We start from the raw sequence: 461,373 nt of genomic DNA on the forward strand, positions 1-461,373 counted from the left end.
CAACCCGCTACGACAAACTGGCCGAGAACTTCCTTGCCATGGTTCAACTCGCTTCAATACGGCTGTGGCTTCGCGTTTATGAGTCTACAGCCTAGCCAAAGCCTTCTTTTTCCAAGCGGCTGCAGCCGGCGTGGGGCATCGCGGGCAATCTCGCCGGGCTCGAAATTATGGCTGGGTTTGGCCGTGAAGAGACCGACCGGTTTCGAGCGACGACCGGAGGATTGCCGCCGTTCTGGAATCGCCCGGATTCAGTCATTCGGCATCCACTTTGGCGATCCCGAGAGCGGTCGGTCCGCGTTGCTATGCCAGGTAGACAAAATTGCCTGAACGATGGGCGGCTATCGGGGAGTTCCGGAGCGCGCTCAATGGCAGAAATGTTGGGGACGGCGGACGTTCAGCTACCGTTGCGGTTTAAGCACATCACGCCAACCCGATGGCTTACGGAAGGTAGGATCAAAGTTAGGATTCGCTGAGAACTCGCCTGTCAGGATACCATGCTCGTTTACCTTCCAAGCACCTTGGATTGCTTGCGGCGGGACAGCCTCGGTGTCGTCATATCCTCCTGCAATCGCGTAAACCCAGCCATTCGGATTGGCCCTTGCTTCGGCTTTGGCCTGCTCGGTGATGATCGGAATTTGATGAGAGCCGTCGGTCATTACCACAGAATATCGAATGCAATTTGGCAGCACAAGTAATCGTCAGGCTTGACGGCCGGTCCGGTCAAGCAGGTTTCGGATAAAAACCCAGCAACTCTGCCATTCTGGTTTGTTGGGGGGGAGCGGACATTACCATCAGGCAATCACAGCCAGTACCGAGAGCACAGCGTATGCGACGATTATGGTAGCAATAAACCAAAACATGATCGGGCTCTTGTCACGGCGATATGAGCCCCACATCAGTGAAATTTGACCAGACCAGAACGACCAAGCAAGCATCGACACGAAAAACGTGGCACTCAGGGCGGGGAAGACGCGATAGCTCATTTCGTCGCCTTCCCACGATCTTTCAATGCCCGCAATGTTGGCGACTCCGGAAGGGCAGGTATCAGGTTAAAATCCTGAAAAACCGCCCTTCGGTTGAAAGGCCGACCGCTCCTGACAGCCGAATCAGGCGCCCTCAAAGTAGGAAAGTTGGCGCTAGCTACCCTCGCATTCCATGTCAGATTTTGTCCATGCAACTAGACAGTTAAGGGACAGATGATGCTTTCCTGCTTCAAACGCTCCCGCCCAGGGCTTCGAGAATGTATACTCCGCAAAGGACCGTGACGAAGGCAAAGAGAAATGTTCGAAAGTAATCTTGTGCCTGTCCGAATTGGAAGAACGTCGGGTTTTTGGCTCGCTCACCCCAACCGGGAATATGCCAAAACAGAAACCGTAGGCGCCCCGTCCGAGAGGCCTCGCGATTCGCACGAAACGATAGGGCGGTTATGGTCGCACTTATGAGCATCAATGTGACTACTGACCAATCGAGCATGCCTTGCTTATAGCCGGGGGAATATAGGCCGCAATGCCTGCGGGTCTGGAATGCCGGGTTTCCGGTTAAAACACTGAAAGCCTGCCATTCCGCTTTGTTGGGGGAAGCGGACATCCTTCCTAGTCAATGGATGTCGCGGAATGCGCGATGCATTATATGCATGACGGCATACATGCCGAATCCCATGGCTGACATAAGTCCGATCTGATTCAAACTTTGATTACTTGTGTCGACCCCGGCCCATCTCATCATGAAGCCAATTCCCAAAAGGGAGCGGAGAATCTGCGATCGATCAAGAAGAATACCAGTACTCATCAGCGCAAAGAACGATCCAAAAAAGAGGGTGAACCATCTAGCTTGGCGTCCGCTATTTTGGATCTGTCGTTTTCCCTGCGCATTGTCGTACCAAACCTCAGTTTTCAGAGATAGCATCGTTCAGACTGCACAACCCATTGGCGGAATCCGCCTGCCTCTTGCCTCTCATACAAACCTAGTGAACGCCCGCAACGTCGGGCGTGTCCGGAGCTGCAGGTTTCCGGTTGATACTCTGCAAATCCGCCATTCCGCTTTGTCGGGCAAAACCGAAAATAGAGGCTCAAATAGGATAGATGGATATGGTGCACCGTCAGCCATCGCGTCTTCGCTTCTTGGTGGCTGCTGTATTTTCAGATTTCAAATATTCCTTAGTAAATGTGAGCCTGCCGTTCTTGTCGATTGTAAGGTCACCTTTAATGGCCCTACTTATGTATCGCCATGCTCTGGAGATGGTGAATAGAGTCCAGATGATAAATATAATCCACGACAAATTAATCGCGAGATTATCCTCGATCAGTATAGCCGTTAAAAGGAGTAACGTTGTTGGTAGGGCCAAGGCGCGATAATTACCTTCCTCCCAACAACGATCCACCCAATCTCGCACAGCCGCGTAGATACTCACCGCTCAGGCTTCCAGTAAATCAGTCCAGTGCCTGAAATGCCAGCCTTGCGGAATTTCCGCAATGTCGGTGAAGCGGGCGCTTAATTTGCCTCGGGCTTATGTCCGCTTTGTCGGCGTGTCCCGAACGGCAGGTTTCCGGCTAAAACTCTGGAAATCCTCCATTCCGCTTTGTCGGGGGAAGAGGTCACGGCAAGCTGTAGCAGAGGCGAAAGGGGGTCATGATATCGCGCAGTCCGCAAGTGGACACCGGCGAAATGTGCCTTACAATCCCTCATCATGCCGAACCGTGAAGCCCTTATACAGTACTACCGCAAGCGCCGGGAGGGGCTGGATGCAGGCGACGGGAATCGTTGGTATTGTTTGATAAAAGAAATCCGCGCGGAGCGTGGCTGTAGCTTGGAGCAAGCCCATTCACTCGCCCTGTCTGATCCGATCTGGCGGCGCTGGCTTGAACAGCGGATCAACAATCACCCTCAATGCCGTAAGTCGGCCTTGCGACATATCCGGATGCATGGCGAGGCAGCGCTTATTCATCAAATCGGTGACAAGCTGACAGTCCGCTGAGTCGGCGGGGCCGGAAGGCCAGCTTCACGATTAAAATCTTGAAAAGCTGCCATTCCGCTTTGTTGGAGGTCAGCGAACGTCGCAGAGGACCGCTGGGATCTCCTGAATGGAAACCAAACGCTCGACGGTGACCTGTGACCCCGACGCCGAAAGATGGCCATAACCAATCCCGAGCACGGGGGCTAATCCGAGGAATTCTCCAATTCTCTTACGGCCCAAAAATTTAATCTTGTAAGCGGTGACAGGCCAAGTTCCCTCTGGACTGACGAGTTTCCCGCTGCGCGTTTTGCTGGCATTGTTCAGGTCTCGCCAAAGCTTTGATGTCGGCGCGGGATAGAATGCAAGCCAAGGGGCTTGGTGGAAATGGGGCGCGCAAGCTTCGCTGATAGTTTCACCTTCGAAGAACTTCGAATCTTCGAACAGATTGATCCACGTCCCTTCCATAATTCGGGGTCGTTGAATCCACGCAATTGCGCCAGCCCATACAAATGACGCAACCGCCGTGCCCACCAGCATGCGGATAAAAGTCGATCTAATCACAACGCATAGTAGCGAGGTGGGGAACGTCCGCAATGTCGGCGTGTCCGGAATGGCACCTTCCAGATTAAAATATCGAAATCCTGCCATTCGCTCGCGGGTGAACTGGACTGACGGGAGCCGCCCGATTGCGGCCTTTCCACGACACATTTGATGATGCCGCAAGCCGACCGGCAGCTTTTCCATGGGGACCGGTCAGTAGCCTACGGAGAGTACAAAGGGCCACGCCCGGCTCAGCGGCTTGAATTGCGGTCCAACTCTCAGCAGCGTGTGCCCGGATGGCTTTACGGCAGCAGATTTTCACGGCGTAATCGGGGTTAACCCCAATTATGCCCGAGACGGTCCGGCAGTATCCTGAGCGTGCTTTCCAGGGTGCTACCTCATGCTGCTGATTGCTCGGACGTACCGCCGAATTGCAGCACTCTCGTTGGCGGGAGCGGCCGCCCTGTTGGCGTCAGCAACCCAGCCACAGCCGACGCGCGACGATCTGGCCCGGAACAACAAGCTGTTCCTCGCGGGCGCGATAAAGACACTGAAATGGGAACAGCCCGCCGAACCCGCGCACATTGTCGGACCGATCTACTTTGTCGGCACGCAGGGTCTCGGTTCCTACCTGTTTCACACTTCCGACGGGCTCATTCTTCTGGGCACGGGAATGCCTTCGTCCGGGCCGATGATTGCCCAATCGATCCGCAAACTCGGCTTCAGGCCCGAGGACATCAAGATCCTGCTGACGTGGCATGCCCATGCCGATCACGCCGGCGCGCTCGCCTATTTCAAGACGCTTTCAGGCGCGCGGATCGCCATGATGGAGGGCGATGTCGCCTCGATGGAGGACGGAGGCAAGAGCGATTTCCACTATGGCTGGGACTGGCAGACCATGGGCTGGCCTGCGGCCAAGGTCGATCAAGTGCTGCACGACGGAGACACGGTTACGCTGGGCAATGTCACCCTGACCGCACTCAACACGCCGGGCCATACGCGCGGCGACACGACCTGGGTCACCACCGTCACCGATCACGGCAAGAGCTACAAGGTTGTCTGGCCGGACGGGACCAGCGTCAATCCGGGATATCGGGTCACCACCAATCCATCCTATCCCGGCATTGGCGACGACTATCGCCGGACGCTTGCACGGTTGGAAGCGCTGCGGCCGGACATCTGGCTGGTATCGCACACCGACCGCTTCAACCTGGATGCCAAGCGCGCTCGTGCTGTGAAACTTGGCGCCGCAGCCTATGTGGATCCGGAAGGTTACCGCCAATACATTGCCAGCCAGCGTGCCGCCTTCGATCAGGAAGTTGCACGCGAAAAGGCCGCTCCTCCCGACGACGACGGCGTGCGCCGAGGTCCTGCTTCATGACCGCGCGCCGCAGCCTGATTGCCTCCGTCAACGCAAGGAGCAGCGTGTGCAAGAGGTAAACCTCGACAACTTCATCCGCGCGGAGACCGACACCTATTTTGCGGCCTTTGCCAAGGAAGGCGCCTTTGGAAAACTGTCCCACAGCCGGGAGCTGGCGGACATCAACCATCAGACGGTAGTGCGCACGAACCGCGACACAATCTATTCGCGAGGCGTATACGATCTGGACGCAGGACCGATCACGATCACGCTTCCCGACGCGAACGGGCGTTTCATGTCGGTGCTACTGATCGATGAAGATCACTATGCGCCTGCGACATTTTATGACTCCGGCACGTACACCGTTGCCCGGGATCAAGTCGGTGCGCGCTATCTGGCTGTGCTTGTGCGGATTTTCGTGGACCCTAAGGATCCCACAGACCTTGCCAGGGTTCATGCGCTTCAGGATGCCATCGAGGTAACACAGGCACGGCCCGGCCAGTTCGAAATACCCTCCTGGAACCAGGAATCGCTGACGGCAACGCGCGCCCAAGTACGCAAAATGACCGGGTTCGACACCCGCAAGGCGTTCGGCGCGCGCGGCCATGTCGACCCGACCTCACACTTGATCGGCACGGCGCGTGGCTGGGGCGGCAATCCGGAGCGCGATGCCGTCTACATTTCCGGTCAGCCCACCGCGAATGACGGCACGACGGTGCATCGCCTCGTGGTCAAAGACGTCCCGGTCAACGGATTCTGGTCGATCAGCGTGTATAACAAGGATGGCTATTTCACCCCAAATCCGCAGCAAGCCTATTCGCTGAACAACGTGACGGCAACGAAGGACGAAGATGGGACTTACGCAATTCAGTTCGGCGGTTGGGGTGGCGACGTGGCCAACTGCTTACCCATAACGCCGGGCTGGAACTATACCGTCCGCCTGTACCGGCCGCGCGAAGCCATATTGAATGGGAGTTGGGTGTTTCCTGCCGCACAACCGATTTGATGTGGGGATCCTCAAATCGTGGGCGGCGCGGTGAATTGAAGCCGATTTGAAGGGAGTTTTGCCGCCTTCCGGCTCATAGTTGCAAGCGGCAAGGGATCGAACCTGCACGCGTTTACGGGAACGCTGTTGCGATACGTCTACCCATTCCCTCACGCTGGCAGGACGTTCTAACTTGGCTAGGACAAGGCGGCAATGTCGGCTTCAGCTGGCCGGCTATCCAAACCGGTCAGGCCGCAAACGGCCAGCTTCGGACAATCCGACTTCATCGGAGCCGGCGCGTACAGTGACTCAAACTGGGGTAATTCGGCTGCGCGGAGCACAGCTATCAAGCGTCTCTGAAAAAACTAAAATCCCAATTCCGTAAATGTATCACGATTTGTATCACGATTTTTCGCTTGATCTGAGAATACGAAATTGAGACCATCGTAACGGTCTCAATTTCCGGGACTTTCGGCGGGCTGAATAAGCGGCAGTTTTTGCGCTATTCGGATTTTGGTACCGGCATTCGCAGGTTCGAATCCTGCCGCCCCAGCCAGTATCCGCGCATTTCGCGGACGTTGCCACTAGGCCAAGAAATCCCGTCTCACAGTCTTCCGCCCGCATCACGGTAGGGAACTCTGCGCTTCGCGATCGCTCTGCTGATCGAAATGGAGCATGATCCGCTCCCGTAACAACGGATCATGCTCCAGATGTCAGTCGGTCAGTCTACCGCCATGGCGGCGGCAGCCAGCTTCTCCAGATCGAGGTACTGATCCTTTTCGACAGAGACCCCGACACCCAAAATCGTGCCGTTCTTGAATTCGCCGGGCGAGAGGTATTCCTCGCTGACGGCGTCGCCGCTGTCCCGGCCCACGCAAAGACCATCGCCCGAAAGCGTGAATTTGCCGAGCTGCGTCTTCATGTCACCGGAGTCCACGGCCTCGTCATTGACGTAGAGCGTCGTCTTTCCGAGCGATTCGCCATATTCGCCGGACTTTTCACGGATGAACTCCATGCCCAGCGAATACTTGCCGGGCGCCAGCTTGTCCGAGGCGAACTTCTGCTCCGGCTTGATGCCCAGGAAGTTGTAGACGTAGTGCAGCTTGCCGTCCTTGATGAACAGCGAGTGCCCGCCGAAGCGTGAGCCATGGGCGAAGATCACGCCTTCGGTGGCGTCGGTGATTTCGACATCGGCGATAATCTTGTAGGAACGCCCGCGCACGTTGACGGCAACGCCTTCCGGAACCGGCGCCGTGCCGGGGTAATATATGTAGCGATCACGGGGTGCCTCGGTAGTCGGTCGCTCCAGACCCAGCAGTTCGGCGGCGCTGCGGTCGTCGAGCGGCAGGACGTTGTTGGCGTCCGCCTCTTCGAACCAGGCCTTGATCAGCGCCTCGAGTTTTTCGGGATGCTCCTTGGCGAGATCGATCGATTCCGAGCGGTCCTCGTCGACATGGTAGAGCTCCCAATCGTCCTGATCGAAGTGGCCCTTGCCGGTGAGCGGCGCGTGGATGGCGGCGGCCTTCCAGCCGTCTTCCCAGATGCCGCGGGTGCCGAGCATGGCGTAGTACTGGCGCTTCTTCTGCGTCTTCCCATCCGCCTCGAAGCTGTACTTCATCGACACGCCGGACAGCGGATGCTGCTTCACGCCGCGATAGGTGTCCGGCATTTCAAGGCCGATGCATTCGAGCAGGGTGGGCACCAGGTCCACCGCGTGGTGGTACTGGTTGCGCACTTCGCCCTTGGCCTTGATGCCCTTGGGCCAGTGAATGACCATCGGGCAGGCGGTGCCGCCGGCATATTCCGAATAGCGCTTGAACATCTTGTAGGGCGCCGAAAACGCCGCCGCCCAGCCGGTAGGATAGTGGTTATAGGTTTCCGGCCCGCCCAGCACTTCAAGATACTTCAGGTTTTCCTCGATCGAGTCGGGGTAGTTGTTGAAGAACTTGTTTTCATTGACGGAGCCGTTGGGGCCGCCTTCGCCGGACGCGCCATTGTCCGAGCAATAGAGGATGATGGTATTGTCCAGCTGCCCGCTCTGTTCCAGATAGTCGATCAGCCTGCCGACCTGCACATCGGTATATTCGGACATGCCGGCGTAGACTTCGGCCATGCGCGAGAAGAGCTTCTTCTCGTCCGCGCTCAGTTCCTCCCACGGGCGCACGTAATCGCCGGGGTTGGCCTGATCTTCGCGAACCGGGTTGAAGTCTTCCAGCTTGGTGCCGGCAGGCAGCAGGCCCTTTTCGATCATCCGGGGCACGACCCACTTGCGATAGGCGTCGTAGCCATCATCGAACTTGCCCTTGTACTTGTCCGCATATTCCTTGGGCGCGTGGTGCGGCGCGTGGTTGGCACCGGGGCAGAGCCAGGTGAACCACGGCTTCGAAGGGTTGCTGGCCTTCTGGTCGCGGATCATCTGCATGGCCTGATCGACGAGGTCCTTCGACAGATGATAGCCGTCCTCAGGCAGGTAGGGCTGATCGATGAACCTGTTGTCTTCGGTCAGATCGGGATACCAGTTGTTGGTTTCGCCGCCGAGGAAGCCGTAATAGCGATCAAATCCCTTTTGCAGCGGCCATTCGGACTTCGGCCCGCCGGAACAGATATCCTGCTCGGGCACGTTGTGGTCCTTGCCCAACCAGAAGGTGCTGTAGCCATTGTCCTGCAGCATCTGGCCGATGGTCATGCAGTTTTCGGGCACGCGGCCGCTCCAGCCCGGGAAGCCGTTTGCGCCTTCGGTAATGCAGGACATGCCGTTGAGGTGATGGTTGCGCCCGGTCAGGAAGCAGGACCGCGTGGGCGAGCACAGCGCGGTGGTGTGCCACTGCGTGTACGTCAGGCCGCTGTCGGCGAGTTTCTGCAAGGTCGGCATATTGATCGCGCCGCCATAGGGTTGCCATGCGGCCTGCCCGGTATCGTCGTAGAGGACGATCAGGACATTGGGAGCGCCTTCGGGCGCTTTGGGTGGCAGGAAGGGAGCCCAATCCGCTTTGGAATCACGAATGTCGAGTTTGATGACTCCGTTAAACGTTGGCTTGGTCACGGCATTCTCCATCGCTGAGGCTCAGCAGGGCCGGGTCGCGAGGGCGCGATTCACGGCGGCAGCCGAGGTCCGCCAACATCGCCTTCCGCCCGCAGGATGGCATTGGGGAGACTCCCGGGTTCTGGCAGGGTTTGTGCCCATGTGGCGGTTGCGGCACGGTGCGGCATCCGAATTCCACAGCATGAGCGGCCTGTGAAAGGCATTGCCTGGGGTGCCGAGTTTACCCGCGAGCACATATGGCAGGACGCAGTTTTCGAGCACCGGCAAGGCGTTGGCACCTTGGGCCCGCGTGACAAGCCCATCGCCAGCCTCTGTCCGTCAACGGCTTCCCCGCACTGACAAGCACGCACCGCCCCGTTGCCGGGGAAGCCACAATGTCAGTTTCGGAATGGAGCAAGCCGGTGCGGGTTACAGGCGGAAGGCCCGATACCGGCTGCGGCTTACTGGGGATCGTCCAGACTGAATTGGTCGTCGTCTTCATGATAGGTGAAGATTTCGGCGTACCGGCCCCAGTTGGTGACCGTCGAAAGCGTTTCCTCGGCGAAATCCTCGCTCATGTGGTCCTCTAGCTCATCGCGGAAGCGCCGGGCGGGCGCGCGGTGGCTCGCACGTTCGTCCAGAACGCGGCGGATGTGCTGGGCCAGCGGGACATGCGCCAGCAAGGCATCGCCGAACATGCCCTTGCGCGCATCCACTTCCGCTTGCGCATAGCGGCGCGCCGCCGGCGTGAGCACGAGTTCCGCCCCGCGCAGTTCGGCAAAGCGCAGCAATTGCAGCGTCTCGGCCATGGGAAACAGCTCGTCCACTTCCAATTGCAGGGAATCGGCCAGTTCCGCCATGCTCGCTCGGCCGTTGAAGGGCGTGCCGTCCACCTCTTCGATCAGGCCCGCCAGCGTGTTCGTGGAGACATGGGGCAGCACCATGGCAATGCCGGTGCCCGGCTGCACGCCGTTGGGCGCGTGCTGCGACGGCACGGGACGCGCCATCATGCGAGCATAGATCTCGTCCACCAGCGCGCGGAATGGCGGATCGAGCCGATCGCGTGGGCGGGGGATATCGACCTTGATCTCGGCCACGACCCGCCCCGGATTGGAGGAGAACACCAGAATGCGGTCGCACATCTGCACCGCTTCCTCGATGTTGTGCGTGACGATCAGGATGGATTTGATCGGCATCCGCCCTTCCGACCACAGATCCAGAAGATCGGTGCGCAGCGTTTCGGCCGTCAGCACGTCGAGCGCGGAAAAGGGTTCGTCCATCAGCAGCAGCGAGGGGTTCACCACCAGCGCGCGGGCCAGGCCGACACGTTGCCGCATGCCGCCCGAAAGCTCCTTGGGATAGGCGCTTTCGAAGCCGTCCAGACCGATAAGATCGATGGCGGCAAGGGCACGGGCGCGGCGTTCGGGCGCCGGCACCTTCTGCGCCTCCAGCCCGAGTTCGACGTTCTGCTGCACTGTCAGCCACGGGAACAGGGCGAACGTCTGGAACACCATCGATACCGACGGATCGGGGCAATCCTCGCTCGCCACGCGTTCCACCGTGCCTTCGCGCGGATGGATCAAACCGGCGATGGAGCGCAGCAAGGTGGACTTGCCCGAGCCCGAGCGGCCCAGCAGCCCGACAACCTCGTTCTGGTTGAGCGTGAGATTCACATCTTCCAGCACCAGATGCCCGCCGGGAGGAGGCCCGTAATAGTGGTTGAGCCCTTTGACCTCGATCAGCGGCAGAACGCTATGGGATGCGGTGGTTGCCATGGCAGTGCTTTCGACAAAAAGATCAGGACAGGCTCAGGCGGCGCTCGCCAAAGGCGTAGAGCGGGCGCCAGACCAGACGGTTGAAGCCGAGGACGAACAGACTCATCACCCCGATCCCGAGCGCGACCTGCGGGTAATTGCCGCTCGTGGTGGCACTGGCGATATAGGCGCCAAGGCCGTGCGCCTCCAGATGGCGATCCCCCCAACTCACCGCTTCTGCCACGATCGAGGCGTTCCACGATCCGCCCGAAGCGGTCAGCGCACCGGTGATGTAATAAGGGAAGATCCCCGGCAGTGCGACCTGCCGCCACCATTGCCAGCCCTTGAGGCCGAACATGCCGGCCACTTCGCGCAAGTCGTTGGGAATGGCGCTGGCGCCGGCGATGACGTTGAACAGGATGTACCACTGGGTGCCCAGAATCATCAGCGGCGAGAGCCAGATGTCCGGCGTGAGGTGCCAGTGGACGATGGCGATCACCGCAAAGGGAAACAGCACATTGGCCGGGAACGCGGCGAGGAACTGGGCGATGGGTTGCACCGCCTCTGCCAGACGCGGACGCAGGCCGATCGCCACGCCCAACGGCACCCAGATCAGGCTCGCCAGCGCGATCAGCACCACCACGCGGATCATGGTCAGCATCGCCAGCCCCAGCGCGGTGCCGATCTCCAGAAGGCCGAGCGAGGCCAGAATGTAATGTCCCGTCCACACGACCGCGGCCAGCACGGCCGCCCAGATGGCGACTTGCCGGATGCGCTCGAACCGTGGGTTGGGAGCATGAGGCTTGCGCGAACGCGCCGGGCGATATCGCGGCTCCAGCGCCAGCAGTAGCGTGCCGACTGCACCGAACGGGCGGAACAGCACCGGCAGCAGCCGGGTGCGGCGCAGCAGGTCGTAGACCCAACTGGCCGGGCGCTCGCCGCCGGCCGTCTGTTCGAAACGGAACCGGTCGGCCCAGGCCACGATGGGGCGGAAGAACAACTGGTCGTAAGCGACGATCACCACCGCCATCATGCCCACCGCCCATCCCACCGCGTGGAAGTTCTCGTGCGCGATCGCCATGGCCAGATAGGAACCGATCCCCGGCAAGGTCACGGTGGTATTGCCCACCGTGATCGCCTCGGAAGCGACGACGAAGAACCAGCCTCCGGACATCGACATCATCGCGTTCCACACCAGCGCGGGCGTCGCATAGGGCAGATCCAGCCGCAGGAAACGGCGCACCGGCGAAAGGGCGAACCCCTGGCACGCTTCCTCCAGATCGCCGGGCAGGCTGCGCAGCGACTGGTAGAAACTGAACGCCATGTTCCAGGCCTGCGAGGTGAAGATCGCGAACACGCTGGCCAGTTCGACGCCCAGCACATTGCCGGGGAACAGGTTCATGAAAAAGGTGACGGTAAAGGTCAGGAAGCCCAGAATCGGCACCGATTGCAGAATGTCGAGCGCGGGCACGATGATCTGCCCGGCGGCGCGACTGCGCGCGGCCAAAGTCGCCACCACCAGGGTAAACAGCGTCGATGCAAACAATGCCGCGAACATGCGCAGCACCGTGCGCAGCGCGTAATAAGGCAATTGCCAGGGATCGAGCGTAACGGGTTCGAGATGCAGCGACGAGAGCGGCTGAACCGCCCCTTCCGCCCCGCGAAACACCAGCAGCGCCAGCGCGGCCAGAATGGCGAACGCCAGCGCGTCCTCGCGGCTGGGGCGTGTCAGGCGCAGCATCCGCGAGAAGGCAGGCAGCGCGCGAATGGGGCCCATGGCTTGGCCGATCCTGCCCGAAAGAGCGTCAGAAGTCGGCATGCAGACGCACTCCTACGACACGGACAAAGCGCTGGCTACGCTCATAGCCGAAGGCCGGTATAGCGCCGCTCTGAAGCGAGGTCGCCAGCGGATAAAACGGTGAAGAGCCCACGATTGCCTCCCTGCCCGTGCGCCTAGCCTGTGAATGTGACAGGCAGGTCACGGACGGCGGGCAGAAACGAGCGGAAAGAAGGCCGGGTGTGGCGACAGGCGTGGGGGACATGAGGGGGTAATCCTTGCCGGAATGCTTGGCGCTCCGGTCGTCAGGATCAGGCCCCGGCGTTACTTCCGCCGCAAAGCCCTTGCCCGTCCGAGACGAAGCCCATGACAAAAAGCGTTGATCGGGCTTGCGCCGCGACTGTCGCTTTCGCTGGTCTCTGTGCTGCTATTGGGGGGCATGAAAACGAACCTGCCGGCTGCGAGGGACGATAAGAGGGTGCATGGCCGAGTTGCTGCCAACTCGACACTGCCGTCCATATACTCTAGGGGGGTATGGTATCAACCCCCCAAAAGGCCCTCATGACGCACGTTGCCGCAGAAAAGCAGAAACTGCTCAATCGCCTGAAACGATTGCGCGGGCAGATCGATGCGCTGGAGCGCGCGGTCGATGCCGATGTCGAATGCGCCCGCGTATTGCAGCAGGCTACCGCATGCCGCGGCGCGCTGGAAGGGTTCATCGCCGAAGTGATCGAGGATCATATTCGCGAGCATATGGTGGACCCCGCCCTGCCGGGTAACGATCCGCGCACGATTGCGGCCGAGGAACTGGTTTCCATCATCAAGGCCTATATGCGGTAAAATCGCCGCGCCCTGCCTGCACCCGCAGTTGCGCGTGGAAATAACGGCCTTATACGGACGCCCGGACCGGGTGCGACTCCTGCCGCTCCGGCCGACCGAATTCTCGTACCCCCGCCCGATCGCATCGATCGTGCTACGAAAATTCGCGTTACAGCGTTGGAATTGTCACGATGACGGGCAACGGAGAGGAACGGCTGCTCCATCTGGTCGGATGGGTGGGTCGTCATGTGCTTCCCCATGAAAGGCAGTTGCGCAAATGGCTGCGCTCGGCCTTTCCGGCGATAGATGTCGATGACGTCGTGCAGGAAGCCTATTGCCGCATTTCCGAGCTTGATCGGTTCGAGCATATCGACGATCCGCGCCGCTATTTCTTTCGGACCGCCCGCAATATCGTATTGGAACAAGTGCGCCGGGATCGCGTCGTGCGGATCGAGGCGGCGAGCGGTCTGGTCGAGATGGAGCACGCACTCGACGAGTTCTCGCCGGAGCGGATCGCCGCAGGGCGCAGCGCGTTGCAACGCGTGGAGCGTCTGATCGATGCCCTGCCGGAACGGGCGCGGCAGGTCTTTCGGCTTCGCAAGATCGAAGGCGTTTCCCAGCGCGAGATCGCATCCCGCCTCGGCCTTACGGAGAATGTGGTCGAAAACGAAGTGGCGCGCGGGCTGCGCCGCATTCTCAACCAGATGACCGACGACGAGCGTGGCGATTTGCCCGCCCGTTCCAGATCGACCCCGAAATCAGCAGCATCCATGCGTGCGACACGGAAGCAGCCATGATCGAAGAAATCGCCTCTCAATGGGCCGCCGGGCTCGATCGCGGCATCCTTCCCGCCGAGCGCGTCCAGCTTGACGCATGGCTTGCCGAAGACCGGCGCCATCGCGGTGCATTGCTGCGCGCGCAGGCCGCGATGAGCATGCTCGACCGGTGCCGCGTCCTCGCCGGAGCCGAAGAAGACGAAACCGCGAATGACGACACCCCCCCTGCCCGCGCCGCGTTCCCGTTCGCGCGCCGCCGCTTGCTGGCGCTGGGCGGAAGCGGGATCGCCGCAGCCCTGATCGGCGCCCTCTCCTTCAATCTTTGGCCCCGGGCGACCACGCTCGGCACCGATACCGGCGAAATCCGGCGCGTGCCGCTGGCCGACGGATCGCTGGCGGTCATCAATTCCGCCAGCGAACTGCGCGTGTCGTTCACGGCGAACCGGCGAGACGTGCAACTGACGCGCGGCGAAGCATGGTTTCAGGTTGCCAAGATGCCGGATCGGCCGTTCACCGTGACGGCGGGCCCGGTCAACGTGCAGGCCGTGGGCACCGCCTTCAGCGTGCGCCGCCGAAACGGTGCCACCGTAGTCGTGGTCACCGAGGGCACTGTGAAAGTGTGGTCCGGCCGCGAGACGGACAGCGCTTTCGTGACCGCCGGGCAGAGCGCCGTGATCAGCGACGCGGGCGTCAAGGTTGCCGCGCTCGAAAGCGAAACGGTCGACCGGCAACTGGCCTGGCGGGACGGCCGGATCGTGTTCGAGGATGTGCCGCTGGCGCAGGCCGCCGCGGAGTTCAACGGCTATCATGCGATGCAGGTTGTCGTGGATCCCGTTTTCGCCGATAAGAGCGTGGTCGGATCGTTCCAGACCGACGACATTGAAGGCTTCGCATCGGCCTCGGCCGCGATGGTCGGGGGCCGTGTCGTCCATGACGGCAACGTCATACGCGTTGTCCCGTAAATTATTTTTGCATCGCTGACGGAAACTGTTCCGCCGAACGTCTTTCTAAAAAAACCGGCCGAAGTGTTCGGCTGCAAAAAGAAAGGGGAGGCAACATGCGATCCATCCGCCGTTTCCACGTTCAATCGGCTTTGTTGGCAAGCGTTGCCGGCGTGTCCATCATGGCCAGTACGCCCGTGCTGGCACAGGACCAACTGCATAATTTCAACATTCCTGCGCAAGGGGCGGGAACCGGCATCCTGGCCTTCTCCCAACAGGCGGGCATCCAGGTCCTCGCCTCGGGCGGCGCCACCCACGGCCGCAAGGTCAACGCCGTTCAGGGCCGCTTTACCGTAGAGGACGGCCTGCGCCGCCTGATCGCGGCCAGCGACTTGCGCCTCGTGTCGTTCGATGGCCGCACCGCCGTTCTGGCAGAGCGCAGTGCCCCGGCCACAAAAGGGGGCATGACCAGCGCCTCTTACGGACAGGCCGCGCCCACGGCAGCGACCACCGCGACGCAAGGCGCCGCACCGCAGGCCGAAGACACCACGGCATCTGCCGACAACGGCCCCAGCAGCCTCAACGAGATCATCGTCACCGGCAGCACCTCCGGTCGCCGCACGCTGTTCAACTCTTCGTCCAACGTGACGCTGGCCAATCAGGCGGACCTTGTCCGCAAGGCCCCGCGCTCGATGGCCGAAACGCTGGAACTGGTGCCCGGCATCTTCGTGGAAGCCACCGCCGGCCCCGCCTCCAACAACTATTCGGTGCGCGGCCTGCGCGGCGGCGCGCAGACTTTCATCACCATCGAACAGGACGGCCTGCCGATCCTCTACGGCGGCGGCGGCGCGGACTTCTACTTCCAGCAGGACCTCTCGGTGGACCGCATGGAAGCGGTTGCCGGCGGCACCTCGGGCATTCTCGCGCCCAATGGCGCGGGCGCGACCATCAACTTCATCTCCAAGCCGCTGAGCTACGACAAGCCGACCGGGTCGATCCGCGCAACGGGCACGACCTACAACGACTACCGCGTGGACGGCTATTTCTCGGCACCGATCAGCGATAGCGTGTCCTTCGCGGCAAGCGGCTATTTCTGGAGCCAGGAAGGCCAGCGCAAGTCACCGTTCCGGTACGACAGCTTCCAGGTGAAGGCCGTGCTGGAAAAGAAGTTCGACGACGATGGCTACGTTCGCGTGAGCTATCAGCGCCGTGACCAGTCGGACCCCTACTATGCCGACATGCCCTTCGCGGTGTCCGCATCGGGCAAGATCAGTTCGGTCCCCGGCATGGACCTCAAGTACGACAACATCCTGGGCGAAGACTTCCGCTTCATCGGCGTGCCGGTCTCGTCGGCGACGGGCAACACGATCCGTCCGTTCCGGGGCGATCGCGGCATTCACACGCAGTCGAACACCTATCGCCTCGACTTCGAAAAGCCGGTGAGCGACGAACTAAAGCTGTTCGCGCATGCCCGCTACCTGGACGGCAAGTACGACTTCAACGGCATCTTCCCGGGCAGCGGCGCGGGAACCTCGGGGCTTGCCTCTGCCGTCGATTACCTGACGCCCGGCACATCCCCGGTCGACTCGCTGCTGACCGCCGGTCTGGCAGCCTTCCCCGGCACCGCGCAGTTCGGCATCCGCGACTTGCAGTCCGGGCAGGTTACCCCTGCGTCCAACACCGCGGCGCTCAATGCGCTCAACGGCAATGGCCTGCTTCAGCAGACGGTGCTCAACCACCAGACGCTGTCGACCAAGGACTTCGGCAGCAACTTCGGCGTGCGCTGGGATACCCAGGGCGACACGATCAAGAACTCGCTCACCGTCGGCGGCATGTACTACAATGTCCGCCGCCGGAACGACCAGTCGGCCGTCGCTTACGCCATCAACGATGTGACGAACAATTCGCACATCTACGATCTGGTCGCGCTGGACGGGAACGGGAACGTGCTCGGTCAGCTGACCAACAACGGCATGATCAGCTATGGCAACTGGGGCCAGGGCATCTTCAATGACAAGGTCAGCTCGGCTTCGGCCTATTTCAACGACGAACTGACCGTCAACGACAAGCTGCACGTCGACTTCGGTGTCCGCTACGAGCATCAGCACGTTGCGGTGAACATCGGCAATACGGCGGCGGTCAACGAACCCGTGGCCCCCGGCACGCCCGGCCTTGCGCAGGACGTGGGCAGCACGTTCGACGGCACGTACAGCCACCAGAGCGCCAGTTATCACGACTGGGCCTACACGGCCGGCGTCAACTATGAGCTGACCGACAATATCTCGCTCTACGTGCGCGGCGCCCGTGGTTTCCAGACCAATGGCGGCGATACCGGCGGTACGCACGAGCCTACCGACCTGACGCTCTATGAAGGCGGCGTACGCTTCCAGAACCACTGGCTGAGCGCTTCGCTCGTCGGCTTCCGCACGATCTTCAAGAACCAGTCCTACCAGTTCATCGATCCGAACGATCCGGCCAATGCGACCAATGCGCTGGCGAACAACAAGACCAACGGTATCCAGCTCGATGCGGAAATCCGGCCGGTCTCGTTCTTCACCCTCACCGCGACGGGCGTCTATCAGGATCCGAAGCTCAGCAACTTGCGCTTCAACGGCGTGGAACAGCCGCAGTTTGACGGCAATACGCCCGAACGCACGCCCAAGAAGCTGCTGACGGTCACGCCGGCCTTCATCCTGCCGCACGGGCTGGGCGAGGTCTACGGTCGCTGGAAGTACATCGGCAAGATCTTCGCGGACTCGGGCAACGGCGTGGCTCTGCCGAGCTACAGCGTCTTCTCGATCGGCGCGACGGTGAACGTGACCAAGCAGATCAACGTCAACGTCAGCGTGGACAACCTGACCAACGCGAAGGGCTTCACCGAAGGCAATCCGCGTCAGGGACAGACGCAGACGATCGTGGACGGCTTCTTCTATGGCCGCGCGATCGCCGGCCGCAATGCGCTGGCCTCGGTCACCTATTCGTTCTGAGCGAATACCGACCCATAAACTGACTGGAAGTCAGCGGTGGCACCGTCGATACGACGAAGCCGCCGCTGGTTTTCGAAAGGCCGCGCTCTTCCCCCTCCTCCCGGAGCGCGGCCTTTCACATTTTACATGGAGCTTCCCGATGCCTCCCCTGTTTCGCAGGCCCTCCCTTCGGCTCGCCGCGCTGGCCTTGACGGCCGCTCCTCTCGCCCTTGCAGCCCCCTCGCCCGCCTTGGCTCAAGAGCCCGCCGCACAGGCGCCGCTGCACACCGTGCAGGAGGGTCTGAACCTCAACACATTCGTGCAGCAGGGCCCAGTAGCGGCGCACGTGCTGCTGCGTTCGGGTAGCGATCCGCGCGTGATCGTCGCCTTCCCGGCCGGCAACAGCGGCGTGGGCCTGTGGTTCGAGAAGGTGCCGCAAGCCGCCGAATGGACGATGACCGGCCAGCCCCAACCCGTCAGCGGAACCGACGCGCAGGGACGCACTCTGCACGGTGTCACCTTCCGCGCCGAGATCCGCGCCTCGCGGCTGGTCGTGCGGCAGGCCGTACTGTCCAGCATTCGCGTGCTGCGCGACTATCAGGCGCTGGGCACGGCGCCGGCGGAAGTGCTGGTACCGGGACAGACTCAGGCCCGCACGCTCCTCTGGGCAAGGGACCGGCTGGACGGCGCGCCGGGCTACAAGCTCTCGCTGACTGCCGAGCAGGGCACCGTCAGCGACAACACCATCACGGCAGGCCCGGACGGACGCATCGTCTTCACGGTGACCGCGCTCACCGGCGAACAGCCGCTGACGCCGTTCACGCCCGAAACGCTTCTCACCGACAAGGCTGCCGCCGACCCGGCCGCCCGGGCCGCGTTGCAATTCCTCAGCTACCATGAGAAGTTCATGGCGGGCTCCTGGAGGTTCAACACCTATTTCGGTCGCGATACCCTGATGTCGGTGCGGATGCTGATGCCGGCGCTGCAACCGGAAGCGGTGGAAACCGGCCTGCGCGCCGTGCTCGAACGCCTGTCGCACGACGGCAACGTGGCGCATGAGGAAGACATCGGCGAATTCGCGGTGCTCGATCACATGCGCGCGGGTCAGGGCAAATCCGACACGCCGACTTTCAATTACGCGATGATCGACAGCTCCTTCATGCTGGCGCCCGTCGCCCAGGCATGGCTGCTGGACGATCCGCGCGGCAAGGCGCGCGCCGCCGATTTCCTTGCCGAGCAGGATCAGGGGCGTCCGCTCGGTCAGGCGCTGATGACGAACATCCGCTTCGTGGCGCAGCAGGCACAGGCCTTCGCCAAGGACCCGCGCTGGAACAACCTGATCGCGCTCCACCCCGGCATGGATGTCGGCCAATGGCGTGACAGCAACGACGGCCTTGGCGGAGGTCGCTATCCTTACGATGTCAACGCGATCCTCGTTCCGGCAGCGCTCGACGCCGCCGACGCGCTCGCCCGCGCCGGCCTGCTCGATGCTTTCACGAAGCCCGAGGACAAGGCCATGCTGGCGCAGCTTTCGCAGATGGCGAAAGTCTGGCGCGAACATGCGCCAGTGCTGTTCCAGCAGACCGTGCATCCCGCCGCCGCGCAGGCAGCGATCGCCCGTTATGCCAAGCAGGAAGCCGTGCCCGCCGCCCCCGCGCTGGCGGCAGCGCAGCGCCCGATCCGCTACCACGCCATCGCGCTCGACGCGCAGGGCAAGCCGGTGCCCATCGTCAATTCCGACGAAGGCTTCGCGCTCCTCTACGGCCGCCCGACCAGCGACCAGCTGAGCATTGCCGCCGAAACCATCGGCAATGCCTTCCCGGCGGGCCTGATGACCGGCGCAGGCATGGTCGTCGCCAACCCGGTCTTCGCCTCGCCCGAACTGCAAAAGACGTTCAGCCGCAACGCCTATCACGGCACGGTGATCTGGTCGTGGCATCAGGCCCTCGCCGCATCCGGGCTGGCCCGCCAGATCGCGCGGACGGACCTTTCCCCCGGCGTCTGCCGCCAGCTTCTGGCCGCGCAGGACAGCCTGTGGAACGCCATCGCCGCCAGCCGCAGCGTGCAGAGTTCCGAGCTGTGGTCGTGGAACTACGAAGGCGGCGCCTACAAGGTCGTGCCCTTCGGCGCGAGCGGCGCGGATGTCGACGAATCCAACGCGGCGCAGCTCTGGAGCACGGTATTCCTGGCCGTCCAGCGCCCCGCACCAGCCACGGGATGCGGTAAATGACAGACAAGGCGCCGATCCGCTCCATCGTCATCCTCGGCGGCGGAACGGCCGGGTGGATGACGGCCGCGGCCCTGTCCAAGGCGCTCCAACCCAACGGGATCGCAATCCGCCTCGTCGAATCCGACGCCATCGGCACGATCGGCGTCGGCGAGGCGACGATCCCGACGATCCACTGGTTCAACCAGCTCCTCGGCCTCGACGAAGCCGAATTCATGGCCGCCACCAAGGCGACCTACAAGCTCGGCATCGAATTCCAGGGCTGGCAGGGCGACGGGCACAACTATCTCCACCCCTTCGGCACATATGGCAGCCCCGGCGACGCCGTGATGTTCCCGCACCGCCTGATCCGCGCGTGGCTGGGCGGGCATGACCTCTCTCCCGAAGACTATTCGCTGACCACGCAGCTGGCGCGCCAGCGCCGCTTCATCTCGCCCGCGAACGACCCGCGCTCGCTGCTCTCCACGCTCGGCTATGCCTACCATTTCGACGCCAGCCTCTACGCCGGATACTTGCGCAAGCACGCCGAAGCGCGCGGTGTGCAGCGCCACGAAGGCAAAGTGACGGAGATCGAGCAGGACGGCGAAACCGGCTTCATCCGCAGCGTGTCCACCGACAAGGGCGAGCGCCTGTCCGGGGACCTCTTCATCGATTGCTCGGGCCTGCGCGGACTGCTGATCGAGGATCGCCTGCAAGCAGGCTTCGAAGACTGGTCGCACTGGCTCCTTTGCGACGGCGCATGGGCCGCGCCAACCCCGGCAGACGCGGAGCCGGTGCCCTTTACCCGTTCGATCACCCATGAAGCCGGCTGGCGCTGGCGCATCCCGCTGCAACATCGCGTCGGTAATGGCTATGTCTTTTCAAGCGCGTTCCAGACGCCCGAAGCCGCGCGCGAAACGCTGCTCGCCGCAATTGGCGAACCGAGCGCCGAACCGCGCCTGATCCGCTTCACTCCCGGCCGCCGCAAGCGCGCGTGGGTCGGCAATGTCGTGGCCATCGGCCTGTCCAGCGGATTTCTGGAGCCGCTGGAATCGACCAGCATCCACCTGATCCAGACCGGCATCGGCAAGCTGCTCTCGCTGTTCCCGCGCGCCGGTTGCGAGCCGCTTCTGGCCGAGCAATACAACCGCATCTTCGCGCGCGAGATGGAAGACGTGCGCGATTTCCTCGTGCTGCATTACCACTTCACCGCCGGGCGTAGCGAGCCGATGTGGCAGCACTGCCAGACCGCCGCCATGCCCGAAACGCTCGCCTACCGGATCGCCCAGTACGAAGCCTCGGGCCGGATCATGCTGACCGGCGAGGACCTGTTCCGCGATGCCAGCTGGTTCGCGGTGATGACCGGCCAGGGCATCCGCGCGCGTGACTATAGCCCGATGCTCGATGCCGCGCCGGAGGCGGAAAACCTGCGCCATCTCGAAGCGGTACGCGCCGCCGTTCGCCAGTCGAGCGAACGCATCCCCCGGATTGCCTGAGGAATTCCCGACGTGAACCGTGCTGCCCCCTCGCGCCGCCTGGCCCTGACCACCCGTGCGGGGCTGGCCCTGCTGGCCACCGTCGCCTGTGTGGCACAGGCCGCCCCGCCCCAGAGCCCCGAACAACTTTTCGGGCCGCTCTACGAAGCAGTCCAGACCGAACACATCTTCGCCGATGGCAAGACCTTCGCCGACGCCACCCCGCGCGAAGATCCGGAAACGATCCTGCGCGCCTGGCACGCCGAACAGCCGGAAGGCCCCGAGGCGCTGCGCGCGTTTGTCCTGCGCCATTTCGACGTTCCGCACGCCCCCACCGAGAAGCTTTCGCTCAAGGCCCATATCGCCGCGCTCTGGCCGCAGCTGACGCGGCCGCCGCTCGATCCCCCGGCGGGTTCCTCGGCGCTCGCCCTGCCCGCCCCTTATGTGGTTCCCGGCGGGCGCTTCCGGGAAATGTACTATTGGGATTCGTACTTCACGATGCTGGGCCTCGTCGCGGACGGGCATGACGATCTGGTCGAGGGGATGATCGACAACTTCACCAGTCTGATCGAGCGCTTCGGCCACATTCCCAACGGCACGCGCACATATTACCTCGGCCGTTCGCAGCCGCCGTTCTTCGCGCTGATGCTGGACCTGTCGAAGCAGACCGACCCGGCGATCCGCGCCCGCCGCCTTGCCGCGCTGCGCAAGGAACATGCCTACTGGATGGCAGGAGAAGCCTGCGCGACCGCCGCGAAACCCTGCGAACGTGTGATGCGCATGCCCGATGGCAGCCTGCTGAACCGCTATTGGGACGATAACGACACCCCGCGAGACGAGTCCTACGCGGAAGACCGCACGACCGCCGCCAAGGCATCCGGACGCGATGCCGCACAAGTCTATCGCGACTTGCGGGCGGGCGCCGAAAGCGGCTGGGACTTCAGCTCGCGCTGGCTGACCGATCCGCACAACCTCACCACGATCCGGACCACCCGGATCGTCCCCGTCGATCTCAACGCGCTTCTCTGGGCGATGGAAACGCGGATCGAGAAGGGCTGCGAAGCCGCCGCCGACAAGCCTTGCGCGGCCGAGTTCGCCCAGCGCGCGGCACGGCGCAAGGCCGCGGTCGACCGCTATCTCTGGTCCAAAAAGGACGGGCGCTTTGCCGACTGGTCGCTGGATGACCGTGCGCCGACGCCGGTGCTATCCAGCGCCACGCTCTATCCGCTCTTCACCGGCATGGCCTCGGCCGCGCAGGCCAAGGCCATGGCAGGGATCACCCGCACCGCACTGCTTGCGCCGGGCGGGCTGCGCACGACGACGCTCGCCACCGGCCTGCAATGGGACGCGCCCAACGGCTGGGCGCCGCTCCAGTGGGTCGCGATCGACGGACTGGGCCGCTACGGCGAACAGGGACTGGCGCGCGATATCGCCCGCAGGTGGGTCGAGACGGTGCAGGTCACCTACCGCGAAACCGGCAAGATGCTCGAAAAGTATGATGTCGAGGAGCGGCTGCCCGGCGGCGGCGGCGAATATCCGCTGCAAGACGGTTTCGGCTGGACCAACGGCGTGACCCGCGCGATTCTCGAACGCTATCCGGAACTTGAGAGTGCAGGCGCGACCCCCAACCGCGATCCGGCGCCGATACCCGCGAAACAGCACTGACCTGACGATAGCGGCGAAGACGGGCTTCGCCGTTTCATCGATTACAAATGTCGTCTGTCGACGAAATGTTGTTCCTGCGCCCCGCGCCTTCCATCCGCCATGCGTTCTTGGGAGGATATGCATGGATCGTCGCGAAATTCTGACGCTGGCTGGAGGGGTGGTTTCCGCAGCGCTTTTGGGGCCCGTGGCCGCTTATGCCGCGCAGGCTCCGGAGCGGAAATCCGGCAGGGCGCTCGTCATCGACGGCAATCTTGTGGCGCCGGTGGATTCGCCCGATCCGCTGGATGCGGAAACGCGGGCCATGGTACGCTCGTCGGGACTCGACGCGTTCAAGATAACGCTCGGCGGCAGCGGCAACCTGAGCAAGGCCGAAACCGACGAACAGATCGCCAGCTTTTCAAAAGGCATCGCGGTCAATTCGGACCTGTTCACGAAAATCACGAGCCCCGCCGATCTCGCGCAGGCGAAGCGGAACGGGAAAGTCGGCGTCATCCTCTCGTTCGAGGCAGCGGGAATGCTGGAGGGGCGCGTCGAGAATATCGACCATTTCCGCTCCGCCGACGTGCTGGTGATGGGGCTGACCTATAACACCGTCTCGCCGTTCGGTTCCGGCGTACTGGCGCCGCAATCGACCGGCCTTACCGAACTGGGACATGCGGCGGTAAGCCGGATGAACACACTCGGTACCTCGATCGACATCAGCCACAGCGACGAGCGGACCAGCCTCGAGGCGATGGCAGCCTCCAAAAAGCCGGTGCTCATTACCCATGCCGGCTGCGCCGCGATCCACCCGCATCCGCGCAACAAGTCCGATGCACTGCTGCGCACGCTGGCGGACAAAGGCGGCGTGGTCGGGATCTACGAGCTGGCCTTCCTCGTCCCCGCGCCCGCGCAGCCGGGGCTGGATGCCTATCTCGCCCATATCGAACATGCCGTGCGCGTCTGCGGTGAAGATCACGTGGGGATCGGGACCGACGGGCTGCTCACCCCGTTCGACACATCGCCGGAAAGCATGAAGGCCTGGAACGACGATATCGCGGAGCGCAAGAAGGCCGGTGTCTCGGCACCGGGAGAAGGTCCGCCGCCCTTCGTGATCGGGCTCAACCGGCCGGATCGCTATGCGGTGATTGCCGATGCACTGGCCAAGCGCGGCTATTCGCGCCGGACGCTGGACAAGATCCTTGGCGGGAATTTCGAGCGTGTCTTTTCGGAGACCTGGCAACGTGCCTGATCGGGGCGCCTGATTTGCGCCCCCCTAATAGGACCGTCTCGGGGGGATTGAGACGGTCCTACGGGGTTGCGACCCGGCAATTAGGGGGGCGCCGGGCCACACGGGCAGCTAGCAGCCAGTTTATGCCCGGCACAATGGTTGAAACCCGCGAGTCGGCGGCGGGTCAGGCGAGCCGGTGGAAAGGCGCGGCAGTCTGTTTACCAACCTAATGCGATGCCGCCGCAGCGCGTAAATTCGGGCGATGTTGCGCAACTTCCCGGCGCCGGAACGGTTGCTCGCAGTGATCGGGGTGCAGTTCAGGAGAAGACCGGCAGTGACCCAAAACCGCTCCGATGCGACTTCCCCGCCGCCACGCGCAGAGGCGGCCACGAAACTCTCCATTCATGCCCGGCTAGACTATCAGTTCGACAAGCCGACCGACATTCTTCTCCAGCTGGAAGCGGCGATCATTCCCGAGCAGCAGGTGCTCTCGGCCAATATCGATTTGCCGCCCTGCGAACATTTCGCCCGCGTCCCTGCGCAGGATTGCATCGGCGAGCGGATCTGGCTCCGCGCGCAGGGGAATCTGCGTGTCGACTATCGGGCCATCGTCTCGATCGAGCGGCTGCTGGCCGACTGCCGCAAGCTCGACAGCGTGCCGCCGCATCAGTTGCCGGGGGAAACGATCCAGTACCTCATGGCCTCGCGCTATTGCCCGGCGGACCGGTTCCAGAGCTTCGCGGCGTCCGAGTTTCCGGATCTGGGCGGCGGCGCGCTGGTGATGGCGATGCGCGACTGGGTGCACGACAAGATCAGCTATGTGCCCGGGGTCAGCACCAGCCAGACCACGGCGGCCGATACCTTCATCCGGCGGCAGGGGATCTGCCGCGATTTCGCCCATGTCCTGATCACGCTGGTGCGCGCCGTCGGCATCCCTGCGCGGATCGCCAGCGTCTATGCGCTGGGCGTAGAGCCGCAGGACTTCCACGCCGTGGCCGAAGTGTTCCTGGGCGGCGAATGGCACCTGATCGATGCCACGGGCATGGCCCGGGAGGCAGCGATGGCAAAGATCGGCGTGGGCCGGGACGCGGCCGATGTCGCCTTCCTCACCGCTTATGGAGACGCCCGGATGAAAGAGCAGCAGGTTCTGGTCGAACCCGCTGCCTGATGCGTTACATGGCCTCGCCGATGGCTTCCAGCGAGCGGCGCTTGGTTTCGGGGAAGAACAGCAGCACCACTACGAACTGAAGCGCCATCATCGCCGCGAAAAGCCAGAACGGCAGGGCGTGGGCACGCGCGGCGGCGAGCGGAAAGCCGAAAGCGATCACCGCGTCCATGAACCAGTGGACGGAGGAGCCGAGGCTCTGACCCCGTGCGCGCACGTCGGTCGGGAAGATCTCGCTGATATAGACCCAGATCACCGCGCCTTGCGAAAACGCGAAGAAGGCGATGAAGGCGACCAGCAGCCACAGCAGCCACTCGTGGTGGGTGCTGCCGGAGAAGATCGCGGCAACGCCTGCCAGTGCCGCCGTCAGGCCGACCGAGCCGATCAGCAGCAGCGTCTTGCGGCCGATCCTGTCGATCACGGTCAGCGCCAGCGCGGTGAAGACAAGGTTGCAGGTACCGATGACGATGGCCTGCTTGTCGGCCGAGACTCCGGAGAAGCCGGCGGCGGCGAAGATGTCGTTGAGATAGTAGAGAATCGCATTGATGCCGGAGAGCTGGTTGAACGCGGCAATGCCGATGGCCAGCAGGATGGGCCTGTGGTGCCGCTTCCAGCTCAGGCGCGCGGCATGGGTCTGCGCTTCCGCGCGGCGCCAGATCGCCATTTCGCCCGCGACGTCAGGGTTGCCCAGCTTGCCCAGCACGGCTGCGGCCTCCCCTTCCCGGCCCTTGGCGAAGAGCCACCGGGGGCTGTCGGGAATGGTCTGCATCATCACCAGCAACAGCACGGCGGGCAGCGTGGTGACGCCGAACTTCACGTGCCAGTCCATCGCCCCCAATTGAAGGTTGGAGACCAGATAGTTGCTGAGATAGGCGACCAGAATGCCCAGCACGACATTGAGCTGGAACGCGCCCACCATCATGCCGCGCCGCTCAGCGGGGGCGATCTCGGCGATATAGACGGGCGCCAGAACCGAGGATGCGCCTACCGCGAAACCGGCCAGCACGCGCATGATCAGCAGCATGGGCCAGTTCCACGCCAGAAAACAGCCGATGCCGGACACGAGATAGAGCAGCGCGATCACCGTCAGCGAAGCGCGCGCGCCGTAGCGGTCGCCCGGGATGCCGGCAAACAGTGCGCCTGCCAGCGTGCCCCACAATGCGCTTGAAACCGTGACGCCCACACCGGTCGCGCCGAGCGCAAAAGCGCTGCGGATGCCCTCGGTGGTGCCGGCGATAACCGCCGTATCGAACCCGAACAGCAGTCCGGCGAGCGCACCCACCATTACGCCACGGAGAAGCGTCGCATTCATCGTCCCATCCCTTTTTCCCGACCTTCAGAGCCGCAGCCGGTCGTGTCGCAGTTCGATAGCGGAGGCCGGGTTCGCGACATAGGGATTTATCGGCGGGATTTATCAGCGGGTTGAGGGCCTTGCGCCGCCGCGACGGAGATGCCCGGCTCCATGTGTCGCATAATTGCCACAGCCACGCCCAATTTCATCCATGTTCCTGTCCCCACGGCATTTCCCCCGGATCGTCATCGAGCTGTCATCGGCCTCGACCAGTGGGCGCTCGTCGCCAAAGACAAGATCAGGGAAAAGATTCTTCATGTCGCTTCTGCGCGCGCCTCTGCTTCGCCAAACCTCGCTGTTCACCCTTGCCGCTGCCGCCATGGTCGGTGTCGCGAGCCCGGCCCGTGCCGCCGATGCTGCCGATGCTGCCGATGCCGATACTGGCGCCGATCACGACGACGAGATCGTCGTCAACGGCGATCTTGCCGCCCAGCGCAAGGCGATTGCCGAGAAGCGCGACGCGTTCAACACCGTCGAGACGCTCGAAGCCAACGACGTGGGCAAGCTGCCCGACCAGAACGTGGCCGAAGCCGTGAAGCGCCTGCCCGGCATCTCGGTCGCCAACGATCAGGGCGAAGGCCGCTATGTCATCATTCGCGGCATCGACCCGAACCTCGTCAACGTCACGCTGAACGGCCAGACCCTTCCCGCGCCCGAGCCCGATGGCCGCGTGGTGAAGCTGGACGACCTTCCCTCCGCCATGATCCAGTCGATCTCGGTCTCGAAGTCGGTCCTTCCCAACCAGGACGCCAATGCCATCGGCGGTTCGGTGGACATCAAGACCAAGACCGCCTTCGACAGCGCCGCGCCATTCTTCCTCGATGCGCGCGGATCGATCGGCTACTACGGATTGAACCACAAGACGCCTTACCAGTTCGACGCCACGGCCGGTGGCCGCTTCGGCGCGGACGAGCAGTTCGGCGCCGTCGTCTCGGTCAACTATTCGCGCCGTCCGATCGAATCCGAAAACTATCAGGCCTCCGAAGACTACACGACCTACAACGGCGTGCCGGACGGCAATGGCCTGCGTGACTACAACCTCGTGCGCAAGCGCCTTGGCGTGGTCGGCAACTTCGACTGGCATCCCTCGGACACGGTGAAGCTTTACCTGCGCACCAGCTATTCGAAGTTCAACGACAACGAAACGCGCGACCAGAACCGCCTGGCGGTCACCTCGGTCAACGGCACCACCGGCGCCATCGCCGGCACCGCCACGATCCTCGTGCGTCACCGCGAAGAGGACGACAACACCAAGTCGGCCACGCTGGGCGGCGAGTTCGACGATGTGGCCGGCGGCAAGCTGGAAATGTCCGGCGGCTGGACGCGCGCGACCAAGGTCGACCCGGTCCGCAGCGAGTTCACGTTCACCGCCCCCAAGGGCAAGACCGCGATCGACTACGACGTCTCGACCGATCCCTACACCATGGTCCCCAGCGATTCCGCGCTGTTCTCCACTCCTTCGGCCTTCGCGCTCAGCAAGTACAACTTCGAACACCGCCGCTCGTTCGAGCAGCTGTGGCAGGCCCGGATCGACTATACCCACCCCATCGCCCTGGGTGACGATTCCACCTTCGCGATCGGCGCCAAGTACATCGATCGCCACAAGGCGGACGACCACGACAAGACCGACTACAAGGCGGGCACCGCGTGGACGCTCAACCAGGGCGGCGCCTATACCGGTGACGACAGCTTCTACGGCGACATGTTCAACTTCGGCACGCGCATCGATTACGACGCAGCGCGCGCCTACATGAGCGCCAATCCGTCGGTCGCCAAGATCGATAGCGCCGGAACGCTCTCCGACAGCCTCGCCAGCGACTACGACGTGCGCGAGAAGATCACCGCCGGCTATATCATGGCAACGCTGCGCTTCGGCGGACTGACCGTGGTGCCCGGCGTGCGCATCGAGCATACGGAAGACTCCACCAGCGCCAAGGCGGTGGACGATAACTCCACGCTCGACGAAGGCTTCAACGTCTTCGGCCACCAGAGCTACACAGACCTGTTCCCGGGCATCAACGCCAAGTACGACTTCGGCAACAACCTTGTCGCCCGCGCCGCCGTCACCACGTCTATCGGCCGCCCGAACTATCCGGATCTGGCCCCTTACGTGGTGGTCGAGGACGATACGGTGCCCAACGTCTCCATGGGCAACCCGAACCTCAAGCCGCTCAAGGCGGTCAGCTATGACGCCTCGCTGGAATATTACCCGACGGCGGGCGCGCTGTTCTCGGCCGGGGTGTTCCACAAGTCGATCGACAACCCGATCTACACTTACAACACCCGCCAGACGGACGTGACGATCGCCAACGTCCTCTACGCCGCTGCCGATGTCGCCTCGCCGATCAACGCCAGCAGCGAACAGCTGACCGGGGTGGAATTCAACGCCCAGATGCAGTTCGTGAACCTGCCCGGTTTCTGGAGCGGCTTCGGCGTATCGGCCAACTACACCCACGTCTGGGGCCATGCCGATGCCGACTTCGTGCGCGACGGCGGCATTCCGCTGATCTACCAGTCGAAGAACGTCGCCAACGCGCAGATCTTCTATGAGAAGTACGGCTTCGGCGCGCGCCTCGCGCTCAACTACCGTTCGGCCTATCTCGACCTGCTCGGCGCCGATGCCTCGACCGACGAGTATACCGACGGCAATGCCCAGCTCGACCTGCACCTCAGCTACCAGATCACGCCGCAGTTCTCCGTGTTCGGCGATGCGATCAACCTGACCGACGCACCGTGGCGCCGCTACGTGGGCGTCCGCCAGCAACTGGTCGAGCGCGAACAGTACGGCGCGCAGTACCGCATCGGCGTGCAGCTGCACTTCTGATCGGAACGGGAACGGGAACGGGATTGTGACAGGATCGATGTCGATGAAACGCATGAAACTCGCCGGCATCGGTCTTGCCGCACTCGCCGCACCGCTTGCGGCAGTCTCCGCGCAGGCGCCTCAGGCGTCCGCGCGGGACGGCTCCGACCTTACGGTAGATCGCGTGGTGTTGGTCATGCGCCACGGGGTACGCCCGCCGACCAAGGACCCGGCGATGCCCGCCGGGACCGCCGTGGGCGACTGGCCCAAGTGGTCCGTCGCACCCGGCTGGCTGACTCACCATGGCGCCGAAGCCGTGGCCGCGCTCGGGCAGAGCGACGCGAAAGCCTTCCGCGCGGCCGGTATCCTTCCGGCGCGCGGATGCCCCGCGCCGGGCACCGTCCGCGTGGTGGCCGATAGCGACCAGCGCACCATCGCCACGGCCGAAGCCTGGATGGGCGCGCTCGCTCCCAAGTGTGGCCTCACCGCCGAACATCCGCCGCAAGGCCAGCCGGACCCGCTGTTCTCGGCCATCGAGGCCAGCCCCGCCAACTGGGACCCGGCACAGGCTGACGCCGCCGTGCTTGCCGCCGCGGGCCCCGGCGGCCTTGCCGCGCGCGACGCGCAGGAACAGGCGTTGGCAGCACGGCTCGATGCCATTCTCTGCGGTCCGAGTACCGCGCCCGCCAAGGGCGTCTGCGGCATTTCCGCCGTACCGTCCGCCTTCAAGGGCGCAACGGCCACTTCGCGCCCCAAGCTTTCCGGCATGCTCGACAAGGCCTCCACCGCCGCGCAAGTCCTCCTGCTGGAATATGCGGACGGCAAGCCGATGGCGGAAGTCGGCTGGGGCCGTGCGAGTGCCGCCGACGTGACCGCGCTCTCGCGCTTCCATGCACTGGAATTCGAGCTTCTCGCCCGCCCGAAACCAATTGCGGCAGCCAATTTCGCGCCGCTGGCCGCAATCGTGAAGCAAGGGCTTGAGGGCCCCGCGCGGATCACGGTGATTTCGGGCCATGACACCAATGTCGCCAATCTCGGCGGACTGCTGGACGTGCACTGGCAGATCCCCGGTTTCGCGCAGGACGACCCCGCCCCCGGCGGCGCCATCGTGATCGAGCGGCTGCACGACCGGGCCGGGCAGACCTTCGTGCGCGTTTCCTATCGTGCGCAGGCGCTCGACAGCATCCGCAATGGCACGGGTGGCGTCGTGCGCGCGGCGATGAGCCCCACCGGCTGCACGGTGCCGCAGCACCCCGGCTTCTGCACGCTGGCGCAGTTCAACGCCCTGATCGACGGGAAATAAGAGGCCTGAGTCAGCCGGTCGCGGCAAGCAGGATGTCGATCCCCGACGCCTGCGTTGCCGCGCCGGTGGCCGATGCACTGTCCGACCAGTCGCTGCCGATCGCCCTGGTTCCCGACGCGCTCATGCGCCACACCGCATCGGCATTCGCGCGAACCCAGCCCATGAGTTCGGCGCGTTCCGGCCCCTCAGGCATTGTCTCCAGCAGATGGCCGAGGTGGTAGGCGAAGATGCCCTTGAACATCCAGCCGTCGGAGCCGATCGCATCGACCGGCTCGCGCAGGATGCCCTGCGGCGTCGAAAGCCCGCGCGTGGCGGCGAGCGCCAGCCTGACCGCGCGGTCGTGATAGCCCGCGTCGCCGGTGATCCGGGCAAGATCGCTCAAGCCGCCGATCAGCACGCCCTGATTGTAGGTGAAGCGCGGTTGCCCGTTGTTGCGGCAATTGCTGTCGAGCCCGTCGTTCACCAGTCCGTCGGCGCCGATCATGGATGACTGCTCGAACCACGCCCAGCCGCGCTGTGCCCAGTCCCGATAGCTGGCCTGCCCGGTGGCAAGGTACAATTGGTTGGAGGCGTAGATGAGCAATTCGTTGGTGATCGCGTTCTTGTAGGTCCGCGCCGGATCCCACCACAATCCGCCACCGCAATGGTCGTCCCAATAGTCCGCGACGATCTCGCCGTAACTCTTGATGGCATAGGCCAGCAGCGCCGGATCGCCGTCGCGCTGCCAGGCATGGACACTGGCGATCACTGCCCACAACGCATCGTCATTGAGCGCGAGGCCGGAGCGATTGCGGACCGCCGCATCGACCTGCCGCCCCCAGCGTCGGTCTCCGGTCCGTCGTTCATGGTCGATCAGGGCATCGACGACGACGAAACGCTGCCAGGGCTCGATCCCGTCCCAATCGCCCGGCTTGCCCCATGTCCGGTCGAGATAGTCAACTGCCGTGCGGGCGCGGCCGGGCCATGGATTGTCCTCGGCATGGACGGGTACCGTCGTACCTTGCAGCAACAGCGCACCGGCCAGCAATCGCCGCGCCATCCATCGCAGTCTTCTCATCGCGGGCATACGCAGAGGCATAGCCCGCCCCCTTACACGATCGTCGGCGTACTTCTAGAAATCGCTGAGGACATTTCCCGGTACGCTCACGCGGGGGCGCAAGCGGAATATCCAGACCGGCCGGATCGTGAGAAGCGAACAGGTCAGACACAGCGCGGCGGTGCCCATCGCCAGCGGCCAGAGCGCCGCGCCGTTCATCGCGATCAGGTCAGATTGCGATTCCAGCCACTTTCCCGCCAGACAGGCCGAGGCGCCGAGGCCGATCTTGGTCGTCGCCGTGAACAGGCCATAGGCAAGGCTGCAATCGCCCGGCCCCCGGATCGCCGGCGCCTGCCCGACCAACTCCGAAAACAGCGACCATGCCAGCAGCGCGATCCCGCCCACCAGCCCGCCGAACACCGCGAATACCAAGATTGCGCCAAAGGGACCGGCATCGACCGCCACCGGCAACAGCAGGATGACGGCGCCGATAAGGAGATAGGCAATCGAGAGGCTCTGCGCGAGGCCGTGCCGTCTGGCGAGCGCATTCCACGCCGGGATCACCCCCAGCCGCGCGATGGCAATGGCCAGAGGCGCAGCGGCAAGCACCCACTGGGTGTGGATCCTGAGATGCAGCAGCGCCTTTCCAATCGCGCCCAGCGCCCCGGCGCCCACCATCTGTGCAAGGCAGAACGGCAGCACGCAAAGCGCGACGCGCGCCATGTCGCGAAGGCCGGTGCTGCTCGTCGGACGCTCGCCCTGCCCGCGCCACAGGTGGGTGAACATCCAGGGCAGCGGCAGTAGTCCAAGGAAGGCCACGCTGGCCAGAAATGCGAAGAGCATCGTCGGCAATCGGGGGCCGCCGATCAGCATCAGCGGCAGCGCCATCGCCGCAACCAGCAGCGCGCCGCCTGCGGTTACGATCGTGCGCAGGCGCATCAGGCGCATGTGCCCGTAATGTGCAGCCAAGGGCACGTTCAGTGCATTGTGCGGCACGTCGAAGAAGGCGAAACTGGTGCGGAACAAAAGAATCAGAGCAATCGCCGGGCCAATGCCTCCCGAACCGGCCAAGGGCAGCAAGGCAAAGCTCACGCAAGCGATCGGCGCCGCCAGCGCGGCGATGACCGGCAGCCAGCGCCCCAGTCCGGGCCGCCGGGCCAGCAAGGCGCCCCAGCCGATGTCGAGCAGGGCATTCCACGCCGAACCGGCCAGAAACACGCCCCCGGCAAGAACCGGATCGAGCCGCAGCACCACCACCAGAACGTAGAAGGCGAAGGCGTCCTCGGCCGACCACAAGAGGTTCTTCGCCAGATGCGATACCGCGAAGGCCCGCAGGGAATCCTTGGGAAAGGGATCGGTCACTCCGGCGCGCATAAGCATGCCCTGTGACTCTTTCGCGTCGGCGTTCTACGCCGAACGGATTCTCAGACGCTGAATGCGTAGGTGATGAAGATGCACACACCGGCCATCAGCGTCATCGCGGTGATGAAGCTGACGTCGGCAATGTGCTCAAGCACGAAAAGCCGCCGCTCCGACCCGCCGCGCAAGGCGAAATAGGCCGAAAGCGTCGCCACAAGAAACAGCACCGCGTCCAGCGAGAGCAAGTCGTCAGCGAAAGTCTGGCTACCCTGTACCGCCAGCTTGATCTGGATGATCCCGATCGCGGTCAGGCAGACGCCCACCATCGCGGCCGCAATCGGGCAGATCATCCGGCAAGTGCGCTCATCGAGTTTGGGGTTGCGCGGCATCGAAAGCTACCTTGTCGAGAGGCCCCGGTGTCAGGGCCGCGTGACGAGCGCGACCGTCCGCCGGTACAGCACCGCCACGAGCAGCACGAACACCGCCGTCCCCAGCACCAGCGGGATCTGGCCGAGATCGCCGACAAGCGCGAGCGGACTATCGCTGCCCGAAGCCGCGACGATACCCGCGAAGCCGACGCCCCAGAGGCTCTCGCCGACGATAAGGCCGGTCGCGGTCAGCACGCCCATGCGGTGGGCGAACTCGGGGTCCTTCTGGCGCCCGGCCCAGCGGTCGTAGAACCAGCCGACCACCGCGCCGGTGACGGTGGGCAGGATCACGCTCATCGGTAGATAGATGCCGATCCCGACGCCGAGCGGCGGCAGACGCAGCTTGCCCATGAGGCCCAGCACTTCGTCGAGCACGATGAAGACCACGCCCGCAGCCGCACCCCAACCGATCATCGTCCAGTTGAGATCACCGCCCAGCACGCCCTTGGCCAGTGCCGAGATCAGCGCGGCCTGCGGAGCGGGAAGTGCCTCCGGGCCCGCGCCCGGCGCCCCGGCGAAACCGAAGGCGGTGTTGAGAAGGTCGAGCACCGGCGGGATCACGAGCGAGCCGAAGATCACGCCGATCACCAGCGCGACCTGCTGCTTCCACGGCGTCGCGCCGACGAGTTGGCCGGTCTTGAGGTCCTGAAGATTGTCGTTCGAGATCGTCGCCACGCCGAAGACCACGCCGGTGACGATCAGCGCATAAGCGACCAGCGCTGCAGTCGTATCCGCTGACTGGTCGCGCCCGAACAGGCCCACCAGCAGCACCGCCGCCGCGACCACCGAGAGGATGCCGATGCCCGAAACCGGCGAGTTCGACGCGCCGATCAGCCCGGCCATATAACCGCAGACCGCCGCGATCAGCAGGCCCATGACCAGCACGAACAGCAGCGCACCGGCAATCAGCATAAGCTGCGAGCCCGCCAGAGCCCCGCCCGAAAGCACGCTCGAAAGCAGGATGCCGATGGGCACGAGCATCGCCAGCGTGCCGATCAGCACGATGCCGATCGGCAGGTCCTGCTCTTCCAGCGCCAGCGTGTGCCCGGCATTGCGCGCGCGGCTCGCCGCCATCGCAGAACGGATGCCCGAGAGCACCGGACCGGCGATCCGCAGCAGCGTCCAGATCGCAGCCACCGCGATCACGCCCGCCCCGAAGAAGCGCACATCGGCGCTGAACACGCTGGTCGCCCAGCTTTCCACGGTGCCATTGGGCATGGGATTCTGCGCCGTCAGCATTGGCAGCAGCACCCACCAGCCGATCACGAGGCCAAGGAACATCGCCAGCCCGACCGAAAGGCCGACCAGATGGCCAACACCGAGCAGCGCGAAGGAAAGCCCGCCCGAAATGCCGGTCGCACCGGCGCCCGTGCGGAACCAGATCGAGGCTTCGGCCACCATCAGGCGCGTCTGGGTGAGGATCGCGAAACCGGCCGAGGCCAGCGCATTCCACAGCAGCACTGACAGGCCCTTGGCGCTCTCTTCCGCGCCCTGATCGGTGGCGAAACCGACGCGCAGCACTTCGGCCGCGGCATGGCCTTCGGGATAGGGCAGCGAGGTATCGACCACCAGCGCGCGCCGCAGCGGAACCGAGAACAGCACGCCGAGAATGCCGCCGGTGCCGGTGATCGCCGCCGTGGTCCAGTAGGGGAAGCCCTGCCACCAGCCGATCATGACGAGGCCAGGCAGCACGAAAATGATCGCCGCCAGCGTGCCCGCCGCGCTCGCCACGGTCTGGACGATGTTGTTTTCCAGAATCGTCGAATTTCCAAGCGCGCGCAGGATCGCCATCGAAATGACGGCGGCCGGGATCGAGGTCGCGAAAGTGAGCCCGACCTTCAAGCCGAGATAGACGTTGGCGGCCGTGAAGAAGAGCGTGATGACGCCCCCCAGAAGCACGCCGCGCACGGTGAGTTCCGCGACCGGCGCTGCGCCAGCCACCTTGCCACCATGTGTTCCTGCCATTTTTGTCACTTCCTCTTGGTATTCGGTCCTGTGCGAAGGCCCTGATGGCACGGCCTTGCCCGGCAGGCTAGAAAAACGATGGGACTTCGGGATTTTCGCCAGGCCGCCGCCTGTTCTCTGCCCTGCTCACGCATCCGCCTTGTCCAGCAATGCCCGGACTTCCTCCGCCACGGCAACTGCCGCCGGAGAGCGGGTGCGGCCGCGCCGGACGATCAGGCAGATTTCCCCATGCGCCTGCGGACTGCCCGCGACGTCAAGCTGGACGATCCGCCCCTCGCGCAAATCGTCGGCAAGGAAAGTGGGCGAGGATATCCAGACGCAGTCGCTCCGCAGGACTGTCTCGCGCAGGACATGGAAATTGTCGCAGATGAAGCTGCCCGCGTCGCCGCTCATGCCGCCGGTCGGCATGTCCACGGCGCTGGCGACCGGATAGGCTTCCAGATCGGCCATGGTCACGGCTCCCTTGCCGGTCAGCGGATGGCCGCCGCGCACCATGCACGCCACCCGGATCCGGCCCAGCCGCTCGATCTCGGTGCCGGGGACGCGTCCAAGGTTCCAGTCGTTGCCAAGGATCATCTCGATCCGGTCGTTCAGCAATTCGGCAACCAGCTGATCCGGCACCCGCACCTGCGTTCGGATGCGGATGGCTGGCCAGGTCCGCAGCAGCGAACTGGCGATACGTGGCAGGAACAGGCCCGCCATCAGCGGCCCCAGCCCGATGGCGACTTGCCCCGGCTCGCCCAGCGGATAACGCTTGAGGCTGCGTTCAAGGTCTCCCGCCGCGTCGAGCAGCCGCTTTGCCTGCTCGACAACGTGAAGCCCCGCCGCCGTCGCATGGACGCCGCCGCGCCCTCGGTCGAACAGGGTGACCCCGTGCCGCTGTTCGAACGCGGCGATGCTGCGACTGAGCGCGGGCTGGGTGATCCCCTCTTCCTCCGCCGCGCGCGAGAAGCTCTGGTTGCGGGCAACGGCAACGATATGGCGCAGGCGCGTCAGGTCCATGGTATTCCCATTATGCATCCAATCATGGCTTGATATGCATTGGACGACATCTCTGCGCGAGCCCTAACGCAAGTCCCGCAATGGGAGAGTGCGATATGAAGCGGAAATTCGGTTGGCTGATCAGCGCGGTGGCCTGCGCGGCGGCGACGACGGCAGGAGCGCAATCTCCGCAGGCGCCGGAGCTGTCGCGCTCGGCTCTGCCGATCCCTGCCGCGCCATTCGCAGGTACCACGGCCGAGAACGTGCTCGACGCCAAGGGCTCACCCGGCGTTCCGGTCCGCGCACCGCAGGGCGCGCCCAACGTGTTCCTGATGATGAGCGACGACGTTGGCTTCGCGATGTCCAGCGCATTCGGCGGGCCAGTACCGACCCCCAACTTCGAGCGACTGGCGGCGCAGGGCGTGCGCTACAATCGGTTCCATACGACCGGCATCTGCTCGCCCAGCCGCGCCGCGCTACTGACCGGCCGCAACCACCACAATGCCGGGGTCGGCTGGCTGAGCGACGTGCCCTCGCCCTTCCCCGGCTATGGCGGACGAATCCTGCCGGAAACCGCCACCATGGCGCAGATCCTCCGTCTGAACGGCTACAACACGGCGATGTTCGGCAAGCATCACAACCTGCCTTCCAATGAACGCAGCGAGGCCGGCCCCTTCGACGGCTGGCCGACCGGGCTCGGCTTCGAGCACTTCTTCGGCTTCATCAGCGGCGACAGCGACCAGTATTCGCCGATCCTCTACCGCGACACCCAGCGCGTCGAGGTGGACGCGGACGAGGGCAAACTGCTCGACAGCCGGCTGGCGGACGACGTGATCCGCTGGGTCCACAACCAGAAGGCCGCCGCGCCGGACAAGCCGTTCTTCGCCTATATGGCGCCCGGCTCCACCCACGCCCCGCATCAGGCACCGCCCGAATATATCGCCCGCTTCAAGGGCAAGTTCGATCAGGGCTGGGACGTGCAGCGCGAACAGACATGGCGCCGCCAATTGGCCATGGGGATCCTGCCCAAGGGCACCCAGCTGACTCCGCGCCCCGCCGAAATTCCCGCTTGGGACAGCCTCACGCCCGGCCAGAAGGCTTTCGCCGCGCGGACGATGGAAGTCGCCGCCGCACAGTTGGCCTATCAGGACGAGCAGATCGGCCGGGTGCTGGATGAGTTGCAGCGCATGGGCGCGCTCGACAACACGCTCGTCGCACTGGTGATCGGCGACAACGGCGCCAGCGCGGAAGCCGGTCCGAAGGGCACGATCAACGAACTGCGCTCGATGGGTAAACACGACGAAAGCGAGGCCTGGATGCAGGCCAATATCGACAAGCTCGGCAGCCCGATGACCTACGAGAGCTACCCCGCCGGTTGGTCTTGGGCGATGAACACGCCGCTGCGCTGGACCAAGCAATATGCCTCGTTCCTCGGCGGCATCCGCAATGGCATGATCCTGTCGTGGAAAGGCCATGTCGCCCATCCCGGCACTGTCTGCAGCGAGTTCTCCCACCTTGTCGACATCGTGCCGACCGTGCTCGACGCCGCGCATCTGCCCGCGCCGCAGAGCGTCTACGGCGTGGCCCAGAAGCCGCTGGACGGTGAGAGCCTGCTCGCCAGCCTTTCCTCCTGCGACGCCGCGAAACCGCGCACCCAGTACTTCGAGATCGGCGGCAAGGTCGGGCTATACCACGACGGCTGGTTCCTCTCCGGAGACGATGGCCGCCTCGCCTGGGAGAACCTGCCACCGGGCGGCGCGCGGCCGACGATGCAGTGGTCGCTTTACGACCTGAGCCGGGATTTCTCCCAGTCCACCGATCTTGCCGCGAAGGAGCCTGCGCGGCTTCAGGCGATGCTCGACTTGTGGAAGCAGGAAGCAGCGCGCAACAACGTCTTCCCGCTCGATCACCGCTTCGCCATGGCCCGCGGCGCGGCGGCGATGCGCGGCAGCGGCAGGAAGCATTTCGATTTCTGGGGCAAGGACATCAGCCTCCCCGCGAACAGCGAGCCGGTGCCGTTCGCCCGCAGTTTCACGCTGAATGCGGACCTGAAGCTCGACACCGGCACGGCCTCGGGCGCGGTCATGGCGTTCGGCAGCCGGTTCGGGGGATGGAGCCTCTATCTCGACAAGGGACGCCCTTCCTTCGTCGCCGCGCGATCGACCGATCCCGACGAGATCACCCGCGTAGTGGCCGACCGCGCGCTGCCGCAGGGGGCCGTCACCCTCACCATGCGCTTTGCGGTCGAGGCTCTGGGCGGCCCGGCCACGGTGACGCTGAGCGCCAACGGAAGTGAACTGGCGAAAGTCCATCTGCCGACTTCCATGCTGATGGCGGCCGGCAATGGCGAAACGCTGGATATCGGCCGCGATCTCGGCGTGCCGGTTACTGATTACCAGACCCCGCATGGTCGGATCGAGGGCGACATTCCCCACGTCACCCTCGATTTCGACTGAGCACTTTGCGCTGGCGGCGTAGGTAAGTTCGAATTACGCCGCCCCAAAGAAACACTTAAAATCCAAAAACATCTCCGTCATCCCCGCGAAGGCGGGGATCCCGCTTTTCTTGCGCACGAACGAGAGTTTTCAAGAAAGCGGGGCCCCCGCCTTCGCGGGGGCGACGGAATGGCTAAAGCGGAGGCACATGGGCCCTACGGTTTCAGCAGGCCGATATTCCCGGCCTCCGCCTCCTTGTGCAGCGCGGCAAGGTCGAGCTTGAATTCAAGATCCTCGCTCGGCGTCTGCACGCGCGGGTTGCCGGTCCAGTAGATCACCCGGCAAGTGCGGCGGGCGATCCGCCACCCCTGTTCGGTACGGACAAGTTCGTCGTCGTAGTACCCGCTGCCGTCCCAGACCGGCGGCTCACCGGCGGCATGGCGGATAAGTCGCCACTGCCCGTACGTCATCGAAAACGCCCGGTTTCCCTCGACCCGCACGAGGTGATTGCTCATCACATGCTGGGTCGCGTCGAACAGCGCATGAAAGGCACCGAACGCGTCCTTGAAGGCACCTAACGCGTCCCAGCACGAACCCGGGCCGTAATCGACCGCACAATCGGGCGTGAAAATGCGGTCGAACAGAGACCAGCGCCGGGTGTCCATGGCGAGCCCGTAGAGATTCAGCAGTTCGACAATGTCCTCACGGTCCGCCATGGCACTATCCTCTCTTCCAGAGTGGTCCCTTAGAGCGGCAGCGAGACCGTCGCGGTGCCTTTGAGGATCGTCGCCCCGTCCTGCGTGGTCATCCGGGTTTCGACCGTGACCACCGGCATGCCGAATTCGCTGGTCTCCTGCTTGTCGGTCACGGTGGCGTCCACGTAGGTCACGTCGCCCTCGAAAGCGGGGCTGCGGAACTGGGTTTTCGAGTGCCAGATATAGCCCTCGTGCCCGGCCCAGTAGGCCACCGTGTCGAGGTGCCAGGCATTCATCGACGAGCCATAGCCATAAGCCCCGCCCATGCCTACTTTCTCGGCCTTCTCGGGATTGATGTGGCCCGAGCTGGGGCCATGGAACAGGCCGTCGGCCTGACGCGGATCGATCTTGCGTGCTTCGAAATCGTAGGTCATGTCGCCGCCGAAGCCGGCGTCTTCCTGCGCCGGATCGTACATGCCCTCCGGCACGTTCCAGCGCCAGGTGCCCCAGATGTTCTGCCGATGCGCCCGGCATTCGAGTGCGAACGTCACGCGGCTGTGCGGGCCGATCACGCGGCGCGGCAAGGCATCGCCGACGTTCACGTCCTTCCAGCGCGGCGAAATCCCCTCGCGGTTCGAGCGGATCCAGTCCAGCCGCAGCTTCGCCACTTCATCCAGCTCGGCCTCGGTCCAGAGCTTCGGCGCGCGGTTTTCCTTGTCATAGACCTTGCGCTTGTTGGCCTCTTCCACGAGGTAGCGGATCGAGGTCGCCCGCTCCTTGGCCACCAGCGCGCCGTGCTGGTTGCGGTGCACGGTATCGCCGTCCGCGAACATCGTCGGGCCCGCGAAACCCGTCTCGGCAATGCGATAGCCCGCGAACGTGCGTTCCTGCACCAGCTTGTCGCCGGGGCGGACGGGATTGCCGTAGAACCACCATTCCTCCCCCGCGAAGATCAGGTGAGAGCCCGGAATCTTGCCGACGCAGGACGGGTGGCAGCCGTGGCCGTAATCCATCGCCACCGTAAAGCTCTGCGGCGCGACGATGCCGCCGAACTTGCTGGCGCGGGCGAAATTCTCGTCCCAATGCAAGGGGTTGGCATAGTCCATCGCCTGTGCCCAGCGGCGGATATCGGTCGCGTTGCAGGGGTCCCAGAACTCCGCGAAGATAACGGGCTTGCCCACCCACTTGTCGACGTCGCTGGTGTCGAGCACCACATCCCCTTCGGCCATTTCGCTCTCCGCTCGTTCTTTACCGGGCCGGCTCTTGCGCGGCCCTTTCCCGCACGGGTCTTCCACCGAGGCCCCGCGCCTGCCTGTCCGAAGGTGCAGCGCCATCGGCAATCGATGCAAGCCGCACGCGCCGCAGGTCGCCCATTGCGCTGGAGCGATACTTGGCGCCCACGCGCATTCCCCCGCGCACCGCCGGCTCGAAGTGCGCTAGCCCGTGACCAAACACGAACAGACACGAATCGCGGGAGAATCCGTCGCCATGAAGATCGACACCACCTTGGCCGCCGTCGTTACCGGCGGTGCATCGGGCCTCGGCCGCGCCAGCGCGCAGGCCCTTGCCGACGCGGGCGTGAAGGTCGCCGTGTTCGACATCAGCGAGGAAGCGGGCGAGGCTTTCGCCGCCGAGATCGGCGGCGTGTTCTGCAAGGTCAACATCCTGGACGAGGAAAGCGTGGAGGCCGGCTTCGCCAAGGCCCGCGCCGCCCATGGGCAGGAGCGGATCGTGGTCCACTGCGCGGTGGTCGCGGGCGGCGGCAAGACCGTCTCGTTCGACAAGGCCACCGGCGCGTACAAGCGCGCGCCCACCGAGCAGATCGCCAGGTCGGCCGAAGGCATCTTCACCGCCTCCTACCGCATCGCGTCGATCGCCGCGCTGGGCATGGCCAATGCCGATCCGCTGAACGAGGACGGTGAGCGCGGCTCGATCATCCTTACCTCGTCCGCCGCATCGCAGGACGGACAGATCGGGCAAGTCGCCTATGGCGGCGGCAAGGGCGCGGTGAACGCCATGGTCCTGCCGATGGCCCGCGACCTCATGGACCTTGGCATCCGCGTCAACGCCATCCTGCCGGGCACGTTCGCCACGCCGCCGATGCTTCGGGTGAAGGAAATGAACGAGGCGGTCTACGAAGGCCTCGGCAAGGCGGTGCCTTTCCCCAAGCGCCTTGGCCATCCCGAGGAATTCGCCTCCCTGGTGATGGAACTGGCGCGCAATACGTACTTCAACGGGCAGTGCATCCGCCTCGACGGCGGCATTCGCATGCCGCCGAAGTAAGCTTCGGTCAGGTTGGCCAAGCTCGGGCTTTCCAACCATCACACCGTCGCCCCCGCGAAGGCGGGGGCCCCGCTTTTCTTCAGTTCATGCGTCTCTGCGTGCTGAAAAAAGAAGAAGCGGGATCCCCGCCTTCGCGGGGATGACGAGGTTTTGGGGTGAGGATTTGGGCTTAAGGGCTTGGCGTGACCGGTTTGGGTCGAGTGGATTTGAGTTGCCCAGCCCGCCCTCCCCGCTTGAGAATCGCCAGCCAAGCCTCCAAGGCGGCCCGTAACGACGGCCGGTCGCAATGGAGGCAAGGAATGCAGAACGTCATCGACTTCATGATGGAGCTGGACCGGCTCAAGGCGGTGACGCGCAAGGTGAAGCCCGTCGGCCTCGACCGTTACGAGAACTCGGCCGAGCATAGCTGGCAGATCGCGCTCTTCGCGGTGGCGCTGGCGCCTTATGCCGCGGGCACGCCGGACATCGGCCGGGTCATGGCGATGCTGCTGGTGCACGACATCGGCGAGATCGAGACCGGCGACGTCATGGTCTTCTTCGAGGAAGGGCTGGCCGAGCGCAAGGCGGCCGAACGCGCCGCCATCGACCGCATCTTCGGCATGCTCCCCGATCCCGAAGCCGACTACTTGCGCGGCCTCTGGATCGAGTTCGAGGAAGAGCAGACCGTCGAGGCCCGTTTCGCCCACGCCATCGACCGCGCCATGCCGGCACTGCTGAACTTGCGCAATGAAGGCCAGAGCTGGCGCGAGAACGCGATCAGTCACGAGCGGGTGGTGAAGCGGCTGAAAGCGCAGATCAGCCTCGGCGCGCCGGCGCTGTGGGACTATCTCGAAGGCGAACTGGCGGCGGCGGATGCCAAAGGCTGGTTCGGGGCCTAACTTCTCTCATTCCTCCCCTGCAAGGGGAGGTGGCAGCGCGAAGCGCTGACGGAGGGGTATAACCGCTTCAGTCGCGCACAACCCAGTGGATGAAGCCGCTCCTGCGACCGACTCAAGCTGAGCAGATCCTTCGACAAGCTCAGGATGAGCGGAGTGTGGTAGCGATGCCGGGCAAGACCGTCAGATCGAGCCCTCTCCCCAAAATCCTCCGTTTCCCCCAAGACCCGCCTTGACTCCCCCACGCTCGGAGGCTCAATCGGCTTCGATGCGAAGACCAGCCGTTAACGCGCTGAAAGCCCTTATCGTGCGCCAGCGCCGGCGGCTGCGCGAGAGCGAACTGGCCTTCATTTTGCTCGCCGTCCTTGCGGGGATCGCCGCGGGCTGGCTGACCAATCTCCAGAGTTTCCTGGCCCACGCCATCCAGCAAGTGCTCTATGGCGTCACCGGCAACCGCCTGAGCGCCATCGGCGAAATCCGCCATCCGATAAGGCTGCTGGCCCTCCCCTTCGGCGGGCTGCTGCTGGTCGGCATCGCCTATCTGCTGCGCCATCGCCGCCGCGCGCCGATCGACGTTGTCGAGGGCAATGCCCTCCACAGCGGCCGCATTCCCTTCATCGACAACCTGATCATCTCCGCCCAGACCATCGTTTCCAACGGCGCGGGAGCCTCGGTAGGGCTGGAGGCCGCCTATGCGCAGATGGGCGGCGGCGTCGCCTCGGTGCTGGGCCAGTGGTTCAAGCTGCGCCGCGCGGACATGCGCACGCTGGTCGGCGCGGGCGCGGGCGCGGCAGTGGGTGCGGCTTTCGGCGCGCCGCTGGCCGGTGCGTTCTACGCGTTCGAGATCGTGATCGGCACCTATACCCCGGCGGCCATCGCCCCGGTCATTGCCGCCGCGCTGGGCGCGGCCTTCATCACCCGCCAACTCGGCGTCGAACCCTATCTGATCGCGGCGTCGAGCCAGCTGCCGCTGACCACCGGCGATTACTTCATCTATGCCCTGCTCGGCCTGATCTGCGCGCTGGTCGGCATCCTGCTCATGCGCATGGTGACTTTCGCCGAAATGCACATCCAGCGCCTGTCCCGGATAACCCGGTGGCGGCCGCTGATCGGCGGCATGCTGCTGATGCCGCTGGCGTGGATTTCGCCCCAGTCGCTCTCGGCCGGGCACGGGGCGATGCATCTCAATCTGGCGATGCAGCCCGCAATCCAGTTCCTGCTGCTGGTGCTGGTGCTGAAGATCGCGGCATCGGTGATCTCGCTGAGCTTCGGCTTTCGCGGCGGCCTGTTCTTCGCCTCGCTGTTCCTGGGATCGCTGGTCGGCCTGATTTTCGCAGGCGCGGTGCAGATGCTGCCTTTCGGCATCCAGCTCGACCCCACGCAGGCCGCACTGGTGGGCATGAGCGGCCTTGCGGTGTCGGTGGTCGGCGGGCCGATGACGCTGGCCATGCTGATCCTGGAGACTACGCACGATTTCGCGCTGATGGGCGTGGTGCTGACCGCCGCGCTGGTATCCAGCGCCTTCACGCGGGAGACGTTCGGCTACTCGTTCTCGACGTGGCGGCTGCACATCCGCGGCTCGATCATCCGCAGCCCGCGCGACATCGGCTGGATGCTCAGCCTCACCGCCGGGCGCATCATGCGCACCGACTGGGTTTCGGCCCCGGCCACGCTGTCCCTATCCGAATTCCGGGCCCGGGTGCCGCTCGGTTCGGCCAGCAAGGCGATCCTGCTCGACGCGGAAGAGCGCTACGCGGGCATCGTTTCCACCGCCTCGGCATGGAATCCCGAGCTTGATCCCGAGGCCGAGGTCGGCACGCTGGCGACGCTCGTCGATACGTCCGTTGCGCCCGCGACCGACATTCGCGCGATGCTCAAGGCCTTCGACATGGCGGTGGCGGACGAACTGGCGGTGGTGGACGGCGTGGGCAAAGTCGTCGGCGTGGTCACCGAACGCCATGCGCGACGGCGGTACTTCGAGGAAATCGAGGCTTCGCAGCGGGAGCTGTTTGGCGAGACGTGATCCTGTTTTGCGGTGGAGTTCACGCGGAGGCGCGGAGGCGCGGAGGGGTTGTGGCCTTACCGAGCCCGTCTCTCTGATCCCCGGATCTATCCGGCCAGACCTGAGGGGCGAAATACAACACCTCGTCGTCCCCGCGCAGGTGGGGACCCCGCTTTTCTTCGCCAGCGTCGCAAAAGGCAGCGGGGCCCCCGCCTTCGCGGGGGCGACGGCGTAAGGTGGATTGCGGGCTCTCCCTGCTTTCTCCGCTCTCTCTGTCTTCTCCGCGTCTCCGCGCCTCCGCGTGAATCCCTCTCCCCCTTCCCGCTTCGCCCCGGCGATGGCTATCGCCACACCCTTCCCGTCCGCCACGCATCGCCTTACCTAGCGATCACTAGGTAACGAGAGGAAGCCCATGCGCACGCGGATGAACCGCGAGGACCGCCGCGCCGCGATCCTCGACAGCGCCATTGCCGTCATCGGCGAGCGCGGCTTTCACGGCTTCTCGATCCGCGATCTCGCCATGCGCTGCGCGATGACCGACGCCGGGCTGCTCCATCATTTCGGCTCCAAGACCGACCTGCTGCTCGCCGTGCTCGACCATCGCGACGCACAGGATGAGGACGCCATCGCCGCGCTTTTCCCCAGAGAGGCCGCACCGCGCGACCGGGCGGAAATGCTGCGCGTGCTGGCCGCCATCGTCGCCCGCAATGCGGAGCGGCCCGAACTGGTGCGGCTCTACGCCATGCTGCGGGTGGAAGCGCTGGCCGCCGATCATCCCGCCCACGCCTATTTCGTCACGCGCGACCGGCTTGCACGGCGCCGTTTCGCCGAACTGCTCGGCCCGCTGAGCGAGACGCCCGAGCGCCTCGCCCGGCAAGTGCTGGCGGCGATGGACGGGCTGGAACTGCAATGGCTGCTGGAGGATCGCACGTTCGACCTCGTGGCGACATGGAACGAAACCGCCGACCGGCTGATCCCGTAAACCGGCGCAAACAGGGAGAGAGTAATGGATCGCAGGACGATGTTGGCCTCCGGGCTGGTGGCAAGCGCGCTGGCCACGCAGGCAGGCAAGGCAATTGCGGCAACGCCGAAAGGCTTCCCCAAAGGCTTCAAATGGGGCACCGCCAGCGCCGCGCATCAGGTGGAGGGCAACAATGCGCTGAGCGACCTCTGGCTGGTCGAACAAGTGAAGCCGACGATGTTCATGGAGCCTTCGGGCGATGCCAACAACTCCTTCGAACTCTGGCCGCGCGACCTCGATCTGGTGCAGCAGATGGGGCTGGATACCTATCGCTTCTCGATCGAATGGGCCCGCATCGAAACGCAGCCGGGCGTGTTCTCGACCGCCATGCTCGACCACTACGCGCGGATGATCGAGGGCTGCCACGCGCGCGGGCTGACGCCGATGGTGACGTTCAACCACTTCACCCTGCCCCGCTGGTTCGCCGCGAAGGGCGGCTGGACGCAGAAGGACGCCGCCGACCTCTTCGCGCGCTATTGCGACAAGGCGGCGCGGCGGCTGGCGGCGGGCATGGGTTATGCCACCACGCTGAACGAGCCAAACATGATCCACCTCGTGGACAAGGGCCTGCCGCCGCAGATGGCCGGCATGGTGAAGGCGATGAACCAGGCGGCGGGCGCGGCCAGCGGTAGCACCAATTTCAAGAACGGCATGCTGCCCGAGCATGACGATATCCCGCTGCTGGAAACGAACATGCTGGCCGCGCACAAGGCGGGCCGCGCCGCGATCAAGGCCGCGCGGGGCGATCTGCCGGTGGGCGTCAGCCTGACCATGAGCGACGACCAGGCCGTAGGCGCGAACTCCCAGCGCGATGCCATCCGCAAGCAGTTCTACGGCGCCTGGCTGGAACTGGCCAAGCAGGACGACTTCATCGGCGTGCAGAACTACGCCCGCGCGATCTGGAATGCGGACGGTCAGGTCCAGCCCCCCGCCGACGCGCCGCACAACCAGATGGGCACGGAAATCTACCCGGCCTCGCTGGCCGGTGCGGTGCGCTATGCCCATGAGGCGACCGGGCGGCCGGTGATGGTGACCGAACACGGCATCGGCATCGAGGACGACGCGGTGCGCGCGAAGTTCATTCCGGAATCGCTCGCCGGACTGCAGCAGGCGATTGCCGATGGCGTGCCGGTGCTGGGCTATGTCCACTGGACGCTGGCGGACAACTTCGAATGGGTGTTCGGTTTCAAGCACAAGTACGGACTGTGCTCGGTCGACCGCGCGACATTCGCGCGCACACCGAAGCCGAGCGCGGCGGTATTGGGCGCGATAGCGAAGCGCAACGCGGTCTGACGCGGGTGAATTGGGACAGGTTGGCCGCCCCGTCGCCGGGTGGCCAACCTATCCACTATCGCTGGCGAACCATCAACCTCGTCGCCCCCGCGAAGGCGGGGGCCCCGCTCTTTTGGAGTTCACGCAGAGACGCGGAGACGCAGAGGGGACGGCGGCTTGCTGCATGGTCTCTCTGCGTCTCCGCGTCTCCGCGTGCCTAAAATAAAACAAGCGAGATCCGCGCCGTCTCGGACGATATATAGTCAACGAGAGAATGAACGAAGATTAACACTCACCCGGTCACGGTCGCCGCTATGAACGAATACGGCAACTAACTTGATTACAGGAAGCAATGGCACTCGCATTCAATCGGATTGAACGCGAAGGCTAGTCGTTCCCACCGACTTTGGAGTGTTATAATGGTCTGGCTATTACTCCTCGTTGCCTACCAAGCGCCAGATGACGCCATCAATTGGGATGGGCCCTGGAAATTCGGGATGTCCCAAATGGTCGAGCAGCAGTTCGCTTCCGAAGCGCAATGCCGAAGTGCCGCAACCAAAATGGTCAAGAAAATTCACAAGGGCATGCTGGCCCCTATCCGCTTTCACTGCGTGAGCGTCGATGCAGATCTACCCAAGGGCGCACCGCGCTGAGGGGGTTTAAGTCACCGTGAACCCGCCATCGACGGCAAGGACCTGATTGGTCACCCGCCGCGCCATCGGCGTTGCGAAGTAGAGTACGGCCGAGGCGATGTCCTCAGGCGTGCAATGCCCGAACGGCGGGGTGCGATTGCCCGGTCCCACCGGCGGCGGCCCCTCGGCATGGATCGCGCCGGGCGTGCCGACCCCGCCCGGCAGCACGGTGTTGACGGTGATGCCATGCGGCGCCAGTTCGAACGCCGCGCTCGTGGTCAGCGCCGCCAGCGCGCCCTTGCTCGCCATATAGGCCGCCAGACCCTGCACGAACTGGCCGACCAGCCCGCACGAGGCGCAGTTGACCACGCGCCCGCCCTCGCCGCCTTCCACCATGGCCCGCGCCACTTCGCGGATCATCAGGAACGGCGCGCGGGCGTTGATCGCCTCGATCCGCTCCCAGTGCGCCGCCGTGCCCTCAAGCAACATTTCGCGGTGCTGGAGCCCGGCATTGTTGACCAGCAGCCAAGGTGTTCCGTGGCGGGCCCTCGCCTCGGCGCAGGCGGCGACGATTGACGCCTCTTCGGCAAGGTCCACCGTGATCGCATCCACCGCCGCGCCTGCTTCCACTTGCGCGCGCGAACCGGCCTCGTCGCGGTCGAGAATGACCACCCGCGCCCCGGCGGACGTCAGCACCGCGCAGATGCCCGCGCCGATCCCGCTGGCGCCGCCGGTCACGAGCGCAAGGCGCCCGGAAAGATCGAATGGTCCGCTCATGATTGTCTCCCGGTCTCATTTTCTGTCGTCCGGGAGACAATCAGGCAGGTCAGTCCCCGGCGATCGGCAGCCAGACGGCGCTGGCTGCATCGCCGCCATACTGCACGGTCTCGGTAGCCTTCACATAGTCCTTGGGCATCGCCTCCATGATGGAAGGCACCCACGACTGCGGGTTGCGGTCATAGAGCGGGAACAGGCTGGACTGCACCTGCACCATGATCTTGTGGCCCGGCAGGAACACGTGATCGACGTTCGGCAGCGACCACTGGAAGCCGTAGCTCTTGCCCGGCTCCAGCGGCTGCGGCTTGTCGAAGCCATTGACGTAGCGGCCACGGAAGATCTCGATCCCCACCGCAAGCTGATAGCCCGCCAGTTCCGGATTGGCCGAGTTCTCCTGCGGATAGACGTCGATCAGCTTGACCACATAGTCACTGTCCTGCCCGGTGGTGGACGCGTGCAGTTCCACCTTGGTCGCGCCCTTGATGTGCACCGGCTTGTCGAGCGCGCCGGTGGTGTAGCTGAGCACGTCCGGACGGCCATCGACAAAGCGCTGGTCATGCACGAGCCAGGTGCGCCACTCGTCGCCCTGCATGTGGACCGGGCGCGGCAGCATCGGCACCGGCTTGGCCGGATCGGACACATAGCTGTCGCTGCCCGCTGCGGGCTTGGCCCACGAAAGGCCGTAGTTCCCGGCAAGATAGAGCGGCGTGTAGTTACCCGCCGGCCACTTCTGCGAGACTTCCCAGCCGCCCTTCGCGCCCACGGCGCCGGTAGCGTAAGTCAGCACCGGCGGCGTGTCGCACTTCGGCGCGTTGGTCTTGAGGTGGCAATCGAAGAACGGCTTCATGTAGTTGCGGCGGAACTGGCCGCCGGTATCGCCTTCCCACTTCAGCGGGCCCAGCTCGCGCGCTTCGTAGTTCACTTGCGAGTGGCGCCACGGGCCGATCACCAGCGAAACCATGTCGTTGTTGGTGTCCTGCGGCTCCAGCGCGCGGTAGACTGCCGGGGCGCCGTAGCTGTCTTCCTGGTCCCACTGGCCGACGACCAGCATAGTCGGCACGGTCAGCTTGCGGGCGGCCAGCAGCTTGTCCACCGCCTGACCCTGCCACCAGGCGTCGTAGCTGGGGTGTTCGAGGACCTTGCGCACCACCGGGAGGTCGGTGAGGCCATAGGCCTTGGCATAGTCGAGCGCCGAACCGGCTTCGAGATAGGCCTGGTATTCGTCGCCCGTGCCCTTGGGCACGGCGCCGCCGCCCTTCTTGACCGTCTGGCCAAGGTCGTAATCGAAGCCGAACATGCGGAAGGCGCCGTTGTGGAACCAGTCGTCGCCCATCCAGCCGTCGACCATCGGGCTCTGCGGCACCGATGCCTTGAGCGCCGGGTGCGGATTGATCAGCGCCATCAGCGACGTGAAGCCGAGGTAGGACGACCCGGTGATGCCCACCTTGCCGTTACTCTCCTTCACGTTCTTCACCAGCCAGTCGATGGTGTCATAGGTGTCGGTGGCGTGATCGACCTTGGTATTGTTGAGCGGGCCGCGCAGCGGGCGGTTCATCACGTAGTCGCCCTCGGACCCGTCAAGCCCGCGCACGTCCTGATAGACGCGGATATAGCCGTCGTTCACGAAGTCCGCATCGGCGACCGGCAGGATCTCCTCGATCTTCTGGCTGCGGTTGCGGCTGGTCATCTTGTCGGCATTGTAGGGCGTGCGGCTGAGCAGGATCGGCCCGTCGGTCGTGCCCTTGCGCATGACGATCACGGTGTAGAGCTTCTTGCCGTCGCGCATCGGGATCATCACCACGCGGCGGATATAGTCCGCCTGCGGGCGCACCCAGTCATACGAGGCGACCTGCTCGTTCATCATGGTGTCGGTGGGAGTGGCTGCCGACAGATGCGAGGCAGCGGCGAGAGCGAGCGGCGCACATGCGAGGCCCGCGGCGATCCGAAGGTTTTTTATCATGGGCCGCATGGGTGGCGTGTGCATTTCCAGCGGTCAAGCGTGAAGGCGGGCGGGAATGTGGAGTGGATCGATTTTGCGCGCGGCAATGGTTTTCAGGGCACGACCAATCCGCTTAGTGTCGAAGACAAGCCATCAAACTTCCACTCTCGTCGCCCCCGCGCAGGCGGGGGCCCCGCTTCTTGCTGACCTCTCGCCCCGCACAAAAGAAGCGGGATCCCCGCCTGCGCGGGGATGACGAATTACGGTGGGTTGTCGTTTTCCGTTATCGAAAGGTGCCAACAGAGCTTTACGCCCACCGGCGCGTGTGCGGGCCCTTCGGAACGCCATTCGGCGTCCCAATCACAATGAAGCAGGCATGGCGTGCATTATTTTCGCCGGGTGATAGGTCCAGTCAGGCAACCGACAGGGAACAACCGCTTTGCCAGTCTGCATGAAGGATGCCGATTCGCCCCGCCCGCGCGCCAACCGTTTGCGCGCTGACTTCTTGCGCCGCCATCTCTTGCGCGCGACCATGCTTTCGCCTGCCATCGCGGCGGTGGGGGCGGCGCTCGGCATGGCGGGCCCGGCGGCGGCCGATCCCGCGCCGTTCGAACTCAACGGCCCCGATCTGCGGATCGAGGTGACGCGCGGGCAGCAGACCCTGCCCATCGCGCAAGTGCCCAGCCTGGCCGAGGACGACAAGCTTTCCATCCACGCCGCGCTTCCCGACGATCAGGGGCTGAAGTTCCTGCTCGTCTCCGCGTTCCTGCGCGGCGCGACCAATCCGCCGCCGAAGAACTGGATCTCCACCGCCAGCACGTGGAAGAGCAAGGAGAAGGACAAGGCGCTTTCGCTCACCGTGCCCAAGGGCGCACGCCAGTCGGTGCTGCTGATGGTGCCCGATACCGGCGGCGCGGAGGGCGTGCTGGTCGATGCCGTGCGCGGCAAGCCGGGCGAATTCGTGCGCGCCAGTCAGGAACTCAATCAGGCCTCGCTCGACCATTCGCGCCTCACCGCCTTCATGGGCGCGATTCAGGCGCAGGACGACAACGGGCCCGAATACTTGCGCTCGGTCGCCCCGGTGCTGGCGCGCAGCCTGTCCATCAAGCTCAACGAGGATTGCCTTTCCAAGGTCATCGCCATGCAGGCCTCCTGCCTGCTGGAGAACCGGGAATCGCTGATCCTGAGCGACGTCCATTCCAGCTCCCTCGCCGATACGCTGACCGGCGCGCCCACCGATCTTGCCTTGCAGCTGAGCGCTACCCCGCAGGCCGGCGCGGGCTATTACAGCGCCTATATCGGCGTCGCCCGCGATCTTGCCCGCATTCTGGGCGCGTTCAACAACCCGCAGTTCGGCTACCTGCCGACGCTGTCGGTCCGTCGCGGCGATACGCTGTCGCTGCTGCTCAATGCGGCGCCCTCATTCCAGAAGCCCAAGTCGGTGATGGTCGCGGCGCTGCCCGCCGTGGAGGCCGACATTCCGCCGCAGCTGCGCAGCACCGCCAAGGGCCCGGTCTGCGTCGTCCGTCCGGGGGCGGTGCTGGCGGTGGAAGGCGCGCCGCTGATTTACTCGACCGACTTCGCACATGACATGAAGGTCAAGCTCACCAATGCCTCGGGCCAGAGCATGGACGTGCCGATCACCGCCCGCGCGGACAAGGGCGGCTATGTGCTGGGCACCGAAGCGCTGCCGAGCGACTTCGCCGGATCGATGCGCGCGCGGATCCACGGCCTCTGGGGCTTCGCACCGTTCGACGGGCCCGAATTCCTGCTCCAGCGGCCGGACGGCAATGCCTGGAAAGTCTCGGGCGATGCCGACGTGGTGGTCGGCCGCGACAACGAAGTGGTGCTCGAAGGCGCCGCGCCGTCCTGCGTGGAGAATGTGACGCTGCGGCAGGGCAGCGGCGCGCCCAAGCCGCTCGAATGGAAAGTGCGCGACGGCAACCGGCTGGTCTTCACGGTCCCACTGGCGGGCTCCGGCCCCGGCGAGATACGCGTCGAACTGCGCTATCAGGGCGCGGCCACTCCAGAGACGGTCACCCTGCGCGCCCGCGCCGAAGCCAGCCGGATCGACGCGTTCGAGCTTCACGCCGGCGATACGCAAGGTGAACTGACCGGCCAGCGGCTCGACCAGATCCGGTCGCTGACGCTGGGCGACATCGAGTTCCAGCCGGACGGCCTCACCCGCGAGGGCGCGGTGGACCATTTGCGCCTCACCGCGAAAGGCGGCGCCCGCGCGCCTGCGCAGGACACGGCGGGCACGGCGGCGATCCGTCTGGTGGACGGGCGCAGCATCTCGCTGCCCACGCGGGTGGCGGCGGCCCGTCCGCAAGTCGAGGTGATCGGGCGGACCGTCAACGCCGGGCCCGCCGCGCCCGGAGCGCACGCGCTGGAGCTGGGTTCGGACGATCTGCTGCCCGACAATGGCGAACTGGTCTTCTCGATCAGGGCCGCGCCCGACAGCCGCTTCGGCGCCGACAATGCGATCGAGATCGCCACCGAAGGCGGCCCTGTGGCCATGCGGCTGGCTACGGGCAAGGGTCTCACGCTGGAGAGCCCGCAAGTGCTGGTGGCGCGGCTACGGGCGGCGGACCTGCCCGCCGGCACGTTCGGGCCGCTGCGCTTCAGGCTCGTCGGCGATCACGATGCCGGGGACTGGAAACCGCTGGCCACTCTGGCCCGCCTGCCCCGGATCGAGGGCCTAGCCTGCGGCACGAAAGGCGCCGCCAAGGCCACGCCCTGCACACTGTCCGGCCGCGATCTCTTCCTGATCGATGCCGTCTCCGCCGATTCCGCTTTCGGGCAAGCGGTGACGGTGCCGCCGGGCTTCACCGGATCGACCCTCGCGGTACCGCAGCCGGTCGGCGGAAAGCTCCATCTGCGTTTGCGCGATGCGCCGGAGAGCCCTGTCACGCTGGCATCGTGATCGGGGTAGGCTGCCCGATATCCTGATAGGAAAGCGACACCCATTCCACGCGGTCGCCCGGGAAGATGAAGCCGATTCCGCCGGTCTTGGCGGATACGGGGATTGTTTCGGCGTGCATGCCCGGCCCGAGGGCGGCGGCGAGGAAGCCGCGATCGCCCGGCGCGACAACCGCACCCCGATCCGTCATCCCCGCGAAGGCGGGGATCCCGCTTTTCTTGAGCGGCACGAGAGGTCGCAAGGAAGCGGGGCCCCCGCCTTCGCGGGGGCGACGGAGTAAAACGCGATGGCGACGGAGTAAGAGGCGGGGCGACTGGGTAGGACGTGGGCGCGACGGGGTAAGTCTGGTTGTACGCCATCGATTTTGAGCGCAGCGAGCCGCGCATGGTCTTGCAATCATGCCGACGATACGAAAACGGGCAGGAGAGCCTCGGCTCCCCTGCCCGCGTATGCGTTCAAAAGTAGCGGATCAGGCCGCCTGCTTCTGCCTTTCGGTCGCTTCGAGGTTGAGCAGGTCTGCCAGCTCGAAAGCGAGTTCGATCGACTGCGCGCCGTTGAGGCGCGGGTCGCAGTGGGTGTGGTAGCGGTCCTTCAGCGCCTCATCGGTGATGGCGATGGCGCCGCCGGTGCATTCGGTCACGTCCTGGCCGGTCATCTCGATATGGATGCCGCCCGCATGCGTACCCTCGGCGCGGTGCACGGCGAAGAAGCCGCGCACTTCGGCGAGGATGCGGTCGTAAGGACGGGTCTTGAAGCCGCTCTCCGCCTTGATGACGTTGCCGTGCATCGGATCGCACGACCACAGCACCGGATGACCTTCGGCCTTCACCGCGCGCACCAGCTTGGGCAGGCCGGATTCGACCTTGTCGTGGCCATAGCGGCTGATCAGCGTCATGCGGCCGGGCTCGCGGCCCGGGTTCAGCGTGTCGAGCATGCGCAGCAGCGCGTCGGGCTCAAGGCTGGGTCCGCACTTCATGCCGATCGGGTTGCCGACGCCGCGCAGGAACTCGACATGGGCCGAGCCGTCGAAGCGCGTGCGGTCACCGATCCACAGCATGTGGGCCGAGCAATCGTACCAGTCGCCCGTGAGCGAATCGCGGCGCGTCAGGGCCTGCTCGTAAGGGAGCAGCAGCGCCTCGTGGCTGGTGTAGAACTCGGTGCCCTGTAGCTGCGGAACCGAAGTCGGGTCCACGCCGCAGGCGGCCATGAAGTCGAGCGCCTCGCCGATGCGGTCCGCCATCTGCGAGAACTTCTCGCCCCAGGGGCTGCGGTTGATGTGCTCCATCGTCCACTGGTGGACCTGACGCAGGTTCGCATAGCCGCCATGCGCGAAAGCGCGCAGCAGGTTCAGCGTGGCCGACGACTGGCCATAGGCCTTGAGCATGCGCTCCGGATCGTTGCGGCGGGTCTCCGGCTCGAACTCGATGCCGTTGATGATGTCGCCGAAGTAGCTGGGCAGTTCCACGCCGCCGATCGTCTCGGTCGGGGCCGAGCGCGGCTTGGCGAACTGGCCCGCCATGCGGCCCAGCTTCACCACCGGCTGCTTGCTGGCGAACGTCAGCACCACCGCCATCTGGAGCAGCACGCGGAAGGAATCGCGAATGTTGTCCGCGCTGAATTCGGCGAAGCTCTCCGCGCAATCCCCGCCCTGAAGCAGGAAACCGCGACCGGCAGCGACTTCGGCGAGTTCCGCCTTCAGAGCACGCGCCTCGCCCGCAAAGACCAGCGGCGGATACTTTGCAAGCGTGGCCTCAACCTCGCCCAGCTTCTCCGCATCGCCGTATACCGGAAGATGGCGGGCTTCCTGAGCCTTCCAGCTTTCCGGGGTCCAATTGCTAGCCACGTTACGTACTCCCGGCGGTTCCTTTGCCTTCTCTCCCCGCGCCGAATGCATGGGGCCAAACCGGCAAGAACCGCAAACAAGGGGCGCCCCATAGCCGCTCCAAGCAATTTTTGCAAAGCCGGTTTAGCCGATCAGCGTGATCGATTGCGCTGAAGCACCGGGGCGATGGGTAAGATTGTTGCAAATCGAAAGGCTGCAATGGAATTTTCAGGGTGCTGAGATCGGTCTGACCACGAAGGTTTCCCATCCATCGTACTCGACCCCGAAACGGCCCACGGCATCCACGAGGACAGGCGTGATGGACCGAAACTCCGTAAGATCGACGGCCATTTCGCGGGAAAGAACCACGCCGGCCGGATCCTTCAAGGTATGGTCGACCGTGAAGCCCCTCGGCTTCAGATAAACTGAAAGAGAGGCAAGGCTCTGCTTGTCTCCGTAGAACCAGAAATTGGTCTTGCGCGGCGCATGCCCGTCATCGCCCTGCTTTTGCAAACTTGCAATGACGGACTGATCGCCATTCAATTGACGCTCCAATGCTGTCGGCGTGACGAGCGCGATCAGCGATTGGCGGTCTGTCACGGCACATACATCGCACGCGAAGCCCGCAACTGGCATGGCACTAACGATGGCACCGAGGTCAACGGGGTCACGATGGACATAGAACATGCGACGCTGGCCATCCCCGGTCACACTGGCCACATGCATGCCACCTGCCTCCACCAAGGTGCGCGCACCGAGAAGTCGGTCTTCCAATGCATAGATACGGTCCGTGCCTTGCGGCATGCCGTTTTCGTTCACGTTGCCTGCGGCGGCACGACAGCTTACGCCAGTGACCAGGCCCTCACGCAGCAAGCTCTCCGCCTCGGCGTTTCCGGTTCGCGCCACGACAACGAGCGGATGGCCATTCACGCCCGCACGATCATAAACCATCCACGTGTCGTCTGTACCCGCATTGTCGGCTTCGGCCTGAGCAGCCTGCGGCACAGCCAAGGCTCCCAACAAAAGGGATACGACTTTCCTGATCATTTGCCCCCGGCCATGTAAAGAATACAGCGATAGTCGCCCGCCATCGGCGGACGACTATTCGAATTGGCGCCACCCCCGTCGGCGCCGGACCTCTGGATTCAGCGCTTAGCCACTGTGTCCGAGCTTTTGCCTTCCGGCATCACCTCAAGCCGCCATGACTTGTCCTTGCCGAGATAACGCGCGGCCAGTTGCTGCATCTGCTGTGGCGTGACTTGCGTGTAGTCGTTGAGGATAGTGCGCACCGTGCCGATGCGTGAGGGATCGTACGTCGCGCCCTCAAGCTGGCTCATGAAGAAGGCCGTGCTCGATGCCGCGCGCGTTACCTGCTGGCGCATCGGCTCGGTGACGAGCGCGAGTTCCTCGGCCGTGGGCGGGTTGGCGATCAGGTTCTCGGCGATCTCGTCGGCGGTCTGGAAGAACACCGTGGTCGACTTGGGATCGAGCTGCGCCACCGCCGTGATCGAGCCGCCGGTGCTCATGTCCACCGGCCACTGCGAATAGACGTAGGGCGAATAGGCCACGCCCAGCTTCTCACGCACCGCGTCGAGCAGCCGGTTGGTGAAGAGCTGGGTCAGCACTTCAAGCTGGCGCGATTCGCGGATGCCCACGGCGCCGCCGCCGGTCGGCCACGAGATCACCGCAGCCGCCTGATCGGGATCGCCATGATGGTGCAGCACGATCGGCACGTCGGACGGCTTAGGCACCGAAACATCGGTGGCCGGAACGATCGGCGCCGGCGTGCGCGGCTTGAGCGCGCCGAAGGTCTTCTCCAGCGCGGCGGTGGCGGCTGCCTTGTCGAAGTCGCCGTAGATCTGCACTTCGACCGGGCCGCTCGCCAGCGCGCGGCTCCAGGCCGCCTTGAAGCCCTTGGCGGTGGTGCCGGCCAGTTGCGCGGGGGTCGGCGTCGCGAAGCGGGGGTCCTGCCCGCGCTGGTAGAATGTCAGGTCGCGGTTGAGCACGCCCTGCGGCGAGGTGGAATAAGTATCGTACTGGATCTTCGCGGCGGCCTTGGCGCGCAGGAACGGGTTCGGATCCCAGCGCGGCAGGTCCAGCTTGGCGGCGAAGAGATAGAGCTGGTCGGCCAGATCCTGCGGGCGCGTTTCGGCGGTGAAGACGAAGGTGGCGTCCTGCGTGTTGAAGTCGAAGCCCATCTTGCGGCCGGTGGAAATCCGGTCGAGATCTTCCTGACCCAGCGTGGCGAGGCCCGAGCCGACCAGCGCATAGTCGGCCAGCCCCAGATAGGGCGCATCCTTGGGCGAGAACGAGCGCGTGCCGCCGCCGAAGCGCACCTTCACGGTGACCCGGCCGGGCTCTTCCTGCACCGGCCAGAGCAGGACCTTCACGCCATTGGCGAAGTCCAGTTGCTCGATATCGAGCAGGCCGGTCGGCTTGTCGGACACCGCCTTCTGCGGCTTGCCGATGGCGGGCAGCGTCGCGAACGAGACCGGCGGCGCATTGCTGGCGGTGCGGGTGGCGGCATCCGGCTTCACCGGCTCCATCAGCCCAAGGCGCAGCGCGTCGTCAGTCACGCCCGGCTTCTGGGTGGTGAACAGCGCGCGGGTCACGGTACCGGAGAACAGCTGCCGGGTGTGTTCCAGCACCTTGTCGGGCGTGAACATCGGCTTCGAATCGCGGAAGATGCGCAGCACGTCCTCAGGGCCGGCCACAGTCTCACGGATGTCGAGCGCGTTGACCATGTCGTCGGCCAGCTTCGATCCCGGCAGGATGCGGCGCTGTTCGACCGGGACCTGGAAGCTGACGTCCAGTTCGGCCACTTCGCGGTCGATTTCCGCCTGCGTCGGCGGGTGGGCCAGTGCATCGGCGATCACCGCGCGCACGTCGCGCAGCGCCGACTTCCAGTCGTCACCCAGCGGCGTGATCGAGACGAAGGTGGCGTCGGCCGAGCGCGAGACGTCCTGCTGGTCCACCGAGGCCGAGAGATAGCTTCCCCCTGCCCGCGCACGGGTTTCGAGGCGGCGGTTGATCACGGCCTGCGCGATGGCATCGACCATGAGGCCCTGGTTGTAGACGATATTGTCCGTCACCTGCCGCCAGGGTCGCAGCGTGGCGTAAAGCAGCGATGGCGGCAGGTCAGGCTCGACCAGCACGCGCGTCTCGCCCACCGGGTTCTTCGGATCGGCGCCCGCCGGGGCGGCCGGATCGCCGAAGCTGGGCGCGGTGGCGAGCTTGCCCGGGGCCTGCCAGTCGGAGAACCACTTCTTGACGTAGGATTCCAGCGTGGCCGGATCGGCATCGCCTGCGACGATCACCGCCACGTTGTCCGGCCGGTACCAGCGCGAATAGAAGGCACGCACGGTATCGGGCGTTGCCGCCGTCAGTGATTCCACCGTGCCGATCGGCTCGCGCTGGGCCAGCGGCTGGCCGGCATAGAGCACTTGCTGCATCGCCTGCTGCACGCGCTTGGAGGCACCGCCCCGCTCGCGCATTTCGGCCATGACGATCGGCAGGTCCTGCTTCAGGTTCGAGGCCGAGAGCGCGGGCGCGGTGACCATGCCGCTCATCAGCTTGAACGTCTCGTCCAGCGAAGTAGGCGTGGCGTTGGGCAGGTCCAGCTTGAACACCGTCTGCGTGGTGGACGTTACCGCATTGGTGTCGCTGCCGAACGTGGCGCCAAGGCGCTGGAAGGCGGCGATCGCCGTCCCTTCGGGAATGTACTTCGACTGGCGGAACAGCATGTGTTCCAGCAAGTGCGCATAGCCGCGCTCCGAATCGGTCTCGTAAAGCGAACCGGCATCGACGCGGATGCGGATCGAGACCTGCCCCGGCGGCACGCCATTGCGGCGCACCGCATATTTGAGGCCGTTCGGCAGTTCGCCGAAGTGCCACTCCTTGTCATGCGGAATGTCGCTGCCACGATAGAGCCAGGGATCGGCGTCGCCCGCAAGCGGCTGGTCTCCGCCGCTCTGCTTGAGCGCGGGATCGGCGTGTTGCTGGGTTTCCGGCGCGGCGGCGCGGCGCGGCGGCTGCTTCTTGGTGGTTGCCCCCGCCTTTTGAACGGCTTGCGGCGCATCGGCCGGGGTTCCGGCAAACGCCGGAGCAAGGAACGGCTGAACCGGAAGGGGAGCCAGAAGCAGCAGGGCGGCGAGCGAGCGAGCGGCGCGCGAGGAAGTCGTCATCACCCGGGAGGTATAGGGCGACGATCCCTTAAGGGCCAGTGAATAGACGGCGCCGCTGAATAGTCGGAACGGTATTCGAATAGCGCCTGCCGAAAATCGGCCATGGACCGATTCCTGCACGCGCCGATCACTAAAAACGCACGCGTGATTGCGATGAATGCCAGCTAATTGTCCAATTCCGGCCATTGGCGGACTTGACCGGACGGCATGTCCTCCTACATCGCGAGAGCCATGTACATTGAAACCGAAGCCACGCCGAACCCCGCCACGCTCAAGTTCCTGCCCGGCCGGCAGGTCATGCCTGCGGGCACGCGCGAATTCACTTCGCCCGAAGCGGCCGAGGTCTCGCCGCTCGCGGAAGCGCTGTTCGGCCTTGGCGACGTGACCGGCGTGCTGTTCGGTGAGCACTTCGTGGCCGTTACCGCCGCGCCCGGCGTCGAATGGGGGGACCTGAAGCCGCAAGTGGTTTCCGTCCTGCTCGATCATTTCGTGTCGCAGGCACCGCTTTTCGCAGGCGGTGACGCCAGCGGCTTCGCCGTCCCGCCCGAGGAAGAGCACGATTACGGCGACGATCCCGCCGATGCCGACATCGTCGCGCAGATCAAGGACCTGATCGAAACCCGCGTGCGCCCCGCCGTTGCCAACGACGGCGGCGACATCGTCTATCGCGGCTTCCGCGAAGGCGTGGTCTACCTTGGCATGCAGGGCGCCTGCTCGGGCTGCCCCTCGTCGACCGCCACGCTGAAGCACGGGATCGAAAGCCTGCTCAAGCACTACGTGCCGGAAGTTACCGAAGTCCGCGCCGCCTGACCCGCCCCGCCCTGACTTCACCCCGTGATCGCAACCGCCGATAACTCCACGCTGGACCTGACGGGCCGGACTCTCGTGATCGACAGCGCCACCGAGGCCTGCTCGGTCGCGCTCTTCGAAGACGGCGTCCTGCTTGCGGGCGACTACCGCATGCTCGGGCGCGGCCATGCCGAAGCGCTGGTGCCGATGATCGCCGCCCTGCCCGACCGTGGTCGCGCGGGACGCGTCGTCGTTGCGCTCGGACCCGGCAGCTTTACCGGCGTGCGCGTCGGCCTTGCCGCCGGCCGCGCGCTCGCGCTGGCGTGGGGCGCCGAAGTCTTGGGCTACCCCACCCTCTCGCTGATCGCCGCGATGGCGCGCCAGGAACGCGGCGCGGTGCCGGTGGCCGTAGTGATGAGCGGCGGCCACGGCGAATGGTTCACCGAAGGCTTCGACGCGCAGGGCGCAACCAGCCGCCCGCTTGCCTCGCTGCGCCCCGATGCCGCCACCGCCGCCAATCCCGAAACGATCCTCGCCGGCACCCAGGCCGAGGCGCTCCTGGCCGCGCGCGAAGCGCTGGGCGGAACCGGCGAAGCGCTTTCGATCTGGCCCGATGCGCGCTGCCTGCCGCTGCTACCCGCTGCCGCGCTGACTGCCGATATCCACCCGCTCTACGGCCGCGCGCCGGACGCAAAGCCGATGGCGGCGGCCGCCATTCCTTCGGGAGCAGCACAATAATGGGCACGCGGATGATCGACGATATCGACCGGATCATGGCGGTGATGCAGACCGCCTTCGACCCCGCCTGGGGCGAGGCATGGAACCGCCGACAAGTCGAAGATGCGCTGGCCCTCGGCAATTGCCACTATTTCCTGATCTCGCCGCAAGGCCTGCCCGTCGGCGAAGACGAAGATGCCGCCGGTTTTTCTCTGTCCCGCACCGGATACGAAGAAGAAGAACTGCTTCTGTTGGGCGTGACGCCTGAATACAGGCGCAAGAAACTGGGCCGCACAATGCTGGACGCGCTGCAACTTGCAGCAACGAGTCGCGGCGCGAAACGCCTGCTTCTGGAAATGAGAAAAGGCAATCCAGCCGAATTCCTGTACTCGGGCTTCGGTTTCTACCCAATCGGCGAGCGTAAAGACTACTATCGCCTGCCGAATGGCGAGCGGATCGATGCAATCACCTTCGCCTGCGACATTTGTGGCGAAAATACGGTCAATTTGACATGATTACGACGTCATTCCGGCAGTATTCATGCTGGATTAACTAGAAACAACTAGGATCGCATCGAACAAATTGGGAATCATCTTGTGTTTCCCGAAAAAGTGGTTCAAGGGCGATCCGCGGCCTCGTGAAATGTAAATCGATTCCGCTCCTAAAGGTCGCGTAAAAATAAGAGGTCGTAAGAAGATGGACACTATCCAGGCTGACGCCAACGAGACGCTGATCACGCTCACGTCCGACATTGTCGCCGCACATGTCAGCAACAACAGCGTCGGCGTCGAGGACCTGCCCTCGCTGATCACCAATGTCTATGGCGCTCTTGCCGGTCTCGGCACCACGCCCGTAGTTGAGGAAGAAAAGCCCGAGCCCGCCGTTTCGGTGCGCGCCTCGGTCAAGCCCGACTACATCGTGTGCCTTGAAGACGGCAAGAAGCTCAAGATGCTGAAGCGTCACCTCATGACGCACTACAACATGACCCCGGACGAGTATCGCGCGCGCTGGAACCTGCCCGCCGACTATCCGATGGTTGCCCCCAACTACGCCGAAAAGCGTCGCGAACTGGCCAAGAAGATCGGCCTCGGCCGCAAGCCCAACGCACGCCGCGGCCGCAAGCCCAAGACTGCCGCTGCCTGAACGGTAGCGCCGGGCGCCGGCCCGACACCCGCTCGCAGCCCCTTCGCGGCGCATAACTTGCGCGCCAAGGGGTCCAAACTGCGGAAAGCCGGGTAGTCCAACGGCGCCAAAGGTTGTGATTGGAGGCGCACCAGCCTAAATAGCAGGTGCGCCTCTTTTCATTGATACAGGTCAAACGTGCACCAACCCATCGACATCGAAGCTCTCTGCGCCGAACGCGGCCTGCGTATCACCGAACAACGTCGGGTGATCGCCAAGGTCCTGTCCGAGAGCACCGACCACCCCGATGTGGAGAAGCTGCACCAGCGCGCGTCCGCGCTGGACCCCGGCATCTCGATCGCGACGGTCTACCGCACCGTGCGCCTGTTCGAGGAAGCGGGCATTCTTGACCGCCACGATTTCGGCGACGGCCGCGCCCGCTACGAAGCCGCGCCCGAAGCCCATCATGACCACATGATCGACGTCGAGAGCGGCGCAGTCATCGAATTCGTCGACCCCGAACTCGAAGCGCTCCAGCGCCAGGTGGCCGAGCGCCTCGGCTTCCGTCTCGTCGATCACCGCATGGAACTGTTCGGCGTGCGGATCGAGCGCGAGGACGGCGAAACCCGCAAGTGAGCCCGCTTACGTGAGCGGGCACAGGTGAACCGACCAAGGTGAACGGGATGGCGCCGACCTTGCCGTCCGGACGCATTGCGTTCTGGCAATGGCCGCTTGTCGCCGTCCGGCTGGCTGCACTACTTGCGGCCCTGCTCGTCAGTCTTGCCGCTTACTACCTGCTGGCCCCGTTCACGCGCGCCAATCCGGTGCCGCCGCTGTTCCTGCGCACGATCGGCACGATCGCCGGTCTGCGCGTGGAAATGCGCGGCGCAAAGCCCCTGCGGCGCGGCATCCTGCTGGCCAACCACGTGTCATGGCTGGACATTCCCGCGCTCGCCGGCGCCACCGGCACGGCCTTCGTCGCGCATGACGGACTGGCGGGGATCGGCGCTTTGCGCTGGCTCTGCGAACTCAACGGCACGGTCTTCGTCGCCCGACACGAACGCCGCAGCGTCGCCGCCCAGATCGAACAGGTGCGCCGCGCCATGGCCGATTCCGGCTGCCTGACGATCTTTCCCGAAGGCACCACCAGCGACGGCACCGGACTGCTGCCCTTCAAGTCCTCGCTGCTTTCGGCTGTGGAAGCGCACGAGGACCAGATGGCAATCCAGCCGGTCTGGCTCGATTACGGCCCGCAAGTGACGGACATGGCGTGGGTCGGCGAGGAGCCCGGGGTGGACAACGCCCTGCGCATCTTGGCGCGTTGGCGCCCGATCACACTGACCATGCACTTCCTGCCGCCGCTTACCGGCGATCAGTGCGCGGACCGCAAGGCGATTGCCCGCCATGCGCGCGAGGCGATTGAGCGCGTGATGGCGGGTTAAGAAATTCGGTCGACGCTAGGCTGGAGATTTTTCGGCTGAAAGCGGCTGTTTAGGAAGCGCAGGTAACTGTCGGCTCAATAGCTGGCGACACGATAGGACTGAGAACCGTCTATGACGCGCGCCCATCGTATAAGAACAGTGTCCGTTGCAGTGGCATTCCTGATCACGGGCATTGCGATCGGGTATGCAATTCCGCATCAAGCTCAAGTCTATCCGTTAAATTCTACTGGAAACGACCGTCTGCACCATGCCAACTCCCAATCGCTGGGAAGAAACATGTGGTCTCCAGATATCAGACACGATGAGTATTTTCTCCGAGAGCAAAATAAGATTGTGGAGATGCTTGAGCAGCAATGCCGGGCGACCAAGAAGGACTGCAAGCTAGCTGAAGCGGCTCGACAAGCGCTGAATAGAAATTCGAGATAGAGCTGCCAATTCGCGGCTTCCGCTATTCGGCTCTACTTTCTCCCGCCCATAGCAGCCGATGCCGGCCTCTTCTAACTCCGCTCAGGCTGAGCTTGTCGAAGCCCCCGGAGACGTGGCGCGGAGTTCGCATCCTTCGACAGGCTCAGGATGAGCGGGGCGTGGGAAGGCTGGCAGTTTTTCTCATTTTCCAACGTCACCCTGAACTTGTTTCAGGGTCCATGGTGCGGATGCCTCGGTACTGGGAAACATGATCGAAGGCGCGGTTCGGACCAACCACGCTCCGGTGCCAACTGCTCGATGGATCCTGAGCCGCAGGCCAGCGCAGCTAAACAAGTTCAGGATGACGTTTTTCTGGAACAAGTCTTTCGCGGCAAAGTCATCGCGTCACGCAGTAAACGGCGCACCTGCTCAAGGGGTATGATATCGGAGGGCCGCACCTCGCCTCGGTTCGCAGGCGAGGAGGAAACGCGGTGAAGACAGGCCGTCAGACAGACAGCAAGCCTCGCCCCACCGCTTAACGCGTGGCGTTATACGCCAGCTGGCTCTCATCGAGCTGGAAGCCCACCAGCACTTCGAAGCTGGCGCGCGCCACGGCGGTCTTCACATCGGGCTGCGACAGCGGATCGACTGCCGCGTCCTCGCCGCCGGCCTTGCGCGGGCGAGTGATGCGCTGGCGGATATCGGCGGGCAGCGTCGCGGAAGCGCGGTCGATATAGGCTGTGCCGACGCCGTGCGCCTGGGCGCGGTCCTGACCTGCGGCGAAGTTCACCTGCACCTGGCCGACGCGCTTGGAGACGACAGCCGAGCCGCCCTGCAACACGCTGACGAAGATCGGCAGCGTGATCTGGCGCGCGCTCTGCGTGTCGGTGCGGCGGGCGAGAACGTCGAAGCTGACCTGCGCGCTCACCTTGTCGTTGGCCTGCGCGCCGTTCTGGTCGCTGCACTGGCTGCGCACATTGGTCATCGCCGCGACGACGTCGATATTCGCCGCCGTCTTGTCGTTCGGCACGCGGAACAGCGTGATGTCGCCGGTGTAGTCAGGAATGCCGACGGCGGGGCACGCCGTGCGCACCGCCGTGATGCCAACCCCCGAATCGACCACGATATCGCCCTTCTTTGCACAACCGCTGAGCGCGGCAGCCGCGGCGGCGGAGCAGAGGACGGTAGCGGTCAGGCGGCGTGCATTCATCGTGACATCCCTCGAGTGGCGTGCGCTTGCCCTAGCGGCGCGCGCGGCAAAGCGCTAGAGGCCCATTCATGAACGCGCCCTTTCCACCCGAGAAGAAGCTTCCAGCCGAAGAGAAGCCGCCCATGCGCCTGTTGCCCCTGCGCCTCCTGATCGCCGCGCCGCGCGGTTTCTGCGCGGGGGTGGACCGCGCCATCGAGATCGTCGAGCGCGCGCTGGAGATCTATGGCGCCCCGGTCTACGTGCGCCATGAGATCGTGCACAACAAGTTCGTGGTCGATAGCCTCAAGGCCAAGGGCGCCGTCTTCGTCGAAAGCGTGGATCAGGTGCCGGACGGCGTCCCGGTGATCTTCTCCGCCCACGGCGTACCGAAATCGGTCCCCGCCGAGGCGAGCGCGCGCGGCCTCGACTGGCTCGATGCCACTTGCCCACTGGTCAGCAAGGTGCACCGCCAGGCCGAACGCCAGATTGCCGAAGGCCGCCACATCCTGTTCATCGGCCACGCCGGCCATCCCGAGGTGATCGGCACATTCGGGCAGGTTCCCGAGGGTAACATGACGCTGGTGGAAACGGTGGAGGACGTGGCGACGCTGCAAGTCCCCGGCGATGTCGAGCTTGCCTATCTTTCGCAGACCACGCTCTCGGTCGACGATACCGCCGCGATCATCGCCGCGCTTCACGCGCGCTTCCCGCAAGTGGTCGCCCCCAAGGCGGAAGACATCTGCTACGCCACCTCCAACCGGCAGGCGGCGGTCAAGCAGATCGCCCCGCAATGCGAGCTGGTGCTGGTGATCGGTTCACCCAAGAGCTCGAACTCGCTGCGCCTTGTCGAAGTGGCCGAGCGTTCGGGCTCGGTCGGCCGGATGATCCAGCGCGCCACCGATATCGATCCGATGTGGTTCGACGGTATCGCGAGCGTCGGCCTCACTGCCGGAGCTTCCGCGCCCGAGGAACTGGTCAACGAAGTGGTCGCGCGGATCAGGGAACTGCGCGAGGTCTCGACCGAACAGGTGGTCACGGCCGAGGAGACCATCACTTTCAAGCTGCCCCGCCAGCTCGCACGCTGAGGATTCTACCCAAATGGCAGTCTATACCCGGCTCGGCGCCGAGGATATCGCCGCGATCGTCGATGCCTTCGAGGTCGGCACGCTCGTCTCCGCAAAGGGCATTGCCGAGGGCGTTTCCAACAGCAACTGGCTGCTCGAAACGCAGCAGGGCGACGCATCGCGCCGCTTTATCCTGACGGTCTACGAAAGCCGTACGGAAGTAGCCGAGCTGCCGTTCTTCCTCGATCTGCTGGACCATCTGGCCGCGCGCGGCTGCCCGGTGCCGCGCACCATGCATGATCGTGACGGCGCCAGCCACCGCCTGATCGACACGCCCGAAGGCAAGAAAGCACTCGCGCTGATCGAGTACCTGCCCGGCGTTTCGGTGTCCGAGCCCACGGTCGGACAGGCCCGCGCAGTGGGTGCGGCGCTGGCGCAAGTCCACCTCGCTTCGGCAGATTTCCCGATGAACCGCGCCAACTCGCTCGACCTGCCCGCATGGCAGCAGCTTCTGGGCGATTGCGGGCACGACGGGCTGGCCTCTATCGACGCCGACCTTGCCGCGCTGGTGGAGCGGGAATTACCGATCCTTGCCGCGCGTTGGCCGCAGGCCCTGCCGCAGGGCGTGATCCATGCGGACCTGTTCCCCGACAACGTGCTGATGCTGGGCGACAAGGTCACCGGCCTGATCGACTTCTACTTCGCCTGCACCGACCTGCTGGCCTATGACGTGGCGGTCACCCACGCTGCGTGGTGCTTCTCCAACGACGGCACGCGCTTCGACGCCGAACTCTCGGCAGCATTGATCGAGGGCTATGAGAGCGTCCGTCCGCTGTCTTCGGACGAGCGCGCCGCCCTGCCCCTGCTCGCACGCGGTGCCGCCGTCCGCTTCCTGTCCACCCGCGCCTATGACTGGCTGAACACGCCCGCCGACGCGCTCGTCACCCCCAAGGACCCGATGGCTTTCGCACGTCGCCTCGAATTCTATGCCGATCCCGCCAATGACGGTATCTTCGGCGCATGAAGAAAGTGGACATTTTCACCGACGGCGCCTGCAAGGGCAATCCCGGCCCCGGCGGCTGGGGCGTGTTGCTGCGCATGGGCGTGCACGAAAAGGAAATGTCGGGCGGCGAGCCGGACACCACCAACAACCGCATGGAGATGACCGCCGTCATCAAGGCGCTAAATGCGCTGACCGAGCCTTGCGAAGTCACGCTCCATACCGACAGCAAGTACGTGATCGACGGGATCACCAAGTGGGTCCACGGCTGGAAGAAGAAGGGCTGGATCAACGCCAGCAAGCAGCCGGTGCGCAATGCCGATCTCTGGCATGAGCTGATCGAGGCTGCGGGCCGTCACGCGGTCGATTGGCAATGGGTGCGCGGCCACTCCGGCCATACGGAAAACGAGCGCGTGGACAAGCTGGCGAGCGACGCGGCGGTGGCCGCCGGCAAGCAGGGCTGACCGTTTGGGCGCGCTCCCCGCGTTCCGGCAGCGGTTCAGGGACGAAGCCCGCGCGCTGGTAACGCCCGGCCCGCGCATGGCCGACGAATGGGCCTGCGTCGCCTCGGTGATGCTGGCCATCGTGATCGCGCATCTGATCGGCGCGACGATGGTGGGCTGGGCCGCGTTCACCGCCTTCGTCCTGCTCAAGAGCGAAGCTTCGGAAACGATGCTGCGCGGCGTGCTGCGTATCGTCGGCACCGCGCTGGGATCTGGGCTGGCGCTGCTCGTAGTGCCGTGGGCGGCGCGCTCGTTGCCGCTGGCGATGGTCAGCGCGGCGCTGGTCGGCGCGCTGGGGCTCTACGGCATGCTGACCGCGCGGCGCGCCTATGCCTGGCTGCTGTTCGGCCTGACCTTCGAAATGGTGCTGCTCGACCGGCTGGAGCATCCCACGCTCGATACCATCCAGTTCGCGCAGACGCGGCTGCTGGAAGTGATCGCGGGGACTGTCGCCTGCGTGATCGTCAGCCTCGTCACCGCGACATTTGCGGGCAAGAAGTGGCTCGCCCTGCACCATCCGCGTCCGGACCGGATGCGCTGGCATCCCCATGCGGCGCGTCATGCGGTGCAGGCGGGGATTGCCATTTCAGTGCTGCCGCTGCTCCATGCCCTGTTCGACTTGCCCGAAATGGCGCAGGCCGCGGTCACCGTGATGGCGGTAATGATCGTGCCAGTGAACGGCATCGGTGCCAGCGGCTTCGTGCCGGTGACGCGCCGGTTGTTCCACCGCACGCTCGGCTGCCTTGCCGGCGGGAGCCTCGCGCTCGTGGTGCTATTGGTGGCGCAAGGCAGCGCGCCGATCTTGATCGCGGGCACGTGCCTTGGCATCGTCATCGGCCGCCATATCGAGAACGGGCTGCCGCAAGTAACCTATCTCGGCCTGCAATTCACGCTGACGGTGCTGGTCGTGCTGGTGCCCGATTCTTATGCGGACGCGCATATCCTGCCCGCCATCCACCGCCTCATCAGCATCATGATCGGCATGGCGGTGCTGGAGCCGGTCCTGCTGATCTGGCACTTCGTGGCGCCCGGCCGGAAGCTTACCGAACGCGTGGACGATGTCAGCGGATCGGAGTGAGTTCAGGCGGTAACGAAGCGATCCGGCGCATAAGGAGCCGGGTCCAGATCGCCGCCCGCATCACCCAATAGCAGCCGCGCGCCAAGCTCGGCGGCCGCAGGCGCGGTCTGGATGCCGAAGCCGCCCTGCCCGGCGAACCAGAAGAACGCCGGGTCTGCCGGGTCGAAGCCATAAACCGGCAGCCGATCAGGCGCGAACGCGCGAAGGCCTGCCCAGCGGTGCTCGACCCGCTCGACCGGCCAGTCCACCACCTTTTCGAATCGGTCGATGGCCAGCGCGACGTCCAGTTCCTCGGGCGCGGCATCGCAGGGCTGGCTGGGCGTCTCGTCATGCGGGCTTAGCCAGAGGCGGCCATGCTCGGGCTTGAAATAGAAGGTCTCGCCCAGGTCGAGGACCAGCGGCAGATCGGCAGGTACCGGACGGCCGACCGCAAGCTGGGCCACGGTGCGGCGGAACGGGGCAATGCCAAGCGCGTGCACGCCCGCCAAGCGCGCCACCGGATCGGCCCATGCCCCGGCCGCGTTCACGAGAATCGCGCAGGACACCGTGCGCCCGTCAGTCAATGTCAGCGTCCAGCCGGTTTGCGTCCGCTCGGCTGCGCGCAATCCGGCGCGGCACCACACGTCCACGCCGTTGCGGCGCGCGGCGGCAAGGTAATGCTGATGCAGTCCTGCGACGTCGATGTCGCAGGTGCTCGGCTCCAGCACGCCCGCCGTCCAGCCGCTGCGCAGACCGGGCACACGCGCCTCGATTCCCGCGCGGTCCAGCACGTCTACGTCGACGCCAAGCTCCGCATAAGTCCGCGCGAAACGCTCGACTTCGGCCTCTTCCCCCGCACGGCCCAGCGTCAGGGCGCTGCGCGGCGTCAGCATGCCGAGTGCGTGAAGTTCGCGGCCCGAGGCGGCAGTCAGCGGCTGCACGCGGGGGCCGCCGTAGCTTTCGGTCCAGAACGCGGCGGACCGGCCGGTGGCGTGATAGCCCGGACGGTCCTCCGCCTCGATCACGAGCACTGTCGCCCGCCCGCCCAGCCGCGCGGCGAGCGAGGCACCGGCCATGCCGGCGCCGACAACGATGATATCGAACCTATCCATTGCGGGTGTCCATGGGGTTCACCCCCTAACCGGCGCGGCCTCGTTCAGGAAGTCCCGGATCGCGGCAAGCGCTTCGTCACGCACCGGATCGACCTCTCGCAGGATCTCGTGGCGGCAGCGGCGGCCCCATGAAATCAGAGTCGCATGCGGCAGACGCGCGGCGGCACGGCGAATCGCCGGCCATGACACCAGCCCGTCGTGCCGGACGCCCAGCAGCAGCACCGGTACGTCTACCGATTCGAGAATACCCTTGGTTTCGAGCCCCCGGATCGAGGCGATCGCGCGTTCGACCCAATGCCAGCTTGCCGCGCCCATGGCGATCGCCGGGCGTTGGCGCCGCCACCAGTCCTCATCGGCATAGCGCGATTCGTCATGCGTCAGCAGCAGCATGCGCGCCTGCGGGATCAGTTCGGGCTTCTCGTTGCCCTTCCACGCCGGACGGCGCGAATCGCCCAGCGCCTGGATCGCGCGGGCGACGGGATGGAGTATCGCGGTGGGGATCGTCGTGGGATGCAGCCCCAGCATCGGCGCCGAAAGCACCAGCGCATCGGGCACGACCCGCCGTTCGGTCACCGCGCGCATGGCCAGATGCCCGCCCATCGAATGGCCCACCAGCACGTGCGGGCCCGGCCTTTCCCGCGCCCAATCGGCCCAGAACAGCGCAAGATCGTCGATCCAGGTGGCGAAATCGTCGACATGACCGGTCATGCCGTCACGGCCGAGCCGCCCGCTCAGCGCCTGCCCGCGCCAGTCGATGGAGCTAACGGCCCAGCCCTCCGAATGCCACTGCTCCAGAGTCTCCAGCCACTTCTCGTAGGCATCGCCGCGCCCCGGCAGGAACAGCAGCGAACCGCGCGGAGAATCGGGTGGGGGCCAGTCGATCCGCCGGATCGCGGTCTTGCCGTCGGCAGCCAGCCAGCGCCCTTCCACGACGCCTGCCGGGATCGCCCGACGAGCCCGGGCGGGACCGTCCATGATCTTGAAAGGATACGGAATTTCACTTGTTTCGGTTGTCACGTGGCTAATTCCAGCCTCAGCGCACTGGTTACTTTTTGGTAAGCGATACCCGCTAGATCATACCCCGTTAAGGGGGGTACTAACGCATGCATGGCGCGTATTTTTCGTACGCATTGCTGGCCGCATTGGCAACCGCGCTCCTCGTCGCCGCATTCACCGATCTTCGGCGGCGCGAGATAGACAACGCGCTTAACGCGGGCATCGCGCTCGCGGCGCCGTTGTGGTGGCTGTCCATGGGATTCGGCTGGACCCAGATCGGGTTCCAGATCGGCCTTGCGCTGCTCACATTCGTCATCTGCTGCGTGCTCTTCGTCATCCGCCAGATGGGCGGGGGCGACGTCAAACTGCTGACCGCGCTCGCCTTGTGGTTCGCACCCGCGCATTTCCTGATGCTGGTCGTGCTCATGGCCGTGGTCGGCGGCGGCGCCTCGGTGGCCATGGCCGCCTGCAACATGCAGCGCCGCCCGGGCGAAACCGTGCGCGATCTGGCCGCTTGGCTGGGCGCGGCGGGCTGGGTCTGGCTGGCAGCAGCCATGACTTGGGCGCTCGCCACCGGACGCCCCTTGCTGGCACCAGACATTCTCGCCAGCGCCCCGGCCCTCACCGCCGGATTAACCATGCTGGCCATCGTCATCCTGTTCACTCTTGCCTTCGCGCATATCCAGCGCCGCCAGAAGTCGAAGCTGCGGGTGCCCTATGGGGTCGCCATCGCCGCTGCCGCGCTCTGGGTCATGGCGGACCGCACGATTTCCGCGGTCCACGCGGGCGCATTGTTGGGGTGAACCTGATTTTAACCAATTTACCCGAAAGTACACAGAGTTAGTCGGGGATACTCAGGGGGCTTTCTAGCCATGGATAAGAAGAAGCTGGTGATGCTGGTCGTCGCGCTGCTTATTGCAGCCGGCACCGCCTTTGCCGCCAAGTCGATGTTCAGCGGCGCCGCAGCGCCCCAGGCCGGTGCCGCGACCGCCGTGGCAGCGACGGGCCCCAAGGTCCTCGTCGCCCAGAAGGCGCTCCCGGTCGGCACGATCATCACCGCCGATTCCGTTTCCTATCAGGACTGGCCCAAGGAACTGGTGAAGGACGCCTACTTCATCGAGGGCGAGGCCGACATGCAGAAGCTGCTCGGCACCGTGGTCCGCTATCCGATCACCGCCGGCCAGCCGATCACGCAGGGCGGTCTGGTCGCGCCGGGCGATCGCGGCTTCCTTGCTGCCGCCCTTGCGCCGGGCATGCGCGCCGTGACGATCCCCGTATCCGCCAAGACCGGCGTCGGCGGCTTCATCTTCCCGGGCGACCGCGTCGACCTCGTACTGACGCAGCAGGTGACCGGCACCGACGGCGGCCAGCCGCTGAAGGCCTCCGAGACGATCCTGCGCAACATGCGCGTGCTCGCCACCGACCAGGCTACGGATAACGACGTGGTGGACGGCAAGACCGTGGTCCACGCCTTCAGCACCGTCACGCTCGAAGTCACCCCGCGCATCGCCGAAAAGGTCGCCGTCGCGCAGGAACTCGGCACGATCAGCCTCTCGCTGCGCTCGATCTCCGACAATCAGGCCGATTTCGAACGGATCCTCGCCGCCGGTCAGGTCAAAGTGCCGGAAGGCGCGACCAAGGCGCAGGAAGATCAGCTGATGCATCAGGCGATGACCCAGCCGATCGAAGGTAACACGACTTACGTGACCGGCGGCGACGTCTCCCGCTTCCAGCGCTCCAGCCGCCCGTCGATGACCGCCGCTCCAGCCGCCCCGATGACCGCCGCCGCCCCGGCGCCCAACGGACCGCCCGCAGGCCCGATCGGCCCCGTGGTCCGCGTGACCCGCGGCAAGGACGTCTCTGTCGAAGCCGTGAGCAGCCACTGATGGCACCGCTTCACGCTCTCGCGCTCAAACCCAATCGCTTTCACCCGTCGAAGGGCCAACCGATGCACACGCGCCTTCTCAAGACCCTGCTGCGTACCGCCTGCGTGCTCTCGCCGCTCGCCGTGCCGCTGGCGGTTCCGGCCACCGCCCAGTCGGTTGTCCGCCCCGCGCAGGACATCTCGCTTTCGATCGGCAACGGCCAGCTCGTCAACATTCCCGGCGCGATGACTGACGTCTTCGTCGCCAACGACGCGGTGGCCGACGTGCAGGTCAAGTCGCGCAACCAGTTCTACCTGTTCGGCAAGGCCGGCGGCACCACCACGGTCTACGCCAGCAACTCGGCGGGCGCGGTGGTGTGGTCGGCCACGGTACGGGTCGGCTCGAACATCGACAGCGTCGATTCGATGCTGCGTCTGGCGATGCCCGATGCCCGCATCGGTGTCTCGACGATGGGCTCCAGCACCTTCTTGCTCACCGGCACCGTCAAGACGCCGGAAGACGCCGCCGAGGCCGAGCGCCTCGTCCAGGCCTATGTCGGCAAGGACGCCAACGTCATCAGCCGCCTGCACATGGCGACCCCGCTTCAGGTCAACCTGCAAGTGCGCATCGCCGAAGTCAGCCGCACGCTGGTCAAGTCGATGCAGAACAACCTGACCACGGTGGACAGCACCAGCGGCTTCAAGTTCGGGGTCGGCCAGGGCCGTTCGGGTTGGTTCAATCAGTTCGCCCCCGGCGGTCCGATGGGCATGGGAACGGCGCCCGCAGGTGGCACCGGGGTCAACCCGGTGACGACCGGCAGCACACTGGCCTTCGCCGGCAAGCTGCTCGGCGTGGACATCCTCGGCGCGCTCGACGCAGCGGAGACGGTGGGCCTTTCCACTACCCTCGCCCAGCCGAACCTGACCACGCTCTCGGGTGAGAGCGCAGAGTTCCTGGCAGGCGGCGAATATCCGATCCCGATCGCGCAGGGCACCAGCAGCACCACGATCACGGTCGAATACAAGAAATACGGCGTTTCGCTCAGCTATGCGCCCACCGTGCTGGCCAACGGCCGCATCTCGATGCGCGTGCGCCCCGAAGTCTCGGAACTGACCAGCGATGGCGCAGTCCAGCTCAATGGCTTCTCGGTCCCCGCGCTCACGGTGCGCCGCACCGAAACCACCGTGGAACTGGGCTCGGGCCAGAGCTTCATGATCGCCGGCCTGCTGAGCAACAACTCGCAGAACACCATCCAGAAGCTGCCCGGCGCGGGCGACCTGCCGATCCTCGGCTCTCTGTTCCGCTCGACCAGCTACAAGCGCGGCGAGACCGAACTGGTGATCGTCGTCACCCCCTATCTCGTCAACCCGACCGATGGCTCGAACATCCAGCTGCCGACCGACGGGTTCAATGCGCCGAACGACCTGCAGCGCCTGCTTGGCAATATGACCAGCGACGGCGCCAGCAACAAACGCTCCGCTCCCAGCTCGAACGACGCACCGGCCGCGCCGGCAGTAGGCGGCGGCGAAGCCCGCGCCGACACCAAAACCGCGAAGGAGGCTTCGACCTCCGCCGGCGCCAAGCCCGGCTTCAGCCTGAAGTGAGAAAGGTGATACCGATGACCAAATCCAGCCTCGCTCGCTCAGGCATGCTTTCCCGCCCCATGTTCAGCAGGGCGATCGCCCTCTCGCTCGGCCTCGCGCTGGCCGGTTGCGGCGGCATGCCCACCAACCGCACGATGTATTCCACACATCAGCCGGTGGTCGAGAAGGTCAACTATTCGCTCGATGTCGGCACCGGCGGCAGTGGCCTTGCCTATGGCGAACAGTCGCGCCTCGTGGACTGGTTCGAAGCCATGGGCGCCCGTTACGGCGACCGCATCTATGTCGAGGATCCCGAAAGCAACCCGGCCACGCGCAGCGCGGTCGAGGCGGTGGCCGGGCGCTTCGGCCTGATGCTCAGCGAAGGCTCCCCGGCGACCGAGGGCAACCTTGGCCAGGGCCGCGCCCGCATCGTGCTGGTCCGCTCCAAGGCCACGGTGCCGCATTGCCCGGACTGGTCATCGAACAGCGACTTCAATCCGAACAACGGCCTGTCGAGCAACTTCGGCTGCGCCGTCAATTCGAACCTCGCCGCGATGGTCGCCAACCCGGAAGACCTTGTCCACGGCGCCACGGGCACGACCGAAGTGGGCGTGCGCAGCACCAAGGCCATAGAGACCTTCCGCAACGCGGCGCCCACGGGCGGCGGCGGCGTCCAGCTGCCCGCCTCTTCGAGCAAGGGAGACTGATCTCGTGAACGCACCCTGGAAATCCGGCGGCCCGAACGGGCGTGACCAGTTCGCCGCTTACGTGTGCGACGAAGCCTCGCTCGACGTGCTCCGCCCGCTGGCCATCGAAATGGGCTGGCAGCCCGAGAAGTGCAACAAGGGCGGCCTGCGCAATGCGGTGCAGTCGCTGGCCATCACCGCCTCGCCCAACATCCTGATGGTCGACTTGTCGGAAAGCGGCGATCCGCTCAACGACATCAACGCGCTGGCCGAAGTCTGCGAGCCGGGTACGGTCGTCATCGCGGTGGGCCAGATCAACGACGTGCGCCTCTATCGCGATCTCATCGCCAGCGGCATTCACGACTATCTGCTCAAGCCGCTTCAGGCCGCGCACGTCCGGGATACGCTGGCGCAGGCGCAGGCAGTTTTCACCGCTCCGCGCAGCCACGAAAGCGGCGTGTCCAAGCCGCATGTCTCGACGGCGGTGATCGGCACGCGCGGCGGCGTCGGCGCCTCCACGCTGGCGACTTCGCTCGCCTGGCTGTTCAGCGCCGACAACAAGCTGCCCACCGCACTGCTCGACCTCGACATCCACTTCGGCACCGGCGCACTCGTGCTGGACCTCGAACCGGGACGCGGCCTCACCGACGCGATCGATAACCCCAGCCGCATCGACGGCCTGTTCATCGAGCGCGCGATGATCCGCGCAAACGACAATCTCGCGATCCTTTCGGCCGAAGCGCCGATCAGCTCCCCGCTCATGACCGATGGCTCTGCCTTCCTCCAGCTGGAGGAAGAATTCCGGCAGGCCTTCGAGATGACGGTGATCGATCTGCCGCGCAACATGCTGATCAACTTCCCGCAGTTGCTGGCGGACGTGAACGTGATCGTGCTGGTCACCGAACTGACGCTCGCGTCGGCGCGCGATACGATCCGCATGCTGTCATGGCTCCGCGCCAACTCCCCGCACGCGCGCGTGGTGGTGGTGGCCAACAAGGTCCAGTCGGGCGTGGCCGAGATCAGCAAGGCCGATTTCGAGGCATCGATCGAGACGCGCATCCAGCTTTCGATCCCTTACGACATCAAGGCCGCCTCGCTGGCGGCCAAGCTGGGCCAGACATTCGCCGACGCCAACCGCTCGACACGCGCGGGCGGCGCGATCCGCGAACTCTCGCGCCTGATCCTCGATGAGGCGGGCGAAGTCGGTGACAAGGGCGCGGCCAAGCCCTCCCTGCTCGGCAAGTTCGACCTCAAGGCGATGATGGGCAAGGCCACGAAAAAGGAAACGGCGGCCTGACGAGCGCGCCCGGGGGCTTCCCCGGGCAGCCTCGCGGGCCCGGTGAAGGCGGGCAACGGCGATGAATGTAATGCAGCTCCTCCTGGTGGCGGTGGGCCTTACGGCAGTGATCGGGCTCGTCTGGGCCGCGCTTGCCGGCCCCTCGCCCGACAAGGAATCGGCGCGGCGGCTCAAGTCCGTGCGTTTCCGGCATTCGCAAAGCGCGACCGACCGGGTCGAGGCGCAGATGCGCAAGGCCGTCGCCGCGCGCAAGCCGCGCGCTCGCAAGATCGCAGGATCGGACTCGCGGATCGACGCGCTGGTTCTGCGCTTGCACCGCTCGGGCCGGAACTGGACCGTTTCGCAGTATATCTACACCTCAGTCGGCCTCTGCCTTGCCGTGACCCTGCTGATCTTCCTCAAGTCCGGCGCGCTCATGCTGGCGCTGGCCTTCGGTCTCTTCGTCGGCGCGGGCCTGCCCCACTTCGTGCTCAACAAGCTGATCGTGCGGCGCACCAACAGCTTCAACAGCAAGTTTGCCGATGCCATCGATCTGCTCGTGCGCGGCCTGCGTTCAGGTCTGCCGGTGACCGAAACGCTCGGCGTCGTCGCCAAGGAAGTCCCAGGCCCGGTGGGCGAGGAGTTCAAGCTCGTCACCGAACGCATCAAGATCGGCAAGACCATGGAGGACGCTCTCCAGGATACCGCCGACCGTCTTGCAATCCCCGAATTCAACTTCTTCTGCATCACTTTGGCCATCCAGCGCGAGACCGGCGGCAACCTTGCCGAAACGCTCGCGAACCTAGCCGACGTGCTGCGCAAGCGCACCCAGATGAAGCTCAAGATCCGCGCGATGAGCTCGGAATCGAAGGCCTCGGCCTACATCGTCGGCTCGCTGCCCTTTATCGTCTACGGCATGATCTATTGGGTCAATCCCAGCTATGCCGGGAGGTTCTTCATCGACGAACGCCTGATGGTCGCCGGGATCGGCGGCGGCGTCTGGATGGGCATCGGCGCCTTCATCATGGCCAAGATGGTCAGCTTCGAGATCTGAGCGGAAGGAACCAGCCACAATGCTCGCTCAACCCGCCGGACCCACGATCCTCGGCTTCAACGTCATCTTCGTCGGCACGCTGCTGGCCTTGGTCGGCGCCGCCTCCATGGTTCTGGCCATCTACGCTGCGGTCACCGTGCGGGATCCGATGGCCAAGCGCGTCAAGGCGCTCAACTCGCGCCGCGAAGCGCTCAAGGCCGGCATCATCACCAGCACGGCCAAGAAGCGCCAGTCAGTCGTCCGCCGCAACGACACCACCGATCGCATCGGCAGCTTCCTCGGCGCGCTCAGCATGTTGCAGGACAGCCAGCTCAAGGTCATCCAGCAGAAGCTGGCGCAAGCCGGCATCCGCAACAAGGAATGGGCGGTCGCGGTCGTCTTCGCGCGCATGGTCGCCCCGATCGTGCTGGGCGGCCTTGCCGCGATCGTGATCTACGCGATCAACTATTTTCCCGAATGGAGCGCGTTCAAGCGGTTCATGGGCTTCGCGGCAATGCTGCTGCTGGGCTACAAGGGCCCGGACCTCTTCATCCAGAACCTCAGCAACAAGCGCACCAACCTGATCCGCAAGGGCCTGCCCGACGCGCTCGACCTGCTGGTCATCTGCGCCGAGGCTGGTCTTACCGTCGACGCCGCGTTCGACCGCGTCGCCCGCGAACTGGGCCGGGCCTATCCGGAACTGGGTGACGAGTTCTCGCTTACGTCGATCGAGCTGTCGTTCCTCACTGAACGCCGCCAGGCCTTCGAGAACCTGTCCTACCGCGTCAACCTAGACGCCATGAAGGGCGTGGTGACCACGATGATCCAGACCGAGCGCTACGGCACCCCGCTGGCATCGGCGCTGCGCGTGCTCTCGGCCGAATTCCGCAACGAACGCATGATGCGCGCCGAGGAAAAGGCCGCGCGCCTGCCGGCGATCATGACCGTGCCGCTGATCCTGTTCATCCTGCCCACGCTGTTCGTGGTCATTCTCGGCCCGGCAGCCTGTTCGATCGCCGACGCCTTCTCCGGCGGCGACCCGCACCCGCCGCCGAAGTGAGCGCAGTTCTCGTCTGAGAGAGCGAAACACCCTCCCCGCATGCGGTGGAGGGCGTTTTTGCATTCGGCTCTTGTGACCGTCCGTCAAGCCATCCGCTCCATATTCTGCAACGGCGCTCTTGTGTAGCGCCCCCGCATCAGCCGGTGCCTCCTTGCGAAAAGATGGCACAAGTGCGGTCGGTTACCACACGCGGGGAGAGCGCCGTGACGCACAGAACTCTGGATTTGCGGATCGATACCGGCGGAAGCGACGGCGCGCCCGCGACGATTGCGGTGACAGTGCACCTCCCGGAGCAGGACCGTCTGAGTAGCAGTCCGCCGCTCCTCCTCTGCCTCCCGGGCGGAGGATACAATCGCCGCTATTTCGACTTAGCCGAAGCCGGTTACAGCGAGGCCGCGCATCACGTCGCACGGGGGTAATCCTCGTCGCCATGGACCATCTGGGCGTCGGCGATAGCGACATACCCGAAGGCGGTCCGGCGGATCTCTCGCTCGTCGCCAGATGCAATCATGCCGCCTTGCAGGCCGTGCTGGCGAGACTGAAAGCCGGGGAGCTGGACGGAGGCATAGCGCCCATATCGCCCTCTGTCGTGATGGGCGAAGGGCAGTCGATGGGCGGCCAGATCGCGCTGCTGATGCAGGCCGCCCACGACAGCTTCGACGGCCTGGCCCTGCTGGGCTGCAGCGCCGTGTGCACGCGCCTTCCCGCGCGGATTGCGGACGGGGAGGTTTGCCTACGCGGCGAGGCCGATCATGCGTCGGAATTGGCCAAACTGAAGGACTTCGACTGGCGCTGGGCGTTTCACTGGGACGACGTGCCCGAGCAATTTGCCGGCGCGAAGGAAGCTGCCTCGCTGGGCCGCGCCCCCCCCTGCCCTATTGGCGCAGCGCGACGGCGCTCAATGCTTTCAACCTCTTCTTTCCCGGCGCCGTGTCGCGGGAGGCCGCCTCGGTAAATCTCCCGCTTCTGATCGGTATGGGCGAACGCGACGTCTGTCAGGACCCGCTGCGCGAATTGGCCGCTTACGCATCCTGCCGCGATATCGCTTTGTTCGTCGGTCGGAAGATGGGCCACATGCACAACTTCGCCGGTACCCGGCACGCGCTGTGGCGCCGCCTGACGGCCTTCATCGATCAGGTGGCAGCAGAAAAACGCACCTAGCGTGCCGATGACACCGCGAGCTTGACGCCGAAGCCCACGAACACACCGCCGGTCAGGCGGTCCAGCGTCTTCACCGCGCCGGGTCGCCGCAGGAACCGGCCGAGCGGCGCGGCGGCGGCGATCAGGGCCGCGAACCAGACGACGGTCAGCAGGACATGCAGGCAGGCGAGGAAAAAGGTGTAGCCCGCAACGCCGGTGCTCCCCGATACGGAATGCGGCACGAATTGCGGAAGAAAAGTCACGTAGAACACGCCGACCTTGGGATTGAGCATGTTGGTGAGAAAGCCCTGCAGGAACGCCCCCGTGCCGCGCTTGCCGGTCGGCATGCCACCGGCCCCGGCATCAAGCGTCTGGCGCGGCCGCAGCACGAGCTTCGCGCCCAGCCACAGCAGGTAGCCCGCCCCCACGAACTTGACCACGGTATAGGCCAGTTCCGACGCCCGCAGCAGCGCGCCCAGCCCCAGCGCGACCGCCGCGCCCCAGATCAGGCAGCCCAGCAGGATGCCCAGCGCCGCGAACACCGCCGCGCGCCGCCCCTCGACCGTGGCCGAGCGCAGCACCATCGCCGTATCGACACCGGGCGTGATCGTCAGAACCGTCGCCGCGACGACGAAGGCAAGAAGCAGGGAGAGACTCGTCATCCCGCCCTATTACAGCCCCCGTGCAGACACGCCAGCGTAGCTTCAGCCCTAATCAATCCGTCTCGCAACCTGAAAGCCGGAGCGATGCTCCTGAACATCGGTTCCCCATCACCGCCGGATCGTGGCACTCCCATCGGCGAGCGACAGGAGGTTGCGGGCCGCGCTGCGTTCAGGTGAGTCATAAGCCCCAAACAGCACCGGATTGAGAACCTGCCGCGCCATTTCGGCCTGCCCTTCGCGGACAAGTTCCCGGCCAAGAGCGAGGCGCGGGCCGGGCGCAGCGGGCACGCGCCGGATGGCCTCGACCATTCCGCGCATGGCACCTTGCGGGACGGGCTGGCCCGCCTTGGTGAAGCTCAGGAAATAGGCGATCCGAGGCTCGGTGGCCTGATCGTCCAGAGCAATGGCCCGCACCAAGGCGCCGCGCGCCGTGGCGAGACGTTCCAGCCGGTCCGCTTCCGCGCCGGCCATGGCCCGATCGGTCAGGGCGACACCTTTCCAGGTCAGCGCTTCGGCATCGTCAGGCGCCTTGGCCAGCACGCGCTCTGCCCCGGCGAGGCATTCGTCGGTCTGCCCGCCCCGGCATTCGGCTGCGGCGGCAAAAAGCTGCACATCGGCATCCCCCGGGAACTGCGCCGCCATGTCGCGCACACGCAAAAGCCAACCCTCGGTGCTGCCGCCGGTCGCGAGCCGAGAATCCTGTTCGATCTTCGCTTCGAGCAAAGCTCCGGCAGCCGGTGACAAGGCCGTTACGAGCGGCTCCGCAACCGGCGGTTGCTGAGCTTCGGCATGGGCATAGGCGATATCGCGATTGCCGCAGGACTGGATTTCGCGCTGCAACGCCTGCATGTCCCCGAACACCGCCGCCGCATCGGCCTGCGGCACGCCGCGGCGGATATCGGCCATGTAGTGCTCGAACTGCGCGTATCGCTCCGGCTTCGGCTTGGAGAACACGAAATAATACGTCACCAACCATGCGCCGTAGGGATTCCAGCCCTGCGCCGCATCGGGATCCTGAAGGTAATGTCCGGTCAGGATTTCGGCCACTTTCGGATAGCCATAGGACTTGAACACGTCCTTGAAGCCCTCGGGCGGGACCGCATAGTCGAACTCCCCGCTGTGCTTGACATCAAGGGTCGAAAACAGCTCGCCCATCCCGTCCAGATACCAGCGCGGATAGGCGGCGGGCAGGTACGTCAGCAGGAAATGCTGGGCGAAAGCGGCGGAGAGCAGCCCCTCCCACGGGCGCGCGATCGGCGGATGCCGGGGGATATTTCCGCACATGCCGTCGCCCCCGTCTTCCTGCGCGCCGCGGTCCTCGCAGTCGCTGCTGAAACGGCGGCTGGTGTTGAGGTCGATCATCTGTTCGCTGCGCGGGATGACCAGGACTTCGCCATTCTCGCGCGGGTCGTAGTAGCTGCGGCTGGCAAAAGGCGCAGGGAACGGACCTTGCTGCGAGCGCAAGTCGCGAAGCCCCAGAGCCTCCATGCGGTCCTGCGAATCCATCAGCACGACCTGCAACTTCATCACCTCGCCCGGTTCGGCGCCGTGAAGATAGAGGCGCGCCATCAGGCGGTGCAGCAGTTCGAGATTGCGCGTCACGCGCTTCAGTTCATCGTCGCTGCCCGTGCTGAAGACCACGACATGATCGGCCTCCGCACGCTTCCACGTGCTCTTCGGATTGTCCTGCTCTTTCCCGGCCTGCCCCTTTACGACGATATCCTTGTTCGAGGCTTGCGCCTGCGCTGGATTCGCCAAAGCGGTGAGCCCAAGGCAAAGACAAAGCCCTGCGAAAGAGGCACCAAGCAGTCGCGATACTGCACTCCGCATCATTCTTGCGATGCCGTTCGCACTAATCACCAGTCAACACTCGATCAAAATTGAAACAATGGCTGGTAAACATATTTGATTTGCCGCAACAAGATAGCGCATATGCCGAACATTACAGCTATTTAAGATCCATTATGATAACTATAGGCATCCCCTGAATTCGTCATCTTACGGTCGTGAACAAGACGCAAAACGTATCGGTGCACCTCGCTTCAACCAGCTAGCCGTGGCCGCCGGAAAAACCGCCGGCGATCCAGCACGCTGTGCAAACAGCCTGTCGATAAGTTGAATTTCCACTTGCCAGCCGCGAAAACTGGCGGCAAAGGGCGCTCCACCCCAGCAAGAGCAGGGGTCCGGAAGAAGGCTCCCAGGCCCGATCCGCGGAAATGATTGGGGCCTTAGCTCAGCTGGGAGAGCGCCTGCATGGCATGCAGGAGGTCAGCGGTTCGATCCCGCTAGGCTCCACCATTTCCCTTCCTGCCGAAACGGCATTCTCCAAATAAATCAGGTGGTTTAGGCTGGCGTTTCGACCAGTTCGGCGATCTCGAACACGTAGCTTTTCCAGCCGCGCATCCGCTTCGCCTCTTCGGTGGCGGCGCGCTTGCGTTTCGCTTCGGCGAGCGAGCGTTCGTGGCCCCAGAACACCTCGGTCTTGCCGTTTTCCAGCTCCGCGACGATCCGCCAGTAATGGGTGAAGGGATCGGCCGTGGGCCCGATGGTCTTCACATAACCATCGGGCATCGTCGCGGTGAGGTAGCGTTTGCGGCGCCGGGCCATGCGGCTCAGCCTTGCGTGTCGAGCACCCTGCCCGCCACTGCATCGAGCCGGGCTACGAGCACCGAATCGCGCGCTTCGGGCGCCGTCACCAGCGCATGCTCAAGGGCATGGTCGATGGGGCTATGCGTGCGCTCGGGCGGCAACGTGGCAGCGAGAAGGCGCAGCGACTGCCGCGCGACGCGGGCATTGGCGTGCATGACTTCAAGCACGTGGCTGACTTCAACGCCCGCCTCGTCCTCGCGCCACGCGTCGTAGTCGGTGACCATGCCGAGCATCGCATAAGGCAGCTCCGCTTCGCGTGCGAGGCGCGCTTCGGGCATTCCGGTCATGCCGATCACGTCCGCACCCCACGCGCGGTACATGACGCTTTCGGCGCGGGTGGAGAACTGCGGGCCTTCGATGGCGACGTAGCAGCCGGAGGGATGGACGGTGGCACCGGCCAGCCGCGCGGCCTCTCCCGCCAGCGCCGAAAGGCGTGGGCAGGTGGGATCGGCAAGGCTCACATGGGCCACCATACCGGTGCCGAAGAAGCTGCTTTCGCGGCCATGCGTACGGTCGATGAACTGGTCGACCATGACCATGTGCCCCGGTGCCATTTCTTCACGCAGAGAGCCGATGGCGGACAGCGCCAGCACGTCGGTCACGCCGCAGCGGGCCAGCACGTCGATATTGGCGCGGTAGTTGACGGCGGACGGCGGAATCGCGTGCCCTGCCCCGTGGCGCGCGATGAACGTGAAGCGCACGCCCTCGATCCGGCCGGTCACGACCGGCCCCGACGGTTCGCCGAATGCGCTGGAAACCGCGATTTCCTGCGCGTCCTCCAGTTCTATGCCGGCGGCGAGACCCGATCCGCCGATGACGCCGATGTGCCAGAAACTGCTTTTGTCAGCGCGCAAGGATACCTGCCATGATGATGTCGATAGTGTGCTCGCGATAGCGGTCGCGCAGTTCCTCGGTCAATGTGTCCTGACCGAAACAATGCTTGAGAACCAGCCGCGCCGAGAAGAACCGGTCCACCGCGCCCGTTACCGTGAAGTAGAAAAGCTGCGGATCGATCTCACGGAACACCCCGGCCCGCACGCCGTTGCCGATCAGTTCCTCGTAAGCACGGTAGATCGGCGAGAGGTAGCTGTCGGCAATGCGGCGCGCCTCGGCATCGTCGCTTTCGCGCACCATGCGCATGGTCAGGCGGTTGAGGTACGGCACCTCGTAGAAAGTATCGACCACCTTCCAGAGGTGGCGGCGCAGCTTGGCCTCGGGCGACCAGCCGTCCTTCGCCAGCAGCGCATCGACGCTGGTGACGATGGCCTGCCAGTCCCGGTCCAGCAGGGCCTTGAGCAGCCCTGCCTTGTTACCGAAATAGTACTTCACCAGCGCCGAATTGAGGCCCGAGCGCAAGCTCAGCTCGGACAGCGAGATGTCGATCACGTCGCCGTCGCGCATGATCAGGCTCGCCGTTTCGAGCAATTGCGCCCGCGCGCCGGGCGGCGGCGTGTTGACTTCGGTGGTGGACCGGGTCTGCGCCATGGCCGCGCCCTCCGGCGCCCTTACTTCGGGCCCAGGCGGATGGCGCCGTCCAGACGGACGGATTCGCCGTTGAGGTAATCATGCTCGACCATGAACAGCGCGAGCTTGGCGTATTCCTCCGCCTTGCCGAGGCGCTTGGGGAACGGCACCATGGCGGCGAGCGCGTCCTGCACCTGCTGCGGCATGCCCGCCATCATCGGGGTTTCGAAAATGCCCGGCAGGATGGTGTTGACGCGGATACCGTCGTTCATGAGATCGCGCGCCACCGGCAGGGTCATCGCCAGCACGCCGCCCTTCGAGGCGCCATAGGCGGCCTGCCCGATCTGTCCGTCCTGCGCCGCAACCGAGGCGGTGTTGACGATCGCGCCGCGCGCGCCGAATTCATCCACCGGATCGAGCGTGACCATGCCTGCGGCCGACTTGCTGATGCAGCGGAACGTACCGACGAGGTTGATCGCGATGACCTTCTCGAACACGGCCATGTCATGCGCGCGCGGTTCGCCGGTCTCGCGGTTCTTGCCCACGGTCTTGGAAGCAGGGGCGATACCGGCGCAATTGACGAGGATACGCTCCTGCCCGTTGGCGGCGCGGGCCTTGGCGAAACCGGCATCGACGCTGGCATCGTCGGTCACGTCGACCTTGCAGAACACGCCGCCGATCTCTGCGGCGATCGCTTCGCCCGCTGCCTCGTTGAGATCGAAAAGCGCCACTTTCACGCCCTTGGCCGCCAGCGCGCGTGCCGTGGCCGCGCCAAGGCCAGAGGCCGCACCGGTGACTACGGCGGCCATGCTGCTGTCCAGAATCATCGCATTCTCCCGTTCCACGAAGCCGCGCGCCCTTCCGGATCGTTCGGAAGGGTGCACGACGATTTAATCGGCCGGTTAAGCAGCCTTCGTGGACAGGTCAATCACCGCGCGCGAAAACCCGCCCCAGCGACGTAGAACGCGGCGCGAAACGGGCGCCCCGCGAAATCACTGGGCCGGAGTGAGACCGCGCTGAACCTGCGATTGTTCGATATTCGAACGGTTGATCTGGCGCTGCTCGGCCCATTGGCTCTTGGTCATGCAGACTTTCTTGACCTTCAGCAGCGAGCCGATTTCCTGCTGGCGCTGGCAGATGACCGGATCGTTGGCGTCGATGGCCGATACCGGCTTGGCCGCCCCAGGAGCGGCCGGGGCGGCAGCAGGGGTTGCTGCCGGAATGGCGGCCTGAGCCGGTACGGGGGCCGTTGCCGGGTCGGCGGCGAAAGCAGGGCCTGCCATCAGCAGCGAGGCAGCGATCAGAACTGTGGTACGCGTATACATCGGATTCTCCCAGGCATCGGCCTCCGGCCCTGATGCCTCATCTCTATGAAGTGAGGTTATTCCGCGTCGGGCCGCTGTTCAAGCGGGTTGAGCGCGCGCCACGTCGAAGGCCACTGTCATGCGCTCGCCCGAGGGAAACGGCCGGGTGCCATGCCACATCCATGACGGAAACAGCACCAGCCGCGCCGGACGCGGCGCCACGGTAAGGCGCGGCGCCAGTTCGATGCCGAGCGCCGCCGGGGCGCCGCCGAGATCGAGGTGGCCCTGTCCCTCCGCAAGCCCTTCGGGAACCGTGATATAGAGCGCGGAACTGATCCAGCCCTGCGGATGGTGATGCGCCGTGTGAAAACCGGCTCCCGCCAGCCGGACCGACCAGCTTCCGGCAAAGCGCGGCCGCGCCGGGCGCGGCTGCGAGAGCATCGGATGCCCCGCATCCGGTGCAGGCAGGCTTTGGGCGAAGCGAGCGACCTCGCGCCGCAATACGTCGCGCAGGCGGACAACTTCGGGCTCGATCCGCGCAAGCAGCGCGCCATCGGTCTGCGTGCCGCCGCGCACCGACTGATCGAGGAAACGGCCCGATCGGCCGTGCAATCGGCCAAGGAAAGCCCGCAGGTCGGCAAGGCCGATCTCCTCCGGGTCGAGATCGATCACCCGGCAGCGACCCTGCTGCCCGTCCAGCCACTCGGAGCGCGGATCGCCGGTCAGGCGCCAAGCCAGCGCGGCATAGGGCCACATGCCTTCGGCGCCGGGCGCCGTCAGCCAGGGCTCGATGGCCTCGGCGGCCTCAGCGTACCGCCCGGTACGCAGCAGATGCCGGACCCACCAGACCGCATGGCCCTGTTCGGTCGGGTTGCCGAGCGCGGCGAACTGCGCCGCCGCCTCTTGGCTCCGCCCCAGCTCGTCGAGTGCCGCCGCGCGGGCCAGTTGGAACCGCGCGAGCGGTCCATGGACAGCGAGTGCCCGGTCGGCCACGGTCAGCGCCGGACCGAAATGCTCGCCTGCCAGCAGGAGATCGACCGCTAGTCCGCGCAAGGCATCGCTCTGCGGGAAGCGGGCAAGTGCCGCTTCGACCGTCGCCAATGCGCGCATGCCCTGCCCCATCAACGTGGCGAGCTGTGCGAATTGCCGATGCCCCTCCATCCAGCCGGGATTGGCGGCCAGCATCGCTTCCAGTTCGGAAAGGCCGCGCGCGCCCTCTCCTTCAGCATAGCGAGCGGAGGCAAGGCCAAGCCGGATCTCGGCCTTGGCGGGTGCGAGGCGGGTGGCCTGCTCGAACTGGGCCGATGCCTGCAGGCCCGCCTCCAGCCGCAGATGGGCGAGCGCATGGACCATCCCGGCGTTGGCGGGATCGTGCCGCAAGCCCTGCTCCAGCGCCGCAATCGCCTCGCCGCGCCGGTCCAGCGCGCGGCGCAGCATCGCGGTCCAGTGCAGCAGCGCCGGATCCGGAGCATGGCTGCGCAGATAGCGTGAGAGCCGTTCCTCGGCTTCCTCCTCGCGGCCCTGCGCCAGCGCCTGACCGGCCAGTTCGGCCAGCGTTTCCGGATCGTCCCTATCTGCCGCCATTGCCTTTGCCATGTGTCAGGTGTGCCTGTCGGAAGCGATGGTCGCCGCCACGGCTTCGCGCTCGGGGCCCGAAAGACCGGGATGCCAGACGTCGAAGATCAGCACCACGCGCAGCAGATCGCTGGGGTTCATCGCCTCATGCTCTATGGTGTCGTCGAATGCGAAAGCCTCGCCCTCGCGCCATTCGCGCGTCTCGGCACCCACCCGGAACCAGCAGCCCGGCGGCACCACCAGCGGCAGGTGACAGACCAGACGCGTGTTATCGACGCCGACATGGGCCGGGATCGTCGTGCGCGGGGCCAGCAGCGAGAACATGGCATTGGGCGAGGCGCCGGGCACTTGCGGCTGCGGCAGGCGCGCAAGGATTTCCAGAGTGCGCGGCGCCTGCGCGGCATTGCGCTCCACCACTTGCCCGCGTTTCAGCAAATGGATCGCCGTCCAGTCCTTGCTGTGGTTGAGCGGCCGCCACTGCTCCAGCGGCTGGCTCTCGTCGTACTGGACATAGGGCTCCAGTTCCGCGCGTTCGGAATGGATCAGCGCACGCATCTCCTCGCGGATCACATCGAAACCGGCTTCCACTTCGGCAAGCCACGGGGTCGTATGGCGCGGATGGAACTCGCGCTCGACCAGTCCCGGATAGTGAAAATGGGTCGGCGTCGAATGATAGACGCGCGTCTTGTGCAGGATATTGTCGCGAAACCGGGCCAGCCGCCAGGCCATGTCGTCGTCCGTGACATCGTTCCGGGGCGCCTCGGCGCCGGCATCCGCATGCGCCAGCGCCGCCGTTCCGGCTTCGGCCAGACGCGCCTCGCGCTCGGCCTGCCATGCCGCATGGAATGCCTCGCCCGCAGCCAGCGCGGCAGCGAGCGGAGCCGGCAGCGCCGCATCCTCCGGCTTCTGGGCGATCGCGATGCCCCACGCCTCTCCGGCGCCCGGATCGTCGAGCCGTTCGAGCAGTCCCGCCCGCATGACCAGCGCCATGAAGTCGAGCGGCACCAGTTCCAGCGCCCGGTGCACCGCATCGAGAGCGCGGCGCGGCTGGCGCAAGGCCCGGCGCAGTCCGCCCAGCCGCAGCCATTGCACGAACGCCTCGGAACCGGTGAACGCCCCTGCTTCCGCTTTGGCATCCGCCGTCAGCAGTGTTTCGAGTTGCTCTGCCGCCTCAGGCAAGCGCCCTGCTCCGACAAGGCGATCAATTTCCGCGAGTGGCGATACCCCTGAATTCATTACCCCCCCGGTTCAGATCAGTTCAACGGCGGGTCGAGCCAGATGGCTCGTCCCATGGCGGCACCCGATCATCGTCGAGCGCATAGCCAAAGCCCTCGACCCAGGGCTTCAGCGTCGGAAAAACGGATGCGAGATGGCGCTCGTAACGGCGCCAGCGTCCCGCCGCGCGCGTGTAGACCGCCTCGGTCACTTGCGCATAGCTGGCGGTTCGGACGACGCCGCGCGCTCGGGCCGCGTCGCGGTGGTCGAAGTCCTCGCCCTGCCACGGCAGGCCCAGCCAATCGAACAGCGGCTCCAGTTCGCGCGCCTGATCGGCGACAAGGCGTTCGTAAACCACCGTGCGCACGGACATGTCGAAGATCGCGCGCGCCTTGGTCCAGTACGCGAAGCTCATGTCGTAGAACTCCGCCGCCGTATCGAGGGCGAGGAAGTTGCTCATCGCCGGATTGGTGCGGAAATTGGTGATGAAACAGCTCAGCAGCACATCGCAGGGATGGCGCAGCGCCAGCACGAACTTGGCATCCGGGAACAGCCGGAGGATCGTCGGGACCTGATTGAGGTGTAGCGGGTGCTTGTCGATCACCATTGTTTCGGGGCCGAGCGGACCGAACCCGGCAACGCGTTCGAAATAGCGCGCGCGGGCCGCGCGAATGGCCTCCTCGTCAAGGCTGGGCAGCACTTCCATGCCGCCGAGTTCGTGCTCGATCTGGCCGATGATGTCCTCTTCCTCCAGCACCAGCGTATCGGGCGCGGTCATCAGCATGGTGTCGAGCAGCGTCGTGCCCGAACGCGGGAAGCCCAGCAGGAATACCGGCGCCGGGCGATCGGAGGACGGCGAGGCGCTCCATCCGGCCGCCCATTCGGGCGTCAGCAGCGCGCTATCCCGCGCCACGCCCTCGCGGTGGAGACGCGCCAGCACACCCGGCTGCGAGGGTTGCTCAAGGTTGATCGCGTTCATTTCGGCAAACGCGGCGAAAGCCTCGTCCGGTTGCCCCATGCGATCGAAGAGAATGCCGCGAACCTGGGCAACGCGGTCGGACTGGACGACCTCGGTCGACAGTTCGAGCGCGGCGAAAGCGTCCTCGAAACGCTCCGCGCGCTTGAAGCGCAGCGCGTCGATATAGGCCCGCGAGGGATCGTCCACACCGGCCGCCGCTGCGCGTTCCGCCAGAGAATCGAGTTCGGCCTCGCGGTTGGCGCGTTCATAGACGGCCGCAAGTCCGACAAAGGAGGGGCCGAGCGCCGGCTCTAGGGCAAGCGAGGCCTCAAGCCGTGCCTCGGCCAGATCGAAGTGGCCCTGCCGGGCGGCTTCCGTCCCGTAATCCGACTGAAGTCCCGCATTGTCGGGCGCTCGGCGCGCCGCCTCTGCAAGCGCTTCGTAGTACCGGTCCAGCAGTCCGACTTCGCGGTAATAATTCGCCAGCGTGAGCATCGGCACATGGTCGTCGGGAAAATCCCGCGCCGCATCGCGCAGGACCTGCTCGCCTTCCTCCCCCCGGCCAGTCCCGAAGAGTGCGTTGCCGAGATTCACGCGGATCGGCGGGGCGTCCGGCGCCAGTTTCGCCGCGCGCTGCAGCAGCTTCACGGCCTCCTCGCCCTCGCCCATTTGCCGCAGCGTATTGCCGAGATTGTTGAGCAGCGACCAATCGTCCGGCCGCTTGGCCAGAACATGGCGGTAGAGCCGGCTCGCCAGCGGGAAATCCTCCGCCTCCTGGGCGAGATGCGCCGCCATGCCCGCCAGCCGCAAACTGGGCTCCGCAAGCGCGGCAGCTTCGTCGCACAAGGCCAGCGCCTGCGTGTTGCGGCCGAGATGAAGATAGGATTCCACAAGGTTCGTGCGCACGACTAGGTCCTGCGGTCGCATGGCATGCGCGCGTTCGAGATAGGTCGCGGCGCGATCGTATTGCCGGCGATGGAACTCCACAGCCCCGCCAAGCGCTGCCAGCGTGGCATCCTGCGGGTGCACCGCCGTGGCCGATGCCGCCATGACCGCAGCCTCGTCGAGACGCCCGATGCGGGCCAGCCCGGCGATCTGGTTCAGCTGTTCCGAAGGCGTGCTGGAAGTCATCGTGAAGTCCGAATTTCCGGGCGCCACAGGGCGCCGCAAACAGAGGCGGCGGCCCTCCCAGGGGAAGACCGCCGCCAGAAACTAACCGTTCAGAAGAGCGATTAGAAGTTCATCGTGATGCCGGTGAACACGTAACGACCCAGTGCGTCGTACGTACCCGGATAGGTGTTGCCGCTGCAGACCGTGCTTGCGCAACCGATCGAGGTGACCAGCGGCGGATCCTTGTCGAACAGGTTCGTCGCACCCAGACGCCAGGTCAGGTGATCGCCCAGAGCCGCCGTCAAGGTCAGGTCGAAGTAGTCCTGCGACTTGATCTTGGTATCGAGCGAGTTCTGCTGCTGCGGACGCGAGTCCTGCAGCGTGCTCGACGGGTTGGCGAACTCGGTGGTGACACCCGAGAGGTGACGCCACTGGACCGACAGGCCGAGGCCGTTGGCCATGTTGAACGACGTACGGAACTTGTGGCGCCACTTGGGCAGCGGAGTGCCGCAAGTCGGGCCGTAGTAACCGGCGCAATTGTAGTCGGCGGTCAGGCCGTTATCGACGGTGTAGTGGTTGAGGTAGGTACCGACGAAGTTCAGCGACAGGCGGCCAGCACCGCCGATTTCGGTGGTGTAGTTGCCGTTGAACTCGAAGCCGCGGGTCTTCACGCTACCCACGTTGTGGTAGATGTCTTCCACATAACCGTCCGAGCTGAGCCACAGCGAGCCGGCCGGGTTACGATGGATGAGCGAGCAGGCATCAGCCGTACCGTCCGAGTCCTCGCAAGCCGCCAGGATGGCGTCTGCACCGAACTGCTGGATGGCATCCTTCACCTTGATGTCGAACCAGTCGACGCTGCCGGTGAGCCCGGGAATCCAGTGCGGCGCAAGCACCACACCCAGAGTCTTGGTGGTGGACTTTTCCGGGTTCAGATCGGGGTTGCCACCGATCAGGCCGTTGTACTGGCTCGCCGGGTTCAGCGACGTGCCGCCGGAGACACCCTGCGCGGCGCAAGCAGCTGACACGGTGTCTTCGCCGGCGCAAGGATCGGTCGTGCCGTCAAGCGCGATGATCTGCGGCGAGAACAGCTCCTGGATGTTCGGTACGCGAACGGCGCGGTTGTAACCGGCACGCAGACGGATGTCCGAGATCGGAGCAAGTTCCAGACCCAACTTGTAGGTGTTGGTGTTGAAGGTACGGCCGTTCGAGATGCTGTAGTGCGAATAGCGGTAGCCGCCATTGAACGACAGGCTCTGCACGAAGCCATCCTGAATCAGCGGAACCTCGATTTCGCCGAACAGTTCGCTCACCTTGTAGCTACCGTCGGTGTCGAGCGTGGGCGCGCCCTGACCGGTCAGGTCGCCGGTGCTGAAGGCTTCGTCAGTCCGCAGTTCCAGCGAGTCACGTCGGTATTCGGCACCGATCGCGACGTTTACGCCATCCGACGCCAGCGGCGACTTGATGCCGTATTCACCCAGCAGGCCGGTGAAGGTGGCACTGGCCACCTGCTGCGAGGTCTGGCCCTTCATGAAGCCGGTGGCCGACAGGTAATCGAGAGCCGCCTGCGAAATGTTGCCGCTGAACACATCGTAAGGCGCGCACTTCGGATCCTGGCCGGTCAACGTGACGCGGCAGGCAGCCAGGCCGGTCTTGGGATCGGTCACGACATCAAGCGCATTGGCCAGTCGCGAGGCCGAGAACTCGTTCGAATAGACCTGCGAGTAGTTAGTCCGGCCATACTGGTAATACGCATCGTACGACCAAGCCTTGTCCAACTCGCCGCGCGAACCGATGACGGTGCGGTCATCCATGAACATGAATTCCATGTAAGGATGGATAGCGTTGCTGATCTCATAGTCGGTGAAGACGCCGGCGGTATAGCGCTCGTCCGGACGCTGATAATGGTTCAGCGGAGCGTAATTGTAGAGATTTGGTGCGCCCACCGCGACCGTGCCAGCGCCCACTGCGCCGGCTCCCAGCGCACCGAAGGTCGACGACTTCAAGTTCGAGGGATCGAAGATCAGCACGTTGCCTGGGTTTGCCGTGGGCGAACCACCGCAACCCAGCACGCCCGTCCTGCTTGCAGTGATCGAGCACGACGAGTAGTCGCGCCGGCCCTGCAGAACGGGCGTGGCGCGGCGATAGCCGACATATGCAGTGGCGTGACCTCGGCCGTCATCGAACTTGGTACCAAACGCGACGGTGGCATCATACTGGCCGCCGTCGGCGTTGTTGCCGGTTGGGTAGGTGTAGTCCGGATTACCGGCGTTCTGGTTCAGCAGGCTTTGGGCGAGGTCATTGCCGTTACTATGCGTGTAGAGGCCGTAGTTAGCGTCCACACGGAAACCTTCGAAGTCGGTATCCATCTGGAAGTTGACAACGCCGGCCACAGCGTCCGCACCGTAAGTCGCCGAAGCGCCGCCGGTCAGAACGTCAACACGCTTCACCAGCGCGGCGGGGATGAAGTTAAGGTCAGCAGCCGAAGTGGTGCTGTTCGGGTCACCGGTCATCAGACGGCGGCCGTTGATCAGCACCAGCGTACGCGACGGCCCGAGGCCGCGAAGGTCAACCGTGGCCGTACCGGTCGCACCGTTGGACAGGTTCGAGCTCTGGCCCGCGGTCACCTGCGGCAGCGAGTTCAGCAGGTCTTCCGCGCGGGTGGTACCGGACAGCTGGAAGTCCTGCGCAGTCACCGTGGTGATCGGCGCGATCGAGGTCTGGTTCGGCGACGCGATACGCGAACCGGTGACGACGATCGGCGCGTTAGCCTCCGGTGCCGTATCCGCAGCCGCGGCGTCCTGCGCCTGAACGGCGGTGCTGAACAGGGCGAAGCCCAGCACCATGGGTGCTGCACCTGCCTTCAGCGCGGTGAGAGTTGTTGTTTTCACTGGTGTGTGTCCCTTTGCTAAGGCGCGGCGTGACCCTTGCGCCTTGAAGTCTCCGGTATGCGAAATCCGATCAACGACATTTCGCGCACCGGAAGATGGTGCAATTCATTGCGCAAAGACCGTCAACCGCAAAGGGCCTTGCGTCTTGCGAGCAACATTCTCGAAACCTTGTGGCATATGCGCAACATTTTGGCACAAACACGTGACAAATGGCGCAATGCCGTTAGCGACGACAAGCTCAGAACAGTGATATTGCCGCAACGTCGCAAAATTCAAACGCCTTGTAGAAGACAGTTTATTGCGCCCAATTGTGCAAACGCGGTCATCTATTGCGGTGCAGCCAAGCAGACTTGCCGAAGCGCGATGCATGTTGCTAACTTTGTCGCAGCCACGACAAGCATGGCGGCAAACAGGGGAACACGATGAGCGGCCCAAGAAGCACAGCCCTGAAATCCATCCTGGCCCTTGCATTGCTCCCACCCCTGTTCGCCCCCGTCGCCGCGTCAGCCGCCAAAAAGGCGGAAGAGACACCTCCGCCGCCCGAACTTTTCCAGCACCTTCTGGATTGCCGCACGATCACCGATGGCCCCGCGCGGCTGACCTGCTTCGATCGCCAGTCCGCTGCGCTGGACGACGCCATGCGCAAGAAGGAAATCGTGGTCGCCGACAAGCAGGCAGTGCAACGCGCCAAGCGCGGCCTGTTCGGCTTTGCCGCCCCGGTCGCCAAGCTGATGGGCTTCGGCGGGAGCGAGGATGACGCGAACGAGATCAAGGAAGTGTCGACGACGGTAGAAAGCGCCCGTCACAACGCCAACGGCTGGGTCGTGACTCTCGCCGACGGCAGCACGTGGGAACAGAACGACACGCGAGACTTCGTTCTGTCACCCAAGCCCGGCAATGAGGTCCGCATCACGCGCGGAGTTCTCGGCACGTACTTCGTGTCGGTTCACGGTCAGGCGGCGGTAAAAATGCGGCGCGTGCAATAATCCCGCGACATAGTCGCAGGACACCGCCCACGTAACAGAATTGCGTAAACGCGCTTCGCCCGCGGAATTTTCGCCACATCCAGTGTGCGAACTCGATCACAACGTTTCCGGAAGAATGGTAAATATACCGGAAATGCGCGAAAATCGGGGCATCAAACCTGTTACATAAACGCCACAAGATGAAATTCATTGCGCATTCAGGCTGCAAAACGGGTTGAATGCTGGCCGCCCGACAGCAACACAACGTCCCATTGCTGCGGGCATTTTCCGGTGCCTGTCAGCTGCATCCGGCTTCCTCTCCGCTTGGTCACGCTGCGGTAAGGCGGTCGCAACAAGGGACACACACGTGAAACTCACTCTGAAGAAGGCTGCCCTGCGGGGCGCCACGAGCCTGACGGCATTTGCCGTGCTGTGCTCGGCTCAGGCTTACGCGCAGGACGCCGCGCAGACTGACGCCGCAAAATCCGACGATGCCGATTCGGGCCAGGCCATCGTCGTCACCGGTTCGCGCATCAAGTCGGATCTGCCGACCACTGTGGCACCGGTTCAGGTCGTCACGTCGGAACAGATCCGCGACCAGGGCGTGGTCAACATCCAGGACGCGCTGCTGAAGAACCCGGTGTTCGGCACGCCGTCCTTCTCGCGTAGCAACTCGGGCTTCTTCACCTCGGGTGCCGGCGTCGCAACGGTTGACCTGCGCAACCTCGGCGTTGACCGCACGCTGGTCCTCGTCAACGGTCGCCGCGTCGTTTCGGGCGTTCCGGGCAGCAACGCCGTCGACCTCAACATGATCCCGACCCAGATGGTCGAGCGCGTCGAAGTCCTGACTTCGGGCAGTGCCTCGGCAGTCTACGGTTCGGACGCGGTTGCGGGCGTTGTGAACTTCATCCTCAAGGACAACTACCAGGGGATCGAAGCACACGCGCAGACCGGCATTTCGGGCGTGGGTGACAACTTCTCGCTCGATACCGGCGTGCTGCTGGGCGGCAACTTCGACGATGGTCGCGGCAACGTGACCATGTACATGGGCTATTCCCAGCAGGATGCGGTCTACTCGCGCAACCACAAGACCGAAGCCGGCAAGTCGGACACGGACGGCCTTTCGGCCATCTTCAACGGCGGCGACATTTTCACGCCTACCCAGCCGGTCTATTCGTCGTACGCTCCGCAAGGCGCGTTCTACACCGACAACAATGTTTTCACCTATAGCCCAACCGGCCAGTTGCAGCCATGCTTCACCGCAAGCGCGGCGACCTGCGGCAACGGCGCTGGCGTCGGCCCCAATGGCTACAACCGCATGGCTGTTCGCTATCTCGCGGTTCCGGTTCAGCGCTATCTCGGCAACGTCAATGCCCACTATGACCTGACCGATCACGTCACGGCGTTCTTCGAAGGTTCATTCGAAAGCGTCCACTCGAAGGCCAATATCGAGCCGTTCCCGTTCGACACTTCGTTCGCCTATAGCCCCGACGGCCAGATGCCGATCGAGACGATGTACAACGGCGTTGCCACTCGCAACCCCTTCGTGCCCGATGCGATCTACAACGACGCTTCGGACACCAATGGCGACGGTCTGAAGGACATCTACTTCTCCAAGCGCCTGACCGATTTCGGCCCGCGTACTTACCAGTCGACGCAGAACACCTACCGTGCTGTCGCCGGCCTGCGCGGCGATATCGCGCCGAAGTGGAACTTCGAGGTCTTCGGCAACTATGGCGAAACCAACGTTTCTCAGCATGGCACCGGTCAGATCAATGTCTTGAACTTCGCCTCTTCGCAGCAAGTCATTCCTGACGGCAACGGCGGCTTCATGTGCGCAGATCCCACCGCTCGTTCGCATGGCTGCGTCCCCGCCAACATCTACGGCACCAACAGCATGTCGGCCGCTGCGGTCGCCTATCTGGAAGCGCCGACGGCGTACCAGGCATACAACAAGGAAACCCAGGTCGGCGGCAACATCGTCGGTTCGATCAAGAATCCGCTGGGTGCGCGTGACATCGGCCTGACCTTCGGCACCGAGTATCGCCGCGAAGCACAGGACGCACGCTGGGATACGCTGACGAGCCAAGGCCTCAACGGCGGCAACCTGCTCGCACCCACCCACGGTTCGTTCGATCTTTACGAGTTCTATGGTGAAGCGCTTGTGCCGCTGATCAGCCAGGGCATCGTGGAAGATTTCTCGCTCCGCGGCGCTGCGCGCTATTCGCACTACAGCACCGTTGGCGGCACGTTCAGCTATAACTTCGGCGGCGAATTGGCGCCGATCCGCGACATCCGCTTCCGGGCGATGTACGCGAAGACCGTCCGCGCACCGAACATCAATGAGCTCTACTCGGGCGACGCGCAGGACTATCCCACGCTTGTCGATCCTTGCTCTGGCATCAAGGCAACCGGCGACGGCGCCCTCGGCGACAACTGCCGTGCGGCTCCGGGCGTGATGGCCAACATCGCGGCCAATGGTGCGTTCAAGGTTACCCAGTCCGACCTTCAGGGTGTTACCAGCTTCTCGCACGGTAACCCCAATCTGTCGGAAGAACGGGGCGAAACCCTGACGCTCGGTGCGGTAATCAATCCGCAGTCGATCCATGCGCTTCGCAACATGTCGCTGTCCGTCGATTACTACCGCGTGAAGATCAAGGATGCGATCGAGTTCACGGATCTCCAGTACATCCTCTCGCAGTGCTATAACGAGAGCAATACATCGTTCTGCGATTACGTGACCCGTCGCGATTCAGTCCAGGGTGCCAACAGCGCCGGTTCGCTGTATTCGGTCAACACGCAGCCGCTTAACAGCGGTGGTATATCGACTTCGGGTATCGACGTTGTGTTCAACTACGCACAGCCGTTCGATATCGGCAGCACTCGCCTGCGGACCAGCCTGAACGTCACTTACACGCATCTGTTCACCGGATATGAGATTCCGGTTCCGGGTGAAGCCAAGAACTACACCATCGGCGAAGTCGGTAATGCCCAGGACCGTTTCTCCACCATGGTCAACGTCGGCACTGACGTCTGGTCGCTGGCGCTGAACGGAACCTACATCGGCCCGTCGTGGATCGATGACCAGTTCGATGGCTACCACGCGTACAAGGTTCACTCCGAATTCTACCTGGGCGCCCAGGCGAAGTTCAACGTGAACGACGGCACCGAGTTCTTCGTCGGCGTGGACAACATGTTCGACAACTCGCCGATCTACATGGCGAGCGTGGCTGGTTCGACCACCGGTCAGCAGTCGGACACCGGTACCTACGACGCGCTTGGCCGTCGCTTCTACGCGGGTATCCGCGTCAAGATGTAAGGCTTGCGAAGGCGCCGGCCAGTCCGGCGCCTTCCTACCGAAAAAAGAAGGGGCGGAGCCTTGCGGCTCCGCCCCTTCTTTTGTTTGGCGTCAAACGGACGTCACGCTCACTGCACGCGCGTCACCACCGCAAGGCGATTGACCTTCTGGATCGTCAGCCGGTAGCCGCCGAGCGTTCCGCGCTTGACGGTCGCCTCCTGCCCGATCCGTGCCCAGGTCAGGATGTCGCTGCCATCGGTCACCTTCCAGACCATGCCGTTGTCGAACGTCACCTGCGTTGCGCTCAGCACGGCGATCTTGCTGGTGACATCCTCGACCGGCGCGGGAACGTCGGGTTGCTCGCGCGCGACCTTCTGCTTCTGCGTCTCGGTCAGTCCAAACGACGCGACCGGATCGGCAGGCGCCGCCGCTTTCTGCCCCTTGATGGGAATCGCATCGTAGCAGGCGAGCCGCTGCGCCGCATCGCCGATCGCACGGCACGACTCCAGCGGCGACGCCGCCAGCGCCGGACTTGCCCCCAGCATCGTCAACACCAAACCTGCCGCAATCTTGTTCATTCGGTCCTCGCTTTCGCACCAACCATACCGGCCCGACACCATAACGGAGCGCCCGGCGAGCGCCAGTTCTTCCCGCGCGAAAGCGCTGTCGTCACCCGATCTTCTTGTCCCACTACCCCCGGCCTTTCCCCCAAACAGAATGCCCCCCGGAGCATCGCTCCGAGGGGCATCAGATAGATCAACGCGCTCGATGATTATGCGACTGTGATCGCCAGGGCACCGTCGCCATCGTCGACATGGACGTGCGAGCCGTCGGGGATCTCGCCCGCCAGCAGCTTCTCTGCCAGCGGATCCTGCAGGTACCGCTGGACTGCACGCTTCAAAGGCCGCGCGCCGTAGACCGGGTCGTAGCCCACCCGGCCGAGCCAGCGCTTGGCCGCATCGGTCAGGTCGAGCGTGATCTTGCGATCCTTGAGCAGCTTCTGCACCCGCGAGACCTGGATATCGACGATCGGGCCCATGTGCTCCTGTCCAAGGCGGTGGAACAGCACGATCTCGTCGAGACGGTTGAGGAACTCGGGCCGGAAATGCCCGCGCACCACTTCCATCACTTGCGGCTCGACAGTTTCCACGTCCTGCCCTTCGTCAAGCTGGGCGAGGTACTGGCTGCCGAGGTTGCTGGTCAGGATGATCAGGGTGTTGGTGAAGTCCACCACCCGGCCCTGCCCATCGGTCAGGCGACCATCGTCCAGCACTTGCAGCAGGACGTTGAACACGTCCGAGTGCGCCTTTTCCACCTCGTCGAACAGCACGACCTGATAGGGCCGGCGCCGCACGGCTTCGGTCAGCACGCCGCCTTCCTCATAGCCGACATAGCCCGGAGGCGCACCGATCAGGCGGGCGACCGCGTGCTTCTCCATGAACTCCGACATGTCGATGCGCACCATCGCGCTGTCGTCGTCGAACAGGAAGCCGGCGAGCGCCTTGGTCAGTTCGGTCTTGCCGACGCCCGTGGGGCCGAGGAACAGGAACGAGCCTAGCGGCCGGTTCGGATCCTGCAAGCCCGCGCGGGCGCGGCGCACGGCCTTGGATACGGCAGCAACCGCATCCTTCTGGCCGATCACGCGCTGGCCGATCATCTCCTCCATCTTGAGGAGCTTCTCGCGCTCGCCTTCCAGCATCTTGTCGACCGGCACGCCGGTCCAGCGGCTGACGACGCCGGCGATGTCATCCTCGGTCACTTCCTCGCGCAGCAGGGCGTTTCCGGCCTGCGCCTGCGCTTCGGCCAGCTTGCGCTCCAGCGAGGGGATCGTGCCGTAGGACAGCTCGCCTGCCTTCGCGAGGTCACCATTGCGCTGCGCCTGTTCGAGCTCCAGCCGCGCAGAATCGAGCTGTTCCTTGATCTTGCCTTCGGCGGCGATCTTGTCGCGCTCGTTCTGCCAGCGGGTGGTCAGTTCGCTCGACTGCTGTTCCAGATTGGCCAGTTCCTCGCGCAGATTGACAAGGCGGTCCTTGGAAGCCTCGTCGGTCTCCTTGGCGAGCGCCATTTCCTCGATCTTGAGCTGGATGATCCGGCGGTCGAGCTTCTCGATCTCCTCGGGCTTGCTCTCCACTTCCATGCGGATGCGGCTGGCGGCCTCGTCCATGAGGTCGATCGCCTTGTCCGGCAGGAAGCGGTTGGTGATGTAGCGGTTGGAGAGCGTCGCCGCCGCCACCAGCGCCGCATCGGTGATGCGCACGCCGTGGTGCAGTTCGTACTTCTCCTTGAGGCCCCGCAGGATCGAGATCGTGTCCTCGACCGTCGGCTCGCCCACGAAGACCGGCTGGAAACGGCGCTGGAGAGCCGCGTCCTTCTCGACGTACTTCTGGTACTCGTCGAGCGTGGTCGCGCCGATACAGTGCAGTTCGCCGCGCGCAAGCGCCGGCTTCAGCAGGTTGCCCGCGTCCATCGATCCCTCGGAGGCGCCCGCGCCGATCAGCGTGTGCATCTCGTCAATGAACAGGATGATCTGGCCTTCCGCGCCCTTCACTTCGTCCAGCACGGCCTTCAGGCGTTCCTCGAACTCGCCGCGATACTTGGCGCCCGCGATCAGCGAGCCCATGTCCAGCGACATCAAGGTGCGGTCCTTCAGGCTGTCCGGCACGTCGCCATTGGCGATGCGCAGGGCGAGGCCCTCGACGATGGCGGTCTTGCCGACGCCGGGATCGCCGATGAGGACGGGGTTGTTCTTGGTGCGGCGGGCGAGGATCTGGATGGTGCGGCGGATCTCCTCGTCGCGGCCGATCACCGGGTCCAGCTTGCCCGAACGCGCCGCTTCGGTCAGGTCGCGCGCGTACTTGGCCATCGCGTCATAGGCGTTCTCGGCCCCCGCGCTGTCTGCCTTGCGGCCGCCGCGCAGATCGGTGATCGCCGCTTCCAGCGCCTGCGGGGTGAGATTGGCGGCCTTCAGCGCCTGCCCCGCCCCGGTCGTGGTGGCGAGGGCCAGCGCCAGCAGCATGCGCTCCACGGTGACGAAGCTGTCGCCCGACTTGGTGGCCAGCTGCTCCGCCTGATCCAGCACGCGCACGGCATCGTTGTCGAGCCCCGGCGAGGCCTGCGCCCCGCTGCCGGAGACGGCAGGCAGCTTGCCCAGCGCCTTGTCGACTTCCTGCACGGCGAAGTCCGGATTGCCGCCCGCGCGCTTGATAAGCCCGGCGGCCATGCCCTCGCTGTCTTCCAGCAGGGCCTTGAGGATGTGGTCCGGGCTGATGCGCTGGTGGTTCATGCGGATCGCAACCGTCTGCGCCGCCTGAAGGAAGCCCTTGGCCCGGTCAGTGAATTTTTCGAGATTCATGGTGTGAATTGCCTCCTGATCTCGATCATATAGTGTTGCATTATTGCAACACAAGCCATGCCATGATCTTTTTCGCGCCGCCCGGCGCGGAAAGAAGTGGTTGAATCACAAGAGCCGGAACCGGCCGGCCCCAAGATGGGTGTCCGCGCCGGGATTGCCACCCCCGATAACCCCGAAGCGCGCGGCAATTTATCCGGAGGCACCCGGATCAAACGTCGCCCCGGCGTTGAACGGGCTTGCCGCGCATGCAAATGCTTGGCGCTGCGCCGCCCATTGCCTAGCTTCGCGGGCCAGACCGAAATCAACGGGAAGAGGCATCGAGACGTGGCGAAATTCACCCCTCAGCAGGCAGCGGACGTCCTCGCAATCAAGCAGGTCATTTACGAGTGGGGCGACGAGCTCGACATCCACAACGGCCTTGAAATGCGCAATGCCAACGTGCTGGCCGAGGACGTGGCCTACAACGTGGGCGGCGAATGGCGCGAAGGGCTGAAGGCCGTGGAGGCCTTCTACAAGGGCCGCGCCGAAGCGCTGCGGGCCGGTGCCGGGCTGATGACCATGCGTCACATCATCAGCAGCCTGCGCGTCTCGTTCGACGATGCGGACAATGCCAAGGTCGGCTACCTCCTGTTGTTCTTCGCCGCGCAGGGCGAGGCACCGTTCAACACCTGCGATCCCCTCGCCGTTGCCGACGTGAAAATGGAATGCCGCCGCGACTCCGACGGCGAATGGCGCATCACGCGGTTCGATTCCGGCCAGATCTTCCGGCGCGGTTGAGGCCGCCTTAGCTCCAAGCGACGCAGACAAAGAAACCCGTCGTCCCCGCGAAGGCGGGGACCCCGCTTCCTTCTGACACGCTTTCGCATGGCGCAAGACAGCGGGGACCCCGCCTTCGCGGGGGCGACGGCGTGTTTGGGGCAAAGGCGGAGGGATTAAACCAGCACCATCTTGCCAAGCGATTGAAACACTGGCGAGGCGCGCCATACGTGCTAGACCTCAGCCCATGCGACCCGTTACCCGTACGAGCCTGCTCGCGCTCTCAGCCGCCCTGCTCCTCTCCGCCTGCGCCACCGCGCCGAGCACCGCGTCGAGCGCTGCGCCGCCGCCGGTCGCCGCCGCAGCAGCACCGCAGCCCGCCTCACCCGCGGCGCTCGTCTCCAAGGTCGACATTCCCTACGAGACATTCGTGCTGCCCAACGGGCTCACCACGATCGTCCATACCGATCGCAAGGCACCGATCGTCGGCGTCACGCTCTATTTCCATGTCGGCTCCAAGAATGAACCGCGCGGCAAGACCGGCTTCGCGCACCTTTACGAGCACCTGTTCTTCGGCGGATCGGCCAACGTGCCCGATTTCGACGTGCCGCTGGACGCCGCCGGATCCACGTCCAGCAACGGTTCCACCTCCTACGACCGCACCAATTACGTCGAGACCGTGCCCACCGGCGCGCTGCCGCTGGCGATGTTCCTCGAAAGCGATCGCATGGGCCACCTGCTGCCCGCCGTCACGCAGGACAAGCTCGACAAGCAGCGGGGCGTTGTCCAGAACGAGAAGCGGCAGGGCGACAATCAGCCCTACGGCCTCTTCGAGTACGCCCTGAACGAAGGCCTGCTGCCCATCGGCCACCCCTATCGCCACACCACCATCGGCTCGATGGCGGACCTCGACGCGGCGACGCTGACCGACGTGCGCACGTGGTTTACCGATCACTACGGCCCCAACAATGCCGTGCTGGTGCTTTCGGGCGATATCGACGCGGCCAGCGCCCGTCCGCTGGTGGAAAAGTGGTTCGGCGACATTCCGCGCGGCCCGGCCGTCGCGCCGGTCTCGGCGGGGCCCGTCACCCTGCCCGCGCCCGTCCACCGCGAGATCGCCGATCAGGTGCCTATGATGCAGTTGACGCGCAACTGGACCGGCCCGGGCCTCAACGATCCCGATGCGCCCGCGCTTCAGGTGGGCATGGATATCCTCGGCGGCCTTGCCAGTTCGCGGCTCGACAACGAACTGGTGCGCGGCCAGCAGCTTGCCGTGAGCGTGACCGCCTATGCGCAAGTGCTGGAAAGCGTCAGCTTCCTCACCATGGCGATGACCGTGAAACCGGGCGTGGACCGCGCCAAGGCCAATGCCGCCTTCGACAAGGTACTGGCCGACTTCCTGCGCGACGGCCCCACCGAAGACGAAGTCCGCCGCTCCGTGGTCAGCACGCTTTCGGACCAGATCGGCGGGCTCGAACGCGTCGGCGGTTTCGAGGGCAAGGGCGCGACTTTGGCCGAGGGCCAGGCCTATTCGGGCGATCCGGCCAAGTACAAGCATGACCTTGCCGCCATGGCCGCGCTGACCCCGGCGCAAGTCAAGGCGGCGATGAACACATGGCTCTCGCGCCCGGTCTACGCGCTGGACGTCGTGCCGGGCGAGCGCACGATGGACGGCGCCAAGCTCGGCGGCTGGGGCGATGAGGACAAGACGCCCGCCCCCAAGCCCGATCCGAAGCGCCCGGTAGCCCCGGTGCCGCCCGCACCGAAAGTCGCGGCCCCGCCGGTCGCCCCGGTCGGCGCCCTCGCCTTCCCGGCGATCGAGCGCGCCACGCTGTCGAATGGCATTCCCGTGGCGCTCGCGCGCCGCACCGCCGTACCCAAGGTGGTGCTGACGATGGACTTCGACGCCGGCTATGCGGCCGACGCGCTGGATACGCCGGGCACGCAGGGCCTGATGCTGTCGATGCTCGATCAGGGCACGACCAGCCTCGATGCCACCGGAATTGCCGAGGCGCAGGAACGTCTGGGCGCGGGCATCTCGATCGACGGCTCGCTCGATACGTCGAGCGCCTCGCTGACCGCGCTGACCGCCAACCTCGGCCCCTCGCTCGACCTGCTGGCCGACGTGGTGCGCAACCCGGCCTTCGCCCCGTCCGAGGTCGACCGCGTCAAGGCGCAGGCGCAGGCCGCGCTTTCGCAGGCGCAATCCTCACCCCCGGCACTTGCCCGCCGCGCGCTTGGCGCTGCGCTTTACGGCAGCCATCCCTATGCCCAGCCCAGCGACGGGCTGGGTCAGGCGGATACGCTGGCGGCGCTCACGCCCGACGCGCTCAGGGCCGCGCACGCCAAGTGGCTGCGCCCCGATCTTGCCCGCATCACCGTGGTCGGCGATGTGACCATGGACGAGCTGAAGCCCCTGCTCGAACGCGCCTTCGGTAACTGGCAGGCGCCGACGACACCCGCGCCGGTCAAGCCGATCAACGCGGCAGTGGCGGCCAGCCAGCCCCGCATCGTGCTGATCGACCGCCCGCATTCGCCGCAATCGGTGATCCTGGCTGGCCGCGTCCTGCCGATCACCGGCCGCACGCCCGACGGCGAGCCGCTGCAACTGGCCAACGAAGTGCTCGGCGGCGGCTTCCTGTCGCGCCTCAACAAGGACCTGCGTGAGGAAAAGGGCTGGTCTTACGGCGTCTACAGCGGCGTCACCAAGGCCTTGGGGCCAAGCGCCTTCACGCTCTCCGCCCCGGTCCAGTCCGACCGCACAGGCGACGCGATCAAGTCGATCATCGCCGACATGACCGCCTATCCGGCCACCAAGGCGATCACTGCCGAGGAATTCCAGCGCGTGACGGACGGCGCCATCCGCCAGCTTCCCAACTTGTTCGAAACCAATTCGCAAGTTGCCGGCGCGATCCGCCAGAACGACCGCCTCGGCCGGCCGGAGGACTACTACGTGACGCTGGCGGCCAAGTACCGGGGCATCGGCCAGCCCGCCGTGGCAGCCGCCGCAACACAGTACCTCCGTCCGCAAGGCCTTGTCTTCGTGATCGTAGGGGACCGCAAAGTGGTGGAGCCGCAGCTCAAGGGACTTGGCCTGCCGATCGAAATCCAGCAGGCGCCCAAGACGGATAACGCGGCGGGCGGCGACGAATCGCAATGACGCCGCGCTGCGCCAGTGTTGTGAACAGGAGAAACTGAATGTCGCTCGGGGGAACCTACGAATGCTCCACCAAGACCCCGATGGGTCATCAGAAGGGCACGCTGACCATCGTTCCCGAAGGTGACACCTTCACCGGACAGATCACCGGCGATCTCGGCACGATGGAGCTGAAGAACGGCACCATCAGCGGCAATACGCTGAGCTGGAAGATGAAGATGACCTCGCCGATGCCGATCGATCTCGATTGCAAGGCGACGGTGGAAGGGCAGACGCTCACCGGCACGATCAAGGCCGGGTTTTTCGGCACGATGGCGCTGAACGGTACGAAGACGAGCTGAGGTCGCGGGGCAGCTGAATGACGGCGGCCTGATGACGAGCCTGCCCGACTGAGCAGGCTCGTCCGGCCATATCCCCCTTCCGACCTACCTGACAAAACACCGTCATCCCCGCGAAGGCGGGGATCCCGCTTCTTCTTGCGGTGGCGCACAAGGAAGCGGGGCCCCCGCCTTCGCGGGGGCGACGGAGAGGTTTGGTGCAGGGACATATCTTTCTGGACCGAACAGGTACCGCCAGCGATGGTCCCCCTATTTCGTTGACGCTCTCACCAGACGCAAAAAGGGCCGGGAAGCGCATCCGCTTCCCGGCCCTTTTCAATCGGTACCGCAGTCCGTCAGCCCAGCTTGGCCTTCAGGATCTCGTTCACCACCTGCGGGTTGCCCTTGCCGGCCATGGCCTTCATCGTCTGGCCGACGAAGAAGCCAAACAGCGCAACCTTGCCTTCGCGGTACTGGGCGACCTTGTCGGCATTGGCGGCGAGGATCTCGTCCACCTTGGCCTCGATGGCGCCGGTGTCCGATTCCTGCTTCAGGCCTTCGCGCTCGACGATGACACCGGCGTTGTCGCCGGTCTCGAACATCGTTTCGAGAACCTGCTTGGCGATCGAGCCCGAGATCGTGCCCTTGCCCACCAGCGCCAGTAGTTCCGCCGCCTGTTCGTGGCTGATCGGCGAGTCTTCCAGCGACTTGCCCAGCTTGTTGAGCGCGCCGAAGAATTCCGAAATCAGCCAGTTGGCCGCCTGCTTAGCGACTTCGGCAGGCTGCTTGCCCTGTGCCGAAGCGGTTTCGGCCAGCAGTGCCTCGAACCATGCGAACGTATCGACATCGGCGGTCAGCACGGCGGCGTTGTAGGCCGAAAGGCCCAGTTCGCCTTCGTAGCGGGCGCGCTTGGCGTCCGGCAGTTCGGGCAGGCTCGCGCGGCATGCCTCAAGGAAGGCATCGTCGAGTTCGAGCGGCAGCAGGTCCGGATCGGGGAAGTAGCGATAGTCGTGCGCGTCTTCCTTCGACCGCATCGATCGCGTGGAGCCGGTCGTCGGATCGAACAGGCGGGTTTCCTGCACGATCTTGCCGCCGCTTTCCAGCACATCGACCTGACGGCTGGCCTCATGCTCGATCGTCTGCATGACGAAGCGCACGGAGTTGACGTTCTTGGTCTCGGTCCGGGTGCCGAACGGCTCGCCGGGCTTGCGCACCGAGACGTTGACGTCGCAGCGCATCGAGCCCTGATCCATGTTGCCGTCGCACGAGCCGACATAGCGCAGGATCTGACGCAGCTTTGCCACGTAAGCCCCGGCCTCTGCGGGCGAGGTCATGTCCGGGCGGCTGACGATTTCCATCAGCGCCACGCCGGAGCGGTTGAGATCGACGTAGGACATCGTCGGATGCTGGTCGTGCATCAGCTTGCCCGCGTCCTGCTCGACGTGGATGCGCTCGATGCCGATCACCTTGTCGGCCGGGATGCCCGCCTTCTCGTCCGCCTCGATGGTCAGCGATCCCTCGCCCACCAGCGGGTGGTAGAGCTGGCTGATCTGGTAGCCCTGCGGAAGGTCGGCGTAGAAGTAGTTCTTGCGATCGAAGCGCGACCACTTGTTGATCTGCGCCTCGATCGCCATGCCGGTCCGCACGGCCTGACGGATGCATTCGCGGTTCGGAACCGGCAGCATGCCCGGCATCGCCGCGTCGATCAGCGAGACCTGCGAGTTCGGCTCCGCGCCGAACGCCGTGGCAGAGCTGGAAAACAGCTTGGAGTTCGAGGTGACCTGCGCGTGGACTTCGAGGCCGATCACGACCTCCCAGTCACCGGTGGCGCCCTGGATGCGATAAGTGCTCATATTACCACCACTTTTCCGGCTTGGCCGCAAACTGCGCGCGCTGTTCCAGCGCGAGACCGGCGTTCAGCACGCCCTGTTCGTCGAAAGCCTTGCCGATGACCTGAAGACCCAGCGGCAGCCCTTCGCGGTTGAGCCCGGCCGGGACCGACATCGCCGGAAGACCCGCGAGCGAGGCGGGGACTGCGAAGACGTCGTTGAGGTACATCTTCAGCGGATCGTCGACGTTCTCGCCAAGGCCGAAGGCGGCCGAGGGCGCGGTCGGCGCGAGGATCACGTCGCACTGCTCGAAGGCCTTGGCGAAGTCCTGCGCGATCAGCGCGCGAACCTTCTGGGCCTGCGTGTAGTAGGCGTCGTAAAAACCGGCCGAGAGCACGTACGTGCCGATCAGGATGCGGCGCTTCACCTCGGGGCCGAAACCGGCGGCGCGGGTGGCGGCGTACATGTCCTGAAGGTTCGCACCGTCCGGCAGATCGCGCAGGCCGTAGCGCACGCCGTCATAGCGCGCGAGGTTCGACGAGGCTTCGGCCGGGGCGATGATGTAGTAGGTGGGCAGCGCGTACTTGGTGTGCGGCAGCGAGATCTCGACGATCTCCGCGCCCGCATCCTTCAGCCAGGCAATGCCGTCGTCCCACGACTTGGCGACATCGTCGTCCAGGCCATCGACGCGGTATTCCTTCGGAATGCCGACCTTCTTGCCCTTCATGTCGCCCGAGAGAGCGGCTTCCCAGTTCGGCACGGGGAGGTCGAGGCTGGTCGAATCCTTGGCGTCGAAACCGGCCATGGCTTCCAGCATGATTGCACAGTCCTGCACCGAGCGAGCCATCGGGCCTGCCTGGTCGAGCGAGCTGGCGAATGCCACCACGCCCCAGCGCGAGCAGCGGCCGTAGGTCGGCTTGATGCCGGTGGTGCCGGTGAAAGCGGCCGGCTGGCGGATCGAGCCGCCGGTGTCGGTACCGGTCGCCGCCGGGCAGAGACGCGCGGCCAGCGCAGCCGAGGAACCGCCCGAGGAACCGCCCGGAGCGAGGGCAGCATTGCCACCGTCATTGCGCTTCCACGGCGAGATCACGTTGCCGAAATAGCTGGTCTCGTTCGACGAGCCCATGGCGAACTGGTCAAGGTTGAGCTTGCCCAGCATGCCCGCACCGGCATCCCACAGCTTCTGCGAGACGGTCGATTCGTACTGCGGCTTGAAGCCTTCCAGCATGTGGCTGGCGGCCGTGGTCTGCACGTCGAAGGTGGCGAACAGGTCCTTCATGCCGATCGGCACGCCGCCCATCTTGCCCAGAGCCTCGCCCTTGGCACGCTTGGCGTCGGTGGCCTGCGCGGCCTCGATCGCCTTTTCGGGCGTGGCGATGATGAAGGCGTTGAGCGCTTCCTGCGCGGCGGCGACGTTGGCGTTGAACGCCTCGGCCACTTCGACGGCGGTGAAATCGCCCCCCGCAACGCCGTCGCGGATCTGCGCGACGCCGAGTTCCGTAAGTTCAGTCATGCTGCAATCCAGCCGTTGTGTGCCGCCAGTGCTTCGACAAGCTCAGCACGAGCGGGGAAAAATATGTCCCTGTTCCCCGACCCGCTCATCCTGAGCCTGTCGAAGGATGGGAATACGAGGCGTTCCGCCGATATCACTCGATAACCTTGGGCACGCCGAAGAAGCCGTGCTGCGCGGCAGGCGCATTGGCCAGAACCGCATCGCGCTTGTCGCCGCCGGTCAGCGGATCGGCATCGATCACGTCGTCGCGCAGGCGCAGCGTGTTAGGGATGACGGCGGTCATCGGCTCGACTTGCGAGGTATCGACTTCGCCGAGTTGCTCGACCCAGGCGAGAATGCCGTTGAGTTCGGGGACCATCGCCTCGATTTCAGCCTCGCTCACCTTGATGCGGGCAAGGCTGGCGATCTTCGCAACGGTTGCGGTATCGACCGACATGGCGTTCCTTCAGTTTTGACCGGCACCGCACCGGAAACGCGCGGACGCCATAAGTTCAGGCCGGGCAGCTAGCACCCGGCCCGAATTGCTTCAAGCATCGAGCGGCCCCGAAAGGCCGCCGACGGCTTTATTGCTTGGGTTGTTGTGCAGCCGGCTGGCCGGCAGGAGCGCCCTGCTGCCCCGCCTGTTGCTGCGCCTGAACCGCCGCCATCATCTGTTCGAATTCGGCATGGGTCTTCCAGTCGATCAGCTGGACTTCGAACACGAGGTCCGAGTTCGGCGGGATCGGGCCGGACCCTTCCGCGCCGTAGCCGAGCGCGGCGGGGATCGTCAGGCGATAGGAACCGCCGCGCTGCATCTGCACGAGGCCCTGCGCGAAACCGGGTACCACGTCGGCAACCGCCATCGGCGTCGCATCCGACTGGTCGAACACGGTGCCGTCCTTGAGCATGCCCTTGTAGGCGACGAGCACGTAGTCCTCGGCTGAAGGCTTGGCGCCCTCACCGGCGGTCAGGGTTTCGACCTTGACCGTGGGTGCGGCAGCGGTGGCTGCGGCAGGTGCGGCCGCTGCCGGAGCAGCCGCATGGGCAGCCACCGGCGCCATGAGCGCGAATGCGAGAGCGATCGGGGCGATCTTCACTGCGGCGGCGATCAAGGCTGGACCGGCGCTTCGGCCGGGGCGCCTGCGGTCATACCGCCCGGCATGCCGCCCGGAACCGCGCCGGCGGCAGCGCCGCCCTGCTGCATCTGCATCTGCTGAAGCTGCTGCAGGATGCGCTGCTGCTGTTCGATCTCTGCCCGGCTCTTGAAGTCGATCAGCTGGATCTCGAAGTGCAGGTTGGTGTTCGGCGGGATCGGGCCTGCGCCCTTGTCGCCGTAGCCCAGCGCCGCCGGGATCTCGACATTGTAGGTGCCGCCGCGCTGCATCTTGACCAGCGCCTTGCCGAAGCCGGGAACGACTTCCGCCAGTGCCATCGGCACGCCCTTCTGCTGGTCGAAGACCTTACCGTCGGGCAGCGTGCCCTTGTAGTTGATCAGCACCACGTCATCCATGGTGGGCGATTCGCCCGATCCGGCCTTGATCGTCTCGACGCGCACGGAAGGCGGCAGGGCCGCATAGGCAATACCACCGGCGGCCAGCGCGATGGCGGCAACGCCGATCCAGATCTTGGCAACGGCGCCCTTGGCAATCGGCTGCAGCGGGACGCGGGTGATCTCTGTCATGGAGCCTTCCTGGTTTCTCTTGTGGCGCCTGCGCGCGCGCATTGGGACGCGGATACGCAAAAGGGCACGGATTCGTCCGCGCCCTCATGGATCAGGAAATCGCGGTCATCAAGCGATTAAGCCGCATTCGCGGATCGCAGATTCGCGGATCGCGGGCGCGCAGCCTGAACAGACGCAGCTTGCACGCACGATGCCCGAATCGGCACGGCCCGCGACCCTCGCCCGGCGCCATGCAGAACGGATGTTCCATGGCGGCCGGATGAGAGCACGGGCCGGTGCTGTCAGGCGCAGGCGGAGGCCCGCGCCCCTTCAGGCAAATGCCTTACTTGACGCCGTCACGCTCGAGACGCTTGCGCTCCAGCTTGCGAGCGCGGCGAACGGCAGCAGCCTTTTCACGCGCACGCTTCTCGGAGGGCTTCTCGAAGTGGCGACGCAGCTTCATCTCGCGGTAAACGCCTTCACGCTGCAGCTTCTTCTTGAGAGCCCGAAGAGCCTGATCGACGTTGTTGTCGCGGACGAGAATCTGCATAAACCGACACACCTCACAAATCGAAAGCACTGTTTCCGCATTCCGACGCGGAAGGTGCCTTGGGAAAACACGAAAATACGCCGAATCCCGTGGGAGGTCGGCTCGAAGTTGGGCGCCGCTAGCACCAACAGGGCTGCAAGGCAAGCTATCTCGGCTCAATTCGAGCCCGGAAAAGCGCCCTCCGCCGGGCACGGCGACCCGACGGAAGACTTTCTACACCATTACCGCCGATCAGGCCAGTTGATCGACGATCAGGCCGGAAGCCGAGGCTTCGTTGATGCCGGAGGCCGAGTAAGTGCTGCTCGTACCCTGATTGTCCTTCAGATTCTGGATGAAGCTGAGGATCGCGTTGAGCGCGGTATCGGTGTCATCGGTGGAATCGGTCGACGTCGTGGACGTGGTCGAATCAGTAGAGGTCGAATCGTCCGTATCGTCGCTGTCGTCGGTCGACTGCGTGCGGTGCGCGTGGTGTGCGCCATGGGCGCCGTGCGGGCCGCCCGCGCCGCCGGGACCACCGGGGCCGCCAGGACCGCCAGGACCGCCCATGCCTTCGACGCCGTCCTGCGTCTCGTCAGTGCCGGTCGAAGCGGCGGCATCCGTGGAGCCCGACGAGGAAGCCGAAGGACCCTGCGCGAACAGCGACTGAAGCGTGCTCGCCTGATCGTCGGTCAGCGTGCCCGCCGAAACCTGATCGGAAATCAGCGAATCGATGCGATCCTTCATCTGCGAGGGATCGAGGCGGCTGCCCGAAGAACTGCCCGAACCCGACGTCAGCGAACTGTCGATCGAATCGAGCGCCGATTCCATGGCACTGGCGTCGGTATCGGTGATGGTGCCGTTGCTGACCGCAGAGGCGACCTTGTTGTCCATATCCTTGCGGGGATTGAACAGAGCGCTGAGCGCGCTCGTGGCGGATGAGACTTGCATAGGATATCTCCTTGCGGAGTGGGGTCGCACCCGGGCTCTTTATAGAGGGCCATGCCCTGCAAACGGTCAAAGCGCGGACAAGTATCTGCACGGATGTCGAGCGGGGCTTCCACCACGATTGGAAATCCGCGCATTCGCGGCTAAGGCGGGCCCATGCCCCAACCCTCCTTCCTCCTCGCCTCCTGTCTGGTGGCGCTGGGCGGCGCGATCGGCTCATGGCTGCGCTTCGGCGTGGGCTATGGCTGGACCGTTCTGCTTGGCCCCACCCGCGCACTGGCGTTTCCCTACGGCACGCTCACCGTGAACGTCGTCGGCAGCCTTGCCATGGGCTTGCTGATCGGCTGGCTCGGCCGCGTCATGCCCAGTGGGACGGTGGGTGGAGAAAACCTGCGCCTTCTGCTAGGCGTCGGCGTGCTTGGGGGCTTCACAACATTTTCGTCCTTCAGCCTGGACACTGTCGCGCTTGCCCAGCGCGGCCATCCGGGCCTTGCCGTGTTTTACGTCGCGATTTCTCTGGCCGCCGGCCTCTGCGCGCTGTTCCTCGGCCTTACCTTGATGAGGAGCGCAGCATGAGCCGTGCCGATAATTCCGATTCCGTCCGCCAGTTCACCGTCGGCCACGACGACGAGGGCGTCCGCCTTGACCGCTGGTTCAAACGTCATCTGCCGCAAGTCGGCTTCGCGATGGTCTCGCGCTGGGCGCGTACCGGCCAGCTGCGTGTCGACGGCAAGCGCGCCGATGTCGATACCCGCCTTTCCGCCGGGCAAGTCCTGCGCGTGCCGCCGGGCGGCGAGGCCAAGCCCGGCCTTGGCGCCCCCCGCCCGCGCCGCGAACTGACCGAGGAAGAGATCGCGCTCGCCGATTCGATGGTCCTGACGCAAGACCGCGCGGCCATCGTGCTCAACAAACCCCCCGGCCTTGCCACGCAGGGCGGTTCGGGCATGAAAGAGCACGTCGACGGCCTGCTCGACGCCTATGTCGACAAGGGCCCGCGCCCGCGCCTTGTCCACCGGCTCGACAAGGACACCTCGGGCGTCCTGCTGATCGCCCGCACGCCGGGCAGCGCCTCGTTCTTCTCCAAGCGCTTTTCGGGGCGCACCGCGAAGAAGATCTACTGGGCGCTGGTGGTGGGCGTGCCCAGCATCAACGACGGCATGATCGAACTGCCCATCGCCAAGCAGCCGGGCACCGGCGGCGAGAAGATGCACGTTGACGAGGAAGGCGGCCAGTCCGCCCGCACCCGCTACCGCGTGCTGGACCGTGCGGGCAACCGCGCCGCCTGGGTGGAACTGCACCCGCTGACGGGCCGCACCCACCAGCTGCGCGTCCACATGGCGGCGATCGGCCACCCGATCGTCGGCGACGGCAAGTACGGCGGGCAGGAAGCGTTCCTGTCGGGCACGATCAGCCGCAAGATGCACCTCCACGCGCGCCGCCTGATCATTGAGCATCCGGACGGCACCCCGCTGGACGTGACCGCCCCCCTGCCCGAGCACTTCGCCAATTCGATGGCCTCGCTCGGCTTCGACGAGGCGGATGGCGCGGAGTTGCCCGAAGGTCCGGCCGTGTTCGGCAAGGAAGACGAGAAGCGCGTCGCCAAGGCTCACGCCAAGCAGTACCGCAAGGAACGCCGCGGCGAACGCCGTTCGCGCCGTGACGGCGGCGCCGAACGCCCCGGCTCGCGCGGGAAGCCCAGCGGGAAGCCGGCCGGCAAGCCGAGCGGCCCGAAAGCCGGTCCGCGCAAGGCCGCAACCGGGAAGCCGGTCGCTGCCAAGCCGGGCGTTCGCAAGCCTGCTGGCCCGGGCAGGCCCGCTGGCGGCGCCGGCGGCAAGCCCGCCGGTCGTCCGAGCGGCGGCGCACCGCGCGGCAAGCGCTGATGCATCCCAACGCGCAGTTCCGTCCGGCCGACCGTGCCATGGTCGAGACGCTGGTTGACGAGATCGGCTTCGGCATGGTCTTCGCAGCCACGCCGGACGGACCGCGCGTTGCCCATACCCCCCTGCTCCGGACCGGCGACGGCGCCGTGCAGTTCCATCTGGCGCGCGGCAATGCCCTCACCCGCCACATTGCCGGGACGACCGTGCTGGCCGTGGTGAACGGGCCCGACGCCTATGTTTCGCCGCGCTGGTATGCCGATGGCGGGCAAGTCCCGACGTGGAACTACGTCAGCGTCGAAATGGAAGGCCGCGTGCGCCGGATGGACGACGAGGGCCTGATGGGCCTGCTGGAAGCCCTGTCCGCCCGCAACGAAGCGCGCGTCAGCCAGGGCGAAGTCTGGACCATGGGCAAAGTGCCGCCCGGCCATCTGGCCAAACTCAAGGCCGGAATCGTCGGCTTCGAGATGGAAGTCCAGGCTTGGCGCCCCACCTTCAAACTCTCCCAGAACAAGCCCGCTGACGAACGCGAACGCGTCGCGCTGGGGCTCGAAGCGGAGGGATCGCGCGCGATGGCGCAGCTTATGCGGGACCTTGTTGAATGAAACTCGCCATTTTCGATTGCGACGGCACGCTGGTCGACGGACAGGCGCCGATTTGCGAGGCCATGGAGGCGAGCTTTGCGGAATTCGGCCTCCCTGCCCCCTCGCGCGGGCTGATCCGCCGCGCGGTCGGCCTTTCGCTGCCGCAGGCGATCCGCCAGCTCTTGCCCGAAAGCAACGAGGCGCAGCAGAACGCCATGGCCGAGGCCTACAAGCTGGCATTCCGCGCCGCGCGCGAGGAGGGCCGCGTCTCGCAGCCGCTGTTCCCCGGCATCGACGAGACGCTGCGTGCGCTGCACGGCGCCGGTTGGACGCTGGGCGTCGCCACCGGTATGTCCGATCGCGGGCTGACGCACTGCCTTGCCGCCAACGGCATCACCGACCTGTTCGTCACGCTCCAAACCGCAGACCGCCACCCCTCCAAGCCGCATCCCGCGATGCTGGAGGAAGCGATCTTCGAAGCCGGGGCGCAAGCCAGCGAAACCGTGATGATCGGCGATACCGCCTATGACATGCGGATGGCGGCCAACGCCGGAACGCGCGGCATCGGCGTCGACTGGGGCTATCACCACCCGGAGGAACTGATCGCCGCCGGGGCGGAGATCGTCGTCGAAACCCCGCGCGCGCTGCTGGAGCACCTGATCGCATGACCACGAACGAGACCGATCCTGCCCGAGATCCTGCACGCAGGCGCTGGGCCACTATCCAGCTCGTCCGCATCTTCGGCGTCGCCTGCGTGGTGGGCGGCATGATGATCGGTTCGGGCAAGCTGAACCTCCCGCTCTGGGTCGGATATGTCCTCATCGCCAATGGCCTTGTCGACGTTTTCGTCATCCCCACCATGCTCGTGCGCAAATGGCGCAGCCAAGACTGACGGACATCTGAAGTGAAGCGTTTCTACAAGGAAGCAACCGTCTCCGGGACGGAAGATGGCTGGCGCGTGCTGCTCGACGGGCGCGGTATCAAGACCGCCGGCGGCCGCCCGCAAGTGGTTCCCACTCCGGCGCTCGCCGAGGCGCTCGCCGCCGAATGGGCCGCGCAGGGCGAGGAGATCGACCCGGGCACGTTCCCGCTGCGCGATCTGGCCGACTTCGCGGTCGATGTCGTAATCCCGGATCGCGCGCTCGCCGTGCGCGAGATCCTGCCCTATGCCGAGACCGACACGCTCTGCTACCGCGCCGATCCCGAGGATGCGCTGTTCGCGCGGCAGCTTGCGGTGTGGGAGCCCTTGCTGGCCGCTGCCGAGCAGCGCCACGGCCTGCGCTTCACGCGCGTTTCGGGGATCGTCCACAAGGCACAGCCCGCCGAGACGCTGGCGCAACTGGAAGCCACGCTTGGGGCGCAGGACGCCTTCACGCTGGCGTCGCTGAAGATGCTGTCCAGTCTGGCCCACTCGCTGGTGGTCGCGCTGGCGGCCATCGAGCCCGGCGCCGACGCCGAAGCGCTGTGGAAGGCCGCCAATCTCGAGGAGGACTGGCAGGTCGAACTCTGGGGCGAGGACTGGGAAGCCGCCGAACGCCGTGCCGCGCGCTTTGCCGCTTTTACGCTGGCGATGGACTTTGTCCGGCTGGCTCGGGCGGGCTGAACCGCTGGGTTTTGTCGCAAGAAAAGCGGGGTCCCCGCCTTCGCGGGGACGACGGAGTTTTTTTGCGAGAAGTTCGCGTGCCCCCGCCGGGGAACTTCAGCCTCGCCGGAACGATAGAGTTCGCACCACCTGCCACAACGACGTGACAGGAAAAGCCTCCCAAAAGGCGCGATGATCTGTTGTCCGCACAAGCCAACCAACAGCCCGTCATCCCCGCGAAGGCGGGGATCCCGCTTCTCTTGCGGCGGAGAGCGAGCCTATAAAAACAGGAAAACCCGCCCCGGCTGAACCGGAGCGGGCATCCCTCACGGAGCACGGCGTTGCCGCCGTGCCTTCCCGCTCTTCTTGAGATCAGAACTTCACGCCGAGACCGGCCAGCGCGTAGTGGCGGCTGACGCCCTTCTCGTAGTTCGAGTAGTTGTACTCGACCTTGCCGAACAGGTTGCCGCCGAAATCGTGCTCGAAACCGGCGCCGACGCGGAAGCCGTCGACGTTGGTACCGGCGCTATCCTTGTTCACACCGTCGTCGTAAGTCGCGCGCAGACGGGCGTTGGTGTAGCCGCCAAGGACGTAAAGCTTGGTGTCGGCACCGACATTGGTGCCCACGCGAGCGACAACGGCAAGGTCGCGACCGGTGCGGACGCAAAGCTTGTCACCGGCGGAGAGCAGGTCGTGCTCGCATTCCTTGGTGGTGCTGTCCGAAACGCTGGCCTGGATGCCGAAGAACAGCGCTTCGCGGGCCTGCACGTCGTAGCCGGCGGCCACGCCATAAGTCAGGCCTTCCGACGATCCGCCATTGACGGAAACGCTGTCGAGCCCGGTCTGAGCCTGAACATAGGCCTACGCGTTGGCAGCGGCCGGAACGGCAAAAAGGGCGGCGGCAGCGCCGAGAAGGGCGATCTTGTTCATGGTATGCTCCTGCATTCTACTTGCCCCGCAACATTCGTGGCGGCGAGGTCGGGGGCCGAATACAGGCCGGGGATTCCCTTTCAACTTACAGACTTGAAATATGTCGTCACAAAACTGTCATTGTGACAAAGGTGTCACAATAAGGCCTGACGCCATCACGCCGGAATGGCGGAAACCCGCGGTTGATATGAAAATTCGCAAAAACCATAAATGCGGCGGAAATTTATTTTCCGCCGCATCCACCAAACCCGCCCAAGCGATCGGCAAAAGACATCAAATCTTGCGAATAATGTCTTTTACTGCGCGTACTGCGCGGAAGGCGCCGTTGCTTCACCTTTTACCCAGTCTGCGACCTGCTTTGCCACATCGTTGGCGGCCCGGTTCAGCGCGGGCGCGACATCGGCGACATCGGGCTTCACGTTGGGCACGGCCGCCTCGAAGCGGCGGGTGGTGATCGGGCCGCCCCGTTCGGTGCGGGTCGCATCGAAGCGGACGATGACCGAGCGGGTAGGCACGTCATAGCCCATGTCCAGCAGGCGCCCGCCGATCAGGGTGCGGCCGGTGGTCTCGAAATCGCCGCCCACGACGACCAGCTTGCCGGTGCGCGCGCGCAGCGTTTCGGCCAGCAAGGTGCGCATCTGCCGCGCGGGCCGCTCGGTCCAGAATGCGTCCTTGAGGTAGGACAGGCTGGACGCGTCGATCTTCACCGGCACGCGCGGCGTGTCGAGGCTGCGATCGAAATCGGGATCGAGCACGACGATGGCATCGGCCACCTGGCCGCTCACTTGCGTGCCCGCGGGCGCGCTATCGTCCGGTGTCAGGCGGATCAGCTGCTCCGGCGGCTTGGCGCCCAGGCTGATGCAGCCGGGAAGCGCCAGGCAGGCCGCAAGGGCAAGCGCGCCTCCCAGCATCCGGCCACCGGGAAGCCTGCCACTGGAGCCCCTGCCCCCGTCCGTCTTTGCGCTTTGCATCTCGACCATCGTCGCCCTCATCATGGCTTGTAGGTGGGCAGCTTCTGCCCCTTGAGCAGCGCGCCGGCGCCCTGATCGTCAATCTTCTCGGTCACCGCGCGCAGGGCCCGGCTGGTCGCCTGAAGATCGCGGATGGCGGATTCGGCGGCGGGCAGCGTCTGGTTCGAAACCTTGTCGAACGCGGGCTGCGCGTGCTCCAACGTCTGGTTCAGCGTATCCATCGACTTCTGCGCCGAGGCCAGCGTCTGGCGCAGCTGATCGGCCAGCGAGCTGCCCTGATCGCCCAGCAGGCTGTCCGCCTTGCCCGCCACACCTTCGAACGCGGCCAGCGTGCGCGTCGCCTGATCGAGTGTCGACTGCAACTGTTGCAACGTCTGCTTCACCTGCGGCGTCGCCTGCGAAATGTCGTGCGTCATCTTGTCGGTATTCTTGAGAATGCCGGTGATCGAACGCCGGTTCTCTTCGGACAGCAACAGGTTGAGGTTCTCGGTCAGCGTCGCCAGCCGTTCGAGCAGCAGCGGCGCGTTCGAGAGGATCTCGCCCAGCCCGCCCCGCTTCGTCGGGATCACCGGCACGCCTTCGGGGCCCGGCTCGGTGAGCAGCGGCGCACCCTTGACCGCGCCTTCAAGCTGGATGTCGGAAACGCCGGTGAAGCTGCCCTGGATCGTGGCGGTGGTACCCACCGTCACCGGCACTTTCTTGTCGACGCGGATGCGCACGCGCACGAAGCTCGGATCCTGCGGCCAGAGTTCGATCTCCCGGATCTGTCCGACCGGAACGCCCGCGAAATCGACACCCGATCCGCGCGAGAGGCCGTCCACCGACTGCTTGAAGAAGATGTCGAACTCGTTGCGCGCGCCTTCGTTCAGGCGGGCGATCCAGATGATGAACGCCGCGAGCGCTGCCAGCAGCACCAGCGTGACCGCTCCGACCCAGACGTGATTGGCCCGTGTTTCCATGCTTGGTGCCTTATGCTCCCGGCTCGTTTGAATCGTTACCGGAATTATTGTTGGCCGAAGAATCGTCGGCCGAATTGTTGCCACCGGAGGTTTCGCCGGACGGTGCGGGCGTGATCATCGCCTCGGCCGCATCCTCCTCCGCGATTTCGTCCCGCGCGCCCAGCGCCGCGCGGCCGCGCGGGCCGTTGAAGTATTCCTGGATCCACGGATGATCGAGCGCGAGCAGTTCGGGGATCGTCCCCACCGCGATCACCTGCTTGTCCGCCAGCACCGCCACGCGGTCGCAGATGGCGTGGAGCGTATCGAGGTCGTGGGTAATCAGGAACACTGTAAGGCCCAGCGTCTCCTTGAGCCCGCGCGTCAGCCGGTCAAACGCGGCGGCGCCGATCGGATCGAGGCCGGCGGTGGGCTCGTCAAGGAACAGCAGCTCCGGATCGAGCGCCAGCGCACGTGCCAGCCCGGCGCGCTTGCGCATGCCGCCGGAAAGCTCGCTGGGATACTTGTACGCCGTGTCCTCCGACAGGCCCGCAAGCCGCACCTTGAAGCGCGCGATCTCTGCCCGCAGTTCGTCGCCGATCTCCGGGAAGAACTGCTTGAGCGGCACTTCGACGTTCTCGCCCACCGTCAGCGTGGAGAACAGCGCGCCGCCCTGGAACAGCACGCCCCAGCGCGAACGCAAATCGACATCGTCTTCCTCGTCTGCGGATTCGTCGATGCTGTGGCCAAGCACGGTGATCTTGCCCGCATCGGGCTGCTGGAGCCCGATGATCGAGCGCATCAGCACCGACTTGCCCGTGCCCGAGCCGCCGACCACGCCGAGAATCTCGCCCTTGCGGACCCTGAGCGAGAGATTCTCGTGAATCACATGCTCACCGAAGGCATTGCGCAGCCCTTCGACCACGATCGGGCAATCGTCAGGCTGCCCGTCCTGCGCCTGCGGGCATTCGGTTTCGATTTCGGTCATGCCCAGCCGATCTTGGTGAAGAAGATCGCGAAGAAAGCGTCGAGCACGATCACGGTGAAGATGGCCGTGACCACCGCCTGCGTGGTGCGCTGGCCCACTTCCTCTGCGTTCGATTTCACCTGCATGCCCTGATAGCAGCCCGCCAGCGCCACGATCAGCGCGAAGACGGGAGCCTTGAGCAGGCCCACCCAGACGTCGGTGATCGGCACCACTTCCTGCGTGCGCTTGAGGAAGGTCCAGAACGGAATGTCGAGCGCGAAGTTCGAGATCGTGGCACCGCCGATGATCGCCAGCACCGTGGAATAGAAGCCCAGCAGCGGCATCATCAGCATCGTCGCCAACACGCGCGGCACCACCAGCGCCTGCATCGGCGAGACGCCGATGGTGCGCATGGCATCCACTTCCTCGGTCAGCTTCATCGTCCCGATCTGCGCCGCGAAGGCGGATCCCGAGCGGCCCGCGACCATGATCGCGGTCATCAGGATGCCCAGTTCGCGCATGGCAAGGCGGCCGGTCAGGTTAATCGTGTAGATCTCCGCCCCGAACTGGGCGAGCTGCACCGCGCCCTGCTGGGCGATGACGATGCCGATCAGGAAGCTCATCAGCCCGATGATCCACAGCGAATTGATGCCCACATACTGCATGTGGAACACCAGCGCCGTGCCGCGCAGGCGCGAGGGATGGCGGATCGCCGCGCCCAGCGCCAGAATCAGTTCGCCCAGGAATCCGGTCGCGCGGACGAAGCCCTTGCCCCAGTTGACCACCAGATCGCCGAATTCGCCCAGCGTGCGGATCAGCAATCCGGGCTGCGTCTCGACTTGCGGTTCGTCCACCGGCAGGCGGCCGATCGCGGCGAACAGGTTCCGCGCGGATTCGCTTTCGCCTGTGATTTCAAGCTTGTGCCGGCTGGCATAGTGACTGACGAGCCAGGCGCCGGTCGTGTCGATGTCGGTCACGCCGGACATGTCCACCCGGTCGAACGGCCCATCCAGCTGCGCCAGCTTGGCATCGAGATTGCCCAGCGAATGAACGCAAAGCGGCCCCTTCAGCGCAACCGTGCGAACGCCGTCCTGGTCGCCTTGCGACAGAGTGAATTCAGCCCATTCCCGCATGTGCGCTCGTATTGGGGGAAAATGCCTGCACCGGCAAGGGGTTCCCCCGGTGCGACGGATTGTTCATTTCGCAATTGCGGGGTTTTGTCGGGTGCGCTCGTCACATCCGTGCCGAGCTTGCGGCACCAGCCCACTCCCCCACCCAATACTTGCGCGCGAAAGGCGCAACTGGCAAAGCGCCGCGCCATGACCGACACTCCAGACGCCGCTCCCGAAACCGCCCCCGAAACCGGGCTGGACAAGACCTTCGACCCCGCCCAGATCGAGGCGAAGTGGTACCAGCATTGGGAAAGCGAAGGGCTGTTCCGCCCCGAGCGCGCCGACGCGCAGCCGTTCACCATCGTGAACCCGCCGCCGAACGTCACCGGATCGCTCCACATCGGCCACGCGCTGGACAACACGCTGCAGGACATCGTGATCCGTCACGAGCGCCTGAAGGGCAAGGACGCGCTCTGGGTGGTCGGCACCGACCATGCCGGCATCGCCACCCAGATGGTGGTCGAACGCCAGATGGAAGCGAAGCAGGACAAGCGCGCCAACTACACGCGTGAACAGTTCATCGAAAAGGTCTGGGAATGGAAGGCCGAATCCGGCGGCACCATCACCGGCCAGCTGCGCCGCCTCGGCTGCTCGATGGACTGGAGCCGCGAGCAGTTCACGATGGATCCGCACTTCACCAAGGCCGTGGTCAAGGTCTTCGTGGACCTGCACAAGCAGGGCCTGATCTATCGCGACAAGCGCCTGGTGAACTGGGACCCGAAGTTCCGCACCGCCATTTCCGACCTTGAGGTCGAAACGCGCGAAACCAACGGCCACTTCTGGCACATCAAGTATCCGCTTTCGGACGGTTCGGGCCATATCCACGTCGCCACCACCCGCCCGGAAACGATGCTGGCCGACATGGCCGTCGCGGTTAATCCCGAGGACGAGCGCTACAAGGAACTGCTGGCGCGCGGCGCCACCGTCACCCTGCCGCTCACCGGCCGCGAGATTCCCATCGTCGCCGATGAACACGCCGATCCCGAACTGGGCTCCGGCGCGGTGAAGATCACCCCGGGTCATGACTTCAACGACTTCGAGGTTGGCAAGCGCGCCGGCTTCAAGGCCGCGGACATGCTCAACATGCTCGATGCCGATGCCCATGTCTGCCAGACGCAGGACGGCCTCGTCCCCGCGCAGTTCATCGGCATGGACCGCTTCGAAGCGCGCAAGGCGATCGTCCAGTTCCTCGAAGACGACGGCCTGCTCGAAAAGGTCGAGGATCGCGTGATCCAGACCCCGTTCGGCGACCGCAGCGGCGTGGTGATCGAACCCTGGCTGACCGATCAGTGGTACGTCGATGCGCAGACGCTGGCCGGCCCGCCGATGGAAGCCGTCCGCTCCGGCGCGATCGAGATCGTCCCCAAGACCTGGGAAAAGACCTTCTTCAACTGGATGGAAAACATCCAGCCCTGGTGCGTTTCCCGCCAGCTCTGGTGGGGCCACCGCATTCCCGCGTGGTACAGCGAAGACGGCGAGATCTTCGTGGCCGAGACCGAGGAAGAGGCACAGGCGCAGGCCGGCAACAAGAAGCTGACCCGCGACAACGACGTGCTCGACACCTGGTTCTCCTCCGCGCTCTGGCCTTTCGCCACGCTCGGCTGGCCCGATGAAGACGCGCCGCTGCTGAAGAAGCACTACCCGAACGATCTGCTCGTTTCCGGCTTCGACATCCTGTTCTTCTGGGATGCGCGCATGGCGATGCAGGGCATTCACTTCATGAAGGAAGTGCCGTGGAAGCGGCTCTATCTCCATGGTCTGGTGCGTGCTGCCGACGGTCAGAAGATGTCGAAGTCCAAGGGCAACGTGGTCGATCCGCTGGGCCTGATCGACAAGTACGGTGCGGATGCGCTGCGCTTCTTCATGGCCGCCATGGAAAGCCAGGGCCGCGACGTGAAGATGGATGAAAAGCGCGTGGAGGGTTACCGCAACTTCGCCACGAAGCTGTGGAACGCCGCGCGTTTCTGCCAGTCCAACGGCATCGTCGCCAGCACCTCGATCAAAGCGCCGGCAGCCACCTCCGCCGTCAACAAGTGGATCATCGGCGAAGTCGTCGAAACCGTCGCCGCGCTGGACAAGGCCATGGCCGACCTGCGCTTCGACGCGGCGGCCAACGCGATCTACCACTTCGTGTGGAACCAGTTCTGCGACTGGTACATCGAACTGATCAAGGGCAACTTCGACGAAGAGACCAAGGCCGTTGCCGGCTGGGTGCTCGACCAGATCCTCGTCATGCTCCACCCCTTCATGCCCTTCGTCACCGAAGAGCTGTGGAGCAAGATGGGCGCGCGCGATCAGGACCTGATCGTCGCCGCATGGCCCGCGCCGGAAGCTTCGGTGGACGGCGAGGCCAAGGCCGAAGTCGAATGGCTGATCGCGCTGATCGGCAACTTGCGCGGCGCCAAGTCCGAACTCGGCATCGCGCCGGGCGCGCGCCTTACCGCCTATGTCGCCGATCCCTCGGACGCGACGCGCGCGGTGATCGGCCGCAACGGCACGGTGATCGACCGTCTGGCCCGCCTTGACGCAATCAAGTTCGAGGCCGCTCCCGCCGGTGCCGCCATGCAGGTGGGCGCGGGCGACGCGACGCTGGCGATCCCGCTGGAAGGCGTGATCGACATCGCAGCGGAGAAGGCCCGTCTGGAAAAGGCCATGGCCGCTTCGGTCAAGGAGCGGGACTCGCTCGACAAGCGTCTGGGCAACCCGGCCTTCGTCGAGAAGGCCAAGCCCGAGGCGATCGACAAGGCGCGTGCGGATCATGCCCACCACTCGGCCGAAGCCGAGCGTCTGGCTGCGGCGCTGGCACGACTGGGGTAAGATCAAGCGGAGGGAGGTGGGGCTAAGCCGACACCGCTCCCCCTCGTCGCCCCCGCGAAGGCGGGGGCCCCGCTTTTCTCATTTCACGCGGAGGCGCGGAGACGCGGAGGGACAGTGCAGCAATCCACCTCTCCGTGCCTCCGCGCCTCCGCGTGCTAAAAAGAAGCGGGATCCCCGCCTACGCGGGGATGACGGAGTGAATATGATCAGTCGGACATGTGGAAATGCTCTATCCCACACCGACCTTCGTCATTGCGAGCGTAGCGAAGCAATCCAGAGCAGCGCAGTGCCGCGCTGGATTGCTTCGCTACGCTCGCAATGACGAAGACAGTTCAGTCAATTCCATATTCGGTTAAAAGCGGAATTGTTGCCAATCCCGGCTGTCATCCCGAATTCGTTTTCCTACCCCGCGCATATCTGACACTTTTCCGCGCGTGAACGCCCTGCTCTTTCCCCACGATACCAGCCACAAGGTGACACCTCCGACGCAAGGTGACACTTTTTGCTCTGGACCGTGTAAACTGTGTCAACCTCACCCCTCAAAACCGTAACCTTATACCGAGACCATCCGTGACGCTTGCCCTAGCCACCACCACTCCCGGCGAACCCGAAGTGTTCGCTTCGCTGCAAGGCGAAGGGCCCAGCATGGGGCGGCCGAGCACCTTCGTGCGGCTGTCGCGCTGCAACCTCGCCTGCCAGTGGTGCGACACCGCGTATACGTGGCGGTTCACCGGCGATAACCGCTTCCACCGCGACGATCTGGCGTTCGAGCGCAAGGCCAATCAGGTCATGGCCGAGGAAGCCGACGTGGCGCGCATGGTGGCCGACCTGCCGCCCGACCGCCTGGTGATCACGGGCGGCGAGCCGCTGCTTCAGGGCGCGCAACTGGCAAAGATGCTGGCCGCGCTCGACGAGATCCGCCCCGGAATGCATGTCGAGATCGAAACCAACGGATCGGTCGCCCCGCATGCCAGCCTCGATGCACGGGTGCAGCAGTACAATGTCAGCCCCAAGCTGGCGCACAGCGGCAATCCGGCAGAACTGGCGCTGGTGCCCGAACGGCTGGCGGCATGGGCGGCGGACCCGCGCGCCTACTTCAAGTTCGTGGTGGCCGAGCCTGCCGATGTCGCCGAAGTCGAGGCCCTTAGGGATACTTACGCAATCCCCCGCGAGCGGCTATTCCTGATGCCCGAAGGACGCTCCAGCGATGTCATCAGGCAACGCTCGGGTTGGCTCTCGGATTTATGCATGCGTGAAGGCTATCGCTTCACAGACCGCCTGCACATCCACATCTGGGGCGATACGCGGGGCACGTAAGGGGACACATGAACGAAGCATCGCCAATTCCGGCCGGCGAGACCGAGCCCGAGGAAGCACCTCCGCCTCCACAGATGGCGCGAATGAAGGGCGACCTGACGCAAGGTCCGATCCTGAAGACGCTGCTGCTGTTCTCCGTCCCGATGCTGATCTCGAACGTCCTCCAGACGCTCAACGGATCGGTCAATGCGATCTGGGTCGGGCGGCTGCTGGGCGAAAGCGCGCTGGCGGCCACCGCTAACGCCAATATCATCATGTTCCTGATGATCGCGCTGGTGTTCGGTTTCGGCATGGCGACCACCGTGCGTGTCGGCCAGCACTTCGGCGCGCGGCAGATCGATGCGGCGCGCCGGACGTTCGGTTCGGGCGTGGGCTTCTGCACCCTGCTCGCGGTGATCTGCGGGCTTGGCGGCTGGTTCGGGGCGGATTCCCTGCTCCATACGCTGGGCACGCCCGAAGCCAGCCGGATCGAGGCGCTGGCGTATTTGCGCGTGATCTTCGTGACGCTGCCGCTCGGTTCGCTGTCGCTGATGGTGTCGATGGGCATGCGCGGCGCGGGCGATTCGAAGACGCCGCTCTATGCGATGATCCTGACCGTGGCGCTGGACGTGATCCTGAACCCGCTGCTGATTATCGGCCCCGGCCCGGTGCCCTCGCTGGGCATTGCCGGATCGGCGCTCTCGACCGCCTTCGCGAATTTCGCAGGGCTGCTTTTCCAGGTCTGGCGGATCTACCGGCAGGACCTGCCGATGCGCCTGCGCGGCGCGGAACTGGGCTACCTGATCCCGCGCGGCAGCGAGCTGAAGTACGTGATCCTCAAGGGTCTGCCGATGGGCGCGCAGATGCTGCTGGTGTCCTCTGCCGGTCTCATCATGGTCAGCCTCGTCAACAAAGAAGGGCTGCATTCGGCAGCGGCCTACGGTGCCTCGCTCCAGCTGTGGAACTACTTGCAGATGCCCGCCTTCTCGATCGGCTCGGCGGTCAGCGCGATGGTTGCCCAGTCGCTCGGCGCGCATGACCACAAGCGCGTGGGCAAAGTGACGGGAATTGGCCTTGTCACCAATCTGGCGATGTCGCTGGTGCTGGCGGCGCTGATCGTGCTGTTCGATCATCCGCTGCTGGCGCTGTTCCTCGGCGGCAACAGCCCGGCGATGCCGATCGCGCAGAACATCCAGGTCATCTGCACGGCATCGTTCGTGATCGTGTCGATCACCATGATCCTGACCGGCACGATGCGCGCCTACGGCGCGGTGGTCGCACCGTTGGTGATCATGTTCCTTGGCCTCTATCCGGGGCGCCTTGGCTTCTACTTCCTCGCCTATCCGCTGATCGGCAGCCAGGCGCTGTGGTGGTCCTATCCGGTCGGCTCGACGCTGACCGTGGCCATGACCGTCGGCTACTATCGCTGGGGCAAGTGGCGCGCAGCGTTCGATCTTTGAGAAACGCCCCTCCCCTTGGGAGGGGACAAGGGCAATTATCGGCCCTGCGCGCGCCACCGCTGGACCGTGCGCAGGACGGCCTCCTCCTCGCCGCCGGAGCTGTTCCACAGCTCGGTAAACGAGGGGTCGGCCGAGGCGGGACGCTTGTATTCCTCAAGCTCGTCGAACGAAACGCGGACCGGGATCGCCACGCCCTCGCCGCAGATGATGCACTCGCGGTTGCGCAGCGCCGGGATCGAATCGAGGAACCCCCGCGCGCCTTCGGGCATGGCCGCACGCACGAAGGCCTGATCGCGGTCGTTGTTGAGCCGCATCGAGATGATCGTACCGCACTGCGACAGCACGCCCTCGGCAAGGTCCGACGGGCGCTGGGTGATCAGGCCCAGCGAGATGCCGTACTTTCGACCTTCCTTGGCGATCCGCGACAGGATGCGGCCGACCGAGGAACCATCGGCGTTCTTCTCGTTCGGCACGTAGCGGTGCGCTTCCTCGCAGACGAGCAAGATCGGCTGCGTCTTCTCCTCGCGCCCCCAGATCGCATAGTCGAAGACCATGCGGCTGAGCACGGCAACCACGGTGCTGGTGATGTCCGAAGGCACGCCCGAAACGTCGATGATCGAGATCGGCCGCCCGCGCGACGGCAGGCGGAAGATCTTGGCGATGAACTCCGCCATCGTATCGCCCACCAGCATGCCCGAGAACATGAACTGATAACGCGGATCGCCCTTCATCTCGTCGAGCTTGTTCTTGATGCGCACGTAAGGCGCGCTCGAATGGCCCTTGTCGAGCTTGCCCATGTGGTTGTTGAGAATGTTGGACAAGTCCGACAGCAAGTAGGGGATCGGCGAATCCACCGTGATCTTGCCCAGTTGTTCGGCCAGCCGGTTGCGCGAGCGCGCCTCTAGCAGGCACTTGGCCAGGATCTCGCAGTCGAGCTGGCGATCGTCTCCGCGCGCCGTCAGCAGCGTCTCGCAGTGTTCCTCGAAGTTCATCAGCCAATAGGGCATCTGGAGGTTCGAGACGTCGAGGATCACGCCGGTATTGCGAAACGCGGACGCGTACTCGCCGTGGGGGTCGATCATGATGATGTGACCCTCCGGCGCATGCTGGCAGATGCGGTGAAGGATCAGCGCGGCGCTGGTCGACTTGCCGGTCCCGGTGGAGCCCAGCAGCGCGAAGTGCTTGCCCAGCAAGGCGTCGATGTAAAGGCCGGCGCGGATGTCCTTGGTGGGATAGACATTGCCGATCTGGATCGCGCTGCGCCCATCGCTGGCATAGATCTGACGCAAATCCTCGGTGGTGGCCGGATAGACCAGCGAGCCCGGCGAGGGATAGAAGGTAACGCCGCGGCGGAAGCCGTGGATGCGCCCCGTAAGGCGCTCCTCGCTGCCTTCGCCCAGAAAGTCCGCCTCGGCGACGATGCCGCCGGGGATCTTGCTGTCGCTCTTCTGGTTGCGGATGCTGGCGAGCAGCCAGCCGTTCCCGACGCGGATCTTGACCTGACTGCCCACTTGCCCGGACTGCGCGACCGAAGGATCGCCGTCCTTCATGACTTCGCCAAGTCGGTTGATGTCGAGCGCGATGCGCGTGCCCGCGCCGGAAATTTCGAGGATGACGCCGATCGGCTCGCGCCCGGTGTCCAGACGCGGTGCCTGCCGCTGCGGGGCTGCTTGAGGCTGGCCCTGGGGATGGGGCGCGGCCGATCCCGGCTGCGCGGTCGCCTGCCCGGCCTGCGGCGCGCGTGTGGGATCGAAGCCTTCCATCTGCATCTGATTCATCGTGCCCCCAAAAGTCCTTGGCGCTTGGAGAGCTATGACCGCGCAGTTAATTTCCGGCTAAAATCGCACTAATACGAAAGGCTCACAGTCCGTTTGAAAAATGCCCAAAGGGGCATTTTTAGCGCATCGCGAAAAGCCGGCCCGCAAGCCAGCCCATGCCCACCGAGACAGCGACTGCCAGCAGGCCATAGGCGAAGCCGTAATTCTCCGCGAAATCGGCGATGGCGCGCTCGACGCCGAGCTTGCGCACTTCCACCTGACTGCTGGCGGAGGCCACCACGCGGCCATTGGAAATGGCGAAAGTCTCCGCCGTATAAGTGCCGGTCGGCACGCGCGAGGGCAGGCCGATGCGCGCCTGATAGAGCACTTGCTCGCTCACTTTCACCCCGCCCTCATCCTCGCGGTAGAGGCCGTTGCGGCGGTTGAGATCGACCAGTCCGCCCGCGAAGCGGGCCTGCTCGTCAGGATCGATCGCGCCGATCGGCGAAAGCTGCAACCACTTGAGCCCGAGTTCGTAGATCGCCGCCGTCTTGTCGTCGACGATCTTGGCGATCGGGCGGGTGGAGGCGATCGCGTAATAGGATGGTGCCGAACGCAGTTCGGTGCTGTCGGCATTGATCCAGATTCCGGCCACCTTCCGCTTCTGGCGCAGGACGATGGACTGGGTCGGCCCCTTCAGCACGACGACGATGTCGTAATACTGCGCGGCGCGCGATCCCTCGGGGGTGAGGATGGCGCCGAACAGCAGCAGTTCGGTCCCGGTGAAGCCCTGCTGCAACGCCACCTCGTGCTGCGAGACTTCGGGCACCAGAATGGGATCGCGAGAGCCGCCCAGCATCAGCAGCGCCACAATGGCGAAAGCAGAGGCAGCCGCAGCCCTCACAGCGGCGCCACCGTGAATATCTCGTCCGGCCGATAGCCAAGTCCGATCGCCATGCGCCCCGCCACCAACAGCACGACCACGGCCAGGATCAGGCGCAATTTCACCGGACTGGCCTTCTGCGCGAATTGCGCGCCCAACTGCGCTCCCGTGACCGATCCGATCAGCAGGAGCGAAGCCAGCACGAGGTCGACCGCATGGGTGGTCATCGCGTGCATCATGGTCGTGGCGATCGTGGTGAAAAGGATCTGCCACAGCGACGTGCCGACCACCACATTGGCGCTCATGCCAAGGATGTAGAGCATCGCCGGGACCAGAATGAAGCCGCCGCCGATCCCCATCAGCATGGTCAGGATGCCCGTGGCGATCCCTAGCAGCAGCGGCGCCAGCGGCGAAATATAGAGCCCCGAGCGATAGAAGCGCCAGCGCATCGGCAGGCTTGCGACCATCGGGTGATGGCGGCGCTTGCGCGCGGCAATCGGCACGCCGCTACGCTCGGCGCGGATGCCCTGAATGCTCTCGTTGGCCATGAGGCTGCCGATGGAGCCGAGCATGACCACGTAGAGGATATTGATGACGGTATCGATCTGGCCCAACCGGGCGAGGAAGTTGAACAGCAGCGCCCCGATCCCGGTGCCGACAATGCCGCCCACCACCATCACGGTGCCCATCAGGTAATCCACGCCGCCGCGCTTGGCATGGGCGAACACGCCGGAAACGCTGGCCCCGGTCACCTGGCTGGCCGCCGAGGCAGCGGCCACCGTCGGCGGGATGCCGTAGAAGATCATCAGCGGCGTCGTCAGAAAGCCGCCGCCCACGCCGAACATCCCCGACAGGATCCCTGTCAGTGCACCCAGACCAACGATGACCAGCCCGTTGACCGAGAGATTGGCGATGGGAAGATAGACATCCATGCGAGCTATCTCGCTACCGCAGCGCGGTGGCCGAGAAAAGCGGCGAATCAGAAACCTGCGGAAAGAGTGAGCGCGGGGCCCGAGCCCGGTTCGGCATCCCCCGCGACGCGAAAGCGCCAATCGACGCCGACGCGGCCGTTTACTCCGCGCGCCAGCGGCAGTGCGACGGTGGCGGAAGGTCCGGCATCGAGGCGGCTCGCCCCGTTCTGCGCCCCGCCCCAGAGCCCGCCGCCGATCCTGCTCTCCACCCGGCCGAGCGACAGCAGCGCATGGTCCACGCGCAGCTGTCCATCGGCAAACGGCGTCGCGTACTTGCCTGCCACATAGCCGGCCTGCGCATAGGCCTCCCCACGCAAATGCCCGGGCAGTCCGAAGGGCGGCAGCGTGGTGATCGCCATGGCGGCGGGCTGGAAGCGGCTCTCGCCCGCCTGTTCGGTCAACCGTCCTTCCAGCGCGGCAATCACCGGGAAAGACGGCAGGGGGCGCGCCGCAACGCCAATCGCGGCGGCCGTCTCACGCTGGAGCTGCCCCAGCGTTGCCGTGCTGCGCATATAGACTTCGGGCCGATTGGCGGACTGCATGGCCAGACGATAGTGCAGGACTGCTCCGGCCTGACTGGCACCGTAAGTCGCCGGCAACGTGCCATTGACGAGCGGCCCGGTGCCGTTGCTGCGCAGCAGCGCCCATGAATCGACCGACCAGCGTTTCGGTCCACGAGGCACTCCGGCCATGGCGCCTGCGGGCGGTATCCCACCCCCAGGTGTCGCCGACAGGGCCTGGAAGGAGGGAAGTCCCGCGGGCAGCCGTTCACGCGCAAAGGCCCGGATCAGAGCCGACGGAAAATCCCGACCGGGATTGGCTGCCGGTTGCTCAACGCGCGCCGCGAGCGATGACGGCTCCGCGCTCATGTACTCTGGGCCGGCCGGGTAAGGTTGGGCGCCATAGATCAGTTCCGGCGGGTAGACCGCCCGCCCAAAAGCCGCCCCTTGCGGCGATGCCATTCCTGCCGGACGGAAATCGCGCCAATTGCGCGCTTGCGGCACGGGCTCCGCGTAACCACCGGCCAGCGTCTGGGGGCCGCTCACAAGGTCGAAGTGGTAAGCTGTCTCGCCCCGCGGGCTCGACGGAGCCGCTCTCGCAGGTTGAACCAATGCGGGCATCGATGGTGTGGATTCCCATGCGGAGAGGCGCCCTCCGGTCCATGCGAAGAGCACTGCGAGCAAAACGACAACCGGCTGTCCGCGCATACGATCAGACATCAGGCTGCCGTCCGCATGGCATTGGGCATGTTTTCACACGCGCCTTGTGTCGCCTTCACCGGCACGGCCGCGCGCGGTGCCGAAACGGTGGCCATGGCCGCCGGGTGGGCATCGTGATGGGTCTTGTCCCAGACGACCGAGCCGCCCGCGAGTGTCCGCAAATAGCTGACCAGCGCGCGCTTGCCTGCGAAAATCGAGATAAGATTGGCGACCGGCAAGCGCAACAATGCGTATAGCCCCTCAAGCGGGCCATATTCCCGCGCCGTGAACAGCACGCGCAGCGCACAGCGCCATGCCAGACTGACCCCGCAGGCCACCAGCATCACCCGCAGTGTGGGCGAGAATTCGGGAGTCGCGTGCCATCCGGCGATCCGCAAAGCCGCCAGCGACACTTCCACCATGACGAGCAGATAGCTCGCCGCCAGAATGATCGCGGTCAGCGGCCCCCGGCGGTCGCGCACCGACATCCACACGTCGGCAAGCCCCGCCCCGCCATCGAGCGGGCTCCAGCCGAGCCGGTCCCACGACTGGAAGGCGATGCCGTGGATCCAGCGCGTCTTCTGGCGAATCGAATCCTCCAGACGGGACGGGAAGTAAGCGCGCGTCGCGACCAGATCGCCGCGCGCGTCGCGGGCGCGGATGAAGCGGCTCTTCCCCCCTGCCCGCCAGACCAGCACGCCCAGTTCGTAATCCTCGGTCAAGCATTCCGCCGCGAAAGGGCCGTTGTTGCCTTCTGCCTGACGATGCCCGGCGATCCGGGCCAGCATCTCACGCGAAAAGCCGCAGCCCACGCCTGCTGCCGGCAATGCGGCGCCAAGCGCATCGCGAATCACCAGCGACTTGCTGTGCGCTTCGGCAAACTCGTCGAGATAGTGCCCGCCAATCCAGCGCGAACGCGGCTGGGGTTCCGGGCGCACCGGTATCTGCACGAAGTCCGCGCCCTTGAGCGCAGTGTCGATCACGGTCAGTTCGGCGGGGTGCACCATGTCTTCTGAATCGTGCAGGATCACACTGCGGAAGCGCTGCCCCCAGCGGCGCTCATCCTCGCACAGCGCGGCGTAGAGCCGGTTGAGGCAATCCGCCTTGGTGGTCGGGCCATGCCGCGAATGGATCACCAGCCGGATCCGCGGATCCTGCCCGGCGCCCTCCATCGCGGCCGCAAGCGTGGCCGGATCGTTCGCGTAACAGCCGACGTAGAGGCGAAAATCCTGCACTGGCCATGCTTCGATAGCGTGGCGCAGGGTATGACCGATCACCGCTTCCTCGCGCCAGCACGCTATGAAAATCGCGGCGCGGCCGATCAGCGGCGCGTCGCAAGCTTCCTGAGACAGGCGCGTGCTGCGCCCCTTTCCGGCCAATTGCAGCCGCAGCCAGACAATGTCTGTCGCCAGATCGTCGCAGGCGCCCAGCAAAAGCCAGAACGCGGTGAAGAGCAGCAGTTCCTGCTCCATATACTGCAAACAGACCGCAGCCTGCCCAATCACATACGCTGATCCCACGGTGCCCCCCATCGGCGCCGGCTCATCACCCCCTGTGATCTCGGCGCCTAGGGCAGGTTTGCCGGCTTGCATCCCCGTCACGTCTGCCCGAAACAGGACTTATGAGTTCGGACCGAAATTTGGCCAATGAATTGGCGTTCCGTTTCACAAAGTTAATAAGAGGTGACGCAACTGCGGGAATTTTGCTGATCCTTGTGGCCGTATTGGCGCTTTTGACGGCCAATTCCGCGCTTGGTCATGGTTACCATGCGCTGTTTCATCACCCGCTCGCCTGGAGCCCGGTGGCGAGACTCGACACACTGCACGCGTGGATCAACGACGCGCTCATGGCGGTGTTCTTCTTCGTCGTCGGGCTGGAGATCAAGCGTGAGGTTCTTGACGGAGAACTCTCGAACCCGGCCCGGCGCCGCCTGCCGGTGCTGGCTGCGTTCGCGGGCATGGCCACGCCCGCGCTGATCTATCTCGCCACCGCCGGGATCTCGCTGCCCGCGCAGCGCGGATGGGCAATCCCGGCCGCGACCGACATCGCTTTCGCCGTGGGCGTGCTGGCACTGCTGGGGCGGCGCGTGCCGGCCGCGCTGCGCCTGTTCCTGCTAACCGTGGCCATCGTCGACGATCTGGGCGCCGTGGCGGTCATCGCCCTGTTCTACACCGCGCGGATCGACCCCGGCTGGGTGATCGCGGCAGTGGCGGTGCTGGTGGCACTGCTCGCCTGCGGACGGCTGCGGGTGCCTTACGTCGCGGTATATCTGCTATTGGGACTGGCCCTGTGGTTCTGCGTGCTGAATTCGGGGATTCACGCCACCGTTGCGGGCGTCCTGCTGGCCTTCACGATCCCGCTGCGACCGCTGCGTGGCAAGTCGATGCTGCTGCGGCTGGAGCACGCGCTGGCGCCGTGGAACAGCTTCGTGATCGTTCCCCTGTTCGGCTTTGCCAATGCCGGCGTGGCACTGGCGGGAATCGGGTTTTCGGGGCTTCTCAGCCCAGTGCCGCTGGGCGTGGCGCTGGGGCTGTTCCTTGGCAAGCAGATCGGCATCTTCGCGGCCATCGTGCTGTCCGACCGATTCGGTTTCGCGCCGCGTCCGGAAGGCGCAAGCTGGGTTCAGCTTTGGGGCATGGCCGTATTGTGCGGAATCGGCTTCACGATGAGCCTGTTCATCGGCGCCCTCGCCTTCCCGCAATCCCCGGAACTGGTGGAGGAGGCGAAGCTGGGCGTGCTGGCGGGATCGCTGCTCTCATCGCTGCTGGGCTATGCGATCCTGCGACTGGCAAAGCCGCTGCGGCGGGACTCGAAGCCGGTCGCGGCCTGACGCCGCTGCCGCTCCTCGCCCCGCCTCCGAGCTATTACCAGGAACCGACGTTCGGCATCGAGGCCCAAGGCTCAGCGGGTTCGAGGCGGCCGTCCTGGAGCAGTTCCACGGAGATGCCATCGGGCGTCCGCACGAAGGCCATGTGTCCGTCGCGCGGCGGGCGGTTGATGGTCACGCCGGCATCGGCCAGCGTCTGGCAGGTGGCGTAGATATCATCGACCTGGAAGGCGAGATGGCCGAAATTGCGGCCGCCGCTATATTCCTCGAAAGAACCGTCCTCAGCAGGCCAGTTGTACGTCAGCTCGACTTCGGACTCTTCGCCCGGAACGGCGAGATAGATCAGCGTGAAACGCCCCTGCTCGCTCGAAAAGCGGCGGGTTTCCTTCAGGCCGATGAGTTCGAAGAAGGCGATCGTCGACTCGGGATCGGTCACGCGGATCATGGTGTGAAGATACTTGGTCACGGGTAGTCCTTAGCGGAGGGAGAGTGCGGCGCGCCATTACGGCGTCTGCGCAGCGCACACGATAGACCAGACCGCGCCTGCCGCTCCACCTCGTTCTTACGTCACGGCAGCAAACGGCGCCGTTGGGCACGAAAAACCCGCCCGGAATGCTCCGGGCGGGTCTTCCCGCGAAATGGGTTTCACCTGCCGTCAGGTCAGAACGAAGCGGTCAGCGTGCCAACCACGGTATCGTCGGTATAGCCGTCGATCGAAACGCCGCTGACGCCGATGTAGCTGACGCCCACCGAAAGCGGGCCGTACACGGTCATCGAAGCGCCGATCGAGAAGTCCATACCGGTCTTGTCGTTGAACGACCGCGTACCGGCGCAATAGTAGCAGGGCGACAGGACGCCGTCGGTATAACCCAGATGGCCCGAGATGGTGACCGGAGTCTTCGGAACCGCGAAGTCGATGTTGCCGTAGAGGTACAGGTTGTCCGAGTGGAAGCCGTCGTTATCGAGCAGGCCCTTCTGCTTCCAGGCATAGGCAAGGCCAGCCTTCAGCTTGGCCGGACCGACCGCGTAAGACACCGAAGCGTAAGGCTCCCAGTAGTTCGCGTCGCCCACGTGGCCGCTCGGATAGACGTAATAGAGGATGCCGCCGTCAAGCGTCAGGCCACCGCCCACATTGCCCGTCCAGCCCGCGATGAGGTCGAGTTCCTGATCGCCATAGACGTCGCCGCCATGGATCGAGGACGACCAGGTGCTGACATAGACGCCGCTCTTGTGCGAAACGGTGATGCCGCCCTGGATGGCCGGATCGCCGTTCGAAAGCGATACGCCGCGGAAGCGGTAGTCGGTGGTGAGCGCAACGTTGCCGGTGACGGTGAAGTCCTTGGGGGGCGCAGCTTCGTCAGCAAAGGCGGGCGTTGCAGCGAGCGCGGAGCCCGCAAGGAGAGTCGCGGCGATGGCGCCACGGACGGACATAAGCATGTTCATTCCCTCACAAATTCTTTTTGGTGCTTGTTCCCGCCTGCACTTTCACCGCACGCCTCGTTTTGGGCGCAACTTGCGACAGCACAATAATGCTGCATCGCACCAAGGTCGTGCACAAGTAAAATTTCGTTTAAGCAACAATCAGGAAACGAAGTGTGGACTTTTTGCCACTCGCACATGCAGCACGCCCCGCGCTTGCCGTGGCGGTGATCGCGGCGTACACCTCGACACCGGATGTTTGCCAAAATCAGAAATCTCGTTGCCCGTCCCGCCAAGCAAAGGACACCGAAGCTCCCGCCGGGCCAGCGCGTCTATGCCGTTGGAGACATTCACGGCAGGCTCGATCTCTTCGAAGGGCTCATCGCCGCGATCGAACGTGACGACGCGGCACGGGGCGAGGCGGTCAGCGATGTCATCCTGCTGGGCGACCTGATCGACCGGGGCCCCGCCAGCGCCGGCGTGATCGACCGCGCTCGCCGCTGGTCGCGCGAACGCCGCGTTGAATTCATCCAGGGCAATCACGAGGAAATGCTGCTGGTCGCCGCCCGCAAGCTTGAGGCGTTCCGCAGTTTCCTCAAGTTCGGCGGCCGCGAGACGATCATCTCTTACGGAGTCGACCCCGATTTCGTGATGGAAGCGGGGATGGAGGAACTTCAGCTGGCCATGCTGGACGCCATTCCGCAGGACGATTTCGATTTCCTCGACAGCTTCGAGAAGATGGTGCGCATCGGTGACTACCTCTTCGTCCATGCCGGGGTCCGCCCCGACACGCCGCTGGACCACCAGCTTGGCCATGATTGCCGCTGGATTCGCGAGCCGTTCCTCACGCATGACGGTGATTTCGGCGCCGTGGTGGTGCACGGTCACACGATCACGGAAGCCCCGGAAATCCGTGCCAACCGCATCGGCATCGATACCGGCGCCTATATCCACGGCACGCTGACCGCGATCGGCCTTGAGGGCGAAAACCGCTGGTTCATCCAAGCGCGCGACGAAGGCGGCGGCATTTCGATCCAGATCGCCGCGTGAAGCCCCGGCCCCAAGGCGGGGTGGGGAACACATTTCATCTAATGCACCGGGGAGCCTGTAAGCCGGGTTCTGTGCCTGGCGTGGTCTCCCAATCGAGGGACCTTACGCCGCGGCGGCAGCCATTCCTCTAGGCGACGCATTGCTACGCCGCTCAAGCGACCAACCCGGGCTGCCTGGGTCTGAAACAAACCCGCCGTTCAAGACAGCGCGCAGCCCCTATTCGGTCTTGCTCCGGGTGGGGTTTACCTTGCCGCTTTCCGTTACCGGAAGCGCGGTGCGCTCTTGCCGCACCCTTTCACCCTTACCTGCCTTTCAGGGCGAACCCTGACGAGGCGAGGCGGTCTGCTCTCTGTGGCACTTTCCCTAGGCTTCGCCGGGCCTGAAAACCCGACTCGCCCGGCGGGCATTACCCGCCACCCTTGTTTCGTGGAGCCCGGACTTTCCTCGCGCATCCGAAGATGCCCGCGGCTGCCCGGCTCCCCGGTGCGAGCGGTCACCTAGCACGGCCGGTGTCTCGCTCCAACAGCAGTTCGAACAGGATTCCGCCTATTTCGCCATCGATCTCGCCATCGATCATGTCGGGCCGCCAGCGGCGCTGGAACGCCCGCACCGCCGCGCGGCCATCGGCGATGTCATAGCCGAAGCGTTCGAGCGCAAGGTAAAAAGCGCCGGGATTGTCGTAGAACAGGTTCATCTTCGCGGCCGGAATTTCCAGCGCGAGTCCAAGCTGACCCAGTCGCTCCCAGTCGAAATATTCGCCCGGATCTTCCTTGCGCGCGGGGGCAATGTCCGAATGGCCGACGACGTTCGCGCGCGGGATGTCGTGGCGATCCATGATGTCGGCCAGCAGCGGCAGCAGCGCATCCATCTGCGCCTCGGGAAACGGCCGGTAACCCCATTCGTGTCCGGGATTGACCAGTTCGATGCCGATCGAGGCCGAATTCACGTCGGTCACGCCGCGCCAGTAGGACCGGCCCGCATGCCAGGCCCGCTTGTCCTCGGGCACGAGCGAGGTGACCAGGCCCTCCTCGTCGATCATGTAATGCGCCGAGACTTCGGCCTCGGGATCGCACATCCGCGCGAGCGCCTCTTCGGCGGTTTTCATGCCGGTATAGTGGAGCACCACCATCGACACCGGCAGCTTGCGCGCATTCCGGTTGGGCGATTCGACGACGCGGTTGACCAGCCACCGATTCATCGCCCTTCCCTTTCCCTGCTATCCGGTCTCGCGCACTCTGGCCTTGCCGTCAGACCCCGGGCAATACCGCGCCAAGTACCAGCGCGTCATCCCCCAAAGCATATTGCAGGCGGCCGCCGAGGCTTTGCGCGAGCTGCTGGATCATGGCCGCGGGTGCGGTGCGGCTCGACAGGTCGCCTTCGGGCAGCGTACCTTCCAGTGCCCGGCCGACGTCGCGATCGAACGCAATGCGCGGGCCCGCCGCGCGGACCACGATCTCGCTGGTGCCGCTGGTAAGCTGGTCCGGACGCAGTTCGGCGGCGATATCCAGCGTGCCGCCGCGCGGCAGCGCCTCGATCCCGATCAGCGCGAAATTGAGCAGCGTCTTGATCGCCGGCTTGGGCAGGATATCGCTGCCGAGCGACCAGTTGACCACGATCCGCGCATTGTTCGCGATCAGCGCATCGACCAGCGCGCGCGCCTCGCTCACCGGCACCATGTCTCCGAAACCGCCCGCCGCGCCAAAGGCGAGGCGGAAGAACTTCAGCTTGTCCGCCGAGATCCGCGCGCTCTGGTCGAGAAGTTCGAAGCAGCGCTGGCGCATCTCCGGATCCTTCTCGTCCGAGAGCAGCTCAAGACCGTTCGATAGCGCCCCCACCGGGCTCAACATGTCGTGGCACAGGCGCGAACAGAGAAGGCTGGCAAGTTCGATCGCGCTCGTGGTCATCGTGAAAGGGACTTCCATCACATTCCGGATTGGGATGCCGGGTGGGTATCGGGTGCTTGCGACTCTGGCGAGACAGCCGAATCCGGCCGACGTCCACCAGCGATGTCGCAGGTTATTGGTGAAAAACCATTCCCGCTATCTCGCCAGAAAGCAACACGCCCGTCGCCGATGATCGCCCAAATCCGCAAATCGCCGGTGGAATGTTCGCGATCCACGGCGGAAGGTACGGGCTGTCCCGTAGGGTGCGAATGGTAATAGCCCAGAACTTGGGGCCCGCCGCCCCGCGCGGCGCGGTGCGCGGCGAGCAGCGCAGCGGGATCAATCTCGAAATGCCGCATGCGCTCGGCCGCGACATTGCCGGCAGGCACGGCGCGATCGATGCGATCGCGCCCGTCCAGCGATTCGCCCAGCAGAAGCCCGCAGCATTCTTCCGGATGCGCGCGGGCCGCGGCGGCCATCAGCGCCGACACAACCTCTTCTGTCAGCTCGACAACTCTTGTCACTTCGACATTCATCCCCAAATCGTACAGACAATGGGGGTCATGGAAAACATCATTGAAGGTACGATCGGGGAGGCCGGTGGCCGCCTCGACAAGGCACTGGCGGACGCTAGCGGCCTTTCGCGCGAACGAATCAAGGCCCTGATGGGCGAAGGCCGGGTCACGCTTTCCGGCAAGCCCGCCGGACAGGCCTCACTCAAGGTTGCACCGGGCACACCGTTCGCCATCGCCGTGCCGGAAGCCGCCCCCGCCGAGGCCGAAGCCCAGGATATCCCTCTCAACGTCGTGTTCGAGGACGAATACCTGATCATCGTCGACAAGCCGACCGGCCTTGTCGTTCACCCCGCCGCGGGCAATCTTGACGGCACGCTGGTCAATGCCCTGCTTCATCACTGCCGGGACCAGCTTTCGGGGATCGGCGGAGTCGCGCGGCCGGGAATCGTCCACCGCATCGACAAGGATACCTCGGGCCTGCTGGTCGTCGCCAAGACCGACCGGGCTCACGAAGGCCTTGCCGTCCAGTTCGCGGATCATTCGATCGAGCGCGCCTATCGCGCCGTTGTGGCAGGAAAACCGATTCCGCTCGCCGGGACTGTAACCGGAGCGATCGGTCGTTCGAATACCAACCGTAAAAAGATGGCACTCGTAGAATCAGGCAGAGGCAAGCACGCGGTAACGCATTACCGCACGATCGAGGCGCTGAAAGGCGCAGCGCTCGTGGAGTGCCGCCTCGAAACAGGACGAACACATCAGGTGCGCGTTCACATGTCGTCAATCGGGCATTCGCTATTGGGAGATCCTGTCTATGGACGCACCCCTTCAGCAATTCGCCCGGTCCTTCAGCGACTCGGATTTCATCGCCAGGCTCTGCACGCCGCGGAACTTGGCTTTGTCCACCCCGTTACAGGGGAGACGGTCCGATTTTCCAGCCCGCTTCCCGACGACATGCGGGCCCTGATCGACGAACTGCGTCAGTGAAATCGGTTTAACATGCTATCTTGAACAGGTGGCCCCAAGCTAAGATGCCTGCATAGGGTCTTTGACCGCGGGCCGACCGGAAAGGACGGATGACAGTGACCACCAAGCAACGCAATCTCCCGGCGGTTCCATCGCTGGGCAGTGAGCAGAGCCTTAACCGCTACCTCTCCGAGATTCGCAAGTTCCCGGTGTTGGCGCCCGAGCAGGAATACATGCTCGCCAAGCGCTACACGGAACATGAAGATCCCGAGGCAGCGACACAGCTCGTAACCAGCCATCTTCGCCTCGTCGCGAAGATCGCGATGGGCTATCGTGGCTATGGCCTGCCCGTGTCCGAACTGATCTCCGAAGGCAACATCGGCCTTATGCAGGGGGTCAAGAAGTTCGAACCCGATAGGGGCTTCCGCCTCGCCACATATGCTATGTGGTGGATCAAAGCGTCGATTCAAGAGTACATCCTGCGTTCGTGGTCGCTCGTGAAGATGGGCACCACCGCCGCGCAGAAGAAGCTGTTCTTCAACTTGCGCCGCATGAAGAAGAATCTCGACGCTTACGAAGACACCGATCTGCATCCGAAGGATGTGGCTACCATTGCCACCACGCTCGGCGTGTCGCAGCAGGAAGTGGTCAACATGAATCGGCGCATGATGATGGGCGGCGATGCTTCGCTGAACGTCTCGCTGCGTGAGGAAGGCGAAGGCCAGTGGATGGACATCCTTGCGGATGACCGCCCGCTTCAGGACGAAACCGTCGCCGATGCCGAAGAGGCCACCGTTCGCCACGCCATGCTGGTGGAAGCGATGGACAGCCTCAACGAACGTGAGCGCGACATTCTGACCGAACGCCGCCTGACGGACGATCCCAAGACGCTTGAGGAACTGAGCCAGGTCTACAGCGTCAGCCGCGAGCGCGTGCGCCAGATCGAAGTGCGCGCTTTCGAAAAGCTCCAGAAGGCGATGAACCGCATCGCCTCTGACAAGAAGCTGGTCCCCGCACTCTAAACGGCGGGGCACTGCTGAAATAGAAACCGGGTCGTCCGCAGGGACGGCCCGGTTTTCTTTTGTCCCCCGTGTCCTCAGGTGTTCTCAAGCCGGTCCGAACCGCGCCGCCATGTCCACGGTGCCGCGCTTGCCGAGGTGTTCGATATTGACCTCGCACCACTGCTTCGCCGCCGCCTCGCCCACATCGTGAAGCTTGAGAAGCAGGTGGCGGACGGGCAGCAGCTTGGTCTGCGCGGGCATGGCCGAGAGCGTGGGCTCGTCATGGATCTCGTGAAGCCGCAGCCGCTCGACCTGGGCGATAAGGCCGTCCTTGGCGCGAGTATGCCCGATCGAGGATTTCAGCAGCAGCAGCCCCTGCAATTCCTTCCGCATCGACTGGTTGAAGCCGATCTCGGTCAGGCGGTCCACGATCGCCGCGACCCCGCGCGGCGTATCGGGCCGGACTTGCGCATTGACGGTGATGAGCAGCAGATCGTCGTTCGGACTTTCCAGCACGAGCGGGACCAGCGGCGGATTGGCGCTGTAGCCGCCGTCCCAATAGTCCTTGCCGTCGATGGTGACCGGCGGAAAGTAGAGCGGCAGGCAGGCCGAAGCGAGCAGCGCATCGGTGCTCAGGTCCTCGTTGCGGAACAGGCGCAGCCGGCCCGAGCGCGCGTTGGTGGCCGAAATGAACAGTTGCGGCGCATTTTCGCTGCGGATGGCGTCGAAATCGACATGCGTCTCGATCACCTTGCGCAGGATCTCCTGCATCTCGCGGCCAAGTTCGGGCGAGGCATGGGTCATGCCGATGTCGCCGAACACCGTGGTCCACCACGAAGAGACTGCGCGGGAGGTCTGCGGGAAAGCCTCGATCATCGGGATCAGCGGCCCGGCTTCGCGCCCCGAGCGGTTGAGTTCCTTCCAGAAGGCCCGCAGCCGCTCACGCGCCTCCTCGCGTCCGCCGGAAACGAGGCCGGAGACCAGCACGGCCGCGTTCATGGCCCCCGCGCTCGCCCCGCTGAGCGCGCCGATGTTCAGCCGCTCGTCCTGCAACAGGCCGTCGAGCACGCCCCAGGTGAAAGCGCCATGGGCGCCCCCGCCCTGAAGCGCGAGATCGAGGCTGGGGATGGGCTTTTCCTTGGAAAACATGCCCATGCGCGCCGACAGATCAGTTCTGCGGCGCGTTGAGAGTGGCGAAAGTCTCGGCGTAGCGACCCTCCGCCTCGGCATTGCGCAGGAAGGCGAGGCGCTGCACGCCAATCAGGCCCGGCGTCGGCTCCTGCGCGAAGAGGCTCATCACCTCGTCGATGAAATCGCCAAGCGGCATGTAGCCTTCGCGGGTCGACTGGCCGGGCGTCAGTTCGGTCTGCACCGCTGGCGGGGCCAGTTCGATGACTTCGACTTTGCCCGCCAGCGCGAGGCGCAGCGAATCGGACCAGGAATGGATCGCCGCCTTGGTCGCCGAATAGACCGCCGCGCGCACCAGCGGCACGAACGCCAGCCCCGAACTGACATTGACGATCGCCGCGTCAGGCTGAGCCGAAAGATGCTCGACCAGCGCATCGGTCAGGCGGATCGGCCCGAGCAGGTTGGTGACCACACAGGCTTCCGCCACGGCAAGATCGCGCGGAGCAGAAACATCCTCCAGCGGCATGATCCCGGCATTGTTGACCAGCACGTTGAGCGCCGGGAACTTCGCCAGCACGTCCTGCACGAAAGTCCGGATCGCGCCTTCATCGGTCACATCGAGCGCCGCCGCGTGGATGTTCGCGCGGCCCTTGGCCGTCTCTTCCAGACTGGCCAACGTGCGCCCGGTCACGATCACGACATTGCCCGCGTCATGCCAGCGCTGCGCCAGTTCGCGTCCAATGCCGGAGCCGCCGCCAGTGAGAAGAATGGTGTTGCCGCTGGTCTTCATGGGGGGACACTCCTTTGCCGGGAAATATCGGTGTAATCGCAAATTCTGTGCAGGAAAGCCGCCATAACGGGTTTCGATGACGCTGCGGTGCACGGGGATTGATCGCAGTGCACTTTTCCGCCGCGTCCAAGCCCGCTAGGGGATGCGGCAACTTCCTTCGAATTCAGGGCCCTCTCGCTTGCTGCGCATCACTGCCAAAGTCATCGTCTGGTTCGTCGCGATCAGCGTGGGGCTGACCGTGCTCTATCGCTTCGTGCCGCCGCCGGTGACGGTAACGATGCTGTCCGACGGCAACGGCATCACCAAGGACTGGCAGCCGCTGAGCCGGATCGACCGCAACATGCCCGCCGCCGCCATCGCCGCCGAGGACGGAAAGTTCTGCACGCACAATGGCTTCGACACTGACGCCATCGAGAAAGCCTTCGAACGCAATGCCGCCGGCGGACGTCTGCGCGGCGGTTCGACGATCAGCCAGCAAACCGCCAAGAACGTGTTCCTGTGGCAGGGCGAAGGCTGGACGCGCTACATTCGCAAGGGCTTCGAGGTCTGGTTCACCTTCCTGATCGAATCGCTGTGGGACAAGCGGCGAATCATGGAAGTCTACCTCAACGTCGCCGAGACCGGCATCGGCACCTACGGCGTGGAAGCCGGCGCCCAGCGCTACTACGGCAAATCGGCCACCAACCTCACCCCGATCGAGGCCGCGCGCATCGCCGCCGCCCTGCCCAGCCCCAAGACCCGCGACGTCAAGAACCCCTCCGGCTTCACCCGCCGTTACGGCAACACGATTGCCGCGCGCATCGGCACGGTGAAACGCGCCGGCTTCGATTCCTGCGTCTACGAGTAAGGCGAAAGCCTCCGCTCACTTCGCGCGGGCGGGTTTCTTCGCAAAGTTGAGTTCGATTGCGGCGCGGACCAGTACGGTCAGCGCCGCTTCATCGACCGTCTCGCCTTCATGGAAATCGATGGCCCGGCGCACATTGCCGTCCAGACTGGAATTGAACAGCCCCGCCGGATCCGGAAGCGAGGCGCCCTTGGCGAAGGTCATCTTCACCACCGCCTTGTAAGTCTCGCCCGTGCAGATGATGCCGGAGCGCGACCAGACCGGCACGCCGCGCCATTTCCATTCCTCGACGATCCCCGGATCGGCCTTGAGCACGATCGAGCGAAGACGCGCCAGCGTTTCGCCGCGCCAGTCGTCCAGTTCCGCGATCCGCGCATCGATGAGCCGCGAAGGCTCCGCTCCGTCGCCATTTCCGCTCATTTGCGTCACGCTCCCGCCATTCAGTCGCAGGGACGCAGGCTAGGCCAGCCGCCCACATTTCCGCAAGGCCCACGGCGCATTGGCACCCACGCACAAAAAAGGGGAGAGAACCGAAGTTCCCTCCCCTCCCCTGTTTCGCGTGACGCGAATGTCGGGATCAGAAGCCCATGGTGATAGTGCCGCTGACGGTGCGCGGCGCACCGATGTAGGCGGTCGGGACCGACGCCCCCGACGTATTCGACGTGAAGCCGCCGACATAAAACTTGTCGAACAGGTTGGTCACGTTGAGCTGCAGGTAGGTCTGGTCGTTCAGACCAAGGAACCCAAGCTTCACCTTCGCATCAAGATCGACCACGTTATAGGCCGGAGTCTTGGCGCCATAGACCGTGTACGGATAAGTCACAGTCGCGTTGTTCAGCGTGTAAGTCGGGGTAATCGGGATGTTCTGGTCGTTCACGTAACGCGGACCAGTGCGCTTGGCCTGTACGCCCAGCGTGACAGGGCCCAGATTGCCCTGGATACGACCACCGAACATGTAGGTCGGAGCACCGCCTTCGCGCTTGCCAGCAGTCAGGTAGTAGATCGGATCGCCGACAACCTGGCACTTGCCGATACCGGTCGATGCGCCGGCAAGGACATTGGCCTGGGTGCATTCGCCCGACTGGACGTTGTCCTGAATCTTCGACTTCAGCACCGAGCCGAAGATGTTGAAGGACACTTCAGGGATCGGCGCATAGCCGATGCTGCCGTCGAGGCCGTACTTGTGAACCTTGCCGAGGTTACGATAGATCGTCGTGTCGAGGATCGGATCGTACGAAGAGGCAAGACGGTTGTCGAACCAGGTGTACCAGGCCGAGATTTGGGCCTGAACCTTGCCCGAGATATACCGCGCGCCGATGTCGAGGTTGTCGGTGGTTTCGGGCTTCGGCATAGCCTGCTGCGAAGTGAAGCCCAGCGACTGGTACAGGTTGTCGGTGCCCGGAACCTGCATCCCCTTCGTGTAGTTGGCGTACACGCTGACCTTGTCGATAACCGAGAAGTTCAGGCCGGCGGTCGGCAGGATCTTGTGGAAGTTGTAGTTGCGCTTGGTCGGCGCGACGTAAGTCGGGTTGGCTGCCAGGAAGGTTGCCTGCGACGCCTCGTCGTTGAAGCAATCGACAAAGCTGCCGCCCGCTTCAGTCACGCACATATTGTTGAGACGGCGCGAGAACCAGGGCGAACGCACGCCGAGGTTGACGGTCAGACGCTTGTCGATGAATTCGCCGCGGTACTCACCCGAAACCTGGTTGAGCATGGCGATCGACTTGCGATTGCGCTTCTGGATCGGATCACCCGATGCGTCGAGAATCGGATTATCTTCGGGGAAGTATTCCGAAGTCAGGCCGTTCTGGCGCACAAACGCTGCTTCACCGGTCTGGCGGTGACGACCGTAGTCGAGCGAGTAGTTCAGACGGAAGGTCTGACCATCGATCGGGTTCCAGATCAGGTTGGCGATGACGCCAAAGCGGTTGGTCTTGGTTTCGCTGGGCGCGTAAACCGTAACGCTGTCAAGCGTGTCGCCGTCGCCATTGAGATCGACGCCGCCGAAGTAGGGCTTGCCGCCGATGTAACCAAAGATGCTCTGACCGGCCTTGGTCTTGTAGAAGCCTTCATAGCCGGTAACCGCGCCAAGACCGCCATTGGCCTTGGTGTACTGGTAGCTCGGGTCCACGGTCAGGGAGAGCGTGTCCGAAAGCGTGAAGCGCGAATTGATACGGATGCTGCCCGTGTTCGACGGATTGTAGCTCTCGTCGTAGCGGGTGCCGCAGCTATTGGGCGAATCGGTGACGCCGGCCCTCGCCGCAGCCACCTTGCAGGGCGCAACGATGTAATCGCGCTCATCCCGCGTGGTGGGGAAACGATTGGACGTGGCCGAACCAACGACACGGTCGGAAATCGACACAGTCTGGTTCGGCGCCGTGCCGTTGACCGTGATGAGGGTGGAATCGGTGCGCAGCGGCATCGACGAGAAGTTGCGATTGCGGTTGACGTTGTAGTTACCGGCAATGGAGATGAAGTCGCCATTGTCGCCCAGCGGCTGGTAAATCTTGGCGTTGAACTGCGACTTGTTCGTCTTGCTGTAAGGCATGAACGGATTTTCGTTCTCGGCGTGGCTGGCCGAGATCCAGGCGCGGGTGCCGATCGAGGTGAACGTGCCGGTGTCGACAACGCCGAACATACGGAAGTAGCCGTATTCACCGACCGAACCGCTGGTGCTGACGTGGAAGTCTTCGGTGGGGTTGCGGCTCTTGTAGTTCACGGTCGAACCCGAAGCGGCGGCGGTCGGGCTGTCGACGTCGGTCGTGCCGAGGTTGACGTTGACCTGCTCGATCAGCTCGGGGTCAAGCTGCTGGTTCGAATACTGCGCGTAGTTGCCGGTATCGTTGAGCGGAATACCGTCGAACGTCAGCGAGATACGGCTGGCGTCAAAACCACGGATATTCAGCGTGCCGCCCGACGAACCGTAAGGATCGTTGTTCTGGAAGCTGACGCCGGGGACGAGGTTGATGACCTCCATCACGGTCTGGCCCGCACGCTGCGTGGCGATCAGATCCTGCGTGATGACCTGCTTGGTCTTGGTCGTATCCGGCAGCTTGACGCCGCCGATTTGACGCGGCGCATTGCCGGTGACGACAATGGTGCCTTCTTCGAATTGCGACGAACCGGTCGACTGGGCGAGAGCCGGCATCGCGAGGAACGCTGCGCCGACGGCAAGCGTGCTGGTCGCGGTGGAGAGAACGGAATGGAACTTCATCTTAGCCCCCTGGAGCCTTGAGAGTGGGATTGACGCAATGATGCGGAAGGTTTTGCCCCGCCACAGGTTTGCTGCGGCTGCTAAGAGCAGTGCAATATGACAACTCCCTGACACGCGGGATTCATTTCTATCGGGGGCGATGCAATTTTTCCGCAACGTGACAGATTGAGCGCGATGGACTCGTGCATTTCCTTGTTTTTCGGCGATTCATGGAAATATTTTTGCCCGCTCCGTGCGATAAAAATGTCACGCGCAATATTGTTTCAACATGCCGCACTGCGGTATGAGCGACCTCGATGTGCATGACATGTTACGACATCGCTTGATGCATTTGCGGTGCCTGTGCGAGACACGCGGTCCATGGGCGTCGCACACAACCACCAGGGCCATAATCACGGCCACCAGCACCACGATCATGGTCATCATCATCACGGGCCGGGTGATGGGCACGGCCATGGACATAGCCATGGGGGCCACCACCATGGCCATCATCACTCCCTGCCGAGCAACATAGGCAGGGCTTTCGCTCTCGCGGTCGGGCTCAATCTCATCTTCGTGGTGGCGGAAGTGACCGCCGGTTTCCTCAGCGACTCGATGGCCCTGCTTGCCGATGCGGGTCACAATCTGTCGGACGTGCTCTCGCTCCTGCTCGCCTGGGCTGCCAGCGTGCTCGCTTCGCGGCCGCCGACGGAGCGCTTTACATACGGGCTGAAAAGCTCCTCGATTCTTGCCGCCATCGCCAATGCCGCGCTGTTGTGGGTGGCGATTGGCGCAATCCTGGTCGAAACGATCCGCCGCTTCGCCGAGCCAGCACCCGTCGCGGGAACCACCATGATCGTGGTTGCCGCGCTGGGCATCGCGGTGAATGCGCTTTCCGCGCTGCTGTTCGCCAAGGGCAGCAAGACCGACCTCAACTTGCGCGCCGCTTTCGTGCATCTGATGGCCGACGCAGCGGTTTCTGCCGGGGTGGTTATCGCCGGCCTCGTCATTGTCTGGACCGGCTGGAGCCTTGTCGATCCGATCGCCTCACTGGTCATCACCGCCGTCATCGGCTGGTCGAGCTGGAGCCTGCTGCGCGAATCGCTGCGGATGGGCATGATGGCCGTGCCCGAGAGCATCGACATCGGCGCCGTGCGCGGCTTCCTGGAAGCCCGCCCCGGCGTGGAGCGCGTCCACGACCTTCACGTCTGGCCGATGAGCACGACCGAGACCGCGCTTACCGCGCACCTCGTCATGCCCGAGGGCCAGCCCGGCGACGCTTTCCTGCAGCAGCTTGCCCATGACCTTGAGCACGATTTCCGCATCGGCCACCCGACCATCCAGATCGAAACCGAGGCCGAATGCGTGTGTTCGCTGGAAAGCGAATCCGTCGTCTGAAATCGGCGCCCTGAATTCGGTCTGGCGTGCTCGGTCCGCGCCAAGCGACAATAAGGTACAATAAACCCGATTGCGGCAGGCGGGCCGACGTTTAGGAATCGTGTCCATCTTTGATTGCACGGACATATCCGCGATGAAACGTCGACACTCCGCCCGCCTCATGCTTTCCGCAGCGCTTGCTTGCGCCTTGCTGCCCGGCCTTGCCCATGCCGACACCAAGAGTGACCTTGAGGCGCGCTACGCGGCACTCAAGACCGCCATGGACACGCGCGAGCCGGACGACATCAAGCCTTTCCTGACGCCTGACTTCAAGCGCACCGATCTTGGCGGCAATTCCATGAACGCCGATGACATGATCGAGCGCCTTGCGAATATTCCCGTCGATCCGAGCCGCAAGTCGACCAACACGATCACCTCGGTCACCGTCAATGGCCAGACCGCCGAAGTCGAGCAGCGCCAGGACGCCTCCGACAACCGGCAGGGCCGTGACGGCGAAACCCATCAGATCGCGATGAGCGAGCTGTCGCACGATACCTGGGTCCAGACAGACAAGGGATGGCTGCTCAAGTCCACCGAGACCGAGCAGATGACGATTTCCCGCGACGGTCAGGTCGTGCGCACCATGAAGAAGGGCGATCCGATGCCTCCGCGTGGCGGGCGCGGCGGTCCCGGTGGCGGCCGCATGGGCCCGCCCCCTTCTGACGGAAACAACTGAGAAGCGACCATGCGCCCCGGCTGCCCGGCCGGTGAGCCGGGGCGCAATTCCGGACAACGAAAAGGGCCCGCCCGGATAATCCGGACGGGCCCTTTTCGTTTTGATCCTGGCAGCAGCGCTTAGGCTGCGGCTTCGGCCTTGTCGCCCTTGAGCACGCGGACGGGTTCCTTGCGGCCCTCCACCACGTCCTTGTCGACGACGACTTCGGCGATATCGCCTTCGGTCGGCAGGTCGAACATGGTGTCGAGCAGCAGCCCTTCCACGATCGAACGCAGGCCGCGCGCGCCGGTCTTGCGGTCGATGGCCTTCTGGGCGATCGCCTCAAGCGCCTCGTCCGTGAAGGTCAGTTCCACGTCTTCCAGCTCGAACAGCTTGGCGTACTGCTTGATCAGCGCGTTGCGCGGCTCTTTCAGGATCTTGACCAGCGCCTCGATGTCGAGGTCGTTCAGGGTCGCGATCACCGGCAGACGGCCGACGAACTCGGGAATCAGGCCGAACTTGAGCAGATCTTCCGGCTCCGCCTTCTGGAGCAGTTCGCCCACGCGGCGCTTGTCCGGATCGGCGACATGCGCGCCGAAACCGATCGAACGCTTCTGGAGGCGGTCGGCAATGATCTTCTCAAGACCCGCGAAGGCGCCGCCGCAGATGAACAGGATGTTGGTCGTGTCCACCTGCAGGAATTCCTGCTGCGGGTGCTTGCGGCCGCCCTGCGGCGGAACCGATGCGGTGGTGCCTTCCATCAGCTTCAGCAGCGCCTGCTGCACGCCCTCGCCCGAAACGTCGCGCGTAATCGACGGATTCTCTGCCTTGCGGCTGATCTTGTCGATTTCGTCGATGTAGACGATGCCGTGCTGCGCCTTCTCGACGTTGTAGTCGGAAGCCTGGAGCAGCTTGAGGATGATGTTCTCCACGTCCTCGCCCACGTAACCGGCTTCGGTCAGCGTGGTGGCGTCGGCCATGGTGAAGGGCACGTCGAACGTCTTGGCGAGCGTCTGCGCGAGCAGCGTCTTGCCCGAACCGGTCGGCCCGACGAGCAGGATGTTCGACTTCGAAAGCTCGACGTCGCCCTGCTTGCCGCTGTGCTTCAGCCGCTTGTAGTGGTTGTGCACCGCCACCGACAGCACGCGCTTCGCGCGGTCCTGCCCGATCACGTAGTCGTTCAGCGTCTCGCAGATGTCACGGGGAGACGGCACGCCGCCGTCCTTTTTACCCGCAATCCCGGCCTTGGTTTCCTCGCGAATGATGTCGTTGCAGAGCTCGACACATTCGTCGCAGATGAAGACCGTGGGGCCCGCGATCAGCTTGCGCACTTCGTGCTGCGACTTGCCGCAGAAGCTGCAGTAGAGGGTGCTTTTCGCGTCAGATCCGCTCAATTTCGTCATTTTCCGTCTTTAGGCCATTTCCAGGCGACTCGTCGAGTCTACCTTGGACGGGGCCGGTTTTGCAATCCTAGCCCGATATGGGTACCCCGAGAACCATTGCAAAGAACTGAAGGTCGATACCCGCAGGCACCGACCTTCCGCGTCATGCTCAGGCTTCGGCCGACTTATCGGCTTCAGGCCGCGTTTCGAAGACCTTGTCGACGAGGCCGAACGCCAGTGCTTCCTCGGCTTCGAGGAAGGTGTCGCGGTCCATCGCCTTCTCGATCTCGTCGAGCGACTTGCCGGTGTACTTCACGTAGAGATCGTTGAGACGCTTACGCATCCGCAGGATCTCGCGCGCCTGGATCTCGATGTCCGACGCCATGCCGCGCGCGCCGCCCGAGGGCTGGTGCACCATGATGCGGGCGTTCGGCAGTGCTACGCGCATGCCCGGCTCACCGGCGGCGAGCAGGAAGCTGCCCATCGAGGCGGCCTGACCGACGCAAAGGGTCGCCACGCGCGGCTTGATGTACTGCATGGTGTCGTGGATGGCCATGCCGGCCGTCACCACGCCGCCCGGCGAGTTGATGTACATCGCGATGTCCTTCGAAGGATTTTCCGATTCGAGGAACAGGAGCTGCGCGACGATCAGCGAGGCCATGTGGTCCTCGACTTCGCCGGTCACGAAAACGATGCGCTCGCGCAGCAGGCGCGAGTAGATGTCGAAGCTGCGCTCACCACGGCTGGTCTGCTCGACGACCATCGGCACGAGTGCGCCGGTCACGGGGTCGGTAGTGAACTTTCCTTGGGCGCCCGAGGCGCCAAACAGGTCGAGCATGGGAGTCCTCTTCTGATTTGGACCGCCTATGTCGCGTGCCCCCGCACGATGTTCAAGGCCTTTAACCCCTCAATCGGTGCACCGCGCACAACTTATGCGGGCATTGTCCGGCCTTGAGCCCCACTTGTCCCGCTTCAGAGCGTTCGAAGGCACGATCCGTTGCCCTTTCTCAATATTTCCGTCATCCCTTGGCGGGATAAGGGAAATCTCTTGTCGCCGGCTTCGGGGGGAGCCTTTGCATGTCGAAAAAGCTCCAGGTGGGCACGATCCTGCTTACCGTGATGGCCCTTGCCATGGGAATCGCGTGGGCGTGCCTGCATCGCGGTCCATGGTACGACGAATTCTACACGCAATATGTGACGCGCCCCGGCCCTGGCTGGGGTGAAGCCCTGCGGACGAGCTGGCTCGCGGACAATCATCCGCCGCTCTATTACGCCCTTGCCCGCGCGACTGCCTGGATGGGTTCCATACAGACTCACCGGCTGCTGAACCTCGCCATCGGCGTGGCCTGCCTCCTTGCCGGCGTGGCGGTCGTGCGCGATGTGCCGCGCCTGCTGCCCGCAAGCGCCGTCCTCCTGCTGCTGCTGGCAGGCAACGAATGGACCGTGCTGAGCGCGAGCGAACTGCGTTCCTACTTCCTGTCGCTTGGCGCGGGCACCGTGCTGGCGCTATCCCTCAGCGCCCTGTCGCTCACGTGCGAAGGCGGCTCGCGGGCACGCCGACTGATCTATTTCGCCAGCGTATTGGTGGCTTTCAACACCCATATCGTCACCACGCTGATCGCCGGAGCCCTTATTGCTCCCTTTATCGCCGCCGCCGTGCTGCGCCGCGACTGGACTCTGGCGCGTGCCGTCGCCGTGCCGGCGCTGGCGGCGGGCGGGGTCTTCATCGCCATCAGCCTGATCCAGCTGCCCTACTGGCAAGCCAATACCCGGGCGTTCTGGATTCCGGCCGGCTTCGGCGAAGCGCGGTGGTCGATCGAATATGCCCTGCTGCGCAGTCTGGAAGCCAACCCGCTCGTGCTGCTGGGTGCGCTTGCCGGCGTGCTCCTCATGGGGCGCGACCTCATCCGCAACCGCACGGCCTGCACCGAGGTCCGGACGCTGGCCCTGCTGGCGACAGGCGTGATGGCTGGCCTTGGCATGCTGGTGGTGGTGCACTTGCTCCACCCGATGCTGATCGAGAAGTACCTGACCGCCATGGTGGGCGCGGTCAGCGTGGGTATCGCGCTGGCCTGCGGACGCCTGCTGAGGGCGCTGGGGCCGAAAACGACGGCGGTCTTTCTCGGCTTCGCGCTGCTCGTCTCGGCCTGCGGACTGGTGCAGAATGTCGGCAAGGTCGAGGCGCGCTACTCGTGGTACGGCACTGGCGGTTTCATCGCCCGCGAAGTGCACCTCTGTCCCGGCACGGTGATCCATACCGACCGCTTCTGGAACGCCGATGTCCTGTCCCTCCCGCCCGCAGACAACCTTTCGGTCGCGCCTTGGGCCTATCGCGAGGTTGCCGGACACTTCGGCTTCGCGATTGAGCCGGAAACCTCGCGAAAACGGGCGCAGGCCTGCCCCACGCTGTTCTGGGCCGAGCATGACAGTCGTCATCGCCTGAGCGATGCCGCAATTCTCGTCCACTTGCGCCAGAGCGGGTTCGCCGTGGACGCGATCGAAGTCCACCGCATCGGCGACGGCTGGGTCGCGGTTTCGCAGCCGGGCGCTTAGCCGCCATCAACAAGAAAGGCCCGCCGTGTTCGCACACGGCGGGCCTTTCAACGATCGGTCAGCGGTTTAAGCGACGCGATCAGTCTTCCTTGGCAGCGGCCTTCTTCTTGGCCGGAGCCTTCTTGGCGGGCTTCGCCTCGGCCTCGGCCTCGACTTCAGCCTCGTCCTTCTTGGCAGCAGCCTTCTTGGCGGGAGCCTTCTTCGGCTTTTCCTCGGCAGCAGCTTCGTCAGCCGGAGCTTCCTCGGCGGCGTCCTTGGCAGCGGCCTTCTTGGCCGGAGCCTTCTTGGCGGCCGGCTTCTTGGCTTCCGCCGGCTTCTCGCCGTCGGTGTCAGCCTCGATAGCGGCCTGCAGTTCGTCGCGGGTCACTTCGCGCTCGGTGACTTCGGCCTTCTCGATCAGGAAATCGACGACCTTGTCCTCGTAGAGCGGCGCGCGCAGCTGGGCAGCCATCATCGGGTCCTGCTGGACATATTCGAAGAAGCGCTGGCGGTCTTCCGGACGATACTGCTGCGCAGCCTGCGAGACCAGCATCGACATTTCCTGCTGGGTCACTTCCACGCCGTTGGCCTGGCCGATTTCCGACAGGAGCAGGCCCAGACGCACGCGGCGCTCGGCGATCTTGCGGTAATCGTCCTTCTCGGCCTCGATCTCGGCGAGAGCGGCAGCGGGATCTTCCTCGTTGCCGGCTTCCTGCGTGAGCTGCTGCCAGATCTGCGAGAATTCGGCTTCCACCATGGTCGGCGGCACGTCGAAGTCATGACCGGCGGCAAGCTGGTCAAGCAGCTGGCGCTTCATGGCGGTACGGGTCAGGCCGGCAGTTTCCTGCTCCAGCTGGCCCTTGAGCAGGCCCTGGAGCTGCTCAAGGCTCTCAAGACCCAGTTCCTTGGCGAAATCGTCGTCGATCTTCGATTCGGCAGGTGCCTTCACTTCGTGCACGACGATGTCGAAGGTGGTTTCCTTGCCGGCGAGGTTCGCGGCGGGGTAGTCTTCGGGGAAGGTCACCGTGATGGTGCGCTCGTCACCGGCCTTGGCGCCGCCGAGCTGCTCTTCGAAACCGGGGATGAAGCGGCCGGCACCGATGACCAGCGGGGCCTTCTCGGCCTTGCCGCCGTCGAACTCGACGCCGTCGAGCTTGCCGGTGAAGTCGATGATCAGCTGGTCGCCGTCTTCGGCCGCGCCGTCCTTGGTTTCGAAACGCTGCTGCTGCGAGGCAATGCGCTCAACCGCTTCGGCAACGGCGTCTTCGGCCACGGGCACAGTCAGCTTTTCCAGCTTCAGGCCGTCGATCGCGGGAGCGGCGATGACCGGAAGGACTTCGAGGCTGACGGTCAGCTCGACATCCTTGCCCTGCTCATAGCCTTCGCCCAGCGCAACGTCGGGGTTCATGGCAGGACGCAGCGCGTGATCGGCGACCAGCTTGTCCATCGCTTCGCGGATCGAGCTGTTCAGCGCTTCCTGGTGGATCGCGTCGCCGTGCATCTTCTTGACGAGGTTCGCGGGCACCTTGCCGGGGCGGAAGCCGGGCATCTTGACCTGCGGGGCGATCTTCTTGACCTCACCCTCGATCTTGGCAGTGATGGTCTTGGCGGGAATGGTCACCGTGTAGGCGCGCTTCAGGCCCTCGTTGGTGGTTTCGACGATCTGCATTTCAAATGCCTTCCTGTGCAATTCAGCGGGCCTTACGGGCCGATTCTCGCGACTCATCCCCCTGGGCGGCAGACTGGTGCGGGCGAAGGGACTCGAACCCCCACATCTTTCGATACTGGTACCTAAAACCAGCGCGTCTACCAGTTCCGCCACGCCCGCAAAGATGAAGCCTGAAACTCAAGGCCCGTGCCCTTATAAGGACACGCGGAAAAGGGCAAGTGCGGCGATTCGCATGGCGTGCAGACAGGCTGCGCCGTTCCGGCCGCAGGACGGGTCGCGGCAGCCGTCCGGCAGGCCGCCTTGCACCGCGCCTGCCGCCTGCCCAACTAGAGTAATGTCCCTTGAAGACATGACAAAGCGAGAGGCAGCCATGGCCACCCAACCCGGAGACGACCCCGGCAATACCCCGCCCGAAACGCCCTATCCGCCCATGGAACCGGACGCGCCGGATACCCCGCAGGAACTGCCGCCGACTGGCCCGGACTTCGACCAGCCGGATCCGACGCCTACGGAATTGCCGCCCCCGGACTGAGGGATTGTTTGAAATCCGGCGACAACCGGATTTCAAACAAACTCCAAGCAAACAGCCCGATTTCGCGTCAGTTCAGTCCTACCAGCCGGGCCAGTGCCTGCAACGTCGTCCCCTTGTCCGCCTTGCGGGCGGCGCCGGGCACGACCGGGCATTCCAGACAGTAAGCCTGTGCCCCGCTGGTCGAGAGCATCGCCGCAAGCTGCCCCGCCAGATGCGCGCCCTGCTCCTCACGGCGCTGCGACACCAGGCTCGCGAAGTCGTAGGCCCGGGCATGGCTGTCTTCATCCGGCGCCTGCGAGGTGTAGCTGTTCACGAACCGGGTGACCGTGTCCTCCTCGCTCTGGAGATAGACGGCATGCCACTTGCCGTTGCCGACACCGCCAAGCCGCGCCGCTTCGGCCAGCGCGGCATTGAGATCGCCCATACGGTCGACAAGGCCGATCCGCTGCGCCTCGGAGCCCGGCCAGACGCGGCCTTGCGCGATCGCGTCCATCTTCTCGGGCGTGGTCCGGCGCGCCTGCGCCGAAATACCGACGAACTTGTGATAGGTGCTCTCGATCGAGGCCTGCAGCATGCCCTCGACCTCGGGAGAAAGGCCGCCGAGGATGTCGGGCTGGCCGGACAGCGGCGTGGTTTTCACGCCGTCGCTGGTGACGCCGTACTGGGCCAACGTATTCTCGAAGCTGGTAATGACGGCAAAGACACCAATCGATCCGGTGATCGTCGCCGGCTGGGCAAAGACGGTCTGGCCCGGTGTCGAGACCCAGTAACCGCCGCTGGCAGCAAGGTTACCCATCGAGACCACGATCGGGATCTTCTTCGCCTTGTAGCGTTCGATCGCGCGGCGCATGCGCTCGGCCGCCATGGCCGAACCACCCGGCGAATCGATGCGCACGACCAGCGCCTTGAAGCCTTCGTCGATATTGTCGTCCAGCAGCTGGGCAATGCGATCGCCGCCGGCGCGGCCCGGCCCGGCATCGCCATCGACGATTTCACCGGCAATGGTGACGACGCCGATCTCGGCGCCTTCCTTCTTTTCGGGATTGGCGGCTAGCCAGGCCGCCAGTGCGGTGTGGCGATAGGGCAGATCCCTGCCGTCCTGATCGGAATCGTCCTTGCCGGCGATGGACGCCACGCGGGCATCGAACTCGCTCTTGTCGCCGATGCGGTCGACGATCCCGGCCGCCTTGGCGCCTTCGGCAAAGTCGCCTCCGCTTGCCTTGGCCCAGCCCAGCGGATCGCCGGTCATTCGGTCAAGCTGCGCCCGGGGGCGCGCGGCGGCGATGTTGGCCCTATAGCTGTTCCAGAGCGCGCCGTAGACATCCTGCATGGCCTCGCGCGCCTCAGGCGACATGTCGCTGCGCATGTAGGGTTCCACGAAGCTCTTGTAGGTGCCGGCGCGGAACACATGGGCGTTGACCTTGAAACGATCGAGCAGGCCCTTGAAATAGACCTGATTCCCGCCCGGCCCGGCCACGAAGGCGCCGCCCATCGGGTCGATCCAGACCTCGCTGGCGTGGGAAGCGAGCTGGACGCCGTCATCGGCATAGGCATTGGCGAACGTCAGCACCGGCTTGCCCGCCTTGCGCACTTCGTCCATCGACTGGCCGATTTCCTCGATATGCACCATGCCGCCGCCCAGAAAGCGCGACATGTCGAGCACGACGACCTTGATGCGGCTATCCGTCGCAGCAAGGTGCAGCGCGCGTTCAAGGTCGCGCGCCTGATATTCGCCGGCCGGTGCCTTGGAGCCAAGCAGCAGGGCCAGCGGGTCGATCCGGCTCTTCTCCTCGACGATCGAGCCATTGAGGTCGAGCAGCAGCGCGCCGTCCTGAATCCGGGTGGCGGCGGGCCGCGCCATCAGCAGGGCATAGAGCGCGCCAAAGAAGAGCAAGAGGAAAACCAGCGCCAGCGCGTCCTTCACCGCGACCAGCAATCTCCAGACCCTGTGCGCAAATTTCATGGATTCACCCGCCTTTCCGGCAACTTCATACCCCCACGGGGCCGGTGCGGCCAGAGCGGGCAACAAGTCTTTTTTCCGGCCCCATGCGCCCGCCATGAGGATACGAATGGCGCGCCTTGCAAAGGACTCGGCTCAAAACGCTTGAGCCCGGCCCCACCTGTGCCTAAGGCCTGATCTTCGATGACATCCCCAGAATATATCTATCCGGAAGGCGCGCTCGCCTTCCCGCATCGCGGTCTCGTGGGCATCGGCGGCCTTGCCCCTCATGAGATATGGTTCCTCCTTGATGAGGCCCAGCAGTGGGTCGAACTCAATCGCGGCACGCAGAAACGCCGCGACCTGCTGTCCGGCCTGACGATCATCAACGCTTTCTTCGAGAACTCGACGCGCACGCTGCTGAGTTTCGAGATCGCCGGCAAGCGCCTCGGCGCCGATGTGGTCAACATGGCCGTCGCCAATTCCAGCGTGAAGAAGGGCGAGACGCTGATCGACACGGCGATGACGCTGAACGCCATGCGCGCCGATGCCATCGTCATCCGCCATGCCAGCTCCGGCGCGGTGCAGCTGATCGCCGATCTGGTCGACTGCCCGGTGCTCAATGCCGGTGACGGCCAGCACGAACACCCCACGCAGGCCCTGCTCGACGCCCTGACCATCCGTCAGGCCAAGCGCGCCTTCAACGGCCTGCGCGTGACCATCTGCGGCGATATCCTGCACAGCCGCGTCGCCCGCTCGAACATCCTCTCGCTGGCCTCGCTCGGCGCCGAAGTGCGCGTCTGCGCGCCGCCCGCGCTGATGCCCGCCGATATCGAGCGGATGAACGTGAAGGTGTTCCACGATTTCGACGCCGCGCTGAAAGGCGCCGACGTGGTGATGATGCTGCGCCTCCAACTGGAACGCATGGAAGGCCAGTTCATCCCCTCCCCGCGCGAATATCGCCATCTTTACGGCCTCACGCTCGACCGGCTTGCCAAGGCCGAGCCCGACGCCCTCGTCATGCATCCGGGACCGATGAACCGCGGTATCGAAATCGACTCCAACGTGGCCGATCTGGTCGGCCGCTCGCAGATCACGACGCAAGTCGAAATGGGCGTCGCCATGCGCATGGCCTGCCTTGACGTGTTGACGCGAAAAGCGCGCAACGTGGAGGGCTGGGCATGAGCAATCAGGCACCCCTCACCGTAACCAACGGCAAGCTCATCCTTGCCGACGGTACCATCGTGCACGGCGCGCTGCGCTGCGAGGGCGGTTTCATCACCGCGATCGGCGCCGACGTCACTGCGCAACCGGGCGATACCGTCCACGACGCAGGCGGCCACCTGATCGCCCCGGGCCTTGTCGATCTGGGCGTTTTCGCCATCGACAAACCAGCCTTCCACTTCGGCGGTGTCACCCGCGCGGCGCTGATGCCGGACCAGAACCCGCCGCTGGACGTGCCGGCCCGCGTGCGCTTCGCTGCGCAGTCGGGCAAGCCGGACTTCTGGGTCCACCCGCTCGCCGCCGCCACGCAGGGCCTTGAAGGCAAGTCGCTGGCCGAAATCGCGCTGATGCGCGATGCCGGAGCCAAGGCGGTCGCCACCGGCCGCCACTGGATCGGCGATTCGGGCACGATGCTGCGCCTGCTCCAGTACACCGGCATGCTCGGCATGGTGGTGATGACCCATTCCGAGGATGCGGGCATCGTCGGCAAGGCCGTCGCCACCGCCGGTGAAATGGCGACGCGTCTCGGCCTTCCCTCCGCCCCGGCCGAAGCCGAAGCGCTGGCCATCGCCCGCGACATCGCGCTGGCCGAACTGGCGAATGCGCCGATCCACTTCCGCAAGGTGACCACCGCCAAGGGGCTGGACCTCGTGCGCGGCGCCAAGGCGCGCGGGCTGAAAGTGACGGCGGGCGTGACGCCGGCCTACTTCATGCTTTCCGACCTCGCGCTGGCGGGCTTCCGCACGTATGCGCACCTGTCGCCGCCGCTGCGCTCGGAGGACGACCGCAAGGCCGTGATCGCGGCCATCGGCGACGGCACCATCGATGTGATCGCCTCTGGCCATGACCCGCGCGGCCCCGAGGACAAGCGCCTGCCTTTCTCCGATTCGGCCCCCGGCATGGCCGGCGCCGAGACGCTGCTGCCGCACACGATGAACCTCGTGCGCGATGGCGTGATCTCGATGTCGCGCGCATTCGAGCTGGTCGCGACGAACCCGGCCAGACTGCTGGGCGTCAATGCGGGCAAGCTCGAAGTGGGCGCGGAGGCGGACATCGCGGTGGTCGCGCCGGATCGTCCGTGGATCGTCGATTCGAGCAAGATGGCTGCTGTTGCGGGCAATACGCCGTTCGACAAACAGCCCGTTCAAGGCCGTGCCGTGGCGTTGTTCAAGGGCGGCGTGGCGGTGCTTCAGAAGTAAGCGGCTGTATGGGCCGGATCCGTTCCGGCCCAAAACGCACTCCCCCTTCACCCAAAGCACCTCGTCGTCCCCGCAGAGGCGGGGACCCCGCTTTTCTTGGCCAACGCAGCAAAAGAAAGCGGGGCCCCCGCCTGCGCGGGGGCGACGGGTGGTTCGCGGTTCAGGCTCAACCGGAAACACCAAACCTCAGCCATGCACCAAAAAAGACGGCCCCTGTCCGAGGACAGGAGCCGTTCAGGTTCACATGGAACTGGTAGAAGCGTGCGCCGCTCAGCGGCTCGCGAGCGAGGCACCCGGCAAGGCGCGCTGCTGGGAATAGGCAAGACAACCCGCGCCGCCCTTGCGGACGGTCGAGCACAGAGCCTGCGCCGCGCCGCGATCGAAGCCTTCGGCGGCGACGCGGTAGTAACGCTGGCCGTTCACCTGCGCTTCGGTGATGCGCATGGTGTGGTCCTTGAGCTTCGGATTCTGGGCCTGGAAGATGGCCCAGGCGCGCTTGGCGCCGTCCATCGTCCGGAACGATCCGAGCTGAACGAGATGCGTGGTCGGCTGCGCCGCTGCAAACTTCGGCGCAGCAACGGTACGCGCCGCAATGGCATGGACAGCGGCAGGGCGAGCGGCCGGAGCCGGCTGGACCGTCGTGCTCGCCGCTTCGACAGCGGCCATGCGAACGACCGCCGCTGGAGCAGGTGCCCGAGCCGGTGCAGGCACCGGAGCCGGAGCCGATTCCTCAGGCTGGTTGGCGCCCCAGAAGCTTTCACCCGACTGGACCGCCGGAAGCTCGCCGCCGGCAGCCGGCTTCGGCGCTGCAGCCGCCACCGGAGTGGGCGTATCAGCAATCGCCAGTTGCGCACCATCGGCGGGCTTGTTCAGCGCCAGCATGGCCGGCTGACCCGAATCTCCACGCAGCGGCACGCCCATCAGTCCGGCAATGCGCTCGCGGCTCTTGTCCGCGTCGGCACTCGCAGCCCATTCGTTGAGGCGGGCTTCGAGCTGGTCGCCGGTCAGATCCTGCGAGGCGATCAGGCGCGCTTCGCGCCAGCGGCCGTCGAGGGCATAGGCATAGGCAAGGTTCTGACGCGCCTTGGGCGTCGCCCCGCCGCCGCGCACGACGTCGGTCAGGATCGATACGCCGCTCGCGGGCTGTCCGGCCAGCGCAACGGCCAGTCCGAAGTCGCTCATGGGGATCTTGTCCTGCACGCGCTGAAGCAGTGCCAGCGCCTCGGCATTCCGGCCCGCGCCGATATAGGCGAGCGATGCGCCGAGCGCGGTGTGGGCATCCTCGTCACCCAGCGAGATCGCGTCCTCGAACGTGGTGGCCGCCGAATCGAAGCGTCCCACCGCCAGGTAGGCCTGCGCCAGCATGGCGCGCGAACGGGCATCGCGGGGCGATTTCGCCACGCGCTGTTCGGCTCGGGCGATATCCCTGTCACCCTGCTCGGCGCCCACAGTCACGGGCGCATCGGCGCTGGCGACCGGCGCGTGGCTGGCGCAGCTCACGAGCAGCGCGGCAGCCATGGCCGCGCCCAGCGCGAGCCCGCCGGTCCGGGCGTGCGAAGAATTGAGGCGTTGCATCGGATTGTCCCCCCTAGGACGAGGTCAGCTATGCTTTCCGGCCGATAGAGCCGGGGACGAGATGTCGGCGAATTCGGCAAGATACTTGTCGAGCGCCTCGGTCACGATGACTTGCGCGCTGCGGTTGGTCAGCAGCCCGGCCATCTTGAGGCGGAAGTGGCGTTCTGCGTCGAGACGCAGCGTGAAAGCGGCGCGGCGGCCCTCCGGAACCATCGTGCGCACCGGAGCTGCCGTGCGGTTGATGCGTTCGGCAAGATCCTCGATCTGGCGCAGAACATCGGGCTTGCGCGGCGCGATGCCCGGCATTTCGGGCGTCAGCGAAGCCATCGGCTGGCCGGTCGAGCCATCTTCGCCCGAATCCTCGTCCAGATGCGGCTCGGCGTGGAAAGCCTCGGCAACCGGTGCCTCGTCGAACTGCGCTTCCTCGATGTGGACCGCCACGGGCGCGGCAACCGGCTCAGGCATCGGCGCTTCGGGCACGGCCGAGACCGGCGCCTGCTGCTCGACATCACCCCAATCGTTCCAGCCCAGATCGTCCATCTTGCCCGGATCCGCACGCATCCCGGCCATGCCGAAGGAAGCGGTATCCTGACGGCGCATCGCGGGCCGGGCGCTGCCCTTGCGGGCCAGCAGACTCGGCGAGAGCGACGCGAATGTACGGGGTTCGGTCATCGCGCCGGACATCGTCAGGATCCGACGACGCGGCGGCCGAAGCCACCGACCGGACGCTGTGCGCCCTGCACCACCGGCTGGCCGGGAACCGGCGGCGCCGAGAACACGGTGCGGCGGAAATTCTTTTCGAGACGGTCGGAAATGTAGTTCCACAGCGCCGCGACTTCCTGTGCGGAGCGGCCGTTGGGATCGACTTCCATGACCGTGCGGCCATCGATCATCGAGGCGGCGAAGTCGGTCCGCTGGTGCAGTGTCACCGGCGCCACGGTGCCGTGCTGCGACAACGCGACAGCGGCTTCGGCAGTGATTCGCGCCTTGGGCGTCGCGGCATTGACGACGAAGAGCAGTGGCTTGCCCGAACGCTCGCACAGATCGACAGTGGCGCCCACGGCGCGCAAGTCGTGCGGGCTCGGACGGGTCGGCACCACGATCAGTTCGGATACCGAAATCACGCTCTGGATCGCGAGGGTAATGGCCGGCGGCGTGTCGATCACGGCCAGCTTGAAGCCCTGCTGGCGCAGGACCTGAAGATCGGCGGCGAGGCGCGCCACGGTGGTCTGCGCGAAAGCGGGCAGTTCCGCCTCACGCTCGTTCCACCAGTCCGCCAGCGAGCCCTGCGGGTCGATGTCGATCAGCACGACCGGCCCGGCACCAGCGCGCTGGGCCTGGACGGCAAGATGTCCCGAGAGCGTGGTCTTGCCCGAACCGCCCTTCTGCGATGCCAATGCCAGTACTCGCAAAGCCCTGTCCCCTGAATTCCGCTTAGGAAAGTGAACCTGTCACGAGGAAGGGATTCGCAGATCGTTCCTAATTTAGAGTTAATTAGGTCCACAGCCCCGTGGCGCGCCGCCACCCTGCCCCCAGCTACTCTTCTGGCCTGTCATCGCATCATGGGATCAGGAAAGTATTTACCATGCCGGTTAACGCCAATTTTCGGCAGAGGCCCGCATTGTCCCGCGATCCCACTGGCGTCATCCGTCAATCTTCGCCAAGCATGGCACCCATTCGGAACGGGAATCGGGGCGGGTTCAAGATGCAGAAAATTCTTCGTTTCCTTGCTGCAAATGGCGCCAGAAGCGGCGCCTGCTGCCTGATCGGCGTCCTTGCGGCCACTACCGCCCACGCCGACGTAAAGTCCGGAGTCGATGCCTGGTCGTCCGGCCAATACGATATCGCCGTGCAGCAATGGCGCCCCCTGGCCGACAAGGGCGACGCCGATGCCGAATTCAACCTGGCGCAGGCCTACAAGATGGGCAGAGGCGTGCCGCTCGATCTGGAGCAGGCCGAAACGCTCTATGGCAAAGCCGCCGCGCAGGGCCACGTTCAGGCCGCCGACAACTACGGATTGCTGCTGTTCCAGCGCGGCCAGCGTGAAGAGGCGATGCCCTATATCGCCGCCGCCGCCGCGCGCGGCGATTCGCGGGCGCAGTACATTCTGGGAGTCGCGCACTTCAATGGCGACTTCGTCGAGAAGGACTGGGTGGCCGCCTATGCCTTGGTGAGTCTGGCCCAGCAGGCCGGACTGCCGCAGGCCGCCCGCGCTCTGGCGCAGATGGACGAGCATATTCCGCTGGCGCAGCGGCAGGAGAGCGTGGCGCTGGCATCGAAGATGGCCGCCGAATCGGAGGCCGCACGGGCGCGGCTGGATGCAGCGGCCTCGCTGAACATTCCCGCGACTCGGCCGCAGACCGTGGCTCCGGTCCGCGAGGCTGCGCTATCCGGCGGAACAGCCACGGCCGGTGCCGACTATACGCGCCCTGCCCCCGCGCCTGTCAGCAAACCGGTTGCGATACCCAATGCGGCGCCGGTCGCCCTTGCCCTGCCTTCCGCTTCGGAAAAGCTGCCTACTCCGGAAAAGCCGGTCGCTCCGAAGGAGATCTCGCAGAAAACCGTGACTTCGCCCACGACACAGCACGCACCAGCACAGCACGGCGGCTGGCGGCTTCAACTCGGTGCCTTCGGCGTCGCCGGCAATGCCGACAAGCTCTGGGACAGCCTGTCGAAGCGGCCGGAATTCGCCGGAATTCGCCGCGATATGGTGAAGGGCGGATCGCTCACATTTCTCTATGCCACCGGCTTCGCGAACAAGGGTGAGGCCGACAAGGCCTGCACCGCGCTCCGTTCCTCCGGCCATGAGTGCATCGTAAGCCCGCCGAAATAACCTTCGTCCCGGCGATTGCTGGGCCGCCCACGCTCCCGGACGGAATATCCATGGACTCCCGCGAATCGGAGGCATAGCCTCGCTCGCGGGAGACAGGGGCTATGCCGAAGGCATTGACGGGCGAAAGCGCCCGCGAGGTCCACTACGATAGCGAGGCGTCCGGTGCGGTTCATGCCGTTGACCGGCTGGGTACGCTTGACCTCGTCCGCGGGGTGGCGGTGCTGGGCATCCTTGCGATCAATATTTCCGGCTTCGCAGGCCCTGCAATAGGCAGCGCTTCACCCGGATTTGCAGCAGCCGCCTCTCGTTCCGACGAACTTGCCTATGCACTCGGCTTCCTGTTCTTCGAAGGGAAGATGCGCGCGCTTTTCGCCATGCTGTTCGGCGCGGGAATCGCGCTCTATTGCGAGCGGATGGACGCCGCCGGGCGGGATGGCGACGTCTTGCAGGTGCGCCGCCTCGCCTGGCTCATGCTGCTGGGGCAGTTGCATTATCTGCTGCTGTGGTGGGGCGACATCCTGTTCGTCTATGCCACTTGCGGCATCGCCGTGCTGTTCGTGCGGCGGCAGCCTTGCGCGGTTCTGCTGGGGCTCGCAGCCGGGATCGCGTTGACGGCCTCGATCGTCGACCTCGCCGTTACGGTGCCAATGGCCCGCGCCGAAGAGGCGGTGCGACTGGGCGTCGCCACGCTGGCCGAACGGCATGAAGTCGCCGCGCGACTCGCGCTTTACCGGGAAGCGGCGGAAGCGCAGGCACGGCTCTACCACTCCGGTTTCTGGAACATCGCCGGCACCAAGCTGAGCGACGATCCGTTCTGGCTCGTCACCATGACCCTGCACGCGTGGAGCGAAGTGGTGCCGCTGATGCTGGTCGGCCTCGTGCTCCAGCGCATCGGCGTCGCGCAAGGCGGCGTGCCGCGCCGGACGCTGCTGACCGTGGGAGTGGGCGCGACGGCAGTGGGACTTGCGCTCTCCGCCCTCGCCCTCGGCTGGGCATGGCCGCGTCATTTCCCGCCGATCGCGATGTACATGATGCTCGGCAAGGGTCTGCTGATGCCGCATCTCATGACCGCACTCGGCTACGGCGCGCTGCTGCTGGCTGCCGCTCCGGCGCTGCTGCGCACGCGCCTTGGCATGCGACTCGCTGCCTGCGGGCAAGTGGCGTTCAGCAACTATATCGGCACATCCCTGCTGATGAGCGCGCTGTTCTTCGGCTGGGGACTGGGGCTTTATGGCCGGGTCGGCGCTGCAGAGCAGTGGCTTTTCGTGCTGATCGGCTGGTGCGTGATGCTCTGTTGGAGCGCGCCGTTCCTGCGCCGCTACCGGCGCGGGCCGCTCGAACTGGTCTGGCGATCGCTGGTCGAAGGCTACCTTCTGCCCAATCGCCGCCCGCTATCTAGCTGACTTTTCTTGCGGATTTTCGCCGATTCAGAATGCTATTGCGATCCATTTGCAATTGCATATGATGGGGTTCCAAGAGGATTCGCATATGTACGTTTGCATTTGTAACGCCATCAAGGAAAACGACCTGCGGACCGCCGCACGCTGCTGCCGGGGCGATGCCCACGCGCTCTACGCGGCACTGGGACGGACCCCGCAGTGCGGCCAATGCATCGAGGATGCCGAAGACATCATCGCCGATGAAATGACGGCACTCGACGCACCGCTCAGCGCCGCCGCCTGACGGCACGGCGAATAGTCCTGCGGGATAACCCGGGGTCCTCCTCGGGTTGCCTCCCTTTGTTTAGACGCCCATAATGCCCCTGAAATTTTCAGGAGCATCCCCCATGAAGGGCGACCCGCAGGTCATCGATTTCCTCAACAAGGCGCTCTTCAACGAGCTGACCGCGATCAACCAGTACTGGCTGCACTACCGCATGCTGGACAACTGGGGCATCAAGAAGCTCGCCGAATACGAGCGCCACGAATCGATCGACGAGATGAAGCACGCCGACGTGCTGGCCGATCGCATCCTGTTCCTCGACGGACTCCCCAACTTCCAGGCGCTGGGCAAGCTGCGCATCGGCGAAAGCGTGGAGGAAGTGCTCAAGGCCGACCTCGCGCTGGAATACGATGCGATTCCGCTGCTCAAGGAAGCGATCGCCTACTGCGAAACGGTGCGCGACTACGTCAGCCGCGAGATCTTCGAGCGCATCCTCGAAAGCGAGGAAGAGCATGTCGACTTCCTTGAAAAGCAGTTCGACATGATCGCCCGCATGGGCATCCAGAACTACTGCCAGCTCCAGAGCAAGCCGGCGGAAGACTGACCTCGGACAGGCGCGCGTGTGGACATGGATTTTCTCGCGCGCCTTGGCCTTTCGATACCGCTGATCCAAGCGCCGATGGCGGGCACCTCGACACCCGCCCTTGCCGCCGAAGTCTCGAATGCCGGTGCGCTGGGCTCGCTCGCACTCGGCGCCATCGGCCCTGACGAGGCCCGCCGCCAAATCGCCGACTTGCGCGCCCGCACCGACGGCCCGTTCAATCTCAATCTTTTCGTGCACGAGACGCCCCGCCCCGATCCTGCGGGCGAACAGGCGTGGCTTGACGCTCTGGCACCCCTATTCCGCGAATACGGCGCGCAGCCGCCCGCCGCACTGGAGACGATCTACGACAGCTTCGCCGGAAACACGGCGATGCTGGAGGTCGTGCTGGAGGCGAAACCCGCCGTCGTCAGCTTCCATTTCGGCCTGCCCGATCCCGAGACCATCAGCGCACTCAAGGCGGCAGGCTGTCTGCTGCTTGGCAGCGTCACCAGCCTTGCCGAAGCGGATCTCTCGCTTGCTGCCGGCATCGACGTGCTGGTCGCGCAAGGCTGGGAGGCCGGTGGCCATCGCGGCATGTTCGATCCCGATGCGCGCGACGACCGACTCGGTGCCTTCGCGCTCACGCGGCTGCTGGCGCGCTGGGGCAAGCTGCCGGTCGTCGCGGCTGGCGGGATCATGGACGGCGCCGACATTCGCGCGGCACTGGACCTCGGCGCCGTCGCCGCGCAGCTGGGCACGGCCTTCATCGCCTGCCCCGAAACGAGTGCGGACACCGCCTACCGCGGCCTGCTCGCCTCCGATGCCGCCAGTCACACGGCAATGACGCGCGCGATTTCGGGCCGCCCGGCCCGCTGCCTCGCCAATCGCTTCACGCAGTTCGGCGAGCGTCCGGACCTGCCGCCCGTGCCTGCCTATCCGCGCACCTATCATGCCGGGAAGGCGCTCAGTGCCGCCGCGAAAGCCGCTGGAGAGCCCCTCTACGGCGCGCAATGGGCGGGACAAGGTGCGCCGCTGGCCCGGTCGATACCGGCGGCGCAGCTGGTTGCCCAGCTCGCCGCCGAACTCGGGCTTACGGCTTAGCCGCTTCGGCCGCCGCCGGCTTGTCGGTCCGGTACTTGTCGAACCACGCCAGAATCGCCGAAGCCTTGGCCGCCGACTGAGAGGGCCGCGCGGCAATGCCCCCGTGGCTCGCGCCCGGCACCTTCACCAGCGCCGTGGGCACGCCGCGGATCTGCAAGGCGGCGTAGTACTGCTCGGCCTCGCTCACCGGCGTGCGGTAATCCTCGGAGCCCACCACGACCATCGTCGGCGTCTTGACGTTGCCGACAAGGCTGAGCGGCGAGCGGCGCCAATATTCCATGGGATCTTCCCACGGCTTCTTGTCGAACCAGTAGCGCGAGGTGAAGGTGGTCGCGTCCATCGTCAACGCTTCGCTGATCCAGTTGATCACCGGCTTCTGCGTCACCGCCGCCTTGAAGCGGTCGGTCTTGCCGACGATCCACGCGGTCAGCACGCCGCCGCCCGAGCCGCCGGTAACGAAGAGGTTGTTGGGATCGGCCACCCCGTCCGCGATCGCCGCATCAACGGCGGACATGAGGTCGTCATAGTCGGTGCCCGGATAGGCGCGGTCGATCAGGTTGGCGAAGGCCTCGCCATACGAGGTACTGCCGCGCGGGTTGGTATAGAGCACCGCGTAGCCGTGCGCGGCATAGAGCTGATAGTCGGTCGCGAATCCGGGCGCATAGGCCGTGTTGGGGCCGCCGTGGATTTCAAGGATGAGCGGCGCGCGCTGGCCGGGCTGGAGGCCGGGCGGCGTCACCAGCCAGGCGTCGATCTGGCGCCCGTCCGGCGCGGTGACGGCCAGTTTGCGCACCGGGGCCAGGGCCTTGGCTTCCATCCAGGTGCCGTTGAGATCGGTCAGCTTCCGGCCCGTTCCGCCATTGCTCACCCACAAGTCCGCCGGCCGCGCCGCCGTGCCCGAGGTATAGGCGATGCGCCCGTTGTTCGAGACCGAGAAGGCCCCGCCGGTATAGGGCCGGTCATAGCCGCTGCCCGGGCTCAGCCCTTCGACCGCCGTATGGATCGAACCATCGAGCCCGACCCGGGCAACGTACGTCCGCGCATGATCGTCATACTGGGCAAGGATCGTGGAATTGCCGGACCACGCGATGGAATCGATCGAATGGTCGAAGCTCTTGCTGAGCGGCCGCACGCCCGAACCGTCGATGTTCATGACGTAAAGCTCGGTGTTCTCGTAGGACCGGTTGACGTCGTCATAGCCCAGATAGGCCACGTGCTTGCCATCGGGCGAGACCAGCGCGCCGTTGTCCGGCCCGTTGCGCGTGGTCAGTGCCGAAACCGTCCCGCCGACGACGTCGAGCGCGTAGACTTCCGAATTGTTGACCTCGCGCTCCCAATCGGCACGCCGATTGCCTGAAAACAGGATGCGCTTGCCGTCCGGCGTCCACGAAAGCGGGCCGGAATCGTCGAACTTGCCGAACGTCAACTGGCGCGGCGCGCCGCCGTCGGTCGAGACCAGGAAGATGTGCGCGTAGCCCGGCTGCGCGTAGCCGTCGCCATCGGCGCGATAGGTCACGCGGTCGATCACTTCGAGCGGATCGGCCCACTTGGCGCCTTCCGGCTTGTTCGCGGGCGCCGAACCCAGCTTCAGGCCCTCACCCGGCACGCGCATGGTATAGGCGATCTGCCGACCATCGGGAGACCAGGCAATGCTGCCCGGGCTGTCCGGCAGGTCGGTCACGCGCACCTGCGCCCCGGTGTCCAGCCACAGCACGTAGAGCTGCGGCGCGCCGGTGCCGTCGCTGGAGACGAAGGCCAGCCGCTTGCCGTCCGGCGACCAGACCGGCGAGAAATGCGCGCCCGGTCCGGTCACCAGCGGTCGCTGCGCCCCGCTGGCGGCATCGACGATCCAGAGCGAGGGCACCTGCTTGTCGGTCATCACGTCGGCACTGGAGCGGACGTAGACGATCCGGCTGCCGTCGGGCGAGATCTGCGGATCGGTGACGCCCGAAAGCTTGAACAGATCATCCGGCGTGAAGCCGCGCTCGGGCCCCGCGGCGGCCGCATCGTCAGCCAGCGCGGGCGCGAGGGGAACGACGGCGCAGCCAAGTGCAAGGACGGCAAGACGAAGGGCGAATGGGGTGCGCAAGGCGGCGATCTCCGGTTCTCGTTATGGGATGAGCGGAAAGGCCCCTGTGTCCCCCGCCCGGCCGCCCTGTCTCGCCCAGTCGCCTGAAAAAATCCACCCCGCAGCCGATCCGGACTGGCCAAGGCTGAAATCGTGCTAAGACAGGAGCATGGAGAGTCCACGACCGCAGCCGCCCTACCGTCTCGAAGATTACGGCTTCGCCTTCCTCGTCATCCTCGTTTCCATTGCCTTCGCATGGCTGCTCATGCCCTATTTCGGCGCCGTTCTGTGGGGCGTCGTGGCGGCAATCCTGTTCGAGCCGCTGACCCACCGTTTCTCGCAGAACATGGGCGGCCGGCCCAATACCGCTGCCGGGCTTATGCTGCTGATGCTGCTGGCGCTGTTCATCATTCCCGCCATCCTGCTGGGCATCAGCCTGGTGCAGGAAGTGACCGTCATTTACGACAAGGTCGCCTCCGGCCAGATCGACATCGGCCAGACCGTCGCCAAGCTGCGGTCATCGCTGCCGGATTCGGTGGAGGGACTGGTCGAACGCTACGGCCTTGCCGACTTCGAATCGCTGCGCCGCCAGTTCGGCGCGGGGATCGCAACCGGGCTTCAGGGATTGGCCACGCAGCTGGTTTCGGCCGGGCAAGGCGCGCTCAGCTTTCTCGCGGCGCTGGGCGTGATGCTCTACCTCACCTTCTTCCTGCTGCGCGACGGCCGCCGCTACGGCGAACTGATCCGCGAGGCCATGCCCCTGCGCCCGCACCTGCGCGACCGGCTGATCGTGAATTTCATCGTCGTCGTGCGTGCGACGATGAAGGGCACCGTCGTCGTCGCCATCCTGCAAGGCCTTGTCGGCGGGATCATCTTCTCGTTGCTGGGCATCCCCGGCTCGCTCCTGTGGGGCGTGCTGATGGGTTTCTTCTCGCTGCTTCCCGCCGTGGGTACGGGCCTCGTCTGGGTGCCCATGTCGCTTTACCTGCTGGCCACCGGCCACATCTGGCACGGCGCGATCCTCGCTTTTTGCGGGATGTTCGTGATCGGCATGATCGACAACCTGCTGCGCCCGATCCTGGTAGGCCGCGACACGCGCCTGCCCGACTTCGTGGTCTTGATCGCGACGCTGGCAGGGCTTCAGGTGTTCGGTCTCAACGGCTTCATCGTCGGGCCGGTGATCGCCGCCCTGTTCATCTCGGTCTGGGGCCTGATGAGCGAGATGCGCAACAGCCGCGGCATGATCGATCCCCGCGCCATCGAGCACGAAGACGCGAACATGACCGCCGACCAGCCACAGCCGGACGCGGAAACGGCAGCGCACCCGTCCTGAGGACGAACGCGCTGCCGTTTTGTAACCTGCTTACTTGTTGGCGAACGGGTTCTTGGCGCTGCGCAAGTTGAGGCGGATCGGCACCGCGTCAAAGCCCAGTTCGCGGCGAATGCCGTTGATCAGATAGCGGCGATAACTCTCGGGCAACAGGTCGAGGCGGGTACCGAACAGCACGAAGCCCGGCGGGCGGGTCTTGGCTTGCGTGATGTAGCGCAGCTTGATGCGCTTGCCGCCCGGCGCCGGCGGCGGATTGGCCGAAAGCGCATCGTCGAACCAGCGGTTGAGCGCGGCGGTCGGCACGCGCTTGCTCCAGGCTTCGCGAATCGAGAAACCGGCAGCGATCAGTTCGTCCAGACCCTTGCCGGTCCGCGCCGAAACCGCGAGCAGCGGCACGCCGCGCACCTGTGCCAGACCCTCGTCCAGCGCCCCGCGAATGCCGTTGAACAGGGCCGAGGCGCCTTCGGCCACGTCCCACTTGTTGATCGCGATAATCAGCGCGCGGCCTTCTTCCAGCACCTTGGAGGCGATGGTGAGGTCCTGATGCTCCAGCCCGCGCGTGGCGTCGAGCAACAGCACCACGACTTCGGCGAAGTCGATGGCATGGCGCGCGTCGGCCACGGCCATGCGCTCCAGCTTCTCGGTCACATTGGCGCGCTTGCGCATGCCGGCGGTATCGATCAGGCTGACCTGCCGCACTTCCTGCGTCTTGGGATCGGTCCATTCCCAGTCCACCGTGATCGAATCGCGGGTAATTCCCGCTTCCGGCCCGGTGAGCAGGCGGTCCTCACCCAAAATGCGATTGATCAGTGTGGATTTGCCCGCATTCGGACGGCCGACGATGGCCAGCTTGAGCGGCCGGCGCAGCAGCGCTTCGTCGTCCACTTCCTCCGGGAACTCCGGCTCTTCGGGCTGGAGCGAATCGAGATGTGGCAGCAGAGCCTCGAAGAGGTCGGCCATGCCGACGCCGTGCTCGGCCGAAAACGTGATCGGCTCGCCAAGGCCCAGCGAATAGGCTTCGAGCACGCCGCCCTCGCCCGCGCGGCCCTCGGCCTTGTTGGCCAGCAGCACCACAGGCACCGGCGAGGCGCGCAGCCACTGACCGATCTCCTCGTCCAGCGGCGTGAGGCCCGCGCGCGCGTCGACCACGAACAGCGCCACATCGGCGGTTTCCAGCGCGGCTTCGGTCTGCTTGCGCATCCGGCCCGGCAGGGTTTCGGCCTCGTCATCCTCCCAACCGGCAGTGTCGACGATCTGGAACTTGAGCCCCAGCAGTTCCGCATCGCCGAAGCGGCGGTCACGCGTGACGCCCGGCTGATCGTCGACAAGCGCAAGCTTTTTGCCGATGAGCCGATTGAACAGCGTGGACTTGCCGACGTTGGGTCGGCCGATGATGATCACCTGGGGAAGCATATAAGAACTCGATAAAGGATTCGCGCCGATAGGGGAATTCGGCGCAAATGGAAACGCCCCGCGTTCCGCTAATGCGAAGTCAGGCGTCAAGGCCGGGCGATTCCGCAAATCGCGGCAGATCGAAAAAAGGCAACCGGCAGTCGGGATCGGCACTTGAAGCGACGATCTTATGCGGATTCGCGGCCGAAATAGTTACCGCGCCGTTAACCACACTATTCAGGAAGCCCCTAACCCTCTCCGCCGAACATGGCAAACATGAAGGGTTACCGCAGATTCATCATCTTAGGCCTCGCTCTCGCGGCGGCAGCACCGGCGAGCGCGCGCTCGGCGATCGACGACGTCATGGCCGGGGCAGACGGCGGCGGGAGCGAGATCAAGGGTCCCGACTACCTCGAATGCGTGCCCTATGCGCGGCGGCTTTCGGGCATCCGGATCTTTGGCGACGCCCATACCTGGTGGGATCAGGCGCAAGGCCGCTATGCCACCGGCCACCGGCCTCGTGTCGGCGCGGTCATGGCGATTCCGGCCTATGCGAACTCGCACCTCGGCCATGTCGCGACAGTCAGCCGCATCGTCGATTCGCGTACGATCCTGATCAGCCATGCCAACTGGTCCCCCATCGAGGGACGGCGCGGCCAGGTCGAGGACAATGTCACCGCGCTCGACGTGTCGCCGGACAACGACTGGAGCGAAGTGCGCATCTGGTACGCGCCGATCCACAACCTCGGCACCACGCACTGGCCGGTCGAGGGCTTCATCTACAATGCGAAGCCCGGCGCCGTGAAGGACCTGGGCCAGTCCCGGCTCGAATCGGTATCGGGCGAGGACGCGGCAACGCCCGTCCCCGCCAGTCCGCCGGAAACCGAGATCAAACCCACGAAAAAGGGCCGCCGCAGCGACCCCATCGGCGCGATTATCGCCGGAACCTATCGTTGAGCGGGGATTGAGGAAAAACGGGCCGCGTCGTGGCGGCCCGATTTCCATTCAAGCCGCGATCAGAGCTTGGCGACAGGCGCGCCCTCGCCAAGGTCCTCGTACCAGGCTTCGACCGGGCCCGAGAGCTTGACGGTCAGCGGATTACCCTTGCGATCGAGGGTCTTGCCCGCCTGCACGCGCACCCAGCCTTCGGAAATGCAATATTCCTCGACATTGGTGCGCACCACGCCCTTGAAGCGGATGCCGACGCCGCGTTGCAGCTTGTCGGCGTCGAAAAACGCGCTCTTCGAGTGGATGGCAAGGCGGTCGGGCGGCACGTCGGGGCCGACGTTGGTCTCTTCGGTCATGGCCCGCGATTTAATTCACCATGGCCGCTTGTCAATTCGATCCGACTCATCTAGAGGCGCGCTTCCGCATCGGACACAGTCCATTCGGCGGGCGCGTAGCTCAGTGGTAGAGCACACCCTTCACACGGGTGGGGTCGCAGGTTCAATCCCTGCCGCGCCCACCATCCTCTTCAGGATGGCACTTTTCTCTTTTCCCACAAAGACTTGAACGCAGCATCGGACCCCAGCGGGTCCGCCGCGAAGACGCGTGCGCCCTCGCGGCGGATGCATGTTCACATGCGGCTGCCCACCAGCGTCGGGCGAAAACCCGTCTGCGCGGGCATCATGCGAAATCGATCCGCTTCCGCCGCCAGAGACGCCACTTCGGACGTCAGATTGCGCGCCGCTGCCGAAGTCTGCTCGACCATGGCCGCGTTCTGCTGAGTCGAATGGTCCATCGCGCCGACCGCCGCGTTGATTTCGCTGATGGCAGCGGCCTGCGCATCGTTGTCGGCCGCGATCAGCCCGGCAAGGCGCGTAACTTCCTCACCTGAGGCAGAAATCACCCCGAACGCCGAATCGACCTTGTGGACGGCCTCCACCGCCACTTCGATATCGGTCTGGGTAACGCCAAGTTGGTCGCGGGCGCGCTTCGATTCCTCCTCGGCCCGCATCGCCAGCGCCGAAACGAGATCGGCTACGACCGCGAACCCGCGCCCGGCATCGCCTGCCCGGCCTGCCTCGACCGCCGCGTTCATCGCCAGAACGCGGGTCTGGAACGCGATCTTGTCGAGCCCCTCGATCACTGCGTCGATGCCCTTGGCGCTGTCGCTCACCCGGCTCATCGCCTCCACCGCCGCATCGGTCCGCGCGCGCCCTTCGGACACCGCCGTCATCGCCTGCCCGGACGTAGAGACCGAGAGCGCCGCTGCCTCGGCCGTGGCCTTGAGCCGATGGTCGATCTGCTGGATCGCCGCAGCCGTCTGTTCGAGGCTGGCAGCATTGGCTTCCGTGCGCCGCGCGAGATCCTCGGACGCCTGCGCGATCTCCCGCGAGCCGACGAGGCTGTTCTGCGTGCCGGATTTCACCGATCCCAGCAGCCCGCGAAGACTGGCGAGCGCCTCGTTGAAGCTCTCCTTGAGCGCGGCATATTCGCCCGGATAGTTCTCGACGATGTCCGCCGTCAGATCCCCCTCGGAAAGACGGCGAAAATTCTCGGCCATGCCCTGCACGACTTGCGCATTGCGCTGCGCTTCCTCGCCTTTGACGATTTCGGCCTGCGCGGTCGTGCGGAAGGTGAACATCGCCTGCGTCATGCGGCCCACACAGTCGCGATAGTGGGTATACTCGATCGGACTATCGAGATCGCCTGCAGCCAGTCCCTCCATGCGTACCACCGTGCCGACGTAAGGCCCGGCAATCGCCTCTCGATAGAGGTGGCTGAGCAGTGCGGCGATAACGGTCGCGCCGAGAACCGCCCAGCCGGCCTGACCTGCCCCAAGGTCCATGCCCGCAAGCCCGCTCGCAGCCGTCAGCGTGACCAGACTGCCGAATGCAATCAACAATTTAAGGCGAATAGGTGCATTTGCTCTGAACCATTCCATAGTGTTTCACCCCATCCCGCCCGCTTGAGCCGGAACCGTTCCAGCTTTCGCGGGCTCCCGGATTCGTTATAGGTGGGGCGCCAGGGCCTTCCGCTGCGATCAATTCTCAACAGCAGTGTCGAAAGTACAACTTTCAGTATTTTAATGGTTCTTTTCCGGTGAACGGTGTCGCCGAACTTGTACGCCGGGCCCGCCCCTCAACTCTGCCGCCGACTTCGGCGCAAAGGTTGCGGCCCAATCTTGCGCCTGCGGGCGCGAGACGGCATAGCCCCGCCCCATGCACGATATCCGCCTGATCCGCGAGAATCCCGAAGGGTTCGACGCCGGCCTCGCCCGCCGTGGGGCCCTCCCCGTGGCCGCTGACATCCTCGCGCTCGACGAGCAGCGCCGCTCGGTCGCGACACGCATGCAGGAAGGGCAGAATCGCCGCAACGAGGCTTCGAAGGCGATCGGCAAGGCCATGGGCCAGGGCGACAGCGCCACGGCCGAAGCGCTGAAGGCCGAAGTCGCTCAGCTCAAGGACACCCTCCCCGCGCTCGAAGCCGAGGAAAAGGAGCTTTCCGCGCGGCTTCACAATGCACTCGCGGGCCTGCCCAACATCCCCGTTGCCGAAGTGCCGGACGGCGAGGACGAGACGCAGAACGTCGAAGTGGCCAAGTGGGGCACGCCGGGCACGTTCGCGTTCGAGCCCAAGGAACATGCCGACCTCGGCCCGGCACTCGGCCTCGATTTCGAGACCGGCGCGAAGATTTCCGGCGCGCGCTTCACCTTCCTCAAGGGCCAGATGGCCCGCCTGCACCGCGCGCTCGCACAGTTCATGCTGGACACGCAGACCGCCACCAACGGCTACATGGAATGCATCGTGCCGCTGCTGGTGAAGGACGAGGCCGTGTTCGGCACCGGCCAGCTTCCCAAGTTCTCGGAAGACCTGTTCAAGACGACCGACGGCCGCTGGCTGATCCCCACCGCCGAAGTCTCGCTGACCAATGCGGTGCAGGACGAGATCGTCGATCTCGAAACCCTGCCGCTGCGCATGACCGCGCTGACCCCCTGCTTCCGCTCGGAAGCGGGCGCGGCGGGCCGCGACACGCGCGGGTTCATCCGTCAGCACCAGTTCGAGAAAGTCGAACTCGTCACCGTCTGCCAGCCCGATCAGTCGGAAGCCGAGCACGAGCGCATGGTTGCTGCCGCCGAATCGATCCTTCAGGCGCTGGAACTGCCCTATCGCAAGGTGCTGCTCTGCGCCGGCGACATGGGCGCCACCGCGAAGAAGACGTTCGACCTTGAAGTCTGGCTGCCGGGTCAGGCCGCCTACCGCGAGATCAGCTCGATCTCGAACTGCGGCGACTATCAGGCCCGCCGCATGAACGCGCGCTACAAGCCCGAAGGCTCGAAGAAGACCGAGTTCCTGCATACGCTCAACGGCTCGGGCCTAGCGGTTGGCCGCACGCTCGTCGCCGTGCTGGAGAACTATCAGCAGGAAGACGGCTCGGTACTGGTGCCCGAGGCGCTCAAGCCGTGGATGGGCGGGATAGAGAAGCTGGAGCCCTGCTTCTAAGGGGCTTCGACAAGCTCAGCCTGAGCGGATTTGAGAGGCCTGTCCTCCAAGTTCACGCAGGCTGAGCCTCCCCTCCGCTCATCCTGAGCTTGTCGAAGGATGAATGGATCGGCGCTTCGCTTGGACCACCAGGCCCTGCGCCACATTGCAAGAGAGACACCATGCGCATCCTGCTCACCAACGACGACGGCATCAACGCCCCCGGCCTCTATGTGCTGGAGAAGATCGCCGCGCAGCTTTCGGACGACATCTGGATCTGCGCGCCGAGCGAGGAACAGTCCGGCGCCGGCCACTCGCTGACGCTGACCCGCCCCGTGCGCATGCGCGAGCACGCGCCCAAGCGCTTCTCGGTGACGGGCACGCCCACAGATTCGGTGACCATGGGCATCAAGAAGGCCATGCCCGGACCGCCCGATCTGATCCTCTCCGGCGTCAATCGCGGCGCCAACCTCGGCGACGACGTGACTTATTCGGGCACTGTCTCGGCGGCGATGGAAGGCGCGCTGGCGGGCATCCGCTCGATCGCGCTGAGCCAGGTCTATTCGGGCGAAGGGCACGGCAACAACGTCAGCTTCTCGGCCGCCGAGGCATGGGGCGCGAAAGTCCTGAAGCCGCTGCTCGACGCGCCGTTCGCGCCGCGCACGCTGATCAACGTGAACTTCCCGCCGCTCGCCGCCGAGGACGTGAAGGGCATCCGCGTGGTCCGTCAGGGCTTCCATGACTATGCGCGCGGTTCGGTGGTCGAGGGCATGGATCCGCGCGGGTTCCCGTATTACTGGTTCGGCCTCCACGGCATCGAGCATACGCTGGGCCACAACAGCGACTTGGAAGCCATTGCCGAAGGCTACATTTCGGTAACACCGCTCCAACTCGACCTTACCCACGACGCCTCGCTGGCGCAGATCGCGAGCCGCTACACGGCATGATCCGCCGCGCGTTTCCCCTGTTTGCGGCGCTGGCGTTGGCCGGTTCGCCTGCCTTCGCCTCGACCAAGGCGGAGACGGTGCACGTCGTCGCGCCGGGGGAAACGCTGAACGGCATCGCCAACCGCGCCGGGGTTTCGGCGAGCGCCATCGTCAAGGCCAACGGGCTCAAGCAGCCCTACACGGTCAAGGCCGGCCAGAAGCTGACGATCCCGCGCGGGAACACCGGCCCATCGGCCCCCAAAAAGACCGCCTCCGTCGAGCCCGCCCCCGAACCGACCGCTGCCGCCTCCAACCGGACCGCCGCGAAAGCGCAAGTCGTGGCTCGCAACGCCGCTGCTGCCTCGGCCCAGACCGAGGAAATCCATGTCGTCGAGCCGGGCGAGACGCTCGGCGGCATTGCCGAGCGCGCCAAAGTCGCGCGGGTGCTCATCATCGAGGCGAATGGCCTGCGGCCGCCATACGCCGTGAAGACCGGGCAGAACCTCAGGATTCCGCGCACGCGCCGCCACTCGGTCAAGTCCGGCGAGACCGGCTTTTCGATCGCGTACCAATATGCGGTGCCGTGGGAACAGGTCGCGCTCGCCAACGGGCTCGATCCGCAGAAGCCGGTCAAAGTCGGCCAGTCGCTGCTGATCCCGACGCTGGTCGAGACGAAGGCGCCGGCACCCGTGACGCCTCCGGCCAAAGTTTCAGTCACGGCGGCTGAACCGACCGAAAAGGCCCCGCCGCGCGCGTCCAGCCGCTTCCTGTGGCCTGTCGCCGGAAAGCTCGGCCGCCGCTTTGCCTCGGGCGCCGATCCGCACGACGGCATCGACATCAAGGCCCCCGCAGGCACCATGGTCCGCGCCGCCGCCGCTGGTACCGTGAAGTTCGCCGGCAGCGAGAAGCAGCAGTTCGGCAATCTTGTCGTGCTCGATCACGGCGGCGGATGGTTCACCGCTTACGGCTTCCTCAGCCGCGTCACCGTCAAGGATGGCGCCAAGGTCGCCGCCGGGGAGCGCGTGGGCCTTGTCGGCAATACCGGCCTGGCCAAGGGCGACGAACTGCACTTCGAAGTGCGCCGCGATGGCAAGCCCGTCGATCCGCTGGACGAGTTGCCCAAGGCCCCCTAACCTGCCGGGGCATGTCGAAAAGACGCCCCGTTCGTGCGGTTTTCAGGCCGCTGCGTCGCTCGCTGGCGGTTCCGGTCTGGGCCGATGCCGCGCTGCGACTGGGCGCGGCGTTCCTGCTGATCTTCATCGTCATCATGGTTCACTGGGCTGACCGGACCGGACTGAACGACGCGCACGACGGGCAGGTCAGTTTTCTCGACGTCGTCTACTTCACGATGATCTCGATCACGACGACCGGTTTTGGAGACATCGCGCCGGTCAGCGACCGCGCGCGGCTGATCGAGGCCGTGCTGGTCACGCCGATCCGCCTTGCGGTGATCACCATTTTCGTCGGCACGGCCTACAACTTCTTCATCAAGCGCAGCTGGGAGACTTGGCGCATGAAGCAGATCCAGGAGCGGCTTGAGGGCCACATCGTCGTGCTCGGCTTCGGCGTCAGCGGCTCGGAAGCGGTGAAGGAACTGGTCGAACGCGGTACCGACCCGGCGCGCATCGTCGTCGTCGATCCGGCGCAGGCCCGGCTCTCCCTTGCGGAGGGATTGGGTTGCAACGTCCTGCAAGGCGATGCCACGCGGGACGAAATCCAGAACGCCGTGCGCGTGGGAACGGCCAGCACCGTGCTGGTTTCGGCGGGGCGGGACGATACTTCGGTGCTGATCGTGCTCACCACGCGCCATCTTGCGCCCGATGTGCCGATCACCGTGGTGATCCGCGCCGATGACAACGAATTGCTTGCCCGGCAGGCGGGCGCCAACAACGTCATCAACCCGGTGCGTTTTACCGGCCTCTTGCTGGCGGGTTCGGCCGAAGGGCAGCACGTGGCCGAATATCTGTCGGACCTCGCCTCGGTGGCGGGGCGCGTGCAACTGGTCGAGCGCCCGGTGCTGCCCAGCGAAGTCGGCGGGCCGCTGGACCGGCTTGCCAGCGGCGGGCGCGGCCTCAGGATCTATCGCGAAAACCGCACGATCGGCTTCTGGGAAGACGAGGCCAAAGTGCTGCGATCCGGCGACGTAGTGGTCGAGATTGCGCCCACCACGCCTTCGGACGATCATTCGTCAGGGCATTCGTCAGGCTAGCGCCCAGAACACCAGTCCCATCGCCAGATAGGCGATCAGCCAGAACGCGCAATCGACCACGCGCTTCAGCGGCTCGGTCGATTGCCTCAGATGCGTCAGCCAGACCGCCGGAATGACGAAGAAAATGGCAATCCCGCCGCTCTGCATGAAATAGAGCCAGGGCTTGGCCGCCAGCGTGGCCTCTCCGAGGCGGGCGAAATTGTGGCCGAGCATGATCGACGCCAGCAGCATGACCAGCCCGACGACGCCGTAATTGGCCGTACGCTTCGAATTGCCCGGGAAGAGTTGCCGCCCCGTGCGGAACATCGGCCCATGCCAGACCAGACCGACCGCAATCGCGAGCGCGGCCGCAAGGAACACTGCCAGCCAGTTCACCGGACCCATTGCAATCCCTTTCCGTTCATTCGGCCGCATCCGGCCATTCGAGCCGGGCTGCGAACCTTCGCCGCCAACGATCCAGTCACAGGCAAATAGGGCGACCGCGTCACGCACGTCGCCCAGCGCACCCTGCGATCACAGGGGTAGTGGCACGGAGGAACTCTCGCAAGCGGCGCGCGCAAGTGCGCGCCGCCTATCGTCGCCGCGCGACGGGCCTCCGGGAACCACCCGCGAATCCGAGACGGCACTGGAACAGGAAATGGCTCCGCATGCGGAACGGAGCCTCTTCCGGACGCCCTTTTCGATCAGATCGGCCAGCGCCCCAATGGATCACGATCCGGGCGGCCGAAAGCGGCCGGGCGGTTGCGATTTCCATGACTTGCATGCCACCCGCCATCACCCGGCACGGCAATCATCGATCCAGTGCAGCGGAGCCGACTCGCCCGGAATCCATTCAATCCGTGACTCTCGGCCACAATCGGAGTATCGGGCCCGCCATCCCTATGGCTATTGAAATCCCCACCCCGCCCAAGGTCGGCATGGTCAGCCTCGGCTGCCCCAAGGCGCTTGTCGACTCCGAACGCATCCTCACCCGCCTGCGCGCCGATGGCTATACGATGAGCCCGGACTACGCCGGCGCCGATGTCGTGCTCGTCAACACTTGCGGTTTCCTCGACTCCGCGAAGGAAGAGAGCCTGGCCGCAATCGGTGAAGCCATTGCCGAAAACGGCCGCGTGATCGTCACCGGCTGCATGGGCAATGAGGCCGACGTGATCCGCGCCCGCTTCCCGGACGTGCTCGCCGTGACCGGCGCGCATCAGTACGAAGCCGTGGTCGAGGCCGTTCACGACGCCGCCCCGCCTGAGATTTCGCCCTACGTCGACCTGATCCCGCAGATCTACGACGAAGCCGGCGTGAAGCTGACACCGCGTCACTACAGCTATCTGAAGATCTCGGAAGGCTGCAACCACGCGTGCTCGTTCTGCATCATTCCGTCGCTGCGCGGAAAGCTGGCGAGCCGCCGCATCGACGCGGTGCTGCGCGAAGCAGAAAAGCTGGTGCAAGCCGGAACGCGCGAACTGCTCGTCATCAGCCAGGACACGTCGGCCTATGGCGTCGACGTGCGACACGAGACGCGCATGTGGAAGGACCATGAAGTCCGCACCCACATGACCGACCTCGCGCGCGAGCTGGGCCAGTTGAAGGATGCGCAAGGCCGCGCGCCTTGGGTGCGCATGCACTACGTCTACCCCTATCCGCACGTCGACGCGGTGATCCCGCTGATGGCGGAGGGTCTGCTGACGCCCTATCTGGACATTCCGTTCCAGCATGCCGCGCCGTCGGTGCTGAAGTCGATGAAGCGTCCGGCGAACGAGGCCAAGGTGCTCGAACGCCTGCACAAGTGGCGCGAAATCTGCCCGGATATCGCGATCCGCTCCAGCTTCGTGGTCGGCTTCCCCGGCGAGACCGAGGAAGACTTCCAGTACCTGTTGGACTGGCTGGACGAAGCGCAGCTCGACCGCGTCGGCGCCTTCCGTTTCGAACCTGTCGAGGGTGCTTCCGCCAACAACCTGCCGAATCCGGTTCCGGAAGAGGTCAAGGAAGAGCGCTATGCGCGAATCATGGAAAAGACCGCCGCGATCAGCGCCGCCAAGCTTCAGGCCAAGGTCGGCCGCGTGATCCCCGTGATCATCGACGAAGTGGGCGAGCCGGACGAAGATGGCGAAATCGGTGCAACCGCCCGCTCGCAGGCCGATGCGCCCGAGATCGACGGGAATGTCTTCCTGCGCAACGTGGGCGACCTGCAAGTCGGTGATATCGTTGACGTCCTTGTCGAAGACGCGGACGAGCACGACCTATACGGGGCATTGACTCAGGGCTGACCGCGATCGGATATGCGCCTTCGAGTTGCAAGTCTTGCAATCAAAGGCGATTTTTTCGCGTTTGCGAAGAATCGGTCCGGCAAGCATATGGAGGGGGCCTTTCAGGCATCCTCTCCCAAAAACTTTCCAAAGGGGCTGGTCTTCGGACCGGCCCTTCTTTTTTGCCCGCGAGCTTCGTTCGATCGGGCCCGAACGTTTGCGCGCGCATGGCGAGGATCATCGGGTGCAACCTCCTCAATCCTCCATGATGCTTGGGCGTCCGAATAGGACATCAGCCCGCAGACTCTCACGCTCCCTGTTTCCCGTCGCCCCCGCGAAGGCGGGGGTCCCGCTTTCTTGCGACCTCTCGTTCCACTCTAAGGAAGCGGGATCCCCGCCTTCGCGAGGATGACGATGGGATCCTTGAAGATCACGGCTAGTGCTCCGCCGGTTCAACTGCTCGAAACCCAGCCTTGCCCGCCAACTTGGCACAAAGCCGGCCAACTCCCGCAAAGGTCATCCCGAACACCGTTCAAATGCATTACAAACAAATCTGAACCACGCATTTCCGCGCGTTCATCAGGCAGCAAAGTTGCACTCCTTGCAACCATACTCCAGTTTTTCGCGTTTGCGGAGAATCGGCCCGGCGAGCATATGGAGGAGGCCTTTCAGGCATCCTCTCCCAAAACTTTCCAAGGGGCTGGTCTTCGGACCGGCCCTTCTTTTTTGCCGCCAGCCCGTCCGGAGCATGGCGAGGCTTTTGCACGTCCCGTGACGACGCCCCTCGCCCGACCGGATCGGAATGCTTATCCGGCTCCATGCGTTCTCGAAAATGCGCCGAAATGCAAATGCATCAAACCAGAGCGACGGAGTTCCGCCACTTCGCCCAGGCGATTGGTTGCACAACACGCAATCAAGGCCGATTTTTTCGCATTTGCAGCAAAACATGTCTGCGAGCATAAGGAACGGGCCTTTCAGGCATCCTCTCCCAAAACTTCTACGGGCTGATCTTCGGATCGGCCCTTTCTTTTTGCGCAGCTTCCGCGCAATCCCGGCATTGAATTCGCGGGCGTTGCATTTAAGCGTCGCGTCATGAACCGCACCGTCCTTGCCCGCCTGCTTGCCGCCGGCGCACTCATCCTCTCCCCCAACATCGCCGCCGCGCAGGCCACGCCGCCCGTAACGGCGGCGCCAACGAACGGCGCGCTCACGCCCGCGCAGGAACAGGCCATCGACGCCGCCGTCACCAAAGCGCTGGCACAAAGCGGTGTGCCTTCCGCACAAGTCGCCATCGCGCGCGGCGGGCAGATCGTGCTGGCCAAGGCCTGGGGCAAGGCGGCGGACGGCATGCCCGCCCACCCCGACCAGCCCTACCAGATCGCATCCAATTCCAAGCAGTTCCTCGGCGCGCTGATCCTCAAGCTGCGCGATCAGGGCAAGCTCTCGCTGGACGACAAGGTTTCGAAGTACCTGACCGGCGTTTCCGGCGGAGACGAGATCACCATCCGCCAGTTGCTGTCGCACACGTCCGGCCTCCGCGATTTCTGGCCGCAGGACTATGACTTCGTCGACATGCACACCCCGGTAAAGCCGGAGGAAATCGTCCGGCGCTGGGCCACTGCACCGCTCGACTACAAGCCCGGCACGCGCTGGCAATATTCGAACACCGGCTATGTCGTCGCCGGGCTGATTGCGGAGAAGGCGGGCGGTGCACCGCTGTGGACGCTGTTCGAGCGGGAACTGTTCCAGCCGCTCGACCTCCATCCGCTCAAGCTGGACGACACCAACAAGCCCGGTTTCCCGCAGGGCTACCACCGTTATGCGCTGGGCCCGGTCGTGCCGGCCTCGCCGCCTGCCTCGGGCTGGCTCTGGGCCGCCGGTGAAATCTCGATGACCGCCTCCGATCTGGCGCGCTGGGATATCGCCCGCCTCCATCGCACGCTGCTGCCCGCCGCCGACTGGGAGGAACAGGAAGCTCCGATCATCCTCGCGGACGGAACCAACTCGGCTTACGGCCTCGGCGTGTTCACCCGCACCGCGGACGGCCGCCGGGTCATCAACCATGGCGGCGAATCGACCGGCTTCCTTTCGCAGGCCACGATGTACCCCGACAGCGACGTCGCCATCGTCGTCCTCACCAATGCCGACTTCGGCTCGGTGACGGGCACGGTGACCTCGGCGATTGCCGATATCGTCATGCCGCGCGACCTGCCGCTCGACAGCGGAGAAGCCGCGCGCACGGCAGATGCCCGGGCCCAACTGGAAGCGCTGGTGGCGGGCAAGTTCGATCCGGCAGGCTTCACCGCCCACGCCCGCGATTACTTCTCGGCCGCCGTGCGCAAGGACTATCGCGAAAGCCTGACCCCGCTCGGCCCGCTCACTGCCTTCGAGCCCGCCGGCAAGCCGAAGCTGCGTGGCGGTTTCGTCAACCGCACTTTCACGGCCACCTTCGGCAAGCGCAAGCTCGCGGTCTCGACTTATGCCGAGCCCGGCGCGAACGGCGCGTGGGAGCAGTTCATCGTCATGCCTTCAGAAGATTGACGCGCCACGGGTGGCGGTGTCCGTTCGGGTCGGCTAGCCAAAGCGCATGGTCGATTCGTCGCGTATCTACACCGCCGCCCTCGTCGTCATCGGTGACGAGATTCTCTCCGGTCGCACACACGACAGGAACATCGCGCAAGTGGCCACCTGGCTGCAGGTGCAGGGCATCCGCCTCAAGGAAGTGCGCGTGGTGGCGGACGATACCGCCGCCATCGTCGAGGCCGTGAACCTGCTGCGCGCTCGTAACGACTATCTGTTCACCACCGGCGGCATCGGCCCGACGCACGACGACATCACCGTGGACGCCATTGCTGAAGCACTCGGCGTGCCGGTGATCGTCCATCCCGAGGCGCGGGCGATTCTCGAAACCTATTACGAGACGCGCGGCAGCCTCACCGAAGCCCGCCTGCGCATGGCCCGCACGCCCGAAGGCGCCAGCCTGATCCCCAACCGCTACACCGGCGCGCCGGGCATCCGGTACGAGAACGTCTTCATCATGGCGGGCGTGCCCAGCATCACTGCGGGCATGCTCGATGCCCTGACCGGCACTCTGGAAGGCGGCGCGCCGCTGCTGTCGGAAACGATCGGCTGCTGGGTGGGCGAAAGCGAAGTGGCCGACTTGCTGCGCGAGACCGAGAAGGCGTTCGAAAGCTGCCAGATCGGCTCCTACCCGTTCTGGGGTGAAGGCCGCACCGGCGCCAATTTCGTGATCCGATCGGTCAATGCCGAAGAGCTGGCGGCCTGCGCCCATGCCCTGATCGACGGCCTGACCGCGCTCGGCAAGGCGGCAGTCCCGGGTGGGATCTAAGCTTATTCCGCTGGCGTCGATCTTCCTTGCCGGTTCGGCCCCGCAACAGGCCGAGTTCGAGCAACTGCTTGCCCGTAACGACAGCGCCACCGCCGCGCTGGGCGAATGGTGCGCCGCGCATCACAGCGCCGATGCGCCGGTCGTGACTGCACAGCCGGTGAAGGGGGAGGACTCCGCCCTTCCCTCCGACGCCCGCGCCCTATTAGAGGTCTCGGACCACGAAACGCTGGGCTATCGCCACGTCCGCCTGACCTGCGACGGGGTGACGCTGTCCGAAGCGCACAACTGGTTCGTGCCCGCGCGCCTGACCGATGCCATGAATGCCACGCTGGCCTCCACCGACACGCCTTTCGGCAAAGTGGTCGCCCCGCTGCACTTCACGCGCGAGCGGCTTGAAGCGCGCCATGGTCGGCTTGAAGGCTGTCCGCCCGGCACGTTCCTCACGCACCGGGCGTTGCTGCGCCTCCCCGATGGGAAGCCGATCAGCCTCGTCGTCGAATGCTACCAGCGCGAGGCGCTGGAGCCATAACCGCGTTCGATCAGGCCGCGACCGTCTCGGTTCCGGCGATCGAAGTGCGGTGCATCATGCGGCCGGTCGACTTGTCGTAGGGGATCGCCCGGTGCATCGCGCCAGTATTGTCCCAGATCACGAAATCGCCCTTGGTCCACTTGTGCCGCAGCGAGAACGCCGGCTGCGCCGCCCATTCCTGCAAGCGGATCAGCATGGCGCGGCCAGCCGGGACTTCCAGGCCGACCACGTGATCCGCGGTCGTGCCGATCACCAGCGACTTGCGGCCCGATTCGTGGGTCCAGACCAGCGGATGCTCCTTGATCAGACCGATGCCGAGCACGCGCTCACGGTGCTTTTCCGGAATGGCATCGGCAATCGGCGAGAGGCTGGCGCGCACCGAGTGCACGGCCTTCATCCCCTCAAGCTCGCTCTTCTCCTCGTCCGACAGGCCCTCATAGGCGGCGTACGTGCTGGCGAACTCGGTCTCGCCGCCCTTGTCCGGCGCGATACGGCAGGACAGCAAGGTGGCGAACGGCGGCGGCATGTCCACGGTGATGCCGTCCATGTGCCAGAAGAACGTGCCGAGCACGTATTCCGGCTGCGGATTGATCTTCTCGTCCAGCGTGACCTGATAGACGTCCGCATCGTTTGACTGGACGTTGTTGCGCGCAGTGAGGCGCACCTTTTCACCCATCAGGTTGGTGATTTCGAGCTGCTCGGCATCGGTGAGGTTCAGCTCGGGGAAGACCACGACGGTCCGTTCTTCCACCTTGGCGCGAATCGCCTTGGCCGCCTCAGGCGTGAAGATGTCCGCACGGTCATCCCAGACCACGCGTGAGCCGATATGTTCCTTGATGTCTTCAAAGCGGATAGCCATCTGGCCGCCTCTCCCGTATTGGTTATGCTGAACATGTGTACAGCGTGACGAGACTCCGCGCAACCGTGTAGCGACGGCAGCGCCGGGGCGACGATTTACGGCATGTCATTCAACGCTCTTCGTCGAACAGGATATGTCGCTCGTCGGGCGCAGGTGCCGCATTGTCGTATGCTTTCTAAGAGTGGCGCCCATAAAACAGGGAGCTTCTCATCACATGCCCAGACGTGCTCTTATCCGCGTCGCGCCGGCCCTCGCGGCCATGGCTTTCGCGCTGACTTTCCCGGCAATGGCCTCCGCGCAATCGGCGCCTACCCCAACCGCACCTGCAAAAGCCGCCCCCGCCAAGCCGGCCTGGGTCGTCGCCAGCGATGCCGAGACAATGAAGCTGATCCAGCTCGAAGCGGCCTTCACCCCCGAGTCCGCCTCGCAGATGGGCCTCCCCGAATTCGACGGCAAGATCACTGACCTTTCGCTCGATGCCGACGATCGCCTCGTCGCCGCCTATCAAGCGCGCCTGGCCGACATCAAGAGCCGGATCGCGACCGAACAGCAGCCCGAAGTGCGTCAGGATCTTCAGATCCTTGCCGCCTACATCCAGCGCCAGATCGACGGCATCAAGACCCATGATCGCCTGCAGATGAACTGGATCGACCTGCCGCAGGCAATCGCCTCCGGCTTCGGCGACCTGCTGTCCGATCAGACCCCGCCCGAGCGCCGCGCCAAGGCCGCCGAGCGCCTGCGCCGCTATGTCGGCAGCGAGCCGGGCACCAAGCCGGCCGTCGAACTCGCCAAGGCGCAGTTCCTCACCAGCCGCGAAGGTCATCTCGGCCCCTATCGCCGCGACGTGGAGCAGGCGATCGGCAATGTCCCGACCTATATCCAGGGCATCCACGCGCTCTTCGCGAAGTACGGCATCAAGGGCGCCGATGCCGATCTTGCCAAGCTCGACAAGCAGCTGACCGACTATGCCAAGTGGGCGCAGACCACGGTCCTCCCCGCCGCCCGCGCAGATTATCGCCTGCCCGAGGAAGTCTACGCGCTGAACCTCCAGCAGGTCGGCATCGATATCGACCCGCGCCAGCTGATCGACCGTGCCGCGCGGGGCTACTACGTCACCCGCGCGCAGATGCAGGCGCTGGCCCCGGTGGTCGCGGCCAAGTTCGGCTACAAGGCCACCGACTACCCCTCGGTGATCCGCGAGCTGAAGAAGAACGTGATCCCCGCCGATCAGGTCGAGGCGCGGTACCGCAAGGTCAATGCCGAGCTGGAGGCCATTGTCCGCCGCGAAGACATCCTCACCCTGCCGCAGACCCAGCTACGCATGCGCCTCGCCACCCCCGCCGAGGCCGCCGCCGTGGCCGCGCCGCACATGACCGCACCACGCCTCATCGGCAATACCGGCGAGCAAGGCGAATTCATCCTCACCACCGGCAATTCGCAGAAAGCCGAGGATGCCTATGACGACTTCGGCTACGATGCCGCCACCTGGACGCTGAGCGCCCACGAAGCGCGCCCGGGCCACGAATTGCAGTTCGGGGCCATGGTCGATCACGGCGTCTCGCTCGCCCGCGCGCTCTATGCGTTCAACAGCGTGAACGCCGAAGGCTGGGCACTCTATGCAGAGGGCGAGATGCTGCCCTACGAGCCGGTCGAGGGGCAGCTCATCGCATTGCAGGCCCGCCTCCAGCGTCAGGCCCGCGCCATGCTCGATCCGATGCTCAACCTCGGCATGATCGATCTCGACAGTGCCCGGCGAGTGCTGCGGGATGAAGTGGTGCTGTCCAAGGGCATGACCGATCAGGAGCTGGACCGTTACACCTTCCGCATGCCGGGACAGGCAGGTTCGTACTATTACGGCTTCGAGCAACTCGCCCAGCTACGCGTGAAGACCGAGAAGGCGCTGGGCCCGGCGTTCAACCGCAAGGCCTATCACGACTTCATTCTCTCGCAGGGCCTCCTGCCGCTCTCGATCCTTGCCGAGACCGTGGAGCGCGACTTCATCCCCGCACAGAAAGCCGCGGCGGCCGCCTCGAAGTAGCCCCCCCGACTTCCCTCGTCATTGCGCGGGCCGCAGGGCCCGCGGCCTGCCCGGGCTCATGCGAACCGCCCTGGCAGGCTGCTCCTTCGGGGGCGCAATGGTGTGGAGGGATCGCAAGGTGACAGTCCGGTTGACACAGTTGACACGGTCCTGAACCGAAAAGCCGTCCCCGGTCTGGAGCCGGCGTCCGTGGCATAAATCCGACGATTTCAAAGAACTCTGCTGCCGCGCAAGATGACAGAACAAAGCCCTGTAGGAAAATTCGCCCCGATCAGATCCCGGCCGCCATGCCGCCGGTGACGCGCAGGGTCTCGCCGGTGACGAAGCGGGCGCGCGCTGACGAGAGGAACAGCATGGCCTCGACGATATCCGCCTCTTCGCCGAAGGCGTCGAGATACTGCATCGCCTTCACCCGCACCTTGGTCGCTTCGGGCAGTTCGTTGCGGATCGTGTCGGTCAGGATCAGGCCGGGCGAGATCGCGTTCACGCGGATGCCCTCGGGCGCGAGTTCGCGGGCGAAAGTGATCGTCAGCCCGGCAACCGCCAGCTTGGACGTGCCATAGGCCGTGCCGCCCATATGGGCAGCGGACGAGGAGATGTTGACGATATTCGCGCCGGCTCGGCCTGCCATGTAGGGCTTCGCCGCCAGCGTGGCGATGACGGTGCCCATGACGTTGACGTCGAACAGGCGCCGCACCTTGGCCACCCCCATCGCCGCGATCGGCTGGCTGTATTCGTCGCTGTGAAGGCCCGCATTGTTGATGAGGAGGTCGATCCCGCCCTGCGCCGCCGCAGCTTCGGCCATGATCGCCGCCATGCGCGCTTCATCGGTCACGTCGCCTGCATAGCCGGTGGCGCTGCCGCCCGCCGCCCGGATCGCTGCTGCCGCCGCTTCGGCTTCTGCGCCGTCGCGGTCTACCAGCACCGCATGGGCGCCCTCGGCGGCCAGCGCCTCACCGAAAGACTTGCCGAAGCCGCGACCGCCCCCGGTCACCACCGCGACGGAGCCCGCTCTATCTCCAGTTGATGCGACCGTTCCGTTCATCCTTGCTCTCCATCGCGCTGCTTTGACGGAGGATCTAAGGGTGAAAGGCGGTCAGCACCAAACGCGGGCACGATGCCTGATCGCTGCTGCCCCGACGGGCAGGCATCAGTTGCCGGTGCCGCCGGACGTCTTGCGGATGAACGCCGCCACATTGTCGTGCAGTTCATGCAGCGACGGCAGGTGGGCATAGACCATGTGGCCGGATTCGTAGTGGCGATACTCCACATTCGCCTGAAGCGCGGGTGGCACCGGCAAGTGCTGCATCTCGAACACGCCTTCGTAATAGGGCGTCGAGACATCGAAATAGCCGCCGTTGACCATGACCTTCATGGTCGGGTTCTGCTTCATCGCAATGGCCAGATCGGGCAGCACGTTGGGCAGCGCGATCAGCGGCTTGCCCGCGCCGGGGGGCTGGTGGCGATAGTCCCAGCTGCCGTAGATGCTGATTCCCGGCTTGAACTGCTTGTCGCCGCCCTCCCCGGCGCCGTAATGCAGCGTGCCGCGCACGTACTGGTTGAACGCCGCGATATAGGCGCCTTCCAGCGCCGCGCTCTGCGGATCGTAATCGGCCACTTTGCTCAGCGGATCCAGCGTCGCCCCGGCAAAGCGCGTGTCCAGCGTGCCGGTGGTCAGCCCCTGATCGGCCAGCAGTTCCTTCTGGAAGGCGCCGTATTCGATCCTGAGGTTGGTCTTCAGCAGATAGTCCACCGGCAGCCCGGTATAGGCTGCGAGTTGGGCGGCGATGCGGTGACGCTCGGCATCGGGCAGCGCGTTGCCCTTCATCAGTGCCTGCGCATAATCGCCCGTCGCGAAAGCCTCTACCTGGGCGAGCAGGGTCTTGAGATCGGCCGGCCGGTCGGCCAGCTTGTTGTGATACCACGCGGTCGCCGCATAAGTGGGCAGCGCGACGATATAGGGCAGGTCCACCGTGGGATTGGTCTGCGGATCATCCGGCATCAGATCCCAGTTCAGGATGTCCGACAGCAAGATCACGCCATTGAGGTCGATCGACTTGTTCTGCAAGGCCAGCGTCATGCCCGCCGCGCGCATCGTGCCGTAGCTTTCGCCGAACAGGTACTTGGGCGAATTCCAGCGCCCGTACTTGTTCAGGAACTGCTCCACGAACTGCGCGAAGGCATCGATGTCCTGATCGACGCCGTAGAAGGCTTTGGCCTTGTCCTTCCCCGCGATGCGGCTGAAGCCGGTGCCCGGTGCATCGATGAAGACCAGATCGCTGGCGTCGAGCAGGCTCGCGTCGTTGTTCACGGTGCTGTAGGGCGCCGGCGCGGTATGGGCATTGTCGGCCGTTTGCACGCGCACCGGACCGAAGGCGCCCATGTGCAGCCAGACGCTCGACGAGCCCGGTCCGCCATTGAACAGGAAAGTGATCGGGCGATCCGGCGAACGCACGCCGTCTTTGAAATAGGCGACGTAGAACATCGAGGCTTCGGCCTTGCCCGCCTTCGCGTCGTCGTCGTCATCGGAGGCCTTGGCGTCAAGCGCGTCGGTGTCTTCCCAGCCCTTGGCATGGGCAACCAGCGTCCCCGCCACCGCGTGATAGGCGATGCGCGAGCCGCCGACGCTGACCGATCCGGTGGACTGCACCGCTTCCGGCTGGAACAGCGCGACCGGCTTGTCCGCATCGCCCGACGGCGCATTCACCGGCGCATCCGCCTTGGTCGCGGGTGGCGCGGCCAGCGCGGCGGACGCGGCCAGCAGGCAAGCGAAGGGAACGGCGGCCAGGGCAGGCTTCATCTATCGACTTTCGGGAAAGGGCGACCACGATCGGAAGCGGCCAAGTTACGGGGCCGCCTTCGCAAAGCAAGCCTTTCGGCGGGTTAAATTGTCGGCTTTGGCAGACAAACGAAAAGGGCCGGAGGTTTCCCTCCGGCCCTTAAATCCGTTTCGCGGTTCCTGAAAAATCAGGCGCCGGCGATCTCGGTCGTGTCGATCTTGAGGCCGGGGCCCATCGACGACGAAAGCGAGATCTTGCGAACGTACTTGCCCTTCGAGCCCGAGGGCTTGGCCTTGACGATCGCATCGACGAACGCGCTGAAGTTGGTCAGCAGGTCGGCGTCCGAGAACGACATCTTGCCGATGCCGGCGTGGATGATGCCCTGCTTCTCAACGCGGAACTCGATCTGGCCGCCCTTGGCGTCCTTCACGGCCTGCGTCACGTTCGGGGTAACCGTGCCGAGCTTCGGGTTCGGCATCAGGCCCTTCGGACCCAGCAGCTTACCGAGACGGCCGACGACGCCCATCATGTCCGGGGTGGCAATGACGCGGTCGTAGTCGAGGTTGCCGGCCTGCATGTCGTCCATGAGGTCTTCCGCACCAACCTTGTCGGCGCCGGCGGCGAGAGCTTCCGCAGCCTTGTCGCCCTTGGCGAACACGGCAACGCGAACGGTCTTGCCGGTGCCGGCCGGAAGCGAAACCATGCCGCGAACCATCTGGTCGGCGTGACGCGGGTCAACGCCCAGGTTCATCGCGACTTCGACGGTTTCGTCGAACTTGGTCGTCTTCAGGTCGCGCAGGGTCTGCAGCGCTTCAGCGACGGGGTAGTGCTTGAGGTTGTCGCCGAGCTTTTCGGTCAGCGACTTCTGCTTCTTGGTCACCTTGGCCATGGAATCAGCCCTCCACCACTTCGAGGCCCATCGCGCGGGCCGAACCTTCGATGATCTTGGTGGCGGCTTCAATGTCGTTGGCATTGAGGTCGGCCATCTTGACCTGAGCGATTTCGGCAAGCTGCGAGCGCTTGACGGTACCGGCGCTGATCTTGCCCGGCTCCTTCGAGCCCGACTTCAGATTCACGGCCTTCTTGATGAGGAAGGTCGCCGGGGGCGTCTTGGTGACGAACGTGAAGCTGCGATCCGCATACACCGTGATGATGGTGGGGATCGGCATGCCCTTTTCGAGCTCCTGCGTGGCGGCATTGAACGCCTTGCAGAATTCCATGATGTTCACGCCGCGCTGACCCAGCGCAGGGCCGATCGGCGGGGACGGCGTGGCGCTGCCGGCCTTGACCTGCAGCTTGATGTAACCTTCGATCTTCTTGGCCATGTGGCCACTCCTTCACACTTTCGCAGCCGCTTGGCGGATGCTCATGTTTAGCGGTTTTACGGACACTGGCGCATCCTCCCGCAGGGAATCGCACCGGAACGGATCCGGTCCGAAGGGCGCGCCCCTAAACGAAATCGGAAAGAAAGGAAAGGGCCGAGTTCAGGCCCCGCCCATATCGGCCGACGCGCCGGACGGACCTGCCACCCGCCGCTGTGCCCGCTGATCTGCCCGCCGCTGCCATACCGCGCGGATCGCGTGGCGGGCCGGGCCCTCGATATAGCGGAACGAGACGTCCGCAGCCAGCAGTACCAACGCCGAGTAGAGCAGGGTCACCACAATCCAGGTGGTGCCGTCTCCGGGAATATGCCCGAAGCGTTGCTCGCCCAGCATCAATATCGGCCAGTGCACGAGGTAGATCGCATAGGACCGGTCGCCCAGCCAGCGCATCGGCGCCGAACCCATGATCTTCAGCCGCAATGCCAGCAGCAACAGCGCCGGCCATGCCAGCAGGCTCAGCGGCAGCAGGGAACTCATCCGGCCCATGTCGAGCGAAATGCCGATCGCCATGAGGCACAGCAACAGCATCGACGGCGCATGGCGCAGCCGCGCCCGCGCATGCCAGAGCACCTGGCCAAGGAAGAAGCCGAGCAATCCGCGCGGCAGGCCATCCCCGACCCAGGGGCCGCCCGCCCTGCCCTGCACCGCGAAATGCAGCAGGGCGCCCAGGATCGCCAGTACCGTCACCCGCTGCAATGTGCGCCGACCGCCCACCGCTCCGAGCGCGAACAGCACGTAACAGGCGCATTCGACCGAGATCGACCAGCTCGGTCCGTCGAAACTGTGCCCAACCCAGCCGACGAAGCCCTGCAACATGAAAAGGTGCGCCATCAAGGCGAGCGGGGTGTTGCCGGGATCGTCCAGAAACACCACGCCGCAGACCAGCAGCATGACAAGGTGTAGCGGATAGAGCCGCGCCGCGCGCGCCACCGCGAAGCTCTCCAGCGTGCCGCGCCGAAGCACATAGCCCTGCCCCGGCGAGCGCTCGATCAAATAGACATGCGCGAAGATGTAGCCAGAGATCAGGAAGAACAGGTCCACCAGCGTCCAGCCCCAGTGCTGGAACCAGCGCAGCAGTCCCGGCAGCGCCGCGTTCACGTCGGGCGCGAACAGCGATTGCGGGTGGTAGAGCAGCGCGACCCCGCACGCGGCAAGCCCGCGCAACCCATCGAGACGCGTCAAGCGTCCGCCCGGCCCTGTCGCCTCGCCTTTCAAGGTTGCGAAAATCCCCATCGCCCGAATGCTTAGCAGGGTCAGGGTTAAGAGGCTGATAATTGCGGCTTCACGCCGCGCCCGCCGCTCGCCATATCGGCCGGACCATGGAAAATACCGAACTCGACCAGTTGATCTGGAATGCTCTCACCGGCGAACAGGCGCGTTTTGCACTCGGGAGCGGCAATGCCCGCCGCTTCCATCCCGATATCGGCCCACTGGCGGCAGTGCGCGACCATTCGCCCGAAAGTCTTGCCGACTTCGCCGCGCTGTGCCGCGAACATGGGCCGCTCGCGCTGATGCAGCCCGGCGAATCGGTTCCCGTGCCCGGCATCGATCTCGTGAAGACCGCGAAAGGCGTGCAGATGATCTTCGCCGGGGACGCAGCGGCGCGGGATGCCATCGACGCGGCGGTACAGGACCCGCGCATCGTCTCGCTGGAGACGCCGGACCATCCCGAGATGCTGGAACTGGCCACGCTGACCGAGCCGGGCCCCTTCGGCACGCGGACCGGCGAACTGGGCGAATTCTGGGGTGTGAAAGAGGATGGCCGCCTGCTCGCCATGGCCGGCCAGCGCACCCGCACCGGATCCCATATCGAAGTCAGCGCCGTCTGCGCCCATCCCGACGCGCGGGGCCGCGGGCTGGCCGCCCTGCTCTCCCGCCGGGTCGCCGCCGCGATTCTCGACACCGGCCGCACACCGATCCTGCATTCCTATGCCGACAATGCCGCCGCGCTGGCGCTTTATCACAAGCTCGGCTTCGTCGAGCGCGCGCGCGTGAGCCTGACGATCTACGCACCTAGCGCCTGAAACGAAAAAGAGGCGCTTTCCACCTGGGAAAGCGCCTCTTTTCGATCCAGCAGCCCCGCACGAAGCGAGGCGACGCGGATTACTTGCTGAGTTCGACGTGCTCGAAATCGAGTTCGACCGGCGTCGCGCGGCCAAAGATCGAGACCGAAACCTTGACGCGGTTCTTGTCGAAATCGAGTTCCTCGACAATGCCGTTGAAGGTCGCGAACGGACCGTCCAGCACCTTGACCGAATCGCCGATCTCGTAATCGATGCTGACCGTCTTGCGCGGGGCAGCGGCAGCGGCTTCGGCAGCGCCGAAGTAGCGCGCGGCCTCGCTCTCGCTGATCGCCTGCGGCTTGCCGCTCGATCCCAGGAAGCCGGTGACCTTCGGGGTGTTCTTGACGAGGTGATAGACGTCGTCGTTCAGCGTCAGCTTGGCGAGCACGTAACCGGGCATGGTCTTGCGCTCGACCTGGACTTTCTTGCCGCGCTTGACCTCGGTGATGGTCTCGTGCGGAACCTGCACGTCCTCAACGAGCTGCGACAGCCCCATACGCTCGGCTTCGCCGAGGATGGATTCCTTCACCTTGTTCTCGAAGCCGGAATAGGCGTGGATGATGTACCAGCGGGCCATGGTTCTCTCTCGTTGTCTGGTTTCAGCCGATCAGCGACAGGAGCGAGCTGACGATCCAGCCGAACAGTGCGTCGATGCCCAGGAAGAACACTGCCAGCAGCAGCGTCATCAGGCCGACGAAGATCGCGGTCGTCACCGTTTCCTGGCGCGACGGCCAGTGAATCTTGGAGGCTTCGCTGCGCACCTGGCGGAAGAATTCGCCCGGAGTGGTCTTGGCCATGTCAGTCGTACTCGCATCTCTGCCTGGTGCCCGGGATGGAAGCCCGGGCGGGAAAATGTCTCGCCGCTTCCGGCTAGGGGCCATCGCCGCCCCGGCCGGGGCCGGGAGGGGCAGATAGGATCCTTATGTCGGAAGGAAAGCGCGACTTAGCGTCCGTCTGCCCGATTTGCAAGGTCTGCCGGATCAGCAAGCCGCGCGAGGAACGAGTTCGAGCTGGAATAGAGCACGCGTGCGCCGTCCGGCAGGGCCACGGGCTTGATCGTGCCGATATACCAGAGGTAGTCCGCATGGCGCGCGGGCGGGAAAGTCCGCAGGTCAATATGCTGCTGCGGCGCGTAGAGAATGCGCTGCGTCGGATCGGCAAAGCGGTACGAAAGATCGCGCATCGACAGCATATGCACGTCAGGCAACGCGAAGTTCGAATTCTCCATCGCGCTGCGCCGCACCACGGCATAGGAGCCGAAATGCTCGAACGGGCCGAAGCGCCACTGCCGGCGCGGAATCGCCACGGCGGTAGCGACGCGGGCGCCTTCCGGCACTTGGTCCAGCGCGGCGATCAGTTCGTGTGCGGTCTGCGCGTCCTGATACCAGACCACCGTGGTCACCAGCGTCCGCGAGACGAACAGCGCGGTTGCCGCCGAGACCGCCCAGCGCGGCAGAGTCCAGTCGATCGAGAGGCAGGCGACCATCAGCGCCATCGTGCTCAGGCGATAGTCGGCATAGTCACCGCCGAAGATCTGACGCGGCACGATCAGCGTCAGCACCAGCAGCATCAGCGCGGCCCAGCCGAAGCGGCCATCGATCTTGCGCAGCGCCAGCGCGCCCGCCAGCACCGCCAGAACGGCGCAGAGGCTAACGATGTCGAAGCTGTAGTCGAAGCTGCGCATCGACCGGTAAAGGATGCCCCACTTGTAATCGAGCACCCAGCGTCCGTAGGAAACCTTGGAGTTGGATCCCATGCCGGCGAGCATCGGCAGCAACGGGAAGATCAGCGGCCAGGGCTTCACGAAGGGGCGCCAGTCGCGCCAGCTCTTCCGGTGGGCCCATTCGTAACCGAAGATCATCACGCCCATCACGCCCCAGCCCGAGACGTGGCAGAGCCAGACGACGAATCCGGCCGGCACCATCGGTATCCAGCGCCAGGCCTTGCCCTCCAGCCGCACCCAGGCCGCGAAAACGAACAGCGCCATGGCCACCGAGAGCGACCAGTTGACGAAGCCCATCAGCAGCGAGGGCGACCAGATCATCGCCAGCGCCAGAATAGGCCCCACGTTCATGCGGCGGCCGAGCGACCGGCACAGGGCATGGACCGAAAGCACCGAAAGGAAGGGAATCAGCGCAACGATGATGCGCCCTGCCCGCTCCAGCCCAAACACCGGCGCCATCGGCACCATCAGCAGTTCGACGCCGAGATTGCCCGTCCACTCCCAGTTGAAGCGGAAATAGCGGGTGAGATAGGGATCCTGCCCGTGATCGAGCGCGACCTTGTACCCCGCAAGGTGCGAGGGATAGTCGGTCATCTGCGGCGCCCAGGCGACCAGCACCGGCAAGGCGGCGATCACCGCCATGGCCAGCGCGAAGGCCAGCCCGCGGTCGATCGCAGGCATGCGAATGCCCGTCACGGCCTTGGCCATGGCCCTGAACAGGTTCTGGGTCTGCGGTTGCGCGGTACCGTGCATCTGCGAGGTATTCTTTCCCGACTTAAGCCAGTCTGGCGCCCTTCGGGGCGGGAGCCCTTGGCTCCACGAGTGCCCGAATCGCCAGAAGCGGCCCCTCCTGAGCGCGCCTAACCGCAATCGCGCGATTGGCAAGCGTTTCACGGTATCGCGGCTTGCGGCTTATCGCAAACGCGAAGACGGGGCGACCAATGCAAATCGCACCATTGCAGCGCAGGGCCCCGGGGATTTCCGGGGCTCCGCGTTGCAATGGTGCGAAGAAAATGCTGGCAGGAGTGCACGGACTCGAACCGTGGGCCCTCGGTTTTGGAGACCGATGCTCTACCAACTGAGCTACACTCCTGCGGGCGGGGTTGCCTCTAGAGCGCCTTGGCGCAGATGACAAGGGGATTACGGCAGAAAGGCACGAACTTAATCCACAGCCCTGCAATCCGCCCCCACAATCTGTTAAGCCATAGACACCCTCTCACCCGCCAATCCAGTCAGGCAAGACACGTGCACGCGCCCAGTTCCACCAGAATGATCGAGCCGGAGCTTCTTATGCTCGCCTACCGCAGCGGGATTTTCCCGATGGCGGACAGCCGCGACGATCCGGAGATTTTCTGGATCGAGCCGCGCCTGCGGGCGATTCTCCCGCTGGACGGCTTCCACCTTTCGCATTCGCTGGCCCGCACGCTGCGGCGGGGCCGATTCACGGTTACTTGCAACGCGGCCTTTTCCGAAGTGATGGAAGCCTGCGCCGCACCGCGTCAGGTGCGGCCGGACAGCGACGACGAATCAGGCAGCTGGATCAGCCACCGCATCCAGGCGAGCTACGAGAATCTGCATTTCCTGGGTCAGGCGCATTCGATCGAGGTCTGGCAGGACGACGCGAACGGCAAGCGCGCGTTGGTGGGCGGGCTCTACGGCGTGGGATTCGACCGGGTGTTCTGCGGCGAGAGCATGTTCTCGCGCGTGCCCGATGCCTCGAAAGTGGCGCTGTGCTGGCTGGTGGCGGCGCTGCGCCTTGGCGGCGCGACTCTGCTCGACTGCCAGTTCATGACGCCGCACCTCGCCTCGCTGGGCGCGGTGGAAATGCCGCAGAAGCGCTATCTCGCGCTGTTGCAGCAGGCTCAGTCGGGAGTCGCGGCGGGCGAAGGCGCAGTCGAGGTGGGTGCGGGCGATGCCGGTGCGGGCGATGGCGCCGCAGCCGATTCGGAGGCAGCGGGCGCAGGCGCCGCGTTGCCATTGCCCGAGGCCTTTGCTGCGCTCTTGGCGTTGCCAGTCGATTCGGCACCCGGCGGCAGTGCCTCTTCACCCGGGAAGCTCATCGCGCAGTTCTTGACCCAGACGTCATAGACCGGGTGCTGCACGGTGTTGAGCGCGGGTGAATTCTTGAACAGCCAGCCCGAGAACACCTTGTGCCACGCGAGCTTCTCGTTCGCGTTGGCGCGTTCCTCGACAAAGGCCTGAACGAAAGCGCCCTCTTCCTGCGGCCGTTCCCAGGGGAGCGACTTCTCGCAAGTGGCGACCTTGACCACCAGATTGCCGATGCGCTTGGCCTCGCCCGGCTTCATCACCAGGTCCTGCGTCAGGTTGTTGCGCTTGTTGAGGACGCCGAGCGTGACCACGCGGTCCTTGTTCGGCGTGCCGAGCTGCTGGCCCTGCGCGGCTTGCGCCGGACCGGCCTGCATGCCGGCAATGGCATCGGGGATAGAGGTATCCTGCGCCTCAGGCGCGGGCTCGCCCTTGCCACAGGCGGCCAGCGCCAGCGGCAAGGCAAGCACCTGAGCGAGAGCGAGAGACCGCTTCACGCGCGCGCCTTTCAGGCTTCCGGCGACCAGGCCTCGTAATCGCCCGTGGCGGCAGCACGCACACCACCGCGTTCGAGCGCGCCTTGCGGGCGATAGGCCTCGACCGTGCCAGTGGCGTTCGGCGAATAATCCACTTCCCAGATGCGCGGCGGCGGCAGGTGGCTTTCCGGCACGCCGTCATAGCTGTGATGCAGCCAGCCGTGCCATTCGGCGGGGACGTTGCTGGCGTCGTTGGCGCCCGCGTAGATCACCCAGCGGCGGTCATACCCCTCGGTAGTCCGCACTTTGGCGGACTTCGAGCGATAGTACTTGTTGCCCTGCGCGTCGGTGCCGACGTGCTCGCCATTGCGCGAGCTCCAGAGCGAGGTGCCAATGGTGGCGCCGTCCCACCAGGTGAAGATCTTGGACAGGATTCCCATGGGCTGCGCGTTAGCGCCGTTCCGCGCCGATGCCAAGCATGTTCCCGTGCGAAAACGATAGTCGCTGGGGGTTTCGCGGGCAGCCCCGCTTCTTATTCCGTTTCCGAGGCATCTCCCCCGAACGCGCACTGGACATGCACGGCCCGCAGGATCAGCCTCTCATGCGGGAGAGAAGCCTGAAGGCGCTTGGCTTGGCAACAACCCTGGGGAGGGTTTCGCATGCGTCGACAGGTTTTCGCGCGACTTGCATTTGTCGCTCTGCTCCCGCTCGCTTTTTCAACCGTGATGCCGCCATCGCGCGCCGATGCAGCGCCAAAAACCGCGACCAGGCTGGCCAAGTTGCCCGCTTTGGGTGCGGACGCGAATCACGTCACTGTCTCGGGCCTGTCCTCCGGCGGGTTCATGGCCGCGCAGTTCTCGGTGATCCATTCCGCCACGGTAAGCGGCGTCGGCATCGTCGCGGGCGGGCCTTACGGCTGCGGACTGGCGGGCATCACCGTGGTCACGGCCTGCATGACCGGCACGCCTTCGGGCGCCGGAGCGAGGATCGCCGCGCAGATGAACGAGATGAGCGGCGCCATCGATCCGCTCGTCCATGTGAAGGATCAGCGCGTCTACCTCTTCCACGGCGCGGCCGACAGTGTGGTGGGCAAAGGCGCACTCGATGCTCTGCGCGACTTCTATGTCGATGTCGGCGTGCCCGCCGCAAACCTTCAGTATCTCCAGAACTTCCCGGCCGAGCACGCCTTCCTTTCGCTCACAGCGCCGCACAATTGCGGCATTCTGGGCACGCCGTTCGTGAACCGCTGCGGTGCCGACGCCACAGCCACGGGCATGCCCCGCTATGACCAGCCCGGCGCAATCCTGACCAAGCTCGTTGGCGGCGACCTCGCACCCCCGGCCACGGCTTTATCGAGCGCACCGCAAGCCTTCGCGCAGTCGCCTTATCTCTCCGCGCTCAGCGCCATGGCGACGACCGGCTATGTCTATATTCCCAAGCCCTGCCGCGAGACGGGCGCGAATTGCCGCATCCATGTCGTCTTCCACGGCTGCGGACAGGCGGCCGCCTACACCGGCAATGCAGTCTATGCGCAGCTTGGATACAACGCCTGGGCCGACACCAACCGCATCGTGGTGCTCTATCCGCAAGTCGAGAAAAGCCCGCTTTCCGGCAATCCGATGGGCTGCTGGGACTGGTGGGGCTACACCGGGCCGTTCGCCACGCGCTATGGTCCGCAGACCAGTTCGGTACAGGCGATGATCGACCGGCTTGCCGAAACCGGAACCTGAAAACGCCTACCAGCTCACCTTGTCACCCGGCGCGATGCCAAGCTGCGCGGCGCGCCCGCCGTTGAGTTCAAGCACGCCGATCACCGGCCCCTTGGACGGCAGCGGCCGCTCGTCATAAGGCACCGCATCGGCGGCGATGTTGAGCACGCGGTGGTCGGGCCCGATGAACAGGATGTCGAGCGGGATTACCGTGTTCTTCATCCAGAAGGCCGCCTGACGCGGGGCCTTCTCGGGGAAGATCATGCCCTCGTCCGCGCCCATTTCGGTGCGGAACATCAGGCCCTTGGCCTGCTCCGCCTCGGTCGCGGCCACTTCCACGCGGAAGGCATGGCTCTTGCCCGACGCCAGCCCGACCGTCAGCGGCACCACCGCGAGCCCCGATTCGGGATGAACCGACGCCGTTTCGGACGGGGCAGTGGCCGCCGCCTCGGCCGCGCCTTTCGAGCAGGCGGCCGGCAGCATCAGTACGGGGAGCAGCAGAAAAGCGGCAAACTTGCGAGCGATGTCCATGTCTCAGACGTCTCCGGCTTCCGATTCGATCCCGGCATCGGCCCATTCCTCGGCCGCTTCCGGGTCCTCGGCATCGACGATCGCGCGCACCATGTCGAGCCGGTGCCCGGCGCGCAGCATCGCCGCGATGTGCTTCTCCCGCAGCTTTTCACGCGCGAGCCTGTCCTCGGGCTGAACCGCGAAGGGCCCGAACCGCCGCCGCCGGGCCAGAACCAGCGCCGCCTGCCGCTCGGCCGCGTCGTCCGGCCGCACCGCCGCGCGCATATCCTCGTCCAGCCCGGCGTGCCCCAGCGCCTCTCCCACGCGCCGCGCGCCATAGCCGCGCCGCAGCAGGCTGCCCGCCTTCATCCGCGCCCAAGCGGCGTCGTCTACATAGCCGAGGTCGGAATACCGGGCGACCAGCGCAGCGAGATCGGGTGATTCGTCACCCGCCCAGCCCCGCTCGCGCAATTTGCGTTGCAGATAATCGCGCAGCTTCCCTTGCGTCGTCGCGAAACGCGCGACATAGGCGAGCGCTAATTCTTCCAGGTGGATCTGGTCGAGCGGTTGTGGATTGCGACGCTTGTCGGACATCTTGCCCTATTCGTGCCACACTCGGCTCGGAATGGGGAGAGCGCACGGAACCATGCAGGTGGGATGGCTATGTCCGGTTCAGCTTGAACAGGATAAAAGCGCCCGGTTCCTGAAGAATAAAACGGTATAACAACAACGGGTTATAACGAAATGACCGACACCATCAGCATGGTGCCGCAAGCGGTTGAAGCACTTGTCGCTACCCCCAACCGGGATGCGCTTGCCCGCCGTTTTGCCGATTTCGACACTTTCTGCGATGCCCTCGACTATGCAGCGAAGGGGCAGCGCGGGTTCAATTTCCACGATCCGCGTGGCACTCTGAAGCGGGTTTACCCGTTCAGCGAACTGCGTGCGGATTCGATCAAGGTGGCGCACGCGCTTGTCGCGCGCGGCGTCAAACCGGGTGATCGCATCGCCCTGATCGCCGAAACCGGCGAGGAATTCGCCGCGCTCTTCTGCGCCATCGTCTACGCAGGCGCCTGGCCGGTGCCGCTGCCCCTGCCCACCAGCTTCGGCGGCAAGGACAATTATATCGAGCAGCTCGCGGTCCAGCTTGCCAGCTCGGACCCGCTCCTGCTGGTCGGCCCCGACGAAATCGCCGAGATGACCGCCGCCGCCGCCCAGCGGCAGGGTTGCGGCCATGCCACCTGGGCCGATTTCGCCGCCAAGGATGCGCCCGAAGTCGCACTGCCCAAGGCCGGTCCGGACGATATCTGCTATCTGCAGTATTCCAGCGGATCGACCCGCTTCCCGCACGGCGTTGCGGTCACCCACCGTTCGCTGATGTCGAACCTTGCCGCGCACAGCCACGGCATGGAACTGGCCGAGAACGACCGCTGCATCTCGTGGCTGCCGTGGTACCACGACATGGGTCTGGTCGGCTGCTTCCTCTCGCTGATCGCCAACCAGGTCTCGGGCGACTACCTCAAGACCGAGGACTTCGCTCGCCGCCCGCTGGCATGGCTGGACATGATCACGCGGAACGAGGGCACCTCGATCTCGTACTCGCCGACGTTCGGCTACGACATCTGCGCCCGCCGTATCTCCAGCCAGAGCCACGTGGGCGATCGCTTCGACCTGTCGCGCTGGCGTCTTGCCGGCAACGGCGCCGACATGATCCGCCCGGACGTGATGCAGAGCTTCGTCAATGCCTTTGCCGATGCGGGCTTCAAGGCTTCGGCCTTCCTGCCCAGCTACGGTCTCGCCGAAGCGACGCTGGCCGTCACCATCATGCCGCCGGGCGAAGGCATCCGCGTCGAACTGGTCGAGGAAGAGCGCCTTTCCGGCAGCCCGCGCGACCTCAGCCGCCCGGCCCGCTACCGCGCCATCGTCAACTGCGGCAAGCCCGTGCTCGACATGGAAGTGGTGATCCGGGGCGAATCCGGGGCGAGCCTGGGCGACCATCAGATCGGCAAAGTCTGGTGCCGCGGCACCAGTGTCATGCACTCCTACTTCCGCGACCCCGAAGCGACCGAGGCCTGCCTCGTCGACGGATGGCTGGACACGGGCGACATGGGCTACATGACCGATGGCTACCTGTTCATCGTCGGCCGCGCGAAGGACATGATCATCATCAACGGCAAGAACCACTGGCCCCAGGATATCGAATGGGCCGTGGAACAGCTGCCGGGGTTCAACCATGGCGACATCGCCGCCTTCTCGGTCGAGACCGAGAATGGCGAGGAAGCGCCTGCCGTGCTCGTGCATTGCCGTGTTTCCGATCCGGTCAAGCGCATCGAACTGCGCGACCTGATCCGTGACAAGGTGCGTTCGATCACCGGCATGAACTGCGTGGTCGAACTGGTTCCGCCGAAGAGCCTGCCGCGCACCAGTTCGGGCAAGCTCAGCCGCGCCAAGGCGAAGAAGCTCTACCTTTCGGGCGAGATCGAGCCGTTCAAGATCGCGGCCTGATTTCAGGCTATCGAATTAAAGGGACGGGCCGGGAGCGAGAGCTTTCCGGCCCGTTTCGATTCCGGCGGATGCCGGAGGCCACGATAGCCCGTCACCTTACCGGCGCGGTGTTTCGCTTTTTTGGTTCACGCAGAAACGCAGAGATGTTGGTCGGCGCCGCAGGCAATGTCCGTCTCTCAAGCCTTGCGACAGCCGCAATGCCCGCGGAAACCACGAGCCTACGGCAAACGGGCCCTCTTTGCGCCTTTGCGCCTTTGCGCGATTCCTCTTTCCTTTTTTTCTTCTCCGCGCCTCCGCGCCTCCGCGTGAACCCTTCGAAGGCGTCGATTCTCGGGTCAAGGACTCGGTAGACGCCACACGGACAAGTCAGGTTGCCTGGAAAGAAATCGTTTCACGCGGAGGCGCGGAGACGCGGAGAAGAAAAAGGGAGGAATCGCGCAAAGGCGCAAAGGCGCAAAGATTTGGTTCTGCTTTGGAGGCGATTTTCGTCTCTTGCTCCTTGGGGTGGACGCAATGTTCCCGGGACTGCGGCTTCGCCGCGAGGGTTCCATTTCTGCGCCCGATTTCAGTCCGTCGCTTGCTCGCGCTCTTCCCACTTTGGATAGGCGGGTAAAGTCACCAGCAGCAGGCCGCTCACCACACAGCCGATCACGCCGGCCCAGAGGAACGGGCCATAATTGCCGGCCTTGTCGTAAACGACGCCCGCCAGCCATGGGCCCAGTCCCGACGCGAAAGCGACCATCGCGGCCATCACACCGTAGATCGCGCCGAAGTGTCGCATGCCCGCATATCCGGCGGTGAGATAGGCACAGATCTGCGTCTTCGTCCCCGCCGCATAGCCGTTGACCAGCAGGCCGAAAATCACCGCCGCCGTCGAATTGATCGCCCCGATCAGCACGAGGAAAGTCACCGCCGTAACCCCCATTGTCACGCCGCCGATCCAGTTCGGCCGGTAGCGGTCAAGCAGCGCGCCGGTCACCAGCTTGCCGATAATGCCAGCGACCCCGGTCAGCGCGGTAAGCCACGCCGCGTTGGTGCGGGTTACGCCGGCTTCGGTCAGGATCGGGAAAAGGTGGATGCCCAGCCCCACGGTCAGCACCATGACCAGGAACGTCGACAGGCCCAGCTGCCACATCGCCCGGCTGCGCAGCGCCTCGCGCGGGGTAAGGCCCGGCAAGTGCAGCGTGCTGCGCGCCGCGACCACTCCGCCCGACTTCTGCGCCGCCCGGCGGGCGCGGTCGTGCACGTCGTAAAGGAACAGCGCGCAGAGCAGCAGCGTGAGCCCGCCCCAGCCGATCGCGAACCAGACGAACGCACCGCGCCATCCGGTGTAGTCGATCAGGAAGTTGCCGAGCGGGGGGACGACTGCCTGCGCCACCGCCGTTCCCGCCACGGTCACGCCAAGCGCAAGGCCCCTGCCCTTCTCGAACAGCCCCGCGACCGCCGTGGTCCAGACAGTCGACTTGATCGAGGTGACGACAAGGCCGAACACGCCCCACATCACCAGCCACTGCACCTCGGAGCCATTGGCCAGCGCGAAGGCGCTCATCGAGATCATGACCAGCACGATCCCCGGCAGCGCCAGTCGGCGCGATCCCATGCGGTCGATCAACGCGCCGTAAAACGGCGAAAGCAGCGCGGTGACGAAGGTCGCAATCCCGGGCCCGGCCGAAAGCACTGAGCGGCTCCAGCCGAATTCCTTGCCCAGTGGCTCGAAAAACAACCCCGTCGCCGCCAGCAGCACCGAGAAGAACGAGAAACCGACTGACGAGGCGAGAACGAGCGTCCAGCCCGAACGCCATTCCTGCCTCTGGTCGGCCGGTACCGGCCGGACCCTATCCGGTGCGTGCATTGTTCTCTCCCTTGGAAGAGAACCTAGGGCCAAAGGCGGAAACGCCAATCGCCCCGGCGATAGTGCGAACCGGCGCGGGACCGCCGATCTCAGATGGTGCGGTGCAATTCCAGATAGTCGCGCGGGATGCTGAGCGCGTCCTTGGCGACTTGCGTCTCGCGCAGGAACAGCACCAGCGCCGCCAGCAAGAGCACGATCGAAGCCAGGAAGATCATCGCCGCCACCCCGTGAAGGTCCAGCCCGGCAATGCCTTGCAGGAACAGCACCGCTACGGTCGTACCGATGCACAGCGCCGAAAGCACCATGAAGCGGATGGCCTTGGTGATGATGGTAATGCGCCTGTCGACCAGCCGGATTTCCAGCACGATCATGTCGTGCTCCGGCCCCTCGGTCACATTGTGCCGCCCTTGCAACTCGCGCGCGCGGTCAACCACGCGCCCGAGCCGGGTGGAAAGGATGTTGAGGATATTGCCGATTGCAACAAGCACGAACACCGGCGTCAGGGCCAACTGGATAGTCTGGACGATCATGGTGTCGGTTATTGCAAAGGTCATTCAGGCTGCACAGGCCCTTGCCAGCAAGTAGACCCCGTTGTCCGCAAATTCGACGCTGGCCAGCGAGGTCGCCAGCGCGCAGCCGCCGGGAGCGACCAGTTCTCCGCCGATTTTCACAGATTCCTCGCGCGGAATGACCAGCACGGCATCGGGATAACGGGCGGCGATTTCCGGCGAAGGAGCGCCGACAACCTGATCGAGCAGGAACAGCGGCCCATCGACCAGCGATTGCGTTTCCCGCACGGGAACGCGCTTGTGCCAGCGCGCCAGATCGTAGGTCTCGCCCTTCGATACGGCCATGCCCTCGTCCAGATGGAGTTCGCGCGGGCGGCCGTAGTCATAGAGGCGGTAGGTGATGTCGCTGTTCTGCTGCACCTCGATCAGGCTGACCCCCGCGCCGATGGCGTGGACGGTGTTGGCCGGAATATAGAAGAAGTCGCCGGGCTGCACCTCGTGCCAGGTCATCAGCCCCTCGATCGAACCATCGAGCGAGGCGGCGCGCATGGCCTCTTGCGAGATCGGCGCGTCGAAGCCGATACCGAGCTTGGCGCCGGGCTCGGCCGCGACGATCAGCCAGCACTCTTCCTTGCCCTGACGGCCCAGCCCCTTGGCAATCGTTTGCGCATCGCTCGGGTGCACCTGCACCGAAAGCTTTTCGCTGGTAAAAATGTACTTCACCAGAAGGTCGGGGAGCGCCGCCGGGGGCTCGAACCAGACCTCGCCGATGCGCTCACCTTCGGGCGCGACGAAAGGCGCGGGCAAGACGTCCCTGCCCCAGGGCTTCTCGACTCCGCGGATCGCGAGTGCGGCAGTCATTGTTCTATCCCTTACTGGTTCACGGCGCCGGAAAGCTTGCCGACTTTCTGCACGCCTTCAACGGTGGTGACGAGCACCTCGTTCCCGTCGATCACGACCACCACGTTGGACAGCCCGATCACCGAGACGCGCGGCCCGTCGCTGTCGACCAGCACATTGGTGCAGTCGACCAGTTCGGCCTCGCCCGCGCCGCGCACCGAATTGCCGCTGCCGTCACGGTCGAGTGCATCGTGCAGCGCCTGCCAGTTGCCGATGTCCGACCAGTCCATGTCGGCCGGCACCATCGCGGCGCGACTGGTGTTCTCCATCACCGCATAATCGACCGAATCGCTTTCGACTTCGGCAAACGTCGCGGCATCGGGGTGGAAGCGGTGGCCGTCCGCCGCGCCCTTCTCGACCGCTTCGCGGACTTTGGCGGCGATCTCGGGCCGGTGCGCGGCGAGTTCGGCCATGAAGTCGCCCACGCGGAAGGCGAAGATGCCGCCGTTCCAGGCGTAGTTGCCGTCCTCAAGGAAAGCCTGCGCGCGAACGAGGTCTGGCTTCTCGACGAACTGGGCGGTGCGGAAACCGGGGGTGCCTTCGATGGCCTCGCCGCGCTTCAGGTAGCCGAAGCCGGTCTCGGGCCGGGTCGCCTCGATACCGAAGGAGACCAGCCAGCCTTCGGAGGCAAGCGCCGCCGCCGCACAGGCGACATCGGCGAAGACCTCGGGACGGCCGATATGGTGGTCGCTCGGGCAGACCAGCATCACCGCGTCCTCGGGCAGGCGGCAGGCGGCGAGCGCGATGGCGGCCGCGGTGTTGCGCGCGGCGGGCTCGACGATCACGGTCGCCCCCGGCGCCGCGGCCAGCTGCGCCTCGACATGTTCGAGGTGCTTGGCGCCCGTCACCACCACCGGCGCGGCAAAGCCCTGCGCCGCCGGGCAGCGCGCGAGACTCGCCTCGAACAGCGTGGTCTCGCCCACCAAGGGCAGGAACGGCTTGGGACGATCGGCACGGCTGCGCGGCCACAGCCGCGTACCGTTGCCGCCGCAGAGAATGACCGGAACGATCTGGGGCATGGGAAGTGAAGCATCTCGCGAAGAAAGAGACATGGGAATCGCCATACCGGTCCTTCGGTGCAATGCAACGACGGCGTCACGGTGCATCCCCGCTAATCACCGTCACTCTGGCCCGCGAGGAACCAGCGCTGGCGCCAGCCATAGTCCGCTTCGACCGGGTTTCCGGCAGCGTCGCGCGCCGGGCGGAAACGGAAGCGTTCGGCGGCAAGATGGCAAGTTATGCGGTCGGCCTCGGCATCGGGGCTCGGCTGCGAGACCCGGCAGGACGTCACCGTCCCGTCGGTACCGACGCGCAGGATGACGACGACCTGATGGCCGAGCCTGAGATCGTGACTGGCGCGGGGGAAGTCGCGTGCCGAATTGATATCGCCTGCGATTTTTACCGGTTGGACCGCGATACCGCCACCGCCTGTCCCGGAGCCCTCCTTGCCCGCGCCGAGGCCTAGGCCGGAGGGGCTCGCTCCGACAGCATTGTCCCGGCCGGTTCCGACCACCGGCGGCGCCTCGATCGGCAGGACCGGCACCGCAGCTTTGGGAAGAGCGGCATCGCGCGGTGTCGCTCGCTTCCCCGATGCACCCGCTGTGCCCGCTTTCGACGTGGTTTCAGGACGATGCGGCGGTTCGAGCGGCATGTCAAAAGTCTGCGTGACGGTCCGCGCCACATCGGCCACGAATTGCGGCGCGAACGCGCGCACGAGGACGATGACAGCCAGGACGTGCAGCACGATCACCAGAGCCGCCACCCCCAGCCTTATGCGCCGTGGCGGCCTGAGATCGGCCGCTGTTGCCTCCGGTGCCATGCCCACCCGATGCCACGGCGACCGTGTAGGAGGCAAGGACACGTCGACAAGACGAGGCCCGGCAAGGGAAGAGCCAGAACGGGCTTTGACAGGATCGGCCGGCGGATCCATTCTCATTACCGAACCCATGTTCCCCAATGCGACGCCGATTCGTCGCCGAGAGGGAACAGGGAGGGGAGGAAACAGACGCATGAAGGGTTTCGAATCCCTCGAATGCGAGCATGACGACGTGGTTCTGCGCGGCCTTCTGGTGCGCCCGGATGCGGGCGTATCGCATGCCCCTGCTCCCGGCGGCGCCGTGCTGATGTTCCCCGGTGCCACCGGCCCCAGCGACAGCTTCTTCCAGGCGATGCGCGAAATTGCAGCCGGCGGACGACTGGTCGTCGCGCCCGACATGTACGGCGTTGGCGCCGATCTCTCCACGAACGCGGCGGCGGGCACGTACTTTGCCGCGCTCATGGCCAAGCCGGCGCTACTGCGCGAACGATTGCTCGTCTGGTTCGAGCGCGTGCGCGCCCTGCCCGATGTCGATCCCGAACGGATTGCCGCGATAGGCTACTGCTTCGGCGGCAAGTGCGTGCTCGAACTCGCCCGCAGCGGCGCGCCGGTGCGCAGTGTCACCAGCTTCCACGGGTTGCTCGGCACCCATGCCCCCGCCCAGCCCGGCGCCGTGCGCGCACGAGTCGCAGTCTGGACCGGGGGCGAGGATCCTTACGCCCCGCCCGCCGATGTCGAGGCGCTGCGCGCTGAACTGGACGCAGCCGGCGTCGACTATCAACTCACCCTGTTCGCGAAGGTCGCGCATGCCTTCACCGATCCTGACCATGACGGTATCGCCCCGGGGATCGCCTATGACCGAACAGCACACCGGATTGCCTGGAACGGAACAATTGCGCTGCTGGAGGAAAGTATCGACCTCTGAGCAACGCCAAGGTGTCTCCTGGAGGCAACTCTTCCTGGAAAGAAATGCAGAAGGCTCATCGGAAGAATTGCACAGTCCCCGTTCGAACGATACTTTCCAACTTAGGCACAGAATCAAGGTGCATACGGACAACTACCCAGAACATGCCGAATTTCGGCGCTGCCCGATCTTGGGCAGGTTTCAGGGCGGGACTTAAGCAAGAGTGCCGGCAAACCGGCACCGGAATACGGTACCAGGGGGAGCGTGAATGGCCGGCCGACCCATCGTCGGCCCACACCTTCCAGAGAATGTCGAAGAAGCCGCGGATGCGCCTGACCGGCAAGAGCCGGCGCCGCATACCTTTCCGCTGAAAGCGGGGCGGCCTGCGTGAGAACATGGTTTCCGGAGGAGAGGATCAAGATGATTTCAAGGAATTTCAGGACTTCGCTGATGCTGGGCGTGGCTTCCGTGGGGGCGGCTGCGGGACTGATCGCGGCATCGCCGGCCATGGCGCAGGATGCCCCTCAGGAATCGGCACGACGCGAAAGTCCGACGATCAATCCCGGAGACATCATCGTTACCGCACGGCGTACCGAGGAACGCCTGCAGGACGTGCCTATCTCGATCACCGTGTTCAACCAGGAACAGCTCAACAACCGCAACGTCGTGAGCGCGGCCGACCTTGCGACCAGCACGCCTTCACTGTCGGCGAACACCAACTTCGGCTCGCAGAACTCGTCGTTCGCGATCCGCGGCTTCGTGCAGGATCTGGGCACGGCACCGTCGGTGGGCGTCTACTTCGCCGACGTGGTGGCGCCGCGCGGTGCTTCGAACGGCCTCCCCTCGGGTGACGGCGCGGGTCCGGGCGCCTTCTTCGATCTTCAGAACGTGCAGGTGCTGAAAGGTCCGCAGGGCACGCTGTTCGGCCGCAACACCACTGGCGGCGCCGTGCTGCTGGTGCCCAACCGGCCGACCGACACGTTCGAAGGCTACGTCTCCGGCTCGATCGGCAATTACGACATGCGCCGCGTCCAGGCCGTCCTGAATGTTCCGCTCTCCGATACGTTCAAGGTGCGTCTCGGTGTCGACCGCATGAAGCGCGACGGCTACCTGCACAATAACAGCGGCGTCGGCCCCAAGGACTTCAACGACGTCGACTATGTCGCAGCGCGCCTCAGCGTAATCGCCGACCTGACGCCCGACCTCGAAAACTACATGATCGCCACCTATTCGCGTTCGGATACGCATGGTGACGCGCAGAAGCTGATCGCGGCGGACCCGGCCTACAGCCTCGGCCACTTCGCCAGCGAACAGCTGACGCCGGGCAGCCCCAACTATCAGGGCTCCGGCTTCTACGACTTCGCGCAGGATCTGCAGGACCCGCGCTCGCTGCTCACCGTCTGGCAGATCATTAACACCACCACCTGGCATGCCAGCGACACGCTGACGATCAAGAACGTCGCCAGCTACGGCCAATTGACGGATACCTTCAGAAACCCGATCTTCGGCACTGCCTTTGAAACGCCTGCGATCGCACAGATCGGCATCCCGAGCTATCGCTTCGGCTTCGCCAGCAGCCAGCCGCTGCCCGGCCGTCACACGGCGGACGAATCGACGTTCACCGAGGAATTCCAGATCCAGGGCCGTTCCAGCAACGACAAGCTGAACTGGCAGACTGGCGCTTATCTGGAAGCGGTCGAGCCGCTCTCGCTCGTCGGCTCCAAGTCGCCGGTGATCCAGAGCTGCGCCAATTCCGCCGCGCTGGCGGCCAGCCAGTGCTATGACGTTCTCAGCTTCCTCTCGACACTCGCCGGCGGCTCTTCCGCACCGGCCGGCGCGATCAACACCACGGCGGGCCGCACATCGTTCCACAACGTAGGCCTCTATGCCCAGGCGACCTACAAGTTCACCGACCAGTTCAAGCTGACCGGCGGCTTCCGCTACACCTGGGACCGTGAGAACAACACCAGCGTCCAAACCACCACGATCACCGGCTTCCCGTTCAGTCTCCCGACCTTCCAGCCGTTGCCGGCGGGTCCGATCTTCACGTCCTGTACTTACCCCGACGCACCGGTGCAGGACCCGAGCGCGGAGAACGGTTGCCGCCGCGACCTCAAACAGAAGTCTTCGGCACCCACCTGGCTGATCGACTTTGACTACACGCCGACGCAGGACATTCTGGTCTATGCGAAGTATGCCCGCGGTTATCGTGCCGGTGGCATCGCGCCGAACGTGACGGCGTCTTTCGCGACGTTCGATCCCGAAAAGGTGGACGCTTTCGAAATCGGCACCAAGACGAGCTGGCATGGTTCGATGCCGGGCAACTTCAACGTCGCGGGCTTCTATAACAAGTTCGCAGACCAGCAGCTCCAGGTCGGCTTCAACGCCAACCCCTGCCAGTCCACCGATGCCGCAGGAAACTGCATCTCCGCGCCGGTTTCGCCCACGGCGGCCCCGGTCAATGCAGGCAAATCGCGCATCTGGGGCATCGAAGTAGACGCCTCGATCAGCCCGTTCCAGGGTCTGTTGCTACAGGCAGGCTACACCTACCTCAACACCAAGCTGACTTCGGCCAAGACCTTCTCGCTCGACCCCGGCTCGCCCTATGTGCTCTCGGGCACTTACCTTGTGGGTGATCCGCTGGCGCTGTCGCCGAAGAACAAGGTCACCATCTCGGGCACGTACACGCTGCCGCTGCCCGACAGCGTGGGCAAGGTCTCGTTCGGCTTGACCTATACGCATACCGACAAGATGCTGGCGAACACCGGCAACCGCTTCTACGCGGGCTGCAACGGGACCGCCAACCAGAACATGCCGAACTGCCAGCCGGGTGCGGTGTCCGATCCGGCGACTGTCGCCTATATTCAGAGCCTGACGTTCCTGCAGCCGACCGACTTGCTGAACGTCAACGTCAACTGGGACAATATTGCGGGAACGCCGATCGATGCGGGCTTCTTCGCGAGCAACGTGACCAACGAAAAGTACTACTCGTTCTTCCCGGGCCTCTCGACCGGCACCGGCTTCGAGACCGCTTCGGTCGGCGCGCCGCGCATGTATGGCTTCACTCTGAAGTATCACTTCGGAGGCTGAGCCGGGTTCGGGAATGCACCCATGGTGCATTCCCACTCGCCAAGACGAAAAAGGAAGGGCCGTACGCGCTGGCGTGCGGCCCTTCTCTCGTCAGACGCCCAGCAGCGCGAAGCTGTCGTGGCGCATGACCGCCCGGCCGAGACGGCCGACGAAAGCCTCGATGATCGGCGGATCGACACGGCGGGTGATCGACCAGAGGTAATAACCGTAGACCACCGCCTCCCGGTATTGCGTCCAGGCCTCTTCCGCGTCCGGCATCGCGCATCCATGACCGCGCATTGCCGCCAGATATTCGCCCAGCAGACGGCGCTCTTCCGCTTCGGCCACGTCGACCGGCAGAACGGCGTTCAGGTGATAGGCCACGTCGAGCGCCCAGCCGCCACGTTGAAGCAATTGCCAGTCGATCAGGCCCATGCCTTCCGACGCGCGGAACAGGTTCCCGGCATGGGCATCGCCGTGCAGCAGGAAGTCTGGCCGACCCGCATCGCGCTGTGCCAGTGCCCGCATCGCGGCCGCCAGACGGTTCGCATTGCGCACCTCGGGCGCGATGCCTTCTCCCCGCGGGCCGTCGAGCAGGTCTTGCAGCATTTCCGGCGTCACATAGTCCATCCGTGCGAGCTGCGCCGCGCGCGGGGCGATCCAGTCGGCGCCCTCCAGCAAGTCCGCCCGGGCATGGAGCTGCGCCAGCAGGCCAAGGCTGGCCGCCGCATCATCGGCGCCGAAGGGATCCAGCGCCGAGCAGAACATCGCGCCTTGCGCAATCAGGTCGCGCATCACCGTCACCGCCTGCTGCGCCTCGCGGTCGACCACGGTGGCGACGCAAGGTGGCACCCGCAGATCGAGCACCGGCGCAAGGCGGTTGTAGAAATCGGCCTCCAGCACGCACGTAGGGCCGCCGCGCGCGGTGGCCGCATCCACATCGAGCAGGCCCTTGAGGCAGAATCGCTGCGCCTCCCCCTCGCCTTCGAACTGCACGGCAAAGCGGACCTTGGTGGCGACAGTGCGGATCACCTCCACCGTTTCGACCGCCACGATCGCCCGGTCCCCGGACAGATGCGCCAGCACTGGCGCCAGCCACTGCGGGTCCAGCGCTTCGGCCAAAGTCGCGGGAACCGGGCCGGAATGCTCCAGCGGCGCCTCCGGCAAGCGTGCGGCAGTTATCGTCATCGGCCTCTCCCTGATGCCATCCGGCGAGCCGATTGGTCGGCCTCGCCCAGCTTGCTCAATTCTCCATTTCGGTACATCATTCGCAATAGAGAATTTCAACGGTCACGCGATTGTCTTGCCGGACGCATCGCAAAGGCTCGGTACAGGAGGGACAGGACATGGGAAGGCCGCTGGAAGGCATCAGGATTGTCGAAGTGGCGATGTGGGCGTTCGTCCCGGCCTGCGGCGGGATGCTCGCCGATCTGGGGGCGGAAGTCATCAAGGTCGAACCGCCCACTGGCGACCCCTTGCGCGGGTTGAAGATCGGCGCGCTCTCGAATCCGGAAGCGCAATACGACTGGTCGTGGGAGAGCTACAATCGGGGCAAGCGCTCGATCACGCTCGATCTACGTCACGAATCGGGCCGCACGGTACTGGGCCGCCTGCTGGAGGACGCCGACGTGTTCCTTACCAGCCTGCTCCCGCCCGCGCGCCGCTCGATGGGGATCGATGCAGAGACCCTGCGTGCCCGCTTTCCGCGCCTGATCTATGCCAGCGGCAGCGCCACCGGCCCGAACGGTCCGGACGGGGAGAAAGGCGGCTATGACGCCATCACCTTCTGGGCGCGCGGCGGCATCGCCTCCTCGCTGACGGCGGAGGACGCGGCGCAGCCCGTTGGCCCGCCCGGGCCGGCCTTCGGCGATACGCTTTCGGGCGCGATGCTGGCGGGCGGCATCTGCGCCGCCATCGCCCAGCGCGCGATGACCGGAGAAGCGAGCGAAGTGGATGTCTCGCTGCTCGGGACCGCGATGTGGTCTCAGCAGCGACTGATCTGCCAGGCGACTGCCGAGGACGTGCAGCGCTTCCCGCGTCCGGCGGGGCCGCCGCACAATGTTCTGGTGGCCAATTACCGCACCGCCGACGGCCGCTTCGTGGCGCTCTGCATGTTGCAGGCGGATCGTTACTGGGCGCGCTTCTGCGACGTTGCGGGAAGGCCGGACCTCGCCGCCGACCCGCGCTTTGCCGACGCCGCCGCGCGCCGGGCGCATCTGGCCGAGTGCCACGCCGAAGTGACCGCGCTCTTCGCCGCGAAACCGCTGGACGAATGGAAGACCATCCTGGCCCGGCAGGACGGCCAGTGGGACGTCGTGCAGGACGTGGGCGAGTTGAAGGACGACCCGCAAGTCCGCGCCAACCACTACTTGCGCGCGGTCGACGCAGGCGGCGGCACCGCGATCCCGATGGTGGCGAGCCCCATGCTGTTCGGCGGCAAGGCCCTGCCCTCCACCCGCGCCCCTGAACTGGGCGCGGACAGCGACGCGGTTCTGACCGAACTCGGCTATGACGAAGACGCGGTGATCGACCTCAAGGTACAAGGCGTGGTGTTCTGATGGCATCGGACAGTCCCGCTTCGCGCGCGCCGTCGGCGCCACCGCCGCGCAAGCTGCCGGCCCTCGAACCCGAGACAGCCTTCTTCTGGACCTCGGGCGCGGACGGCATGATGCGCATCCAGCGCTGCGTGGCGTGCCGCACCTGGCAGCACCCACCCCTGCCGCGCTGCGCCACTTGCGGCAGCGAGCAACTCGCGCCTGAGCCAGTCTCGGGCAAAGGCCAGGTCATCAGCTATACGGTGAATTACGAGGCGTGGTTGCCAGGCCTGCCGGTGCCCTTCGTGCTCGCCGCCGTGGAACTGGCCGAACAGACCGGCCTGCACGTTCTGGCCAACCTCGACGGGCCTCCCGCCGCCGCGCGCATTGGGCTACCGGTCCGGGTCCGTTTCGAACAGCACGAAGACGTCTGGCTGCCCTTCTTCGCGGCGGAGGATGGCCTGTGACGGCGCTTCCCGAAAAGCAGATCTGCGTGACCGGCGCCGCGCAATCCGAAGTGGCGCGCCCATCCTCGCGCAGCGCGCTCCAGCTTACTGCCGACGCCTGCCTTGCTGCCATTGCCGACGCCGGGCTTTCGCCGCGCCAGATCGACGGCATCGCGACTTATCCCGGCAAATCGGCCGAAGGCGGCGGCATCGCCCCGGTGAGCACGGCCGAGGCGGCGGCGGTTCTGGGCTTGTCACCGCGCTGGACTCTCACCTCCAGCGAGGGTTTCAGCCACATGGCGCCGATTTTCAACGCGATCACCGCGATCGCCTGCGGCCTGGCGCGCCACGTCGTCGTGTTCCGCACCGTGGCGCAGGCAAGCGCCCGCGTGCAGGCCCGAGCCTCCACGCTGATGGGCGGACGCGGCACACGGGTGGAGGGGACAAATGCCTGGACCGTGCCGTTTGGCGCGCTTTCGCCGATCAACATGTTCGCGCTCTATGCGCAGGCCTATTTCGACAAATACGGCGCGACCGAAGCGCAACTGGGCGCACTGGCAGTCAATGCCCGCCGCAATGCCGCGCACAACCCCGCGGCGATCTACAAGGCGCCGTTGACGCTGGACGATTACCTCGCCTCGCGGGTGATTTCCTCTCCGCTGCGGCTCTACGACTGCGACGCCCATGTCGACGGCGCCACCGCCATCGTCCTCTCGCACCGGGACACCGCAAAAGATTTGCGCAACCCGCCGCTGCATATCGAGGCCACCGGCATGGCGGTCGGCAGCCTTTGGGTCGGGCGGCACGAGGGCGATTTCACCACTCTGCCCGCCGCCCGCCGCGCCGGAGAAATGCTGTGGTCACGCACCAGCCTGAAACCCGCCGACCTCGACTGCGCGCAGATCTACGACGGATTCTCGATCCACATGTGGCTCTGGATGGAAGCGCTGGGGCTGGTGCCGCAAGGCGAGGCCTGCCGCTTCGTCGAAGGCGGCACGAGGATCGCGCTGGACGGCGAACTGCCGCTCAACACCGGCGGCGGCCAGCTCTCGGCCGGGCGACTGCACGGATATGGCCACATCCACGAGGCCTGCGTGCAGCTCTGGAATCGCGGCGGGGGCCGGCAGGTGGCGGACGCGCGGACTTGCCTGATCTCCAACGGCGGCTTCGGATACGGCGCGATGATCTTGCGGCGCGACTGACGGCGAGTCGCATCCTTGACTTTTTCAGTTCGTTATGACGATAATATATTCACAATAGCGAATTATAGAACGAGAGGAACCGGGAGATGAGCGAGGCCGATCCGGCGATCCGCAAAGGCGCCGAAAGCGAATGGACTTACGGTCCGATTTTCGACGCCGATGCCCACATCGATCCGCCGCATGACATGTGGAAGGACTACCTGCCCGCGCACCTGAAGGACCGCGCGCCTTTCATCGAGCATGCCGAGGACGGGGACTACATCTGCTTCGAAGGCAATCGCCGCCCGTTCATGATGATCAACAACCAGGCGGGGCGCGAGGGCAAGAACTTCAAGATGAAGGGCCGCCTTGCCGACCAGCGCAAGGTCTGGGAGCCCGCCACGCGCCTCGCCGACATGGATGCGGACCATATGGGCGCGGCACTGCTGTTCGGCGGCGGGCCGCTCGGCTCGCTCGACAACGAGCTCTATGTCGCCAGCTATGAGGCCTATCAGAACTGGGTGCTGGACTTCTGCTCGGCCGCGCCGGACCGGCTGTTTCCCGTCGGCTATGTGCCGATGCGCGATATCGAGGAAACTTGCGCCCATGTGAGGCGGCTCGCCGCCAAGGGGTTCCGCGCCATCAACCTGCCCGCCTTCCCGCAGAACCCGGAGGCGTGGAAGACCACTTCGGGCGTGCAGGCGCTGAAGGATGGGCAAGTCTCGGCGCTGACGGGAGACGCCAAGGGCGCACTGCAATATTCGGATCCGGCCTTCGACGCCTTGTGGAAGACAGTGTCCGACGCCGGGATCGTCATCACCTTCCACCTCGGCGCGCGGGTGCCGCGTTTCGGACAGAAGGAGTACTTCCTGGCCGACATGCCGATGAGCAAGCTGGCCATGGCGGAACCGATCGGCATCCTCATCTACAATGGCGTGTTCGACCGTTTCCCGGACCTGAAGATCGGATCGATGGAATCGGGCGTGGGCTGGTTCGCGTGGTTCGCCGAGTACAACGACCGTACCTGGGAAAAGCAGCGCTACTGGACGGAATCGCCGCTGAAGAACCCGCCCAGCTACTACATGGACCGCAACATCTACGGCTCCTTCATCCAGGACCGCGCGGGCATCCTGAACCGCGACCTTCCGGGCGGCCGCAACATCATGTGGTCATCGGACTATCCGCATTCGGAAACGACCTTCCCGCGTTCCCGCGACGTGATCCGGCGCGACTTCGCGGGTGTGCCCGAAGCGGATGTGCGGGCGATCATTCACGACAATTGCCGAAAGTTGCTGGGGCTTTCGTAATAGTCGCCCCTTGGGGACGGCGGCATTAGTCCTCAAGGGGCTTCGACAAGCTCAGCCTGAGCGGGAAAAAGGTCAATTTGAGCGAACAGGGCCGGGCGCAATATCCCCGCCCCGCTCATCCCAAGCTCGGCCCCGTCCATCCCGGGCTTAACCCCGTCCATCCTGGGCTTAACCCCGCCCATCCTGGGCTTAACCCCGCCCATCCTGGGCTTAACCCCGCCCATCCTGAGCTTGTCGAAGGATCCCGCGCCGCCGCGCAGCCCATCACCCCACCTTCAACCGCTTCGCCATCGCCGCCTCGTCCATCATCCGCGTGCCACGCAGATGGCCGAGGCGGATGCCGGTGCAGGTCATCTTGAACTTCGCGAAATCCTCGTACCATTCGAGGTCGGCCGCGGACTTGCCGGTAAGATCCTCCCACAGGGCCACGGTCTCTTCCCGGCTGCCCATGCCCTCCAACGGCGCGCCATAAGTCGAAGCCGGCCCGTGCATCGTGTCTGCAATCACGCAGAACCACGCCAGATCATGCAACGCCCCGCCGAGCGAGGGCTGCTCCCAATCCATCACCGCGATCACGTCGAAGTTCTCATCGAACATCATGTTGCCGATCCGCGCGTCACCCCAGACCAAGCCTTCGGGCTGGTTCGCCGGCCAAAGCCCGCGCAGCCGTTCCAGCGCGGCGTCAAGCACGGGAAGCGGCTCCACGTCCTGCAACCATCGGGCAAAGCGGTTGTACTTGGCCCATTCCTGTTCAAGCCCGCGCTCACCGGCAGGACCGGCCAGAAAGTCCAGCCCATCCAGCGGCGCGCGCTGCACCGCCGCCAGTTGCTCCACGGCATTGCGCCAAAGCGTGCGGCGCTGCTCCGGCGCGGCATCCCGAAGCCAGCCTTCGCGCGCATAAGGCGGGATCGACACCGGAACGCGGCCCACTTTCCGCTCCATGACGAAGAAGGAATTGCCCAGCAGCGCCGGGTCTTCCTCGAACCACAGCGGGCGAGCGACGCGGACGCCGCCGTTCTCTGCGCCGCTTTCGGCCAGCGCCTTCATCACGCGGTATTGCTGAACGAACAAGTCGTCCGGGAAGACCGTAAAACCGCCCGGTTTGATCCGCACGACACAACCTTGCTGCCGCGCCGCGCCACCCTCAAACCAATGCGCTTCGAACAGGATCGTCTCGTGGCTCTGCCCGGCCCCGCGCGGATAGGCGAGATCGCTGATCCTCACGTCACGTGCCTGCGGCATACGTTCGGCCAGCCAACCGGCCAGCGCGCGCGCCAGTTCCTCAAGGTCCCGGGTTTCCGGCGCGACGATCACGTCCGACATCCAGCACTCTCCCGCTTTATCGCAATTCCAAATCGCGAATTTATTTTCGACTATTTGATAAATCGACAAGCGGGGACGGTCAAGCACGGCAGGCTTGTTGCGGGGGCGAATCCGCCCGGACGACGGAGAATCAGGCGGCTTCGGGCTGGCCGATCAGGAAGCGCGAGATACGCATGCAGGCCTCGGCCAGTGCCTCGCCCGCCTTGCGCACTTCGGCGCCGGTCTGCGCTCCGCTGAAGCCGGCCATGACCAGCGAGATCGAAACGCGGTCGCGCGCGTCATAGATCGGGGCCATGACCGCCATGAGCGGGTACGTCTTGCCCGCTTCCAGCACGGTTTCCGGCATGACCGGCGGGTCGTCCAGGCTGGCGCCGACCATGCTGCTGCTACCCGGAGCACTGTCCGGCCGGCGGGTCAGGGCAATGAAGCCATGTTCGCGCACGAAGGCCATGCCGCTATGGAGTTGCTCAAGCTGCTCGACCGAGGGCGAGGGATTGATGCGCGCCTGCGCCGCATCGGCCTCACGCGGGTTGCGGGCGAAGAAGGCGGTGGCCTGCACCCAGCGCAGCGGCATGCGCGTGCCCAGCGGCACCGGATAGCCGACATGGCTGGCCGATGCGGCCCGCTCGCGCAGGTGGATCATGTCGCCTTCCAGGAAATAGGCGCCGCAGACGACGTCGAAATCGTCCGCCAGCTTGCGCATTTCCGGCTGCGCGACTTGCAAGGGTGAGAAGTGTTCGGCTGCGGTGCGCCCGATCGCGGCCAGCACCGGGCCCAGCACATAAGTCTTGTCGCTGGTGCGGTAGAGATAACCCACGTCGACCAGCCCGGTCAGCAGCGCATGGCAGGTCGCCCGGCTGAGCTTCAGCGCGCGCACCAGATCGGTGAGCGCGAAGGACTGCCCCGGATGATCGGCGATGAAATTGAGGATGGCGGCCATGCGGGCGACGCCGGGAGAAGAACGCGACATGGGTGCTTTCGCTATTTCGAATTACCTGTCGGGTTATGGGGCGTGGAGGGGTTCGTCAATGGGGACGCAGAAGTGCCACACAAGCACGGCTTACAAAAAACCACTTCGTCGCGACCGCGAAGGCCGGGGCCCCGCTTCCTTCTTACGACTCCGCCAAGAACAGCGGGGTCCCCGCCTTCGCGGGGACGACGAAGTTGATGTTCAAATCTCGTGGCCGATTGCCCGAGGCCTTAGCTGCTAATGACTTTTTCCGCTTCCAGTCGCTCCGCCACGATCCGCGCGATTTCGCGTCGGGCAACCTTGTTGGAATGCAGCAGCGGCACCTCGTCGCGGGTAAGTTCCACCCACGCGCGCGGCACTTTGTAGGCTGAAAGGCTGGCCTTCATCCGCGCCTCGATGGCAGGCAGATCCAGCACCGCCCCGTCGCGCGGAACCAGTGCCGCCACCAGCAGCGCCCCCCGCTCGCGATCCGGCAGGCCGACGACATAGGCGCTATGCACGCCGTCCAGCGTCTGCAATTCCATCTCCACCTCGGCGGGCGAGACGTTCGATCCGGAAACCTTGATCATGTCCCCGCCCCGGCCGACGAAATGGATACGGCGGCCATCGGCGCGATCCTCGACAAGGCAGAGGTCGCCGGTGCGCAAGTAGCCGTCCGGCGTGTAATGCTCGGTTCGGTCGATCTTGTGGAGCGCCGGGGCGACGGCGGGGCCACGCACCTGCATTTCGCCCACTTCGCCGTTGGCGACCGGGCGGCCGTCCTCGTCCGCGATGCGGACCTCGTAACCCGGGGCGAAGTGGTCCATCGGCGCGCAGACCGGGCGGCCGGGCACGCGGAACTCGTCGCCCCAGCCGTAAGGGCCCAACGTCTCGCTCATGCCTAGCCCCCACCAGGGCTGCGGGCCTTTGATGCGTTCAAGGTCTTCCTCGGCCAGCACCGATCCCATGGCGAAGCGGCTGTTGCTCAGCGTCCTCTCGGAGCAGACCGTAACCGCGCCCTGCTCCCAATCCGGCAGCAGAGAGAGCATCAGCCCGCCCACCCAGAACATCGGCAATTGCGCGGGCCGTTCTTCGTCCTGTTTCACGCCCAGCATCTCAACCAGCCAATGGCTACGCGCCAGAACCGCGCCGTGGAGATGGCGCACGCCCTTGGGCAGCGCCATCGAACCGGAGGTGTAGATCTCGATCATCTGGTCGGTCGGATGAACTTCGGACTCGACCTCGCGCAGCACCTCTTCGCCTACATCGACATCGGTAAGCCACGCCATCGGCGCCACGGCAGCGGGCAAGTCCGCGCCGCTGGAGACGATCCAGCGCAAGTACGGCACACGCGGCAGGCGCAGCGCGCCGCAAGTCTGGCCGGCAAGTTCCGGCAGCGCCTCGGTAAGCCGGGCTACGAGATCCTTGCCCAGCATGGCCCGCTGGACGATCAGCCCCTGTACGTCGCTCTGGCGCAGCACGCGGACCAGTTCGTTGGCGCGGATCATCGTACTGATCGGCACCGCGACCGCGCCGATGCGGGCAATGGCGGCCAGCGCCGTGGCAAAGCCCGGACCGTTGCCGAAGATGAACCCGACGCGCGCGCCCTTCCCCACGCCGCGCGCCAGCAGTCCGCGCGCGAGGTCTGCGGATTGGCGGTCGAGATCGGTGAAAGTGGCGCTTTCGCTGCCGGTTTCAGTCTCCAGCGTGATCGCCACGGCATCGCCATAAGCAGCGGCGGCAGAGCGGATCAGTTCGGGAAAGGTCCGGGCCGCGCCCGGCGTGCTTTCGCTGCTCAATGCACTCATCCTCTCGCCGGATTTTCTACCCTTTAGGGCGCGATCCTGCGTCGTGGGAACTGCCTTCGCAAGCATCTGCGGCGCGCCATCGCCGGGGCGGAATCGTCGTATTGGCGAATTTAAATTCGCAATGGAGAATATCAGCTTTCAGAGAAGGTATAGGGCTGCGCGGCGCGGCGATAGTCGTCGGCCAGCACATCGCGGCCGATCGGCGGCACCGAGCGGGCCGCGCAATCGGCACGCTGACAAAGGCGGCAGGTCACCCCTATGGGCGTTGCCTTGGCTTCCAACTCACCGCCATAGACCAGCTTGCCCGCCTCTTCCGCGGCGCAGGCGAGCGCCACGGCGCGGGTGACTTTCATCCGCCCATGCCGCCCCTCGCCCGACGTGACAGTGCGCGCGATCGAGAAGAAGCGCTGCCCGTCCGGCAGTTCCAGCCACTGGGTGCGCACTTCGCCCGGCCAGCGGAACACCTGATGCACCGACCACAAGGGGCAGCCGCCGCCATGCGCCGCGAAGGGAAAGCCCGCGCCGTCCAACCGCTTCGAGACGTTCCCCGCCTCATCCACGCGCAGGAAGAAGAACGGCACCCGTTCCTCCCCCGGACGATGCAACGTGGTGAGCCGGTGCGCGACTTGCTCGAAACTGGTGCCGAACAGCCCGCAGAGCGCCTCTATATCGTAGCGCCGCGCCTCCGCGGCGCGGGCGAACTTGGCATAAGGCATCAGGATCGCCGCCGCCGCATAGCCCGCCAGCGCCCGGCGCACGAGCGTCGCCGTGGTGGTCTGCACAAAGGCGGCAGCGCGCACGACCGCCACGATATCGCCGCGCATCGCGGTATGGGCGATGTGCGTGGCGATCTGGAAGGCCCGGCTTGAGGGGCCGAGCGTATCGTCGATCAGCAGCTGCTGGTTGTGCCGGTCGAACCGCCGCAGGGAATCGACCATGACGTCTGGCGGCAGGAAGCGAACGCGCACGCCCTTGGCCGCAAGCCATGCGGTGGCACCGCCAGCCTGCTCAATTTCGCCGGCGAGTTCCTCCGCCCGCACGTCGATGGCGTGGAAGTAGTTGCGCGATTGGCCGAGGAACCGCTGCGCCTCGCGCACGGGCTCATTCTCTTCCGCCGCCGGGCCAGAGGCGCGCTGCTCGGCCAGGGCCTGACTTTCGCGGGTGTAAGCGCCGTGAAGCCGCAGCAGCGCTTCCGAAATGCCCGGAAAGCTCATCGCCAGGTCGGCGATTTCCAGCGAGGGCAGGTCGATATCGGCGAACAGCGGATCGCGCAGTACATCCCCCACGCGGCGGGCGTAATCCTCGCCATCGTCCCCGGCGATATCGGCAATGTCCAGCCGATAGGTCCGCGCAAGGCGCAGCAACATGTCCGCCGTGACCGGGCGCTGGTTGCGTTCCAGCAGCGCGACGTAGCTGGGCGAAATCTCCAGATCGTCCGCCATGGCCTGCTGCGTAAGGCCCAGTTCGCGGCGCAGGCGGCGCAGCCTGGGGCCAAGGTAGAGAGGTCTCGATTCCGCCATGGCTCAGCACTTTGTCATACCTGTACATCTTTACAAGGAATATCTGTAAAGTGTGACAACCGGACTTCGCAGGCCGTTCCGCACTGCAAAAATGTGGCCTAGCTCAGGGTCATCGCCCAAACACATTTTTCGACGGGGACTTTTGGCAGTGACCTACCAGAGCAAGATCACCGAAGCCGGCCAGACCATCGGCACCGAGCCCAACTGGAACGGCATCGAACCGGAATCGGTCGCGCGCATGCGCCTGCAGAACCGCTTCCGCACCGGCCTCGACATCGCCCGCTACACCGCGCGTATTATGCGTGAGGATATGGCGGCCTATGATCGCGACCCTGCCAACTACACCCAGTCGCTGGGCTGCTGGCACGGCTTCATCGGCCAGCAGAAGATGATCTCCATCAAGAAGCATTTCGGCACGACCAAGGGCCGCTACCTCTACCTGTCGGGCTGGATGGTCGCCGCGCTGCGCAGCGAGTTCGGGCCCCTGCCCGACCAGTCGATGCACGAGAAGACCTCGGTTCCCGCGCTGGTGGAGGAACTCTACACCTTCCTGCGTCAGGCCGATGCCCGCGAACTGGGCATGCTGTTCCGCGATCTGGACAAGGCGCGTGAGGCCGGTGACGAGATGGAGGCCAAGCGCCTCGAAACCGCGATCGACAATCACGAGACGCACGTGGTGCCAATCGTTGCCGATATCGACGCGGGCTTCGGCAATGCCGAGGCGACCTACCTGCTCGCCAAGAAGTTCATCGAGGCCGGCGCCTGCTGCATCCAGATCGAGAACCAGGTCTCTGACGAGAAGCAGTGCGGCCATCAGGACGGCAAGGTCACCGTTCCGCATGAGGACTTCATCGCGAAGATCCGCGCAGTCCGCTACGCCTTCATGGAACTGGGCGTGGACGAGGGCCTGATCGTGGCGCGCACCGACTCGCTGGGCGCGGGGCTGACCAAGCAGATCGCCTTCACCCGCGAGCCGGGCGATATCGGCGACCGCTACAACAGCTTCCTCGACTGCGACGAGATCGCGGCGGGCGAGGTTGGCCACGGTGAGGTTCTCATCACTCGCGAAGGCCGCCTGATGCGCCCGAAGCGGCTGCCTTCGAACCTCTACCAGTTTCGCAGCGGAACCGGCGAGGATCGCTGCGTGCTCGATTGCATCCATGCGCTGGAGAACGGCGCGGACCTGCTGTGGATCGAAACCGAAAAGCCGCACATCGGCCAGATCGGCGGAATGGTCAGCCGCATCCGCGAAGTGATCCCGAACGCCAAGCTGGTCTACAACAACTCGCCCAGCTTCAACTGGACGCTGAACTTCCGCCAGCAGGTCTTCGATGCATGGGAAGCGGAAGGCCGCGACACCGGCGCCTATGACCGGGCGAAGCTGATGAGCGTGGACTACGACGGCACCGAGCTGGGTAACGAGGCCGACGAGCGCATCCGCACCTTCCAGAAGGATGCGGCGCGCGAGGCGGGGATCTTCCACCACCTCATCACCCTGCCGACTTACCACACCGCCGCCTTGTCGACCGACAATCTGGCGAAGGAGTACTTCGGCGAGGCGGGCATGCTCGGCTACGTCAAGGGCGTGCAGCGTCAGGAAATCCGCCAGGGTATCGCCTGCGTGAAGCACCAGAACATGGCCGGATCGGACATCGGCGACGACCACAAGGAATACTTCGCCGGCGAGGCGGCCCTGAAGGCGGGCGGCACGCACAACACGATGAATCAATTCGCGGCCTGAGGTCGCCGTCAAACGGGATTGCGGACTGAATCCGCTGGGGAAGGTCCCCGCCAAGCAAGGAAAGGAAGGTACAATGACCACCATGACCACCGAACCGGCCCGCGCCCGCGCGGTACTTTCGAACCAGGACTTCAGGCTGCTTCAGGAAGCCGTGCTGTTCTACATGCGCGCGCATGAGGACGATCCGGTCTCCTCCACGTACTCTAACCTCTATCACCGACTCGGCAGCGCCACCCGGCGCTGAGAGAGTTCGAACACAGAAAATCACGGCGGCCCGGCCGCCGGAAAACCAGCCCGACCCGCAAGGAAGGGCAGGCCACTCGAGTTCTTTCCTGGGGAGGAAAGCCAGCCCGTCGCACCCATGTGCGGCGGGCTTTTTCGCGGCCCGCCGGAGCCTCCGGACAAATCCGGATGGTACGACCGGCGCCTGCGCCTGCGGTTCGGCCTGTCGCAGCCACATTGACAAGAAAATTAACGGCTTGCCTATATCCCCGCCATCAGCTTGAGGGCACCATGTTGATTCCTGGCGACGGTCACGAAAGGGAAGCGAACGAAACGACGGGCAATCCGTCGGTCGCACCCGCGCACCCATCGCTTGAGGCCGCCCTTGCCGCCAGCGCGCGGACCGAATCTCTCCTGCGCGAAGCCATCGAGGCACTGCCCCAGGGCATTGTCATCCTTGACGAGGATGACCGCTACGTCCTGTGGAACCGTCGCTACGAGGAAATCTACCACCGCTCCGCCGACCTGCTGGAACGCGGCGCCAAGCTGAGCGATACGCTGCGCATCGGGGTTGAGCGCGGCGACTATCCGGAAGCCCTCGGGCAGGAGGAAGAGTGGCTTGCCCGCCGCGTCTCCATGCTGCGCCAGCCCGATTGCCGCCACGAGCAACGCCTTGCCAACGGCCGCTGCATCCTGATCGAGGAGCGCAAGACCGACAGCGGCGGCACGATCGGCATCCGCGTCGACATCACCGATCTCAAGCAGCGCGAGGAAGCCTTCCGCCTGCTGTTCGAGCAGAACCCGCTGGCCATGCTCGTCTACGATGCCGCAAGCGGGCACGTGCGCTCGGCCAACGAGGCCGCCTGCCGCCTGTTCGGCTATGCGGCGGACGCCATCGCCGGGATGAGCGCGCAGGTGCTGTTCTCCGAGCCCGATCGCGAAGCGGCCTCGCGCATGCTCGCCACCGATTGCCCGGAAGGCGATTCGTGCTGGCCGCTGCTGCGCAGCGACGGCGGCACCGTGGAAGCCATGGTCTCGACCCGGCTTTCCCAGCTGGAAGGCGATACGGTGACGATCGTGACGATCGTCGATGTCACCGAACGCCGCCGCATCGAGCAGCGCATGGCGCACATGGCCCGGCACGACGAACTCACCGGCCTCGCCAACCGTGCGCATTGCCGCGAATACCTGAGCCAGGTGCTCGAACACGCCTCTCCGGAGGACACCGTCACGCTGGCCTTCGTCGATCTCGACCATTTCAAGGCCGTCAACGACACGTATGGCCACCATTTCGGCGACATGCTGCTGACCGACGCGGCGCGGCGCATGCGCGAGCTGATCCCGCCGGACGCCCTGCTCTGTCGCATCGGCGGCGACGAATTCGCGATCATCTTCCGCCGCTCCAGCCAGACGCAGGCCGAACTGGTCGCCAAGTCGATCATCACTGCGCTGAGCGAACCGTTCTTCGTCCACGGCAACATGCTGCACATCGGCGCCACCATCGGCTTCGCCAGCGCGCCCTACGACACCTCCGACCCGCAGACCTTGCTGCGCTACGCCGACCTTGCGCTCTATGCCGCCAAAGGCGAACGGCGCGGATCGTGCCGGGGTTTCGAAGCGCGCATGGACGAGGCGGCGCAGGCCAAGAGCAGGCTGGAAAAGGACTTGCGCAAGGCCGTGCAGGAAGGCGCCCTTGAGGTTCATTACCAGCCGCTGGTCAATCTGGAGACCGGCGCGATCGAATGCTGCGAGGCGCTGCTGCGCTGGGATCACGGCGAACGCGGCCTCGTCTCGCCCGAAGTCTTCATTCCGCTGGCCGAGGAACTGGGGCTGATCGATCAGGTCGGCCGCTTCGTGCTCAATTCGGCCTGCCGCGAGGCGATGACTTGGCCCGCGCACATTCGCCTGTCGGTCAATGTCTCGCCGCTCCAGTTCCGCAACGGCAACCTGCTGAGCACCGTCATCAACGCGCTCTCGTCCTCGGGCCTTACCGCCGAGCGGCTCGAACTGGAAATCACCGAGGCCGTGCTGATGGAGCGCGGGCCCCGTCCCGCCGCGATCATCCGCAACTTGCGCGCTTTCGGCATCGGCATCTCGCTCGACGATTTCGGCACCGGCTATTCCTCGCTGAGCTACCTGCTCAACTACCCCTTCACCAAGATCAAGATCGACAAGTCGTTCATCCTGAACCTCCAGCGAGAGGCCAATTCGCGCGCGGTGATCCGGGCGGTGATCGGCCTTGGCCGCAGCCTTGGCGTCGATGTCGTGGCGGAAGGCATCGAGCGCGAGATGGAGCGCGAATACTTGCGCAGCGAAGGCTGCACGCAGGGCCAGGGTTTCCTGTTCGGTCGCCCCGGGCCCGCCGGCACGATCACCTTCGAAGCGCGCGAGACCGGCAGCCGCGCTGCCTGACGGTCCGGCCGGTTACCGGCACGCTTGACGCCTCTTCGCGATGACGGGCATGAGTTCCGTCCCATACGCGCGCCATGATCGGATCCCCCCTCCTCCCCGCCACGGAGCCGCCTCGATGAAGAGCATCGCCACGCTGACCATGAACCCGACGATCGACGTGTCCTACGACGTCGGGAAGGTTCGGCACACGCACAAGATGCGTACCGACAACGAGCATTACGCACCGGGCGGTGGCGGCATCAACGTGGCGCGCGTCTTCGTGCGGCTCGGCGGCAATGCGCGCTGCTATTACCTCTCGGGCGGCGCCATCGGGCCGGCGCTGGACGGGCTTATCGACCTGCACCAGCTCGTGCGCACGCGGATCGAGATCAAGGGACCGACGCGGATCGCCGCCGATATCCTCGAACACGAGACCAACAAGGAATACCGCTTCACCCCCGCAGGCCCGCACGTGAGCGAGGCGGAATGGACGCACTGCCTTGACGTGCTGGCCGAAACCGACTGCGATGTGATGGTCCTCAGCGGCTCGCTGCCGCCGGGCGTGCCGACCGACTTCTACGCCCGCGTCACCCGGCTGCTGCGGCCCAAGGGGATCGAGATCGTGCTGGACACCTCCGGCGCGGCCCTCGCGGCCGGGATCGAGCAAGGCGAACTCCTGCTGGTGAAGCCCAGCCAAGGCGAACTCGCGGAGTACTGCGGCCACGCGCTCGACAGCATCGAGGCCATCGGCAAGGCCGCAATGGAGATCGTCGATGCCGGGAAATCACGCCTTGTCGCCGTGACGCTGGGGCATGAGGGCGCCGTCCTCGCCCACGTAGGTGGCACCGTGTACCTGCCTGCACTGAAGATCGCGGCCGCGAGCGCAGTGGGTGCGGGCGACAGCTTCGTCGCCGCCATGGTCCACGCGCTGTGCCGGGGCGAGGACGACCTTTCCGCCTTCCGTTACGGCCTTGCCGCAGGCTCCGCCGCCGTGCTGCGCGCGGGCACCGATCTGGCGCGCCCTGCCGACATCGCGCGGCTGCTTGATAAGGTCCAGCCATTGTAAAACGCCCCGGCTGATCTCGCCCTTGCTTGCTCGCCCAACAACACCTCGTCGCCCCCGCGAAGGCGGGGGCCCCGCTTTCTTGCGGCGTAAAGAAAAGTAAGCGGGATCCCCGCCTTCGCGGGGACGACGGAAAAACAGGATTGGGGGGTAGGAGAGGATTAGGCCGATCGGAACAGCCAAACCTCAGACCGCAATCGCCCGCAGACAGAACGACCAGATCGCCTCGGCCAGCGCCTCACGCTCGCTGCGGTTGGGCGCGTGGCCTTCCTCCTCCAGCAAGAGCGTATGCACCGTCGTCGAGACGAGGTTGTAGATCAGCCGCGCCTGAAGCTGCGGGTCGGCCTTGCGAAACACGCCCGCCTCCATGCCGTCAGCGATGTGCCCGGCCACGAGGTCCAGCAACGGCTCCAGCGCCGCCTTGAGTTCGGCCGGGCGCTGCTGGGCAAGACGCAAGTGTTCGCGGCTGAGCGCCGCGCTGCGCAGATGCGCGCCGCCGACAAGCGTCTGGTCCGCCGCCATCTGGCCCGGCAGTCCGCCTGCCAATTGCGCCTGACCAACCACAAGCCCGCGCACGATCGTTCCCAGCGCCTCGGCCGGATCGCCGGCACCAGCGGCCATTTCGCGGAACTGGTAAGCCGCCAGCCGCAGCGTCGTGTCGAACACTGCCAGCACCAGATCGTCCTTGCCCTGAAAGCGTTCGTAGAAAGCGCGGCGCGCAAGGCCCGTGCGCGCGAGCACCGCACGGATAGTGAGCCCTTCCAGCCCTGCCTCGTCCAGCAACTGGTGCGCCGCGGCAATCAACCGGCGGCTTCGGTCCTCTTCCGCGTCCGCAATCGGCAAGGGCGCGATGGCCAAAGGCAGGATCGGGCTGGGGTTCGTGCTCGCCATCGCCATGGGGTATCCGCTCTCGCCCGCCCGGTCCAGCCCGTCGGAAAGGACCGGGCGGGCAGGCTGCGCCGCCGAGATTGACTCGCGCCTGTGCTTCGCGCTAAATAGACGAGAACAGCGTTCTCAAGCAACGCGAAAGAGACGGGATTCAGGAGAGCCAGATGCCCAAGGTGACTTATGTCGACCATACCGGTCATGCGACGACGGTAGAGGTCGAAACCGGCGAAAACGTCATGCGCGGCGCGCTCTACAACGGGATCGACGGGATCACCGGCGAATGCGGCGGCGGCCTCTCCTGCGCCACCTGCCACTGCTATGTCGATGCGGACTGGACCGACACGGTGGGCGGCCCGTCTTCGCAGGCGGAAGAAGAACTGCTCGAATCCGCGGCGGATGAAGTGAAGCCTTCCAGCCGCCTCTCCTGCCAGATGGTGATGACGGACGCGCTGGACGGGCTGGTCGTCCATCTGCCCGAGCATCAGTTCTAAGCCGCGCGAAAGGGAGAGAAACGATGCCGATCGACGCCGCCAACCCCGTTCCGCCCACTTTCCCGCGCCATGTCGGGATGGATCAGGTGCCTGACCACGTTCCGGCGGATCTGATCCGCCAGGTGGGCCTGACCTTCGGGCCCGAATTCCTTGCCTCGCCGCACGATTTCATGGCCGCGCTGCACGACAAGCAGCCGCCGATCTATTACGACGTCAGCCCGATGGGGAACATGTGGCACTTCACCCGCCACGAGGATGCCCTGTTCGGCCTGCGCCATCCCGAGATCTTCTCGAACGAAGGCGCCACGCCGTTCCCGCGCGATCCTAGCGACTACTTCTACTTTATCCCGATCGAAATCGATCCGCCGCACCACCGCAAGTATCGCAACATCGTCGATCCGGTGTTCAGCCCGCAGGGCGTGCTCAAGCTGGAAGGCCTGATCCGCAAGCGCGCCAACGATCTGATCGACGAGATCGAAGCCAAGGTCGCCGCCGGTGGCTCCTGCGAATTCACCGAGGATTTCGGCCGCCCGCTGCCCGTCGCGGTGTTCCTGGACATCATGGGTCTGCCGCAGGACATGCGCGATACTTTCGTGTCCTGGGCGATGGAACTGCTGCACTCGAACGACCGCGCCATCATGGGCGGGGCGATGCAGAAGATCACCGCCTATCTGAAGGAAGCCATTGCCGAGAAGCAGGCCAATCCCGATGACGGCGTGGTCAGCCGGATCGCCCATGCCCAGGTGGACGGCGCGCTGATGTCCGAGAAGGAGATCTTCGGTTTCGTCTGCTTCCTGTTCATCGCCGGGCTCGACACCGTGTTCGCCACGCTCAACAACATCTGGGCATGGCTGGCGGAGAACCCGGAAAAGCGGCAGGAAATCATCGACCGTCCGCAGGACATCGACAAGATCGTCGAGGAACTGCTGCGCCGCTGGTCGGTCACTTTCTCGGGCCGCGTGCTCGACAAGGACCACGAAATGCGCGGCGTGCAGCTCAAGAAGGGCGACCGCGTCACCTTCATCCTGCCCGCCTGCAACTTCGACCCCGAAGTCTTCCCCGATCCGCTGACCGTGGACTTCGACCGTCCGCGCAAGACCATTCTGGCCTTCACCGTGGGCGTGCACAGCTGCATGGGCGGGCACCTCGCCCGTCTGGAAGTGAAGATCGCGTTGCAGGAATGGCTGAAGCGTATTCCGAACTTCGAACTCAAGCCCGGCACCCGGATCGAGTACCGCCCCGGCGGCGTCATCGGGCCGGAGGAAGTGCCACTGGTCTGGTAAGCGCGGGTCAAATCCTGCGGGATGAGAGATAACACGGGGGCCGGGTGGGATCATCCGGCCCCCGTTCCGTTCAGGGCTCCGGCAATTGCAGCCTTGACGGGAGCGGGCGCGGAATGCGGGCTTGATCCGCTCATCCTAGCCTATCGAAGGATGGCGACCTCGCACCGTACCTCAGGGGCTTCGACAAGCTCAGCCTCAGCGGGTGGAGAGAGACGAGCGCAGTGGGAATGCAGGTCCGGTGCACCTCCCTCCGCTCATCCTGAGCTTGTCGAAGGATGGCAGCCTCGCACCGCGCCTCAGGAGGCCCCCATAAGCTCAGCCTGAGCGAAATCTTGGCCCGCTACGAGAGCATCAGGAGATGGGGCGGCGGCGCAGGCCGATGGCTGCTCACCTGCGCCGCCGGGGCCAATCCGCACGCCCCCGGCGCGGTTGCCCTGCCCCCTCCGGTCCACCGAGACCTGCGCGACCACGAAGGACCCTGCGGTGGAACTGATCATGGAATTGGCCAAAACGATAATCCGCTCCGGAATTACAGATCCGCGTACCATCGGCTGAATTTCCAGGAATCATCGCAGGATGCTCCTTTGAAGTCAGAATGGAGGATCGCACCGGGTGCCTGCACTGGAAAGGCGGGATAGGTCCGAAACGGTGAGACCCGCCCCCTTCCCAACGGGTGCGCTCCATCATGCTGCACAAAGGACACGCATCGAACGCGAAGCGTCCTTCCGCAAATTCGGACTTTGCCAAAGCGAAAAAATGTTCCAAGGTGCAAGGCGAAGGGCCGTTCTCGGCCTTGGCGGCGTTGGGAGAGAGCGCGCCGAGGGGAGCTTAAACCTCCTCCGGCGCGCCGAATCTTCGCAATTGCAGCATGAACTTGATACCTCGAATCGGCGCCCCTGTCCTGCGAAAAAGCAGACAGGGGCGCAGTTCGTTCAGGCCTGCAACACGGCTCTTCGCCCCAATCTTTGCGCAGTCGCAGCATAAATCGTATCATCTTGAAGCGTAAGCGAAAGGCGCAGGTGATTCGCGGAAGAATCCCTTCTCGAACATCGGCGCCCCGGCCCATCGGACTGGACAGATGCCCGATATCGAGTGCGACGTCCTCATTGTCGGCAGTGGAATCGGCGGCCTCACCGCCGCCATAGCCGCGCGCATGGCCGGTCTGGACACGCTGGTTATCGAGCAGGACCTGCTCATCGGCGGCCCCTCCTCGCTGTCGAGCGGGATGCTCTGGATGCCCAATAGCCAGTTGATGATACGCGACAAAGTGCACGATTCGCGCAGCGCCGCATTGGACTATCTCGCCAACTTCGTGGCCGAGGGCGATCGCTCCTCCACGCCTGAGCGCCGCGCCGCTTTCGTCGATGGCGTGGCACCGCTGGTGGCGCTCTACGATTCGCGCGGCATTCCGCTGCACCGCTGCGAGGGGTATCCGGACCATTACGACACCCTCCCCGGCGGCCATGCCGAGGGACGCGCCGTGGAAACCTCGGTGATCGACGCGGAGCGGCTCGGCACCTGGCGGCGCAGGATCCGGCCGCAGAGCCTGCCGATTCCCGCCCGCGCCTCGGAGCTTGCCCGTCTCAGCCGCGCCACGACGTGGGAGGGCCGCCTGGGCTCGGCCCGCCTGCGCTGGCGGCGCCTTGCCGGACGGGTCCGCGCGCAGGAACTGTTCACGGCAGGCGCCGCGCTTCAGGCCCGCCTCTTGCTCAGCGCGCTGGAACTGGGGGCCGAGATCCGAACCCGCGCGGCGCTGATGGCGCTTGAAAGCGAGCGCGGCCGCGTCACCGGCGCCATGATCGACTGCGAAAGCTGGCACCGGCGGGTGCGGGCGCGCCACGGCGTGGTCATCGCCAGCGGCCGCGTCGCGCCGAACGCAACGCAGCCCACTCCCGGCGAGGGGGCCGGCGATGCGGTGGCGGCGATGGAGGGACTCGGCGCGGGAACCGCGTGGATGAGCGACGCCTGGCGCTTCGTGCGCCCGGCGTCCGAGCATGTCACACCGGCATTGATCGTGCTGCCGGGGCTTGCCAAGCCGCACCTCGTGATCGTTGACGCAGCGGGGGGCCGCTTCGTCAACGAGGCGGCGCCGCCGATGGAGGTGGGCCGCGCCGTTCTTGCCCGGGAAAGCCTGGCGAGCGGCATCCCGGCGGCATGGGCAGTGCTCGATGCCCGCCACCGCGTGCACTACCGCTTCGGCCCGCTGCCGCCCGGCCCCGTCCCGCGCCAGCAGTTGCAGAACGGCACGGTGGTAAGAGCCGCCTCGCTCGACGCGCTCGCCCATGCGTGCGGGATCGATCCGGCCGGTCTGGAGGCAACGGTCACGCGCTGGAACGCGCTGGCCGCACGCGGCGAGGACTCCGATTTTGCCAAGGGCGTCTCGGCCTACAACCGCTATTACGGCGACCCGCGCCATCAGCCCAATCCCTGCATGGGGTCGATCTCGCGCGCGCCGTTCTTCGCCATTCCGCTGCGCTCCGAAAGCCTTGGCACCTGCGGCGGTGTGCTGGTCGATGCCCATGCCCGCGTGCTGCGCGATGACGGGCGGCCGATTACCGGGCTCTACGCCATCGGCGGCTGCACCGCGCCGCTTTCCGGCCCCAACGACATTGCCCCCGGTTTCGCGGCAGGCGTCGGCGCGGTCTTCGGGATGATTGCCGTGCGCCATATGGTCGGATAGGCGGGCGGCTCCATCCTCCTTGGCAGGTTCCTCTTGCTCCGCTTCTCCCGCCCCGACACCGCACAGGCGCGTCTGCTCTGGTCCATCGCCCTGCCCGCGATGCTGACCAATCTGGCGACCGCGCTGTTCGGGCTGGCGGACATGTGGGCGATCGGCAGGCTGGGCGACGCTCCGGCGCAGGGCGCGGTGGAACTGGGCGCCAAGTTCATGATGGCGCTGCTCAACGTCTTCAACTTCCTGCGCACCAGCACCGTGGCGCTCACCGCGCAAGGCTCCGGACGCGGTGACGCTCAGGCGCAGGCGGCCACGCTGGCACGCGCCATGGCAGTGGCGCTGGGGATCGGCACATTGCTGATCGCCGCGATGCCGCTGGCGATCCCGCTCGGTCTGGACCTGCTGGATGCCAAGGCGGCGGTGCGCGAGAGCGCGCAGCATTACATCGCCATCCGCTATTGGGCGGCGCCGTTGTGGCTGGGCAATTGCGTGCTGGTGGGATGGCTGATCGGCCAGCGACTGGTGCGCCATGTGCTGGTGGTGGAAGTGGCGGCCAATGCCGTGCACATCGCGCTGGACCTGTTCCTGGTGCTGGTGGTCCACTGGGGCGTTGCCGGCGTGGCGACGGCGACGTTGACGAGCGAAGCGTTCAAGTTCCTCGTCCTTGCCGCCATCGTGCTCAACCGCCCTTCGGCGCGCGCCGCCTTCGCCGCGATGCGCCGCCGGGTGACGTGGCGCCGCGCCGATCTGGCCGCGCTGTTCGCCCTCAACCGGGACCTGTTCCTGCGCACGCTGCTGCTGACGGCGGTGCTGCTGCTGTTCGCCCGCACCGGCGCGCAAGGCGGGCCGGTGACGCTGGCGGCCAACGGCATCCTGTTCCAGCTGTTCATGCTGGCCACGCTGATCCTCGACGGGTTCGAAAGCGCCGCGCAAGTGCTCTGCGGAGAGGCGCTTGGCGCGGGCGAGCGATCCCGCTTCAACGCCGCCGTACGCGCCGCGCTGCTCTGGGGCGGGGTGACGGCGCTGGTGCTGACGCTGGGCTATGTGTTTGCCGGAGAGGCGCTGGCCGCACGCTTCAGCACCGACCCGGCGGTGATCGCCCGCGCCGCGCAATTCGTGCCATGGGTCATGGTGCTGCCCATCGCCGGCTACGCGTCCTACGTGCTGGACGGCGTCTTCGTCGGCGCGGGATGGACGCGGGCTATGCTGGGGACGATGGCGGTCTCCATGGCGATCTACGGCGCGCTGATCTGGCTGCTCCACCCGCTGGGCAATGCGGGATTGTGGACCGCCTTCACGCTGTTCTTCGTCGCCCGCGCGGGTAGCCAATTGGCCGTGCTGCCGCGCAAGGTACGGGCCAGCTTCAGCGTTTCCTGAAAACGACCGTAAGGTTGTTGGCCGGCATCTCGATCACGCGTTCGAGAGCAAATCCACGCGCGTCGGCCTGCCGCGCGACCTCGTCCAGCAGGCGCAGACCCCACGCCGGATTGCGGCGCTTCAGATCCTCGTCGAAAGCGGCATTGCTCGGCTCAATCGCATGGCCTTCGCGGCGGTAAGGGCCGTAGAGCACCAGCGGTTCACCCGTGGTCAACAGCCGCCCCGCTGCCGCCATCAGACCCTCGGTCGCCGCCCAGGGGCTGATATGGATCATGTTGATGCAGACCAGCGCATCGGCATGCGAAACCGGCCATTCCGCGGCAGCCGCGTCGATTTCCAGCGGAGCGAGCAGGTTCGGCACGCTCTCCGCCTCCCGCCACGCCTCGATCGAAGCGCGCGCCTCTGCATCCGGATCGCTGGGCTGCCAATCGAGATGGGGCAAGCCGCGCGCGAAGTGAATGGCGTGTTCGCCGGTGCCGCTGGCCACTTCCAGCACCGTGCCCGATGCCGGCAGGACATCGCGCAGCACGTCTAGGATGGGATCGCGATTGCGGGCGACGGCGGGTGCGGTGCGGCGAAGATCGGACATGGCACGGGCGTAGCTCCGGCCGATCACGCCTGCAAGACGCTCACTCCCACAGGCCAAGCGTGTCCATGTCGTCAGGCTCCGGCGGGTCGAGCGGCACCTCGCAGAGCATTTCGCTATCGTCCAGAAAACCGCAGAACCGCTGGTGCAGTGCTTCCAGATTGATCCGGCGCATCTCCGCCGCGCTGAACCCGGCGGCGACGATGGCAGCCAGCGCGCGCTGCTTCTGGGCGATCAGGTCTATCGCCTGAAGCTCCCGCAGATGGCGCGCGGCAAAGTCCTCATCACGGCAGAGCACTTCGCCCAGCGCCTCTATCTCCGCGCCCAGTTCCACCAGCACATCGGCCATCGCGACCAACTTCGGGGCCATGAATTTGGAATCGTGGATCATCCGATCACGCTGCCAGAACCGGCGCATCCGGCGCGCTGAGCGACTGGAGGTCCAGCACCATGACCATGCGGTCCTCTATCGCCACCAGCCCTTCCAGGAACGGGATCACCTCGTCCCGACCCGCACTGGGCGGGGCTTGCAAGGCTTCGGAATTGAACGCCACGATGTCCGATACGGAATCGACGATCAGCCCCTGCGATTGCGTGTGCGCCGCATGACCCTCCACCTGGCAGACGATGATCGCGTGGCGCGGCGTCGCCTCGGTCGGCGCCCAGCCCAGCCGCGCGGCAAGGTCGATCACCGGCAGCACGGTGCCGCGCAAGTTGACCACGCCCGCCACGTAATGCGGCACGCGCGGCATGGGCGTCACCGGGGTCCATGCCCGGATCTCGCGGATCGACATGATGTCCAGCGCGAAGATCTGGCCGGCGACTTCGAAGGTGATGAGTTCGCGATGCATGGGCGGGCCTTCCTTCAGTGGGCGACGCGGCGCACGGCCGCGACCAGCTTGTCGGTATCGAACGGCTTGACGATCCACCCGGTGGCCCCGGCGGCGCGGGCGCGGGCCTTCTTCTCGTCCGAACTTTCGGTGGTGAGGACAAGGATCGGCCGGTCGCGATGGCGAGTGCCGCCGCGCACCTGCTCGATCAGGCCGAACCCGTCGAGCCGGGGCATGTTGATGTCGGTGATGACGACATCGACCTCGTTCGCGGCCAGCCATTCCAGCGCGGACATGCCGTCATCCGCCTGCGCGACATCAAAGCCGTTGGTGGAGAGCGCATGATTGAGCAGCGCACGCATCGATGCGCTGTCGTCTACGGTAAGGACACGGGTGGTCTTGGACATCAGGGGCCTCGTTTCCTTCAGAACAGTTCGACTTCGCCGCGCTGGGCCAGTTGGGCGGCGGCCAGCGGGGCGGCAGGTTGGATGGCTGCGTCGAGCGCGGCGGACGCGGCGACGGTGCGGCACCGCACCAGTCCCGAGGCAGGGCGGAAATCGACGCGGCGGGCGCCGGTGCCGCCAAGGTCCTGCTTCACCAGCTCGATCCGCTCGCGCACCAGAAAGCCGCGCGCGAATTCGGCATTGGCGGTGCCGATCCGCTGCATCCCGGCGCGGATATTGGCGCCGCCATAAAGATGCGCGCGCAGCCGGTCCTTGCGCGCGCCGTAGGACAGCATCTCGTTGATCAGCATCTCCATCAGGTAGACGCCGTAGTGCACGTCCACCTCGCCCCGCGTATGGCTGGCGGGCGGTTCGGACAGCAGGAAGTGGTTCATGCCCCCCAGCTCCGCCACCGGATCGTAGAGGCAACTGGCGACACACGATCCCAGCACCGTGTTGAGTTCCACGCGCGGCCCCGCGCTGACCTTGAACTGGCCTTGCAGCACGGTCAGGCGCATCGTCTCTCCCATCTGGCCGGGATCGGGATTCATTGGGTCAGGCCGCCTTGTTGAAGGCATGGCGGGCGATGCGCCCGATCGGGGCGACGACGCGCGCCGCGCCCAGCGAAATCGCCGCGCGCGGCATGCCGAACACGGTGCATGTCTGCTCATCCTGCGCGATGGTGTGCGCGCCCGCCTCGCTCATCGCCAAGAGCCCGCGCGCGCCGTCCTGGCCCATGCCGGTGAGCAGGATGCCGACGGCGCCCGGCCCCACCTCCTTCGCCACGGAGGCGAACAGCGCATCGACGCTGGGTACATGGCCGCTGATCGCCTGCCCGCGCCGCAGCCGCGTGGTCAGGGTGGCGCCACCGCGCACGGTCAGGTGATGGTCGGCTGTGGCCGCCAGATAGACGGTGCCGGGCTTGAGGGGCATGGCCTGCTCGGCCACCTGCACGCGCGCCGGGCCAGCCTGATCCAGCGTGCGGGCAATGGCCGGGGCAAAGCGCGGGTTCACATGCTGGACGATCATCGTCGGCGGGCAATCGGCGGGAAACTCGCGCAGCAGTACCTGCAGCGCCTCCACCCCTCCCGTAGAGGCGCCGATGGCGATCAGGCGGGTGTCGCGCCGGATCGAGCGCCGGCTCTCCTCGGCCACCACCGGCGCGGTCTTCCCCGGCTTGTGAAAGCGGACTTGCGCGGCATCGCGGATCAGTTCGGCCAGCTCGCCGCCGTCCTGAAGGGCCAGCTTTCCAGTGGGGTCGTACTTCGAATAGCAATTCACCGCCCCCAGCCCCAGCGCGCGGGCGGTGACGTCGTTACCCTCCTGCGTGGCACCGGAAACGATGATCACCGGGGTTGGCCGCAGGGTCATGATCTTTTCCAGGAAATCGAGCCCATTCATCCCCGGCATCTCGATATCCAGCGTGACCACGTCGGGATCGAGCCGCTTGATCAGCGCCCGCCCCTCCGCCGCGTCGGACGCGGTGCCGACGACCTCGATATCGCGCTGCTCGCTCAGCCGCGACATCAGGATCGCGCGCATGGTGGCGGAATCGTCGACGATCAGGACCCGGATGCTCACGCCTCGTTCCTCCTGTAGATAGTGGGGCCGACCTGCCGCAGCATGGCGGCGGCGGAGCCGGTCACGCGTTCGGAATGGCCGATGTAGAGAAAGCCGCCGGGGTGCAGCGCCTGCGCATAGCGGGCGACCAGCCGTTCGTTGGTGGCGCTGTCGAAATAGATCATGACATTGCGGCAGAAGATCGCATCGAACCGGCCCTTCATCGGCCAGTTTCCCAGGAGATTGAGCTGACGGAAGCGCACTATCGAGCGCACCGGGTCCGCCACCGTGGTCTCATCCCCGCGCGTGCTGCTCCACACCGTGCGCAAGTCGGCGGGCACGGGTTCCAGGTCCTTGGCCGCGTAAGTCGCCGCCCGTGCCTTGGCCAGCACATGGGGGGCGATGTCGCTGGCCAGCACCGCCAGATCGCGCCGCGCCAAGTCCAGCCCCTGCCCGCGATCCGGCCCCAACAGAGTCATGACCATCGACCATGTCTCCTCTCCGCTGGAACAGCCTGCCGACCACAGGCGCGCCGGCTCCCCGGCCTTCAGCTTGCGGATGAGATGCGGACGCACTTCGCTGGCGAGATGTTCGAAGTGGTGCGCCTCGCGGTAGAAGAACGTGTGATTGGTGGTGAGCGCGGCCATCGCGCGGGCCAGTTCCGCCCGGTCTATCCGCATCAGTTCGATATAGCGGCCGAAGCTGACCGAACCGGTGGAGCGCACCAGCGGGGCCAGCCGCGAATAGACCAGCATCGCCTTGCCCTGCGGCAGCACGATGCCGACCTCGTCATAGACGATCCTGGACACCGCCGCGAAGTCGCGCGCGCTGTAGATGTCCGGACTGATGCCGGGAATCGGATCCATGGTGGCGGCCGCTGTGTTCACGCGGCATGTCTTTCGTGATTGGGCCGGTCGTGATTGGGCCGGTCTTGCGGCGGCAGCGCGCAGGCCACCAGACTGTCGACATCGACGATCAGCGCCACGCGCCCGTCGCCCAGGATCGTCGCCCCGGCCACGCCTTCCACCACGCGGAAATTGGTGGCCAGGCTCTTGATCACGAACTGGCGCTGGTCCTGAATGCCGTCCACCAGCAGCGCCGCCTGCCCGGCGCTTTCGGTATCGACGACCACCAGCACGCCCTCCTCGGGCGACGTCGCGCCCAGCGGCGATCCCAGCGCATCCTTCAGCGCGATCACCGGAATGAACCGCCCGCGCACATTGAGCATGGCCTGACTGGAGCCAAGGCCCTGCACCGCCCCCTCCTCAGGGCGCAGGCTCTCCACCACATGCGCCAGTGGCACCACCAGCGTCTGGTCGCCCACGTTGACGATCATCCCGTCGGAAATCGCCAAGGTCAGCGGCAGGGTGAGAAGGAAGGTCGTGCCCTTGCCCGGCGTGCTCTCGATAGTGATGCGCCCGCCCAGATCCTTCACGTTCTGGCGCACCACGTCCATGCCCACGCCCCGGCCGGAGATGTTGGACACCACTTGCGCGGTGGAGAAGCCGGGGGCGAAGATCAGGTTGTCGATCTCCTCGGCGGAAAGCTGCGCGTCGGCGCTAACGATGCCTTTCTCGATTGCCTTGGCCAGCACGCGTTCGCGGTTGATCCCGGCGCCGTCGTCCCCGATCGAGATGAGAATACGGCCCGAACGATGCTCGGCCGACAGCGTCAACGTGCCTTCGGGCGACTTGCCGGCGGCGATGCGCTCTTCCGCCGTTTCGATGCCGTGGTCCACCGCGTTGCGTATCAGGTGAGTCAGCGGCTCGCCCAGCCGTTCGATCACGGTCTTGTCGAGTTCGGTAGTCTCTCCGAAAACGTCCAGCTTCACGTGCTTGCCCGTGGTCGAGGCGAGATCGCGCAGGATGCGCGGCACCCGGCTGAACACGCTGCCGATGGGCTGCGCGCGGATCGACATCGCGCTTTCCTGAATGTCGCGCGTCAGGCTTTCCAGCAGCGAGAGTTCCTCGGTCGCGGTGACGCCGGCGCCCTCCAGCCGCTGGTCCAGCATGGCCTGCGCGATCACCAGTTCGCCCACCAGATCGATCAGCCGGTCCAGCTTGAACAAATCGATGCGGATCGACTGGCCGGCCGTCGTCGCCGCTGCCGGAACCTGTGCGGGCGCGGATGCCGCCGCCGGGGGCGGCGCGGCGGGCTTGTCGGGCGAATGGGCGGCCGGTTCGGCGGGTGGCGCCGCGCACTCGATCCCCGGTGAAAGCAGTTCGACGGGCGGGATCTCCTCGTCCGCGCCGAATGCCAGCGCGCAATCGTCACCGATGAAATCGAAGATCTCGCGCACGGCGTCCTCGGCGACGTCGATCGGCAGCGAGAAGGTCCAGCCCAGATAGCCTTCCGCGACGCTCAGGGCGTCCAGTGGCGGGACTTGCGAAACGTCGCACTGCTCGACCTGCCCGCCGAGCGCCGCAATCTCGCGCAGCATCAGCAGGGGCTCGCTGCCGTTGCGCATGGCACCCGCGCGGGGCCGCAGGTGGACGGGCCAGCGCGAGTGTTCCGGAGCTGCCGTATCGAAACCGCCGGTCAGATCGTCCAGCAGGGCATCGAGGTCGAGCCCGAAGTCCTCGCCGCTATCGGAAGCGGGCTCTGGTTCAGGCTCAGATTCCGGCGCGGCGACATGGGCGGAACCGGCGCCGCCAACCGCCATCGCCGCTTCCATCTCGGCAATCAGCGCGGCATCGGGCGGCGGTGCTCCCCCCTCCTGCGCGGCCTCGACGTGATCGGACAACGTGTCGAGCGCGCGCAGCAGCAGGTCCACCAGCTTGGGCTCGATCGCCACCAGCCCTTCGCGCACGTCGGAGAGCAGCGTCTCGAACGTATGCGTATAGGCCTGAAGCGCGATGTAGCCGAAGGCCCCCGCCCCGCCCTTGATCGAATGGACGGCGCGGAACACTGCATTCACTGTATCGGCATCCTGCGTGCCTTCGCGGCAGGCGGCGAGGCCCGCTTCGGCAGCGGAAAGCGATTCCTCGCACTCGGCAAAGAAGATCTGCTGGATTTCCTCGGGGCTCACAGCGCGGGTTCCTCGAACAGTTCGGTCACAAGACCAGTCAGCCGCGCCGCCTCTTCCAGCGCGGGCGATGCGGTGATCCGCGCTCCGCCGCCGCTACGCCGGGCGGAAACCAGCAATTGCAGCACCGCCTGCCCGACTTGGGCAACGCCGGTGCCGTCGATCTGCATCGGCGCATTGCCCATGGCGGCCACGAGTTCGGGCCAGAGCGCTTCGGCGGCCGCCCGGTCGCAACGGGCCGGCAAAGTGATGCTGGTCATGCAAATCCCCGTTTTTAAATGGCCCCGGTTTCGCCCCCCGCTTGAGCGAAGGACGCGCCGAACGACTTGTCCTATCCATGACGATGCCAACACGGGGTTTGCCGCAAACTCAGGCGATGCCCTTATGGCGGCTAAGGGAATTGGTCTCAGGCGGGGGGCTATCGGAACTTTCGGTCTCAATCCGAAAGGCGAACCCTCATGCATGACGCCCGCGTCCTGGTGGTCGACGATTCAGCCGCGATGCGTGCGCTGTTCTGCGACGTGCTGGAGCAATCCAAGAACGTCGTCGTCGTCGGCACCGCCGCCAGTGCGGCCGAGGCCCGCGACCAGATCGCCGAGCTGCGCCCCAATGTCGTCACGCTGGACGTGGAGATGCCGGGGATGAGCGGGATCGAGTTTCTGGAAGAGATCATGACCACCAACCCGATGCCGGTGGTGATGCTTTCGGCGCTTACCCAGAGCGGCACGGAAACATCGCTGAAGGCCTTCGAACTGGGCGCGGTGGAATGCTTTCCCAAGCCGTTGAAGGCCACGCCCGAACAATTTGCCAAGACGGTGGGCAAGCTGGGCAAGATCGTGATCGCCGCCGCCAATTCGAACGTGCGCGACCGGCCGCGCCATCGCGGGCCGAAAGCCGAAGGGGCAGGCGCGGGCGGCTATGCGCCCAACGGCAAGATCGCCGCGTTCAGCACGTCGATGGGCGGCGTGGATGCGCTGACCGAAGTGCTGGGCCATTATCCGAAGAACTGTCCGCCCACCGTCATCATCCTCCAGACCGAACCGGCACTGGTGGAAATGTTCATTGCCCGTGCCGACAAGGACTGCGCCTGCGCGGTCAAGGCGGCGGCGGACGGCGCCGAACTGGTGCCGGGCACCGTCCACATCGCGTTCAATCCGGGCAAGCACGTGATCGTCGAACCCGGCAGCCCGGCCAGGCTGCGCATGGTGGAGCGCGATCCGGTTGAGGGTTTCCGCCCTTCCGCCACGCTGCTGTTCGGGACGATCGCGCGCGGTGGACTTCCCGCCATTGGCGCGGTGCTGACCGGCATGGGCGAGGATGGGGCCAAGGGGCTCAAGCTGTTGCAAGCGGCGGGATGCCGCACACTGGCGCAGGATCGCGCCACGGCGACGGTCCCGCAGGCCCCGTCGGCGGCGGTGGAGGCCGGTGCGGTGGATGCAGAGCTGAAGCTGGAAGAGCTTGCCGCCGATGTGCTCGCGCAATGCGGCACGGCGGACGGCTGAAGAAAAGCGGGGTCCCCGCCTTCGCGGGGACGACGGGGATCAGGGCGGGCGGTCAAAAAAGCTAAGCGCCCACCTCTCCTGCGGCACCGGCCCACTCCCCCACCCGACCTCCCTGCGGGACATAATCTGGGAGGTCGGGTGGGGGAGTGGGCCGGTGCCGCAAGCCTTCGACGGATGTCGGAGGCGCACTCCACAAAAAAAGCCGCCGACGCCGGGGGATGGGGGGAGGCGTCGGCGGCTTGACCGGTCGGCGGGCTAAGGCGGTTTAGTGCCCGCCGGAGGCCGGCTTCGCACCGCGGGGGGGACGCGGTGCAATCCAGATCGTGCAGGCGGCGACGAACAGCAGGATCGCGCAGAGTGCGAAGACATGCACGGTACCCAGCGCCGTTCCCTGCGCAGTGACGAGGTTGGCAAGCGTCTGGCGCGCCTGCTCCATGGAGAGGCCTGCCCCCTGGAGCTGATCCATGGTCTGCTGCGCCCCGTTCATCGAGGCAGCCATGTCCGCCCCGTTGGCGCGGCCCATGTCTTCCCAGATCGTCGTCACCAGTGCGGTGGCGATGGCGCTGGCAAGCGTGCGTCCGAAGTTGGCGATGCCTGCCGCGCCCGCCGTCTCATGCGGCAACACCGAGGCCAGGCTGATCGTGGTGAGCGGCACCATGAACAGCGAGACGCCGACGCCCTGCACCAGTTGCGGCCAGGCGATGGTCCAGAACGGCACTTCGGTAGACCAGCTGGTACGGAAGATCGCGCAGATGCCGATCCACGAGATGCCGATGAACACCAGCAGGCGCGGATCGAAGCGCTGCATCAATTTGGGCACGAAAGGCGATGCGATCACGGCCAGCACGCCGGAGAAGGCCATGGCCTCCCCCGCCTGCGTGGCGGTGTATCCCATCGAGGTCTGGAGCCATTGCGGAATCACCACGACCGAGGCGAAGTAAGTGCCGAAAGCGATGGTGAGCGAGAACGTCGCCGCCGAGAAGCCGCGATGGCGGAAGACTTTCAGGTCCACCACCGGATGTTCCTCGGTCAGTTCCCAGATCACGAATGCGATGAAGAACAGCACCGCGATCACCGCCAGCGCGACGATGAAGGGCGAACCGAACCAGTCCCGCTCGCGCCCGAGGTCCAGCATCATCTGGAACGCGCCGACCCAGCAGATCAGCAGCAGCAGGCCGACGACGTCGATGGGCAGCTTGCGCGTGGGCGTCTCGATCCCGCGCAGCATCGTGAACAGGCCGAAGAAGACCAGCGCCACGATCGGCACGTTGATGAAGAATATCCATTCCCACGACCAGTTGTCGGAGATGTAGCCGCCGACGATCGGGCCCGCGATCGGGGCGGTGACGACCGTCATCGCCCACATCGCCATGGCGCGCGGATGCATGTGCTTCGGGAAGATGCGCAGCAGCAGCGTCTGCGTCAGCGGCATCAGTGGACCGCCGCAGAAACCCTGCCCCAGGCGGAAGACCACCAGCAGCGGGAACGTATGCGCGATGCCACAGAGCGCGGAGAACACGCCGAAGCCGATCAGCGAGAGCAGGAACACCCGCAGACTGCCAAAGCGGCCCGAGAGCCACCCGGTCAGCGGCACGCAGATCGCCTCCGCCACCGCGTAGGACGTGATCGCCCAGGTGCCGTTCGACACCGAGACGCCAAGACCGCCCGAGATGTGCGGGATCGAGACGTTGGCGATCGTCATGTCCAGCACGACGACGAAGTTGGCCATCGCCAGCAGGAAGCCGGCGATCAGCAGCCGCGCACCGGTGAAGGTGCCGTCTTGCCCTTCGCTCCCTGGCGCCCCGGCTGCGGGGGGAGCGCCGGCCATCAGTTGCCGCCCGTCAGATCGATCTCGGCATCCATCGAAAGACCGATACGCAGCGGATGCTTCTGGAGATCCTTGGGATCGAGTTCGATGCGCACCGGCAGGCGCTGCACCACCTTGATCCAGTTACCCGTCGCGTTCTGTGCCGGAATCAGCGAGAACGCCGCGCCGGTGCCGCCCGCGAAGCCCACGACCTTGCCGTGGAACTTCACGCCCGAACCGTAGAAGTCGGACGTCAGCGTGGCGTTCTGTCCCGGACGGACATTACCCAGCTGCGTTTCCTTGAAGTTGGCGTCGACATAGAGTTCGTTCACCGGAACAATCGTCATGGCGACGGAGCCGATCTGAACCTTCTGGCCGATCTGGATCGCGCGCTTGGCGATCACGCCGTCGATCGGCGCGCGTACCACGGTACGTTCGAGATCGAGCTTGGCCTGGTCCACCTTGGCCTGCGCCTGCCGGATCTGCGGCGCGGTGCTGGTCGTGGTGCCCTGCGTGATGGCGACGGCGGCGTCTTCCTGACGGCGGGCGCTGATCGCATTGGCCTGCATCTGGGCCAGCCCGGCATGGGCTTCGCCTTCGGCAGCCTTGGCCGAGGCCAGCGCTTCACGGGCGGTGGTCAGATCCTCGGCGGAGACGGCGCCGCTGCCGACCAGCGCGGCACGGCGGCTATAGTCCGCCTGCGCCTTGGTCAGCGTGGCCTGTGCGGAAGCGAGCTTGGCCTTGGCCGAGTTGATCTCCGCCTCGCTGGCTTCGGCCGAAGCGCCCAGCGCCCGGTTCTGGGCAAGCGACTGGCCATAGGTGCGCTGCGCGGAAGCCAGCTCCGCCTCGGCCTGTTCAAGCGCGATGCGCTGGTCCTTGTCCTCGATACGGAACAGCAGCTGGCCCTTCTTGACCGGCTGCGTGTCGGTAACGAGCACTTCGATCACGCGGCCCGAGGTGAGCGGGGTGACTTGCGCGTTGTCGCCGCTGACATAGGCGTTGTCGGTCGAGACAGAGCGGCCGCCGATGAAGAATTCATAAGCGCCATAGAGCACCGCGACTCCGACGACCGCAGCGCCAAGACCCAGCAGCAACGGCTTGCGGCGTTCCTTGCCAAGCACGCTCCCCGAATCGGCGTTTTCTTGTGCAGGCGAACCCTGCGCTTCGTCAGTCATTGTCAGCGGCCTTCTTGCTGGAATTGTCTTCGTAACCGCCGCCGAGAGCGCGCTTGAGCGCGACGTCTTCGGCCAGCGTCCGGAAATGGGCATCGACCGCCTGCTGGCGAGCATCGAGCGCGGTGGTCTGAGCCGTCAGGGCATCGAGATAGTTGCCGATCCCGCCGTGATAGCGCTGGAGCGCAAGGTCCTGCGCGCGGGCGGACTTGGCTCCGGCCTCCGCCGATGCCTGTTCTTGCACGAGGGCCGCGTCACGGCTCGCCAGAGCGTCCGCAACGTCCCGAAGCGCGCCGGCCACGGTCGAATTGTAGTTCGCCACGGCTTCGTCGTAGGAACCGCGTGCCTGCGTATAGCCGCCCTTGAGCCGGCCGCCCTCGAAGATCGGCAGGCTGATCGCGCCGGTGCCGTTGCCGTAAGTCGAACTGCCCTTGAACAGGTTCGAGAGGCCAAGCGACTGCAAGCCGATCAGGCCGGAAAGCGAGATATCCGGCATGAAGGCGGCCTTGGCCGCGCCGATCCGCTTGTCCGCCGCTTCCGCGCGCAGACGCGCGGCGACGATGTCCGGGCGGCGGCCGACAAGGCCGATCCCGGCATCACCCGGAATCGCGGCAACGGGGATCGCGGCAATGGAAGTAGGCGTGATCGAGAGCCCGCGATCCGGCCCGGCGCCGAGCAGCACGGCCAGTGCATGGCGGCGCAGCAGGATCTGTTCGTCATTGGCGGAAAGTGCCGCGCGCGCCGAGGCGGCGAGCGCTTCGGCCTGACGCAGCGGGGATTCGTCGTCCAGTCCCTGGCGCATGCGCTGACCGGAAAGGTCGACCAGCGACTCGCGTGCCTTCACCGCGTCCTTCAGCGCCTCGCCCCGCGCGATCAGGCGGGCAAGGTCGAAGTACGAGGACACGACGTTGGAGGAGATCATCAGCTCGGCCTGCCGGGCATCGGCCTCGGTGGCCATCTGCTCGGACGTGGCGGCCGCAAGCTGCTTGCGGTTCTTGCCCCAGAGATCGAGGTCGAAATCGCCCGAAAGCGCCAGCGAGCCGGTGCTTTTCCACCCATGCGGCACGAATTCGGCGGGAATGCCGTTGTTATAGCTCTGCTTGGCCATGCCGGCCGAGCCCTGCCCGTTCACGCTCGGCAAAGTGGCCGCGCCGGCCACTTCGGTCGCGCCGCGCGCCTGCATGATGCGCGCCTGTGCCACGGCGACATCCGGCGAACCGGCCAGAGCCTCCGTCACCAACGCATCAAGCTGCGGATCGCCATAGGCGGTCCACCACTGCTGCTGCGGCCATGCGGCGTTGGCCTGTTGCGAGGAGAGCGATTGCGCGCTGTCCAGCGTTGATGGGGCGCGCATCTGCGGCTTGGGCCCAAGATCGGGCACCGCACAGGCGGACAGCGAAAGGCCGACGACCAGCAACGAGGCTGCCGCGACTCGGGGGGAGAGGATCGTACTCATCAGTACAGTTTTTATCGACCTCGGCCTTGCCTGTGTCAATCGGAAAGCGTACTATGCAGTACTGAGATGACAAATACGGGTAAGAGAGAACTCAATAAGGCCAGAAAGCGGGCGGAGATCGTCGAGGTGGCGACCCGATCGTTCTTCGAACGCGGCTATGGTGCCACCAGCATGTCGGCGATTGCCGACGAGTTGGGCGGCTCGAAAGCCACGCTCTGGGCCCATTTCGCCTCGAAGGAAGACCTGTTCGCCGCCGTGGTGGACAACAAGGTCGAAGCCTTCTCCAAAGACGTGGACGAAGTGCTGACCAGCCAGTCGTTCTCGTTTTCCGCGCTGCGCCGTGCATGCCTGCGCTTCCTCGACTGCCTGCTGCGTGAGGATTCGGTGCAGCTTTTCCGCCTCGTCGTCAGCGAGGGGGAGCGCTTCCCCGAGATCACCGAAATGTTCTATTCGCGCGGCCCGGAGAAGTTCCGAAGCTGCGTCACCCGGTTCTTCGCCACGTCCTTCTCCGAGGCGGAGGCACAGCGGCTGACCCTGCTGATCGTCTCCGCGATGGTCGGTTACCGCTCGGACGTGCTGATGCGCCCCGTCAAGCCGACCTTGCGGGACCGCGAGGGATTCGTGGACAATGCCATCGGCCTGATCGACTGGCCGCGCCCCTCCCCCGCCCGCAGCGAAGCGGCCTGAACAGCCGCGCTGCGCCGCTTCAACCGCAGACATGACGCCCGCCCGACCCCCGTTTGCGCGCTTAAATTGAACACTGTCTATTTTTAAATTGAACGTCGTTCAATTTCGTGTGAAGAAAGACTGCGACAACGAATCGCAGGCGGTTTAACCGCCTGCAAAGTCCTTGAAGTCCAAGCGGTCCATTCAATCACGGGGATACGGGCGTGGCGGCACCAGACTTTTCATTGCTTTCGAAGCGGCGGTTTGCGCCGATGTTCTGTGTCCAGTTCCTGGGCGCCTTCAACGACAACCTGCTGAAATACGCGATGCTGCTGCTGGCCAATTACGGCCTGCTGCGCGACGCGCCGGACAAGGCAGGGATGCTCTCCGTGGTGGCGACGGGGCTGTTCACGCTGCCCTATTTCCTGTTCTCCGCCCTCGCCGGCCAGATCGCGGACCGGATCGACAAGGCGAAGCTGGTCCGCTGGATCAAGCTGGCCGAAGTGGGGATCATGGGCCTCGCACTGGTCGGATTCGCGTGGGAATCGATCCCGGTCCTGCTCGCCAGCCTGTTCATGATGGGCCTGCATTCCACCGTGTTCGGCCCGGTGAAGTACTCGATCCTGCCGCAGCACTTGTCCGAACGCGAAGTCATGGGCGGCACCGGCCTGATCGAGGCGGGCACTTTCCTGGCGATCCTTGGCGGACAGCTTCTGGCCGGGCAGGTCGTGCCGTGGGAGGCCGGGCTGGTCGCCATGGGCCTTGCAGTCTTGGGCTGGCTCGCCGCGCAGGCAATCCCCCCTGCACCGCCCAGCCGTGATGGCCATCCGATCGACTGGAACATCGCGCGCGGAACCTGGGCCGTGCTGGTCGCCGCCCATCGCGGACGCGGCGTCTGGCTGGCGGTGCTGGGCATCAGCTGGTTCTTCACGGCGGGTGCGATCCTGCTGACCGAATTCGTCCCGCTCGTCTCCGACACGCTGCAAGCGCAAAAGGAAGTGGCGACGCTGTTCCTCGTCGTCTTCTCGGTGGTCATCGCGCTTGGCTCGATGACGGTGAACCGCATGCTCAAGGGCGAAGTCTCCGCCCGCTACGTGCCGGTGAGCGCGCTGATGCTGTCCATCGGCCTGATCGACCTCTGGCTCTCCACCCGCGCATTCGTGCCCACCGTGATCGACGCGACCGTGCGCGAGTTCGTGGCCAATCCGCAGTCGTGGAAGATTTTCGCCGACTTGGTGGTGATCGCCTTCTCGGGCGGCATGTTCATCGTGCCGCTCTATGCGATCCTCCAGATCCGCTCGGCGCCGGAGGAACGCTCGCAAGTCATTGCCGCCAACAACATTCTCAACGCGGGCATGACCGTGATCGCCATCGCTATCGTGGCCGCCCTGCTCGCGAGCGGAGTCAGCGTGCCCGGCGTCATCGGCGTGCTTGGCTTTGCGACGCTGGTGGTCGCGGTCATCTCGATCTGGCTGCTGCCGGAAACGCTGTTCAAGGCCGTGATCCGCGCGGTGCTTAAGGTGCTCTACCGCGTCGAGGTGACGGGCATGGAGAACATGCCGAAGCCCGGCGAACCGGCCGTAGTCGTCGTCAACCACCTCTCCTACCTCGACGGCCTGCTGCTGGGCGCCTTCCTGCCCGGCAAGCCGACCTTCGCGGTCCATACCGCCATTGCCAAGAGCTGGTGGATCCAGCCCTTCCTCAAGCTGTTCCGCGCCTTTCCGGTCGATCCCACCAACCCGATGGCGGCCAAGGCGATGGTCCGCGCGGTGAAGGAAGGTCGTACCTTGGTGATCTTCCCCGAAGGCCGCATCACCGTGACCGGCGCGCTGATGAAAGTGTTCGACGGCCCCGGCATGGTGGCCGACAAGGCCGACGCGCCGATCATCCCCGTCCGTCTTGACGGACCGCAGTACACGCCCTTCTCCCACCTCAAGGGCAAGGTCCGCCAGCGCTGGTTCCCCAAAGTCTCGATCGAAGTACTGCCCGCGCGCCGCTTCTCGATTGAAGGCGAGATGACCGCCCGCCAGCGCCGCGCCATCGCCGGCCGCCGTCTCTATGACGAGATGAGCCGGATGATCTTCGACACCAGCCACACCGACCGCACGCTGTTCGCCGCGCTCTGCGAAGCCCGCGCGGTCCACGGTGGCAAGACCAAGGTAGTGGAGGACATCAAGCGCACGCCGCTGGCCTACAGCCGCCTGATCCTGGGTGCCGAACTCTTGGGCGAACGGCTTGCCTATCGCACCCGCCCTGGTGAAGCCGTGGGCCTGCTGCTGCCGAACGTCAGCGGTGTCGCCCTCGCCTTCTTCGCGCTTCAGGCCGAGGGCCGCGTGCCCGCCATGTTGAACTTCACGGTGGGTCAGGCCAGCCTCGTTTCCGCCTGCGCCACCGCGAAGATCGAAACCGTGGTCACCGCACGCGCCTTCGTCGAACAGGGCAAGCTGGAAGCCGTGATCGCCGCGCTAGAGGCGGACGGTCGCAAGGTGCTCTACCTTGAAGACCTGGCCGCAGAGATCGGCATTGGCGCCAAGCTCTGGCACATGGCTAGCGGCCGCCTTGCCGCCAGCCGCCATGCCCGCCGCAAGGTTTCGCCCGATGCGCCGGCGGTGATCCTGTTCACCTCAGGCTCCGAAGGCGCGCCGAAGGGCGTGGTGCTCAGCCACCGCAACCTGCTCTCCAACTGTGCGCAGCTGGCCGCGCGGATCGACTTCAACCCCGCCGACGTGGTGCTGAACGCGCTGCCGGTGTTCCACTCGTTCGGGCTGACCGGCGGCACCCTGCTGCCGCTGCTGAACGGCATCCGCACCGTGTTCTACCCCAGCCCGCTGCACTACCGCATCGTGCCCGCGCTCGCCTACGACGCCAATGCCACGATCCTGTTCGGTACCGACACTTTCCTCTCCGGCTATGCCCGCATGGCGCACAGCTATGACTTCTACTCGCTGCGCTACATCTTCGCGGGCGCGGAGAAGGTGCGCGAGGAAACCCGGCGCACGTATGCCGACAAGTTCGGCCTGCGCATCCTCGAAGGCTATGGCGCCACCGAGTGCGCGCCGGTGATCGCCGTGAACACGCCGATGCACTTCAAGGCGGGCACCGTCGGGCGGATGCTGCCGGCGATGGAGGCGCGGCTTGAGGAAGTGCCCGGCATCACCGAGGGCGGCCGTCTCTACGTACGCGGGCCCAACGTCATGGCCGGATACCTGCTGGCGAGCGAGCCCGGCGTGCTCCAGCCGCCCGCCGAGGGCTGGCATGACACCGGCGATATCGTCACCATTGATGAGATTGGTTTCGTCACCATCCGCGGCCGTGCCAAGCGCTTTGCCAAGATCGCGGGCGAAATGGTGTCTCTGCCCGCCGTCGAGGGTTATGCCGCCAAAGTCTGGCCCGATGCGGAAAGCGCCGTCGTCACCCGGCCCGATGCCAGGAAGGGCGAGCAACTGGTGCTCTACACCACCGCCAAGGGCGCGGATCAGAAGGCGCTTCAGGAATGGGGCCGCGCCAACGGCATTGCCGAGCTGATGATCCCGCGTGACATCCGGGTGCTCGACGCCCTGCCCGTTCTCGGCACCGGCAAGATCGACTATGTGACGCTGAACGAGATGGCAAAGGTAGCCGAACGGGACGCGATGGAGGCAACATAACCTCTCAAACAAAACCCCGTCGCCCCCGCGAAGGCGGAGGCCCCGCTTTTGATTTCACGCGGAGGCGCGGAGACGCGGAGAGGTGGAGTCCTACACTGTCTCTCCGCGCCTCCGCGCCTCCGCGTGCACCGAAAAAGAGAAGCGGGATCCCCGCCTTCGCGGGGATGACGGGGTTTTAGGACGGCGTGGTTGTCTAAATCCGCCAACGGTTGCCCCGCCCTTATCGCCGGTTTAAAGGCGCGGGCATGACCCAGGCTCTCCCCCCGATCCTCGTCGTCACCACGGGTGGCACTTTCGACAAGCAGTACTTCGACGCCCTCAGCGAATACCAGATCGCCGAAAGCGTGATCGAAAAGCTGCTCAAGACCTCACGCGTCGCCCACCCGTTTCGCGTGGTGGAACTGCTGCGCAAGGACAGCCTCGAACTCACCGACGAGGACCGCGCCCTCATCCGCGCCACCATCGCCGCCGCGCCGGAAAGCCACGTGGTCGTCACCCACGGCACCGACACCATGACCCACACCGCCCAGGCGCTCGACGGTCTGGAAGGCAAGACGGTGGTGCTGACCGGCGCCCTCGCCCCCGCGCGCTTTGCCGAGAGTGATGCCACTTTCAACCTCGGCATGGCTTTCGCCTGCTGCCAGTCGGCCCAGCCCGGCGTGTGGATCACGATGAGCGGCTCGGTGTTCAACGGCCTTCAGGTCCGCAAGGACCGCGAAGCGGGAAAATTCGTAGCGATTTGAAGCAATTTGAGGCCCAAGCCAGCCTCCACCTGACGAAAACCTCCCCGCAATCGTTATCGGCAGCCTGTTTTAAGGGCTTCGACGGAACGCGCCCTTGGCAAGCTGCAAACGCGCCTTGGCCCAAAGTATGACGCTGGAGGTTCGCCACTCGCGTCACTGACGAACGCGAACGACCTCCCGGTCGCACTGCCGGACCCTTCCCCACTTCCCGGGGGAGCGGCCGGCGTATTGCGCTGGGAGGTACTGTGTCGATTGTAGCTGAAAGCCTTGCCGAAGTTCACGCGGCGCTCCAGCACGCACCGGTCGGTTCGGCGTTGGTGGACCGCACCGGGGCAATATCCTGGGTCAATCCCGCCTTCGCCAATATGGTGGGAGAAGCCGACCCCGCCGCGCTGCGGCTTTCGCTGATGACGGTCTGGCTGGAACACGACGATGGCGAGGCGCTGCTCCAGATGCTGGAGGCCCACTTCGCCACGCCGCTGGAAGCGCGGCTGCCGTGGACGCATTCGGCAACTTTCAAGCGGATCGACGGCGCCAGCCAGCCCGGAGAGATCACGCTGGCCCCATGCGCCGGCGCGTTCGACCAGTGGGCGATCATCCATGTGCGCAACATGGTCCGCCTCGCCACCGCCGAAAAGCGCTTCTCGCAGATTTTCGAGAACCTGCCGCTGGGCCTGATCGTGATCGATGCGCACCAGCGTATCGTGCAGGTCAACGAAGCGCTGGCGGCGCAGTTCGGCTATGGGATCGAGGATCTGGTCGGCCGGAGCATGGATATGCTGCTGCCGCAGCGATACCGCGCCGATCATCAGCACCATGTCGACGGCTATACGCAGGCCCCGGTCGCCCGCGCCATGGGATCGGGCCGCGACCTCACCGGCCTGCACCGCTCGGGCCGGGAAATCCCGGTCGAAGTGGCGCTCACCCGGCTCGAAACGATGGCCCAGCCGCTCTACATGGCGATCGTCACCGATATCACGCTGCGCAAACGCGGGCAGGAAGCGCTCGAACAGACCAATGCGCAACTGGAAGAGTTCACTTATGTCGCCAGCCACGATCTGCGCTCGCCGCTGCGCGGGATTGCCGATCTCATAACCTGGATCCGCGAGGACCTTGGCGACGACAACCTGACGGACGACGTCCGCCACAACTTCGACCGCATCGCCCTGCGCATCGACCGCGCCGAGCAGATGATCGAAGACCTCCTGCGCTATGCCCGCGCCGGCGTGCGCGACACCGAGACCGAAATGGTCGACCCCGCCGATCTGGTCGAAGAGGCGCTGGCGATGTCGCTCGTGCCCGAGACGTTCCGGGTCGAGGTCGACATCGCGCCGGGCATCAGCCCGTTCAAGGCGCCGCGCGCGCCGATTGCCACGTCGCTGCGCAACCTGCTGGGCAATGCGATCAAGCACCACGGCGGCCCCGGCGGCCGCATCCGCGTAGCCGTGCGCGAGAACGGACGCTTCACCGTCTTCACCGTGGAGGACGACGGACGCGGCATCCCGCCCGGCAGCGAGGAGCGCATCTTCAAGCTGTTCCACCGCGCCTCCACGGACACCAGCGGCGAAGGCCTTGGCCTCAGCTTCACGCGGCGGATGATCAATGCCCACGGCGGCATGATTACGGTCCGCGCGAAAGGCGCGCTGGGCGGCGCCTGCTTCGAGATCCAATGGCCGCGTGTCCTGCTCAAGGAGATCGAGGATGCGTGAGCCGATGACCGCGCTGCCGGACCTCCTCATGCCTAACGCGGATGGTTTCCGGTTTCTTCACGCGGCCGAACTCGCGTCCGTGCCGCCGTTATCCCAACCCATCACCCAATCCGCCCAGACCCGAAATCTACCCTGACCGAGGGAACCCAGACCATGAACATGCAAGCCACTCCGTCCAATGAGCCCGTTCCCAGCGAAGGATATCTGCGCATGGAATATCTCCACAACGGCACGAACGATATCCAGGCGCTGGTGATCGACGACGACGACGTCGATCGCGAACGCCTGATCCGGATGCTCGAACGCTGCCCGCGCCGCATCAATGTGATGGAGGCAGCCTCGCAGGCCGAGGCGCTGCAACTGATCCGTCTGGCCGAACCGCAGTTCGATATCGTCTTCCTCGACTTCGGCCTGGGCGACGGCGACGGGCGCGACCTGGTGCCGACGATCCGCGCGGAGGTCGATCCTGACTGCCCGATCGTTGCCGTCACCGGCAATTCGGACGAACAGATCGCCGCCGATTCCATCAAGTCCGGCATGACCGAGTTCCTGACCAAGCGCGCGCTCTCGCCCGAACGCGTCGCCGCCTCGGTCGAGGAAGGCATCGCCTGGCGCAAGTACCGGCAGGACTTGCGCCGCGCCGAAGAGGAACTGACCCACCGCAGCCTCCACGATCCGCTGACCGACCTGCCCAACCGCACGCTGCTGTTCGACCGGCTCGGCCAGTCCTGCGCCCGCGCCCGGCGCACGGGCGACAGCTTCGCGGTGATGATGATAGACCTCGATCGGTTCAAGGAGATCAACGACAGCTTCGGCCATGCCGTGGGCGACGTGGTGCTGACTACCGTCGCCCGCCGCCTGCGCGGCCACTTGCGCGAGGTCGATACCGTGGCCCGCCTTGGCGGCGACGAGTTCGCGCTGCTGCTGCAGGACGTGGACGACGAGGACAACGCCGCTGCGCTCGCGGCCAAGCTGGTGCGGCTGATCGAACAGCCGATCGTGCACGAAAGCCGGGTGATGCATGTCGGCGCCTCGCTGGGCATCGCGCTCTGCCCGCAGCGCGGTTTCTCGCCCGCCGGACTGCTCTCGGCGGCGGACGATGCCATGTACGAGGCCAAGCGTGGCCTTGCCAAGCTGGCCACCTGGCAGGAAGGCATGCCTTCTCACCCGCCGGTCGATCCCAAGATCATGCTGGAGGAACTGGAAGCCGCCATCGCGCATGACACGCTGCAATGGCACTGGCAGCCCAAGGTGGACATGCGCGACGGCCGCGTGCTCGGGTTCGAGGCGCTGGTGCGGTGGAACCATCCGCGCATCGGCAATATCCCCGCCGACCAGCTGATCCGCGCGGTGGAGCACAGCCCGCTGCTGGAAACCTTCACCCACCAGTGCATCGACAAAGTGCTGGAACAGTTCGCGCAGATTCAGGACAAGGTGGACGGCGCCTCGATCTCCATCAACCTTTCCGCCCGAATGTTGGAGCGCCCCAGCTTCGTCGACGATCTGGTCGACATGGTGAACTGCCACCGCATAGATCCCCGGCGGGTGACGCTGGAACTGACCGAGACGGCGCTGATCACCAACCCCTCACAAGCCCGCCGCGTGGTGGAGCGCCTGCGCGAGAACGGCATCGCGCTTTCGATCGACGACTTCGGCGCGGGCTTCACGTCGTTCGGCTACTTGCGCGATTTCGCGATCAGCGAGATCAAGATCGACCGCTCGTTCATCCAGCGCTTCACCGAGAACCGCTTTGACCAGTCGCTGGTCAACAGCCTGGTGGTGCTCTGCGACAGCCTCGGCATCCCTTTGGTGGCAGAGGGCGTGGAGAACGAGGAAATCCGCAACCTGCTGGTCTCGCTCGGCTGCTACAACGGCCAAGGCTACGGCATTTGCCGCCCGATGCCCTACGAGGACGTGCTGGACTGGATGGAGGGCTGGCAGGAGAACACGCCGATCCGTCAATTCAACGCGTAACAGGCAGAGATGGCGTTTGGCCGCGGCTATGTAAGTAAGGACAGCCAAACCACCAAACCGCCATCCCGTCGCCCCCGCGAAGGCGGGGGCCCCGCTTTTCTTTGCCGCGTCACAGAAGAAAGCGGGATCCCCGCCTCCGCGGGGATGACGAAGAGAAAGCCACTGAATTCACTTCCCCACCCCGCTCGTCCTGAGCTTGTCGAAGGATGTTGAACCAGCGCCACGCCGCCGGGGGCTTCGACAAGCTCAGCCTGAGCGGATTTGAAGGGTTGGAATTACGGGCGAGCGGACGTGCTGGCTTCACCATCCACCGCCCCAATATTCTGCGATAGCGCCAGCGGCAAAGCCAACTCCGATAGCAAGGATGAATACGCCGTAGCCGGTAAGTGCTTTGCGCATGTAACCCGCGTGCTTGTCTAACTTCTTGAAACCGCTTGCCCACATCGGAAACCAATAGCGGCTCGCGTAGACGTGAGCGGCGACACCAACACACCAAGCGCAGATGAATACCACTTCCATGCTCTTTGCGAGAAAAGTCATCCAGCATTTTTCGCACGGCGCTTCGAAGTCCGCAATGCTGGCGCCTCCAGACGGTCGGCTCCCTGCCTCCTCCAAACCTCACCAGTCCGGTCGCTTTCGAAGATGGTTGTTGCAAAACCCGCCCCAGTGATACTTCCCGGCCAGAGCGCATAGTTTCTGGACCCGCCACGCAACCTTCGCGATCCTCCGCCGCAATAACCGTGGAGAGGAGCGCGGCATGAGCGACGAAACCGCAGCAGCCATCAGTGCCGTCCGGCGCGACTGGGTGACCGAGCATCGCGAGATGTACTTGGGCTCGGGCGGCGTGCAGGGCCATATCGTGGACATCACCCCCGTCGGCGGGCGCAAGTTCGCGACGCATTGTCTGGTGAAATACACCGGCCGCAAGAGCGGCAAGGTCTTCATCACCCCGCTCTGCTATGCCGATATCGGTGGCGAAGTGGTGATCTGCGGCTCCAAGGGCGGGGCTGATACCCACCCGCAGTGGTACCTGAACCTCGTCGCCGACCCGCAAGTCGAATTCCAGATCGCCACGCAAGCCTTTCGCGGCACATGGCGCGAGCCGGAAGGCGCGGAGCGCCAGAAAGTCTGGGACTTCTTCATCGACTGCCACCCCTTCTATGCCGACTATCAGAAGTCGACCGACCGCGTGCTGCCGCTGATCCTGCTGAAAGCCGAAGAGGAAATCCCGGTTTTCAAGCCCGAGGACGCGACCGGCACCCGCACCGCCTGACCCTAATTCCAGACCAACCCTGCGGCCGCCTCGCCGCCCAAGGACACGCATCCGATGAACGCTACCGCCACAGCCACGCTCGACTGCTCCGATATCGACCAGTACCTCGGCAAAGTCATGGACTTCTCGCCCCTGCGCGAGCCGATTGCCGCCAATGACATCCGGCGCTGGGTCCATGCGATGCATTTCCCCAACCTCGTCCATTTCGACCCGGACTATGCGGCGGCCAGCCGCTGGGGCGGCCTTGTCGCACCGCAGAGCTTCCCGATCGCCACCGATGACGGCCACGGCGCCGCGCCGGCCTGCGTGGGCTGCATTCCCAATTCGCACCTGCTGTTCGCGGGCGACGAATGGTGGTTCCACGATACCCGCATCAAGGCGGGCGACGTGATTACCAACACCCGCATTCCCTTCGACTATGTCGTCAAGGAAACCGGCTTCGGCCCCACCTGCTTCCAGCGCGGCGACAACAACTACACCAACCAGCATGGCGAGAAGATCGCCACGCAGCGCTCCACCGCCTTGCGCTACAATGCCCATGCTGGCGGCGCGGCGGTCAATCCGGCCGACTTCGACGATCCCGAGTGGACCGACGAAGCGGTGGCGGACATCGAGGCGCGCGTCTTCGCCTGGGTGAAGATGCTGCATGACCTTGGCCACAAGGAACGCTGGTGGGACGACGTGCAGGTGGGCGATCAGCTTCCCGAACGCGTGTTCGGCCCGCACTCGCTGGCCAGCTTCGCCACCGAATGGCGCGCCTATATCGTCAACACCTGGGGGACGATGAACTTGCGCAAGAACGATCTCGAAGCCCTCGGCTTCACGCGCGAGATGGCCGGGTACGAGAACGATCCGGACATGATGAAGGAGAACCCCTTCCTCACCGACGGTGCCTATTACGGCCCCTCACGCGGGCACCTGTTCCCCAAGTATGCCCGCCGCATCGGCATGCCGCGCGGCTATGGCTATGGCGCGTCGATGGGCTCGTGGGTGACCGACTACCTTTCGGGCTGGGCGGGCGAGCATGGCATGCTGGTCCACTCCGTCTCCAACTATCGCGGCCCGGCGCTGACCGGCGACGTGACGATCCAGACCGCCGAAGTGACCGAAAAATCGGTCGATGCAGAGGGTCGCCACCTCATCCACGTCAAGCACCTGATGACCAACCAGCGCGGCGTGAAGATGTGCCTCGGCACTGCCGAAATCGCGCTGCCCAAGAAGGCGTAATTGAAGGCGTAATTTCGCCTGATGATGCAAAAGGCTGGGGTTGGCACACAGCCCCAGCCTTCCATTTCCGTCATTCTATGCAGGTTGCAACGCGCCGTCCGAAGACACCGTATCCACGCGGCCCGCGATCCAGATCGAACCATCCGCCTCTCGGGTGCAGTGGACCAGACCGTCCGCGCCCACCTTGCGGCCCTGTGCGGCGACATAGCCGCCCTCGACCAGCCCCGCTCCGAACAGATACTGCGCCACGGCGGCGTTGAGGCTGCCCGTCACCGGGTCCTCCACCATGCGTCCTTGCGGATCGGCGAAGAACGCACGCACCTCGAATTGCGCGGGATCGCCGGGCGCACAAGGCCCCAGCAGCGCGACATCGGTTCCCTTCGGCGCCTTCGCAACCGGCTCGGCGGCCAGCACGGCCTCCGAACTCGCCAGATGCAGCAGCTTCCAACCCGGCCCATTGGCGGCATGAACGGCCGCGACAACGGCCTGGGGATCGGCACCGGAAAGCCGGATCGTCTCCGCCCGCTCCGCTTCGTCAAGCGGACCTTCGCGCAGCAGCGGGGGCGCACGGAAAGCCAGCATGCCCTGCTCCTGGCGCACCTCGACCAGTCCGATCCCGCATTCCTGCACGATCCGACCGGGCACTTTCGGCACCCCGCCCGCTGCCAGCCAGGCATGGGCGGAACCCAGCGTCGGATGCCCTGCGAACGGCAATTCGCCCGCCGGATAGAAGATCCGGACGCGGTAGTCGGCCGCCGGATCGGTCGGCGGCAGCAGGAAGGTCGTCTCCGAAAATCCCAGCCAGCGCGTCAGCGCCTGCATCTGCCCGGTATCGAGTTCCTCGCCCCCGCGCACCACGGCCAGCGGATTGCCGCGCAGCGCGGCCCCTGCAAATACGTCGACCAGATCCAGTAACATTTGCGCCATGATTGCCGCCCTCTTCGCTTCGTCGTAGACGGGCCCCGGACCACCTCTCGCACAGCGCTGGCGCCGTGCCGTTAATCGGAAGTTTTGGAGCCTAATTCCACGATGACGGTTAGGTCCTCGGACGAACAATTCCAATAAGGAACAATCTGATGAAGAAGCTTCTGCTCGCGCTCACCATGGCGGCCGCAGTCGCCCCCATGGCAGCACCGGTGTCGGCAGATCCGCCGCGCCACGACGATCGTCGTGGGCATGACGATCGCCGCGGGCATGACAATCACCGTCCGAACGATCCGTACTATCGCGGGCCCGACGGGCACCGCCCGCCGCCGCCGCCTCCGCCGCGCAACAACATGTACGATTCGCACGGCTACTATCGCAATCCGCACCGCATCACCCGCAATGACCACGTGTGGCGCGGCAACGACGGGCGCTACTATTGCAAGCGTGACAACGGCACCACCGGCCTCATCATCGGCGCCGGCGTAGGCGCGCTGGCCGGCCATCAGATCGCCGGCAATGGCGACCAGACGCTCGGTGCGATCCTCGGCGGCGTCGCCGGCGGCGTGCTCGGCCGCGAGATCGATCGCGGCGATCTGCACTGCCGTTGACCCGGAACCGGCCCGCCACCGCGCGGGCCGGAACCCACGTTCGGGCGCCCGGTCGAACAGCCGATCGGTTACCGCGACAGCTTCCCGGCGCTCAGGCACGACCGCCCCGCGCTGGATGAAATCCTCGCCAGGCTGGCCGGCGTGACGCCCACCACTTTCGAAAAATTCAAGATAAAGTAACGGCTTGATGGCCGCGATGCTTCGGCGCGCCTGAAACCGGCCGGCCCTGCAACGGTTCGATAACATGCAACGAAATATTTCGAGCGCAGGCCGCGCCAAAGCATTCGCCGTCCTCAGGCAACGTTCCGTCGCTTAAAATCGCGAAAAACGATTTGTTCATCTTGGGTTGAAGTCGTCGGCGCGAAGACGGGGCTCGGTCGCCAAATACAAATTTTATCTCGGAGGACACTTTGCGTAAAACCCTGATCGCCGCCACCATTGCCACCATGGCTGTTCCGGTCGGCATGTCGATTGCCGAAACCGCCGAAGCGCGCGGTCGCGGCCCCGAATATCATCACACCAACAACGGCATCCGCTACTGGCGCGGCAACGACGGCCGTTATCGCTGCACGAAGTCGAACGGTACCACCGGCCTGCTGATCGGCGGCGTTGCCGGCGCCTTGATCGGTCGCTCGATCGACACCCGCGGCGATCGCGCCACCGGCACGATCCTCGGCGCCGGCGCCGGTGCGCTGCTCGGTCGCTCGATCGATCGCAACAACAGCCGCCCGCGCTGCGGCTGATCTCAGACCGATCGGGCCGGTTGGCCCATACATCGATGGGGGGCGCGCCGGCGAAAGCCGGCGCGCCCCTTCTTGTTTTACGGTGTTGTTCTGGCGCCATTTACCGGCGCCCGGTTTCATGGGCTGAAATATTCTGAAATCCGCAACTCACATGAAGGCCTCAGGGCCTTGCCCCATGGCAACCGTTCTTGAGACCCCCGCTCTGGACAGGACCGCCGGTACCACCGGCCTGAACCGGATCATCGCTTCGGCCTTCGGCGTGCGCCTTGTCAGCGACGTGCCCGAACGGTTGTCCCGCTTCGGACTGCGCCCTTGGCTGGATGCCAAGCGTCGTCAGCGGCTCAACCGGATCCGCATGAGCGGCCTGCTGTTCATCCATGTCCCCAAGAATGCCGGCACCTCGATCAGCGACCGGCTCTACGGCGCCCAGACCAAGCACGCTTCCGCCATCTACTATGCCCGGGCGGCACCGGACCTGCTGATCCTGCCCAGCTTTGCAATCGTGCGCAATCCGGTCGAACGGTTCCTTTCCGCCTATCGCTACGCCCGCGCAGGCGGAACCCTGCATCGCACGATTTCAGCCCCGTTTCGCGAACGCTACAGCGGCTTTCGCTCGATCGACGACGCCATCGACCACCTTGCCGCCGCGCGCAGCCCGTTCGATCTGGATCACGTGTTTCGACCGCAGTCGTGGTACTTGCTCGATGCCTCTGGCCAACTGGCGGTTGACCGGCTGATTCCCTATGAGCGGATCGGCGAAATCGGCAGGCTGCTGCGCCGGCCGGATCTGGAGAACCTGCCGCAGTTCAACCGCTGCGAAACAGCGTGCGAACTGCCGGGACGCGCCCAGCTCGATTTCCTCCACCAGTTCTATGCCCACGATTTCGCCTTGCGCGAAACGGCTCTGAAAGCCGGCGCACCGCTGCTGACGCCCTGATCCGGACGCACGGTTCGGGTGCGCGGGTTCAAGGGTCCAAGTTCAAGGGCTGGCCGTAGGCAATTCGCGCCGCACTTTGCGGCAGAGGCGAAAAATCAAAGCATTGCTCTGTGCATAGGGGCCTTTCCTAAGCCGCCGTACTATGCTCCTATGCTGGCGATGTTCATGCGGAATCCCCCCTTCCTGACATATCGGAATTGCCCCGTTTCGGCTCCGGCCGGGCAGGCCCGGGGATTTTCACCTGAACCGTGTCAACTGTGTCAACCGGGCCATCAGACGGGGGCCTGCGCTTGACCGAGAGGCCGGCAATGCTCGTCACCGGCGGTGCCAAGCGGATCGGCGCGGCCATCGCCCGTGCCTATGGCGCGGCGGGCTGGCATGTCGTGATCCACTACGGCAACTCCCGCGAACAGGCTCAGGCACTGGCCTCCGAACTGCCCAGCGCCGAAATCGTCAGCTGCGAACTGGATGACTGGAATGCGGGCCCCGCGATGGTCGAACAACTCGCCGCGCGCCTGCCCCGCTGGCGCGTGCTGGTGAACTGCGCGGGCATGTTCGATCTCGACACGGCCGAGGCGCTTGTCCCGGCGACGTTCGAGAAGGCCATGCGCGTCAACGCGGGCACTCCGGCCCGGCTGGCACAGGCGTTCCTCGCCCATGCGCGCAGCCAGGAAGGCCGCCGCGTGATCCACGTGACCGACCAGAAGCTGCTCAATCCCAACCCGGACTTCTTCTCCTACACGATGAGCAAGCACGCGCTCGCCGCGACAGTGCCGATGCTCTCGATGGCCCGCCCCCGTGCGGAAGACCGGATCTACGCGCTCGCACCCGGCGCGATCCTCGCCAGCCACGACCAGAGCGAGGCCGAGACCGAAGTGTCGCACCGGATGAACCTGCTTCACCGCAAGACCACGCCCGAAGACGTCGCCGACGCGGCGCTGTTCCTCTCGCAGGGATGGCTCGCAAGCGGGGAGACGCTTTTCGTCGATTCCGGACAGCACCTGCTCGCGCAGCCGCGCGACGTGCTGTTCCTTGCACGGCAGTAAGGGAGGCGCTGCCCGATTTCTCGCCTTCGCATGCGGCATTCGCACGCGAACCTTCTTGTTCCGGGCCGGCGCGCCCACTCACAAATGGCTGATGGCAATGGGAATTCTCGATCGCTTTCTCGAACGCGGGGTCCGCAGCGGCACGCTCGAACTGACCCGGCCGGACGGGAGCGTAAAACGCTTCGGTAAACCGGTCGCCGGCTACCCCGATGTCCGCATCCGCTTCGCGGACGCCAAGGCCGAACGCCAGATCCTTACCGATCCCCGTCTCGGCGCGGCGGAAACCTACATGGACGGCAAGCTCACTGTCGAAAACGACGACATCATGGGGCTGGTAGAACTGCTGCGCGCCAACTCCAGATGGGACAAGGGCGGCGAACTGCACGAACAGTCTGCCCTCAAGAAAGTGACCGGAAAGCTCGTCACGCTGGTCGACGGCATCAACAAGGCCACCAGCGCCAAGAAGAATATCGCGCATCACTACGACATCGGGAACGAACTCTACAATCTGTTCCTCGATATCGAACACATGCAGTATTCCTGCGCCTATTGGCCGGAAGAGAACATGACGCTGGAGCAGGCGCAGACCGCCAAGCTCGCCCATATCGCCGCCAAGCTCGCCCTCGCCCCGGGCCAGCGCGTGCTGGACATCGGCTGCGGGTGGGGCGGCATGGCGATCTACCTCGCAAAAAATGCGGACGTTTCGGTGCTCGGCATCACGCTGAGCGAGGAGCAGCTTGCCCTCGCGCGCGAGCGGGCGCAGCAGGCGGGCGTGGCGGACAAGTGCACGTTCGAACTGGTCGACTACCGCGACCTTGCCGCCCGCGGCGAGAAGTTCGACCGGATCGTTTCCGTCGGCATGTTCGAACATGTCGGCCAGGCGCAGTTCGCGCAGTTCTTCAAGGCCTGCGGTACGCTCCTGCCCGACGACGGCGTGATGCTGCTCCACACCATCGGGCGCATGGGCGGCCCCGGCGCCACTGATGCCTTCACCCGCAAGTACATCTTCCCGGGCGGCTACATCCCCGCGCTGAGCGAGACCGTGGCGGCGAGCGAGAAATTCCGCATCATCGCCACCGATGTCGAGAACCTGCGGCTTCATTACGCGCTCACCCTGCGCGAATGGTACAAGCGCTGCGTCGCCAATCGCGAAGCTATCATTTCGATGATGGACGAGCGATTCTACCGCATGTGGATCTTCTACCTCTCGGGCGCCACCGCCGCGTTCGAGAGCGGAGGGATGTGCAACTATCAGATTCAATACGCCCGTAATCGCGGTACACTGCCGATCACGCGCGATTACATGGGCAAGGCCGAAGCCGCGCTTCCTAACCGCTGAGGGACATCCCTCACCCCGCCCGTCATTGCGCGTTATTGCACTGGGGGGCGGGGGCTGTTAGGCGCGCGAGCCGAATCCAGCGCATTTCTGCGGAGCCCGTTCCCATGTCCGACAGCATCAAGAAGGTCGTCCTCGCCTACTCCGGCGGCCTCGACACCAGCGTCATCCTGAAGTGGCTTCAGGTCACCTACAACTGTGAAGTGGTGACCTTCACGGCCGACCTCGGCCAGGGTGAAGAACTCGAACCCGCTCGCGCCAAGGCCAAGCTGATGGGCCTGCCGGACGAGAACATCTACATCGACGACCTGCGCGAGGAATTCGTGCGCGACTTCGTCTTCCCGATGATGCGCGCCAATGCCCGCTATGAAGGCGACTATCTCCTCGGCACCTCGATCGCCCGCCCGCTGATCTCCAAGCGCCTGATCGAAATCGCGCACGAGACCGGCGCCGACGCCGTCGCACATGGCGCCACCGGCAAGGGCAACGACCAGGTTCGCTTCGAACTCTCCGCCTACGCGCTCGATCCCAACATCAAGGTCATCGCCCCTTGGCGCGAGTGGGACCTCACCAGCCGCACTGCCCTGATCGCCTGGGCCGAGCAGCACCAGATCCCCGTCCCCAAGGACAAGCGCGGCGAAAGCCCGTTCTCGACCGACGCGAACCTCCTCCACACCTCGTCCGAAGGCAAGGTTCTGGAAGATCCGTGGGAAGAGACCCCCGACTACGTCTATTCGCGCACCGTCAACCCGGAAGACGCGCCGAACGAGCCGGAATACATCACCATCGACTTCGAGAAGGGTGACGGCGTCGCGCTCAACGGCATCGCGATGTCCCCCGCCTCGCTCCTCACCGCGCTCAACGAACTCGGCCGCAAGCACGGCATCGGCCGCCTCGATCTGGTCGAAAACCGCTTCGTCGGCATGAAGTCGCGCGGCATGTACGAGACGCCGGGCGGCGAGATCTACGCCCGCGCCCACCGCGGCATCGAGCAGATCACACTCGACCGCGGCGCCGCGCATCTCAAGGACGAGCTGATGCCAAAGTATGCAGAGCTCATCTACAACGGCTTCTGGTTCGCCCCGGAGCGTGAGATGCTTCAGGCCGCCATCGACCACAGCCAGGCCCGCGTGAACGGCACCGTTCGCCTCAAGCTCTACAAGGGCAATGCCTCGGTCGTCGGCCGCAAGTCCCCGGACTCGCTCTACTCCGAACGCCACGTCACGTTCGAGGACGATGCCGGCGCTTACGACCAGAAGGACGCAGCCGGTTTCATCAAGCTGAACGCCCTGCGACTCCGCCTGCTGGCCCAGCGCGACTCCAAGTAAAAACCTTCGGATTCGGCCTTCCGAATCCTTTCAACGTCTTAACGACATAGGGCGGCCCGTTGCCAAAGTGCGACGGGCCGCTTTTGCATGGGTCCTCAAGGCGATGAACTGCCTGTAGGAGTCCATCCCTATGACGGGGAAGCAAAACCAGCCGCCTAAAGCTCGCGCTAAACGCATCGGGTTCGCTCTGGCGAGCATCGCGCTTATCGCAGCTCCCGCCTCTTCGGCCGTGGCCGAGGGGCGCCTGGTCAAGCTGCCGGGCTCCGAGCCCGCTGCGGCGGAAGCTCCGGTAGCCATGGTGCCGCCCGCCGCGTTGACGCCGGCCCCGGCCGCCCTGCCCGCCACTCCGCTGATCGAGGCTATCCAGCCCGAAACGCAGGAATTCGAGACCATCGGTTCCGGCATGGCCAGCTTCTACGGCCGCGAACTCGCCGGCAACCGAACCGCCAGCGGCGACCGTTTCGACCCGACCGCCCTCACCGCCGCGCACCGCACGCTGCCGCTCGGCTCGCAAGTTCGCGTCACCAACCCGGCCACCGGCCAGTCGGTTATCGTCACCGTCAACGACCGCGGCCCGTTCCATTCGAACCGCCTGATCGACCTGAGCAAGGCCGCTGCCGACAAGATCGGCATCTCGCGCGCCGGCTCCGGCAAAGTCGAAATCGCCGTCCGCGACGACGATTGATCGCCCGTTCTGCCTGATCTGAAAGAAGGTTAGGCCGACGCGGTATCGGAGGGGGGTGGGGGAAGCACCGCGCCGGCCTTCACAGATACAAACATCGCCAGCGTCATAGAGTTCCCGGCCCGCTCGATTTTTTTGCGCCGCCGCCGCGCCGCGCGGTTGACACAGTTGACACGGTCCAGCGCAAATAGGCCCAGCCCTTTCTGAGCCGCCCCACACCGCGCCATCCAGCGACTTGAACTCCATCGGCGGCCCGCTCACCGAGGCGCCATCCCCAGCCAGCACGCCGTCCACCGCCGCGAAAGCATGGCCCTGCCACGCATCCCACTCGCCCGCCGCCAGGGCCCGGCACGCCTCCAGATCGAGAGCCGGCGCATCGGCCACCTCCTCCCCGGCATCCACCGCGTCGAGCCACGCCTCCCGCGCTTCCCCGACGAGCAAGGCCCCCAGCTCCGCCACGTATCGCCCGCGCTCCGGTGGCAACCGCGCATCGCCGAGACCGTCCGCGTCGCCCTCCATCGGCGTCAGCCCCTCCGGCACCGCGCCCGCCACCAGCGCCAGCACCTCGTCAAACCGATCGGCATGAGCGCCCGCCTCAGTCTCCTCCGCCGCCCGGTCGAGCCGCGCCAGATGCGCGAGCAGCAGCCGCGTATCGAACCGACGCCGCACCGCCACTTGCTCGCCATGGTAAAAGACAGCCTCCTCCACCCCATCGAGCGCCCGCGTCGCCAGCACTTCCTCGACATGCCGCCGCGCCAGCACCAGTGCCGCATCCCAGCCCTGCGCAAAGAGAGCGTCCCGCCGCCGCAACACGTAGGCCGACTGCCGAGACAACCCCACCGCCGCACTCGCCGCCCGCACGTCCCCCTTGTCGGCCAGCCGGTGCAAAAACCGAATCCTCCGCTCGGCGGTCCAAGAATTGTGAGGTGAAAGATCCTCCCCCATCGGGGGAGGGGGACCATCTCCGCTCATCCTGAGCTTGTCGAAGGAAGGATGGTGGAGGGGGCAAGCCACAGCGCCACCACCAGAAGTAGAGGAACCAGATAAAATGCGAGGGCCATCGCCCTCGCGCTCCCCAACCCTTCCCGCCGCGCCCGACGCCCCCGAAGCGCCCTGCCCCGCACCGTCGCCGAGCGCCTCACCAAAGCCCGACCCCATCCCGTCATCCCAGCGTAAGCCGGGATCGCCCTCGATCGAGCGCCCACCGCCCCGCCCGCGCGGAAAGGACTCCCCCGGCAACCCGATATCCCGAGAGCCCGGAATCCACCCCCGCCCGGCAGCGGTGGGATACGAAGAGTTTGAATGGTCGGACATGGTTCACCCCCAAAGACTGGAGCCAAAACCCCGGCACGGAAGCGCCGGGGTGAACCGGATCATTTATCGCATGTCAGGGGGTGTAGGAAATATGAAAAACAACGATTGTTAGCCTAACAACCGATGCACCATCGATCACATCACCGCACCAGACGTCTTTAGAAAACTAGCTGTTAACGAAATTATATCTTTTACAGGCCTTTCGCCGACGCTGTTCCAAAGCTCAATCAAGGCTTCCCCATCATGGACGTCATGATCTTCTATCAAGAGACCCGGAAATCCGCTTACAACTATAGCATTAAATCTTTTACACTTTCCAATATCGAATAAAAAAACGGGAGTCGTTTCGGTCCATTCTTCATTGACAGATTCAGAGACAAATTTTCCATCTAATTTAGATTGGATGAGGAGCATTGAGATAATCAGTCCAATTGCTCTTTGCCGCTTAACTGAACTCGATTTTGAATCGAAGGCAAACGCACCGATGATATAGGCTCGTAACAATGCGTTGGCATGCTGCATAAGAAGATCATCTTCAGAGTCATCCCCGCCCAGATGACATTCAACCAGTGCCGAAACCCATGACGCCCACATATCAGCGGCTAAATCCAGCATTGGAAGCCCCATTCCTTCGAGGCCTGCCTTGATTACGGGAATGACGGAAAAATCAGCAAATTTTTGCCTAATATGAAGTAGTTCGTGAATTATAAATTGGTTCAGCCCGGCACGCTGAAAACGAATGCGATCTTCATCGGAAACTCCGATTTCGTCGCATATATCATACAAACAATTCCAAACACGAATGAGCGGAGATGCGTAAAATTCGATGATCTTATTTTCTCTATCGAGATGAAAAGCAGAATCACTCTCGGATAAATCGACCTTGAATTCCACTTGATCAATTAGATTAAGAAGCATTGCGCAAGCGCCCGAAATCTTTTGATCTTGGGCATAGCGACCTAGAGCCTCGCGCACCTCCACGATGCCACGATCCACTTCGCCCTGCATTTGGTCGACAGCGCTCCCGCCATCCATATGTTCCGCCTCCTTGCACGAAGGATTATGGTAACCATTTCGGGTTACATCAAGCGGATGTTTAGGGTACTTTTACAAAAAGTTTTCCACAATCTGGTTGAAATGGAGTACGTTCCCGGGGATAAATGGGAACCACAGGACGCCTGAAGATGTTTCACGTGCGATTCTGTCAACAAAGGAGACTGGCAATGTCCGACCTCCAAGCGGTGGATATCACTGTAGTGGAGCGGGGGGTACCAAAACAGGGTACACATGGCAAAAGCCCAGAACGTGCACACCAAGACTGGACAATTAAAGGCTTGCCGACCGAGGCGGTCAGTGTTGCACGGGAAGCCGCCAAAGCTAGTGGAATGAAAATCAATGCATGGGTAAGCCACGCGCTAACTGAAGCAGCCCAAGACATAGGCAAAAAGTGCCACGAAGGCTTGGCCGAAAGCTCAGAAAATGAATTTGCCAATATTGAAATTAAAAAACTCAGGGAAAGAAATGAAGAGCTTATACAAACGGTCAACACTTTGACCGCATTGTTAGCCAAAAGCGCTCTTAACAAATAAAACAAAAGAGGCAGTCCATGACTGCCTCTTTTTTCATGAAGTAAAAATACCATTTAAACGTAAGCGATCACGCATTCACACCAAAGAATGACTTCAGACGATGCCCGGTGAAGGACTTCTTCACCTCGCGATATCCTCCAGCGTACCGGCCGCGATCACCTCGCCGCCGTGCATGCCGCCCTCCGGGTCCATGTCGATGATCCACTGCGTAGTCTTGATGACATCGAGGTTGTGCTCGATCACCACCAAGGAATTGCCCTGCTCAACAAGGAAGTGGCCCACTTCGAGCAGTCACACACTTCGCCGCCGAACGATCACATCATCGCGTAGTGCGGCTTGCTCCACGTAGCATAGCCCTGCCGCACCTCGGACGGCTTGAGATTGAGCCGCCATGTGCGGCCATTGCTCCGCAGCAGGACGAGAACGCCGGAACGGCGCAGGGTCTTGCCGGGCGCGTCGCCGCGCACGTCTTCGCAGCGGAGTGATGGCGCGGGCAGCGCGCTGCGCGGGGGTACGCTCGACGGAACCGTCGGCGCTGTCGTCGAGGAATCACCCGGTCCGACTTCGTCTGCCACGGGGCTCACCGCCGAACGCGGGGCCCAACTCGCGCCGGCAAGGGGTTGCGGCATGGCTGCAAGCGCCGCCGTCAGGACAGCAAGGGTGACTGCATTGGCTTTGCTGTTCGCGCGCATGTCTCCCTCCAGAAACAGGCGCCAGTTCGAAAGTCTCGCGCCCGGATGGCGCGGTTGACATTACGAATCGACTGAGCGTGCCACTACGCCCCTTGCATGGGCAAGGGGCGTGATGCGGCTCACACTTCCGGTTTCGGCTTGAAGGGCCGCGCCGGACTGCCTGCCCGGCGCGCCGGGCCGGTCATTTGGCCAGCAGCGGTTTCAGGTAGTGCCCGGTGAAGGACTTCTTCACCTTGACGATATCCTCCGGCGTACCTTCGGCAATCACCTCGCCGCCGCGCACGCCGCCTTCCGGGCCCATGTCGATGATCCAGTCGGCGGTCTTGATGACGTCGAGGTTGTGCTCGATCACCACCACCGAATTGCCCTGCTCGACAAGGCGGTGGAGCACTTCGAGCAGCTTGCGCACGTCCTCGAAGTGGAGGCCGGTGGTCGGCTCGTCCAGCACGTAGAGCGTCTGGCCGGTGGAGCGGCGGGCCAGTTCCTTGGCTAGCTTGACGCGCTGCGCCTCGCCGCCGGACAGCGTGGTCGCCTGCTGACCGACCTTGACGTAGCCCAGGCCCACTTCGTTCAGCATGTGCATCTTGTCGCGGATCGGCGGCACGGCCTTGAAGAACTCCTCCGCGTCCTCGATCGTCATGTCGAGCACGTCGGCGATGGAGTGGCCCTTGAACTTCACTTCCAGCGTTTCGCGGTTGTAGCGCTTGCCGTGGCATTCCTCGCACGTGACGTAGACGTCGGGCAGGAAGTGCATCTCGATCTTGATCAGGCCGTCGCCCTGGCACGCCTCGCACCGGCCGCCCTTGACGTTAAAGCTGAAGCGCCCGGCCTTGTAGCCGCGTGCTTCCGATTCCGGCAGCCCGGCGAACCAGTCGCGGATCTGGGTGAAGGCGCCCGTGTAGGTGGCGGGGTTGGAGCGCGGGGTGCGGCCGATGGGGGACTGGTCGATCTCGATCACCTTGTCGCAGTGTTCGAGCCCGGTGATCCGGTCATGCGCCCCGGCGACGACGCGCGCGCCGTTGAGCTGGCGCGCGGCGCCGGCCTGCAGAGTGTCGATGGTGAGCGAGCTTTTGCCCGATCCGGAAACGCCGGTGACGCAGCAGAAGGTGCCGAGCGGGAACTTCGCCGTCACGTTCTTCAGGTTGTTGGCGCGGGCGTTCTCGACCACGATCTTCTTGCCGTTGCCCTTGCGACGCTTGGTCGGCACCTCGATCTTGCGCGTGCCGTTGAGGTAGGCGGCGGTGAGGCTGTTCTTGCTCTTGAGCACTTGCTTCAGCGTGCCTTCGGCCACGACTTCGCCACCATGGACGCCGGCACCGGGGCCAAGGTCAACAATATGGTCGGCCGTGCGGATCGCGTCCTCGTCATGCTCGACGACGATCACGGTGTTGCCCAGATCGCGCAGGCGCTTGAGCGTTTCCAGCAGCATGTCGTTGTCGCGCTGGTGGAGGCCGATCGAGGGTTCGTCGAGCACGTAGAGCACGCCCGACAGGCCCGAGCCGATCTGGCTGGCAAGGCGGATGCGCTGGCTTTCACCGCCTGACAGCGTGCCGCTGGTACGATCCAGGTTGAGGTAATCGAGCCCGACGTTGTTGAGGAAGCCGAGGCGCTCGTTGATTTCCTTGAGGATGGCCTTGGCAATCTGCTGCTGCTGGGCGGTCAGCTTCGCCTCAAGATTGCCGAACCATGCGAAGCCGTCCGCCACCGAAAGGCGCGCGGCATCGGCAATGTCGCTGCCGGCGATCTTCACCGAAAGCGCTTCGGGCTTGAGGCGCTTGCCCTCGCACGTTTCGCAGGGCTGCGCGGTCTGGAACTTGGACAGTTCCTCGCGCATCCAGGCGCTGTCGGTCTGAATCATGCGGCGGTTGAGGTTGCCGATTACGCCCTCGAACGGCTTGTTGACCGTGTATTCCTTCTTGCCGTCCTTGAACGTCAGCGGCACGGCCTTGCCCGCGGTGCCGTAGAGGATGACGATCTTCACCTCGGGCGAGAGCGCGTCCCACGGCGTGGTGAGGTCGAAACCGAAGTGCTCGGCCAGGCTGGAGAGCACCTGCATGTAATAAGGCGAAGGTGGGTTCGACTTGGCCCAGGGCACCACGGCGCCCTGCTTGAGACTGAGATGCTCGTTCGGGACAACCAGCTGCGGGTCGAACAGCAGCTTCTCACCCAGACCGTCACAGGCCGGGCAGGCGCCCTGCGGGGCGTTGAACGAGAACAGGCGCGGCTCGATCTCCTCGATGGTGAAGCCGCTGACCGGGCAGGCGAACTTTTCGGAGAAGACGATGCGGTTCGGCGGCAGGCCGACCTTCTTCATGCCCTTGGGTTGCGCGTGGCCTTCGACAGGCTCAGGCTGAGCGGGCTTGGAGCGGCTCCCCTTCCCCGCTCGTGCCGAGCTTGTCGAAGCACCGGAAACCTCCGCCACCGTCGTATCGGCAAGGTCGATATAGGCCAGCCCCTCGGCCAGTTTCAGCGCCTGTTCGAAGCTGTCGGCAAGGCGCGTCTGGATGCCATCCTTGACCGATATGCGGTCCACCACGACTTCGATGTCGTGCTTGTACTTCTTGTCGAGCGCGGGGGCGTCCTCGATGGCGTAGAGTTCGCCGTCGATGCGCACGCGGGTGTAGCCCGCCTTCTGCCACTCGGCCAGTTCCTTGCGGTATTCACCCTTGCGGCCGCGCACGACCGGCGCGAGCAGATAGGCGCGGGTGCCTTCGGGCAGTTCCATCACCCGGTCGACCATGTTGGACACGGTCTGCGCTTCGATCGGCAGGCCGGTGGCGGGCGAATAGGGAATGCCCACGCGCGCCCAGAGCAGGCGCATGTAGTCCCAGATCTCCGTCACGGTGGCCACCGTGGAGCGCGGGTTGCGGCTGGTGGTCTTCTGCTCGATCGAGATCGCGGGGCTGAGGCCGTCGATATGCTCGACGTCCGGCTTCTGCATCATCTCCAGGAACTGGCGCGCATAGGCGGAGAGGCTCTCCACATAGCGGCGCTGGCCCTCGGCATAGATCGTGTCGAACGCGAGGCTGGATTTCCCCGAACCCGACAGGCCGGTGATGACGATCAGCTTCTCACGCGGGAGCTCGATGTCGAAACCCTTGAGGTTGTGCTCACGGGCGCCGCGTACGGTGATGTGGGAGAGACTCATGGGGGAGATATGTTCCAGATTTGTTCACGATACGCAAGGCACGCTGCGCCGCAAAATGGGGGCCGCGAAGCCATGTGGGAACGGCAGGCCCGATTGCAACGTATGTCGCCCCCGCCCTCCCCTCGGCGCCGCTTCCACCGGTCACGCCGTTCGTCGGCAATCGAATGTCGTCTATCGGTTGCGCAATGTCGTTTGCCGATCCGTTAGTTTGCAGACTTGAAACCGTCATCCCAATCAGTAATAGAGACGCTGCCTGATTACAGTAACGACTCACCCTTTGCTATTATGTCGACCTGCATGACAAAGTAGATCGTCAGGTGAATGAACCGGCCCGGGACGTCGCACAGGCTAACGCACTTATTGCCGATCGAATTCACAGCTTGGATTCACGACGTGAGTTCACGGCGGGGCAGGTGCGCACAACGCGCCTGTAAAACAAGAATTTTCAGATCGCACCAGGGTCGTCGCAGTTCATTTGCATCGTGGGACAGGGAGGTTCCGCGAAAGGCCGACTGCGCCCTTAAAGGAGGAGTACCTGAGATGACCAAGGTTTCCCTGTTCGCTTCCGCCGTCCTGTTCGGTGCCGCGCTCGGCCTGGCCGCGCCGGCCATGGCAGAAGACGTCCTTGTCAAGAATCGCGCTATCGATCCGAACGTTCCGCGCGTCGAAGTGCGCTACAGCGACCTCGATCTCGATAGCCAGGCGGGCCGCGACCGGCTCACCACACGGCTCGATTCCGCGGTCCGGACGGTCTGCGGAGACGCGGATGTCCGCAATCTTGACGACTTCAGCCACATGCGGGACTGCCGCGATGAGTCCACCGATCGTGCCTATGCGGCACGTGACGAACTCTTCGCCCAGCACATGGCCGCCCGGGCGAGTGGCCAGACCCTTGCTTCGGCCGGCACCCCGCAAACCATGGCGGTCTTTGCCCGGCGTTGAGCCCTTGCGTCCGCCGGTCCGGCCCTTTCCGGATCGGCGGGACGCATCATTGAGTTAGCAGACTGAAATTTTCGGCAAGCGCCCTGTTGTATAGGCAATACTGTCCGAGCAATAGGATTACACCAGCTTGCAGTTACTTTGTAGGTTGCGGAATTAATTTTCCGTCACTGTATTTAATGTTTCACAATCGAGAAATAGAGGAGGCCGTCCGCGCATTGCGGGATGGTCTCGGGGGGAATCGATGCCGCATCGTGCGCCGCATTCGCGGTCACCCAGGTCGGCCCATCCCTCCCAAACACCGTTCAAAAGACCGCCACCAAAGCGGCCGATAACAATGAAGCAACGCCATGAGGGTCGCTCGCAATCCACCACCGTGCCGGGATTCCCCCGGACCGACCGGAGCATACGAGCATGACGCATTTTAACAGCCGCAAAACCTCGCAATTCGTTCCTACCCGTACTTTGTGGTCCGGTGTCGCGCTGCTTTGCACCGCGCTGCCGATCGCATCGCCGGCTCTCGCGCAAACCGTTGCCGCCACCATGACGGATGGCGACAGGCCCACCGAATTGGTGCGGTATGCCGACCTTGACCTCACTTCCCCGCAAGGACGCGCACGGTTGGATGCGCGCATCAATTCGGCAATCGATCATGTCTGCGGCCGCGCCGACATCGGCGATCTTGAAGGGCGCGCCCAGATCCATGATTGCCGCAGCGAAAGCGCGCAGCGGGCCTATACGGCGCGCGACACCATGCTCGCCGCTCGCGATCGCGGCGACCATGTGGCCGCCCTTGCCATCTCCAAGGGTCCGGCCACCGGACGTTCCGATCACTGACCGCATCGGAACGCCCTGAATGCGCCGCCCCCGCTCCCCCATGCGGGGGCGGCGCTTTCCATTTCATGACCAGTGGTTCTTGGCTCGGTTCCTGGCTTGGCTCTTGGGCTCCGGATCGAAGCCGGTTCCCCGTGAAATCCTCTTTCTGTCGCAGGCGCCGCACAGTCCGTCCCCGCGCGCCACCATTCGTCGCATAGGCTTTGCGCCGGCCCGTTCGCGTGGTCACAGATGCGCGCAAACACCTTCAGGGACGGAGAATTACATGAGGGGGTCGCCCATCCTTCTGGCGCTTGCTGCACCGGTTTTCGCATTCGGCATCGCCAGTGCCGCGCATGCCGACGATCCACGCGATCCGACCATGACGCCCGAGGCCATTGCCCGCGATCGCGCCGTGATCCGCAAGCTCAATCAGGACCAGCTGGCCTATGTGCGCAAGCGTGATGCGCAGTATGCCGAAGGCTGGAAGGCCTATCGGCAGTCGCCGGATGCCCGGCGCAGCAGCGCCAGCGACGACGGCGCCCGCGATTACGCCGAAGCCCGCCGCCAGTACGAGGCCGACCTTGCGAGATGGCGCCGCGATGTCGCCGCCTGCCGCGCCGGCGACTATTCACGCTGCCGCTGACTTCTGACCGGCCCCTCTTGGCGAACCGCATGAGCGACGCGTAAGATCCGGCCCATGACACTGCGCCCTTTCCACCTCGCCTTCCCCGTCCATGATCTCGACGCCGCGCGGGCGTTCTGGGGTGGGCTGATGGGCTGTCGGGAGGGGCGCAGCAGCGACGCCTGGGTCGATTTCGACTTCCATGGGCATCAGATCGTCGCCCACCTCGTACCCGACATGGCGCGCGGGGGCGGCGCTTCCAACCCGGTTGACGGCCATGGCGTGCCGGTTCCGCATTTCGGCATCGTGCTGACCATGGAAGACTGGGAAGCACTGGCCTTGCGCCTGCGCGAAGCCGGTGTCGCTTTCGGCATCGAGCCCTATATCCGCTTCGCCGGTCAGGCGGGCGAGCAGGCAACCATGTTCTTCCGCGACCCTTCGGGCAATGCCATCGAGATGAAGGCCTTCGCGCAGCTGGACCAGCTTTTCGCGACCTGAATGTCCGTTTGAGCAACGCCCGCTCGGGCATGTTCGCCGGGGTACCGGCCAATTCCCTGCCGGAATTTCCGGTTTTTCAGACTTTCGCATGACTGGAACCACAGCGGCACCTCGCGTATTTACGCGGGATGGAAATGCGGCCGGATCCGAGGTGAGATGAAGGCAAAGCGCGTTTCCGCCGCTCTCGGCCTGCTGGTGCTGGCGCTCGCGCCTGCCGAGTGTCACCGAAAGGCGTCCGGCGAAGGTCCGCCGCCCCGCGCCAATGACGCCATCGTCATCGAACCGCAGGCGTCCTTGCTGACAGTCCCCGTCGAAGCGGACATTTCCCCGCTCGGCCCCGCGCTGGAGCGGGAAATTCCGCGCACGCTCTGGTCGATCGACCAGACCGGGCTGGACTGCCTGCCCTCGAAGCGGGTCAAAGTGGCCTTCGTCAAGATCAAGACCCCGAAGATCAAGTGCGACATCGTCGGCGATGCACGGCGCGGGGCCTTGCGCTTCTCCGGGACCGGCAACGAGGTTGTCTTCACCATTCCCGTCGTCGCGCAAGTGCAGGCGCGCGACATCGGCGGCGTGCTCAAGCACGAGACCGCGAGCGCCCGCGCTGAGGCCCGCGCGCGCGTCCGTCTCGACCTGACGCCCGACTGGCGCCTGCGCGGCAAGGTCGAGATCTCCTATCACTGGATCGACAGCCCGCACCTCGACTTCCTCGGCAAGCGCATCGACCTGTCCAAGCCTGCCGACCAAAAGCTTGCCCCGATCGTGGCCGGGCTGGAAAAGCAGCTGAGCGCGGAACTGGCCAAGATCAACGTCCGGCCGAAGATCGAGCAGGCCTGGGCAGCGGCCTTCACATCGGTGGAACTCAACAAGCGCAATCCGCCGGTGTGGATGCGGATCACGCCGCAGGAGCTGCAATACGGCGGCTATACCGTGAACGGGCACCACCTGCAGTTGCGGCTCGGCCTCAAGGCCCTGACCGAAACGTTCGTCGGCGAGCGGCGGGACGATCCGCAGCCCACGGCGCTGCCACCGATGCGCCCCCTCGCCAGCGAGGCGGGCCGGATCGCCTTCTTCATCCCGGTGATCGCCGACTATCGCGAGTTGGAGCCGGTGCTGATGAAGGCTCTGGTCAAGCGCCAGCAGCGGCCGTTCACCGTACCCGGCGGCGGTGCCGTGCGCGCCGAGTTCCGCAAGGCGACGATCTACGGCACCACCGGCGGGCGGATCGCCGTGGGCATCGAACTTTCGGTCGAGGGGACAAGGGGCTACCTGGGCAAATCGAGCGGCACCGTCTGGCTGACCGCCCTGCCCGCGAATGCTCCCGATTCCCGCAAGGTGGCGTTCACCGCGCTGCACGTAAGCGGCGGGATCGACATGGTCGGCAGCGATCTGTTGCTGAGCTTTGCCAATGGGCCCGAACTTTCCGCCACGCTGGCGGATGCGCTGGGCCAGAACTTCGAGAACGACTTCCAGAAACTGCTCGGCAAGATCGACCGTGCCATTGCCGAAAAGCGCGCGGGCAAGCTGCTGATCCGCGCTGAAGTTCAGGACGTGCACACCGGCACGATCCGGGCGGCCGGTCAGGGCCTCTACCTGCCGGTACGCGGCAGCGGCGTGGCAACGGTCAAGGTCGACGAATGAGCGCAGGGCCCGCTCGCTTCCAGCCCCATCGCGTGGACATCATAATTTGTATACTATATTCTGTAATTCCATCCAGCCAGACATGATGCGGAGGGCAAGGTGAACGCGGTTTTCCAGCACGGCGGCAACGGCAGGATCGACCTGCGCTATGCCCCGGCGACAAAGCCCGCGATCGGCCACGATACCGTGCTGATCGAGGTGGAACTGGCCTCGCTGGAATGCGTGGACACGCATGACCCCGTCACCCTGCCGGCGCCGGTACCCACGCGAATCCCGGGATGTCAGGCTGTCGGCACCGTGATCGCGGCCGGGCCTGCGGTCACGCGCTTCGCCGCCGGGGACCGGGTGGTCGGCCACCATCCCGGCGGCGCCTTCGCGGAACTCTTCGCCGTGCCGGAGGCGACCGTCTGGCACTTGCCCGAAGGGATCGACCCGGCTTTCGCGGCGGCGGTGCCCCATGCTTTCGCCTCGGCCCATGCCACGCTTTTCGCGCGCGGCGGCCTCAGGCAGGGCGAGACGCTGCTCATCAACGGCGTCACCAGCGCCATCGGGCTCATCCTGTTGCAGACCGCAGCGCAGGCAGGCGCGCGGGTGACGGGCATCGCCGCCGACGCCTCTCGCCAGGATACCCTGACCGGTTACGGGCTCTCCCACCTGATCGACAGGTGCGGCAACGACGTGCTGGCCGCCTGCCTGGAGGCCAGCGACGGGCGCGGCTTCGATTTCGTCGTCGATACCGGCTTGGGCGCGGACTATGACATGCTGTCCCGCCTGACGGTCTCGGGCGGGCGCTACGCCAGCTTCCACCGCGATAACCAGCATCGGGACCCGAGGTTCGCGCACTTCGCCATCGGCCTTTTCGCGCCGATGGACGATCCGGCGGTCCATGCACTCGTCGAGCGCGAGCTGCACCGCGTCGCGCGCGGCGAAGTCGAAATCCCGGTCGAGCACGAATTCGCGCTCTGCGAGGCGGGCGAGGCCTGGGCCTTCACCCGCCGGGGCGGCGTCTACGGCCGCGTGGTCCTGCGGCCTTAGGCTGCCATTGATCCTATAGCCCGCCGATCCCACCGTCGCCCCCGCGGAGGCGGGGGCCCCGCTTCTTTGCGACCTCTCGTTCAACCGCCAGAAGCGGGATCTCCGCCTTCGCGGGGATGACGGGTTTGGACGTAGCGGAGCGTTTTTAGCAACCTGAGCGAATTAGGCTCGGCCGCCGATGGAACCGTCAGACGCTGTCCGGATAGATCGGCCGAATATCCACCGGCAGCGCACCCATAGCCTTGATCACGCCTTCCGCCTCAGGATCGAGCTTCGCCCAGCGGTCCATGAACGCGATGGTCCCGGCATAGTCGCCCCGGGCCTGCAACATCAGCATGTCATGGAGCAAGTCACGCAGACCCGCTTCCATCTTCGCATCATCCACCGTGAAGCGCCCGGTCGCCGGATCGAAGACAAAGGCCCCCTTGGCCCGCAGATAACCGTATTGCAGCGCCGCGCCCTTGCCATGCGCCTCCACCGCGCCGAACCGCACCGCGCGGAACACGCCCACCGCGTAAGTCGCGAAGAGTTGCGGCTTCTCCGCCACCGGCAGTTCGCCCTTCTGCATCATCAACAGCAGGTCCCACACGCCCGCGACATCGGCCTTGGCCTCTTCGATGGCGGAGTTCTGCTCCTTCAGCGCCTTGTCCACGGTGGTCTTCTCGCCATTGACGACGATCGTGCCCGGCCCGAGACTGTGCGAGAGTTCGTGGAACAGCGTCTCGAACTGCATGTACCGCCGGTCCACCAGCGCCGCCTGATCGGGCACCAGCACCAGCGCGCCCATCGGTTTCAGGATCAGGTCGAACTTGGCGCCGAGCACGTTGGAGAGGATCACCTTCTTGGCGCCCTTGGCCTCCCGCACCCGCTCGTCATTGGGCAGGTTGAAAGCGATGGTCTGCGGCCCCGGCACATTGTCGCCGCCGCCGCGCACCTGCTCGGCCACGGCGATGGGGCTGGCGAAACCGCGCTGGAAGTTCTTGTACTCGTCCGGGATCGGCAGGTTCGCTTCCATATCGCGCAGGAAGGCCTTGTACTTGGCGAGCTTGGCCGATTCCTCGGGATCCTTCAGCGTCACGAACGCCTCGAACGAGGCCTTCGCGCCCATCAGGCGATCGGTATAGACTTCATAAGGCCCGATAGCCGGTTCGATCGGCGTGCCCTCGATATCCATCCACGCCAGTTCGCTCTCGAAGTAATCGTCGGTGCGCAGCGCCTTGGCGCGCAGGCTCAGAAACTTCTTCAGGCTCGCATTGCTGGTCCGCGCCGCCGCCTCGTCGAGCAGTTTCGCCGCAGGCTCCAACCATTCCTTGTAGGCCTGCGAATAGGGCACCGCGACCAGCTTGGCCCCATCGCGCCGCACCACCGTATAGGGGCTGGTGAGCGCGGCCTTCTGATCCGGATGCGCGGCGAGATAGGCCTCGAATTCCTGCCGCGTCAGGTCTTCGGGATAGAAACCGGCGCCTTCGGGCATCGGCTTGTCACCCCAGAACGGGTGGAGATCGGCCAGTTCGTCCCAAGGGCCGAAGTTGCGATGGAACATCTCCACCAGCAGATCGCGGTCGGCGCTCCGGTCCGCCGCAATCGCGCGGCCCACTTGCGGGTTCTCTGCATAGCGCTGGCGCATGTAGATCTCGCTGAACAGGTCGGCGACCTTCATCAGCTTGTTGACGACATCGCGCTCTTCAGGCGTCAGGAACTTGGTATCGACCTGCATGTGCACGGTCGCCAGCTTCGCCTTTTGCGCGGCAAGATCGTAGACCGGCGCGGCCGTCTGAGCCATGGCGGGCGTGGCCTGCAAGACACTGGCGGCAAGCAGCAATGGAGCGAGTCCGAAGCGGGTGGCGGGCATGATGGGGCCGAACTTAGGGGCGAACATTGGGGGGAGCCTTTCGGGTCTGTTCTCGGCGCGGACCCTAGCCTTGCGACGGCAAAGAGAAAAGCCAGAGGCCTCCCCGGCAGGCAGGTTCGCAACCTTTCGCACCCTCATCTCACAAGCTGCAAATGCAAGTGCCGAATTACAATTCGACAGTAGCGGCATCCACTCTGGATCTGACAACGGAAGAAGCATAGATAATCGCCCGCAACATTATGGCGGGGGCCAAAGCATGCCTGATCGAATCGGGACAACGTCGTGGGCAGCGTAACTGCGGAACGTCCCTCACCGTTGAATGGTCTTCGGCTCCGTCCAGACGATGGGATTGCCGCACTGAAGGCGGTGGCCTTGAGTGTGTTGAGTGTAACAATTTTCATCGTAGTCCTCGACGCAGCGATCTTCCGGCGCGCGCTTCCGGAGGGGTACGAGGCACTTTTCACCAGTCCGTTGCTGCCGCGAACGCCCTTGACCTGCGTGCTCGCAATGATCGAAGAGGTGAAATACCGCCTGGTGATGATGACCGCAGTGGTCGTCGGCCTCAGCATCGTGGCTCGCAGGGCACTTTCGCCTGCGGTAATGGTCGCAGTTATTATTGCCGTGCAGGTGGTCAACGCTTGGCAGCCGGTAGCGGACTATCCGCTCTACGGCCTGTTTCGCTACGTGCTGGTAGGAAGCGTGTGGGGCTGGCTCTACTGGCGACACGGTTTTCTTGCGGCCTTGATGGGGCACGGCGTTTCACATCTGTTGCTCGACCCGTCCCTCCGCGCGGCATTGCTGCTCACGCAGTAGGCATTCTCACTGAACTGGCGTCGATGGCCGTTCAGCCGAACGAAGAGTCACGCCACATTCTTTGCTAACATTCAATCACAAGCATCAGAGAATGGCTGGAGAAGAGATGCCGCCATCGCCCCTGAAGCGCCGATTTTTCACGGCTTCAGCCTGCCTGTTCCTGATGGCCAGCGGCTTTGCCGGGCTGGCCGAGGCGCCCGAAACCATCGGCGATCCGATCGTGGTGACGGCCCGCAAGATGCGGATCACGAAGATCGAATACACCGTGCGCGGCCCCTATCTCAGAGGCTGCGTGCCGCACCCCTCCGTGGGATCGCCCGCCGCCGATCGCGTCCTCTGCGCCATGTTGCAGCAGTGCCTGCTCGAAGGGTACTCCGGAGAAATCCGCGCCAAAGCCTGTTTGAACGACCGTATCAACCGGTTCGCGGCGCAGGACGTTCCGATCGGAGCCGCCGAAGCCTCGTTCGAGACGGACATCGCGGAGAACCTCGGCACTCCGCAGGACAACGCGGCGCCTGCTCCCGAAACCTCCAACGAGATCACCGTTGCCGGATCGCGCCACCCCATTCCGGCGGGGCTGTGGCGCTTCGTCGAATATAGCACCCATACCACCAGCCTGGACCGTGTCTCGCCCCCATCGGTCCACCAGTGGCAAGTCTGCATGGCCGACGATGACCTTCACGCTTTCGCGAATGCGCTGCAAACGCCCGAAACCTTCGTGAACAACGCCGCGCCGCCGGCCTGTCGCAGTTGGAAGATCAAGGTCAAGGGCAAGGACATTTCCGGCTCGTTGAGCTGCTTCCTGCAGGGCGGCGCGATCAAGCAGGGCAAACTCACCGGGCGTATCGACGCGAACCGCATCGAGATCACCAAGAACGTACACTTTGACGCGAAATCGCCGAATGGCCGCGAGCTGCCGTTCTTCTCCACGCTTCAGTCCGAGCTGAGCGCCCAGCGGATTGGCGAGTGCACGAAGCGGTAGGACGATTGCGCCTTTCCGGCGTCGGTATGGCGGTTCGCGCGGCAGTCGTTCGCAGCGCCTCCCGCTCCCCAAGAACCCGTCATCCCCGCGAAGGCGGGGATCCCGCTTCTGTTGTGCCGGGCGAGAAGTTGCCAGGAAGCGGGGCCCCCGCCTTCGCGGGGGCGACGGCTGAGAAACTGGCGGCCCTCAGCTCCTCAGCCCCTCATTTGAGCGCATGCACATCGCACCGCTCCTAAAGCGGATCGAACTCCAGATGCAGGCTCGCCAGCGCGCGCAGGACATAGGTCGGTTCGTAATCGAAGTGCCACTCGCCTTCCCGTCCGTGATGCGCCTGCGATAGCCGGATATTGCCCATCCGCGCGAGCAGGCGCTCAATGCTCGTGACCACCTCGCGCCGGGCGAGCGGGGCACCGATGCAGGTATGCGCGCCGCGACCGAAAGCAAGGTGTTCCTTGAGCTTTGGCCGGTCCATGTCGAACTTGCCGGGTTCGGGGAAGCGGGCCGGATCGCGGTTGGCGGCCATGTGCGACATCAAGACCGCCGTGCCCGCCTTGATCTCCACGCCGCCCAGCGTGGTGGTCTTCTGGCACATGCGTCCGCCGCTCTTCACCGAGCCGTCGAAGCGCAAGACTTCCTCGACGAAGTTGGCAATCCGCGCCGGATCGTCGCGCAGGCCCTGCTGGATGTCGGGGCGCGTGGCGATCACCTTGAACGCGTTGGCGAGCAGGCGGTTGGTGGTGTCCTGCCCGGCGCCGAACAGGAACGCGGCCAAGCTGGTGAGGTCCACCAGAGTCGGCTTGCGGCCATCGGGATAGCGCGCCTGCGCCAGTTCGGCGAGGATGTCCTGCTGTGCCAGAACCCCGCGCAGCGGACGCATCAGCGGATGAAGCGCGAAGCGGCGCTGGGCGATGAGCTTGAACAGGTCCTTGCCCACGCCAACCAGCGGGTTCTTCAGCATGTCCTCCTCGCTGGCGTCCATCGGCACGGGGATCGCGCCTTCGAGCAGCCCGCGAAACTTCGCGCGCGTCTTCTCGGACAGGCCGAGCAGGTCGGAGATCACCAGCGCGCCGTAAGGCCCGCCGTACTGGCGCACGAGATCGACTTTGCCGTCATGGCGGAACTCGTCGATCAGGCCCTCGGCGGTGGCGAGCAGCTTGGGCTGAAGCTCCTTGAGCCGGCTCGGCGTGAACAGCCGCGCGAGGATCGAGCGCAAGTCGGCATGGCGATTGCCGCTCTCGGTAACGACCTGATCGGCGAACGGGATCTGCTTGCGATGGGCTTCGAGCATCGCGGTGATGTCGTCGCCCTCGGGCGTGAAGGGCAGTTCGGCCAGTGGGCCGGTCACGCCGTTGATCGACGAGAAGTGCTCGGTGTCCAGCATGACCTGCACCGTCTCGTCATAGCCCGTCACCGCCACGGCATTGCGGTACGGCAGGCGCACCACCGGGCCCTGCGCGCGCAAGTGATCGAAATAGGCGTGCGGATCGTCCACCAGCCACACGTCGGTGTACCAGTCTGCGGTGTCGTACGACGCGGCTTGCTTCGGCGCTGGATTAAGCACTGGGCGACTTCTCCCGATTTCTCACATTTATGATCTTGTGTGTATCACATCCACACCGATGGTCAAAGCTTCTCCGCTGTGATATCGCCCCGGCATGGCCATGACTGCCGACCTCACCGCTTCCCGTACGTGCCGCCAAGGCGCGCGCGGCGGGGCGTGCGCGCGAAGCAGGTAAGGCCAACCACCCTTCCCTCAATCCGCGATACCGCCCGGCCCTTCGGCCGCCGGGTAAAAAGCGCGCTTGCCGTTGGAGCCGGGTCTCCAGACCAAGGACCCGACAATGACCATACCCCTCCCCTTCGATGACGAGACGATCGAACGCGTCGCCCACGGCGTGCTCGACACCAGTTGGCCCTATGCCGAGTGGAGCCACGCCGCGCATTTCGCGGCGGCGCTCTGGTTGCTGCGCCATCCCGCGGTGCTGACCGGGCACGGCGGGATCGAGGCGGTGATCCGCCGTTACAACCGCGCGGTCGGCGTGCCGGAGAGCCCGACACGCGGCTTCCACGCCACCATTACCGAGGCTTCGATGCGCGTGGCGGCGCGGGAACTGGCCCGCCACGGCAAGGATGCGCCGCTCTCGCGCGTGCTGGCGGGAATCATGGATTCGCCGCTGGGTCGTTCGGGCTGGCTCCTTGTGCACTGGAGCGAAGCGCGGCTGATGAGCCCCGAGGCGCGCGCGGGCTGGATCGAGCCGGATCTCGTGCCGCTTCCCGAAGTCCATCCGGCCGGTCTATGATACCGGGATGCCGATCATAACCGCTCCCCTGACCCCCGCCCTGCCTCCCGCGATCGACTTGTTCGGGATCGCGGTCTTCGCGCTGTCCGGCGCGCTCACGGCGGTACAGATGCGCCAGACGTTCGTGACCGCCGCCTTCTTCGCGCTTATGACCGGCGTGGGGGGCGGTACCTTGCGCGACCTGCTGATCGGCGCCCCGGTGTTCTGGGTGCGCGATCACTATGTCGCCCCGGTCTGCCTTGCCGTGGCCTTGCTGGCCTGGTTCACACCGGTACGCTGGTGGCAAGGCCGCCTGCTCGAATGGGCCGACGCGCTGGGCCTTGCGGTCTATGCGGTGTTCGGCACGATCAAGGCGCTGGCCTGGGGCGTGCCGGCAGGCCCGGCGATCCTGATGGGCATCGTCACCAGCTGCGTCGGCGGCATCATCCGCGACGTGCTGGCGGGGCACCCCTCGATCCTGATGCGGCCGGAACTCTACGTCACCGCTGCCGCGCTGGCGGCGACGCTGGCGGCGGTGGGGATCGCGCTGGGGCTTTCGGCCGGGCTGAGCTCGGCGCTGGCCGCTGCCGCCGGTTTCGCGCTGCGCGGCGCGGCGATCCACTGGTCGCTCGGCCTGCCCGCCCATGTCGGGCCAGAGGACGCGGACTGACGGCTCAGACGCCCGGAATGCCGTTGAAGCCGAGATTGACGATAGAGCCGCGCCCGATCTCGCAGCGGAAATCGCCGCGCTTCGCCTTACCCTCGGCCGAAGCACCGCCGCCCGAAACACTGACCCAGGCACTCAGCACGTAGCCCTCGGGCTTATGCTCGATATCCTTGAGCCCGACCACCTGCACGCCCGTATAGCCGGCGCCGTGCAGCGCGGTTTCGGCAGCCCCGGCGCACATATGCGCGGCCTGCCGCGAACTGACGCCGAATTCATCGCGCCGGTTATCAAGGCGGCGATCGGTACCGAAGCGGTCCGTCTGCGCCAGTGCCACGGTGGGCAGCAGCGCGACGAGAAGCACGGCGCGAACAAAAGTCTTGGTGGGCATGGATCGGGGCTCCCTTGCACCTTCGGGCAGGCGATCAGCGTGGAGGGAAGCTCTGCCGAGTCCCGCTCCCTGCCCTATCCTCCGCGATTTCCCCGAAAACTCAAGCCCGTGGCGACGGATCGCCCTCCGCGCTGGATCACTTCTCCGGATGCAGTCCCGTCCACTGCGCCATGAAGGCCAGCACGTCTGCGCTTTCCTCGATGGCCTTGTCGGTCGGCTTGCCCGAGCCATGGCCCGCGCGCATGTCGATGCGGATGAGGTGCGGCTTGTCGCCCAGCGCCGCATGCTGGAGCGCGGCGGCATACTTGAACGAATGCCCTGGCACCACGCGGTCGTCGGTGTCTGCCGTGGTCACCAGGATCGCCGGGTAGGCCGTCCCCTCACGGATGTTGTGGTAGGGCGAATAGGCGCGCAGCACCTTGAAGTCCGTCGCGCGGTCCGGATAGCCGTAGTCGTCCACCCAGTAGCGCCCGGCCGTGAAGCGGTCGAAGCGGAGCATGTCCATCACCCCCACTTGCGGCACGGCGGCCGCGAAGAGATCCGGGCGCTGGTTGGTCACCGCCCCGATCAGCAAGCCGCCGTTCGAGCGGCCCTGAATGGCCAGCCCGTCCTTCGCGGCGATGCCTTGCGCCTTGAGGTACTCGCCTGCCGCGATGAAGTCGTCGAACACGTTCTGCTTGTTGGCCCCGCGCCCCGCGTCATGCCACGCGCGGCCATACTCGCCGCCGCCGCGCAAGTTCGCCATGGCATAGGCCCCGCCCGCCTGCACCCAGGCCATCGTCGACGCCGAGTACCCCGGCGTCAGCGCGATGTCGAAACCGCCATAGCCATAGAGCAGCGTCGGCACGGGCTTGCCTGCCGCGGCCACGTCCTTGCGGCGCACCAGGAACATCGGAACGCGGGTGCCGTCCTTCGAGGTGTAGAAGCGCTGCTCGACCGCGATATCGTCGGGCGAGAAGTCCATCTTCGGCTCGGCGAAGACTTCCGTCTTGCCCGTGCGCATATCGAGCCGGAAGATCGACGCCGGCCGGTTGAAGCTGGAGAAGGCGTAGAACGTCTCCGGATCGCCCGGCCTGCCCCGGAAGCCCGAGGCGGTGCCGATCCCGTTCAGCGCCAGCGTGCGGGGCGTCTTGCCATCCACCGAGACGATCTCCGCATGGCTCGCCGCATCACGCATGTAATTGAGCACGAGACTGCTGCCGATCACCCCGGCACGCTCCAGGATGTCGTCGCGCTGCGGGACGACCTCGGCGAAGGTCGGCACGCTCTGCGTCAGATCTATGCTGACGAGGCGGAAACGCGGCGCGTTCTGGTTGGTGACGAACCACAGCCTCTGGCCTGCCCCTTCGACAAGGCGCCAGTCGTCGGTAAAGCCGGTGACCACCGCCTGCGTCCGCCAGCCCGCCCGCTTGCGCGCCGCCAGATCGATCACGCGAACCTCGTAACGAGCATCGGTGCCGATCGTGCTGGTAATCACCGCCAGGCGGCCGTCCTGCGTCACCTTGGCGCTGTGCCCATATTCGGGATGATCGGGCGTCGCATAGACCAGTTCGTCGGCCGACTGCGGCGTGCCAAGCCGGTGATACCAGATCGCCTGATTGTAATTGCGGCTCTGGAACGTCTCGCCCGGCTTGGGCGCGGGGAAACGCGAATAGAGGAAGCCCTCCTCCCCGATCCACGAGAACCGTGAGAATTTCACCCAGCGCAGCTCGTCGGGCATGACTTTGCCGGTATCGACGTCAAGCACATGGAGCACGCGCCAGTCGCTGCCGCCGTCCTGCACGCTGTAGAGCAGGTAGCGCCCCTTGTCCGATGGCTCCCAGTCATCGAGCGCGGTGGCGCCGTCCTTGGCCCAGCCATTGGGATCGATCAGCAGGCGCGGCGTGCCGGACAGCCCGTCGCGCACGAAAAGCTGCGACTGGTTCTGAAGCCCCGCATTGCGCGTGTAGAAATAGCGCCTGCCGGCCTTGGTCGGCAGGCCGAAGCGTTCGAAATCGGTGAGCGCGCTGATCCGCTGCTGGAACCAGGCGCGCTGTGGCAGGGTCTTCAGATAGGCATCGGTAAAGGCGGATTGCCGCGCTACCCAGTCGGCGACATCGGGATCACGGCGCACGTCGGCTTCGAGCCAGCGATAGGGATCGGCGATCTTCTCGCCGAACAGCGTATCCACCACGTCACCGCGCCGCGTTTCCGGATAGACCAGCGGCTCCCTGTTCTGCGTGGAAGGCATGTCCTGTGCGGAAAGCGAAGAGGCCGTCAGAAGCACCATGCCGAGAGCCCCACCGAGGCCGGCCAGACGAACCATGTCGTTCTCCGAGAATGAAAAAAGGCGGCCGCGAGCCTAGCACTCGCGACCGCCCTTTCAATCTCGCCTCAGCTTTCGCGTGTGGAAAGCCGGAGGACCCTCAGCCTATCAGGCTTCGGCGTATTCGTTTTCTTCGGTCAGAACCGGACCCGAGTCCTTGCCCTTTTCCGAGGTGTCGCGGTCAACGAGTTCGATGATCGCGATCGGGGCGGCGTCCGAAGCGCGGATGCCGGCCTTGATGATGCGGGTGTAGCCACCGTTGCGGCCCGCGTAGCGCTCTGCGAGCACTTCGAAGAGCTTCTTTTCCTGGGCTTCGTCCATCAGGCGAGCGTGCGCCAGACGACGGTTCGAAAGGCCGCCATGCTTCGCGAGCGTGATCAGCTTTTCGAGGTAAGGACGCAGTTCCTTCGCCTTCGGCGTGGTGGTCTGGATCTGCTCGTGCTTGATGAGAGCGGCAGCCATGTTGCGCAGAAGAGCGGCGCGATGGCCCGAGGTGCGCTGCAGCTTGCGCTGACCGTGCTTATGACGCATTTTCAGTTCTCCGTTCGTCAGACAGCCGTTCAAGGTACTGCCTGCCGGGCGATGTGGTTCGGCCACCGCCCAAAGCCGGTTCACTTTCGTGTGAAGGGCGCCCTCAAGACGAAAACGGCGAAAGAGTCAAGGATTGATGCCCCCGGCAGCCAATTCAGACCGGCGCAACGGTCGGAATGCCGACCACGCCAAAACACCTGCTGCGCAGCCCGACATACTCGCGGCGAACACTAGCATTCCGACCGCCACCAACCTGTAATCCTCATATCTTCCCGTAAATACGGGACTTTCGTAGTAGATATCCTGATAGCTCAGCCCGAACATGACGCGCGAATAGGTCCGCCACACGAAGTGGCCAAAAATCATCGCAAACCAGATGAAGCCCAGACCCAATTCGACCCGCGCCAGCCAAAGCGCCATCCCAGCACGGCGTAGCCATCGCGCAAACCAGACAATAGCGACGGTCGGCGGGATTACCGCCAGCAAGACATCGCTGACTGAAAAGCCCCCGCCAGGCGCGTTGCGAGCGAACCAGCACGCCGACCACGTTAGCGACAGAAAACAGACTGTCAGCGATATGATCCAAGCAGGATCCGCATGAGCTGCCAAGCCTCCCTCTCCAGTCCCTAACGCAACAGTACCAGAACCGGCGGCCCCAACGTCAGCAATCCGATCCCCGCCGCCGCAATCGCCGCGATGAGTACGGCGCCCGCCGCGATGTCCTTGATGCGACCTATGGCCTCATCGAAGCCGGGCTCGATCCGGTCGCACAGTTCCTCGATCGCAGTGTTGAGCGCCTCGGCCAGCCAGACAAGTGCCATGGCGAGCACCAGCCAGCGCCAGTCGCTTGCCGAAACCTGTAGGAATAGCCCTGCCGCTACCACACCAAGCGAAGCGGTCAGATGTAGCCGGGCGTTATGCTCGCCCTCAACAAGCTGACGGAGGCCCCGCCACGCATAAATAAAGCTCCGGACGCGCGCCACGACACTGAAACGACTTTGCTCCGGCAGCCCATCGGCTGAGAGCGTATCGGAAGGTTCGACCATGCCGATACCTTAAACCGACGCTGCAAGTTTGGACCAGCATAAAGAAAAAGGACCCCGCATTGCTGCGGAGCCCTCTTCAATTCGGTACCGAAGGTGCCGATCAGCCGAGCAGTTCCTGCTCCAGCTTCTTGGCCATCTCTTCGATGTTCTCGGGCGGCCAGCCCGGGATGTCCATGCCGAGGCGCAGGCCCATCGACGAAAGGACTTCCTTGATCTCGTTGAGCGACTTGCGGCCGAAGTTCGGCGTGCGCAGCATCTCGGCTTCGGTCTTCTGGACCAGATCGCCGATGTAGATGATGTTGTCGTTCTTGAGGCAGTTGGCCGAACGGACCGACAGTTCCAGCTCGTCCACCTTCTTGAGAAGGTAGCGGTTGAGCTGGTTGGTGTCGCTCTCTTCCGAGGTCGCAGCACCGCCGGCAGCCATGCCGATCATCGGCGAGGCGCCAACCGGGGCGATATCTTCGAAGTGGACAAACAGCGCCAGCTGGTCCTGGAGGATGCGGGCGGCATAAGCCACTGCGTCTTCCGGGGTCACGGTGCCGTCGGTCTCGACCATGAGGCTCAGCTTGTCGTAGTCAAGCTCCTGGCCGATACGGGCGTTCTCGACCTTGTAGCTGACCTGACGGACCGGCGAGTAGAGCGAGTCGACCGGGATCAGACCGATCGGCGCGTCAACCGGACGGTTCGACACGGCGGGGACGTAGCCCTTGCCGGTGTCGGCGGTCAGTTCCATGTTCAGGACTGCGCCCTCGTCGAGGTGGCAGACCACGAGGTCCTTGTTCATGACCTCGATGTCACCCGACACCGCGATGTCGCCAGCCTTGACCTCGCCCGGGCCAGTGGCCGAGAGCTGGAGGCGCTTGGGGCCTTCGCCCTGCATCTTGAGCGCGATCTGCTTGACGTTCAGGACGATGTCCGTGACGTCTTCGCGAACGCCAGCAAGCGACGAGAATTCGTGAAGGACGTTCTCGATCTTGATCGAGGTGATCGCCGCGCCTTGCAGCGAGGAGAGCAGCACGCGGCGCAGCGCGTTGCCGAGCGTCAGGCCGAAGCCACGCTCCAGCGGCTCGGCGATGAAGGTCGCCTTCAGCTTGGGGTCGGGTCCCGGCTTGATCTCAAGGCTGTTCGGCTTCTTGAGTTCCTGCCAGTTCTTGATGTTGACAGTCATGGACTTCCCCTGGGAGTGATGGCGGTTACGTCCCGCAGCCTGGTGGAAAGGCCCGGGACGTTCCGAAATCGGACGGCGACCGGTTCGCCGTCCGTATTAGCTCGATCAGACGCGACGGCGCTTCGACGGACGAACACCGTTGTGCGGGATCGGTGTCACGTCGCGGATCGAGGTAATGGTGAAGCCGACAGCCTGGAGGGCGCGCAGGGCGCTCTCACGGCCCGAACCCGGGCCCTTGACTTCGACTTCGAGGGTGCGCACGCCGTGCTCGGCGGCCTTCTTGCCGGCGTCGTCAGCGGCGACCTGCGCGGCGTAGGGAGTCGACTTGCGGCTGCCCTTGAAGCCCATCATGCCGGCCGAGGACCACGAAATCGCGTTGCCCTGGGCGTCGGTGATGGTCACCATGGTGTTGTTGAAGCTAGCATTCACATGCGCGATGCCGCTGGTGATGTTCTTGCGTTCGCGGCGCTTAATGCGCTGGGGTTCGCGTGCCATGTCCGTATATCCTGTAGATTAGTCGCTGCGGGAAAGAAGCCGAAAGGCGACTTACTTCTTCTTGCCGGCGATCGGCTTGGCCTTACCCTTGCGGGTGCGCGCATTGGTGTGCGTGCGCTGGCCGCGAACCGGCAGACCCTTGCGATGACGCAGGCCGCGGTAGCAGGCGAGGTCCATCAGGCGCTTGATGTTCATCGCGGTTTCGCGACGAAGATCACCTTCGACCGTGTGGTCGGCGTCGATGGTTTCGCGAATCTGCAGGACTTCGGCGTCCGACAGGTCCTGGATGCGACGGCTGTGGTCGATGCCCAGCTTGTCGGCGATTTCCAGGGCCTTGGTACGACCGATGCCATGGATGTAGGTGAGCGCGATGATCACGCGCTTGTTGGTGGGGAGATTTACCCCTGCAATACGAGCCACTTAATTCTCCATGCTCCACAGGAATGCCCCTGCGGGCTTTCCTATCTCAACGCTCAAATTCCACCTGAAACTGCTGAAATGGCAAAAGGTCCGGAGCACAGCAACCATGTTGCCTGTACCATCCGGACTTGCCGCAAGTGTCAAGTGAACGGCGCGCTTAGAACGATTCGCAAGGCATGTCAACGCCTGCGAATCCGCGTTCAAGCGCTCGGGCGACCCGGCCCGGACTGAGGCCCGGTGCGCAAGGATCGATCTGGAGCGATCCGCGCCATGGCCTTCGGGCTGCGGCCCGCTCTTCGGCGGTCGTCGCAACACCCGTGATGCAATCAGTGTACCGGATTCGCAAAGCGCAGTCAAAGAAAGCGCAAAGGCCGCAAGGACCTGCCCGCGTTTCCGGTGCGCGCCGCGCGCCCTCAACGGCCGATGATCCGCGTCTTGTCGTCCTTCACGGGCGGCGCGTCTTGTGGCTTGTCGGCCGGACCGGCAGGCGGCTCACCCACGGCGCCGAGCGTATCGGGACGGAACGCGGCAGCAAACGAGCCCCCAAGTTTTTCGACGAAACGATCGACCTGCCCGGCCAGCACCCGGTCGAGCATCGTCGCAAGCCGGGCAGCATCGGTGCGGAAATAGCCGCCGACGACATATTCGACGAGGATCTGCGTGCCCGTCTCATCGGGCTTGAACTGGAAGGTCAGCGTACCGACGGCGGCATCGGCCTGAAGCGGCCCCAGCGCGCCGGTCAGGCGCAGCGCCCTGCCCTTGTCGATATAGATCACGCGCATGTGCTCGACACCGCCGCGCGGCGCCGCTTTTGGCGCGTCCTTGTCGGGCAGCACTTCGCAGAAACATCCGCCGGGCCGCGCATCGAGCGAGAGATTGGCAGAGCTGCCCGAATAAGTATGCTCCGAATCCCACCACTGCGAAGGCTTGACCAGCACGGCCCAGGCCTCGTCGGCGCCGACGGGGACATGCGCGACGTAGCGCATCACGATGCCGCGTTCGCTTGCCTCCTGCACTTTCGCCTGAGCCGGAGCCGCCGCGAGCGCGCCAAGCCCCGCCATCGCGAACAGCGCGAGTGTTGCCGCCTTCTTCATCGATTCCCCCCTGCCCGTGCCTGTGCCCATGCGCGCCGCCCCGGCGCAGTGCAGTCGATGCAAAAAGGGCCCGCGATATCCGCGAGCCCTTCGAAGCTTCAGGACTTGAGCGCCGCCTCGATCGCGGCGGTCACATCGTCCATCTCGGCCATTCCGTCGACCTTGGCGACAATCCCGCGCGCTTCGTAGATCGGCAGGATCGGCGCCGTCTTGGCCCGGTATTCGGCCATGCGCGTGCGCACGGTCTCGGCATTGTCGTCCGGGCGGCGCTTGAATTCAGTGCCCCCGCACTTATCGCAGACGCCCGGAACCTTCGGCTGCTCGAACTTGTCGTGGTAGCCCTTGCCGCACGTGGCGCAAGTGAAGCGGCCGGTGATACGCTCGACCAGCGCATCCTCGTTCACTTCAAGCTCCACCACGTGGTCGAGCTTGCGTCCGCGCCCGGCCAGGATCGCATCGAGCGATTCAGCCTGCGCCGCAGTGCGCGGATAGCCGTCGAAGATGGCGCCGACGCTCGGCCCCATCGCATCGAGCTCATCCCCGATCAGTGCCGAAACGATCTCGTCCGAGACCAGTTCGCCACGTTCCATCACAGCCTTGGCTTCAAGCCCGGTGGGCGTGCCGGCCTTGACGGCGGCGCGCAGCATGTCGCCGGTGGAGAGCTGGCGCATGCCGTGCCGCTCAACCAGACGCTGCGCCTGGGTGCCCTTGCCCGCCCCCGGCGGGCCCAACAGGATGATATTCACGCCTTACCCCTCAATTATCCCTGTGCCTGCGCTCCCTTCAGCGCAGGCGTCCCTTCAGCTTGGCCTTCTTGATCAGGTCGCCATACTGGTGCGCCAGCAGGTGCGACTGGATCTGGGTGATGGTGTCCACCGTCACGTTGACGACGATCAACAGGCTGGTGCCCCCCATGAACAACAGCGGCAGACCGGTCATCGAGAGGAAGTACTCGGGCACGGTGCAAACCACGGTCAGATACAAGGCGCCAATCACGGTCACGCGCGTCAGCACGTAATCCAGATAGTTCGCGGTGTTCTTGCCCGGACGGATGCCGGGAATGAAGCCGCCATTCTTCTTCAGGTTGTCGGCCGTCTCTTCAGGATTGAAGACCACGGCAGTGTAGAAGAACGAGAAGAAGATGATGCCGGCCGCATAGAGCGCCATATACAGCGGCTTGCCATGGCCGAGATACTGGTTGAGCGTGACGACGATCTTGCCCGCGGTCGATTCCGGGTTCAGCGACTTGCCGGCGAACTGGGTGATCGTCAGCGGCAGCAGCAGCAGCGAGCTGGCGAAAATCGGCGGGATGACGCCGGCCGTGTTCAGCTTCAGCGGCAGGTGGCTGCGATCGGCCTGCATCATGCCGCGCTGAGTGGCGCGCTTGGGATACTGGATCAGCAGACGGCGCGTGGAACGCTCGAAGAAGCAGATACCCAGAATCATCAGCACCACGAGTGCGATCAGCGAGATGATCAGGATCGAGCCGGTGTCGCCGGCGCTGTAGGCCTGGCCCACGTTGCTGGCGAACGTCGGCATCTGGGCGACGATGCCCGCCATGATGATCAGCGAAACGCCGTTGCCGATGCCGCGCGCGGTGATCTGCTCACCGAGCCACAGCAGGAACATGGTGCCGCCAACCAGCGAGATGACCGCGCCCACGCGGAACACGAGGCCCGGATCCACGACTGCGGCGAGACCGCTGGAAGCGCCGTAGGCCTCAAGGCTCACGGCCAGGAACCAGCCCTGGATCGCGCAGAGCACCACAGCGCCGTAGCGGGTGTACTGGTTGAGCTTCTTGCGGCCGGCTTCGCCTTCCTTCTTCAGCGCCATCAGCGACGGATGAAGGGCAGCGGCCAGCTGAACGACGATCGATGCCGTGATATAGGGCATCACGCCGAGCGCGATCAGGCTCATGCGCGAAAGCGAGCCGCCCGAGAACGTGTTGAACAGGTCGAGAATGCCGCCCTGCGTCTTGTCATAGAGCTTGGCGAGAATCACCGGGTTCACACCCGGGAGCGGCACGAAGCTCAGGAAGCGGAAAACGATCAGCGCACCGACTGTGAACCAGATACGGTTCTTCAGTTCGGTGGCCTTCGAGAAATTGGCCAGGTTCAGCGAGCTGGCAATGTTGTCGGCGCGAGAAGCCATGACGATTGGTAATGCCTCGAATAGTCGGTTCGCACTTGCCTTAGCGACTGCGCGCAGGCTTGTCGAACCCGGTTCTGATCCGCTCATATAGACATTCGCGCCGGGTCTGAAAGACCCGTACCGCAGGTTCGGTCGGAATGTTACACAAGTCGGAACGAAGAGAGGGCGAAGCGCATGGCGCCCGCCCTCTCCCTATGAGCTAATCGCTGATGCGATGCCTCAGGCCTCGACGGCTTCCTTGGCAGGAACGATGACCGTGCCGCCAACCTTCTCAACCGCTGCAATGGCGCCCTTCGAGGCACCGGCAACGTTGAAGGTGACCTTGTCGGTCAGTTCGCCCTTGGCGAGGAGGCGCACGCCGTCCTTGCCGCCACGGGCCAGACCGGCTGCCTTGAGAACGGCGTGATCGACGGTGCCCGAGATGTCGAGCTTGCCGGCTTCGATCGCCTTCTGGATCATGCCGAGGTTCACTTCAGCGTAGTCCTTGGCGAACTTCTTGTTGCTGAAGCCGCGCTTCGGAAGGCGCATGTGGAGCGGCATCTGGCCACCCTCGAAGCCGTTGATCGAAACGCCCGAGCGTGCCTTGGCACCCTTCTGGCCGCGACCGGCGGTCTTGCCCTTGCCCGAACCGATACCACGGCCGACGCGGATGCGACGGTGACGGGCGCCGGCGTTGTCGCGGATGTCATTCAATTTCATAGTCTGCACTCGCTTTCGCTTTAAATCGCGCTTGAAGGAAGGGGCGCCCCATAAGGGAAAGGCGGCGGCCTGTCACCCCCTAATGCGGGAACGCGGCCGAAACCCGCCGATTCGCGGGCCTCGGCGCCTTTGAAACCGCCCTTTCAGGTGCCGCGAAGGCGGATCATCACCTTGCCCTCGCCCGCCACCGGGCGGCCCTCCGAATCGCGCGCCGGCACCCATTCGAGAACATCCCGACCCAGCTTGCAGATATCCGCATCGAACTCGGGCGAGACCGTCTTGGGTTCGAACGCGCAGGAGGTCATCCCGCCGCGCGCATCGATCTTGAAGTGCAGCGTGTGCCGGGTCATCTCGTCCTTGTTGAAGATCTTGCCATAGCGATCGCCAAGCTTGGCCAGCTCCCCGTTGAACTCGGCCTTGCTGCCGTCGGCGAGCTGGGCCTCTTCGGCGAGCGCGGCGTAATCCTCCTCGGACACTTTCGGCTTCATCCGCTGGACCATCCCGATCCAGCCCAGCGCGCGGGCAATCTGCATCGGCGAATCGCGGTCGACCAACGCCTGGCACTGCGCGCCGGAGGGGCTGGCGCCGTGCGAGAGCAGGAGGCGCACCGCTTCATCGCGGCGATAGGCCATGGCCCAGGCCAGCGGGGTCATCCCGAACAGGTCCGGCGAATCGATCGCACTCTTGGGGGCGGGCCTGTTGGTGGACTTTTCGCCCGGCTTGACCGGCGCATTGGCCTGTTCGGCGGCCAGCTTGCGCTGCTCGCGCGCTTCTTCGTTCAGAATGCGGCGCAGGGCCGCCACGTTGCCCCTACGGGCCGCGTCGGCAAGCGTTGCGCCGGTCTGTAGCGGGCCGAGGTCGGGATAGCCGTAGGCGCGCTTGGGCGCCTCGCTGATCGCACGCAGCACGGCGCCGTGGGCGGAGCCTACATCCTTGCCCGCCGCATCGGCTTCCTGCGCCTCCAGCGGACGGCAGACATCGCGGTAAGGATAGGCCGGATCGGCGATCAGTGCCTGATTGAAGGCGCGCGCGAAGGCGACGAGGTTGTCCTCACGCGTGGCTTCCGGCGCGGCGCTGGCAGTATCGGTCGGCTCGGGCGACGGTTCGCCGTCCTCGCCGTAATACGTGACGACGCGGGCCATGCGCGGATTGAGGCCGCCGCGCAGCGCACAGAGCGCGCCGAACCCGCGCGTATCGATACCCTCCACCGTGACGGCGGCGACGAGCCGGAAATCACCCGCTGCAGCGGCCTTCTGCGCTTCCTCGATAGGATCGGCGCGGCCCTGCGCGATCGCGGCCTTCAGCGCGCGGTCGGCATTGCGGTTGCGTTCGAGCACGGCCGGGTCCGCCAGCGGATCGGCGCAGGGAGGCTCTGCCGCCGGGCTTTCTTCGACGTAAGTCTCGTCATCGCCGGTGGCGGTGCCGTCGCAGCCCGAAACGGCGAGCGTGGCAAGAATAAGCGATGAGGCCGCGATGGTCCTGCGAAACAAGGTATCCCCCAGGGAAGTGCAAGGTGCCGGAAGTCGGGCGCGCTTAGCACAGGACTCATCCCCAGGTGGAGATGAACTTGCGCGAACGCACAGCTTTTCGATGGGCGGCCTTCGGCGGGATGACGCCGAAACCGTCCTGAGCAAAGAAAAGGGCCCCGGCGTTTCCGCCGGAGCCCCTTCCTGTTTTCTGGCCAAAGGCCGGTCGATCAGTCGACCACCACAACCATGTGCGGCAGCTTGGCGATCGCACCACGGACTTCCGGGGTGTCTTCGCGCTCGACGACCTTGTGCATCTTGCCGAGGCCAAGACCGATAAGGATCTTCTTCTGGCTCTCGGGGCGACGGATCGGCGAACCGATCTGCTTGATCTTGATCTTCGCCATGATGCTTACTCCACGATGGCTTCAGCAGCGGCTTCAGCCTCTGCTTCGCTGGCGCCACCGCGACCAAGCAGGTCAGAGACCTTCTTGCCGCGACGCTGGGCAACCGACTTCGGCGAAGTCTGGTTGGTCAGCGCGTCGAACGTGGCGCGGATCATGTTGTACGGGTTCGAGGTGCCGACCGACTTGGTCACGACGTCATGGACGCCGAGGCTTTCGAACACGGCGCGCATCGGACCACCGGCGATGATGCCGGTACCGGCAGGCGCCGTACGCACGTTCACCTTGCCGGCGCCGAAGTGGCCCCGACCGTCGTGGTGAAGAGTGCGGCCGTCCTTGAGCGGCACGCGGACCATCTTCTTCTTGGCAGAAGCAGTGGCCTTCGTGATCGCTTCAGGCACTTCGCGAGCCTTGGCATGGCCGAAGCCGACGCGGCCCTTGCCGTCACCAACGACGACGAGTGCTGCGAAACCAAAGCGCTTGCCGCCCTTAACGGTCTTCGAGACGCGGTTGATGTGGACGAGCTTCTCGATGAGCTCCTCGCCCTGTTCCTCGTCGTTGTTGCCACGGCCGCCACGGCGGTCGTCGCGACGGCCACGGCCGCCACGCTCGCCGCGTTCGCCACGGCCACGGCCACGACCACGACCTTCGCGGACTTCCTGGCCTTCAACAGCCGGGACGTCGGTCTGGATTTCGGTGTTTTCGTCAGCCATGATCAGAACTCCAGCCCGCCTTCACGGGCGGCTTCGGCCAGCGCCTTGACGCGGCCATGGAAGAGGAAACCGCCACGGTCGAACACGACCGAGGTGATGCCCGCCTTCTTGGCGGCCTCGGCGAGTTCCTTGCCAACGCGGGTCGCGGCATCCTTGTCGGTGCCCTTGCCGCCAAGGGTATTGGCGGCGGCCAGCGTACGGCCCTGCGCGTCGTCGATGATCTGCGCATAGATGTGACGGCCGGTGCGATGCACCGACAGGCGAGGACGGCCGCCCGAACGGGCCTTCAGGGCCGTGCGGACGCGCCGGGCGCGGCGCGCGAAAAGAGAAAGCTTGGCCATTACTTCTTCTTCCCTTCCTTGCGGAAGATGAATTCGCCGCGGTACTTGATACCCTTGCCCTTGTAAGGCTCAGGCTTGCGCCAGCGGCGAATTTCGGCCGCGAGTTGGCCGACCTTCTGCTTGTCGATGCCCGAGATTTCGACCGTGGTGTTATCCGGGGTCTTGATCTCGATGCCTTCCGGCACGGCGATGTCAACGTCATGCGAGTAGCCGAGCTGCAGCTTCAGGTTCTTGCCCTGAGCGGCCGCACGGTAGCCGACGCCCTTGATCTCGAGGACCTTGGAGAAGCCGTTGGTAACGCCTTCAACGAGGTTCGAAACGAGGGTACGCTGCATGCCCCAGTGGCTGCGGGCAGCCTTGGTCTGGTTGGCAGGCTGAACGGCGATCGAACCTTCTTCGACCGAGTAGGTCACGAGGTCCGACAGACCCAGAGTCAGGGTGCCCTTGGGGCCCTTCACGCTGAGAACGCCGTTGTCGATGGCGGCAGTGACCCCGCCAGGGATCACAACCGGCTTTTTGCCGATGCGGCTCATTAGAACACCTCCGCCAGCACTTCGCCACCGACGTTGGCAGCGCGCGCTTCGGCATCCGAAAGCACGCCGCGGGGCGTCGAGACGATGGTGATGCCAAGGCCGTTGCGCACAACCGGGAGTTCCTTCGAACCCGAGTAGACGCGGCGGCCAGGCTTGGAGACGCGGGCGATGTGCTTGATAGCAGGCTCGCCCTCGAAATACTTCAGCTCGATGCGCAGCTGCGGGTGGGCACCGGTGGCGTCATCGCTGAAACCACGGATGTAACCTTCACGCTGCAGAACTTCGAGCACGCGCGCACGCAGCTTGCTGGCGGGAGAAAGGACCGAGTCCTTCTTCGCCTGCTGGCCGTTGCGGATGCGGGTGAGCATATCACCCAGGGGATCGGTCATAGCCATTGCTTAGTATCCCTTACCAGCTCGACTTGGTCACGCCGGGGATCATGCCTTTGTTGGCAAGATCACGCAGCTCGACGCGGCACAGACCGAACTTGCGGTAGTAACCGCGCGGACGACCGGTGGTGGCGCAACGGTTGCGAACCCGGGTCGGGTTGCCGTTACGCGGGATCTCGGCCAGCTTCAGACGGGCGATGAGGCGCTCGGTTTCGTCGAGCGATTCATCATCGGCCACTGCCTTCAGGCGCGCGTACTTGCCTGCATACTTCTTAACGAGCTGCTTGCGGCGCTCGTTCTTGTTCACGGAACTCAGTTTCGCCATGGACTTAAGCTCTCTTGCTCAGCGGCGGCTCACGCCGCCTCCTTCTGTTCCGACACTTCAGCCGGGAACGGGAAACCGAAGAGACGCAGCAGTTCGCGCGCTTCCTCATCGGTCTTGGCGGTGGTGGTGACGATGATGTCCATGCCACGCACCTTCTCGATCTTGTCGTAGCTGATCTCCGGGAAGATGATCTGCTCCTTGAGACCCATCGCGTAGTTGCCGCGGCCGTCGAACGACTTCGGATTCAGACCACGGAAGTCGCGGATGCGGGGCATCGCGATCGTGATGAGGCGATCGAGAAATTCGTACATACGCTCGCGACGCAGGGTCACCTTGCAGCCGATCGGCATGCCTTCGCGCAGCTTGAACTGTGCGATCGACTTGCGGGCCTTGGTGATCACCGGCTTCTGACCAGCGATGGCTTCCATCTCGACAGCGGCGGTCTGGACCTTCTTCTTGTCCTGGCTCGCCTCGCCCACGCCCATGTTGAGCGTGATCTTTTCGATCTTGGGCACTTCCATCGCGTTCTTGTAACCGAACTTCTCGGTCATCGCCTTGACGATCGCGTCGTCATAGCGCGTGCGCATGCGCGGAGTGTAGTTCTCAGCCATCGATGGTCTCCCCGGACTTGACGGCCACGCGGACCTTCTTTCCGTCCTTGGTCTCGAAGCGAACGCGGGTCGGCTTGCCGTCCTTGTCGGCAACGGCGATCTTGCTGATCGCCATCGGTGCCGGAGTGCGCTCGATGCCGCCCTGCGGGTTCTGCTGGGTCGGCTTGCGGTGGCGGGTGGCGACGTTCACGCCTTCAACCACGACCTTGCCGTCCTTGGGCAAGACCTGGAGAACGGTGCCGGTGCGGCCCTTGTCCTTGCCGGACAGGACGACGACGGCGTCACCCTTCTTGATCTTTGCGGCAGCCATTACAGCACCTCCGGAGCAAGCGAGATGATCTTCATGAAGCCCTTGCCGCGAAGCTCGCGCACGACGGGGCCAAAGATACGAGTGCCGATCGGCTCCTCGTTCTTGTTGATCAGCACGGCGGCATTGCCGTCGAAGCGAATCACGCTGCCGTCAGCACGACGGACGTCCTTGCGCGTACGGACAATAACCGCACGATGGACGTCGCCCTTTTTGACGCGAGCGCGGGGCTGCGCTTCCTTAACCGACACCACGATGATGTCGCCAACGCCTGCGAACCGACGCTTAGAGCCGCCCAGCACCTTGATGCACTGGACGCGCTTTGCGCCGCTGTTGTCCGCGACGTCGAGATTGGATTGCATCTGGATCATAGATCCGAGTCCTTCTCAACTGGCTTGCCGGAACCAGTCCGGCAGTTCCTAAAAAGACAGGCCCACGAGGGGCCCGAGTCGCCCCGACGGGCGAAGTGCGGCCCTTTGCCGCATTCACCCGCCTAGGTCAACACTCTTGTCCGGCCGAGAGGCCGAGGTCCTTAGACCTCGGCTTCCAGTGCCGTACCCTTGCTCGCCTGAAGACGGTCAAGAACCTTCCAGGTCTTGGTCTTCGAGTAGGGCTTCGTCTCCTCGATCCGGACGCGTTCGCCGGTCTTGAAGGCGTTGTCTTCGTCGTGAGCGTGGTACTTCTTCGAGCGACGGATGATCTTCCCGTAAAGGGGGTGCTTCACCTTGCGCTCGACCAGTACGGTCACGGTCTTGTCGGTTTTGTCGGAAACGACGGTCCCGATCAGAATACGCTTGGGCATCGTGTTTCCTCCTTAGGCCTTCGCCGCACGCTCAGCCTGGAGCGTTTTGATGCGGGCGATGTCACGACGCACCTGCTGGATGCGCGCAGGCGCTTCGAGCTGGCTGGTCGCGGCCTGGAACCGCAGGTTGAACTGCTCGCGCTTCAGATCGACGAGTTCAGCGGTGAGCTGGTCGTCGGTCTTGGCGCGAAGGTCTTCGATCTTGTTAGCCATGATACGACTTCCTTACTCGCCGCCAAGGTGCGAGGTGTCGCCGAGGCGAGCCACGACCTTGGTCTTGATCGGCAGCTTCATCGCAGCGCGGCTGAAAGCCTCGGCTGCGAGGGGGCCAGCGACGCCGTCCAGTTCGAACAGGATGCGGCCGGGCTTGACGCGGGCCGCCCAGTATTCGACCGAACCCTTGCCCTTACCCTGACGGACTTCAGCAGGCTTCTTCGAAACCGGCACGTCGGGGAAGACGCGGATCCAGAGACGACCCTGGCGCTTGATGTGACGCGTGATCGCGCGGCGAGCCGCTTCGATCTGGCGGGCGGTGATCCGCTCCGGCTCGAGGGCCTTGAGGCCGTACGAGCCGAAGTTCAGGTCGGTGCCACCCTTGGCATCGCCCTTGATGCGGCCCTTGAAGGCCTTGCGGAACTTGGTCTTTTTCGGTTGCAGCATGGTGCTTACTCTACCTCAAGCCTCAGCGCGCGGGTCGCACGCCGGAGGTCTGGGCCTCCATCATAAGACGGTCCTGCGCCATCGGGTCGTGACCAAGGATTTCGCCCTTGAAGATCCAGACCTTGATGCCGATGATGCCATAGGCGGTGAGCGCCTCGGCTTCGGCATAGTCGATGTTGGCACGCAGAGTGTGCAGCGGCACGCGGCCTTCACGGTACCATTCGGTACGCGCGATTTCCGCGCCGCCCAGGCGACCACCGCAAGTGATCTTGATGCCTTCGGCGCCGAGACGAAGAGCCGACTGAACGGCGCGCTTCATGGCACGGCGGAAAGCAACGCGGCGGACCAGCTGGTCGGCGATGCCCTGAGCGACGAGCTTCGAGTCGATTTCCGGCTTGCGGATTTCAACAATGTTCAGCTTCACTTCGCTGCCGGTCATCGTCGCAAGCTGCTTGCGCAGCTTCTCGATGTCCGCACCCTTCTTGCCGATGATAACACCGGGACGGGCTGCGTAGATCGAAATGCGGCACAGCTTGGCCGGACGCTCGATCACCACCTTCGAGATCGCAGCCTGGGGCAGCGCCGAAATGATGAACTTGCGGATCTTGAGGTCTTCCTCAAGAAGCTTGCCGTAGTCCCGGCCTTCCGCAAACCAGCGGCTGTCCCAGGTACGGTTGATCTGCAGACGCAGACCGATCGGATTGCTCTTGTGACCCATGGCTCAGGCCTCCTCGACTTCGCGAACGACGATCCGCAGGCGCGAGAACGGCTTGAGGATCCGGGTGGACTTGCCGCGACCACGAGCGTGGAAACGCTTCATGGTGATCGACTTGCCGACCGACGCCTCGGCGACGACGAGAGCGTCGACGTCGAGGTTGTGGTTGTTTTCCGCATTCGCGATCGCCGAAGCGAGGATCTTGCGGGCGTCCTGGGCCATGGCCTTCTTGGAGAAGGCCAGGATGTTCATCGCGTCCTCGACCTTGCGGCCACGGATGAGGGCGGCGACGAGGTTGAGCTTCTGGGCGGAACCACGAATGGTGGTGCCGACCGCAAGAGCTTCCTTCTCGCCAACGCGGCGGGGTGCTGCCTGCTTGCTCATTAGCGCTTGCCCTTCTTGTCGGCAGCGTGACCGGGGAACGTGCGCGTGGGCGCGAATTCACCGAGCTTGTGGCCGACCATGTCCTCGTTGACCGAGACAGGGATGAACTTGTGCCCGTTGTAGACCGAGAAGGTCAGACCAACGAACTGCGGAAGGATGGTGGAGCGACGCGACCAGGTCTTGATCGGACCAGCGCGGTTGCCGGCATCCTGCGCGACCTCGGCCTTCTTGAGAAGGTACAGGTCGACGAAGGGGCCTTTCCAGACGGAACGTGCCATCGTGTCTTACCTCTTCTTCTTGGCGTGGCGCGAACGGATGATCATCTTGTCCGTCTGCTTGTTGTTGCGAGTGCGAGCGCCCTTGGTCGGCTTGCCCCACGGAGTGACCGGGTGGCGGCCGCCCGAGGTGCGGCCTTCACCACCACCGTGCGGGTGGTCGACCGGGTTCTTGGCAACGCCGCGCGTCAGCGGGCGACGGCCCAGCCAACGGCCGCGACCGGCCTTGGCAAGGGTCTGGTTGGCGTTGTCGGGGTTCGACACGGCGCCAACGGTGCCCATGCAATCGCCACGCAGGTAGCGCTGCTCGCCCGAGTTCAGACGAACGATGACCATGCCGCGGTCACGACCGACGACCTGCACATAGGTGCCTGCCGAACGGGCGATCTGGCCGCCCTTGCCGGGCTTCATCTCGACGTTGTGGCAGATCGTGCCGACCGGCATCTGCGACAGGAGCATCGCGTTGCCGGGCTTCACGTCGGTCTTTTCGCCAGCGACGACAACGTCACCAACGGCCAGACGCTGCGGCGCCAGGATGTAGGTCAGCTCGCCGTCGGTGTACTTCACCAGCGCGATGAAGGCGGTGCGGTTGGGATCGTATTCGATCCGCTCCACGGTCGCTTCCATGTCCCACTTACGACGCTTGAAGTCGATGAAGCGGTACTTCTGCTTGTGACCACCGGCGATGCCACGCGAAGTGACATGACCCTTGTTGTTACGACCACCAGTCTTCGACTTGCCTTCGGTCAGAGCCTTGACAGGCTTGCCCTTCCACAGCGACGACTTGTCGACGAGGACCAGGCCGCGGCGTGCGGGGCTGGTCGGGTTATAATGCTTCAGTGCCATCGGATCAGCCCCGTACGCCTTCGGTGATGTCAATCGACTGGCCTTCGGCCAGCGTGACGATCGCCTTCTTCACGTCGCTGCGACGGTAAGGCTTACCGCGCCAGCGCTTGGTCTTGCCCTTCTGGACCAGGGTGTTCACGCCAGTAACCTTGACGTCGAACAGCGCCTCGACGGCAGCCTTGATCTCGGGCTTGGTCGCCTTGTCAGCCACCTTGAACACGACCGCGTTCTGCTCCGAAAGCAGGGTCGACTTCTCGGTGATGTGCGGCGAGAGGATCACGTCGTAGTGACGGATGTCCACGTTGCTCTTAGCCATTGAAACGCGCCTCCAGCTTCTCGACAGCGGCGCGCGTCAGCACCAGCGTATCATGCTTCAGGATGTCGTAGACATTGGCGCCGACAGCCGGGAGCACGTTGACGCCGATGATGTTGCGGGCAGCCAGGGCGAAGCCCTCGTTGACCTGCTCACCGTCCATGACGAGAACCTTCTTGCCGAAGTTCGCCTTGGCGAGCTGACCGGCGAGCGCCTTGGTCTTGGCATCGGAAACGTCGAGCGAGTCGACGATCACGAGACCGTTCTGAGCCTTGGCCGAAAGGGCCATCTTCAGACCGAGAGCGCGGATCTTCTTGTTCAGCGAGACGTTGAACTCGCGGCGACGGGCACCGTGAGCCTTACCACCGCCGATGAACACCGGTGCTGCGCGATCGCCGTGACGAGCGGTACCGCCGCCCTTCTGGCGACCGAACTTCTTGCCGGTGCGCGCGACTTCCGAGCGCTCGCGGGTCGCACGGGCGATGCCGCGACGGTTTTCGAGCTGCCAGGTGACGACGCGGTGCAGGATGTCAGCGCGCGGCTCAAGGCCGAACACGTCGTCCGAAAGCTCGATGTCGGCGTTAGCGGCCGAACCGTCGATATTGAGGACCTGAACCTTCATGATTAGCCCTCCTGGCCTTCGGTCGCTTCGGGAGCCACGGCTTCGGCCGGGGTCACGGCAGCGGCCGTATCATTGGTGTTGGCGGCCGACTTGATGCCGGCGGGGTACGGAGCCTCGGCGTGACGGGCAACCTTGACGGCGTCCGAAACGGTGAGCCAGGCGTTCTTCGAACCCGGGACCGAACCCTTGACGAAGATCAGGCCACGCTCGTCGTCCACGCGGACGACTTCGAGGTTCTGCTGGGTGCGCTGACGGTCGCCCATGTGGCCGGCCATCTTCTTGTTCTTGAACACCTTGCCCGGATCCTGACGGTTACCCGTCGAACCGTGCGCACGGTGCGAGATCGAAACACCGTGGGTGGCGCGCATACCGCCGAAGCCCCAGCGCTTCATGGCGCCCTGGAAGCCCTTACCCTGGGTGTGGCCGCCTACGTCGACCAGCTGGCCGGGCACGAAGTGCGAGGCTGCGATCGTGGCGCCAACTTCGAGGAGGGCGTCGTCGGCGACGCGGAATTCCGCGACGCGCATCTTGAGGGGAACCTGAGCCTTGGCGAAGTGTTCGCGCTGCGGCTTGGCAACGTTCTTCTGCTTTGCTTCGCCCGCACCGAGCTGAACCGCGACGTAGCCGTCACGATCAGCAGTACGGACCGAAACCACCTGACAGTCTTCAAGTGCCAGGACAGTGACGGGCACGTGGCGACCGTCCTCCTGGAACAGGCGGGTCATCCCGACTTTCTTGGCGATCACGCCTGTACGCATGACCTTTCTCCTTACAGAGGCGTACGCAGGACCATCCCCCGTACGCGTGTCCAACCCTGTTATGATACGAACCCCGTCCGGGTCAGGTGTTCCCTGCAAACCCGTTATGGGCCGCGGAAACGAGACGGGGGACGCATTCCCGACGCTTCCCGAAGGAGACGGCGGAGGTATCCCTTGTGTCCCCCCGGTTTCCCTTAGGGGCGCTGTCTCTGCAAACTTCCGTTCGCAAAGCCGGCCGCGAAGGCCGACAAGGTAATTTGGATCCGAAGATCCGAATTTCACCTGATCGTTTTAAGTCCGATCAAAAAGACTATCGGGGCAACCTTGGCGGTTGCCCCGTAAACCGGCTTAGGCCAGCTTGATCTCGACGTTCACGCCGGCAGCCAGGTCGAGCTTCATCAGCGCGTCGACGGTAGCTGCGTTCGGCTGCACGATATCAAGCAGACGCTTGTAGGTGCGGACTTCGAACTGCTCACGCGACTTCTTGTCGATGTGCGGACCACGGTTGACCGTGAACTTCTCGATCTTGGTCGGAAGAGGAATGGGCCCACGAATCAGAGCGCCGGTACGGCGGGCCGTGTCAGCGATTTCGCCAGTAGCCTGGTCGAGCACGCGATGGTCAAACGCCTTGAGGCGGATACGGATGTTCTGAGCTTCCATTACCTACTACCGATGAGAAAGAGCCAAAGGGCTTGCGCCCAGTCAAATTCGAACCGCGCCCCTACACGGCGACGGCGAGTCGGGCAACCCCTGATTTCACGTGGCGCGGCAGGTTTTTTCGAAGGTTGTCGGCGCCGTTCGTCGCATCCGCCCTTCCCTGCCCCCTATCTGCTTCCTACGTTGGGATGGCGACGCCTAACAGAAGCCGCTCTCAATGTCCTCCATCACCACGACAATTTCGAGCGCGTTCGCCGCGCTGACTCTTGCATGCCTGGCACCGGGTGCCCTTGCAGCCGGTGCCCCCGCCTATGCCCACAGCGGAAGCGCCACTCCCATCGACCTCGACGACACCGACGTACTAACCGCCCACGTTGGCATGCCCGATAGCTCGGGCAGCCCCGTGGACGACGCCTGCCGTGAAGCCGCCCGCGCCAGCAATGGCGGCAATGACGGCACGATCGTCGTCTGCTCCCACGGCGCCGACGGTACGGACCAGCGCGTCCCGGCATCGAAGTCGGTAGACGAAAGCACGCGCACGGGCGCAGCCTACCCGCCGGACGTCGGACATCTGCCCGGCTGCCTTGGTCCTTGCATCACCATACCGTTCGGCCGCGTGCCGGAACCGGTCTACTACATCGACCTCAAGTCCATTCCCGAAGCCCCCAAGGGCTCGGATGCATGGAAGATCGGACAGGGTGAGTTGCGAGCGCGATAAAGACGCCCGTCAGGACTTTGCACCCCATCAACGCGAAAAGCCCGGCCTTCCTCGCGGAAGGCCGGGCCAATCACTCTAGCCGAAGCTGAAGATCAGCGAATTACTTCGTGATCTTGGCAACAACGCCCGAACCGACGGTACGGCCGCCTTCGCGAATTGCGAAGCGGAGACCTTCGTCCATGGCGATCGGCGCGATGAGCTTGATCGACAGGGCAATGTTGTCGCCCGGCATGACCATCTCGGTGCCCTCGGGAAGGATCACTTCGCCGGTCACGTCGGTGGTGCGGAAGTAGAACTGCGGACGGTAGTTGGCGAAGAACGGCGTGTGACGGCCGCCTTCGTCCTTCGACAGAACGTAGACTTCTGCGTCGAACTCGGTGTGCGGGGTAACGGTGCCCGGCTTGGCGAGAACCTGACCACGCTCAACGTCGTCGCGCTTCAGACCACGAACCAGCGCGCCGATGTTGTCGCCGGCTTCACCCTGGTCGAGCAGCTTGCGGAACATTTCGACGCCGGTGACGACGGTCTTCTGCGTGTCGCGGATGCCGACGACTTCGACTTCTTCACCAACCTTGACGATGCCGGTTTCGACGCGGCCGGTCACAACCGTACCACGACCCGAGATCGAGAACACGTCTTCGACGGGCATCAGGAACGCCTTGTCGGTGGGACGCGGGGGCTGCGGGATGAACTCGTCAACGGCCTTCATCAGCGCGAGGATCGATTCCTTGCCGATGTTGTCGTCACGGCCTTCAAGAGCGGCCAGAGCCGAACCCTTGACGACGGGGATGTTGTCGCCGTCGAAGTCATACGACGAGAGCAGTTCGCGCACTTCGAGTTCGACGAGCTCAAGGAGCTCTTCGTCATCGACCTGGTCGACCTTGTTCATGTACACGACCAGCTGCGGCACGCCAACCTGGCGGGCGAGCAGGATGTGCTCGCGGGTCTGCGGCATCGGGCCGTCAGCAGCGTTCACAACCAGGATCGCGCCGTCCATCTGGGCAGCACCGGTGATCATGTTCTTCACGTAGTCGGCGTGACCCGGGCAGTCGACGTGCGCGTAGTGACGAGCGTCGGTCTCGTACTCGACGTGTGCGGTCGAGATGGTGATGCCGCGCTCGCGCTCTTCGGGAGCCTTGTCGATGTTTGCGAAGTCAACCGCGGTACCACCGAATGCTTCAGCCATCACCTTGGTGATGGCGGCAGTCAGGGTGGTCTTGCCGTGGTCGACGTGACCGATGGTGCCGATGTTGCAGTGCGGCTTGTTCCGCTCGAATTTTGCCTTCGCCATTGTTCAAACCTTCTTTTCGCTTGAAATAGAATCTGCGGGAAGGACGGCGCCCGCTGAAACAGGCGCCGCCCCTAGAATGATCTTGCCTCTTAGGCAAGCTTCTCCTTGACTTCTGCCGCGACGTTGGCCGGGACTTCGTCGTAGTGGGAGAAGAACATCGAGTAGTTTGCACGGCCCTGGGTGAACGAGCGGAGCTGGTTCACATAGCCGAACATGTTTGCCAGAGGAACCATGGCTTCGACGACCTGGGCGTTGCCCCGGCTGTCGGTACCCTGGATCTGGCCGCGACGGCTGTTCATGTCGCCGATGACGTCGCCGAGGTATTCCTCGGGGGTGACGACTTCAACCTTCATGATCGGCTCAAGCAGCTTGATGCCGGCCTTCTGGGCGACTTCACGCATAGCACCGCGACCGGCGATTTCGAAGGCCAGAGCCGACGAGTCGACGTCGTGGTACGCACCGTCGTAAAGGACGATGTCGAAGTCGATGATCGGGAAGCCGACCAGCGAACCCGAGGCAGCGGTTTCGCGCATGCCCTTTTCGATCGCGGGGATATATTCCTTCGGAATATTACCGCCCTTGATCTCGTCCTTGAAGTTGATGCCCGCACCGCGCTCGCCCGGCGTGACCTTCACCTTCACGCGGCCGAACTGACCGGTACCGCCCGACTGCTTCTTGTGGGTGTAGTCGATGTCCACCGGCTTCGCGAGGTATTCGCGATAGGCAACCTGCGGAGCGCCGACGTTGGCTTCGACCTTGAACTCGCGACGCATACGGTCGACGATGATGTCCAGGTGAAGTTCGCCCATGCCCTTGATGATCGTCTGGCCCGACTCGTGGTCGGTGGTGACGCGGAACGAGGGATCTTCGGCCGAGAGACGGTTGAGCGCGACGCCCATCTTCTCCTGGTCGGCCTTGGTCTTCGGTTCCACCGACAGTTCGATGACCGGCTCGGGGAATTCCATGCGTTCGAGAACGATCGGCGCCTTTTCCGCGCAGAGCGTGTCGCCCGTGGTGGTTTCCTTCATGCCGGCAAGGGCAACGATGTCACCCGCGAAGGATTCGTCGATGTCCTTACGGTCGTTGGCGTGCATTTCGAGAATGCGGCCGACCTTTTCCTTCTTGCCCTTCACCGAGTTCAGGTACGTGCCCTTCGACAGCGTGCCCGAGTAGATGCGGATGAAGGTGAGCGAGCCCACGAAGGGATCGTTCATGACCTTGAAGGCGAGCGCCGAGAACGGAGCTTCGTCCGAAGGCGGACGGCTGTCGGGCTCGTCGCTGTCGACCTTGACGCCCTGGACGTCTTCGATGTCGAGCGGCGAAGGCAGATAGTCGACGACGGCGTCGAGCAGGGGCTGAACGCCCTTGTTCTTGAACGCCGAGCCGCAAACGACCGGAACGAACGAGTGGTTCAGCGTGCCCTTGCGGATCAGCGCCTTGAGGGTCGCGACGTCGGGCTCGGTGCCTTCGAGGTACGCTTCCATGACCGCATCGTCCTGCTCGACAGCAAGTTCGAGCAGCTTTTCGCGGTATTCGGCGGCTTCGTCAGCCAGCTCAGCCGGGATCTCTTCGTAGAAGAATTCGGCGCCGAGCGATTCGTCCTTCCAGATGATCGCGCGGTTGTGAACCAGGTCGACCAGGCCCTTCAGGTCGGCTTCGAGGCCGATCGGAATGTAGAGCACGGCAGGCGTCGCACCGAGGCGGTCGATGATCGACTGCACGCAGTACTTGAAGTTCGCACCGGTACGGTCGAGCTTGTTGATGAAGCACATGCGCGGAACGCCGTACTTGTCGGCCTGACGCCACACGGTTTCCGACTGCGGCTCAACGCCGGCAACGCCGTCGAAGCATGCGACCGCACCGTCGAGCACGCGCAGCGAGCGTTCGACTTCGATGGTGAAGTCGACGTGCCCGGGGGTGTCGATGATGTTGATGCGGTATTCTTTGCTCTCGGACGTCCAGAAGCAGGTGGTCGCAGCCGAGGTGATGGTGATGCCGCGTTCCTGCTCCTGCTCCATCCAGTCCATGGTCGCAGCGCCGTCGTGGACTTCGCCGATCTTGTAGGACTTGCCGGTGTAGTAGAGGATTCGCTCGGTAGTGGTGGTCTTACCGGCGTCGATGTGCGCCATAATACCGATGTTACGGTACATATTGAGCGGATGGCTGCGTGCCATGGTGAAAATCCTTAGAAGGAGTTTTGGAGACTGGGACCGACCGTCAGATAGGTCCCCAGCCCCTGAAATAAAAGTGTGACGCCCGGATGACCGCCCGATCCTTCGACAAGCTCAGGAGGAGCGGATATCCGGGGCCACACGCTCACATTACCAGCGGTAGTGCGAGAAGGCGCGGTTCGCGTCCGCCATGCGGTGCGTGTCTTCGCGCTTCTTCACGGCGTTGCCGCGGTTGTTGGCAGCGTCGAGCAGCTCACCCGACAGACGGGCCGCCATGGTGGTTTCCGGACGGTTGCGAGCCGCCGTGATCAGCCAGCGGATGGCCAGAGCCTGGGCGCGCTCGGGGCGCACTTCGACGGGGACCTGGTAGGTCGCACCGCCAACGCGGCGGCTGCGAACTTCGATCTGCGGCTTCACGTTGTTCAGGGCATCGTGGAACAGCTGGATCGGGTCGGTCTTGGCACGGGTTTCCATGGTTTCCATGGCGCCATAGACGATCGATTCGGCGACCGACTTCTTACCGTCGAGCATGAGGTTGTTCATGAACTTCGACAGGACCTGATCACCGAACTTCGGATCAGGCAGGATTTCCCGCTTCTCGGGACGACGACGACGTGACATCGTTGGTATTCCTTGTTCTTTCGGGCGGGAGCGTGAGCATCACCGGCCGGTAAATCCAGTACCGTGCGGCGCAATTACGCCGCGGCCAGCTTACTTCGGACGCTTGGCGCCGTACTTCGAGCGGCTCTGCTTGCGATCCTTGACGCCCTGCGTGTCGAGCACGCCGCGCAGGATGTGGTAGCGAACGCCGGGAAGGTCGCGGACGCGGCCGCCGCGGATGAGCACGACCGAGTGCTCCTGCAGGTTGTGGCCTTCACCCGGGATGTACGAAATGACTTCGCGGCTGTTGGTCAGGCGCACCTTGGCGACCTTGCGGAGAGCCGAGTTCGGCTTCTTCGGGGTCGTGGTGTAAACGCGGGTGCAGACGCCACGCTTCTGGGGGTTCTGCTCCATCGCAGGGACCTTGGACTTGGCCTTCTGCGGTTCGCGGCCCTTGCGGACCAGCTGGTTGATAGTGGGCATCTATACTCTTCTTTCAAATGGGAGTGCGATGGATCCGGGCCGGGGCAAAAAGCGCCGGCACGAACCCTTCGCACCCGGATCAAGGGCCCGGAGCATCTGAAAGGAGAGTGCAGGAAGGGTCACGCCGTAACGGTATTTCCGGAAACCGCATCGTCATCCCGGCAAAAACCGGGCTCGCTGTCGGTTCAGGCCCACCCATCGGCGGGGACCGTCACACGTGAGCCGAAAAACACTCCACCCGGCCAGAATGCACCGGATTACTTTGCCATGAGCTTCCCGGAAAAAGCCCCTGCCCGACTCGGCGCAAGGTCATCCCGAATGGGAGCGATCCGCAGCCAAAGCCGCGCGAAAGTCCCGGAAATGCTGACATGGCAATGTTCAGCTCTATGTCGTTTCCTGCGAGAGAACCCGCAGAAGATGGGCGCCCTTACGGGATTTGGGCGGCGCAATCAAGTCCTGCGACGCGGGGGTTTGCCTCCGCCACCCCCAGAGGTTTCCCCATACATCCCTAGGGGTCTCCCCGATAGGCCGCCAAAGGGCGATCATGCAGCCTCCGCGCGGTGCAGCCAGAGGGGAGCGCATGCTCCGGCCTCGTAACCTGGAAGTGGAGCCTAGAGATGGCCGACAAAAAGCCGAACATCCTCATCCTGTGGGGGGACGACATCGGTCAGTCCAACCTCAGCATCTTCACCAAGGGCATGATGGGCTACAAGACGCCCAACATCGACAGTATCGCCGAACAGGGCATGCTGTTCACCGACTATTATGCCGAACAGAGCTGCACCGCAGGGCGCGCCAGCTTCATCATGGGCCAGAACGGCCTTCGCACCGGCCTGACCAAGGTCGGCATGCCGGGCGCCAAGGAAGGCATGCAGGCCGTAAACCCGACCATCGCGCGCGTGCTCAAGTCCGCAGGCTACGCGACCGGGCAATTCGGCAAGAACCACCTCGGCGACCGCGACGAACACCTGCCGACCATGCATGGTTTCGACGAGTTCTACGGTAACCTCTACCACCTCAATGCGGAGGAAGAGCCCGAGAACCCGGACTATCCCAAGCCGGAGGATTTCCCGAATTTCCGCAAGAAATTCGGCCCGCGCGGCGTGCTGCATTGCCATGCCGACGGCAAGGGCGGGCAAAAGATCGAGGATACCGGCCCGCTGACCAAGCTGCGGATGCAGACCATCGACGACGAAGTGGTTGAAAAGGCCAGCGCCTTCATCCGCAAGACGGTGGAATCGGGTGAACCGTTCTTCGTGTGGTTCAACACCACGCACATGCACTTCCGCACCCACGTGAAGCCGGAAAGCCGGGGCCAGGCCGGTCGCTGGCAGAGCGAATACCACGACGTGATGATCGACCACGACAAGGCGATCGGCGTGATGCTGGGCCTGCTCGACGAACTGGGCATCGCCGACAATACCTTTGTCATGTACTCGACCGACAACGGCCCACACTGCAACTCGTGGCCGGATGCCGGCACCACGCCGTTCCGTTCAGAAAAGAACACCAGTTGGGAAGGTGCCTACCGCGTTCCTGCCATGGTTCGCTGGCCGGGCAAGATTCCCGCAGGATCGATCTCGAACGACATCGTCTCCCACCTCGATTGGCTTCCAACTTTCGCGGCCATGGCCGGTATCGAAGACGTCGCCGGGAAGCTCAAGAAGGGCTGCGAACTCGATGGTCACAAGTTCAAGGTCCACCTCGACGGTTACGACCTTGGCGGGCATTTGACCAAGGGCGAGAAGTCCCCGCGTCCGGGCTTCATCTACTGGACCGACGAAGGCGGCGTGGCTGCGCTCCGGGTGGACAACTGGAAGGCGGTGTTCATGGAACAGCGCTGCCAGGGCACGCTGCAGATCTGGGGCGAACCGTTCGTCACGGGCCGCATTCCCAAGCTCTTCAACTTGCGGACCGACCCTTACGAATTCGCCGATATTACGTCGAACACCTATTGGGACTGGTATCTCGACCGCGCGTTCATCCTTGTGCCGATGCAGGGGATCATCGCAGACTTCCTGAGCACGCTGAAGGAATTCCCGCCAAGCCAGAAGGCAGGAACCTTCAATCTCGACAAGGTGCTCGATACCATGACCCAGGCGGCATCCGGCAGCGCCTGACACGTCGGAGCATCCGAAATCCGGCCGGGCCCCCGCCAGCGTGGGGGTCCGGCCAGCCTGTATCTGCTCCGCACGAAGCTGGAGCGGATGGGGATGGAAGTGAAGGCATGGAAGCGGAGCGATCTCAATACGTGACGGTGATCGTCAGCGTATCGGCATAGCTGCCCACCGAGACGTTCTGGAGCGCCGGAATACGGCCGTAGGCCGTCGCGCTGGAACTGAAGGCGAGCAGCCCGTTGAGCTGCACTTGCACGGTCGAGGTGCCCGCCGTGCCGTCTCCCCACACCGTGGTATGAGCCGAGTTCGCGAAGATGTTGTAATAGAGCAGGTTCGTGCCCGCTGCCATGCGCCGCGCGGTGGCATTGCCGGAGGCGCCCGCACTTAGGGCGATGTCGGCGGTGCTGAGGATGCTGGCGACGCTGGTGCAGTTGATAGTGACAGTGGCGTTCACGTCCTGCGGCGTGGGTGCAGTCTGGTCGTAGTTTCCGAAGGCCATGGCCGTCGTGCTCACGGTGCAGGAGCAGAGGCAGAGCGCCTGCGCGGGCTCAGGCGGGAGGATCAGAGCGCAGAGCGCGACGGCCACGGGGAGGTAACGGAGCGTCATTTGCCCACGATCCCGGATTCGGTCTGGCAGACGGCGGCGATCGGGTGGACGAGGACATCGGCGGGCACCGCCTCCCCCAGATGCACGACGCAAGTGCCGCCCTGCCCCTTCGCGATGCGCAGGCGGGCGTGGGGGATGAAGTCTTCGAGGTACAGTTCGCCGTCGTGGCCAATGACGGTATGCGTGGCGGTGGCGGCTTCCACGGTAACGTCGAGCCCGGCGGGGAGCGGATTTCCGGCAACGTCCGTCACACGCAGCCGCGCGGGATGTGCGTTGCGGTGGCCGAAAGTGACGCGCACGGCCTTGCCCCAGCCCGGCGTCACGGCCTGCTCGACATCGCCGAGAGAGACCTCGATCGGGATGTTCGCGGGATCGATGGCCACGCGGTTGGCCACGTAGGGAACCAGTCCGGTGACGAGAACGCTGCCGCTCTTTCCCGCTCCTGCCGCCATCGGCACGGGGCGGTTCTCCAACAGGACCACCGCGCCGGGATCGCCGCTGAGGTCCACCACTGCGAAGGCATCTCCCACCCGGGGCGCGGTGGCAATCTTGCCGCCCGCCGCCACGAACGCGCCGCGCGCCTCGACCCGTGTGGACAGGGCATCGCCGCGCCACAGGCCCGCGAGTTGCAGGTCGCCGGCCGTCGTGCGCAGCGTCATCAGCCCTTCGGCCCAGTTCGTGCCCTCACGCGTGTCGCGGCCGATGGCAGCGCGATAACCGAGGCCCGTGTCCGTCGGCGTCGCCTTGTCGTAGAGCGCGGAAACGCTGCCGGAATCCACACTTACCGAAGCATGGGCGGACTGGCCCAGCGGCACCGTCAGCACGCCGAACAGCCAGTCCGACCGGACGCCTTCACCGCTCTGACGCTGCGCGCCGAGGCTCAGGAACGCCCCGCCCAGTGTCATCGAGTACCCGACCGAGGCGAGCGCGCTGCGCTCCGCGCCGGTCCGGATCGCGAGATAGCCGAGATTGACCGAGCCTGCCCGCCCCATCGACAGACTGCCCGAAAGCGCCAGCTCCTGCCGCACCCCGCGCGCCATGCGGGGATCGCCGGGCTGGCGGTAGTCCGGGTCCATGATCCGGTAGCTGGCGGTGAGGCCATAGCTTCGGGTCAGGCGCTGGGCCTGCACTTGCAACAGCCCGCCCGTCCGCCCCCCGTCTTGAGACACCGCGCCGGCAAGGCGGATCTCGCCCAGCGGCTGCACCACCAGTTGCGCCCCCATCCCGCCCACGGTGACGCCCCCGCCGCTCTCCACGCGCGTTTCCAGAGACAGCGCAGAAGTCAGCCCGTGCCGCACCGAGGCAGCGCCGAATCCGGAGCCATAGGAAAAGCTGCGCATGCCGTAATCCCGCCGCAGCAGCCCGCCCTCCAGCGAGAACTCGGTCAGTCCCGGCTGCAGTTGCGATGTGCTGGCGTAGAAACTGCGCGTCACCACGCGCTGGTTGCCCGCGACATCCCGCACGGTCATCGTCACGTCCCCGGCGCCGTTGAACTGCGGGCGGTAGGCGTAGCTGAACAGCCCCGGCTGCACTGTGAAATCGCGCACGCCCTCCCGCGCGGCGAGTTCCACGGTCGAAGGCAGCGCCGAACCGCCCTGCAAGACCGGCAACGGATAGGTCAGCCGCGCCGGATCGAGCGAGAAATCGGTGCCGATGCGGATCCCGCCGAAGCGCACCGGCTGGCTCCATGACGACCCTCGGCTGAGCGTGTCGCCCACCGCCAGCCGAATGCGCCGCGCGGGGAAATCCAGCGTATAGGCACTGTCCAGCCGCACATTCGGCGTCCCTCCGGTCCCGACGAGACCGCTGGTCGTGAATACCCCCCAGCCGCCCGACACGCCCAGATCGACCAGCGCCGAAAACGCCGTGGTGCCGCTGTCCTGCGTGAAGGCAAGATCATAGTCGATATAGGCGGCCGGTATCGCGCGGGTCACGGCGACCGGCGCGTCCGGAGGCCCGATCCGCACCGGCGCATAGCGTTCGGCGGACACGTCGAGCAGCAGCACCGTCCCGCCCGCATCCAGCCGCGCCTTCAGGCCCGGCACACTATCGAGCGCGATATAGTCCTCGCCCGCCCACTTCGTGGAGACCGCCTTTTCCGGCACCGGCACCCCGCAGTCGGCAAGGTCTGTCAGCCGCAGATGGAGGCGCTTGCCGGTCACCACCAGCAGTCCGTTACAGCCGCGATCCTGCCCGTTGACGACCACGCCCACCGGGACGGCGGCACTCGCTTCCGCCTCCACGTCGGAAGCCGACTGAGCCCGGGCTGGCCCGGGCGGCAAGACGAAAGCGGCGCCCGCCAGCAGAAGCGCTGAGCGCGAGGAGGCGGAACGGAAGAGCACGAAACGGAAGCCATGACGCAGACGGCTCAAGGCCCCGCGCGGGGGCGCAGGTCGAGCGGTCCATCGGGCGTCTTGGCGCGCACCGCCCCCGGCACGCCCTCGAACCCGGCGGGCAAGGGCAGCGCGGTGCGTCCTCCGGCAAGAATGTAGAAACTCTTCGTCACCGTGCCCGGCGCCTGCCCGGCGCGAACCGGTTCGAGTTCGAGCGACAGGACTTGCGCGTGGCGTGCACCGTCGTTCTCGATCACCAGCACCGGGCGCCCAGCGGCGTCGGACCCCAGCGACCAGACGAGATTGGGCTGCGCTTCCGCCGCCGCGCGGAACACCGGAACGCTGATCCGCAGCAGTGTACGGATGCCGCCGGGTCGGGAAGTGGAGCCCGGGGCCGCGTCCGGCCGGGGCAGTTCGTCCAGCACCAGTCGCCAGCTCTGCTCGGCGACGCCCGAGGGCGTTCGCGGCCCGGATGGCGGCATGCCGCACCGGACCAGCCGCTCTTCCCGGGCTCCCAGTGTCACGATCGTCGGATTGACCTGAAACGCCGCGTCCTCGGCCAGCACATCCTCGCCGTTCGCGTCCTTCGACCAGCGATAGCCGCGCACTTGCACGGATACCGGCGTGTCCTCGTCATTGGCGACCGTCAGCCCGCAGAAACGGGCATTCTCCGGAACCTCCACCCGGATCGGCATGACCCGCAGGCTACCCGCCGCCACCGGCGCCGCCCCGGCCATTGCCATCGGGGCCAGCAGCCAGAGGCCGGTCGCCCGCATCAATAATTGACCGTGACCGTGACCGTATCGGTGTAACTCCCCGCAGGCACGTTCTGGAGCGCGGGTATCCGCCCGTAGACAGTGAGCGCCGCTGCCGTCGTAGTGGCGGGGGCGGAGGCCGGCGTATCGGTCCCCGGCGTGTTACCCCAATTGTTGGTGTGGCCGGAATCGCGATAGAGCGCGTAGTTCAGCGCGTTGGTGCTCAGCAGCATCTGCCGCGTGGTCACGGTGGCGCCGCTGGTGCCCCCGGCATTGAGCCCGACGGTATAGCTGGTGCCGGTCGTGCAGTTGACGGTGATCGTGCTGGTCCCATCGGTGGGCGTACCGGACAGCGGATTGTAGTTGCCGAAAGCCAATGCCGTTGCGGTAACCGTGCAGGAGGGCAGGACCGTGGCGGTGACGGCAAACGTGGTCGTCGCGGTCGCCGCTTCGGCAGCCTGGGGTGATGCGAAAACGAATGCGGTTACCGCAAGCGTAAGGGATCCGGCCTTGCAAAGGTTTGCGCAAAACCGCTTCCGACGGGTGGCGAATTGAAAGGCAAGGTTTTCCATGCCTTCGAGTCTCATTGATAATCCTTGATATTGGCTAGCCAGAGACCCACGTGTTTCTACGTAGTTTCCTGTGCTCCCGAGGCTTGCACGGTTAAGAACCCGTCGCCTTGCGCCAAGGGGCGCACACCGCCCGCGCCGCGAAATATGGGACCGGTCGAGGACGGTTCCGGAGCGAAGCCGATCGGGTGAGAGGGCATGGCGTCGTCATGCAGGCGCTGCCCGCTGCGGCTAACTTCGCGGCGCTCGTAATAGCGGCTCGACGCGTCTGGCGAATGGTCGGATGTGCGGGAGAGCCGCCATAGCTCTCCCCATCTCGCTCATGCTGCTCATCCCCCTCACCCCGCTCATCCTGAGCCTGTCGAAGGATGTTGGATCAGCGCCACGCCGCCAGGGGCTTCGACAAGCTCAGCCTGAGCGGATTTGAAGGAGGGAGCGGATTTGAAGGGCCGGAATTGCGGGGAAGCAGGCGTACCTTGGCGTGAATCATGTTCCGAAAACAGGAAGGCCTTGCTTGAACCAAGCGCGCTTGATCTTACCCTCTACAACTTCATAGATGCCGATGACGTCAAGCTTCGCTCGGCCCTGCGGCAGGTTGCGTGTGACGATTTCCCGGTCCACGACCATGCCACCGACGGCAACGCGGCCTAGCAGGCGAGCAAATAAATCCGGCTCGTTGAAGCGCTCAATGTGTCGGGCGCGGATCTGTTCGGAACCTTTAGCAATGCTCTCTGACGGCCATGCAAAAACCTCCGCGTCGCTTGCCCAGAAAGACATGAATTCATCGATGTCGCGTGCATTGTAAGCATCGAGCTGGCGACCTACGACTTTCGCTTCCTCACTTGATTGGGCATCGATTTCCAACGTGAACCTCCTTGCCGGCACCGAGGCCGAGCGGGCGGGGTCCATGCGTCAAGCGGTGAAACTTCGCAACATTGGCATGCCAGAAACGCTGGCGTAAGCGGACGTGGCGCTTACGCACCCCGCGGCGACTGACTTCCCTGCGCGTCGTGAGCCTCGCGGCCCTCCCGCTTGCGGGAAGGCAGAGTTGCGCTGCCCTCTCATGGTTGCGCTGGAACTCCCCTCCCGCAAGCGGGAGGGGTTTGGGATCCCCTCAATCGATATCCAGCAGCTTCGGTGCGCCCATGCCGTCCATGAAGTTGGCAAGGTTGCGGTGGAGGTTGATGACCTTCTGTTCCTGATGCGGATTGGGCAGCGGGCCACGGAAGCCGGAGGACTTCATGCCCTTCTGCACGAACTGCATGTTCGAGAAGTCCTGCGCCAGAACCGAACCCCATTTCTCACCGATCGGATCGGCATAGACCCATTCCGTCTCCGGCTCCTCGCCTTCGGGGAAGCGTTCGAGGGCGTAGCTTTCGAATACGCACTTGTCGGGGTCATTGCCGTAAGGGCGCACGCGGTAGCAGAGCGCGAAAGTCTCTCCGTGGAGGATGTTCTGGTTGGGAAACAGGCCCCAGGCCAGCCCACTCTCCTTCTTGATCTCTGGCGGGACTTCCGGCCAGACCACCCCGCGCGCGGCGTCGTCGGCCTTCGCGCTCTTGAGCCAGTGGGCGATGATCTCACCCGGCGTGGCGGTTTCGGGCAGTTCGTCCACCAGACGGCTGGCGGCGTTGACCAGCGTTTCGGTGGAGGCGGAGTAGTTCACCGTCTCATAGTTTTCGCGGATCAGTTCGTAAGTCGAGACGCGCGCATCGTCGCCCTTGCCGGCGCGGGTGGTGCCGGCGCTCTCGCTCATCTGGAACTTGCTGTCGCGCGTGTCGTAGCTGGACACCGAGTGCAGGCCGTACTGCTTGGACAGCGCGTAATAGTCGCCATAGGCCAAGAGCTGCGTATGGGTGCCGGCGACGTGATAGGGTTCCAGGAACGCCTCGATCGCGGTCTTCCAGTTGCAGTCGTAGATCGCCCACTGGCGCCACTTGTAGTGCATGCCGGCAAGGTCGAAGTGGTCGAGGATCTCCCCCGCGCGGCCCATCCATTCGGACAGGGGCACCGCATCGGGATCCATGGTGATGTAGATGTAGCCGCCCCAGGTATCGACCTGCACTTCGGACAGGCAGGTCATTTCCGGCGTCAGCTTGTTGTGCCAGTCCTGCGGGTCGAGGATGTAGGTGTTTTCACCGTCGAGGTTGAACGTCCAGCCGTGGAAGCCGCAGATGAAGCTCTTGCGGTTGTTGCCGCGCACGTCGTGGACCTTGCCCGGCAGCATGTCCGGCACCGAAACGAGCTGGCGGCCGCGATGCGGGCAGACGTTGTGGAAGGCCTTGAGCGAACCATCGTCCTTGCGCAGCACGATGATCGATTCGTCGGCGACATTGTAGGTCAGCCAGTCGCCGGGGTTCGGCAGGTCTGTCTCGCGCTCGACCATTTGCCAGATCTTCGGCCAGAGCAGGGTCTTTTCCGCCTGAAGGTAATCCTTCGAAAGGAAGGCCGTGGTCGGATACGTGGCGAGGCGTTCCTCGTCCATGTCCTGTGCGGTCAGTGTGGCCGTCTGATTGGTGCCCGTATCTTTCACGTGGCCTCTCCTGTTATCAACAGCGTTGTTCATTAAGCTATCGCCCGCGCGAGAACCAGAGGGATTCTACCCAAGATCGCTGCCGGGATGGATAAGAATTCAGGCGTGTTTCCGGAAGTCGCTCGCCGGGATCGGGCCGATCAGTTCGCCATCGTCCCACTCGACGCGGCGATAGCGGTTCTCGTCGAGGCCCAGCGGGGGCAGCGGCGTGTAGACATAGCGGCTGAACGCATAGACCCGGCGCGCCGGGACAAGCGCGGTGCGGACCTGGCGGACGGGCGTGATCGGGCCGCGATAGCCGCCGAAAGCCCAGGCGTCGGTCGGCGCGCGGCTGGCCATGACGATCAGGGGAAACGGGCAGTCGCCCCGGTGGAATTCCAGCATGCAGGCCTGCTGCACCACCAGTCCCACCGACTCGTGGGAGACCAGCAGGGCGGAATTCGGGGTGTGAGCGACGGTCTGGATGGTGCGGCGCCAATCCTGCGGCTGGGGAATCCAGACGAGCGTGACCAGTTCGTAAAGCCCCACCGCCGCCACACCTGCAAGCGTAACTCCCTGCGCGAGAATGCCGAATCTGCGCCCTCCCCCCGCCAGCGCGGCAGCGGCGAGCAGGACGGTGAAGCTGGCGCACCAGTGCAGCGTGTAATCGGAGATGATCGGGTGGATCCGGTCCGCCACCTTGAACGCGGCCAGCGCGGCGATCACGATGAACAGCGCCAGCCGTGTCGTCCGATCCCGGAAAGTCCGCGCCACGCCGACGACCATCAGCGCCGCCATCAGGCCGGAACCGATCTCTCCATCAAGCAGGAGCTGGAGGTTCACGCTCGACAGCCAGTCGTCGAACGAGAGCGGCTCGATCCACGCGATATTGGCCGAGGCCGCGTGGACTTGCATAGCGGCGATCCACAAGGCCCAGCCCGACAGTACCGCCACCGCGAGGTTCGCCGCCAACAGGCGCTGTAACGCCGTGCGGCCGATGCTCCGACACAGTGCCGCCTCAGCCAGCACCGCCAGCGTGGCGATTACCGGCCAGAGCAGCATCGTCGTATGGCTGTAAATCGCGACCAGCGCCCCGCCGACATAGAGCGCCCAACTGCGCCGCGCCTTGCTATCGCTTTCCAGTGCCGCCAGCAGGCCGACGAACGAGACCGTCACCGCCAGCTTGGCCAGCACATAGCCGCGCAGATATTCGGACTGGTAGATATCGGAGGGCGAGAGCGCGAAGAGCAGCACCGCCAGCGCCGCCGCCGCCCAGCCCCAGTTGCGCCCGGCGATCCGCGCCACCAGCCCGATCTGCGCCAGCGACAGTAGCAATGGTAGGAGCCGCAGCACCGCCTGACTGTCCGGCAGCGCCATGCGCCAGAGTTTCAGCAGCGAATAGAACAACGGCGGGTTGGTCTCGCGCAGCATCCACGGGCCCCACAACTCCGCGAAGGAGCGGCCGGAGAAATAGAGCGAGGCATATTCGTCGAACCCCAGCGGGGCCGGCTCCTGCCGCAGCCGCAAGCCCAGCGCGAGCGCAAAGGCCGCCGCAACAAGCAGCCCTGCGAGCACCGAACGCGATTGCAGCCTGGCGTACATTTGTTTCCCCAAGGTACGCGCACGCAGCGCCACCCCCCGCGCCGATGTCTAGCCTGAGCGAGGCTCGGTGCAAATAGCCATACGCCGCCAAAGCGATCCGGGCTTCAGGCGGGGATTTCCGCAGTCGAAAACGGGGAAAGCACCGTCCAGCCCAGCGACATGTAAAGCTGGCGCCCCTCCTCGGTCGCGACAAGAAGTTCGGGGGCATTCGGGGATTGTCGCTGCGACTTCAGCGCATGCATGACGATATTGCCCAGCCCCTTCCTCTGGTGCCCGGGTGCTGTCACGATCCGGTCGTAGATGAAAACGCCCATGGTTTCGGCAGCATAACCGCTTGCCGCCAGACTGCCATCGTGGGCGACGATACGAATGGAAGTCGTCGGCCCATCGCGTTCACTTTCGAGCCGATAGCCGTCCGGAAGCGTGCGCGCCGCCGCGCCCACTGGTACCCTTACTGATGAGCGCGCATCGTTCGCGATCATAAAGTGGCTTTCGGGCTGGAGGTGCCACGCCGCCGGCAAAACAGCCCGCAAATCATCGACCGTCCCGCACAACTTGAGAAAATGTCGAGGCAGCGACACTTCGCGCCCGAATTCCCGCAATCCCTCACACGGCTCGGCAAACACCCAACGGCGCGCCTCGTTGGGCAGGTTGGTATCCACTCTCCAGCCGCCCCGGTCGGTAACGGGCAAGGGAAGTCCCCGACAAACCGATCGCGCGGAAAGCCACGCGGCGATCAAGGCAGGATCTGCGGAAAGGTCAGACATTCCCACTTGATAACAGAGACCTCGGCACCAACCATCGGAATCTTCGCAGAACCTGTCCAATGGCCCCGCGCCGGTGCTGCGTTACTCAGGCCGTTCCGCCGCTATGGCCTGCACGATCGGCTGGAACGCGGCGTCGAAGCGCGCCAGCACGTCAATCTCTCCGCCCTGCTCCATGTGCGAGATCAGGCGCTCGCCGTCCCAGCGGTGGAGGGCGTAGACGGGGGGCTCGTCGGTAATCATCGCGCGCTTGTCGGGGTGAGCCGGGTCGGCGGGCGTGAAATCGAGCGCGACCGGGGCGGCGCTCGATCCACAGACGGTAGCGGGAATGCCGTTCCACAGCGTGTGGATAGGACGGTGGAGATGCCCCGCCAGCAGCCCGACCACTTGCCGGCGCCCCTCAAGAGCCTGGGCAAGGCGGGCGATCCACGGCTCGCGTGCGTCGCAATCCAGCCAGGCAATGCCGCTCTCGAACGGCGGATGGTGGAGCGCGATCACCGTCGGCGCATGCGGATGCCCGGCGAGCTGCGCCGAGAGCCATGCCGCGCGCGTTTCGCAGAAACCGCCGCCGTGGCGGCCTTCCTCCAGCGTATCGAGCACCAGCACCCGCAGGCCTTTCAGCTCGATAGCATATTGCACGAAACCGTCGTGGCTGGGGCAAGTGGGAAACGCGGCCAGCAGTGGCCCGCGCAAATCGTGATTGCCGGTCATCGGCGCCACCGGGATCGGGCAGCCTTCGACCAACCGCGCCAGCAGCGCATAGCTCTCCGCATCGCCATGTTCGGTGAGATCGCCCGAAAGCAGCAGCAGGTCCGGCCGCTGCGGCCCTTCGGCAATGCGCCGCAGCACCGCGAGCAGGCGGCGGACATTGAACTCCTCCGGGTTGCCCCGGTCGAAGCCGATATGGATGTCCGTCACTTGGGCAATCAGCAAGGCGTGTCTCCCGAAGGCTCTTTTGTTATTGTCCTGTGGTTATGGGACCGGGCCTGTCTCCGGCGTTGAAGTCCTTGGTTACCGGCCCCTTAGAGACCGGGCCTGCCAGCGGTGCCTCATCATGGACCGTATCATGCGGCATCGGCCGCCGCGATCCAGAGGAAACGCCATGGAATCCGTGGCACATCGCGCAAGTCGAAGGCACTTTGGCACGTGTCGGCAATAGCGAGGCCCCTTCCGCCGCGCCGACATGGCAGGTGCGGCACTGCGCGATCCCAGGCAGCAACACGTCGGCGGCGCGGTCGGACTTCGGCGCGGCGTGGCAGCTGGTGCAGCTTTCCTGCCGGTGCGCGGCATGGTCGAACCAACCCCGCATCATGTAGCGCGCAGGTTGGTGCACCGGCACGACGCCGAGCTTGTCATCAATCGTCGCCGCGCGGTGGCATTCGCCGCAGACGCCCTTGCTGGACAGCGCGGATGCGAGGCTCAGGCCCGGCCATGAGGCCTGCACTGGCTGCTGCACCGGCTGGGCATAGCGGAACTGGTATAGGCCGCCTTCGCCGAAGACACCCGGCCGCCGCCGCGCGCCCACCTGCATTCCGGCTGGACGCGCAGCCATATAGGCGCGCGGCGTCCAGCGCGCAGCGGTGAGATCGGCGGCAAGCTGCTCCACGTCGCCGTGGCGCAGGCGGCGGACGATCCCACCGACACGGTCGTAGGCGAGCGAGTGGCAGCCTTCGCAATCGCGCTCCATCCGGACCGGCTGGAAGCGCACGCCGTCCTCGGTGGGGCGGTGGCAGTCCTTGCACTGGAGCCCATTCGCGCCATAACCGCGCGCGGCACCAAGGTTCATCGCCATGCGGGCCACCCCGCCGCGCGGATCGAGGTGGAGGCGATGCGCGAAGGCCAGCCCGTTGTCCTCGGTCAGCGGCTTGTCGAGCGACAGTTCGGCGGTCTTGCCGCTCATCGCATCGGTAACGACGGTGGCCGTGAACTGCGGGTGCAGGCGCGTGAAGTCCGACGCATTGCCGAGGCGCGTGTCGGGCAGCTTGTCCTTCAGCGCGCTGTGGCAATCGGCGCAGAACTGCTGCGCCGGTTCGGCCATGCGGGTCGGCCCCTGATGCTCGACATGGCAATCGCGGCACGCCCCCGGCCCCTCGTGCCCGAAGGCGTGGGCGACCGACCACAGCGCCCGCTCGCCCAGCGGCAGGTTGCCGCGCGCGGCGGCGAGACGGGCCGGGTCGGCATGGTCGTGCACCGCCTTGTGGCAGGAACGGCACGTGGCATCGCCCACCGGCTCAAAGGGTTTGACGTGGCAGGTTTCGCAACGGTCGCTCAGGGTGTGGTGCGCCAGGCTGAGTTCGCCGGGATTCCAGCTCCTGTCGCCGATCACGCCCCGGTCGGGCGTCCACGTGAGATTGCTGACGATCGGCACTGCCAGAAATGCGAGCAGGATCGCCAGCGCCAAAGTCCACGAGACCCAGCGCTTGCCGGGTACGACGCCTTGCAGCGAAAAACCGCGCTTTTCCTCCAGATCGCCCGAGCGGGTCGCGGCGTCCTCGCCCTTGCGCACGGTGAGCAGCGCGGTGCCGTCCTCGGCCCGGCCCAGTGTCAGGCGATAAGTGCCGAAGCCCAGTTCCCCGCCCACTTTCGGGTCGAGCGTGGCACTGCGCGTCTCGCTGCCGTCCAGCACGAAGCCCAGCGTGCCCACGGCCTCTGCCCGCACCCGGTCCTCACCTGTGAGGTGCAGCACGGCATGGCGCGGCTCCACGGCAAGGTCAGGCAAGTGCAGATCGTTGTCGGCAAGGCGGCCGATGGTGAGCGTATCGCCCACCACGTCGCGGTCACGCACGATCTCTCGCCCGGCGGCGGTGCGTTCGATCTGGCGGATGCGGAACGTCACTTGCGGCTCACCAGTAGAAGAACACGGAGACGATATGCGCGGTCAGCGCGGCCAGCAGCGCCATCGTCGTCGGCACATGGACGTAGAGCCAGACTTCCAGCAGCGCCTTCAGCCGCATGTGCCGCCGCAGCCGGTCCAGCATGGCCTTGCGGCGCATCATCAGCTTTTCGACGCGCTCCACATCGGGATTGGCGGCATCGAGCCCGCCAATCGCCTGCTGCGTGGCACAGTGCGGATAATTCCCCGAAAGCCGCCGCCACAGCCCTGCCGTGAACGGATCTTCGGCCAGCGCCGCCAGCACCAGATCGGCCTCCCGCCGGGCGAGCGGCTGGGCCGCCTCGTCCAGTTGCCGGTCCAGCGCGCGCATCGCCTCCGCCATCTGGGCTTGCGTCATCCCCTCCCGGTTCGAACTGAGCGCAGCCGGAAGCGCGGCATAGGCCCAGACCCCGAACAGGCCCGAGGCGATCACCAGCATCATCAGCGCATAGGCGAGCGTGTGGACGTTCCAGCCAAGCTGAAAGCCGGTGTGCAAGGTCGCCACCACCACCAGCGAAAGGCCAAGGTAGACATGCGCGGAAGTCCACGCCTTGAGCGACCAGCGCCCCGGCGTGATCGCCCGCTTGCGAATGCCCAGCAGCGCCAGCCAGACGATCAGCAGCGCGCCGATCGTGCCCAGGGTATAGCCCAGCCAGGTCCCCCCGCCGGGGCGCGGCGTCGGATCGGTGAGCATATAGGCGGCAGCACTGACAAGGCAGAGCCCCCCCGCCAGCTTCGCCCAGCGGAAGCGGCGATGGCGCAGGAAACTCTCATGGCTGCTGGTAACCTCGCGGTTCTGGCGCAAGGGCGTGGTGGCCATCAGCCCTCCTCCCCCAGCCGCGCGACCGTCAGGAACGCCTCGGGCGAAACGCGGATCGCGGCGCCGGTGGGGCAGGCACGCACGCAGGACGGGCCGCCGTCGATCCCGGCGCACATGTCGCACTTGATCGCCTTCTTCGGCTGCTCAACCTTGCCCGCGTGCTTCTTGCGCCAGTCCTTGCCCGGCTCACCCGGCCCGGGCCCTTTGCCGAGAAACATCCACGAGAGCAGCGAAGGCTTCTTCGGCGGCACCGCGTCCATGCGGATCACGCCATAGGGGCAGTTGCGCTGGCAATTGCCACAGCCGATGCAAGTCTCGTCGATGAACACCTCGCCATCCGGGCCGCGCCGGATCGCGTTGGGCGGGCAATCGGCCATGCAGTGCGGATGCTCGCAGTGGCGGCACGATGTGGGCACGTGAAGATGCGCGTAAGTGGTCCCCGCCTCGCGGTCGAGGCGGGAGAGGCCGTCATGGCTGTCCGCGCAGGCTTTCTCGCAATTGTCGCAGCCGACGCAGAGCTTTTCGTCGATCAGCAGCACGTCGGTCGCTTCGCCGATACCGTTGTCGACGAGGAACTGCGCGGTCTGCGAATACATGTCGACCACGCTGGAGAAGTTCTCCTTGCGCCCTTCGATGAAGGCATTGACCTCGCGCCGCCGCTCCATCTCGCCCATGGCCTTGCTGCGCAATTGCGGCTTGCGGTCCAGCAGGCGCATGAACGCCTCGCCCGGCAGGCGGATCAGTTCGGAGCGGATCGCTGCGCGCACCGTGGCGGAGCGGCGCGATCCGTCGATCACTGCCATCTCGCCGACATAGGCCCCGGCGGGCAGATAGCTGAGGAACACCGGCTTTCCGGCGATCTCGCGCTCCACCACCATCGATCCGCGGCGGATGATGAAGATATCGGTGCCTTCCGCGCCTTCCTGCATCACCACGTCGCCCGCGCGCGCCTCCACCACTTCGGCCCCGGCGACCAGTTCGGCGATATCGTCCGGCGTCAGCCCCGATCCGAATATCTGGAGCAATTGCCGCTCGATCGAAATGCGGTTGACCACGCGGGCGGCGGCGGGCGCCGTCGCCATCAGCTTCAGCGCGGCGGCGCGCGGCAGTTCGACGACGATCAGGTCGCTGCCCGCCCGCACCGTCGCCCCGCGCCTGCGGCCCGAGATCAGGCCCACTTCACCGAAGATCGAACCTTCGCCGATGGGCACGGTGATCGAGGGATCGTCCTTGCTCACTTCCACCAGCACCGATCCTTCGGCGATGGCGAAGAGCGAGGAGCCGGGTTCATGCCGCAGGAACACGGCCTGCCCCTTCGGCACCGCGCGCACGGCGGAATCGAGCATGATCTCGCGCAATTGCAGCGCCGAAATCTCGCGGAATATCTCGATCCGCGTCCCGAACAGCGTGAGCCATGCCTCGACCCCGCGATTGCCGGGCAGCGGCGCAAACTTTTCGGCCAGGATCGGCTCGTCGGCAGGCTTGAGCGCGGTATTGCCGTTCAGGAACTCGACGACGTCGTAGCCCTGATTCATGCAGTGCTTGATGAGCGGATAGCCCGCCAGCGCGCCGATCACGTGGATGCCCGGCCGGGTCGTCTCGAACTGGGGAGAGAGGACGGGGAATGCCTCCCGCTCCGGGCTGGTGAAGGCGATCCCGCAGTCTTCCACGAACTTGCGCGGCGGGGCGGAGCCGGTGCGGGCAATGATCCGGTCGCAGCGGATCGTCTCCTGCCCGTCGCGGGTATCGAGCACCAGTTCACCCGCGCGCACTTCGGCCGGCGTCGTTTCATGCCGCACGCGGATGCGGCCTGCTGCCTCGGCTTCGGCCAGCAGGGTGACGTTGCCTTCCTTGGCGCGGGCGAATTCGGTGCCGCGATTGAGGATAGTGACGACATTGCCCTGCGCCGGATCGGCCGCGAGGCCCAGCGCATTCTCGATCCCCGCGTCGCCGGAACCGACCACGGTCACGTGCTCGTCGATATATTCGCCGGGATCGTCGAGCTGGTACTGGATATGCGGCATGTCCGCACCCGGACAGCGCAAGCGGTTGGGATTGCCCTGCGTGCCGATGGCGAGGATCACGGCTTCCGCCTCGATCCGCGCGCCGTCCTTCAGCTTCAGGACAAAGGCACCCTTCTCGCCCTCTATGGCGACGACTTCGGCGTGGTAGCGCACGGCGATGCCCTGTGCGGCGGCCTGCTCGTCCCAGGTGCCCAGCACCGCCTCGCGCTTGCCGGCGTCGAAATCGAAATCGGACCGCAGCACCAGCGAGGCGGGCGTCGCCATCACGTGCTTGCCCTTCTGGTACTTGAAGATCGTGTCCGACAGGTGGTCGGTCTTTTCCAGCAGCACGTGGCTCATGCCAAGCGCGGCTGCGCGGCCCGCCGCGCTCATGCCGGCGGGGCCCGAGCCCACGATGGCCAGTCGGACGCGTTCCGTCACCAAATTCCCCCTGCCGAGCCGCGATGGACATCGCCACGCCGGATGCCTGCCCAGCGAATGGGCCCCGCGATTGCAAAGTGCGGTGAAATTCCGCATCTGCGCTCGCGAGCAGCGTCCGACGTGCCCCCTGGGGCCGACCGGGCTCTCATGGATCGGTTTTTCCGATGTTACAACAGGGGGTTTACCGATGGGGGCAAAGATCGGTGTCCAGCGCGCGGCGCTGGTCGTCGCCGGGCTGGTTGCCGCAAGCGCGGTCGGCGTGGCCGTCTGGCGCGGCAGCGAGAACCGACCGGAAGCCGCGGCCGCCGGGGCAATCGCGCCGAGCGCAGACCCTGTCGGCACATTGGAACAGGCCGCGCACGATGCGCCTGCCGATGCCACCGCATGGCAGAAGCTCGGCCTCGCCTACTTCACGCAGAATCGCTACGGCGAAGCGGCCGATGCCTATGCGCGCGCAGCCGCCATCGCGCCGGACAAGGCGGTGCTGTGGTCGGCGCTGGGCGAAGCGCGGGTCATGGCCAGCGAACACGATCCGATGCCGGAACCCGCGCTGGAGGCCTTCCGCAAGGCCGCCTCGCTGGACAAGGCCGATCCGCGCGCCCGCTATTTCCTTGCCGTGAAGCGCGATCTGGACGGCGATCACGGCGGCGCGCTGGACGACTGGCTGGAGCTGCTGCGCGTTTCCCCCGCCGATGCCCCATGGCGCACCGATCTCGTCCGCACCATTCAGCAAGTGGCGACGATCAACCATATCGACGTGACGAAGAAACTGGCCGAGGCGCAGGCCCTGCCCGCCGCCGCCCTGCCCCACGCGGCGGAGATGCCGCTGGCCGCACAGGGCATTCCCGGCCCCAGCGCCGGGGACATCGCCGCAGCCGCCCGAATGGCCCCGCACGAACAGCGCGAAATGGCGGACGGGATGGTCGCCCGCCTCGAAGCACGGCTCGCGGCCGAGCCTTCAAATGTCGACGGCTGGATCATGCTGATGCGCAGCCGGATGACGCTGGGCGAAAGCGACAAGGCCCGCAAGGCGCTCGCCGATGCTATCGCCGCCAATCCTGCCCGCGCCGGGGAACTTCGCCAGCAGGCGGAGGTTCTGGGGATCAGGTAGACCCGCACGATTAGCCAGAACCAATCACGCCGCGCCGCATCCGCCTTCCCACGCGCGCGCGGTGGGGAGCATGTGTCCCCAACGTCGAATCGATCCTGCCGGGAGTGCGCCATGAGTGAAGAACGCGAAATCGATGGCCTGCGCTGCATGTGGATGCGTGGCGGCACCTCGAAGGGCGGCTACTTCCTCAAGTCCGATCTCTCCGCAGACACCGCCGCGCGCGATGCCTTCCTGCTCGCGATCATGGGCTCGCCCGATCCGCGCCAGATCGACGGCATGGGCGGCGCCGATCCGCTGACCAGCAAGGTCGCCGTCGTCAGCAAGTCTGCCCGCGAAGGGATCGATGTCGATTACCTGTTCCTTCAGGTCTTCGTCGATCAGGCCATCGTCACCGATCAGCAGAACTGCGGCAATATCCTTGCCGGCATCGCCCCCTTTGCCATCGAGCGCGGGCTGATCGCGGCCACCGGCGACGAGACGAACGTCGCCATCTTCATGGAGAACACCGGCCAGGTCGCCGTCGCCACCGTGCAGACGCCGGGCGGTAAGGTGACGTACAAGGGTGATGCCAGGATCGACGGCGTGCCCGGCAGCCACGCACCGATCCCGCTGGAATTCCGCGATACCGCCGGTTCTTCCTGCGGTGCGCTGCTGCCCACCGGCAATGCCGTGGACGAAGTGAACGGCGTGCGCGTGACGCTGATCGACAACGGCATGCCCTGCGTCGTCATGAAGGCCGAGGACGTCGGCATCACGGGCTACGAAGACCGCGAAAGCCTTGACGCCAATACCGAGTTGAAGGCGAAGATCGAGGCCATCCGCCTTGCCGTGGGCGAGCGGATGAACCTGGGCGACGTCAAGGACAAGTCGGTCCCCAAGATGATGCTGGTCGCCCCGCCCAAGCACGGCGGTGCGGTGACCGTGCGCAGTTTCATTCCCCACCGCGCCCACGCCACCATCGGCGTGCTCGGCGCGGTCTCGGTGGCGACGGCCTGCCTGATCGAAGGCTCGCCCGCCGCCGAAGTCGCCATATGCCCCGAGGGTCGCCGCAAGACGCTGTCGGTCGAACATCCGACCGGCGAGATGTCCTGCGTCCTCGAAGTGGACGAGGGCGGCGCCGTGGTGAGCGCCGCCCTCCTTCGCACCGCCCGCAAGCTGATGGACGGGGTGGTTTTCGCTTGAGCGCCAATCACTAACTGCAAAAAGCGCTCGCCGCGTCGCAACATTCCGGGTTATCAGGGCTTCAAGGGATCGATCGGCATCCCGCCCGACAGGAGTTGCGACATGGCCTCGAAATTCATCCTGACCACGACCATCGCCGCTGCGGCGCTTGCCGCTGTCGCCGGCTGCAAGGGGCCGCAAGCCGCCCCTGACAGCACCGCCACCGCCACGAATTCACCGATCGACGTCTCCACGATCGTCAAGACACGCAAGGCGAACTTCAAGGACATCGCCAAGTCCAACAAGGTGGCCAAAGTCGCGCTCGAAGCCTCGACGCCGGACTTCCCCACTGCCTCCGCCGCCGCTCAGGCGATCCAGACGGACGCGGGCAAGATCGTGGGTCTGTTCCCCGACGGCACCGGCCCTGCTGAAGCCCCGAAGACCGAGGCCCTGCCGATAATCTGGCAGAAAAACGCTGAGTTCAAGGCCGCTGCAGACAAGCTGATCGCCGCTGCCGGAACGCTCAAGACCGCTGCCGATGCCAAGGACCTCGCCGCCGCGAACACCGCGATGGCGGGCATCGGCGCTGCCTGCAAGGGCTGCCACGAGACGTTCCGAAAGAAGGATAAGTGAGTTCCCCGGCGGACGCCACGGGCGTCCGCACCGCGCTTTGGGACCTGCCGGTCCGGGTGATCCACTGGAGCTTCGTGGTGCTGATCCCGGCGCTCTGGTGGACGGCCGAGAACGACCGGATGGCCCTGCACATGCAGATCGGCACGGTCTTGCTGCAACTGCTGGTGATCCGCGTGCTCTGGGGCTGCGTGGGCGGCTCGACTGCGCGCTTCGCCGCGTTCGTGCGCGGCCCCGGCGCGATGCTGGCCTACTTGCGCGGCAAGACCGATGCCGCCGCTGCCGGCCACAACCCGGCGGGCGGCTGGAGCGTGATCGCGCTGCTGGGCCTGATGGGGCTTCAGGTTACCCTCGGACTGTTTTCGGGCGACGAGGATGACGGCGCTGTCGGCCCGCTCAATCATCTGGTGTCTTTCCGCACCGCCGACCGGGCGAGTAACCTGCACGGACTGGTGTTCTATGCGATCCTTGCGCTGATCGCCCTGCACCTTGCGGCGATCGTCTATTACCGTGTGGTCAGGCGAGATCGGCTGATCACGCCGATGGTGACCGGCAAACGCGTGCTGCCCGCCGGTACGCCGGGGCTGGTGCATGCACCGGCTTGGCGGTTCTTCGCCTGTGTGGTGGTGGCATGGCTGGTCGGCTGGGCGATCTGGAGCGGGGTCAAGGTTTAGCAGCGGGGTGGGTGGACCTCCTGTTCCGCTCAGTCGCTTTAGATGCAAGCCATGGTTCGGCGGCCGTCGAGCACCGATCGGGGTTCCGGGCTAACCTGCGAAATGGATCCCGAAACAAGCTCAGGATGACGGATTGAGAGACCAACCGTTTCGGCGACGACGAAGTCCCGGCTTTGGCAGCCCTGCTCCCAACCCAACCTCTCAACCCCGCTCAGGCTGAGCTTGTCGAAGCCCCTTGAGGCGGGGCGCTGGGTCTACCATCCTTCGACAGGCTCAGGATGAGCGGGGTGGGTGGGGCTAGGGTGGAGATGGAGAAGACGATGCCCGCTCCCCCGTCCTACCCCTGCTTCAATTCCCGCAGTTCCTTCCGCGCCGCCATGTAGTTCGGCAACACGCTCCCCGCATACGTCCCGAAGATCGGCAGGTCGCCCCGGTCGATCGTCTCGGCCTCCGCATAGTGCGCAATGATCGCATCGGAATCGTTCATGAACTTGCCCGGCGCGTACTGCACGGTCGGGAACGTCACTTTCTCGAAATGCGGGGCAAGTTCGGCACGGATCGCGGCTTCGTTCTCGTCTCCGGCCGAGAAAATGCGCTGCTCGAACTGATCGAGAAGCCCCGCCTCCAGCAGGAAGATCCGCAGCTTGAGGCAGTGCGGACACGTCGCCTTCAGATAGAGAACGGGGCGGAACAGACTGTCTGACATGGGTTTTCCTCGTTCGGTCATTCGGTAAACGAGATGGAGGTGGGCTTGGCCAGTTCAAGCCCGCTGCCCGTCGCGGTCAGCCTGCCGCTGGCACGGTCCACCGCGAAGACCGCGAGATTGCCGCCACCTTGTGCGCCGCCCTGATTGGCGACCACCAGCCATTTGCCATCGCCTGAAAGCGAGAAGGCCCAGGGGATCTGCCCGCCGCTGTCGACCGTGTCGATCGGCGCCAGTCCGCCGTCCTGCCGCACGGCGTAGATCTGGATGCGATTGGCCGCACGGTTGCCTGCGTAGAGGAAGCGCCCATCGCGCGAGATCGCGATTTCCGATCCGCTGCGCGTCCCCGCAAAGTCGGCCGCGTCGAGCTGGATCGTCGACAGCGGCGTGAGCCGTCCCTGACCGGCATCCCACGCGAAGCTGGCGATCGAGCCGCCCATTTCCTCCATCAGGAAGGCATGGCGGCGGTCCGGCGAGAACACGATGTGCCGGGGGCCGGCGCCGGGCGTTACGGCCGCGAAGGGCTCCGGCGCGGGCGAGATCGTGCCCTTGGCGGCATCGAAGCGGTAGACGTAGACCTTGTCCGCGCCGAGATCGGGCGACAGCAGCCAGCGGCCCGAAGGATCGAGCGTCACGCCGTGCGCATGCGGGCCCTTCTGCCGCCGCTCGTTGGGGCCGGAGCCGGTATGGGCCTCCACGCTGGACGGCGCGGCGGCCAGCGTTCCGTCCGCTGCGACCGGGATCGTCGCGACGTGTCCGCTGCTGTAGTTGGCGACGAACAGCGTCCGCCCGTCCGGCGACAGCGCAAGGTGGGTCGGCCCGCCGCCGCCCGAATCGGCGCGTCCCCGAGGCGCCAGAGCGCCGGTCGCTGGGTCATAGGAGAAGCCCAGCACTGCGCCGTGGATCGTGCCGTCGTTGCCCGTCTCGCTCACCGTAAAAAGGCGGCGGTGGGCGGAATCGGCGAGTACCCAGGTCCCCCGGTCGACTTCGGCTACTACGCCCAGCGAAGTGAGCGCGCCGCTCTGCGGATCGAACCGCACGGCCACCACGCCCTGCCCCGGCCCGCTTCCCTGCGTGCCGACATAGGCCAGCGTCTGGACCGGAGCGCTTGCAGTCGGCACGGTCGCGCACCCGGTCAGCGCGATGGCCGTCATGCCGGACATCGCCCAGCGTATGGCGCTACCCCACAGCTTCGCTTTCATTTTTCGCATCCTTTTCCCGATCTTGCCCCGCAGGTTAGCGAGCTAATGCGGACCCGGCCACAGCACCGTGCGCAATCTATCGGGGAAGGTGCGGAATCGAAGCCTTTGTAAAGTTCCTCCCCTGCAAGGGGAGGGGGACCGCCCGCAGGGCGGTGGAGGGGTATCACCCTATCGGTTGCGCCCGACGGCGCGGGTGACACCCCTCCGTCAGTGCTTCGCACTGCCACCTCCCCTTGCAGGGGAGGAGACCTGCGGGGGCCATTGCGCCTGTCGCATCCGGTACTTAGGTTGACTGCGCGCCTTTCCCCCTCCCCCGCGATGGCGCGGCGATACAGGAGCCTCTCCTCATGGAATTCCGTCGCGAATCCGACTCCATCGGCGAAATCGACGTCCCGGCGAACGCCTATTGGGGCGCGCAGACCGAACGCAGCCTGCACAACTTCCCCTTCGGCCAGACCGAGCGCATGCCCATCGCCATCGTCCACGCCCTCGCCCGCGTGAAGCTGGCCGCGGCGCGGGTGAACCGCCGCCACGGGCTTGCCGCCGAACTGGCGCAGGCCATCGAGGCGGCGGCCGCCGAAGTGATCTCGGGCTCGCACGACGACCAGTTCCCGCTGGTGATCTGGCAGACCGGCTCCGGCACCCAGAGCAACATGAACGTCAACGAAGTGATCGCCGGGCGCGCGAACGAGCTGCTTTCGGGCAAGCGCGGCGGCAAGAGCCCGGTCCACCCCAACGACGACGTCAACCGCGGCCAGTCCTCGAACGACAGCTTCCCCACCGCCCTGCACGTTGCCGCCGCGCTGGGGGTTGAGCGGGCCCTGCTGCCCGCGCTGGACCGGCTGGCGGCAGCGCTCGATGCCAAGGCGCAGGCGTGGAGCGGGATCGTCAAGATCGGCCGCACCCACTTGCAGGACGCCACGCCGCTGACGCTGGGCCAGGAGTTTTCCGGCTATGTCCAGCAATTGCGCGATGCGCGGCGGCGGCTGGTCGAGGCCGAACAGGGAGTGCTGCGGCTGGCGCAGGGCGGCACGGCCGTCGGCACCGGGCTCAATGCGCCCGAGGGCTTTGCGGCCGACATGGCGGCCGATCTGGCCTCGCAGACCGGTTTGGCCTTCGTGCCCGCGCCCAATGCCTTCGAGGCGCTGGCCAGCAACGATGCGCTGGTGCAGCTTTCAGGCACGCTTTCGACGCTGGCGGTGGCGCTGACCAAGATTGCCAACGACGTGCGCCTGCTGGGATCGGGGCCCCGCTCCGGGCTGGGTGAGCTGGACTTGCCCGCCAATGAGCCGGGCAGCTCGATCATGCCGGGCAAGGTCAATCCCACCCAGTGCGAGATGCTGACGATGGTCTCCGCGCAAGTGATCGGCAACCATCAGGCGGTGACCGTGGGCGGGATGCAGGGCGCGTTCGAGCTGAATGTGTTCAAGCCGCTGATCGGCGCGGCCGTCACGCGCTCGATCGCGCTACTGGCGACCGGGATGGACAGCTTTGCCGAGCGCTGCGTGGAGGGTATCGAGCCCAACCGCCGGCGCATCGCCGAATTGGTCGAGCGCTCGCTGATGCTGGTCACCGCGCTCGCGCCTGAGATCGGTTACGACAACGCGGCCAAGATCGCCAAGCATGCCCATGCGGAAGGGATGACGCTGCGCGAGGCGGCGCTCGATCTGGGGCTGGTGGACGAAGCGACGTTCGACCGGGTGGTGCGGCCTGAAACGATGGTTTGAGGGGGCCCAAGTCAGTCGGGATTGAGTCGGATCAAGATGACATCCCGAACCCCAAACCTTCGTCGCCCCCGCGAAGGCGGGGGCCCCGCTGCCTTCTCGCTACATCGCAAGAACAAGCGGGGTCCCCGCCTTCGCGGGGACGACGAGGTTGATTGTGGTGACCTCTTCCGGTCCGGACCGGTACTAGCTTGCCCGGTTCAGATTCGGCCGTTCAAGCCCGACCGCTTAGGGCCAGCCCTTCCCGGACCGGCCCCGCATTCCCTTACCCCTTGGCCTGCTCGGGCCCGCCGATGGCGCGCACATAAGCCACGGCGGCGCGCATGCGATCGGTCTCGACCGCGATCGCCGAACGCTGGGCGGCCAGCGCGTCGGTCTGCGCGGTGACGACATCGAGGTAACCCGATGCGCCGTCGCGATAGCGCGACATGGCGATCTCGCTGGTGCGGCCTGCGGCGTCGGCGGCTTCTCGCTGGGCTTTGCCTTGTGCTTCAAGCTGGCGCATCGCCGAGATGGAGTCTTCCACCTCGCGGAAAGCGTCCAGCACCGTCGAGCGGTAATCGGCAGCGGCCTGATCGTATTCCGCGCGCGAGATCTTGACTTGCGCGCGGCGAGCACCGCCGTCGAAGACGTTGAGCAATGCCGTCAGCGGGCCCAGCGCCCACATGCTGTTCGGCGCGCTCAGCAGGTTGCCGTGCGTGGCCTGCCAGCCACCCGAACCGCCGAGGCTGATGGTCGGGAACCATGCCGCGCGGGCGACGCCGATCTGGGCATTGGCAGCAAAGACGCGGCGTTCGGCGGCGGCAATGTCCGGGCGGCGCTGGAGCAGCTCGGAAGGCGTGCCCACGGCAATGGCGGGCGTGGCCATCTCCGCGTCGCGCGGGGCGACATGGAAGTCCGATGCCAGCGCGCCGGTCAGCGCGGCCAGCTCGTGCTCGGTCTGCGCACGGTCATTGGCGACCGAGGCGACTTGCGCCTGCGCATTGCCAAGCACGGTACGCGCGCGGTTGACGTCGATGCCCGAGGCGATGCCGCCCTGATGCCGGGTCTCGGTCAGCTGGAGCGCGCGCTGGAAGGCATCGACCGAATCGTCGAGCAGCCGCGCCTGTGCATCGAGCCCGCGCAGGCGCAGGTAGGCGTCCGCCACCGAGGCCTGAAGGCTGAGCCGCGCCGAGGCGAGATCGCCCGCCGAAGCTTCGGCCTCGGCCTTGCCGGCCTTCACCGTGTTGCGCACGCGGCCCCAGAGGTCGAGTTCGTAGGACACGCTGCCGCCGACCACGAAATCGTTGTAGGTCGCCGGGCCAGTGTTCGCGAGCGGACGACCCGCCGAGACACGCTGACGCGAGGCCTCCCCGGAAACGCCGACCTGCGGGTAGAGGCCCGAGGCGGCAAGACCAGCGGCGGCATGCGCCTGATCGTAGCGCGCCAAGGCGGCGGCCAAGGTCGGGCTGGCGGCGGCGGCGCGGGATTCGAGATCGTCGAGCACCGGATCGCCGAACGCAGTCCACCAGTCCCCGCGCATGTCCGCGTCGCCCGGCGCTGCTTGCGTCCAGCCCGCCATCTCGGCGAACTGGGCGGGCGCGGCGGGCAAGGCGCTCTGCGGTGACTTATAGTCGGGCGCCATCGAGCAACCGGCAAGGCCGGTACCCGCAAGCAGCACCGCGGTCATGGCGGCAAGCGCCGCGCGGTTAGCCGCCATGGGCTGCACTCTTGGCCGGGGCGTCGGCAGCGGCCTGCGGCTGTACGTGGTCGCCCGTGCGGATCGAGTCCGGCGGCGAGTCCACCACGCGGTCACCCAGATTGACGCCGACCGAGACGATCACCGACTTGCCCTGATCGCGGGCGATGGTGATCGGGCGCACGGTGACGCGGTTGTCCGCGCCCAGCACGGCGACGCTCGGGCCCTTGTCGGTGTTGAGCACCGCGCTGCCCGGCAGGGTCACGCCCTTGAGCGTGGCATCGACGTCGAAGTGGGCCTGGATGAAGGCGCCCGGCTTCAGCGCGCCCTCCGAGTTGTCCGCCTGCACTTCGACCAGCACCGCGCCCGACTGGGCGTCTACGGCGCCGGCGCTGCGCGTCACAGTGCCGGGGAACGTGCGGCCCGGGAACTCGGGCAGGCTCAGCGCAACGGCGACACCGGGGTTGACCAGCGCCGAGTAGATCTGCGGAACCCGCACATACACGCGCATCTTGTGCGTGTCGGACACGGTGAACAGCGGCTGGGCGGCGGCATTGCCTGCCACCACCAGCGCGCCGATCTGCGCCGAGCGGCTGGTGACGACGCCCGCGAACGGAGCCGAAAGCTGGGTGAAGCCGTGCTGCGCCTCAAGCTCACGCACGTTGGCGAGCGCCGCATTGGCGAGCGCGGTCTTGGCCGCGAGGTCGCCCGCCTTCTCGTCCGCTTCCTGCTGCGAGACGGCGTCCTTGCCGAGCATCGCGCTCCACCGCTTGGACGTCGTCGCGGCAAGGCGCTGGTTGGCCAGTGCGGTCTGGTAGTCCGCCTTGGCCTGCGCCAGCTGCTGGTCGATTTCCGGCGCGTCGAGCACGGCGAGCGGCTGTCCGGCGCCTACGCGGTCACCGATGTCGGCCAGCCACTTGCGGACATAGCCATTGGTGCGCGCATAGATCGCGGCGCTGTTCCATGCCTGCGCGGTGCCGGGAAGGACGAGCCCGCCCTGCCCTGCGGCAGTCTGGGGCACGACCACCGAGACAGTGGGCAGCGCGGCGTCGGCGGCCACCGTTTCCAGTTCCTTGCGGGCCTGGAAGCGGGTGGCGGTGCCGATGCCGACCACCGCGAGCGCCACCAGCGCCGCGCCGATGCCGATGCGCTTCAGCGTGCGGCTGTCGGGGCCGGTCGGGGTTTCGCCCTCGGGGCTTTCGGGGATCGCGTGGTTCTGGGGATCAAGCATGGGCGGCCTGCACTTCCATGGGAGCGACCTTCTCGCGGCGACGGCCGTGGAAGAAGGCGAAGACGGTGGGAACGAAGAACAGCGTGGCGATCGTCGCACAGACGAGACCACCGATCACGGCGCGGCCGAGCGGAGCGTTCTGCTCGCCGCCCTCGCCAAGGCCAAGGGCCATCGGCGCCATGCCGATGATCATGGCGAGCGCGGTCATCAGCACGGGGCGAAAGCGGACAAGGCCGGCTTCCATCGCCGCCTTCACCGGATCGCCCAGCTCGGCCAGCTTTTCGCGGGCGAAGCTGACGACCAGGATGGAGTTGGCGGTGGCCACGCCCATGCACATGATCGCGCCGGTAAGGGCCGGGACCGATAGTGTGGTCCCGGTCGCGAACAGCATCCAGACGATACCGGCCAGAGCGGCGGGCAGCGCGGTGATGATGATGAACGGATCGAGCCAGGACTGGAAGTTCACGACGATCAGCAGGTAGATCAGCACGACTGCTGCGAGCAGGCCCCAGCCGAGGCCGGAGAAGGCCGTGTTCATCGTCTGGTACTGGCCGCGGATGGTCACGCTGGCGCCCTTGGGCATTTCACCCTTGAGCGAGTTGATCGCGTGCTGCACGTCACCCGCCACGGCACCGAGGTCACGGCCCTGGATGGTCGCGAAGATGTCGATGACCGGGGCGATGTTATAGTGCGAGACGACCGGCGCGGTGGTCGAGCGGGTCACCGTGGCCAGCGCGCCCAGCGGCTGCGGACCGGCAGTGCCCGATCCGGAGACCGGCAAGTTGGCCAGCTTGCTCATCGAATCGACGGCATAGTCGGGCGCCTGTGCGACCACGGCATATTGCACGCCGTTATCCGGGTTCACGAAGTACACCGGCGCGGTCTGCGAGGTACCGGCAAGCGAGTTGCCGAGGCTGGTGGTCACGTCCCTTTCGGTCAGGCCGTACTGCCCGGCCCGCGCGCGGTCGACATTGACGTCGAGCTGCGGCGAGTTGGCAGGCTGCTGGATGCGCAAGTCGGCAAGGCCGGGCACGCCGTTCAGCTTCACCATCAGCTTGTGCGCGAAGGCACGTGCCGCCACCGGATCCTTGCCCGAAATCTGGACGTCGATCGGCGAAGGCGAACCGAAGTTCAGGATCTGGCTGGTGATGTCGGCGGGCAGGAACGAGAACTGCGTGCCGGGGAAGCGGCGGGGCAATTCGCGGCGCAGCTGCGCGACGTAGCCGTCGGTCGGCGGGTGGCCTTCCTTCAGCGTAATCAGCATGTCGCCGTCCTGCGGACCGATGGTGCCGCTGTTGTTGTAGACGGTGTTGATCGAGCTGACCGGCAGACCGATGTTGTCGGTCACCGATTCCAGCTGGGCGCTCGGGATGATCTTGCGCACTTCGGTGGTGATCTGCTCGAAGTTGCGCGCGGCTTCGTCGATGCGGGTGCCGACCGGCACGCGGATGTGCATGGCGATCTGGCCGGAATCGACCGACGGGAAGAAGTTGCTGCCCAGCATCGGCATCAGGCCGAAGGAGAGCACGACCACCGTGAGGAAGCCGATCATGAACGGCTTGCGCGAGCGCAGGGCGCGGGCAAGCATGCCAAGGTAACCGGCGCGGATCTTCTCGAAGCGGGCCTCGAAGCCGCGCTGGAACCGCACGAAGGGATTGCGCGAGGCCGGCGAACCGGCGTTATGCGCGTTCTCGTCATGCGGGGTGTGCGGCTTCAGCAGGTACATCGCCATGGTCGGCACCAGGGTGCGCGACAGGATGAACGAGGCGATCATCGCGAAGACCACCGAAAGCGCCATCGGCACGAACAGGTAGCCCGCAACGCCCGGCAGGAAGAACATCGGCACGAAGACGATGCAGATGCAGAGCAGCGAAACGAAGGCCGGGGTCACGATCTGGGCGGCACCGTCAAGGATGGCGTCCATCACGCCCTTCCCCTGTTCGAGGTGCCAGTTGATGTTCTCGATGGTCACGGTCGCGTCGTCGACAAGGATGCCGACCGCGAGCGCCAATCCGCCCAGCGTCATGACGTTCATCGTCTGTCCGAACACCGCGAGCGCGGCGACGGCGGCGAGGACCGCCAGCGGGATCGAAACCGCGATGATCACGGTCGAGCGCCAGGAGCCGAGGAACAGCAGGATCATCAGCGAGGTCAGCGCGGCGGCGATCGCGCCTTCATGAAGCACGCCCGAAACGGCGGCCTTCACGAATACCGACTGGTCGCCCACCGGCAGCACTTTCAGCGTGTCCGGCAGGGTGGAGGTGATCTTGGGCAGCGCGTCCTTCACGCCGTCCACCACCGACAGGGTCGAGGCGGCGCCGTTCTTGAGCACGGTGAGCAGCACCGAGCGGCTGCCCTGCACGTGCACGACGTTCTGCTGCTGGGCGCTGCCGTCGCGGACGAAGGCCACGTCGCGCATGTAGATCGTCGCGCCGTTGACCACCTTGACCGGCAGGTCGTTCAGGGCGTCGATCGAGGCGGGGGTGTTGTTCAGGCGGACCGAGTACTGCGCAGGGCCGATCTTGACGAAGCCGGCCGGGTTGATCTGGTTCTGCGCGGCGATGGCGTTGCCGACATCCTGCGCCGAAAGGCCGCGCGCCTGCAGCGCGTCGGGATCGAGATCGACCTGCACCTGGCGCTGCTTGCCGCCCGAGGGATAGGGCATGGCAAGGCCGGGAATGGTGACGAGGCCGGTGCGGACCTGGTTCTGGCCGATGTCGAACAGCTGCTGTTCCGACAGACCCTTGCCCGAGAGCGCGAGCTGGAGGATCGGCACGGTGGAGGCGGAATAGTTCAGGATCAGCGGCGGGTTCACGCCCGGCGGCATCTGCTTCAGCACGGTCTGCGAAATCGAGGTGACCTGCGCCGTGGCCGTGCGGATATCCGCGCCCGGCTGGAAGTAGATCTTCACGATGCCGGTGCCTTGCAGCGACTGGCTCTCGATATGTTCGATATCGTTGACGGTGGTGGTCAGCACGCGCTCGTAAGGCGTGACCATGCGGTCCGACATGTCCTGCGGCGAGAGACCCGTATAAGTCCACGCAACCGCGATGACGGGGATCTTGATCTCCGGAAAGATGTCGACCGGTGTGCGGAAAGCGGCGATCAGGCCGCCGATCGCGATAAGAATGGCCATGACGATAAATGTCAGTGGCCGATGCAGCGCGGTCTTGACGATTCCCAGCATCGAATACTCCAAACGCCGAGGAGCCCGCGCGCAGGGACGCACGGCTCGCCGGCCAGATCGCCTCACCCCGGAAATGGTATGGAGAGCCGATAGCCGGAAGCCGCGCTAAGGCGCGGCGGGGACCGGGACGACCCTTCCTGTTTTTTCGAGAATCAGGCGCCTATCAGCTTGGGCCGCCCGGAAATAGATACTTAGTTTTGATTGCTGTCATGAAATTGAATCATGATTGGCGCCCGACACACAGCCGACGCAAGGCCCCGGAAGGGCATAATCCGCAGTATACTGCGCTTCACACGCGTTCGAGCAGTACCGCCAAGCCTTGTCCCACGCCGATGCACATGAAGGCAAGGGCGTAGCGGCCATACGTTCGGCTGAGCTGTTCGGTCGCACTCATCGCGATTCTGGCGCCCGACATGCCCAAAGGATGGCCCAGAGCGATGGCTCCGCCATTCGGATTGACGCGCGAGTCGGTGAAGGGATCGACGCCCAGATCGCGCAGTGTGGCGATGGCCTGACTGGCGAAGGCTTCGTTGAGTTCGATGACGTCCATCTGGTCCATCGTCAGGCCATTGCGGGCGAGCACCTTGCGCGCGGCCTCGATCGGCCCTGCCCCCATGATCCGGGGTGCGATGCCCGAGGCGGCCATGCCGATCACGCGAGCGCGCGGGGTCAGGCCGTGCCGTTTTGCGGCCGCCTCGCTGGCGACCAGCATGGCCGCCGCGCCGTCGTTGAGCCCGGAGGCATTGCCTGCCGTCACCGTGCCGTCCGGCCGGACCACCGGCGTCAGTTTCGCCAGCGCCTCAAGGCTGGTCGCACGGCGATGTTCGTCGCGGTCGAAGATCAGCGGATCGCCCTTCTTCTGCGGGATCGAGACCGGCACGATCTCGGCCGCCAGACGCCCGCTGGCCTGGGCGGCGGCGGCCTTTTCCTGACTAGCGAGAGCGAAGCGGTCCTGATCCTCACGGCTGACCTGCCACTGGTCGGCGACATTCTCGCCCGTCTGCGGCATCGTATCGACGCCGTAAGCGGCCTTCATCGCCGGATTTATGAACCGCCAGCCGAGCGTGGTGTCCTCGATCTTCTGATCGCGGCCGAACGCGCTGCCCGCCTTGCCCATGACATAGGGCGCGCGGGTCATGGACTCGACGCCGCCGGCGATCATCAGGTCGGCATCGCCGCTGCGGATCGCCTGCGCCGCCATGCCCAGCGCGTTGAGGCCGGAGGAGCACAGACGATTGACCGTCACCCCCGGCACCGTTTCCGGCAGGCCTGCCAGCAGCACGGCCATACGCGCGACGTTGCGGTTGTCCTCCCCCGCCTGATTGGCGCAGCCGAGGATCACATCGTCCACGGCATCCCAGTCCACGCCCTGATTGCGCTCCACCAGCGCGCGCAGCGGAATGGCGGCAAGGTCATCGGCGCGGACGCTGGAAAGCGAGCCGTTCAGTTTGCCGATGGGGGTGCGGATGGCGTCGCAGACGAATGCTTCGGACATGAGGGATCAGCCTTCGAGAAACGGAATGAGCGCGGCGGCCAGCGCCTCGGGCGCTTCCAGCGGCGCAAGGTGCGCGGCGGTCAGTTCGGCATGGCTGGCGCCGAGAATGCGCGCCAGCAGATGCTCGCCGTGCCCTTCGAGCGGGGTGGAGGTATCGCGAGTGCCGGTGACGACCAGCGTGGGCGCGGCGATCCCGCCGATCCGTGCGCCAAGGTCCATGTCGCGGATCGCCGCGCCGCAGCCCGCATAGCCCTGCGGGTCCATGGTCACGAGCTGGCGGCGCACCGTCTCGTAGAGCGCGGGGTTTTCCTCACGCAGCTCGTCGGAGAGGAAGCGGCCCATCGCCAGATCGGCGATGGCCGCCATGCCGGAGCCCCGGACTTTGGCGATGCGGTCGTTCCACGCGGCCGCGTCCATCGTCGCGGAGGTACAGACCAGCACCAGCTTTTCCACCTGCTGCGGACGGGCCAGCGCCAGTTCCATGCCGATCATGCCGCCCAGCGACACGCCCGCGAGCGCAAACCGATCGATCCCGGCATCGTGCGCCACCGCCAGAACATCGCGCGCCAGCAATTGCATCGAGAAGTCGCCGGGCTCGGCGGTGGAGGCCCCGTGGCCGCGCGTGTCGATGCGCAGCAGCCGGAAGCGCGCGCGAAGGAGCGGCAGCACCGGGTCCCACAAGTCCATATCGGTGCCGATGGAGTTGAGCAGCACCAGCGGACGAGCGCCCTCGCGCCCCTCCAGCTTCCAGTAGAGCCGCGCACCGGGAACGCTGGTGAACATCAGAGGGCCTCTTCCAACGCGGAAACGAACGGGGCGCCAGTCTTGGCGGTGACTTCCTCCAGCGTGACGCCGGGGGCGAGTTCCACCAGCGTCAGCCCGCCCGCTTTGCGGTCAATCGCGAAGACGGCCAGATCGCTGACGATCATGTCCACCACGCGCTTGCCGGTCAGCGGCAGGGTGCAGGCGGGCAGGATCTTGGGATCGCCGTGCTTGGAGACGTGATCCATCACCACGATCACCTTCTTCACACCGGCGACGAGGTCCATCGCCCCGCCCATGCCCTTCACCATCTTGCCCGGGATCGTCCAGTTGGCGAGGTCGCCGTCGGCCGAAACTTCCATCGCGCCCAGCACGGCCATGTCGATATGGCCGCCGCGGATCATCGCGAAGCTGTCTGCGCTGGAGAAGAAGCTGCTGGTGGGCAGCGCGGTGATCGTCTGCTTGCCGGCGTTGATCAGGTCGGGATCGACATCCTCGTCATACGGGAACGGGCCGATGCCGAGCATGCCGTTCTCGCTCTGCAGCGTAACCTTGATGCCGGCGGCCACATGGTTCGCGACCAAGGTAGGGATGCCGATGCCCAGGTTCACATAGTACCCGTCGCGCAGTTCCTTTGCGGCGCGGGCGGCCATTTCATCGCGGGTCCAAGGCATTATGCGGCCTCCCTTTCGCGCACGGTGCGCTTCTCGATGCGCTTCTCGTTGATGGTGGAGAGCACCACGCGGTCGACATAGATGCCGGGGGTGTGGATGCAGTCGGGGTCGAACGTGCCGGCGGGCACGATCTCTTCCACTTCGGCAACGGTGACCTTGCCTGCGGTGGCCATGTTCGGGTTGAAGTTGCGCGCGGTCTTGCGGAACATCAGGTTGCCCTCCTCGTCCGCGCGCCAGGCCTTGATGATCGACAGGTCCGCGCGCAGCCAGGTTTCGCGCACGTATTCCTCGCCCTCGAACACGTCCACCGGCTTGCCTTCGGCAACCATGGTGCCGACGCCGGTCTTGGTGTAGAACGCCGGAATACCCGCCCCGCCAGCGCGAATGCGCTCGGCCAGCGTGCCCTGCGGGTTCAGTTCCAGTTCGAGTTCGCCCGAGAGATACTGGCTCTCGAACAGCTTGTTCTCCCCCACGTAGGACGAGATCATCTTGCCCACCTGCCGGCTTTCCAGCAGCATCCACAGGCCGAACCCGTCCGCACCCGCATTGTTGGAGATGACCGTCAGGTCCTTCACGCCCGCCGCGCGGATTTCGGGGATCAGGCTCTCGGGATTGCCTGAGAGCCCGAAACCGCCCGACATGATCGTCATGCCGTCGAACAGCAGTCCTTCGAGGGCGGCGGCGGGGCTATCGTAGATTTTCGACATCGAGTGTCTCCTTAACCGAGGTCGCCGCCCGCGACGGGCAGCACGGTGCCGGTCACGTAGCTGGCCTCGTCCGAGGCGAGGAACAGGATCGGGGCGATCTGCTCCTCAAGGGTTCCGTAGCGCTTCAGGAAGGCGGAGGAGGTCACTTGCTCCACCGCTTCCGCCATCCAAGCCTGTTCCTGCGCGTTGTCGCCTTCGGCGTTGCGGGCGACACGGCGGGGGGGAGCGCTCGTGCCGCCCGGTGCCGTCGCGACGACACGAATGCCCGCTTCGGCGTATTCCATCGCAAGGCTCTGGGTCAGGCCGTTGATGCCGCCCTTGGCCGCCGAATATGGCACCCGGCGAATGCCGCGCGTGGCGTTGGAGGACAGGTTCACGATCGTTCCAGCCCCCTGCCCCAGCATGGTCGGCAGCACCGCATGGCAGCAGTAAAGCGTGGGCATCAGCGAGCGGCGGATTTCCGCATCGATCTGCGCGGGCTCGAACTCGGCATAGGGCCGCATCCGGATCGCGCCGCCGACATTGTTGATCAGGATGTCGATCCGCCCGAACGCCTCGACCGCCTTGGCCATCGCCATGGCCGCGCCTTCGTAAGTCTCAAGGTCACAGCAGACGGAGACGGCTTTTCCGCCCGCCGCCACGATGGCCTGTTCCACTTCGGTCACGAATTCGGCGCGGTCCACCAGCACCACGCTGGCTCCTTCGGCGGCGGCGCGGGTGGCGACGCCGGCCCCGATGCCCTGCGCCGCGCCGGTCACGACCATGACCTTGCCTGCGAAACGTCCTGCGAAGATCATGGCCGGGCCTCCACACCCTTCGTCATTGCGAGCGTAGCGAAGCAATCCAGGAGCCGGTCTGCGCCGCTCTGGATTGCCGCGTCGGCTTCGCCTCCTCGCAATGACGAGGGTTGGGGGGATGAGGGATGAAGGTGTTGAGCGGACATGCCTCTGACCCCGATCACACGTGGTAGATGTCGATGACCTGATGAATGTAGTCGTCCTTCAGGACGATCTTCTTCTTCAGGATCGTGGGCGTATCGCCAGACGTATCCAGCGTCAGGAACGTGGTTCCGAAGAACTGCTGCGTCTGCTGGTAGCGGTGGCTCATCGTGTGCCAGTTGTAGCGCAAGTCCACCTGACCCTCGCGGCGCTCCAGCACTTCCACATTGGCGATGAAGTGCGCCGATCGCGGCTCGGGGGTCGAAGCGGAGGAGCGTTCGGTGTTCAGCCGGTAGACGCGGTCTTCCAGCCCCTTGCGGTTGGCGTAGTAGATCAGCGAGATTTCGGTCTGCGGGTCGGTGCAGAGTTCATCGTCGTCGGTCCACGCGGGCATCCAGTATTCGGCGCTTTCGGCATAGCATTCCAGCCATTCGTCGAACCGGCGATCGTCCAGCAGCCGCGCCTCGCGGTAGAGGAAGGCGCAGATCTCGCGATAGGACAGCGTTTCACGAGTCATGTCGAGCGTGCTCATTCCGCCGCCTCCATCATCGGCGGCTGATTGGCCGCGTCCTTCGCCAGACCGTCCAGCATGATCTGCGCCCAGAACTCATGCTGGCGCACGAACAGGCCCTCGTCCTCGCTGCGCTCGCTGGAGAGCAGCGGGTTCATGCCCATGGCGGCGGCATTGGCGTCCGGCCCGTGGATCCAGCGCTTGGCCCCGCGGCTGAGGTCGTTCCACAGCTCGCCCGCGCCTTCGTAAGCCTTCTGGCAGCTGCGGAATTCCTCCAGATCGTCGGGCGTGCCCATGCCGGTGACGTTGAAGAAATCCTCGTACTGGCGGATGCGGTGGGCGCGGTCTTCGGCGCTCTCGCCCTTGGGGGCGTAGCAGTAGATCGTCACTTCGGTGGTGTGCACGTCGATCGGGCGCACGACGCGGATCTGCGTGGAGAACTGGTCCATCAGGAACACGTTGGGATAGAGCGCCAGATTGCGCGTCTGCTCGATGATGAACTTGGCCTTGTCCTCACCCAGCCGCGCGTCCAGTTCCGGCTTGTGGTTCCAGATCGGCCGCACTTCGGGATTGATCACCTGCGTCCAGAGCAGGATGTGGCCATGTTCGAAGCCATAGACACCGCTGGCGGGCGCCTTGGACCAGCCGTTGGCATCCACCGCCTTGGTGCCGCCTTCGGCGCGGCGGCCCATGGTGGACTGGTAGTTTTCGTGAACGGAGCTGACGTGGTAGCCGTCGCAGCCGTTCTCCATCTGCATCTTCCAGTTGCCATCGAAGGTGTAGGTGGAATTGCCGGTCAGCACTTCCAGCCCCTCGGGCGCCTGATCGACCATCTGGTCGATGATGACCTTGGCCTCGCCCAGATGCTGTTCCAGCGGCAGCACGTCATGGTTCAGCGATCCGAACACGAAGCCGCGGTAGCTTTCGACGCGCAGGCGCGTCAGATCGTGCGAGCCTTCGTGGTCGAAGCTTTCCGGATAGGCGCCGGTGCTGGCATCCTTGGCGCGCAGCAGCTTGCCGTCGGGCTTGAAGCTCCAGCCATGGAACGGGCAGACGAACAGCGGCTGGTTGCCCCGCTTGCGGCGGCACAGCTTGGCGCCGCGATGCGCGCAGGCATTGACCACACCGTTGATCGCGCCGTCCTTGGCACGGGTCAGGATCACGGGCGTACGCCCGATGAACGTCGTGAAGTAATCGTTCTTGTTCGGAAGCTGGCTTTCGTGGGCCAGATAGACCCAGTTGCTTTCGAAGATGTACTTCATTTCCAGTTCGAACAGCGCCGGATCGGTGAAGACGTCCCGGCGGCAGCGGAACTCTCCGGTTTCGACGTCATCGACCACGGCGGTCGAGACCCGGTGCATGAGGCGTTCGTACATGATCCTGTCTCCCGTTATGGTTGCGGTCAGGCCGTTTCTGTTTCCGGTTCGACTTCGGCGCGGGTGCGGGACGAGAAGTGCTCGTCGTCCGCATCGGCGGCGCGCTGCATCTGGAAGTCGAACTGGATGTAGGCGCTGTCGCCCTGGCGGCTGGGCACCGGCAGCAGACCCTCGCGGGTGCCGAAGGCGAAATCGTCGGCCGCGAAGGGATCGTCGCCGAAGTTGATCTGCGTCGTCAGCGTGCGATAGCCCGGCGCTTCGATGAAGAAGTGGACGTGGGCGGGGCGATTGCCGTGGCGGCCCAGCGCCTGCATCAGCTGGTCGGTCGATCCGCCCGGCGGTACCGAGTAACCGCTCGGCTGCTTGGAATGGAACGCATAGCGCCCGTCCTTGCCCAGCTTGATGCGGCGGCGGTTGTTGAACGGGGTCTGCTCGCCGGTCGGGTCGAAGTGCGAATACCAGCCCTTCGAATTGGCGTGCCAGACGTGGACCACGGCGTTCTCCACCGCTTCGCCATCCGGGCCGGTGACGCTGCCGGTCATGTGCAGGACCGTGGTGCCCTCGTCCTCGTCCACGGAAAGGTTCACATTGCCTTCCACCAGCGGCGCGCCGGCGACATAGAGCGGCCCTTCGATGGTGCGCGGGGTGCCACCGGTCAGGCCGGCCTCGGCATCCTTGGCATCCATGTAGAGGTCCAGGAAGTGCTCAAGGCCGGTGCCGGGCACGATAAGGCCGATCTCGCCCGCGCTGTCCGAAAGGTACTTCATGGCGAGCCAGAACTCGCTTTCGGAAATGTCGTGGCGGACGATCAGCTCCATCACCGATTCAGTGAGGTCGCGCATGATCGCCTTGAGGCGCGGGCTGCCGCCGCTCTCGTTCACGCCGGCGGCGCGGTCGAGCAGCTGCTGGATTTCCGGGGTCTTTACGAAGCTGACGTCCATTTTATTCTCTCCCAAGGACTGAATTCAGTGGCTCCGGCGATCAGCGATCGTCGTCATGGATGGAGGATGGGTGCCGGGCGAGCGGCGTGACCTTCATGGTCATGAAGGGGTAGAGCGGCAGGGCCATGAGCGTGTCATGCAGCGCCGCATTGCTCTCGACATCGAAGATCGAGACGTTCGAATAGAGCCCGACCTTGCGCCAGATGTGGCGCCACACGCCGGCGGTCTGGAGCTTCTGGAAGTACGCCTTTTCGGCGGCCTTGATCTTCGCTGCGTGTTCCGCGTCGAAGTCCAGCGGGATGTTGACGTCCATTTCGACCATGAACAGCATGGTTCAGGCTCCTGTATTTACGGCGTGGAGGATGGGACCGGAGCGGTCGCGCCGGAAGAAAGCGATCTTGTCGGGATCGAGCGCGATGCCGAGGCCGGGGCCGGTCGGCACCTTCAGCGAAAAGTCCCCGTAGCCGAGCGGCTGCGTGAGGATTTCCTCGGTCTGCAGCAGCGGGCCGAACAGTTCGGTGCCCCAGGCAAGCTCGGGAACGGTGGCGAAGACATGGGCCGAAGCCGCCGTGCCCACGCCGCCTTCCAGCATCGTGCCGCCATAGAGGCCGATGCCCGCCGCGGTGCCGATGGCGGCCACTTCGGCGGTGGCGAAAAGCCCGCCCGACTGCGCGATCTTCAGCGCGAAGACGCCCGCCGCGCCGGCAGCGGCAATCCGCAGCGCCGTGCGCGGGCCGTGCAGCGCCTCGTCCGCCATCAGCGGTACGCCTCGCGTGGTCGCAAGGCGGGTCATCGCCGCAATGTCGTCCCCGGCGATGGGCTGTTCCACCAGATCGCAGCCGACATCCTGCAGCATCGCCATGCCCAGCTTGGCCTGCGCCTCGCTCCAGTTCTGGTTCACGTCCACGCGCACGCTGGCACGGTCGCCCAGTGCCTTGCAGATTGCGCCGACATGGGCGACGTCCGCCCGCACGTCGCGCTTGCCGATCTTCAGCTTGAAGATGCGGTGGCGGCGCAGGGACAGCATTTCCTCGCCCTCGGCAATGTCGCGCGCGGTGTCGCCGCTGGCGAGGGTCCAGGCCACCGGCATGTCGTCGCGCACGCGGCCACCGCCGATGAGGTCAGAGACTGGCACGCCCAGCCGCTTGCCCGCCATGTCCAGCAGCGCCGTTTCCACCGCGCACTTGGCGAAGTGGTTGCCGCGCACGCACTTGGCCACCTTCGCCATCGTCGCGCCGACATGGGCGATGTCGCAGGTCTTCAGGACCGGGACGATATAAGTGTCGATGGCGGACTTGATGCTTTCCGGGCTTTCCTCGCCATAACTGAGGCCGCCGATCGTGGTGCCCTCACCGATGCCCTCGACACCGTCGCTGTCCGTCAGGCGGACAATCACCATCGCCTGCGAATGCATCGTGGCCATGGCCAGCACATGCGGGCGGATCGTCGGTACATCGACGATTAAGGTATCAGCGCGATCGAGCGCAGCCATTGCAGAACCTCTCCGGTATGCTTAGGGTTTCGGCAACAAATTAGGGATGAGGCTGAGTCGCATCAAAGACCGATGTGGTTGCGCCCCGATACCTGACAGGTATTTCGATCATGGACCTTCGCCTGCTGAGGTACTTCGTCGCGGTTGCCGACGAAGGCAATTTCAACCGGGCCGCAGAGCGGCTCCACATCGCCCAGCCGCCCTTGAGCCGCGCTATCCAGCAGCTTGAGGCGCAAGTGGGCGCGGCCTTGCTCGACCGCGCGCAGCGTCCGCTGCGTCTCACGCCGGTCGGGCAGCTTGTCTACGATCAGGCGCTGCAGATGCTGGCGCGGATGGAAGACATGGACGCGATGGTGAAAGCTGCCGTCGGCAGCGAGCGGCGGCGCTTCGTGGTCGGCTTCGTCTCCTCGACGATCTATGCCCGCCTGCCCGAACTGATCCGCGAATTCCGCAAGGAGGCGCAGGACGTCGAACTGGTGCTGGTGGAAAGCACCACGCTGGACCAGATCGCCGCGCTGAAGGAAGGCCGCATCGACGTGGGGTTCGGCCGCATCCGCTTCGACGATCCCTCGGTCCGCCGCACCGTACTGCGGCATGAGAAACTGGTCGCCGCCTTCCCCTTCACCCATCCGCTGGCGCAGGGCGACGGGCCGGTCTCGCTGCATGACATCGCTTCCGAGCCGCTGATCGTCTACCCGCGATCCCCCCGCCCCAGCTACGCCGATCAGGTGCTCTCGCTGCTGCGCGACCACTCGATCGAGCCGCGCGTGGTGCATGAGGCGCGCGAATTGCAGATCGCCATCGGCCTTGTCGCTGCCGAGGAAGGCGTGGCCATCGTCCCGGAATCGGTCCACCGCGCGCGCAGCCATGATGTCGCCTATCGCGAACTGGCGGAGCCGGTGACCTCCCCGATCATCATGAGCCACCGCGCGGGCGATCACTCGGCCGAATTGCAGCGAATGATAACGGTGATCGCCCGCAAATACCGCGAATGGGGATACGATGTGTCGCCCGCGCTGGAGGCGGCTCTTTGATCACCTGCAAGCAAGTATGTTTCACCCCAGACATTGACGGAGAGATGAAATTGCCCGAACGGATCGGCTCATGAGCAAGGCAGACGTCGTTATCGTAGGAGCCGGCCACGGCGGGGCGCAGTGCGCCATCGCCCTGCGCCAGAACGGTTTCACCGGAACCATCACCGTGATCGGCCGCGAGCCGGAGTATCCTTACGAGCGCCCGCCGCTCTCCAAGGAATATTTCGCGCGCGAAAAGACCTTCGACCGCCTCTACATCCGCCCGCCGACGTTCTGGGCCGAGAAGGAAGTGACCTTCAAGCTCGGCACCGAAGTCACGGCGGTCGATCCTTCGGCGCATGAACTGACGCTCTCGACCGGAGAGACTTACGGCTATGGCAAGCTGGTCTGGGCAACCGGCGGCGACCCGCGCCGTCTGGCCTGCACGGGCGCCGAACTGGCGGGCATTCACGCCGTGCGCACCCGTGAGGATTGCGACACGCTGATGGCCGAAGTCGATGCCGGCACGAAGAATATCGTCGTGATCGGCGGCGGTTACATCGGGCTGGAAGCGGCGGCGGTGCTGTCGAAGATGAAGCTCAACGTCACCCTTCTGGAAGCGCTGCCCCGCGTGCTGGCGCGCGTGGCGGGCGAGGAACTGTCCGAGTTCTATCAGAACGAACACCGCGACCACGGTGTCGATCTGCGCACCGGCGTTGCCGTCGAATGCCTTGAAGGCGACGGTCACCGCGTGACGGGCGTGAAGCTGGCGGATGGCGAAGTGGTTCCGGCCGAAGCCGTGATCGTCGGCATCGGCATCGTTCCCGCCGTCGGCCCGCTGATCGTGGCAGGCGCGGCGGGCGCGAACGGCGTGGACGTGGACGAATACTGCCGAACCTCGCTGCCCGACATCTATGCCATCGGCGACTGCGCCTCCTTCGCCTGCGACTTTGCCGGCGGCAACGTGATGCGCGTGGAATCGGTGCAGAACGCCAACGATATGGCGACTTGCGTAGCCAAGGCGATCTGCGGTGACGAGAAGCCATACAAGGCTTTCCCGTGGTTCTGGTCCAACCAGTATGACCTGCGCCTGCAGACCGCGGGCATCAACGTGGGCTTCGACCAGACGGTGATCCGCGGCGACACCGCCGCGCGGTCGTTCTCGGTGGTCTACCTGAAGCAGGGCAAGGTGGTCGCGCTGGACTGCGTGAACATGGTCAAGGACTATGTGCAGGGCCGCAAGCTGGTGGAAGCGGGCGCTTCGCCGGATGTCGCGGAACTGGCCGATGCGGGCAAACCGCTGAAGGAACTGATCTAAGGGAAATGCGTGTAGGCGGGGGAGCGTGACGGCTCGTCCCCGCCCGCTCCCATGGCAACCTAAACCTGCGAATCCTGGCAGAACAGGCCGATCGGGAAATCGCCCATGGGCGTGACGATCTCTCCGGCCGTCTCGAAGCGATAGCGCGGCGCCAGCAATTCGAGCACGGCGATCTGCGGCCAGTGCGCGCAGACGCTGCCCTCGCTGGCGGAGCGTGCCAGCAGGATCGCGCCTTCGGCCGTCTCGACCAGCCCCTTGTCCGGGCAGACCGGCCGGTAATCGAGCCCCAGCCTGCTGTCCGGCGCGGCGCGCAGGATTGCGGCGGCCTGATCCATGGCGGCCACCGGATCGTCGAACTGGAGCAGCGCGAAGCCCTCGAACGCGGCCCGATGGGTGACGAACGTCAGATCGCAGCAGGCCGGAATCACCCCGGGCATGGCCAGCACCGCGCGGTTCACGGCGCGGTCGAAATCCGAGCCGTGCGCAGGCTGCGATTCGTCCAGTACCAATTCGTGCAGCGTACGCCCCTGCCGCCGCCATTCGACTTCGGGCGGGGAAAGCTCCCCGAAAGCGCGGCCGACGTGGAAGGCCAGCGCCTCGGTCGCCAGCACGCGCGCGCGGCGGATCGCAAGACCCATCGCCACTTGCGCGGCCAGATGCACCGCTGCACCGGAAAGCTTGCCCGGCCCTTCCAGCGTGTCGACCACATCGGCGGCGTCCATCAGACGGTCGAACCGCTCGCCCCAGTCGCCTCCGAAGTGGGCCACCGAAACTTCGCGGAATGTCTCCACCGCCGTCGGCAGCACGACATGGAGCCGGGCCCCCGCCGCCGTTGCCAGTTCGGCAATGACGATATCCGAACCGGCAGCCAGCGCGCCGAACACCACGCCGGGGCGCACGCGGTCCAGTAAGGCGCCGACTTCGTGCCGCACCCGTTCCTCTTCCTGCGGCAATCCGATGATGCCGCTGAAATAGAGGCTGGGCGGCGGACGCAGATGATCGAACAGGCCGAACGGTGCGCCCGTCCATTCGAGAATCTGCTGGAACTGGCGCAGCGTGGCCGCGTGGTCTTCCCAGGCATCGGGCGCCGCTTTCAGCGCGTCCTCAAGCGCGAGGCGGGCCGCGCGGGGATCGCCCAGCAGCAGCCGAGCCTCGGCGGCCGTGGCGCCCAGCCAGTAGCGCGTCTCCGACTCGTACTCGCCGCTGTCCAGCAGTTCGAGCACTTGCCGGGCCAGTGCGTGGGCCTCGTCCGGTTTGCCGTTGAGCAGCGCGATAGTGGCCGCATTGATCAGCGGATAAGTGGCGCGCCGCTCGCCGGCGGCGCGCATGTAGGCTTCCTGCGCCTGATCCAGCAGGTCGGTACGATCAGGCCCAAGACTGCGCAGGCCACGATCCTTGAGCAACCGCCCCTTGAGGCTGAGCGCCTCGCTGTCGCGCGATTCGAGCAGGCCGGCGTCCTCGAACAGACGCCATGCGCGCAGCACGTCGCCTGATCGGGCGACCTGCCGAATTCGGGCCAGGAGCGGAAGTGTCACGGTTTTCGTCGCCTGCGCAATCGTTTAGCCGTCAGCCGCCGTTCTGCGGCGGCGGGTTCTTGATGTCGGGATCGATGGACAGGCTGATCCACTTCGGCTCGCCATCGTCACCCCACTGCAACAGATCGACGTTGAGGTTGAAGCCATGGCAGGTGCCCAGCTTGCCCCCGACATTGTAGCGAGCCTTGAAGCGCAAGGACTTGTAGCGGTCCAGCCTCTTGTCATAGTCGACATATTCGACGCCGCCATAGTACGAGGACAGCGGATCCTTGGTGGTGATCCCCTCATACGCCTTCGAGAACCACAGCTGCTCGCCCTCCAGAGTGATCTGGACGGTCGAATTGGTAGTGATCGCGATGTAGTCCTGGTCCTCCGGTGCGTCCTTCACATGGTATTTCAGCGCGATCCGGTCGTGCTTGGCCTTAAGGCTGACGTAAAAATAGATCGGCGCTTCGGCGCCCCAGTTCTCCGCCTGCACATCCGGCTCAAGCCACGGCGACAGACCAAATTCCGTATAGTTCTGCGTAGACATGCTGTTTCCCCTTAAGTCACTTAGTCAAAAGGTTTTTCGAATTTGCGCCGCCAAATGCGCCAGTCGTTGTTCGCCGGGTCCGACGCGCTCAGCCGGTCCACATCGCGACGGGCTTCCGCACGCATGGCCTCGGCCTCGTGCTGCTCGCCCAGTGCGTGAAGCACTTGCGAGGTGGAGTAGCGGACCAGCATCCAGTCTTCGAGATAGCTGGCGTTCTTCGGGTCATCGTGCAGCAGGGACTCGACGATCGCCGCCTGCTTGCGGCGTTCCTCCAGTGCCTCGCGGTCGCGGCCTTCGGCGCGCAAGGCATCGGCCAGCCAGCCGTGGCGGTTGGCGATATCCTCCTGAACGCTCGCATCGCCCGGTGCCATGCGGCCCACTTTCTCCATGGTCTGCAAGGCCCGGCCACATTCGGCAAGCACATCCTTCGGTCCCTTCCGGCTCACCGCGACCGAGCAGATGTTCCCCTGGGCATAGCCAAGTTCGCGAACGTAAGTGCGGTTGTCCGGCCGAAGTTCGACAAGCCGCAGCGCAAGGTCGCGATAGGCGCGAAAATGCGGCAGCGAGGCGTCATACTTGAACACGATGTAGTCGGCATAGCCGAGCCAGTATTCGCTCTGGGCGTGGGCGAAGACGCGCGTCGGGTCCCTCGGATCGGCATCGAGCAGCGCGCCGGTAACGCGGTGCGCCTCGCGGAACTTGGCCAGCGCACCGGCAGAATCGCCGCGCTTCTGATCGTCCTCGCCCATGGCGTGCAGGATGCGGGCGCGCCGGTCCAGCGAATCGGCGGGCAGGTCCGTCAGGTTCGGCTGGTCGGCATAATAGGCCAGGGCCCGCTGGTTCACGGTCTGAAGCACATCGAGTCGGCCGACGCCCTCGAGCTTTTGCCTCAGGTCCGTCAGCATGAATTCGATCAGTCCCTCTGCCTGCTGCCGCTGGCGCTGCGCTTCCATCTGCGCGCGCACCGCGAAGATCAGCATCAGCGCCATCGATAGCGTAAGCAGCACGGTAAGGAGCGTGATGGCGATCACGCGCCGCAACTGACGCTGGGCATCGCGCTGGATGATCTGGTCGAGCGCGACTCCGGTCAGGCCCGCCACGATCTTGAGCCGCGCCAGCTTCGGCCCGTCGGAATCGCCGCGGAAATCGGCAGCGATCGGCTCATGCACCACCCCGTTCGCATCGGGCTGGAGCAGCGCGCGCGGGAAACTTTCCTCCGGCTCGCCATCGACCAGCGCGGCGATGATCGGCCGGTCGGGATGGAGGCCGCGAAACAGCTCGATCTCGGCATCGACCCAGCGCGACTTGCGCGCGGCGGGAGAGCACAGCACCAACAGCGCCGCTGATTGCGAAAGCGCCAGCCGTACCTCGCGGTCAAGACTGGTGGCGGCGGGAAGTTCCGCGCGGTCGCGGAAGATCGGGGTGAGTCGCTTGGGCACCGGCCCGCGCGGCGAGGCGGTGCCGACAAGGCGCGGTGGTATGCGGTAGGCTTCCAGCCAGCGATGCAGGCGGCGGGCGAAGCGCTCATCGGTGTGGCTATAGCTCAGGAAGGCCCGATAGCTGCGTGCGTCCGCCGCTGTGACGATGCCTTCATTAACCATTACCTTGTGCCTGCGCCCCCGTGCAGCTTGTCTCCGCCCCGGTCCCGTCCTGGGTCACAAACCACCTATCAGAAGCGTGTCGCGGTGCAACAACCGTAACGCGCTGACACGATGCCGCCCGCGCGCGAAAAATCGCGTGCGGGCGGCATCAGCATGGCTTTAGTCAGGCTTGATGTCGTGACGGCCGAGGAAGGCGAAGATCGTCTCCCACACGTGCCGCGCGGTCGTCCCGCGCACGGCGGAATGGGTCTGGCCGGGGTAGAGCATCATCTCGAACGGCGTGGACGCGGCCTGCATCTTCGCGATCAGCGCGGTGCTGTTCTCGAACACCACGTTGTCGTCCGCCATGCCATGGATCAGCAGCAGCGGATCGGCGATTTTGGGCGCATTCTCCACCGCGTCGGCAGCGCGGTAGACGTCCGGCTGCTTGCGCGGATCGCCCAGATAGCGCTCGGTATAGCTGGTGTCGTAAAGCTCCCACTTCGTCACCGGCGCGCCCGAGATGCCCGCCGCGTAGAGCCCCGGATCGGCCTCCAGCATCTTCAGCGTCATGTAGCCGCCGTAGGACCAGCCATAGATCGCGATCTTGGCGGGATCGACGAACGGCAGGGTCTTCAGGTACCGCGCCCCGGCGCGCTGGTCGGCCACTTCCACGGTGCCCATGGCGTTGCGGATCTGGCTTTCGAACGCGACGCCGCGATTGGCGCTGCCGCGATTGTCGATGCGGAAGTAGATATAGCCCTTCGCCACGATCGCCTGCGGCAGCGCGCCCAGCCAGCCGCGCGTGACGGTCTGCGAGTGCGGGCCGCCGTAGTGCTCGAAGAACACCGGGTAGCGCTTGCCGGGCTCCATCTTGGGCGTGATCATCAGCCAGTGGAGGTCCGAACCGTCGTCGGCCTTGACCGTGCCGAACGTCGTTTCACGGTGGGCGGGCATGAAGGGCGCGTAAGGATGCGCGCCTTCCACGCGGTTTTCCTCGACCCACGCCAGCCGCTTGCCCGACGCGTCCGCCACATAGCTCTGCGGCGGCTGGTTCGGCGAGGACCGGGTGACGAAGAAGGTCGTCCCGTCGTTGCTGCCCAGCGCGGAATTGACCCAGCCGGTCTCGGTCAGCCGCTCCGGCTTGCCCGGCTTGGCCAGATCGAGCGCATAGACTTGCGGCGCCAGCACATCGTCCTTGGTGCCGGTGAAGAAGAGGCGCCCTTTCGCCTCATCCACGCCGACCAGATCGGTGACCATCCAGTTCCCGCTGGTAAGCTGCGTCCACTTGCCGTCCCGGAAACGGTAGAGATGGCCGAAACCGTCGCGCTCCGACCACCAGATCAGGCTGCCGTCGCGCAGGAAGCGGTAATCGCTCGACAGGTTGAGCCAGCTGCCCTTCGGGGCGTTCTCGGTGAAGAGCACATGGCTCTTGCCGGTCGCGGGATCGACCGCCAGCATGTCGAGCTTCGTCTGCGCGCGGTCCTCGCGCTGGACGTAGAGCGTGCGCCCGTCCGGCGCCCAGTCGACGCGGGCAAGGTAGATGTCGGGATCGGCGCCAAGGTCCACCTTGACCAGCCCCGAACCGTCCGGGTTCATCAGGTGCAGCGAAACCAGCGCATTGGGCGTGCCGGCGGCGGGATAGCGCTGTTCGAAAGTCTTGGTGCCCTCGGCGCCGATCGCCGCGCGGGTGACCACGCCCACCGGGGCCTCGTCGAAGCGCTCGACGGCGATGCGGCTTTCCTCAGGCGACCACCAGTAGCCGGTCAGTCGGTCCATTTCCTCCTGCGCGACGAACTCGGCTTCGCCCCAGTGGACGGTCTTGGCGGTTTCGGCGGGCGTGACCGGACGCGGCGCATTGTCGGCCAGCGTGCCGACCCACAGGCGGCCGTCGCGCACGAACGAAAGATAGCGGCCGCGCGGGCTGAGCGCGGCGTTCAGCTCGTCCTCGGGCGAATCGGTCAGGCGGCGCACCGAACCGTCCAGCGTGGCCAGCCAGAGGTCGCCGTCGAGCGGCACCAGAATCGCCTTGCCGTCCTTGGTCCAGCTATAACTGACGATGCCCTTGAGGCTGCCGACGCGCTTGCGTTCGCGCTGCATCTTCTCGGCCTCGCTCAGCGGACGGTTGGAGCCGAGCTTGAGCGAATCGATCAGCATCCGCCACTGGCCGGTCTGGCGGTCATAGCCCCACAGGTCGTAACGCTCACGGTCTTCGGCGCGGTTGCGCAGCAGGGTCAGCCAGCGCCCGTCCGGCGAAATCTTCACCTCGCGCGGAGCCGTGCCGTCGAGCGAGGGACTGGCGAAAACGCGCTCGAACGTAAGGCTGTTCTGCATTTTTGGGGCACTCTGCTCGGGCTGGGGCGCGGCCGCGAAAGCGACGGTGGGGGCGAAAGCGGTCGTCGCCAGCAGCAGGCTGGCCACACCCGCCCGGAACGTCAAACGCGTGGTCACTTGGTAGCTCTCCGATATTTCGTCCTGACCGTCCGGAGCCCGGCGGCGCGACGCAAGAGCCCCCGGACGCGGGATGCGCGGCCGAGGGAGTAGTGCTGCCTCGATAGCGGTCCTGACGGCGAATTGCACCCCGTCGATGTGCGTGATGCTGATGTGGCCGATCCGGCCGGGCCGTCCTGATCCGCCCGGATCGAGTCAGATGAGCATACCTCTCACCAAAACACTCCGTCGCCCCCGCGCAGGCGGGGGCCCCGCTTTTCTTGGGTTCACGCAGAGACGCCGAGACGCAGAGAAACCGTGCAGCAATCCACCGTTTCCTCTGAGTCTCTGCGTGCTGAAAGAAGAACAAGCGGGATCCCCGCCTTCGCGGGGATGACGAGGCTGATGGAGGCGTGATTGGGCCGATGAAAATGACGGGTCCGGCGGGGACAACCAATCCACCGGCACAACGCGGATCCCGCAAAATCCGGCGATTACAGCGACCAAACTAGCGGAAGATACGCAGCCAACCGCCCTCACATGAATCTTTTGTAACCTCGCCTCCACCGCCGATCCATGCCTACAAAGGCAAAAGGGCCTTGCGGTCCGGGATCCGCAGTCTGACAGTCGCACCCTCGTCAAAGCCCCCGGATCCCGGACCGCACCCCCGAAGAACTCTGTTGTATCGGGCCGCCAGTTCGCAGCCCGGCTCTTGCGAGAGAAACCGTGGCCGCACCTGTATTTTTCGATCCCACCGGCAATCGGCGCGTTCGCGTCCGTCGCATGGGCCTGTTCCTGATGCTGCTGGCGATTGCCGCCTCGGCCATTTTCGCGACCACGGTCGCCAGCGTGCCGGCTCCGCCGCCGCTGCCGATCGCCTATGAGCACGCGTCACCGCTGCCATTCCGCGCGCAGATCGGCCACCTTACCCGCAGCGCCCGCAAGTTCCTGTTCGGTCGCCCCGCCGCGCCGGCGCCCACGCCGGGCGCCAAGCCGATCACGGTCGGCTTCTACACGCCGTGGAACGATGACAGCGCCACCTCGCTCGAACGCCATATCGACCGGCTCGACTGGGTTGCCCCCGCCAACCTCTCGGTAGACGCCAATGGCGCGCTGAAGGTGGAGGACGATCCGCGCTTCGCCCATATCATGGCGACCGCCCTGCACCGTCCGCTGGTGGTGCCGGTGCTCCAGAACACGCTCGACGGCGAGTGGCAGGGCCCCAAGACCGCCGCGATGCTGGCCAACCCGGCCCAGCGCCGCGCGCTGGAAGCCCAGGTCGGCGCCTATCTCGACAAGACCAACGCCGCCGGCGTGATGGTCGACTTCGAAACCATTCCCACCAACGGCATCCCCGCCCTGCGCCAGTTCCTGGCCGAACTGCGCGCGCAGCAGACGCCCAAGCACCGCCTGATCTCGGTCACCATGCCGATCGACAACCCGGACTGGTCGACCCGCGCTTTCGCGCAAGTGGCTGACCGTCTGGTGCTGATGGCCTATGACGAACACTGGCAGGGCGGCACCCCCGGTCCGATCGCGTCGAACCCGTGGTTCGTGCAGAAGCTGCAAGGCGCGCTGGCCGGCCTGCCGCGCGGCAAGGCGATCGTGGCGCTGGGCGAATATGCCTACGACTGGCACGACGGCAAGGCCGACAGCTCCACTGTCGAAGAAGCCTGGCTGGACGCGCATGACAGCGGCACCACCCCGCAGTACGACCCGATGAGCGGCAACGCCGGGTACTCCTACGTCGACGGCAGCCGCCACGACGTGTGGATGCTCGATGCCGCCGCCAGCTGGAACCAGATGCGCATCCTGTCGCGCCTGGGCGTGGGCGATATCGCCCTGTGGCGCCTGGGCTCCGAGGACCCGAGCTTCTGGACCGCCGTCAAGTCCTGGCGCGACGGCACCACGCCGAACCTCACGCACCTTGTGCAAGCCGCAAACGTCGACGTCGAGGGCCAGGGCGAGATCCTGTCGGTCACCGCTACCCCGCGCGACGGCAACCGCGACGTGATGTTCGACAAGACCACCGGCATGGTCTCCGCGGAGACCTACAAGGTCCTGCCCACGCCTTATGTCGTGAAGCGCACTGGCAATCTGAACAAGCAGGTCTCGCTGACCTTCGACGATGGTCCGGACCCGACGTGGACGCCCAAGATCCTCTCGATCCTGGAGAAGAACCACGTCCCCGGCACGTTCTTCATGATCGGCGAAAATGCGCTGGGCAACCGCGACCTCATCAAGCGCATTGCCGACGATGGTGACGAGATCGGCAACCACAGCTACACCCACCCGAACATGGCCGAAGAGGCCGCGACCGGGATCGGGCTGGAGCTGAATGCCACCCAGCGCCTGATCGAGGCCACCACCGGCCGCTCGATCCGCCTGTTCCGCGCGCCTTACTTCGGAGACGCCGAGCCGACCACCGCCGACGAGCTGGAACCTGCCGTCGTCGCGCAGCAGCACGGCTACACCGTGGTCGGTCTGCACGTCGATCCCGATGACTGGCAGCGCCCCGGCGTCCAGCACATCGTCGACAGCACCATCGAGCAGGTCGAATCCGCCAATCCGGATCGTTCCGAGAACGTGATCCTGCTGCACGACGGCGGCGGCGACCGTTCGCAGACCGTGGAAGCGCTGCCGATCATCATCCAGCGCCTGCGTCAGGACGGCTATACGTTCGTGCCGACCTCGACTCTGGCCGGGCTCACCCACGATCAGGTCATGCCCATGGTCGATGGTGTTGACCTTGCCGCCGTGCGCGCCGACGTCGCCCTGTTCGCCGTGCTGGCGGGCATTCTGGCCGGGCTGAACTGGACGTTCTTCTTCGCGATCTCGCTGGGCGTGCTGCGCTCGGTCAGCCTCGCGTCGCTGGCGACCATGCTGCGCCGCCCCGAACCGATGGCCGCGCCCGAAGACACCGGCGACCCGCTCGTCACCGTCATCGTGCCCGCCTACAATGAAGAGCGCGTGATCGAAGACTCGGTGCGCCGGGTGCTGGAGAGCGACTATCGCCACTTGCAGGTGATCGTGGCCGACGACGGTTCGAAGGACCGCACCAGCGCGATCATTGCCGAGGCATTCGCCGCCAATCCGCGCGTCGAACTGCTGACGCTGGTCAATGGCGGCAAGGCCGCCGCGCTGAACCGCGCCCTCAAGGAAGCGCGCGGCGCGATCATCGTGGCGCTCGATGCCGATACCCAGTTCGAGCCCCAGACGATCTCGCGCCTCGTCCGCTGGTTCGCCGATCCGCGCATCGGTGCGGTTGCCGGCAATGCCAAGGTGGGCAACCGCGTCAACCTCGTCACTCGCTGGCAGGCCGTGGAATACGTGACCGCGCAGAACCTGGAACGCCGCGCGCTGACCAAGCTCGACGCGATCATGGTCGTGCCCGGCGCGGTCGGTGCATGGCGCCGCGAAGCGCTGGACGATGTCGGCGGCTACCCCGAGGACACGCTGGCCGAGGATCAGGACCTGACCATCGCCATCCAGCGCAAGGGCTGGAAGGTTGCCTACGACGAAGAGGCCGTGGCCTGGACCGAGGCGCCGGAAAGCTTCAAGGCCCTGTCCAAGCAGCGCTTCCGCTGGTCGTTCGGTACGCTCCAGTGCCTGTGGAAGCATCGCGGCACCCTGCGCAAGGGCCGCCCGTCTGGTCTGGCTTTCATCGGCATGCCGCAGGCCTGGCTGTTCCAGATCGTGTTCGCAGTGATCTCGCCCGCGATCGACCTTGCCCTGCTGATCTCGATCGGCGGCACCGCGCTGCGCATCTCGCAGCATGGCTGGGCCCAGACGCAGACCGACGTGCTGCGCATGGGCATCTACTGGCTGGGCTTCACGATGATCGACCTTGCCTGTGGCTGGGTGGCCTATCGCCTGGACTCGAGGAAGGAGCGCTTCCGCCCGCTGCTGCTGCTGGCCCAGCGCTTCATCTACCGCCAGCTGATGTACAGCGTGGTTATCCGCGCGGTGAGCGCGGCGATGGCCGGGATCGGCATTGGCTGGGGCAAGCTGGAACGCACCGGCCGCGTCAGCGCCGGACCCGCGGGAACCGCGCCGAAGTCGATCGGCCGCGAGACGCCGGAAGCCGAGCCGGAACTCGAAACGGCGGGGTGAATTGACGCTCTGTCTGTGGCTCAATGCGGCGCCCTCGCGAAAGCGGGGGCGCCGTTGGCTTTTCCGGGGCGACCATAGATTCCAGGCGTCAGGTCTTCGTCATCCTGAACTTATTTCAGGATCCATTTCGCGACCTATCCCGAAAGCTGGCGCAAATGGTGCGGCGATTGCAGATTGCCGATCAAAGCACAGCGCAGGCGACAAGATGGATCCTGAAACAAGTTCAGGATGACGGGTATTACGGAGGAGAGCGGCGGGTATCTCTACTCTTCCGCGCTTCCGCGTGACGGGGAGCCCCCCGAGCCCGCCTCCTACACACCGCTCATCCTGAGCTTGTCGAAGGATGGAGGCCTCGCGCCCCGCTCTCCAGGGGCTTCGACAGGCTCAGCCTGAGCGGGGACTGGGTAGGGCTGGTAGAATAGCGGCTCACCCCGCGCCGAGTATTAACCGCACTTCCAGCCCCTGCCCCGGCGCGTCGGCGAGTTCCACGCGGCCGTCGTGCAGCTTGGCCACCGCCTCAACCAGCGCAAGACCCAGCCCCGACCCGGCAACCGCGCGCGTGGGGTCGAGCCTTCCGAAGCGCTGCAAGGCCGCCTCGCGCTGGGCTTCGGGAATGCCCTGCCCATCATCGCGCACGCCCAGCACCACGCGCCCGTCATGCCGCCGCGCGAACAGCGTGATCCAGTGCCCTCCCCGCGCGTATTTCACCGCATTGTCCACCAGATTGCCCAGCGCCTGTCCCATGAGTTCGCGGTGGAGCAACACGGCCAGCCCATCCGGCGCCTCGGCGCGGAGTACGAAGCCCTCGTCCTCGGCGTAAGGCTCGTAAAGCGCGGCAAGGTCTTCGAGGAACGGCGCCAGTGCGGTCTGTTCGAAGCGCTCGCGGCCGATACCGGCTTCGGCGCGGCCGATCTGGAGCGCGGTGTTGAGGATCCGGGTCAGCGCATCGGCTTCCGCCAGCGCGCGGTTCATTGCCGCTTCCGCCGCCGGATCGCGCGCCTCGATCGCGGCCTGTTCCAGCGCCGCGCGCAGCCGCGTCACCGGGGAGCGCAAGTCGTGCGCCAGCCCCTCCGCCACCACGCGCAGTTCGCCCACCAGCGTCTCGATGCGCGCCAGCATGACGTTGATCTCGCCCGCCAGCTCGTCGAAAGCATCGCCCGAACCGTCGAGCGCCACGCGCGCGTCGAGCGCGCCGCTGGCCACGTGGTGCGCGGTCTGCGCCATGTCGTGGACACGGCGGCCGACCAGCCGCGAGGTCAGCGCGGCCACCAGCATCGCCAGCGGCAGGGCCAGGAAAATGGCCGCAAGCAGCGCCTGCTCGAAACTGTGCTGGAGCCTGAGGTCGCGGCCGATGCCGGTGCCCGCCAGCAAGGTCGAGCCATCGGGAAAGCGCTGTTCGGCCAGCACCATCTGTTCGGGCTGAGGATCGTCGTCACGATAGAGTTCGGTTTCGAACGTATCGCTACCCCGACCGGACTGGGGCGGCAGCGCGGCAAGATTGCCCGCCAGCCGCTGCCCGTCCGGCCCGGCCAGCAGCATGACCGGCGCGCGTTTGCCTTCGTTGCGCAGCCGGGTCTCGATCGTGGTACGCAGCGCGGCGGTGCCGCCATCGGCGTAGATCGCGACCAGATCGTCGCGCAAGTCCTCGACGATGGCGCGCTGATCGTCGCGCGCGCTCTGCTGGCTGGAAATCCACACGAACGCCAGCACCCCGCCGGTGGCGACGAGCTGGAAAATCACGACCGGCACGAACAGCCGGAACGAGGTGGACCGCAGCAGCCGCCGGACGCGCAGCTTCAAGCGGAAAGGCCCAGCCGGTATCCCGCCCCGCGCACAGTGTGGAGCAAGGGCTCCGCTCCATCCTCGTCAAGCTTGCGGCGCAGGCGGCTGACGTGGACATCGATCACATTGGTACCGGGATCGAAGTGATAGTCCCACACCGCCTCCAGCAGCATGGTGCGCGTCACCACTTCGTCGACATGGCGCAGGAAATATTCGAGCAGGCGGAATTCGCGCGGCTGCAGGTCGATGGTGCGGGTCCCGCGCCGCACCTTGCGCGCCAGCAGGTCCATTTCGAGATCGCCGCACGTCAGCCGCGTTTCGACCGCGGGCTGACTGACGCCGCGCTTCACCAGCAGGCGCACGCGGGCGAGCAGTTCGGCAAAGGCGAAAGGCTTGGCAAGGTAGTCGTCCGCGCCCGAAGTGAGCCCGGCAACGCGGTCGTCCGTCGATCCCAGCGCCGACAGCACGATCACCGGCGTCTCGATCTTGCCCGCGCGCAAGGCGCCCAGTACCGACATGCCGTCCATCTGTGGGATCATGCGGTCCAGCACGATGGCGTCATAGCTGCCGTCGCTGGCAAGGAACAGCGCATCGCGCCCGTTGTCCGCCCGGTCGACCACGAAGCCTTCCTCGGCGAAGCCCTTGATGACGTAAGTGGCGGTAGCCTCGTCATCTTCGACGACCAGCAGCTTGTGCCCCATCCCTTGCTTTTCCGCCTCCGCCTGCATGTCACCCCCCGGACACGTCATGGCGTTCGGGGTCGCTGCGGTTCACCGGCAAGCTCGATCCGGCGGACTTCGCCCTGGTGCACCACATCCAGATGCATAGGACGCTGGCCGCGCAGAGACAACTCCTCGGCCAGCGACTGGAGCGAACCGGGCTCGCGGCCGTCGGCTCGGGCGATGCGGTCGCCCACCGCAAGGCCCGCATGCTCGGCATAGCCGTTGGAGCGTACGGACGTCACCACCAGCCCCTGGCGGGCGCCGGGCAGGCGGTCTGCGGTAAAATCGAGAACCCGGCGCCAGGGTTCGGGCCGGACAGCATTGTGAAAGGTAGCGGCGCCCCGGTCGATCAGGCCGAAATGTCGCTGCGCCCAGAGATCGCCCCAGGTCAGCGCACCGGTCACCGCCAACAGCGCGCCCAGCATCGGCAGCAGGTCGAGGATGCGATTCTTCGCCTCGGGGTCACGCCGGAAACGGCGACGCGCGGCGCGCGCAGGGTCAGAGGCTTGGTCGGCGTCGGTCATCAGGCGGCATAATCCACGCCCCCGGCACGCATGGCCGGCGGCTTCCAGCACACCCTTGCCCATGATCATCGCAGTCCCGGCCGCGATTGTCACATTAAGGAAATTCCATGTTCGCTCCACCCTGCGGCAATCCGCGCGCGCGCATGCAGGCAGGATGACAAGCCGTGGTTTTCCCCAAGGTGAGGCCAAAAACGCGGCCAGAATCTGGGGTCGCAGAGTAGCCGTCGTCCTGATCGCCGTCCTCGTTGCGGCGGCACTCGGGGTGGCTGCGATCCTGACATGGTACGGCGCCTTCGACGCCAGCCCGTTCCGGGAAATCCCGGCGCGGGCCGTCGGGAATGGGGCCGAAACCAGTACAGGCAAAGGCTATGCCGCCGTGCTGGTGTCGGGCGACCTGGGCCCACGCGCCGGAATGGGCGCACCAGTGGCCGGTCTGTTGGCCGAACATGGCGTCGCCACGGTTTCGGTCAATTCGCTCAATTATTTCCGCGTGCGCCGCACGCCCGCCGATGTCTCCGCCCTGCTGGGCGAGGCGATTCGCCGCGCCATGGCGCTTGGCCATGTCGACAAGGTGGTCGTGCTCGGCCAATCGTTCGGCGCGGACATGGTCCATGTCGGGCTGCAAGGTCTGCCGGCGGACTTGCGCCGCCACGTCTCGCTGGTGGTGCTGACAGTGCCGACGCGCACGGTGTTCCTGCGCGTCTCCCCGCTCGAATGGCTGGACCGCACCACGCCCGACGCCATGGCCATCGTCAGCGCCCGCGCGCTCGACTGGGTGCCCGTGGTCTGCATTCGCGGCCGCGAGGAGCCGGACAGCCTCTGCCCGCTGCTGCACCTGCCGCGCCTTACGCAAGTCGCCCTGCCCGGCGACCACTATCTCGAACACAATGCCGACCGGCTGTTCATGGCGATCCGCGACGCCCTTGCCGGCCATTTCCACACCGCCTTCCCGGAGCATGCCCCATGATTCGCCGCCTGCTTGGCCCTCTCTTCCTTGGTATCGTCCTTGCCGCCGTGGCGCCCGCGGGCGCAGTGCCCACGATTGCCCAGCCGCTGGGCGTGAGTCCCTACGGACACTGGCTCAATCCGGCGGGCGACGTCGAAGTCTCCGTCGCGCCTTGCGGTTCGCTGCTGTGCGGCACGGTCACGTGGGTCGGCGGGCAGGCTCTGGCCGACGCATCCGATGCCGGCGTGCAGCACCTTGTCGGCACCCAGTTGCTTCAGGGCTACCACCGCGAAGGCGCAGGAACCTGGCAGGGCGAAGTCTTCGTGCCCGACATGGGCGCGACATTCTTCTCGCGTATTCACCAGCCCGATCCCGGCCACCTGAAGATCAGTGGCTGCATCCTCCACGGCCTGCTCTGCAAGTCGCAGATATGGACCCGACGACCGTGACGACACCGCTGCACAGACGCCTCGCGCACCTGAAACCGCTGGCCGAAAGGCTGGCGGTTCCTGCGCAACTGGCGCTGGCGGCTTTGGTGCTGATCCTCGCCGGGCTCAGCCTGCGTCACATGGCGGCGACGTTCCATTTCCACGCCGTGCTGCGTGACGCCCGGGCGCTGCCGGTTTGGCGGCTGGCGCTGGCGTTCGGCTTCACGGCGGCAAGTTACCTGCTGCTCACCATCTACGACGTGATGGCCCTGCGCGCGATCGGGCGGCCGCTGCCGTGGCGGAGCGCCGCGCTCGCATCGTTCACGAGCTATACGCTGAGCCACAACCTTGGCTTCGGGATCATAACCGGCGCCGCCGCGCGCCTGCGCGTTTACGGCGCGAAAGGCCTCACCACCGGCGATGTCGCGCGCGTCACCGCCATTGCCGGGGTGACATTCTGGGCGGGCGTGCTCGCCTCTGCGGCACTGGCCCTGCTGGTCCATCACCTGCCGCTGGTGGTTTCGGGCCGAGTCCTGCCGCTGACCGCACAGCACACCACCGGCGCGGTGCTGCTTGTCGTGCTGGCCGTGGCCGCGCTGACCGGCAAGCGCTGGCACCTTCCCGGCCCCGGTGGCATGGCCCGCATGACCGTAGTGGCACTGGCCGACATCGGCGCCGCCTGCGCCGCGCTTTTCGTGCTGCTGCCCGATGCCGCCCCGGCGCTCTATGCCCCGCTGCTGCTGGCCTATGTGCTGGCGATCGTCGTCGCGCTGGTGAGCCACGTGCCGGGCGGACTCGGCGTGTTCGAGGCGACCGTGGTGGCGCTCTGCCCGCAAGTTCCGGCGGGCGCGCTGCTGGCCGCGCTGCTGGTCTACCGCATCGTCTATTACCTCGTGCCATTGGCGCTGGCGCTCGCACTGCTGCTGCGCCACGAGCATGCGCGCTGGAAACGCCCGGCGGGCCTTGCCCTGAAAGCGGGCGAGACCATGATTACCGCGCTGGCCCCCCGCGTCATCGCACTGGTCGTATTCCTCGGCGGCGGCGTACTGCTGCTTTCAGGCGCGACGCCCGCCCTGCCCGAGCGCATGGCGGCCATTCGCGGCGTGGTGCCGCTGCCCTTCGTCGAAGCCTCGCAGATCGCCGCCAGCCTTGTCGGCACGCTGCTGCTGATCCTTGCCCCCGCACTCTATCGCCGCCTTGACGCCGCGTTCCTGCTGACCCGCGCGCTGCTGCTGGCCGGCGCGGTATTCTCGCTCGCGAAGGGGCTCGACTATGAGGAAGCGCTGACCCTGCTGGCGGTCGCCGGCGTGCTGCAACTGGCGCGCAAGGGCTTCTGGCGCCGCACCGCGCTCACCACCGATGTGATGAGCGTCAACTGGGTGCTCGCGATAGTGGCGACGATCACGCTGGTGATCGTCATCGGCTACTTCACCCAGACTTTCCCCGCCTATCGCGGCAGTCTCTGGTGGAAGTTCGCGTGGTCGGGCGATGCCTCGCGCTATATGCGGGCCAGTTTCGCGACGGCCGTGGCAACCGGCGCCTTCGTGGTGCTCGCGCTGCTGCGCCCCTCGCACCACTGGGCCCTTCCCGATGAGGCAGCAGTCGATGTCGACGCAGCGCTGCTCCACGCCACCCGCTCGGAATCGATGCTGGCACTGACCGGCGACAAGCTGTTTCTGGCGGGCCCCCACAGCCGCAGCCTGCTGATGTACCAGGTGCGCGGCCATTCATGGATCGTCATGGGCGATCCGGTGGGCGAGAAGGCCGACTGGCCAGACCTGCTGTGGCGCCTGCGCGAGCGCGCCGACGCCAATCAGGGCCGCGTGCTGCTCTATCAGGTGACGCCGGACGTGCTGCCCATCGCCATCGACATGGGGCTCCAGCTCATGAAATACGGCGAGGAAGCACGAGTGGACCTTGCCCACTTCAGCCTCGACGGACCCACCGCGCGGCCGCTGCGCCACGCCATGCGCCGGGTGGAGCGCGAAGGCGCGGAATTCGCCATCGTCCCCGCCGCGCGCGTGCCCGCGATCATGGCCGAGCTGCGCGCGGTCTCGGACGAGTGGCTTCACGCCAAGGGCCAGCGCGAGAAGTCCTTCAGCGTCGGCCGTTTCGACGAGGCCTATATCGCCCGCTGCGACGTGGCGGTGGTGCGGCGTGAAGGCGTAATCGTGGCGTTCGCCAATCTCTGGAAGACCGCCGGGCGCGAGGAGCTTTCGGTGGACCTCATGCGCCACCGCGCCGAAGTGCCCTATGGCTGCATGGACTTCCTGTTCACGCGCCTGATGCTGTGGGGGCGACAGGAGGGCTATAGCTGGTTCAACCTCGGCCTCGCGCCGCTGTCCGGCATCGAGGCACGGAGGCTGGCGCCAACCTGGGCACGCGCGGCGGGCATGCTGTTCCGCCACGGCGCCGCGTTCTACGGCTTCGAGGGGCTGCGGAACTACAAGGAAAAGTTCGCTCCCGTGTGGGAGCCGCGCTTCATCGCCAGCCCCGGCGGCATCGCCCGGGGCCGCGCGCTACTGGACCTTCAGGCCCTGATCGGCGACAGCCGCGGCGCGGCACGCCTGCGCGGATCGCAACGGCGCTCGGCTTCGTGAGCGGGTATTCGATACTGCTGAGTCCCGCCAGCCCGCTCATCGCCAACAGATAACGCCCCAGATTAGCAGGTGCAGTTCCTTTCCCCCACTCCGCTCATCCTGAGCCTGTCGAAGGATGGAGGCCTCCCGCCCCGCAGCAGGGGCTTCGACAAGCTCAGCCTGAGCGGGATTGAAGGGGTGGCTCATGGAAATTCAGCGGCGCGAAGAATCGCCTCAACAGCAGCGCAGAACATCAAATCCGCTACGCAGACCCCCAAAAAACCCACGTCGCCCCCGCGAAGGCGGGGGCCCCGCTTCCTTGCAACTTCTCATCCCGCGCAACAGAAGCGGGATCCAGCCTGACCGAAATTGGAGGGACGCTCGCACCGCCCCGGACGCCATAGCCTTCTCCACCCCGCCCCGCGCACAAGCGGTTGTCGCATGCCGCGACCTGCCGCTAAAGTCGCGCCCCAATCCCTTGTTTCGGGACCAAGAATGACCGTCATTGCCGCCCAACTCTACCACAAGGGCCGCCCCGCCGAGCCCGTATCACTCGAAAGCTGCCCACCGATGCGGCAGGAGGGGGACTTCGTCTGGATCGGCCTCTACGAGCCGACCGAGGCCGAACTGCGCTCCGTGCAGAAGACGTACGGCCTGCACCCGCTCGCCGTGGAAGACGCGCTCAAGGCGCACCAGTTGCCCAAAGTGGACGTCTACGGCGACCAGCTTTTCGTCGTCGCCCGCACCGCCCACCTGCTGAACGATGCCATCGCTTACGGCGAAACCTCGCTGTTCGTCGGCAAGCATCACGTGATCTCGGTCCGCCACGGCTCTGCACGCGCGCATACCGAGCTGCGGGCCCAGCTTGAAGCGGCGCCGACGCTGCTATCGCACGGCGTGGACTATGTGCTCCACGCCATTCTCGACTTCATTGTCGATGGCTACCTGCCGATCGTCGAGACCATCGAGGAAGAAGTGCTGGAGATCGAACAGCAGGCGCTCGACGCCTTCCTCGACCGCGAGCAGGTCATGCGCCTGTTCGGATTGCGCCGCGAACTGATCCGCTTCCAGCGCGTGCTCGGCCCGATGGGCGAAGTGTGCAGCAAGCTCGTCCACCTCGACATGCCGTTCCTCGACGCCGCAGTGAAGCCCTATTTCAGCGACGTGCTGGACCATGTGCGCCGCGTGGAATCGATGGTGGCAAACTTGCGCGAAGTGCTGACGTCGGTGTTCGAAGTCAGCCACCTGCTGGAATCGCAGAGGCAGAGCGAGATCACCCGCCAGCTTGCCGCCTGGGCCGCGATTCTCGCCGTGCCGACCGCGATTGCCGGGATCTACGGCATGAATTTCGAATTCATGCCCGAGCTGCACTTCCGCTACGGTTACTACGGCGTGCTGGGCGCGATCCTGCTGCTGTGCAGCATGCTCTATGCGTGGTTCCGCCATACGAAATGGCTCTAGGCACCGGCAAATTGCCGGGCACCCAGAGCCATCGGGGGACACGTATAAGAAACGCCCGGACCTGAACGAGGTTCCGGGCATCCGACCCACATTCCTTCGCCTCGTCCCTGAAAAACCCTCTGATCGTCAACGTCCCCCTTTTCGTCATTGCGAGCGTAGCGAAGCAATCCAGAGCCGCTTGGCACACCTCTGGATTGCTTCGCTATGCTCGCAATGACGAAGGCTGGGGGCACTCCGAAACGAAATGGCCGAAACGGAATGGCCGAAAATTTACCTCCTTCCGCCCCCTTCGCTCCGCAAAACCCCTGCTTGGCCGCCTGTTAGAAATCCTCGCTCCATTATTGCAACTGGTTATCATTAGCTATAACGAGTTTCGCCAAGGAGTGAGTCATGCATGCAGTCGCCGGGCCGAGGGCGCCAAACCCGCGCAGATGCAGGCGTTTTGCGCCTGTCGTCACGCATGCCCGCACCTTGACTGCCCCCACCAGCCTGACCATCGGCGCTTTGCCGAGGGTTCCGCGCAAGCGCCCCGCCGCCTCGCCCGCCCATTTTCGCCTTGCCTTGCCGCGTATGACAGGTCATTCGCGCGAACGGTTTCGACTCACGCCGATGAATGGGCGCATCATTGGCGAGGACGAGGCGATCCTGTTCGGCCTGCGGACCAGATCACGGTCTGCGCGGCGACTTCATGCCCTGTAATACAGGGTTAAACGCCCCAAGAAGACACCGCCGCCGACAGTATTTCCCGGACACAGCATTTTTTCCGAAGGATTCGATAGTAATGAGCGATAGCGCCGCCGATACGGCGACCCTGACCCCCACCGGCGCATTGACGGTTGAGGAAGTGCTGTCGGTCCATCACTGGAACGACCACCTCTTCAGCTTCAAGATCACCCGCCCCTCGACCTTCCGCTTCCGCTCGGGCGAGTTCATCATGATCGGCCTGCCGGGTGACAACGGCAAGCCGCTGCTGCGCGCCTATTCGATCGCCAGCCCGGCCTATGCCGAGGAACTGGAATTCCTTTCGATCAAGGTGCCGGACGGCCCGCTGACCTCGCGCCTGCAGCAGATCCAGCCGGGCGACCAGATCTACCTCGGCCGCAAGCCGGTGGGCACGCTCGTCGCCGACGCGCTGCGCCCGGGCAAGCGCCTGTTCCTGTTCTCGACCGGCACCGGCCTCGCGCCGTTCCTCAGCCTCGCGCGCGATCCGGACATCTATGAGCGTTTCGAGCAGATCCTGCTGGTCCACTCGGTCCGCCGCGTCAGCGATCTGGCGTTCCGCACCGAACTGGAAAGCCAGCTGGCCGACGATCCGCTGATCGCCGACGAAGCGCTGCTGCAGTTCCACTACCTGCCGACCGTCACGCGTGAGGACTTCCACACGCAGGGCCGCATCGGCAACCTGATCGAGGACGGCCGCCTGTTCATCCCGCAGCTTCGCGGCCCCGCCAAGCTCGATCCCGAGACCGACCGCATCATGCTCTGCGGCTCGATGGCGATGATCCGCGAGTTCGAGCACAGCCTTGAAGCCGCGGGCTTCGAGGAAGGTTCGAACAACAAGCCGGGCGACTTCGTGATCGAACGCGCGTTCGTCGACTGATCGGATCGACCGACGGAATACGGAAAAGGGGCGCAGCGATGCGCCCCTTTTTCTTTGCCGCTATGGCGCGAGTCCTACATTCCGCCCCCAAATCCCCGTCATCCCCGCGAAGGCGGGGATCCCGCTTTTCTTGCGGCATACGAGAGGTTGCAGAAGAAAGCGGGGCCCCCGCCTTCGCGGGGGCGACGGGGACTTGGGTGGGCGTGCTTGGTTGGAATACCCGAGCGCTAAGCCCGCTCGCCGGTTACCTTGGCCGAGCCGAACATGCCCATTTTACACTTGCCGGTGATGCTATCCCCGCCGATCTCCAGATCGTACTTCAGCGTGATCTTCATCGGCTTCTCGACCTTCAGATCGAAGCGCAGCCGGTTGCCCTCCACCGTGCCCCCGGCGAAATCCTGACGCCCCTCCGGCGCGGAGAGGTAGCCGCTGAGTGCCGTGCCCTCGATATCGAAGTGCGCCACCATCGCCTGCGGCCCCATCGGCGTCTTCAGCACCATGTTCCAGTCGCCTTCCGGCCCGGCCGAAGGCACGGCAGGTGCTTCCGCCACCGGCTCCGGTGCCGCTGCGACTGGCTCCGCAACCGCCGCCTCAACCTTCACCGGCTCCGGCGCGTAGAAGCCGGAAACGTCGCGCTGCTCGATCACGTCGAGAATGCGCGCGGGCGTTAGCGGCAACACCACATCGCCCAGTTCGCCGAAGGGCGTGAGCGCGTCGGCAATGGCGTTCACCAAAGTCGGCGGCCCGATGATCGCCCCGCCCTCCCCCACGCCGCGCATGCCGCCGATGGACTTGGACGGCGTGTTGGCATGGACGAATTCGAATGTCGGCACGTCGCTGATCGATGGCAGCATGTAGTCCTTGAACGTCGCCGCCTGCGGATTGCCGCGCGCGTCGTAGGGCATCTCTTCCAGCAGGACCATGCCGATGGCCTGTGCCAGACCGCCCGAAATCTGCCCTTCGACCACGGCAGGATTGATCACCGTCCCGCAATCCTCCGAGGAGATCCAGCGCAGGATCTTCACGAAGCCGGTCTCCGCATCCACTTCCACCACGGCCAGATGCGTGGCGCTGGTGAAGGTCATCGGTGGCGGCTGATAGCGGAACTGCATTTCCAGCCCACTTTCGAAACCGGGCGGCAAACGGTCCGGCTCGCCATAGGCAATCGCGGCAATCTCCGCGAGCGGGCGGGCCATCTCCGGCGCGCCTTCCACGCGCACCGTGCCCTCGTCGATCACCACGCTTTCCACGCTGGCATTGAGCAAGTGCGCAGCCAGAGTGCGTACCTTGTCCGCCAGCATTTCCGAACAACGGATCGCCGCGCCCCCGGCAATCACGCCCTGCCGGCTGCCCGCCGCACCGGGACTGAAACCGCCGCGTGTGGAGTCGCCCTCGAACACGGTCACGTCCTCATAGCGCACGCCCAGGCGGTCGGCGATGCACTGGGCCATCGTCGTCGCGGTGCCGTGGCCCTGCGAATGAGTGGAGAGCGTGGCGGTGACCTTGCCGGTCGGCTCGATCCGCACTTGCGCCAGTTCGCCCGTCATCGGCGCCATAGACCCGGCCGAGCCGGTCGGCTCGACATAGGAAGCGATCCCGACGCCCAGATAGCGCCCCTCAGCCCGCGCTGCCGCCTGTTCGCGCCGGAATGCCGCCATGTCGAAATGATCGAGCAGCTTTTCGAGGCATTCGCCGGGCGTGATGTCGTCCAGCGGAATGCCCATCGAGGTGACCATGGGCTGGTCCTTCAGGTAGACCAGATTGCGCCGCCGGATCTCGATCGGATCGATGCCGAGTTGCCGCGCCGCCCGGTCCAGCATGGTCTCGCGCACCAGCGATTCCATCGCCCAGGGCCCGCGATAGGCGGCAAGCCCGTTGGTATTGGTGTACCACCCGCGCGAAACGAAGGCATAGGCGGGCACGCGATAGGCCGCCCAGACGAACATGTGCACGGCGATATTGCTGTCCGCCCCCTGCGGGAAGGCGCCGTTGTTGCAGTCATAGATCCCGTGCGATCCGGTCAGCCGCCCTTGCGCGTCGAACCCGGCCTGCAAGGTCATTTCCGCCTCGCGCGCCTGATTGGAAGCGGTCAGCGCCTCGTACCGGTCCTCGATCCACTTGAGCGGCTTGCCCATGAGCAGCGCAGCGACGATCACCGCGCTCTCTTCCTTCCACGGGTGGTTCTTGAGGCCGAAAGAACCGCCCACGTCCTTGGCGATCACCCGGATCGCGGTATCCGGCAAGCCGAGTGCAAGGCTGACCCAGCGCGCGACCAGATGCGGGCTCTGGCACGTGATCCTGAGCGTCAGTTCCTCCGGCCCGTCGCGCGAGGCCAGCACTCCGCGCGTTTCCATCGGCGATTGCGAGATGCGCTGGTGGACGATCCGGTGGCTGAGGCGCAGCGCCGATCCGGCAAGCTTGTCCTCCAGTTCGTCCTCGACCTCCTCGTCACCGATTTCGGCCGCGACATTGCTGTCCACGCCGGGATGGATCGGTGCCGCCACCTTGGCCTGCGCAATGGTGACGACCGGATCGAGTTCCTCGTACTCGATCTCCACCAACGAGGCCGCGTCTTCCGCCTGTGCGCGGGTTTCGGCGGCGACCAGCACCACCGGCTCACCCGCGTAGGACACATGGCCATCCGCCAGCGGCGTGATCGGGACTTCCGCCTCGGTAAAGAAGAACGAGAGCAGCTTGATCGGCCGCGCGGCAAGGTCCGCCATGGTCAGCACGGCATGGACGCCGGGCAACTCACGCGCGACTTGCGTGTCTATCGAGACGATCCGCCCACGCGCGATCGGACTGCGCGCGAAAGCGACATGCAGCATCCCCGGCAGCGTCACGTCATCGACGAACTGGCCGCGCCCGGTCAGCAGGCGCGGGTCTTCCTTGCGGGGAACGCGCTTGCCGATCCAGCGGGTGGCGCCGAGGTTGGAATTGGGGGCGTTCATTCGGCGCCTCCCGCGCCGACAGTGCCCTCGGCCAGCGCCTTGGCGGCCCGGCGGATGCCCTGATAGCCAGTGCAGCGGCAGATGTGGCCGCTCATCGCGGAAACCAGCGAGTCCTCGCTCGCTTTCGCTTCCCCGCCGGTGAGCGCGGCGAAAGTCATCAGCACGCCGGGCGTGCAGAACCCGCATTGCAGCCCGTGCGCCTCCCGCATGGCCTGCTGGACGGGGTGGAACGTGCCGTCCGGCGCGGCGAGGCCTTCCACCGTGGTCACGGTGCTGCCGTCCGCCTGAACCGCCAGCATCAGGCAGGATCGCACCGCGCGCCCGTCCACCATCACTGTGCAGGCACCGCAGACGCCGTGCTCGCAGCCGAGGTGGACGCCGGTGCACCCCGCATCGAGCCGCAGGTAATCGGCAAGGCTGGTGCGCGCCTCCACCACCGCGTCGCGGCGCTGGCCGTTGAGCGTCAATGCTATGGCGTGCTCGCTCATGCCGCCTCCCTCAATTGCAGTGCCTCGCGCAAGGTCCGCGCGAAAATGCGGCGGCCGACGGTGCGGCGATATTCGGCGCTGGCGTGGTGATCGTCGAACGGCGCGGTGTCCGCCACGGCGAGTTCGGCCATGGCACGCGGATCGAGCGCGGAGAGCGAGGCGCCGGTCAGCGCTGCCTCCGCCTGCCGCATCCGCACCGGCGTCGGGCCCATGCCGAACCATGCGAGACCCACACGGGTCAACGTATCGCCCTCGACCACCGCCGCGCCGACCATGCCGACCAGCGCGAAGTCGCCCGGCCGCTGCGCGACTTCGCGGAACAGCACCACATGCCCCTCCGGCCAGTCGGGATAGATGATCCCCGTGAGCAGTTCGTCCGGCTCCAACGCGGTCATGTAGGGGCCGATGTAGAAGTCGGCGGCATCGACAACGCGGGTGCCGCGAGTCGAGGTAATCTCCAGCCGGGCCCCCAGTGCCACCGCCGTAGCGGGCATTTCCGCCGCCGGTTCGCCCAGCGCTATGGAGCCACCCACAGTCCCTCGGTTACGCGTCTGGTGATGGCCGACATGGCCGAGCGCCGTGACCATCGCCGGCAGATGCGCCGCCAGCACGGGATCGGCCAAGGCATCGGCCTGCCGCGTCATCGGGCCGACGCGCGTGCCGCCCTCCACGCGGGTGACGCCCTGCAAGGCCGCGATCCGGCCGATGTCGACAAGAATGAAGGGCTGGCTCATCCGCAAGTTGAGCAGCGGCATCAGCGTCTGCCCACCCGCGATCACGGTGGCTCCTCCGCCCGCTTCGGAGAGGATGCGGCAGGCCTCCTCTATGCTGGAGGGGCGTTCATAGTCGAAAGGTGCGGGCTTCATCGCCGTGCTCCGCGGCGGCCCGCCTCGAAGCCGGCGGCGGCAGTGACGATCAGCAGCACCAGCACCACCAGCATTTCCACCTGCATGTGCGCCGAGCCAAGCAGGAAACCGGCCAGAACGGCCATGACCAGCGCCGCTGTCCAGCCCCAGATCCCGCCCGCCGCCGTCGTCGCCATCACCATGGATGGCGCCAAAGGGACGGCACCGGCCGCAGGTCCCCCGACCGCTGCGGCAGGTGCCGTCACCCCGGGTTCGGCGGGTACGTTGCCCCCCGCAACGACCTCCCCGAACTTCGCGAAGAACTTGCCAGCAAGATTCTTCGCCGTGGCATCGATGATCGGGCCGCCGAGCTGCGCCATGCGCCCGCCCACTTCGGCATCGACCTCGTAAGCGACCAGCGTTCCCCCGTCCGCCGTGTCGCTCAGCCTTACTTTCGCTCCCCCCTTCGCCGTGCCGGCAACGCCCCCGTTGCCCGACCCGGTGATCGTGTAACCGTTCGGCGCGTCCAGATCGGACAGTTCCACCGCGCCCTTGAACCGCGCGCCGATGGGGCCGATCTTCACTTCCGCCGCTGCCACGAAACGGTTCTCCCCGTCCCGTTCCAGCGACTGACAGCCCGGAATGCTCCGGGCGAGAATCGCCGGATCGTTCAGCGCCTCCCACACCTTCCGGCGCGGCGCCGCGACCCGTTGCTCGCCCGTCATCTGCATCCCGCGCTCTCCCCGTCCGCTTGTTCGCCGTCTTATCCGGTGGCGGATTGAACGCGATCCGATTGTCTTTCGCAAGACTTATGAGCGGTACTGTATCTTATTCCCCGGGGCGATGAAAGGTCCCGGCGCTGGCGGCGATGCTGCGCTGCGATTACCACTCTGCCCGCAAAGCCCCGCAAGGGAGGCAGGAGGAGAGGCATGAGCGCAACCGTCATCATCACCGGGGCCGCCGGGGGCATGGGCATTCCCAGCGCACGGCGCTTCGCCGCGCAGGGCCGTCCGCTGCTGCTGTGCGACGTCAATGCCGACAAGCTTGAGGGCTTCGCCGAGGAACTGCGCAGCGAGGGCGCCCGCGTGACCACGCTGGCCGGAGACATTTCCGCCGCATCCTTCCCGCAGGATCTTGTCGCCGTGCTGGGCGACGCGCCGCTTCACGCGCTGGTGCACACCGCCGGGCTTTCGCCCACCATGGCGGACCCGCTGCGGATCCTTGAGGTCAACTATTTCGCCACCGAGCGCCTTGTCGCCGCGCTGCTGCCGCGCTTCGAAAAGGGCGGCTGCGCGGTGCTGATCTCGTCGATGTCGGGCTATCTGCTCAGCGATCCGGCCATGGTGGACGCGGTGCGCGACCTGCTCGCCGGCAAGGGCAGCGAGGGCGTCGAGCGCTTCGCCGTCAATCCGGGCATGGGCTACACCCTGTCCAAGCGCGCGGTGATCGGCCTTGTCGGCCGCGAGGCGGCAGCGTTCGGCGCGCGCGGCCTGCGCATCGTCTCGATCGCGCCGGGCTTCATCGACACGCCGATGAGCCAGGCCGAAGCCGAATCCAGCGAACAGATGCGGCAGATGATTACCATGACTCCGGCAGGTCGGCTTGGTCTCGGCGACGAGATTGCCTCGGTGGCGGAGTTCCTGTGTTCGCCGGGGGCTTCTTATATCAGCGGGTGCGATATCAAGGTGGATGGCGGGATTCTGGGTAGGCTGGGGATCTAGGCTACGAGGGACGGAGTACCCCTTCACCCATAGCTCTCGTCGCCCCCGCGAAGGCGGGGGCCCCGCTGCCTTTTGCCACACCGCGAGGAAGAAAAGCGGGATCCCCGCCTTCGCGGGGATGACGGCGTTTTGCGGTTAGATTTGAACCTGAACCCGCGTTCTCCCGCCTCTCACGCCTTCAGATCGCTCTCGCACTCCACCACCGTCGCAATCCGGAACGAGGTGCGGTCGAACAGGTTCGCCTCGTCCGCCACGATCTCCTCGGGCATCAGGCTGGTGGTCATGTAGCGCAGGGTGCCGCGAAAGGTCGCCTCATCCTCGAACCAGAGTTCGGTGATGACATCGGGTCCATCGGTGAAAGCGCCCGTCTCGGGATGGACCTGCGGTTCGAGATAACGGCGCACATAGCGCGAGAGGCCCTGCGAATAGCGCTCGGCCAGCGGGGCGTGGCGGGTTTCGTAGTAATCGCGGAACTGCTCCGGCGTCAGGTCGGGCCTGCGCTTCATGAACAACAGGATCTTGAACACTGTGCCAGCCATGCCTTCTCTCCCGGATAGGAGAGCGGCGTAACATCCGGCCCCGGCATGGCCCAACCGCCGGAGCGATAGCGCCTATTCATCGCGCGAATCGATGTACTTGGCCTCAAGGAAGCGCCCGCGCGTGGCCAGCGCGTCGAGATCGTTGCGCGAGAGGTCCAGGCTCATCGCCTCGATCTGCCCGGCGATCACGCCCAGCCCCTCGACCAGTTGCTCTGACGGCGTCGTGCCGCCCGCATGCGGCTTGTTGCGCAGTTCCGCCGGGATCCGCGTGTAGCTGTCCACCAGCGAAGGCAGGTGTTCGGACAGCAGCTTGCGCACTTCGTAGGCCGCCGGGCCCTTCTCTTCCAGCGCGGCGAGTTGCGGGGCGATCTGTTCGAGACGCACGCCGATCATGTCCACCGCGTCCACCGCTGCATTGGGCAGTGCCCGGCGGCGGTTTTCCAGCCAGATCTCGGTCGACCCTGCCAGTTCCGGCAGGGTCGCGTTACCGAGATCGCCGACGTTGAGGCGCGGGCTCGACGGGTAGATCGACAGGAAACAGAACACCGCGAAAGCCAGCAGCGTGGTCAGCACCGTGGTGGTGAAGGAAAGCCCGCCGAGGATCAGCCCGGTGGTCAGCGCAACGATGAAGATGCCCGCCACCGCCAGAAACGCCCGGCGCAATCGGCGCCAGCGGAACGCCCAGCGCTCCTTGCGCGCGTTGTAGAGCCGCGCGGCCCGCTGGCGGCGGGCGGCGCGGATGATGTCCTGATTCACGGCATTGCGAGACGTTTGCGGCATGAGACTAGTCTAGCAGGCTCAATCGAGCGCCTCCAGCAGCGCCTTCGCGGTCTTGCTGTCTCCCAGCGCGGCGGCGCCTTCGGCCTGCCCCTGTGCGCGGGCGATATAGGCCTTGGACTTGGTGACTTCGCCTTCCAGCGACTGCACCGTCTGCTTCATCGAATCGAGCGCCTGCATCTTGAAGGTGTCGATCGAATCCATCGTGTCGTAGATGTTCTGGAACGCGCGGCTGAGCGTTTCCAGCGGGATCGTCGAGTTTGCCGCCTGCTCGTGAATGCGCGCGGTGTTGTCCTTCAGCATCTGGCCGGTGCCGTCGATGATCTTTGCCGTGGTGGTGTTGAGCGCGGTAATCTGGTCCAGCACCAGCCTCTGGTTGGCCATCGCCTGCGCCACCGTAACCGCCGTGCGCAGCGCGCCGACCGTGGTGGTGGAGGCGCGATCGACGCCCTTGATCAGTTCGACGTTGTTCTTCTTGACCAGATCGAGCGCGAGGTAGCCCTGCACCGATACGGCCATCTGCGTCAGCAGGTCCTGCGTGCGCTGGCGCACGTAGAACAGCGCGGATTCGCGCACCGCCTTGGCCTTGGCGGGGTCGGTATGGTCGAGGTCGTTGGCCTTCTGCTCCAGCGTCTCGTCCAGCGCCTTCGACATGAAGATCATCTGTTCGAGCTTGCCCATCGCCGCCCAGAGGTTCTGGCGCTCCACGTCGATGGCCGCATTGTCCATCAGCAGCTCGTCCTTGCCGCCCTGAAGACGGGCGAGGATCGCGCCGATATGGCCCTGCGCGCTCTGGTAGCTGTCGAAGTAGTTGCGCAGCTTGTTGCCCATCGGGATGATCCCGAAGATCTTGCGGCGCGACAGCAGGTCGCCCTTGGTCGAGGGGTCAAGGTCTTCCACCGTGCGGCGCAGTTCGGCAAGGTCTGCGCCGACGCCGGCGTCCTTGTCCATCGCGCGCACCGGGCGGTCGAGGAAGCGGTTGGACTGGCCCGACGCTTCCGCGATTTCCTTGCGGCCCATATTGGTGATCTGGTCGACCCGGCGGCCGAAATCGGGCGAATTCACGTCCTGCGAAACGAGATCGTCGACGAATTCATCGACGCGCGTCTGCAACTTCGAGCGCTGCTCGTCACCCACGGGCACAAGACCGGCCGCCCGCTCGGGCTGGACCACCGGCACCGGATCGGGAGGGGTCAGCTTGAGCTCGCCCGCGGTCGCCTGATCGGTCGTCGTCGCCATGGAAGAAAATCCCCGTCCTTCAAGAATTGCAGTCGTCTCTCGCGAATCTAGGTTCGACCGGAAAAACTACAAGCAAAACAGGAAGCCCCCCATTTACGGTTCGACGAGCGGCGTGGCCCCTTCGTCGGAAGGCTGGGTATCGGTGACGACCAGCATGGCGTCGTCCCGCGCCACGACGCAGAGCGAGAGCGCCGCCGCGCGGGCCCGGCGCACCGCAAGATCGGTGGGGGCGGAGATCGTCACGAGCAGCGGAATGCCTGCACGGACCGTCTTCTCGACCAGTTCGTAGGAACAGCGCGAGGTCATGACGACGAAGCCCTGTGCCGGATCGATGCCGCCGCGAACCAGCGCGCCGACCAGCTTGTCCAGCGCATTGTGGCGGCCGACATCCTCGCGGATCGCCAGCAACATGCCCTCCTCGTTGCAGAACGCGGCGGCATGGGTGGCGCGGGTTTCGCGGCCCAATCGCTGCGCCGCATCCAGCGCATCGAGCCCGCGCCGGATCGCCTCCGGGCTGGCCGCGCTTTGGCGCGAGAGGGTTGGCAGGGGGCGCAAGGCAGCCTCCACGCCCTCGATGCCGCAGATGCCGCAGGAACTGTCGCCCGTGCGCCTGCGCGCGCGTTCGATTATCAGCGAGAGGCGTTCCGGCGGCAGGTTTACACGGGCAACATAGCCCGTTCCCCATTCGCCGTTCTCGACCGGATGGACAGCCACGTCGCCGATCTCGCCCGCCGCCGCCAGCCCTTCGGCGAGCAGGAAGCCGGTGACGAAATCCTCGATCTCGATGGGGGTGGCCATCATCACGGCATAAGCGATGCCGTTGGTCTCGATAGCGATGGGCGCCTCGACCGGGACGGCGAAGCGCTCGGCCTCTTCCGTCCCGGTGCGATAGCTGTTGCGGCTGAGCCGGATCGTTTGCGCGCCATTCATAATGGCGAACCTAGCCCCACCGGCTCACGAGGTCACGCAATCACACGTAGTCCTCGGTGTCGATGGTGGGCTTGATCATGTCCGGGTAGCGATGGCCGGCAATGGTCTGCTGGTTCATCAGTTCGCCTGCCTTCTCCAGAATACCCGCGTCTATTTCCAGCGCGGCAGCCGCGTGATTGTCGTCGAAGTGGGCGATGGAGCGGGTGCCGGGGATCGCATGGATATGCTCGGCCTGCGCGAGAACCCATGCCAGCGCCAACTGCGCCGGGGTGACACGGATCGACGAGGCGAGTGCGTTGAACTCCTCGATCAGCGCGAGGTTATGCGCCCAGTTCTCGCCCATGAAGCGCGGGAAACTGCGGCGCAGGTCCTTCTCGGTGAGCGTGTTCACATCGGACAGCTCACCGCCCAGAGCCCCGCGCGCGACCGGCGAGAAGGCGACGAGCGCAATCCCGAGTTCGCGCGTGGCGTCCAGCACGCCCAGTTCGACATTGCGGGTCCAGAGCGAATATTCGGTCTGCACCGCCGCCACCGGATGCACCGCGTGTGCCTCGCGGATATGCGCGGTGGACCATTCGGACACGCCATAGGCGCCGATCTTGCCCGCCTCGATCGCGCGCACCATGGCGCCCACCGAGTCGGCAATCGGCACCTTCGGATCGAAGCGGTGCATGTAGAACAGATCGATGTGATCGGTGCCCAGCCGCTTCAGACTGGCGTCGAGCGAGGCGGTGATGCTCTCCGGCGCGCAGTCGATGCCGCGGCGGGCGCCATCGATCAGGATGCCGGTCTTGGAGGCCAGCAGGAACTCGCCGCGCCGGTCCATGATGGCTTCGCCAAGGATCTCCTCGCTCAGCCCCATGCCATAGATGTTGGCAGTGTCGAAGTGATCGCAGCCTGCGTCGAGGGCGTGGCGGAACAGTGCGACCGCCTCCTCGCGAGACGGCGGATTGCCGTAGGCCCAGGCCACATTCATGCAGCCGAGACCGACGGAGTGGACCGGACGGCCCGCGAGGAGGCGTTTCGTCATCAGGACCAACCGTCCTGTGCTTCGAGGCTCGCGGCCAGTTCGCCGATCACGCGGTAGCAATCGAGCACCTTGCCGACCGACGAGTTGGGCTCACGCCCTTCACGGATGGCGGCGACGAATTCGCGGTCCTGCAGCTCGATGCCGTTGTTCGACACGGTAACGCCGGTGAGGTCGATCGGCTCTTCACGGCCGTTCACCAGATCGTCGTAACGCGCGATGTAGGTCTCGCTATCGCCGATGTAGCGGAAGAAAGTGCCGAGCGGACCGTTGTTGTTGAACGAGAGCGAGAGCGTGCAGATCGCGCCGGTCTCCGCCTTCAGCTGGATCGACATGTCCATGGCGATGCCCAGTTCCGGATGCTTCGGGCCCTGCAGCACATTGGCGGCGACGATCTTGCCCGACTGATAGGCGAACAGGTCGATCGTGTGCGCGGCGTGGTGCCACAGCAGATGGTCCGTCCACGAGCGCGGCTGGCCCTTGGCGTTCATGTTCTTGCGGCGGAAGAAGTAGGTCTGCACGTCCATCTGCTGGACGTTGAACTCACCCGCAGTGATCTTGTTGTGCACGTACTGGTGCGAAGGATTGAAGCGGCGGGTGTGGCCGACCATGCAGACCAGACCCGTTTCCTTCTGCTTCGCCACCACGGCTTCGGCATCGGCCCAGGTGTCCGACAGCGGAATCTCGACCTGCACATGCTTGCCGGCGTTCATGCAGGCGATGGCCTGTTCGGCGTGCATCTGCGTGGGGGTGCAAAGGATCACGGCATCGACATCGGGCATGGCCAGCACTTCGGCCAGATCGGTGCCGGAGTGCGGCGCGCCGTACTTGGCGGCGACTTCGGCAGCCTGCTCGGCATTGCGCGAAATGACCGAGGCGATCTCTACGCCGTCGATGTTCTTGAGGCCGTCGAGGTGCTTTTCACCGAAAGCGCCGGCGCCGACGAGGGCAATACGCATGGGAATCTCCTTGGAAACTCTATCAAGGGAAGGAGCATGCCGGCGTCAAGCACCGGCACGCGGAATCGATCAGCCGATCAGGGTTTGGGCTTCGGCATTGTTGCCTTCGACAGTGGTCGAGGGCGGCACGTCGCCGTTCACCGGCTCCAGCACGATATGGCCGACCGCCGTGTTGCTGGCAGGCACATGGTAGAAGCGATAAAGTTCCCGCGTTTCCTTGCCCAGCGCGCCGCGCATGATCAGCCACATGACCATCTCGATGCCTTCGCTGCCGGTTTCGCGCAGGTATTCGATATGCGGAATGCACCGCAGTTCCTGCGTGTCGCCCGAAAGCTTGTCGAGGAACATGTTGTCCCATTCGCGGTTGATCAGGCCGGCGCGCGGGCCCTGAAGCTGGTGGCTCATGCCGCCGGTGCCCCAGATCTGCACGTTGAGGTCTTCATCGAAGCTTTCGACGGCGCGCGCGATGGCCTCGCCCAGCGCCCAGCAGCGGTTGCCCGACGGCGGCGGATAGGTCACCACGTTGACGGCGAGCGGGATCACCTTGACCGGCCACTTGGCAGGCTTGCCCAGCACCATCGAGAGCGGCACGGTAAGGCCGTGATCGACATCCATCTCGTTGATGATGGTCATGTCGAACTCGTCGAGGATCAGGCTCTGGGCGATGTGCCAGGCAAGGTCCGGATGACCTTCCACGTCGGGCACTTCGCGCGGGCCCCAGCCCTCGTCCGCCGGCTTGTAGCTTTCGCCGCAGCCGATCGCGAAAGTGGGGATAATCTTCATGTCGAAGGCCGAGGCGTGGTCGTTGTAGACCAGGATCACGACGTCCGGCAGGTTCTCCGCTTCCCACTTCTGGGTGGGCGCGAAGCCTTCCTGGATCGGCTTCCAGTAGGGATCTTCCCACTTGTCGAAATCGGATGCGACGCCCAGCGCCGGGATGTGGCTGCAGGCGATGCCGTGCGTAATGCGGGCCATCTTAGCGGTGCTCCTTGATGGAGCGCTGGCCCTCGGGCGAGCGTCCCCCGGCGATCATCATCGCCTGATAATCCTCGACCGACATGCCGGTCATCGTCGAGACGGCCTGAAGGAAGCTCAGGCCATCGGTCGAGAAGACCTTGGCGAGGAAGTAGATGTTACCGCCCAGATCGAGCAGGCGGTTGTAGTCGCGGGCGAGAACGGCCAGCTTCTGGTCCTCGGTCATCGGCCATTCGTCGAGATAGGCGCGCTCGTCCGCCTTCCAGCGCTCGCGGTTTTCGGCCTTCATCAGGCTCATCGCGAACTGGTTCAGGTGATAGCCCTGCCGTGCGCGCTTCGCCGTGTAGACGCGCGTGCCCGGAATATCGTCGAACTCACCGAGATAGGCGTGGATGTCGATGGGACCACCAGCGTTCTCGCAAGGGTTCTTGTCGGTCACAGGCCTCGTTCCTTCAGCTTGGCGTCAAGGCGCGGGAAGACCTTGCGCACATTGCCTTCGAAGATCGCGTGGCGCTCCTCATCGGAGATGTCGAGCGCGTCGACATAGCGCTTGGTGTCGTCGAAGTAGAAGCCGGTCTGCGGGTCGATCCCGCGCACCGCGCCGACCATTTCGGAACCGAACAGGATGTTCTTGTTGTCGATCACGTCAGCCAGCAGGTTGATGCCCGGCTGGTGGTAGACGCAAGTGTCGAAGAACACGTTGTTCATGATGTATTCGTCAAGCGAAGGCTTCTTCAGCATGTCCGCCAGGCCGCGATAGCGGCCCCAGTGGTACGGCACCGCGCCGCCGCCGTGCGGGATGATGAAGCGCAGCTTGGGGAACTTCGCGAAGAGATCGCCCTGCATCAGCTGCATGAAGGCCACGGTATCCGCCGCGATGTAGAAGCCGCCGGTGGCATGCATCGCCGGGTTGCACGATCCCGAGACGTGGATCATCGCCGGAACGTCCAGCTCGCACATCGCCTCGTAGATCGGGAACCAGTATTCGTCGGTCAGCGGCGGATGTTCGAAGTGGCCGCCGCCCGGATCGGGGTTGAGGTTGCAGCCGATGAAGCCCAGTTCCTCAACGCAGCGGCGCAGTTCCTTCACCGAGGCGGAAAGGTCCGCCTTGGGGCTCTGCGGCAGCATGCACACGCCCACGAAGGTCTCGGGGAACATGTTCACCACGCGGGCGATAAGATTGTTGCAGTGGACCGCCCATGCCTCGGACACGGCCTGATCGCCGACATGGTGCGCCATGGCGCTGGCGCGCGGGCTGAACACGGTAAGGTCGGCGCCGCGCTCCTTGATGAGGCGAAGCTGGTTGTCCTCGATGGTCTGGCGGATCTCGGCGTCCGAGATTTCCGGGTAGGGCGGCGCGGCTTCACCGGCCTTGAACGCGGCGATCTGGGCTTCGCGCCAGGCGTCATGCGCCTTGGGCAGGACGGTATAATGTCCGTGACAGTCGATGATGAGCGACATGCTCAGTTCTCTCCCTTGAGTACGCCCGCCGCGACTGCTGCCGCAAGCTTGGCTTCGAATCCTTCGGGCGGCGGCACAATGCCCAGCACGCCCAGCGCCTGCTGCCAGGCGACGGTGTTTTCGGTCATGAGCGGCGGAATGCCCAACGAACGCAGCATTTCCGCAGCCTCGTCCATTTCGGCGGCGCGGCGGCGGCCGTGGACCAGCATACGGTCGAGATTGTAGTCCGCGCGCTCGGCCCAGGGAATGGTCTTCTCGCTGGCATCGAGCGAAGACAGCACCTCGTCCGCCACGCCTTCGGCATGGGCGGCCATCATCATCTCGGCGGTCAGCGCCTCAAGCCCCTTGACCATGACCGAGCGGACCAGCTTGATCGCCGAGGCCCGGCCGACCGCATCGCCGACGACGCGCACGTTGGTAAAGCCCACCGTCGTCAGCGCCGCTTCGGCCTCGACGGCATCCGGGCCGGAAACCAGCAGCGGAACTTTCATCCGCGCGGGGTTCACCGGCGCGAGCACGGCCACGTCGACATAGCGCCCCTTGCCGGTAGCGATGGCCTTGGCCGCCGCCCGCTTGGTGCCCGGCGCGACCGAATTCATGTCGCAGAACAACGCCCCCTCGCCCAGCAAAGGCGCGACGGCTTCCGCCACCAGCGGCGCAGCATCTGCGGTAACGAGCGAAAGCACCAGCGAGGCGCCCGCAAGCGCTTCGGCCGCACTGTCGCAGGCGGTGATGCCGAGTTCGGCCATGGCGTCCCGGCGTTCGGGAAGAATGTCGAAGGCACGAGCCTGTCCGGCCCAGTCTCCAGCTCCCGCAAACGTCGATCCGGCCTCTCCGAACCCGATAAGGGCAATGGACCTGTTCATTGGGGCACCCTGCGCTCACCGCAGGGAATCCACCAATCGAAACCGACTTCCGGCTATAACACCAGCGTAATCGAACCTGTCATGCGCGAGGCGGGGCCCCTCACCCGATCGCCAGCGGAGCCTCTTCCTCTTCGGCATCGTCGCGCATGTCGGGTGCCCCCGGATCGACGATGGTGGGCGCCGGTACGGTGAAGAAGCCGCCCGCTTCCGCCCGCGCGCCGAGGCTTGCACGCGAAGTCAGGCTGATCAGCCAGGGCGAGGCGAGCAGGCCCAGCGTCAGCGGCGAAAGCCACAGCGCCGTCACCGGATTGATGAACGCCGTCGCCGCGAAGGCGAGGCCCAGTGCGATGTGTTCCTTGAGGTCGGGCAGCACCTCGCGCACGCCGATGCGGCGGGCGTCGCGTTCCTGTGTGTTCCAGTGCGCCGGGATGCCCAGCGCGAGCCCGCACAGAGCCTTCACCTGCATCACCATCGTCACCGGCGCCAGCAGGATCGCCAGCGGGACTTCCAGCGCCACCGAGCGCAGGATGCCGCTCCAGCCGCCGAAGCGCTGGCGGCGGCCGGGATTGGCGGCGACCCACAGCGTGCCCATCGCCTTCGGGCCGAACAGCAGCAGCACGGTCAGCCACAGCACGCTCGGCGGCGTGCCTCCGGCAAGGGTCTGTCCGCCCTGCACCATCGCCGCCTGCGCGATCGCAGTGATCAGCAGCAGCAGCCAGCCGGGCGAAGTGAGATAGGCCGAGGCACCGATCAGCAGATGCAGGCGGCTCGCCCAGTGCAGGCCCGAAGCGTCGAGCAGGCGCAGATGCTGCAGGTTGCCCTGCATCCAGCGCCGGTCGCGGATCGCGTGATCGACGATGGTGGGCGGGAATTCCTCGTAGCTGCCGTCGATCATGACCATGTGCACGGCCCAGCCCCGGCGGCGCAGCAGCGCGGATTCGAACATGTCGTGGCTGAGGATATGGCCGCCGAACGGCGGCTTGCCCGGCAGTTCGGGCAGGCCGCAGGATTCGGCGAAAGCACGGGTGCGCACGATGGCGTTGTGGCCCCAGAAATTCGCCTCCGCGCCCGACCACCAGAGCAGTCCGGCCGAGGCAATCGGCCCGTAAGCCTCGCTGGCAAAGCGCATCCAGCGCTGGAACAGCGTCTGCGCGCCGACGATCATCGGCACGGTCTGAAGCAGGCCGATCGACGGGCGCTCCTCCATGATCGCGGCCATGCCGATGATGGCATCGCCGCTCATCAGCGAATCCGCGTCGAGAATCAGCATGTTTTCATAGGCCCCGCCGAAGCGCTGGACCCATTCGGCGACATTGCCGGGCTTGCGCGCGAGGTTCTTCTCGCGGCGGCGATAATAGACGGCAATGGGCGCCTCGGCGGCGACTTCGCGCCAGGCCGCTTCCTCGCGCTTGCCGTGGAAAGCATTGGAATCGCTGAGTACGAAGAAATCGATCCACTCGGCGCCGCCGGCCGCCGCAATCGAGTTCGCCATGGCGCGCACGCGGCCAAAAGTCGCCTCCACGCTCTCATTGTAGACCGGCATCAGTACGGCGGTGCGGTGGCGCAGCGACGAGGCCGGGCTCGGGACGGCGGTGAAGCCGGGATGCTTGCCGGTGATGAGCTGGAGGAAGCCGATGGCCGACGTCACGAAGCCGAACGAGATCCACGTGAACAGCGGCACGAAGAACAACAGCAGCACGATCTCGACCGCGTCGAGCCCATCGCGCGAGAAGGCAAAGCGCACTTCGCTGGACGCGGCCAGCGCGATCACGGCGGTCACCACCAGCAGCAGCAGGCGCTTGACCTGCATGCCGTGCGGGCTTGTCCGCACCGCGATGGAGCCCGGCGCGATGCCGTAAAGGTCCTGCACCGGCATCGCCAGCGGAGCCTCCGCCGGAAGCGGAGGGAGTGCGCGGTTTATGCCCGCCTTCATGCCTGAACGCCTTGAATAACTGTTTCGCTAAGCGCCTGTCCGGCACGCGCAAGATAGACCCGTAGTTCCGGCGACGGCATCGCCGAAGGCCGCACGTCCAGCGTGACGCGCCAGCGCGTTTCCTCGCCCACCACCGGATAGGCGGCGGATGCAATCACGGCGCTGGCCGGAAGCCCGGTCACGGCCTGAACGCCGCTGTCGCGGGTCAGCCCCTTGAGCGCCGGGCCTTCGAAATCGAACACGAACTTGCGCCCGTCCTTGGCCACCGGCGCATCGCCCGGCTTGCCCGCCGCGCCCTGCCAGCTATCCACGCAGCGCGCGGTGGCGGTCGCAGTCGGATCCTGCGAGGTCCAGTTCAGCCGATAGGCCAGATCGCGCCGCTGCCCCGCCTTCGCCGGCTCGTCAGAGAGCCAGAAAGCGGCGACATTGTCGGTCGTCTCGGTATCGGTGGTCATCTGGTAGAGCATGACCGAGCCCTTGCCCCAATCGCCCTGCGGCTCGATCCACAGCGAGGGCCGCCGGTCGTAGAACGCGCCGTCGTCCTGATAGTGGTCGAAACGCTGGTCACGCTGGAGCAAGCCGAAGCCCTTGAGGTGATCCGCGCGCATCGCATTGGTGCGGGTGAGGCGCGGATTGCTGAGCGGCACCCAAACCCTTTCGCCATTGCCGGAGAGAACGGCAAGACCGTCAGAATCGTGTATCTCGGGACGCCAGTCGCCGCGCTTGGTCGGATCCGACTGGTCGTACCAGAACATGCTGGTGATCGGCGCGAGGCCCAGCCGCTCGACATCGCGGCGCAGGAACAGGCTGGCGCGCACGTCCTGCGTGACGCCCTGCTGGCCATGCGTGCAGTCGAACGCATAGGCGCCGGTGACGCTCGGCCCGTCGAGCGCGGCATGGATGCGCACGCGGTTCGGCCCGAGGTTCTCGATCCAGAACTCGGTGAAGGCGGGGAATTCCTCGGCCTTGGGCATCGCGGTATCGATCGCGACGCCGCGTGCGGAGAGGCCGTACTGATCGCGCGAGCCCGAGGCGCGGAAGTACGACGCGCCGAGAAAGGCCAGCCAGTCCGAGTGCTGGTCGGCGGTCATGACGCGGAAACCGGCGGGATCGGCGCGGGTGGCACCCACGAAGAAACCACGCGTGTCGACCAACTGGCGCGAAGTGCCGTTCTCCACGAGGTGGATCGTCACTGCCTGCGGGGCGACACCCCGGCTGGTCGGGAACAGGCGAACGTCGCCTGCCAGTGCCTGCGCATTGCCATATGTCAGCTTCACCGCCGTATCGAAATCGGTAACGGCATGGGCCGAAGGCGCGGGCGCGGCCCAGGGACGCGCGGCGGCGGCCTGCGCGGTGCTGACAAGGTTGTCCCACGAGAACGGCTGCGCGGGCCCGAAATTGGCTTGCCCAGCCGTGGCGACAGCCGCCTGCGCGAGACGCGGAACCGCCAGCAGCCCAGCCATCGAGGCGAGCATGGCTGCGAAATCGCGCCGGGCCAGCGTTGTCAGTGCGACGGGGCCGGTTGCGGCCTGGGGAGCCGTTTTTCGGCCCGCATCCCTCATGTTGCCTTGGGTCATAGGTTTCATACGCACAGACGAACGCAAAGTTTCGTTGCGGTGCGTCGTAAGGGTCCTTCTACCAGCCGAATCCGGGTCAGGCGAATTCCACTAATGCGGCGCGCTGACAGCTTGGAGACGGCATTATTCAATCGCAAATGAATAGATCGTGACCGACACAAGTTGATCGCGTTCGATGATTCGCCCAGCCGTGTACTATCGCTTCTTGCGCTAATGCTTTTCGGGCGGATTGCGCCATCCCACGATCACTTCGGCGCCGGGCTTGAGGTCGTTGGCGAAGACTTCGGTACGCTTGCCGTCGCCCGCTCCGGCCGACACATAGACGCGGCGCGGCTCCCCGTCGCCCGAGACGAGATAGATGCGCGGCTGGTTGCGACCAGTCGAGTTGCCATCCACATGGGCGCCGCCGGTGCTCCCCGGCTCGAAAGTCAGCGCCGCATCGGGCACCAGCAGCACGTTTTTCCGTTCGGGCAGAGCCACTTCCACGGTCGCTGCCATGCCGGGGCGGATCGCTTCGGTCGGCTTTTCCAGCGTGAACACCGCGCGGCGCGATCCCGGTGCATCGGCGCTGTCGGCCAGCACACGTGCCAGCGTCGCCTGCTGCACGTCATCGGGCATGGCATCGATCCGCACTTGCGCCACCGTGCCGGCATCCAGACCGGCACTGCCCGCGCGGGCGAGCGGGATCTCGATCTCCAGCGTCTCGTCGCTTGCCGCCAGCGTGAACAGCTTCATGCCCACCCGCACGCGCTGGCCAGTGCGGATATTGCGTTCCACCACATAGCCCGCGAAAGGCGCCCGCACGACGGCGGCGGCCAACGTCTCGCTGTCAGCCTTGAGGCTGTTGCGAGCCGCAGACACACGCGCTTCGGCGGCAGCCACTTCGCGCGCGGCGCGCTCGGCAGCGGTGCGCGCGGCTTCCAGTTCGTTGATCGCGGGCACACGGTGGCCGGAGCGGCGCCAGACATCCTCGAAGCGGGCCAGCTTGGACGTCGCCTCGTCGCGCGCGCCGCGCGCGGCTTCAAGATCGGCCTCGGCAGCGGCCACCAGCGCGCGGTCGGCCGCGAGCGTGCTGCGCAGCGGCTCGGCGTCGATGGTGGCCAGGATCTGCCCCTTCTCTACTTTGCCGCCGGCCGGAACGCCCTCCGCCGTCACGGTGCCGTCGAGCGCGGCGGCCAGTGCGACCTCGCCGCTGCCATGCACGGTCCCGCGTTCGGAGAGGAGCGGCGTGATGCTCCCCTGTTCGACCAGCGCGGTGTAGAAGGGCGAATCGGTGCCGCCCAGAAAGCGCACGACCAGCAGCACCAACGCCACCACCGCCGCCGCCAGCAGGGCGATGCGCAGCAAGTGCGTGCGGCCGCGACGAGTGCCCCCGCCCAGAAAGTGGTCGAGCGAAACCTCTTCGGGCTCAGTCACAACCGGCGCCTCCCGGCGGCGGGGTCAGGTCGGTGGCCGACCACCCGTCGCCGCGCTGGAGATGCAGGCGGATCATTGCCGAGGCCCGCTCGGCGCGAATGCCAAGGCGCGCTTCCTCAACCGATAACGCGGAGGCTTCGGCCACATAGAGCGTGGCGAAATCGCCCATCCCGGCCCGATAGGCGCTGCGCGCATCCTGCACCGCACGGCGCGCGCGCTCACTGCTCTGCGCCAGCGCGGCCTCGCGGGTGTCGAGCGTGACGAGCGACTGGCGTGTCGCCGCGATCTCTGCGCGGGCAGCGAGTTCGGCCTTGTCCATCTCTGCAAGACCGTCGCGCAGCAGCGGCGGCGTGCCGGGATCGCCGCGATGGGCCTCGGCCGCGTCGATATCGGCCTGGCTCATCTTCTCGCGCTCGATACTGGCCAGCAGCCGGTAGCGCCGCGCCTGCAAGTCGGCGCGGTGGAGCGGCCCTTCGTCGGCCACGCCGGGCGGATCGCGGCCAAGATCGGGTACATCGCCAGCCTCACCCAGCGCGGCGAGCAGCGCCGCATCCTCCATTCCGGTCATCCGCGCCAGATTCGCCCGCGCCGCATCGAAACGGGCGCGCGTCGCGGAAAGATCGGCATCGGCAACGCCGGCCATGCTGCTGCCGATGCCGCCGTCGATCCCGGTGACGAGCCCGGCCTGTCGGCGGAATTCGGCAATCGCTGCATTGTCCCGGAACTGGTCGAGCCGCTCGGTGCGCAGGACCAGCACTTTCTGGAGCCGCCGCACCTCGACATAAGCCAGCGCCACTGCCGCCGCGCGTTCGGCGCGGGCCTGCGCATAGGCATAGGCGTCGGCCCGGCGCGTGGCATCGCGCACAAGGTCCTGCTCGCCGCCCACCAGCTTGCGCACCTTTCCGGTAAGCCGCCGGGCCGCCGCCGCATCCTCCTCGTTCTGCGCGTCAAGACGGGCAGCGCGGCAGGCAAGGTCGGTATCGGCGGCGATTCCGCGCGCGATCAGGTCTGCCAGCAGCGGATCGCTTGCCGTCTTCCACCAATCGCCATCGGTTGGCGCCTCCACCGTGGGCTCGGGCGCTTTCGGCACTTGGGCAGCGGGGCCAGACTGCCCGGCGCATCCCGAAAGTCCACCCGCCGCGAGCGCACAGGCGATCGCCATGACCATCGGCGCTCCGGCGCGGTTCCATGCTCCAAATATTCGCACGCGGGCAGCGATAGCAGCAAAGCGCCGCGAGGCAATCACGCTGCGCATGCGAAGGCCCCAAGTTCTTGCAGCCGGGGACAAAAACGGACCGCCGGGCCGGACATGGGAGAGGCCCTCGGCCGCCAAATTGCCGCTGGCCATGTTCTGATCCATTGCGTATCATATCCTCCAAATTGGTCGGTCGCACCAGAGCCGAACGCATGGGGAGAAGCAGGGTTGTCGGAAGGAGCACGGCCATGAACGCCGAACCCGCAAAATGTCCGTATGGGCATGGTCAGAAATTGGGACGCGACGACCGCAAGAGCGCCCGTCTCGCCGAGGCGAACATCACGCCGCAGCCCGGATCGCGCGTTGTCGGCGACTTTGCCATCGGCCGCGAGGTCCTGCGGTCGGCCAAGGTCCGGCAGGCCGGCGCCCATGCCGACGATACCGATCTTTCGCGGCCGGACGAGGTCTCGTTCTTCTTTCTCGACGGCGATCTCCACCGCAAACGCCGCGCCGCCGTGGCCGGACTGTTCGCGCCCAAGACCATCGTCACCCGCCACCACGCGGTCATGCACCGGACGATGGATGAACTTGTGGCGCGGCTTCAGGAAGGCAAGCCGCTGCCGCTGGACGAACTGAGCTTCCAGATGGCGGTGGATGTCACCGCCGAGATCGTCGGCTTGACGGACAGCGACAGCAACCGCAACCTCGCCAGACGCATCAAGTCCGTGCTCGACAGTTCGCTGGACCGAAAGCCGGGCCGCATCGGCAACATGATCTTCGCCGCGAAGATGCTGCTGCGCGTCGGCCGGTTCTATCGCAAGGACCTGGTCCCCGCGATCGCCGCGCGCCGCAAGGAACCGCGCGACGACGTGATCTCGTTCATGGTCGGCGAGAATTACTCGCGCAAGGGCATGATCATGGAGTGCCTGAGCTACGGCGGCGCCGGAATGATGACCACGCGCGAATTCATCGTCATGGCCGCGTGGCACCTGTTCGACAATCCGGACTTGCGCACCCGCTACCTGACCGGTGGCGAGGCCGACCAGTCCGCCATTCTGGAAGAGATCCTGCGGCTGGAACCCGTCGCCTCGATGCTCCACCGCCGCGCGGTGGAACCGCAGCCCGGCGTGATGGAGGAAGGCGAAGTGCTCTGCGTCTCGATCCGCGAGGCCAATGTGGACGAGGCGATCACCGGCCCCTGCCCCTTCGAACTCGACCCCGACCGGGCCAAGCGGATGAAAGTGGCCGGCCCCTACATGAGTTTCGGAGACGGCCCGCACCGCTGCCCCGGCGCACAAGTGGCGCTGCACGAAACGCGGATCTTCCTCGACCGCATGCTGCGCCTGCCCGGCATCCGCCTCGTTTCCGAGCCGAAGATCATCTGGAACAGCATGATCCAGGGGTACGAACTGCGCGGGGCGCTGGTCGCCTGCGATCCGGCCTGCCCCTCATGGTACGCGTGACCTTTATCGACGCGGGCGGAATCGTGCGCGAAATCGAGGCGAGCGAGGGGATCTCGCTGATGGAAAACGCTGTCGCCGGTGGGATCGATGCCATCGAGGCGGTGTGCGGAGGGAACTGCTATTGCGGCACGTGCCGGGTGCACCTGACGCCCGAATGGTATGAGCGGCTTGGCGGGCCCGGCGAATACGAAGGCCCCGTGATCGAGACTTCGGGCGACGGGCATCCGAGGGTCCGGCTTTCGTGCCAGCTTACGGTGACGGAGGCGCTTGAGGGACTGGTGGTGGAGACGCCTGCGGCGCAGAGTTGAACGTCGGGGCAGCACCGGTAGCGCTCCTCAGCAGGCTGAATTACCCAAAAGCCCTTCGTCATTGCGAGCGTAGCGAAGCAATCCAGAGCGGCTCGAAACTGCCCTGGATTGCTTCGCTACGCTCGCAATGACGAAGGTGGGGGCCAAGGTCAGGGAATGGCCTACTGGCCACGTCCGAACCGCATCCCTCTTCCCGTCATCCCCGCGCAGGCGGGGATCCCGCTTGCTTCGCGCGACGTCGCAAAGAAAAGCGGGGCCCCCGCCTTTGCGAGGGCGACGAGTGTTAGGGGTCAGCGTCAGGCCCACCATCAGACCTCGGCAGGCGAGCAACCTAAACCGGCAACCCCACGTAATTCTCGGCAATCACCCGCCGCGCATGTTCGCTCGACGCGATGTAGTCCAGCTCCGCCAACTGCATGCGGCGCTCGAACGGACCGTCCTCGGGGAAACGGTGCATCAGCTTGGTCAGCGACCAGCTGAACCGCTCCGAAGCCCAGACCCGGCGCAGCGCCTTGGCCGAGTAGCCGACGATGGCGTCATTATCGGCCTTCCGGAAGAACCCGGTCAGCGCCTCGCAGGCGTAGTAGACGTCGCTGGCGGCAAGGTTCAGGCCCTTGGCGCCGGTCGGCGGCACGATGTGCGCGGCATCGCCGCAGAGCAGCAGGCTGCCGTGGCGCATCGGCTCGAACACGAAGGAGCGCAGCGGCGCGATCGACTTCTCGATGGAGGGGCCGCGCGTGATATGCGCGGCGGCATCAGGACCGAGGCGGATCGCCAGTTCGTCCCAAATGCGATCGTCGCTCCAGTCTTCCAGCTTCTCGGTCAGCGGCACGTCGATGTAATAACGGCTGCGCGTGTGGCTGCGCTGCGAGGCGAGCGCGAAGCCGCGTTCGTGGTGCGCGTAGATCAGTTCGTGATTGCAGGGCGGCACATCGGCCAGAATGCCCAGCCAGCCGAACGGATAGACGCGCTCGAACGTCTGGCCGACACTGGCCGGGATCGCCTGACGCGACGGGCCATGGAAGCCGTCGCAACCGACGATGAAGCGCGCGTCGATGCGCTGTTCGGCGCCGTCTTTCGAATAGGTCAGGTAAGGCGCATCGCTCTCGATATCGTGCAAGGCGACGTCGCCCGCCTGATAGATCACTTCAAGGCCGCGCGGCTCGGTCGCTTCCATCAAGTCGCGCGTCAGCTCGGTCTGGCCATAGACCATGACCTGCTTGCCGGTCAGCGCCTTGATATCGATGCGGATCAGGCGTTCGCCGTCGGCAAGGTTGAAGCCGTCATGCGGCAGGCCTTCCGCCTTCATCCGCGCATCGAGGCCCAGCCGCTCCATCAGCGCGACGGTGCCCTGTTCGAGCACGCCGGCACGGATGCGCGAGAGGACATATTCGCCGGTCTGGCGCTCGACCACGACACAGTCGATGCCTTCGGCGCGCAGCAGGTGACCCAGCAACAGGCCAGCCGGCCCGGCGCCGACAATGGCGACTTGAGTTCGCATTCTCCATCTCCCGATCGTGCGGCCCGCCCTTCGGACGGCCGCATTGCGTGTTCACGGGATTGACACCGCGCAGCGCTTGCCGGAATGCACCAGACGGCCATTGTTCCGGTACTTTCAGGACACGCCCGAGTCTGACCATGCCCAACCCCCTGCCCACGCCCCGCCCCATTCCCAGCTATGTCCTCTATGGCGAGGAAATCGCCGAAAGCCTCGCGGAATTCGGACATATCGAGACGATTGCGGCACGAAGTTCCTTGCACGACTGGGAAATTGCGCCGCACCGCCATGTCCGCGGCGTGCAGGTCATGCTGGTATCGAAGGGACAAGTAACCCTCACCATCGACGACAAGACCGAGACTCTGGAAGCGCCCTGCCACATCGTCGTCCCGGCCGGCAGCATCCACGGTTTCCGTTTCCGGCCAGAGACCCTGGGTTATGTGCTCATGCTCAGCAGCGCCTTTGCCGAGCGGCGCAGCGGGTTGGGCGATCCGCTGCTCCACGCCTCCACCCACGGCCGCTTCGCACCGACGCCGCTGGAAATACTGCCACGGGTCGAATTCCTCTGCGCGGAGATGCTCGCCATCCCGCAGGACTGGCGGCGGCCGAATGCCCTGTTCCTGTCCATGGCGGAAGCGCTGATGCGCTCGCTGCTGCCCGAGGAAGAGGCGGCAGACGATGGCGGCAGCGACCAGCGCATTTCGCACTTGCGCCATCTGGTGGAACTGCACTTTCGCGACCAGTTGCCGCTGGGCTGGTATGCCGAGCGGCTGGGCATGACCACGCGCACGCTGACCCGCCTGACCCGCGCGAAGCTGGACTGCACGCCGCAGGACCTGCTTCACGCCCGGCTCGCACTGGAAGCCCAGCGACTGTTGTGCTTCGCCAATGCCAGCGTGGTGCAGGTTTCCAATGAGCTGGGCTTCTCCGACCCGTCCTATTTCTCGCGCTTCTACCTGCGGATGACCGGGCACCGCCCGCATCTCGACAAATCGACGCATCCCCATCTGCCCGAAGCATGATTTATTCCGCGCCCGCAACGCGTTAAGATGATCGTTTGGAGAGCGATGAAAGGCCGGCCGCGATGACCAAACCCGTCTGGCGCGATGGATTGACCGGCCTTGCCATGGCCGGGCTGATCCTGCCGGAAAGCGTCGCCTATGCGGAGATCGCCGGGCTGGCTCCGGGCCGCGCATTGGCCGCCGCGATTGCCGGAGGGCTGGCCTATGTCGCGGTGGGGCGCAGCCGTTTCGCGGTGGTCTCGCCCACATCATCCGCCGCCGCGATCCTTGCAGCCACGCTGGCCAGCCTCTCCGCCACCGGCCCGGCGCGCGAAGGACTAGCGACCGTGCTGGTGGGCATGACCGGGCTGATCTTCCTGCTGCTGTCGCTGCTGCGGCTGGGCAGCCTTGCCAGCTTCGTCTCGCGCCCGGTGCTGCGCGGGTTTGCCTTCGGCCTCGCGATTACCATCATCGTGCGGCAGTTGCCTGCGGTTGTAGGCATTTCGGCGCCTTCGGGCACTATCTTCGCGGTGCTGATGGGTCTCGCCGCGCGGATTTCGGAATGGCATGTGCTGAGCGGCCTGCTCGGCGCGGCAACGCTGGCGGTACTGCTGGCGCTGCGGCGGGTGCCGCAGATCCCGGGCGCGCTGATCGTACTGGTCGCCGCCGTGGTGCTGGGCGCGGCGGTGGATCTGCCGCACTTCGGCATCGCCGTGGCCGGGCCTGTCGGCCTTGGCTGGCCGCAGAGCGACTGGCCGTTCTCCGCCACCGCGCTTGCCCGGCTTGCCCGGCTTGTCCAGCTGGCCGCACCGATCGCATTGATCCTGTTTGCCGAAAGCTGGGGCACCATGCGCACGCTGGCGCTGCGCCATGGCGACGGGCTTTCGCCCAACCGCGAACTCGCCTCGCTGGGGGCGGCCAACCTCGCCTCGGCGCTGGTGCAGGGCATGCCGGTGGGCGCGGGCTTCTCGGCGGGGTCGGCCAACGAGGCGGCGGGCGCATCCAGCCGCTGGGCAGCGGCGGCGGCGAGCCTTGCGCTGCTGGCGATGGCGCTGTTCGCCTCGGGCTGCTGGATCGCGCGGATCCCCCAGCCGATGCTGGCCGCCATCGTCATCGTCGCGCTGACCCATGCGCTCTCGCCCGGGCCGTTGCTGCACCTCTTCCGCATCCGCCGCGATCACTGGATCGCGCTGGTAGCGGTGCTGGGGGTGCTGATGCTGGGCGTGCTCAACGGCATGCTGCTGGCGGTGCTGCTGTCGATCATGCACTTGCTCTACGAACTGGCGAACCCGCCGATCAGCGAGCTGGGGCAGCTTGGCGAGGGGCACGAGTTCGTCGATCTCGCCCGCCATCCGGAGGCGCACCGCGTGCCCGGCGCGGTCATCTTCCGTCCGAATGGGCAACTGGTCTTCGCCAATGCCGAGACGGTGCTGGGCGTCATCGCCCGCCGCGCGCGGGCCAGCGCGGCGCGCGTGGTGGTGCTGAGCCTTGAAGAGAGCAACGACCTCGACAGCACGGCCATCGAAGTGGTCTCCGAGTTCGCGCAAAGCCTGGAGAAGGCGGGCAAGCACGTGATCCTCGCCCGCGCGCATGACCGGGTGCGCGATGTGCTGGCGGCGGCCGGTTGCCGGGTGCTGGCCGAGGGTTCGACGTTCAGCGTGGCACAGGCAGCGCAGCGGGCGGCCGAGGTTTCCGCAACTCCTCCCCTGCAAGGGGAGGTGGCAGCGCGTAGTGCTGACGGAGGGGTATAACCGGCTCAGTCGCACACGACCGAGAAGCCGACTCCCGCACCGAACACGGTTCCCCTGAACCAAAACCCCGTCGCCCCCGCGAAGGTGGGGGCCCCGCTTTTTGGGTTCACGCAGAGACGCGGAGAGGTGGCCGCCAGCACGATCTCTCTGCGTCTCCGCGCATCTGCGTGCTAAAAAAGAAGCGGGATCCCCGCCTTCGCGGGGATGACGGAGTTTTTGGCTCGAGTTCTGTATTATTTTCAAATGGCTCGGGCTCGCGTTTTCAGCAAAGCCCGAGCCTCGACCCCTTACTTCCCGCCTTCCAGCACAACCGGCCCGATCAGCCCCGAAGGCCGCAGCGGCGCGTCGGCCTTGTAGGTGGGCAGCGCGGTCCAGGTGATCTTCTGCGCGCCCGGCTGGGCATCGCCGATCAGGCGGTTGACCCAGAGGTTCGCCACCTTCACCTCGATGGTGTTGCTGCCGGACTTCACCGCCTTGCCGATGTCGATCCGGTACGGCGCATGCCACGCCGCGCCGACGGGCTGGCCGTTCACCCGCACTTCGGCAAGATCGCCCACCTGCCCCAGATCGAGCCACAGCGGCTGCCCCGGCTTGGCGCCCTTCGGCAGCGCGAAGCTGCGCGAATAAGTCGCCTCGCCAGAGAAATACTTCACGCCCGGATCGCTGCTTTCGTTCAGCGGAGAGAGCTTCGCCATCGCCACCGAGGTAGGAGCACCGCGATCGGCCTGGAAGCGCACGGTCCACCCGTCATCGAGCGAGGACAGCTTCTGCACCGTCTTTGCAGGCACCGTCAGGCTCTGCGCGGTGGCAGGCTTGCGAAACACGACGAAGACCGCATCGTCCGCCACGAGGCTGAGCGGCACCACCGTCTCGCCGTTTTCGATCCGATAGCTGACCGGCTCGCTGGTTCCGGTTTCGGCGTGCCAGAGTTCGGGCGCCTTGCCGGTGACGCGGAAGTGCGCGTCGATGGTCTGCGGGCTCGCTTGCGGGTTGGAGAGATAGTAGATCTCGCCCTGCGCATCGCGGCGGTGGACGAAGGGGATTTTCACGCCCGCGTCGGCGCCGGTAAAGGCGAAGTCGGGTGCCACGCCCAGCGTCCGGAGTGCGCCCTCGACATCCTTGCCGGCGATCACCCGGCCCTTGCCGACCGTGGCGTCCCCGCTGCCCGGCCAGAGCTTGGCCACCAGCGCGCTCCATTCCCCGCTCTTGCCCTCCGCCATCAGGCTGGGCGTCGAGACCGGTGCTTCGCCGATCACCGTCGCCCCGCCCTCGACCAGCGCGGCCAGTTTCGTGAGCGCGCCAAGCGTCATGTGCTGCGAAGACCCGCCGAGGTAGATCGCCCGGTAGCGCGCGCCGCTGGGCGCGACCACTTCGTTGCCGTCGTTGGTCAGCAGGTCGGTCAGCGCATCGTGGCTGAGGAAGTCGTAGGCGTGTGTCACCGGGGCATCGGCCACCGGCTTGTCGCCGTAAAGCCCGGTCAGCGGCGCTTCCTCGCCGTAGAAGTAGGCCACGTCCGCCACGTTGCGACCGTCCTGAAGCAGCAGCGAGGACCGCGCAATGTAGTCCACCCAGGGCTTCGCCATCTCGCCCCAGCTTTCCATCCGGTTGAAATACTGGCCGAAGATGAAGAGCGAGAGGCCCGGCTTCTTGTCGTCCACCGGCACGTGGACCGAGGTGTGCACCACCGGCCGGTTGACGCCGGTGACGAACTCCAGATCGATGATCCGCTTCAGGTCCTTGGGTGCGAAGTTCCACGGATTGAGCGCGGCGGTCATCGATTCCGCCGCCACCAGATTCTGCCCGTAGAGATGCGCGACCGAGGCCGCGCCCTTGATGTCGGCCAGATAGCTGGGGTTCGGCCCCTGCTCGCGCGAGTGGGTCCACATCGCAGCCATCGGCACGTCGGTATGGCTGCGCATGGTCATGTCGTCACCCAGCGAGGGGCGATGGTCTTCCAGCGCCTCGCCATAGACCTTGAGGCCGTTCTCGTGCGCCACCTTGGCGACGGTGCCGTAGTGCTCGCTGGCCATCAGGTCCGCCAGGGTGCGGCGATAGTCGTAGAGGAAGCGGTCGCTGTCCTCGCGGCTGCCGATCAGGGTGCCGGTGATCGCGGGCAGCCAAGGGGTGGGATCATAGCCGCGCAGACGCTTGAACTGCTCCACCATCTTCGGCGTCCAGTTGGCGGCGCCGACTTCGATGGAATCGGTCAGCAGTGCGCGCACGCCGCGCTGGCCGACCATCCCGGGACCGGCAGCGTCCTTGTACATGCCAAGGTAGTGGTCGAGGTAGCGGCGCACCGCGTCGCCGTCGAACTTGTCCACCTCAAGCCCGGTCGCCTCGGGCGGCGCGGGGTGGTTGGTGGTGCCGAGCAGCGAATAGCCCATGCGGATCACGCGCCAGTTTCCGGCAGGCGGCGTCCAGTCGAGCGTGCCGTCCGCGCGCAGCTTGCCGGTGAGGTCGATCACCTTGCCAACGTCCGGCCCCTTGGCCCCGTCGCCCGGATTGCCGAGCGCGTAGTAATCGTGCGGGATCGCATAACCGGCCTTGAGCTGCGACTGGTCGATCGCCGCTTCGCCGGAGAGCCTGAAGTCGGCAACGCGGAACGGTAGGGCGCCCACGGCTCCCATCATCGCGCCCAGATCCATGGCAAGCCCCGGCGCGGCCGAGCCCATGTTCGACATGGTGGGCGAAAGCGGCGTCAGCACCACGCGGAACTGGCGCGCGGTGACCGGCGCGAAAGCGATGGTGGTAGGCACCTGCTCGACATGGAAGTCGGCCACCTTGCGCCATGTCTTGCCATCGTCGCTCGCTTCGAGCACCGGCGCGACCGAAGGCCCGCCGAACATCATCCGCGCGCCCGGCAGGAAGATCGAGGCGGAGCGGATGGTCTGCGGCTTGTCGTAAGTCAGCAGTACGGCGTTGGGCTTGTCCGGCGTGCCGTGGGGCACATCGACGCCGGTGTTGAGGTCCTGATCGCTCAGGGCGCCGCCGTCGATCGCACTGCCGTCACCGAGGCTGGCACGCGGGCGGACCATGGCTATCGGCGCCAGCGGCACGGCGAGCACGGCCACGTCCTGATAGTGCTGCGGCGGCTCCGCGCCCTTCGCGCCGGAGATCATCTCCTCAATGCTCTTGGCCATCGGCAGGTCCTGATAGGGACCGGTCGCGCCGGGCGGCGGGGCAAGCTTGCCGGTGAAGGCCTTGCCGCCGGTCACTTGCGTCTCGCTCCAGACCAGCTTCTTCAAACCGTCCTCGGGCTTGACCCAAGGACCGCCGGTTTCGGACCAGCCGGGAGAGGACGCGATGGCAAGTTCAAGGCCCTGCCGGTCCGCTTCCTGCGCGGCGAAGCGGAAGGCGTCCTTCCACTCGGGCGTCATGTAGACGAGGCGGTGGTCCACCACTTGCGGGGTCTGGAGATTGGCGTCGAAGTTCTGGAGACCGCCGATGCCCACGCGCTTCATCCACGCGATGTCCTTGGCGATGCCGTCCTTGGAGATGTTGCCGTTCATCCAGTGCCACCAGACGCGCGGGCGGGCGGAATTCGGCGGATCGCGGAACTGTTCTTCCAGCGGGGCATTCGCGGCGGGCGCAGGCGGAGCGGGCCGCTCCTGCGCGAAGGACGGCACAGCAACGAGCGCCGTAGCAAGACAAAGCACGGTACGAAGCGAATGGATCGGCATAATCCCTCCCGGATCCAAATGGTTGTGTCGATTATTGTTGTCGTGGTTGTTCTGTTCTTGCCCCGCCGCCGGGACCTATCCGTCCCGGCGAAAGGGTTTCCGGTGGGGCTTTTGCGCCCCTTGTCCGGGAATTCATTGTGGTAATCGGGCGCTCACAGCCCCCTCTTCGTCCCCTCTTCATCATTGCGAGCGACCGAAGGTCGCGTGGCAATCCAGGAGCGCTTTACGCGGCCCTGGATCGCTTCTCCCGCTTCGCGGGCTCGCGATGACGAAAGGAATGGGATGGCGATGCGCCTCGGTATCAGACGATCCCGGCACCAAGGCCCACGGCCTTGCGTTCCTGCGCCTTGCGGTCGCGCCAGCGGCTTTCGCGGTAGACACCCAGCACGTCCGCCGCGCCGCCCGCCTCCACGCGCGCCTTGGCAAGGATTGGGCTGACATCGACGTTGTAGGCGCGGCGCAGCGCCTGGAAGGCCATCATCGTGTCGTTGGCTTCCTGCGAGAGATGCAGCGCCTCGCGGTCCACCAGCAGCGCCTTGGCGTAGCAGGAGCCGATGGCTTCGGCCGAGGACAGCATCGACTCGATCGGATCGGTCACGTTGTGCGACTGGTCGATCATGTAGGCGGGCTTGAACCCGTCACGCGGGGCCAGTTCCGCCTCGACCAGTTCGTTGAACACCAGGAACAGCTGGTGCGGGTTGATCGAGCCCGAATCGAGATCGTCATCACCGTACTTGCTGTCGTTGAAGTGGAAGCCGCCCAGCTTGCCGAAGCGGTGGAGGCGCGCCACGATCTGCTCGATATTGACGTTCGGCGCATGGTGGCCAAGGTCGACAAGGCACTTGGCCTTGGGCCCCAGTTCCTGTGCGGCAAGGATCGAGGAACCCCAGTCGCTGATGACGGTGGAGTAGAACGCCGGTTCGAACATCTTGTGTTCCAGCAGCATCCGCCAGTCATCGGGCAGCGCGGCATAGACTTGCGCAGCGGCGTCAAGATAGCGGTCGAGACTGCGGCCAAGGTCCTGCTGGCCGGGGAAGTTGGTGCCGTCCCCCACCCAGACGGTCAGGTCGGTCGAGCCGAGCTGCTTGCCGATCTCGATGCATTCGATGTTGTGCTCCACCGCCTGCTGGCGCGTGGCTTCGATGGTCGAGGAAAGCGAACCGGTGGCGTAAGTGTGGGCCTGGTCCTTCTGGTCCTGGAAGGTGTTGGAGTTCACCGCATCGAAGCCGAGGCCAAGGCTGGCGGCCTCTTCACGCAGTGCCTTGTAGTCAGACACCTTGTCCCACGGGAAATGCGGCGAGACGCGCGGGGTCAGGCGCGAAAGCTGGTTGATGACGGCGCAGTCTTCCAGCTTCTCGTGAATGCTGGTCGGCTCACCGGCAATCGGGAACTTGGCGAAGCGGGTGCCGCCGCGGCCCGCGCCCCACGAGGGAACCGCGACCGAGAAGGCGGCGACTTTGTCCTTGATCGCATCGATGGCGATGCCCGAACGTTCCAGCTTGCGACCGAGCGAGGCGTATTCGTCCTCCAGCGCATCCGCCGCGCGGGCGTTGGCTTCGGCGATCAGCTCTTCGGAAATCGGCAGTCTGCTCATTCTGTTATCCTCTTACCCATCCGGTACCGCAGTGCCGGAAAGGGGAATGCGCCGGTTCGCACATTCCCCGAATAGACCTCTTAGCGCGTGAACGCCTGCGCGTTACCCGCATCGACATTGATCATGTTGCCGGTCGATTTCGCCGACTGGTCGCCCGCGAGGAAATAGACCGCCTCGGCAATGTCCGCAGGCAACACATCGCGCTTCAGCATGGAGCGGTTGCGGTAGTGCTCTTCCAGTTCCTTGCCGGTGTCGATGCCGTGGGCGCCCGCGCGTTCCTTGCGCCAGTCGCCGTCCCAGATCTTGCTGCCCTTGATGACGGCATCGGGGTTGACGACGTTGACGCGAATGCCGTGCGGCGCGCCTTCCAGTGCAAGGCAGCGCGCAAGGTGGTTCGCCGCCGCCTTGGCAGAGGCATAGGCGGAGGCATTGGTGGCCGCAGCCACGCCGTTCTTCGAGCCGATGAACACCACCGACGTACCGCCCTGCTCCTTCATGCCCTTCAGCAACGGCCATGCGGCGCGGCTGGTGAGGAAGTAGCCCTGCGCCAGCACATCGTAATTGCGGTTCCACAGTTCGATCGTGGTCTCCTCGATCGGGGCCGAGGAAGCGATGCCGGCATTGGCGACGAGGATGTCGAGCCCGCCGAATTCGCGCGCGGCCACGGCAAAAGCTTCCGCCACTTGCGCTTCGTCGGTCACGTCGCAGACGGCGGCACGGACAACGTCCTTGCCGAACTGCTTGGCGAAACCGGCGCGCACTTCTTCCACGGCATTGGCATCGCGATCAGCCAGCAGCACGCAGGCGCCGTCCGCCATCAGGCGCGCGGCGGTGGCGGCGCCGATGCCCCCTGCACCGCCGGTGACGAGCGCCACGCGGCCGACCAAGGGCTTGGGTGCAGGCATGCGCTGGAGCTTGGCTTCCTCAAGCAGCCAGTATTCGATGTCGAACGCTTCCTGCTCGTCGAGCGCGATGTAGTCGCCGATGGCCTCAGCGCCGCGCATCACATTGATGGCGTTGCCGTAGAACTCACCGGCAAGGCGCGCGGTGGTCTTGTCGGTGGCGAAAGTGATGCGGCCCACGCCCGGCACCAGCACGACCACCGGGTTGGCATCGCGCATCGCCGGCGAGTTAGCCCGCTTGCAGCGGGTGTAATAGGCTGCGTACATATCGCGATAATCGGCAATCTTCTGCGCCAGGTAGGCATCGTCCTGAAGCCGCGCCGGATCGAGCGTCAGGGGAGCGATCTTGGTGCGGAGGAAGTGGTCGGGGCACGAGGTGCCCAGCGCAGCAAGGCGCTCGAACTCGGCCGAGTTCACGAATTCCAGCGCTTCGGCGTCGTCCGAAAAATGGCCGACCTTACGCCGGGCCCCGGTCATCTGAGCACGCAGGCGGGGCATAAGGTCGGCAGCAATGGCCGCGCGGTCCGAGGAGGAGGAGAGGACCGCACCACCGAAAGCAGGTTTTTCGGAAAGCTTCGCGTTGAGGTAGTTCGCCGCATCGGCGATCAGGTCTACGGTGTGTTCGTAGCAGGACTTGGCACTGTCCGCCCAGCAGATGATGCCATGGCCGGCGAGCATGACGCCCTCCACGCCGGGGTTGGCCGCCACATAGTCGCGCAGCATCACGCCCAGCGTGTAGCCGGGGCGCTTCCAGCCGAGCCAGCCGATCTTGCCGCCCCAGATTTCCTGGGTGGCCGCCTCGCCGCCCGAGCTGGCAGCCAGCGCGATGATCGCATCGGGGTGGACGTGATCGACATGCGCGAACGGCAGCAGCGAGTGCAGCGGCGTATCGATGGAGGCGGCGCGGCCGTTCAGATTGAACGTGCAGTGCGGCAGGAAGCCGACCATCTTGTCGTCATCGTCCGGCCCGCCGTAGTGCTTTTCAAGGCCAAGCAGCTTGTGCTGGTAGAGCGTGGCGAACCCGTCCAGCTTCATCGAACCGATGTCGCCGCCCGAACCCTTCACCCACAGCACTTCCACCGTCTCGCCGGTCAGCGGGTCGATCTCTTCCAGCTTGGCGGAGGTATTGCCGCCGCCGAAATTGGTGACGGTCAGGTCCGAACCGAGCAGGTTCGAACGGTAGAGCAGAAGTTCGGCTGGAGACAGCGTGGCGGCGACCGAGTCGTCCCAGCGGCTGGAGGGGACCGAGAAGGGAAGCGCGGCGCTGAGAGCCGCCGGTTTGGCCGGTGCGATAGTGTCCATGGGCATCCTCTAACGAAACCTCTTTTCAGGTTCAATCTGATTCGATACTAAACGATCAAATCCAATCAAACAACACCATGTTCAAGCATGGCGATAAACGGGCAGAGAGAATGGCAGGAAGCGGCACTTTCATTGTCGTCGACATCGGCAAGACGCTCAGCAAGCTGACGCTGTGGACGCGCGACGGGCGCATGATCGACCGTCAGGTGCGACCCAATATGCCTTGCGAAGTGGATGGTGTGCGCTGCCTCGATGCCGCAGGAATCGGCCAATGGCTGCGCGCGACGCTGCGCGGCTGGTCGGGCCATCCGGTGGAAGCGCTGATCCCGGTCGCCCACGGCGCGGGCTTTGCGGCACTCGACGAAGACGGCCTGCTGTTCCCCCCGCTCGACTACGAACAACAGGTCCCCGCTGACGTCATTGCGGCCTATCGCAAGGAGCGGGATCGATTCGTGCTGACCGGATCGCCCGCCCTGCCCGATGGTCTGAACCTTGGCGCGCAAGTCTACTGGATGGCGCAGCGTCATCCCGAGGCGATGGAACGCGCGATTTTGGTGCCATGGGCCCAATATTGGGCATGGTTCCTTTCCGGCGGGCTTGCCAGCGAAGTGACCAGCCTTGGCTGCCACACCGACCTCTGGTGCCCGGCGGACGCGCGGTTTTCGCCGATGGCGGAGCGCTTCGGCTGGGCGGAGCGCTTTGCGCCGCTCGCCAAGGCCAGCGATGTCGTCGGCACCCTGCGCCCCGAAATCGCCGCCGAAACCGGGCTTCCGGCCAGCGCCAAAGTGCTTGCAGGCCTGCACGATTCGAACGCCGCCCTGCTCGCCGCGCGCGGGTTTGCCGAGATCGCCCGGCAGGAAGCGACGATCCTCTCCACCGGCACATGGTTCATCGCCATGCGCCTTGCGGCAGAGCCTTTCGCGATCTCCTCGTTGCCCGAGGCACGCGATACGCTGGTCAATGTCGATGCCTATGGCTGGCCAGTGCCCTCCGCGCGCTTCATGGGCGGGCGCGAGATCGAATCGATCATCCAGATCGACACCCGCCGCGTCGATATCCGCCCCGATCAGCCCAAGCTGATGGAGGCCGTGCCCGCGCTGCTGGAACGCGGCACGATGATGCTGCCCACGCTCGCGCCCGGCTTCGGCCCCTTCCCCGACGGCAAGGCCGAGTGGATGAACAAGCCGGAGGAATGGGCCGGCACCTGGTATGCCCGCCGCGCCGCGATCTGCCTCTATGCGGCGATGGTCGCCGATACCTCGCTCGACCTGATCGGATCGAAGGAGCGCCTGCTGATCGAAGGGCGCTTCGCCGATGCCGAAGTCTTCGTCCGCGCACTCGCCGCGCTGCGGCCGGAAACGCAGGTCTATGTCGCCAATGCCCATAACGACGTGTCGTTCGGCGCCTTGCGGCTGATCAACCCGCTGCTGCAAGCGCAAGGCGGCCTTCGCCGCGTCGAGCCGCTGGAGGGCGACCTCGACACCTACCGCGCGAAGTGGCGCGAACACCTGCGGGAACCTGCCTGATGATCACTGCCTCGATCCCCGACTTCTGCGAGGCCGCGCGCCGCCGCCTGCCGCGCTTCCTGTTCGAGTATATCGACGGCGGTTCCTATGCCGAGGAAACGCTGCGCCGCAATGTCTCCGACCTCGCCGGTCTGGCCCTGCGCCAACGCGTACTGCGCGATGTGTCCGCGCTGGACCTCTCGACCGAGCTGTTCGGCCAGAAGCTGGCCCTGCCCGTTGCTCTTGCGCCCATCGGTCTGGCCGGGCTCAACGCGCGGCGCGGCGAATGTCAGGCCGTGCGCGCGGCGGACAAGGCGGGCATTCCCTTCACGCTCTCCACCGTGGGCGCCTGCACCATCGGCGAAGTGGCGGCGGCGGCAAGCAAGCCGTTCTGGTTCCAGCTCTACATGATCCGCGACCGTGCCTTCATGAAGGACCTGCTGGCCAAAGCGGTGGAAGCCGGCTGCTCCACGCTGGTCTTCACCGTGGACATGCCCGTCCCCGGCAGCCGTTACCGCGACTATCACACCGGCCTTGCCGGTACCGGCGGCCTGAAAGGCGCGGCATGGCGCTTCGCGCAGGCGGCCGTGAAGCCGGACTGGGCCTGGGACGTGGGCATCAACGGCCGCCCTCACACTTTGGGCAATGTCGCCCCGGTGCTTCAGGGCAAGACCGGGATCGAGGACTTCTTTGCGTGGATGCGCAATAATTTCGACCCCTCGATCAACTGGCGCGACCTCGATTTCATTCGCTCCGAATGGAAGGGCCCGCTGGTCATCAAGGGCATTCTCGACCCGGAAGACGCAAAGGAAGCCGCCGCACTTGGCGCGGACGGGCTGGTCGTTTCCAACCACGGCGGCCGCCAGCTGGACGGCGTGCTGTCCAGCGCCCGCGCGCTGCCGCCGATTGCCGATGCGGTGGGGGACCGGATGACGGTACTGGCCGATGGCGGCATCCGCTCCGGCCTCGACGTGGTGCGTATGCTGGCGTTGGGCGCCAAGGGCGTGCTCTTGGGCCGCGCATGGGCATGGGCACTGGGCGCAGGCGGCGAGGCGGGCGTCACCAAGATGCTCAAGCTGATCGAAGCGGAAATGCGCGTCGCCATGGCGCTCACCGGCACCACGAAAATCTCAGAGATAAACCGCAGCTGCCTTGCTGACGGATAACAACAACAAAACGAGAGGATTACACCGATTATGGGAGGGAACCCGGCGCTCGGCGTCGTATTTCACTGGCTGGGCGGCTTTGCCTCGGCAAGCTTCTACGTGCCCTACAAGCGGATCAAGCTGTGGTCGTGGGAAGTGTTCTGGCTGGCGGGCGGGATCTTCTCGTGGCTGCTGGCCCCGTGGGTCTTCGCCTCGCTGCGGACCGAGAACCTGCTGGGCGTGCTGGCGTCAGCGCCGACTTCCACCCTGCTGTGGTGCTGGTTCTGGGGCGTGATGTGGGGCTTCGGCGGGCTGACCTTCGGCCTGACCATGCGCTACCTCGGCCTCTCGCTCGGCATGGCGGTGGCGCTGGGGCTGACCACGGTGATCGGCACCATGGGCCCGCCGATCTTCCACGGCACTATCGGTGAAATCGCCAGCCGCACGAGCGGGCAGCTGACCCTGCTGGGCATCGTCATTACGCTGCTTGCCATCGTCGTGGTCGCGCGCGCGGGACATTCGAAGGACAAGGATCTGGGCGGCGCCGCATCGGAAGGCGTCGCCGAGTTCAACTTGCGCAAGGGCCTGCTGATCGCGGTGTTCTCCGGCGTGATGTCGGGCTGCTTCGCCTGGGGGCTCGACGCCGGCCAGCCGATCCGCGACCTGACGCTGGCGGCGGGCACCGACCCGCTGAGCCAGGGCCTGCCGGTGCTCTGCGTGGTGCTGGCGGGCGGGCTGACCACCAACCTGATCTGGTGCGCCCTGCTGATCCGCCGCAACCGCAGCTTCGGCCAGTTCTTCGGCCAGAGCTGCGAGGAAGGCGGCAATGCCCGCGCCCCGCTGCTCGCCAACTACCTGCTCGCCGCGCTGGGCGGGACGCTGTGGTACTTCCAGTTCTTCTTCTACACGATGGGCGAGAGCCAGATGGGCCGCTACGGCTTCTCCTCGTGGACGCTCCACATGGCCTCGATCATCTTGTTCTCCACACTCTGGGGCTTCGCGCTGAAGGAATGGCGCGGGGCGAGCACCCGCACGCGCAGGACGGTATTGACCGGCATCGGTATGCTGCTGGGGGCGACGCTCGTGATCGGTGCGGGCAACATGCTCGACGCCGGTGCGGCGATCTGATGACCCAATGATGGATTTTGAGCGAAATTGGCGGCATGGGGGTTGGCCAGAGGCCTCCCCCTCATTGCGACAGGGTTACCATGCATTCGACCGAGCGTGAGAGATTGATCCTCGAAGCCCTGCGCCCCAGCGGCTTCGTGACCTATCGCGATCTGGAAGCGCAGTTGGAGGCCTCTCCGGCGACGATCCGGCGCGACCTTTCGCGACTGGAGGAGGAAGGCCAGCTCCTGCGCGTCCATGGCGGCGCCAAGCTGCCGGAGGAACGCGCCGAGCGGCAACCGGGCCTTGCCGGAACGCCGTTCGAACAGTCGATCACGCTGAACCTCCCGGTCAAACAGGCCATCGGCAAGGCCGCCGCCGCGCTCTGCCAGCCGGGCGAGGCGATCATGCTCGATGGCGGCACCACCACCTTGCAGATGTGCGCGCATCTCGACGGGCTGGACTGTCAGGTGCTGACCAACTCTCTCCACATCGTGCAGACCCTGCTGACCCAACCCGGCACGCGCGTCCTGCTGCCTTCGGGCACGGTGTTCCGCGAGCAGAACATCGTGCTCGCCCCGGCGGGCGAGGATTCGATGCCGCGCTTCCACGCGCCCAAGCTGTTTATGGGCGCAGCCGCCGTCGGCCCGCAGGGGGTGATGCAACAGGACGTGATCCTCGTCGCCGCCGAGCGCCGGTTCATGGACCGGGCCGAGGAGGTGATCCTGCTGGTGGACAGTTCCAAGTTCCGCTCGTCCTCCGGCGCCATCGTCTGCGGGCTGGACGAGGTGGACGTGGTGGTTACCGATGCCGGGATTCCCGCCGAGATGGCGGAGCGGTTACGGGAAGCCGGGGTTCGGGTGGTGGTGGCCTGAGCGAAAGTGTCCGTGGACGCGCCCGCTCTGCACTGTAACTACCCCCGCGCTAAAACTGCGCCACGCTAAAACACCCCGTCGCCCCCGCGAAGGCGGGGGCCCCGCTGCCTTTCGCCACGCAGCAAGAAAAGCGGGGTCCCCGCCTACGCGGGGACAACGAGGTTTGATTTGCGACCTTGCGGGCTAGCCCAACGCTCCGTCACCCCTTCCCCCTCGTCATTGCGAGGAGGCGAAGCTGACGAAGCAATCCAGAGCGGCGCAAGACGCCCTTGGATTGCTTCGCTACGCTCGCAATGACGAAGGTCGTTAGGTTCCCGACCCCCTAGAGCGAATTGCGCTTCGCAATCCCGCCCAGCACCGAAGCACTCGGCTTGGGCGTGCGCGCGAACGTCTTGCGATCCACACTGCACAAGCCGAAACGCGGCTTGTAGCCGAAGATCCACTCGAAGTTGTCGAGCAGCGACCAGTGCATGTAACCGAGCACCGGCACGCCATCGTCCATGGCCTTCTTCAGACCCTCAAGCGCCGCCGGGATGAACCGCGCGCGAAGGCTGTCGTCCTCGGTGCCGACGCCATGTTCGGAGACGAGAACCGGAACCTTGGTCTCTCCATGAACATAACGCACCGCGCCTTCGAGCGAGGGCGCCCAGACTTCGGTGCCCGACCAGTTGCGGTCGCCGCCATCGGGCGGCGGCAAGCGCCCCTTGTCGTTCCACACGGCGCGCTCGTAATTCTGCACGCCGATGAAATCGTCTGCCTTGGCTACGTCCAGCCAGGCCCCGTAGAGTTCGGCGCGCACCTTGTCGCGCATCGAGTTCTTGCCCGCCGCCTGATCGTCCAGCACGGACAGCGTGAAGCCCACGGGCAGATCCCCGCGCACTGCCTTGATCGCCGCGCGAGCCGCCTTGTGCCCTGCCTGCAGGCCCTGTTCGAGCGCGGGAATGTCCTCGGCACCGGCGACATTGGCGCAGATGAACTTCTCGACGCCAAGGCGTTTGGCGGCCACGTCCAGCGTCTTGCGCTGCATGTCCCAGACCGGCGGCGGCAGCATGTTCTTGAGGATCAGCAGCAGGTTCGGCTCATTGAGCGTCATGGCCATGGCGATATCGGCGCCGATGGCGCGCGCCACCTTGTCGCAATAGCGCGCGAAAAGCTGCGGTGCTTCCGGGTTGGTCCAGCCGCCTTGCGCGCTGAACCAGCGCGGCGCGGTGAAGTGGTTGAACGTCACCAGCGGCGCCAACCCGCGCGCGTGGCACCCGGCGACAATGCCCTTGTAGTAATCGAGCATGGCCTGCGAAAACAGGCCCTTCTCCGGCTCGATCCGCGCCCATTCCACGCCGAAGCGGTAGGACGTGAGGCCCAGCGACTTCACGATGTCGAGGTCGGTCGCCCAGAGGCCGAAGCTGTTGCAGGCATCGCCCGAAGGTTCGGCGAAGATGGTCGGCTGCTGGTTCTCGATGAACCAAAGGTCGGAGGCGGTATTGTTGCCCTCGATCTGGTGTGGCGCAGTGGCGGCGCCCCACAGGAAGCCCTTGGGAAACGCCGGGTTCGGGCGCTTCGCGGCGGCGCGGGCCATCATCGGGGCGGCGGCGGCCATGGCACCGGCGGCGAGCAGGCTTCGGCGGTCGAGATTCGCAATCTTGGTCATCGGATGCCCCTCAGGAATGATCGGCGAAGAAGGACAGCAGCTCGTCCGACAAGCGGTGGTCGGATGTGCCGAGGTGCATGGCCATGGAGTAATGGTTGTGGCCGCTGGCATAGTGCGCGCGCGGCAAGTGGCCGTGGCGGCCGAGGCGGGCTTGAAGAAGGCTGGCCCATTCGGCCTGGAAGCGCGGGGGATCGAACTCGGCACAGGCCAGCAGCAGCGGCAGGCGCGTTTCCATCACGGCCGAGAGCGGCATGCGCAGGCCGTAACAGTCCTGCGGGCCGTAATAGAGCATGTCGCGCTCGTCGAGCGGCGTGACCCCGTAGAGCCCGGACAGCAGCGCCGCCCCGCGCACGAGATCGGCGTGATCCTCGCGCGCCTTGAAAAAGGCCGAGACGTGGACCGCGCCTGCCGAGGTGCCGAGCAGGAATATCCGGTCGGGATCGCCGCCGTGCCCGGCGACATGGGCACGCAGCCAGTCGACCGCGAGGCCCACGTCCTCCGCGCCGGAAGGCCACATGTGCTGCGGCGCGAGGCGGTAGTTCATCACCGCGCCGACCATGCCGTTCGCCGCTGCCCAGCGGCCGACATGGGCATTGGCCCATCCGCTTTCGCCGCCCTTGTCGCCGACAAGGAAGCCGCCGCCGTGGACGAACAGCGCCACCGGGCGCAAGTCTTCCGCGGCTCCCGAGCGATAGAGGTCCAGCCGGTTGCGCGCGTCGGGGCCATAGGCGCAGTCGAGCGCCACGAGCGGCAGCGATGCCGCAATCGGGGCCTGTTCCGGCTCGTAAAGCGCGCGGACGGCGCCCACCACGTCGGGGCCGAGCCGGGTGCCGAACTGGCTGATGCTGTCGGTCATGCCGCGTGCTCCCTGAAGATAGTGCCGAACAGCCCGGTCAGGGCAAGCCGCGTGCATAGAAGGCCAAGCGCCGCGCCGTAAACGATCTTGAACGCGAGCGCAGGATGGCTGGAAACCGCATGCAGCGGCCCGAACAGCGCGAGAGCCGCCAGAAGCGCGGCACTGGCGAGCCCCAGCAGCACGCCCTTCGCCACGATCCGCCTAACGGCGCCGCCCGAGGGGCCAGAACCCAGTCCGAAGCAGCCCATCTTGCGCAGCTTCGCGCGAACCAACAGCGCGGGAACGAGCGAGGCCATGAGCGAAACCATCAACCCCTGCGGCAGGAAATCGAGCGCGAAGCGATCCGGCGCCGCGATCGTCAATTGCCGCTCCCCAAGCCCGAAGACCAAGGCGAAGAACGCCGCGCTCAGCACCGCGTTGATCGCCGCGCTGACCGCCTGTTCCTGCCGGAGCAGGCGGTCCATCGCGTGGGATGCCATCAGAACTTGGCGTCGAGGCTGATGCCGACGTTGCGGTACGATTGCGGGCCGTAGATCGCGCCGATGTTGGCCTCGGGCACATTCGCGGCATTCACGCTCGTGTACGGGAAGTTGCTCTGCATCAGGCTCGGTTCGTGGACATTGAAGGCGTTCCGCACGAAGACGGCAACGGTGTAGCGGTCGTCCGCCGTCTTCACGCCGATGCGTCCGCCGACCATCCAGTGCGGCTTGAACGTCGTGTCATCCAGCGAGTTCTCCTCGTACCGGATGCGCGACTTCCAGACCGTGTCCACCGAGAGGAAGCCACCGAAACGCTCGCCCAGCGGAATGTCGTACTGGCCCGACAGGGTGAACTTGTAGCGCGGCGAATAGGCAAGCTGGCTGCCGCCGATATCGGTACCGTCGGTGCCGAGGTAGCTCTTGGGATAGGTCGCCTTGGCGTAGATGAAGCCGGTGTTGAGCGAGAGGTTGTGCGTCACGTTGCCGAAGAAGTTCAGCTCGGCGCCGCGCGTCTTCACGCCGTTCACGTTCTTCTGGACGCAGGAGATGATCGCATTGGCGTTCACCGTGCAGCCCTGCGCCTGGAAGTTGTCGATCTGCATGTAGAACAGGCTGGCATCCGCAACCCAGCCGCCGAACAGCGTGGATTTCAAGCCGAGTTCATAGGAAGTCGGGATTTCCGGGAGCACGACGTAGGGGCTGGTGCCGTCGCTCGGCACCGCGATCTGGCCGCCCTTGAAGCCGCGCGAGACGGTTGCATACGTCATCGTGGAGGACGTCAGGTCATACTGCGCGCCAAGGCGCCACGACCATTTCTTGGTATTGAGAATGGCGCGATCGTTGATGGCTCCGGCCGTGTCGAACATGTCGAGGGAGAGGCGGTCGGTGGTATAGCGCACGCCGCCGATCAGGCGGAACTGGTCGGTGACATGGCCCGTCGCCTGCCCGAAGAAGGCCAGGGATTCGTCGCGGATGGTAAGCGCTTCGGTGACGGCTGGCGGGGCGATCGGGATCACCAGGCCGGGGAACGGTTGCAGGGTAACCCGAACCGTTTCCGGATCGCGAGTCTGCTTCTGGTTCGAATAGAAGGCGCCCACCGTGTACTCGATCGGCTGGCCCGCCGCCGAACTGATGCGGAATTCCTGCGTGAACAGGCTGAGGTCACGATTGACGGGATCATTGTTGACGTGGAGCAGCAGCGGATCGGCGCGGAACACGTCCGAAGCGGCGCCATAGCCCGTCTCGTTCGACTTGCGGGCCGACGTGATCGAGGTCAGCGTGAAGGGATCGGCCTCGTAATCGACTTGCAGGGAACCGCCATAGTTCTCGGACTTGCCGACGAAATGGTTATCCATGCAGTAATCGCGGTTGCCCGGCTTGGCCGTGACGCCGCAGGAGGCAAGGCGGTCCGTGATGCCCACATCGTCGGTGCCCGCTCCGCCAAGGAAAGTGCCGGGGCCGCTGGTCTTGACGAACGTGAAGAAGTCGCCGCCGTTCTCATAGCGGCTCTTCGCATAGTCGCCGATCAGGTTGACGGTGACGCGGTCGGTCGGCTCCCACAGCAGGCGGCCACGCACGCTGTAACGGTCGGTATCGTTGAGATCGCCCGTCGTCGCGTTACGGTTTACGCCCTGCCGCAAGTTGGCAACGCCCGACACGCGCAGCGCTGCGTTGGAGGCCAGCGGCACGTTGACGAGGCCCTGAACCACCTGATTGCCGAACTTCGAACCGGCGGTCCCCGCATCCGAAAGCTCGGTGCGCAGGCGCGCGGAGAAGCTGGTGAAATCGGGCTTGTTGGTGGTGATGTTGATGACGCCCGCCGAAGTCGTCAGGCCGAACAGCGTGCCCTGCGGGCCCTTCAGCACTTCGACGCGGGCGATGTCGAACAGGTCGGAAATGTTGGCATTGCCCTGGCTCACCTGATCGACGACGACGCCGACCGAGGCGACCGCGCCGGGCGAGAACGTCATCGTGCCGATGCCGCGGATCGAGCCGCCGCCGCCGGTGTTCTGGCCGGGCGCGGACTGGATTTCGAGGCTGGGCGCAATGCGGGCCAGATCGTTGACGGTGTTGACCTGCTGGCGCTCAAGCTGCGCGGCGCTGGCGACGGTGATCGAGATCGGAACCTCGGTCACTTTCTCGGCGCGGCGCTGGGCGGTGACGATGATCTCGCCGGTGTCAGAGGCCTGGGGCGCGGCGGCAGCGGCGGCCTCCTGCGCCATGGCAGGCGCGCCAAGCGCGCCAACAGCGATGCCAGAGAGCAGCAGGGCCTTGCGAATGGTGTTCATGATGATCCTCTCCCTTATGTTTCTTTTGTCGTGTGAACGCGGTCAGGCTTCGTCGATAACGGGGTTGGTGAGCGTGCCGATCACGCCGATGGACACTTCCACGGTGTCTCCGGCCTTGAGGTAAAGCGGGGGCTTGCGCTTGTCGCCGACACCGCCGGGGGTGCCGCTGGCGATCACGTCGCCCGCCTTCAGTTCGGTGAAGGTGGAGCAATAGGCGATGACCGTGGGGATATCCCAGATCATGTCCGAGATCGGCTGATCCTGCACCAGTTCGCCGTTCACGCGGGTCTGCACGCGCTGCGCGGCAAGATTCTCGACGTCCGAAGCGACCACCATCGACGGGCCGAAGCCGCCGGTGCCGGGCCAGGTCTTGCCGGGGGTGAACTGGATGTTGTGGCGCTGCCAGTCGCGGATCGAACCATCGTTGAAGGGCGCGAACCCGGCGACGTGCTCCCATGCGTTCTCGGGCGCGATGCGGCGGCCGGGCTTGCCGATCACGACCGCCAGTTCGCCTTCGTAGTCGAAGCGCTCGCTTTCGGGCGGGCGGACGAGTGCCTCCCCATCCGCGATCAGGCTGTCGGCCCAGCGGGTGAAGATCGCCGGGTGTTCCTTCTGCTCGCGGCCGGTCTCGGCGACGTGGGTGGCGTAGTTGAGGCCGACGCAGAGGATCTTCTCGGGGTTCGGCACGACCGGCAGCAGCGTGACGGCGGCGCGGGCGAACTCGCCCGTCACGGCCAGCCCGGCGAGATCGCCGCCGAGCACGTCCTTCAGCCATGCGTCACCGCCGGGCGCGCCGAGATCGAGAACCTTGTCCCCCTCAAGGCGGCCGAAGCTCTTGCTGCCGTCGGGACGTTCGAAGCTGATGTAACGGTTCATGCGTAGTCTCCCCTGCCCCCCGCGATTGCGGCGGCGGCGGTCAAATGGTCAGAGCGGCGCGGCGTCCCAGTCGCGGCGGAAGCGGAAGCGTTCCTCGGCACGGCGCAGGCCGTCGAAATCCTTGTCCGAGATGCCCCACTGGTCGATGCGGTTCGGCGGCCAGGTCCAGTCTTCCGGCGCGCCCACCTTGTAATCCTCGGGCACTTTCTCGACGGCGGTCGAGAATTCGACCACCGGGCCGAACGGGGCGATGAAGTAGGCGTAGACATTGGCGCCGGGGCCATGGCGGCCGGGGCCCCAGGCAGGCACCATCGCATGGTCGCGCAGGCGCCCGATGCCACGCATCACCGCGTCGATGTCCTCCATCTCGAAAGCGACATGGTTGAGCGAGGCGAAACCGGCGCGGGCAAAAGCGGTCGAGTGATGGCTGTCGTTGCAGCGCACGAAGACCATGCCCTTGGTGCGGTCCGAGACGCGGAAGCCAAGGATGTCCTCCACCGCCTCTCCGCAGGCTTCGGCATCGGCGGCGTTGAACACGACGTGGGTGAGCTTCACCGGCAGGTCACGGCCGGTGATCGGCTCTGCTTCGCTGGCGCCTACAAGGAAGCGCAGGATCGTGCCTTCGGGCAGTTCCACCAGCAGGCCCTGCCCGCCGCCGAGGTCTTCGCTGACGGTGGGACGCGCGGTCCAGCCTGCGGCGGCGATGCGCTGCTTCAGGGCTTCGAGTTCATCGGCGGTGCAGACGAACGTGGTCGAGCGGACGAATTCGTCCTCCGCCTTCTCGAACGCGACGAGATAGGGGAACGGGCCGGAGCCGCGCAGGTAATGGGTGCCACCCTGAACCTCGGCTGCGGCCATGCCCCAGATTTCGGTCATGAACGTGGCGGCGGCGGCCGGATCGGGCAGCGCCAGTTCGATGCTGCGCAGTTTCATGCTGCCTGCTCCTGAAGAAGGCCCGCTGCACGGAGACCGGCGCGGGCGCAGTCGGCATCGCACTCGCCGGTATCACCGCTGACGCCGACGGCGCCGATCAGAGTGCCGGCGGCATCGCGGATCACCACCCCCCCAGGGGAAAACGCGATGCGGCCGCCGACGACAGCGGTGACGCTTTGAAAGAAGACGGGATTACCCTTGGCACGCTCGGCCAGAACGGCGGTATCGGTGTCCATGCCCACCGCGCCCTGCGCCTTGGCTTTTGCGATATCGAAACGGAACAGGCTGGCCCCGTCCTCACGGGCGAAGGCCATCGGATGCGCGCCCGCGTCGAGCACGATCACCGCCAATTGCTTGGCATTGCGGGCACGCGCTTCGGCAAGCGTGCCGGTGACGATGGTCTGGGCCTGGGCCAGCGTGAGAGTCATGCGGCAAGTTCCTGATGGCTGAAAAGCTGGGCCGCGCGGGCGGCGAGAAGATCCTCGGCGCTGTGCACGGCAGTACCGAAAACGTAGTGGTCGGGGCGAATGAGCACGGCGTCGGCGTCGTGGGCATCGAGCCACGCCATGACCGCGCCGTTGTCCGGCAGAGTGCTGGCGGAAACGCGGGTCACGCCCTCGGCACTGCCGGCCACGGCATCGTCGCGGACGAAGAGACGCCAGTCGCCGCCGGTCAGATCGTCGAGCTTGCGGCCGTCGAAGAGGATCGGCTGGATGAAGCGCACGCCTGCGCCGGAGGTCTTGGCGAGGACGACGCCCTCCGTGATCGCGGGGATCAGGTCGTGCGCGGTCTCGCCGGCTTTCTGGCGCGCTTCCTCGCGGATGCGGGCGTCGCGCAGGGCGGCCTCGGCAGGGTCGAGTTCGCAGATGTAGCGCCCAGCGGCAACGGCAGCGCCGATCACCGCGCGGACATGCGGATCGCGCTCGCGCTGGTAGGTGTCCAGCACCGAGGCGTCGGCGCCGTGGTTGGCCACCGCGTCCATCTTCCACGCCAGATTGGCGACATCGCGCAGGCCGTGGCACATGCCCTGCCCGAAGAACGGCGGCGTCTGGTGCGCGGCGTCTCCGGCAAGGAACACGTTGCCGACCTGCCACTGATGCGCGACGAGGCCGTGGAAACGATAGGTCGCCGCGCGCACGATCCGGTGCGGCACATCGGCCATCCACGCGCCCACGAGTTCGGCCACCTTCTCGGGCGCCATCATCGCGGTATCGTCCTCACCGGGAAGCAGCATGAACTCCCAGCGGCGATGGTCGCGGCGGCCGGGAACCACGGTGGCGGGCCGCGAGGGATCGCACATCATCACCGACAGGCGCTGGAGATCGGCTCCTTCCGGCACTCCGGAGAGCGGCGGGAAGGCAACCGGCCCCTCCACTTCGGCATCGACGACGAGCCAGGGTTCCTCGAAATCGAGATCGTCCAGCACGACACCCAGCGCCTTGCGGACCGAACTGCGCGCGCCGTCGCAAGCGATCACCCAGCGCGCCTCGGCCACCTCAAGCTTGCCGCCGACGAAGTATTCGACGGCAACGCCGCGCTCGTCCTGCGTGAGGCCAACGACGCTGGCGCCCAGCTTCAATTCGACATTGGGCATCGCCGCGAAGCCGCCGCGCAGATGCGCTTCGAGTTCGGGCTGGTAGAAGAAATAGTCGTTCGCCCACCCGAACGGGCGCGGTTTGCCCACCGTGCCCATGTAGCGGATCACGCCGTGGTCGGCGCCGATATGCAGGTGCCCGTCGGTGGCGACCATGTCGCGTTCAAGGTCGTTCAGGACCGTCGTGGACTGGAACAGGCGCATCATCTCGTGATCGAGATGGACCGCGCGCGGCAGCGGATAGTGTTCCAGTTCCCGTTCGAGAACCAGCACGGTGAGCCCTTTCAGGCCGAGAAGGTTCGCGGCCAGCGCGCCCACAGGGCCGCAGCCTACGACAACCACGTCGTACGACATCTTGTAAGCCCCTAGATAGGCGTCGGCATTAAGCCGTGGTCTGGATCTCTGCGGGCGCCTTGTGGAACGCCCCGCCCTTCATGATCATGGTCAGCCGGTCCTTGTCCTGCAGCACCGCGACGTCCGCCGTGGGATCGCCGTCGACCAGCAGCAGGTCGGCCAGCCAGCCCTGCTTCACCAGCCCAACCTCAAGGCCCATCAGCTCGCCCCCGTACTGGGTGGCGGAGCGCAGGGCTTCGGCGGGAGTGAAGCCGAAATACTGGACGAAATGCTCCAGATCGCGGGCGTTGAGGCCATGCGGGTTGAAAGGGAATCCGTAATCGCCGCCAGTCAGGATGCGCACGCCGCGCGCCTTGAGTTCGGGCACCAGCTTGCCTTCAAGGCCCATGCGCTCATGGGCGCTGGCCTTCATGTGCGTCATGTCGACATGCGGCGGCGGGTTGGCCTCGATGGCCGCCACCGAAACGCCGGGACCGGGCGCGTAGAAGAACTTGTCCTTGTCCGCCGCCATCCGATCGACAGTCGCCGCATCGGCGAACGAGCAGTGATAAAGAATGCGCGCACCGGCATCGAGGGCAAGGCCGATGGCCTCTGGCGAATAGGCGTGGGTGGCGATCCACATCCCCGCCTCGCGCGTTGCCTGTCCCGCCGCCAGCATTTCCTCGCGGGTGTAGAGCACCTGCATCGCCGAGCCGGGCTTCAGCGCATCCTCGCCGGAAACGACCAGCTTGATCGACTGTACGCCCTCGTCCTTGCAGTAAGCCACGAACTGGCGCATCGCATCGGGCCCGCGACCATTGAACACGTCGCCGGTCTCGACGCCTTCTTCGCCTTCGGGGCTGCGTTCGAGAGTGGAGGGAACCATGCGCGGCCCAGGCGTCTCGCCGGCCGCGATGGCTTGGGCCAGTTCCGGCTCGATCATGTCGCCCAGCGCACCGGCCGAGTAAATCGACGTGAAGCCATGATCGAGCAGCACGCGCGCATTGCGCCATGCCGCGACCTTCAGCTCGTCGGGCGGGAGGATGAACTGGTGGTAGATCTTTTCGACCGAAGACCCCCAGGTGAGATGGGTGTGCGCGTCGACGAGACCGGGCATCAGCGTCTTGCCGCGCCCGTCGATCACAACGTCGGCAGCTTCACCCGCCAGCGCGTCGTCGCCGTAAGCCACTCGGGCGATGCGGTCGCCGTCCACCAGCACCGAGCCGGTCTGGAGAGCGCTGCCGCTGCCGTCGAAGATGGATGCATCGCGGATCAGGGTCCGCATGGCTCTCTCCCGTGTGTTCGTTTGTTGAGCCCGATCTAACGTATAGAAGGCCCCAAAGTAAAATAATGATATTTCAGATTGCCATAGCTGGAGACTATGGAATGACCCTCACTGCATGAACGAAATTGGCCCACTTTGCTTCGTCGCCCCCGCGAAGGCGGGGGCCCCGCTTTTCTTGAGTTCACGCGGAGACGCGGAGACGCAGAGAGACCGTGCAGCAACTCACCCTCTCCTCTGCGTCTCCGCGTCTCTGCGTGCTGAAAGAAGAACAAGCGGGATCCCCGCCTTCGCGGGGATGACGGGCTTTTGAGGGGCTATTGCGCTGCGGAAGCAATAGTAGGCGACGGAAGCTACAGAAGGACGGGAAGCGCCGCCAGCATCGCCTCGGCCAGCGGCGAGAGCGTGCCGCCTTCCATGCGCAGGACGCCGACGCTGCGCTCGAACACCGCCTCGGCAATGGCGATGGCGCGGATCGAACCGTCGGAGGCGCCGTCCAGCGCCACGGTGCGGGGCAGCACGGTCACCCGGTCGGTCTCGCGCACGATGGCCCGCGTGGTCAGCAGGGAATCGCAGCGGATCGTCGTGCGCGGCACCGAGACGCCCGCCGCGATGAACAGCGCGTCGACCTGACGGCGAAACGCCCCGCGCGCTTCGGGCAGGACCCAGGCCAATGCCTCAACCTCGCGCAGCGACACCCGGTCCGCCAGCGCCGCATGGTGCGGGCCGACGATCAGCGCGAAGGGATCGCGCGCCGCCGTGGTCTCCACCATGCCCTCGGGCACGCTTTCGATCCGGGTGGTGACCATGGCCAGTTCGATCTCGCCCTGTCGCAGCATCTCGTGAAGTTCGGCATCCGGACGTTCGACCACGCTGAGCGCGAAATCGCCCAGCGCCGCCTCCACGCGCATGATCGCGCCGGGCAGCAGGGTGAGCAGCGCGCCGGGGGTGCCGCCGATGCGCAAGGGGCCGGAAATGCGGTGCCGGGCATGCTCGACGTCGCTCACCGCGTCGGCCAGCAGGGTTGCCAGCGCTTCGGAACGGCGCTGCAAGGCAAGCCCTTCGCGGGTGAGCACGATGCCGCCGCGCCCACGCTCGAACAGCACGGTGCCGAGCCGGTTTTCCAGCAGCGCGATCGTGTTGGAGACCGACGGCTGCGACAGGTTCAGCGCACGCGCGGCGGCGCTGATCGAGCCGGTCTCGCAGACGGCGCGGAACGTCAGCAGCGCGCGCGGATCCACGGCAGGAAGGCGCGCCTTGCGCGGCGCGGAATGCTCAGCCATGTCCCCCCTCCCTCGCTACCTGCTAAACCTGCCGCTTTTCGAGCTTGCGCGCCAGCGTGCGGCGATGCAGCCCCAGACGGCGCGCGGCTTCGGAAATGTTGAACTCGCATTCGACCAGAGTGCCGTGGATATATTCCCACTCCAGAGTCTTGATCGAACTGCGGCGCCCGTCCACCGGCACACTGGCATCGCCCTTGCCGCTGGCGAAAGCGGCCTCGATATCGTCGGTATTGGAAGGCTTGGCGAGGTATTGCGAGGCGCCCAGCTTGATCGCTTCCACGGCCGTCGCGATCGAGGCATAGCCGGTCAGCACCACGATCCGCGTCTCGGGCGAGCGCGCGTGGAGCGCCTGCACCACCGCCAGCCCGGACGAGGCGCCCAGCTTGAGGTCGATCACCGCATATTCGAAATCCTCCGCCGCGCAGAGCCCTTCGGCCTCTTCCGGGCTGGCGGCGGAACTGACGCGGTAACCCCGCCGCTCGAACGAGCGGCGCAGCGTGCGCGCGAACGTGGGATCGTCCTCTACGATCAGCAGGCTGGCGATTTCCGCCCCGTTTACAGCAGTATTGATGGCATCGTTCACGGCTGCTGGGGTCGTGGCAGGCTCAGTCATGGGGCGTTCCGGCGTTGTCCTCGCCCTTCCTGGGCTCGTAGGCCAGTGTAGCAAGGGGAATGGCAAGTTGCACCCTTGCGCCGCCATCGACCAGATTGTCGACCGCAACTTTGCCGCCCAGCTTGCGGATCACATTGACGACAAGGAACAATCCCAGCCCGCCGCCGTCGCGCCCCTTGGTCGAGGCATAGGGCTGCCCGACGCGCGGCAGGATCTCCGCCGCGAAACCGGGGCCCCGGTCGCTGACGGTCAGCACCAGCCTGCCGCCTTCCACCCACGCCTCGATCACCACGAGGCCGGGCGAGACTTCGACGGCATTGTCGATGACATTGCCGATCACCTGCTTCAGGCCGGGATCGGAGACGATTGTGCGGTCCACGTCGATGGAATCGAGGAAGCGCAACTCGCCCGCCATGCGCGGCCGCCATTCGGCCAGGATCTCTCCGATGAAGCCGCGCAAGGTGGTGACGGCGGGCGCAATGCCGCGCATCTCGCCCGCCGACATCAGGATGCCGCTGACGATCGTCTTGCAGCGCTCCAGTTCGCGCCGCACGTCGACGAGGTCGGCGGCGAGGTCCGGATCCTCGGCGATGGCGGGTTCGTGGCTCCAGTCGCCGAGGATCACCGAGATCGAGGAAAGTGGCGTGCCCAGCTCATGCGCGGCGCCTGAGGCGAGCAGGCCCATGCGGATGATGTGGTCCTCCTCGGCCGCCTGCTGGCGGAGCGCGGCCAGCTTGGCGTCGCTCTCGCGCCGGGTCAGGTCGAGCCGGGCGACGAAGACGATCAACAGCACCGCCGCCAGCACGAAGCAGAGCAGGCTGCCGTAGATGTAGAGCTGGAACGGGTCGCCCGCGTGGTGCACCGGCAGGCGCAGCGGGTGGTAGTAGAACGTCAGCAGCAGCACGCAGAGGCAGGCGTTGACCGCCACCAGCGAACTCCACCGCAGATCGAGGATAACCGCCGCGATGACGATCTGCAGCAGGAACAGGAACGTGAAGGGATTGGTCGCCCCGCCCGAGTGGTAAAGCTGCCAGCACAGCGCGACGACGTCGATCATCAGCGCGCCGAACAGTTCGCCCTGCGTGAACGACTGCCGCCGCAGGACGACGCTCGCCGAGACGAGGTTGACCACGATCAACAGCAACGGCGCCAGCAGCAGCGGCGCCAGCGACAGGCGCACGCCCAGCACTTGCTGGACGACGACGATGGTGATGAGCTGGCCGATTACGGCGGTCCAGCGCAGCTGCATGAGCAGCACGATATTGGCGCGGCTGGCGGAACTTCCGGGAAGGCCGCGCGGCGCGAATAGATCGATCAGCCGTTCCATCGGCGGCGGCGCCAGACGAAGACCAGCGCCATCGCGGACATCGCCGCCATCGTGAACCAGGTCAGCGCATAGCTGAGATGGTTGTCCGGGAAGTGGATCTGGGTCAGCCCCGGCACCGGCGCGAGGCCTTTGGGCCTGACGGCATCTTCCACTTGGGCATCGACGAAGGCCGGTACCACCGCGCCGATCCCCCGCGCCTGCGCCAGCGCATTCACGTCGCGCGAATACCAGCGGTCGGCCTGCGGCTGGTTCGACTGGAGCAGGCTGCCGGCGGGCTCGTTCACCCGCAGCAGGCCGGTGACCGAGACCGGGCCTTGCGGCGTGGTCGCGGCGGCGACAGCCGCCGTGGTGCCCGCCGGCACGAAGCCGCGGTTCACCCAGACCTGTCGTCCATCGTCAAGCCGCAAGGGCGTCATCGTCCAGTACCCGGTCCCGAGATCGGTAGCGGCCCGCACCACCGCGGTCGCCTTCCCTTCGTAGCGCCCTTCGATCGAAACGCGAAGATAGGCAAGGTCGGTGGCACCCTTCCCCGCCAGCACGGCGTCGGCGGGAAGCGGCACCGGCGCGGCGCGGGTCCGTGCGTCCACTTGCGCGATCAGCGCGTGCTTCCAGTGCAGGCGCTGCACCTGCCACACGCCCAGCGCGATGAAGAGCGCCATCGCCACAAGCAGAAGCGCGGCAAGCCCCCAGGGCCGCCGCGCTTCATTGGTCTCGATCACATTGTGCATGATGCGGCTGAAATCGTGACGATCAGGGCAGCTGGCCCATGTCGTGCGCGTTCATCGGCATCATGTTGTGGTTCAGGTGGTACATGACCCACAGCGAACCCGAGAGCGTGATCACCAGCACCACGATCGTGAAGATCAGCGCCATGACCGTCCAGCCATTCTCGGACTTGGTGTTCATGTGCAGGAAGTAGATCATGTGAACGACGATCTGCACCATCGCGAAGGCCATGATGACAAGCGCAGTGGTCGACTTGTCGGCAATCGCGCCGGTCATCACCAGCCAGAACGGAATGGCGGTGAGGATGACCGAAAGGAAGAAGCCGATCAGGTAGTCACGCAGAGTGCCGTGGCCGCTGGCGTGCACATCGTCGACGTGCTCGTTGGGGTGGACGTGGTCGCTCATCACAGCATTCCCATGAGATAGACGAAGGTGAAGACGCCGATCCAGATGACGTCAAGGAAGTGCCAGAACAGCGAAAGGCACATGAGGCGGCGCTTGTTGGCCGGGATCAGGCCCTTGGTGCCGACTTGCGCGACCAGCGTGAACAGCCAGATCAGGCCGAACGTCACGTGCAGACCGTGGGTGCCCACCAGCGAGAAGAACGCGGTGAGGAAGGCCGAACGCATCGGCGTCGCGCCTTCGGCGATCATGTGATGGAACTCGAAGAGTTCGATCGACAGGAACGCCGCGCCGAACACGGCGGTGATCAGCAGCCAGATCTGGGTCGCGCCCTTCTGGTTCTTCTCCATCGCGATCATGGCGATGCCGTAGGTGATCGACGAGAACAGCAGCATGGCCGTGTTCACCGCGACGAGCTTGAGGTCGAAGAGATCCTTCGGCCCCGGCCCCGCCGCGAAGTTGCCGCCCAGCACGCCGAAGGCGGCGAACAGCATGGCGAAGATGAGACAGTCGCTCATCAGGTACATCCAGAAGCCCAGCATGGTGCTGCCGCCTTCGGGATGATCGTGCTCGTTCAGGTCGTAGAACGCAGCCTGGAGCTGCGCCTGCGACAGGTTGTGGCTCGTATCAGCAGTAGTAGCAGTCATCGATCAGGCTCCCACTGCCGCGAGCTGGCGCGTACGCTCGGCCTCGGTCGCTTCGACCGTCTCGACCGGGATGTGGTAATCGCGCTTGTAGTTGAACGTGTGGAAGATCGCATAGCCGATGATGCCGAGGAACGACACGGCGGCGAGCCACCAGATGTACCAGATCATCGCGAAGCCAAGCGCCGTCGAGATACCGGCAAGGATGATCCCCGCACCGGTGCTCTTGGGCATGTGGATCGGACGGAAGCCCGAGGTCGGACGTTCCACGCCGCAGCGCTTCATGTCGTCCCAAGCGTCGATGTCGTGCACGATCGGGGTGAACGCGAAGTTGTACTCCGGCGGCGGCGAGCTGGTCGACCACTCAAGGGTACGGCCGTTCCACGGATCGCCCGTTTCGTCCTTCAGTTCCTCACGCTTCCAGATCGACACGGCGAACTGGACGAGCATGGCACCGATACCGCCAGCGATCATCAGCGCGCCGAAGGCGGCAACGATGAAGAACGGCTGGAGCGACGGATCGTCGAACACGCGCATACGGCGGGTCACGCCCATCAGGCCCAGGATGTAGAGCGGCATGAACGCGAACCAGAAGCCCGGGACCCACAGCCAGAAGCTAACCTTGCCCCAGAACTGGTTGAGCTTGAAGCCGAAGGCCTTGGGCCACCAGAAGTTGATCGCCGCGAAGATGCCGAACAGCACGCCGCCGATGATGACGTTGTGGAAGTGGGCAATCAGGAACAGCGAGTTGTGCAGGACGAAGTCGGCCGGCGGCACCGCGAGCAGAACGCCGGTCATGCCGCCGATGGTGAAGGTCATCATGAAGGCGACCGTCCACATCATCGGCAGTTCGAACCGGATGCGGCCACGGTACATCGTGAACAGCCAGTTGAAGAGCTTCGCGCCGGTCGGGATCGAGATCACCATCGTGGTGATGCCGAAGAACGAGTTGACGCTCGCGCCCGAACCCATCGTGAAGAAGTGGTGCAGCCAGACGAGGTACGAGAGGATGGTGATGACCAGCGTCGCGTAGACCATCGACGAATAGCCGAACAGGCGCTTGCCGCAGAAGGTGGCGGTGACTTCGGAGAAGACGCCGAACAGCGGCAGGATGAGGATGTAAACCTCTGGGTGGCCCCAGATCCAGATCAGGTTGACGTACATCATCGGCGAACCGCCGAAGTCGTTCGAGAAGAAGTTGAAGCCGAGGTAACGGTCAACCGACAGCATCGCCATCACGGCCGTCAGCACCGGGAAGGCGGCGACGATCAGGACGTTGGTGCAGAGTGCGGTCCAGGTGAAGATCGGCATGCGCATCATGGCCATGCCCGGCGCGCGGAGCTTGACGATGGTGGCGATCAGGTTGACGCCCGAAAGCAGCGTGCCGACACCGGCGATCTGCAAGGCCCAGATATAGTAGTCGACGCCGACCCACGGGCTGTACGCCAGATTGGACAGCGGCGGATAGGCCAGCCAGCCGGTCTGCGCGAACTCGCCGATGAACAGCGAGGCCATGACCAGCACGGCGCCGGCGGTCGTCATCCAGAAGCTGAAGTTGTTCAGGAACGGGAAGGACACGTCGCGCGCGCCGATCTGCAGCGGCACCACGTAGTTCATGAGTCCGGTGACGAAAGGCATCGCCACGAAGAAGATCATGATCACGCCGTGCGCGGTGAAGACCTGGTCATAGTGGTGCGCCGTCAGGTAGCCGTCGTTGCCGTTGAACGCGATCGACTGCTGGATACGCATCATCACCGCGTCGGCAAAGCCGCGCAGGAACATGATAAGGCCGAGGATCATGTACATGACCCCGATCTTCTTGTGGTCCACGCTGGTGAACCACTCCTTCCAGAGATAGCCCCAGAGCTTGAAATAGGTCAGCCCGGCCACCAACGCCGCGCCGCCAAGGGCGACGACGACGAAAGTGGCGAGCACGATCGGTTCCTGTGGCAGGGCGTCCCACCACAGGCGGCCCAGTAACGGGCTCCAGTGCGAATGGTCTACGGCTTCCATTGTTCTGTCAGTTCCGGGAAATCTGAGTGGGATGCGCGGGCGTCTGTGCGGGGGCGGCAAGCGCCTCCTGGCCGTGCGAGAAGATCGGTGCCGACTGCGGCTCGCTCAGACCCGCACCGCTCAGGACGCGCGGCGAGGCCGGTGCCTTGATCGTGTGATCCGGCGCGGAGCCGGGGTTCTGGCGGCAGAGCGCGCGGACCCAGGCCAGCTCGCGCTGCATGGCGGCGGTCGGGTTCGCGGTGGCCTGGGCGGCAGCCTGGCGGCCGCCACGGTCGTAGGCCAGCATCTGCACGTTACGGATGCCTTCCTTGCCGAGGCCGCCGCGCGCGTCGATCGCCATCATGTCGCTCATGCACATCTTGCCGGGCTCGACGCACATGTTGAGGATGGCATTATAAAGGTCGGGCGAAACCGACGCGAAACGCATGACCGGCACCTTCTCGCTCGGCTTTTCGAGCTGGAGGTAAGCGGCGCGGTCAAGCGTACCGGCATTTGCCTGTCCACCAGCCTTCACGCCCTGTGCCCACTGGTCGAAGCCGGCGTCGGTAACCGCGTGCGTGGCAAAGCGCATGTGCGAGAAGCCCGCGCCCGAGTAGTTGGCCGAGAAGCCGATGAACTCGCCCGGATGATTGATCACGGCGTGCAGGCGCGTTTCCATGCCGGGCATGGCATAGATCTGGCCGGCCATGGCAGGCACGAAGAACGAGTTCATCACGCTCGAAGAGGTGATCTTGAACTGCAGCGGACGGTTGGTCGGCACGACCAGTTCGTTGACCGTGGCCACGCCCTGCTCGGGATAGATGAACAGCCACTTCCAGTCGAGCGCGACGACTTCGACCTCAAGCGGCTTGGCGTCGGCGGGAACGGCGGTGGCGGCGTCGATACGGCCGATGGTGCGGTAGGGATCGAGAAGGTGCGTGCTCACCCAGGTGATCGCGCCAAGGCAGATGATGATCAGCAGCGGCGCTGCCCAGATCAGGAGTTCAAGCTGGGTCGAATGATCCCAGTGCGGGTCGTAGCGTGCCTCCTTGTTGGATGCACGGTAGTGCCACGCGAAGAACGCGGTGGCGGCCATGACCGGAAGGATGATGATCAGCATCAGCAGCGTGGAAGTGACGACAAGGTCACCCTGCTGCTGCGCGACATCCCCGGAAGGGCTCAGCACTACAGAGTTGCAGGCAGTCAGCGCGCCCGTCAACGACAGGGCGGCAACGATCTTGGCGAGCGCGGATGGATGCCGCGGCTTCGGTCGGGACTCGGGTGGGCGCATGGCGCTGCGCCTAAGCTGATGCCGCGATTGCGAACATAGGACATTTTGTCCAATCCCCTTGAACGCAATCAATGCCGATAGGGCCCCTCCATGTACACGGGCGTTTTCGCGCGTCCGCTTTGATTCGTCCGCGACCGATCGTGCGCGATCCGCATGGCCGGAAACGGACCCGAGACGAAGGCCGCAGATTCGAAATGACCAGCACACCCCAGTCCAGAGACGCCCTGGGCCTGCCGACGTTCAAGGAGCACCACCAGCCCTCCCCGGGTGAGATCGCCATCGGCGTCATCATCGGGCGAACCTCGGAGTTCTTCGACTTCTTCGTCTATGCCATCGCCTCGGTTCTGGTTTTCCCGAAGCTGTTCTTCCCGTTCGTCGACGCGCTGACCGGCACGATCTACGCTTTCGCGGTCTTCGCGCTGGCTTTCGTCGCCCGTCCGATCGGTTCGCTGGTCTTCATGGCGATCGACCGCGCCTATGGCCGCGGCACCAAGCTGACGATGGCATTGTTCATGCTGGGTGGCTCGACCGCGGCGATCGCGTTCCTGCCGTCCTATGCCTCGGCGGGGATGACCTCGATCTACCTGCTCTGCCTGTTCCGCCTCGGCCAGGGCTTCGCCCTTGGCGGCACGTGGGACGGTCTGGCCTCGCTGCTCGCGCTCAACGCGCCCGAGCACAAGCGCGGCTGGTATGCGATGATCCCGCAGCTCGGCGCGCCGTTCGGCCTGATCGTGGCCAGCTCGCTGTTCGCCTTCATGATTGCCGAATTGCCTTCCGCAGACTTCCTTGACTGGGGCTGGCGCTATCCCTTCTTCGTGGCCTTCGCGATCAACGTGGTGGCGCTGTTCGCGCGCCTGCGCATCGTCGTCACGGACGAGTTCGAGAACCTCTTCACCACCCGTGACCTTCAGGCAGTGAGCGTCAGCTCGACGATCAGCACCCAGTGGCGCACGATCGTGATCGGTGCCTTCGCCCCGCTCGCCAGCTTCGCGCTGTTCCACATGGACACGGTGTTCCCGCTTTCGTGGGTGTTCCTGTTCACCAACGATTCGCCCACCGGCTTCCTGCTGATCGAAGCCATGGCCGCCGGCTTCGGCGTGCTTGCCATCGTCGCCTCGGGCGTGATCGCGGACAAGTACGGCCGTCGTAACCTGCTCGGCACCTGCGCCGTGGGCATCGCGGTGTTCTCGGGCTTCGCCCCGCAGCTGCTCGATGCCGGTCCGCTGGGCGAAATCACCTTCATGGTGATCGGTTTCATCCTGCTCGGCCTGTCGTTCGGCCAGTCTTCGGGCGTCGTCGCCTCGGCCTTCCCGACCGAGCACCGCTATGTCGGCTCGGCGCTCACGAGCGACCTTGCCTGGCTGTTCGGCGCCGGCTTCGCCCCGCTGGCGGCGCTGCTGCTGTCGGCCAACTTCGGCCTGATCGCCTCGGGCGCCTACTTGCTCTCGGGCGCGCTGGCGACGCTGATCGCACTCTGGCTCAACAAGGGCCTCGCCAGCCGCAACTGATCGGCGGCAACGCTGGCAGATTCGAGGGGGCGCTTCGGCGCCCCCTTTTTTATGCATTTTCTCCCGGCGCGGCAAAGAGAGGCGAATCGCGACATTCCAGACGCTTGAGCAAGTTTGATCACCTGTTCAAATAACGCCCTCCCGTAGTTTTACAGAAATGAGGCCATTTCATTTGACAATCTGCGACGCCCCCTCGCACCCATAGGCATAAGAAAAGTTTATAAAAACCGGAGGGAGAGTTCATGCGCGCTTACAAGCAGCTTCTGTTGGGATCGGTGGGCCTGTTGGGGATGAGCACCCCCGCACTGGCACAGGACCAGCAGCAGCCGGCAGCCGCCGAGGCCGCCGCAAACGAGGCCAGCAACGTCATCATCGTTACCGCGCGTCGCCGCGACGAAGATGTGCAGGACGTGCCTGCTGTGATCGACACGGTAACGGCCGATGACCTCGCCAAGCTCAGCATGCGTGACTTCAAGGAAGTCTCCACGCTGGCACCGGGCCTCCAGCTCGAAACCAATGCCAACGGCATCGGCGGCAGCGCCAAGATGCGCGGCGTCAACTTCGACGTGAACGCCAGCGGCAACAACCCCACCGTCGAATTCTACATGAACGACGCGCCGATCACGGCCGGCGTCATTCTTCAGCAGATGTACGACATCGGCCAGATCGAAGTGCTGCGCGGTCCCCAGGGCACCCTGCGCGGCCGCGCGTCCCCCTCGGGCTCGATCACGATCACCGCGAAGAAGCCGGATCTCTATTCGTACGGCGGCTTCATGGACATGACCGCCAATGACATCGGCACGATCAACGCCAAGGCCGCGCTCAATATCCCGATTGTCGAGGGCATTGCCGCGATCCGCGCCGCCGGCGTCTGGGACGAGAACGAGGGCGACCGCGTCCACTCGATCTACAACAATCCCGATCCGTTCGGCCGGACCAAGAGCGGCCGTCTGTCGGGCCTTATCACGCCGAGCGACTGGCTGCGGTTCGAAGGCATGTACCAGCGGATCGACTTCACCGGCCGCACCTACGACCAGGTTGCCTCGTTCTCCGAGGTCAATCCCGACGCCGATCCGAGCCCGGTGGACATCCGCACCAAGGATCGCCTGTCGATCCAGCAGGCTCCGCGCGATATCCGCCAGATCTTCAACATCTACAACTGGCGCGCCGAAGCAAGCCACTGGGGCCAGCGCCTGATCTATCAGGGTCAGCATTACACCCAGAACATCCACTCGACCGACAACGTCGACGACGGCAATTTCTTCGACGGCGACATCAACCAGATCAGCCACACCAAGTCGACCTCGGGATCGCATGAAGTCCGCCTGCAGAACGACGAGCGACTGTTCGGCATGCTCGATTATGTCGTCGGCTTCTTCGATGCCACCAACAATCCCGATACCGTGCTGAGCAGCCCGACGCCGGTCCGTCTGCCCGATGCTCTCGGCGGCGGTATTGCCCAGATCGTCAACACGGCTGTCGAGAGCAAGGGCAAGTCGCACGAACAGTCGATCTTCGGCAACCTGACCGCGCATATCGGCGACCTCGAAATCGCCGGCGGCGCACGCCATATCGACTATACGAACCGGGGCATCCTGCTGGTTGGCGGCACCGCCATTTCCGACCGTACGCAGCATGAGAAGCAGTGGATCTACAGCGGCTCGGTGAAGTACAACTTCACGCACGACCTGATGGTCTATGCTTCGACCGGCAGTTCGTGGCGCCCGGGCATCGACGTGGTGGGTGACTTCAACATTGCCCCGTCCGACCTCGAAAATTCGTTCCTGCACCTGCCGGCGGAAACCTCGAAGTCCTATGAAGTCGGCTTCAAGTCGACGATGCTGGACGGCCAGCTGCGCTTCAACCTCACCGGCTACCACCAGAAGTTCAAGAACTTCCCCTTCCGTGCACCGGGTTCGGGCGTCTATTACATCAACACCGTTGCCGTGCGTGACGCGCTGGGCAACGTAACCAGCACGGCGCAGCAGGTCGGCCAGTTCAACTTCGTCGGCGCTGTTCCGGTGGAGGTCAACGGTGTCGAGGGCGACGTCTCCTACACGATCCTGAAGGGCTGGGATCTCAGCGCCGCAGCCAGCTATTCGATGGGCAAGATCAAGAACGGCACGGTGCCCTGTACCGACCTCAATCGCGACGGTGTTCCCGATTCGATCACCAGCGCACCCAGCCTGCAGCAGATGGTGGCGGCCGTCGGTTCGGACAATATCGCGTCCTGCCAGGTCAATCAGCGTTCCGGGTTCATGGCGCCGTTCAGCGCGACCGTGCAGAGCGAATACACCTTCCCGGTCATCAACGGCGGCAATGCCTATATTCGCGGCCTGCTGACCTACTACGGCAAGTCGCAGGTCGATCCGACCAACCCCTATGACGATGTGAGCGACTATGCTCTGGTCAACCTCTTCGCCGGCCTGCGTTCCGACGACGGGGCCTGGGAAATCGGCCTCTATGCGAAGAACGTCTTCGACACCACGAAGACGCTTACTCGCACGACGCCGCTGTCAACCAGCTATCAGCAGCTCGCCTGGGGCGGACAGTTCGATCCGAGCACCGGCCGCCCGGTCTTCACCGGTTCGTCGGGTGCGAACTACACCAGCACCTACACCGGCGTGACCACCACCGCGCCGCGCGAATTCGGTATCAACGTGCGCTACGCCTTCGGCTCGCGCTGATAATCGGAAACGGACACGAAAAGGGGCGGCAAGGCACATGCCTTGCCGCCCCTTTCTGTTTGCCCAGAAGCCGGGAGGATCAGGTTTCCTGCCAGTTCCCGCCCAGCGCGCGGAACAGGTCCACTTGCGCGAAAGCCACTGCACGCGTCGCCGCCGCATAGTCGGCGTCCGCGCTGGCCAAAGTGCGCTGCGCATCGAGCACGTCGAGCGCGTCGATCTGCCCCCTGCTCTGCCGCGCCATGCCGACATCGGCGGCCCGCTGCGCTGCATCGCGCGCAGCGGCGAGCCGGTCCTTGCGCAGCAGCGCATTGCGATAGGCCGAAAGCGCCGTCTCGGTCTCTTCCAGCGCGCGCAGCACGGTGCCGTCGAACGTGGCGAGATCGGCCTTGGCATCGGCCCGCGCCCCGCCGATCCGCGAGCGGATCGCTTCCTGATTGGGGAACGCCCACGAGATCATCGGCCCCACCAGCCAGCGCAGCGGCCCGCCACCGAAGATGTCGGTCGCGCCCAGCGCGGTCGTGCCGATCGAGCCGCCCAGCGTGATCTTCGGATAGAGATCCGCCGTGGCCACGCCGATCCGCGCGGTGTCCCCGGCAAGGCGGCGTTCGGCCGCCTTCACGTCCGGACGACGCGCCAGCAGCGCCTGACCATCACCCACCGGGATCGGCTGGCCGACATCGGGCGTCGTGGTCCGATCGCGCACCGAGGCGGGCAAGTCCTGAGGAGTCCGCCCGGTCAGCGTCGCGAGCCGGAACAGCGCGGCATTGCGAGTGGCCTCCAGGCTCGGGATCGCCGCCGCCTGCTGCTCGCGCAGCTGGGTCACGCGGATGACATCGAGCTTCTCGTTAAGACCGCGATCGAAGCGAGCCGTGGTGATCCGCTCCGACTTGTCGAGCAAGGCCACCGTGCGCTCGGCAACGGCGATCTGCTCGGCCGCGCTGGTGGCATCGACATAGGCGCGCACGGTATCGGCAACGACCGTCACCCGCACCGCGTCGGCATCCTCCTGCGCGGCGCCGAGATCGGCGCGCGAGGCCTCGATCCCGCGCTTTACGCGGCCGAACAGGTCCAGCTCGTATCCGACCGAGAACTCGCCATCGACCGTACGGCCCTGCCGGTCGGCACCGGGCAGGACCTGGCTTTCCGAAACCCGGCCATATGTCGCGCTGGCGTCGATCCCGGTCTGCGGCAGGGCCTGCGACTTCGATCCGCGCAAGTTGGCGCGTGCCCGCTCGATCCGGGCCACCGCCACGCGCACGTCGGTATTGGCGGCGAGCGCATCCGTAACGAGCCCGTTCAGCACGGGATCGTTGTAGAGCCGCCACCAGTTGTCATCGGGCGCGGCGGTGGACACTTCGGCGGACTGGACGCCCGTGAAGGGCGCCCCTGCCGTAGCCGGCGGCGTCGGCGCAACATAGTTGGGTCCGACAGCGCAGGCCGAGAGGCTGGACGCGGCAAGAAGTGCCGCGACCAAAGTTTTGATATTCATGGACATCATCCGTCCTTTCATTCCGCCGGGATCACCGCGTGGCTCTCGTGGTGCGGTTCTGCGGGCTTGCGCCGGAGAGCCGCCGCGAGCTTGCGGCAGACGACGTAGAAGGTGGGCGTGAACAGCAGGCCGAAGGCAGTTACGCCAGCCATGCCGAAGAACACCGCCGTACCCAGCGCCTGCCGAAGCTCGGCGCCAGCCCCTGTCGCAATCACCAGCGGCACTGCGCCGAGGATGAAGGCGAACGAGGTCATCAGGATCGGGCGCAGGCGGGTGCGGGCCGCATAGACGGCTGCTTCCACCGGCGAGTATCCCCGCTCCTCTTCGGCCTGCTTGGCGAACTCGACCACAAGGATCGCGTTCTTGGCGGCAAGGGCAATCAGCACGACCAGACCGATCTGCGTGAGGATGTTGTTGTCCATCCCGCGCAAGTTCACGCCCAGCATGGCCGCGAACAGACACATCGGCACGATCAGGATGATCGACAGCGGCAGGGTCAGGCTTTCGTACTGGGCAGCCAGCACCAGGAAGACGAACAGCACTGCCATGCCGAAGACGATTCCGGCCGTGTTGCCCGCAGTCGCCTGCTGATAGGCGATACCCGTCCACTCATGGCCGTAGCCCGAGGGGAGCGTTTCGTCCGCCACCTTCTCCATCGTCGCCAGCGACTGGCCCGAGGAGTAGCCCTTGCCATAGCTGCCGTCGATTTCCACCGCCGGGTGCAGGTTGTAGCGCACCACGCGGTAGGGTCCGGTTTCGTCCTTGAAGGTCGCGACCGAGCCAACCGGCACCATCGCACCCGAGTCCGAACGGGCCTTGAGATTGGCGATATCCGCCGTCGATCCGCGATAGGGCGCATCGGCCTGCGCGGTGACGCGATAGGTACGGCCCAGCAGGTTGAAGTCGTTGATGTAGGACGAACCGAGGTAGACCTGCATCGCTTCGAAGATCTTGGACGGAGAGACGCCCAGCATGTCGGCCTTGCGGCGGTCCACGTCGGCATAGACACGCGGGGTGTTCATGCTGAACAGGGTGTAGACCTGCTGGAGCTGCGGCTGCTGGTTGGCCTGCGCGATCAGCGCGCCGGCTGCCTTCTGGAGTTCACCCAGACCGCGCCCTTCCTTGTCCTCCACGATCATGCGGTAACCGCCCGGAGGGACGATGCCGTTGATGGTCGGCGGTGGGATCAACAGCACTTGCGCCTTGTCGTAGCCCTTCAAGGCTTCGTGCGCCTGCGCCATGATGCCTTCATAGGTCACACCGAGTTGCTTGCGCTCCTCGAAGCTCTTGAAGGGGAAGTAGATGGCGGCGGCATCGGGTGCCGCGGTCTGCGACGGGCCGTGGAAGCCCGCGAACATCACCGCACCGCGCAGGCCCTTGATGGGCAGCAGACGCTTGGCGACTTCCTGCGACACGGCGTCCGTGCGGCTGAGCGACGAGCCCGGCGGCAGGAAGATCGCGGCCAGGAAGTAGCCCTGGTCCTGCTGCGGGATGAAGCCGGTCGGCGTCGCCCAGAACATGCCCACGGTGGCGGCGATGAGGGCGGCATAGGTCGCCATCATCTTTGCCGGGCGTTTCACCAGCTTGAGCGTCAATTGCGCATAGCGCTCGCTCAACCGTTCGAAGCCGTGGTTGAACTTGTCCGCCGCGCCTTGCAGCGTCCGCTTCCAGCGGGGTGCATCGGCGGGAAGGCCATGCTTTTCCCGCAGCAGCAGCGCGGCAAGAGCGGGCGAAAGCGTGAGCGAGAGCAGCAGCGAGATCGCGGTCGCCGTGGTGATGGTGACGGCGAACTGCTTGTAGAACTGCCCCGACATGCCGGTGATGAACAGCGTCGGCACGAACACCGCACAGAGCACCAGGACGATGGCGATCAGCGCGCCGGTCACTTCGTCCATCGAGCGCCGGGCGGCCTCGATCGGCTTCATGCCTTCTTCGATATAGCGTTCGACGTTCTCGACCACGACGATGGCGTCATCGACGACGATACCGATGGCTAGGACAAGGCCGAACAGCGAGAGGTTGTTGAGTGAGTAGCCGACCGCCGCGAGCATGATCGCGGTGCCGACCAGCGACACGGGGATCGCGATGATCGGAATCACCGCCGCGCGCCAGTTCTGGAGGAAGACGAGGATCACGAGCACGACCAGGATCACCGCCTCGAACAGCGTGTGATAGACCGCGTCGATCGACTGGCCGATGAATTCGGTGGGGTTGTAAATCACCGAATATTCCAGGCCCTTGGGGAAGGACTTGGCGACATCGTCCATCTCGGCGCGCACGGCCTTGGCGGCGTCGAGCGCGTTCGAGCCCGGGCGTTGCAGCACCGCGATGACGACGGTGGGCTTGCCCGAAAGGTAGGTGTTGGTGGTGTAGTCCTGCGCGCCCAGTTCCACACGCGCGACGTCGCGCACGCGGACCTGACGGCCATCGGCATCGGTCCGCACGACGATATCGGCGAACTGTTCGGGCGTGTTCAGGCGGCCCTGCATCTCGACGCCGACCTGGTAGGCATTGCCGCGATCGAACGGCGGCGCGCCGATAGAGCCGGACGAAACCTGCACGTTCTGCGCCTTCAGCGCGTCCACGATCTCACCCGCCGTCAGGTTCATGGCGGCGGCCTTGTTGGGATCGATCCAGATGCGCATGCCATAGTCGCGCGAGCCGAACAGCTGCACGTCGCCCACGCCGTCAAGGCGCGCGAGGCGGTCCTTCACCTGCGTCAGCGCGTAGTTCGACAGATAGTCGCGGCTTAGCGAGCCATCGGGCGATTGCAGGTTCACGACCATCAGGAAGTCTGGCGAAGTCTTGCGGGTGACGACGCCCATGGCGCGCACCGCTTCGGGAAGGCGCGGTTCGGCCACGGCGACACGGTTCTGCACCAGAACCTGCGCGGCATCGAGGTCGGCACCGATCTTGAAGGTAACGGTGATCGTCACCTTGCCGTCACCGGTGGACTGCGAGGACATGTAGAGCATGTTGTCGACGCCGTTGATCTCCTGCTCGATGGGAGCAGCCACGGTGTCGGCAACGGTTTCGGCGGAAGCGCCGGGATATTGGGCGGTCACCGTCACCGTCGGGGGGACGATGTCGGGATACTGGCTGACCGGCAGGCCGAAGAACGCAAGCGCACCCACCACGGTGATGAGCACCGCGATGACGCCTGCGAAGATCGGCCGGTCGATGAAGAACCGGGAAAATCGCATGGGAATGTGCCCCTCTGGGGGGAGCGGTCACGGAATGGACCGCCCCCCCGATGGGTGGATCAATGGGCGATGGTGGCCTGCGCCGCTGCGGGCGTATCGGGGCCGGAAACGGCCGAAGCCGCATGCGCGTCGGGCGCAATCTGGCCGCGACGGATATTCACCTTGGCGCCGGCAACGGCAGCCTGATAGTTGGAAATGATCACGCGGTCGCTGGGCACGAGGCCCGCACGGATCACGCGCAACCCGTCCACCAGCGGGCCGAGTTCGACCGGCTTGGCGGCAACGGTGCCGTCCTTGCCGACCGTCAGCACCACCTTGCGGGCCTGATCGGACTGGATCGCATCGTCGGGCACCAGCATGGCCTTGACGGTGCCACCTTCGGCCAGACGCATGTTGCCGAACATGCCCGGGGTCAGGAAACCGTCCTTGTTGTCGAGCACGGCGCGCACGCGGATCGTGCCCGAACGCGGATCGAGCCCGTTGTCGGTGAAGTCCAGCTTGCCGTTCCAGCGATAGTCGGCCTCGTCCTGAAGACGGACCTGTACGCTGGCGGCGTCCTTGTGCTCGGCCTTTTCGCGCTGGGTCTTGAGGAACAGCGCTTCGGATGCGTCGAACGTGAAGTAGATCGGGCTGACCGCATTGATCGTGGTCAGCAGGCTGGCGCCGGTGCCGTTCTCACCCGAGACGAGGTTGCCCACGTCCACGCGGCGGTCCGAGATGCGGCCCGCGATCGGGGCACGCACGGTAGAGAATTCGACATCCAGCGACCGCTGGCTGACGCGGGCCTGCGCGGCGGCAAGCTGCGCGCTGGCGGCGCGAACCTTGGCGCTGAGCTGGTCCACTTCGCTGGCGGCCATCGCCTCGTCACCCTTCAATCCGGCGACGCGGGCATAGTCCGAGCGGGCGAGCGCCAGCGCGCTCTGCGCCGAAGCCACGTCCGCCTGCGCTTCGGCAAGCGAGGCGCGATAGGGACGCGGATCGATCACGAAGAGCGGCTGCCCGGCCTGCACATAGTCGCCGTCACGGAACAGGATCTGGGTGACGGCGCCCGAGACGCGCGGGCGCACTTCCACCGTCTTGCTGGGCGCGAAGCGGCCGACATAGTCGTCCCACTCGGTCACGTCCTTGACCAGCGGATTGGCGGCCTGCACCAGCGCGGGCGGCATCGGCGCGGCGTCGGCGGGGGCTTCGTGGAAGACTTTCCACCCCAGCCCCGCCACCGCGACGACGGCGATCGCGCCGATCGCGGCATGGCGCCCGCGCCATCGCTTTCGGCGGGTTTCGCCGCCAAACGGCAGGATCTCTGCCGTTTCTTCGAGTTTTACGGGAAAATTCACGCAGCAAGTCTCCGGACCGGGGCGCGCAGGCGCCCGATGAAATCGATCACCGCACCGACCTTGGCTTCGCTGTGGCCGGCGGCCTGCGCCTCGCGAATGGCCGAGACGGGCAGCGTGTAGCCATGATGCCAGGCCTTCACGGCCAGCTGGCGCAGCGCCTCAAGCTGCTCGTTGGCGAGCATCTTCGAAGGCGGGGTCGGCCCGAAAACCAGACGGGCAAGCCACTTGCGTTCGCGCGGCGGGATGAGGCTCTGAAGCCCGTCTTCGCGCGCCAGCTCGACAACGCGGCGTTCGAGCCGGCTCAGCTGGTCGCCGAAAAGCGAGGCGACAGGGTTGGAATTTGCAACGGGCAGCGCCGGATGCGCTGCATCGGAGAAGTCGATGAAGGCCATGTCTGTGCTCCCTGAAAGGAACCGACGCGCGCCCCGGGACAGGAGGGGGAGGTAAGGGCGCGCGCCGGCGGGCTCCGGCGCAAGGGGCACCGGAAAGTCTTGGGTGCAGACCGGCATCGCACGGAAACAGGGTTCCGCCACGTCGGCTGCTTTCGGTTTTTTCTATGGAGCCGTCCGCGGGGGGTCGGGCGGCGCCGGGGGAGGAACTCCGGCCCCGTGCTCCCGTCTAAACGGCGAGTCGGTCATGCCCTCGTTCTGTACCGATTGGTATATATAGCGGTACAGAAATCGTCAAGCAGTTTTCTGTACCGCTCGGTAAAATTAGGTGCAACGCAGCAATTTCAAGGGCGTGAACGGTGAATGAATAAAATTTTATCCGCCGTTCAGGCTGGAAATCCGCTTTCTGCGGATTTCGGCGCGGGCGCTGTCGTCAAAATCCGCCCGAAGCGGATTTTCAGGCTTACGCCCTACTTGCCGGGCCACATGGTCAGGAAGGTATCGACCACGCTCTTCGCTTCCTGCACGCAGGCACCGCCCTGGGCCTTGACCGACATGCCCTGAAGCACCGTCATGAGGCAGTGCGCCAGCGCGCGGGGATCGATGGTCTCGGGCAAATCGCCCTCCCCCTTGGCGCGTTCGAAGCGCTGGATCAGGGACTCTTCGGTCGCAAGCCGGCGGGCGGCGATGAAATCGCGGATGGAGGCGTCCTCCATCGTGCAGGCCACGGTCGAAATCACGCTGAGGCAGCCGTGCGGGTCGGTACCGTTGCCGCCGCAGTGAGTCGCAACGGCGCCGTTCAGCAGCCGCTCGGCCACGCCGCGCGCGGTCGGCGCTTCCAGCGCCTTGCCCACATAGGCCATCTTGTCGCGCTCGTAGAGGTCCAGCGCCTTCTTGAAGAGCGCTTCCTTGTTGCCGAAACAGGCATAGAGGCTGGGCTTGGTTATGCCCATCGCCTCAGTCAGTTCCGCCATCGAGGCGCTTTCATAGCCGCGCTCCCAGAACACGCGCAGCGCAGCGGTCAAAGCCTGTTCGGGATCGAATTCACGCGGGCGCCCACGAGGGGCGGCAATGGAGTCGGAACATTTCATACCGGTCGGTATATAGTTATCCACACCCACCGCGTCCAGTGGCGTTGCGAGCCAGCGTGAAGCATAGCCCGGTAAAATCCACTGCGGGAGGCATGGGGCAACCCTTCCTTACAAATGGTCCAGCGGCAGCGCCGTGGTGAACTTGATCTCCGAAAGCGCGACCATCGAATTGATTTCCTGAACGCCGGGAACCTGCGACAGCTTCTCGAAGAAGAAGCGCTCGTAGGCCTCGATATCCTCGGTGACAATCCGCAGCATGAAATCGACCGCGCCCATCAGCACGAAACAATCGAGCACCTCGGGAAAGGCGTTCATGGCATCGGCGAACTGCGACAGGTTGGCGCGGCCATGCGCGGTCAGCTTCACTTGCGCGAAGACTTGCGCGCGCAGCCCGATCTTGCGCCGGTCGAGCACGCAGACCTCACTGCGGATATAGCCTTCGTCCTTCAATCGCTGGATCCGCCGCCAGCACGGTGCCTGCGAAAGCCCGATCTCCTGCGCGATGTCCGCCGAGGACCGCGAGGCGTCCACCTGAAGGATCGCGAGAATCTTCTTTTCGAACTCGTCGAGGCCGGATGTCATATTCAATTCCAAAATTAGGCAAACGCGGAATGGATCATTCCAGTCGTAGCCCATATCCGTCGAAATTCGCAATTTTTATCACGCCGAACCCTGCTATTTCGAAGGCTCTTCCGAAGATGGGCTCCCCCGAAGCGAGGATGAAGACGAAATGGTGAACACGGTGGATAGCGAACTGGTCGAACAGTTCGTGGTAATCGACGACCCCGAAAGCGGCGCGAAGGGCGTGATTGCCATTCATTCCACTTCGCTTGGCCCGGCGGCCGGCGGCTGCCGTTTCTGGAGCTATGCCGATCAGGATGCGCTGGCGACCGACGCCCTGCGCCTTGCCCGCGGCATGACCTACAAGAACGCCATTGCCGGCCTGCCCTTCGGCGGCGGCAAGGCCGTGCTTCAGCGTCCCGAAGGTGCATTCGATCGCGCCGCCATGTTCCGCGCGTTTGGCCGTGCCGTCGAGAAGCTCGGCGGCCAGTACGTGACGGCGGAAGACGTCGGCACCACCATCGCCGACATGCGCGCCATTGCAGAGGAAACCCGCCACGTCGCCGGTCTCGACAAGAAGCCGGGCTTTGCCGGTGGCGACCCCTCGCCCTGGACCGCGCTGGGCATCTTCAAGTCGATGCAGGCCGCCTCGCGCGTGACCTTCGGTTCGGACGTGCGCGGGCTGACCGTGGCGCTTCAGGGTACCGGCAATGTCGGTTCGCACCTTGCCGAACTGCTGCATGAGGCCGGTGCCAAGCTGGTTCTCGCCGACGCCGATCCGGCCCGCGCCGAAGCGCTTGCTGCCAAGTTCGGTGGCCGCGTGGTCTCCGCCGACGAGATTCTGGCGGCCGAGGCCGAAATCTTCGCGCCCTGCGCGCTGGGCGCGGTGCTTAATCAGGCGAGCATCCCCACCCTGCGCGCCCGCCTCGTCTGCGGCGGTGCCAACAACCAGCTGGCCACCGAGCAGGATGGCGAGCGACTGGCCGCACGCGGCATCGCCTATGCGCCGGACTATGTGGTCAACGCAGGCGGCATCATCAACGTGGTGGCCGAATACCTCGGCGAGACCGAAGACCAGGTTGGCGGCCGCATCGACCTCATCGCCGAGCGTCTGGGCGAAATCCTCGCCACTGCCGAAAGCGAAGGCCGTCCGAGCCATGTCGTCGCGGACGAGATGGCGCAGAAGCTGGTTGCTCGCGGGCGTCTGGTCGAAGCGTAAGATCGAGTGGGGCGGGGTCAGGTGCCCTGCCCCCTCACCTTTCGACTGTTAGACCAACCTCCCGAAACACACTTCGTCGCCCCCGCGAAGGCGGGGGCCCCGCTTCCTTTCTCCCCGCCGCCAAGAACAAGCGGGATCCCCGCCTGCGCGGGGATGACGGGGTGGGCGGTGTGAGGTTGGGGTTAGTCGGGCCAGGCGTTGGCCAGACCGTCGCTCAGCCCTGCGCTTCGCCGACGGTCCAGTAACCGGACGAGCGCAGCCAACCCAGCGGATGGCCCATCTCGTCGGTAAGCTTGGCGCGAATGGCCTGCGCTACCGCCGCTTCCGCCGCGATCCACGCATAGCCCTCGCCTTCCGGCAGCCCGGCATCGCCCAGCGCGGCGAGCAACGGCGCGGCGTCTTCGCCGTGGCCGTCATGCTCCACCCAGACCCAGTTCAGCCCTTCCCGCTCGGGAACCGGCGCGCGCTCGATTCCCCGTGCGACCGAGACAAGCGCGGTGACGGGAATGCCCGGCCGCAGTTCCTCGATCCGGCGCGAAAACTGCGGGATCGCGGTCTCGTCGCCGATCAGCAGATACCAGTCGAAATCGTCGGTCACCACCGCCGAACCACGCGGGCCGCCGATGTTGAGCACGTCGCCGGGCTTGGCCGCCTTGGCCCATGCCGTGGCGGGGCCAGCCGGATCGTGCAGCGCGAAATCGATGGCCAGCGTGCGCGCGGCCGTATCGTACAGGCGCGGCGTATAGTCGCGCATCTCCGGCTTTTCATCAGGGCCAGCGCCCTCAGCAGCGAAGAACAGCTTGATATGATCATCGGGCGATCCGCTTTCGAAATCGGCGAGATCGTCCCCCTCCAGCCAGACCCGCAGCATGGCCGAGCCCAGAGGCTCGACCCGGCTGACCGTCAGGCGGCGCCGTCGGATGTCCCGGCGCACGCGTTGAACCGAATGGCGGGCGGGCTGTTCTTCGCTCAGGGTCAGGCTCCGAGGCTTGCCGTCACGTCGTCGAAAAGCTCGTCGACCGTGATCTTGTGGGGGATGATCTTCTGCTCGAAGGCCCAGTCGATGGCAAGTTCGATCCCCTTGCGATTGGCCTCAAGGCCCACCGGCGGGAACGGATCGGGCAGGCCCCCTTCGGTAAGATCGCGGCTTTCCACCACCATGCGATAGAGTTCGCGCACCACGTCGGGGCGGGTCTTCGTCAGGTCCTGATGCACCACGAACATGTGATTGATCGGAACCACGCCTTCGCGCGCGAACCAGTCCTTGGCGGCGTTGAAGGGATCGGGGATCAGCCGTTCCACGCGCGGGTCCTTGGGCAGATCGACGCCCTGCAGCGTCGCCGCCAGTTCACCGTCGAGCATCATTTGGCCGATGTCCGAACCCTTTGGCAGGCGCACGCAGTTTGCGGGGTCGGTGTATTCCAGGAGGTGGCCGTCGCCCACGGTCATCCACGTCACCTTGTCGAGATCGACGCCGTACTCATACTGAAGCACACCGCGCACCCAAAGGCCGGTGGTCTGCGCATAGGTGCGCACGCCGACCTGCTTGCCCTCGATATCCTTCGGGTCGAGATGGCCCAGCTCGCGGTTGAAGCCCGCGCAGTGGTGCTGGAAACGGCCCGAGATCGGCACCGGCAGCAGCACGAAGGGCTTGCTGTAGATCTTCGCCTGCAGGCAGGTGACGATCGCCAGTTCGCCGCAATCGAAGGCGTTCTCACGCAGCATGGCCTTGAAGCCGTTGTGCGCCTTTTCCGGCCCGCAGAAATCGAGGGCCACGATATCGGAAGAGACGCGCCCGTCCTTCAGCGCCTTGGTCTGCGGATAGTCCTGTACGTTGGCCTTTAACGTCAGCACTTCGGTCATGGTCATGGTTTTCCTTCTCCCGATCAGTAGAGCTTGACTTCGATCAGGCAGGGGCCGTCCATCTCGGTGGAGCGGGCCATCGCCTTGTGGAAGTCCTCGGCATTGTCGACCTGCACGCCGGGCACGCCCATGGACTTCGCCATGGCAACCCAGTCGATGGTCGGACGGTCGATATCGATCATCGCCATGGCCTGCGGGCCGGGCTGCTGCCCCGCCCCCATGTTCGTGTATTCGGCCTTGAGGATCGCGTACTGGTTGTTCGCGAAGATGATCGTGGTGATCGGCAGCCCTTCGCGCGCCTGCGTCCAGAGCGACTGGATCGTGTACATGGCCGAGCCATCGCCCACCATGCAGAAGGTCCGCCGATCCGGGCAGGCCATCGCGGCGCCGGTGGCGACGGGGGTGCCGTAGCCGATCGAGCCGCCCATGTTGTTGATCAGATCGTGCGGACGCGCGCCCATCGTCAGGCCCATGGTCTGGCGGCCGGTGGTCAGCGATTCGTCGACGAGGATCGCATTGTCAGGCAGCGCGGCGGACAGGGCCTGCGCGATGCTTTCGGGATTGAGCGCGCCGGTGGGCGCCGCTGCCTCAATCCGTTCCTGCACCAGCGGCGCGGCGCCCTTCAGGCCCAGCGCGTCGATCAGCATTTCGAGGCCGAGCGCGCTGTCCTCATCATCCGCGACAAGCGAGTGGACCACGGTACCCGGTGCCTTCAGCAGGCTGGGCTTGTCCGGATAGGCGAAGAACGCCACCGGTTCCTTGGTCTCCAGCGTGACGATGTGCTTGAAGTCCTTGAGGAAGGCCTGTCCCAGCGGCACCGCATAGGGAATGCGCTCCAGCGGCGTGCGACCGGCGCCGCGCTCGATACGTGCGGTGAAGAACTGCGATCCGAGGCGGCAGCCGGTTCCGGCCGCAACCACGCCGGCAAGGTCCAGCGCACGGCCACGCGTGGCCTTGTTGCCGAGGATCAGCAAGGTCGGCTCGCCCGAGCGGAGCACCTTGGCCACTTCGTCCACGCGCGTCTGATCGGGCGCGGGGCGGGTTCGGCTCAGACCCTGCGGCACGACCGGTGTGCCCGCGTCCTTCCATGCAGTGTCGCCCGGCAGGATCAGCGTGGCGATCTGGCCGGGGTGCTCGCTGGCCTTGGCGCAGGCGGTGGCCGTGTCCCAGGCGATGGTCGTCGCGAATTCGGCGCGGCGCACCCAGTGGCTGAGCGGACGGGCCAGCCCTTCGATGTCGGAGGTCAGTGGCGGATCGTACTTCAGGTGCGATGCCGAATGCTCGCCGACGATGTTGACCATGCCGGACGAGGCGCGCTTGGCGTTGTGGATGTTGGACAGGCCGTTGGCGAGGCCCGGTCCCAGATGCAGCAGGGTCGATGCCGGCATGTCCTTCATCCGGTACCAGCCATCCGCCGCGCCGGTGCAGACGCCTTCGTAAAGGCACAGCACGGACTTCATGCGCGGATTGTCGAGCGCCGCCAGGAAGTGCATTTCCGAGGTGCCGGGGTTCGCGAAGCAAACCTCCACACCATTGTCGACCAGCGTGTTGACGAGGGTTTCTGCACCATTGGCCATGGTCAGTACCCCGCCAGTTCGCGGCCCTGACCGACCACGCCGTAGCTGCGCGTCGGCGCGGACATCAGGAAACGATAGCCCTCGCCAATCAGTCGCGCGACATTCTTGGCATTGGTGTGCGGGTTGCCGACGACGACGTTGTGCTTCTTGCAGACCTCGACGATCTTGTTCATCGCGCTGACCACTTCCGGGTGATCGTACTGACGCGGGTAGCCGAGCGCCTGCGAAAGATCGCCCTCGCCGATCAGCACCAAGCCGATGCCGGGAACGTTGGCGAGAATGTCGTCAAGGTTCTCGATCGCCTCGGGGCTTTCGCACATCATGCCCACCAGCAGTTCGCCATGCGGCGCCAGCGGCCAGACGTCGGCCTTGGCATAGTATTCCGGCTGCGACAGGCCCCAATAGCGCGCGGCCGTGGCCGGGCCGTCGCCGCGAATGCCCTTGGGCTCGTAGAGCGCGGCGCCGGTCGGCTTCGCATAGCGGGCGGAAGCGACCATGTTGTAGGCCTGCTCCACGGTCGAAACGTGCGGGGTGATCACGCCGTAGACGCCGCGATCCAGCACCTGCTTGGCCTGGAACTGGTTCATCTCGCCGCCGTTCGCCGGGATACGCGCGATGGGCGTGACCGAGGGCGCGACCGAACCGCTTTCGGCGATCTTCTTGCGGCTCAGCATATACTGCAGCGCGTCGCCCAGCGCGGCGACGTCGTAGGGGTTGTGCTCCATCTCGAAGACGATGCCGTCATAGGGGGCATCGGTCAGTTCCTGCGCGGTCAGCTTGTCGACCTTCGAGAAGCAGGTGAAAGCGGGCTTGCCGGCTTCGAGAGCGCGGATGATGCCGTTGAGGCGCGTCTGGGTCATTGCTTGGATCTTTCCTTTCGGGCTTGCTCTGCCCGTACCTCGTCCCGGGCGGCATCGCGCGATTGATCCGGCGACCGCCGCCATCGAAAAACCGGCAGGTCCGTTTCGAAACCTGCCCGGGAGAGATCCCTCACTCTCCCGTCAGCCTGCGAGAAAAAGCTCCCACGACTCAATAAACCAGTCCGTCATCCCCGCGAAGGCGGGGATCCCGCTTCTCTTGCGGCATACGAGAGGTCGCAGAAGTAAGCGGGGCCCCCGCCTTCGCGGGGGCGACGATAAAATCGTGACCGGCACTCGATGGATTGAGCGCCCGTCACCCCGGTTCTACTCCTCCGGCTGCCAGTACATGAAGCCCATGCCCTCACCCGTGCCGGCCTCCGTGCGCCAGCAGGGCACGTAATCCACCAGAGTCATCTTCGCGCCGGTCTGCTGGAGAGCCATCATCACGATCGAGTAGATCTTCACCTCGCTCGTGCCCGACTGGTAATAGCCGTCCGGGATCGCCGCGAGGCCCTCGTAGTCATAGCTGGCCAGCTTCTCCATCACGTCGCGGTCGAACTCCTCGTCGTTGACGAAATGCGACAGGCCGCCGCTGGCGATCACCGCCACGCGCACGTCTTCCGGCCAGGCCTCGATCGCTTCGCGCAGCACGCGGCCGAATTCGATGCAGCGCGCCATCGAGGGCTGCGTCGGCGGGTAGAACAGGTTGAACAGCACCGGCACATGGCGCGGCACATCGTCACCCATGATCTGGTGGTAGACGAAGCTGTAGGCATGCGGCACCACCGGGTAGTCCGGCGCATAGCCCTGCCGCGATTCCATCCAGGTGTTCTGCGGCCACTTCTGCAGATCGTTGAGATCGAAGTTCTGCTCCTGAAACTTCTTGATCAGATAGGTCGCGAAGTCCGGATAGGCCTGATGCACGACATGGTGATCGGGCGCATAGACCGGGCGCTGCGGGGGGCCGTTGTGCACGTCCTCGCCGGTGTAGATGGTGATCGAGGGCGACTGGTCGGGCCAGATTTCCTTCTGATCCTTGCCCAGCACGATGGCGACATCGACCTTGGCGCGCTTGTAAGCCTCGGCCATCTCGTCCAGCGCGGCGCGGCAGCGGGTGGCGCGTGTCGTGCGTTCCTCAAGCGTCAGGAACGGGGCGAAAGCGGCGCCGCGTTCGGCTTCCAGTTCCGGGTACGTCCAGGTGCGACCCTGATACCAGAGTTCCGGGTTCTTGCGGTCGCGATCGCCGTTGGTCAGCCAGTCCTCGGGGGCCTGACCCAGCATCCCGCTGTGCGGAACGGCCATGCCGAATACGATCTGCGCCATTGCATCCTCTTTCAGTCAAAATCTGTTGCGAGCCTGTCGCAGCACTAGGGAGCCGCCGCCCACGCGGCCAATCCAATCTACGCTCCGGGTGATGCAACCCGCCCCCACGGGTCAGGATCACCCGGAGCGTAGCTCACTCGCCTGCTGCGAGCGAAATCTTCGGTGCCCACTCGGGGCGCAGCACCAGCCAGGTGGTCAGCGCGCCGATCACGAGGAAGACGAAGATCACCATCATCGGCAGATCGTAGCTGCCCGAAACATGAAGCAACCAACCCGAAAGGCTGGCCGCGACGCCGCCGGCAAGGCTCGTCGCCACCTGCTGCACGCCGGTAACGAGGCCCACGGCCGGCGCCGGGATCAGTGTCAGGCGGCAAAGCGCAAGGTTGTTGGCCGTGGCAAGGCCCAGGAACGAGAGCGAGAACACGTTCCAGAACAGCGCCGCGTTCAGCGAGTCCGCCTTGGCGCCCAGCAGCACCGTGCAGGCGCCGATGAAACCGGCGATCACGAAGGCCTTGCGCACGAACACCGGATCTCCGCCGCGCGCGATCAGCTTGTCCGCCATCCACCCGGCAATCAGCGCAACGATGGCGATGCCGGCAAAGCTGAAGAAGGTGAACAGGCCGGACTTCTCAAGGCTGAGCCCGCGCTCCTCGACCAGATAGCTGGGCATCCAGGTCATGCAGAAGAAGGTGAAGTAGCCGTAGCAGAAGTTCACTACCAAAGTGCCCCAGACCAGCGGGCTGGAGAGGATGCTGGCGAACGTCACGGACGACGCCTTGCGCTTGATCGCGGCCATATCCTCGCGGCGCGGCAGGTCGTTCTTCACGAGGAACATCCACGGCAGCAGCCAGACCAGACCGACCGCGCCGGTGGCGATGAACATCACCCGCCAGTCGTAGGCGGTGATCAGCCATGCCGCGATCGGCGCGCCGATGGCGGGGCCGAACTTGTTGCCCATCGCGAACAGGCCGACGGCGGTGCCGCTCTGCCCTTCCTTGAAGTTGTTGCGGATCCACCGATAGCTGGCGGGCATGACCACCGCCTCGGCCGCGCCGACGATGAAGCGCATCAGGATCAGCGCGAACATCGTCGAGATCAGGCCCGTCACCGCCGTCGCCAGACACCAGAGCACGAAGCAGATCGTGTAGGGCGTCTTCACGCCGTAGCGGTCGACCAGCCAACCGGCCGGAATCTGGATCAGGCCGTAAGACCAGAAGAATGCCGCGTTCACCCAGCCCCGGTCCATGTCGGTCATGCCGAAGTGCTGGATGAACGGCGCATCGGCGAGAGCCGACGAGATGCTGGTGCGGTCGACGAAGGCGATCATCACGCCCAGCGCCAGCAGCAGCAGCACCGCCCAGGCGGCCGCGCTGGCGGGTTCGGCTATGCTCGCCGCCCTGCCTGCTCCGCCTCGTTCCAGTGCCTTGTCCATCTCGTCTCTCTCCACTTTATGTCACCTATTGTCGCTTCTGGAGATCAGTCGTCCAGAGCGGGGTAGAGTTTCTGCGCCGTCTTCGCGAAGATCCATTCGCGGTCGGTCTCGGTGAGGCAGGCAAGGCGGCTTTCCGCAGTCGCCTTGATTTCGGCCAGCGTGCCGGGCGAAGTCGGATAGTTCGAACCCCAGGCCAGACGCTGTGCGCCGAACACGTCCACCAGCTTGGGGAACAGCGTCTCGGGCGTGGCCTCACCCTTCGTCGAATCGCCCATGATGCGCGGCGTCAGCTTCAGATAGATGTTCTCGATCGGCGCGAGATCGAACAGGCTCTGCGCATTCGCATAAGGCGCGCCGTCGGTCACATCGGGGCGGCCGAGGTGGTCGAGAATGATCGGCACGTTCGGGAAGCGCTTGGCCAGCGCGGTCACGGCGCGAAGGCCGACCGGGCCGGTCTGGATACACATGGTCAGGCCGAGGTCACCCAGCAGTTCCCACGCCGGATAGGCGCGCGGATCGTCGAGTTCGCTGGGATCGAATTCCTTGGTCGACCCGCCGGTGAACACGCGCAGGCCCTTGAGGCCCCGGTCCACCCACGAACGGATCGTCTGGGCGGCGTCGGGCGCCAGCACGTCCACCGAACCCACCGCGATCAGGCGGTCGGCATAACGGTTGCAGGCATCGACGACGTAGCTGTTGTCGAAGCCGTAAGTGGTGGAGGAATGGACGACGGCGGCCTTGGCAACGCCGGCTTCGTCCATCGAAGCGATCAGCGTCTCTACCGTGCTCGGCCGCTCCTGCGACCAGTCGGACCGTTTTCCGAACAGCGGCGCCGGGGGATAAGCGCCCTCGTCGTCGGATATGACGTGGGGATGGATATCGACAAACTTGGACGTCATGCACCTGTCTCCGCTGCCGGAAGCGTGCATCGCGCTGCCGGGGCTCTGTTCTGGTTGCTGTCAATTTGCGGGGTGGGCGGCGGCGGCGGGAGTTGATTGTCAGCCGTGAGGCATAACTTCCGCCGCTGCCGTAGAGTTCAAGACCGACCTATCCCAAACCACTCCGTCGCCCCCGCGCAGGCGGGGGCCCCGCTTTCTTTCTGCCCCATAGCGCGAGGCCAGAAGAACAAGCGGGATCCCCGGTTTACCCTGAGCGGCCGGCCTGCCGGCCAGCCGAAGGGCGGGGATGACGAGAATGATGGTCAGAGGTAGTGCTTAAAGCCCCTTGGCCTTCAACCGCGCGTCGAGGCGCGGATAGACCTTGCGGGCATTGCCTTCGTAAATCGCGAAACGGTCGTCATCCGACAGCGCCTCGCAGGCATCGACGTAGCGCTTGGTGTCGTCGAAATAGTGACCGGTGTTCGGATCGGTGCCACGCACCGCGCCGATCATTTCCGAACCGAACAGCACGTTCGAAGTCGGCACCACCTTGGTCAGCAGTTCGACGCCGGGGTGGTGATAGACGCAAGTGTCGAAGTAGATGTTGTCCAGCAGCCCTTCCAGCGGGCGGTCCATCATCTCCAGCGACATGCCGCGATAGCGGCCCCAGTGATACGGCACCGCGCCGCCGCCATGTGGGATCACAAGGCGCAGCGTCGGGAAGTCCTTGAACAGATCGCTCTGCAGGATCTGCATGAACACCGAGGTATCGGCGTTCAGATAGTGCGCGCCGGTGCCGTGGAAGTTCGGATTGCACGATGCGGCGACGTGAACCATGCCCGGCACGTCCAGATCGCACATCGCCTCGAACAGCGGATACCATTCCTTGTCGGTGAAGGGCTTGCCGGTCCAGTAACCGCCGGTGGGATCGGGGTTCACGTTGACGCCCACGAAGCCCAGTTCCTCCACCACGCGGCGAAGCTCGGGGATCGAGTTCTTCGGCGGTGCGCCCGGGCTCTGCGGCAGCATGGCAACCGGCGCGAAGTTGTCCGGATACATCTCGGTAACGCGGTAGACGAGGTCGTTGGAGACGCTCGCCCACTCAAGGCTGGTGCGCTCGTTGCCGAGGTGGTGGCTCATCAGGCCGGCGATCGGCGAGAACAGGGTGAGGTCGCTGCCGCGCTCCTGCTGGAGCTTGAGCTGGCCGCCTTCGATGCCTTCGCGGATCTGGTCGTCGCTGACATGCGCGTCGGCAATGAGCGGCGCATTCGCCACATCGTCCGCCGCCGCGACTTGCGCACTGCGCCATTCGCGGAAGTGCTTGGGGACCGTCGTGAAGTGACCGTGACAGTCGATAATCATGGGATTCTCCGTGGAATTTTCTGCCCGACCGGCGAAAGATCGGGTCCAATATCTCAGTGCCAACCTCACCCGTCGCCCCCGCGAAGGCGGGGGCCCCGCTTTCCTTTTCCCCCACAGCGCGAGGCCGGAAGAACAAGCGGGGTTCCCGGTTTACCCTGAGCGGCCGGCCTGTCGGCCAACCGAAGGGCGGGGACGACGAGGGTTTATGGTTGCAACTCTACGCTATCAAACGCGAACCGGCGCCTTGGTGGGATCGACGAACAGTTCTTCCATCGTCATGCGGCGCGGCGTCAGGCCCTGCTTGAAGGCGGTCTGCTCCAGCGCCTCGATGGTCGCGCGGTTTTCCTCGATGCCATAGGGCAGCGGGTCAGCGCCGACGATGTCCTGCAGCGCGCGGTACTTGTCCGCGCCCTTGCCGGTCGCCTCGCCCGAGTTGAGCTTGGCCAGCCACTCGTCCTTGGCGCGGGTGAAGGCATCGTTCAGCGAACGTGCGATCCACGGGTGCTGCTCAAGGATCGCGTCCTTGACGACGATGGTGCCGTGCATCGGATAGACGCCGGTGCGAGCATAGTATTCCGCCTCGACCTCGGCCGCATTGGGGATCAGGTCCACATACATGCTGGTGTCGACTTCCTGCCAGCCGCCGGTCGGCGCACCGGTGCGGCCAATGCCGGCAGCGGCTTCGACGCCGGCCTGGATCTGGTCATTGGCCATCATGTCCGCCAGCGACACGCCTTCGGGCGTGTGCTGCACATTGGCGGGCAGTTGGAGCTGCGTCACGTGTTCCTCGTCGTCGACGACCCAGGTGACCTTGTCGTTATCCATGCCGTATTCGTCGATGAAGACCTGGCGGATCCACACCCCGGTGGTGACCGAGTAGGCACGCACGCCGACTTTCTTGCCTTCAAGGTCTTTGGGGTGGCGAATGCCCGAATCCGGCTTCACCAGCATGCCGCCGTGGTGGAAGCGGCGGACCACGAAGATCGGCAGCGCCTTGAACGGGCGGCCATAGGCGCGGGCGATGATGTAGGTGGTGGGCGCCAGTTCGCAGACGTCGAACTCAAGATCGCGGACCATGCGGCGGAACGCGCCGATCTGCGGCTTCACCGTCACGAATTCGGCATCGACACCTTCGATCTCGATGCTGCCGTCGCGGATCGCAGCGGTGTGCGGATGATCGGCAATCGCCAACTTCAGGCGGACTTTCTGGCTCAAGGTCGCTCTCCTCGGGGATGAGTAAACATGGCTATCGGCGTTGGCTGCAACGTCCGATGCCGGTTGACCCGCGAAAAGCGCCCGGCCCGCTTCCAAGTCAACGCAGCCCCCATCCGAACCGGTCGGCACGAGCGCACAATTTATAGAGGTCCAGCCCCTTCAGGCCCCGCCAAGTGATAGAATTTATGCCGCCATCCCTATAAATCCAGCGCCGCGCGCAATAGGTTCACCGGCAGGACTGTCGCAGGATGGCGCAGTGCAGACTCCTCCATCGCGATGACGATTCGCCGAAAAACTGGCTGTATTCCCGCAATTTTTCGCCAAATCTGCAATCGGCCGGTCACCCACCCTCGCCGCATCATGTCGCAACCGCGAAAGCCGGGGTGATAGCCCGGCCCGTTGCGGACCCGATAAATTTCGCGCTAGGTCCGGGGTGGAGAGAGGACCTGAACATGGCCAACGAAACGAGTCACAAGACCCCGGGTGCCGAGCGCGCCCAGAGCCTGAGCTTCCGCCAGCTTCGCCTGTTCGAAGCGATCGGCGATCTCAAGTCTGTGCGCCGCGCGTCGGAGGCGTGCAGCCTGTCGCAGCCCGCCGTCACGCAGGCGCTCGCCAAAATGGAGGCGCAGCTTGGCGCCACGCTGGTCGACCGGCGTGCCAGCGGCAGCTACCTCAACGAATTCGGCATGGTCTTCCATGCCCGCGTGAAGCGCTTCTTCGAACAGACCGAGCGCGCCGTGATCGAGATCGGCGCCGCCGTGAATGCCGACGGCGCCCGCGCCATCGTCAACCGCCTCACCCGATCGCAACTGCGCACGCTGGTCGGCGTGATGGAACACGGATCGTTCGAACAGGCGAGCGAGTGCTTCGACATTTCCGCCGCCTCGCTCCAGCGCGCGGCGCGCGATTTGCAGGGCAACCTGCGCGTCTCGCTGTTCTATCGCACCGCCGCCGGGATGCTGGTCAGCCCGCAGGGGATCAAGCTGGGCCAGATGATCAAGCTGGCCCTGCAGGAAATCGAATGGGGCGTGGCGGAAATCGACGCCGCGCTGGACGGCACCAGCACCCCCATCGTGATCGGCGCCATGCCCTTCGGCGGCAGCGTGCTGCTGGCATCGGTGCTCGACCAGTTCCTGGAAAAGTACCCCAGCGCCGACATCCGGATCATGAACGAAAGCGCTGTCGAAATGACCAAGTGCCTGCGCGCGGGCGAGGTCGATTTCGTGGTCGGCCTGCTGCCCGAGGAAGTGGCGCCGGGCCTGGTCTGCGAGCCGCTGATCGAAACGCCCTATGCCGTGGTGGCGCGCGCCGGCCACCCGCTCGCCCGTGCGGGCAAGGTTTCGGTGGAGGAACTGATGGCCTATGACTGGATCACCGGCACTCCCGGTTCCAGCCGCCGCGCCTGCTTCGATCGGATCTTCGAAGGTACCAAAGGCCCACAGACCCATGTCGCCACTTGCGCGCTGCCGATCATCCGCCACTTGCTCAAGCGGTCCGACCGGCTGACGCTGATGACTACGTATGAACTCACGCATGAGGAAGGCCTGCGCACCTTGCATTGCGGGCAGATCGAGGCGGTGCCGGCCATCGGTATCACCACGCGCGAGGACTGGATGCCAACCCCGGTGCAGTCCGCCTTCCTCGACGTGATCCGCGCGCATGTCTGCGCTCCGCCGACGCCGCTGCGACAGGTGGGGTAAAAGGGTCAATCCTCCCCTGCAAGGGGAGGTGGCAGTGCGAAGCACTGACGGAGGGGTGTCACCGGCGCGGTAGTGCGCGACCGAGAGGCTGACACCCCTCCACCACCCTTCGGGTGGTCCCCCTCCCCTTGCAGGGGAGGAACTGGCTCCTCGGCGTCCTTTCGATAGAATCCCACGAAAAAAGGGAGGACGGCCAGTAGCCATCCTCCCTCAAGGTTTACCCCGTCAAGGGAGAGAGCTTTTCAGATCAAAGACTTGTCAATGTAAAGAGGCATTGAGTCCTCCCACTTGCTGTCGGTCAGCAAGCGTTTGTTCCCGCCGTCGGCGTCCATGACGTAAATCTGGCCGTATTGCTGGAAGGTATTGTCGTAGAGCGCGGCCTCGTCCCGGAAGCCGTGTTCGGAGCCGGACCACATGATGCGCCCGTCCGGCGACCACACGGCATGCCCATCGCTGGCCTTGCTGGTGGTGAGTTCGCGGTAGTCCGAACCGTCCGGGCGGATGGTGCAGACCTGATAATCCTTATCGTCCACCTTGCGGGTGAAGACGATGCGCTGGCCGTCGGGCGACCAGCCGGGCAGGTTGTCCAGCTTGTCCGTCAGCACGCGCACCTGTTTGGTTTCCAGGTTCATCACGCGCAGGCCCCGTTCCTCGCTCTGGCCCCAGACGCGGAACACCAGCTCCTTCCCGTCGTGCGAGAAGCTGGGGAAGCCGGAATGCACGGTGCCGTCGGTCAGCACCTCAAGGTCGCTGCCGTCCTTGCGCACGCGCACGACCACGGCCTTGGCATAGCTGCGTTCGGCGAACCAGGTGCCGACGCCGAAGGCCAGCCACTCGCCATCGGGCGACCAGCAGGGCTGGAAGGCGCCGGCAAGGCCCTTCTTCACCATCTCCACGTTCAGACCGGACTTGGTATTGTCGAACACCACGCGACGTTGCGACCCGTCGGGCTTGCAGGTGACGATGGAGGATGTGCCGGTCTGCTTCTCGGTAAAGGCCAACATCCCCTGATTGGAGAGGATCGGGAACACGTCCATGAAACGATAGTCGTATTCCGGATCCCAGCTGAAGAGCGGCTTGTCCAGCGCGCGGACCGGGCGGAATTCCTGCACTTCGTACATCACCGTGTTGCCATCGGCGGTCCAATGCGGGGAGCGCAGGCCCTTGCGCTTGAAGCCGGGACGGCCCGAAGTATAGGCGATACCCTCATCGGGACCACCCTTTACGACATAGCCGATCTCGTCCTGCGTCACGTACTGCGGCGAGACCTTGAGGTTGGCGCCGCGCGTATGTTCGATGCGCGCGCCGGTCTCCACATCGACCGAGACGATCTGCGAATCCACGCGGCCGATCCATTCGGGACGACGGGCGCCCCAGGTCGCCTCGGTGGTCAGTTCGTAGAAGACGATGCGCTTGCCATCGGGCGACCACGAAGGCGAACCCTGGCACCAGTTCTTGCGTGAGGAGACTTTGGCAAAGCCAGTGCCGTCCGGACGGATCTTGTAGATCGACAGTTCCTGCGTGTGTTCCCACCCGCGATTCTCGTCATGGCCGCGCCAGCTGGTGTTGGTGTCGCTGGAAAACGCGATCCACTTGCCGTCGGGCGACCAGGCCGGGCGGAAATAGCAGTCCGGGCTGTCCGGATTGCCCTTCACTTCGCCCACGCCGGTCAGCTGCTTCACTTTGCCGCTGGCAAGGTCCATCACCCAGACATTGGCCTTGTAGCCATTGCGGGTGGAAACGAAGGCCAGCCACTTGCCGTCTGGCGAAATGGTGGCGGCATCGTCCACGCTGGAGCCGCCCGCGACTGCCTTGACGCCGGTGCCATCGCCCTTGGCGACGAACAGGCTGGAATTGCCGTCCCCCAGACGTTCGGAAGTGAAGGCCATGCGCGAACCGTCGCGCGAAAGGCGCGCGTTATAGTCGTAGGTGCTTTCCGCCAGCACCTTGCGCTCGCCCGTGCCGTCGAGACCGGCGACGTACAGCTCGGACACCGAAGGGGCGATGCGGTTCATCAGCATCACGCCCTTCTTCGTCGGCACCGGCTTGGCGATGCCGACCTGGCTGAGCAGCACCGAGGCCGGAACCGCGGCCAGAAAATCTCTACGCTTCACTATGAACTCTCCCTGCAAATCCCCGATTGTTGTCGGAGGCTTCGCAATTCCCGCCAATTCCCGGAGCAGACCGAACCGCCAGCTTCCTGTGCTGGCCTTGGTATTAGGACACCGCCGAGCGGTTTGCATCATGGCCGTCGTGGAAGTTATCGGCGCCGCTCAAGTGCCTATAGCCGCGCAAAGGACTTCCCGGACTACATCGGCGGCATACCGCTACTGCCAGGCAGGTAACCAATACTCGCGCCGTAACAATACGACGGCCGGCAGAAGCGGAAGGGGATAAATCGCTCCGGCATCGACGATGCCGGGAACTGGGAGGAAGCGATGAAAAGCCACACCATGTCCGCAAACCATTTCCTGCGCGCCGCGCTGCTGGCCGGGGTCGGGGGCGCCGCCGCCGCCGTGGCACTGCTGCCGCAATTCGCTCTTGCGCAAGCCGGCAGCGACCAGAACCAGAACAGCGGCGGCGTCGAAGAGATCATCGTGACCGCGCAGAAGCGCGACCAGTCGGCGCAGAACGTGCCGATCGCGATCACCGCGCTCAACAACCAGCAGCTTCAGAGCGCCGGGGTGCAGAGCACGCTGGACCTCAAGGCCGCCGTCCCCGCGCTCAACATCACCACCGGCACCGGCGGCATCGGCCTGCCCCGCATTCGCGGCATCGGCGCCACCGGACAGGGCCCGGGCATCGAGAACCCGGTCGCGGTCTATGTCGACGGCGTCTATTACGGCGCCTCGTTCGGCATCCTGCAATCGATGTTCGATACCGATCAGGTCACCGTGCTCAAGGGCCCGCAAGGCACGCTGTTCGGCCGCAACGCCACGGGCGGCCTGATCCAGATCACCACGCTGGGGCCGAGCTTCGACTGGACCGGCAAGGCCGAGATCGGTTACGGCAACTATGACACGATCCACTCCGCCGCCTATGTTTCGGGCGGCTTGACCAAGACCGTCGCGATCAGCCTGTCCGGCCAGTACGACAACCAGCAGGACGGGTTCGGCAAGAACCTC

Annotated in this window: 400 protein-coding genes, 4 tRNA genes, 1 other RNA gene and 4 pseudogenes (1 of these 409 only partly in view); 161 read left to right on the forward strand and 248 right to left on the reverse strand. The window is 65.2% G+C overall.

What is annotated here, in order from left to right; genetic code table 11:
• A pseudogene (locus EDF56_RS08615) lies at positions 1-95 on the forward strand (IS5/IS1182 family transposase); the annotation flags it as partial.
• Between the two features lie 303 nt (positions 96-398).
• On the opposite strand, the gene EDF56_RS08620 reads toward EDF56_RS08615, so the two are convergent.
• Together EDF56_RS08620 and EDF56_RS08625 are read right to left on the reverse strand one after the other, a co-directional pair.
• Entirely contained in the window at positions 399-656 is a 258-nt protein-coding gene (locus EDF56_RS08620) for a hypothetical protein (RefSeq protein ID WP_132386407.1), read from the reverse strand.
• Between the two features lie 135 nt (positions 657-791).
• Positions 792-983, reverse strand: coding sequence for a hypothetical protein (locus tag EDF56_RS08625; protein WP_132386410.1), 192 nt, complete (start codon positions 981-983; stop codon positions 792-794).
• A 1,703-nt stretch (positions 984-2,686) separates the two neighbouring features.
• Here EDF56_RS08625 and EDF56_RS08630 point away from each other — a divergent pair.
• Entirely contained in the window at positions 2,687-2,974 is a 288-nt protein-coding gene (locus EDF56_RS08630; RefSeq protein WP_132386412.1) for a hypothetical protein, read from the forward strand.
• Positions 2,975-3,043: 69 nt separating this feature from the next.
• Here the strand turns inward: EDF56_RS08630 and EDF56_RS08635 are convergent, their stop codons facing one another.
• Complete coding sequence (locus EDF56_RS08635; protein WP_132386414.1) at positions 3,044-3,697, reverse strand: hypothetical protein; 654 nt, start codon at positions 3,695-3,697, stop codon at positions 3,044-3,046.
• Between the two features lie 262 nt (positions 3,698-3,959).
• On the opposite strand from EDF56_RS08635, the gene bla reads away from it, so the two are divergent.
• Positions 3,960-4,874: a subclass B3 metallo-beta-lactamase gene (bla, locus tag EDF56_RS08640; RefSeq protein WP_207904670.1), complete on the forward strand. Its 915-nt coding sequence runs from the start codon at positions 3,960-3,962 to the stop codon at positions 4,872-4,874.
• 46 nt (positions 4,875-4,920) lie between these two features.
• Positions 4,921-5,859, forward strand: a complete 939-nt coding sequence (locus EDF56_RS08645; protein WP_165912146.1) for a DUF1254 domain-containing protein — start codon at positions 4,921-4,923, stop codon at positions 5,857-5,859.
• A 700-nt stretch (positions 5,860-6,559) separates the two neighbouring features.
• Here the strand turns inward: EDF56_RS08645 and EDF56_RS08650 are convergent.
• The 3 genes from EDF56_RS08650 to EDF56_RS08660 all read right to left on the reverse strand — a co-directional run bounded on the left by EDF56_RS08650 (position 6,560) and on the right by EDF56_RS08660 (position 12,391).
• Positions 6,560-8,881, reverse strand: coding sequence for an arylsulfatase (locus tag EDF56_RS08650; RefSeq protein ID WP_243652491.1), 2,322 nt, complete (start codon positions 8,879-8,881; stop codon positions 6,560-6,562).
• 440 nt (positions 8,882-9,321) lie between these two features.
• On the reverse strand, positions 9,322-10,635 hold the full coding sequence (locus tag EDF56_RS08655; protein WP_132386422.1) for a nitrate/sulfonate/bicarbonate ABC transporter ATP-binding protein: 1,314 nt from the start codon (positions 10,633-10,635) through the stop codon (positions 9,322-9,324).
• A gap of 22 nt (positions 10,636-10,657) precedes the next feature.
• Positions 10,658-12,391, reverse strand: coding sequence for an ABC transporter permease subunit (locus EDF56_RS08660; RefSeq protein WP_132387395.1), 1,734 nt, complete (start codon positions 12,389-12,391; stop codon positions 10,658-10,660).
• Positions 12,392-12,952: 561 nt separating this feature from the next.
• On the opposite strand from EDF56_RS08660, the gene EDF56_RS08665 reads away from it, so the two are divergent.
• The 9 genes from EDF56_RS08665 to EDF56_RS08705 all read left to right on the forward strand — a co-directional run bounded on the left by EDF56_RS08665 (position 12,953) and on the right by EDF56_RS08705 (position 25,617).
• Positions 12,953-13,231: a metal/formaldehyde-sensitive transcriptional repressor gene (locus EDF56_RS08665; protein WP_132386424.1), complete on the forward strand. Its 279-nt coding sequence runs from the start codon at positions 12,953-12,955 to the stop codon at positions 13,229-13,231.
• 170 nt (positions 13,232-13,401) lie between these two features.
• On the forward strand, positions 13,402-14,007 hold the full coding sequence (locus EDF56_RS08670) for a sigma-70 family RNA polymerase sigma factor (RefSeq protein ID WP_243652492.1): 606 nt from the start codon (positions 13,402-13,404) through the stop codon (positions 14,005-14,007).
• Positions 14,004-14,948 carry a FecR domain-containing protein gene (locus EDF56_RS08675; RefSeq protein WP_132386426.1) on the forward strand — a complete coding sequence of 315 codons (945 nt, stop codon included), beginning with the start codon at positions 14,004-14,006 and terminating at the stop codon, positions 14,946-14,948. The genes EDF56_RS08670 and EDF56_RS08675 overlap by 4 nt, the downstream gene beginning before the upstream one ends.
• A 161-nt stretch (positions 14,949-15,109) precedes the next feature.
• The gene (locus tag EDF56_RS08680; RefSeq protein ID WP_243652493.1) at positions 15,110-17,914 is read left to right on the forward strand and encodes a TonB-dependent receptor; all 2,805 of its coding nucleotides are present in this window, start codon (positions 15,110-15,112) and stop codon (positions 17,912-17,914) included.
• Positions 17,915-18,143: 229 nt separating this feature from the next.
• Positions 18,144-20,123 (forward strand): hypothetical protein, encoded by a 1,980-nt coding sequence (locus tag EDF56_RS08685; RefSeq protein ID WP_243652494.1) that lies wholly within the window; start codon positions 18,144-18,146, stop codon positions 20,121-20,123.
• Complete coding sequence (locus EDF56_RS08690) at positions 20,120-21,595, forward strand: tryptophan halogenase family protein (RefSeq protein ID WP_132386428.1); 1,476 nt, start codon at positions 20,120-20,122, stop codon at positions 21,593-21,595. The genes EDF56_RS08685 and EDF56_RS08690 overlap by 4 nt, the downstream gene beginning before the upstream one ends.
• Before the next feature lie 12 nt (positions 21,596-21,607).
• On the forward strand, positions 21,608-23,239 hold the full coding sequence (gene treF / locus EDF56_RS08695; protein WP_243652495.1) for an alpha,alpha-trehalase TreF: 1,632 nt from the start codon (positions 21,608-21,610) through the stop codon (positions 23,237-23,239).
• Positions 23,240-23,360: 121 nt separating this feature from the next.
• On the forward strand, positions 23,361-24,470 hold the full coding sequence (locus EDF56_RS08700; protein WP_132386430.1) for a membrane dipeptidase: 1,110 nt from the start codon (positions 23,361-23,363) through the stop codon (positions 24,468-24,470).
• Between the two features lie 313 nt (positions 24,471-24,783).
• Positions 24,784-25,617 (forward strand): transglutaminase family protein, encoded by an 834-nt coding sequence (locus EDF56_RS08705; protein WP_243652496.1) that lies wholly within the window; start codon positions 24,784-24,786, stop codon positions 25,615-25,617.
• A 4-nt stretch (positions 25,618-25,621) separates the two neighbouring features.
• Here the strand turns inward: EDF56_RS08705 and EDF56_RS08710 are convergent, their stop codons facing one another.
• Positions 25,622-26,926 (reverse strand): sugar porter family MFS transporter, encoded by a 1,305-nt coding sequence (locus EDF56_RS08710; RefSeq protein ID WP_207904672.1) that lies wholly within the window; start codon positions 26,924-26,926, stop codon positions 25,622-25,624.
• Between the two features lie 295 nt (positions 26,927-27,221).
• On the opposite strand from EDF56_RS08710, the gene EDF56_RS08715 reads away from it, so the two are divergent.
• Both EDF56_RS08715 and EDF56_RS08720 read left to right on the forward strand, forming a co-directional pair.
• Positions 27,222-29,789 (forward strand): TonB-dependent receptor, encoded by a 2,568-nt coding sequence (locus EDF56_RS08715; protein ID WP_243652497.1) that lies wholly within the window; start codon positions 27,222-27,224, stop codon positions 29,787-29,789.
• A 43-nt stretch (positions 29,790-29,832) separates the two neighbouring features.
• Positions 29,833-31,071, forward strand: coding sequence for a histidine-type phosphatase (locus EDF56_RS08720; protein ID WP_243652498.1), 1,239 nt, complete (start codon positions 29,833-29,835; stop codon positions 31,069-31,071).
• A 10-nt stretch (positions 31,072-31,081) separates the two neighbouring features.
• On the opposite strand, the gene EDF56_RS08725 is transcribed toward EDF56_RS08720, so the two are convergent.
• From EDF56_RS08725 to EDF56_RS08745, 5 genes are all read right to left on the reverse strand, one after another.
• Positions 31,082-32,149: a glycoside hydrolase family 76 protein gene (locus EDF56_RS08725; RefSeq protein WP_243652499.1), complete on the reverse strand. Its 1,068-nt coding sequence runs from the start codon at positions 32,147-32,149 to the stop codon at positions 31,082-31,084.
• 33 nt (positions 32,150-32,182) lie between these two features.
• Positions 32,183-33,487, reverse strand: coding sequence for an MFS transporter (locus EDF56_RS08730; RefSeq protein WP_132386438.1), 1,305 nt, complete (start codon positions 33,485-33,487; stop codon positions 32,183-32,185).
• A 44-nt stretch (positions 33,488-33,531) separates the two neighbouring features.
• Positions 33,532-33,855 (reverse strand): hypothetical protein, encoded by a 324-nt coding sequence (locus tag EDF56_RS08735; RefSeq protein WP_132386440.1) that lies wholly within the window; start codon positions 33,853-33,855, stop codon positions 33,532-33,534.
• A 30-nt stretch (positions 33,856-33,885) separates the two neighbouring features.
• Positions 33,886-35,859, reverse strand: coding sequence for an oligopeptide transporter, OPT family (locus EDF56_RS08740; protein WP_132386442.1), 1,974 nt, complete (start codon positions 35,857-35,859; stop codon positions 33,886-33,888).
• Between the two features lie 126 nt (positions 35,860-35,985).
• The gene (locus tag EDF56_RS08745; protein ID WP_165912147.1) at positions 35,986-36,861 is read right to left on the reverse strand and encodes a LysR family transcriptional regulator; all 876 of its coding nucleotides are present in this window, start codon (positions 36,859-36,861) and stop codon (positions 35,986-35,988) included.
• Between the two features lie 95 nt (positions 36,862-36,956).
• Here EDF56_RS08745 and EDF56_RS08750 point away from each other — a divergent pair, with 95 nt between their 5' ends.
• A complete protein-coding gene (locus EDF56_RS08750) occupies positions 36,957-39,296 on the forward strand; it encodes an arylsulfatase (protein ID WP_132386446.1) in 2,340 nt (779 codons plus the stop codon).
• 194 nt (positions 39,297-39,490) lie between these two features.
• On the opposite strand, the gene EDF56_RS08755 is transcribed toward EDF56_RS08750, so the two are convergent.
• Together EDF56_RS08755 and EDF56_RS08760 are read right to left on the reverse strand one after the other, a co-directional pair.
• Positions 39,491-39,991 carry a nuclear transport factor 2 family protein gene (locus EDF56_RS08755; protein WP_132386448.1) on the reverse strand — a complete coding sequence of 167 codons (501 nt, stop codon included), beginning with the start codon at positions 39,989-39,991 and terminating at the stop codon, positions 39,491-39,493.
• 29 nt (positions 39,992-40,020) lie between these two features.
• Positions 40,021-41,199 carry a MaoC family dehydratase N-terminal domain-containing protein gene (locus tag EDF56_RS08760; protein ID WP_132386450.1) on the reverse strand — a complete coding sequence of 393 codons (1,179 nt, stop codon included), beginning with the start codon at positions 41,197-41,199 and terminating at the stop codon, positions 40,021-40,023.
• Between the two features lie 259 nt (positions 41,200-41,458).
• Here EDF56_RS08760 and EDF56_RS08765 point away from each other — a divergent pair, with 259 nt between their 5' ends.
• From EDF56_RS08765 to EDF56_RS08790, 6 genes are all read left to right on the forward strand, one after another.
• Complete coding sequence (locus tag EDF56_RS08765) at positions 41,459-42,253, forward strand: SDR family oxidoreductase (protein ID WP_132386452.1); 795 nt, start codon at positions 41,459-41,461, stop codon at positions 42,251-42,253.
• A gap of 299 nt (positions 42,254-42,552) precedes the next feature.
• Complete coding sequence (locus EDF56_RS08770; protein WP_132386454.1) at positions 42,553-43,131, forward strand: HD domain-containing protein; 579 nt, start codon at positions 42,553-42,555, stop codon at positions 43,129-43,131.
• Between the two features lie 265 nt (positions 43,132-43,396).
• Positions 43,397-45,151, forward strand: coding sequence for a chloride channel protein (locus tag EDF56_RS08775; protein ID WP_132386456.1), 1,755 nt, complete (start codon positions 43,397-43,399; stop codon positions 45,149-45,151).
• 391 nt (positions 45,152-45,542) lie between these two features.
• Complete coding sequence (locus tag EDF56_RS08780; RefSeq protein ID WP_132386458.1) at positions 45,543-46,112, forward strand: TetR/AcrR family transcriptional regulator; 570 nt, start codon at positions 45,543-45,545, stop codon at positions 46,110-46,112.
• Positions 46,113-46,136: 24 nt separating this feature from the next.
• Positions 46,137-47,444 carry a family 1 glycosylhydrolase gene (locus EDF56_RS08785; RefSeq protein ID WP_132386460.1) on the forward strand — a complete coding sequence of 436 codons (1,308 nt, stop codon included), beginning with the start codon at positions 46,137-46,139 and terminating at the stop codon, positions 47,442-47,444.
• Between the two features lie 398 nt (positions 47,445-47,842).
• Positions 47,843-48,076, forward strand: coding sequence for a hypothetical protein (locus EDF56_RS08790; protein WP_132386462.1), 234 nt, complete (start codon positions 47,843-47,845; stop codon positions 48,074-48,076).
• A 6-nt stretch (positions 48,077-48,082) separates the two neighbouring features.
• Here the strand turns inward: EDF56_RS08790 and EDF56_RS08795 are convergent, their stop codons facing one another.
• Both EDF56_RS08795 and EDF56_RS08800 read right to left on the reverse strand, forming a co-directional pair.
• Positions 48,083-48,832, reverse strand: a complete 750-nt coding sequence (locus EDF56_RS08795) for an SDR family oxidoreductase (protein ID WP_132386464.1) — start codon at positions 48,830-48,832, stop codon at positions 48,083-48,085.
• A gap of 49 nt (positions 48,833-48,881) precedes the next feature.
• Entirely contained in the window at positions 48,882-50,792 is a 1,911-nt protein-coding gene (locus EDF56_RS08800; RefSeq protein WP_132386466.1) for a CocE/NonD family hydrolase, read from the reverse strand.
• A 430-nt stretch (positions 50,793-51,222) separates the two neighbouring features.
• On the opposite strand from EDF56_RS08800, the gene EDF56_RS08805 reads away from it, so the two are divergent.
• On the forward strand, positions 51,223-53,697 hold the full coding sequence (locus tag EDF56_RS08805; RefSeq protein ID WP_243652500.1) for a hypothetical protein: 2,475 nt from the start codon (positions 51,223-51,225) through the stop codon (positions 53,695-53,697).
• A 37-nt stretch (positions 53,698-53,734) separates the two neighbouring features.
• On the opposite strand, the pseudogene EDF56_RS08810 reads toward EDF56_RS08805, so the two are convergent.
• From EDF56_RS08810 to EDF56_RS08825, 4 genes and pseudogenes are all read right to left on the reverse strand, one after another.
• Positions 53,735-53,875 (reverse strand): annotated as a pseudogene (locus EDF56_RS08810) (RcpC/CpaB family pilus assembly protein); the annotation flags it as partial.
• A 288-nt stretch (positions 53,876-54,163) separates the two neighbouring features.
• A complete protein-coding gene (locus EDF56_RS08815) occupies positions 54,164-55,537 on the reverse strand; it encodes a 3-deoxy-7-phosphoheptulonate synthase class II (RefSeq protein ID WP_132386468.1) in 1,374 nt (457 codons plus the stop codon).
• Between the two features lie 207 nt (positions 55,538-55,744).
• A complete protein-coding gene (locus EDF56_RS08820; protein WP_132386470.1) occupies positions 55,745-56,563 on the reverse strand; it encodes a ribonuclease E inhibitor RraB in 819 nt (272 codons plus the stop codon).
• Positions 56,564-56,661: 98 nt separating this feature from the next.
• Complete coding sequence (locus EDF56_RS08825) at positions 56,662-59,700, reverse strand: M16 family metallopeptidase (RefSeq protein ID WP_207904673.1); 3,039 nt, start codon at positions 59,698-59,700, stop codon at positions 56,662-56,664.
• A gap of 231 nt (positions 59,701-59,931) precedes the next feature.
• On the opposite strand from EDF56_RS08825, the gene EDF56_RS08830 reads away from it, so the two are divergent.
• The 6 genes from EDF56_RS08830 to EDF56_RS08855 all read left to right on the forward strand — a co-directional run bounded on the left by EDF56_RS08830 (position 59,932) and on the right by EDF56_RS08855 (position 63,770).
• Positions 59,932-60,510, forward strand: coding sequence for a NifU family protein (locus EDF56_RS08830; RefSeq protein WP_132386472.1), 579 nt, complete (start codon positions 59,932-59,934; stop codon positions 60,508-60,510).
• 24 nt (positions 60,511-60,534) lie between these two features.
• The gene (tsaB, locus tag EDF56_RS08835; protein WP_243652501.1) at positions 60,535-61,227 is read left to right on the forward strand and encodes a tRNA (adenosine(37)-N6)-threonylcarbamoyltransferase complex dimerization subunit type 1 TsaB; all 693 of its coding nucleotides are present in this window, start codon (positions 60,535-60,537) and stop codon (positions 61,225-61,227) included.
• 11 nt (positions 61,228-61,238) lie between these two features.
• Positions 61,239-61,721 carry an N-acetyltransferase gene (locus tag EDF56_RS08840; protein WP_132386474.1) on the forward strand — a complete coding sequence of 161 codons (483 nt, stop codon included), beginning with the start codon at positions 61,239-61,241 and terminating at the stop codon, positions 61,719-61,721.
• Positions 61,722-61,902: 181 nt separating this feature from the next.
• On the forward strand, positions 61,903-62,349 hold the full coding sequence (locus tag EDF56_RS08845) for a MucR family transcriptional regulator (RefSeq protein WP_132386476.1): 447 nt from the start codon (positions 61,903-61,905) through the stop codon (positions 62,347-62,349).
• A gap of 177 nt (positions 62,350-62,526) precedes the next feature.
• Positions 62,527-62,964 (forward strand): Fur family transcriptional regulator, encoded by a 438-nt coding sequence (locus EDF56_RS08850; RefSeq protein ID WP_132386478.1) that lies wholly within the window; start codon positions 62,527-62,529, stop codon positions 62,962-62,964.
• A 47-nt stretch (positions 62,965-63,011) separates the two neighbouring features.
• On the forward strand, positions 63,012-63,770 hold the full coding sequence (locus EDF56_RS08855) for a lysophospholipid acyltransferase family protein (RefSeq protein ID WP_132386480.1): 759 nt from the start codon (positions 63,012-63,014) through the stop codon (positions 63,768-63,770).
• 940 nt (positions 63,771-64,710) lie between these two features.
• On the opposite strand, the gene EDF56_RS08860 is transcribed toward EDF56_RS08855, so the two are convergent.
• Positions 64,711-65,385: a hypothetical protein gene (locus tag EDF56_RS08860; RefSeq protein WP_132386482.1), complete on the reverse strand. Its 675-nt coding sequence runs from the start codon at positions 65,383-65,385 to the stop codon at positions 64,711-64,713.
• A gap of 122 nt (positions 65,386-65,507) precedes the next feature.
• Between EDF56_RS08860 and ispH the strand changes: the two genes are divergently transcribed.
• Genes ispH through EDF56_RS08880 form a run of 4 tightly spaced genes read left to right on the forward strand, consistent with a single transcriptional unit; the run spans position 65,508 to position 69,009 of the window.
• Positions 65,508-66,449, forward strand: coding sequence for a 4-hydroxy-3-methylbut-2-enyl diphosphate reductase (gene ispH / locus EDF56_RS08865; protein ID WP_243652541.1), 942 nt, complete (start codon positions 65,508-65,510; stop codon positions 66,447-66,449).
• A 13-nt stretch (positions 66,450-66,462) separates the two neighbouring features.
• Positions 66,463-67,452 (forward strand): homoserine kinase, encoded by a 990-nt coding sequence (gene thrB, locus EDF56_RS08870; protein WP_132386486.1) that lies wholly within the window; start codon positions 66,463-66,465, stop codon positions 67,450-67,452.
• Complete coding sequence (gene rnhA, locus EDF56_RS08875; RefSeq protein ID WP_132386488.1) at positions 67,449-67,892, forward strand: ribonuclease HI; 444 nt, start codon at positions 67,449-67,451, stop codon at positions 67,890-67,892. Before thrB ends, rnhA begins: the two co-directional genes overlap by 4 nt.
• Before the next feature lie 4 nt (positions 67,893-67,896).
• A complete protein-coding gene (locus tag EDF56_RS08880; protein ID WP_243652502.1) occupies positions 67,897-69,009 on the forward strand; it encodes an FUSC family protein in 1,113 nt (370 codons plus the stop codon).
• Positions 69,010-69,011: 2 nt separating this feature from the next.
• Here EDF56_RS08880 and EDF56_RS08885 read toward each other — a convergent pair whose 3' ends face one another.
• Both EDF56_RS08885 and EDF56_RS08890 read right to left on the reverse strand, forming a co-directional pair.
• Positions 69,012-70,100, reverse strand: a complete 1,089-nt coding sequence (locus EDF56_RS08885; RefSeq protein WP_132386490.1) for an FAD-dependent oxidoreductase — start codon at positions 70,098-70,100, stop codon at positions 69,012-69,014.
• A gap of 18 nt (positions 70,101-70,118) precedes the next feature.
• The gene (locus EDF56_RS08890) at positions 70,119-71,075 is read right to left on the reverse strand and encodes an alpha/beta hydrolase (protein WP_132386492.1); all 957 of its coding nucleotides are present in this window, start codon (positions 71,073-71,075) and stop codon (positions 70,119-70,121) included.
• 167 nt (positions 71,076-71,242) lie between these two features.
• On the opposite strand from EDF56_RS08890, the gene EDF56_RS08895 reads away from it, so the two are divergent.
• The 10 genes from EDF56_RS08895 to EDF56_RS08940 all read left to right on the forward strand — a co-directional run bounded on the left by EDF56_RS08895 (position 71,243) and on the right by EDF56_RS08940 (position 79,760).
• On the forward strand, positions 71,243-71,899 hold the full coding sequence (locus EDF56_RS08895; RefSeq protein ID WP_243652503.1) for a prepilin peptidase: 657 nt from the start codon (positions 71,243-71,245) through the stop codon (positions 71,897-71,899).
• A 69-nt stretch (positions 71,900-71,968) separates the two neighbouring features.
• Complete coding sequence (gene cpaB, locus EDF56_RS08900) at positions 71,969-72,982, forward strand: Flp pilus assembly protein CpaB (protein WP_132386496.1); 1,014 nt, start codon at positions 71,969-71,971, stop codon at positions 72,980-72,982.
• A 62-nt stretch (positions 72,983-73,044) separates the two neighbouring features.
• Positions 73,045-74,565 (forward strand): type II and III secretion system protein family protein, encoded by a 1,521-nt coding sequence (locus EDF56_RS08905; RefSeq protein WP_132387417.1) that lies wholly within the window; start codon positions 73,045-73,047, stop codon positions 74,563-74,565.
• Between the two features lie 14 nt (positions 74,566-74,579).
• Positions 74,580-75,251, forward strand: coding sequence for a CpaD family pilus assembly protein (locus EDF56_RS08910; protein ID WP_132386498.1), 672 nt, complete (start codon positions 74,580-74,582; stop codon positions 75,249-75,251).
• 4 nt (positions 75,252-75,255) lie between these two features.
• Positions 75,256-76,527, forward strand: a complete 1,272-nt coding sequence (locus tag EDF56_RS08915; RefSeq protein WP_132386500.1) for a pilus assembly protein CpaE — start codon at positions 75,256-75,258, stop codon at positions 76,525-76,527.
• A 61-nt stretch (positions 76,528-76,588) separates the two neighbouring features.
• Positions 76,589-77,560 (forward strand): type II secretion system F family protein, encoded by a 972-nt coding sequence (locus EDF56_RS08920; RefSeq protein ID WP_132386502.1) that lies wholly within the window; start codon positions 76,589-76,591, stop codon positions 77,558-77,560.
• Between the two features lie 19 nt (positions 77,561-77,579).
• Positions 77,580-78,599 carry a type II secretion system F family protein gene (locus EDF56_RS08925; protein WP_132386504.1) on the forward strand — a complete coding sequence of 340 codons (1,020 nt, stop codon included), beginning with the start codon at positions 77,580-77,582 and terminating at the stop codon, positions 78,597-78,599.
• Between the two features lie 203 nt (positions 78,600-78,802).
• Positions 78,803-79,018, forward strand: coding sequence for a hypothetical protein (locus tag EDF56_RS08930; protein ID WP_132386506.1), 216 nt, complete (start codon positions 78,803-78,805; stop codon positions 79,016-79,018).
• 11 nt (positions 79,019-79,029) lie between these two features.
• A complete protein-coding gene (locus EDF56_RS08935) occupies positions 79,030-79,554 on the forward strand; it encodes a hypothetical protein (protein WP_132386508.1) in 525 nt (174 codons plus the stop codon).
• Positions 79,555-79,574: 20 nt separating this feature from the next.
• The gene (locus EDF56_RS08940; protein WP_132386510.1) at positions 79,575-79,760 is read left to right on the forward strand and encodes a hypothetical protein; all 186 of its coding nucleotides are present in this window, start codon (positions 79,575-79,577) and stop codon (positions 79,758-79,760) included.
• Here EDF56_RS08940 and EDF56_RS08945 read toward each other — a convergent pair.
• Together EDF56_RS08945 and EDF56_RS08950 are read right to left on the reverse strand one after the other, a co-directional pair.
• Positions 79,757-80,401 (reverse strand): LysE family translocator, encoded by a 645-nt coding sequence (locus tag EDF56_RS08945; RefSeq protein WP_132386512.1) that lies wholly within the window; start codon positions 80,399-80,401, stop codon positions 79,757-79,759. The genes EDF56_RS08940 and EDF56_RS08945 overlap by 4 nt on opposite strands.
• Before the next feature lie 108 nt (positions 80,402-80,509).
• On the reverse strand, positions 80,510-82,159 hold the full coding sequence (locus tag EDF56_RS08950) for a hypothetical protein (RefSeq protein ID WP_132386514.1): 1,650 nt from the start codon (positions 82,157-82,159) through the stop codon (positions 80,510-80,512).
• A 464-nt stretch (positions 82,160-82,623) separates the two neighbouring features.
• Here EDF56_RS08950 and EDF56_RS08955 point away from each other — a divergent pair.
• Positions 82,624-82,699: transfer RNA gene (locus EDF56_RS08955), tRNA-Ala, on the forward strand.
• 45 nt (positions 82,700-82,744) lie between these two features.
• Here the strand turns inward: EDF56_RS08955 and EDF56_RS08960 are convergent.
• The 9 genes from EDF56_RS08960 to EDF56_RS09000 form a co-directional block, all read right to left on the reverse strand.
• Positions 82,745-83,008 carry a hypothetical protein gene (locus EDF56_RS08960; RefSeq protein ID WP_132386516.1) on the reverse strand — a complete coding sequence of 88 codons (264 nt, stop codon included), beginning with the start codon at positions 83,006-83,008 and terminating at the stop codon, positions 82,745-82,747.
• A gap of 5 nt (positions 83,009-83,013) precedes the next feature.
• Positions 83,014-83,904, reverse strand: coding sequence for an S-methyl-5'-thioadenosine phosphorylase (gene mtnP / locus EDF56_RS08965; RefSeq protein ID WP_132386518.1), 891 nt, complete (start codon positions 83,902-83,904; stop codon positions 83,014-83,016).
• Positions 83,894-84,535, reverse strand: coding sequence for a TetR family transcriptional regulator (locus EDF56_RS08970; protein ID WP_132386520.1), 642 nt, complete (start codon positions 84,533-84,535; stop codon positions 83,894-83,896). The genes mtnP and EDF56_RS08970 overlap by 11 nt, the downstream gene beginning before the upstream one ends.
• Positions 84,536-84,555: 20 nt before the next feature.
• A complete protein-coding gene (locus EDF56_RS08975; protein WP_132386522.1) occupies positions 84,556-85,341 on the reverse strand; it encodes an SDR family oxidoreductase in 786 nt (261 codons plus the stop codon).
• Between the two features lie 165 nt (positions 85,342-85,506).
• Entirely contained in the window at positions 85,507-85,839 is a 333-nt protein-coding gene (locus tag EDF56_RS08980) for a hypothetical protein (RefSeq protein ID WP_132386524.1), read from the reverse strand.
• A gap of 78 nt (positions 85,840-85,917) precedes the next feature.
• Positions 85,918-87,402 carry a putative 2OG-Fe(II) oxygenase gene (locus EDF56_RS08985; RefSeq protein WP_165912148.1) on the reverse strand — a complete coding sequence of 495 codons (1,485 nt, stop codon included), beginning with the start codon at positions 87,400-87,402 and terminating at the stop codon, positions 85,918-85,920.
• Between the two features lie 15 nt (positions 87,403-87,417).
• Positions 87,418-88,572, reverse strand: coding sequence for an aspartyl/asparaginyl beta-hydroxylase domain-containing protein (locus tag EDF56_RS08990; RefSeq protein ID WP_243652504.1), 1,155 nt, complete (start codon positions 88,570-88,572; stop codon positions 87,418-87,420).
• A gap of 79 nt (positions 88,573-88,651) precedes the next feature.
• Positions 88,652-90,697, reverse strand: coding sequence for a tetratricopeptide repeat-containing sulfotransferase family protein (locus tag EDF56_RS08995; RefSeq protein ID WP_132386530.1), 2,046 nt, complete (start codon positions 90,695-90,697; stop codon positions 88,652-88,654).
• Between the two features lie 101 nt (positions 90,698-90,798).
• Positions 90,799-93,567 carry a TonB-dependent receptor gene (locus EDF56_RS09000; protein ID WP_243652505.1) on the reverse strand — a complete coding sequence of 923 codons (2,769 nt, stop codon included), beginning with the start codon at positions 93,565-93,567 and terminating at the stop codon, positions 90,799-90,801.
• A 36-nt stretch (positions 93,568-93,603) separates the two neighbouring features.
• On the opposite strand from EDF56_RS09000, the gene EDF56_RS09005 reads away from it, so the two are divergent.
• The 3 genes from EDF56_RS09005 (at position 93,604) to EDF56_RS09015 (ending at position 97,851) form a co-directional block, all read left to right on the forward strand.
• Positions 93,604-93,993 (forward strand): hypothetical protein, encoded by a 390-nt coding sequence (locus EDF56_RS09005; protein ID WP_132386532.1) that lies wholly within the window; start codon positions 93,604-93,606, stop codon positions 93,991-93,993.
• A gap of 44 nt (positions 93,994-94,037) precedes the next feature.
• Complete coding sequence (locus EDF56_RS09010) at positions 94,038-94,553, forward strand: hypothetical protein (RefSeq protein WP_165912149.1); 516 nt, start codon at positions 94,038-94,040, stop codon at positions 94,551-94,553.
• Between the two features lie 346 nt (positions 94,554-94,899).
• The gene (locus EDF56_RS09015; protein WP_165912150.1) at positions 94,900-97,851 is read left to right on the forward strand and encodes a TonB-dependent receptor; all 2,952 of its coding nucleotides are present in this window, start codon (positions 94,900-94,902) and stop codon (positions 97,849-97,851) included.
• Positions 97,852-97,958: 107 nt separating this feature from the next.
• Here the strand turns inward: EDF56_RS09015 and EDF56_RS09020 are convergent, their stop codons facing one another.
• Both EDF56_RS09020 and clpB read right to left on the reverse strand, forming a co-directional pair.
• Positions 97,959-98,408, reverse strand: a complete 450-nt coding sequence (locus EDF56_RS09020; protein WP_132386538.1) for a hypothetical protein — start codon at positions 98,406-98,408, stop codon at positions 97,959-97,961.
• A 194-nt stretch (positions 98,409-98,602) separates the two neighbouring features.
• Complete coding sequence (clpB, locus tag EDF56_RS09025) at positions 98,603-101,182, reverse strand: ATP-dependent chaperone ClpB (protein ID WP_132386540.1); 2,580 nt, start codon at positions 101,180-101,182, stop codon at positions 98,603-98,605.
• Positions 101,183-101,317: 135 nt separating this feature from the next.
• Between clpB and EDF56_RS09030 the strand changes: the two genes are divergently transcribed.
• The 3 genes from EDF56_RS09030 to EDF56_RS09040 all read left to right on the forward strand — a co-directional run bounded on the left by EDF56_RS09030 (position 101,318) and on the right by EDF56_RS09040 (position 105,436).
• Complete coding sequence (locus EDF56_RS09030; RefSeq protein ID WP_243652506.1) at positions 101,318-101,959, forward strand: nuclear transport factor 2 family protein; 642 nt, start codon at positions 101,318-101,320, stop codon at positions 101,957-101,959.
• 226 nt (positions 101,960-102,185) lie between these two features.
• Positions 102,186-105,098 carry a pitrilysin family protein gene (locus EDF56_RS09035; protein ID WP_132386544.1) on the forward strand — a complete coding sequence of 971 codons (2,913 nt, stop codon included), beginning with the start codon at positions 102,186-102,188 and terminating at the stop codon, positions 105,096-105,098.
• A gap of 38 nt (positions 105,099-105,136) precedes the next feature.
• Entirely contained in the window at positions 105,137-105,436 is a 300-nt protein-coding gene (locus tag EDF56_RS09040) for a hypothetical protein (RefSeq protein ID WP_132386546.1), read from the forward strand.
• Between the two features lie 332 nt (positions 105,437-105,768).
• Here the strand turns inward: EDF56_RS09040 and gatB are convergent, their stop codons facing one another.
• The 7 genes from gatB to EDF56_RS09075 all read right to left on the reverse strand — a co-directional run bounded on the left by gatB (position 105,769) and on the right by EDF56_RS09075 (position 111,870).
• Complete coding sequence (gene gatB / locus EDF56_RS09045; RefSeq protein WP_132386548.1) at positions 105,769-107,265, reverse strand: Asp-tRNA(Asn)/Glu-tRNA(Gln) amidotransferase subunit GatB; 1,497 nt, start codon at positions 107,263-107,265, stop codon at positions 105,769-105,771.
• A 1-nt stretch (position 107,266) separates the two neighbouring features.
• Positions 107,267-108,754 (reverse strand): Asp-tRNA(Asn)/Glu-tRNA(Gln) amidotransferase subunit GatA, encoded by a 1,488-nt coding sequence (gene gatA, locus EDF56_RS09050; protein ID WP_132386550.1) that lies wholly within the window; start codon positions 108,752-108,754, stop codon positions 107,267-107,269.
• Positions 108,755-108,887: 133 nt separating this feature from the next.
• Positions 108,888-109,190 carry an Asp-tRNA(Asn)/Glu-tRNA(Gln) amidotransferase subunit GatC gene (gatC, locus tag EDF56_RS09055; RefSeq protein ID WP_132386552.1) on the reverse strand — a complete coding sequence of 101 codons (303 nt, stop codon included), beginning with the start codon at positions 109,188-109,190 and terminating at the stop codon, positions 108,888-108,890.
• A 127-nt stretch (positions 109,191-109,317) separates the two neighbouring features.
• Entirely contained in the window at positions 109,318-109,845 is a 528-nt protein-coding gene (locus EDF56_RS09060) for an FKBP-type peptidyl-prolyl cis-trans isomerase (protein ID WP_243652507.1), read from the reverse strand.
• On the reverse strand, positions 109,842-110,414 hold the full coding sequence (locus EDF56_RS09065; RefSeq protein WP_132386554.1) for an FKBP-type peptidyl-prolyl cis-trans isomerase: 573 nt from the start codon (positions 110,412-110,414) through the stop codon (positions 109,842-109,844). Before EDF56_RS09065 ends, EDF56_RS09060 begins: the two co-directional genes overlap by 4 nt.
• A 322-nt stretch (positions 110,415-110,736) precedes the next feature.
• On the reverse strand, positions 110,737-110,943 hold the full coding sequence (rpsU, locus tag EDF56_RS09070) for a 30S ribosomal protein S21 (protein ID WP_132386556.1): 207 nt from the start codon (positions 110,941-110,943) through the stop codon (positions 110,737-110,739).
• Positions 110,944-111,174: 231 nt separating this feature from the next.
• Positions 111,175-111,870 carry a hypothetical protein gene (locus EDF56_RS09075; protein WP_132386558.1) on the reverse strand — a complete coding sequence of 232 codons (696 nt, stop codon included), beginning with the start codon at positions 111,868-111,870 and terminating at the stop codon, positions 111,175-111,177.
• A 153-nt stretch (positions 111,871-112,023) separates the two neighbouring features.
• On the opposite strand from EDF56_RS09075, the gene crcB reads away from it, so the two are divergent.
• Genes crcB through EDF56_RS09105 form a run of 6 tightly spaced genes read left to right on the forward strand, consistent with a single transcriptional unit; the run spans position 112,024 to position 115,931 of the window.
• Positions 112,024-112,443, forward strand: coding sequence for a fluoride efflux transporter CrcB (crcB, locus tag EDF56_RS09080; protein ID WP_132386560.1), 420 nt, complete (start codon positions 112,024-112,026; stop codon positions 112,441-112,443).
• The gene (locus EDF56_RS09085; protein ID WP_132386562.1) at positions 112,440-113,747 is read left to right on the forward strand and encodes an RluA family pseudouridine synthase; all 1,308 of its coding nucleotides are present in this window, start codon (positions 112,440-112,442) and stop codon (positions 113,745-113,747) included. Before crcB ends, EDF56_RS09085 begins: the two co-directional genes overlap by 4 nt.
• Positions 113,747-114,349: an FMN-binding negative transcriptional regulator gene (locus EDF56_RS09090; protein WP_132386564.1), complete on the forward strand. Its 603-nt coding sequence runs from the start codon at positions 113,747-113,749 to the stop codon at positions 114,347-114,349. Before EDF56_RS09085 ends, EDF56_RS09090 begins: the two co-directional genes overlap by 1 nt.
• Positions 114,346-114,996 carry an HAD-IA family hydrolase gene (locus EDF56_RS09095; RefSeq protein ID WP_132386566.1) on the forward strand — a complete coding sequence of 217 codons (651 nt, stop codon included), beginning with the start codon at positions 114,346-114,348 and terminating at the stop codon, positions 114,994-114,996. The genes EDF56_RS09090 and EDF56_RS09095 overlap by 4 nt, the downstream gene beginning before the upstream one ends.
• Complete coding sequence (locus EDF56_RS09100; RefSeq protein WP_132386568.1) at positions 114,993-115,220, forward strand: hypothetical protein; 228 nt, start codon at positions 114,993-114,995, stop codon at positions 115,218-115,220. The genes EDF56_RS09095 and EDF56_RS09100 overlap by 4 nt, the downstream gene beginning before the upstream one ends.
• Positions 115,221-115,232: 12 nt before the next feature.
• Positions 115,233-115,931, forward strand: a complete 699-nt coding sequence (locus EDF56_RS09105) for an ATP12 family protein (RefSeq protein ID WP_132386570.1) — start codon at positions 115,233-115,235, stop codon at positions 115,929-115,931.
• 351 nt (positions 115,932-116,282) lie between these two features.
• Here the strand turns inward: EDF56_RS09105 and EDF56_RS09110 are convergent.
• From EDF56_RS09110 to EDF56_RS09130, 5 genes and pseudogenes are all read right to left on the reverse strand, one after another.
• Positions 116,283-116,756 (reverse strand): annotated as a pseudogene (locus EDF56_RS09110) (outer membrane beta-barrel protein); the annotation flags it as partial.
• 380 nt (positions 116,757-117,136) lie between these two features.
• Entirely contained in the window at positions 117,137-117,820 is a 684-nt protein-coding gene (locus tag EDF56_RS09115) for an ABC-type transport auxiliary lipoprotein family protein (RefSeq protein WP_347812976.1), read from the reverse strand.
• A gap of 11 nt (positions 117,821-117,831) precedes the next feature.
• Positions 117,832-118,770 (reverse strand): MlaD family protein, encoded by a 939-nt coding sequence (locus tag EDF56_RS09120; protein WP_132386572.1) that lies wholly within the window; start codon positions 118,768-118,770, stop codon positions 117,832-117,834.
• A gap of 10 nt (positions 118,771-118,780) precedes the next feature.
• Positions 118,781-119,734 carry an ATP-binding cassette domain-containing protein gene (locus EDF56_RS09125; protein WP_132386574.1) on the reverse strand — a complete coding sequence of 318 codons (954 nt, stop codon included), beginning with the start codon at positions 119,732-119,734 and terminating at the stop codon, positions 118,781-118,783.
• Positions 119,731-120,846, reverse strand: a complete 1,116-nt coding sequence (locus tag EDF56_RS09130; RefSeq protein WP_132386576.1) for an MlaE family lipid ABC transporter permease subunit — start codon at positions 120,844-120,846, stop codon at positions 119,731-119,733. Before EDF56_RS09130 ends, EDF56_RS09125 begins: the two co-directional genes overlap by 4 nt.
• Positions 120,847-121,032: 186 nt before the next feature.
• On the opposite strand from EDF56_RS09130, the gene EDF56_RS09135 reads away from it, so the two are divergent.
• From EDF56_RS09135 to EDF56_RS09145, 3 genes are all read left to right on the forward strand, one after another.
• Positions 121,033-123,702: a valine--tRNA ligase gene (locus EDF56_RS09135; RefSeq protein ID WP_132386578.1), complete on the forward strand. Its 2,670-nt coding sequence runs from the start codon at positions 121,033-121,035 to the stop codon at positions 123,700-123,702.
• A gap of 570 nt (positions 123,703-124,272) precedes the next feature.
• Entirely contained in the window at positions 124,273-125,019 is a 747-nt protein-coding gene (locus tag EDF56_RS09140) for a 7-carboxy-7-deazaguanine synthase QueE (RefSeq protein WP_132386580.1), read from the forward strand.
• An 8-nt stretch (positions 125,020-125,027) separates the two neighbouring features.
• Complete coding sequence (locus tag EDF56_RS09145; protein WP_132386582.1) at positions 125,028-126,458, forward strand: MATE family efflux transporter; 1,431 nt, start codon at positions 125,028-125,030, stop codon at positions 126,456-126,458.
• A gap of 35 nt (positions 126,459-126,493) precedes the next feature.
• On the opposite strand, the gene EDF56_RS09150 is transcribed toward EDF56_RS09145, so the two are convergent.
• The 5 genes from EDF56_RS09150 to EDF56_RS09170 form a co-directional block, all read right to left on the reverse strand.
• On the reverse strand, positions 126,494-128,236 hold the full coding sequence (locus EDF56_RS09150; RefSeq protein WP_243652508.1) for a DUF87 domain-containing protein: 1,743 nt from the start codon (positions 128,234-128,236) through the stop codon (positions 126,494-126,496).
• 118 nt (positions 128,237-128,354) lie between these two features.
• Positions 128,355-129,074 carry a TIGR02186 family protein gene (locus EDF56_RS09155; RefSeq protein WP_132387427.1) on the reverse strand — a complete coding sequence of 240 codons (720 nt, stop codon included), beginning with the start codon at positions 129,072-129,074 and terminating at the stop codon, positions 128,355-128,357.
• A 41-nt stretch (positions 129,075-129,115) separates the two neighbouring features.
• Positions 129,116-130,030, reverse strand: a complete 915-nt coding sequence (locus EDF56_RS09160; RefSeq protein ID WP_132386584.1) for a sulfite exporter TauE/SafE family protein — start codon at positions 130,028-130,030, stop codon at positions 129,116-129,118.
• A 47-nt stretch (positions 130,031-130,077) separates the two neighbouring features.
• Positions 130,078-130,761: a hypothetical protein gene (locus EDF56_RS26350; RefSeq protein WP_243652509.1), complete on the reverse strand. Its 684-nt coding sequence runs from the start codon at positions 130,759-130,761 to the stop codon at positions 130,078-130,080.
• A 527-nt stretch (positions 130,762-131,288) separates the two neighbouring features.
• Entirely contained in the window at positions 131,289-132,788 is a 1,500-nt protein-coding gene (locus EDF56_RS09170) for a glycosyl transferase family protein (RefSeq protein WP_279389706.1), read from the reverse strand.
• Positions 132,789-132,889: 101 nt separating this feature from the next.
• Here EDF56_RS09170 and nhaA point away from each other — a divergent pair, with 101 nt between their 5' ends.
• Entirely contained in the window at positions 132,890-134,098 is a 1,209-nt protein-coding gene (nhaA, locus tag EDF56_RS09175) for a Na+/H+ antiporter NhaA (protein ID WP_132386590.1), read from the forward strand.
• A 34-nt stretch (positions 134,099-134,132) separates the two neighbouring features.
• On the opposite strand, the gene EDF56_RS09180 is transcribed toward nhaA, so the two are convergent.
• Both EDF56_RS09180 and EDF56_RS09185 read right to left on the reverse strand, forming a co-directional pair.
• Complete coding sequence (locus tag EDF56_RS09180) at positions 134,133-134,561, reverse strand: VOC family protein (protein ID WP_132386592.1); 429 nt, start codon at positions 134,559-134,561, stop codon at positions 134,133-134,135.
• Positions 134,562-134,755: 194 nt separating this feature from the next.
• Positions 134,756-135,532, reverse strand: a complete 777-nt coding sequence (locus tag EDF56_RS09185; protein ID WP_132386594.1) for a TorF family putative porin — start codon at positions 135,530-135,532, stop codon at positions 134,756-134,758.
• A 237-nt stretch (positions 135,533-135,769) separates the two neighbouring features.
• On the opposite strand from EDF56_RS09185, the gene EDF56_RS09190 reads away from it, so the two are divergent.
• Complete coding sequence (locus tag EDF56_RS09190) at positions 135,770-136,564, forward strand: metallophosphoesterase (protein ID WP_132386596.1); 795 nt, start codon at positions 135,770-135,772, stop codon at positions 136,562-136,564.
• Positions 136,565-136,606: 42 nt separating this feature from the next.
• On the opposite strand, the gene rnpB is transcribed toward EDF56_RS09190, so the two are convergent.
• From rnpB to EDF56_RS09210, 4 genes are all read right to left on the reverse strand, one after another.
• An RNA gene (gene rnpB, locus EDF56_RS09195) (RNase P RNA component class A) lies at positions 136,607-137,048 on the reverse strand.
• Between the two features lie 9 nt (positions 137,049-137,057).
• A complete protein-coding gene (locus tag EDF56_RS09200; RefSeq protein WP_132386598.1) occupies positions 137,058-137,762 on the reverse strand; it encodes an N-acetylmuramoyl-L-alanine amidase in 705 nt (234 codons plus the stop codon).
• Between the two features lie 49 nt (positions 137,763-137,811).
• A complete protein-coding gene (locus EDF56_RS09205) occupies positions 137,812-138,468 on the reverse strand; it encodes a histidine phosphotransferase family protein (RefSeq protein WP_132387429.1) in 657 nt (218 codons plus the stop codon).
• A gap of 17 nt (positions 138,469-138,485) precedes the next feature.
• A complete protein-coding gene (locus EDF56_RS09210) occupies positions 138,486-138,983 on the reverse strand; it encodes a M67 family metallopeptidase (RefSeq protein ID WP_132386600.1) in 498 nt (165 codons plus the stop codon).
• An 18-nt stretch (positions 138,984-139,001) separates the two neighbouring features.
• Here EDF56_RS09210 and EDF56_RS09215 point away from each other — a divergent pair, with 18 nt between their 5' ends.
• Complete coding sequence (locus EDF56_RS09215; RefSeq protein ID WP_132387431.1) at positions 139,002-139,946, forward strand: RluA family pseudouridine synthase; 945 nt, start codon at positions 139,002-139,004, stop codon at positions 139,944-139,946.
• Positions 139,947-140,035: 89 nt separating this feature from the next.
• The gene (rpoH, locus tag EDF56_RS09220; protein ID WP_132386602.1) at positions 140,036-140,947 is read left to right on the forward strand and encodes an RNA polymerase sigma factor RpoH; all 912 of its coding nucleotides are present in this window, start codon (positions 140,036-140,038) and stop codon (positions 140,945-140,947) included.
• 84 nt (positions 140,948-141,031) lie between these two features.
• Here the strand turns inward: rpoH and EDF56_RS09225 are convergent, their stop codons facing one another.
• On the reverse strand, positions 141,032-142,081 hold the full coding sequence (locus EDF56_RS09225; RefSeq protein ID WP_165912151.1) for a patatin-like phospholipase family protein: 1,050 nt from the start codon (positions 142,079-142,081) through the stop codon (positions 141,032-141,034).
• Positions 142,082-142,094: 13 nt separating this feature from the next.
• On the reverse strand, positions 142,095-142,844 hold the full coding sequence (locus tag EDF56_RS09230) for an SDR family oxidoreductase (protein WP_132386606.1): 750 nt from the start codon (positions 142,842-142,844) through the stop codon (positions 142,095-142,097).
• 181 nt (positions 142,845-143,025) lie between these two features.
• Between EDF56_RS09230 and mtgA the strand changes: the two genes are divergently transcribed.
• Positions 143,026-143,691 carry a monofunctional biosynthetic peptidoglycan transglycosylase gene (gene mtgA, locus EDF56_RS09235; protein WP_243652544.1) on the forward strand — a complete coding sequence of 222 codons (666 nt, stop codon included), beginning with the start codon at positions 143,026-143,028 and terminating at the stop codon, positions 143,689-143,691.
• 15 nt (positions 143,692-143,706) lie between these two features.
• Here mtgA and EDF56_RS09240 read toward each other — a convergent pair whose 3' ends face one another.
• Positions 143,707-144,108, reverse strand: a complete 402-nt coding sequence (locus EDF56_RS09240; RefSeq protein WP_132386610.1) for a DUF1801 domain-containing protein — start codon at positions 144,106-144,108, stop codon at positions 143,707-143,709.
• Between the two features lie 157 nt (positions 144,109-144,265).
• Positions 144,266-146,902: a TonB-dependent receptor gene (locus tag EDF56_RS09245; protein ID WP_132386612.1), complete on the reverse strand. Its 2,637-nt coding sequence runs from the start codon at positions 146,900-146,902 to the stop codon at positions 144,266-144,268.
• A gap of 360 nt (positions 146,903-147,262) precedes the next feature.
• On the opposite strand from EDF56_RS09245, the gene EDF56_RS09250 reads away from it, so the two are divergent.
• Together EDF56_RS09250 and EDF56_RS09255 are read left to right on the forward strand one after the other, a co-directional pair.
• Positions 147,263-148,279 carry a cation diffusion facilitator family transporter gene (locus EDF56_RS09250; protein WP_132386614.1) on the forward strand — a complete coding sequence of 339 codons (1,017 nt, stop codon included), beginning with the start codon at positions 147,263-147,265 and terminating at the stop codon, positions 148,277-148,279.
• A 133-nt stretch (positions 148,280-148,412) separates the two neighbouring features.
• Complete coding sequence (locus tag EDF56_RS09255; protein ID WP_132386616.1) at positions 148,413-148,994, forward strand: DUF4440 domain-containing protein; 582 nt, start codon at positions 148,413-148,415, stop codon at positions 148,992-148,994.
• A 119-nt stretch (positions 148,995-149,113) separates the two neighbouring features.
• Here the strand turns inward: EDF56_RS09255 and clpX are convergent, their stop codons facing one another.
• Both clpX and clpP read right to left on the reverse strand, forming a co-directional pair.
• Positions 149,114-150,376, reverse strand: coding sequence for an ATP-dependent Clp protease ATP-binding subunit ClpX (clpX, locus tag EDF56_RS09260; protein ID WP_132386618.1), 1,263 nt, complete (start codon positions 150,374-150,376; stop codon positions 149,114-149,116).
• Positions 150,377-150,524: 148 nt separating this feature from the next.
• Positions 150,525-151,193, reverse strand: coding sequence for an ATP-dependent Clp endopeptidase proteolytic subunit ClpP (clpP, locus tag EDF56_RS09265; RefSeq protein ID WP_132386620.1), 669 nt, complete (start codon positions 151,191-151,193; stop codon positions 150,525-150,527).
• A 239-nt stretch (positions 151,194-151,432) separates the two neighbouring features.
• Between clpP and EDF56_RS09270 the strand changes: the two genes are divergently transcribed.
• Positions 151,433-152,908: a hypothetical protein gene (locus tag EDF56_RS09270; protein ID WP_132386622.1), complete on the forward strand. Its 1,476-nt coding sequence runs from the start codon at positions 151,433-151,435 to the stop codon at positions 152,906-152,908.
• 79 nt (positions 152,909-152,987) lie between these two features.
• Here EDF56_RS09270 and tig read toward each other — a convergent pair whose 3' ends face one another.
• Both tig and EDF56_RS09280 read right to left on the reverse strand, forming a co-directional pair.
• A complete protein-coding gene (tig, locus tag EDF56_RS09275) occupies positions 152,988-154,556 on the reverse strand; it encodes a trigger factor (RefSeq protein ID WP_132386624.1) in 1,569 nt (522 codons plus the stop codon).
• Between the two features lie 74 nt (positions 154,557-154,630).
• Positions 154,631-154,715 (reverse strand) — tRNA-Leu (locus EDF56_RS09280).
• 211 nt (positions 154,716-154,926) lie between these two features.
• Here EDF56_RS09280 and EDF56_RS25885 point away from each other — a divergent pair.
• On the forward strand, positions 154,927-155,088 hold the full coding sequence (locus EDF56_RS25885) for a hypothetical protein (protein ID WP_165912152.1): 162 nt from the start codon (positions 154,927-154,929) through the stop codon (positions 155,086-155,088).
• 67 nt (positions 155,089-155,155) lie between these two features.
• On the opposite strand, the gene sppA is transcribed toward EDF56_RS25885, so the two are convergent.
• The gene (gene sppA, locus EDF56_RS09285) at positions 155,156-157,051 is read right to left on the reverse strand and encodes a signal peptide peptidase SppA (protein ID WP_132386626.1); all 1,896 of its coding nucleotides are present in this window, start codon (positions 157,049-157,051) and stop codon (positions 155,156-155,158) included.
• A gap of 180 nt (positions 157,052-157,231) precedes the next feature.
• Between sppA and EDF56_RS09290 the strand changes: the two genes are divergently transcribed.
• Positions 157,232-158,212: an aspartate carbamoyltransferase catalytic subunit gene (locus tag EDF56_RS09290; RefSeq protein WP_132386628.1), complete on the forward strand. Its 981-nt coding sequence runs from the start codon at positions 157,232-157,234 to the stop codon at positions 158,210-158,212.
• A complete protein-coding gene (locus tag EDF56_RS09295; protein WP_132386630.1) occupies positions 158,209-159,450 on the forward strand; it encodes a dihydroorotase in 1,242 nt (413 codons plus the stop codon). The genes EDF56_RS09290 and EDF56_RS09295 overlap by 4 nt, the downstream gene beginning before the upstream one ends.
• 270 nt (positions 159,451-159,720) lie before the next feature.
• On the opposite strand, the gene EDF56_RS09300 is transcribed toward EDF56_RS09295, so the two are convergent.
• From EDF56_RS09300 to EDF56_RS09310, 3 genes are read right to left on the reverse strand one after another with little or no spacing between them, the layout of a single operon-like run.
• Entirely contained in the window at positions 159,721-161,025 is a 1,305-nt protein-coding gene (locus EDF56_RS09300; protein WP_132386632.1) for an SPOR domain-containing protein, read from the reverse strand.
• Positions 161,026-161,049: 24 nt separating this feature from the next.
• Positions 161,050-161,697 carry a hypothetical protein gene (locus tag EDF56_RS09305; protein ID WP_132386634.1) on the reverse strand — a complete coding sequence of 216 codons (648 nt, stop codon included), beginning with the start codon at positions 161,695-161,697 and terminating at the stop codon, positions 161,050-161,052.
• 14 nt (positions 161,698-161,711) lie between these two features.
• On the reverse strand, positions 161,712-162,437 hold the full coding sequence (locus EDF56_RS09310; RefSeq protein ID WP_132386636.1) for a ParA family protein: 726 nt from the start codon (positions 162,435-162,437) through the stop codon (positions 161,712-161,714).
• 293 nt (positions 162,438-162,730) lie between these two features.
• Between EDF56_RS09310 and EDF56_RS09315 the strand changes: the two genes are divergently transcribed.
• From EDF56_RS09315 to EDF56_RS09335, 5 genes are all read left to right on the forward strand, one after another.
• Entirely contained in the window at positions 162,731-163,858 is a 1,128-nt protein-coding gene (locus EDF56_RS09315; protein ID WP_132386638.1) for an SPOR domain-containing protein, read from the forward strand.
• Between the two features lie 101 nt (positions 163,859-163,959).
• Positions 163,960-165,261: a DUF418 domain-containing protein gene (locus EDF56_RS09320; RefSeq protein ID WP_132386640.1), complete on the forward strand. Its 1,302-nt coding sequence runs from the start codon at positions 163,960-163,962 to the stop codon at positions 165,259-165,261.
• 85 nt (positions 165,262-165,346) lie between these two features.
• Positions 165,347-165,541, forward strand: coding sequence for a (2Fe-2S)-binding protein (locus EDF56_RS09325; RefSeq protein ID WP_132386642.1), 195 nt, complete (start codon positions 165,347-165,349; stop codon positions 165,539-165,541).
• 103 nt (positions 165,542-165,644) lie between these two features.
• The gene (gene bfr, locus EDF56_RS09330) at positions 165,645-166,124 is read left to right on the forward strand and encodes a bacterioferritin (RefSeq protein WP_132386644.1); all 480 of its coding nucleotides are present in this window, start codon (positions 165,645-165,647) and stop codon (positions 166,122-166,124) included.
• 24 nt (positions 166,125-166,148) lie between these two features.
• Positions 166,149-167,204 carry a nitronate monooxygenase gene (locus EDF56_RS09335; RefSeq protein ID WP_132386646.1) on the forward strand — a complete coding sequence of 352 codons (1,056 nt, stop codon included), beginning with the start codon at positions 166,149-166,151 and terminating at the stop codon, positions 167,202-167,204.
• On the opposite strand, the gene EDF56_RS09340 is transcribed toward EDF56_RS09335, so the two are convergent.
• Entirely contained in the window at positions 167,194-169,293 is a 2,100-nt protein-coding gene (locus EDF56_RS09340; protein ID WP_132386648.1) for a S9 family peptidase, read from the reverse strand. The two genes, EDF56_RS09335 and EDF56_RS09340, sit on opposite strands and share 11 nt — an antisense overlap.
• Positions 169,294-169,441: 148 nt before the next feature.
• On the opposite strand from EDF56_RS09340, the gene EDF56_RS09345 reads away from it, so the two are divergent.
• Positions 169,442-170,605: an AI-2E family transporter gene (locus EDF56_RS09345; RefSeq protein WP_132386650.1), complete on the forward strand. Its 1,164-nt coding sequence runs from the start codon at positions 169,442-169,444 to the stop codon at positions 170,603-170,605.
• 30 nt (positions 170,606-170,635) lie between these two features.
• On the opposite strand, the gene der is transcribed toward EDF56_RS09345, so the two are convergent.
• Positions 170,636-172,015: a ribosome biogenesis GTPase Der gene (gene der, locus EDF56_RS09350; RefSeq protein ID WP_132386652.1), complete on the reverse strand. Its 1,380-nt coding sequence runs from the start codon at positions 172,013-172,015 to the stop codon at positions 170,636-170,638.
• Between the two features lie 255 nt (positions 172,016-172,270).
• Between der and EDF56_RS09355 the strand changes: the two genes are divergently transcribed.
• Positions 172,271-172,951, forward strand: a complete 681-nt coding sequence (locus EDF56_RS09355; protein WP_132386654.1) for a CHAP domain-containing protein — start codon at positions 172,271-172,273, stop codon at positions 172,949-172,951.
• Positions 172,952-173,010: 59 nt separating this feature from the next.
• On the opposite strand, the gene EDF56_RS09360 is transcribed toward EDF56_RS09355, so the two are convergent.
• A complete protein-coding gene (locus EDF56_RS09360) occupies positions 173,011-173,298 on the reverse strand; it encodes a DUF3297 family protein (protein ID WP_132386656.1) in 288 nt (95 codons plus the stop codon).
• Positions 173,299-173,387: 89 nt separating this feature from the next.
• Here EDF56_RS09360 and EDF56_RS09365 point away from each other — a divergent pair.
• A tRNA-Val gene (locus tag EDF56_RS09365) sits at positions 173,388-173,462 on the forward strand.
• 108 nt (positions 173,463-173,570) lie between these two features.
• On the opposite strand, the gene EDF56_RS09370 is transcribed toward EDF56_RS09365, so the two are convergent.
• Positions 173,571-174,842 (reverse strand): methyl-accepting chemotaxis protein, encoded by a 1,272-nt coding sequence (locus EDF56_RS09370; protein ID WP_347812977.1) that lies wholly within the window; start codon positions 174,840-174,842, stop codon positions 173,571-173,573.
• A gap of 316 nt (positions 174,843-175,158) precedes the next feature.
• Between EDF56_RS09370 and serS the strand changes: the two genes are divergently transcribed.
• From serS to EDF56_RS09390, 4 genes are all read left to right on the forward strand, one after another.
• A complete protein-coding gene (serS, locus tag EDF56_RS09375) occupies positions 175,159-176,439 on the forward strand; it encodes a serine--tRNA ligase (RefSeq protein ID WP_132386660.1) in 1,281 nt (426 codons plus the stop codon).
• 161 nt (positions 176,440-176,600) lie between these two features.
• Positions 176,601-177,365, forward strand: coding sequence for a 5'/3'-nucleotidase SurE (gene surE / locus EDF56_RS09380; RefSeq protein ID WP_132386662.1), 765 nt, complete (start codon positions 176,601-176,603; stop codon positions 177,363-177,365).
• Positions 177,362-178,477 carry a LysM peptidoglycan-binding domain-containing M23 family metallopeptidase gene (locus EDF56_RS09385; protein WP_132386663.1) on the forward strand — a complete coding sequence of 372 codons (1,116 nt, stop codon included), beginning with the start codon at positions 177,362-177,364 and terminating at the stop codon, positions 178,475-178,477. The genes surE and EDF56_RS09385 overlap by 4 nt, the downstream gene beginning before the upstream one ends.
• An 11-nt stretch (positions 178,478-178,488) precedes the next feature.
• Complete coding sequence (locus EDF56_RS09390; protein WP_132386665.1) at positions 178,489-179,553, forward strand: potassium channel family protein; 1,065 nt, start codon at positions 178,489-178,491, stop codon at positions 179,551-179,553.
• On the opposite strand, the gene EDF56_RS09395 is transcribed toward EDF56_RS09390, so the two are convergent.
• On the reverse strand, positions 179,545-179,937 hold the full coding sequence (locus tag EDF56_RS09395) for a DUF1761 domain-containing protein (protein ID WP_132386667.1): 393 nt from the start codon (positions 179,935-179,937) through the stop codon (positions 179,545-179,547). The genes EDF56_RS09390 and EDF56_RS09395 overlap by 9 nt on opposite strands.
• A 497-nt stretch (positions 179,938-180,434) precedes the next feature.
• Here EDF56_RS09395 and rimO point away from each other — a divergent pair, with 497 nt between their 5' ends.
• The 4 genes from rimO to EDF56_RS09415 all read left to right on the forward strand — a co-directional run bounded on the left by rimO (position 180,435) and on the right by EDF56_RS09415 (position 185,671).
• Positions 180,435-181,814: a 30S ribosomal protein S12 methylthiotransferase RimO gene (gene rimO, locus EDF56_RS09400; RefSeq protein ID WP_132386669.1), complete on the forward strand. Its 1,380-nt coding sequence runs from the start codon at positions 180,435-180,437 to the stop codon at positions 181,812-181,814.
• A 1,071-nt stretch (positions 181,815-182,885) separates the two neighbouring features.
• Positions 182,886-184,334 (forward strand): serine hydrolase domain-containing protein, encoded by a 1,449-nt coding sequence (locus tag EDF56_RS09405; RefSeq protein WP_132386671.1) that lies wholly within the window; start codon positions 182,886-182,888, stop codon positions 184,332-184,334.
• Between the two features lie 46 nt (positions 184,335-184,380).
• A complete protein-coding gene (locus EDF56_RS09410; protein WP_132386673.1) occupies positions 184,381-185,142 on the forward strand; it encodes a molybdopterin-binding protein in 762 nt (253 codons plus the stop codon).
• The gene (locus EDF56_RS09415) at positions 185,132-185,671 is read left to right on the forward strand and encodes a hypothetical protein (RefSeq protein ID WP_132386675.1); all 540 of its coding nucleotides are present in this window, start codon (positions 185,132-185,134) and stop codon (positions 185,669-185,671) included. The genes EDF56_RS09410 and EDF56_RS09415 overlap by 11 nt, the downstream gene beginning before the upstream one ends.
• A 10-nt stretch (positions 185,672-185,681) precedes the next feature.
• Here EDF56_RS09415 and EDF56_RS09420 read toward each other — a convergent pair whose 3' ends face one another.
• The gene (locus EDF56_RS09420) at positions 185,682-186,530 is read right to left on the reverse strand and encodes a TauD/TfdA family dioxygenase (protein ID WP_132386677.1); all 849 of its coding nucleotides are present in this window, start codon (positions 186,528-186,530) and stop codon (positions 185,682-185,684) included.
• A gap of 214 nt (positions 186,531-186,744) precedes the next feature.
• Between EDF56_RS09420 and EDF56_RS09425 the strand changes: the two genes are divergently transcribed.
• Positions 186,745-188,568, forward strand: coding sequence for a DUF885 domain-containing protein (locus tag EDF56_RS09425; RefSeq protein WP_132386679.1), 1,824 nt, complete (start codon positions 186,745-186,747; stop codon positions 188,566-188,568).
• 271 nt (positions 188,569-188,839) lie between these two features.
• On the opposite strand, the gene EDF56_RS09430 is transcribed toward EDF56_RS09425, so the two are convergent.
• From EDF56_RS09430 to EDF56_RS09450, 5 genes are all read right to left on the reverse strand, one after another.
• Positions 188,840-189,613 carry an SDR family oxidoreductase gene (locus EDF56_RS09430; RefSeq protein ID WP_132386681.1) on the reverse strand — a complete coding sequence of 258 codons (774 nt, stop codon included), beginning with the start codon at positions 189,611-189,613 and terminating at the stop codon, positions 188,840-188,842.
• A 105-nt stretch (positions 189,614-189,718) separates the two neighbouring features.
• On the reverse strand, positions 189,719-191,368 hold the full coding sequence (locus EDF56_RS09435; RefSeq protein WP_132386683.1) for a peptidase S10: 1,650 nt from the start codon (positions 191,366-191,368) through the stop codon (positions 189,719-189,721).
• A gap of 167 nt (positions 191,369-191,535) precedes the next feature.
• Complete coding sequence (gene rplA, locus EDF56_RS09440) at positions 191,536-192,237, reverse strand: 50S ribosomal protein L1 (protein WP_132386685.1); 702 nt, start codon at positions 192,235-192,237, stop codon at positions 191,536-191,538.
• Positions 192,238-192,241: 4 nt separating this feature from the next.
• The gene (rplK, locus tag EDF56_RS09445; protein ID WP_132386687.1) at positions 192,242-192,673 is read right to left on the reverse strand and encodes a 50S ribosomal protein L11; all 432 of its coding nucleotides are present in this window, start codon (positions 192,671-192,673) and stop codon (positions 192,242-192,244) included.
• Between the two features lie 159 nt (positions 192,674-192,832).
• Positions 192,833-193,912, reverse strand: a complete 1,080-nt coding sequence (locus EDF56_RS09450) for an acyltransferase (protein WP_243652511.1) — start codon at positions 193,910-193,912, stop codon at positions 192,833-192,835.
• 137 nt (positions 193,913-194,049) lie between these two features.
• Here EDF56_RS09450 and EDF56_RS09455 point away from each other — a divergent pair, with 137 nt between their 5' ends.
• Positions 194,050-194,754, forward strand: a complete 705-nt coding sequence (locus tag EDF56_RS09455; RefSeq protein ID WP_132387433.1) for a GNAT family N-acetyltransferase — start codon at positions 194,050-194,052, stop codon at positions 194,752-194,754.
• Between the two features lie 79 nt (positions 194,755-194,833).
• Here EDF56_RS09455 and nusG read toward each other — a convergent pair whose 3' ends face one another.
• From nusG to EDF56_RS09475, 4 genes are all read right to left on the reverse strand, one after another.
• Positions 194,834-195,370 carry a transcription termination/antitermination protein NusG gene (gene nusG, locus EDF56_RS09460; RefSeq protein ID WP_132386691.1) on the reverse strand — a complete coding sequence of 179 codons (537 nt, stop codon included), beginning with the start codon at positions 195,368-195,370 and terminating at the stop codon, positions 194,834-194,836.
• Between the two features lie 22 nt (positions 195,371-195,392).
• Complete coding sequence (gene secE / locus EDF56_RS09465; protein WP_132386693.1) at positions 195,393-195,590, reverse strand: preprotein translocase subunit SecE; 198 nt, start codon at positions 195,588-195,590, stop codon at positions 195,393-195,395.
• Between the two features lie 146 nt (positions 195,591-195,736).
• Complete coding sequence (locus tag EDF56_RS09470; RefSeq protein ID WP_243652512.1) at positions 195,737-197,269, reverse strand: hypothetical protein; 1,533 nt, start codon at positions 197,267-197,269, stop codon at positions 195,737-195,739.
• Between the two features lie 264 nt (positions 197,270-197,533).
• Positions 197,534-197,609: transfer RNA gene (locus EDF56_RS09475), tRNA-Trp, on the reverse strand.
• Positions 197,610-197,785: 176 nt separating this feature from the next.
• Here EDF56_RS09475 and aat point away from each other — a divergent pair.
• A complete protein-coding gene (aat, locus tag EDF56_RS09480) occupies positions 197,786-198,604 on the forward strand; it encodes a leucyl/phenylalanyl-tRNA--protein transferase (RefSeq protein ID WP_132387435.1) in 819 nt (272 codons plus the stop codon).
• 35 nt (positions 198,605-198,639) lie between these two features.
• On the opposite strand, the pseudogene EDF56_RS26680 reads toward aat, so the two are convergent.
• A pseudogene (locus EDF56_RS26680) lies at positions 198,640-198,939 on the reverse strand (DUF2155 domain-containing protein); the annotation flags it as partial.
• A gap of 131 nt (positions 198,940-199,070) precedes the next feature.
• Entirely contained in the window at positions 199,071-199,478 is a 408-nt protein-coding gene (locus EDF56_RS09490) for an NADH:ubiquinone oxidoreductase subunit NDUFA12 (RefSeq protein ID WP_132386695.1), read from the reverse strand.
• 285 nt (positions 199,479-199,763) lie between these two features.
• Here EDF56_RS09490 and EDF56_RS09495 point away from each other — a divergent pair, with 285 nt between their 5' ends.
• Complete coding sequence (locus tag EDF56_RS09495; protein WP_243652546.1) at positions 199,764-200,768, forward strand: PHB depolymerase family esterase; 1,005 nt, start codon at positions 199,764-199,766, stop codon at positions 200,766-200,768.
• A gap of 6 nt (positions 200,769-200,774) precedes the next feature.
• Here the strand turns inward: EDF56_RS09495 and EDF56_RS09500 are convergent, their stop codons facing one another.
• Positions 200,775-201,278 (reverse strand): DUF192 domain-containing protein, encoded by a 504-nt coding sequence (locus EDF56_RS09500; protein ID WP_243652513.1) that lies wholly within the window; start codon positions 201,276-201,278, stop codon positions 200,775-200,777.
• Positions 201,279-201,281: 3 nt separating this feature from the next.
• Entirely contained in the window at positions 201,282-201,851 is a 570-nt protein-coding gene (locus EDF56_RS09505) for a RecX family transcriptional regulator (RefSeq protein ID WP_132386699.1), read from the reverse strand.
• A 150-nt stretch (positions 201,852-202,001) separates the two neighbouring features.
• On the opposite strand from EDF56_RS09505, the gene EDF56_RS09510 reads away from it, so the two are divergent.
• Complete coding sequence (locus EDF56_RS09510) at positions 202,002-203,762, forward strand: fatty acyl-AMP ligase (protein ID WP_132386701.1); 1,761 nt, start codon at positions 202,002-202,004, stop codon at positions 203,760-203,762.
• 565 nt (positions 203,763-204,327) lie between these two features.
• Here the strand turns inward: EDF56_RS09510 and EDF56_RS09515 are convergent.
• The 5 genes from EDF56_RS09515 to EDF56_RS09535 form a co-directional block, all read right to left on the reverse strand.
• Complete coding sequence (locus EDF56_RS09515) at positions 204,328-205,614, reverse strand: MFS transporter (RefSeq protein ID WP_132386703.1); 1,287 nt, start codon at positions 205,612-205,614, stop codon at positions 204,328-204,330.
• A gap of 89 nt (positions 205,615-205,703) precedes the next feature.
• Positions 205,704-206,168, reverse strand: coding sequence for a DUF2721 domain-containing protein (locus EDF56_RS09520; RefSeq protein ID WP_243652514.1), 465 nt, complete (start codon positions 206,166-206,168; stop codon positions 205,704-205,706).
• Positions 206,169-206,984 carry a class I mannose-6-phosphate isomerase gene (locus EDF56_RS09525; RefSeq protein WP_132386705.1) on the reverse strand — a complete coding sequence of 272 codons (816 nt, stop codon included), beginning with the start codon at positions 206,982-206,984 and terminating at the stop codon, positions 206,169-206,171.
• Positions 206,985-206,995: 11 nt separating this feature from the next.
• Positions 206,996-208,042, reverse strand: a complete 1,047-nt coding sequence (locus EDF56_RS09530) for a sugar phosphate nucleotidyltransferase (protein WP_132386707.1) — start codon at positions 208,040-208,042, stop codon at positions 206,996-206,998.
• A gap of 92 nt (positions 208,043-208,134) precedes the next feature.
• A complete protein-coding gene (locus EDF56_RS09535) occupies positions 208,135-208,842 on the reverse strand; it encodes a TonB family protein (protein ID WP_132386709.1) in 708 nt (235 codons plus the stop codon).
• 190 nt (positions 208,843-209,032) lie between these two features.
• Between EDF56_RS09535 and EDF56_RS09540 the strand changes: the two genes are divergently transcribed.
• Entirely contained in the window at positions 209,033-209,764 is a 732-nt protein-coding gene (locus EDF56_RS09540) for a dienelactone hydrolase family protein (RefSeq protein WP_132386711.1), read from the forward strand.
• A gap of 399 nt (positions 209,765-210,163) precedes the next feature.
• On the forward strand, positions 210,164-212,833 hold the full coding sequence (locus EDF56_RS09545) for a TonB-dependent receptor (RefSeq protein WP_243652515.1): 2,670 nt from the start codon (positions 210,164-210,166) through the stop codon (positions 212,831-212,833).
• Between the two features lie 90 nt (positions 212,834-212,923).
• Here the strand turns inward: EDF56_RS09545 and EDF56_RS09550 are convergent, their stop codons facing one another.
• Positions 212,924-214,000 carry a phosphotransferase gene (locus EDF56_RS09550; protein ID WP_132386713.1) on the reverse strand — a complete coding sequence of 359 codons (1,077 nt, stop codon included), beginning with the start codon at positions 213,998-214,000 and terminating at the stop codon, positions 212,924-212,926.
• 158 nt (positions 214,001-214,158) lie between these two features.
• Here EDF56_RS09550 and EDF56_RS09555 point away from each other — a divergent pair, with 158 nt between their 5' ends.
• From EDF56_RS09555 to EDF56_RS09570, 4 genes are all read left to right on the forward strand, one after another.
• Positions 214,159-215,370 (forward strand): CoA transferase, encoded by a 1,212-nt coding sequence (locus EDF56_RS09555; RefSeq protein ID WP_132386715.1) that lies wholly within the window; start codon positions 214,159-214,161, stop codon positions 215,368-215,370.
• Positions 215,370-215,813: an OB-fold domain-containing protein gene (locus EDF56_RS09560; RefSeq protein ID WP_132386717.1), complete on the forward strand. Its 444-nt coding sequence runs from the start codon at positions 215,370-215,372 to the stop codon at positions 215,811-215,813. The genes EDF56_RS09555 and EDF56_RS09560 overlap by 1 nt, the downstream gene beginning before the upstream one ends.
• A complete protein-coding gene (locus EDF56_RS09565) occupies positions 215,810-216,994 on the forward strand; it encodes a thiolase family protein (protein ID WP_132386719.1) in 1,185 nt (394 codons plus the stop codon). The genes EDF56_RS09560 and EDF56_RS09565 overlap by 4 nt, the downstream gene beginning before the upstream one ends.
• 86 nt (positions 216,995-217,080) lie before the next feature.
• Complete coding sequence (locus EDF56_RS09570; RefSeq protein ID WP_132386721.1) at positions 217,081-218,280, forward strand: amidohydrolase family protein; 1,200 nt, start codon at positions 217,081-217,083, stop codon at positions 218,278-218,280.
• Positions 218,281-218,544: 264 nt separating this feature from the next.
• On the opposite strand, the gene EDF56_RS09575 is transcribed toward EDF56_RS09570, so the two are convergent.
• The 4 genes from EDF56_RS09575 to EDF56_RS09590 form a co-directional block, all read right to left on the reverse strand.
• Complete coding sequence (locus tag EDF56_RS09575) at positions 218,545-219,603, reverse strand: phosphotransferase family protein (protein ID WP_132386723.1); 1,059 nt, start codon at positions 219,601-219,603, stop codon at positions 218,545-218,547.
• Between the two features lie 130 nt (positions 219,604-219,733).
• On the reverse strand, positions 219,734-220,573 hold the full coding sequence (locus EDF56_RS09580; RefSeq protein ID WP_132386725.1) for a helix-turn-helix domain-containing protein: 840 nt from the start codon (positions 220,571-220,573) through the stop codon (positions 219,734-219,736).
• 230 nt (positions 220,574-220,803) lie between these two features.
• On the reverse strand, positions 220,804-222,351 hold the full coding sequence (locus EDF56_RS09585; RefSeq protein ID WP_165912154.1) for a class I adenylate-forming enzyme family protein: 1,548 nt from the start codon (positions 222,349-222,351) through the stop codon (positions 220,804-220,806).
• A gap of 140 nt (positions 222,352-222,491) precedes the next feature.
• On the reverse strand, positions 222,492-223,880 hold the full coding sequence (locus EDF56_RS09590; RefSeq protein WP_132386729.1) for a helix-turn-helix transcriptional regulator: 1,389 nt from the start codon (positions 223,878-223,880) through the stop codon (positions 222,492-222,494).
• A 148-nt stretch (positions 223,881-224,028) separates the two neighbouring features.
• On the opposite strand from EDF56_RS09590, the gene EDF56_RS09595 reads away from it, so the two are divergent.
• From EDF56_RS09595 to EDF56_RS09605, 4 genes are all read left to right on the forward strand, one after another.
• Positions 224,029-225,621, forward strand: a complete 1,593-nt coding sequence (locus EDF56_RS09595) for an isocitrate lyase (protein ID WP_132386731.1) — start codon at positions 224,029-224,031, stop codon at positions 225,619-225,621.
• Positions 225,622-225,694: 73 nt separating this feature from the next.
• Positions 225,695-225,865 carry a hypothetical protein gene (locus EDF56_RS25890; RefSeq protein WP_165912155.1) on the forward strand — a complete coding sequence of 57 codons (171 nt, stop codon included), beginning with the start codon at positions 225,695-225,697 and terminating at the stop codon, positions 225,863-225,865.
• A gap of 269 nt (positions 225,866-226,134) precedes the next feature.
• Entirely contained in the window at positions 226,135-228,255 is a 2,121-nt protein-coding gene (locus tag EDF56_RS09600; protein WP_132386733.1) for an EAL domain-containing protein, read from the forward strand.
• A 115-nt stretch (positions 228,256-228,370) separates the two neighbouring features.
• Positions 228,371-229,300 carry a 1-phosphofructokinase family hexose kinase gene (locus tag EDF56_RS09605; protein WP_132386735.1) on the forward strand — a complete coding sequence of 310 codons (930 nt, stop codon included), beginning with the start codon at positions 228,371-228,373 and terminating at the stop codon, positions 229,298-229,300.
• A gap of 183 nt (positions 229,301-229,483) precedes the next feature.
• On the opposite strand, the gene EDF56_RS09610 is transcribed toward EDF56_RS09605, so the two are convergent.
• The gene (locus tag EDF56_RS09610) at positions 229,484-230,188 is read right to left on the reverse strand and encodes a TetR family transcriptional regulator (RefSeq protein WP_132387443.1); all 705 of its coding nucleotides are present in this window, start codon (positions 230,186-230,188) and stop codon (positions 229,484-229,486) included.
• A 161-nt stretch (positions 230,189-230,349) separates the two neighbouring features.
• Between EDF56_RS09610 and EDF56_RS09615 the strand changes: the two genes are divergently transcribed.
• The 4 genes from EDF56_RS09615 to EDF56_RS09630 all read left to right on the forward strand — a co-directional run bounded on the left by EDF56_RS09615 (position 230,350) and on the right by EDF56_RS09630 (position 236,010).
• Positions 230,350-230,676, forward strand: coding sequence for a 2Fe-2S iron-sulfur cluster-binding protein (locus tag EDF56_RS09615; protein WP_132386737.1), 327 nt, complete (start codon positions 230,350-230,352; stop codon positions 230,674-230,676).
• A gap of 23 nt (positions 230,677-230,699) precedes the next feature.
• Positions 230,700-231,959, forward strand: a complete 1,260-nt coding sequence (locus EDF56_RS09620) for a cytochrome P450 (protein WP_132386739.1) — start codon at positions 230,700-230,702, stop codon at positions 231,957-231,959.
• Positions 231,960-233,037: 1,078 nt separating this feature from the next.
• A complete protein-coding gene (locus EDF56_RS09625) occupies positions 233,038-234,639 on the forward strand; it encodes an FAD-dependent oxidoreductase (RefSeq protein ID WP_132386741.1) in 1,602 nt (533 codons plus the stop codon).
• Positions 234,640-234,672: 33 nt separating this feature from the next.
• A complete protein-coding gene (locus tag EDF56_RS09630; protein ID WP_243652516.1) occupies positions 234,673-236,010 on the forward strand; it encodes an MATE family efflux transporter in 1,338 nt (445 codons plus the stop codon).
• On the opposite strand, the gene EDF56_RS09635 is transcribed toward EDF56_RS09630, so the two are convergent.
• The 9 genes from EDF56_RS09635 to EDF56_RS25895 are packed head-to-tail and all read right to left on the reverse strand — an operon-like array spanning position 235,997 to position 242,714.
• Positions 235,997-236,599 (reverse strand): DUF938 domain-containing protein, encoded by a 603-nt coding sequence (locus EDF56_RS09635; RefSeq protein ID WP_132386743.1) that lies wholly within the window; start codon positions 236,597-236,599, stop codon positions 235,997-235,999. The two genes, EDF56_RS09630 and EDF56_RS09635, sit on opposite strands and share 14 nt — an antisense overlap.
• Positions 236,600-236,639: 40 nt before the next feature.
• A complete protein-coding gene (locus tag EDF56_RS09640; protein ID WP_243652517.1) occupies positions 236,640-236,966 on the reverse strand; it encodes a hypothetical protein in 327 nt (108 codons plus the stop codon).
• A 25-nt stretch (positions 236,967-236,991) separates the two neighbouring features.
• Entirely contained in the window at positions 236,992-237,447 is a 456-nt protein-coding gene (locus tag EDF56_RS09645) for a chemotaxis protein CheW (RefSeq protein ID WP_132386745.1), read from the reverse strand.
• Between the two features lie 14 nt (positions 237,448-237,461).
• Positions 237,462-237,833 (reverse strand): response regulator, encoded by a 372-nt coding sequence (locus tag EDF56_RS09650; protein WP_132386747.1) that lies wholly within the window; start codon positions 237,831-237,833, stop codon positions 237,462-237,464.
• 17 nt (positions 237,834-237,850) lie between these two features.
• A complete protein-coding gene (locus EDF56_RS09655) occupies positions 237,851-238,420 on the reverse strand; it encodes a chemotaxis protein CheD (protein ID WP_165912156.1) in 570 nt (189 codons plus the stop codon).
• A 4-nt stretch (positions 238,421-238,424) separates the two neighbouring features.
• Positions 238,425-239,450 (reverse strand): chemotaxis-specific protein-glutamate methyltransferase CheB, encoded by a 1,026-nt coding sequence (cheB, locus tag EDF56_RS09660; protein WP_132386749.1) that lies wholly within the window; start codon positions 239,448-239,450, stop codon positions 238,425-238,427.
• Entirely contained in the window at positions 239,447-240,316 is an 870-nt protein-coding gene (locus EDF56_RS09665; RefSeq protein ID WP_132386751.1) for a protein-glutamate O-methyltransferase CheR, read from the reverse strand. Before EDF56_RS09665 ends, cheB begins: the two co-directional genes overlap by 4 nt.
• Positions 240,313-242,457, reverse strand: a complete 2,145-nt coding sequence (locus EDF56_RS09670) for a chemotaxis protein CheA (RefSeq protein WP_132386753.1) — start codon at positions 242,455-242,457, stop codon at positions 240,313-240,315. The genes EDF56_RS09665 and EDF56_RS09670 overlap by 4 nt, the downstream gene beginning before the upstream one ends.
• Positions 242,454-242,714: an STAS domain-containing protein gene (locus tag EDF56_RS25895; protein ID WP_165912157.1), complete on the reverse strand. Its 261-nt coding sequence runs from the start codon at positions 242,712-242,714 to the stop codon at positions 242,454-242,456. Before EDF56_RS25895 ends, EDF56_RS09670 begins: the two co-directional genes overlap by 4 nt.
• Positions 242,715-242,912: 198 nt before the next feature.
• Between EDF56_RS25895 and EDF56_RS09680 the strand changes: the two genes are divergently transcribed.
• Positions 242,913-243,956, forward strand: a complete 1,044-nt coding sequence (locus EDF56_RS09680) for a chemotaxis protein CheB (protein ID WP_132386757.1) — start codon at positions 242,913-242,915, stop codon at positions 243,954-243,956.
• Between the two features lie 265 nt (positions 243,957-244,221).
• On the opposite strand, the gene EDF56_RS09685 is transcribed toward EDF56_RS09680, so the two are convergent.
• From EDF56_RS09685 to EDF56_RS09695, 3 genes are read right to left on the reverse strand one after another with little or no spacing between them, the layout of a single operon-like run.
• Entirely contained in the window at positions 244,222-245,784 is a 1,563-nt protein-coding gene (locus EDF56_RS09685) for a DHA2 family efflux MFS transporter permease subunit (protein WP_132386759.1), read from the reverse strand.
• Positions 245,784-246,938: an HlyD family efflux transporter periplasmic adaptor subunit gene (locus EDF56_RS09690; RefSeq protein WP_132386761.1), complete on the reverse strand. Its 1,155-nt coding sequence runs from the start codon at positions 246,936-246,938 to the stop codon at positions 245,784-245,786. Before EDF56_RS09690 ends, EDF56_RS09685 begins: the two co-directional genes overlap by 1 nt.
• Positions 246,931-248,391 (reverse strand): efflux transporter outer membrane subunit, encoded by a 1,461-nt coding sequence (locus EDF56_RS09695; protein ID WP_132386763.1) that lies wholly within the window; start codon positions 248,389-248,391, stop codon positions 246,931-246,933. Before EDF56_RS09695 ends, EDF56_RS09690 begins: the two co-directional genes overlap by 8 nt.
• A 126-nt stretch (positions 248,392-248,517) precedes the next feature.
• On the opposite strand from EDF56_RS09695, the gene EDF56_RS09700 reads away from it, so the two are divergent.
• The 5 genes from EDF56_RS09700 (at position 248,518) to EDF56_RS09720 (ending at position 257,130) form a co-directional block, all read left to right on the forward strand.
• A complete protein-coding gene (locus tag EDF56_RS09700; protein WP_243652518.1) occupies positions 248,518-249,078 on the forward strand; it encodes a TetR/AcrR family transcriptional regulator in 561 nt (186 codons plus the stop codon).
• A gap of 203 nt (positions 249,079-249,281) precedes the next feature.
• Positions 249,282-252,704: an acyl-[ACP]--phospholipid O-acyltransferase gene (locus EDF56_RS09705; protein WP_243652519.1), complete on the forward strand. Its 3,423-nt coding sequence runs from the start codon at positions 249,282-249,284 to the stop codon at positions 252,702-252,704.
• Between the two features lie 245 nt (positions 252,705-252,949).
• A complete protein-coding gene (locus EDF56_RS09710) occupies positions 252,950-253,447 on the forward strand; it encodes an asparaginase domain-containing protein (RefSeq protein WP_132386767.1) in 498 nt (165 codons plus the stop codon).
• A 245-nt stretch (positions 253,448-253,692) separates the two neighbouring features.
• Entirely contained in the window at positions 253,693-255,156 is a 1,464-nt protein-coding gene (locus EDF56_RS09715) for a PAS domain S-box protein (protein ID WP_243652520.1), read from the forward strand.
• Positions 255,157-255,309: 153 nt separating this feature from the next.
• On the forward strand, positions 255,310-257,130 hold the full coding sequence (locus tag EDF56_RS09720) for an EAL domain-containing protein (protein ID WP_243652521.1): 1,821 nt from the start codon (positions 255,310-255,312) through the stop codon (positions 257,128-257,130).
• Positions 257,131-257,430: 300 nt separating this feature from the next.
• Here the strand turns inward: EDF56_RS09720 and EDF56_RS09725 are convergent, their stop codons facing one another.
• Positions 257,431-257,670, reverse strand: a complete 240-nt coding sequence (locus EDF56_RS09725) for a hypothetical protein (protein ID WP_132386771.1) — start codon at positions 257,668-257,670, stop codon at positions 257,431-257,433.
• A 217-nt stretch (positions 257,671-257,887) separates the two neighbouring features.
• Between EDF56_RS09725 and EDF56_RS09730 the strand changes: the two genes are divergently transcribed.
• Both EDF56_RS09730 and EDF56_RS09735 read left to right on the forward strand, forming a co-directional pair.
• Positions 257,888-258,403 (forward strand): nitroreductase/quinone reductase family protein, encoded by a 516-nt coding sequence (locus EDF56_RS09730; protein WP_132386773.1) that lies wholly within the window; start codon positions 257,888-257,890, stop codon positions 258,401-258,403.
• Between the two features lie 54 nt (positions 258,404-258,457).
• The gene (locus tag EDF56_RS09735) at positions 258,458-259,630 is read left to right on the forward strand and encodes a MaoC family dehydratase N-terminal domain-containing protein (protein ID WP_132386775.1); all 1,173 of its coding nucleotides are present in this window, start codon (positions 258,458-258,460) and stop codon (positions 259,628-259,630) included.
• 75 nt (positions 259,631-259,705) lie between these two features.
• On the opposite strand, the gene EDF56_RS09740 is transcribed toward EDF56_RS09735, so the two are convergent.
• On the reverse strand, positions 259,706-260,548 hold the full coding sequence (locus tag EDF56_RS09740) for a PhzF family phenazine biosynthesis protein (protein WP_132387453.1): 843 nt from the start codon (positions 260,546-260,548) through the stop codon (positions 259,706-259,708).
• Positions 260,549-260,706: 158 nt separating this feature from the next.
• Between EDF56_RS09740 and EDF56_RS09745 the strand changes: the two genes are divergently transcribed.
• Positions 260,707-261,165: a glycine zipper 2TM domain-containing protein gene (locus EDF56_RS09745; RefSeq protein WP_132386777.1), complete on the forward strand. Its 459-nt coding sequence runs from the start codon at positions 260,707-260,709 to the stop codon at positions 261,163-261,165.
• Between the two features lie 166 nt (positions 261,166-261,331).
• Here EDF56_RS09745 and EDF56_RS25900 read toward each other — a convergent pair whose 3' ends face one another.
• Positions 261,332-261,505 carry a hypothetical protein gene (locus EDF56_RS25900; RefSeq protein WP_165912158.1) on the reverse strand — a complete coding sequence of 58 codons (174 nt, stop codon included), beginning with the start codon at positions 261,503-261,505 and terminating at the stop codon, positions 261,332-261,334.
• A gap of 70 nt (positions 261,506-261,575) precedes the next feature.
• On the opposite strand from EDF56_RS25900, the gene EDF56_RS09750 reads away from it, so the two are divergent.
• From EDF56_RS09750 to EDF56_RS25905, 7 genes are all read left to right on the forward strand, one after another.
• A complete protein-coding gene (locus tag EDF56_RS09750) occupies positions 261,576-261,908 on the forward strand; it encodes a glycine zipper 2TM domain-containing protein (protein WP_243652522.1) in 333 nt (110 codons plus the stop codon).
• Positions 261,909-262,083: 175 nt separating this feature from the next.
• Positions 262,084-262,845 carry a sulfotransferase family 2 domain-containing protein gene (locus tag EDF56_RS09755; RefSeq protein WP_132386779.1) on the forward strand — a complete coding sequence of 254 codons (762 nt, stop codon included), beginning with the start codon at positions 262,084-262,086 and terminating at the stop codon, positions 262,843-262,845.
• Between the two features lie 308 nt (positions 262,846-263,153).
• Complete coding sequence (locus EDF56_RS09760) at positions 263,154-263,891, forward strand: SDR family oxidoreductase (protein ID WP_132387457.1); 738 nt, start codon at positions 263,154-263,156, stop codon at positions 263,889-263,891.
• A gap of 91 nt (positions 263,892-263,982) precedes the next feature.
• On the forward strand, positions 263,983-265,230 hold the full coding sequence (locus EDF56_RS09765; protein ID WP_132386781.1) for a cyclopropane-fatty-acyl-phospholipid synthase family protein: 1,248 nt from the start codon (positions 263,983-263,985) through the stop codon (positions 265,228-265,230).
• Positions 265,231-265,334: 104 nt separating this feature from the next.
• Positions 265,335-266,555, forward strand: coding sequence for an argininosuccinate synthase (locus EDF56_RS09770; protein WP_132386783.1), 1,221 nt, complete (start codon positions 265,335-265,337; stop codon positions 266,553-266,555).
• A gap of 130 nt (positions 266,556-266,685) precedes the next feature.
• On the forward strand, positions 266,686-267,240 hold the full coding sequence (locus EDF56_RS09775) for a septal ring lytic transglycosylase RlpA family protein (protein WP_243652523.1): 555 nt from the start codon (positions 266,686-266,688) through the stop codon (positions 267,238-267,240).
• Between the two features lie 303 nt (positions 267,241-267,543).
• Positions 267,544-268,167 (forward strand): hypothetical protein, encoded by a 624-nt coding sequence (locus tag EDF56_RS25905; RefSeq protein WP_165912159.1) that lies wholly within the window; start codon positions 267,544-267,546, stop codon positions 268,165-268,167.
• A 519-nt stretch (positions 268,168-268,686) separates the two neighbouring features.
• Here the strand turns inward: EDF56_RS25905 and EDF56_RS09780 are convergent.
• Positions 268,687-269,586, reverse strand: coding sequence for a hypothetical protein (locus tag EDF56_RS09780; RefSeq protein WP_132386785.1), 900 nt, complete (start codon positions 269,584-269,586; stop codon positions 268,687-268,689).
• Positions 269,587-269,774: 188 nt separating this feature from the next.
• Here EDF56_RS09780 and EDF56_RS09785 point away from each other — a divergent pair, with 188 nt between their 5' ends.
• Positions 269,775-270,140 (forward strand): hypothetical protein, encoded by a 366-nt coding sequence (locus EDF56_RS09785; protein WP_132386787.1) that lies wholly within the window; start codon positions 269,775-269,777, stop codon positions 270,138-270,140.
• Between the two features lie 120 nt (positions 270,141-270,260).
• Here EDF56_RS09785 and EDF56_RS25910 read toward each other — a convergent pair whose 3' ends face one another.
• The 3 genes from EDF56_RS25910 to uvrA form a co-directional block, all read right to left on the reverse strand.
• Positions 270,261-270,422 (reverse strand): hypothetical protein, encoded by a 162-nt coding sequence (locus tag EDF56_RS25910; protein ID WP_165912160.1) that lies wholly within the window; start codon positions 270,420-270,422, stop codon positions 270,261-270,263.
• A gap of 32 nt (positions 270,423-270,454) precedes the next feature.
• Positions 270,455-270,832 carry a hypothetical protein gene (locus EDF56_RS09790; protein WP_132386789.1) on the reverse strand — a complete coding sequence of 126 codons (378 nt, stop codon included), beginning with the start codon at positions 270,830-270,832 and terminating at the stop codon, positions 270,455-270,457.
• Between the two features lie 181 nt (positions 270,833-271,013).
• Positions 271,014-273,980, reverse strand: coding sequence for an excinuclease ABC subunit UvrA (gene uvrA / locus EDF56_RS09795; protein WP_132386791.1), 2,967 nt, complete (start codon positions 273,978-273,980; stop codon positions 271,014-271,016).
• 540 nt (positions 273,981-274,520) lie between these two features.
• On the opposite strand from uvrA, the gene EDF56_RS25915 reads away from it, so the two are divergent.
• The 6 genes from EDF56_RS25915 to EDF56_RS09825 all read left to right on the forward strand — a co-directional run bounded on the left by EDF56_RS25915 (position 274,521) and on the right by EDF56_RS09825 (position 279,528).
• The gene (locus tag EDF56_RS25915) at positions 274,521-274,922 is read left to right on the forward strand and encodes a UrcA family protein (protein ID WP_165912161.1); all 402 of its coding nucleotides are present in this window, start codon (positions 274,521-274,523) and stop codon (positions 274,920-274,922) included.
• Between the two features lie 411 nt (positions 274,923-275,333).
• A complete protein-coding gene (locus EDF56_RS09805) occupies positions 275,334-275,756 on the forward strand; it encodes a UrcA family protein (protein WP_132386795.1) in 423 nt (140 codons plus the stop codon).
• A gap of 262 nt (positions 275,757-276,018) precedes the next feature.
• Positions 276,019-276,378 carry a hypothetical protein gene (locus tag EDF56_RS09810; RefSeq protein WP_132386797.1) on the forward strand — a complete coding sequence of 120 codons (360 nt, stop codon included), beginning with the start codon at positions 276,019-276,021 and terminating at the stop codon, positions 276,376-276,378.
• A 54-nt stretch (positions 276,379-276,432) separates the two neighbouring features.
• Positions 276,433-276,855, forward strand: coding sequence for a VOC family protein (locus EDF56_RS09815; RefSeq protein WP_132386799.1), 423 nt, complete (start codon positions 276,433-276,435; stop codon positions 276,853-276,855).
• 156 nt (positions 276,856-277,011) lie between these two features.
• Positions 277,012-278,493: a DUF4403 family protein gene (locus tag EDF56_RS09820; RefSeq protein ID WP_132386801.1), complete on the forward strand. Its 1,482-nt coding sequence runs from the start codon at positions 277,012-277,014 to the stop codon at positions 278,491-278,493.
• Between the two features lie 99 nt (positions 278,494-278,592).
• Complete coding sequence (locus EDF56_RS09825; RefSeq protein WP_132386803.1) at positions 278,593-279,528, forward strand: zinc-binding alcohol dehydrogenase family protein; 936 nt, start codon at positions 278,593-278,595, stop codon at positions 279,526-279,528.
• 187 nt (positions 279,529-279,715) lie between these two features.
• Here EDF56_RS09825 and EDF56_RS09830 read toward each other — a convergent pair whose 3' ends face one another.
• Positions 279,716-281,407, reverse strand: a complete 1,692-nt coding sequence (locus EDF56_RS09830; RefSeq protein ID WP_132386805.1) for a hypothetical protein — start codon at positions 281,405-281,407, stop codon at positions 279,716-279,718.
• A gap of 255 nt (positions 281,408-281,662) precedes the next feature.
• On the opposite strand from EDF56_RS09830, the gene EDF56_RS09835 reads away from it, so the two are divergent.
• Positions 281,663-282,193 carry a hypothetical protein gene (locus EDF56_RS09835; RefSeq protein WP_132386807.1) on the forward strand — a complete coding sequence of 177 codons (531 nt, stop codon included), beginning with the start codon at positions 281,663-281,665 and terminating at the stop codon, positions 282,191-282,193.
• Positions 282,194-282,299: 106 nt separating this feature from the next.
• A complete protein-coding gene (locus EDF56_RS09840; RefSeq protein ID WP_132386809.1) occupies positions 282,300-283,175 on the forward strand; it encodes a hypothetical protein in 876 nt (291 codons plus the stop codon).
• A gap of 232 nt (positions 283,176-283,407) precedes the next feature.
• On the opposite strand, the gene EDF56_RS09845 is transcribed toward EDF56_RS09840, so the two are convergent.
• Positions 283,408-284,736, reverse strand: a complete 1,329-nt coding sequence (locus EDF56_RS09845) for a cytochrome P450 (RefSeq protein WP_132386811.1) — start codon at positions 284,734-284,736, stop codon at positions 283,408-283,410.
• 280 nt (positions 284,737-285,016) lie between these two features.
• Here EDF56_RS09845 and EDF56_RS09850 point away from each other — a divergent pair, with 280 nt between their 5' ends.
• Both EDF56_RS09850 and EDF56_RS09855 read left to right on the forward strand, forming a co-directional pair.
• The gene (locus EDF56_RS09850; RefSeq protein ID WP_132386813.1) at positions 285,017-285,475 is read left to right on the forward strand and encodes a hypothetical protein; all 459 of its coding nucleotides are present in this window, start codon (positions 285,017-285,019) and stop codon (positions 285,473-285,475) included.
• Between the two features lie 7 nt (positions 285,476-285,482).
• Positions 285,483-286,124 carry a TRIC cation channel family protein gene (locus tag EDF56_RS09855; RefSeq protein ID WP_132386815.1) on the forward strand — a complete coding sequence of 214 codons (642 nt, stop codon included), beginning with the start codon at positions 285,483-285,485 and terminating at the stop codon, positions 286,122-286,124.
• Between the two features lie 4 nt (positions 286,125-286,128).
• On the opposite strand, the gene EDF56_RS09860 is transcribed toward EDF56_RS09855, so the two are convergent.
• The 33 genes from EDF56_RS09860 to rpsJ all read right to left on the reverse strand — a co-directional run bounded on the left by EDF56_RS09860 (position 286,129) and on the right by rpsJ (position 307,542).
• Positions 286,129-286,509 (reverse strand): hypothetical protein, encoded by a 381-nt coding sequence (locus EDF56_RS09860; RefSeq protein WP_132386817.1) that lies wholly within the window; start codon positions 286,507-286,509, stop codon positions 286,129-286,131.
• A 136-nt stretch (positions 286,510-286,645) separates the two neighbouring features.
• Positions 286,646-288,814: a prolyl oligopeptidase family serine peptidase gene (locus tag EDF56_RS09865; protein WP_132386819.1), complete on the reverse strand. Its 2,169-nt coding sequence runs from the start codon at positions 288,812-288,814 to the stop codon at positions 286,646-286,648.
• A gap of 108 nt (positions 288,815-288,922) precedes the next feature.
• Complete coding sequence (gene rplQ, locus EDF56_RS09870) at positions 288,923-289,345, reverse strand: 50S ribosomal protein L17 (RefSeq protein WP_132387461.1); 423 nt, start codon at positions 289,343-289,345, stop codon at positions 288,923-288,925.
• A gap of 126 nt (positions 289,346-289,471) precedes the next feature.
• On the reverse strand, positions 289,472-289,831 hold the full coding sequence (locus tag EDF56_RS09875) for a hypothetical protein (RefSeq protein WP_165912162.1): 360 nt from the start codon (positions 289,829-289,831) through the stop codon (positions 289,472-289,474).
• Positions 289,832-289,971: 140 nt separating this feature from the next.
• Positions 289,972-290,391 (reverse strand): diacylglycerol kinase family protein, encoded by a 420-nt coding sequence (locus EDF56_RS09880; RefSeq protein WP_132386823.1) that lies wholly within the window; start codon positions 290,389-290,391, stop codon positions 289,972-289,974.
• A gap of 100 nt (positions 290,392-290,491) precedes the next feature.
• Positions 290,492-291,559, reverse strand: a complete 1,068-nt coding sequence (locus tag EDF56_RS09885) for a DNA-directed RNA polymerase subunit alpha (RefSeq protein ID WP_132386825.1) — start codon at positions 291,557-291,559, stop codon at positions 290,492-290,494.
• A gap of 105 nt (positions 291,560-291,664) precedes the next feature.
• Positions 291,665-292,054, reverse strand: coding sequence for a 30S ribosomal protein S11 (gene rpsK / locus EDF56_RS09890; RefSeq protein WP_007011846.1), 390 nt, complete (start codon positions 292,052-292,054; stop codon positions 291,665-291,667).
• A gap of 51 nt (positions 292,055-292,105) precedes the next feature.
• Entirely contained in the window at positions 292,106-292,474 is a 369-nt protein-coding gene (gene rpsM / locus EDF56_RS09895) for a 30S ribosomal protein S13 (protein ID WP_086490038.1), read from the reverse strand.
• Positions 292,475-292,887: 413 nt separating this feature from the next.
• A complete protein-coding gene (locus tag EDF56_RS09900; RefSeq protein WP_132386827.1) occupies positions 292,888-293,568 on the reverse strand; it encodes an SRPBCC family protein in 681 nt (226 codons plus the stop codon).
• A 98-nt stretch (positions 293,569-293,666) separates the two neighbouring features.
• The gene (locus EDF56_RS09905; protein WP_132386829.1) at positions 293,667-294,314 is read right to left on the reverse strand and encodes an adenylate kinase; all 648 of its coding nucleotides are present in this window, start codon (positions 294,312-294,314) and stop codon (positions 293,667-293,669) included.
• A gap of 37 nt (positions 294,315-294,351) precedes the next feature.
• Positions 294,352-295,719, reverse strand: a complete 1,368-nt coding sequence (secY, locus tag EDF56_RS09910; RefSeq protein WP_132386831.1) for a preprotein translocase subunit SecY — start codon at positions 295,717-295,719, stop codon at positions 294,352-294,354.
• Positions 295,720-295,938: 219 nt separating this feature from the next.
• Entirely contained in the window at positions 295,939-296,418 is a 480-nt protein-coding gene (gene rplO / locus EDF56_RS09915) for a 50S ribosomal protein L15 (RefSeq protein WP_132386833.1), read from the reverse strand.
• Between the two features lie 143 nt (positions 296,419-296,561).
• Entirely contained in the window at positions 296,562-297,908 is a 1,347-nt protein-coding gene (locus tag EDF56_RS09920; RefSeq protein WP_132386835.1) for an ankyrin repeat domain-containing protein, read from the reverse strand.
• A 206-nt stretch (positions 297,909-298,114) separates the two neighbouring features.
• Positions 298,115-298,291 carry a 50S ribosomal protein L30 gene (gene rpmD / locus EDF56_RS09925; protein WP_132386837.1) on the reverse strand — a complete coding sequence of 59 codons (177 nt, stop codon included), beginning with the start codon at positions 298,289-298,291 and terminating at the stop codon, positions 298,115-298,117.
• 5 nt (positions 298,292-298,296) lie between these two features.
• Positions 298,297-299,001 (reverse strand): 30S ribosomal protein S5, encoded by a 705-nt coding sequence (gene rpsE, locus EDF56_RS09930; protein ID WP_132386839.1) that lies wholly within the window; start codon positions 298,999-299,001, stop codon positions 298,297-298,299.
• A gap of 2 nt (positions 299,002-299,003) precedes the next feature.
• Positions 299,004-299,342, reverse strand: coding sequence for a 50S ribosomal protein L18 (rplR, locus tag EDF56_RS09935; RefSeq protein ID WP_132386841.1), 339 nt, complete (start codon positions 299,340-299,342; stop codon positions 299,004-299,006).
• Positions 299,342-299,875: a 50S ribosomal protein L6 gene (rplF, locus tag EDF56_RS09940; protein WP_132386843.1), complete on the reverse strand. Its 534-nt coding sequence runs from the start codon at positions 299,873-299,875 to the stop codon at positions 299,342-299,344. The genes rplR and rplF overlap by 1 nt, the downstream gene beginning before the upstream one ends.
• Positions 299,875-300,270 (reverse strand): 30S ribosomal protein S8, encoded by a 396-nt coding sequence (gene rpsH / locus EDF56_RS09945; RefSeq protein ID WP_132386845.1) that lies wholly within the window; start codon positions 300,268-300,270, stop codon positions 299,875-299,877. Before rpsH ends, rplF begins: the two co-directional genes overlap by 1 nt.
• Before the next feature lie 13 nt (positions 300,271-300,283).
• Entirely contained in the window at positions 300,284-300,589 is a 306-nt protein-coding gene (gene rpsN / locus EDF56_RS09950; protein WP_132263811.1) for a 30S ribosomal protein S14, read from the reverse strand.
• A 29-nt stretch (positions 300,590-300,618) separates the two neighbouring features.
• Entirely contained in the window at positions 300,619-301,200 is a 582-nt protein-coding gene (gene rplE, locus EDF56_RS09955) for a 50S ribosomal protein L5 (RefSeq protein ID WP_132386847.1), read from the reverse strand.
• Positions 301,193-301,510 (reverse strand): 50S ribosomal protein L24, encoded by a 318-nt coding sequence (gene rplX / locus EDF56_RS09960; protein WP_132386849.1) that lies wholly within the window; start codon positions 301,508-301,510, stop codon positions 301,193-301,195. The genes rplE and rplX overlap by 8 nt, the downstream gene beginning before the upstream one ends.
• Positions 301,510-301,878: a 50S ribosomal protein L14 gene (gene rplN / locus EDF56_RS09965; protein WP_132386851.1), complete on the reverse strand. Its 369-nt coding sequence runs from the start codon at positions 301,876-301,878 to the stop codon at positions 301,510-301,512. Before rplN ends, rplX begins: the two co-directional genes overlap by 1 nt.
• 161 nt (positions 301,879-302,039) lie before the next feature.
• Positions 302,040-302,309, reverse strand: a complete 270-nt coding sequence (gene rpsQ / locus EDF56_RS09970) for a 30S ribosomal protein S17 (RefSeq protein ID WP_054440320.1) — start codon at positions 302,307-302,309, stop codon at positions 302,040-302,042.
• A 12-nt stretch (positions 302,310-302,321) separates the two neighbouring features.
• Positions 302,322-302,522, reverse strand: coding sequence for a 50S ribosomal protein L29 (rpmC, locus tag EDF56_RS09975; protein WP_132386853.1), 201 nt, complete (start codon positions 302,520-302,522; stop codon positions 302,322-302,324).
• 12 nt (positions 302,523-302,534) lie between these two features.
• On the reverse strand, positions 302,535-302,969 hold the full coding sequence (gene rplP, locus EDF56_RS09980; protein WP_021233439.1) for a 50S ribosomal protein L16: 435 nt from the start codon (positions 302,967-302,969) through the stop codon (positions 302,535-302,537).
• Between the two features lie 22 nt (positions 302,970-302,991).
• On the reverse strand, positions 302,992-303,687 hold the full coding sequence (rpsC, locus tag EDF56_RS09985) for a 30S ribosomal protein S3 (RefSeq protein ID WP_132386854.1): 696 nt from the start codon (positions 303,685-303,687) through the stop codon (positions 302,992-302,994).
• 3 nt (positions 303,688-303,690) lie between these two features.
• The gene (gene rplV, locus EDF56_RS09990; RefSeq protein ID WP_132386855.1) at positions 303,691-304,068 is read right to left on the reverse strand and encodes a 50S ribosomal protein L22; all 378 of its coding nucleotides are present in this window, start codon (positions 304,066-304,068) and stop codon (positions 303,691-303,693) included.
• On the reverse strand, positions 304,068-304,346 hold the full coding sequence (gene rpsS, locus EDF56_RS09995) for a 30S ribosomal protein S19 (protein ID WP_054440312.1): 279 nt from the start codon (positions 304,344-304,346) through the stop codon (positions 304,068-304,070). Before rpsS ends, rplV begins: the two co-directional genes overlap by 1 nt.
• A gap of 6 nt (positions 304,347-304,352) precedes the next feature.
• A complete protein-coding gene (gene rplB, locus EDF56_RS10000) occupies positions 304,353-305,189 on the reverse strand; it encodes a 50S ribosomal protein L2 (protein WP_132386856.1) in 837 nt (278 codons plus the stop codon).
• A 4-nt stretch (positions 305,190-305,193) separates the two neighbouring features.
• Complete coding sequence (locus EDF56_RS10005) at positions 305,194-305,505, reverse strand: 50S ribosomal protein L23 (protein ID WP_132386857.1); 312 nt, start codon at positions 305,503-305,505, stop codon at positions 305,194-305,196.
• Positions 305,498-306,124: a 50S ribosomal protein L4 gene (gene rplD, locus EDF56_RS10010; protein WP_132386858.1), complete on the reverse strand. Its 627-nt coding sequence runs from the start codon at positions 306,122-306,124 to the stop codon at positions 305,498-305,500. The genes EDF56_RS10005 and rplD overlap by 8 nt, the downstream gene beginning before the upstream one ends.
• A gap of 2 nt (positions 306,125-306,126) precedes the next feature.
• Positions 306,127-306,882: a 50S ribosomal protein L3 gene (gene rplC / locus EDF56_RS10015; protein WP_132386859.1), complete on the reverse strand. Its 756-nt coding sequence runs from the start codon at positions 306,880-306,882 to the stop codon at positions 306,127-306,129.
• Positions 306,883-307,230: 348 nt separating this feature from the next.
• Positions 307,231-307,542: a 30S ribosomal protein S10 gene (rpsJ, locus tag EDF56_RS10020; protein ID WP_007011873.1), complete on the reverse strand. Its 312-nt coding sequence runs from the start codon at positions 307,540-307,542 to the stop codon at positions 307,231-307,233.
• Positions 307,543-307,756: 214 nt separating this feature from the next.
• Between rpsJ and EDF56_RS10025 the strand changes: the two genes are divergently transcribed.
• Positions 307,757-308,257, forward strand: a complete 501-nt coding sequence (locus EDF56_RS10025) for a hypothetical protein (RefSeq protein WP_132386861.1) — start codon at positions 307,757-307,759, stop codon at positions 308,255-308,257.
• Between the two features lie 100 nt (positions 308,258-308,357).
• Here EDF56_RS10025 and tuf read toward each other — a convergent pair whose 3' ends face one another.
• From tuf to rpsL, 4 genes are all read right to left on the reverse strand, one after another.
• Positions 308,358-309,548 (reverse strand): elongation factor Tu, encoded by a 1,191-nt coding sequence (tuf, locus tag EDF56_RS10030; protein ID WP_132386863.1) that lies wholly within the window; start codon positions 309,546-309,548, stop codon positions 308,358-308,360.
• Between the two features lie 89 nt (positions 309,549-309,637).
• Complete coding sequence (gene fusA / locus EDF56_RS10035) at positions 309,638-311,722, reverse strand: elongation factor G (RefSeq protein ID WP_132386865.1); 2,085 nt, start codon at positions 311,720-311,722, stop codon at positions 309,638-309,640.
• A 147-nt stretch (positions 311,723-311,869) separates the two neighbouring features.
• Positions 311,870-312,340: a 30S ribosomal protein S7 gene (gene rpsG / locus EDF56_RS10040; protein ID WP_132386867.1), complete on the reverse strand. Its 471-nt coding sequence runs from the start codon at positions 312,338-312,340 to the stop codon at positions 311,870-311,872.
• 90 nt (positions 312,341-312,430) lie between these two features.
• A complete protein-coding gene (rpsL, locus tag EDF56_RS10045) occupies positions 312,431-312,802 on the reverse strand; it encodes a 30S ribosomal protein S12 (protein WP_007011879.1) in 372 nt (123 codons plus the stop codon).
• A 617-nt stretch (positions 312,803-313,419) separates the two neighbouring features.
• Here rpsL and EDF56_RS10050 point away from each other — a divergent pair.
• Positions 313,420-314,922 carry an arylsulfatase gene (locus EDF56_RS10050; RefSeq protein WP_132386869.1) on the forward strand — a complete coding sequence of 501 codons (1,503 nt, stop codon included), beginning with the start codon at positions 313,420-313,422 and terminating at the stop codon, positions 314,920-314,922.
• Positions 314,923-315,046: 124 nt separating this feature from the next.
• On the opposite strand, the gene EDF56_RS10055 is transcribed toward EDF56_RS10050, so the two are convergent.
• From EDF56_RS10055 to EDF56_RS10110, 12 genes are all read right to left on the reverse strand, one after another.
• Positions 315,047-315,526 (reverse strand): spore coat U domain-containing protein, encoded by a 480-nt coding sequence (locus EDF56_RS10055; protein WP_132386871.1) that lies wholly within the window; start codon positions 315,524-315,526, stop codon positions 315,047-315,049.
• Positions 315,523-317,898, reverse strand: a complete 2,376-nt coding sequence (locus EDF56_RS10060) for a fimbria/pilus outer membrane usher protein (RefSeq protein WP_165912163.1) — start codon at positions 317,896-317,898, stop codon at positions 315,523-315,525. The genes EDF56_RS10055 and EDF56_RS10060 overlap by 4 nt, the downstream gene beginning before the upstream one ends.
• Positions 317,895-318,635, reverse strand: coding sequence for a fimbria/pilus periplasmic chaperone (locus tag EDF56_RS10065; protein WP_132386875.1), 741 nt, complete (start codon positions 318,633-318,635; stop codon positions 317,895-317,897). The genes EDF56_RS10060 and EDF56_RS10065 overlap by 4 nt, the downstream gene beginning before the upstream one ends.
• Positions 318,635-319,201 carry a spore coat U domain-containing protein gene (locus tag EDF56_RS10070; RefSeq protein WP_243652524.1) on the reverse strand — a complete coding sequence of 189 codons (567 nt, stop codon included), beginning with the start codon at positions 319,199-319,201 and terminating at the stop codon, positions 318,635-318,637. Before EDF56_RS10070 ends, EDF56_RS10065 begins: the two co-directional genes overlap by 1 nt.
• A gap of 468 nt (positions 319,202-319,669) precedes the next feature.
• Entirely contained in the window at positions 319,670-320,047 is a 378-nt protein-coding gene (locus tag EDF56_RS10075; protein WP_207904674.1) for a nuclear transport factor 2 family protein, read from the reverse strand.
• 250 nt (positions 320,048-320,297) lie between these two features.
• On the reverse strand, positions 320,298-321,668 hold the full coding sequence (locus tag EDF56_RS10080; RefSeq protein ID WP_132387465.1) for an aromatic ring-hydroxylating dioxygenase subunit alpha: 1,371 nt from the start codon (positions 321,666-321,668) through the stop codon (positions 320,298-320,300).
• Positions 321,669-321,815: 147 nt separating this feature from the next.
• Positions 321,816-323,297 carry a hypothetical protein gene (locus EDF56_RS10085; protein WP_132386879.1) on the reverse strand — a complete coding sequence of 494 codons (1,482 nt, stop codon included), beginning with the start codon at positions 323,295-323,297 and terminating at the stop codon, positions 321,816-321,818.
• A 104-nt stretch (positions 323,298-323,401) separates the two neighbouring features.
• Positions 323,402-323,959, reverse strand: a complete 558-nt coding sequence (locus EDF56_RS10090; RefSeq protein WP_243652526.1) for a GNAT family N-acetyltransferase — start codon at positions 323,957-323,959, stop codon at positions 323,402-323,404.
• 186 nt (positions 323,960-324,145) lie between these two features.
• A complete protein-coding gene (locus EDF56_RS10095) occupies positions 324,146-324,994 on the reverse strand; it encodes a phosphodiesterase (RefSeq protein WP_132386883.1) in 849 nt (282 codons plus the stop codon).
• A 25-nt stretch (positions 324,995-325,019) separates the two neighbouring features.
• Entirely contained in the window at positions 325,020-326,897 is a 1,878-nt protein-coding gene (locus EDF56_RS10100; RefSeq protein WP_132386885.1) for a cytochrome c3 family protein, read from the reverse strand.
• 7 nt (positions 326,898-326,904) lie between these two features.
• Complete coding sequence (locus tag EDF56_RS10105) at positions 326,905-327,753, reverse strand: hypothetical protein (protein WP_132386887.1); 849 nt, start codon at positions 327,751-327,753, stop codon at positions 326,905-326,907.
• Entirely contained in the window at positions 327,753-330,197 is a 2,445-nt protein-coding gene (locus EDF56_RS10110) for a cyclic nucleotide-binding domain-containing protein (RefSeq protein ID WP_279389708.1), read from the reverse strand. The genes EDF56_RS10105 and EDF56_RS10110 overlap by 1 nt, the downstream gene beginning before the upstream one ends.
• A 187-nt stretch (positions 330,198-330,384) precedes the next feature.
• Here EDF56_RS10110 and EDF56_RS10115 point away from each other — a divergent pair, with 187 nt between their 5' ends.
• The 4 genes from EDF56_RS10115 (at position 330,385) to EDF56_RS10130 (ending at position 333,773) form a co-directional block, all read left to right on the forward strand.
• Positions 330,385-331,308, forward strand: a complete 924-nt coding sequence (locus EDF56_RS10115) for a tetratricopeptide repeat protein (RefSeq protein WP_132386891.1) — start codon at positions 330,385-330,387, stop codon at positions 331,306-331,308.
• A gap of 111 nt (positions 331,309-331,419) precedes the next feature.
• Positions 331,420-332,490 (forward strand): 4-oxalomesaconate tautomerase, encoded by a 1,071-nt coding sequence (locus tag EDF56_RS10120; protein WP_279389709.1) that lies wholly within the window; start codon positions 331,420-331,422, stop codon positions 332,488-332,490.
• A gap of 102 nt (positions 332,491-332,592) precedes the next feature.
• The gene (locus EDF56_RS10125) at positions 332,593-333,102 is read left to right on the forward strand and encodes a cytochrome c (protein WP_132386893.1); all 510 of its coding nucleotides are present in this window, start codon (positions 332,593-332,595) and stop codon (positions 333,100-333,102) included.
• The gene (locus EDF56_RS10130; RefSeq protein ID WP_132386895.1) at positions 333,099-333,773 is read left to right on the forward strand and encodes a cytochrome b/b6 domain-containing protein; all 675 of its coding nucleotides are present in this window, start codon (positions 333,099-333,101) and stop codon (positions 333,771-333,773) included. Before EDF56_RS10125 ends, EDF56_RS10130 begins: the two co-directional genes overlap by 4 nt.
• Positions 333,774-334,110: 337 nt before the next feature.
• Here EDF56_RS10130 and EDF56_RS10135 read toward each other — a convergent pair whose 3' ends face one another.
• Both EDF56_RS10135 and EDF56_RS10140 read right to left on the reverse strand, forming a co-directional pair.
• A complete protein-coding gene (locus tag EDF56_RS10135) occupies positions 334,111-334,479 on the reverse strand; it encodes a glutathione S-transferase N-terminal domain-containing protein (RefSeq protein ID WP_165912164.1) in 369 nt (122 codons plus the stop codon).
• Positions 334,480-334,496: 17 nt separating this feature from the next.
• On the reverse strand, positions 334,497-335,678 hold the full coding sequence (locus EDF56_RS10140; RefSeq protein ID WP_165912165.1) for a lactonase family protein: 1,182 nt from the start codon (positions 335,676-335,678) through the stop codon (positions 334,497-334,499).
• A gap of 347 nt (positions 335,679-336,025) precedes the next feature.
• Between EDF56_RS10140 and fumC the strand changes: the two genes are divergently transcribed.
• Entirely contained in the window at positions 336,026-337,405 is a 1,380-nt protein-coding gene (gene fumC, locus EDF56_RS10145) for a class II fumarate hydratase (RefSeq protein ID WP_132386901.1), read from the forward strand.
• Positions 337,406-337,667: 262 nt separating this feature from the next.
• Here the strand turns inward: fumC and EDF56_RS10150 are convergent, their stop codons facing one another.
• The 13 genes from EDF56_RS10150 to EDF56_RS10210 form a co-directional block, all read right to left on the reverse strand.
• Positions 337,668-339,101 carry an efflux transporter outer membrane subunit gene (locus EDF56_RS10150; RefSeq protein WP_132386903.1) on the reverse strand — a complete coding sequence of 478 codons (1,434 nt, stop codon included), beginning with the start codon at positions 339,099-339,101 and terminating at the stop codon, positions 337,668-337,670.
• Positions 339,091-340,311, reverse strand: coding sequence for an efflux RND transporter periplasmic adaptor subunit (locus tag EDF56_RS10155; protein WP_132386905.1), 1,221 nt, complete (start codon positions 340,309-340,311; stop codon positions 339,091-339,093). Before EDF56_RS10155 ends, EDF56_RS10150 begins: the two co-directional genes overlap by 11 nt.
• On the reverse strand, positions 340,304-343,498 hold the full coding sequence (locus EDF56_RS10160) for an efflux RND transporter permease subunit (RefSeq protein WP_132386907.1): 3,195 nt from the start codon (positions 343,496-343,498) through the stop codon (positions 340,304-340,306). The genes EDF56_RS10155 and EDF56_RS10160 overlap by 8 nt, the downstream gene beginning before the upstream one ends.
• Before the next feature lie 289 nt (positions 343,499-343,787).
• The gene (gene pcaF / locus EDF56_RS10165) at positions 343,788-344,993 is read right to left on the reverse strand and encodes a 3-oxoadipyl-CoA thiolase (protein ID WP_132386909.1); all 1,206 of its coding nucleotides are present in this window, start codon (positions 344,991-344,993) and stop codon (positions 343,788-343,790) included.
• Positions 344,994-344,999: 6 nt separating this feature from the next.
• Positions 345,000-345,776 carry a 3-oxoadipate enol-lactonase gene (gene pcaD / locus EDF56_RS10170; protein WP_132386911.1) on the reverse strand — a complete coding sequence of 259 codons (777 nt, stop codon included), beginning with the start codon at positions 345,774-345,776 and terminating at the stop codon, positions 345,000-345,002.
• Positions 345,776-346,429: a 3-oxoacid CoA-transferase subunit B gene (locus tag EDF56_RS10175; RefSeq protein WP_132386913.1), complete on the reverse strand. Its 654-nt coding sequence runs from the start codon at positions 346,427-346,429 to the stop codon at positions 345,776-345,778. Before EDF56_RS10175 ends, pcaD begins: the two co-directional genes overlap by 1 nt.
• Positions 346,429-347,136, reverse strand: a complete 708-nt coding sequence (locus EDF56_RS10180; protein WP_132386915.1) for a CoA transferase subunit A — start codon at positions 347,134-347,136, stop codon at positions 346,429-346,431. Before EDF56_RS10180 ends, EDF56_RS10175 begins: the two co-directional genes overlap by 1 nt.
• Positions 347,137-347,147: 11 nt before the next feature.
• Entirely contained in the window at positions 347,148-347,933 is a 786-nt protein-coding gene (gene benD / locus EDF56_RS10185; protein WP_132386917.1) for a benzoate diol dehydrogenase BenD, read from the reverse strand.
• 160 nt (positions 347,934-348,093) lie between these two features.
• The gene (benB, locus tag EDF56_RS10190) at positions 348,094-348,606 is read right to left on the reverse strand and encodes a benzoate 1,2-dioxygenase small subunit (RefSeq protein WP_132386919.1); all 513 of its coding nucleotides are present in this window, start codon (positions 348,604-348,606) and stop codon (positions 348,094-348,096) included.
• Positions 348,603-349,961, reverse strand: a complete 1,359-nt coding sequence (locus EDF56_RS10195; protein ID WP_132386921.1) for an SRPBCC family protein — start codon at positions 349,959-349,961, stop codon at positions 348,603-348,605. Before EDF56_RS10195 ends, benB begins: the two co-directional genes overlap by 4 nt.
• 26 nt (positions 349,962-349,987) lie before the next feature.
• Entirely contained in the window at positions 349,988-350,902 is a 915-nt protein-coding gene (locus EDF56_RS10200) for a dioxygenase (RefSeq protein WP_132386923.1), read from the reverse strand.
• A gap of 40 nt (positions 350,903-350,942) precedes the next feature.
• Positions 350,943-351,233, reverse strand: a complete 291-nt coding sequence (gene catC, locus EDF56_RS10205) for a muconolactone Delta-isomerase (protein ID WP_132386925.1) — start codon at positions 351,231-351,233, stop codon at positions 350,943-350,945.
• A 3-nt stretch (positions 351,234-351,236) separates the two neighbouring features.
• Positions 351,237-352,394: a muconate/chloromuconate family cycloisomerase gene (locus EDF56_RS10210; RefSeq protein ID WP_132386927.1), complete on the reverse strand. Its 1,158-nt coding sequence runs from the start codon at positions 352,392-352,394 to the stop codon at positions 351,237-351,239.
• Between the two features lie 110 nt (positions 352,395-352,504).
• Here EDF56_RS10210 and EDF56_RS10215 point away from each other — a divergent pair, with 110 nt between their 5' ends.
• Positions 352,505-353,428, forward strand: a complete 924-nt coding sequence (locus EDF56_RS10215) for a LysR family transcriptional regulator (RefSeq protein ID WP_132386929.1) — start codon at positions 352,505-352,507, stop codon at positions 353,426-353,428.
• 70 nt (positions 353,429-353,498) lie between these two features.
• Positions 353,499-354,725 carry an FAD-dependent oxidoreductase gene (locus tag EDF56_RS10220; protein ID WP_132386931.1) on the forward strand — a complete coding sequence of 409 codons (1,227 nt, stop codon included), beginning with the start codon at positions 353,499-353,501 and terminating at the stop codon, positions 354,723-354,725.
• Between the two features lie 59 nt (positions 354,726-354,784).
• On the opposite strand, the gene EDF56_RS10225 is transcribed toward EDF56_RS10220, so the two are convergent.
• The 4 genes from EDF56_RS10225 to EDF56_RS10240 all read right to left on the reverse strand — a co-directional run bounded on the left by EDF56_RS10225 (position 354,785) and on the right by EDF56_RS10240 (position 360,823).
• Positions 354,785-356,260 carry a TRAFs-binding domain-containing protein gene (locus tag EDF56_RS10225; RefSeq protein WP_132386933.1) on the reverse strand — a complete coding sequence of 492 codons (1,476 nt, stop codon included), beginning with the start codon at positions 356,258-356,260 and terminating at the stop codon, positions 354,785-354,787.
• A 31-nt stretch (positions 356,261-356,291) separates the two neighbouring features.
• Positions 356,292-356,792, reverse strand: coding sequence for a nucleotide synthetase (locus EDF56_RS10230; protein ID WP_132386935.1), 501 nt, complete (start codon positions 356,790-356,792; stop codon positions 356,292-356,294).
• A 20-nt stretch (positions 356,793-356,812) separates the two neighbouring features.
• Positions 356,813-358,393 carry a toll/interleukin-1 receptor domain-containing protein gene (locus tag EDF56_RS10235; protein ID WP_132386937.1) on the reverse strand — a complete coding sequence of 527 codons (1,581 nt, stop codon included), beginning with the start codon at positions 358,391-358,393 and terminating at the stop codon, positions 356,813-356,815.
• 159 nt (positions 358,394-358,552) lie between these two features.
• Entirely contained in the window at positions 358,553-360,823 is a 2,271-nt protein-coding gene (locus EDF56_RS10240; RefSeq protein ID WP_243652527.1) for a S9 family peptidase, read from the reverse strand.
• Between the two features lie 705 nt (positions 360,824-361,528).
• On the opposite strand from EDF56_RS10240, the gene EDF56_RS10245 reads away from it, so the two are divergent.
• Complete coding sequence (locus EDF56_RS10245; RefSeq protein ID WP_132386939.1) at positions 361,529-364,915, forward strand: glycosyltransferase; 3,387 nt, start codon at positions 361,529-361,531, stop codon at positions 364,913-364,915.
• A gap of 426 nt (positions 364,916-365,341) precedes the next feature.
• Here the strand turns inward: EDF56_RS10245 and EDF56_RS10250 are convergent, their stop codons facing one another.
• The 3 genes from EDF56_RS10250 to EDF56_RS10260 are packed head-to-tail and all read right to left on the reverse strand — an operon-like array spanning position 365,342 to position 368,036.
• Positions 365,342-366,715, reverse strand: coding sequence for a HAMP domain-containing sensor histidine kinase (locus EDF56_RS10250; RefSeq protein WP_132386941.1), 1,374 nt, complete (start codon positions 366,713-366,715; stop codon positions 365,342-365,344).
• On the reverse strand, positions 366,712-367,398 hold the full coding sequence (locus tag EDF56_RS10255) for a response regulator transcription factor (RefSeq protein WP_132386943.1): 687 nt from the start codon (positions 367,396-367,398) through the stop codon (positions 366,712-366,714). Before EDF56_RS10255 ends, EDF56_RS10250 begins: the two co-directional genes overlap by 4 nt.
• Positions 367,399-367,442: 44 nt before the next feature.
• Positions 367,443-368,036: a PDZ domain-containing protein gene (locus tag EDF56_RS10260; protein ID WP_165912166.1), complete on the reverse strand. Its 594-nt coding sequence runs from the start codon at positions 368,034-368,036 to the stop codon at positions 367,443-367,445.
• Between the two features lie 61 nt (positions 368,037-368,097).
• Between EDF56_RS10260 and EDF56_RS10265 the strand changes: the two genes are divergently transcribed.
• The 5 genes from EDF56_RS10265 (at position 368,098) to EDF56_RS10285 (ending at position 374,957) form a co-directional block, all read left to right on the forward strand.
• Positions 368,098-368,910, forward strand: coding sequence for an AcvB/VirJ family lysyl-phosphatidylglycerol hydrolase (locus EDF56_RS10265; protein ID WP_165912167.1), 813 nt, complete (start codon positions 368,098-368,100; stop codon positions 368,908-368,910).
• Positions 368,907-369,338, forward strand: coding sequence for a DUF2147 domain-containing protein (locus EDF56_RS10270; RefSeq protein ID WP_132386949.1), 432 nt, complete (start codon positions 368,907-368,909; stop codon positions 369,336-369,338). The genes EDF56_RS10265 and EDF56_RS10270 overlap by 4 nt, the downstream gene beginning before the upstream one ends.
• A complete protein-coding gene (mprF, locus tag EDF56_RS10275; RefSeq protein WP_243652528.1) occupies positions 369,335-371,917 on the forward strand; it encodes a bifunctional lysylphosphatidylglycerol flippase/synthetase MprF in 2,583 nt (860 codons plus the stop codon). The genes EDF56_RS10270 and mprF overlap by 4 nt, the downstream gene beginning before the upstream one ends.
• Positions 371,918-372,391: 474 nt before the next feature.
• Complete coding sequence (gene corA / locus EDF56_RS10280; protein WP_132386953.1) at positions 372,392-373,357, forward strand: magnesium/cobalt transporter CorA; 966 nt, start codon at positions 372,392-372,394, stop codon at positions 373,355-373,357.
• A 781-nt stretch (positions 373,358-374,138) separates the two neighbouring features.
• Complete coding sequence (locus tag EDF56_RS10285; protein WP_132386955.1) at positions 374,139-374,957, forward strand: ferredoxin--NADP reductase; 819 nt, start codon at positions 374,139-374,141, stop codon at positions 374,955-374,957.
• A 227-nt stretch (positions 374,958-375,184) separates the two neighbouring features.
• On the opposite strand, the gene EDF56_RS10290 is transcribed toward EDF56_RS10285, so the two are convergent.
• From EDF56_RS10290 to EDF56_RS10305, 4 genes are read right to left on the reverse strand one after another with little or no spacing between them, the layout of a single operon-like run.
• A complete protein-coding gene (locus tag EDF56_RS10290) occupies positions 375,185-377,908 on the reverse strand; it encodes a xanthine dehydrogenase family protein molybdopterin-binding subunit (RefSeq protein ID WP_132386957.1) in 2,724 nt (907 codons plus the stop codon).
• Positions 377,905-378,396, reverse strand: coding sequence for a (2Fe-2S)-binding protein (locus EDF56_RS10295; protein WP_132386959.1), 492 nt, complete (start codon positions 378,394-378,396; stop codon positions 377,905-377,907). Before EDF56_RS10295 ends, EDF56_RS10290 begins: the two co-directional genes overlap by 4 nt.
• Positions 378,393-379,262, reverse strand: a complete 870-nt coding sequence (locus EDF56_RS10300; RefSeq protein WP_132386961.1) for a xanthine dehydrogenase family protein subunit M — start codon at positions 379,260-379,262, stop codon at positions 378,393-378,395. Before EDF56_RS10300 ends, EDF56_RS10295 begins: the two co-directional genes overlap by 4 nt.
• Positions 379,259-379,972 carry a carbon monoxide dehydrogenase subunit G gene (locus EDF56_RS10305; RefSeq protein ID WP_132386963.1) on the reverse strand — a complete coding sequence of 238 codons (714 nt, stop codon included), beginning with the start codon at positions 379,970-379,972 and terminating at the stop codon, positions 379,259-379,261. Before EDF56_RS10305 ends, EDF56_RS10300 begins: the two co-directional genes overlap by 4 nt.
• Before the next feature lie 198 nt (positions 379,973-380,170).
• Between EDF56_RS10305 and EDF56_RS10310 the strand changes: the two genes are divergently transcribed.
• Positions 380,171-380,962: an SDR family oxidoreductase gene (locus EDF56_RS10310; RefSeq protein ID WP_132386965.1), complete on the forward strand. Its 792-nt coding sequence runs from the start codon at positions 380,171-380,173 to the stop codon at positions 380,960-380,962.
• 170 nt (positions 380,963-381,132) lie between these two features.
• On the opposite strand, the gene EDF56_RS10315 is transcribed toward EDF56_RS10310, so the two are convergent.
• From EDF56_RS10315 to EDF56_RS10380, 14 genes are all read right to left on the reverse strand, one after another.
• Positions 381,133-381,501, reverse strand: coding sequence for an EthD domain-containing protein (locus tag EDF56_RS10315; RefSeq protein ID WP_132386967.1), 369 nt, complete (start codon positions 381,499-381,501; stop codon positions 381,133-381,135).
• A 72-nt stretch (positions 381,502-381,573) separates the two neighbouring features.
• Positions 381,574-382,281 (reverse strand): hypothetical protein, encoded by a 708-nt coding sequence (locus tag EDF56_RS10320; protein ID WP_132386969.1) that lies wholly within the window; start codon positions 382,279-382,281, stop codon positions 381,574-381,576.
• Positions 382,282-382,299: 18 nt separating this feature from the next.
• A complete protein-coding gene (locus tag EDF56_RS10325; protein WP_132386971.1) occupies positions 382,300-383,517 on the reverse strand; it encodes a toxic anion resistance protein in 1,218 nt (405 codons plus the stop codon).
• A 93-nt stretch (positions 383,518-383,610) separates the two neighbouring features.
• Positions 383,611-384,447, reverse strand: coding sequence for a formate dehydrogenase accessory sulfurtransferase FdhD (gene fdhD, locus EDF56_RS10330; protein WP_207904675.1), 837 nt, complete (start codon positions 384,445-384,447; stop codon positions 383,611-383,613).
• A gap of 40 nt (positions 384,448-384,487) precedes the next feature.
• Positions 384,488-385,477, reverse strand: coding sequence for an aldo/keto reductase (locus EDF56_RS10335; RefSeq protein WP_132386975.1), 990 nt, complete (start codon positions 385,475-385,477; stop codon positions 384,488-384,490).
• On the reverse strand, positions 385,477-386,433 hold the full coding sequence (locus tag EDF56_RS10340) for a Gfo/Idh/MocA family oxidoreductase (RefSeq protein WP_132386977.1): 957 nt from the start codon (positions 386,431-386,433) through the stop codon (positions 385,477-385,479). Before EDF56_RS10340 ends, EDF56_RS10335 begins: the two co-directional genes overlap by 1 nt.
• Positions 386,434-386,502: 69 nt before the next feature.
• Positions 386,503-387,408 carry a class III extradiol dioxygenase subunit beta gene (locus tag EDF56_RS10345; RefSeq protein WP_132386979.1) on the reverse strand — a complete coding sequence of 302 codons (906 nt, stop codon included), beginning with the start codon at positions 387,406-387,408 and terminating at the stop codon, positions 386,503-386,505.
• A gap of 1 nt (position 387,409) precedes the next feature.
• Positions 387,410-387,847, reverse strand: a complete 438-nt coding sequence (ligA, locus tag EDF56_RS10350) for a protocatechuate 4,5-dioxygenase subunit alpha (protein WP_243652529.1) — start codon at positions 387,845-387,847, stop codon at positions 387,410-387,412.
• Complete coding sequence (locus EDF56_RS10355; RefSeq protein WP_132386981.1) at positions 387,844-388,869, reverse strand: amidohydrolase family protein; 1,026 nt, start codon at positions 388,867-388,869, stop codon at positions 387,844-387,846. Before EDF56_RS10355 ends, ligA begins: the two co-directional genes overlap by 4 nt.
• A gap of 2 nt (positions 388,870-388,871) precedes the next feature.
• Positions 388,872-389,735 (reverse strand): DUF1932 domain-containing protein, encoded by an 864-nt coding sequence (locus EDF56_RS10360; RefSeq protein WP_132386983.1) that lies wholly within the window; start codon positions 389,733-389,735, stop codon positions 388,872-388,874.
• A gap of 100 nt (positions 389,736-389,835) precedes the next feature.
• Positions 389,836-391,668, reverse strand: a complete 1,833-nt coding sequence (mdoH, locus tag EDF56_RS10365) for a glucans biosynthesis glucosyltransferase MdoH (protein ID WP_132386985.1) — start codon at positions 391,666-391,668, stop codon at positions 389,836-389,838.
• The gene (locus EDF56_RS10370) at positions 391,665-393,245 is read right to left on the reverse strand and encodes a glucan biosynthesis protein (protein WP_243652530.1); all 1,581 of its coding nucleotides are present in this window, start codon (positions 393,243-393,245) and stop codon (positions 391,665-391,667) included. Before EDF56_RS10370 ends, mdoH begins: the two co-directional genes overlap by 4 nt.
• Before the next feature lie 210 nt (positions 393,246-393,455).
• Positions 393,456-394,661 carry an HlyD family efflux transporter periplasmic adaptor subunit gene (locus EDF56_RS10375; RefSeq protein ID WP_132386987.1) on the reverse strand — a complete coding sequence of 402 codons (1,206 nt, stop codon included), beginning with the start codon at positions 394,659-394,661 and terminating at the stop codon, positions 393,456-393,458.
• Positions 394,654-395,868, reverse strand: a complete 1,215-nt coding sequence (locus EDF56_RS10380) for a TolC family protein (RefSeq protein WP_165912168.1) — start codon at positions 395,866-395,868, stop codon at positions 394,654-394,656. Before EDF56_RS10380 ends, EDF56_RS10375 begins: the two co-directional genes overlap by 8 nt.
• A 236-nt stretch (positions 395,869-396,104) precedes the next feature.
• On the opposite strand from EDF56_RS10380, the gene EDF56_RS10385 reads away from it, so the two are divergent.
• Positions 396,105-397,319 (forward strand): cytochrome P450, encoded by a 1,215-nt coding sequence (locus tag EDF56_RS10385; RefSeq protein ID WP_132386991.1) that lies wholly within the window; start codon positions 396,105-396,107, stop codon positions 397,317-397,319.
• Positions 397,307-397,627: a 2Fe-2S iron-sulfur cluster-binding protein gene (locus EDF56_RS10390; protein ID WP_132386993.1), complete on the forward strand. Its 321-nt coding sequence runs from the start codon at positions 397,307-397,309 to the stop codon at positions 397,625-397,627. The genes EDF56_RS10385 and EDF56_RS10390 overlap by 13 nt, the downstream gene beginning before the upstream one ends.
• Positions 397,628-397,958: 331 nt before the next feature.
• Here EDF56_RS10390 and pobA read toward each other — a convergent pair whose 3' ends face one another.
• A complete protein-coding gene (gene pobA / locus EDF56_RS10395) occupies positions 397,959-399,128 on the reverse strand; it encodes a 4-hydroxybenzoate 3-monooxygenase (protein WP_132386995.1) in 1,170 nt (389 codons plus the stop codon).
• A gap of 137 nt (positions 399,129-399,265) precedes the next feature.
• Here pobA and EDF56_RS10400 point away from each other — a divergent pair, with 137 nt between their 5' ends.
• On the forward strand, positions 399,266-400,147 hold the full coding sequence (locus EDF56_RS10400; RefSeq protein WP_132386997.1) for a helix-turn-helix domain-containing protein: 882 nt from the start codon (positions 399,266-399,268) through the stop codon (positions 400,145-400,147).
• A 62-nt stretch (positions 400,148-400,209) separates the two neighbouring features.
• The gene (locus tag EDF56_RS10405; protein ID WP_132386999.1) at positions 400,210-401,877 is read left to right on the forward strand and encodes a SulP family inorganic anion transporter; all 1,668 of its coding nucleotides are present in this window, start codon (positions 400,210-400,212) and stop codon (positions 401,875-401,877) included.
• Between the two features lie 287 nt (positions 401,878-402,164).
• Here the strand turns inward: EDF56_RS10405 and EDF56_RS10410 are convergent, their stop codons facing one another.
• From EDF56_RS10410 to EDF56_RS10420, 3 genes are all read right to left on the reverse strand, one after another.
• Entirely contained in the window at positions 402,165-405,557 is a 3,393-nt protein-coding gene (locus EDF56_RS10410) for a glycosyl hydrolase (RefSeq protein WP_132387001.1), read from the reverse strand.
• Between the two features lie 301 nt (positions 405,558-405,858).
• The gene (rhaI, locus tag EDF56_RS10415) at positions 405,859-407,151 is read right to left on the reverse strand and encodes an L-rhamnose catabolism isomerase (protein WP_132387003.1); all 1,293 of its coding nucleotides are present in this window, start codon (positions 407,149-407,151) and stop codon (positions 405,859-405,861) included.
• Between the two features lie 80 nt (positions 407,152-407,231).
• Complete coding sequence (locus EDF56_RS10420; protein WP_132387005.1) at positions 407,232-409,355, reverse strand: bifunctional rhamnulose-1-phosphate aldolase/short-chain dehydrogenase; 2,124 nt, start codon at positions 409,353-409,355, stop codon at positions 407,232-407,234.
• 110 nt (positions 409,356-409,465) lie between these two features.
• Between EDF56_RS10420 and EDF56_RS10425 the strand changes: the two genes are divergently transcribed.
• The 4 genes from EDF56_RS10425 to EDF56_RS10440 all read left to right on the forward strand — a co-directional run bounded on the left by EDF56_RS10425 (position 409,466) and on the right by EDF56_RS10440 (position 413,987).
• Positions 409,466-410,881, forward strand: coding sequence for a carbohydrate kinase (locus EDF56_RS10425; protein ID WP_132387007.1), 1,416 nt, complete (start codon positions 409,466-409,468; stop codon positions 410,879-410,881).
• Entirely contained in the window at positions 410,881-412,026 is a 1,146-nt protein-coding gene (lldD, locus tag EDF56_RS10430; protein ID WP_132387009.1) for an FMN-dependent L-lactate dehydrogenase LldD, read from the forward strand. Before EDF56_RS10425 ends, lldD begins: the two co-directional genes overlap by 1 nt.
• Before the next feature lie 30 nt (positions 412,027-412,056).
• Positions 412,057-413,133: an L-rhamnose/proton symporter RhaT gene (rhaT, locus tag EDF56_RS10435; protein ID WP_132387011.1), complete on the forward strand. Its 1,077-nt coding sequence runs from the start codon at positions 412,057-412,059 to the stop codon at positions 413,131-413,133.
• Between the two features lie 80 nt (positions 413,134-413,213).
• Positions 413,214-413,987 (forward strand): DeoR/GlpR family DNA-binding transcription regulator, encoded by a 774-nt coding sequence (locus EDF56_RS10440; protein WP_132387013.1) that lies wholly within the window; start codon positions 413,214-413,216, stop codon positions 413,985-413,987.
• Between the two features lie 322 nt (positions 413,988-414,309).
• On the opposite strand, the gene EDF56_RS10445 is transcribed toward EDF56_RS10440, so the two are convergent.
• From EDF56_RS10445 to cyoA, 17 genes are all read right to left on the reverse strand, one after another.
• The gene (locus EDF56_RS10445; protein ID WP_132387015.1) at positions 414,310-415,635 is read right to left on the reverse strand and encodes a family 1 glycosylhydrolase; all 1,326 of its coding nucleotides are present in this window, start codon (positions 415,633-415,635) and stop codon (positions 414,310-414,312) included.
• 10 nt (positions 415,636-415,645) lie between these two features.
• Positions 415,646-416,491, reverse strand: coding sequence for an alpha/beta hydrolase (locus EDF56_RS10450; RefSeq protein WP_132387017.1), 846 nt, complete (start codon positions 416,489-416,491; stop codon positions 415,646-415,648).
• Positions 416,488-416,970, reverse strand: coding sequence for a hypothetical protein (locus tag EDF56_RS10455; RefSeq protein WP_243652531.1), 483 nt, complete (start codon positions 416,968-416,970; stop codon positions 416,488-416,490). Before EDF56_RS10455 ends, EDF56_RS10450 begins: the two co-directional genes overlap by 4 nt.
• Positions 416,970-419,258: a TonB-dependent receptor gene (locus EDF56_RS10460; protein ID WP_132387019.1), complete on the reverse strand. Its 2,289-nt coding sequence runs from the start codon at positions 419,256-419,258 to the stop codon at positions 416,970-416,972. The genes EDF56_RS10455 and EDF56_RS10460 overlap by 1 nt, the downstream gene beginning before the upstream one ends.
• Before the next feature lie 42 nt (positions 419,259-419,300).
• Positions 419,301-420,134: a fumarylacetoacetate hydrolase family protein gene (locus EDF56_RS10465; RefSeq protein ID WP_132387021.1), complete on the reverse strand. Its 834-nt coding sequence runs from the start codon at positions 420,132-420,134 to the stop codon at positions 419,301-419,303.
• A gap of 48 nt (positions 420,135-420,182) precedes the next feature.
• A complete protein-coding gene (locus EDF56_RS10470) occupies positions 420,183-421,067 on the reverse strand; it encodes a VOC family protein (protein ID WP_132387023.1) in 885 nt (294 codons plus the stop codon).
• Complete coding sequence (locus EDF56_RS10475; protein WP_132387025.1) at positions 421,064-421,495, reverse strand: heme-binding protein; 432 nt, start codon at positions 421,493-421,495, stop codon at positions 421,064-421,066. The genes EDF56_RS10470 and EDF56_RS10475 overlap by 4 nt, the downstream gene beginning before the upstream one ends.
• Positions 421,492-423,015: a bifunctional 3-(3-hydroxy-phenyl)propionate/3-hydroxycinnamic acid hydroxylase gene (locus tag EDF56_RS10480; protein ID WP_132387027.1), complete on the reverse strand. Its 1,524-nt coding sequence runs from the start codon at positions 423,013-423,015 to the stop codon at positions 421,492-421,494. The genes EDF56_RS10475 and EDF56_RS10480 overlap by 4 nt, the downstream gene beginning before the upstream one ends.
• 28 nt (positions 423,016-423,043) lie before the next feature.
• Positions 423,044-424,279, reverse strand: a complete 1,236-nt coding sequence (locus tag EDF56_RS10485; RefSeq protein ID WP_132387029.1) for an amidohydrolase family protein — start codon at positions 424,277-424,279, stop codon at positions 423,044-423,046.
• A 350-nt stretch (positions 424,280-424,629) separates the two neighbouring features.
• On the reverse strand, positions 424,630-425,559 hold the full coding sequence (locus EDF56_RS10490; protein WP_132387031.1) for a LysR family transcriptional regulator: 930 nt from the start codon (positions 425,557-425,559) through the stop codon (positions 424,630-424,632).
• Between the two features lie 22 nt (positions 425,560-425,581).
• The gene (locus EDF56_RS10495; RefSeq protein WP_132387033.1) at positions 425,582-426,172 is read right to left on the reverse strand and encodes a response regulator transcription factor; all 591 of its coding nucleotides are present in this window, start codon (positions 426,170-426,172) and stop codon (positions 425,582-425,584) included.
• Positions 426,165-427,499: an ATP-binding protein gene (locus EDF56_RS10500; protein WP_132387035.1), complete on the reverse strand. Its 1,335-nt coding sequence runs from the start codon at positions 427,497-427,499 to the stop codon at positions 426,165-426,167. Before EDF56_RS10500 ends, EDF56_RS10495 begins: the two co-directional genes overlap by 8 nt.
• Positions 427,487-428,227: an SURF1 family protein gene (locus tag EDF56_RS10505; protein WP_347812978.1), complete on the reverse strand. Its 741-nt coding sequence runs from the start codon at positions 428,225-428,227 to the stop codon at positions 427,487-427,489. Before EDF56_RS10505 ends, EDF56_RS10500 begins: the two co-directional genes overlap by 13 nt.
• Positions 428,228-428,249: 22 nt before the next feature.
• On the reverse strand, positions 428,250-428,630 hold the full coding sequence (cyoD, locus tag EDF56_RS10510; RefSeq protein ID WP_132387037.1) for a cytochrome o ubiquinol oxidase subunit IV: 381 nt from the start codon (positions 428,628-428,630) through the stop codon (positions 428,250-428,252).
• The gene (gene cyoC, locus EDF56_RS10515) at positions 428,630-429,274 is read right to left on the reverse strand and encodes a cytochrome o ubiquinol oxidase subunit III (RefSeq protein WP_132387039.1); all 645 of its coding nucleotides are present in this window, start codon (positions 429,272-429,274) and stop codon (positions 428,630-428,632) included. The genes cyoD and cyoC overlap by 1 nt, the downstream gene beginning before the upstream one ends.
• Positions 429,275-429,277: 3 nt before the next feature.
• Positions 429,278-431,284, reverse strand: coding sequence for a cytochrome o ubiquinol oxidase subunit I (gene cyoB, locus EDF56_RS10520; RefSeq protein ID WP_132387041.1), 2,007 nt, complete (start codon positions 431,282-431,284; stop codon positions 429,278-429,280).
• Positions 431,285-431,291: 7 nt separating this feature from the next.
• Positions 431,292-432,554: a ubiquinol oxidase subunit II gene (gene cyoA / locus EDF56_RS10525; protein WP_132387043.1), complete on the reverse strand. Its 1,263-nt coding sequence runs from the start codon at positions 432,552-432,554 to the stop codon at positions 431,292-431,294.
• Positions 432,555-432,748: 194 nt separating this feature from the next.
• Here cyoA and EDF56_RS10530 point away from each other — a divergent pair, with 194 nt between their 5' ends.
• Positions 432,749-434,062 carry an MFS transporter gene (locus EDF56_RS10530; protein WP_132387045.1) on the forward strand — a complete coding sequence of 438 codons (1,314 nt, stop codon included), beginning with the start codon at positions 432,749-432,751 and terminating at the stop codon, positions 434,060-434,062.
• 242 nt (positions 434,063-434,304) lie between these two features.
• Positions 434,305-436,749 carry a TonB-dependent receptor plug domain-containing protein gene (locus EDF56_RS10535; RefSeq protein WP_132387047.1) on the forward strand — a complete coding sequence of 815 codons (2,445 nt, stop codon included), beginning with the start codon at positions 434,305-434,307 and terminating at the stop codon, positions 436,747-436,749.
• Between the two features lie 79 nt (positions 436,750-436,828).
• On the opposite strand, the gene EDF56_RS10540 is transcribed toward EDF56_RS10535, so the two are convergent.
• The 6 genes from EDF56_RS10540 to EDF56_RS10565 form a co-directional block, all read right to left on the reverse strand.
• Entirely contained in the window at positions 436,829-438,238 is a 1,410-nt protein-coding gene (locus EDF56_RS10540) for an efflux transporter outer membrane subunit (RefSeq protein WP_132387058.1), read from the reverse strand.
• 17 nt (positions 438,239-438,255) lie between these two features.
• Positions 438,256-441,441, reverse strand: coding sequence for a multidrug efflux RND transporter permease subunit (locus EDF56_RS10545; protein ID WP_132387060.1), 3,186 nt, complete (start codon positions 441,439-441,441; stop codon positions 438,256-438,258).
• 59 nt (positions 441,442-441,500) lie between these two features.
• The gene (locus EDF56_RS10550; protein ID WP_132387479.1) at positions 441,501-442,742 is read right to left on the reverse strand and encodes an efflux RND transporter periplasmic adaptor subunit; all 1,242 of its coding nucleotides are present in this window, start codon (positions 442,740-442,742) and stop codon (positions 441,501-441,503) included.
• Between the two features lie 32 nt (positions 442,743-442,774).
• The gene (locus tag EDF56_RS10555) at positions 442,775-443,170 is read right to left on the reverse strand and encodes a hypothetical protein (RefSeq protein WP_132387062.1); all 396 of its coding nucleotides are present in this window, start codon (positions 443,168-443,170) and stop codon (positions 442,775-442,777) included.
• 467 nt (positions 443,171-443,637) lie between these two features.
• On the reverse strand, positions 443,638-444,258 hold the full coding sequence (locus EDF56_RS10560; RefSeq protein ID WP_132387063.1) for a TetR/AcrR family transcriptional regulator: 621 nt from the start codon (positions 444,256-444,258) through the stop codon (positions 443,638-443,640).
• Positions 444,259-444,366: 108 nt separating this feature from the next.
• Entirely contained in the window at positions 444,367-444,840 is a 474-nt protein-coding gene (locus EDF56_RS10565; protein ID WP_132387065.1) for an Lrp/AsnC family transcriptional regulator, read from the reverse strand.
• A 148-nt stretch (positions 444,841-444,988) separates the two neighbouring features.
• On the opposite strand from EDF56_RS10565, the gene EDF56_RS10570 reads away from it, so the two are divergent.
• Complete coding sequence (locus EDF56_RS10570; RefSeq protein ID WP_132387067.1) at positions 444,989-446,038, forward strand: Glu/Leu/Phe/Val dehydrogenase dimerization domain-containing protein; 1,050 nt, start codon at positions 444,989-444,991, stop codon at positions 446,036-446,038.
• Positions 446,039-446,252: 214 nt separating this feature from the next.
• Here the strand turns inward: EDF56_RS10570 and EDF56_RS10575 are convergent, their stop codons facing one another.
• From EDF56_RS10575 to EDF56_RS10615, 9 genes are all read right to left on the reverse strand, one after another.
• Positions 446,253-446,972, reverse strand: a complete 720-nt coding sequence (locus EDF56_RS10575; RefSeq protein WP_243652532.1) for a siderophore-interacting protein — start codon at positions 446,970-446,972, stop codon at positions 446,253-446,255.
• Positions 446,973-447,013: 41 nt separating this feature from the next.
• Positions 447,014-447,907: a phosphate ABC transporter substrate-binding protein gene (locus EDF56_RS10580; RefSeq protein ID WP_132387069.1), complete on the reverse strand. Its 894-nt coding sequence runs from the start codon at positions 447,905-447,907 to the stop codon at positions 447,014-447,016.
• Positions 447,908-447,924: 17 nt separating this feature from the next.
• Positions 447,925-449,478 (reverse strand): acetolactate synthase large subunit, encoded by a 1,554-nt coding sequence (locus tag EDF56_RS10585; protein WP_132387071.1) that lies wholly within the window; start codon positions 449,476-449,478, stop codon positions 447,925-447,927.
• A 2-nt stretch (positions 449,479-449,480) separates the two neighbouring features.
• Entirely contained in the window at positions 449,481-450,338 is an 858-nt protein-coding gene (locus EDF56_RS10590) for an aldolase/citrate lyase family protein (protein WP_132387073.1), read from the reverse strand.
• A 324-nt stretch (positions 450,339-450,662) separates the two neighbouring features.
• Entirely contained in the window at positions 450,663-451,661 is a 999-nt protein-coding gene (locus EDF56_RS10595; RefSeq protein WP_132387075.1) for a protocatechuate 3,4-dioxygenase, read from the reverse strand.
• A gap of 133 nt (positions 451,662-451,794) precedes the next feature.
• Entirely contained in the window at positions 451,795-453,093 is a 1,299-nt protein-coding gene (locus tag EDF56_RS10600) for an MFS transporter (RefSeq protein WP_132387077.1), read from the reverse strand.
• A 44-nt stretch (positions 453,094-453,137) separates the two neighbouring features.
• The gene (locus EDF56_RS10605) at positions 453,138-453,992 is read right to left on the reverse strand and encodes an amidohydrolase family protein (RefSeq protein WP_132387079.1); all 855 of its coding nucleotides are present in this window, start codon (positions 453,990-453,992) and stop codon (positions 453,138-453,140) included.
• A gap of 315 nt (positions 453,993-454,307) precedes the next feature.
• The gene (locus tag EDF56_RS10610; protein ID WP_132387081.1) at positions 454,308-455,333 is read right to left on the reverse strand and encodes an amidohydrolase family protein; all 1,026 of its coding nucleotides are present in this window, start codon (positions 455,331-455,333) and stop codon (positions 454,308-454,310) included.
• Between the two features lie 225 nt (positions 455,334-455,558).
• Positions 455,559-456,548: a PhnD/SsuA/transferrin family substrate-binding protein gene (locus EDF56_RS10615; protein ID WP_132387083.1), complete on the reverse strand. Its 990-nt coding sequence runs from the start codon at positions 456,546-456,548 to the stop codon at positions 455,559-455,561.
• A 452-nt stretch (positions 456,549-457,000) separates the two neighbouring features.
• On the opposite strand from EDF56_RS10615, the gene EDF56_RS10620 reads away from it, so the two are divergent.
• A complete protein-coding gene (locus EDF56_RS10620; RefSeq protein WP_165912169.1) occupies positions 457,001-458,248 on the forward strand; it encodes a LysR family transcriptional regulator in 1,248 nt (415 codons plus the stop codon).
• A 242-nt stretch (positions 458,249-458,490) separates the two neighbouring features.
• Here EDF56_RS10620 and EDF56_RS10625 read toward each other — a convergent pair whose 3' ends face one another.
• Positions 458,491-460,362, reverse strand: coding sequence for a hypothetical protein (locus EDF56_RS10625; protein ID WP_243652533.1), 1,872 nt, complete (start codon positions 460,360-460,362; stop codon positions 458,491-458,493).
• A gap of 324 nt (positions 460,363-460,686) precedes the next feature.
• On the opposite strand from EDF56_RS10625, the gene EDF56_RS10630 reads away from it, so the two are divergent.
• Positions 460,687-461,373, forward strand: partial view of a TonB-dependent receptor gene (locus tag EDF56_RS10630; RefSeq protein ID WP_132387087.1) — the beginning only. 1,605 nt of this gene lie beyond the right edge of the window; 687 of the gene's 2,292 nt are visible here — the first part of the coding sequence; its start codon is at positions 460,687-460,689; the stop codon falls past the right edge of the window.

The organism is Novosphingobium sp. PhB165 (assembly GCF_004341845.1).
Classification (GTDB): Bacteria; Pseudomonadota; Alphaproteobacteria; order Sphingomonadales; family Sphingomonadaceae; genus Novosphingobium.

Bases quoted from the DNA above. Each gene is read 5' to 3' on its own strand.
- EDF56_RS08620 (WP_132386407.1), bottom strand. From the start codon at position 656: ATGACCGACGGCTCTCATCAAATTCCGATCATCACCGAGCAGGCCAAA.
- EDF56_RS08625 (WP_132386410.1), bottom strand. From the start codon at position 983: ATGAGCTATCGCGTCTTCCCCGCCCTGAGTGCCACGTTTTTCGTGTCG.
- EDF56_RS08630 (WP_132386412.1), top strand. From the start codon at position 2,687: ATGCCGAACCGTGAAGCCCTTATACAGTACTACCGCAAGCGCCGGGAG.
- EDF56_RS08635 (WP_132386414.1), bottom strand. From the start codon at position 3,697: ATGGAAAAGCTGCCGGTCGGCTTGCGGCATCATCAAATGTGTCGTGGA.
- EDF56_RS08655 (WP_132386422.1), bottom strand. From the start codon at position 10,635: ATGGCAACCACCGCATCCCATAGCGTTCTGCCGCTGATCGAGGTCAAA.
- EDF56_RS08660 (WP_132387395.1), bottom strand. From the start codon at position 12,391: ATGGGCCCCATTCGCGCGCTGCCTGCCTTCTCGCGGATGCTGCGCCTG.
- EDF56_RS08665 (WP_132386424.1), top strand. From the start codon at position 12,953: ATGACGCACGTTGCCGCAGAAAAGCAGAAACTGCTCAATCGCCTGAAA.
- EDF56_RS08670 (WP_243652492.1), top strand. From the start codon at position 13,402: ATGACGGGCAACGGAGAGGAACGGCTGCTCCATCTGGTCGGATGGGTG.
- EDF56_RS08675 (WP_132386426.1), top strand. From the start codon at position 14,004: ATGATCGAAGAAATCGCCTCTCAATGGGCCGCCGGGCTCGATCGCGGC.
- EDF56_RS08680 (WP_243652493.1), top strand. From the start codon at position 15,110: ATGGCCAGTACGCCCGTGCTGGCACAGGACCAACTGCATAATTTCAAC.
- EDF56_RS08690 (WP_132386428.1), top strand. From the start codon at position 20,120: ATGACAGACAAGGCGCCGATCCGCTCCATCGTCATCCTCGGCGGCGGA.
- EDF56_RS08700 (WP_132386430.1), top strand. From the start codon at position 23,361: ATGGATCGTCGCGAAATTCTGACGCTGGCTGGAGGGGTGGTTTCCGCA.
- EDF56_RS08710 (WP_207904672.1), bottom strand. From the start codon at position 26,926: ATGAATGCGACGCTTCTCCGTGGCGTAATGGTGGGTGCGCTCGCCGGA.
- EDF56_RS08715 (WP_243652497.1), top strand. From the start codon at position 27,222: ATGTCGCTTCTGCGCGCGCCTCTGCTTCGCCAAACCTCGCTGTTCACC.
- EDF56_RS08720 (WP_243652498.1), top strand. From the start codon at position 29,833: ATGAAACGCATGAAACTCGCCGGCATCGGTCTTGCCGCACTCGCCGCA.
- EDF56_RS08725 (WP_243652499.1), bottom strand. From the start codon at position 32,149: ATGCCTCTGCGTATGCCCGCGATGAGAAGACTGCGATGGATGGCGCGG.
- EDF56_RS08730 (WP_132386438.1), bottom strand. From the start codon at position 33,487: ATGCTTATGCGCGCCGGAGTGACCGATCCCTTTCCCAAGGATTCCCTG.
- EDF56_RS08735 (WP_132386440.1), bottom strand. From the start codon at position 33,855: ATGCCGCGCAACCCCAAACTCGATGAGCGCACTTGCCGGATGATCTGC.
- EDF56_RS08740 (WP_132386442.1), bottom strand. From the start codon at position 35,859: ATGGCAGGAACACATGGTGGCAAGGTGGCTGGCGCAGCGCCGGTCGCG.
- EDF56_RS08745 (WP_165912147.1), bottom strand. From the start codon at position 36,861: ATGGACCTGACGCGCCTGCGCCATATCGTTGCCGTTGCCCGCAACCAG.
- EDF56_RS08750 (WP_132386446.1), top strand. From the start codon at position 36,957: ATGAAGCGGAAATTCGGTTGGCTGATCAGCGCGGTGGCCTGCGCGGCG.
- EDF56_RS08755 (WP_132386448.1), bottom strand. From the start codon at position 39,991: ATGGCGGACCGTGAGGACATTGTCGAACTGCTGAATCTCTACGGGCTC.
- EDF56_RS08760 (WP_132386450.1), bottom strand. From the start codon at position 41,199: ATGGCCGAAGGGGATGTGGTGCTCGACACCAGCGACGTCGACAAGTGG.
- EDF56_RS08765 (WP_132386452.1), top strand. From the start codon at position 41,459: ATGAAGATCGACACCACCTTGGCCGCCGTCGTTACCGGCGGTGCATCG.
- EDF56_RS08770 (WP_132386454.1), top strand. From the start codon at position 42,553: ATGCAGAACGTCATCGACTTCATGATGGAGCTGGACCGGCTCAAGGCG.
- EDF56_RS08775 (WP_132386456.1), top strand. From the start codon at position 43,397: ATGCGAAGACCAGCCGTTAACGCGCTGAAAGCCCTTATCGTGCGCCAG.
- EDF56_RS08780 (WP_132386458.1), top strand. From the start codon at position 45,543: ATGCGCACGCGGATGAACCGCGAGGACCGCCGCGCCGCGATCCTCGAC.
- EDF56_RS08785 (WP_132386460.1), top strand. From the start codon at position 46,137: ATGGATCGCAGGACGATGTTGGCCTCCGGGCTGGTGGCAAGCGCGCTG.
- EDF56_RS08790 (WP_132386462.1), top strand. From the start codon at position 47,843: ATGGTCTGGCTATTACTCCTCGTTGCCTACCAAGCGCCAGATGACGCC.
- EDF56_RS08795 (WP_132386464.1), bottom strand. From the start codon at position 48,832: ATGAGCGGACCATTCGATCTTTCCGGGCGCCTTGCGCTCGTGACCGGC.
- EDF56_RS08800 (WP_132386466.1), bottom strand. From the start codon at position 50,792: ATGATAAAAAACCTTCGGATCGCCGCGGGCCTCGCATGTGCGCCGCTC.
- EDF56_RS08805 (WP_243652500.1), top strand. From the start codon at position 51,223: ATGAAGGATGCCGATTCGCCCCGCCCGCGCGCCAACCGTTTGCGCGCT.
- EDF56_RS08820 (WP_132386470.1), bottom strand. From the start codon at position 56,563: ATGATCAGGAAAGTCGTATCCCTTTTGTTGGGAGCCTTGGCTGTGCCG.
- EDF56_RS08825 (WP_207904673.1), bottom strand. From the start codon at position 59,700: ATGACGACTTCCTCGCGCGCCGCTCGCTCGCTCGCCGCCCTGCTGCTT.
- EDF56_RS08830 (WP_132386472.1), top strand. From the start codon at position 59,932: ATGTACATTGAAACCGAAGCCACGCCGAACCCCGCCACGCTCAAGTTC.
- EDF56_RS08840 (WP_132386474.1), top strand. From the start codon at position 61,239: ATGATCGACGATATCGACCGGATCATGGCGGTGATGCAGACCGCCTTC.
- EDF56_RS08845 (WP_132386476.1), top strand. From the start codon at position 61,903: ATGGACACTATCCAGGCTGACGCCAACGAGACGCTGATCACGCTCACG.
- EDF56_RS08855 (WP_132386480.1), top strand. From the start codon at position 63,012: ATGGCGCCGACCTTGCCGTCCGGACGCATTGCGTTCTGGCAATGGCCG.
- EDF56_RS08860 (WP_132386482.1), bottom strand. From the start codon at position 65,385: ATGAATGCACGCCGCCTGACCGCTACCGTCCTCTGCTCCGCCGCCGCG.
- ispH (WP_243652541.1), top strand. From the start codon at position 65,508: ATGCGCCTGTTGCCCCTGCGCCTCCTGATCGCCGCGCCGCGCGGTTTC.
- thrB (WP_132386486.1), top strand. From the start codon at position 66,463: ATGGCAGTCTATACCCGGCTCGGCGCCGAGGATATCGCCGCGATCGTC.
- rnhA (WP_132386488.1), top strand. From the start codon at position 67,449: ATGAAGAAAGTGGACATTTTCACCGACGGCGCCTGCAAGGGCAATCCC.
- EDF56_RS08885 (WP_132386490.1), bottom strand. From the start codon at position 70,100: ATGGATAGGTTCGATATCATCGTTGTCGGCGCCGGCATGGCCGGTGCC.
- EDF56_RS08890 (WP_132386492.1), bottom strand. From the start codon at position 71,075: ATGGACGGTCCCGCCCGGGCTCGTCGGGCGATCCCGGCAGGCGTCGTG.
- cpaB (WP_132386496.1), top strand. From the start codon at position 71,969: ATGGATAAGAAGAAGCTGGTGATGCTGGTCGTCGCGCTGCTTATTGCA.
- EDF56_RS08905 (WP_132387417.1), top strand. From the start codon at position 73,045: ATGCACACGCGCCTTCTCAAGACCCTGCTGCGTACCGCCTGCGTGCTC.
- EDF56_RS08910 (WP_132386498.1), top strand. From the start codon at position 74,580: ATGACCAAATCCAGCCTCGCTCGCTCAGGCATGCTTTCCCGCCCCATG.
- EDF56_RS08920 (WP_132386502.1), top strand. From the start codon at position 76,589: ATGAATGTAATGCAGCTCCTCCTGGTGGCGGTGGGCCTTACGGCAGTG.
- EDF56_RS08925 (WP_132386504.1), top strand. From the start codon at position 77,580: ATGCTCGCTCAACCCGCCGGACCCACGATCCTCGGCTTCAACGTCATC.
- EDF56_RS08935 (WP_132386508.1), top strand. From the start codon at position 79,030: ATGGACCATCTGGGCGTCGGCGATAGCGACATACCCGAAGGCGGTCCG.
- EDF56_RS08940 (WP_132386510.1), top strand. From the start codon at position 79,575: ATGGGCGAACGCGACGTCTGTCAGGACCCGCTGCGCGAATTGGCCGCT.
- EDF56_RS08945 (WP_132386512.1), bottom strand. From the start codon at position 80,401: ATGACGAGTCTCTCCCTGCTTCTTGCCTTCGTCGTCGCGGCGACGGTT.
- EDF56_RS08960 (WP_132386516.1), bottom strand. From the start codon at position 83,008: ATGGCCCGGCGCCGCAAACGCTACCTCACCGCGACGATGCCCGATGGT.
- EDF56_RS08970 (WP_132386520.1), bottom strand. From the start codon at position 84,535: ATGGCGCAGACCCGGTCCACCACCGAAGTCAACACGCCGCCGCCCGGC.
- EDF56_RS08975 (WP_132386522.1), bottom strand. From the start codon at position 85,341: ATGATTCTGGACAGCAGCATGGCCGCCGTAGTCACCGGTGCGGCCTCT.
- EDF56_RS08980 (WP_132386524.1), bottom strand. From the start codon at position 85,839: ATGTATACGCGTACCACAGTTCTGATCGCTGCCTCGCTGCTGATGGCA.
- EDF56_RS08985 (WP_165912148.1), bottom strand. From the start codon at position 87,402: ATGGCGGCAGATAGGGACGATCCGGAAACGCTGGCCGAACTGGCCGGT.
- EDF56_RS08995 (WP_132386530.1), bottom strand. From the start codon at position 90,697: ATGACTTCCAGCACGCCTTCGGAACAGCTGAACCAGATCGCCGGGCTG.
- EDF56_RS09020 (WP_132386538.1), bottom strand. From the start codon at position 98,408: ATGAACAAGATTGCGGCAGGTTTGGTGTTGACGATGCTGGGGGCAAGT.
- clpB (WP_132386540.1), bottom strand. From the start codon at position 101,182: ATGAATCTCGAAAAATTCACTGACCGGGCCAAGGGCTTCCTTCAGGCG.
- EDF56_RS09030 (WP_243652506.1), top strand. From the start codon at position 101,318: ATGGGTGTCCGCGCCGGGATTGCCACCCCCGATAACCCCGAAGCGCGC.
- EDF56_RS09035 (WP_132386544.1), top strand. From the start codon at position 102,186: ATGCGACCCGTTACCCGTACGAGCCTGCTCGCGCTCTCAGCCGCCCTG.
- EDF56_RS09040 (WP_132386546.1), top strand. From the start codon at position 105,137: ATGTCGCTCGGGGGAACCTACGAATGCTCCACCAAGACCCCGATGGGT.
- gatB (WP_132386548.1), bottom strand. From the start codon at position 107,265: ATGAGCACTTATCGCATCCAGGGCGCCACCGGTGACTGGGAGGTCGTG.
- gatA (WP_132386550.1), bottom strand. From the start codon at position 108,754: ATGACTGAACTTACGGAACTCGGCGTCGCGCAGATCCGCGACGGCGTT.
- gatC (WP_132386552.1), bottom strand. From the start codon at position 109,190: ATGTCGGTCGATACCGCAACCGTTGCGAAGATCGCCAGCCTTGCCCGC.
- EDF56_RS09065 (WP_132386554.1), bottom strand. From the start codon at position 110,414: ATGACAGAGATCACCCGCGTCCCGCTGCAGCCGATTGCCAAGGGCGCC.
- rpsU (WP_132386556.1), bottom strand. From the start codon at position 110,943: ATGCAGATTCTCGTCCGCGACAACAACGTCGATCAGGCTCTTCGGGCT.
- EDF56_RS09075 (WP_132386558.1), bottom strand. From the start codon at position 111,870: ATGCAAGTCTCATCCGCCACGAGCGCGCTCAGCGCTCTGTTCAATCCC.
- crcB (WP_132386560.1), top strand. From the start codon at position 112,024: ATGCCCCAACCCTCCTTCCTCCTCGCCTCCTGTCTGGTGGCGCTGGGC.
- EDF56_RS09085 (WP_132386562.1), top strand. From the start codon at position 112,440: ATGAGCCGTGCCGATAATTCCGATTCCGTCCGCCAGTTCACCGTCGGC.
- EDF56_RS09090 (WP_132386564.1), top strand. From the start codon at position 113,747: ATGCATCCCAACGCGCAGTTCCGTCCGGCCGACCGTGCCATGGTCGAG.
- EDF56_RS09095 (WP_132386566.1), top strand. From the start codon at position 114,346: ATGAAACTCGCCATTTTCGATTGCGACGGCACGCTGGTCGACGGACAG.
- EDF56_RS09100 (WP_132386568.1), top strand. From the start codon at position 114,993: ATGACCACGAACGAGACCGATCCTGCCCGAGATCCTGCACGCAGGCGC.
- EDF56_RS09115 (WP_347812976.1), bottom strand. From the start codon at position 117,820: ATGGTCGAGATGCAAAGCGCAAAGACGGACGGGGGCAGGGGCTCCAGT.
- EDF56_RS09120 (WP_132386572.1), bottom strand. From the start codon at position 118,770: ATGGAAACACGGGCCAATCACGTCTGGGTCGGAGCGGTCACGCTGGTG.
- EDF56_RS09125 (WP_132386574.1), bottom strand. From the start codon at position 119,734: ATGACCGAAATCGAAACCGAATGCCCGCAGGCGCAGGACGGGCAGCCT.
- EDF56_RS09130 (WP_132386576.1), bottom strand. From the start codon at position 120,846: ATGCGGGAATGGGCTGAATTCACTCTGTCGCAAGGCGACCAGGACGGC.
- EDF56_RS09135 (WP_132386578.1), top strand. From the start codon at position 121,033: ATGACCGACACTCCAGACGCCGCTCCCGAAACCGCCCCCGAAACCGGG.
- EDF56_RS09145 (WP_132386582.1), top strand. From the start codon at position 125,028: ATGAACGAAGCATCGCCAATTCCGGCCGGCGAGACCGAGCCCGAGGAA.
- EDF56_RS09150 (WP_243652508.1), bottom strand. From the start codon at position 128,236: ATGAATCAGATGCAGATGGAAGGCTTCGATCCCACACGCGCGCCGCAG.
- EDF56_RS09155 (WP_132387427.1), bottom strand. From the start codon at position 129,074: ATGCTGGGCGGCTCTCGCGATCCCATTCTGGTGCCCGAAGTCTCGCAG.
- EDF56_RS09160 (WP_132386584.1), bottom strand. From the start codon at position 130,030: ATGGATGTCTATCTTCCCATCGCCAATCTCTCGGTCAACGGGCTGGTC.
- EDF56_RS26350 (WP_243652509.1), bottom strand. From the start codon at position 130,761: ATGGCCGGAGTGCCTCGTGGACCGAAACGCTGGTCGGTCGATTCATGG.
- nhaA (WP_132386590.1), top strand. From the start codon at position 132,890: ATGAGTTCGGACCGAAATTTGGCCAATGAATTGGCGTTCCGTTTCACA.
- EDF56_RS09185 (WP_132386594.1), bottom strand. From the start codon at position 135,532: ATGCTTATGTCCGTCCGTGGCGCCATCGCCGCGACTCTCCTTGCGGGC.
- EDF56_RS09190 (WP_132386596.1), top strand. From the start codon at position 135,770: ATGTTTGCCAAAATCAGAAATCTCGTTGCCCGTCCCGCCAAGCAAAGG.
- EDF56_RS09200 (WP_132386598.1), bottom strand. From the start codon at position 137,762: ATGAATCGGTGGCTGGTCAACCGCGTCGTCGAATCGCCCAACCGGAAT.
- EDF56_RS09205 (WP_132387429.1), bottom strand. From the start codon at position 138,468: ATGACCACGAGCGCGATCGAACTTGCCAGCCTTCTCTGTTCGCGCCTG.
- EDF56_RS09210 (WP_132386600.1), bottom strand. From the start codon at position 138,983: ATGAATGTCGAAGTGACAAGAGTTGTCGAGCTGACAGAAGAGGTTGTG.
- EDF56_RS09215 (WP_132387431.1), top strand. From the start codon at position 139,002: ATGGGGGTCATGGAAAACATCATTGAAGGTACGATCGGGGAGGCCGGT.
- rpoH (WP_132386602.1), top strand. From the start codon at position 140,036: ATGACAGTGACCACCAAGCAACGCAATCTCCCGGCGGTTCCATCGCTG.
- EDF56_RS09225 (WP_165912151.1), bottom strand. From the start codon at position 142,081: ATGGGCATGTTTTCCAAGGAAAAGCCCATCCCCAGCCTCGATCTCGCG.
- EDF56_RS09230 (WP_132386606.1), bottom strand. From the start codon at position 142,844: ATGAAGACCAGCGGCAACACCATTCTTCTCACTGGCGGCGGCTCCGGC.
- EDF56_RS09240 (WP_132386610.1), bottom strand. From the start codon at position 144,108: ATGAGCGGAAATGGCGACGGAGCGGAGCCTTCGCGGCTCATCGATGCG.
- EDF56_RS09245 (WP_132386612.1), bottom strand. From the start codon at position 146,902: ATGAAGTTCCATTCCGTTCTCTCCACCGCGACCAGCACGCTTGCCGTC.
- EDF56_RS09250 (WP_132386614.1), top strand. From the start codon at position 147,263: ATGGGCGTCGCACACAACCACCAGGGCCATAATCACGGCCACCAGCAC.
- EDF56_RS09255 (WP_132386616.1), top strand. From the start codon at position 148,413: ATGAAACGTCGACACTCCGCCCGCCTCATGCTTTCCGCAGCGCTTGCT.
- clpX (WP_132386618.1), bottom strand. From the start codon at position 150,376: ATGACGAAATTGAGCGGATCTGACGCGAAAAGCACCCTCTACTGCAGC.
- clpP (WP_132386620.1), bottom strand. From the start codon at position 151,193: ATGCTCGACCTGTTTGGCGCCTCGGGCGCCCAAGGAAAGTTCACTACC.
- EDF56_RS09270 (WP_132386622.1), top strand. From the start codon at position 151,433: ATGTCGAAAAAGCTCCAGGTGGGCACGATCCTGCTTACCGTGATGGCC.
- tig (WP_132386624.1), bottom strand. From the start codon at position 154,556: ATGCAGATCGTCGAAACCACCAACGAGGGCCTGAAGCGCGCCTACACG.
- EDF56_RS25885 (WP_165912152.1), top strand. From the start codon at position 154,927: ATGGCCACCCAACCCGGAGACGACCCCGGCAATACCCCGCCCGAAACG.
- sppA (WP_132386626.1), bottom strand. From the start codon at position 157,051: ATGAAATTTGCGCACAGGGTCTGGAGATTGCTGGTCGCGGTGAAGGAC.
- EDF56_RS09290 (WP_132386628.1), top strand. From the start codon at position 157,232: ATGACATCCCCAGAATATATCTATCCGGAAGGCGCGCTCGCCTTCCCG.
- EDF56_RS09295 (WP_132386630.1), top strand. From the start codon at position 158,209: ATGAGCAATCAGGCACCCCTCACCGTAACCAACGGCAAGCTCATCCTT.
- EDF56_RS09300 (WP_132386632.1), bottom strand. From the start codon at position 161,025: ATGCAACGCCTCAATTCTTCGCACGCCCGGACCGGCGGGCTCGCGCTG.
- EDF56_RS09305 (WP_132386634.1), bottom strand. From the start codon at position 161,697: ATGACCGAACCCCGTACATTCGCGTCGCTCTCGCCGAGTCTGCTGGCC.
- EDF56_RS09315 (WP_132386638.1), top strand. From the start codon at position 162,731: ATGCAGAAAATTCTTCGTTTCCTTGCTGCAAATGGCGCCAGAAGCGGC.
- EDF56_RS09320 (WP_132386640.1), top strand. From the start codon at position 163,960: ATGCCGAAGGCATTGACGGGCGAAAGCGCCCGCGAGGTCCACTACGAT.
- EDF56_RS09325 (WP_132386642.1), top strand. From the start codon at position 165,347: ATGTACGTTTGCATTTGTAACGCCATCAAGGAAAACGACCTGCGGACC.
- bfr (WP_132386644.1), top strand. From the start codon at position 165,645: ATGAAGGGCGACCCGCAGGTCATCGATTTCCTCAACAAGGCGCTCTTC.
- EDF56_RS09335 (WP_132386646.1), top strand. From the start codon at position 166,149: ATGGATTTTCTCGCGCGCCTTGGCCTTTCGATACCGCTGATCCAAGCG.
- EDF56_RS09345 (WP_132386650.1), top strand. From the start codon at position 169,442: ATGGAGAGTCCACGACCGCAGCCGCCCTACCGTCTCGAAGATTACGGC.
- der (WP_132386652.1), bottom strand. From the start codon at position 172,015: ATGCTTCCCCAGGTGATCATCATCGGCCGACCCAACGTCGGCAAGTCC.
- EDF56_RS09355 (WP_132386654.1), top strand. From the start codon at position 172,271: ATGAAGGGTTACCGCAGATTCATCATCTTAGGCCTCGCTCTCGCGGCG.
- EDF56_RS09360 (WP_132386656.1), bottom strand. From the start codon at position 173,298: ATGACCGAAGAGACCAACGTCGGCCCCGACGTGCCGCCCGACCGCCTT.
- serS (WP_132386660.1), top strand. From the start codon at position 175,159: ATGCACGATATCCGCCTGATCCGCGAGAATCCCGAAGGGTTCGACGCC.
- surE (WP_132386662.1), top strand. From the start codon at position 176,601: ATGCGCATCCTGCTCACCAACGACGACGGCATCAACGCCCCCGGCCTC.
- EDF56_RS09385 (WP_132386663.1), top strand. From the start codon at position 177,362: ATGATCCGCCGCGCGTTTCCCCTGTTTGCGGCGCTGGCGTTGGCCGGT.
- EDF56_RS09390 (WP_132386665.1), top strand. From the start codon at position 178,489: ATGTCGAAAAGACGCCCCGTTCGTGCGGTTTTCAGGCCGCTGCGTCGC.
- EDF56_RS09395 (WP_132386667.1), bottom strand. From the start codon at position 179,937: ATGGGTCCGGTGAACTGGCTGGCAGTGTTCCTTGCGGCCGCGCTCGCG.
- rimO (WP_132386669.1), top strand. From the start codon at position 180,435: ATGGCTATTGAAATCCCCACCCCGCCCAAGGTCGGCATGGTCAGCCTC.
- EDF56_RS09405 (WP_132386671.1), top strand. From the start codon at position 182,886: ATGAACCGCACCGTCCTTGCCCGCCTGCTTGCCGCCGGCGCACTCATC.
- EDF56_RS09410 (WP_132386673.1), top strand. From the start codon at position 184,381: ATGGTCGATTCGTCGCGTATCTACACCGCCGCCCTCGTCGTCATCGGT.
- EDF56_RS09420 (WP_132386677.1), bottom strand. From the start codon at position 186,530: ATGGCTATCCGCTTTGAAGACATCAAGGAACATATCGGCTCACGCGTG.
- EDF56_RS09425 (WP_132386679.1), top strand. From the start codon at position 186,745: ATGCCCAGACGTGCTCTTATCCGCGTCGCGCCGGCCCTCGCGGCCATG.
- EDF56_RS09430 (WP_132386681.1), bottom strand. From the start codon at position 189,613: ATGAACGGAACGGTCGCATCAACTGGAGATAGAGCGGGCTCCGTCGCG.
- EDF56_RS09435 (WP_132386683.1), bottom strand. From the start codon at position 191,368: ATGAAGCCTGCCCTGGCCGCCGTTCCCTTCGCTTGCCTGCTGGCCGCG.
- rplA (WP_132386685.1), bottom strand. From the start codon at position 192,237: ATGGCCAAGGTGACCAAGAAGCAGAAGTCGCTGACCGAAAAGCTCGGC.
- rplK (WP_132386687.1), bottom strand. From the start codon at position 192,673: ATGGCCAAGAAGATCGAAGGTTACATCAAGCTGCAGGTCAAGGCCGGC.
- EDF56_RS09455 (WP_132387433.1), top strand. From the start codon at position 194,050: ATGGAAAATACCGAACTCGACCAGTTGATCTGGAATGCTCTCACCGGC.
- nusG (WP_132386691.1), bottom strand. From the start codon at position 195,370: ATGGCCCGCTGGTACATCATCCACGCCTATTCCGGCTTCGAGAACAAG.
- secE (WP_132386693.1), bottom strand. From the start codon at position 195,590: ATGGCCAAGACCACTCCGGGCGAATTCTTCCGCCAGGTGCGCAGCGAA.
- EDF56_RS09470 (WP_243652512.1), bottom strand. From the start codon at position 197,269: ATGCACGGTACCGCGCAACCGCAGACCCAGAACCTGTTCAGGGCCATG.
- aat (WP_132387435.1), top strand. From the start codon at position 197,786: ATGATCGAGCCGGAGCTTCTTATGCTCGCCTACCGCAGCGGGATTTTC.
- EDF56_RS09490 (WP_132386695.1), bottom strand. From the start codon at position 199,478: ATGGGAATCCTGTCCAAGATCTTCACCTGGTGGGACGGCGCCACCATT.
- EDF56_RS09495 (WP_243652546.1), top strand. From the start codon at position 199,764: ATGCCGCCATCGCGCGCCGATGCAGCGCCAAAAACCGCGACCAGGCTG.
- EDF56_RS09500 (WP_243652513.1), bottom strand. From the start codon at position 201,278: ATGGACATCGCTCGCAAGTTTGCCGCTTTTCTGCTGCTCCCCGTACTG.
- EDF56_RS09505 (WP_132386699.1), bottom strand. From the start codon at position 201,851: ATGTCCGACAAGCGTCGCAATCCACAACCGCTCGACCAGATCCACCTG.
- EDF56_RS09510 (WP_132386701.1), top strand. From the start codon at position 202,002: ATGACCGACACCATCAGCATGGTGCCGCAAGCGGTTGAAGCACTTGTC.
- EDF56_RS09515 (WP_132386703.1), bottom strand. From the start codon at position 205,614: ATGCACGCACCGGATAGGGTCCGGCCGGTACCGGCCGACCAGAGGCAG.
- EDF56_RS09520 (WP_243652514.1), bottom strand. From the start codon at position 206,168: ATGACCTTTGCAATAACCGACACCATGATCGTCCAGACTATCCAGTTG.
- EDF56_RS09525 (WP_132386705.1), bottom strand. From the start codon at position 206,984: ATGACTGCCGCACTCGCGATCCGCGGAGTCGAGAAGCCCTGGGGCAGG.
- EDF56_RS09530 (WP_132386707.1), bottom strand. From the start codon at position 208,042: ATGCCCCAGATCGTTCCGGTCATTCTCTGCGGCGGCAACGGTACGCGG.
- EDF56_RS09535 (WP_132386709.1), bottom strand. From the start codon at position 208,842: ATGGCACCGGAGGCAACAGCGGCCGATCTCAGGCCGCCACGGCGCATA.
- EDF56_RS09540 (WP_132386711.1), top strand. From the start codon at position 209,033: ATGAAGGGTTTCGAATCCCTCGAATGCGAGCATGACGACGTGGTTCTG.
- EDF56_RS09545 (WP_243652515.1), top strand. From the start codon at position 210,164: ATGATTTCAAGGAATTTCAGGACTTCGCTGATGCTGGGCGTGGCTTCC.
- EDF56_RS09550 (WP_132386713.1), bottom strand. From the start codon at position 214,000: ATGACGATAACTGCCGCACGCTTGCCGGAGGCGCCGCTGGAGCATTCC.
- EDF56_RS09555 (WP_132386715.1), top strand. From the start codon at position 214,159: ATGGGAAGGCCGCTGGAAGGCATCAGGATTGTCGAAGTGGCGATGTGG.
- EDF56_RS09560 (WP_132386717.1), top strand. From the start codon at position 215,370: ATGGCATCGGACAGTCCCGCTTCGCGCGCGCCGTCGGCGCCACCGCCG.
- EDF56_RS09570 (WP_132386721.1), top strand. From the start codon at position 217,081: ATGAGCGAGGCCGATCCGGCGATCCGCAAAGGCGCCGAAAGCGAATGG.
- EDF56_RS09575 (WP_132386723.1), bottom strand. From the start codon at position 219,603: ATGTCGGACGTGATCGTCGCGCCGGAAACCCGGGACCTTGAGGAACTG.
- EDF56_RS09580 (WP_132386725.1), bottom strand. From the start codon at position 220,573: ATGTCGCGTTCTTCTCCCGGCGTCGCCCGCATGGCCGCCATCCTCAAT.
- EDF56_RS09590 (WP_132386729.1), bottom strand. From the start codon at position 223,880: ATGGCGGAATCGAGACCTCTCTACCTTGGCCCCAGGCTGCGCCGCCTG.
- EDF56_RS25890 (WP_165912155.1), top strand. From the start codon at position 225,695: ATGACCACCATGACCACCGAACCGGCCCGCGCCCGCGCGGTACTTTCG.
- EDF56_RS09600 (WP_132386733.1), top strand. From the start codon at position 226,135: ATGTTGATTCCTGGCGACGGTCACGAAAGGGAAGCGAACGAAACGACG.
- EDF56_RS09605 (WP_132386735.1), top strand. From the start codon at position 228,371: ATGAAGAGCATCGCCACGCTGACCATGAACCCGACGATCGACGTGTCC.
- EDF56_RS09610 (WP_132387443.1), bottom strand. From the start codon at position 230,188: ATGGCGAGCACGAACCCCAGCCCGATCCTGCCTTTGGCCATCGCGCCC.
- EDF56_RS09615 (WP_132386737.1), top strand. From the start codon at position 230,350: ATGCCCAAGGTGACTTATGTCGACCATACCGGTCATGCGACGACGGTA.
- EDF56_RS09620 (WP_132386739.1), top strand. From the start codon at position 230,700: ATGCCGATCGACGCCGCCAACCCCGTTCCGCCCACTTTCCCGCGCCAT.
- EDF56_RS09625 (WP_132386741.1), top strand. From the start codon at position 233,038: ATGCCCGATATCGAGTGCGACGTCCTCATTGTCGGCAGTGGAATCGGC.
- EDF56_RS09635 (WP_132386743.1), bottom strand. From the start codon at position 236,599: ATGTCCGATCTTCGCCGCACCGCACCCGCCGTCGCCCGCAATCGCGAT.
- EDF56_RS09640 (WP_243652517.1), bottom strand. From the start codon at position 236,966: ATGGCCCCGAAGTTGGTCGCGATGGCCGATGTGCTGGTGGAACTGGGC.
- EDF56_RS09645 (WP_132386745.1), bottom strand. From the start codon at position 237,447: ATGCATCGCGAACTCATCACCTTCGAAGTCGCCGGCCAGATCTTCGCG.
- EDF56_RS09650 (WP_132386747.1), bottom strand. From the start codon at position 237,833: ATGTCCAAGACCACCCGTGTCCTTACCGTAGACGACAGCGCATCGATG.
- EDF56_RS09655 (WP_165912156.1), bottom strand. From the start codon at position 238,420: ATGAATCCCGATCCCGGCCAGATGGGAGAGACGATGCGCCTGACCGTG.
- EDF56_RS25895 (WP_165912157.1), bottom strand. From the start codon at position 242,714: ATGACCAGCATCACTTTGCCGGCCCGTTGCGACCGGGCGGCCGCCGAA.
- EDF56_RS09680 (WP_132386757.1), top strand. From the start codon at position 242,913: ATGCATGACGCCCGCGTCCTGGTGGTCGACGATTCAGCCGCGATGCGT.
- EDF56_RS09685 (WP_132386759.1), bottom strand. From the start codon at position 245,784: ATGGCCGGCGCTCCCCCCGCAGCCGGGGCGCCAGGGAGCGAAGGGCAA.
- EDF56_RS09690 (WP_132386761.1), bottom strand. From the start codon at position 246,938: ATGACTGACGAAGCGCAGGGTTCGCCTGCACAAGAAAACGCCGATTCG.
- EDF56_RS09695 (WP_132386763.1), bottom strand. From the start codon at position 248,391: ATGAGTACGATCCTCTCCCCCCGAGTCGCGGCAGCCTCGTTGCTGGTC.
- EDF56_RS09710 (WP_132386767.1), top strand. From the start codon at position 252,950: ATGACCCAGGCTCTCCCCCCGATCCTCGTCGTCACCACGGGTGGCACT.
- EDF56_RS09720 (WP_243652521.1), top strand. From the start codon at position 255,310: ATGAACATGCAAGCCACTCCGTCCAATGAGCCCGTTCCCAGCGAAGGA.
- EDF56_RS09725 (WP_132386771.1), bottom strand. From the start codon at position 257,670: ATGACTTTTCTCGCAAAGAGCATGGAAGTGGTATTCATCTGCGCTTGG.
- EDF56_RS09730 (WP_132386773.1), top strand. From the start codon at position 257,888: ATGAGCGACGAAACCGCAGCAGCCATCAGTGCCGTCCGGCGCGACTGG.
- EDF56_RS09735 (WP_132386775.1), top strand. From the start codon at position 258,458: ATGAACGCTACCGCCACAGCCACGCTCGACTGCTCCGATATCGACCAG.
- EDF56_RS09740 (WP_132387453.1), bottom strand. From the start codon at position 260,548: ATGTTACTGGATCTGGTCGACGTATTTGCAGGGGCCGCGCTGCGCGGC.
- EDF56_RS09745 (WP_132386777.1), top strand. From the start codon at position 260,707: ATGAAGAAGCTTCTGCTCGCGCTCACCATGGCGGCCGCAGTCGCCCCC.
- EDF56_RS25900 (WP_165912158.1), bottom strand. From the start codon at position 261,505: ATGAACAAATCGTTTTTCGCGATTTTAAGCGACGGAACGTTGCCTGAG.
- EDF56_RS09755 (WP_132386779.1), top strand. From the start codon at position 262,084: ATGGCAACCGTTCTTGAGACCCCCGCTCTGGACAGGACCGCCGGTACC.
- EDF56_RS09760 (WP_132387457.1), top strand. From the start codon at position 263,154: ATGCTCGTCACCGGCGGTGCCAAGCGGATCGGCGCGGCCATCGCCCGT.
- EDF56_RS09765 (WP_132386781.1), top strand. From the start codon at position 263,983: ATGGCAATGGGAATTCTCGATCGCTTTCTCGAACGCGGGGTCCGCAGC.
- EDF56_RS09770 (WP_132386783.1), top strand. From the start codon at position 265,335: ATGTCCGACAGCATCAAGAAGGTCGTCCTCGCCTACTCCGGCGGCCTC.
- EDF56_RS09775 (WP_243652523.1), top strand. From the start codon at position 266,686: ATGACGGGGAAGCAAAACCAGCCGCCTAAAGCTCGCGCTAAACGCATC.
- EDF56_RS25905 (WP_165912159.1), top strand. From the start codon at position 267,544: ATGGCCCTGCCACGCATCCCACTCGCCCGCCGCCAGGGCCCGGCACGC.
- EDF56_RS09780 (WP_132386785.1), bottom strand. From the start codon at position 269,586: ATGGATGGCGGGAGCGCTGTCGACCAAATGCAGGGCGAAGTGGATCGT.
- EDF56_RS09785 (WP_132386787.1), top strand. From the start codon at position 269,775: ATGTCCGACCTCCAAGCGGTGGATATCACTGTAGTGGAGCGGGGGGTA.
- EDF56_RS09790 (WP_132386789.1), bottom strand. From the start codon at position 270,832: ATGCGCGCGAACAGCAAAGCCAATGCAGTCACCCTTGCTGTCCTGACG.
- uvrA (WP_132386791.1), bottom strand. From the start codon at position 273,980: ATGAGTCTCTCCCACATCACCGTACGCGGCGCCCGTGAGCACAACCTC.
- EDF56_RS25915 (WP_165912161.1), top strand. From the start codon at position 274,521: ATGACCAAGGTTTCCCTGTTCGCTTCCGCCGTCCTGTTCGGTGCCGCG.
- EDF56_RS09805 (WP_132386795.1), top strand. From the start codon at position 275,334: ATGACGCATTTTAACAGCCGCAAAACCTCGCAATTCGTTCCTACCCGT.
- EDF56_RS09810 (WP_132386797.1), top strand. From the start codon at position 276,019: ATGAGGGGGTCGCCCATCCTTCTGGCGCTTGCTGCACCGGTTTTCGCA.
- EDF56_RS09815 (WP_132386799.1), top strand. From the start codon at position 276,433: ATGACACTGCGCCCTTTCCACCTCGCCTTCCCCGTCCATGATCTCGAC.
- EDF56_RS09820 (WP_132386801.1), top strand. From the start codon at position 277,012: ATGAAGGCAAAGCGCGTTTCCGCCGCTCTCGGCCTGCTGGTGCTGGCG.
- EDF56_RS09830 (WP_132386805.1), bottom strand. From the start codon at position 281,407: ATGTTCGCCCCTAAGTTCGGCCCCATCATGCCCGCCACCCGCTTCGGA.
- EDF56_RS09840 (WP_132386809.1), top strand. From the start codon at position 282,300: ATGCCGCCATCGCCCCTGAAGCGCCGATTTTTCACGGCTTCAGCCTGC.
- EDF56_RS09850 (WP_132386813.1), top strand. From the start codon at position 285,017: ATGACCATACCCCTCCCCTTCGATGACGAGACGATCGAACGCGTCGCC.
- EDF56_RS09855 (WP_132386815.1), top strand. From the start codon at position 285,483: ATGCCGATCATAACCGCTCCCCTGACCCCCGCCCTGCCTCCCGCGATC.
- EDF56_RS09860 (WP_132386817.1), bottom strand. From the start codon at position 286,509: ATGCCCACCAAGACTTTTGTTCGCGCCGTGCTTCTCGTCGCGCTGCTG.
- EDF56_RS09865 (WP_132386819.1), bottom strand. From the start codon at position 288,814: ATGGTTCGTCTGGCCGGCCTCGGTGGGGCTCTCGGCATGGTGCTTCTG.
- rplQ (WP_132387461.1), bottom strand. From the start codon at position 289,345: ATGCGTCATAAGCACGGTCAGCGCAAGCTGCAGCGCACCTCGGGCCAT.
- EDF56_RS09880 (WP_132386823.1), bottom strand. From the start codon at position 290,391: ATGGTCGAACCTTCCGATACGCTCTCAGCCGATGGGCTGCCGGAGCAA.
- EDF56_RS09885 (WP_132386825.1), bottom strand. From the start codon at position 291,559: ATGACTGTCAACATCAAGAACTGGCAGGAACTCAAGAAGCCGAACAGC.
- rpsK (WP_007011846.1), bottom strand. From the start codon at position 292,054: ATGGCACGCGAACCCCAGCGCATTAAGCGCCGCGAACGCAAGAACATC.
- EDF56_RS09900 (WP_132386827.1), bottom strand. From the start codon at position 293,568: ATGAAGAAGGCGGCAACACTCGCGCTGTTCGCGATGGCGGGGCTTGGC.
- secY (WP_132386831.1), bottom strand. From the start codon at position 295,719: ATGGCTTCTCGCGCCGACAACATTGCCAGCTCGCTGAACCTGGCCAAT.
- rplO (WP_132386833.1), bottom strand. From the start codon at position 296,418: ATGAAATTGAATGACATCCGCGACAACGCCGGCGCCCGTCACCGTCGC.
- rpmD (WP_132386837.1), bottom strand. From the start codon at position 298,291: ATGGCGAAGATCAAGATCAAGCAGATCGGTTCGCCGATCCGTCGCCCC.
- rpsE (WP_132386839.1), bottom strand. From the start codon at position 299,001: ATGGCTGACGAAAACACCGAAATCCAGACCGACGTCCCGGCTGTTGAA.
- rplR (WP_132386841.1), bottom strand. From the start codon at position 299,342: ATGGCCAAGCTTTCTCTTTTCGCGCGCCGCGCCCGGCGCGTCCGCACG.
- rplF (WP_132386843.1), bottom strand. From the start codon at position 299,875: ATGAGCCGCATCGGCAAAAAGCCGGTTGTGATCCCTGGCGGGGTCACT.
- rpsH (WP_132386845.1), bottom strand. From the start codon at position 300,270: ATGGCTATGACCGATCCCCTGGGTGATATGCTCACCCGCATCCGCAAC.
- rpsN (WP_132263811.1), bottom strand. From the start codon at position 300,589: ATGGCGAAACTGAGTTCCGTGAACAAGAACGAGCGCCGCAAGCAGCTC.
- rplE (WP_132386847.1), bottom strand. From the start codon at position 301,200: ATGGCTGAGAACTACACTCCGCGCATGCGCACGCGCTATGACGACGCG.
- rplX (WP_132386849.1), bottom strand. From the start codon at position 301,510: ATGGCTGCCGCAAAGATCAAGAAGGGTGACGCCGTCGTCGTCCTGTCC.
- rplN (WP_132386851.1), bottom strand. From the start codon at position 301,878: ATGATCCAGATGCAATCCAATCTCGACGTCGCGGACAACAGCGGCGCA.
- rpsQ (WP_054440320.1), bottom strand. From the start codon at position 302,309: ATGCCCAAGCGTATTCTGATCGGGACCGTCGTTTCCGACAAAACCGAC.
- rpmC (WP_132386853.1), bottom strand. From the start codon at position 302,522: ATGGCTAACAAGATCGAAGACCTTCGCGCCAAGACCGACGACCAGCTC.
- rplP (WP_021233439.1), bottom strand. From the start codon at position 302,969: ATGCTGCAACCGAAAAAGACCAAGTTCCGCAAGGCCTTCAAGGGCCGC.
- rpsC (WP_132386854.1), bottom strand. From the start codon at position 303,687: ATGGGTCACAAGAGCAATCCGATCGGTCTGCGTCTGCAGATCAACCGT.
- rplV (WP_132386855.1), bottom strand. From the start codon at position 304,068: ATGAGCAAGCAGGCAGCACCCCGCCGCGTTGGCGAGAAGGAAGCTCTT.
- rpsS (WP_054440312.1), bottom strand. From the start codon at position 304,346: ATGGCACGTTCCGTCTGGAAAGGCCCCTTCGTCGACCTGTACCTTCTC.
- rplB (WP_132386856.1), bottom strand. From the start codon at position 305,189: ATGGCACTGAAGCATTATAACCCGACCAGCCCCGCACGCCGCGGCCTG.
- EDF56_RS10005 (WP_132386857.1), bottom strand. From the start codon at position 305,505: ATGGCTAAGAGCAACGTGGACATCCGTCACTACGACGTGATCCTCTCG.
- rplD (WP_132386858.1), bottom strand. From the start codon at position 306,124: ATGAAGGTTCAGGTCCTCAATATCGACGGTTCGGCCGCTAACGCCGAC.
- rplC (WP_132386859.1), bottom strand. From the start codon at position 306,882: ATGCGTACAGGCGTGATCGCCAAGAAAGTCGGGATGACCCGCCTGTTC.
- rpsJ (WP_007011873.1), bottom strand. From the start codon at position 307,542: ATGGAAGCTCAGAACATCCGTATCCGCCTCAAGGCGTTTGACCATCGC.
- EDF56_RS10025 (WP_132386861.1), top strand. From the start codon at position 307,757: ATGTCCTCCATCACCACGACAATTTCGAGCGCGTTCGCCGCGCTGACT.
- tuf (WP_132386863.1), bottom strand. From the start codon at position 309,548: ATGGCGAAGGCAAAATTCGAGCGGAACAAGCCGCACTGCAACATCGGC.
- fusA (WP_132386865.1), bottom strand. From the start codon at position 311,722: ATGGCACGCAGCCATCCGCTCAATATGTACCGTAACATCGGTATTATG.
- rpsG (WP_132386867.1), bottom strand. From the start codon at position 312,340: ATGTCACGTCGTCGTCGTCCCGAGAAGCGGGAAATCCTGCCTGATCCG.
- rpsL (WP_007011879.1), bottom strand. From the start codon at position 312,802: ATGCCCACTATCAACCAGCTGGTCCGCAAGGGCCGCGAACCGCAGAAG.
- EDF56_RS10050 (WP_132386869.1), top strand. From the start codon at position 313,420: ATGGCCGACAAAAAGCCGAACATCCTCATCCTGTGGGGGGACGACATC.
- EDF56_RS10055 (WP_132386871.1), bottom strand. From the start codon at position 315,526: ATGACGCTCCGTTACCTCCCCGTGGCCGTCGCGCTCTGCGCTCTGATC.
- EDF56_RS10065 (WP_132386875.1), bottom strand. From the start codon at position 318,635: ATGCGGGCGACCGGCCTCTGGCTGCTGGCCCCGATGGCAATGGCCGGG.
- EDF56_RS10070 (WP_243652524.1), bottom strand. From the start codon at position 319,201: ATGAGACTCGAAGGCATGGAAAACCTTGCCTTTCAATTCGCCACCCGT.
- EDF56_RS10080 (WP_132387465.1), bottom strand. From the start codon at position 321,668: ATGGACGAGGAACGCCTCGCCACGTATCCGACCACGGCCTTCCTTTCG.
- EDF56_RS10085 (WP_132386879.1), bottom strand. From the start codon at position 323,297: ATGTACGCCAGGCTGCAATCGCGTTCGGTGCTCGCAGGGCTGCTTGTT.
- EDF56_RS10105 (WP_132386887.1), bottom strand. From the start codon at position 327,753: ATGGCCACCACGCCCTTGCGCCAGAACCGCGAGGTTACCAGCAGCCAT.
- EDF56_RS10115 (WP_132386891.1), top strand. From the start codon at position 330,385: ATGGGGGCAAAGATCGGTGTCCAGCGCGCGGCGCTGGTCGTCGCCGGG.
- EDF56_RS10120 (WP_279389709.1), top strand. From the start codon at position 331,420: ATGAGTGAAGAACGCGAAATCGATGGCCTGCGCTGCATGTGGATGCGT.
- EDF56_RS10125 (WP_132386893.1), top strand. From the start codon at position 332,593: ATGGCCTCGAAATTCATCCTGACCACGACCATCGCCGCTGCGGCGCTT.
- EDF56_RS10135 (WP_165912164.1), bottom strand. From the start codon at position 334,479: ATGTCAGACAGTCTGTTCCGCCCCGTTCTCTATCTGAAGGCGACGTGT.
- EDF56_RS10140 (WP_165912165.1), bottom strand. From the start codon at position 335,678: ATGAAAGCGAAGCTGTGGGGTAGCGCCATACGCTGGGCGATGTCCGGC.
- fumC (WP_132386901.1), top strand. From the start codon at position 336,026: ATGGAATTCCGTCGCGAATCCGACTCCATCGGCGAAATCGACGTCCCG.
- EDF56_RS10150 (WP_132386903.1), bottom strand. From the start codon at position 339,101: ATGGCGGCTAACCGCGCGGCGCTTGCCGCCATGACCGCGGTGCTGCTT.
- EDF56_RS10155 (WP_132386905.1), bottom strand. From the start codon at position 340,311: ATGCTTGATCCCCAGAACCACGCGATCCCCGAAAGCCCCGAGGGCGAA.
- EDF56_RS10160 (WP_132386907.1), bottom strand. From the start codon at position 343,498: ATGCTGGGAATCGTCAAGACCGCGCTGCATCGGCCACTGACATTTATC.
- pcaF (WP_132386909.1), bottom strand. From the start codon at position 344,993: ATGTCCGAAGCATTCGTCTGCGACGCCATCCGCACCCCCATCGGCAAA.
- pcaD (WP_132386911.1), bottom strand. From the start codon at position 345,776: ATGTTCACCAGCGTTCCCGGTGCGCGGCTCTACTGGAAGCTGGAGGGG.
- EDF56_RS10175 (WP_132386913.1), bottom strand. From the start codon at position 346,429: ATGCCTTGGACCCGCGATGAAATGGCCGCCCGCGCCGCAAAGGAACTG.
- EDF56_RS10180 (WP_132386915.1), bottom strand. From the start codon at position 347,136: ATGTCGAAAATCTACGATAGCCCCGCCGCCGCCCTCGAAGGACTGCTG.
- benD (WP_132386917.1), bottom strand. From the start codon at position 347,933: ATGATCTTCGCAGGACGTTTCGCAGGCAAGGTCATGGTCGTGACCGGC.
- benB (WP_132386919.1), bottom strand. From the start codon at position 348,606: ATGAGCACGCTCGACATGACTCGTGAAACGCTGTCCTATCGCGAGATC.
- EDF56_RS10195 (WP_132386921.1), bottom strand. From the start codon at position 349,961: ATGTACGAACGCCTCATGCACCGGGTCTCGACCGCCGTGGTCGATGAC.
- EDF56_RS10200 (WP_132386923.1), bottom strand. From the start codon at position 350,902: ATGGACGTCAGCTTCGTAAAGACCCCGGAAATCCAGCAGCTGCTCGAC.
- catC (WP_132386925.1), bottom strand. From the start codon at position 351,233: ATGCTGTTCATGGTCGAAATGGACGTCAACATCCCGCTGGACTTCGAC.
- EDF56_RS10210 (WP_132386927.1), bottom strand. From the start codon at position 352,394: ATGGCTGCGCTCGATCGCGCTGATACCTTAATCGTCGATGTACCGACG.
- EDF56_RS10215 (WP_132386929.1), top strand. From the start codon at position 352,505: ATGGACCTTCGCCTGCTGAGGTACTTCGTCGCGGTTGCCGACGAAGGC.
- EDF56_RS10220 (WP_132386931.1), top strand. From the start codon at position 353,499: ATGAGCAAGGCAGACGTCGTTATCGTAGGAGCCGGCCACGGCGGGGCG.
- EDF56_RS10230 (WP_132386935.1), bottom strand. From the start codon at position 356,792: ATGTCTACGCAGAACTATACGGAATTTGGTCTGTCGCCGTGGCTTGAG.
- EDF56_RS10235 (WP_132386937.1), bottom strand. From the start codon at position 358,393: ATGGTTAATGAAGGCATCGTCACAGCGGCGGACGCACGCAGCTATCGG.
- EDF56_RS10255 (WP_132386943.1), bottom strand. From the start codon at position 367,398: ATGGGGCACAAGCTGCTGGTCGTCGAAGATGACGAGGCTACCGCCACT.
- EDF56_RS10265 (WP_165912167.1), top strand. From the start codon at position 368,098: ATGACAAGCCGTGGTTTTCCCCAAGGTGAGGCCAAAAACGCGGCCAGA.
- EDF56_RS10270 (WP_132386949.1), top strand. From the start codon at position 368,907: ATGATTCGCCGCCTGCTTGGCCCTCTCTTCCTTGGTATCGTCCTTGCC.
- corA (WP_132386953.1), top strand. From the start codon at position 372,392: ATGACCGTCATTGCCGCCCAACTCTACCACAAGGGCCGCCCCGCCGAG.
- EDF56_RS10285 (WP_132386955.1), top strand. From the start codon at position 374,139: ATGAGCGATAGCGCCGCCGATACGGCGACCCTGACCCCCACCGGCGCA.
- EDF56_RS10290 (WP_132386957.1), bottom strand. From the start codon at position 377,908: ATGAACGCCCCCAATTCCAACCTCGGCGCCACCCGCTGGATCGGCAAG.
- EDF56_RS10295 (WP_132386959.1), bottom strand. From the start codon at position 378,396: ATGAGCGAGCACGCCATAGCATTGACGCTCAACGGCCAGCGCCGCGAC.
- EDF56_RS10300 (WP_132386961.1), bottom strand. From the start codon at position 379,262: ATGAAGCCCGCACCTTTCGACTATGAACGCCCCTCCAGCATAGAGGAG.
- EDF56_RS10305 (WP_132386963.1), bottom strand. From the start codon at position 379,972: ATGCAGATGACGGGCGAGCAACGGGTCGCGGCGCCGCGCCGGAAGGTG.
- EDF56_RS10310 (WP_132386965.1), top strand. From the start codon at position 380,171: ATGAGCGCAACCGTCATCATCACCGGGGCCGCCGGGGGCATGGGCATT.
- EDF56_RS10315 (WP_132386967.1), bottom strand. From the start codon at position 381,501: ATGGCTGGCACAGTGTTCAAGATCCTGTTGTTCATGAAGCGCAGGCCC.
- EDF56_RS10320 (WP_132386969.1), bottom strand. From the start codon at position 382,281: ATGCCGCAAACGTCTCGCAATGCCGTGAATCAGGACATCATCCGCGCC.
- EDF56_RS10325 (WP_132386971.1), bottom strand. From the start codon at position 383,517: ATGGCGACGACGACCGATCAGGCGACCGCGGGCGAGCTCAAGCTGACC.
- fdhD (WP_207904675.1), bottom strand. From the start codon at position 384,447: ATGAATGGCGCGCAAACGATCCGGCTCAGCCGCAACAGCTATCGCACC.
- EDF56_RS10335 (WP_132386975.1), bottom strand. From the start codon at position 385,477: ATGACGAAACGCCTCCTCGCGGGCCGTCCGGTCCACTCCGTCGGTCTC.
- EDF56_RS10340 (WP_132386977.1), bottom strand. From the start codon at position 386,433: ATGCGTATTGCCCTCGTCGGCGCCGGCGCTTTCGGTGAAAAGCACCTC.
- EDF56_RS10345 (WP_132386979.1), bottom strand. From the start codon at position 387,408: ATGGCCCGCATTACGCACGGCATCGCCTGCAGCCACATCCCGGCGCTG.
- EDF56_RS10355 (WP_132386981.1), bottom strand. From the start codon at position 388,869: ATGTCGCTCATCATCGACTGTCACGGACATTATACCGTCCTGCCCAAG.
- EDF56_RS10360 (WP_132386983.1), bottom strand. From the start codon at position 389,735: ATGAACAGGTCCATTGCCCTTATCGGGTTCGGAGAGGCCGGATCGACG.
- mdoH (WP_132386985.1), bottom strand. From the start codon at position 391,668: ATGAAGGCGGGCATAAACCGCGCACTCCCTCCGCTTCCGGCGGAGGCT.
- EDF56_RS10370 (WP_243652530.1), bottom strand. From the start codon at position 393,245: ATGACCCAAGGCAACATGAGGGATGCGGGCCGAAAAACGGCTCCCCAG.
- EDF56_RS10385 (WP_132386991.1), top strand. From the start codon at position 396,105: ATGAACGCCGAACCCGCAAAATGTCCGTATGGGCATGGTCAGAAATTG.
- EDF56_RS10390 (WP_132386993.1), top strand. From the start codon at position 397,307: ATGGTACGCGTGACCTTTATCGACGCGGGCGGAATCGTGCGCGAAATC.
- pobA (WP_132386995.1), bottom strand. From the start codon at position 399,128: ATGCGAACTCAAGTCGCCATTGTCGGCGCCGGGCCGGCTGGCCTGTTG.
- EDF56_RS10400 (WP_132386997.1), top strand. From the start codon at position 399,266: ATGCCCAACCCCCTGCCCACGCCCCGCCCCATTCCCAGCTATGTCCTC.
- EDF56_RS10405 (WP_132386999.1), top strand. From the start codon at position 400,210: ATGACCAAACCCGTCTGGCGCGATGGATTGACCGGCCTTGCCATGGCC.
- EDF56_RS10410 (WP_132387001.1), bottom strand. From the start codon at position 405,557: ATGCCGATCCATTCGCTTCGTACCGTGCTTTGTCTTGCTACGGCGCTC.
- rhaI (WP_132387003.1), bottom strand. From the start codon at position 407,151: ATGAGCAGACTGCCGATTTCCGAAGAGCTGATCGCCGAAGCCAACGCC.
- EDF56_RS10420 (WP_132387005.1), bottom strand. From the start codon at position 409,355: ATGGACACTATCGCACCGGCCAAACCGGCGGCTCTCAGCGCCGCGCTT.
- EDF56_RS10425 (WP_132387007.1), top strand. From the start codon at position 409,466: ATGGCAGGAAGCGGCACTTTCATTGTCGTCGACATCGGCAAGACGCTC.
- lldD (WP_132387009.1), top strand. From the start codon at position 410,881: ATGATCACTGCCTCGATCCCCGACTTCTGCGAGGCCGCGCGCCGCCGC.
- rhaT (WP_132387011.1), top strand. From the start codon at position 412,057: ATGGGAGGGAACCCGGCGCTCGGCGTCGTATTTCACTGGCTGGGCGGC.
- EDF56_RS10440 (WP_132387013.1), top strand. From the start codon at position 413,214: ATGCATTCGACCGAGCGTGAGAGATTGATCCTCGAAGCCCTGCGCCCC.
- EDF56_RS10445 (WP_132387015.1), bottom strand. From the start codon at position 415,635: ATGACCAAGATTGCGAATCTCGACCGCCGAAGCCTGCTCGCCGCCGGT.
- EDF56_RS10450 (WP_132387017.1), bottom strand. From the start codon at position 416,491: ATGACCGACAGCATCAGCCAGTTCGGCACCCGGCTCGGCCCCGACGTG.
- EDF56_RS10455 (WP_243652531.1), bottom strand. From the start codon at position 416,970: ATGGCATCCCACGCGATGGACCGCCTGCTCCGGCAGGAACAGGCGGTC.
- EDF56_RS10460 (WP_132387019.1), bottom strand. From the start codon at position 419,258: ATGAACACCATTCGCAAGGCCCTGCTGCTCTCTGGCATCGCTGTTGGC.
- EDF56_RS10465 (WP_132387021.1), bottom strand. From the start codon at position 420,134: ATGAACCGTTACATCAGCTTCGAACGTCCCGACGGCAGCAAGAGCTTC.
- EDF56_RS10470 (WP_132387023.1), bottom strand. From the start codon at position 421,067: ATGAAACTGCGCAGCATCGAACTGGCGCTGCCCGATCCGGCCGCCGCC.
- EDF56_RS10475 (WP_132387025.1), bottom strand. From the start codon at position 421,495: ATGACTCTCACGCTGGCCCAGGCCCAGACCATCGTCACCGGCACGCTT.
- EDF56_RS10480 (WP_132387027.1), bottom strand. From the start codon at position 423,015: ATGTCGTACGACGTGGTTGTCGTAGGCTGCGGCCCTGTGGGCGCGCTG.
- EDF56_RS10485 (WP_132387029.1), bottom strand. From the start codon at position 424,279: ATGCGGACCCTGATCCGCGATGCATCCATCTTCGACGGCAGCGGCAGC.
- EDF56_RS10490 (WP_132387031.1), bottom strand. From the start codon at position 425,559: ATGGCTGAGCATTCCGCGCCGCGCAAGGCGCGCCTTCCTGCCGTGGAT.
- EDF56_RS10495 (WP_132387033.1), bottom strand. From the start codon at position 426,172: ATGACTGAGCCTGCCACGACCCCAGCAGCCGTGAACGATGCCATCAAT.
- EDF56_RS10500 (WP_132387035.1), bottom strand. From the start codon at position 427,499: ATGGAACGGCTGATCGATCTATTCGCGCCGCGCGGCCTTCCCGGAAGT.
- EDF56_RS10505 (WP_347812978.1), bottom strand. From the start codon at position 428,227: ATGCACAATGTGATCGAGACCAATGAAGCGCGGCGGCCCTGGGGGCTT.
- cyoD (WP_132387037.1), bottom strand. From the start codon at position 428,630: ATGAGCGACCACGTCCACCCCAACGAGCACGTCGACGATGTGCACGCC.
- cyoC (WP_132387039.1), bottom strand. From the start codon at position 429,274: ATGACTGCTACTACTGCTGATACGAGCCACAACCTGTCGCAGGCGCAG.
- cyoB (WP_132387041.1), bottom strand. From the start codon at position 431,284: ATGGAAGCCGTAGACCATTCGCACTGGAGCCCGTTACTGGGCCGCCTG.
- cyoA (WP_132387043.1), bottom strand. From the start codon at position 432,554: ATGCGCCCACCCGAGTCCCGACCGAAGCCGCGGCATCCATCCGCGCTC.
- EDF56_RS10530 (WP_132387045.1), top strand. From the start codon at position 432,749: ATGACCAGCACACCCCAGTCCAGAGACGCCCTGGGCCTGCCGACGTTC.
- EDF56_RS10535 (WP_132387047.1), top strand. From the start codon at position 434,305: ATGCGCGCTTACAAGCAGCTTCTGTTGGGATCGGTGGGCCTGTTGGGG.
- EDF56_RS10540 (WP_132387058.1), bottom strand. From the start codon at position 438,238: ATGAATATCAAAACTTTGGTCGCGGCACTTCTTGCCGCGTCCAGCCTC.
- EDF56_RS10545 (WP_132387060.1), bottom strand. From the start codon at position 441,441: ATGCGATTTTCCCGGTTCTTCATCGACCGGCCGATCTTCGCAGGCGTC.
- EDF56_RS10555 (WP_132387062.1), bottom strand. From the start codon at position 443,170: ATGGCCTTCATCGACTTCTCCGATGCAGCGCATCCGGCGCTGCCCGTT.
- EDF56_RS10560 (WP_132387063.1), bottom strand. From the start codon at position 444,258: ATGAAATGTTCCGACTCCATTGCCGCCCCTCGTGGGCGCCCGCGTGAA.
- EDF56_RS10565 (WP_132387065.1), bottom strand. From the start codon at position 444,840: ATGACATCCGGCCTCGACGAGTTCGAAAAGAAGATTCTCGCGATCCTT.
- EDF56_RS10570 (WP_132387067.1), top strand. From the start codon at position 444,989: ATGGTGAACACGGTGGATAGCGAACTGGTCGAACAGTTCGTGGTAATC.
- EDF56_RS10580 (WP_132387069.1), bottom strand. From the start codon at position 447,907: ATGACCATGACCGAAGTGCTGACGTTAAAGGCCAACGTACAGGACTAT.
- EDF56_RS10585 (WP_132387071.1), bottom strand. From the start codon at position 449,478: ATGGCCAATGGTGCAGAAACCCTCGTCAACACGCTGGTCGACAATGGT.
- EDF56_RS10590 (WP_132387073.1), bottom strand. From the start codon at position 450,338: ATGACCCAGACGCGCCTCAACGGCATCATCCGCGCTCTCGAAGCCGGC.
- EDF56_RS10595 (WP_132387075.1), bottom strand. From the start codon at position 451,661: ATGGCGCAGATCGTATTCGGCATGGCCGTTCCGCACAGCGGGATGCTG.
- EDF56_RS10600 (WP_132387077.1), bottom strand. From the start codon at position 453,093: ATGGACAAGGCACTGGAACGAGGCGGAGCAGGCAGGGCGGCGAGCATA.
- EDF56_RS10605 (WP_132387079.1), bottom strand. From the start codon at position 453,992: ATGACGTCCAAGTTTGTCGATATCCATCCCCACGTCATATCCGACGAC.
- EDF56_RS10610 (WP_132387081.1), bottom strand. From the start codon at position 455,333: ATGATTATCGACTGTCACGGTCACTTCACGACGGTCCCCAAGCACTTC.
- EDF56_RS10620 (WP_165912169.1), top strand. From the start codon at position 457,001: ATGGCCAACGAAACGAGTCACAAGACCCCGGGTGCCGAGCGCGCCCAG.